This window comes from Mesorhizobium sp. WSM4887 (assembly GCF_029625865.1).
Classification (GTDB): Bacteria; Pseudomonadota; Alphaproteobacteria; order Rhizobiales; family Rhizobiaceae; genus Mesorhizobium.
Window position 1 is genome coordinate 860231 of the sequence record NZ_JARTVP010000001.1, and the last position, 458980, is coordinate 1319210.

Annotated in this window: 418 protein-coding genes, 1 tRNA gene, 1 other RNA gene, 11 pseudogenes and 1 riboswitch (2 of these 432 cut by a window edge); of the genes and pseudogenes, 211 read left to right on the forward strand and 220 right to left on the reverse strand. The window is 62.3% G+C overall.

The genetic code is table 11. The annotated features are described in order from the left end of the window. The 6 genes in view from P9230_RS04155 to mraZ are tightly spaced (at most 54 nt apart) and all read right to left on the reverse strand, a layout consistent with a single transcriptional unit that may run on beyond the window. Positions 1 to 967, reverse strand: the 5' portion of a protein-coding gene (locus P9230_RS04155; protein ID WP_278117546.1) for a UDP-N-acetylmuramoylalanyl-D-glutamyl-2,6-diaminopimelate--D-alanyl-D-alanine ligase. 467 nt of this gene lie to the left of the window's left edge; 967 of the gene's 1434 nt are visible here — the first part of the coding sequence; its start codon is at positions 965 to 967; the stop codon falls past the left edge of the window. Continuing rightward, positions 964 to 2418: a UDP-N-acetylmuramoyl-L-alanyl-D-glutamate--2,6-diaminopimelate ligase gene (locus P9230_RS04160; protein ID WP_095802414.1), complete on the reverse strand. Its 1455-nt coding sequence runs from the start codon at positions 2416 to 2418 to the stop codon at positions 964 to 966. Before P9230_RS04160 ends, P9230_RS04155 begins: the two co-directional genes overlap by 4 nt. 54 nt (positions 2419 to 2472) lie before the next feature. After that, positions 2473 to 4197 carry a penicillin-binding protein 2 gene (locus tag P9230_RS04165; RefSeq protein ID WP_066990727.1) on the reverse strand — a complete coding sequence of 575 codons (1725 nt, stop codon included), beginning with the start codon at positions 4195 to 4197 and terminating at the stop codon, positions 2473 to 2475. Further along, complete coding sequence (locus P9230_RS04170) at positions 4194 to 4589, reverse strand: hypothetical protein (protein WP_066990723.1); 396 nt, start codon at positions 4587 to 4589, stop codon at positions 4194 to 4196. Before P9230_RS04170 ends, P9230_RS04165 begins: the two co-directional genes overlap by 4 nt. Before the next feature lie 4 nt (positions 4590 to 4593). Then, entirely contained in the window at positions 4594 to 5610 is a 1017-nt protein-coding gene (gene rsmH, locus P9230_RS04175) for a 16S rRNA (cytosine(1402)-N(4))-methyltransferase RsmH (RefSeq protein WP_095779050.1), read from the reverse strand. Next, positions 5607 to 6065: a division/cell wall cluster transcriptional repressor MraZ gene (gene mraZ / locus P9230_RS04180; protein ID WP_095783823.1), complete on the reverse strand. Its 459-nt coding sequence runs from the start codon at positions 6063 to 6065 to the stop codon at positions 5607 to 5609. Before mraZ ends, rsmH begins: the two co-directional genes overlap by 4 nt. Before the next feature lie 394 nt (positions 6066 to 6459). On the opposite strand from mraZ, the gene P9230_RS04185 reads away from it, so the two are divergent. Then, positions 6460 to 7575 (forward strand): cystathionine gamma-lyase, encoded by a 1116-nt coding sequence (locus P9230_RS04185; RefSeq protein ID WP_278117548.1) that lies wholly within the window; start codon positions 6460 to 6462, stop codon positions 7573 to 7575. 24 nt (positions 7576 to 7599) lie between these two features. Here P9230_RS04185 and rnpB read toward each other — a convergent pair. From rnpB to P9230_RS04210, 5 genes are all read right to left on the reverse strand, one after another. Further along, positions 7600 to 8000, reverse strand: an RNA gene (gene rnpB, locus P9230_RS04190) — RNase P RNA component class A. Positions 8001 to 8058: 58 nt separating this feature from the next. Further along, positions 8059 to 8769 carry a transglycosylase SLT domain-containing protein gene (locus tag P9230_RS04195; RefSeq protein ID WP_095802411.1) on the reverse strand — a complete coding sequence of 237 codons (711 nt, stop codon included), beginning with the start codon at positions 8767 to 8769 and terminating at the stop codon, positions 8059 to 8061. Positions 8770 to 8954: 185 nt separating this feature from the next. Then, complete coding sequence (locus P9230_RS04200) at positions 8955 to 9722, reverse strand: N-acetylmuramoyl-L-alanine amidase (protein ID WP_278117551.1); 768 nt, start codon at positions 9720 to 9722, stop codon at positions 8955 to 8957. Beyond that, positions 9719 to 10438, reverse strand: coding sequence for a DnaJ family molecular chaperone (locus tag P9230_RS04205; RefSeq protein ID WP_278117553.1), 720 nt, complete (start codon positions 10436 to 10438; stop codon positions 9719 to 9721). Before P9230_RS04205 ends, P9230_RS04200 begins: the two co-directional genes overlap by 4 nt. Positions 10439 to 10571: 133 nt before the next feature. After that, positions 10572 to 10772, reverse strand: coding sequence for a hypothetical protein (locus P9230_RS04210; RefSeq protein WP_082954075.1), 201 nt, complete (start codon positions 10770 to 10772; stop codon positions 10572 to 10574). A 174-nt stretch (positions 10773 to 10946) separates the two neighbouring features. Between P9230_RS04210 and P9230_RS04215 the strand changes: the two genes are divergently transcribed. The 3 genes from P9230_RS04215 (at position 10947) to P9230_RS04225 (ending at position 16564) form a co-directional block, all read left to right on the forward strand. Then, positions 10947 to 14570: a hydantoinase B/oxoprolinase family protein gene (locus P9230_RS04215; protein WP_278117554.1), complete on the forward strand. Its 3624-nt coding sequence runs from the start codon at positions 10947 to 10949 to the stop codon at positions 14568 to 14570. A gap of 84 nt (positions 14571 to 14654) precedes the next feature. Continuing rightward, complete coding sequence (locus P9230_RS04220) at positions 14655 to 15902, forward strand: DUF3419 family protein (protein ID WP_067329013.1); 1248 nt, start codon at positions 14655 to 14657, stop codon at positions 15900 to 15902. Further along, positions 15899 to 16564 (forward strand): class I SAM-dependent methyltransferase, encoded by a 666-nt coding sequence (locus P9230_RS04225; protein WP_127245808.1) that lies wholly within the window; start codon positions 15899 to 15901, stop codon positions 16562 to 16564. Before P9230_RS04220 ends, P9230_RS04225 begins: the two co-directional genes overlap by 4 nt. A 6-nt stretch (positions 16565 to 16570) precedes the next feature. Here P9230_RS04225 and P9230_RS04230 read toward each other — a convergent pair whose 3' ends face one another. Continuing rightward, positions 16571 to 17956 (reverse strand): serine hydrolase, encoded by a 1386-nt coding sequence (locus P9230_RS04230; protein ID WP_278117555.1) that lies wholly within the window; start codon positions 17954 to 17956, stop codon positions 16571 to 16573. A 230-nt stretch (positions 17957 to 18186) separates the two neighbouring features. Here P9230_RS04230 and P9230_RS04235 point away from each other — a divergent pair, with 230 nt between their 5' ends. Continuing rightward, on the forward strand, positions 18187 to 18978 hold the full coding sequence (locus P9230_RS04235) for a GH25 family lysozyme (RefSeq protein WP_095779058.1): 792 nt from the start codon (positions 18187 to 18189) through the stop codon (positions 18976 to 18978). Positions 18979 to 19149: 171 nt separating this feature from the next. Beyond that, positions 19150 to 20328, forward strand: a complete 1179-nt coding sequence (locus P9230_RS04240) for a lytic murein transglycosylase (RefSeq protein ID WP_128370524.1) — start codon at positions 19150 to 19152, stop codon at positions 20326 to 20328. A gap of 34 nt (positions 20329 to 20362) precedes the next feature. Here P9230_RS04240 and P9230_RS04245 read toward each other — a convergent pair whose 3' ends face one another. After that, complete coding sequence (locus P9230_RS04245) at positions 20363 to 21583, reverse strand: alanine racemase (protein WP_095802435.1); 1221 nt, start codon at positions 21581 to 21583, stop codon at positions 20363 to 20365. 213 nt (positions 21584 to 21796) lie between these two features. Between P9230_RS04245 and P9230_RS04250 the strand changes: the two genes are divergently transcribed. Continuing rightward, positions 21797 to 22717 (forward strand): DMT family transporter, encoded by a 921-nt coding sequence (locus P9230_RS04250; RefSeq protein WP_095802406.1) that lies wholly within the window; start codon positions 21797 to 21799, stop codon positions 22715 to 22717. Between the two features lie 425 nt (positions 22718 to 23142). On the opposite strand, the gene metF is transcribed toward P9230_RS04250, so the two are convergent. Then, a complete protein-coding gene (gene metF, locus P9230_RS04255; RefSeq protein WP_127245810.1) occupies positions 23143 to 24060 on the reverse strand; it encodes a methylenetetrahydrofolate reductase [NAD(P)H] in 918 nt (305 codons plus the stop codon). Next, complete coding sequence (locus tag P9230_RS04260) at positions 24060 to 25067, reverse strand: metalloregulator ArsR/SmtB family transcription factor (protein ID WP_067328997.1); 1008 nt, start codon at positions 25065 to 25067, stop codon at positions 24060 to 24062. The genes metF and P9230_RS04260 overlap by 1 nt, the downstream gene beginning before the upstream one ends. A gap of 141 nt (positions 25068 to 25208) precedes the next feature. Between P9230_RS04260 and tsaA the strand changes: the two genes are divergently transcribed. From tsaA to P9230_RS04275, 3 genes are all read left to right on the forward strand, one after another. After that, complete coding sequence (tsaA, locus tag P9230_RS04265) at positions 25209 to 25715, forward strand: tRNA (N6-threonylcarbamoyladenosine(37)-N6)-methyltransferase TrmO (RefSeq protein ID WP_067328995.1); 507 nt, start codon at positions 25209 to 25211, stop codon at positions 25713 to 25715. Next, a complete protein-coding gene (locus tag P9230_RS04270; protein WP_066990672.1) occupies positions 25712 to 26026 on the forward strand; it encodes a DUF2293 domain-containing protein in 315 nt (104 codons plus the stop codon). The genes tsaA and P9230_RS04270 overlap by 4 nt, the downstream gene beginning before the upstream one ends. A gap of 97 nt (positions 26027 to 26123) precedes the next feature. After that, complete coding sequence (locus P9230_RS04275) at positions 26124 to 27083, forward strand: D-amino acid aminotransferase (protein ID WP_095824936.1); 960 nt, start codon at positions 26124 to 26126, stop codon at positions 27081 to 27083. Between the two features lie 69 nt (positions 27084 to 27152). Here the strand turns inward: P9230_RS04275 and P9230_RS04280 are convergent, their stop codons facing one another. Continuing rightward, the gene (locus tag P9230_RS04280; protein WP_095802403.1) at positions 27153 to 27782 is read right to left on the reverse strand and encodes an MOSC domain-containing protein; all 630 of its coding nucleotides are present in this window, start codon (positions 27780 to 27782) and stop codon (positions 27153 to 27155) included. Positions 27783 to 27961: 179 nt separating this feature from the next. Between P9230_RS04280 and P9230_RS04285 the strand changes: the two genes are divergently transcribed. Next, positions 27962 to 28528 carry an isoprenylcysteine carboxylmethyltransferase family protein gene (locus tag P9230_RS04285; protein ID WP_067328990.1) on the forward strand — a complete coding sequence of 189 codons (567 nt, stop codon included), beginning with the start codon at positions 27962 to 27964 and terminating at the stop codon, positions 28526 to 28528. A gap of 6 nt (positions 28529 to 28534) precedes the next feature. Here the strand turns inward: P9230_RS04285 and P9230_RS04290 are convergent, their stop codons facing one another. The 4 genes from P9230_RS04290 to P9230_RS04305 all read right to left on the reverse strand — a co-directional run bounded on the left by P9230_RS04290 (position 28535) and on the right by P9230_RS04305 (position 33397). Continuing rightward, on the reverse strand, positions 28535 to 29656 hold the full coding sequence (locus P9230_RS04290) for a beta-ketoacyl-ACP synthase III (RefSeq protein ID WP_095824938.1): 1122 nt from the start codon (positions 29654 to 29656) through the stop codon (positions 28535 to 28537). Between the two features lie 118 nt (positions 29657 to 29774). Then, entirely contained in the window at positions 29775 to 30542 is a 768-nt protein-coding gene (gene tam / locus P9230_RS04295; protein ID WP_095824939.1) for a trans-aconitate 2-methyltransferase, read from the reverse strand. A gap of 38 nt (positions 30543 to 30580) precedes the next feature. Further along, positions 30581 to 32230, reverse strand: a complete 1650-nt coding sequence (gene ettA, locus P9230_RS04300) for an energy-dependent translational throttle protein EttA (RefSeq protein WP_067328984.1) — start codon at positions 32228 to 32230, stop codon at positions 30581 to 30583. Positions 32231 to 32386: 156 nt separating this feature from the next. Then, positions 32387 to 33397, reverse strand: a complete 1011-nt coding sequence (locus P9230_RS04305) for a ribonuclease (RefSeq protein ID WP_278115597.1) — start codon at positions 33395 to 33397, stop codon at positions 32387 to 32389. Between the two features lie 196 nt (positions 33398 to 33593). Between P9230_RS04305 and P9230_RS04310 the strand changes: the two genes are divergently transcribed. The 3 genes from P9230_RS04310 to P9230_RS04320 are packed head-to-tail and all read left to right on the forward strand — an operon-like array spanning position 33594 to position 37428. Next, the gene (locus tag P9230_RS04310) at positions 33594 to 34553 is read left to right on the forward strand and encodes an alpha/beta hydrolase (RefSeq protein ID WP_278087388.1); all 960 of its coding nucleotides are present in this window, start codon (positions 33594 to 33596) and stop codon (positions 34551 to 34553) included. A 53-nt stretch (positions 34554 to 34606) separates the two neighbouring features. Continuing rightward, a complete protein-coding gene (locus tag P9230_RS04315; RefSeq protein ID WP_278117559.1) occupies positions 34607 to 35782 on the forward strand; it encodes a CaiB/BaiF CoA-transferase family protein in 1176 nt (391 codons plus the stop codon). Beyond that, positions 35779 to 37428: a thiamine pyrophosphate-binding protein gene (locus P9230_RS04320; protein ID WP_278087386.1), complete on the forward strand. Its 1650-nt coding sequence runs from the start codon at positions 35779 to 35781 to the stop codon at positions 37426 to 37428. The genes P9230_RS04315 and P9230_RS04320 overlap by 4 nt, the downstream gene beginning before the upstream one ends. Before the next feature lie 49 nt (positions 37429 to 37477). On the opposite strand, the gene P9230_RS04325 is transcribed toward P9230_RS04320, so the two are convergent. The 5 genes from P9230_RS04325 to P9230_RS04345 all read right to left on the reverse strand — a co-directional run bounded on the left by P9230_RS04325 (position 37478) and on the right by P9230_RS04345 (position 42290). Next, entirely contained in the window at positions 37478 to 37924 is a 447-nt protein-coding gene (locus P9230_RS04325) for a CHRD domain-containing protein (RefSeq protein ID WP_127243160.1), read from the reverse strand. A gap of 174 nt (positions 37925 to 38098) precedes the next feature. After that, positions 38099 to 39070, reverse strand: coding sequence for an ABC transporter substrate-binding protein (locus P9230_RS04330; RefSeq protein WP_128370511.1), 972 nt, complete (start codon positions 39068 to 39070; stop codon positions 38099 to 38101). Positions 39071 to 39107: 37 nt separating this feature from the next. Continuing rightward, a complete protein-coding gene (locus P9230_RS04335; RefSeq protein WP_278117562.1) occupies positions 39108 to 40262 on the reverse strand; it encodes an ABC transporter permease in 1155 nt (384 codons plus the stop codon). Then, positions 40259 to 41137: an ABC transporter permease gene (locus P9230_RS04340; protein WP_278117564.1), complete on the reverse strand. Its 879-nt coding sequence runs from the start codon at positions 41135 to 41137 to the stop codon at positions 40259 to 40261. Before P9230_RS04340 ends, P9230_RS04335 begins: the two co-directional genes overlap by 4 nt. Positions 41138 to 41498: 361 nt before the next feature. After that, a complete protein-coding gene (locus P9230_RS04345; RefSeq protein WP_066990627.1) occupies positions 41499 to 42290 on the reverse strand; it encodes an ABC transporter ATP-binding protein in 792 nt (263 codons plus the stop codon). Positions 42291 to 42400: 110 nt separating this feature from the next. On the opposite strand from P9230_RS04345, the gene P9230_RS04350 reads away from it, so the two are divergent. Continuing rightward, the gene (locus P9230_RS04350) at positions 42401 to 42811 is read left to right on the forward strand and encodes a cupin domain-containing protein (RefSeq protein ID WP_170950346.1); all 411 of its coding nucleotides are present in this window, start codon (positions 42401 to 42403) and stop codon (positions 42809 to 42811) included. 17 nt (positions 42812 to 42828) lie between these two features. On the opposite strand, the gene P9230_RS04355 is transcribed toward P9230_RS04350, so the two are convergent. From P9230_RS04355 to P9230_RS04370, 4 genes are all read right to left on the reverse strand, one after another. Further along, positions 42829 to 43206 (reverse strand): hypothetical protein, encoded by a 378-nt coding sequence (locus P9230_RS04355; RefSeq protein WP_278117566.1) that lies wholly within the window; start codon positions 43204 to 43206, stop codon positions 42829 to 42831. 2 nt (positions 43207 to 43208) lie between these two features. After that, positions 43209 to 44660: a dihydropyrimidinase gene (gene hydA / locus P9230_RS04360; RefSeq protein WP_278053203.1), complete on the reverse strand. Its 1452-nt coding sequence runs from the start codon at positions 44658 to 44660 to the stop codon at positions 43209 to 43211. A gap of 64 nt (positions 44661 to 44724) precedes the next feature. After that, positions 44725 to 45975, reverse strand: a complete 1251-nt coding sequence (locus tag P9230_RS04365; RefSeq protein WP_278117568.1) for a Zn-dependent hydrolase — start codon at positions 45973 to 45975, stop codon at positions 44725 to 44727. Positions 45976 to 46046: 71 nt separating this feature from the next. Further along, on the reverse strand, positions 46047 to 47375 hold the full coding sequence (locus P9230_RS04370; protein WP_067328959.1) for an aspartate aminotransferase family protein: 1329 nt from the start codon (positions 47373 to 47375) through the stop codon (positions 46047 to 46049). Between the two features lie 254 nt (positions 47376 to 47629). Between P9230_RS04370 and P9230_RS04375 the strand changes: the two genes are divergently transcribed. Next, a complete protein-coding gene (locus P9230_RS04375) occupies positions 47630 to 48259 on the forward strand; it encodes a TetR family transcriptional regulator C-terminal domain-containing protein (RefSeq protein ID WP_095812645.1) in 630 nt (209 codons plus the stop codon). Positions 48260 to 48271: 12 nt separating this feature from the next. Here P9230_RS04375 and P9230_RS04380 read toward each other — a convergent pair whose 3' ends face one another. Further along, entirely contained in the window at positions 48272 to 49144 is an 873-nt protein-coding gene (locus tag P9230_RS04380) for a helix-turn-helix transcriptional regulator (protein ID WP_127324035.1), read from the reverse strand. 102 nt (positions 49145 to 49246) lie between these two features. Between P9230_RS04380 and P9230_RS04385 the strand changes: the two are divergent. Then, positions 49247 to 50088 (forward strand): annotated as a pseudogene (locus P9230_RS04385) (SDR family NAD(P)-dependent oxidoreductase). After that, entirely contained in the window at positions 50085 to 50801 is a 717-nt protein-coding gene (locus P9230_RS04390; RefSeq protein ID WP_278117570.1) for an SDR family oxidoreductase, read from the forward strand. Before P9230_RS04385 ends, P9230_RS04390 begins: the two are co-directional and overlap by 4 nt. Before the next feature lie 5 nt (positions 50802 to 50806). Here the strand turns inward: P9230_RS04390 and P9230_RS04395 are convergent, their stop codons facing one another. From P9230_RS04395 to P9230_RS04420, 6 genes and pseudogenes are all read right to left on the reverse strand, one after another. After that, positions 50807 to 51625 carry a DUF3592 domain-containing protein gene (locus P9230_RS04395; RefSeq protein WP_197507519.1) on the reverse strand — a complete coding sequence of 273 codons (819 nt, stop codon included), beginning with the start codon at positions 51623 to 51625 and terminating at the stop codon, positions 50807 to 50809. A 210-nt stretch (positions 51626 to 51835) separates the two neighbouring features. Next, on the reverse strand, positions 51836 to 52294 hold the full coding sequence (locus tag P9230_RS04400) for a carboxymuconolactone decarboxylase family protein (RefSeq protein WP_278117573.1): 459 nt from the start codon (positions 52292 to 52294) through the stop codon (positions 51836 to 51838). Between the two features lie 11 nt (positions 52295 to 52305). Beyond that, positions 52306 to 52824 (reverse strand): Rrf2 family transcriptional regulator, encoded by a 519-nt coding sequence (locus P9230_RS04405; RefSeq protein WP_278118333.1) that lies wholly within the window; start codon positions 52822 to 52824, stop codon positions 52306 to 52308. 110 nt (positions 52825 to 52934) lie between these two features. Continuing rightward, positions 52935 to 54248 carry an NAD-dependent dihydropyrimidine dehydrogenase subunit PreA gene (gene preA / locus P9230_RS04410; protein ID WP_067329150.1) on the reverse strand — a complete coding sequence of 438 codons (1314 nt, stop codon included), beginning with the start codon at positions 54246 to 54248 and terminating at the stop codon, positions 52935 to 52937. A gap of 2 nt (positions 54249 to 54250) precedes the next feature. Beyond that, positions 54251 to 55615, reverse strand: coding sequence for an NAD(P)-dependent oxidoreductase (locus tag P9230_RS04415; protein ID WP_067328948.1), 1365 nt, complete (start codon positions 55613 to 55615; stop codon positions 54251 to 54253). Between the two features lie 111 nt (positions 55616 to 55726). Then, positions 55727 to 56452, reverse strand: a pseudogene (locus P9230_RS04420) (gamma-glutamylcyclotransferase). A 279-nt stretch (positions 56453 to 56731) separates the two neighbouring features. Between P9230_RS04420 and P9230_RS04425 the strand changes: the two are divergent. Further along, a complete protein-coding gene (locus P9230_RS04425; protein ID WP_127215517.1) occupies positions 56732 to 57508 on the forward strand; it encodes a VOC family protein in 777 nt (258 codons plus the stop codon). Positions 57509 to 57628: 120 nt separating this feature from the next. Here the strand turns inward: P9230_RS04425 and P9230_RS04430 are convergent, their stop codons facing one another. Beyond that, complete coding sequence (locus P9230_RS04430) at positions 57629 to 58117, reverse strand: hypothetical protein (RefSeq protein ID WP_067328944.1); 489 nt, start codon at positions 58115 to 58117, stop codon at positions 57629 to 57631. A gap of 199 nt (positions 58118 to 58316) precedes the next feature. Here P9230_RS04430 and P9230_RS04435 point away from each other — a divergent pair, with 199 nt between their 5' ends. Continuing rightward, complete coding sequence (locus P9230_RS04435; protein ID WP_067328942.1) at positions 58317 to 58709, forward strand: DoxX family protein; 393 nt, start codon at positions 58317 to 58319, stop codon at positions 58707 to 58709. Positions 58710 to 58736: 27 nt separating this feature from the next. Here the strand turns inward: P9230_RS04435 and P9230_RS04440 are convergent, their stop codons facing one another. Beyond that, positions 58737 to 61163, reverse strand: coding sequence for an FAD-dependent oxidoreductase (locus tag P9230_RS04440; protein ID WP_278117576.1), 2427 nt, complete (start codon positions 61161 to 61163; stop codon positions 58737 to 58739). Positions 61164 to 61378: 215 nt separating this feature from the next. Continuing rightward, positions 61379 to 62917, reverse strand: a complete 1539-nt coding sequence (locus P9230_RS04445) for a trimethylamine methyltransferase family protein (RefSeq protein WP_278087374.1) — start codon at positions 62915 to 62917, stop codon at positions 61379 to 61381. A 211-nt stretch (positions 62918 to 63128) separates the two neighbouring features. Between P9230_RS04445 and P9230_RS04450 the strand changes: the two genes are divergently transcribed. Further along, positions 63129 to 63719, forward strand: coding sequence for a transglycosylase SLT domain-containing protein (locus P9230_RS04450; RefSeq protein ID WP_278117578.1), 591 nt, complete (start codon positions 63129 to 63131; stop codon positions 63717 to 63719). Between the two features lie 20 nt (positions 63720 to 63739). Here P9230_RS04450 and P9230_RS04455 read toward each other — a convergent pair whose 3' ends face one another. From P9230_RS04455 to P9230_RS04480, 6 genes are all read right to left on the reverse strand, one after another. Further along, positions 63740 to 65950: an ABC transporter ATP-binding protein gene (locus tag P9230_RS04455; RefSeq protein ID WP_066990565.1), complete on the reverse strand. Its 2211-nt coding sequence runs from the start codon at positions 65948 to 65950 to the stop codon at positions 63740 to 63742. 51 nt (positions 65951 to 66001) lie between these two features. Next, a complete protein-coding gene (locus P9230_RS04460; protein ID WP_278117580.1) occupies positions 66002 to 67159 on the reverse strand; it encodes an ABC transporter permease in 1158 nt (385 codons plus the stop codon). 12 nt (positions 67160 to 67171) lie between these two features. After that, positions 67172 to 68206, reverse strand: a complete 1035-nt coding sequence (locus P9230_RS04465; protein ID WP_095824958.1) for an ABC transporter permease — start codon at positions 68204 to 68206, stop codon at positions 67172 to 67174. 148 nt (positions 68207 to 68354) lie between these two features. Beyond that, entirely contained in the window at positions 68355 to 70013 is a 1659-nt protein-coding gene (locus P9230_RS04470; RefSeq protein ID WP_095779087.1) for an ABC transporter substrate-binding protein, read from the reverse strand. A 270-nt stretch (positions 70014 to 70283) separates the two neighbouring features. After that, complete coding sequence (locus tag P9230_RS04475) at positions 70284 to 76337, reverse strand: translocation/assembly module TamB domain-containing protein (RefSeq protein WP_278118335.1); 6054 nt, start codon at positions 76335 to 76337, stop codon at positions 70284 to 70286. A gap of 2 nt (positions 76338 to 76339) precedes the next feature. Then, positions 76340 to 78268, reverse strand: a complete 1929-nt coding sequence (locus P9230_RS04480; protein WP_278117583.1) for an autotransporter assembly complex family protein — start codon at positions 78266 to 78268, stop codon at positions 76340 to 76342. A gap of 278 nt (positions 78269 to 78546) precedes the next feature. Here P9230_RS04480 and P9230_RS04485 point away from each other — a divergent pair, with 278 nt between their 5' ends. The 10 genes from P9230_RS04485 to P9230_RS04530 all read left to right on the forward strand — a co-directional run bounded on the left by P9230_RS04485 (position 78547) and on the right by P9230_RS04530 (position 94383). Continuing rightward, positions 78547 to 84027 (forward strand): alpha-2-macroglobulin family protein, encoded by a 5481-nt coding sequence (locus P9230_RS04485; RefSeq protein ID WP_278117585.1) that lies wholly within the window; start codon positions 78547 to 78549, stop codon positions 84025 to 84027. Positions 84028 to 84190: 163 nt separating this feature from the next. Next, entirely contained in the window at positions 84191 to 86281 is a 2091-nt protein-coding gene (gene pbpC, locus P9230_RS04490; protein WP_278117587.1) for a penicillin-binding protein 1C, read from the forward strand. A 100-nt stretch (positions 86282 to 86381) separates the two neighbouring features. Continuing rightward, positions 86382 to 87080: a M15 family metallopeptidase gene (locus P9230_RS04495; RefSeq protein ID WP_278118337.1), complete on the forward strand. Its 699-nt coding sequence runs from the start codon at positions 86382 to 86384 to the stop codon at positions 87078 to 87080. A gap of 200 nt (positions 87081 to 87280) precedes the next feature. After that, positions 87281 to 88309, forward strand: a complete 1029-nt coding sequence (locus P9230_RS04500; protein WP_127214004.1) for a sulfate ABC transporter substrate-binding protein — start codon at positions 87281 to 87283, stop codon at positions 88307 to 88309. 109 nt (positions 88310 to 88418) lie between these two features. Further along, positions 88419 to 89270: a sulfate ABC transporter permease subunit CysT gene (gene cysT, locus P9230_RS04505; protein ID WP_278117589.1), complete on the forward strand. Its 852-nt coding sequence runs from the start codon at positions 88419 to 88421 to the stop codon at positions 89268 to 89270. Further along, a complete protein-coding gene (gene cysW, locus P9230_RS04510; protein ID WP_067328919.1) occupies positions 89263 to 90147 on the forward strand; it encodes a sulfate ABC transporter permease subunit CysW in 885 nt (294 codons plus the stop codon). The genes cysT and cysW overlap by 8 nt, the downstream gene beginning before the upstream one ends. Before the next feature lie 52 nt (positions 90148 to 90199). Then, positions 90200 to 91240: a sulfate/molybdate ABC transporter ATP-binding protein gene (locus tag P9230_RS04515; RefSeq protein WP_095831663.1), complete on the forward strand. Its 1041-nt coding sequence runs from the start codon at positions 90200 to 90202 to the stop codon at positions 91238 to 91240. Between the two features lie 201 nt (positions 91241 to 91441). Next, positions 91442 to 92431, forward strand: coding sequence for a sulfate ABC transporter substrate-binding protein (locus P9230_RS04520; RefSeq protein WP_278087367.1), 990 nt, complete (start codon positions 91442 to 91444; stop codon positions 92429 to 92431). Between the two features lie 255 nt (positions 92432 to 92686). Then, positions 92687 to 93136: an Rrf2 family transcriptional regulator gene (locus P9230_RS04525; protein ID WP_013530871.1), complete on the forward strand. Its 450-nt coding sequence runs from the start codon at positions 92687 to 92689 to the stop codon at positions 93134 to 93136. Between the two features lie 95 nt (positions 93137 to 93231). Continuing rightward, positions 93232 to 94383: a hypothetical protein gene (locus P9230_RS04530; RefSeq protein ID WP_278117591.1), complete on the forward strand. Its 1152-nt coding sequence runs from the start codon at positions 93232 to 93234 to the stop codon at positions 94381 to 94383. An 83-nt stretch (positions 94384 to 94466) separates the two neighbouring features. On the opposite strand, the gene P9230_RS04535 is transcribed toward P9230_RS04530, so the two are convergent. The 10 genes from P9230_RS04535 to P9230_RS04580 all read right to left on the reverse strand — a co-directional run bounded on the left by P9230_RS04535 (position 94467) and on the right by P9230_RS04580 (position 106909). After that, positions 94467 to 94949, reverse strand: coding sequence for a gluconokinase (locus tag P9230_RS04535; RefSeq protein ID WP_082954084.1), 483 nt, complete (start codon positions 94947 to 94949; stop codon positions 94467 to 94469). 80 nt (positions 94950 to 95029) lie between these two features. Beyond that, complete coding sequence (locus tag P9230_RS04540) at positions 95030 to 96016, reverse strand: ABC transporter permease (RefSeq protein WP_095802329.1); 987 nt, start codon at positions 96014 to 96016, stop codon at positions 95030 to 95032. Next, positions 96013 to 96993: an ABC transporter permease gene (locus P9230_RS04545; protein ID WP_066990536.1), complete on the reverse strand. Its 981-nt coding sequence runs from the start codon at positions 96991 to 96993 to the stop codon at positions 96013 to 96015. The genes P9230_RS04540 and P9230_RS04545 overlap by 4 nt, the downstream gene beginning before the upstream one ends. Continuing rightward, the gene (locus P9230_RS04550; RefSeq protein ID WP_095802328.1) at positions 96990 to 98537 is read right to left on the reverse strand and encodes a sugar ABC transporter ATP-binding protein; all 1548 of its coding nucleotides are present in this window, start codon (positions 98535 to 98537) and stop codon (positions 96990 to 96992) included. Before P9230_RS04550 ends, P9230_RS04545 begins: the two co-directional genes overlap by 4 nt. A gap of 75 nt (positions 98538 to 98612) precedes the next feature. After that, positions 98613 to 99737, reverse strand: coding sequence for a sugar ABC transporter substrate-binding protein (locus tag P9230_RS04555; RefSeq protein WP_066990529.1), 1125 nt, complete (start codon positions 99735 to 99737; stop codon positions 98613 to 98615). A gap of 295 nt (positions 99738 to 100032) precedes the next feature. Next, on the reverse strand, positions 100033 to 101061 hold the full coding sequence (locus P9230_RS04560; RefSeq protein ID WP_067328901.1) for a LacI family DNA-binding transcriptional regulator: 1029 nt from the start codon (positions 101059 to 101061) through the stop codon (positions 100033 to 100035). Between the two features lie 192 nt (positions 101062 to 101253). Continuing rightward, on the reverse strand, positions 101254 to 102036 hold the full coding sequence (locus P9230_RS04565; RefSeq protein WP_066990523.1) for an ATP-binding cassette domain-containing protein: 783 nt from the start codon (positions 102034 to 102036) through the stop codon (positions 101254 to 101256). Beyond that, a complete protein-coding gene (locus P9230_RS04570) occupies positions 102029 to 104278 on the reverse strand; it encodes an ABC transporter permease (protein WP_278117594.1) in 2250 nt (749 codons plus the stop codon). The genes P9230_RS04565 and P9230_RS04570 overlap by 8 nt, the downstream gene beginning before the upstream one ends. 80 nt (positions 104279 to 104358) lie before the next feature. Continuing rightward, positions 104359 to 105441 (reverse strand): substrate-binding domain-containing protein, encoded by a 1083-nt coding sequence (locus tag P9230_RS04575; RefSeq protein WP_095802325.1) that lies wholly within the window; start codon positions 105439 to 105441, stop codon positions 104359 to 104361. Between the two features lie 235 nt (positions 105442 to 105676). Then, positions 105677 to 106909: an MFS transporter gene (locus P9230_RS04580; RefSeq protein WP_245475185.1), complete on the reverse strand. Its 1233-nt coding sequence runs from the start codon at positions 106907 to 106909 to the stop codon at positions 105677 to 105679. Positions 106910 to 107102: 193 nt separating this feature from the next. On the opposite strand from P9230_RS04580, the gene P9230_RS04585 reads away from it, so the two are divergent. After that, the gene (locus P9230_RS04585; RefSeq protein ID WP_066992279.1) at positions 107103 to 107390 is read left to right on the forward strand and encodes a DUF3175 domain-containing protein; all 288 of its coding nucleotides are present in this window, start codon (positions 107103 to 107105) and stop codon (positions 107388 to 107390) included. A gap of 46 nt (positions 107391 to 107436) precedes the next feature. Here the strand turns inward: P9230_RS04585 and P9230_RS04590 are convergent, their stop codons facing one another. Together P9230_RS04590 and P9230_RS04595 are read right to left on the reverse strand one after the other, a co-directional pair. After that, positions 107437 to 108213 (reverse strand): FadR/GntR family transcriptional regulator, encoded by a 777-nt coding sequence (locus P9230_RS04590; protein WP_278054260.1) that lies wholly within the window; start codon positions 108211 to 108213, stop codon positions 107437 to 107439. Positions 108214 to 108314: 101 nt separating this feature from the next. After that, on the reverse strand, positions 108315 to 109211 hold the full coding sequence (locus tag P9230_RS04595) for an NAD(P)-dependent oxidoreductase (RefSeq protein WP_095783976.1): 897 nt from the start codon (positions 109209 to 109211) through the stop codon (positions 108315 to 108317). A gap of 156 nt (positions 109212 to 109367) precedes the next feature. Between P9230_RS04595 and P9230_RS04600 the strand changes: the two genes are divergently transcribed. Next, complete coding sequence (locus tag P9230_RS04600; RefSeq protein WP_067329143.1) at positions 109368 to 110306, forward strand: NAD(P)-dependent oxidoreductase; 939 nt, start codon at positions 109368 to 109370, stop codon at positions 110304 to 110306. 18 nt (positions 110307 to 110324) lie between these two features. Here P9230_RS04600 and P9230_RS04605 read toward each other — a convergent pair whose 3' ends face one another. Both P9230_RS04605 and P9230_RS04610 read right to left on the reverse strand, forming a co-directional pair. After that, entirely contained in the window at positions 110325 to 111092 is a 768-nt protein-coding gene (locus tag P9230_RS04605; protein WP_067328889.1) for a FadR/GntR family transcriptional regulator, read from the reverse strand. Between the two features lie 170 nt (positions 111093 to 111262). Beyond that, on the reverse strand, positions 111263 to 112252 hold the full coding sequence (locus P9230_RS04610; protein ID WP_066992270.1) for a sugar-binding protein: 990 nt from the start codon (positions 112250 to 112252) through the stop codon (positions 111263 to 111265). Positions 112253 to 112701: 449 nt separating this feature from the next. On the opposite strand from P9230_RS04610, the gene P9230_RS04615 reads away from it, so the two are divergent. Both P9230_RS04615 and P9230_RS04620 read left to right on the forward strand, forming a co-directional pair. Continuing rightward, positions 112702 to 113445 (forward strand): ATP-binding cassette domain-containing protein, encoded by a 744-nt coding sequence (locus P9230_RS04615; protein ID WP_066992363.1) that lies wholly within the window; start codon positions 112702 to 112704, stop codon positions 113443 to 113445. Positions 113446 to 113486: 41 nt separating this feature from the next. Next, positions 113487 to 114485 (forward strand): ABC transporter permease, encoded by a 999-nt coding sequence (locus tag P9230_RS04620; RefSeq protein ID WP_066992267.1) that lies wholly within the window; start codon positions 113487 to 113489, stop codon positions 114483 to 114485. A gap of 120 nt (positions 114486 to 114605) precedes the next feature. Here the strand turns inward: P9230_RS04620 and P9230_RS04625 are convergent. Then, positions 114606 to 114710, reverse strand: a pseudogene (locus tag P9230_RS04625) (amidohydrolase); the annotation flags it as partial. A 4-nt stretch (positions 114711 to 114714) separates the two neighbouring features. After that, positions 114715 to 116160, reverse strand: coding sequence for an MFS transporter (locus P9230_RS04630; protein WP_127246130.1), 1446 nt, complete (start codon positions 116158 to 116160; stop codon positions 114715 to 114717). A 111-nt stretch (positions 116161 to 116271) separates the two neighbouring features. Here P9230_RS04630 and P9230_RS04635 point away from each other — a divergent pair, with 111 nt between their 5' ends. From P9230_RS04635 to P9230_RS04645, 3 genes are all read left to right on the forward strand, one after another. Continuing rightward, the gene (locus P9230_RS04635) at positions 116272 to 117273 is read left to right on the forward strand and encodes an ornithine cyclodeaminase family protein (RefSeq protein WP_127216175.1); all 1002 of its coding nucleotides are present in this window, start codon (positions 116272 to 116274) and stop codon (positions 117271 to 117273) included. Continuing rightward, entirely contained in the window at positions 117270 to 118775 is a 1506-nt protein-coding gene (gene hutH / locus P9230_RS04640) for a histidine ammonia-lyase (protein ID WP_278117597.1), read from the forward strand. Before P9230_RS04635 ends, hutH begins: the two co-directional genes overlap by 4 nt. Before the next feature lie 234 nt (positions 118776 to 119009). Next, positions 119010 to 119969 (forward strand): glycosyltransferase, encoded by a 960-nt coding sequence (locus tag P9230_RS04645; protein ID WP_278117599.1) that lies wholly within the window; start codon positions 119010 to 119012, stop codon positions 119967 to 119969. A 101-nt stretch (positions 119970 to 120070) separates the two neighbouring features. Here the strand turns inward: P9230_RS04645 and P9230_RS32410 are convergent. From P9230_RS32410 to P9230_RS04700, 12 genes and pseudogenes are all read right to left on the reverse strand, one after another. Further along, positions 120071 to 120208, reverse strand: a pseudogene (locus P9230_RS32410) (3-methyl-2-oxobutanoate hydroxymethyltransferase); the annotation flags it as partial. Positions 120209 to 120211: 3 nt separating this feature from the next. Continuing rightward, on the reverse strand, positions 120212 to 120526 hold the full coding sequence (locus P9230_RS04650; RefSeq protein WP_095824968.1) for a MocE family 2Fe-2S type ferredoxin: 315 nt from the start codon (positions 120524 to 120526) through the stop codon (positions 120212 to 120214). 46 nt (positions 120527 to 120572) lie between these two features. Continuing rightward, positions 120573 to 121666 (reverse strand): annotated as a pseudogene (locus tag P9230_RS04655) (fatty acid desaturase family protein). Between the two features lie 5 nt (positions 121667 to 121671). Beyond that, the gene (locus tag P9230_RS04660; protein ID WP_278087359.1) at positions 121672 to 122586 is read right to left on the reverse strand and encodes a sugar phosphate isomerase/epimerase; all 915 of its coding nucleotides are present in this window, start codon (positions 122584 to 122586) and stop codon (positions 121672 to 121674) included. A 26-nt stretch (positions 122587 to 122612) separates the two neighbouring features. Next, positions 122613 to 123725 carry a Gfo/Idh/MocA family oxidoreductase gene (locus P9230_RS04665; RefSeq protein WP_278054268.1) on the reverse strand — a complete coding sequence of 371 codons (1113 nt, stop codon included), beginning with the start codon at positions 123723 to 123725 and terminating at the stop codon, positions 122613 to 122615. A 95-nt stretch (positions 123726 to 123820) separates the two neighbouring features. Further along, positions 123821 to 124885 carry an ABC transporter ATP-binding protein gene (locus P9230_RS04670; RefSeq protein ID WP_278117602.1) on the reverse strand — a complete coding sequence of 355 codons (1065 nt, stop codon included), beginning with the start codon at positions 124883 to 124885 and terminating at the stop codon, positions 123821 to 123823. Continuing rightward, positions 124885 to 125673, reverse strand: coding sequence for an ABC transporter permease (locus tag P9230_RS04675; RefSeq protein WP_278117604.1), 789 nt, complete (start codon positions 125671 to 125673; stop codon positions 124885 to 124887). Before P9230_RS04675 ends, P9230_RS04670 begins: the two co-directional genes overlap by 1 nt. Further along, complete coding sequence (locus P9230_RS04680) at positions 125673 to 126542, reverse strand: ABC transporter permease (protein ID WP_127217374.1); 870 nt, start codon at positions 126540 to 126542, stop codon at positions 125673 to 125675. The genes P9230_RS04675 and P9230_RS04680 overlap by 1 nt, the downstream gene beginning before the upstream one ends. 28 nt (positions 126543 to 126570) lie before the next feature. Next, positions 126571 to 127635: an ABC transporter substrate-binding protein gene (locus tag P9230_RS04685; RefSeq protein WP_066992230.1), complete on the reverse strand. Its 1065-nt coding sequence runs from the start codon at positions 127633 to 127635 to the stop codon at positions 126571 to 126573. Positions 127636 to 127673: 38 nt separating this feature from the next. Continuing rightward, positions 127674 to 128648 carry a PfkB family carbohydrate kinase gene (locus P9230_RS04690; protein ID WP_278117607.1) on the reverse strand — a complete coding sequence of 325 codons (975 nt, stop codon included), beginning with the start codon at positions 128646 to 128648 and terminating at the stop codon, positions 127674 to 127676. Next, positions 128645 to 129676: an ADP-ribosylglycohydrolase family protein gene (locus P9230_RS04695; RefSeq protein ID WP_278117609.1), complete on the reverse strand. Its 1032-nt coding sequence runs from the start codon at positions 129674 to 129676 to the stop codon at positions 128645 to 128647. The genes P9230_RS04690 and P9230_RS04695 overlap by 4 nt, the downstream gene beginning before the upstream one ends. A 2-nt stretch (positions 129677 to 129678) precedes the next feature. Further along, positions 129679 to 130404 carry a GntR family transcriptional regulator gene (locus P9230_RS04700; RefSeq protein WP_127216186.1) on the reverse strand — a complete coding sequence of 242 codons (726 nt, stop codon included), beginning with the start codon at positions 130402 to 130404 and terminating at the stop codon, positions 129679 to 129681. A gap of 194 nt (positions 130405 to 130598) precedes the next feature. Here P9230_RS04700 and P9230_RS04705 point away from each other — a divergent pair, with 194 nt between their 5' ends. From P9230_RS04705 to pcaF (P9230_RS04715), 3 genes are read left to right on the forward strand one after another with little or no spacing between them, the layout of a single operon-like run. Then, positions 130599 to 131456 (forward strand): CoA transferase subunit A, encoded by an 858-nt coding sequence (locus P9230_RS04705; RefSeq protein ID WP_127216185.1) that lies wholly within the window; start codon positions 130599 to 130601, stop codon positions 131454 to 131456. Next, positions 131453 to 132253 (forward strand): CoA-transferase subunit beta, encoded by an 801-nt coding sequence (locus tag P9230_RS04710; protein WP_278117613.1) that lies wholly within the window; start codon positions 131453 to 131455, stop codon positions 132251 to 132253. Before P9230_RS04705 ends, P9230_RS04710 begins: the two co-directional genes overlap by 4 nt. Beyond that, entirely contained in the window at positions 132253 to 133458 is a 1206-nt protein-coding gene (gene pcaF, locus P9230_RS04715; RefSeq protein WP_278117615.1) for a 3-oxoadipyl-CoA thiolase, read from the forward strand. The genes P9230_RS04710 and pcaF (P9230_RS04715) overlap by 1 nt, the downstream gene beginning before the upstream one ends. Before the next feature lie 13 nt (positions 133459 to 133471). Here pcaF (P9230_RS04715) and P9230_RS04720 read toward each other — a convergent pair. The 5 genes and pseudogenes from P9230_RS04720 to P9230_RS04740 all read right to left on the reverse strand — a co-directional run. Then, a pseudogene (locus tag P9230_RS04720) lies at positions 133472 to 133630 on the reverse strand (4-hydroxybenzoate 3-monooxygenase); the annotation flags it as partial. Between the two features lie 63 nt (positions 133631 to 133693). Then, on the reverse strand, positions 133694 to 134509 hold the full coding sequence (pcaD, locus tag P9230_RS04725; RefSeq protein WP_278117617.1) for a 3-oxoadipate enol-lactonase: 816 nt from the start codon (positions 134507 to 134509) through the stop codon (positions 133694 to 133696). A 55-nt stretch (positions 134510 to 134564) separates the two neighbouring features. Continuing rightward, positions 134565 to 135491 (reverse strand): PfkB family carbohydrate kinase, encoded by a 927-nt coding sequence (locus P9230_RS04730; protein WP_278117619.1) that lies wholly within the window; start codon positions 135489 to 135491, stop codon positions 134565 to 134567. A 13-nt stretch (positions 135492 to 135504) separates the two neighbouring features. Further along, positions 135505 to 136374: a MurR/RpiR family transcriptional regulator gene (locus tag P9230_RS04735; RefSeq protein WP_278117621.1), complete on the reverse strand. Its 870-nt coding sequence runs from the start codon at positions 136372 to 136374 to the stop codon at positions 135505 to 135507. Beyond that, complete coding sequence (locus P9230_RS04740) at positions 136371 to 137363, reverse strand: sugar phosphate isomerase/epimerase family protein (RefSeq protein ID WP_278117623.1); 993 nt, start codon at positions 137361 to 137363, stop codon at positions 136371 to 136373. The genes P9230_RS04735 and P9230_RS04740 overlap by 4 nt, the downstream gene beginning before the upstream one ends. Positions 137364 to 137508: 145 nt before the next feature. On the opposite strand from P9230_RS04740, the gene P9230_RS04745 reads away from it, so the two are divergent. Beyond that, a complete protein-coding gene (locus P9230_RS04745) occupies positions 137509 to 139167 on the forward strand; it encodes a sulfatase-like hydrolase/transferase (protein ID WP_278117625.1) in 1659 nt (552 codons plus the stop codon). A 5-nt stretch (positions 139168 to 139172) separates the two neighbouring features. Here the strand turns inward: P9230_RS04745 and P9230_RS04750 are convergent, their stop codons facing one another. From P9230_RS04750 to P9230_RS04770, 5 genes are all read right to left on the reverse strand, one after another. Then, positions 139173 to 140027: a sugar phosphate isomerase/epimerase family protein gene (locus P9230_RS04750; protein ID WP_127323800.1), complete on the reverse strand. Its 855-nt coding sequence runs from the start codon at positions 140025 to 140027 to the stop codon at positions 139173 to 139175. A gap of 1 nt (position 140028) precedes the next feature. Then, the gene (locus P9230_RS04755) at positions 140029 to 140805 is read right to left on the reverse strand and encodes an ATP-binding cassette domain-containing protein (RefSeq protein WP_066992195.1); all 777 of its coding nucleotides are present in this window, start codon (positions 140803 to 140805) and stop codon (positions 140029 to 140031) included. After that, entirely contained in the window at positions 140802 to 141794 is a 993-nt protein-coding gene (locus tag P9230_RS04760) for an ABC transporter permease (RefSeq protein WP_067328839.1), read from the reverse strand. Before P9230_RS04760 ends, P9230_RS04755 begins: the two co-directional genes overlap by 4 nt. A 144-nt stretch (positions 141795 to 141938) precedes the next feature. Beyond that, positions 141939 to 142928: a substrate-binding domain-containing protein gene (locus tag P9230_RS04765; protein ID WP_127323801.1), complete on the reverse strand. Its 990-nt coding sequence runs from the start codon at positions 142926 to 142928 to the stop codon at positions 141939 to 141941. Between the two features lie 72 nt (positions 142929 to 143000). Next, positions 143001 to 144074 (reverse strand): LacI family DNA-binding transcriptional regulator, encoded by a 1074-nt coding sequence (locus tag P9230_RS04770; RefSeq protein WP_127239830.1) that lies wholly within the window; start codon positions 144072 to 144074, stop codon positions 143001 to 143003. 138 nt (positions 144075 to 144212) lie between these two features. Between P9230_RS04770 and P9230_RS04775 the strand changes: the two genes are divergently transcribed. Together P9230_RS04775 and P9230_RS04780 are read left to right on the forward strand one after the other, a co-directional pair. Beyond that, complete coding sequence (locus tag P9230_RS04775) at positions 144213 to 145244, forward strand: hydroxyacid dehydrogenase (protein WP_127323802.1); 1032 nt, start codon at positions 144213 to 144215, stop codon at positions 145242 to 145244. Positions 145245 to 145471: 227 nt separating this feature from the next. Beyond that, complete coding sequence (locus P9230_RS04780; protein ID WP_095779425.1) at positions 145472 to 145777, forward strand: hypothetical protein; 306 nt, start codon at positions 145472 to 145474, stop codon at positions 145775 to 145777. A 93-nt stretch (positions 145778 to 145870) separates the two neighbouring features. Here the strand turns inward: P9230_RS04780 and otsB are convergent, their stop codons facing one another. The 11 genes from otsB to P9230_RS04835 form a co-directional block, all read right to left on the reverse strand. Continuing rightward, the gene (gene otsB, locus P9230_RS04785; RefSeq protein WP_127323520.1) at positions 145871 to 146653 is read right to left on the reverse strand and encodes a trehalose-phosphatase; all 783 of its coding nucleotides are present in this window, start codon (positions 146651 to 146653) and stop codon (positions 145871 to 145873) included. Continuing rightward, a complete protein-coding gene (locus tag P9230_RS04790; protein ID WP_067328827.1) occupies positions 146650 to 148443 on the reverse strand; it encodes a trehalose-6-phosphate synthase in 1794 nt (597 codons plus the stop codon). Before P9230_RS04790 ends, otsB begins: the two co-directional genes overlap by 4 nt. A gap of 188 nt (positions 148444 to 148631) precedes the next feature. Then, a complete protein-coding gene (locus P9230_RS04795) occupies positions 148632 to 150794 on the reverse strand; it encodes an amylo-alpha-1,6-glucosidase (RefSeq protein WP_278117631.1) in 2163 nt (720 codons plus the stop codon). Positions 150795 to 150834: 40 nt separating this feature from the next. Then, complete coding sequence (locus tag P9230_RS04800) at positions 150835 to 151893, reverse strand: glycosyltransferase family 4 protein (RefSeq protein WP_067328822.1); 1059 nt, start codon at positions 151891 to 151893, stop codon at positions 150835 to 150837. Positions 151894 to 151986: 93 nt separating this feature from the next. Then, positions 151987 to 152757 (reverse strand): L-iditol 2-dehydrogenase, encoded by a 771-nt coding sequence (locus P9230_RS04805; protein WP_095824984.1) that lies wholly within the window; start codon positions 152755 to 152757, stop codon positions 151987 to 151989. 39 nt (positions 152758 to 152796) lie between these two features. Beyond that, complete coding sequence (locus tag P9230_RS04810; RefSeq protein WP_095802296.1) at positions 152797 to 153555, reverse strand: glucose 1-dehydrogenase; 759 nt, start codon at positions 153553 to 153555, stop codon at positions 152797 to 152799. A gap of 40 nt (positions 153556 to 153595) precedes the next feature. Next, positions 153596 to 154324 carry an SDR family oxidoreductase gene (locus tag P9230_RS04815; protein WP_095802295.1) on the reverse strand — a complete coding sequence of 243 codons (729 nt, stop codon included), beginning with the start codon at positions 154322 to 154324 and terminating at the stop codon, positions 153596 to 153598. A gap of 21 nt (positions 154325 to 154345) precedes the next feature. Further along, the gene (locus P9230_RS04820) at positions 154346 to 155599 is read right to left on the reverse strand and encodes an ABC transporter permease (RefSeq protein ID WP_066992162.1); all 1254 of its coding nucleotides are present in this window, start codon (positions 155597 to 155599) and stop codon (positions 154346 to 154348) included. Continuing rightward, the gene (locus P9230_RS04825; protein WP_066992159.1) at positions 155596 to 156408 is read right to left on the reverse strand and encodes an ATP-binding cassette domain-containing protein; all 813 of its coding nucleotides are present in this window, start codon (positions 156406 to 156408) and stop codon (positions 155596 to 155598) included. The genes P9230_RS04820 and P9230_RS04825 overlap by 4 nt, the downstream gene beginning before the upstream one ends. 231 nt (positions 156409 to 156639) lie before the next feature. Further along, on the reverse strand, positions 156640 to 157707 hold the full coding sequence (locus P9230_RS04830) for a sugar ABC transporter substrate-binding protein (RefSeq protein WP_066992156.1): 1068 nt from the start codon (positions 157705 to 157707) through the stop codon (positions 156640 to 156642). 227 nt (positions 157708 to 157934) lie between these two features. Beyond that, complete coding sequence (locus tag P9230_RS04835) at positions 157935 to 158819, reverse strand: AraC family transcriptional regulator (protein ID WP_095829463.1); 885 nt, start codon at positions 158817 to 158819, stop codon at positions 157935 to 157937. A gap of 273 nt (positions 158820 to 159092) precedes the next feature. Here P9230_RS04835 and P9230_RS04840 point away from each other — a divergent pair, with 273 nt between their 5' ends. The 7 genes from P9230_RS04840 (at position 159093) to P9230_RS04870 (ending at position 168355) form a co-directional block, all read left to right on the forward strand. Next, the gene (locus P9230_RS04840) at positions 159093 to 159695 is read left to right on the forward strand and encodes an ANTAR domain-containing response regulator (RefSeq protein ID WP_066992153.1); all 603 of its coding nucleotides are present in this window, start codon (positions 159093 to 159095) and stop codon (positions 159693 to 159695) included. Beyond that, a complete protein-coding gene (locus P9230_RS04845) occupies positions 159692 to 160924 on the forward strand; it encodes a CmpA/NrtA family ABC transporter substrate-binding protein (RefSeq protein ID WP_278117634.1) in 1233 nt (410 codons plus the stop codon). Before P9230_RS04840 ends, P9230_RS04845 begins: the two co-directional genes overlap by 4 nt. 358 nt (positions 160925 to 161282) lie before the next feature. Next, on the forward strand, positions 161283 to 161462 hold the full coding sequence (locus P9230_RS04850) for a hypothetical protein (protein ID WP_067329136.1): 180 nt from the start codon (positions 161283 to 161285) through the stop codon (positions 161460 to 161462). A 62-nt stretch (positions 161463 to 161524) separates the two neighbouring features. Next, entirely contained in the window at positions 161525 to 162826 is a 1302-nt protein-coding gene (locus tag P9230_RS04855; RefSeq protein WP_278117637.1) for a nitrate/nitrite transporter, read from the forward strand. A gap of 17 nt (positions 162827 to 162843) precedes the next feature. After that, positions 162844 to 165294: a nitrite reductase large subunit NirB gene (gene nirB / locus P9230_RS04860; RefSeq protein WP_278117639.1), complete on the forward strand. Its 2451-nt coding sequence runs from the start codon at positions 162844 to 162846 to the stop codon at positions 165292 to 165294. 58 nt (positions 165295 to 165352) lie between these two features. Continuing rightward, positions 165353 to 165682: a nitrite reductase small subunit NirD gene (gene nirD / locus P9230_RS04865; protein ID WP_095824989.1), complete on the forward strand. Its 330-nt coding sequence runs from the start codon at positions 165353 to 165355 to the stop codon at positions 165680 to 165682. Between the two features lie 3 nt (positions 165683 to 165685). Beyond that, positions 165686 to 168355 carry a nitrate reductase gene (locus P9230_RS04870; protein WP_278117641.1) on the forward strand — a complete coding sequence of 890 codons (2670 nt, stop codon included), beginning with the start codon at positions 165686 to 165688 and terminating at the stop codon, positions 168353 to 168355. A gap of 16 nt (positions 168356 to 168371) precedes the next feature. On the opposite strand, the gene P9230_RS04875 is transcribed toward P9230_RS04870, so the two are convergent. Together P9230_RS04875 and P9230_RS04880 are read right to left on the reverse strand one after the other, a co-directional pair. Beyond that, positions 168372 to 169589 (reverse strand): FAD-dependent oxidoreductase, encoded by a 1218-nt coding sequence (locus P9230_RS04875; protein WP_278117643.1) that lies wholly within the window; start codon positions 169587 to 169589, stop codon positions 168372 to 168374. A gap of 15 nt (positions 169590 to 169604) precedes the next feature. Further along, on the reverse strand, positions 169605 to 170369 hold the full coding sequence (locus tag P9230_RS04880) for an HpcH/HpaI aldolase/citrate lyase family protein (protein ID WP_278117645.1): 765 nt from the start codon (positions 170367 to 170369) through the stop codon (positions 169605 to 169607). Between the two features lie 104 nt (positions 170370 to 170473). On the opposite strand from P9230_RS04880, the gene P9230_RS04885 reads away from it, so the two are divergent. From P9230_RS04885 to P9230_RS04970, 18 genes are all read left to right on the forward strand, one after another. Beyond that, complete coding sequence (locus P9230_RS04885; RefSeq protein ID WP_278117647.1) at positions 170474 to 171364, forward strand: 2-hydroxy-3-oxopropionate reductase; 891 nt, start codon at positions 170474 to 170476, stop codon at positions 171362 to 171364. 3 nt (positions 171365 to 171367) lie between these two features. Continuing rightward, positions 171368 to 172180: a shikimate dehydrogenase gene (locus P9230_RS04890; RefSeq protein WP_278117649.1), complete on the forward strand. Its 813-nt coding sequence runs from the start codon at positions 171368 to 171370 to the stop codon at positions 172178 to 172180. Next, positions 172173 to 172979 carry an SDR family oxidoreductase gene (locus tag P9230_RS04895; protein WP_278117651.1) on the forward strand — a complete coding sequence of 269 codons (807 nt, stop codon included), beginning with the start codon at positions 172173 to 172175 and terminating at the stop codon, positions 172977 to 172979. Before P9230_RS04890 ends, P9230_RS04895 begins: the two co-directional genes overlap by 8 nt. A gap of 13 nt (positions 172980 to 172992) precedes the next feature. Continuing rightward, a complete protein-coding gene (locus tag P9230_RS04900) occupies positions 172993 to 173340 on the forward strand; it encodes a RidA family protein (protein ID WP_067328794.1) in 348 nt (115 codons plus the stop codon). A 76-nt stretch (positions 173341 to 173416) separates the two neighbouring features. After that, positions 173417 to 174205 (forward strand): FadR/GntR family transcriptional regulator, encoded by a 789-nt coding sequence (locus P9230_RS04905; protein ID WP_278117653.1) that lies wholly within the window; start codon positions 173417 to 173419, stop codon positions 174203 to 174205. 279 nt (positions 174206 to 174484) lie between these two features. Then, positions 174485 to 175195, forward strand: a complete 711-nt coding sequence (locus tag P9230_RS04910) for an SDR family oxidoreductase (RefSeq protein WP_278117655.1) — start codon at positions 174485 to 174487, stop codon at positions 175193 to 175195. An 11-nt stretch (positions 175196 to 175206) separates the two neighbouring features. Continuing rightward, entirely contained in the window at positions 175207 to 175956 is a 750-nt protein-coding gene (locus P9230_RS04915) for an SDR family oxidoreductase (protein WP_278117657.1), read from the forward strand. Between the two features lie 83 nt (positions 175957 to 176039). Then, complete coding sequence (locus tag P9230_RS04920; protein ID WP_067328785.1) at positions 176040 to 176987, forward strand: LysR substrate-binding domain-containing protein; 948 nt, start codon at positions 176040 to 176042, stop codon at positions 176985 to 176987. A gap of 87 nt (positions 176988 to 177074) precedes the next feature. Beyond that, positions 177075 to 178109 (forward strand): amino acid ABC transporter substrate-binding protein, encoded by a 1035-nt coding sequence (locus P9230_RS04925; protein ID WP_278115489.1) that lies wholly within the window; start codon positions 177075 to 177077, stop codon positions 178107 to 178109. Positions 178110 to 178186: 77 nt separating this feature from the next. Then, positions 178187 to 179353: an ABC transporter permease subunit gene (locus tag P9230_RS04930; RefSeq protein WP_245322400.1), complete on the forward strand. Its 1167-nt coding sequence runs from the start codon at positions 178187 to 178189 to the stop codon at positions 179351 to 179353. 3 nt (positions 179354 to 179356) lie between these two features. Beyond that, complete coding sequence (locus tag P9230_RS04935; protein WP_278054315.1) at positions 179357 to 180436, forward strand: amino acid ABC transporter permease; 1080 nt, start codon at positions 179357 to 179359, stop codon at positions 180434 to 180436. A 13-nt stretch (positions 180437 to 180449) separates the two neighbouring features. Further along, positions 180450 to 181205 carry an amino acid ABC transporter ATP-binding protein gene (locus tag P9230_RS04940; protein WP_067328781.1) on the forward strand — a complete coding sequence of 252 codons (756 nt, stop codon included), beginning with the start codon at positions 180450 to 180452 and terminating at the stop codon, positions 181203 to 181205. A 53-nt stretch (positions 181206 to 181258) separates the two neighbouring features. Next, entirely contained in the window at positions 181259 to 182665 is a 1407-nt protein-coding gene (locus P9230_RS04945; protein ID WP_278117661.1) for an FAD-binding oxidoreductase, read from the forward strand. A 117-nt stretch (positions 182666 to 182782) separates the two neighbouring features. Further along, the gene (locus tag P9230_RS04950) at positions 182783 to 184453 is read left to right on the forward strand and encodes a thiamine pyrophosphate-binding protein (RefSeq protein ID WP_278117662.1); all 1671 of its coding nucleotides are present in this window, start codon (positions 182783 to 182785) and stop codon (positions 184451 to 184453) included. Beyond that, positions 184450 to 186546, forward strand: a complete 2097-nt coding sequence (locus tag P9230_RS04955; protein ID WP_127239879.1) for a hydantoinase/oxoprolinase family protein — start codon at positions 184450 to 184452, stop codon at positions 186544 to 186546. The genes P9230_RS04950 and P9230_RS04955 overlap by 4 nt, the downstream gene beginning before the upstream one ends. Continuing rightward, on the forward strand, positions 186543 to 188162 hold the full coding sequence (locus P9230_RS04960) for a hydantoinase B/oxoprolinase family protein (RefSeq protein WP_278117665.1): 1620 nt from the start codon (positions 186543 to 186545) through the stop codon (positions 188160 to 188162). Before P9230_RS04955 ends, P9230_RS04960 begins: the two co-directional genes overlap by 4 nt. Next, complete coding sequence (locus P9230_RS04965) at positions 188159 to 189361, forward strand: pyridoxal phosphate-dependent aminotransferase (RefSeq protein WP_278117667.1); 1203 nt, start codon at positions 188159 to 188161, stop codon at positions 189359 to 189361. The genes P9230_RS04960 and P9230_RS04965 overlap by 4 nt, the downstream gene beginning before the upstream one ends. 3 nt (positions 189362 to 189364) lie before the next feature. Beyond that, positions 189365 to 190177 carry an NAD(P)-dependent oxidoreductase gene (locus P9230_RS04970; RefSeq protein WP_278117669.1) on the forward strand — a complete coding sequence of 271 codons (813 nt, stop codon included), beginning with the start codon at positions 189365 to 189367 and terminating at the stop codon, positions 190175 to 190177. Between the two features lie 78 nt (positions 190178 to 190255). On the opposite strand, the gene P9230_RS04975 is transcribed toward P9230_RS04970, so the two are convergent. Then, entirely contained in the window at positions 190256 to 191632 is a 1377-nt protein-coding gene (locus P9230_RS04975; protein WP_095802338.1) for an aspartate aminotransferase family protein, read from the reverse strand. Positions 191633 to 191895: 263 nt separating this feature from the next. Between P9230_RS04975 and P9230_RS04980 the strand changes: the two genes are divergently transcribed. The 3 genes from P9230_RS04980 to P9230_RS04990 all read left to right on the forward strand — a co-directional run bounded on the left by P9230_RS04980 (position 191896) and on the right by P9230_RS04990 (position 195513). After that, positions 191896 to 193014 (forward strand): NAD(P)/FAD-dependent oxidoreductase, encoded by a 1119-nt coding sequence (locus tag P9230_RS04980; protein WP_278117671.1) that lies wholly within the window; start codon positions 191896 to 191898, stop codon positions 193012 to 193014. A gap of 173 nt (positions 193015 to 193187) precedes the next feature. Beyond that, positions 193188 to 193976, forward strand: a complete 789-nt coding sequence (locus tag P9230_RS04985; protein ID WP_127213735.1) for an enoyl-CoA hydratase-related protein — start codon at positions 193188 to 193190, stop codon at positions 193974 to 193976. A 1-nt stretch (position 193977) separates the two neighbouring features. Next, positions 193978 to 195513, forward strand: a complete 1536-nt coding sequence (locus tag P9230_RS04990) for a 3-hydroxyacyl-CoA dehydrogenase (RefSeq protein ID WP_278053314.1) — start codon at positions 193978 to 193980, stop codon at positions 195511 to 195513. 92 nt (positions 195514 to 195605) lie between these two features. Here the strand turns inward: P9230_RS04990 and P9230_RS04995 are convergent, their stop codons facing one another. Both P9230_RS04995 and P9230_RS05000 read right to left on the reverse strand, forming a co-directional pair. Then, complete coding sequence (locus tag P9230_RS04995) at positions 195606 to 196220, reverse strand: Crp/Fnr family transcriptional regulator (RefSeq protein WP_067328760.1); 615 nt, start codon at positions 196218 to 196220, stop codon at positions 195606 to 195608. 556 nt (positions 196221 to 196776) lie between these two features. Further along, positions 196777 to 197334, reverse strand: coding sequence for a hypothetical protein (locus P9230_RS05000; protein WP_278117674.1), 558 nt, complete (start codon positions 197332 to 197334; stop codon positions 196777 to 196779). 411 nt (positions 197335 to 197745) lie between these two features. Here P9230_RS05000 and P9230_RS05005 point away from each other — a divergent pair, with 411 nt between their 5' ends. The 10 genes from P9230_RS05005 (at position 197746) to P9230_RS05050 (ending at position 216062) form a co-directional block, all read left to right on the forward strand. Then, on the forward strand, positions 197746 to 199836 hold the full coding sequence (locus tag P9230_RS05005) for a polysaccharide biosynthesis tyrosine autokinase (RefSeq protein WP_278117676.1): 2091 nt from the start codon (positions 197746 to 197748) through the stop codon (positions 199834 to 199836). A gap of 21 nt (positions 199837 to 199857) precedes the next feature. Beyond that, complete coding sequence (locus P9230_RS05010) at positions 199858 to 200421, forward strand: transcription termination/antitermination NusG family protein (protein ID WP_095802267.1); 564 nt, start codon at positions 199858 to 199860, stop codon at positions 200419 to 200421. Positions 200422 to 200693: 272 nt separating this feature from the next. Next, on the forward strand, positions 200694 to 202442 hold the full coding sequence (locus P9230_RS05015; protein ID WP_278117678.1) for a hypothetical protein: 1749 nt from the start codon (positions 200694 to 200696) through the stop codon (positions 202440 to 202442). Positions 202443 to 202627: 185 nt separating this feature from the next. Beyond that, positions 202628 to 203848, forward strand: coding sequence for a glycosyltransferase (locus P9230_RS05020; RefSeq protein WP_278117680.1), 1221 nt, complete (start codon positions 202628 to 202630; stop codon positions 203846 to 203848). A 136-nt stretch (positions 203849 to 203984) separates the two neighbouring features. After that, on the forward strand, positions 203985 to 205349 hold the full coding sequence (locus tag P9230_RS05025) for a polysaccharide biosynthesis/export family protein (RefSeq protein ID WP_245475189.1): 1365 nt from the start codon (positions 203985 to 203987) through the stop codon (positions 205347 to 205349). Positions 205350 to 205376: 27 nt separating this feature from the next. Next, complete coding sequence (locus P9230_RS05030) at positions 205377 to 207560, forward strand: type I secretion system permease/ATPase (RefSeq protein ID WP_278117682.1); 2184 nt, start codon at positions 205377 to 205379, stop codon at positions 207558 to 207560. 26 nt (positions 207561 to 207586) lie between these two features. Further along, positions 207587 to 208906, forward strand: coding sequence for an HlyD family type I secretion periplasmic adaptor subunit (locus tag P9230_RS05035; protein WP_127241306.1), 1320 nt, complete (start codon positions 207587 to 207589; stop codon positions 208904 to 208906). Between the two features lie 60 nt (positions 208907 to 208966). Continuing rightward, positions 208967 to 209920, forward strand: coding sequence for a sulfotransferase (locus P9230_RS05040; RefSeq protein ID WP_278117684.1), 954 nt, complete (start codon positions 208967 to 208969; stop codon positions 209918 to 209920). Positions 209921 to 209992: 72 nt separating this feature from the next. After that, positions 209993 to 211498 (forward strand): lipopolysaccharide biosynthesis protein, encoded by a 1506-nt coding sequence (locus P9230_RS05045; protein WP_278087315.1) that lies wholly within the window; start codon positions 209993 to 209995, stop codon positions 211496 to 211498. A 151-nt stretch (positions 211499 to 211649) separates the two neighbouring features. Beyond that, entirely contained in the window at positions 211650 to 216062 is a 4413-nt protein-coding gene (locus tag P9230_RS05050) for a hypothetical protein (RefSeq protein ID WP_278117687.1), read from the forward strand. A gap of 193 nt (positions 216063 to 216255) precedes the next feature. Here the strand turns inward: P9230_RS05050 and P9230_RS05055 are convergent, their stop codons facing one another. The 6 genes from P9230_RS05055 to P9230_RS05080 form a co-directional block, all read right to left on the reverse strand. Further along, on the reverse strand, positions 216256 to 216498 hold the full coding sequence (locus P9230_RS05055) for a hypothetical protein (RefSeq protein WP_082953725.1): 243 nt from the start codon (positions 216496 to 216498) through the stop codon (positions 216256 to 216258). Between the two features lie 79 nt (positions 216499 to 216577). Beyond that, entirely contained in the window at positions 216578 to 217579 is a 1002-nt protein-coding gene (locus P9230_RS05060) for a nucleotidyltransferase family protein (RefSeq protein ID WP_245475192.1), read from the reverse strand. After that, positions 217570 to 218718 (reverse strand): PqqD family protein, encoded by a 1149-nt coding sequence (locus tag P9230_RS05065; RefSeq protein WP_067320667.1) that lies wholly within the window; start codon positions 218716 to 218718, stop codon positions 217570 to 217572. The genes P9230_RS05060 and P9230_RS05065 overlap by 10 nt, the downstream gene beginning before the upstream one ends. A 157-nt stretch (positions 218719 to 218875) precedes the next feature. Continuing rightward, positions 218876 to 219880: a hypothetical protein gene (locus tag P9230_RS05070; protein WP_067320796.1), complete on the reverse strand. Its 1005-nt coding sequence runs from the start codon at positions 219878 to 219880 to the stop codon at positions 218876 to 218878. 8 nt (positions 219881 to 219888) lie between these two features. Then, on the reverse strand, positions 219889 to 220722 hold the full coding sequence (locus P9230_RS05075) for a hypothetical protein (RefSeq protein WP_278117690.1): 834 nt from the start codon (positions 220720 to 220722) through the stop codon (positions 219889 to 219891). 43 nt (positions 220723 to 220765) lie between these two features. Then, on the reverse strand, positions 220766 to 222070 hold the full coding sequence (locus tag P9230_RS05080) for an O-antigen ligase family protein (protein WP_095826287.1): 1305 nt from the start codon (positions 222068 to 222070) through the stop codon (positions 220766 to 220768). 411 nt (positions 222071 to 222481) lie between these two features. Between P9230_RS05080 and P9230_RS05085 the strand changes: the two genes are divergently transcribed. Further along, on the forward strand, positions 222482 to 222730 hold the full coding sequence (locus P9230_RS05085; RefSeq protein ID WP_127240818.1) for a hypothetical protein: 249 nt from the start codon (positions 222482 to 222484) through the stop codon (positions 222728 to 222730). An 84-nt stretch (positions 222731 to 222814) separates the two neighbouring features. On the opposite strand, the gene P9230_RS05090 is transcribed toward P9230_RS05085, so the two are convergent. Beyond that, entirely contained in the window at positions 222815 to 223402 is a 588-nt protein-coding gene (locus P9230_RS05090; protein WP_208720894.1) for a sugar transferase, read from the reverse strand. A gap of 549 nt (positions 223403 to 223951) precedes the next feature. Here P9230_RS05090 and P9230_RS05095 point away from each other — a divergent pair. Next, the gene (locus P9230_RS05095; protein ID WP_278117694.1) at positions 223952 to 225034 is read left to right on the forward strand and encodes a hypothetical protein; all 1083 of its coding nucleotides are present in this window, start codon (positions 223952 to 223954) and stop codon (positions 225032 to 225034) included. A gap of 147 nt (positions 225035 to 225181) precedes the next feature. Here P9230_RS05095 and P9230_RS05100 read toward each other — a convergent pair whose 3' ends face one another. Continuing rightward, positions 225182 to 225868: a response regulator transcription factor gene (locus tag P9230_RS05100; RefSeq protein WP_245299539.1), complete on the reverse strand. Its 687-nt coding sequence runs from the start codon at positions 225866 to 225868 to the stop codon at positions 225182 to 225184. Positions 225869 to 226812: 944 nt separating this feature from the next. Next, positions 226813 to 227421, reverse strand: a complete 609-nt coding sequence (locus tag P9230_RS05105; RefSeq protein ID WP_067320655.1) for a cysteine hydrolase family protein — start codon at positions 227419 to 227421, stop codon at positions 226813 to 226815. 159 nt (positions 227422 to 227580) lie between these two features. Here P9230_RS05105 and P9230_RS05110 point away from each other — a divergent pair, with 159 nt between their 5' ends. Then, the gene (locus P9230_RS05110) at positions 227581 to 228612 is read left to right on the forward strand and encodes an ATP-dependent DNA ligase (protein ID WP_278118339.1); all 1032 of its coding nucleotides are present in this window, start codon (positions 227581 to 227583) and stop codon (positions 228610 to 228612) included. Positions 228613 to 228743: 131 nt separating this feature from the next. Beyond that, on the forward strand, positions 228744 to 229025 hold the full coding sequence (locus P9230_RS05115; protein ID WP_066992031.1) for a hypothetical protein: 282 nt from the start codon (positions 228744 to 228746) through the stop codon (positions 229023 to 229025). A 16-nt stretch (positions 229026 to 229041) separates the two neighbouring features. Here P9230_RS05115 and P9230_RS05120 read toward each other — a convergent pair whose 3' ends face one another. From P9230_RS05120 to P9230_RS05140, 5 genes are all read right to left on the reverse strand, one after another. Next, positions 229042 to 229866 (reverse strand): Ku protein, encoded by an 825-nt coding sequence (locus P9230_RS05120; RefSeq protein ID WP_127240816.1) that lies wholly within the window; start codon positions 229864 to 229866, stop codon positions 229042 to 229044. A 5-nt stretch (positions 229867 to 229871) separates the two neighbouring features. Beyond that, on the reverse strand, positions 229872 to 230048 hold the full coding sequence (locus P9230_RS05125; protein WP_082953724.1) for a hypothetical protein: 177 nt from the start codon (positions 230046 to 230048) through the stop codon (positions 229872 to 229874). Between the two features lie 76 nt (positions 230049 to 230124). Next, the gene (locus P9230_RS05130; RefSeq protein ID WP_067320643.1) at positions 230125 to 230871 is read right to left on the reverse strand and encodes a metallophosphoesterase; all 747 of its coding nucleotides are present in this window, start codon (positions 230869 to 230871) and stop codon (positions 230125 to 230127) included. Then, positions 230864 to 231670 (reverse strand): nucleotidyltransferase, encoded by an 807-nt coding sequence (locus P9230_RS05135; protein WP_127245873.1) that lies wholly within the window; start codon positions 231668 to 231670, stop codon positions 230864 to 230866. Before P9230_RS05135 ends, P9230_RS05130 begins: the two co-directional genes overlap by 8 nt. 179 nt (positions 231671 to 231849) lie before the next feature. Then, the gene (locus tag P9230_RS05140; protein ID WP_082953723.1) at positions 231850 to 232011 is read right to left on the reverse strand and encodes a hypothetical protein; all 162 of its coding nucleotides are present in this window, start codon (positions 232009 to 232011) and stop codon (positions 231850 to 231852) included. A 557-nt stretch (positions 232012 to 232568) separates the two neighbouring features. Here P9230_RS05140 and P9230_RS05145 point away from each other — a divergent pair. Both P9230_RS05145 and P9230_RS05150 read left to right on the forward strand, forming a co-directional pair. Next, positions 232569 to 233129, forward strand: a complete 561-nt coding sequence (locus P9230_RS05145) for a hypothetical protein (RefSeq protein WP_278117697.1) — start codon at positions 232569 to 232571, stop codon at positions 233127 to 233129. Between the two features lie 8 nt (positions 233130 to 233137). Then, positions 233138 to 233263, forward strand: coding sequence for a hypothetical protein (locus P9230_RS05150; protein ID WP_278117699.1), 126 nt, complete (start codon positions 233138 to 233140; stop codon positions 233261 to 233263). Positions 233264 to 233415: 152 nt separating this feature from the next. Here the strand turns inward: P9230_RS05150 and P9230_RS05155 are convergent, their stop codons facing one another. Next, a complete protein-coding gene (locus P9230_RS05155; protein ID WP_095802790.1) occupies positions 233416 to 233679 on the reverse strand; it encodes a hypothetical protein in 264 nt (87 codons plus the stop codon). 182 nt (positions 233680 to 233861) lie between these two features. Between P9230_RS05155 and P9230_RS05160 the strand changes: the two are divergent. The 3 genes and pseudogenes from P9230_RS05160 to P9230_RS05170 form a co-directional block, all read left to right on the forward strand. Next, a pseudogene (locus tag P9230_RS05160) lies at positions 233862 to 234037 on the forward strand (thiamine pyrophosphate-binding protein); the annotation flags it as partial. Further along, entirely contained in the window at positions 234026 to 234214 is a 189-nt protein-coding gene (locus P9230_RS05165) for a hypothetical protein (RefSeq protein WP_278118365.1), read from the forward strand. The pseudogene P9230_RS05160 and the gene P9230_RS05165, both read left to right, overlap by 12 nt. Before the next feature lie 46 nt (positions 234215 to 234260). Continuing rightward, entirely contained in the window at positions 234261 to 236252 is a 1992-nt protein-coding gene (locus tag P9230_RS05170) for a protein-L-isoaspartate(D-aspartate) O-methyltransferase (RefSeq protein ID WP_278117701.1), read from the forward strand. A 69-nt stretch (positions 236253 to 236321) separates the two neighbouring features. Here P9230_RS05170 and P9230_RS05175 read toward each other — a convergent pair whose 3' ends face one another. Further along, the gene (locus P9230_RS05175; protein WP_278117703.1) at positions 236322 to 236636 is read right to left on the reverse strand and encodes a hypothetical protein; all 315 of its coding nucleotides are present in this window, start codon (positions 236634 to 236636) and stop codon (positions 236322 to 236324) included. Between the two features lie 244 nt (positions 236637 to 236880). Here P9230_RS05175 and P9230_RS05180 point away from each other — a divergent pair, with 244 nt between their 5' ends. Further along, a complete protein-coding gene (locus P9230_RS05180) occupies positions 236881 to 237018 on the forward strand; it encodes a hypothetical protein (RefSeq protein WP_156752600.1) in 138 nt (45 codons plus the stop codon). Positions 237019 to 237270: 252 nt separating this feature from the next. Here P9230_RS05180 and P9230_RS05185 read toward each other — a convergent pair whose 3' ends face one another. Both P9230_RS05185 and P9230_RS05190 read right to left on the reverse strand, forming a co-directional pair. Next, the gene (locus tag P9230_RS05185; RefSeq protein ID WP_066992011.1) at positions 237271 to 237696 is read right to left on the reverse strand and encodes a hypothetical protein; all 426 of its coding nucleotides are present in this window, start codon (positions 237694 to 237696) and stop codon (positions 237271 to 237273) included. A gap of 327 nt (positions 237697 to 238023) precedes the next feature. Next, a complete protein-coding gene (locus tag P9230_RS05190; RefSeq protein WP_278117705.1) occupies positions 238024 to 238227 on the reverse strand; it encodes a hypothetical protein in 204 nt (67 codons plus the stop codon). Positions 238228 to 238751: 524 nt separating this feature from the next. Here P9230_RS05190 and P9230_RS05195 point away from each other — a divergent pair. Further along, positions 238752 to 239027, forward strand: a complete 276-nt coding sequence (locus P9230_RS05195; RefSeq protein ID WP_245489826.1) for a hypothetical protein — start codon at positions 238752 to 238754, stop codon at positions 239025 to 239027. A gap of 388 nt (positions 239028 to 239415) precedes the next feature. On the opposite strand, the gene P9230_RS05200 is transcribed toward P9230_RS05195, so the two are convergent. Together P9230_RS05200 and P9230_RS05205 are read right to left on the reverse strand one after the other, a co-directional pair. Then, positions 239416 to 240282: a Ku protein gene (locus tag P9230_RS05200; RefSeq protein WP_095826295.1), complete on the reverse strand. Its 867-nt coding sequence runs from the start codon at positions 240280 to 240282 to the stop codon at positions 239416 to 239418. A gap of 564 nt (positions 240283 to 240846) precedes the next feature. Next, positions 240847 to 241086: a hypothetical protein gene (locus P9230_RS05205; protein ID WP_095779478.1), complete on the reverse strand. Its 240-nt coding sequence runs from the start codon at positions 241084 to 241086 to the stop codon at positions 240847 to 240849. A 160-nt stretch (positions 241087 to 241246) separates the two neighbouring features. On the opposite strand from P9230_RS05205, the gene P9230_RS05210 reads away from it, so the two are divergent. The 3 genes and pseudogenes from P9230_RS05210 to P9230_RS05220 all read left to right on the forward strand — a co-directional run bounded on the left by P9230_RS05210 (position 241247) and on the right by P9230_RS05220 (position 243595). After that, positions 241247 to 242032, forward strand: coding sequence for an SDR family NAD(P)-dependent oxidoreductase (locus P9230_RS05210; protein ID WP_095826294.1), 786 nt, complete (start codon positions 241247 to 241249; stop codon positions 242030 to 242032). An 80-nt stretch (positions 242033 to 242112) separates the two neighbouring features. After that, positions 242113 to 243289, forward strand: a pseudogene (locus P9230_RS05215) (zinc-dependent alcohol dehydrogenase). 63 nt (positions 243290 to 243352) lie between these two features. Beyond that, a complete protein-coding gene (locus P9230_RS05220) occupies positions 243353 to 243595 on the forward strand; it encodes a hypothetical protein (RefSeq protein WP_127242060.1) in 243 nt (80 codons plus the stop codon). A gap of 80 nt (positions 243596 to 243675) precedes the next feature. Here P9230_RS05220 and P9230_RS05225 read toward each other — a convergent pair whose 3' ends face one another. After that, positions 243676 to 243948 (reverse strand): hypothetical protein, encoded by a 273-nt coding sequence (locus P9230_RS05225; RefSeq protein WP_095779479.1) that lies wholly within the window; start codon positions 243946 to 243948, stop codon positions 243676 to 243678. A gap of 213 nt (positions 243949 to 244161) precedes the next feature. On the opposite strand from P9230_RS05225, the gene P9230_RS05230 reads away from it, so the two are divergent. From P9230_RS05230 to P9230_RS05325, 20 genes and pseudogenes are all read left to right on the forward strand, one after another. Continuing rightward, positions 244162 to 245268, forward strand: coding sequence for an SDR family NAD(P)-dependent oxidoreductase (locus P9230_RS05230; protein ID WP_278117707.1), 1107 nt, complete (start codon positions 244162 to 244164; stop codon positions 245266 to 245268). Then, positions 245265 to 246338, forward strand: coding sequence for an NAD-dependent epimerase/dehydratase family protein (locus P9230_RS05235; RefSeq protein ID WP_127323621.1), 1074 nt, complete (start codon positions 245265 to 245267; stop codon positions 246336 to 246338). Before P9230_RS05230 ends, P9230_RS05235 begins: the two co-directional genes overlap by 4 nt. Beyond that, positions 246335 to 247627 carry a TIGR04295 family B12-binding domain-containing radical SAM protein gene (locus P9230_RS05240; protein ID WP_095802770.1) on the forward strand — a complete coding sequence of 431 codons (1293 nt, stop codon included), beginning with the start codon at positions 246335 to 246337 and terminating at the stop codon, positions 247625 to 247627. Before P9230_RS05235 ends, P9230_RS05240 begins: the two co-directional genes overlap by 4 nt. After that, a complete protein-coding gene (locus P9230_RS05245) occupies positions 247612 to 248712 on the forward strand; it encodes a glycosyltransferase family 4 protein (RefSeq protein ID WP_127323619.1) in 1101 nt (366 codons plus the stop codon). Before P9230_RS05240 ends, P9230_RS05245 begins: the two co-directional genes overlap by 16 nt. Positions 248713 to 248714: 2 nt before the next feature. Next, the gene (locus P9230_RS05250) at positions 248715 to 249845 is read left to right on the forward strand and encodes a glycosyltransferase (protein ID WP_127323618.1); all 1131 of its coding nucleotides are present in this window, start codon (positions 248715 to 248717) and stop codon (positions 249843 to 249845) included. Beyond that, positions 249842 to 250936 (forward strand): glycosyltransferase, encoded by a 1095-nt coding sequence (locus P9230_RS05255; protein WP_095826277.1) that lies wholly within the window; start codon positions 249842 to 249844, stop codon positions 250934 to 250936. The genes P9230_RS05250 and P9230_RS05255 overlap by 4 nt, the downstream gene beginning before the upstream one ends. Continuing rightward, positions 250933 to 252042: a glycosyltransferase gene (locus tag P9230_RS05260; protein WP_095826276.1), complete on the forward strand. Its 1110-nt coding sequence runs from the start codon at positions 250933 to 250935 to the stop codon at positions 252040 to 252042. Before P9230_RS05255 ends, P9230_RS05260 begins: the two co-directional genes overlap by 4 nt. Before the next feature lie 23 nt (positions 252043 to 252065). Beyond that, positions 252066 to 253022 (forward strand): annotated as a pseudogene (locus tag P9230_RS05265) (UDP-glucuronic acid decarboxylase family protein); the annotation flags it as partial. A 452-nt stretch (positions 253023 to 253474) separates the two neighbouring features. Continuing rightward, positions 253475 to 253633 carry a DUF3309 domain-containing protein gene (locus P9230_RS05270; RefSeq protein WP_066991972.1) on the forward strand — a complete coding sequence of 53 codons (159 nt, stop codon included), beginning with the start codon at positions 253475 to 253477 and terminating at the stop codon, positions 253631 to 253633. A gap of 189 nt (positions 253634 to 253822) precedes the next feature. Next, the gene (locus tag P9230_RS05275; protein ID WP_067320599.1) at positions 253823 to 254926 is read left to right on the forward strand and encodes an inositol-3-phosphate synthase; all 1104 of its coding nucleotides are present in this window, start codon (positions 253823 to 253825) and stop codon (positions 254924 to 254926) included. Beyond that, positions 254923 to 255516 carry a histidine phosphatase family protein gene (locus tag P9230_RS05280; RefSeq protein WP_278117710.1) on the forward strand — a complete coding sequence of 198 codons (594 nt, stop codon included), beginning with the start codon at positions 254923 to 254925 and terminating at the stop codon, positions 255514 to 255516. The genes P9230_RS05275 and P9230_RS05280 overlap by 4 nt, the downstream gene beginning before the upstream one ends. A gap of 13 nt (positions 255517 to 255529) precedes the next feature. Then, entirely contained in the window at positions 255530 to 256630 is a 1101-nt protein-coding gene (locus P9230_RS05285) for a glycosyltransferase (RefSeq protein WP_278117712.1), read from the forward strand. Then, the gene (locus P9230_RS05290; RefSeq protein ID WP_067320592.1) at positions 256630 to 257433 is read left to right on the forward strand and encodes a sugar phosphate nucleotidyltransferase; all 804 of its coding nucleotides are present in this window, start codon (positions 256630 to 256632) and stop codon (positions 257431 to 257433) included. The genes P9230_RS05285 and P9230_RS05290 overlap by 1 nt, the downstream gene beginning before the upstream one ends. A 2-nt stretch (positions 257434 to 257435) precedes the next feature. Next, positions 257436 to 258197, forward strand: a complete 762-nt coding sequence (locus tag P9230_RS05295; RefSeq protein WP_278117714.1) for a TIGR04290 family methyltransferase — start codon at positions 257436 to 257438, stop codon at positions 258195 to 258197. Beyond that, positions 258190 to 259122, forward strand: coding sequence for a beta-xylosidase (locus P9230_RS05300; protein ID WP_278117716.1), 933 nt, complete (start codon positions 258190 to 258192; stop codon positions 259120 to 259122). Before P9230_RS05295 ends, P9230_RS05300 begins: the two co-directional genes overlap by 8 nt. A 22-nt stretch (positions 259123 to 259144) precedes the next feature. Continuing rightward, entirely contained in the window at positions 259145 to 260209 is a 1065-nt protein-coding gene (locus P9230_RS05305; RefSeq protein WP_127213761.1) for a glycosyltransferase, read from the forward strand. Beyond that, entirely contained in the window at positions 260206 to 261198 is a 993-nt protein-coding gene (locus P9230_RS05310; protein WP_278117718.1) for a GNAT family N-acetyltransferase, read from the forward strand. The genes P9230_RS05305 and P9230_RS05310 overlap by 4 nt, the downstream gene beginning before the upstream one ends. Continuing rightward, on the forward strand, positions 261195 to 262103 hold the full coding sequence (locus P9230_RS05315; protein WP_278117720.1) for a methyltransferase domain-containing protein: 909 nt from the start codon (positions 261195 to 261197) through the stop codon (positions 262101 to 262103). The genes P9230_RS05310 and P9230_RS05315 overlap by 4 nt, the downstream gene beginning before the upstream one ends. A gap of 64 nt (positions 262104 to 262167) precedes the next feature. Beyond that, the gene (locus P9230_RS05320) at positions 262168 to 262386 is read left to right on the forward strand and encodes a hypothetical protein (protein ID WP_066992288.1); all 219 of its coding nucleotides are present in this window, start codon (positions 262168 to 262170) and stop codon (positions 262384 to 262386) included. A 183-nt stretch (positions 262387 to 262569) separates the two neighbouring features. Next, positions 262570 to 262746 (forward strand): hypothetical protein, encoded by a 177-nt coding sequence (locus P9230_RS05325; protein ID WP_082953720.1) that lies wholly within the window; start codon positions 262570 to 262572, stop codon positions 262744 to 262746. A gap of 9 nt (positions 262747 to 262755) precedes the next feature. Here the strand turns inward: P9230_RS05325 and P9230_RS05330 are convergent, their stop codons facing one another. The 4 genes from P9230_RS05330 to P9230_RS05345 all read right to left on the reverse strand — a co-directional run bounded on the left by P9230_RS05330 (position 262756) and on the right by P9230_RS05345 (position 268729). Beyond that, positions 262756 to 263319, reverse strand: coding sequence for a sigma-70 family RNA polymerase sigma factor (locus P9230_RS05330; RefSeq protein ID WP_067320579.1), 564 nt, complete (start codon positions 263317 to 263319; stop codon positions 262756 to 262758). Between the two features lie 362 nt (positions 263320 to 263681). Beyond that, a complete protein-coding gene (locus P9230_RS05335; RefSeq protein WP_278117723.1) occupies positions 263682 to 263912 on the reverse strand; it encodes a hypothetical protein in 231 nt (76 codons plus the stop codon). Positions 263913 to 264081: 169 nt separating this feature from the next. Then, the gene (locus P9230_RS05340; protein ID WP_278117724.1) at positions 264082 to 267675 is read right to left on the reverse strand and encodes a CheR family methyltransferase; all 3594 of its coding nucleotides are present in this window, start codon (positions 267673 to 267675) and stop codon (positions 264082 to 264084) included. After that, complete coding sequence (locus P9230_RS05345) at positions 267629 to 268729, reverse strand: chemotaxis protein CheB (protein ID WP_278117726.1); 1101 nt, start codon at positions 268727 to 268729, stop codon at positions 267629 to 267631. The genes P9230_RS05340 and P9230_RS05345 overlap by 47 nt, the downstream gene beginning before the upstream one ends. A 315-nt stretch (positions 268730 to 269044) precedes the next feature. On the opposite strand from P9230_RS05345, the gene P9230_RS05350 reads away from it, so the two are divergent. Then, a complete protein-coding gene (locus P9230_RS05350; RefSeq protein ID WP_095779493.1) occupies positions 269045 to 269482 on the forward strand; it encodes a CBS domain-containing protein in 438 nt (145 codons plus the stop codon). A gap of 231 nt (positions 269483 to 269713) precedes the next feature. Here the strand turns inward: P9230_RS05350 and P9230_RS05355 are convergent, their stop codons facing one another. After that, positions 269714 to 270628 carry a YihY/virulence factor BrkB family protein gene (locus tag P9230_RS05355; protein WP_095826182.1) on the reverse strand — a complete coding sequence of 305 codons (915 nt, stop codon included), beginning with the start codon at positions 270626 to 270628 and terminating at the stop codon, positions 269714 to 269716. A 364-nt stretch (positions 270629 to 270992) separates the two neighbouring features. Between P9230_RS05355 and P9230_RS05360 the strand changes: the two genes are divergently transcribed. Continuing rightward, entirely contained in the window at positions 270993 to 271433 is a 441-nt protein-coding gene (locus P9230_RS05360; RefSeq protein WP_245322512.1) for a hypothetical protein, read from the forward strand. 402 nt (positions 271434 to 271835) lie between these two features. Beyond that, the gene (locus P9230_RS05365) at positions 271836 to 272048 is read left to right on the forward strand and encodes a hypothetical protein (protein WP_278115397.1); all 213 of its coding nucleotides are present in this window, start codon (positions 271836 to 271838) and stop codon (positions 272046 to 272048) included. A gap of 697 nt (positions 272049 to 272745) precedes the next feature. On the opposite strand, the gene P9230_RS05370 is transcribed toward P9230_RS05365, so the two are convergent. Beyond that, complete coding sequence (locus tag P9230_RS05370; RefSeq protein WP_278053378.1) at positions 272746 to 272850, reverse strand: putative RiPP precursor; 105 nt, start codon at positions 272848 to 272850, stop codon at positions 272746 to 272748. Positions 272851 to 273211: 361 nt separating this feature from the next. Next, the gene (locus P9230_RS05375) at positions 273212 to 273421 is read right to left on the reverse strand and encodes a hypothetical protein (protein WP_278053380.1); all 210 of its coding nucleotides are present in this window, start codon (positions 273419 to 273421) and stop codon (positions 273212 to 273214) included. A gap of 1408 nt (positions 273422 to 274829) precedes the next feature. Between P9230_RS05375 and P9230_RS05380 the strand changes: the two genes are divergently transcribed. Beyond that, a complete protein-coding gene (locus P9230_RS05380) occupies positions 274830 to 275153 on the forward strand; it encodes a hypothetical protein (protein WP_082953717.1) in 324 nt (107 codons plus the stop codon). A gap of 332 nt (positions 275154 to 275485) precedes the next feature. Here the strand turns inward: P9230_RS05380 and P9230_RS05385 are convergent, their stop codons facing one another. Further along, the gene (locus P9230_RS05385) at positions 275486 to 275713 is read right to left on the reverse strand and encodes a hypothetical protein (protein WP_067320564.1); all 228 of its coding nucleotides are present in this window, start codon (positions 275711 to 275713) and stop codon (positions 275486 to 275488) included. 974 nt (positions 275714 to 276687) lie between these two features. Between P9230_RS05385 and P9230_RS05390 the strand changes: the two genes are divergently transcribed. Continuing rightward, on the forward strand, positions 276688 to 276873 hold the full coding sequence (locus P9230_RS05390) for a DUF3606 domain-containing protein (RefSeq protein ID WP_066994850.1): 186 nt from the start codon (positions 276688 to 276690) through the stop codon (positions 276871 to 276873). A gap of 93 nt (positions 276874 to 276966) precedes the next feature. Here P9230_RS05390 and P9230_RS05395 read toward each other — a convergent pair whose 3' ends face one another. Continuing rightward, complete coding sequence (locus P9230_RS05395) at positions 276967 to 277557, reverse strand: KTSC domain-containing protein (RefSeq protein WP_278117729.1); 591 nt, start codon at positions 277555 to 277557, stop codon at positions 276967 to 276969. 198 nt (positions 277558 to 277755) lie between these two features. Here P9230_RS05395 and P9230_RS05400 point away from each other — a divergent pair, with 198 nt between their 5' ends. Then, positions 277756 to 278064: a hypothetical protein gene (locus P9230_RS05400; RefSeq protein WP_127239691.1), complete on the forward strand. Its 309-nt coding sequence runs from the start codon at positions 277756 to 277758 to the stop codon at positions 278062 to 278064. Positions 278065 to 278104: 40 nt separating this feature from the next. Here the strand turns inward: P9230_RS05400 and P9230_RS05405 are convergent, their stop codons facing one another. From P9230_RS05405 to P9230_RS05415, 3 genes are all read right to left on the reverse strand, one after another. Beyond that, entirely contained in the window at positions 278105 to 278332 is a 228-nt protein-coding gene (locus P9230_RS05405; RefSeq protein ID WP_095779498.1) for a DUF768 domain-containing protein, read from the reverse strand. Further along, the gene (locus tag P9230_RS05410) at positions 278329 to 278511 is read right to left on the reverse strand and encodes a hypothetical protein (protein WP_067320556.1); all 183 of its coding nucleotides are present in this window, start codon (positions 278509 to 278511) and stop codon (positions 278329 to 278331) included. The genes P9230_RS05405 and P9230_RS05410 overlap by 4 nt, the downstream gene beginning before the upstream one ends. Positions 278512 to 278728: 217 nt before the next feature. Then, a complete protein-coding gene (locus tag P9230_RS05415; protein WP_278118342.1) occupies positions 278729 to 279718 on the reverse strand; it encodes an SDR family oxidoreductase in 990 nt (329 codons plus the stop codon). A 402-nt stretch (positions 279719 to 280120) separates the two neighbouring features. On the opposite strand from P9230_RS05415, the gene P9230_RS05420 reads away from it, so the two are divergent. The 3 genes from P9230_RS05420 to P9230_RS05430 all read left to right on the forward strand — a co-directional run bounded on the left by P9230_RS05420 (position 280121) and on the right by P9230_RS05430 (position 281724). Further along, entirely contained in the window at positions 280121 to 280423 is a 303-nt protein-coding gene (locus tag P9230_RS05420) for a DUF982 domain-containing protein (RefSeq protein ID WP_066994825.1), read from the forward strand. Positions 280424 to 280532: 109 nt separating this feature from the next. Further along, positions 280533 to 281054, forward strand: coding sequence for a ferritin-like domain-containing protein (locus P9230_RS05425; RefSeq protein WP_278117731.1), 522 nt, complete (start codon positions 280533 to 280535; stop codon positions 281052 to 281054). 277 nt (positions 281055 to 281331) lie between these two features. After that, positions 281332 to 281724: a low affinity iron permease family protein gene (locus P9230_RS05430; RefSeq protein ID WP_278117733.1), complete on the forward strand. Its 393-nt coding sequence runs from the start codon at positions 281332 to 281334 to the stop codon at positions 281722 to 281724. A gap of 55 nt (positions 281725 to 281779) precedes the next feature. Here the strand turns inward: P9230_RS05430 and P9230_RS05435 are convergent, their stop codons facing one another. Next, on the reverse strand, positions 281780 to 282022 hold the full coding sequence (locus tag P9230_RS05435; RefSeq protein ID WP_278117735.1) for a hypothetical protein: 243 nt from the start codon (positions 282020 to 282022) through the stop codon (positions 281780 to 281782). Between the two features lie 366 nt (positions 282023 to 282388). Here P9230_RS05435 and P9230_RS05440 point away from each other — a divergent pair, with 366 nt between their 5' ends. The 9 genes from P9230_RS05440 to P9230_RS05480 all read left to right on the forward strand — a co-directional run bounded on the left by P9230_RS05440 (position 282389) and on the right by P9230_RS05480 (position 288655). Beyond that, a complete protein-coding gene (locus tag P9230_RS05440; protein WP_278117737.1) occupies positions 282389 to 282706 on the forward strand; it encodes a hypothetical protein in 318 nt (105 codons plus the stop codon). 457 nt (positions 282707 to 283163) lie between these two features. Further along, entirely contained in the window at positions 283164 to 284138 is a 975-nt protein-coding gene (locus tag P9230_RS05445) for an alpha/beta hydrolase (RefSeq protein WP_278117739.1), read from the forward strand. 93 nt (positions 284139 to 284231) lie between these two features. Beyond that, positions 284232 to 284663: a hypothetical protein gene (locus tag P9230_RS05450; protein ID WP_127239686.1), complete on the forward strand. Its 432-nt coding sequence runs from the start codon at positions 284232 to 284234 to the stop codon at positions 284661 to 284663. After that, positions 284660 to 285880: an Nramp family divalent metal transporter gene (locus P9230_RS05455; protein WP_278117740.1), complete on the forward strand. Its 1221-nt coding sequence runs from the start codon at positions 284660 to 284662 to the stop codon at positions 285878 to 285880. The genes P9230_RS05450 and P9230_RS05455 overlap by 4 nt, the downstream gene beginning before the upstream one ends. Further along, a complete protein-coding gene (locus P9230_RS05460) occupies positions 285880 to 286239 on the forward strand; it encodes a hypothetical protein (RefSeq protein ID WP_067320534.1) in 360 nt (119 codons plus the stop codon). Before P9230_RS05455 ends, P9230_RS05460 begins: the two co-directional genes overlap by 1 nt. A 2-nt stretch (positions 286240 to 286241) precedes the next feature. Continuing rightward, positions 286242 to 286568, forward strand: coding sequence for a hypothetical protein (locus tag P9230_RS05465; RefSeq protein WP_278117742.1), 327 nt, complete (start codon positions 286242 to 286244; stop codon positions 286566 to 286568). Beyond that, the gene (locus P9230_RS05470) at positions 286534 to 287370 is read left to right on the forward strand and encodes a hypothetical protein (protein WP_278117744.1); all 837 of its coding nucleotides are present in this window, start codon (positions 286534 to 286536) and stop codon (positions 287368 to 287370) included. Before P9230_RS05465 ends, P9230_RS05470 begins: the two co-directional genes overlap by 35 nt. Beyond that, entirely contained in the window at positions 287367 to 287759 is a 393-nt protein-coding gene (locus P9230_RS05475; protein ID WP_127323778.1) for a phage holin family protein, read from the forward strand. Before P9230_RS05470 ends, P9230_RS05475 begins: the two co-directional genes overlap by 4 nt. Then, the gene (locus P9230_RS05480) at positions 287756 to 288655 is read left to right on the forward strand and encodes a hypothetical protein (RefSeq protein ID WP_278117746.1); all 900 of its coding nucleotides are present in this window, start codon (positions 287756 to 287758) and stop codon (positions 288653 to 288655) included. The genes P9230_RS05475 and P9230_RS05480 overlap by 4 nt, the downstream gene beginning before the upstream one ends. A 163-nt stretch (positions 288656 to 288818) precedes the next feature. Here P9230_RS05480 and P9230_RS05485 read toward each other — a convergent pair whose 3' ends face one another. Beyond that, on the reverse strand, positions 288819 to 289790 hold the full coding sequence (locus P9230_RS05485; protein ID WP_095802621.1) for a nucleoside hydrolase: 972 nt from the start codon (positions 289788 to 289790) through the stop codon (positions 288819 to 288821). A 252-nt stretch (positions 289791 to 290042) separates the two neighbouring features. Further along, positions 290043 to 290658: pseudogene (locus P9230_RS05490) on the reverse strand (hypothetical protein). Positions 290659 to 290839: 181 nt separating this feature from the next. Here P9230_RS05490 and P9230_RS05495 point away from each other — a divergent pair. From P9230_RS05495 to P9230_RS05515, 5 genes are all read left to right on the forward strand, one after another. Then, complete coding sequence (locus P9230_RS05495; protein WP_095827618.1) at positions 290840 to 291412, forward strand: DUF1003 domain-containing protein; 573 nt, start codon at positions 290840 to 290842, stop codon at positions 291410 to 291412. Between the two features lie 160 nt (positions 291413 to 291572). Continuing rightward, entirely contained in the window at positions 291573 to 292001 is a 429-nt protein-coding gene (locus P9230_RS05500) for a hypothetical protein (RefSeq protein WP_278117749.1), read from the forward strand. A gap of 51 nt (positions 292002 to 292052) precedes the next feature. Beyond that, entirely contained in the window at positions 292053 to 293171 is a 1119-nt protein-coding gene (gene dctP, locus P9230_RS05505) for a TRAP transporter substrate-binding protein DctP (RefSeq protein ID WP_067320507.1), read from the forward strand. Positions 293172 to 293231: 60 nt separating this feature from the next. Continuing rightward, positions 293232 to 294332 (forward strand): TRAP transporter small permease subunit, encoded by a 1101-nt coding sequence (locus P9230_RS05510; RefSeq protein WP_278117751.1) that lies wholly within the window; start codon positions 293232 to 293234, stop codon positions 294330 to 294332. A gap of 3 nt (positions 294333 to 294335) precedes the next feature. After that, entirely contained in the window at positions 294336 to 295706 is a 1371-nt protein-coding gene (locus P9230_RS05515; RefSeq protein ID WP_095779517.1) for a TRAP transporter large permease subunit, read from the forward strand. A gap of 373 nt (positions 295707 to 296079) precedes the next feature. On the opposite strand, the gene P9230_RS05520 is transcribed toward P9230_RS05515, so the two are convergent. Next, the gene (locus P9230_RS05520; RefSeq protein WP_128294359.1) at positions 296080 to 296898 is read right to left on the reverse strand and encodes a hypothetical protein; all 819 of its coding nucleotides are present in this window, start codon (positions 296896 to 296898) and stop codon (positions 296080 to 296082) included. A gap of 230 nt (positions 296899 to 297128) precedes the next feature. Further along, positions 297129 to 297803: a hypothetical protein gene (locus P9230_RS05525; protein WP_127216267.1), complete on the reverse strand. Its 675-nt coding sequence runs from the start codon at positions 297801 to 297803 to the stop codon at positions 297129 to 297131. Here P9230_RS05525 and P9230_RS05530 point away from each other — a divergent pair. Beyond that, positions 297776 to 298294 (forward strand): MarR family transcriptional regulator, encoded by a 519-nt coding sequence (locus P9230_RS05530; protein WP_278117756.1) that lies wholly within the window; start codon positions 297776 to 297778, stop codon positions 298292 to 298294. The two genes, P9230_RS05525 and P9230_RS05530, sit on opposite strands and share 28 nt — an antisense overlap. A gap of 181 nt (positions 298295 to 298475) precedes the next feature. Here P9230_RS05530 and P9230_RS05535 read toward each other — a convergent pair whose 3' ends face one another. After that, a complete protein-coding gene (locus tag P9230_RS05535; protein WP_278054411.1) occupies positions 298476 to 299141 on the reverse strand; it encodes an aldolase in 666 nt (221 codons plus the stop codon). Continuing rightward, entirely contained in the window at positions 299138 to 300151 is a 1014-nt protein-coding gene (locus P9230_RS05540) for a LacI family DNA-binding transcriptional regulator (protein ID WP_245322509.1), read from the reverse strand. Before P9230_RS05540 ends, P9230_RS05535 begins: the two co-directional genes overlap by 4 nt. Before the next feature lie 220 nt (positions 300152 to 300371). Here P9230_RS05540 and P9230_RS05545 point away from each other — a divergent pair, with 220 nt between their 5' ends. The 5 genes and pseudogenes from P9230_RS05545 (at position 300372) to P9230_RS05565 (ending at position 305629) form a co-directional block, all read left to right on the forward strand. Then, positions 300372 to 301685: an MFS transporter gene (locus P9230_RS05545; RefSeq protein ID WP_067320488.1), complete on the forward strand. Its 1314-nt coding sequence runs from the start codon at positions 300372 to 300374 to the stop codon at positions 301683 to 301685. Positions 301686 to 301717: 32 nt separating this feature from the next. Further along, positions 301718 to 302689, forward strand: coding sequence for an L-threonate dehydrogenase (gene ltnD, locus P9230_RS05550; RefSeq protein ID WP_278117758.1), 972 nt, complete (start codon positions 301718 to 301720; stop codon positions 302687 to 302689). A 28-nt stretch (positions 302690 to 302717) separates the two neighbouring features. After that, complete coding sequence (gene otnI, locus P9230_RS05555) at positions 302718 to 303527, forward strand: 2-oxo-tetronate isomerase (protein ID WP_127245913.1); 810 nt, start codon at positions 302718 to 302720, stop codon at positions 303525 to 303527. Next, entirely contained in the window at positions 303524 to 304801 is a 1278-nt protein-coding gene (gene otnK, locus P9230_RS05560; RefSeq protein WP_278115345.1) for a 3-oxo-tetronate kinase, read from the forward strand. The genes otnI and otnK overlap by 4 nt, the downstream gene beginning before the upstream one ends. 367 nt (positions 304802 to 305168) lie before the next feature. Further along, positions 305169 to 305629 (forward strand): annotated as a pseudogene (locus P9230_RS05565) (phasin). A gap of 217 nt (positions 305630 to 305846) precedes the next feature. On the opposite strand, the gene P9230_RS05570 reads toward P9230_RS05565, so the two are convergent. Further along, positions 305847 to 307046, reverse strand: a complete 1200-nt coding sequence (locus P9230_RS05570; RefSeq protein ID WP_067320474.1) for an ROK family protein — start codon at positions 307044 to 307046, stop codon at positions 305847 to 305849. A 114-nt stretch (positions 307047 to 307160) separates the two neighbouring features. Between P9230_RS05570 and P9230_RS05575 the strand changes: the two genes are divergently transcribed. The 11 genes from P9230_RS05575 (at position 307161) to P9230_RS05625 (ending at position 319193) form a co-directional block, all read left to right on the forward strand. Then, a complete protein-coding gene (locus P9230_RS05575; protein ID WP_278117760.1) occupies positions 307161 to 308429 on the forward strand; it encodes an ABC transporter substrate-binding protein in 1269 nt (422 codons plus the stop codon). A gap of 65 nt (positions 308430 to 308494) precedes the next feature. Then, positions 308495 to 309379, forward strand: coding sequence for a sugar ABC transporter permease (locus tag P9230_RS05580; protein ID WP_067320472.1), 885 nt, complete (start codon positions 308495 to 308497; stop codon positions 309377 to 309379). Next, positions 309379 to 310230 (forward strand): carbohydrate ABC transporter permease, encoded by an 852-nt coding sequence (locus tag P9230_RS05585; protein WP_278117763.1) that lies wholly within the window; start codon positions 309379 to 309381, stop codon positions 310228 to 310230. The genes P9230_RS05580 and P9230_RS05585 overlap by 1 nt, the downstream gene beginning before the upstream one ends. 49 nt (positions 310231 to 310279) lie before the next feature. Then, positions 310280 to 311425, forward strand: a complete 1146-nt coding sequence (locus P9230_RS05590; RefSeq protein WP_127240115.1) for an ABC transporter ATP-binding protein — start codon at positions 310280 to 310282, stop codon at positions 311423 to 311425. 28 nt (positions 311426 to 311453) lie between these two features. After that, positions 311454 to 313589, forward strand: a complete 2136-nt coding sequence (locus P9230_RS05595) for a beta-galactosidase (RefSeq protein WP_278117765.1) — start codon at positions 311454 to 311456, stop codon at positions 313587 to 313589. A 281-nt stretch (positions 313590 to 313870) separates the two neighbouring features. Next, positions 313871 to 313982: riboswitch (TPP riboswitch) on the forward strand. A gap of 112 nt (positions 313983 to 314094) precedes the next feature. Next, on the forward strand, positions 314095 to 315915 hold the full coding sequence (thiC, locus tag P9230_RS05600; RefSeq protein WP_278117767.1) for a phosphomethylpyrimidine synthase ThiC: 1821 nt from the start codon (positions 314095 to 314097) through the stop codon (positions 315913 to 315915). Beyond that, positions 315912 to 316880 carry a glycine oxidase ThiO gene (gene thiO / locus P9230_RS05605; protein WP_278117769.1) on the forward strand — a complete coding sequence of 323 codons (969 nt, stop codon included), beginning with the start codon at positions 315912 to 315914 and terminating at the stop codon, positions 316878 to 316880. Before thiC ends, thiO begins: the two co-directional genes overlap by 4 nt. Next, positions 316877 to 317074, forward strand: coding sequence for a sulfur carrier protein ThiS (gene thiS, locus P9230_RS05610; RefSeq protein WP_067320453.1), 198 nt, complete (start codon positions 316877 to 316879; stop codon positions 317072 to 317074). Before thiO ends, thiS begins: the two co-directional genes overlap by 4 nt. A gap of 3 nt (positions 317075 to 317077) precedes the next feature. Beyond that, positions 317078 to 317851: a thiazole synthase gene (locus P9230_RS05615; RefSeq protein ID WP_127245919.1), complete on the forward strand. Its 774-nt coding sequence runs from the start codon at positions 317078 to 317080 to the stop codon at positions 317849 to 317851. After that, a complete protein-coding gene (locus P9230_RS05620; protein ID WP_127245920.1) occupies positions 317848 to 318453 on the forward strand; it encodes a thiamine phosphate synthase in 606 nt (201 codons plus the stop codon). The genes P9230_RS05615 and P9230_RS05620 overlap by 4 nt, the downstream gene beginning before the upstream one ends. Next, on the forward strand, positions 318444 to 319193 hold the full coding sequence (locus tag P9230_RS05625) for a hydroxymethylpyrimidine/phosphomethylpyrimidine kinase (RefSeq protein ID WP_127246141.1): 750 nt from the start codon (positions 318444 to 318446) through the stop codon (positions 319191 to 319193). Before P9230_RS05620 ends, P9230_RS05625 begins: the two co-directional genes overlap by 10 nt. Positions 319194 to 319462: 269 nt before the next feature. On the opposite strand, the gene P9230_RS05630 is transcribed toward P9230_RS05625, so the two are convergent. Further along, positions 319463 to 319672 (reverse strand): hypothetical protein, encoded by a 210-nt coding sequence (locus tag P9230_RS05630; RefSeq protein ID WP_278117772.1) that lies wholly within the window; start codon positions 319670 to 319672, stop codon positions 319463 to 319465. Between the two features lie 114 nt (positions 319673 to 319786). Between P9230_RS05630 and P9230_RS05635 the strand changes: the two genes are divergently transcribed. Both P9230_RS05635 and P9230_RS05640 read left to right on the forward strand, forming a co-directional pair. Beyond that, positions 319787 to 321190: a hypothetical protein gene (locus P9230_RS05635; RefSeq protein WP_278117774.1), complete on the forward strand. Its 1404-nt coding sequence runs from the start codon at positions 319787 to 319789 to the stop codon at positions 321188 to 321190. 233 nt (positions 321191 to 321423) lie between these two features. Next, positions 321424 to 321672, forward strand: coding sequence for a hypothetical protein (locus P9230_RS05640; protein WP_278117775.1), 249 nt, complete (start codon positions 321424 to 321426; stop codon positions 321670 to 321672). Here P9230_RS05640 and P9230_RS05645 read toward each other — a convergent pair. Beyond that, positions 321669 to 321839, reverse strand: a complete 171-nt coding sequence (locus tag P9230_RS05645) for a hypothetical protein (protein ID WP_278117777.1) — start codon at positions 321837 to 321839, stop codon at positions 321669 to 321671. The two genes, P9230_RS05640 and P9230_RS05645, sit on opposite strands and share 4 nt — an antisense overlap. A 437-nt stretch (positions 321840 to 322276) precedes the next feature. Here P9230_RS05645 and P9230_RS05650 point away from each other — a divergent pair, with 437 nt between their 5' ends. From P9230_RS05650 to terL, 3 genes are read left to right on the forward strand one after another with little or no spacing between them, the layout of a single operon-like run. After that, positions 322277 to 323653: a DNA methyltransferase gene (locus P9230_RS05650; protein WP_278117779.1), complete on the forward strand. Its 1377-nt coding sequence runs from the start codon at positions 322277 to 322279 to the stop codon at positions 323651 to 323653. After that, positions 323650 to 324090, forward strand: coding sequence for a DUF5681 domain-containing protein (locus P9230_RS05655; protein ID WP_278117781.1), 441 nt, complete (start codon positions 323650 to 323652; stop codon positions 324088 to 324090). Before P9230_RS05650 ends, P9230_RS05655 begins: the two co-directional genes overlap by 4 nt. A 2-nt stretch (positions 324091 to 324092) precedes the next feature. Then, positions 324093 to 325547, forward strand: coding sequence for a phage terminase large subunit (gene terL / locus P9230_RS05660; protein WP_278117783.1), 1455 nt, complete (start codon positions 324093 to 324095; stop codon positions 325545 to 325547). Between the two features lie 12 nt (positions 325548 to 325559). Here the strand turns inward: terL and P9230_RS05665 are convergent, their stop codons facing one another. The 3 genes from P9230_RS05665 to P9230_RS05675 form a co-directional block, all read right to left on the reverse strand. Continuing rightward, positions 325560 to 326288: a hypothetical protein gene (locus P9230_RS05665; RefSeq protein ID WP_278117785.1), complete on the reverse strand. Its 729-nt coding sequence runs from the start codon at positions 326286 to 326288 to the stop codon at positions 325560 to 325562. A 64-nt stretch (positions 326289 to 326352) separates the two neighbouring features. After that, positions 326353 to 328320 carry an FAD-dependent oxidoreductase gene (locus P9230_RS05670; protein ID WP_278117787.1) on the reverse strand — a complete coding sequence of 656 codons (1968 nt, stop codon included), beginning with the start codon at positions 328318 to 328320 and terminating at the stop codon, positions 326353 to 326355. Positions 328321 to 328609: 289 nt separating this feature from the next. Beyond that, positions 328610 to 329368 carry an IclR family transcriptional regulator gene (locus P9230_RS05675; protein WP_347403979.1) on the reverse strand — a complete coding sequence of 253 codons (759 nt, stop codon included), beginning with the start codon at positions 329366 to 329368 and terminating at the stop codon, positions 328610 to 328612. A gap of 303 nt (positions 329369 to 329671) precedes the next feature. Here P9230_RS05675 and P9230_RS05680 point away from each other — a divergent pair, with 303 nt between their 5' ends. From P9230_RS05680 to pcaF (P9230_RS05705), 6 genes are all read left to right on the forward strand, one after another. Beyond that, positions 329672 to 330979: an LLM class flavin-dependent oxidoreductase gene (locus P9230_RS05680; RefSeq protein ID WP_278117791.1), complete on the forward strand. Its 1308-nt coding sequence runs from the start codon at positions 329672 to 329674 to the stop codon at positions 330977 to 330979. A 196-nt stretch (positions 330980 to 331175) separates the two neighbouring features. Further along, a complete protein-coding gene (locus P9230_RS05685) occupies positions 331176 to 332543 on the forward strand; it encodes an L-serine ammonia-lyase (RefSeq protein ID WP_278117793.1) in 1368 nt (455 codons plus the stop codon). A 168-nt stretch (positions 332544 to 332711) separates the two neighbouring features. Then, positions 332712 to 333254 carry a VOC family protein gene (locus tag P9230_RS05690; RefSeq protein ID WP_278117795.1) on the forward strand — a complete coding sequence of 181 codons (543 nt, stop codon included), beginning with the start codon at positions 332712 to 332714 and terminating at the stop codon, positions 333252 to 333254. Positions 333255 to 333298: 44 nt separating this feature from the next. After that, complete coding sequence (locus P9230_RS05695) at positions 333299 to 333871, forward strand: cupin domain-containing protein (RefSeq protein WP_278117797.1); 573 nt, start codon at positions 333299 to 333301, stop codon at positions 333869 to 333871. Positions 333872 to 333900: 29 nt separating this feature from the next. Continuing rightward, complete coding sequence (locus P9230_RS05700) at positions 333901 to 334176, forward strand: hypothetical protein (RefSeq protein ID WP_278117799.1); 276 nt, start codon at positions 333901 to 333903, stop codon at positions 334174 to 334176. Between the two features lie 175 nt (positions 334177 to 334351). Further along, the gene (gene pcaF / locus P9230_RS05705; protein ID WP_278117801.1) at positions 334352 to 335557 is read left to right on the forward strand and encodes a 3-oxoadipyl-CoA thiolase; all 1206 of its coding nucleotides are present in this window, start codon (positions 334352 to 334354) and stop codon (positions 335555 to 335557) included. A gap of 182 nt (positions 335558 to 335739) precedes the next feature. On the opposite strand, the gene panD is transcribed toward pcaF (P9230_RS05705), so the two are convergent. From panD to P9230_RS05775, 14 genes are all read right to left on the reverse strand, one after another. Then, positions 335740 to 336192, reverse strand: a complete 453-nt coding sequence (panD, locus tag P9230_RS05710) for an aspartate 1-decarboxylase (RefSeq protein WP_278118345.1) — start codon at positions 336190 to 336192, stop codon at positions 335740 to 335742. Positions 336193 to 336410: 218 nt separating this feature from the next. Next, positions 336411 to 337565, reverse strand: a complete 1155-nt coding sequence (locus P9230_RS05715; protein ID WP_278117802.1) for an acyl-CoA dehydrogenase family protein — start codon at positions 337563 to 337565, stop codon at positions 336411 to 336413. A 1-nt stretch (position 337566) separates the two neighbouring features. Continuing rightward, complete coding sequence (locus P9230_RS05720) at positions 337567 to 338763, reverse strand: acyl-CoA dehydrogenase family protein (RefSeq protein ID WP_278117804.1); 1197 nt, start codon at positions 338761 to 338763, stop codon at positions 337567 to 337569. An 8-nt stretch (positions 338764 to 338771) separates the two neighbouring features. Further along, the gene (locus P9230_RS05725) at positions 338772 to 340895 is read right to left on the reverse strand and encodes a 3-hydroxyacyl-CoA dehydrogenase NAD-binding domain-containing protein (RefSeq protein ID WP_278117806.1); all 2124 of its coding nucleotides are present in this window, start codon (positions 340893 to 340895) and stop codon (positions 338772 to 338774) included. 72 nt (positions 340896 to 340967) lie between these two features. Then, positions 340968 to 341963, reverse strand: coding sequence for a 2-hydroxyacid dehydrogenase (locus tag P9230_RS05730; RefSeq protein WP_278117807.1), 996 nt, complete (start codon positions 341961 to 341963; stop codon positions 340968 to 340970). A 26-nt stretch (positions 341964 to 341989) separates the two neighbouring features. Then, positions 341990 to 342742, reverse strand: a complete 753-nt coding sequence (locus P9230_RS05735) for an SDR family oxidoreductase (protein ID WP_278117808.1) — start codon at positions 342740 to 342742, stop codon at positions 341990 to 341992. Continuing rightward, positions 342742 to 343737 carry a D-erythronate dehydrogenase gene (denD, locus tag P9230_RS05740; RefSeq protein WP_278117810.1) on the reverse strand — a complete coding sequence of 332 codons (996 nt, stop codon included), beginning with the start codon at positions 343735 to 343737 and terminating at the stop codon, positions 342742 to 342744. Before denD ends, P9230_RS05735 begins: the two co-directional genes overlap by 1 nt. 14 nt (positions 343738 to 343751) lie before the next feature. Further along, positions 343752 to 344630 (reverse strand): alpha/beta hydrolase, encoded by an 879-nt coding sequence (locus P9230_RS05745; protein WP_278117812.1) that lies wholly within the window; start codon positions 344628 to 344630, stop codon positions 343752 to 343754. A gap of 150 nt (positions 344631 to 344780) precedes the next feature. Then, positions 344781 to 345635: an ABC transporter permease gene (locus tag P9230_RS05750; RefSeq protein ID WP_278117814.1), complete on the reverse strand. Its 855-nt coding sequence runs from the start codon at positions 345633 to 345635 to the stop codon at positions 344781 to 344783. Positions 345636 to 345645: 10 nt separating this feature from the next. Next, positions 345646 to 346557 carry an ABC transporter permease gene (locus P9230_RS05755; protein ID WP_278117816.1) on the reverse strand — a complete coding sequence of 304 codons (912 nt, stop codon included), beginning with the start codon at positions 346555 to 346557 and terminating at the stop codon, positions 345646 to 345648. Positions 346558 to 346560: 3 nt separating this feature from the next. After that, entirely contained in the window at positions 346561 to 347655 is a 1095-nt protein-coding gene (locus P9230_RS05760; protein ID WP_278117818.1) for an ABC transporter ATP-binding protein, read from the reverse strand. Positions 347656 to 347749: 94 nt separating this feature from the next. Further along, complete coding sequence (locus P9230_RS05765) at positions 347750 to 348874, reverse strand: extracellular solute-binding protein (protein ID WP_278117819.1); 1125 nt, start codon at positions 348872 to 348874, stop codon at positions 347750 to 347752. A gap of 331 nt (positions 348875 to 349205) precedes the next feature. Further along, positions 349206 to 350798: a GMC family oxidoreductase N-terminal domain-containing protein gene (locus P9230_RS05770; protein WP_278117821.1), complete on the reverse strand. Its 1593-nt coding sequence runs from the start codon at positions 350796 to 350798 to the stop codon at positions 349206 to 349208. Positions 350799 to 350819: 21 nt separating this feature from the next. Beyond that, positions 350820 to 352124, reverse strand: a complete 1305-nt coding sequence (locus tag P9230_RS05775; RefSeq protein WP_278117823.1) for an NAD(P)/FAD-dependent oxidoreductase — start codon at positions 352122 to 352124, stop codon at positions 350820 to 350822. A gap of 303 nt (positions 352125 to 352427) precedes the next feature. Here P9230_RS05775 and alr point away from each other — a divergent pair, with 303 nt between their 5' ends. Further along, the gene (gene alr, locus P9230_RS05780) at positions 352428 to 353534 is read left to right on the forward strand and encodes an alanine racemase (protein ID WP_278117825.1); all 1107 of its coding nucleotides are present in this window, start codon (positions 352428 to 352430) and stop codon (positions 353532 to 353534) included. Here the strand turns inward: alr and P9230_RS05785 are convergent. After that, positions 353498 to 354325, reverse strand: coding sequence for an IclR family transcriptional regulator (locus tag P9230_RS05785; protein ID WP_278117827.1), 828 nt, complete (start codon positions 354323 to 354325; stop codon positions 353498 to 353500). The two genes, alr and P9230_RS05785, sit on opposite strands and share 37 nt — an antisense overlap. A gap of 298 nt (positions 354326 to 354623) precedes the next feature. Here P9230_RS05785 and P9230_RS05790 point away from each other — a divergent pair, with 298 nt between their 5' ends. From P9230_RS05790 to P9230_RS05810, 5 genes are all read left to right on the forward strand, one after another. Next, a complete protein-coding gene (locus tag P9230_RS05790; protein ID WP_278117829.1) occupies positions 354624 to 355877 on the forward strand; it encodes a CaiB/BaiF CoA-transferase family protein in 1254 nt (417 codons plus the stop codon). 108 nt (positions 355878 to 355985) lie between these two features. Beyond that, positions 355986 to 357422, forward strand: a complete 1437-nt coding sequence (locus P9230_RS05795; protein ID WP_278117831.1) for an NAD-dependent succinate-semialdehyde dehydrogenase — start codon at positions 355986 to 355988, stop codon at positions 357420 to 357422. Between the two features lie 117 nt (positions 357423 to 357539). Beyond that, positions 357540 to 359108, forward strand: a complete 1569-nt coding sequence (locus P9230_RS05800) for an acetolactate synthase large subunit (RefSeq protein ID WP_278117833.1) — start codon at positions 357540 to 357542, stop codon at positions 359106 to 359108. A gap of 30 nt (positions 359109 to 359138) precedes the next feature. Beyond that, entirely contained in the window at positions 359139 to 360863 is a 1725-nt protein-coding gene (araD, locus tag P9230_RS05805; protein WP_278117835.1) for an L-arabinonate dehydratase, read from the forward strand. Between the two features lie 10 nt (positions 360864 to 360873). Continuing rightward, positions 360874 to 362265, forward strand: coding sequence for an FAD-dependent oxidoreductase (locus P9230_RS05810; RefSeq protein WP_278117837.1), 1392 nt, complete (start codon positions 360874 to 360876; stop codon positions 362263 to 362265). A gap of 28 nt (positions 362266 to 362293) precedes the next feature. Here the strand turns inward: P9230_RS05810 and P9230_RS05815 are convergent, their stop codons facing one another. The 7 genes from P9230_RS05815 to P9230_RS05845 form a co-directional block, all read right to left on the reverse strand. Next, positions 362294 to 363379, reverse strand: a complete 1086-nt coding sequence (locus P9230_RS05815; protein WP_278117839.1) for an ABC transporter ATP-binding protein — start codon at positions 363377 to 363379, stop codon at positions 362294 to 362296. Between the two features lie 57 nt (positions 363380 to 363436). Then, positions 363437 to 364180, reverse strand: coding sequence for an ABC transporter permease (locus P9230_RS05820; RefSeq protein WP_278117841.1), 744 nt, complete (start codon positions 364178 to 364180; stop codon positions 363437 to 363439). A 68-nt stretch (positions 364181 to 364248) separates the two neighbouring features. Further along, a complete protein-coding gene (locus tag P9230_RS05825; RefSeq protein ID WP_278117843.1) occupies positions 364249 to 365100 on the reverse strand; it encodes an ABC transporter permease in 852 nt (283 codons plus the stop codon). Positions 365101 to 365217: 117 nt separating this feature from the next. Then, positions 365218 to 366291: an extracellular solute-binding protein gene (locus P9230_RS05830; RefSeq protein WP_278117845.1), complete on the reverse strand. Its 1074-nt coding sequence runs from the start codon at positions 366289 to 366291 to the stop codon at positions 365218 to 365220. A gap of 148 nt (positions 366292 to 366439) precedes the next feature. Then, positions 366440 to 367048, reverse strand: coding sequence for a malonic semialdehyde reductase (locus P9230_RS05835; protein WP_278117847.1), 609 nt, complete (start codon positions 367046 to 367048; stop codon positions 366440 to 366442). Positions 367049 to 367089: 41 nt separating this feature from the next. Further along, a complete protein-coding gene (locus tag P9230_RS05840) occupies positions 367090 to 367629 on the reverse strand; it encodes a flavin reductase family protein (RefSeq protein WP_278117849.1) in 540 nt (179 codons plus the stop codon). Positions 367630 to 367639: 10 nt separating this feature from the next. Further along, positions 367640 to 368953, reverse strand: coding sequence for an LLM class flavin-dependent oxidoreductase (locus tag P9230_RS05845; protein WP_278117851.1), 1314 nt, complete (start codon positions 368951 to 368953; stop codon positions 367640 to 367642). Positions 368954 to 369375: 422 nt separating this feature from the next. Between P9230_RS05845 and P9230_RS05850 the strand changes: the two genes are divergently transcribed. Next, positions 369376 to 370050 (forward strand): TetR/AcrR family transcriptional regulator, encoded by a 675-nt coding sequence (locus P9230_RS05850; protein WP_278117853.1) that lies wholly within the window; start codon positions 369376 to 369378, stop codon positions 370048 to 370050. 79 nt (positions 370051 to 370129) lie between these two features. Here the strand turns inward: P9230_RS05850 and P9230_RS05855 are convergent, their stop codons facing one another. The 4 genes from P9230_RS05855 to P9230_RS05870 form a co-directional block, all read right to left on the reverse strand. Further along, positions 370130 to 370966, reverse strand: coding sequence for a thermonuclease family protein (locus tag P9230_RS05855; protein WP_278117855.1), 837 nt, complete (start codon positions 370964 to 370966; stop codon positions 370130 to 370132). Positions 370967 to 370969: 3 nt separating this feature from the next. Beyond that, positions 370970 to 371383 (reverse strand): excalibur calcium-binding domain-containing protein, encoded by a 414-nt coding sequence (locus P9230_RS05860; protein WP_278117857.1) that lies wholly within the window; start codon positions 371381 to 371383, stop codon positions 370970 to 370972. Positions 371384 to 371407: 24 nt separating this feature from the next. Then, entirely contained in the window at positions 371408 to 372253 is an 846-nt protein-coding gene (locus P9230_RS05865; RefSeq protein ID WP_278117859.1) for a PAN domain-containing protein, read from the reverse strand. A 349-nt stretch (positions 372254 to 372602) separates the two neighbouring features. Next, positions 372603 to 374195: a hypothetical protein gene (locus tag P9230_RS05870; protein ID WP_278117861.1), complete on the reverse strand. Its 1593-nt coding sequence runs from the start codon at positions 374193 to 374195 to the stop codon at positions 372603 to 372605. A gap of 295 nt (positions 374196 to 374490) precedes the next feature. Here P9230_RS05870 and P9230_RS05875 point away from each other — a divergent pair, with 295 nt between their 5' ends. Then, positions 374491 to 374808 carry a hypothetical protein gene (locus P9230_RS05875; protein ID WP_278117863.1) on the forward strand — a complete coding sequence of 106 codons (318 nt, stop codon included), beginning with the start codon at positions 374491 to 374493 and terminating at the stop codon, positions 374806 to 374808. Between the two features lie 954 nt (positions 374809 to 375762). Here P9230_RS05875 and P9230_RS05880 read toward each other — a convergent pair. From P9230_RS05880 to P9230_RS05895, 4 genes are all read right to left on the reverse strand, one after another. Then, a complete protein-coding gene (locus P9230_RS05880) occupies positions 375763 to 377598 on the reverse strand; it encodes an AAA family ATPase (protein ID WP_278117864.1) in 1836 nt (611 codons plus the stop codon). Continuing rightward, entirely contained in the window at positions 377595 to 378086 is a 492-nt protein-coding gene (locus P9230_RS05885) for an ABC-three component system middle component 2 (protein ID WP_347403966.1), read from the reverse strand. The genes P9230_RS05880 and P9230_RS05885 overlap by 4 nt, the downstream gene beginning before the upstream one ends. After that, positions 378079 to 379179, reverse strand: coding sequence for an ABC-three component system protein (locus P9230_RS05890; protein ID WP_278117868.1), 1101 nt, complete (start codon positions 379177 to 379179; stop codon positions 378079 to 378081). The genes P9230_RS05885 and P9230_RS05890 overlap by 8 nt, the downstream gene beginning before the upstream one ends. A gap of 238 nt (positions 379180 to 379417) precedes the next feature. Further along, positions 379418 to 379870, reverse strand: a complete 453-nt coding sequence (locus tag P9230_RS05895; protein WP_278117870.1) for a MucR family transcriptional regulator — start codon at positions 379868 to 379870, stop codon at positions 379418 to 379420. Between the two features lie 243 nt (positions 379871 to 380113). Here P9230_RS05895 and P9230_RS05900 point away from each other — a divergent pair, with 243 nt between their 5' ends. The 3 genes from P9230_RS05900 to P9230_RS05910 are packed head-to-tail and all read left to right on the forward strand — an operon-like array spanning position 380114 to position 382712. Then, positions 380114 to 380542: a DUF3489 domain-containing protein gene (locus P9230_RS05900; protein WP_278117872.1), complete on the forward strand. Its 429-nt coding sequence runs from the start codon at positions 380114 to 380116 to the stop codon at positions 380540 to 380542. A 5-nt stretch (positions 380543 to 380547) separates the two neighbouring features. Next, positions 380548 to 381021, forward strand: a complete 474-nt coding sequence (locus P9230_RS05905) for a DUF2924 domain-containing protein (RefSeq protein WP_278117874.1) — start codon at positions 380548 to 380550, stop codon at positions 381019 to 381021. Continuing rightward, complete coding sequence (locus P9230_RS05910) at positions 381018 to 382712, forward strand: recombinase family protein (protein WP_278117875.1); 1695 nt, start codon at positions 381018 to 381020, stop codon at positions 382710 to 382712. The genes P9230_RS05905 and P9230_RS05910 overlap by 4 nt, the downstream gene beginning before the upstream one ends. 666 nt (positions 382713 to 383378) lie before the next feature. On the opposite strand, the gene P9230_RS05915 is transcribed toward P9230_RS05910, so the two are convergent. Then, complete coding sequence (locus P9230_RS05915; protein ID WP_156751101.1) at positions 383379 to 384071, reverse strand: hypothetical protein; 693 nt, start codon at positions 384069 to 384071, stop codon at positions 383379 to 383381. A 390-nt stretch (positions 384072 to 384461) separates the two neighbouring features. Here P9230_RS05915 and P9230_RS05920 point away from each other — a divergent pair, with 390 nt between their 5' ends. Together P9230_RS05920 and P9230_RS05925 are read left to right on the forward strand one after the other, a co-directional pair. After that, positions 384462 to 384833: a hypothetical protein gene (locus P9230_RS05920; protein WP_067326854.1), complete on the forward strand. Its 372-nt coding sequence runs from the start codon at positions 384462 to 384464 to the stop codon at positions 384831 to 384833. Positions 384834 to 384908: 75 nt separating this feature from the next. Next, entirely contained in the window at positions 384909 to 385355 is a 447-nt protein-coding gene (locus tag P9230_RS05925; RefSeq protein WP_067326851.1) for a hypothetical protein, read from the forward strand. A gap of 267 nt (positions 385356 to 385622) precedes the next feature. Here P9230_RS05925 and P9230_RS05930 read toward each other — a convergent pair whose 3' ends face one another. Continuing rightward, positions 385623 to 386789: a (p)ppGpp synthetase gene (locus P9230_RS05930; RefSeq protein WP_067326848.1), complete on the reverse strand. Its 1167-nt coding sequence runs from the start codon at positions 386787 to 386789 to the stop codon at positions 385623 to 385625. A 384-nt stretch (positions 386790 to 387173) separates the two neighbouring features. Here P9230_RS05930 and P9230_RS05935 point away from each other — a divergent pair, with 384 nt between their 5' ends. The 3 genes from P9230_RS05935 to P9230_RS05945 all read left to right on the forward strand — a co-directional run bounded on the left by P9230_RS05935 (position 387174) and on the right by P9230_RS05945 (position 389745). Then, positions 387174 to 387461 (forward strand): hypothetical protein, encoded by a 288-nt coding sequence (locus P9230_RS05935; RefSeq protein WP_278117880.1) that lies wholly within the window; start codon positions 387174 to 387176, stop codon positions 387459 to 387461. A gap of 92 nt (positions 387462 to 387553) precedes the next feature. After that, the gene (locus P9230_RS05940) at positions 387554 to 388060 is read left to right on the forward strand and encodes a DUF2924 domain-containing protein (RefSeq protein WP_067326842.1); all 507 of its coding nucleotides are present in this window, start codon (positions 387554 to 387556) and stop codon (positions 388058 to 388060) included. Further along, the gene (locus tag P9230_RS05945) at positions 388057 to 389745 is read left to right on the forward strand and encodes a recombinase family protein (RefSeq protein WP_278117883.1); all 1689 of its coding nucleotides are present in this window, start codon (positions 388057 to 388059) and stop codon (positions 389743 to 389745) included. Before P9230_RS05940 ends, P9230_RS05945 begins: the two co-directional genes overlap by 4 nt. Positions 389746 to 390191: 446 nt before the next feature. On the opposite strand, the gene P9230_RS05950 is transcribed toward P9230_RS05945, so the two are convergent. Further along, positions 390192 to 390267, reverse strand: a tRNA-Ile gene (locus P9230_RS05950). Between the two features lie 214 nt (positions 390268 to 390481). Here P9230_RS05950 and P9230_RS05955 point away from each other — a divergent pair. Next, complete coding sequence (locus tag P9230_RS05955) at positions 390482 to 391192, forward strand: SIMPL domain-containing protein (protein WP_095801601.1); 711 nt, start codon at positions 390482 to 390484, stop codon at positions 391190 to 391192. Positions 391193 to 391403: 211 nt separating this feature from the next. Here the strand turns inward: P9230_RS05955 and P9230_RS05960 are convergent, their stop codons facing one another. Next, the gene (locus tag P9230_RS05960; RefSeq protein WP_095779689.1) at positions 391404 to 391754 is read right to left on the reverse strand and encodes a hypothetical protein; all 351 of its coding nucleotides are present in this window, start codon (positions 391752 to 391754) and stop codon (positions 391404 to 391406) included. Positions 391755 to 391975: 221 nt separating this feature from the next. Then, positions 391976 to 392422 carry a YcgN family cysteine cluster protein gene (locus tag P9230_RS05965; protein WP_127245921.1) on the reverse strand — a complete coding sequence of 149 codons (447 nt, stop codon included), beginning with the start codon at positions 392420 to 392422 and terminating at the stop codon, positions 391976 to 391978. Between the two features lie 195 nt (positions 392423 to 392617). On the opposite strand from P9230_RS05965, the gene P9230_RS05970 reads away from it, so the two are divergent. Beyond that, entirely contained in the window at positions 392618 to 394846 is a 2229-nt protein-coding gene (locus P9230_RS05970) for an OmpA family protein (RefSeq protein WP_278117886.1), read from the forward strand. A gap of 422 nt (positions 394847 to 395268) precedes the next feature. On the opposite strand, the gene P9230_RS05975 is transcribed toward P9230_RS05970, so the two are convergent. The 3 genes from P9230_RS05975 to P9230_RS05985 all read right to left on the reverse strand — a co-directional run bounded on the left by P9230_RS05975 (position 395269) and on the right by P9230_RS05985 (position 397767). Further along, positions 395269 to 396135 carry an NAD(P)-dependent oxidoreductase gene (locus P9230_RS05975; RefSeq protein WP_095801603.1) on the reverse strand — a complete coding sequence of 289 codons (867 nt, stop codon included), beginning with the start codon at positions 396133 to 396135 and terminating at the stop codon, positions 395269 to 395271. A 104-nt stretch (positions 396136 to 396239) separates the two neighbouring features. Next, positions 396240 to 396887 (reverse strand): helix-turn-helix transcriptional regulator, encoded by a 648-nt coding sequence (locus P9230_RS05980; protein WP_067326819.1) that lies wholly within the window; start codon positions 396885 to 396887, stop codon positions 396240 to 396242. Between the two features lie 7 nt (positions 396888 to 396894). Then, the gene (locus P9230_RS05985; RefSeq protein WP_067326816.1) at positions 396895 to 397767 is read right to left on the reverse strand and encodes a S1C family serine protease; all 873 of its coding nucleotides are present in this window, start codon (positions 397765 to 397767) and stop codon (positions 396895 to 396897) included. Positions 397768 to 397938: 171 nt separating this feature from the next. Here P9230_RS05985 and P9230_RS05990 point away from each other — a divergent pair, with 171 nt between their 5' ends. Beyond that, on the forward strand, positions 397939 to 398886 hold the full coding sequence (locus P9230_RS05990; protein WP_127245923.1) for a trypsin-like peptidase domain-containing protein: 948 nt from the start codon (positions 397939 to 397941) through the stop codon (positions 398884 to 398886). Positions 398887 to 398901: 15 nt separating this feature from the next. Here P9230_RS05990 and P9230_RS05995 read toward each other — a convergent pair whose 3' ends face one another. Next, positions 398902 to 399327 carry a VOC family protein gene (locus P9230_RS05995; protein ID WP_067327168.1) on the reverse strand — a complete coding sequence of 142 codons (426 nt, stop codon included), beginning with the start codon at positions 399325 to 399327 and terminating at the stop codon, positions 398902 to 398904. A gap of 66 nt (positions 399328 to 399393) precedes the next feature. Between P9230_RS05995 and P9230_RS06000 the strand changes: the two genes are divergently transcribed. After that, positions 399394 to 400020 (forward strand): TetR/AcrR family transcriptional regulator, encoded by a 627-nt coding sequence (locus P9230_RS06000; RefSeq protein WP_127241547.1) that lies wholly within the window; start codon positions 399394 to 399396, stop codon positions 400018 to 400020. Here P9230_RS06000 and P9230_RS06005 read toward each other — a convergent pair. Further along, a complete protein-coding gene (locus tag P9230_RS06005) occupies positions 399962 to 400909 on the reverse strand; it encodes a LysR family transcriptional regulator (RefSeq protein ID WP_067326806.1) in 948 nt (315 codons plus the stop codon). The genes P9230_RS06000 and P9230_RS06005 overlap by 59 nt on opposite strands. A 110-nt stretch (positions 400910 to 401019) precedes the next feature. On the opposite strand from P9230_RS06005, the gene P9230_RS06010 reads away from it, so the two are divergent. From P9230_RS06010 to P9230_RS06020, 3 genes are all read left to right on the forward strand, one after another. Beyond that, positions 401020 to 401664, forward strand: a complete 645-nt coding sequence (locus P9230_RS06010; protein ID WP_067326803.1) for an FMN-dependent NADH-azoreductase — start codon at positions 401020 to 401022, stop codon at positions 401662 to 401664. Positions 401665 to 401748: 84 nt separating this feature from the next. Beyond that, positions 401749 to 401988, forward strand: coding sequence for a hypothetical protein (locus P9230_RS06015; RefSeq protein ID WP_067326800.1), 240 nt, complete (start codon positions 401749 to 401751; stop codon positions 401986 to 401988). A gap of 29 nt (positions 401989 to 402017) precedes the next feature. Then, on the forward strand, positions 402018 to 402950 hold the full coding sequence (locus tag P9230_RS06020; protein WP_067326797.1) for a 3-keto-5-aminohexanoate cleavage protein: 933 nt from the start codon (positions 402018 to 402020) through the stop codon (positions 402948 to 402950). A 31-nt stretch (positions 402951 to 402981) separates the two neighbouring features. On the opposite strand, the gene P9230_RS06025 is transcribed toward P9230_RS06020, so the two are convergent. From P9230_RS06025 to P9230_RS06055, 7 genes are all read right to left on the reverse strand, one after another. Then, the gene (locus P9230_RS06025; protein WP_067326794.1) at positions 402982 to 403275 is read right to left on the reverse strand and encodes an HlyU family transcriptional regulator; all 294 of its coding nucleotides are present in this window, start codon (positions 403273 to 403275) and stop codon (positions 402982 to 402984) included. Positions 403276 to 403477: 202 nt separating this feature from the next. Beyond that, a complete protein-coding gene (locus P9230_RS06030) occupies positions 403478 to 404149 on the reverse strand; it encodes a PadR family transcriptional regulator (protein ID WP_278117892.1) in 672 nt (223 codons plus the stop codon). 140 nt (positions 404150 to 404289) lie between these two features. Next, complete coding sequence (locus P9230_RS06035; protein ID WP_189413658.1) at positions 404290 to 404670, reverse strand: DCC1-like thiol-disulfide oxidoreductase family protein; 381 nt, start codon at positions 404668 to 404670, stop codon at positions 404290 to 404292. A gap of 67 nt (positions 404671 to 404737) precedes the next feature. After that, complete coding sequence (locus P9230_RS06040) at positions 404738 to 405031, reverse strand: GYD domain-containing protein (RefSeq protein WP_066994615.1); 294 nt, start codon at positions 405029 to 405031, stop codon at positions 404738 to 404740. 203 nt (positions 405032 to 405234) lie between these two features. Further along, positions 405235 to 407265 carry an RNA polymerase sigma factor RpoD gene (gene rpoD / locus P9230_RS06045; RefSeq protein WP_066994612.1) on the reverse strand — a complete coding sequence of 677 codons (2031 nt, stop codon included), beginning with the start codon at positions 407263 to 407265 and terminating at the stop codon, positions 405235 to 405237. A 422-nt stretch (positions 407266 to 407687) separates the two neighbouring features. After that, complete coding sequence (gene dnaG / locus P9230_RS06050) at positions 407688 to 409640, reverse strand: DNA primase (RefSeq protein ID WP_278117894.1); 1953 nt, start codon at positions 409638 to 409640, stop codon at positions 407688 to 407690. A gap of 138 nt (positions 409641 to 409778) precedes the next feature. Further along, entirely contained in the window at positions 409779 to 410141 is a 363-nt protein-coding gene (locus P9230_RS06055) for an RcnB family protein (protein WP_278117896.1), read from the reverse strand. Between the two features lie 362 nt (positions 410142 to 410503). Between P9230_RS06055 and P9230_RS06060 the strand changes: the two genes are divergently transcribed. Both P9230_RS06060 and P9230_RS06065 read left to right on the forward strand, forming a co-directional pair. Next, positions 410504 to 412168: a Na/Pi cotransporter family protein gene (locus P9230_RS06060; RefSeq protein ID WP_067326785.1), complete on the forward strand. Its 1665-nt coding sequence runs from the start codon at positions 410504 to 410506 to the stop codon at positions 412166 to 412168. Between the two features lie 245 nt (positions 412169 to 412413). Next, complete coding sequence (locus P9230_RS06065; RefSeq protein ID WP_278117898.1) at positions 412414 to 413595, forward strand: MFS transporter; 1182 nt, start codon at positions 412414 to 412416, stop codon at positions 413593 to 413595. 25 nt (positions 413596 to 413620) lie between these two features. Here the strand turns inward: P9230_RS06065 and P9230_RS06070 are convergent, their stop codons facing one another. After that, positions 413621 to 414997 (reverse strand): PLP-dependent aminotransferase family protein, encoded by a 1377-nt coding sequence (locus P9230_RS06070; protein WP_278117900.1) that lies wholly within the window; start codon positions 414995 to 414997, stop codon positions 413621 to 413623. A gap of 105 nt (positions 414998 to 415102) precedes the next feature. On the opposite strand from P9230_RS06070, the gene P9230_RS06075 reads away from it, so the two are divergent. After that, a complete protein-coding gene (locus P9230_RS06075; RefSeq protein WP_245322256.1) occupies positions 415103 to 415492 on the forward strand; it encodes a DUF983 domain-containing protein in 390 nt (129 codons plus the stop codon). 27 nt (positions 415493 to 415519) lie between these two features. On the opposite strand, the gene P9230_RS06080 is transcribed toward P9230_RS06075, so the two are convergent. Both P9230_RS06080 and P9230_RS06085 read right to left on the reverse strand, forming a co-directional pair. Then, complete coding sequence (locus tag P9230_RS06080) at positions 415520 to 416077, reverse strand: GNAT family N-acetyltransferase (protein WP_278117902.1); 558 nt, start codon at positions 416075 to 416077, stop codon at positions 415520 to 415522. Between the two features lie 51 nt (positions 416078 to 416128). Then, positions 416129 to 416839, reverse strand: coding sequence for a DNA helicase (locus P9230_RS06085; protein WP_278117904.1), 711 nt, complete (start codon positions 416837 to 416839; stop codon positions 416129 to 416131). Positions 416840 to 417131: 292 nt separating this feature from the next. On the opposite strand from P9230_RS06085, the gene P9230_RS06090 reads away from it, so the two are divergent. Then, positions 417132 to 418121, forward strand: coding sequence for a hypothetical protein (locus P9230_RS06090; RefSeq protein ID WP_127245932.1), 990 nt, complete (start codon positions 417132 to 417134; stop codon positions 418119 to 418121). 9 nt (positions 418122 to 418130) lie between these two features. Here P9230_RS06090 and P9230_RS06095 read toward each other — a convergent pair whose 3' ends face one another. Continuing rightward, positions 418131 to 418580: a GatB/YqeY domain-containing protein gene (locus P9230_RS06095; RefSeq protein WP_067326768.1), complete on the reverse strand. Its 450-nt coding sequence runs from the start codon at positions 418578 to 418580 to the stop codon at positions 418131 to 418133. A 269-nt stretch (positions 418581 to 418849) separates the two neighbouring features. Here P9230_RS06095 and carA point away from each other — a divergent pair, with 269 nt between their 5' ends. After that, entirely contained in the window at positions 418850 to 420052 is a 1203-nt protein-coding gene (gene carA / locus P9230_RS06100; RefSeq protein WP_278117908.1) for a glutamine-hydrolyzing carbamoyl-phosphate synthase small subunit, read from the forward strand. Positions 420053 to 420232: 180 nt separating this feature from the next. On the opposite strand, the gene P9230_RS06105 is transcribed toward carA, so the two are convergent. The 3 genes from P9230_RS06105 to mntR all read right to left on the reverse strand — a co-directional run bounded on the left by P9230_RS06105 (position 420233) and on the right by mntR (position 423383). Beyond that, the gene (locus P9230_RS06105) at positions 420233 to 421501 is read right to left on the reverse strand and encodes a TCR/Tet family MFS transporter (RefSeq protein ID WP_095801616.1); all 1269 of its coding nucleotides are present in this window, start codon (positions 421499 to 421501) and stop codon (positions 420233 to 420235) included. A 144-nt stretch (positions 421502 to 421645) separates the two neighbouring features. Further along, positions 421646 to 422563 carry a neutral zinc metallopeptidase gene (locus tag P9230_RS06110; protein ID WP_067326758.1) on the reverse strand — a complete coding sequence of 306 codons (918 nt, stop codon included), beginning with the start codon at positions 422561 to 422563 and terminating at the stop codon, positions 421646 to 421648. 367 nt (positions 422564 to 422930) lie between these two features. After that, a complete protein-coding gene (mntR, locus tag P9230_RS06115; RefSeq protein ID WP_066994948.1) occupies positions 422931 to 423383 on the reverse strand; it encodes a manganese-binding transcriptional regulator MntR in 453 nt (150 codons plus the stop codon). A 227-nt stretch (positions 423384 to 423610) separates the two neighbouring features. Here mntR and P9230_RS06120 point away from each other — a divergent pair, with 227 nt between their 5' ends. The 3 genes from P9230_RS06120 to P9230_RS06130 all read left to right on the forward strand — a co-directional run bounded on the left by P9230_RS06120 (position 423611) and on the right by P9230_RS06130 (position 426596). Next, on the forward strand, positions 423611 to 424960 hold the full coding sequence (locus P9230_RS06120; RefSeq protein ID WP_278117910.1) for an Nramp family divalent metal transporter: 1350 nt from the start codon (positions 423611 to 423613) through the stop codon (positions 424958 to 424960). A 45-nt stretch (positions 424961 to 425005) separates the two neighbouring features. Continuing rightward, positions 425006 to 425848: a protein-L-isoaspartate O-methyltransferase gene (locus tag P9230_RS06125; protein WP_127215859.1), complete on the forward strand. Its 843-nt coding sequence runs from the start codon at positions 425006 to 425008 to the stop codon at positions 425846 to 425848. Between the two features lie 97 nt (positions 425849 to 425945). After that, positions 425946 to 426596 (forward strand): dihydrofolate reductase family protein, encoded by a 651-nt coding sequence (locus P9230_RS06130; protein ID WP_127215860.1) that lies wholly within the window; start codon positions 425946 to 425948, stop codon positions 426594 to 426596. 50 nt (positions 426597 to 426646) lie between these two features. On the opposite strand, the gene P9230_RS06135 is transcribed toward P9230_RS06130, so the two are convergent. After that, the gene (locus P9230_RS06135) at positions 426647 to 427513 is read right to left on the reverse strand and encodes a LysR substrate-binding domain-containing protein (RefSeq protein WP_278118347.1); all 867 of its coding nucleotides are present in this window, start codon (positions 427511 to 427513) and stop codon (positions 426647 to 426649) included. 99 nt (positions 427514 to 427612) lie between these two features. Between P9230_RS06135 and P9230_RS06140 the strand changes: the two genes are divergently transcribed. Beyond that, positions 427613 to 428212, forward strand: coding sequence for a LysE family translocator (locus P9230_RS06140; protein WP_127215861.1), 600 nt, complete (start codon positions 427613 to 427615; stop codon positions 428210 to 428212). Between the two features lie 6 nt (positions 428213 to 428218). On the opposite strand, the gene P9230_RS06145 is transcribed toward P9230_RS06140, so the two are convergent. Further along, positions 428219 to 429013 carry an SDR family oxidoreductase gene (locus P9230_RS06145; RefSeq protein WP_127215862.1) on the reverse strand — a complete coding sequence of 265 codons (795 nt, stop codon included), beginning with the start codon at positions 429011 to 429013 and terminating at the stop codon, positions 428219 to 428221. Positions 429014 to 429202: 189 nt separating this feature from the next. Here P9230_RS06145 and P9230_RS06150 point away from each other — a divergent pair, with 189 nt between their 5' ends. Next, positions 429203 to 429667: a MarR family winged helix-turn-helix transcriptional regulator gene (locus P9230_RS06150; RefSeq protein ID WP_278117913.1), complete on the forward strand. Its 465-nt coding sequence runs from the start codon at positions 429203 to 429205 to the stop codon at positions 429665 to 429667. A 31-nt stretch (positions 429668 to 429698) separates the two neighbouring features. Here the strand turns inward: P9230_RS06150 and P9230_RS06155 are convergent, their stop codons facing one another. Next, entirely contained in the window at positions 429699 to 430877 is a 1179-nt protein-coding gene (locus tag P9230_RS06155) for an MFS transporter (protein ID WP_278117915.1), read from the reverse strand. A gap of 193 nt (positions 430878 to 431070) precedes the next feature. On the opposite strand from P9230_RS06155, the gene P9230_RS06160 reads away from it, so the two are divergent. From P9230_RS06160 to P9230_RS06180, 5 genes are all read left to right on the forward strand, one after another. Next, entirely contained in the window at positions 431071 to 431427 is a 357-nt protein-coding gene (locus P9230_RS06160; RefSeq protein WP_127217380.1) for a helix-turn-helix transcriptional regulator, read from the forward strand. Between the two features lie 5 nt (positions 431428 to 431432). Next, positions 431433 to 432191: a metallophosphoesterase family protein gene (locus tag P9230_RS06165; RefSeq protein WP_278117917.1), complete on the forward strand. Its 759-nt coding sequence runs from the start codon at positions 431433 to 431435 to the stop codon at positions 432189 to 432191. A 112-nt stretch (positions 432192 to 432303) separates the two neighbouring features. Next, complete coding sequence (locus P9230_RS06170; protein WP_245457323.1) at positions 432304 to 433068, forward strand: SH3 domain-containing protein; 765 nt, start codon at positions 432304 to 432306, stop codon at positions 433066 to 433068. Between the two features lie 259 nt (positions 433069 to 433327). Next, the gene (gene carB / locus P9230_RS06175) at positions 433328 to 436819 is read left to right on the forward strand and encodes a carbamoyl-phosphate synthase large subunit (protein ID WP_278117920.1); all 3492 of its coding nucleotides are present in this window, start codon (positions 433328 to 433330) and stop codon (positions 436817 to 436819) included. 315 nt (positions 436820 to 437134) lie between these two features. Continuing rightward, positions 437135 to 437470, forward strand: coding sequence for a hypothetical protein (locus P9230_RS06180; RefSeq protein WP_278117922.1), 336 nt, complete (start codon positions 437135 to 437137; stop codon positions 437468 to 437470). 28 nt (positions 437471 to 437498) lie between these two features. On the opposite strand, the gene P9230_RS06185 is transcribed toward P9230_RS06180, so the two are convergent. Together P9230_RS06185 and P9230_RS06190 are read right to left on the reverse strand one after the other, a co-directional pair. Further along, positions 437499 to 437966, reverse strand: coding sequence for a hypothetical protein (locus P9230_RS06185; protein WP_067326725.1), 468 nt, complete (start codon positions 437964 to 437966; stop codon positions 437499 to 437501). Continuing rightward, positions 437967 to 438356, reverse strand: coding sequence for a DUF6152 family protein (locus P9230_RS06190; RefSeq protein WP_067326721.1), 390 nt, complete (start codon positions 438354 to 438356; stop codon positions 437967 to 437969). Between the two features lie 224 nt (positions 438357 to 438580). Between P9230_RS06190 and P9230_RS06195 the strand changes: the two genes are divergently transcribed. Next, on the forward strand, positions 438581 to 438901 hold the full coding sequence (locus P9230_RS06195; RefSeq protein WP_066994550.1) for a DUF1476 domain-containing protein: 321 nt from the start codon (positions 438581 to 438583) through the stop codon (positions 438899 to 438901). A gap of 31 nt (positions 438902 to 438932) precedes the next feature. On the opposite strand, the gene P9230_RS06200 is transcribed toward P9230_RS06195, so the two are convergent. The 6 genes from P9230_RS06200 to P9230_RS06225 form a co-directional block, all read right to left on the reverse strand. After that, positions 438933 to 439490, reverse strand: coding sequence for a DUF4142 domain-containing protein (locus P9230_RS06200; RefSeq protein WP_278117926.1), 558 nt, complete (start codon positions 439488 to 439490; stop codon positions 438933 to 438935). Between the two features lie 208 nt (positions 439491 to 439698). Further along, entirely contained in the window at positions 439699 to 440523 is an 825-nt protein-coding gene (locus P9230_RS06205) for a carbohydrate ABC transporter permease (protein ID WP_067326710.1), read from the reverse strand. Position 440524: 1 nt separating this feature from the next. After that, positions 440525 to 441463: a sugar ABC transporter permease gene (locus P9230_RS06210; RefSeq protein ID WP_095826842.1), complete on the reverse strand. Its 939-nt coding sequence runs from the start codon at positions 441461 to 441463 to the stop codon at positions 440525 to 440527. 5 nt (positions 441464 to 441468) lie between these two features. Next, positions 441469 to 442737, reverse strand: coding sequence for an ABC transporter substrate-binding protein (locus tag P9230_RS06215; protein ID WP_278117929.1), 1269 nt, complete (start codon positions 442735 to 442737; stop codon positions 441469 to 441471). Positions 442738 to 443136: 399 nt separating this feature from the next. Continuing rightward, entirely contained in the window at positions 443137 to 443634 is a 498-nt protein-coding gene (locus P9230_RS06220; RefSeq protein WP_278117931.1) for a GNAT family N-acetyltransferase, read from the reverse strand. Between the two features lie 44 nt (positions 443635 to 443678). After that, positions 443679 to 444656 (reverse strand): lytic transglycosylase domain-containing protein, encoded by a 978-nt coding sequence (locus P9230_RS06225; RefSeq protein WP_278117933.1) that lies wholly within the window; start codon positions 444654 to 444656, stop codon positions 443679 to 443681. 176 nt (positions 444657 to 444832) lie between these two features. Between P9230_RS06225 and P9230_RS06230 the strand changes: the two genes are divergently transcribed. Continuing rightward, positions 444833 to 445402: a methylated-DNA--[protein]-cysteine S-methyltransferase gene (locus P9230_RS06230; RefSeq protein ID WP_066994936.1), complete on the forward strand. Its 570-nt coding sequence runs from the start codon at positions 444833 to 444835 to the stop codon at positions 445400 to 445402. 23 nt (positions 445403 to 445425) lie between these two features. On the opposite strand, the gene P9230_RS06235 is transcribed toward P9230_RS06230, so the two are convergent. After that, positions 445426 to 445755, reverse strand: coding sequence for a hypothetical protein (locus P9230_RS06235; protein ID WP_278117935.1), 330 nt, complete (start codon positions 445753 to 445755; stop codon positions 445426 to 445428). 273 nt (positions 445756 to 446028) lie between these two features. On the opposite strand from P9230_RS06235, the gene P9230_RS06240 reads away from it, so the two are divergent. Further along, positions 446029 to 446241, forward strand: coding sequence for a cold-shock protein (locus P9230_RS06240; protein ID WP_066994534.1), 213 nt, complete (start codon positions 446029 to 446031; stop codon positions 446239 to 446241). Positions 446242 to 446800: 559 nt separating this feature from the next. On the opposite strand, the gene P9230_RS06245 is transcribed toward P9230_RS06240, so the two are convergent. The 3 genes from P9230_RS06245 to P9230_RS06255 form a co-directional block, all read right to left on the reverse strand. Beyond that, entirely contained in the window at positions 446801 to 447409 is a 609-nt protein-coding gene (locus tag P9230_RS06245) for a glutathione S-transferase family protein (protein WP_278117937.1), read from the reverse strand. 86 nt (positions 447410 to 447495) lie between these two features. Further along, positions 447496 to 448371 carry an EAL domain-containing protein gene (locus tag P9230_RS06250; RefSeq protein ID WP_278117939.1) on the reverse strand — a complete coding sequence of 292 codons (876 nt, stop codon included), beginning with the start codon at positions 448369 to 448371 and terminating at the stop codon, positions 447496 to 447498. Further along, positions 448368 to 449267, reverse strand: a complete 900-nt coding sequence (locus tag P9230_RS06255) for an EAL domain-containing protein (RefSeq protein WP_095823235.1) — start codon at positions 449265 to 449267, stop codon at positions 448368 to 448370. The genes P9230_RS06250 and P9230_RS06255 overlap by 4 nt, the downstream gene beginning before the upstream one ends. A 205-nt stretch (positions 449268 to 449472) precedes the next feature. Here P9230_RS06255 and P9230_RS06260 point away from each other — a divergent pair, with 205 nt between their 5' ends. Next, positions 449473 to 450675, forward strand: coding sequence for a pyridoxal phosphate-dependent aminotransferase (locus P9230_RS06260; RefSeq protein WP_127245943.1), 1203 nt, complete (start codon positions 449473 to 449475; stop codon positions 450673 to 450675). 64 nt (positions 450676 to 450739) lie between these two features. On the opposite strand, the gene P9230_RS06265 is transcribed toward P9230_RS06260, so the two are convergent. Then, on the reverse strand, positions 450740 to 451135 hold the full coding sequence (locus P9230_RS06265; protein WP_066994518.1) for a cupin domain-containing protein: 396 nt from the start codon (positions 451133 to 451135) through the stop codon (positions 450740 to 450742). A gap of 274 nt (positions 451136 to 451409) precedes the next feature. Here P9230_RS06265 and P9230_RS06270 point away from each other — a divergent pair, with 274 nt between their 5' ends. Then, entirely contained in the window at positions 451410 to 453461 is a 2052-nt protein-coding gene (locus tag P9230_RS06270; RefSeq protein ID WP_067326663.1) for an elongation factor G, read from the forward strand. A gap of 821 nt (positions 453462 to 454282) precedes the next feature. Here the strand turns inward: P9230_RS06270 and P9230_RS06275 are convergent. Both P9230_RS06275 and trxB read right to left on the reverse strand, forming a co-directional pair. Then, positions 454283 to 455179: a LysR family transcriptional regulator gene (locus P9230_RS06275; protein ID WP_095777339.1), complete on the reverse strand. Its 897-nt coding sequence runs from the start codon at positions 455177 to 455179 to the stop codon at positions 454283 to 454285. 72 nt (positions 455180 to 455251) lie between these two features. Further along, entirely contained in the window at positions 455252 to 456226 is a 975-nt protein-coding gene (gene trxB, locus P9230_RS06280) for a thioredoxin-disulfide reductase (protein WP_278117941.1), read from the reverse strand. A 220-nt stretch (positions 456227 to 456446) separates the two neighbouring features. Here trxB and P9230_RS06285 point away from each other — a divergent pair, with 220 nt between their 5' ends. After that, on the forward strand, positions 456447 to 456923 hold the full coding sequence (locus P9230_RS06285) for an Lrp/AsnC family transcriptional regulator (RefSeq protein WP_066994506.1): 477 nt from the start codon (positions 456447 to 456449) through the stop codon (positions 456921 to 456923). A 68-nt stretch (positions 456924 to 456991) separates the two neighbouring features. Here the strand turns inward: P9230_RS06285 and P9230_RS06290 are convergent, their stop codons facing one another. The 3 genes in view from P9230_RS06290 to rfaE1 are tightly spaced (at most 7 nt apart) and all read right to left on the reverse strand, a layout consistent with a single transcriptional unit that may run on beyond the window. Further along, positions 456992 to 457624 carry an HAD family hydrolase gene (locus tag P9230_RS06290; RefSeq protein ID WP_067326672.1) on the reverse strand — a complete coding sequence of 211 codons (633 nt, stop codon included), beginning with the start codon at positions 457622 to 457624 and terminating at the stop codon, positions 456992 to 456994. Continuing rightward, on the reverse strand, positions 457617 to 458189 hold the full coding sequence (locus P9230_RS06295) for an SIS domain-containing protein (RefSeq protein WP_067326675.1): 573 nt from the start codon (positions 458187 to 458189) through the stop codon (positions 457617 to 457619). Before P9230_RS06295 ends, P9230_RS06290 begins: the two co-directional genes overlap by 8 nt. A gap of 7 nt (positions 458190 to 458196) precedes the next feature. Continuing rightward, positions 458197 to 458980, reverse strand: the 3' portion of a protein-coding gene (gene rfaE1 / locus P9230_RS06300) for a D-glycero-beta-D-manno-heptose-7-phosphate kinase (protein ID WP_082953958.1). It continues 707 nt past the right edge of the window; 784 of the gene's 1491 nt are visible here — the last part of the coding sequence; the start codon falls outside the window, past its right edge; its stop codon occupies positions 458197 to 458199.

Sequence of the window (458980 nt, forward strand, 5' to 3'; positions counted from 1 at the left end):
GCTCGGCCGAAAGATCGGCGAGCGCCGCCGCGACCTTGTCGAGATCGGCGTCGACCAGTTGCGCGGCGCCAAGCACCGCCAGCACATTCTGCACGATGTGGCGGCCGGGCGCCCCCACACGGGCCGTCACGTCCCTCTTGCCGATCTTGACCGCGATATCGGAGTGATCGGCATAAAGGTCGCAGCCAACAAGACGAAAGGCCGAGCGGGCGTTCTCGCCGAAGCCGAAGACATGCTCGACACCTGCATCCTTGGCCACTTTCCCGAGCAGCTTCCAACGCGGATCGTCGCGATTGAGCAGCGCGGCGCCGCCGGCCTCTATGCCCTCGAAAATCTCGGCCTTGGCCATGGCGATCTCGTCGAGATTCTTGAAGAAGCCGAGATGGGCGGCCGCGATCAGCGTGACGATCGCGACATGCGGCCTCACCATCTTGACCAGCGGCCTTATCTCGCCCGGATGATTCATGCCGATCTCGAAGATCGCGTAGTCGCAGTCTGCGGGCATGCGCGCCAAGGTAAGTGGCACGCCCCAGTGATTGTTAAACGACTGCGCCGAGGCGTGCACCTTGCCGACCGCCGACAGCACATGGCGCAGCGCTTCCTTTGTGGTCGTCTTGCCCGCAGAGCCGGTCACCGCGATGATCTTGGCCCGTGAGCGAGCGCGCGCCGCAATGCCGAGCTTTTCCAGCGCCGCAAGCACATCCTGCACGACGATCATCGGCGCCGTCAGCCGGCCAAGGGACGGCAGCTTGCCCTCGGCCACCACCAGCACGGCAGCGCCCGCCTTCACTGCAGCGGTTGCGAAATCGTGGCCGTCCATCGTCTCGCCCTTGATGGCGAAGAAGGCGTTGCCCGGCTCGAGGCTGCGGCTGTCGATCGAAATGCCGGTGATGCCTTCCGGCAGCGAGCCGATCGGCCTGCCGCCCATGGCCTCGACAAGCGCTTGCGACGTCCACAGCAAGCTCATGCGGCGCGCTCCTGGAGCGCCTCGCGCACTTCCTCATGATCGGAAAAGTGGAAGGTTTCGGTGCCGATCGTCTGGCCTTCCTCATGCCCCTTGCCGGCGACGATCAGCGTATCGCCTGCATGGAGCATGGCGACGGCCTCGTGGATCGCTTTGCGGCGGTCGCCGATCTCGATGGCGCCGGGCGCCGCGGCAAGGATTGCCGCGCGGATGGTTTCGGGGATTTCCGTGCGCGGATTATCGTCGGTGACGATGACGACATCGGCGAGCCGGGTCGCGATCTCGCCCATGATCGGCCGCTTGCCGCGATCGCGGTCGCCGCCACAGCCGAAGACGACAACGACCCGGCCCGTGGTGAACGGACGAACCGAGGTCAGGACATTTTCCAACGCGTCGGGCTTGTGCGCGTAGTCGACATAGACCGGAGCGCCGGCGGCCGTCGTGCCCACAAGGTCGAGGCGGCCCGGCGCACCTTTAAGTTTCTCCAATGCGGCCAATGCCTTATCAACGGATGTTCCAGTCGAGATGGCGAGGCCGGCCGAAACCAGCGCGTTGGCGATCTGGAAATCACCTGCCAACGGCAGGTCGATCTCGTGAAGCACACCATCGGCCTCCACCTCGGCACGCTGGCGCCGCCGCTCATGCTCGACGCGCTTCAGCGTCAGGAATTCGCCGTGGCGGCCGACGGTCAGAACATTGAGGCCCGCTGCCCGCGCGGCATGAACCGTCGGCTGCGACCAGGGATCGTCGGCGAAGATCACGGCCGGCGCCCCCTTCGGCAGCAGCGTGTCGAACAGACGCAGCTTGGCACGATGATAATCCTCGACCGTCGGATGGTAATCCATGTGGTCGCGGCCGAGATTGGTAAAGCCGCCGGCGGCCAGTTTGACGCCGTCGAGCCGACGCTGGTCGAGACCATGGCTGGAAGCCTCCATCGAGGCGTGCGTTACCCCTGCCTCCGTCAGTTCCTTGAGCAACTCGTGCAGCGCGACCGGATCGGGCGTAGTCAATGAGCCATATTCGTTGCGGCCCGGCGCCACCACGCCGGTCGTGCCGATCGAAGCGGCGGCAAAACCTGCCTGCTCCCAGATCTGGCGGGTGAACGCGGCAACCGATGTCTTGCCGCTGGTCCCGGTTACGGCGACCATCGTCCGAGGCTGCTTGCCGAAGAAGCGCGCTGCGCTCAGCGCCAATGCCAGACGGGGATCATCGACGGCAAGAACCGGGATCGACAGACCGGAGATTGTATTGCCTTTGGCCGCCACGATTGCGGCAGCGCCGCGGCCGGCGGCATCGGCGGCATAGGTCGAGCCATCAGCCTTGCTGCCGGCGAGCGCGAAAAAAACGACGCCCGGTCTTACCTGGCGGGAATCGGAGGAGAGACCGGTAACCTCCAGATCGGGGGAAGCTGTTCCCTCGACAGGCAGGATACCGGCTAGATTTTTCAGATACATTGAGTCCCGTTCACCGCAACAAAATAGCGCGCAGTTGCCGGCGCGCCCCAAGAATCACTGATAGGAAACCAGCGTTGCACCATTTTCATGGCTGAAATCTGGCTTCACGCCAAGCATCGAAGCCGCACGCCTGATGATGTTGCCTGCCATGATACCGGCATTCGAGGCGGCGGTGGCGCCCATGCCGGGCTTTTCCGGCTTCGGCTCATCGGCGATGGTCAGCACGATATATTGCGGATCGTCCATCGGAAAGGCGGCGACGAAGGCGTTGAAATTCTTCTCTTTCGAGTAACGACCGTTGACGACCTTTTCCGCCGTGCCCGTCTTGCCGCCGACGCGGTAACCCGGAACCCTGGCGCTCTTGCCCGAGCCTTTCTCGGCGTTGAGTGCGTAGAGATAGCGCATCCCTTCCACCGTTGTGTCCTTGACCACCCTTTTGGCCACCTCCATCGCCTGCTCGGCCGTGCGCGGCAGAAAAGTCGGCTCGATCAAATAGCCACTCATCAATGCGGCGCAGCCGACGGCAGTCTGCAGGGGCGTCGTCGAGACGCCATGGCCGAAGGCGATGGTGATCGAATTGACCTGCTTCCATACTTTCGGTTCGGTCGGGCGCGCCACTTCCGGCAACTCCGTCTGCATCTTTTCGAGCACGCCTAGCCGATGCAGGAACTCGCGATGCCCTTCGATGCCGACAGCCTCGGCTTCTTTGGCCGAGCCGATGTTGGACGAATAGATGAACACTTCGGGCACCGAAAGCACACGGCCTTTGCTGTGGAAGTCATGGATGGTCTGGCGGCCGATCCTGATCGGGCGCGACGCATCGAAGCGACTCTCCAGCGTCACCTTGCCGGAATCGAGCGCCATGCCGGTGGTGAAGCTCTTGAAGGTCGAGCCCATCTCGTAGAGCCCTGCCGACATACGGTTCAGCCGGTCCTTTTCCTGAGCATTGTAGGGATTGTTGGGGTCAAAATCCGGCACCGAGGCCATGGCCAGGACTTCGCCGGTCTTGATATTGAGGACCACCGCGCCGGCCGCGATCGCGTGGAACCGCTCCATGCCGGTCGCCACCTCGTCGCGCACCACATGCTGGACGCGCAGGTCTATCGACAGCTTCACCGGCTTCAGATCCCTGGCCACCGCCAGTCCTGACGCCTGCAGATCGGTCAGGCCCTGGTCATCGATGTACTTCTCCATACCGGAGATGCCCTGATTGTCGATGTTGGTGAGCCCGACAATGTAGGATGACGTTTCGCCGCTCGGATAGAAGCGGCGCTTTTCGGTGCGGAAACCGAGACCCGGGATGCCAAGCGCCATGATGTCGGCCTGCTGCTTCGGCGTCAGCTGCCGCTGCAGCCAGACGAAGCCGGCGCCGCTCTTCAGCTTGTGATAAGTCTGCTCGTAGTCAATCTCGGGAAGCACGGTCGAGAGCTTCTCGATCGCCTCGTCGGCGTCGACGATACGGCGCGGCTCGGCGAACAGCGACGCCGTCTTGATGTCGGTCGCCAGCACCTCGCCGTTGCGGTCGACGATGTCCGGCCGCGATGCAGTGACGCGGCTCTGCGGACCACCCGAATTGTCCGGATTCTGCAGGCCGAGATAGACCAGACGGCCGGCAATCGTCGAATAGATGGTGAAGAACACCGCCATCGTCATGACGATGCGGGTCTTGGCCTTGCCGCCGGTTGCCTTGCGGGCGGCGTCGACGACGATCGAGCCGTCCTCAGCTGCCTTGCTTCGGCGCTTCAGCAGGTTGCCGATCCCTGGAAGCCTGCTGATCATTGCACGGTGCTCCCGGTCACCACCGGATCCTTGCCGTCCGACGGCCCTTTGCCCGAATTGTCGGCCATGCCGCCAAGCGGCTGCGACGACAGGTCCTCGATATTGAGCGGCTTCATCGGCACGTCGTCGAGCCCGCCGATTTGGTGGGCGTTGAGCGGCTCGAGCCCGAGCTGCGACTTGTAGATTTCGGCAAGCTTCTGCAGCCGCGCCGGCTGGGTGAGCAGGCTCCAGTCCGCCTTGAGAAGATCGATTGTGTCTTCCTCGTAGCGGATCTGCGCCTGCAGCTTCTGCACCGCCGCCAGCTGGTCCTCGGCCTCGCGCTTGGTCTTGTAGGTCAATGCCGCCGCCGAGACCATGACGGCGATCAGGACTATATCGCTGGTGCGAAACACGTGCTTACCTCTCCCCCGGCCGCTCGACGGCGGGAAGCTTTGGAAGGCCGAAAATCGAAAAGTCGCCGGCGCGCGCAGGCGCGCCGGTGCGGATTGCCGCGCGCAGCCTCGCCGAGCGCGCCCGCGGATTGCCGGCGATCTCGGCCTCTCCCGGCGTCACCCCGCCGCCGGATTTGCGGAAGGTCGCCAGCCGCGCCGGCGCGTCCGGCATATGACGCGATCCGCTGGCCGCATCGGCGCGATCGGCGATGAAGCGCTTGACGATGCGATCCTCCAGCGAATGAAAGGTCACGACGGCGAGCCTGCCGCCCGGCTTCAGCACCCGCTCGGCGGCGAACAGCGCGCTCGCCAACTCGCCGAGCTCGTCATTGACGAAGATGCGCAGCGCCTGAAAGACGCGGGTGGCGGGATGGATCTTGTCCTTCGGCGCGCGGCCGACATGGGTGGCGATGGCGTCGGCAAGATCGAGCGTGCGCTCGAAGGGCCGCTTCTCGCGCCGGGCCTCGATCATGCGGGCGATGCGGCCGGCATGCCGCTCTTCGCCGAGAAAGCCGAAGATGCGGGCAAGGTCGCCCGCCTTGAAGGTGTTCACGACGTCGGCGGCGCTCAGGCCAGCCTGCGCCATGCGCATGTCGAGCGGTCCGTCGGCGCGAAAGGAAAAGCCGCGCCCGGCCTGGTCGAGCTGCATCGACGAGACGCCGATGTCGAGCACGACGCCGTCGGCGCTTTCGACATGCTTGTCCAGGGTCGAGAACGGCTCCTGAACGAGCTTCAGCCTGCCGCCGGCCTGCTGTTCCAGAGCCTTGCCCGCGGCGATCGCATCCGGATCACGGTCGATGGCCACGACCGAGGCGCCGCGCTCGAGGATGGCGGTGGTGTATCCGCCGGCGCCGAACGTGCCGTCGACGATCGTCTCGCCCGCCTTGGGTTCAAGCGCCTCCAGCACTTCGGCAAGGAGGACCGGAATGTGACGGACCAGTCCGCCAACGGCGTGAGGATCATCGCCGTGGCCAGTCATCATTCCGGTCGCTCCCCGGGCTTCGTCCCCTGCCGAAGCTGCAAAAGCCTGGCTCGAGCCTGCGCCCCATAGGCGGCAAGCCGGCCCGGCTCCCAGATCTGGAAGAAATTGCCGCGGCCGACAAAGGCCACCTCGTTCGAGATGCCCGTGTGCTCGCGGATGAAATCGGTCATCGTGATGCGGCCGTCCTGGTCGAGTTTCAGGAACGTCCCGTCGCCATGGCAGAAGAAGGACATATCGTCCGCCGTCTGCAGGAAGGGATCTTCCAGCGCGATCCGCTGCTCGTAGCGGTCGAGCAGATCGAGCCCGCCGACGTCCATCGCCGGAAGGTCGAGGCAGCGTAGCGCATAGAGTTCCGCATAGCCACGTTTCTGCACGACCGAACGGAAATGCGCCGGAACGGATACCCGCCCCTTCGCATCGATCCTGTTTACTGCGTTTGACAGAAATCGGTCCACTACGCCTTACAGCCGCTGTCGCCGCCGCACCCCTGCCCATGTTTTTCTCCGCGCCGCCGCGCATCGCCTCGCGACAAATCGCTTCATTCACCAAGGTGAAAACCGGCAAACGCGCAGCCGCCGCGACTGCCCGATTGGCGTACGCTTCACCCTGACGCGGAACGAAAGCTTGATGGGAATGGGATATCATGGGGTAATGTGGGCGTCAACGGGAAGAGGCATCACAAACACGCATGCCACAACCTGAAAGCGCAGGCTCGCGGCACGTCTCGTCTTTATCGTCCATTAAGCCTAACGAAGCGTTTAGAAGGCTCTGGCCCAAAAGGACGCGGCTTGCCGCGAGGGGCCGCCACGCCTAGCGTTCGGACGTCAGTTCAGCGAAGGAATGCGCCCAATGTCCGAAACCGCGAAGTCACGCGCCGCGACACTTGCCCATCTGCGCAGCGGCGATCTAGCCAAGGGCGATCCCATCCCTTTGCCGCTGACAATGGCCTCGATCTTTCATTCGCCGGGCGACGCGACGGGCTTCGATCAATACGGCCGCTTCAGCAATCCGACATGGCACGCGGTCGAGCATGCGCTTGGTCATCTCGAAGATGCGCAGTGCGTCGCCTTTCCGTCGGGCATGGCGGCGATTTCGGCAACGTTCTTTGCGCTGGTCAAATCTGGCGACCGCATCCTCTTGCCCTCGGACGGCTACCACACGACGCGGGCTCTGGCGGAGCGTTTTCTGAAACCGCTCGGCATCGCCTATGACGTGAGGCCGACATCGAGCATGCTCGACGGCGGCTTCGCCGGCTACCGGCTGGTCTTCGTCGAAACCCCCTCGAACCCAAGGCTGGATACCTGCGACATCGCCGCCGTCGCCAAGACCGCCCACGAACAAGGTGCGCTCCTCATCGTCGACAACACGACGATGACGCCCTTCGGCCAGCGCCCGCTCGACCTTGGCGCCGACATCGTGGTCTCGGCCGACACCAAGGCGATCAACGGTCACTCGGATGTGCTGTTCGGCCATGTCGCCAGCCGCGATCCGGATATTATCGCCAAGGTCAGGGACTGGCGAGAAACCGCCGGCGGCATTCCCGGGCCGTTCGAGGCCTGGCTCGTGCATCGCGGCCTTGAAACACTTGAGGTGCGGTACGATCGCATGTGCTCCTCGGCGGAAACGATCGCCCGCCGGCTCAAGGGGCATCGCGCCGTGAGCGGCTTGCGCTTTCCAGGCCTTGAGGGCGACCCCTCGCACAATCTGGCGCGTGCCCAGATGGAGCGCTTCGGCTTTCTCATCTCGTTCGAACTGGCTTCGGAAGAGAAGGCCGAGGATTTCATCAACAACTGCGCGCTGATTGAATCGGCGACCTCGTTTGGTGGCGTCCATACATCGGCCGAGCGGCGATCGAAGCGCGGCGATGCCGTGCCGCCCGGCTTCGTGCGGCTGGCCGTCGGCTGCGAGCCGGTGGAAGAGCTCTGGCAGGCAATCGAGGCGTCTTTGGACCGGCTTGGCGGCTGAGCGGCTCGGAGCGCTGTGGAGGAAAATGCCAGCTGGCCTGTAAGCCGGGTTCTGTATGGCCCCCACGCCTTGCGGCGCGGGAACGTGGCGGCCATTCATCTTGGGCGCATGTCGCCATGCGCCTCACGCAACCTACCCGGGCGGTGGGCCGGAAACAGCCCTCGAAGGTTTCCCTTCGCACCGCCCCTATTCGGTCTTGCTCCCGGTGGGGTTTGCCGTGCCGCTTCTGTTGCCAGTCGCGCGGTGGGCTCTTACCCCACCCTTTCACCCTTGCCGCGGCAAATGCCGCGGCGGTTTGCTTTCTGTGGCACTTTCCCTGGGGTCTCCCCCGCCGGCCGTTAGCCGGCACCGTGTCTCCATGGAGCCCGGACTTTCCTCACCCGCAGCCTTTCGGCTCTTGCGGGCGCGGCCGCCCGGCCAGCTGACAAGGGCGTATAAAGGGATTCGCGCCTGAAAACGCAACAAAAAAGGCAACTGTCCCGCTTAGACAGGCGAACCGAGCGCTGCCATCTGCACCTTCACCTTGCTGCAATAGGCGGCCGAAATCGGATTCATCCGCGTCGCCCCATGGCCGGCATTGTATTTGAGGATGGTACCGCAGGTGGTGCCGCCACCTAGCCCCTGCGCCATGGCGAGGTACTTCATGCCGTATTTGATGTTGGTGTCGGGATCGAACAGTCCCTTGACCGAACCGGTATAGCCCATCATCCGGGCCGTCGCCGGCTTGATCTGCATCAGGCCGATCTCGCCGGCGCCGCCGACCATGTTGGGCCGGAAGTTGCTCTCGATCGTGATGACGGCCTTGGCCAGCGACACCGGCACGCCGTAGCTTGCCGCATAGCGGGCGATGATCGCCGAATATTGGCCGTCGCCAGTTGCCGAAGAAGACAAGGCGGGCTTTTCAGGACGGATGGAAGCTGTCGCGGTCAGGTCGATGGTTTGCCTGCTGCGCTTTGCGTAGCGTTTGACTCTTGATTTCGCGGACCGCGCTGCGGCGGCTTTCTGCACCTTCGCCGGGGCAGCTCTCTTGGTCGTCGAAGTCTTGGCGCTTGGCGCAGCCTTGGGCTTTGAGGCGGTCGCAGCAAACCCATTGTCCGCCGCCCGGAGGCTCAGGGGGGCGCTGTTCGCTGGGCTGAAGGCAAAAGTCATCACTCCGGCAGCAACGGCTGCCGCTACAACGGTCAATCTTTGCATGTATTCCTGTTCTGTTAGAACCGCGCGAAGAATTTCACGCGGCGGGGCCAATCCAACACCGGAGCATCTTGGAGGGATAGATGCCCGACAACTTGCGGGAGATGCGTTTGGAGACCGAATTGGCGCCAATAAAGGCGAGGCAATTCACTTTGTATGACAAATTGTAATTTAGCCAGCTTGGCAGGCTATTTGGAAGAGGCTGCCTTTATCGCAGCCAAAAGCCTTTGGAGCGTGCTGATCGTCGAACCGTCCGCCACGCCGTCGACGAGCCGCCGTCGGAAATGCCGCTGAAACGCCGCCACCACGATTTCCGTCTGGCGGTCGAAGACACCCGATATCTCGGCGCTGTAGCCGTACAGCGCCAGCATCGACTGCAGGGCTTCCACGTCAGCACCTGCGTCGCCCGCCCTCAGCGCCGCGCCCATCTTGATCGGGGCCGCGGGAACGAGATGACCGACGCCGGCCGCAAAGAGCGCCTTCCAGGGAAACTTCTCGCCCGGGTCGACCTTGCGTCCCGGCGCCACATCGGAATGCGCAAGCACCCTTTGCGGTGGAATGGAATGCCGGTCAGCGATCCCCACGCACAAATCGATCACGGCCTTGATCTGCCGCTTCGGGAAGGTTTTGTAGCCCAGCGAATGCCCGGGGTTGACGATCTCGATGCCGACAGAGCAGGAGTTGATGTCGGTGCACCCGAACCATGAACTCTTGCCGGCATGCCAGGCGCGGTCGCTTTCGCGCACCATTTGCACGATGCGGCCGTCCTCATGCACAAGATAGTGCGAGGATACCTCGCTTGCCGGATCGCACAGCCAGGCCTCGGCCCCAGGCCCCGTCGGCATGCCGGTATAGTGCAGCACGATCATGTCGGGCCTGAGCGTCTCGCGTCGCGGACCGAAATTCGGCGATAGCCTGACCTCGGCACCCGGCTGGTCGGGCAAGAAACCGCTCATACGTGCCTGAGGCCCCGTTCGATCATCTCATAGGCGGCATTGATCGCAGCGACCCTTGTCGTGGCGATCTTGATGAATTCCTGCGGCAGGCCGCGCGCGATCAGCCGGTCGGGATGGTTGTCGGAGATCAGCTTGCGATAACGCTTCCTGACCTCCTCGAATGGCTTCCCGCGTTCGACGCCGAGAACCACATAGGGATCGGCGGTGCCCAGATTGACGTGGCGCGCCAGGATCGCCTGGTAATGCGCCTCATCGATCTGAAAAATCTCGGCGATGCGATGCAGGAATTGCCCTTCCCTCTCGTGAACCAGGCCATCCGCCTTGGCGATGTGGAACAGCCCGTCGAGTATGTCTTCCAGCATCTTGCAATTCGCATGACCGGAACCGCAAAGCTGCGACATGCGCTGGGCGTAGATTTCAAATCCGGCAACATCGCGCTTGGCGAGGTCATAGAGGCGCGCCACATTGCGCGTTTCGCTCGGCGGCACCTCAAAGATTTCCTGGAAGGCGCGCACCTCGTCCTGGGTGACGATGCCGTCGGCCTTCGCCATCTTGGCCGAAAGCGCGATCATCGCCACCGAGAAGGCCACGCGCCGGCGTAGATCCGGGTCGCCCGAGTACACGGTCCGCACGGCCTCGACGACATCGCCGACGCCCGAGGACGCCGACGACGAAACACGAGCGATGAAGTCGCCGAGGCGGTCCCAAATCGACATGCGGCTTCTTAGTGCGAACCGGGCACCGCTATCAAGCCGGGACGATGCCGCAGGTCGATCGACTTTGAGGACAGTCCCGCCAAAAAGGAAGGCCGGCACAGGGGCCGGCCTTCCTGATTCAGTGGATGAACTTCTACTGCGCGGGCGCAGCAGGAGGTGTTGCCGGAGCCGGTTCAGCAGGCTTCGAAGGGTCAGGGGTGGCCGGCTTCATTGGCTGTTCGTTGGCCGGCGGGTTGGTGCTCTGCGTGGTGGTGTTGTCGGTGCTGCTGTCGCTGCAAGCCGCGACCCCCAGCAGGGCGAGCGCCGAAACAGACGCCAGAATAAGCTTCTTCATGGTATCTCTCCTTCAGCAAACGCTCACGTTTCGGTGAACGTCGCAGAAGAAATGCAGAAATCAGACCTGGGTTTCGTAACGTTGCGTTTCCATGTGTAACACCAGGGCGCATGGTTGCCGGGGCCAAAACGGCGAACTAACAGAACGGGTTGTCGCAGATAACGGATAAGCAGCATGCAGGACGCCGCAGCCAACAAATGGGATTTCTGGATCGACCGGGGCGGGACCTTCACCGACATCATCGGCCGCGATCCGCAAGGCCGACTGCATCCCCGGAAGCTTTTGTCGGAGAACCCTGAGGCCTATGCCGATGCCGCTATCCAGGGCATCCGCGAACTGCTTGGACTGAAAACCGGCGCCGCCATCCCCGCGGAGCGCATCGGCGACATAAAAATGGGCACCACTGTCGCTACCAACGCGCTGCTGGAGCGCAAGGGCGACCGCGTGCTGCTGCTCATCACCAGGGGTTTTCGCGACGCGCTGCGCATCGCCTATCAGGCGCGGCCGGATATTTTCGCCAAGGAGATCATCCTGCCCGAACAGCTGTACGAGCGGGTGGTAGAGATCGACGAGCGCGTGCGCGTGGACGGGTCCGTCGAGCGCCTGCTCGACATCGCCGCCTGCCGCCCGGCCATTGAGCAGGCCAAGGCCGACGGCATCGACGCGGTAGCCATCGTCTTGATGCACGCCTGGAAATATCCCGACCATGAAAAGGCAGTCGCGAAAGTCTGTCGCAAGATCGGCTTCAGCCAGATATCGGTCAGCCACGAGGTCTCGCCGCTCATCAAGCTGGTCGGTCGTGGCGACACCACGGTGGTTGACGCCTATCTGTCGCCGATCCTGTCACGCTACGTGCAAAGGGTGGCGGGAGAATTGGGCGCCGGCCCGCGGCTGATGTTCATGATGTCATCGGGCGGGTTGACCGCCGCCGACATGTTCCAGGGCAAGGATGCGCTGCTTTCCGGCCCGGCCGGCGGCGTCGTCGGCATGGTCGAGACGGCGAAGCTCGCCGGCTTCGACAAGGTCGTCGGCTTCGACATGGGCGGCACCTCGACCGACGTCGCCCATTATGACGGCGAATACGAGCGCGCCTTCGACACTGAAGTCGCCGGCGTTCGCATCCGCGCGCCGATGATGCGTATTCATACGGTCGCGGCCGGCGGTGGCTCGATCCTGCATTACGAGGCCGGTCGCTTCCGCGTCGGCCCGGACTCCGCCGGCGCCAATCCCGGCCCGGCCGCTTATCGACGCGGCGGCCCGCTCGCCGTCACCGACGCCAATGTCATGCTCGGTAAGCTGCAGCCCGACGTCTTCCCGGCGATCTTCGGCCCCGGTCAAGACCAGCCGCTCGACATCGCCGCCGTGCGCGAAAAATTCGCGGCTTTAGCCGCCGAGATCGGCGATGGACGCTCGCCCGAAGCGGTGGCCGAGGGTTTCGTCACCATCGCCGTCGAGAACATGGCCAACGCCATCAAGAAGATTTCGGTGCAGCGCGGCTACGATGTCACTGAATATCTCTTGAACTGTTTCGGTGGCGCCGGCGGCCAGCATGCCTGCCTCGTCGCCGATGCGCTCGGCATGGAAGCGGTGCTTATCCACCCCTTCTCCGGCTTGCTTTCGGCTTACGGCATCGGGCTGTCGACGGTTTTCGCCTCGCGCCAGCAGGCGTTGCTGAAGCCGCTCGCCGAAGAGTCCCGCTCCTCGATCGAGGACCTGATTGCGACCTTGCACCAGGGCGTCATCGCCGAGCTTGCAGTGCAAGGCATTGCGCAAGACGCCATCGCCTCAAAGCCGGTCCTGCAGATCCGTTATGACGGCACCGACACAACTTTGCCGGTCAACTTCGAGCACGGCTCGATTTTTCGCGCCAGGAGCGATTTCGAGGCCGCGCACAAGGCGCAATTCGGCTTCGTCTACGAAGACAAGCCGATGATCGTCGAGGCAGTCGGCGTCGAAGGCAGCGATGTCGGGACCGCCGGCCGCGACGAAAGTGAATCAGGGCTCGAAGACCAGGTGGCAAGCCCCTGGCAGTCCCGGCAATTCTTCGCCGACGGAGCCTGGCGCGATGCCGGCATCTTCCGGCGCGAGGATTTGAAGCCCGGTCACAAGGTGGCAGGCCCCGCGCTCGTCATCGAGCCGAACCAGACCATCGTCGTCGAGCCGGGCTGGCAGGCCGAGATCACGGCCAGGAACCACGTGCTGCTGCGGCGTATAGAGAAAAAGGCGCGGCAGGCGGCGCTCGGCACCGAAGCCGATCCGGTGATGCTCGAGGTCTTCAACAACCTTTTCATGTCGATCGCCGAGCAGATGGGCGTCACGCTGCAGAACACCGCCTATTCCGTCAACATCAAGGAGCGGCTCGATTTTTCCTGCGCCGTGTTCGACCGCCATGGCGCGCTGGTCGCCAACGCGCCGCACATGCCGGTGCATCTGGGGTCCATGGACCGCTCGGTCGAAACCGTCATCCGCCTGAATTCGGGTGATATCCATCCCGGCGACGTTTTTGCTCTCAACGCGCCCTACAATGGCGGCACGCATCTGCCCGACATCACCGTGGTGACGCCGGTGTTCGACGACGCACGCAAGGAAATCCTCTTCTGGACGGCCTCGCGCGGCCACCATGCCGATGTCGGCGGCACCGCGCCGGGCTCGATGACGCCTTTGGCCACAACCGTCGACGAGGAAGGCGTGCTGTTCGACAATTTCCGCATCGTCGATCGCGGCCGCTTCCGCGAGGAGGAGCTCGAGGCGCTCCTCACCGACCATCCCTATCCTGCCCGCAATCCCGCCCAGAACATCGCCGACCTCAAGGCGCAGATCGCCGCCAACGAAAAGGGCGTGGCGGAGTTGCGCAAGATGGTCGCGCATTTTGGCCTCGCTGTCGTCGAGGCCTATATGGGCCATGTTCAGGACAATGCCGCCGAGAGCGTGCGCCGCGTGCTGGAAAGGCTGCCCGACAGTTCCGACTACGAGTATGCCACCGACACCGGCCAGGTGATCAAAGTGAAGATCACCGTCGATCGGCAAAGGCGCGACGCGACGGTCGATTTCACCGGCACCTCGAAGGTCATGAAGAACAATTTCAATGCGCCGGAGCCGGTGGCGCGAGCCGCTGTGCTCTATGTCTTCCGCGTCATGGTCGAGGACATGATCCCGATGAACGCCGGATGTCTCAGGCCGATCAACATCGTCATCCCCGACGGTTGCATGCTCAAACCCTCCTACCCTGCCGCCGTCGTCGCCGGCAATGTCGAGACCTCGCAGCATGTCACCAACGCGCTGTTCGGCGCCATGGGCGCGATGGCCAACGCGCAAGGCACAATGAACAATCTCACCTTCGGCAACCGGCAATACCAATATTATGAGACGATCTGCTCCGGCTCGCCGGCCGGCCAAATGAATTCGGGCCGCGGCTTTGCCGGCACCTCCGGCGTCCACACGCATATGACCAATTCGCGACTTACCGATCCCGAAGTGCTGGAACTGCGCTTCCCGGTCGTGCTGGAAGACTTCCACATCCGCGACGGTTCCGGCGGCAAGGGCAAATGGAACGCCGGCAACGGCACCAAACGCACGATCCGCTTCCTCGAAAAAATGGAATGCGCCATCCTCTCCTCACACCGCAACCGCCCGCCGCAGGGTCTGAACGGCGGCGGCGACGGCGAGGCCGGCTCGACCAAGGTCAGACGCAACGACGGCTCGATCGAGGTGCTGAAGGCCTGCGACCAGACCACGCTCGACGCCGGCGAGGCCGTCATCGTCGTCACGCCGACGCCCGGCGGATTCGGCAAGGCCTAAGACTCAGCGTCAGCAGCCTGTCACCCGCCTGTCACAACGCTGCGCTACCCGCTTGCGCCAATGCAAACGGGGAATCAGCTTGCCATGTCGGATGTATCGGGAGAACTCGTTTTTCGACGCGGCAAGGAAGTTGGAAAGGCCGTCTACCAGAACCGCGCCCTGTCGAAGGACGGCATTTCCGAGCGGCTTTTCGCCTTCCTGTTTTCCGGCCTCGTCTATCCCCAGATCTGGGAAGACCCGGATGTCGACATGGACGCCATGCAGCTTGGCGCCGGCCATCGCGTCGTCACAATCGCGTCGGGCGGCTGCAACATTCTGGCTTACCTCACCCGCTCGCCGGCCCGGATCGACGCCGTCGACCTCAACGCCGCGCACATCGCGCTGAACCGCATGAAGCTGGAGGCGGTGCGCCATCTGCCCTCGCAGGGCGATCTGTTCCGCTTCTTCGGCGCAGCCGATACCAGCCACAACTCGGAAGCTTACGACCGCTTCATCGCGCCGCATCTCGACCCGGTCAGCCGTCACTACTGGGAGCGCAGGAACTGGCGCGGCCGCCGCCGCATCGCGGTTTTCGACCGCAACTTCTACCAGACCGGCCTGCTTGGCCTCTTCATCGCCATGGGCCATCGTGTGGCAAAACTGTTCGGTGTCGATCCGGCCGGCATCATGAAGGCCGAGAACATCGGCGAGCAGCGCCGTTTCTTTAACGAGGAGCTGGCGCCGGTCTTCGACAAAAAGCTGCTACGCTGGGCGACATCGCGCAAGGCCTCGCTTTTCGGTCTGGGTATCCCGCCGGCACAGTACGACTCGCTGATCACGTCCGGCGACGGTTCGATGGCGAGCGTCTTGAAGGCGCGGCTGGAGAAGCTCGCCTGCGATTTCCCGCTGAAGAACAACTATTTCGCCTGGCAGGCCTTTGCCCGCCGCTATCCGCAGCCCGGCGAGGCAGCCCTGCCCGCCTATTTGGAACAGCGCAACTACAGGACGATCCGCGCCAACACCGAACGCGTCGCCATCCATCATGCCAACTTGATCAAATTCCTCGCCGGCAAGGATGCGGGCTCGGTCGATCGCTTCGTCCTGCTCGATGCCCAGGACTGGATGACCGACGACCTGCTCAACGATCTGTGGACCGAGATCACCCGCACGGCCTCGGTTGGCGCGCGCGTGATCTTCCGCACCGCGGCCGAGCCCAGCCTGCTGCCGGGCCGCGTCTCCAGTTCCCTGCTCGACCAGTGGCGCTACGAAGCCGAGGCCTCGCGCGAATTCTCGGCCAGGGATCGCTCGGCGATCTATGGCGGCTTCCATCTCTATGTGAAGCGCGCCGCATGAGCACGACGGAGCTGCCGGTCCGCCATGCCGATCTGATGGATGGCGTCTATCGCTGGCAGCGCCATATCTACGACATTACCCGCAAATACTACCTGCTCGGCCGCGACCGGCTGATAGCGGGGCTCGACGTGCCGCAAGGCGGCACCGTGCTCGAGCTCGGCTGCGGTACCGGCCGCAACATCGTTCTTGCCGCCCGGCGCTATCCAGACGCCCGCTTCTTCGGTTTGGATATCTCGGCCGAGATGCTGGAGACGGCAAACGCGGCTATCGCTCGCGAAGGTCTCTCCGACAGGGTCGAACTGGCGCGCGGCGACGCCACGGATTTCGATCCGGCGGCGCTCTTCGGCATCGAGCGCTTCGACCGTGTCTTCATATCCTATTCGTTGTCGATGATCCCCGGCTGGGAGAAGACCGTGTCGGCCGCGCTTGCCGCGCTCGCACCCGGCGGCTCGCTGCATGTCGTCGATTTCGGCCAGCAGGAAGGTCTGCCAAACTGGTTCCGGGCCTTGCTGCGCGGCTGGCTGCGGAAATTCCATGTCACGCCGCGCGCCTCGCTGCGCGACGTCCTTGACTCGGAGTCGAAACGGACCGGCGCAACCTTCCGTTTCAGAACGCTTTATCGCGGCTATGCCTGGCTCGGCGTCATCGGAGCTCGGATGTAGAGAGCCTTACTGGTGTAAAGCTTTCACCAGCGCGGCCACCATCGCCTGCGGCCGATAGCCGAGCTTGGCAGGTGTCAGCCCGAGCCGCACCACCACCAATTGCTCCGACGGAATGATGGCCACCGTCTGGCCGTCATGGCCTTCCATCCAGTAGGTGTCCTTGGGCAGGCCGGCGGCAGCGCCCGCGCCCGGATTCTCCTCATCGCCCGGACCCTCGATCCACACCTGGCCGTTGCCGTAGACCTTCGAGGCCGGCGCCGGCTGCCGCATCCAGTCGACGAATCCGGCGGGCAGGATCTGCGCGCCGTTCCAGACACCGCCCTGCAGCAGGAACTGGCCGAAGCGGGCCCAGTCGTGCGCCGTGGCGTAGAGATAGGACGAGCCGACGAAAGTGCCTCGCTCGTCGGTTTCGAGCACCGCGCTGTGCATACCGAGCGGCTCGAACAGCGCCGTGCGCGGCCAGGTCAGCGCCTTCACCTTGTCGCCGATTGCCTCCTGCCACAGCCGCGACAGCATGACGGCCGTACCGCTCGAATAGGAAAATGCCTTGCCCACCTCACCGCCGAGCGGCTTGGTCTCGGCAAAGCCCGCCATGTCCGGCTCGAGATAGAGCATGCGCGTAACGTCGGCGACGTCGCCATAGTCCTCGTTGAACTCCAGCCCGCTCGACATCGCCATCATGTCGGCAAGGCTGATCGCCGCCCGACCGTCGGCCTTCCACGGCGAGAACAGGCCCTTGTTGTCGAGCGCCATCTTGCCGTCCTTGACCAGCGTGCCGACGATCGCGGCATTCACCGTCTTGGTCATCGACCAGCCGAGCAGCGGCGTCTTGGCCGAAAAACCCTCGCCATAGCGTTCCGCGACGATGCGGCCGTTCTTCACCACCACGACCGCGCGCATGCCTGTCCCGACCATCGCGGCATCGTCGACGATCTTCGTGACGGCGGGGTTTTGCAGGGCGTCCACCCTTTCGCCCTCCGGCCAGAGCGCATCCTGCGAGGCCACCGCCAAAGGCTCTATATGGACGGAGGTCTGCCGCGCCCTGCCGGTGTCGCCATCCGGAACCGACGCGCAGCCGAGCCCGTCGCGCTCTACGGCGACGCTCTTGCCCAGCGTCCAAAGCAGGCCCGCCGAAACAAGGCCCCTTTCCTTGTCGACGGATACCTTCATCAGCTTGAGCAGCGGATGGCCCGGCGCCTGCACGTCGACGGCCAGCACTTCATTCGGGTCGCGGCCGGCGATGAACACGTTGGAGCAGACGATCTTGGCCGCATAGCCCGAGCCGACACGGATCAGTTCGGGCGGCGCAAAGTAGAGCCAGGCGAAGAGCGCGATCACCGCCAGCACAATGAGGCCGAACAGCCATTTGATGAACTTCACGACATCCCGCATCTTTCCGCCCTTGGGTTTTCCGGTTCGCTTTATGTCATTGATTTGCCGCCATTGCTTCTCCAAAATCATGGTCGATGTCGAGCGCCGTCAATGGATTATCAACCATGTTCGGCGATGAACGGAGAGACTGGGCGGTCCTGTGGGGCGACCGTCCGGAGGGGGCCCGCGGAAGCGACCACCATCAGTGAAGGACCCATCAGCGGCCGGCTGATCCCGGCTCGGGGGATATCATGCGCCGTCTTGCGGCCATCCTGATGCTGACGCTGTTGAGCGCCTGCTCGACCGTGGACGATCTATCGCCGCTGGCGCCGTCATCGCAGACGGTCGCCCTGCGCGCGCCCCGTTTCGAAGATTCCAAGCCGCATGAGTGGGACAGCGGCGCGCCGTGGAATTATGCTGTCCACGGCACCGACGTCTCAAAATACCAGACCTCTGTCGACTGGCCGACGGCCAAGGCCAGCGGCATCTCCTTCGCCTTCATCAAGGCGACCGAGGGCGGCGATCGCTTCGACGATTATTTCAACGAGCACTGGGCACGCACCAAGGCCGTCGGAATCCCGCGCGCGGCCTATCATTTCTTCTATTTCTGCACCCCGGCCGCCACCCAGGCGCGCTGGTTCATCGCCAATGTTCCGAAAGATCCCTCGGCGATGCCGCCGGTGCTCGACATGGAATGGAACCCGAAGTCGCCGACCTGCCGACTGCGCCCTGATCCCGCGACGGTGCGCAGCGAGATGACCACCTTTCTCGAGATCGTCGAGCGCCATTATGGCAAGAAGCCGATCATCTATACGTCGCTCGACTTCTTCGATGACAATAACCTGGCGACGTTCCGCGGCTATCCTTACTGGCTGCGCTCGGTCGCCGGCCATCCGCGCCAGAAGTATGGCAGCCATCCTTTCACCTTTTGGCAGTACACCGGAACCGGCATCGTGCCCGGCATGACCGGCAAGTCCGACATCAATGTTTTCAACGGCTCGGAAGCCGCCTGGAACAAGTGGCTGCGGCAGAACACCCGTTGACATCGGCCCCCTTGCCTGCTTTCGACATGGCGGGCGGTGATAGTTGCAACCGCTGGCGATGCGGAGCGGCGCACCCCACCGGGGTGCCGCACGGCGCTCCTGAATTTTGAAATCTACGCATGATGCGTCCGCACCCGGCCGTGATCATGCCCCGGTCTCGTAAGGGAAGCGATGCGATTGCGCGTTGAAATCCTGGCGGCGCTGCTGGTCGGCGCTTTCGCTTGGCCTGCGGCGGCGCAGGAATGCGGCGGCGATTTCGAAGCGTGGAAACAGGGCGTGGCAGCGGAAGCCAAGGCAGCCGGCGTCGGCGCCGTTGGCCTGGAGGCGCTGGAAAATGCCGCGATCGATGAGAAGGTGCTGGCGCGCGACCGAGCTCAAGGGGTGTTCGCCCAGACCTTCACCCAATTCTCGAACCGCATGATCTCGGCCTATCGCCTGAAGCAGGGCGCGGCCAACCTCAAGAAATATGCCGACGTCTTCGCGCGCGCCGACAAGGAATTCGGCGTGCAGCCGGCCGTCATCACAGCGTTCTGGGGACTGGAGACGGATTTCGGTGCCGTGCAGGGCGATTTCCACACGCTGGACGCGCTGGTCACCCTTGCGCACGACTGCCGCCGCCCTCAGTTGTTCCGGCCGCAATTGGTGCCGTTGCTGACCTTGATCGACCGCGGCGTGCTGCCGGCGGATGTCAAGGGCGCCTGGGCCGGCGAGATCGGCCAGACGCAGATTCTGCCGACCGACTATCTCGCCCGCGGCGTCGACGGCGACGGCGACGGCAAGGTCGATCTCCGGAACAGCGTGGCGGACGTCATCATGACCACGGCCGACAAAATCCTGTCGCGCGGCTGGAAGCGCGACCAGCCCTGGGTCGAGGAGGTGCGCGTTCCCGACGACATGCCTTGGGACCAGACCGGCCGCACCAACAAGCTGCCGCTGTCGCAATGGGCCCAATGGGGCGTGACCAATCCGGACGGCACGCCGCTCGTCGACAACGGCCTGAAGGCCGGGCTCGCCTTGCCCATGGGTCGCAAGGGTCCAGCCTTCCTGACCTACGACAATTTCGACGTTTATCTGGAATGGAACCAGTCCTTCACTTACGCGCTCACCGCTGCGGTGCTGGCGACCCGTCTGGCCGGGGCGCCGCAATTCGACCCGCGCACGCCCGAGCCCGGCCTCAACGGTGACCAGATGAAGGCCCTGCAGACCAAGCTTGAGGCCAAGGGCTACGATGTCGGCACGGTCGACGGTATCCTCGGCACGAATACCCGCGAAGCGATCCGCAAGGAGCAGATGCGCCTGGGCATGGCCGTGGACGGTTGGCCGACGCCGGAATTGCTGGCGAAATTGTAGCGCCCTGTCCTTCCCCCAAGGGGAGAAGGGGAGCTCAATCCGCCATCGTCTCCAAGCTCGCGAAACCTTGCGGCGCGTCGCCCTCGTCGAACGGCGTCGTCACCTCCACGAACGTGTCGGGATAGAACCCGTTGAATCGCGTCCTCAGTGACAGCGAGTAGGCGCCGATATGGCCGATCTCGATCCAGTCGCCGGTGTCGACCGTTTCCGGCAGCCAGAATGGGCGCGACAGGATGTCGACGGAATCGCACGTTGCGCCGCAAACCTTGAACGGCACGACCGTCTTGTCGCTGCCATTGCGCGTGCGGATCGCCGGATCGGGAATGAAGCGCGCCGGCAGCGTGATCTTGCCGGTCCATGAATCCGAGAGCGACGCCCAGATGCCGTCATTGATGTAGAGCCTTTTGCCCTTGCGCAAGAGCACGCGCACGATCAGCGACAGGCAGCGCGCCACGATCACGCGGCCGGGTTCGGCGACCAGCGGCATCTCGTCGAACCGGTATTCCTTGAGGTCGCCGGCCAGCCGCGACATGAGCTGGCCGAGCGACGGCATCTCGATGTGTTTGCGGTTGGGATCGTGGCCGTACTCGGCCGGAAAGCCGCCGCCCACGTCGAGCCCGGCAATGTCGAAGGTCAGCCGGTTGCGCACCCAGTCGGCAGAGGCCAGCGCGCGCTCGTAGGTGTCGGGGTCCTCGATCTGGCTGCCGACATGGAAACACAGCCCGACCTTGTAGCCGGTACGGTTGAGCCGCTCGGCAAGCTCCACCGCATTGGCGGGACCGGCGCCGAATTTCTTGGACAGCTCATAGGCCGCGTGGCCCTTGGTCTGGATGCGCACGAAGACGGTGAGAGCGCCGGGATCGATGTCGAGCGCACGCACCACGCGCGTCAGCTTGGTGACCTCGTCCTCATGATCGAGCGAAATCACGCGGATGCCGTATTTCTCCAACGCCAGCTTGATGTCCGACTGCGCCTTGATCGGATGCATGTAGAGCATTTCGGCCTCGGGCGAGACCCCCCGCACAGCGGCGAACTCGCCGGGCGAGGCGACGTCGAAGGCGCTCACGCCGGCCTCGACCAGCGTCTTCAGCACGATCTGCTCGCCATTGGTCTTGACCGCATAGGCGGTCTTGCCCGGGAACATGCCCATGAACTGCAAAGCATCGGCCTTAAGCACCTGCGGGCGGAAGCAATAGACCGGATCGTCCGGACGAAGCGCCAGTGCCGCCTCGCGGGCATTTTCGAATCGCTGCATGGACGAATCCTTGATCTCGGCGCGCACAATTAATCCTAGCTAGCCGCCAAAGAAAACAGTTCTGTGTCTCGCCTTCGCCTGCGAGCGGCCGCACCCTTTTGCGCCACGCTAAACCATTGGGCAGGTTTCGGGTGGCCCTTGCCACCGAACCGTATATCGGTTGGAGCTGGTTCGGCGGATTGAGGGAGCGATCGGCATGGGAGGGGTGACGACATGACGATGGCGGCTGGCGCCGCGCCGACACGCGGACCGATGACGCTCAGAGATTGGGCGCAGCTCCTGCTGCTCGGCGCGATCTGGGGCGGCTCCTTCTTCTTTGCCCGCATTGCCGTGGCGGAGATCCATCCTTTGGCGCTGGTGCTGTTTCGCGTCGCCATCGCGGCGGCCGCGCTTCAGCTCTATCTGGCGATCCGCGGCCCGTCCTTCCGTCTCGCCTTTCCCCACGCCGGCCTGTTCTTCCTGCTGGCGTTGGCCAACAATGTCATTCCGTTTTCGCTGATCTTCGCCGGCCAGACCGAGCTCGGCGCCGGTATTGCCTCTGTGCTCAATGCCACGACGCCATTTTGGACGCTGCTCCTCGCCAATGCGCTCACCGCTGACGAAAAACTGTCCTGGAACAAGCTGGCCGGCATCTCGCTCGGCGTTGCAGGAACAGCTGTCATGATCGGTCCTGGTTTGGCTGCTGGCCTCGGCGAGCCGGCCTGGGCCAAGTTCGCGCTGATCGGCGCCTCGGTGTCCTACGCGATTGCCCTGATGATCGCGCGCCGGTTCAAGGGGGTGCCAGCGCCGGTCATCGCCACCGGGCAACTGACCGCATCGACCATCATCATGATCCCCGTCGTGCTGATTGCCTACGGCCCGACCGGACTGTTTTCGGTCTCGCCGCCAGTCTGGGCCGCGGTGCTCGGGCTGGCCCTGCTCTCCACAGCCTTTGCCTACATCCTCTATTTCAACCTCGTGGCCTCGGCCGGCGCCACCAACGCCTCGCTGGTCACTTTGATCGTACCGGTGAGTGCCGTGCTGCTCGGATTCCTGTTTCTGGGCGAGCGGCTGCAGCTCTTCGAAATGGGCGGCATGGCGCTGATCGGAGTCGGTCTGATCACCATTGACGGGCGCCTGTTCGGCCGATGGTAGCGGTGCCATGCCACGGCTTCGCCATAATATATTCACAAACTCTTGGATCGATTTTTGCCGAAGAGTTTCAATGGCTAACGGCAAATTCGAGGTCGCAAATTCCACAATCACGTCGCAATGCAGCACATTTTCCGCTTGCCTGTGACCCAAATGACTCTAGATTCCGGCCGTAGCTCTTAAGAGGAGGCTATGGCATGGGACTGACGAGGCCAATCAACGCATTGATGATTTGTGCTGCGTTTGCATTCATCGGCGCCCTTATCATGGGCGTTCTTCCCTGACCCGCCGAAGCCGGGAAGACCAGCACCGAGGATGAGTCCAACCGATTCGAAAAGGCCGGGTTCCGCCCGGCCTTTTCCGTTTCAATCATTGTTTTGAATGCATGTCGTTTCGCAAAACCGCTGCACACTTTTCGGCGAGTTTGATCAGGCCGCGGCCGAGCCGGCCGCCTCCGCCTCATGCGAGCGGATGCCGATCATGTGGCAGACGGCGAAGACCAGATCGGCACGGTTCATCGTGTAGAAATGGAAATCGCCGACGCCGCGCTCGACCAGATCATGGACCTGCTCTGCCGCGACCGCTGAGGCCACCAGTGCATGCGTTTGCGGATCGTTCTCCAGCCCTTCGAAGCGCTCGGCCAGCCAGGCCGGCACCAGCGCGCCGCAGCGGGAGGAAAAATTGGCGACCTGGGTGAAGTTGTGCACCGGCAGGATACCCGGCACGATCGGGATGTAGATGCCGGCGCGGCGCGCGCGCTCGACATAGCGCTCGTAGAGGTCGTTATCGAAGAAGAACTGGGTGATCGCCCGCGTCGCGCCATTGTCGACCTTGCGCTTCAGCATATCGATGTCGGTGGCGAAGTCCGGGCTTTCCGGATGCTTTTCCGGATAGGCCGAGACCGAAATGTCGAAATCGCCGACGCTCTTCAGCGCCCCGACCAGTTCGGCGCCGTTCGCATAACCATCGGGATGCGGACGATAGGCGGTCCCCACGCCTGCTGCCGGATCGCCACGCAAGGCGACGAAACGGGTGACGCCAAAGTCGGCGAATTCCTGGATGACGGCGTCGACCTGATGCCGGGCCGCGTCGACGCAGGTCATATGCGCCGCCGGCGTCAGCGTCGTCTCGTGCAGAATGCGCTTCACGGTGCGCGCCGTGCGCTCCCGGGTCGAGCCGCCGGCACCGTAGGTCACCGAGACGAAGCGCGGCTTGAGCGGCTCGAGCCTTGTGACGGTGTCCCAGAGCCTTGCTTCCATCTCATCCGTTTTCGGCGGGAAGAACTCGAACGAAACCCGGACCTTGTCGCCAATGTCGGGGCGGCGGGAAAAGCGGAACTGGTTCATCAGGCTGTTTCCCTTGCTGGAAGTGTGTCGTTGGACGGATCGGCGATCAGCAGGCGGCGATCGCGACCCAACCAGAGCTTGACGGTGAGTCTCGCCTCGGCCTGGCCGCGCGGCTCGAACTCCTGGCTCTCTTCGAGGTCAAGCCCTGCCTCCTCGAACCAGTCGGCGATCTGCCGGTCGGAAAAGCCTAGCCGCATATGCGCGTGCTGGTCGCGCAGGAACTCCAGATTGTGAGGCGCGAAATCGACGATCACCAGCCTGCCGGACGGACGCAGCAGCCTCGCGGCCTCGCCGATGGCGCGGGCCGGATCGTCGAGATAGTGCAGCACCTGGTGGATGGTGACGAGATCGAAGGCGTTGCGCTCGACCGGCGGCGAAAAGATGTCACCCTGGCGCACCTGCGCATTGGCGACGCCGGCTTTGTCGAGATTGGCGCGCGCCACGGTCAGCATCTCGCGCGACATGTCGATGCCGACGCCGCGCCGGTAGAGCGGCGCGAAGATCTCCAGCAGCCTGCCCGTGCCGGTGCCGAGGTCGAGCATCGACTGGAACGGCCGTTTGCCGACAAGCTTGAGCAGTGCCGCTTCCACCGCGCGATCCGGCACATGCAGCGAGCGGATGCGATCCCAGCTGGCAGCGTTCTCCGAAAAATACTCCGCGGCCCGGTCCTGCCGCTTGCGCTTGACAGCGGCCAGCCGCTCCAGGTCGCGCACCACCTGCGGATCGGCCTCGCGCACGCCCGAGACCAGCCGCTGAACGAAATCGCGCGAGCTGTCTGTGTCCGATAGCCTGAAAAAGGCCCAGGACCCTTCCTGGTAGCGGCCGATCAGCCCGGCATCGAGCAGTAACTTCAGATGCCGTGAGACGCGCGGCTGCGACTGGCCAAGGATTTCGGTAAGGTCGGAGACGGTGAGATCGCCGCGCGACAGCAGCACCAGAATGCGCAGGCGGCTGGATTCGGCAGCCGCCTTCAATGTATCTACCATCGTGTCGAGCGTGACATGCATGAGCGGTTCTCGCTGAAAGATATAAAGATATGTTTATGTCGAATTTAAAACCCTGGCAAGCGTTATGTCGCTCTCGGACAAGAAAATGGCGCAGCCATGGTCCGCGCATTGCAGGCCATGCGTCCGCGGATTGATTGAACGATGTTCGAGAGACGCGAGGACGAGACGCTCCTGGAAAACGACCCGGCCAATCTGCCGCCGGACGGCCATGTCGTCTTCATCGGCCGGATCGCCTCGCCTTGGACGAGCCGCGAGGATTGTCCCAAGAACATGCGCGCCGCCCGCGAGACCGGTCGGACTGGGGCCATCCTGATCGACAAGCCCTACCGCCGGGGGCTGCAGAACCTCGATCGCGCCAGCCACATCGTCATCCTGTCCTGGCTCGATCATGCCCCACGGAATCTGATTGTGCAGAAGCCGCGCCATGCGGCTGAACCGAAAGGCGTTTTCTCGCTGCGCTCCCCTGCCCGGCCGAACCCTGTCGGCCTGCACATCGCCAAGCTCGTCGCGCTCGATATCGAGGAAGGCCGGATCGAGATCGACGCCATCGACGTGCTCGACGGCACGCCGGTCGTCGACATCAAGCCCTACTATGCGTCGACCGATGCCTTCCCTGAGGCGGCCATTGCCGGACGCGAGGAGAAATGAGCGCGCCGACCGGCCGCCGCCGCGCGATTGCCAAGGCGCTCACCGCGCTCTTGCCGCTCGCCCCCTATTCCGACATGGAAAAAATCCGCGCCGATGCCGGAGCCGTGCATATGAAGAGCTTGCCGCCGACGATCGCGGTGTGGCTGGCAACCATCGCGCATGTCCGCCACACCCATACCGACTATGACAAACTGCTGGCCGAAGGCTATGACCGCGACTCGGCACGCTTCTTTGTCATCGACGAGACCAATGAGGTGCTGACCCGCTGGCGCGCGACGCGGCTGCTGGAAGAGGATGACGAGGACGAGTAAAGCACAGGCTAGGCTAGACAGCGCCGTTGGCCTGGCTCTTACTTCATTCGAAGCTGGACGCTAACCTGCCTTTCCACAACGACGAAGATGGAGCGAAATGAGCCAAGCCGCCCCCGCGCCTGCCGCGCCACTACCCATTCTGTCAGAGCGTCATCTCGATCCGCATGCCTATCCCAACGGCGTCGCTTACCTCGATGGACAATATCTGCCGATGTCGCAGGCAAAGGTGTCGGTGCTGGACTGGGGCTTTCTGCATTCCGACGCCACTTACGACACGGTCCATGTCTGGGACGGCCGCTTTTTCCGTCTCGATCTGCATCTCGACCGTTTCTTCGGCGGGCTGGAAAAGCTTCGCATGACCATCCCGTTCGGCCGCGACGGCGTTGCCGAAATCCTGCACAATTGCGTCGCGCTGTCCGGCCATCGCGGTGCCTATGTCGAGATGCTGTGCACGCGCGGCGCCTCGCCGACCTTCAGCCGCGATCCGCGTCAGGCGATCAACCGGTTCATGGCTTTCGCCGTCCCCTTCGGCTCGGTCGCCAATGCCGAACAATTGCGAAGCGGCCTCCACGTCGCGATCAGCGACAAAGTCCGTATCCCACCTGCCTCGATCGATCCCTCGATCAAGAACTACCATTGGCTGGACCTGGTGCGCGGGCTCTACGACGCTTATGACCGCGGCGCCGACACCGCGCTGGTCCTCGACTTCAACGGCAACCTCGCCGAAGGTCCAGGCTTCAACGTGTTCTGTGTCAGGGCAGGCAAATTGACCACGCCCGCCGTCGGCGTGCTGCCCGGCATAACGCGCCGCACCGTGTTTGACCTGTGCGCCGAGGCGGGACTGCCCACGGTTGCCGCGGATGTCAGCGTGGCCGCGCTCAAGTCAGCCGACGAAGTCTTCATCACCTCGACGGCCGGCGGCATCATGCCCGTCACGATGATCGACGGTGCTCCGGTTGCCGATGGCAAGGTCGGGGCGATCACTGAGCGTCTGATGCGCCTCTACTGGCAAAAGCACGAGGATCCGGCCTGGTCGAGCGCAGTGCGCTACGGATGACAACCAAAGCCACTCCAACAGTTCACTCGAGCGAGACTTGAACCGGCGATATCCAAAGCCGAAGCCCGATCACGCGCGATAGATCCACTGCTCCGGCACCCGCACCGAAATCTCTTCGCCGGTCCTGATGATGCCGGGTTTTTCGACCCAGGCGACCAGACCGCGCAGCCTCTTCGCCGTCTTCGGAAACAGCAAGGCCGTCGCGTCGCGATCCGCCGCGTTGACATGTTCGGCGATCGATTGCCCGGCGACCCGGCAGGGCTTGTTCTGGCCGTCGATCTTGATCGTCACGCCGCCCTTGAAGAACAACAGCGACCCCGCCGGCAGCATCGAAAGATGCGGCAGGCCTTCGATCATCAGGTTGGCGCCGATCCATTCCGCCTTGATCTCCTCGAGGCCCATGCGGTGGGCGACGATGGCGAGCTCATCCGCGGCGACGAGCGACAATTGCCGCTCGTTGCGCATTTCGGTGCCGCGCGGGTACCAGGGCTCGCGCCCGCCGGAGCGCCGCGTCGCGCCGGCATGGAAGTCACCCTCGATCCCGTCGAAGCCAAGGCGCAATTCGTCCACGGGCCTTGTCTCGAAATGATCGGACTGCGCGGCATAGAGTGCCGCTGCCAATGCTGTCAGCTTGCGGCCGGCGACGATGTCGGCCGTCGGCTCCGCCGACGGAAAAAGCTCTAGGTTCGTTTCCTGCATAGCGTTGGTCTAGAGACGCTCGGCTACTCGGTCCAGTCGAAAGCGCTGATGATCCGATCACAGCGCTTCATGGCGATCACGACTTTCTTACCTGAAGATGCCGCACGCTTTCACATTCCGCCGCATTGCCGCCGCGCCGGCGGCGTAAATGGCGGCGCGAACTTGGGAGGGTTCAGATCATGCAGGTTCAACATGCGATCGCCGCGCTCTGGTTGGCCTGGGTGGTGTCTTGGGTGCTGGCCGCCGCGTGGGCCGATCCAGCGCAAAAGCGCGCGGACTTCAAGGCTGAGGCCCGTTACCGGGTTCTCTGGCTGGCCGGCACCTTTCTGCTGTTCGCGCCGGCGCACGGCTATGTCGGCCGATTGCGGCTGTGGACGCCGACGCTTGCCGAGGGCTGGATCTGCGTCGCCCTGATCGCGATCGGCATCGCTTTCGCCTGGTGGGCGCGCTTGCATCTCGGTCGGCTGTGGTCGGGCACCGTCACCGCCAAAGCCGATCACCGCGTGGTCGACAGCGGTCCCTATCGGCTGGTCCGCCACCCGATCTACACCGGCCTGCTGGTGTCGATCCTCGCCACCATGGCAGCCAAGGGCACTGTCTGGGGTGTTGCCGGCGCTGCCCTGCTGCTCGTCGGCATCGTCGTCAAGGCCAGGCTGGAAGAGAGCTTCCTGCGCGGCGAGCTCGGCCCCGCCTATGACGACTATGCCAGGCGCGTGCCGATGCTGGTGCCGTTCGTTCCCGCCTGAGCCGGTTTACAACATCCTCAGCAGCGCGCCGCCGATCGAATAGCCTGCGCCGAAGGCGCAGAGCAGGCCGAAATCGCCGGCCTTCATGTCCGCATGATTTTCGGACAGTGCCACGATGGCGCCGGCGCCCGCCGTGTTGCCGAGCCGCTCCAGCACCATCGGCGCGCGGTCATGGTCGACATCATGGCCGAAGGCGAGTTTCAGGATCATCGCATTCATGCGCGCATTGGCCTGATGCAGCCAGAAGCGGCGGATGCCTTGCGGCGCCAGACCATGCTCGGCCAGGAACTCGACGATGAATTTGTGGCCCGCGACCGTGACTTCCTTGAACACCTTGTTGCCGACCTGCTTGATCAGATTGCCCTCGAGGTTGATCTGGTAGGGATCGTCCTGGGCAGTGCGGGTGTGGTAGCCGAGATTGGTGCGGATGTTGTTCGACATTTGCGTCCAAGTGCGCGTGTCGAGCACCTCGAAGCGTCCCGGCCGCTTCTCGCCCTGGTCGAGCCCTTCGACGATCATGGCGACCGAGGCGTCGCCGAAGATGAAATGCGTCTGCCGGTCGCGGAAGTTGAGATGGCCGGTGATGATTTCGGGCGTCGACACCAGGATGCGCTTGTGCGCCCCTGCCCTGACCAGGTTGACCGCGATGTGCAGCGCCGCCGCGGCGGAAGAGCAGCCGAGCCCCATGTCGAAGCCGGCGCCATTGGTGCCCAGGGCCTGCTGCATCTCGATGGCGATCGCCGGATAAGGTCGCTGATGATGCGAGGCCGAGCAGATCACCAGATCGATATCCGAGCCTTCCACGCCGGCATGGGCGATGGCCTTTTTGGCCGAAGCGATGCCGAACTCCGCCTGCAGCGACAGCGCGTCGTCCGGCCGGGCCGGAATGCGCGGCGCCATGCGGGTTGGATCGAGGATGCCTTCGCGTTCGATCACATGGCGGGTCTGCACGCCCGACGCATGGACGATGAAGTCGCTGTCCGACTTCTGCAGCAGCGTCTCGCCTGTGACGGCGCGGCGCGCATTCTCGGTGTCGACCCAGCTGTTGAAGCTTTCGACCAGCTCTTCATTGGTGATGACAGGCTCGGGGATTTCGGCGCCGATGCCGCTGATGATGACGCGATGCATGTCCAATCCGTCCGAGGCACGGCCTTTGTGCCGGAGCGCGCTACCCTTGTCGCATTTGGCCGGTTTATGCCAGCCTAAATCGCAGTTCCGGCTATCGCGATGAGTTGACCGGAAACGGTCAGGCCCGCTTGGCAATGATGAAGATGCGCGGGAAGCGCAGCAGCACCTTGCCGGTCGCCGTCTTCGGATAGGCCTTTGCGATCTTTGCGGTGTAGCTTTCGAGGAATGTCTTTCTCTCGTCCGCGTCGAGCGGATCGAGGAACGGCTTCAGCCCCGTCGCCTTGACCCATTCGACGATCGCTTCGGCATTGGCCAACGGATGATTGTAGATCGTGTGCCAGATATCCACGCGATCGGCGAGCGGCGACAGAAGATCGTAGTAGAAGGAAACCGGGGGCAGCGGCGCGCGGGCGGCGCTCCTGAGCTTGGCCGAGAACGGCATCTCGGCCGCGGTGTCGCGCATCAACCGATGCGAGGGTTCGCCAAGATTATCGGGCATCTGGATGGCCAAGGCGCCGCCCGGCGCGAGCAGCCCGATCAGCTGCTGGAACACCGCCGGATGCTCCGGCAGCCATTGAAAGACCGCGTTTGCGAAGATCACGTCGACGGGCTGTGCCGGCTGCCATGCGGAAGCATCGGCTAGAGCGAAATTCACGTTGGGCAGCCGCGCCTTCGCCTTCTCGATCATGTCGGGTGAGGTGTCGAAGCCGCTGACCTCCGCATCCGGCCAGCGCTCGACCAGCAGCTCCGTCGAGTTGCCCGGACCGCAGCCGATATCGACGACGCGGCGCGGGAAATCGACCGGGACTTGTGCTGCCAGGTCCCGCGCGGGCCGCGTGCGCTCGTCCTCGAACTTCAGATATTGGGCGGCGGACCAGTCAGCCATTTCAGAGCCTCATATGTGTTCGCCGCCCACGGACTTTGTTACCGCGTCAGCCGCTTGTGCGTCATGCGGTGCGGGGTTGCCGCCTCCGCGCCCAGGCGGCGCAGCTTGTCCTTCTCATATTCCTCGAAGTTGCCTTCGAACCATTCGACATGCGCATCGCCCTCGAAGGCGAGCATGTGGGTCGCCATGCGGTCGAGGAACATGCGGTCGTGGCTGATGATCACCGCGCAACCGGCATAGGCTTCGAGCGCATCTTCCAGCGCGCCCAGCGTTTCGGTGTCGAGATCGTTGGTCGGTTCGTCGAGCAGCAGCACATTGCCGCCGCCCTTCAGCATCTTGGCCAGATGCACGCGGTTGCGCTGGCCGCCGGAAAGGTTGCCGACCTTCTGCTGCTGGTCGCCGCCGCGGAAGTTGAAGGACGAGCAGTAAGCGCGGCTGTTGACCTCGTGCTTGCCAAGCTTGATGACCTCGGCGCCGCCCGAGATCTCTTCCCAAACAGTCTTGTTCGGGTCGAGCGCGTCGCGGCTCTGGTCGACATAGCCGAGCTTCACGGTCTCGCCCTTGCGGATCGAGCCGGCATCCGGTGTTTCCTGGCCGGTGATCATCCTGAACAACGTCGTCTTGCCGGCACCGTTCGGGCCGATGACGCCGACGATACCGCCCGGCGGCAGTTTGAACGACAGATCCTCGATCAAAAGCTCGTCGGCAAAGCCCTTGTTGAGGCCCTCGACCTCGATGACGACATTGCCGAGGCGCTCGCTCGACGGGATGACGATCTGCGTGTCGGTCGGCTTGCGGTTCTGCGACTGCTCGACCAATTCCTCGTAGGCCTTGATGCGCGCCTTGGACTTGGTCTGGCGCGCCTTCGGCGAGGATTGGATCCATTCGCGCTCGCGCCAGATCGCCTTCTGGCGGGCGTCGTCCTCGCGCCCTTCCTGGATCAGGCGCTTGGCCTTGGCATCCAGATATTTGGTGTAGTTGCCCTCGTAGGGAATGCCGCGGCCGCGGTCGAGCTCGAGAATCCAGCCGGTGACGTTGTCGAGGAAGTAGCGGTCGTGTGTGATGATCAGCACCGAGCCCGGATAGTCGCGCAGGTGCTTTTCCAGCCATTGCGTGGTCTCGGCGTCGAGATGGTTGGTCGGCTCGTCGAGCAGCAAAAGGTCGGGCTGCTCGAGAAGCAGCCGGCAGAGCGCCACGCGGCGCCGCTCGCCGCCCGAGAGGTTGGTCACTTCGGAATCGGCCGGCGGGCACTGCAGGGCGTCCATCGCCATCTCGACCTGCTGCTCGAGATCCCACAGGTTCAGCCGGTCCATCTCGTCCTGCAGCTTGGCCGACTCGTCCGCCGTCTCGTCGGAATAGTTCATCATCAGCTCGTTATAGCGCTCGATGATGGCGGTCTTCCTGGCGACGCCGTCCATGACGTTTTCACGCACGGTCTTGCTGTTGTCGAGCTGCGGCTCCTGAGCGAGATAGCCCACGGTGGCGCCTTCGGCCAGCCACGCCTCGCCCTGAAACTCCTTGTCGAGCCCGGCCATGATGCGCAGGATGGTCGACTTGCCCGAACCGTTGGGGCCGAGGATGCCGATCTTGGCGTCCGGATAGAAGGACAGGTGGATGTTGTCGAGCACCTTCTTGGTGCCGTAGGCCTTCGACAGGCCTGACATGTGATAGATGAACTGGCGAGCCACGCGCGCTTTCCCTGAAACTGAACTGTCGAATTGGGTGGGGTTGCGCGCTATGTAGGCGATGAAGCGCCGAACGGCAATCGCTTTCGGCACGCCGCGATCTTCACCAGCCGGCGATCATGCTCGGTTCGGCGGCCAGATCCGGGCCTGGCACGCGCCCTATTGGAACCCTATCGCGTCGACCGTGCCCTTCGGGCAGCCCGCCTTGCTCGTCGGCGCCGAGGCGATCAGCAGGCTGGCGAGCTTGCTGTCGGGGCCGATCGGACCGGAGAGACCGAGCGTCAGCTCGCCGATCAACCGCCTTCCGCTCGACGGATCGACAAGGCAGGAGACGCGCACGCGGTCCCCGGCGCCCTTGCCGAAGGCCTGGTCGAAGGCATTGCGGATCTGCTCCGATGTCAGCTGCTTGCCGATGTTTTTGACAAAGAGATCGCGCACCGGCGAGGCGTTCACCGCGCGCATCAGATTGAGCGCGTCGGAGAAATACTCTTGCTGGCTCTTGCCGTAGCAGGTGCCGTGCTTGATCCATTCATGGCGCTCCAGCTTGGACGCCGTGCCCGGCATCATCTGGTCGAGCTCGGCGCGCGTGTTGGCGTCGAGTTCGACGGGTGGCAAATCTCCCCAATGCGCGGGATTGTCGTTGGCCTTGTCGCCCGCCGACACCTGGCAATAGAAATTGCCGTTCGGCTGCGGCCACAGCCCATGCAGCGTGAAGTGCGAAGCGTCGAATTCGTTGGGATTCTGCGCCTTGCATTCGGGTTTGTTGGCCTTGGTCTCACAGAATGCGGGCTGCCAGCTCAGCGCAAACACATATTCAGGCTTGCCGGAACCAGGTTGCGACGGCTTCATCGGATCGGCCGGCGAGGGCGTGGCGGACGCGCTGCCGCCGATGACATGACCGCAGTTGATCTTCACCCAGCGTCGCTCCGGATCGGCGCCAGGAACCTGGATGAGATAATGGGTAGGCTCGTCCTTGTTGCCTGCCAGAAGCTGATAGGTCTGTCCCGCTTGGGTAGACACGTTGCCGGAGTTCTTGCCGCTCTTGATGGCTTGCGTTGCCGGACAGGCGCTGTCGGCCACGAAGGTGCCGCTCATCTTCACATCGGCCTGAGCCGCGCCGGCGCCAACCAGGGTCAGAACAACCGAACCCCATACTGCCCAAACCCGCATTCCCGCTCTCCCGGCGATCATCGAACCGTATTGGATTCGGCACATTAGAACAGGCGACGTGTCAGAATTGCGATCTTTGTCGTCGCGCGAAAATAATCCCCAGGAGAGCGATAAGCGCACTCCACATGGCTCGAAAGGATCGCGCTCTCTTGACGCCGCCGAAGCCCTCGCCCATCAGTCGCCAAGGGAGCGAGACATGCCATTCGACAAGCAGACCAGGCTGGCCTCACCGACCGGGGCCGACCTCAACCTCTATGTGAGACATGCGCAAACATCCCCGCGCGCCGTCATCCAGATCAATCACGGCTTGGCCGAGCATGCGGCGCGTTACGCCCGCTTTGCCGACTTCCTCGGCGCGCGCGGCTTCCATGTCTACGCCCATGACCATCGCGGCCATGGCGCGACAAAGGCGCCCGATGCGCCGCTCGGCCGGTTCGCCGATACCGACGGCATCGCCAAGGTGATTGCCGATGTCGGCGCGGTGCATGATCTGATCGCCGTTGATCATCCGGGATTGCCGGTCATCGCTTTTGGACATTCGCTCGGCGCCTCGATCGCGCTGAATTTCGTCCTCCGCCACTCCGGTCGTGTCCATGCCGCCGTGATCTGGAACGGCAATTTCTCGCAAGGCCTGCTCGGCCAGCTGGCCCTGGCCATCCTGGGCTGGGAAAGGATGCGGCTGGGCTCCGACATGCCATCTCGGCTGCTGCCCAAGCTGACCTTCCAGGCCTGGGGCAAGGCCGTGCCCAATCACCGGACCTTGTTCGACTGGCTGTCGCGCGATCCGGTCGAGGTCGACAAATACATCGCCGACCCGCTCTGCGGCTGGGATCCCTCGGTCTCCATGTGGCGCGATGTGGTCAACTTGGCGCTCTACGCCGGCAGGGAATCGAGCTTCGCCGGCGTGCGCCGCGACCTCTTCGTCAATCTGATCGGCGGCGAGAAGGATCCGGCATCGGACTACGGCAAAGCGGTTCACCACCTTGCCCGGCGTATGGACAAAATGGGCTTTTCGAATCTGGTTTCAAAGGTTTACGCCGACACCCGCCACGAGAGCCTGAACGAGGTCAACCGTGACATCATCATGAATGATTTCGCCGCCTGGGCGGATCATACGCTGAAACCTAGCGGCATTGGCCCATTGCATGGGTCGTGACAGGGGCGACCTCTGTTGGTAGACGCTGCGCTTTCAACCCTTCACGGTGATCCATGGCTGAACCCCCGCTGAAAGGCATCCGCGTCATCGAACTCGCTCGCATCCTGGCAGGCCCCTGGGCCGGGCAGTTGCTCGCCGATCTCGGCGCCGATGTCATCAAGGTGGAGAGCCCGCACGGCGGCGACGACACCCGCAAATGGGGCCCGCCCTTCGTCATGAGCCATGACGGCGAGAACCTTTCGGCGGCGTACTATCATTCCTGCAATCGCGGCAAGCGCTCGGTCGCCATCGATTTCTCCAGGCCCGAGGGCGCCGACACGCTCCGCCGTCTCGTCGCCACGGCCGACGTGCTGATCGAGAACTTCAAGCTCGGCGGTCTCAAGAAATACGGGCTCGACTATGAAAGCCTGAAGAGGATCAACCCGCGCCTCGTCTATTGCTCGATCACCGGCTTTGGCCAGGACGGGCCCTACGCGCCCCGCGCGGGTTACGATTTCATCATCCAGGCGATGGCCGGCATGATGTCGATCACCGGCGAGGTCGGCCGCGAGCCGCAGAAGGCGGGCGTCGCCATCTCCGACCTGTTCACTGGGCTTTATTCGGTGATCGCCATCCAGGCGGCGCTCCGCCACGCAGAAAGGACCGGTGAAGGCCAGCATATCGACATGGCGCTCTTCGACAGCCAGATCTCGGCGCTCGGCAACCAGAACCTCAACTATCTGGTCTCGGGCAAGTCGCCCGTGCAGATGGGCAACGCGCATATGAACATCGCGCCTTACGAGGTGCTGCCGGTCAAGGACGGCCATATCATCCTGGCGGTCGGCAATGACGGACAATTCACCAAGTTCTGCGCAGCGGTCGGCCTCACCGATCTGTCAGCCAATCCGGATTTCGCCACCAATCCGGCGCGCGTCGCCAATCGCGCAAAGCTGCGCGAACAGATCATCGAGACGCTGAGCACGTGGGATCGCGATCCGCTGCTGGCGAAGCTAGAGGCGGCCGGCGTGCCGGCAAGCCCGATCAACACGATCGGCCAGATGTTCGCCGACCCGCAGACGATCGCGCGCGGCATGCGGCTCGACCTGGACGACGGTCATGGCAATTTGCTGCCTACGGTACGTGCGCCGATGGTGATGTCCGGCACGCCGCTCGTCTATGAGCGCCCCTCGCCGCGTCTCGGCGAGCACACTGAGGAAATCCTTGCCGAACTGGAGAGATCAGCAAAATGAAGACCGGCGGACAATTGATCGTCGAGGCGCTCGAAGCGAACGGCACCGACCGCATCTTCTGCGTTCCAGGCGAATCCTATCTGGCGGTGCTCGACGCGCTGCATGACTCGCCGATCCGTACCATCGTCTGCCGTCAGGAAGGCGGAGCGGCGATGATGGCCGACTGCCAGGGGCGCCTGACCGGCAAGCCCGGCATATGCTTTGTCACCCGCGGCCCCGGCGCCACCAACGCTTCGGCCGGCATTCATATCGCCATGCAGGATTCGGTGCCGCTGATCCTGTTCATCGGCCAGGTCGCCAGTCACGCCAAGGAGCGCGAGGCTTTTCAGGAGGTCGACTACAAGCGCTTCTTCGGCGACATCGCCAAATGGGTGGTCGAGATCGAGGATGCCTCACGCATCCCGGAATTCGTCACCCGCGCCTTCGCGGTGGCGACGTCAGGCCGCCCTGGCCCAGTTGTCATCTCGCTGCCCGAGGACATGCTGACCAGCGAGGTCGAGGCCCCAACGGCGCTGGCTCATACGCTGGTCGAAACAAGCCCTGGTGAAGCCGAACTCGACCGGCTTGAGGCCCTGCTCAATGCCGCCAAACGGCCGATTGCCATCCTGGGCGGCACGCGCTGGGATATTCAAGCGGTTCAGGACATCACCCGTATCGCAGAGGCCTGGTCACTGCCGGTCGGCTGCTCCTTCCGCCGCCAGATGCTGTTCGACCACTTGCATCCGAACTATGCCGGCGATGTCGGCATCGGCATCAATCCGAAGCTGGCGGCAACGGTCAAGCAGGCAGACCTGGTGCTGCTCATCGGCGGCCGCATGGGCGAGATGCCGTCCTCGGACTATACGCTGTTGAAAAGCCCTTACCCGGACCAGATGCTGGTGCATGTCCACGCCGACGCCGGCGAGCTTGGCCGCGTCTATCGGCCGACCCTGGCGATCAACGCCTCCCCCGCCGCCTTCGTGCGAGCCTTCGCCAGACGCAAAGGTCCGGCCGCGCCCGGTTGGGCGGCGGAGACGGCAAAGCTGCATGCCGCCTATCTCGAATGGTCGACGCCGCCTCAGACCGGCCCCGGCGCTGTGCAGATGGGGCCGATCATGACCTATCTGGAAAAGGCGCTGCCGGAAGACGCCATCCTCACCAACGGCGCCGGCAACTACGCCACCTGGGTACATCGCTTCCACCGCTTCCGCCGCTTCGCCACGCAGGCGGCGCCGACTTCCGGCTCGATGGGCTACGGCACGCCGGCCGCGGTCGCGGCCAAGGCCCTATACCCGGATCGCGAGGTCATCGCTTTTGCCGGCGACGGCTGTTTTCTGATGAACGGGCAGGAGTTCGCGACCGCCGTGCAATACGACCTGCCGATCATCGTGGTGGTCGTCAACAACGGCATTTACGGCACGATCCGCATGCATCAGGAGCGGGAATATCCGAGCCGCGTCGTGGCGACCGACCTCAAGAACCCGGATTTCGCCGCCCTCGCCCGCGCCTATGGCGGCCATGGCGAGACCGTCGAAAGGACCGAAGACTTCGCTCCGGCCTTCGAGCGCGCACGCGCCAGCGGCAAGCCGGCGATCGTCGAGATCAGGCTCGATCCTGAAGCCATCACGCCGACCCGCACGCTGACACAGATACGCGACAAGTCCTGATCCGGCAGAACGAGGCGGTCGCCCCCCTCGTTGCTGCCAGGAAACTCCGCTACATCGATCCGCCTGCCTTCTCGATCTGGCCGCGGATCTCGCCGTCCGGATTCGCCTTGGTGTGGACGTTGACGTAGTACTTGCCGGCCTCGAGGTCGGCTGCCTGCGCGTCGGTCAGCGTCGCCGATCCCTTGATCGGGCTCTTGAGCTTCTTGAATGGGATCACCGGAGGTGCGTTTTCACCCGACGCGGCCGGGCCGTGAATGTGAGCAGCCGTCGCAGGTCCGCTGAGGCCGGAATATTTGACGTTCCAACTGAGCTTCTTCTTGGCGGTGTCGAAGGTGAATGTGGCGGTTCCCTTGCCTTTGGTGGTGACGGGCGGGCTCTGCTGGCTACCGTCGAGCGTCGCATTGTACTTCACAGTTTCGGCCAAGGCCGAAGATGCGAGCAGCAAAGCAGTCGAGACAGCAAAGGCCGAAAGCATCGGCCATGATTGGATGCGCATTGGAGAACCTCCTTGGCTGGCGCGCATCCGCCCCGCCGCGGCTCCCCCGGCGCGCGGATGCCCCACTGCAACGGTTGGCAGGCCGCTTGTATCCCTGCACACGGATATTTTACCACAGCAAAGAAAAAGGGGCGGTCACCCGCCCCCGTTAAGTCTCGACTGGCGAGGTCGACCTTACTTGATCGCCTTGTCGGTTATCGCGGTCGTATAGGCGCCCGACGGCTCCTTCGCGATGATCTTCTGGTCGAGCAGCGCCTTGGCGGTGCGCTCATAGGTGGCCGGATCGAGCTTGCCGTCGGCATTGTCGATCAGCTTGGCGACTTCGCCCATCATGCGCTTCTGATGGTTCTCGTCCTGGCCGCCATTATCCATGACGATCTCGGCCGCCTCATCCGAATTGTCGACGGCGTATTTCCAGCCCTTCATCGAGGCGCGCACGAAGCGCACCATCTTGTCCTCGAAGGCCGGATCCTTCAGCTTGTTCTCCAGCGCGTAGAGGCCGTCCTCGAGCAGGTCGTTGCCCATGGCTGAATAGTTGAAGACGGTGAGCTGCTCCGGCTTGTAGCCGGCGTCGATCAGCTGCCAGTACTCGTTATAGGTCATGACCGAGATGCAGTCCGCCTGCTTCTGGATCAGCGGCTGCACGTCAAAGCTTTGCTTCAGCACGGTGACGCCGTCCTTGCCGCCGTCGGTCTTGAGGCCGAGCTTGTTCATCCATGCATAGAACGGGTACTCGTTGCCGAAGAACCAGACGCCGAGGGTGTGGCCCTTGAAGTCGGCTTCGGTCTTGATCGGGCCGTCCTTCGGGCAGACCAGCTCCATGCCGGCTTTCTTGAACGGCTGGGCAATGTTGACCAGCGGCACGCCTTTTTCACGGGCGGCCAACGCGCCGCCCATCCAGTCGACGATCACATCGGCGCCGCCGCCGGCGATCACCTGCTCGGGCGCGATATCCGGCCCGCCCGGTTTGATGTCGACGTCGAGCCCTTCGGCCTCGTAGAAGCCCTTGGCCTTGGCGACGTAGTAGCCGGCGAACTGGGCCTGCGTGACCCATTTCAGCTGCAGCGTCACCTTGTCGGCCGCCATCGCTTGGAAAGCGGCCAGCGACATCGCCCCGGCCAGAGCAGAAATTATCAGTCTTTTCATGTTTTTACCCTCTGAAGTTAGCCCAAACCCACCGCCCCTATCCACCACGGACAGAGGGATGCCAAAACGTGACGGCTCTCTCGACAAGAGCGACCACGCCATAAAAGACCGAACCCGCCAGTGCTGCAACTGCGATTTCGGCCCAGACCATGTCGATGTTCATCCGCCCGACTTCCGTCGAAATGCGGAATCCCATGCCGACCACGGGCGTGCCGAAGAACTCCGCGACGATGGCGCCGATCAGCGCCAGCGTCGAGTTGATCTTCAGCGCATTGAAGATGAACGGCATTGCCGCCGGCAGCCGCAGCTTCAGCAAGGTCGGCCAGTAGCCCGACGCATAGGTGCGCATCAAATCGCGCTCGATGTGGCCGGAGGCGGCAAGCCCCGCGACGGTGTTCACCAGCATCGGGAAGAAGGTCATGATGATCACGACCGCCGCCTTGGACGGCCAGTCGAAGCCGAACCACATCACCATGATCGGCGCGACGCCGATGATCGGCAGCGCCGACACCATGTTCCCGATCGGCAGCAGCCCGCGCCTGAGGAACGGCACACGGTCGGCAAGGATGGCGACGACGAAGCCGGCGAGATTGCCGACGATGTAGCCGATCAGCACCGCCTTGAAGATCGTCTGCCGCACGTCCGATCCCAGGATCGGCAGCGAGTTGGCAATGCGCGCGCCGATGGCGCTCGGCGGCGGCAAAAGGATGAAGGGAATGCCGGCGCCGCGCGTCACCGCTTCCCAGATGATCAGGATCCAGGCGCCGAAGATCGCCGGAATCATCAGCCGCAGCGCCGTTTTGGCCCCACTGGCTGCAGGCCGTAGCGAGGACAACAGCGCGACGCAACGCCAGGCAAGCAACCAGGCGGCTGCGAGAACCAGAAAGTACGGCGCCAGTGCCGTGCCCTCGAAGCCTCCAATGCCCTTGACCAGAAGCCACGCTGCGACATGGGCGCCGACGAACAAGTCAACGGCTTCGACAAGTGGCGCGAGTCTCACCGTCGAAACCAGCGCCGCGATCAGCAGCAATCCGAGGATGAGACCTTTGGTGCCCATATATGGGTAGGCAACCGTCGCGGCAGGCTCGGCCAGCGCAGCCGCTTCCGGTGTCGACATCGCGCCGAGCGCGAAGGCGACGACGCAAAGAAGGATCGCCAGCACCGCTTGCCAGGATGGTTTGAGCCAGGTCATGCCGGCCTGCCGCCCATGGCGCGGTCGACGAGCCGGCCGGCGATGCCGACCACCATGACCAGAAGCGCGGCAACCACCGAGCCCGCGACCAGCGCCGACCAGATGTCGATCGTCTGGCTGTAATAGGCGCCGGAAAGCAGCTTCGCGCCGATGCCGGCGACAGCACCCGTCGGCAATTCGCCGACGATGGCGCCGACCAGGCTCGCCGCCACCGCCACCTTCATAGACGTGAACAGGAACGGCACCGAGGCCGGCACGCGCAGTTTCCAGAAGGTCTGCGAGGCGCTGGCATTATAGGTGTGCATCAGGTCGAGATGCATGAGCTCGGGCGAGCGCAATCCCTTCACCATGCCGACCGCAACCGGGAAGAACGACAGATAGGTCGAGATCAGCGCCTTCGGGATCAGCCCGGTGATGCCGATGGCCGCCAGCACCACGATGATCATTGGCGCCACCGCCAGGATCGGAATGGTCTGCGAGGCGATGATCCACGGCATAAGGCTGCGGTCGAGCGTCGTCACATGCACGATGCCGACGGCGATCACGATGCCGAGCGCCGTGCCGAAAGCAAAGCCGAGCAGCGTCGAGGACAGCGTCACCCAGGCATTGTAGACAAGGCTGCGGTTCGAGGTGATGCCGCGCAGAAAGGTGTTCTCGAAGAAGTTCACCGCCACCTGGTGCGGCGCCGGCAGCGTCGGCTTCGGCTGCGACCATGTCTTGCCGATGAATTCGACCGTGCCGGGGGTTTCGTTGGCTCTGGCGTCGAGATCGCGCTGGAACGGCGCATTGAGGATGACGGCGAAGACATACCAGAGCACCACCACGCCGGCGAGGATTGACGTGACCGGGATGATCTTGGAACGGAAGGAGTCCATTTAGCAGGCCTTCCCCCGGCGCAACGGCAGCACGCGGCGCTGCGCGTTTTTCGTCATGCTAGAGCAGAGCAAGGAGCGAAGCGACGCGGCGCAGACCCTAGGATCCATGCCGTTATCTCGACGCTCCGCTGTGGCGCAGAATGCGGCTCCCTGCGCCGCGCTCAGCTCGTCGGGTATTCTGAGCCGCTTACGGCCTTCGGTCGACGTCACGGCATGGATCCTAGGGTCTGCGCTCCGCTTCGCGTCGCTCCACCCTAGGATAACGAAATCACGGCGGTCGGCTCCCGCCACGCGCGCGGCTTCGCGCTTGCTCCGCCCCAGGATGTCGAAGCAGCGGGTGTCCGTCCGCTGGCAAGCACCCTCAATCATCATAGCTGTGCCCCGCCCTCAACCCGTCGCGCACGCGCGCGGCGATCGCCAGGAATTCCGGCGTCTCGCGGATGTCGAGCGGCCGCTTCCTGGGCAAGGTGGATTCGATCACGTCGGTGACGCGGCCCGGCCGCGGCGACATCACCACGATGCGGGTCGACAGATAGACCGCCTCGGGGATCGAGTGAGTGACAAAGCAGATCGTCTTGTTGGTCGAATCCCAGAGTTCGAGAAGCTGTTCGTTCAGATGATCGCGCACGATCTCGTCGAGCGCGCCGAACGGCTCGTCCATCAAAAGCAAATCGGCGTCGAAGGCGAGCGCGCGCGCGATCGAGGCGCGCTGCTGCATGCCGCCGGACAGCTGCCAGGGATACTTCTTCTCGAAGCCGGAGAGGTTGACGAGTTCGAGGGTTCGCTTGATGCGTTCCGCCTGCTCGGCCTGGCTGAGGCCAATGATTTCCAGCGGCAGCGCCACATTCCGCTCGATTGTGCGCCAAGGAAACAGCGCCGCCGCCTGGAAGACATAGCCGTAAGCCCGCTTCTCGCGCGCCTGCTCCGGCGAAATCCCATTGACGGAGATCGTTCCCGAGGTCGGCTTCTCCAGATCGGCGATGACGCGCAGCAAGGTTGTCTTGCCGCAGCCGGAGGGGCCGATGAAGGAGACGAACTCACCCTTGCCGATGGTGAGATCGACATTGGACAGCGCCTGCACCGGACCGTCATTGGTCTGGAAGGTGAGGCCGAGCTTGCTTGCCGAAACGACGGCTGGCGACTGTCCGCTCATCGGCAGAAACCTGTCTTTCGCAGCCGCTGCCGCGCCGGCCGGAATCCGGTTGATTTTACGATCGCCTTGCTTTCCACTCGTCCAGTCCCACTTGATCGACGCCCGGAGCCTTGCCGATGTCGCCTAAACCCACATGCCACCTTATTCGCCCTGAAAGCACTTATGAAGGCAAGCAAGGCTTGAGCTATTTCGCCGGTATAGCCGCCGAAACCGTCGGCTCCTCCGGCATTTGTATGCATCTTCTCACCATGCCGCCCGGCGCCCGCGCCAAGGCGCATATGCATGAGAACCACGAGACCGCGATCTATGTGCTCTCCGGCGAGGTCCACACCTGGTATGGCGACCGGCTCGAGCATCACGAAGTCGTCAAGGCCGGCGACCTGTTCTACATTCCGGCGGGCGTGCCGCATCTGCCCGCCAATCTGAGCGGAGCGCCCTCTTCGGCGGTCATCGCCCGCACCGATCCCAACGAGCAGGAAAGCGTGGTCCTGATGCCGGAACTGGATGCGTTGGTTGCCTGAGGTCGACGGGACCGCCGTCATTTGCACCGGGAGACTTCTCCCATCGCGTTGCCGTCCTTGTCGGCGATCACCAGTCTCTTGGCGTTCTTGGCGCTGCGCTTGATGATGAACTGGGCCGGCGTCTGCCCCTCCTCGCCTTCCGCCTCGCACTGCGCCGTCACCATGAGGGAGCCATCCGACTGGGGTCTCTTGTCGGTGAAGGTGCAGGCGCTGGCGACCGTGACGAACGCCTCGCTGGTCAACAGCAGCATGTCCTCGGCATAGACCTCCTGGCCGTTCTTGTTGATGCAGCCGGATTTATTGCCCCAGGGCTTGGAGAGATCGATGCTGGCGGCGAAAGCTTGGCCGGCGGCCAGCAGCACGGCTGCCACGACGAGAAGGTGAGTTGCGCGCACGCTCAAACTCCGGTCGCCGGAATGCCCGTGCGCTCCACCTTGCGCGGTGCGCTGATCTCCTTCCAGGTCGAAAGCGCGCGGTTGACAGCGGCGTTCGGTTCGCGCGCCACGAACTCCCCGTGCCCGACCTTGGCCTTGACGTCCGCTTCTTCGATCGACAGTTCGCCGCGGGAAAAGACGAAGCGCGGCAGCCCCGTCACCTCGAAGCCCTCAAAGACGTTGTAGTCGATCACCGACTGCTGGTTCCTGGCCGTGATCGTCTTGTTGCGCTTCGGGTCCCAGACGACGATGTCGGCATCGGCGCCTTCGACGATCGCGCCCTTCTTCGGATACATGTTGAGGATCTTGGCGATGTTGGTCGAGGTCACCGCGACGAACTCGTTCATCGTCAGCCGGCCGGTGTTGACGCCGCTGGTCCAAAGCACGGGCAAACGATCCTCGAGGCCGCCGGTGCCGTTCGGGATCTTGGTGAAGTCGCCGACGCCGTTGCGCTTCTGCTTGGTGGTGAAGGAGCAGTGGTCTGTCGCCACCACCTGCAGCGATCCGGCCTGCAGGCCCGCCCACAGCGAATCCTGGTGCCACTTGCTGCGGAAAGGCGGGCTCATCACGCGCCGCGCCGCATGGTCCCAGTCCTTGTTGAAATATTCGCTCTCGTCGAGCGTCAGGTGCTGGATCAGCGGCTCGCCATAGACGCGCATGCCCTTCTGGCGTGCCCGGCGGATGGCTTCATGGCTCTGCTCGCAGGAGACGTGCACGACATAGAGCGGCACGCCCGCCATGTCGGCTATCATGATGGCGCGGTTTGTCGCCTCGCCTTCCACTTCGGGCGGACGCGAATAGGCATGCCCCTCGGGGCCGTTATTGCCGGCGGCAAGCAGCTTCTGCGAGAGTGCCGCGACCACGTCGCCATTTTCGGCATGGACCAGCGGCAGCGCGCCGAGATCGGCGCAGCGCTGGAACGAGGAATACATCTCGTCGTCGTCGACCATCAGCGCGCCCTTGTAGGCCATGAAGTGCTTGAACGAGGTGATGCCCCTGTCGACGACGGTCGCCATCTCGTCGAAGACCTGCTTGCCCCACCAGGTGATCGCCATGTGGAAGGAATAGTCGCAGGCAGCTTTCGAGGTCTTGTTGTCCCACATCTGCAGCGCCTCCAGCAGCGACTGCTGCGGCGCCGGCAGGCAGAAATCGACGACCATGGTCGTGCCGCCCGAAAGCGCCGCGCGCGTGCCGGATTCGAAATCGTCGGCCGAATAGGTGCCCATGAAGGGCATTTCGAGATGGGTGTGCGGATCGATGCCGCCCGGCATGACATAGCAGCCGGTGGCGTCGAACTCGTGATCGCCATGCAGGTTCGAGCCGATGGCGATGATCTTGCCGTGCTGCATCAGCACGTCGGCTTTCCACGTGCGGTCGGCGGTGACGATGGTGCCGTTCTTGATGACTTTGGTCATAGCTGTTCCCCTGATCTTTTCACGCTTCTTTGCGAGCGGCTTTTTCGAGGTGATTTCTATTCGGTCATTCGACGATTCCCGCCGTCTCGACCACCGCGTGGAACAGCACATCGGCGCCTGCCGCCGCCCATTCCTTGGAGATGTCCTCGGCCTCGTTGTGGCTGAGCCCGCCGACACAGGGACACATGACCATGGTCGCCGGCGCGACCTTGGCCGCCCAGCAGGCGTCGTGGCCGGCGCCGGAGATGATGTTCATATGGCTGTAGCCCAGCTTCTCGGCGGCGGTGCGGACACGGCCGACCAGCGTCGGATCGAAGGTCACCGGATCGAAATGGCCGACCGCCTCGACGGCGCATTTCACGCCGAGCGGCTCGCAGATCTTCGGCGCCTCCTTCTCGATGCGCGCGCGCATGCCGTCGAGCTTCGCCTTATCGGGCGAGCGGATATCGACAGTGAAGATCACCGTGCCCGGCAAAACGTTGCGGGAGTTGGGCGAGAACTTCACCTGGCCTACACCGCCGACAGCGCCAGGCTGGTTCTCCATCGCGACCGTCTGCACCATCTCCATGATGCGCGCCATGGCCAACCCCGCATTGACGCGCATGTTCATCGGGGTCGAGCCGGTATGCGCCTCCCTGCCGGTCAGCGTGAATTCCAGCCACCACAGGCCCTGGCAGTGGGTCACCACGCCGATCTGCCTGTTCTCGGCCTCGAGGATGGGCCCCTGCTCGATATGGTACTCGAAATAGGCGTGCATCTTACGCGCGCCGACCGTCTCGTCGCCGACCCAACCGATCCGCTTCAGCTCGTCGCCGAAGCTCAGGCCGTCGAGATCCTTGCGGGCATAGGCATAGTCCTGCGTGTGAACGCCTGCGAACACGCCGGAGGCGAGCATGGCCGGCGCGAAACGGGCTCCCTCCTCGTTCGTCCAGTTGGTGACGACGATCGGATGTTTGGTTTTGATGCCGAGATCGTTGAGCGAGCGCACGACCTCGAGGCCAGAGAGCACGCCGAGCACGCCGTCATATTTGCCGCCGGTGGGCTGTGTATCGAGATGGGAACCGACATAGATCGGCAGCGCGTCCGGATCGGTGCCGGACCGCGTCATGAACATGGTGCCCATCTGGTCCACGCCCATCGTGAGCCCGGCCTCGTCGCACCAAGACTTGAACAGTTCGCGGCCTTGCTTGTCGGAATCGGTCAGCGTCTGGCGATTGTTGCCCCCGGCGATGCCGGGGCCGATCTTCGCCATCTCCATGATGGAATCCCACAAACGGTCTGAATTGATTCGCAGATTCTCGCCGGGGGCGGCCATTCAAAGTGTCCTCTCATTTCAGGTCTCCGGTCGGGCGGCGGTTCCCGTCGCCGCCCGAGCGGTTTGAGCAGTTAGTCTATCGAGCGCAGAACATCGCGAACATGGTCGATCAGTTCGTTGATCTGACCCTTGGTGATGATCAGCGGCGGCGACAGCGCGATGATGTCGCCGGTTGTGCGGATCAGCGCGCCGCGTTCGAACGCTTTGACAAAGGCCGAGAAGGCCCGCTTGGTCGGGCTACCGGCGATCGGCGCCAGCTCGATCGCGCCGATCAGGCCGATATTGCGGATGTCGATGACATGCGGCTCGCCCTTCAACGAATGCAGCGCGTCTTCCCAGTAAGGCGCCAGCTCCTCGCCGCGGGTTAGCAGGCCTTCTTCCTTGTAAGTGTCCAAAGTGCCGAGAGCCGCGGCGCAGGCGATCGGATTGCCCGAATAGGTGTAGCCGTGGAAGAACTCGATCATGTGCTCCGGGCCGTTCATGAAGGCGTCGTGGATTTCCTTCTTCACGAAAACCGCGCCCATCGGGATGACGCCGTTGGAGACGCCCTTGGCCGTCGTCATGATATCCGGCGTGACGCCGAAATAATCGGCGGCGAATGGCGCGCCAAGACGGCCGAAGCCGGTGATCACTTCATCGAAGATCAACAATATGCCGTGCTTGGTGCAGATTTCTCGAAGCTTCTGCAGGTAGCCTTTCGGCGGCAGGATGACGCCGGTCGAGCCTGCGACCGGCTCGACGATGACCGCCGCGATGGTCGAGGCGTCATGCAGGGTGACGAGACGCTCCAGCTCGTTCGCCAATTCGGCGCCGTGCTCAGGCACGCCCTTCGAGAAGGCATTCTTCTCCGGCAGATGGGTGTGCGGCAGATGGTCGACGCCGCCGAGCAGCGTGCCGAACATCTTGCGGTTGGCGACGATCCCGCCGACCGAAATGCCGCCGAAATTGACGCCGTGATAGCCGCGCTCGCGGCCGATCAGCCGGGTGCGCGAGCCCTCGCCTCGGACACGGTGATAGGCGATCGCCATCTTCAACGCGGTCTCGACCGACTCCGAACCGGAATTGGTGAAGAACACATGGTCCATGCCCTTCGGCGCGATATCGACCAGGCGGTTCGCCAGTTCGAAGACGATCGGGTGGCCCATCTGGAAGGCCGGCGCATAGTCGAGTTCGGCGGCCTGCTGCTGAATGGCCTCGGTGATCTTCGGCCGGCAGTGGCCGGCGTTGACGCACCAGAGGCCTGCAGTGCCGTCGAGCACCTTGCGGCCATCGCTCGTCGTGTAGTGCATGTCCTTGGCGGACACGAACATGCGCGGCGCCTGCTTGAACTGCCGGTTTGCCGTGAACGGCATCCAGAATGCGCTGAGATCGTTCGGCGTGACTTTCAGCCGGTTGGACATGACCAAGATTTCCCCTTGTAACCTGTTTCTGTGCGCTAACGCTTGGTCTTCCCAAGGCTTGGTCTTCGTTGCGTTTTCGTGCTACGCAAAATTTTGACCGGTTGGACAAACGTTAGCACCGCCCTGTCGGCGGTCAAGGGACTACTAACGGAAATGCGGCATCGAAAGCGCGCTCCACGGCTCGGAGAAAAACTGGTCCAGAGAATTGGTCCAGAGTGCCCACACGGCAGCAGCCGGCAAGGATGACGGACAGGATGGAAGGCTCAGCTCCACGCCGCACCCGCATCCAGCAGGAAAAGCGCGAGCTCATCCTGGAAGCCGCGCTGGAAGTCTTCTCCGCCAACGGTTTTCGCGGCTCGACCATCGACCAGATTGCCGAAGCCGCCGGCATGTCGAAGCCGAACCTTCTCTATTACTTCCGCCGCAAGGAGGACATTCACGAGACATTGATGCAGCGGCTGCTGGACACCTGGCTGGCGCCGCTCCGCGAGCTTGACGATATCGGCGATCCGATGACCGAGCTCAGAAGCTACATCCGCCGCAAGCTCGAAATGGCGCGCGATTTTCCACGCGAAAGCCGGCTCTTCGCCAACGAGATCCTGCAGGGCGCGCCGCGCATCATGCCGATGCTGGAGGGCGAGCTGAAAACGCTGGTCGAGGAGAAGGCCGCCGTCATCAAGGGCTGGATGCGCGCCGGCAAGATCGCCCGCACTGACCCCTGGCATCTGATCTTCTCGATCTGGGCGACGACGCAGCATTACGCCGATTTCGACGTCCAGGTGCGCGCCGTGCTCGGCCCCGACCGCGGCGGCGACGGCCGCTTCGAGGATGCTGCCCGGTTCCTGGAGCAACTGTTCCTCGATGGGCTGAAGCCGAAAGCTTAGGTCGGGCGAAGATCAGGCGCTGCGCCGCTCGGGGGGCTTCTCTTCCAGCAGCTTCTTGAGCTTGGCGATCGTATTCTGCTCGGGCAACGGCGTGTAGACGATCAGCCGCATGTCTGAGCCGTCGTCGATCGACAGGCTCATATGCTCGAAAGCCATCGGGCCGGCTGTGGGATGGCGGACATGTTTCACGCCCGTCAGCCTTCTCGCCACGTCCCGCCGCGGCCACCAATCACGGAACTCCGGGCTTGAGCGCATCATCAGCGCGATCAGCCGCTCGAAATCCGGATCGCCGACATATTTGGCGCTCTCCGCGCGAAACGAAGCGAGCACCATGCGGGCAAGCGCGTCCCAGTCGACCAGCAGCCGGCGGTGCTGCGGGCTTGTGAACACCAGATGGACGATGTTGCGGGCATCGCCCTCCAGCAGGCCATAGTCGCCGAACAAGGCGACCGCCGCCGGATTCCAGGCGAGCACATCCCAACGCCGGCCAACCACATAAGCCGGCTGCAGGACGAGGCTCCCCAGCATGTGCAGCAGTGTGGCGTCGACCTTTTCAGACGTCGCCGTGCGCTGCTCCGGCTGCTGGCGGCCGGCAAGGATGAACAGATGCCGCTTCTCGACGGCGTCCAGGCGCAGCGCCTCGCAGAGCGCGGTCAGCACCTCGACCGAGGGCCGCACGTCCCGCCCCTGCTCCAGCCAGGTGTACCAGGTGGTACCGACGCCGGCGATCATCGCCACTTCCTCGCGCCTCAGCCCGGGCGTACGCCGCCTGGCGCCGCTCGCAATCCCAATGTCGGCAGGCGAGAGCCGCTCCCGGCGCGAGCGCAGGAAAGCGCCGAGCTCGCGGCGGCGGCTGTCGTCAGGGGAATGGGGCACGGCATCCATGCAGCTATTATAGCAGTATCGATACCAGGATAAAATTTGAACTGTTTGGCCTGCGCGCCGCGCCCCATCTTGCGTTCAGAGCAGCATAAGGAGGCTCTGAACATGGAACTTAAGAATAAGACCGTTCTCGTCACCGGCTCGACCGACGGGGTTGGCCGCGTGGTCGCTGAAAGGCTCGGCGCTGCCGGCGCTCGCGTGCTGGTACATGGCCGCGACCAAACTCCAAGGCGACAGTCGCTACCATCGAAGCCGAGGGCGGCAACGCCGAATTTCTGCTTGCGGATCTTTCGTCGCTCGCCGAAGTGCGCCGCCTTGCCGGCGCCGTGCGGGCAGGAACCGACCGGCTCGACATATTGATCAGCAATGCCGGCGTCGGCACGGGCGGCGAAGGCGCAAAAAGGCAAGTGAGCGCCGACGGCTACGAAATGCGCTTCGCCGTAAACTATCTCGCAGGCTTCCTGCTGTCGTCGGAGCTTTTGCCCTTGCTGAAGGCAAGCGCGCCGGCGCGCATCGTCAATGTCGCCTCCGCCGGCCAGCAGGCGATCGATTTCGACGATATCAATCTGGCCCGCGGCTATAGCGGCGTGCGCGCCTATTGCCAGAGCAAGCTGGCGCAGATCTTGTTCACCATCGATCTGGCCGAGCAGCTCGAAGGCAGCGGCGTCACCGTCAATGCACTCCATCCGGCAAGCTACATGGATACCACCATGGTCCGGCAGGCCGGCATCACACCGTGGAGCTCGGTCGAGACCGGCGCCGACGCGATCCTCAACTTGGCAATATCTCCGGCGCTCGAAGGGCGCAGCGGCCTCTATTTCGATGGCCAGCGGGAAGCGCGCGCCGATGCCCAGGCCTATGACGAAAAAGCCCGCAGCCGGTTGCGGGCGCTCAGCCTCGAACTGACCGGACAATCTTCCGCGACATCCAAGGAACAGCATTCATGAGCATCGAACATTGCGTCATCATCGGCGGCTCGTCTGGCATTGGCCTTGCCACAGCCAAACGGCTGCTCAGCCCCGCGATGAAGGTGACGATCACCGGCCGCAGCGAGGACAAGCTGAACAACGCCTGGAAGAGCCTCGGCGGCACCGTCGGCAAGGCCGCTTTCGACGCGACCAAGCCGGACGCGGTCCGGCACTTCTTCGATGGTCTCGGCCCATTCGATCATCTCGTTCTCGCCGCAAGCGGCGGCAAGGGCCTTGGGCCGTTCGCGACCCTCGACCTTGCCGACATCGGCGGCGGCGTCGACGAGAAGATCAAGCCGCAGCTAGGCTGCTTGCAAGCGGCCCTGCCGACCTTGAACAAAGCCGGATCGGTCACTTTCATTTCGGCCGTCTCGGCGCAGATCGCAGCACTCGGCATTGCCGGCATCGGCGCCATCAACGGCATGCTTTTGACCGTAGTCCCGATCCTGGCCGTTGAACTGAAGCCGCTGCGCGTCAACGTCGTGGCCCCCGGCGTCATCGATACGCCCTGGTGGGATTTTCTATCGGGCGAAGAGCGGCAGGCGGTCTTTGCCGAGTACGCCGGAAAGACGGCGGTCGGCCGTATCGGCCGCGCCGAGGACGTCGCCGACGCGATCGCCTTCCTGGTGTCCAACGGTTTCATGACCGGCCAGGTGCTGACCTGCGACGGCGGCCTGCGCTTCGCCGCCTGAATAGATCAATTGGAAATGAGGCCGGGCAGGAAGGCCAGCACCATCAGCCCGGCGACGACCGCATACCAGACAACCAGGTGGACTGCCTTCATCAGCGGGCGGCCCACTTCCCGCGCCCGCTTCGGGTGGAGAGGGTCATAAATCACTTCGACCGCTGCGCCGACGTTCCCGGTCGTTCTGTTGACCGGCAGGTGCGAGTAGAAACGCCAGGTCTTGCCCAGTCGGTCGGCGAATTCGATGATCGGCGTGTCCGGCCCGTCGCTCGACTTGTCGATGCCGATCACCTTGCCGGTGGCAAAGGCGCCGCGTCGCCTGAGCATGATGTCGCCATAGGTCTGTATGGCGACGACCGCCAGGAAGAAGACGCCGCACAGAAAGCACCATATCTGAATGTCGCTCGGATGCTGGCCGAAGGCTCCCGCGACTGCACGGAACGGAGCCAGCGCCTGGTGAAAGGCATCCGAAACGCGTGCCCAGAATGCAGTCCAGCTCTGCTCCATGAACGCTCCGACGGGCGAACCTGTTTTTTGCCAATACAGGACAATCGCGACAAACCGATTAACGCGGCGCCATCGATTGCGCGGAATCCGAGTGCGGTTGTCAGGCATAGTGCGCGACCCGCGCCAGGAACCCGCGGCCAGGGCGACATTGCCGACGAAGCCGTTGATGCGTGAGGCGCGATCCGGACCCTGATGTCCAGAAATGGTGAAACATCGGCCGTCGCGACGATCAGGAACAGGATCAGGCTTGCCGCCGCCAGCGCGGTGAACAAGACGCCGATCACCTGCCGTCCGGCGCGACCTGCAGGACATGCCCAGCCACAATGCCGGCCCTGCCTGGCACGCCGCGTGCCGCCATCATCGGGATGAATAGGTCTTGTGCTGGACGTTGCGCAGGCCGGCAATGACGAAGGCGTCGCCGAGCAGCAGGCGTGCGGCAAACAGAATCTCGTTCTGAAAATTCTCAAACATGTCATTGATCTCACAAATGAAAGCCGCGCGGCACCGTCTTCGGATCCGCGCGGCTTTGGATGGTCAGGCAGCCTTGGCGGCTGGCGTCGGATGGATGGCTTGGAACGAAACGCAGAGCCGGTTCCACGTGTTGATCATGCCGATCACTACTGTCAGCTTGACCAGCTCTTCCTCGGAGAACTGCTCCAGCGTCCTGGCGTAGAGATCGTCCGGAACGCCGTTGTCGGAGATGTTCGTCACCTTCTCGGTCCAGGCGAGCGCGGCGCGCTCGCGCTCGGAAAACAGCGGCGACTCCTTCCAGGCGGCGACCAAATAAAGCCGCTGCTCCGTTTCGCCATCTCGCCTTGCCTCGCGGCTGTGCATCTCGACACAATAGGAACAGCCATTGATCTGCGAAGCCCTGAGCTTGACCAGGTGCATCAGGCTTTCTTCCAGCCCGCACTCCTCGACGGCCTTGTTGAGCGCCATCACCGCCTTCATGATTTCAGGCGCCTTGGCGAAGAACTGCAGCCTCTGTTTCATTCTCTTACCTTTCACGCTTTGCTTGGTTGTTTAACTTTCTGCGCCCGCTGATGGCGTTCGACGAAGGCGCAGCTTGCGGCGACGGTGCGGGGATCGGCGTCGTTCATGAAATCGGCGACGATGTCGGAGAGCTTTGCATCGGCAAGCGCGGCGCGATAAGCGCGCTCGGCCCTCAGCATCGCGGCATTGATGCCGCACGGTTTGACATAGGCCGACGCGTCGAGCTTGACCGGGCCGCGCTGGCGGATCTCGCCGCAGCGGAAGGCAGGCTCCCTGCCCTCGACCGCAAGCACGATGTCGAGCAGCGTGATCCGCTCGGCCGGCCGCGCCAGCCTGTAGCCGCCTGCCGGCCCCGGCACGGATTCCAGGATGCGCGCCGTTGTCAGCTGATTGAGATGCTTCAAGAGATAGCTCGGCGACAGGCCGAACGCCTCGGCCATGGCCGCGCCCGACATGGTGCTGTTGCCGTCGACGCCGGCAAGCACAGCGGCGCAGTGGATCGCCGCTTCGACGCCCTCTCCCAGCTTCACGATCTTTGGCTCCAATTCATGGATAGTACCTATCATGGATAATTCTTATCTGCAATATAGGTAACGAAAAACGGCACCCGAAGGCGCCGCATTTCTTTCAAAAGTGTTCCCTACTCCGCGGCCACCTTGGCCATCGGATTGTTCGGATGCGTCGTCCAGTTGGCGTAGACCGGCGACACCGGTATGCCCGTGCGCTGATCCAGCACGCCGGCGGCCAGCGGTTCCATGGTGATGCAGCCCTCGACCGGGCAGACATTGACGCAAAGATTGCACCCGACGCATTCGGCCTCGATCACCTCGAAATGCCTGACGCCGTCGACCATGCTGGTGATCGCCTGATGCGAGGTGTCCTCGCAGGCGATGTGGCAGCGCCCGCATTTGATGCACGCGTCCTGGTCGATATGCGCCTTAGCGACATAGTTGAGGTTGAGATACTGCCAGTCCGTGACATTGGGTGTGGCGCGGCCGATGATGTCGGACAGCGAGGCGTGGCCCTTCTCGTCCATCCAGTTCTCCAGCCCCGCGATCATCTCCTGCACGATTTTGAAGCCGTATGTCATTGCCGCGGTGCAGACCTGCACGTTGCCGGCGCCGAGTGCCATGAATTCGGCAGCATCCCGCCAGGTTGTGATGCCGCCGATGCCCGAAATTGGCAGGCCGTGCGTTTCCGGATCGCGCGCGATCTCGGCCACCATGTTCATCGCGATCGGCTTCACCGCCGGGCCGCAATAGCCGCCATGCGAGCCCTTGCCATCGATGGTCGGCTGCGGCGCGAAACTGTCGAGGTCAACCCCGGTGATCGAGTTGATGGTGTTGATCAGCGACACCGCGTCGGTGCCGCCGGCTTTGGCGGCGCGCGCCGGCTTGCGGATGTCGGTGATGTTCGGCGTCAGCTTGGTGATGACCGGCATGCGCGTGTACTGCTTGCACCAGCGCACCACCATCTCGATATATTCCGGCACCTGGCCCACCGCCGAGCCCATGCCGCGTTCGCTCATGCCGTGCGGGCAGCCGAAATTGAGCTCGATGCCGTCGGCGCCGGTCTCCTCGACCAGCGGCAGGATCGCCTTCCAGCTTTCCTCCTCGCAAGGCACCATGATCGAGGCGACCAGCGCCCGATCCGGCCAGTTCATCTTCACCTGCTTCATCTCGCGCAGATTGGTCTGCAGGTCGCGGTCGGTGATCAGCTCGATATTGTTCAGGCCGAGCAGCCGGCGGTCGGCGCCCCAGATCGCGCCGTAGCGCGGGCCGTTGACGTTGACGACCGGCGGGCCCTCTTCGCCAAGCGTCTTCCAGACCACGCCGCCCCAGCCGGCTTTGAAGGCGCGTTCGACATTATAGGCCTTGTCGGTCGGCGGCGCCGAAGCCAGCCAGAACGGATTTGGCGACTTGATGCCGACGAAGGTGTTGCGGATGTCTGCCATGCTCATGCCCTCCCGTTAGAGGTCAGTGCCCGGTGGATGGATTCGGCGGCGTCGCGGCCTTGCGCCACGGCCGAGACCGTCAGGTCGTCGCCGCCGAAGATGCAGTCGCCGCCCGCCCAGACTTTCGCCAGCGAGGTGCGGCCCTCGGCATCGACCCTGATGCGGCCGCCATCGAGCTCGATGGAGGCAACGCTGCCGTTGAGATGAGCCGGCACAAAGCTCTGGCCAATCGCCTTGAACACCTGGTCGGCGTTGAGCCTCAGCATTTCGCCGGTACCGGCGAGCTTGTCGCCATTCATGGCTGTGTATTCGAGCTCGATCGCCGACACTTTGCCGTTCTCGGCGATGACGCGCTTCGGCTGCAGCCAGTGGCGGATCGTGACGCCGTTCGCGGCGGCCAGATCCTGCTCGAAGCCGGAGGCATTCATATGCTCCTGGCCGCGCCGGTAGCAGATCGTCACCTCCTCGGCGCCGAGCAGCTTCGACTGCACCGCGGCGTCGATCGCCGTCATGCCGCCGCCGATGACGACGACGCGGCGGCCGACCGGCAGGCTGGAAAGGTCGCTTGCCTGCCTGAGTTCGGCGATGAACTCGACCGCGTTGGCGACGCCATCCGTATCCTCGCCTTCGGCGCGCAGCGCATTGACGCCGCCGAGCCCGAGGCCAAGGAACACCGCATCGTAGTTGCGGATCAGGTCGGAAAGCTGGAAGTCCCGTCCGAGCGCTTTGCCGTTCTGGATGTCGATGCCGCCGATCGCGGTGACGTAGTCGACCTCGGCCTGAGCGAAATCGTCGACGCTCTTGTAAGCCGCGATGCCGTATTCATTGAGGCCGCCAGCCTTCGGCCGCGCTTCGAGGATCGTCACATCGTGGCCGTGGCGGGCCAAGCGATGGGCCGCCGCCAAGCCCGCTGGCCCGGCGCCGACCACGGCGACCGTTTTTCCGGTCGGTTCGGCGCGCTTGTAGAACTGCTTGCCCTCATCCATCGCGACGTCGGTCGCATAGCGCTGCAGGCGGCCGATCTGCACCGGCTTGCCCTCCGCCACCTCGCGCACGCAGACCTCTTCGCACAGCGTCTCCGTTGGGCAGACGCGGGCGCACATGCCGCCAAGAATGTTCTGGTCGAAGATGGTCTTGGCCGAGCCCAGCGGATTGCCGGTCGCGATCTGCCGGATGAACATCGGGATATCGATCGAGGTCGGGCATGCATTCATGCACGGCGCATCGTAGCAGAAATAGCAGCGATCGGACTCGACCAGCGCCTCGTGATGATCGAGCGGCGGGTGCAGGTCGGAAAAATTATCGGCATACTGCTCGGCAGACAGCCGGCCGCCGGCTATGCCTTCGATGAAATGACCAGTCGCCATTCCAGTTCCCCTTGTTTGTTTTGAGGAAGGCTAGCACGTTTTATTTTTTTATCAATTGGTCAATTTTCGGCCAAGCTGCTGTATTGCTTGGACAAAACATGATAGTTGTAGTCATATTATCGCCACGCCAATGTCTGTCGGTTCAGCGCTTTCAATCCTGGAGGGATGGATCGACCTGATCTCGTCTGCCACGAGTTCCTGCAGGCGCCACAGATTGCGGTCATGGATGCCGAATGTTTCGAGGTGGCTGACGGTGTAGTAAAGATATTCGGCGCCGGAACCTACATGGCCGCATGCGTGTGCCAGTGTCTTCGCCACCCTTTCGAGCGGCTGCCTGAGCGACGTGCCCCTACCCGTCACCCCGATCCAGAAGCCCAGCGCTTCGCAGCGATCCTTGCGCCGTGCGTACCGGAACCCACCGGACCGAGCTGACGCTTTCATGATCGTCGATTTCTCGCCGCAGCAATCTCTCGATCTGGGCGGGCTTCTCGCCGTCCGGCAGACGATAGATGACGCCGTCACAAAGCCGCCGCGCTCGAGCATCATCAACCCCGGCTGCGCGGCGCTGCCTCGCCAGCGCACCATGTCGAGGCAGAAGGAGCGATGCCAGCCATAGGCGGAGGCGCGGCGTTGCTCGATGGATTCCAACGCCGGCTTCCAGATCAGCGAGCCATAAGCGAACACCCGGAGCGGCCCCTCGTCGGCCTCGTCTGACAGGCGCGAGGCGAGCGCGCGGAAATCGTCGTCGTTAAGCTGGGTCCGGTCCCCGCTCGGACCAGGGTCGAGCTCCTCGCGATGGCACAAAGCCACTCTCGGGCGTAAGCGACATTCACGCATGGAAGACAGCCCCTCGTTGCCCGCAGCAAAGGCTAAAACCCCGGGCCATGCAAGATCACGGTTCCTATGGCGCTTCGCGCAGAACGGATAGGCCGACGCGCTTCAAGCTCCGATTTTGATGCGTGTCGGCCGCCCAAAACCGCTGCGCATTTTTGAGTGACATGCATGAGCGCCTTGCCGTTCTCGATTTCTGGTCCAGATGTCGGATTTCTGTCGCCGAGATCGTCCTACGATGGATCGGAACCGCGATCGCTGCCTGAACCGGTGAGGAGACCGACCATGCCGAATGCCGCAAAACCCTTCTTCTGGTACGAACTGATGACCACCGACCTCGACGCCGCCGAGGCTTTCTATACTGCTGTCGTCGGCTGGCGGGCCGAGCCCTTCGACAAGGCGTCGGGCATGCCGCGCTATATCGTGGTGAATTCCAGCCTGCGCGGCGTCGGCGGATTGATGACGATGCCGGAGGATGCCGCCAAGATGGGCATGCCGCCGGCCTGGCTCGGTTACATCTACACCAAGGACGTCGATGCCTCGACGAAGGCGCTCAAGGACGCTGGCGGTGCCGTTCATCGCGCGCCGGATGATATTCCCGGCGTCGGTCGCTTCGCCGTCGTCGCCGACCCGCAGGGCGCGACCTTCATGTTCCTGCAGCCCAACCAGCCCGAGCAGCCGCCGGTACCCGCTACCACGCCCGGCCATGTTGGCTGGCACGAGCTCTACACCTCGGACTGGAAAGCCGCTTTCGACTTCTATTCCAGCCAGTTCGGCTGGGAGAGCGCCGGTCAGTTCGACATGGGCGAGATGGGCCTCTACCAGACCTTCGGCGCCGGGCCCGAATCCGGCGGCGGCATGATGAACAAGCCGCCGCAGATCCCGGTCCCGGTCTGGCAGTTCTATTTCAACGTCGACGCGATCGACGCCGCCGCCAAGCGTGTCACCGACAATGGCGGCAAGGTATTGATGGGGCCGATGGAGGTGCCGAGCGCGCAGTGGATCATCCAATGCCAGGACCCGCAGGGCGCGCATTTCGCGCTGCTGGCGCCTGGGCGGTAGAAACTGCCGCCCCCTTGTGGGGCAGATATCCGGTCCATCCTCCGCAGCCGCGGCGCAGCTGCTGCGGAGGTCGGGCAAGAGGGGAGCGCTGGCCCGGCGCCGGCGTCGCCCTCTTGGGCGTCACTCCGGCGTCAGCACCGCCACTTTGAGATCGGCCTTCTTGGCGCCGCTGAGCTGCACGGTGGCCGGACCGGCCGACAGCTTGAAGCGCACGCTCTTGCGAATGCCTGGGCAGGTCTTCGCGCGGCTGAAGCCCGCCGACTTCACGGCGCGGCCGTCTTGGACGACATCGATCCAGACCTCATCGGACAGGCTGAACTGGAGCTCACCTTCAGCCGGTACGGTCACGCTTGCCATCGCGCCGAACGTGCCGGCTGCCGGTGCACGTCCAGGCGGAACTTCAAACCCGATCGTGTCGACCGCTGCAAGTGAGAAATCCGCCGCTTGCCCGACTGTCAGGGCCGCGCCGGACTGGGCGGCGGACGCTGACGGAAACAGGGCCTGCTCGCGTGTCACCGGCCATTTGAAGGCATCACAACCAGCATCGGCAGCTATGGCGAAGCTCGTGCCTGCAAGGAATGCGAAGAGGCTGATGGCGAATTTTTTCATGGCGATGGATTCCCGGATGATTTGGTGTATCCGCGCATCAATACAACTTATGAGAGACAGTTGCAACCACGGCGAGAATAAGCCGGAAGAGGTGAACTCATGCCCACTCACCGATTGTTGATGGCAGGGCATGGGAAGTGAATGGTCCGCTTCCGGGCGATAATTTATGGCGGGTCCGGAAGGGCAAGATGGAGTTTAGATGAAGCTTTTTGAAGGTCTCTCCCGCTATCAGCCGCAGGCGCTGGGCGTGCTTCGCATCATGACGGCGCTGCAGTTCACCGAGCACGGCACCCAGAAGCTGTTCAATTTCCCCGCCGGCGCCCATGCCGGGGCGCTGACGGGGCTCGCGCTGACGTCCGCAATCCTTGAATTCGCCGGCGGCATCCTGCTGGCGCTGGGGCTGTTGACCCGACCCGTGGCGTTCCTGCTCTGCGGCGAAATGGCCATCGCCTATTTCATGGCGCATTTCCCGCGCGACTTCTTCCCCGTTAACAATGGCGGCGACGCTGCGATCTCGTTCTGCTTCATTTTCCTCTATCTGGTCTTTGCCGGTCCCGGCGCTTTCGCGCTCGACAACCGCCGCAGCGCCTGATGCCCTGTGCGGACGCGCGCCTGTTTTTCAGGCGCGCATCCGCTCGAAATTGGCATCGAACAGCGGCGTTGCCTGAATGCGCGCGGCGTGGCGCTTGCCGAGGATCTCGATCTCGAAGCCGTCGGGCCTGTCGGCGATCTCCTTCGGCACGTAGCCCATGGCGATGGACTTTTTTGCATTGTGCGCATAGCCGCCGGACGTCACCCAGCCGCGCACGACGCCGTCGTGCCAGATCGCCTCGTCGCCGATGACATCGGCATCAGTGGCCTCAACGATGAAGGCGCGCAGCCGGAGCTTGCCGCCTTGCTTGCGCTCGGCAATGGCGGCTTCCTTGCCAATGAAGTCGGCCTCCTTGCCGTAGGCGACGAAACGGTCGAGCCCGGCCTCGACCGGTCCGTAGATCGGCCGGTATTCGCGCGCCCATGAGCCGTAGTTCTTTTCGAGCCTGAGCGCATTGAGCGCGCGCGACCCGAACATGCCGATGCCGAATTCCTCGCCGGCCGTGATCAGCGCCTGGTAGGCGGCGCGCTGATACTCCGGCGGCATCCAGATCTCGTAGCCGAGATCGCCGGTGTAGCTGACGCGGCCGACAAGACACCGCGCCATGCCGATATCGATCGTGGCGACGGCCATGAATGGGAACGCCGGGTTTGAGACGTCGGCGCGGGTGACTTTGGCCAGCACCGCCCTCGCCTTCGGCCCGGCGATGGCTAAGCCGGTGAGCTTCTGCCCCAGCGATTTTATCTGCACCGAGTCGTCCTTCGGCAGATGCGCCTCGAACCAGCGCATATGGTACTGCTCGGCGACGCCGGAGCCGGCGACGAACCAGTCGCCCTCGCCGACATTGGCGAGCGTGAAATCGCCGATCAGCTTGCCGTCTTCCTTCAGCATCGGCGCCAGCGTCATGCGGCCGGGCTTGGGCATCCTGCAGGCAAGCAGACGGTCGAGCCAGGCTGCCGCCCCCTCGCCCGTCACCTTGTACTTGGCAAAGCTCGAGATCTCCGAGAGGCCGACGCCGTTGCGGACGGCGGCCACTTCGCTGCCGACATGGTCGAAATCGGTCGACCGCCGCCACGAGAACTCGTCCTTGACGCCTTCGGGCGCATACCAGAGCGGCACTTCCAGCCCAAAGGCGACGCCCCATTGCGCGCCCTTGGCCGACAATGTGTCGTAAAGGGGCGTTGTCTTCAGCGGCCGTCCGGCCGGCAGTTCCTCGTTCGGGAAGCGGATCGAGAAGCGGCGCGAGTAATTCTCGCGCACCTTGGCGTTGGTGTAGGTCATCGTCGCCCAGTCGCCGTAGCGCGCCACGTCCATCGCCCAGATATCGGCGCCGGGATCACCCTCGATCATCCAGTTTGAGAGCGCCAGGCCAACACCGCCGCCTTGAGAAAAACCCGCCATGACGCCGCAGGCGACCCAGAAGCCCGGCAGACCGCGCACCGGACCGACCAGCGGATTGCCATCCGGCGCAAAGGTGAAGGGGCCATTGATGATCTGCTTGATCCCGGTTTTCTGAAAGGCCGGGAAGTGACGGAAGCCGACTTCGAGCGAGGGCGCGATACGGTCGATATCTGGCTCCAACAGCTCGTGGCCGAAATTCCAGGGTGTGGAGAATTCGGACCAGACCTTGTTGGCTTTCTCGTAGGTGCCCATGAGCATGCCGCCGCGCTCCTGGCGCAGATAGATCTCGCCGTCGAAGTCGACCGCATGGATGATTTCCGTGCCGGTCTTCTTGTTCCAGTCGGCGACCTCCGGCATGTCCTCGGTGATCAGATACATGTGCTCCATGGCGAGCACCGGCAGTTCGAGCCCGACCATGCGGCCGACCTCGCGCGCCCAAAGCCCGCCGGCGTTGACGACCTGCTCGGTGATCACATCGCCCCTGTTGGTGATGACGCGCCACAGCCCGTCGGGCCGGCGCACGATGTCCTCGACCTTGGTGAAGCGCTCCACTTCCGCGCCCAGCTTCCGCGCCGCCTTGGCGTAAGCGTGGGTGACGCCGGAGGGATCGAGATGGCCGTCCTCCTTGTTGCGCACGGCGCCGACGAATTGCTTCGGATCGATGAGCGGCATCAACTCGGCCGCTTCCTTCGCCGAGATCACCTCGAGGTCGATGCCGAGATAGCGGCCCTTGGAGACGACGCCGCGCAGCCAGTCGAGCCGCGCCTCGGTTGCTGCCAAAAGCACGCCGCCGGTCAGATGCACCCCCGTCGCCTGGCCGGAAAGCTCCTCGATCTCCTTGTAGAGGGAGATCGTGTATTTCTGCAGCTTGGCGACGTTGGGATCGCCGTTGATGGTGTGCATGCCGCCGGCCGCATGCCAGGTCGAGCCCGAGGTCAGCTCGTCGCGCTCCAGAAGCACCACGTCCGTCCAGCCGTGGCGGGCAAGATGGAACAGCACGGAACATCCTACGACACCTCCGCCGATGACCACGCCCTTTGCATGCGACTTCATGGGTTCTTCTCGTTACTTCGGGGAATTGGATGATTGAGTGGATTCAGGATGAGAGGCATGTCTCTCCTCAAACGTCGGCGCTGTCCCTCACCCTTAACCTCTCCCCGTGAAAAACGGGGAGAGGGCCAGCGCTGTAGCGCTTCCCTTCTCCCCGTCCTTCACGGGGAGAAGGTGCCGGAAGGCGGATGAGGGGCGGCGCCAGCGTTCCAAAACCGTCACGGCTCGCCCTGCCCGATCGCTTCCTTGCGGCGCGCCATATAGGCTTCAAGCGCCTCGCGCACGGCTGGGTCCATTGTCGGCTGAACGTACTCTCCCAGCGCCTTCTTCCAGAGCCGGGTCGCGCGCGCCGTCGTGTCAAGCGCGCCGGCCTCCTGCCAGGCCTCGTAGTTCTGCCAGTTGGAAAGCATCGGCTGATAGAAGGCGGTGGCATAGCGTTCAAGCGTATGCGGCTCGCCGAAGAAGTGGCCGCCGGTGGGCACGGCGCCCAATGCGTCGACCGCCAATTCGCCTTCGTCCACCACGATCGGTCGCAGGAATTCCATCATGTGCTGCATCATCTCGACATCGATGATGAGTTTTTCGAATGAGGCCGTCAGTCCGCCCTCCTGCCAGCCGGCGGCATGATAGACGAGATTGCCGTGGCCAAGCACGGCACCCCACAGCGCCATCAGCGTCTCATAGGCGCCTTGCGCATCGGCGGCATTGGACGCCGAGCCCGGCGTCGTGCGGTACGGCAGATTGTAGCGCCGCGCCAATTGCCCGGAGGCGATGTTGGCCTTGGTGTTCTCCGGCGTGCCGAAGGCCGGCGCGCCGGACTTCATGTCGACATTGGAAGTGAAGGCGCCATACATCACCGGCGCGCCGGGCCGCACCAACTGGGTCAGCACGATGCCGAACAGTGCCTCGGCATTTTGCTGCGCCAGCGCGCCGGCAAGCGTCACCGGGCTCATCGCGCCCATCAGCGTGAACGGCGTCACCGCCACCGACTGGCCGAACTCGGCCATGGTCATCAGCCCTTCGGCCATCATCTCGTCGAAGCGGCGCGGCGAGTTGACGGAAATGATGGTGGTGACGCCGGGATCCCGGCCGATCTGGTCGAGAGTCAAGCCACGCGCGATCGCCATCATCTCGATGCCGTCCAGCGCCCTGCCCCGGCCGATCGCCGAGACATGGAAGCATTTGTCGGTCAGCGTCAGATTGGCGAAGTAGGTGTCGAGGTGCCGCGAATTCGCCGGCAGCTCGATCGGCGCGCAGACCTGGTTCCCCAGCATATGGATGCAGTTGAAATGCTGCGCCAGCCGGACGAGATCGCAATAGTCGGCGAGATTGCCGGCGCGGCGGCCGCGCTCCATGTCGTGCACATTGGGCGGCCCGGCCACCAGCGTGAAGTTGATCGTGTTGCCGCCGAGATAAACGGCGTGAGCCGGGTTGCGTGGCGTAAGTGTGTAGCTGGCCTGTGTCGTCTTTAGCGCTTCGTCGACCATGCCCCGATCGAGGCGCACATTCATCGAGCTGTGATCGACCTTGGCGCCGGCGCGTTCAAACAGCGCGAGCGCTCGCGGGCTCATCACCTCGATGCCGAAACTTTCGAGAATATGCATCGAGGCCTGGTGAATGGACTCGATCTGGTCGGCCGAAAGCACCGCCATCGGCGGGTAAGGGTTGACCACACGCCGTGGCGGCAGCTGCGGAATGGGGGCGGGCCCGCGGTTGCTGGTCCGTTCGGCGCCGCGTTTTCGTCTTGGTTCGGTCATGCGTCTATCAGAGCGCCGACGTCAGGCGCGAGCTGTCAGGAATTCGCCATTTGCCGGCGTGATTTTAGCCAATGCGGCATTTTTTCACTCTGATGAAGACAAATGCGACGAGTGAAGTCGAAATATCGATAGAGCCCAGATCGAGGAGCCTCGGTCGGCGTTAAGGAAGCTCGAAAGATTCCTTTTATGATTTCGCCCTATTCGTCTTCCGATGCCTAGCTCGAGTTTTCGTAAAATTGTCGTTGTCTCTGTGCTGCTGGCGCTTTCGGCCTGCGCGACGGCGCCCAGCCACATCAACAATGTCTGCGCCGTCTTCGACCAGAATGACGGTTGGTTCGACAACTGGCAGTCCGCCGCCGAGCGCACCGAACAAAAATACGGCATTCCCGTTCCGGTGCTGATGGCGACGGTGCGCAAGGAATCCGGCTTCAAGAGCAACGCCCGGCCGCCGCGCACCAAGCTGCTCGGCTTCATTCCCTGGAAACATGTCTCCACCGCCGCGGGCTATTCGCAGGCGCTGGACGGCACCTGGTCGCAATATCAGATGGAGACCGGCAACTGGGCAGCGCGCCGCAGCCGTTTCGCCGATGCCATCGACTTCGTCGGCTGGTATCATTCCAAGACCGTCGACACTTTCGGCGTCGCCCGCAACGATACCTACAGTCTCTATCTCGCCTACTATCTCGGCTGGTCGGCCTACGGCCGCGGCAATCGCGGCGATGCCGGCGTGCAGAACTACGCGCACGCCACCGATCAGATGGCCCGCGACTACGCCGCCCAGTTGCGGCAATGTGGGAGCTGACCCCGGGACCGGGCGAAGTCTTAGTTCGGCTTCGGCCTCTTGCCCCTCGGGCGCTTGGGCGGGGTGCCGGCAAAGCCCGGCCCCGTGCCGTGCGGCGCGTCGTCCGGCACGCCTTCATGTGCCGCATGCTCCTTGTCGAACTTGATGACCGGCTCCATCTTCGCCAAGACATCGTCCGACAGCCAGCACAGGCTCATATGGCCGTTGCCGAGATTCTTCACCGGCGGCACCGTCGTCTCGCACAGATTGTCCGGCACCAGCTTCTTGTAGCCGCAGCGCGTCTGGAAGGGGCAGCCGGTCGGCGGGTTCATCGCCGATGGGATATCGCCTTCGAGCACGATGTGCTTCTTGACAACGCTGGTGTCGGCGATCGGGATCGCCGAGAGCAGCGCCTCGGTGTAGGGATGGTAGGGCGGCGAGAATATCTGGTCCGTCGTCCCCTGCTCGACGATATAGCCGAGATACATGACGACGACACGGTCGGCGATGTAGCGCACCACGGACAGGTCGTGGCTGATGAACAGCATCGTCGTCTTGTTCTTGCGCTGGATGTCCATCAAGAGCTCGGTCACCGCCGCCTGCACCGAGACGTCGAGCGCCGAGACCGGCTCGTCGGCCACCACCACCTTGGCGTCGCCAGCGAAGGCGCGGGCCACGCCGATGCGCTGCTTCTGGCCGCCTGAGAGCTGGCGCGGCTTGCGAGTCTCGAAGGCCCGCGGCAGCTTCACCAGGTCGAGCAGCTCCAGCATGCGCTTGCGCCGCTCGGCGACCGTCTTGCCGACATTGAACTTCTCCAGCGTGCGGATGATCTGCGAGCCGACCGTGTGGCTCGGGTTCAGCGTATCGAACGGGTTCTGGAACACCATCTGGATCGACGACACCGTCTCGACATTGCGGCTCTCGATGCCGGTCGACTGGATCTCCTTGTTGCCCAGCGTCACGGTGCCCGAGCTTGCGGTCTCAAGCCCCAAAAGCACCTTGGCGAGCGTCGATTTCCCGCAGCCGGACTCGCCGACGATCGCGACCGTTTCGGACTCGCGCGCGGTGAACGAAATCGTCTCGTTGGCCTTGACGACGCGGCCTTCGCTCGAGCCGAACACCTCGCTGCCGCCGACCTTGTAGTACTTCTTGAGATTGTCGATCTTGAGCACCGGCGCGCCGGGCTCGACCTTTTCGTTGACCTTCTTGGCGCCGGGCGGCAGCGCTTCCCAGTCGATCTCGTTGAAACGCACGCAGCGCGAGAAATGGCCCTCATGCCCCTCGACGGCAACCATCGGAATTTCGGCGGCGTTGCAGACGCCCTCGACGAAATGGTGACAGCGGGGTCCGAAATTGCATCCCTTCGGCCGCTCATGCGGCAGCGGCAATTGGCCGGGAATGGAGATCAGCGGCCGCGAATTCTTGTCGGCGCCGGGCAGCGGAATCGAGCGGAACAGCCCTTGCGTATAGGGGTGGCGCATCCGGTCGAACACGTCCTCGATCTTGCCGGTCTCGACGGCCTCGCCGGAATACATCACCGTGATCTTGTCGCAGGTCTCGAGAATGAGGCCGAGATTGTGCGACACGAAGATCATCGAGGTGCCGAACTTCTGGCCCAGTCCCTTGACCAGTTCGACGATGCCGGCCTCGACGGTGACGTCGAGCGCCGTCGTCGGCTCGTCGAGGAGCAGCAGCGCCGGTTTCGACAGCAGCGCCATGGCGATGACGATGCGCTGCTGCTGGCCGCCCGAAAGCTGGTGGGGATAGGAGCGCATCATGCGCTCCGGATCGGGCAGCTTGACCGCGCGCACCATCTCCAGTGCACGGTTATGGGCCTCTTCCTTCGAGACCTTGTCGTGGATCAGCGGCACTTCCATCAATTGCTGGCCGACCTTCATCGCCGGATTGAGGCTCGCCATCGGCTCCTGGTAGATCATGGCGATCTTGTTGCCACGGATGGCCCGAAGCTCCTCGTCGGACATCTCGCCCATGTCCCTGCCCTGGAACTTGATGCGGCCGCCGACGATCTTTCCGATGTTTGAGAGGTCGCGCATGATGCCGAGCGACACGGTCGACTTGCCGCAGCCGGATTCGCCGACGATGCCCATCGCCTCGCCGGGCATGACCGTGCAGGAAAAGTCCATCACCGCCGGGATCTCGCCCTTGCGGGTAAAGAAGGAGATCGAGAGGTTCTCGATCTCGATGATCGGCCCATTGGTCGTCTTGGCTGGATCTCGAACTGCCTCGTTCATGGGTCGCTCCAATCCTTGCTTCCTGGGAAGATGGGGCCCGAAGCCCCGCCATCAATCCTTCATCGACTGTTCGCGCAGCGAATCCGCCAAAAGGTTCAGGCCCAGCACGAACGACATCAGCGCGATCGTCGGCGGCAGCGCCGGGTGGATGAACGAGCGCAAGAGCCGGCTGGCATCCTTGATCGCGGTGCCCCAGTCGGGACTCTCCGGCGCCAGCCCCAGGCCGAAATAACCGAGCGTGCCGAGCAGGATCGTCGTATAGCCGATGCGCAGGCAGGCATCGACGATCAGCGGTCCGCGTGCATTGGGCAGGATTTCCCACAGCATGATGTACCAGGGCGATTCACCGCGCGTCTGCGCCGCCGCCACGTAGTCGCGCGTCTTGATATCCATGGTCAGCCCGCGCACGATGCGGAACACGCCGGGGCTGGAAGCGAACACCACCGCCACGAAAATGTTGAGCTGGTTGGGATCGATGTGGACGATCCTCAGCGGATCCTTGTCGAAGACGAGGCCCGCATAGATCCAGCCCCCGATGACGAGCGTCAGGCCGAGCAAGATATAGAGCCGGTCCGGCCGGTTCTTGTAGCGGGTCCAGAACAGCACGCAAAAGAAGATGATCGGGAACAGGAAGAACAGCCCCGCCAGGGCGTACGGGATAGGCGTATCCATGATGCCTGGCGTCACCAGCAGGTAGAACAAAAGGATCACCGGGAAGGCCAGCACCAGATTGGCGAGGAAGGACAGCACCGTGTCGATCTTGCCGCCGTAGTAACCGGCCGGCAGGCCGAGCGTGATGCCGACCATCAGCGCAAAACCGGTCGCCGCAGGCGCGATGATCAGCACGATCTGGCTGCCATAGACCATGCGCGAGAACACGTCGCGGGCGAGCTTATCGCCGCCGAAATAGTAGACGAGCTTCGATGTCGGCTCGATCGCGCCGGGCAGCGTATCCTTCATGATCGACACCTGCGCCAGCGGATCGAAAGGCGAGATGGTCGAGGCGAAGATCGCCGTGAACAGCCAGAACAGGCAGATGCCGACGCCGGCAATGCCGACGCCGCTGTCAAAGAGCTGGCCGTAGAGCCCGAGCTTCTTCTTGTAGGTAAAGCTAACGCCCATCACCAGGACAAGCGCGACCCATACCGGCCAGAAGCGCCAAAGCACGCCGAGCACGACATCGAAGGCACCGATATATTCGATCTGCATCCGCCCTGCCCCCTATTGAACTCTGATGCGCGGATTGAGAAACGCGTAGCCGACATCCGAGATGAGTTGGGTGATCAGCACGATGAATACCGAGACCAGCGAGCAGCCGAGCAGAAGGTCGATGTCGTTGTTGCCGGCGGCCTCGACCAGCGTGTAGCCGAAACCCTGGTAGCGGAACATCACCTCGACGATGACGACGCCGGTGAGCAGCCACGGGAACTGCAGCATGATGACGGTGAAAGGCGCGATCAGCGCGTTGCGTAGCGCGTGCTTGATCACCACACTGCCGAAGGAGAGGCCCTTGAGGCGGGCCGTGCGGATATACTGCTGCGTCATCACCTCGACCATCGAGGCCCGTGTCATGCGCGCGATATAGCCGGTGCCGTAGATCGCCAGAGTGATCACCGGCAGGGTGAAATTGTAGAAGGTGATGCCCTGGCTGGCGGATGCCGCCGAGCCGTTCAGCCAGCCCAACCACGAGGCGAAGATGACGGTGAAGATGACGCCCGACACATATTCGGGCGTCGCCGTCGAGGCGATGGAGGCCACCGACAGGGTCCGGTCCGTTCGCGAGCCTTCGCGCATGCCGGCAAGGATGCCGATGAGCAGCGAGATCGGCACCATCACCGCCAGCACCCAGAACATCAATATGCCGGTGGCGCCGAGTGCCGGAAACAGCTTGGCGGCGACCGTCGTCTTGAACTTGGTCGAACAGCCGAAATCGCCCTGCAGCACGCCGGAGAATTTCGGCTCGACCGGATCGTTGCAGAAGGAGAAGCGCTGCGTCACCTTGCCGGTGGCCGGATCGGTGATCGGCTGCTTGGGCAGGACGCCCAGCCATTGGCCGTAGCGCGCAAAGAAGTTCTGCCGGTAGCCGTGATTGACCAGCCAGCTTTCGAGCTGTTCGGCCGACGTGTGCATCTCGGTCTGGCTGATCGCCAGCTTCTTCAAGTTGGGCTCGAGATTGACGAGAAAGAAGACGACCAGCGTCAGGCATAGCATCGTGAGCACAATCGTGCCGATGCGTCTGGCAATGAATGAGAACATGCGCGCTCCCCGCCGGCCGGGTTGGGGTCAGATAGGTTCAACCCTGTGTCGGATACCTTGTGAGGCTCCGCCACCGTTGCACAATACGCAACGGCGACGAAGCTGCAAATACGAGGGGCTGACGCCCCTCATATTTATCGCAAAAGGATCACGCCTGTTCGAGCCAGACCTTGCCGAAGTCGTGCTCATAGGTCGGGTGCATCGAGTGGTTCTTCACCTCGGGCTTGATGTTGATGTAGAGCTTGCGCCAGTAGGGCTGGATGATGATTCCGGAATCCTGCAGGGTCTGCTCGATGTCCTTCATCACAACCTTGCGCTTCTCCGCATCGGCGATGCCGAGCGCCTCGTTGACCTTCTTGTCGAAGTCGGGATTGGCGTAGGCCGTCTCGTTCCACGCTTCGCCGGAGCGATAGGCGATGGAGATGACCTGGATGCCCAGCGGGCGCATGTTCCAGTTGGTTTGCGAGAACGGATACTTCGTCCAGTCGTTCCAGAAGGTCGAGCTCGGCAGCACGGTGCGCTTCACCTTGATGCCCGCTTCGCGCAGCTGGGCCGCGATCGCGTCCGTGGTGTTCTTGTGATAGTCTTCGTCGTTGCTGATCAGTTCGTGCTCGAAATCGATCACGCCGGCTTCCGTCAGCATCTGCTTGGCCTTGGCGATGTCGCGCTTGACCTCGGGCAGCTTGACATATTCCGGATGGATCGGCGCGACATGGTGGTTTTCAGCCGGGGTGCCGGCATTGCCGTAGCCGAGCTGCAGCACCGTGGCGTTGTCGACCGCAAGCAACATCGCCTGACGAACCTTCTGGTTGTCATACGGCTTGTGGGTGATGTTGAAGCGCGACACCACGGTGGCGGCCGTGACGACCTCCGAAACCGGCGCGCCGACATCAGCGATGATCTTGATGTAGTCGGCGGTCGTTTCGTGGTTGGTCTGGACTTCGCCGGATTCGAAAGCCGAAACCGTCGCCGCCGGATCGGTGCCGTAATCGATGAACTCGACACCATCGAGGAAAGCTTCGCCCTGCCACCACTTGCCGGTCTCGCGGCGCTTGTAGACCACCTTCTGGCCGACATCGTAGGAGACAAGCTCGAACGGGCCGGTGCCGATCGGGCAATTCTTGAAGTTGGCGCCCTTCTCATCGAAGGTCTTGTGCACGACCAGTGCCGGGTAATCGCACATGTTCGGGATGATCGCGATGTCGGGCTTGCTCAGCTTGAGCTTGACCGTCATGTCGTCGACCTTGACGACGGAGCCTTCGCGCAGCTTCTTGGTGCCGTCGTCGACCAGGCTGCCGAGGCGGCCAGGCATCGAGTTGCCTTCCGCTGCCTTGTCGGCCCAGCGGGTGAAATTGTAGATCACGTCGTCGGCGGTGAACTTGTCACCGTTATTCCATTCGACGCCTGGCCGCACATGCAGCGTGTATTCGGTGGCGTCGTCGTTGATGTCCCAGCTTGCCAGCAGGTAAGGCGCGAAGGTGTACTCCTTCGTGTACTTCACCAGCGGCTCGAGCGCCTGGCGCTCGGCGTTGGCAATCTCCGACCAGTCGGCGGTGCGTGGATCCTTGGGATCCTTGATCGACATGGCGACCTTCAGCACGCCGCCCTTCTTGCCCTGCACGTCCTCGGCCTTGGCCGGCGTCGGCGCGGCGAGACCGAGCATGCCGTAAGCCATTGCCGTCGATGCACCGAAAACGCTGGCCAACGCCAGGAATTCACGGCGGTCCACCGTGCCCGACTTGGCCGCTTCGGCCATCGCCAGGATGTGGTCCGGAACGCGATCACCGTTACTTTTGTAGATTGCCATGACTGACTCCCATTGTTTGGCTTTTTGCCTTTTAACATTCCGCATCCAGACCGTGATGTCAAAAGCCGGTTTGGAATTGGAACATGGTGGGGAATGTGCAACTTTGGAATGGGGCCGGTTGGCGTGATAGCGACAGCCTTGACGCAAATTTGTTAGTCCACAGCACATTTCCAAAAATTAACAGGGCAATCAAATCAAGACATTGCCGGCGGACAGGGCCTCGTGCGCGCGCCAAAAGTCCTCTTCAGCCCGCCGGGGCGGGCAACACCGTCAATATTCGCGTTCGTAAAAGACGCCGCCCTTGGCTTCGCCCGCATCGTTGGCCTCGCCGCGCAGCTTCACGCCCCTCCCGACATTGAGATCGATCGTCGCCTTGCCGGAGCCCGGTTTGTCGCCCTTCTGGATTGTCACATAGGTACGGTCGTTGAGATACTTGCCGGCCGAAACCGCGGTGCCCCCCTTCTCGTCGGTCGTCACGTCGAGATCGTCGATGCCGATCGCGCTGCGTAGATTGTCGAGCAGCGAGGTCGTGCCGCCGGCGCCGGCCAATTGCGCGGCCGCGTCGGCGAGCTGGGCGATCTGCAGCGGCGAGAGATTGGACATCGAGCGGCCGAAGATCAGTTGCGCCAGCACCTCGTCCTCAGGCAGCGCCGGTGCGGAGGAGAAGTTGAACTTCGGGTTGGTCGCTTCGCCCGAAACGACGATGGTGACGGTGGCGCTGCTGGTCGTCGTGGTCGCGGTCAGGTTGAGGTAAGGCACAAGCGAACCCTGGAACCCGACTGTGCCCTCGGTGAAGGTCAGCCGCTTGGCAAGGATCGTCAGCCGGCCGCGTTGCAAGGTGAAGGTTCCGACGGCCTGCGGCGAGGATGCCGGGCCGGTCAGCTTCAGCGAGCCGCCTAGCTCGGCGTCGACGCCCCTGCCCTGGATGAAGATCTGATTCGGTGCGTTGACCGTCACGTCGAGGACAAGGCCGCTGCCGCTGCTGCCGCCGCTGGTGGATGTCGGCGGGTTCAGAGCCCTGTCCTGCGCGCGCACCGCGCGCGGCGGGTTCTTATGCTTCACATCCAACTCCGAGAGCGAACCGGGCAGTTTGTCCGGCACGGTGATGACCGTCCTCGCCAGATTGATGGTGCCGGCGATCACCGGCGCCGACACGAGCGGGCCTTTAATGGTCAGGTCGCCGCCGAGATTGGCGGTCACCACCCTGCCGTCGGTGTAGCGGGCGTCGGTGAGTTTTATCGACAGGTCGGCCGGAAAACCTTGCGCCGGCGTGATGCCGACGGTGCCGCTCGCCGAAAGGCTGCCGCGCGTCGACAACGTGCCCGTAAGGCGATTGATCCTGGCGACGCCGCCGCCGATCGAGACGTCAGCCCCGATGTCGTTGACCGCCAGCCCGGAGCGCGCGTCGATCAGACGGGCGCCCGACGTCGAGACTTTGCCGCTGATCACCGGCGCGGATACAGGACCGCGCACCTGCACGTCGACATTGGCGGTTCCGTTGAGCGCCAGGCCTTGCACGGCGAGTTTCGAGGCAAGGAAGGAAAACGGCACCTTGCCTTTGAAATCGAGCGCCAGGGTCGGCCCGCCTGCCGTCGTCACCGTGCCGCCGCCCTTGAGACCAAGGCCGGCGCCGTCGCTGATGTTGGCGTCGAAGGCAAGCTTGCTGCCGGCAAAGGTTCCCGACGAGGATACGTTCATGCCGCCGAGGCCTGCGCCCCGCGTCTGCGAAGTCTGCACGCCCGAAGCATCGACATTGAAGGCGACCGTCGGAGTGGCCGGCGCGCCGGAGACCTTGACCGTGCCCGAGATCGAGCCTGCCGCATCGAGGCCAGGCGAGAAACTGTTTGCGAGCGAGACCGGCACCCGGGCCAGATTGGCGTTGATGTCGAGCGTCTGCGTGACCTTGCCCGTCACCGTCGCCGTGCCGCCGCCGAGATTGAGCACCAGCCGGTCGAGCGTCGTCGCGCCGTTGGCGATGGTCACGGTCGAGGCCTGCGCGATCGCCGCCTTGATGCCTTGCACCGTCGCTTGGCCCGACGCGAGCTCGACGGTCGTCGTGCCGTTCGCCACTTTCACCCGGCCGGCCGCTTTCGCCGGAATGTTCTTCACGGTGGCGCCGCCGGAAAAGGCGGTCCAGTCGCCATCGCGCTTCAGGTCGACATCGATGCCGGTAACGGCAGTGCCGCCGGAGGTCACGCTGTCGGCGCGGATCTTGCCGGAGATGACAGGTGCTGCGAGGTAATTGGCGATCTGGGCGTCGACGGCGACTTTTTTGGCCGAGAGGTCGCCGCGCCTGATCGCCGCCGTCGTTGCCTTGACGGCGACGTTCGGTGCGTTGCCGGCCTTCGAGAAGGCGATCGCGCCGCGGACGTCGCCTTCCGCCTTTTCTAGCGCAAGCGCCGCCAGCGGCCCGATGTCAGGAAGATCGAGCGACACGGTGCCCACCGGCACGAACGCTTCGTCGAGCGCGAGGTCGCCCGAAACCTTGTTGTCGCCGAGTGCAAGGCTGAGGCCCTTGATCGCGCTCTTGCCATTGGCGGTGGCAAGCACGGCATTGCCCTGCAGCGGCTGTCCGGCGACATTGCCGGTCAGTTGCACATCGGCCGCCGGATTGGCGGCATCCGCCTTGCCTGTCGCGGTGAGTTTCAGTCCGGTGATCTCGCGCGCCGCCACGGACAGCCTGTCGCTGTTCACCGTCAGCGAGAGGTCGGGCGCCATAATCGGACCTTGCGCATTCAGGCCAAAAGCGATGGCGCCCTTGGCGTCTTTCGACAGCAGCGAAACGTCGCTCAACGCCCCCCTGATGTCGGCGGCAAGCTTGTTGTCGGCAAGGCTCGCCTGCCCGTCGGCGCTCAGCGCGCCCGAGTTGAGCTTCAAGCCGGAGACATTGACGTTGCCGTTGGCGTCGCGTTTCAGCGCGGCGCTCAATTGCGCGCTCTCGCCCAACATGCCGCGCACCGCCGCCGGCAAAGCGGAAGAAGCGACATTGGCGTTCACATTGAGGTCGACGGCGCCGTCGCGCAGCGACATGCGGCCGGCGACCTGGCTGTTGAGCGCATCGCTCTTGAGCGAGCCGCTGTTGACGGCAACGGCGTCGCTCGTCAAACGGCCATTGACCTCGGCCGTAACCTTGCCGGCAACCAACGGCGCGATCATCGGATTGTCCAGGCCGATCCTGTCGATCGACACCGTCCCGGAGACCGGGCCTGCCCGCCCCTTGAGATCGAACGCATCCGAATGCAGCGCAACGGCAAGGCCGTCCACATTCACCTGGCTGGCGGCAACCGAAGGCAGGATGGCGGAAGCCTCGAGGCGGGCCTGCGTGCTTTGGCCGGCTATCTTTGCCGACAATGACTGGACCTCGATCTTGACCGGGCTTTCGGCGCTGCCGATCGTCAACGGCAGGCTGGGTCCGGATGACGTCAGACCGAGCGAAAAATCGCTGACGCCGTTCGGATTCAAGCTGCCGGCGGCGTTGCCGGAAATCTTGTCGCCCGCAAGCGTTGCATGGTCCAGGGCCAGGCCGCTCGCCAGACCATAGCTGCCGGCGGCATCCAGATTGAGCGGCCCAAGTCCGGCCTGGCGGGTCTGGCTGGTCTCGGCGCCGGCAAGCTTGGCGTCGAACTCGATATCGGGATTGGCCGACGGCCCCGTGAGGTGTGCCGTGCCTTCCAGCGTTCCGGCAGCATCGAGGCCCGGCACGAAATCATTGGCGAGCGCCGCAGGCAGGCTGGCGAAATTGGCCGTCAGGTCGAGGATCTGGCCGGCGCTGCCGGAAATGGTCGCCGAGCCGCCGCCGAGATTGAGCGCAAGCTTCTCGACGCTGGCGACGCCGTTGGCGATTGCGAGGCGCGACGGCTCGGCGATCGCCGCCTTGATGCCGCGCAGGGTCGCTTCGCCGGACGCGATCTCGACGCTGGTCTTGCCGTCGGCGATCTTCACGCGCCCGGTCGCGGTGGCCGGAATGCCGGATGCCGTCGCGCCGCCGGAAAAATTGGTCCAGTCGCCGTCGCGCCTCAGGTCGATGCCGATACCGCTGACCACTGTCTTGCCGGAAGTGACGCTGTCGGCCTTGATCGTGCCCGATATTGCCGGTCCCTTGAGATAATTGGCGATCAGCGCATTGACGGTGATCGCTTTCGCCGCCACTTCGCCGCGCGCGATCGATGTGCTGGCCGCATTGATGGTGAGGTTCGGAGCCGCGCCATCCTTGGCGAAGGCGATCGTGCCGTTGATATCGCCGGTTGCCGTCTGGCCGCCTAGCGCCGCCAGCGGGCCGACATCGGGAACGGCCAGCGTCAGCGTGCCAACCGGCAGGAACTGGTCGTCGAGCGCGAGGTCGCCCGAAACCTTGTTGTCGCCCAGTGCAAGGCTGAGGCCCTTGATCGCGCGCTTGCCGGCGGCGGTCACCAACGACGCCTCGATGTCGAGCGGCTGTTCCTCGACGCTGCCCGTCAGCGAGATATCGGCCGAGGGGTTGGCGATGTCGGCTTTGCCCTTCGCCGAGAGCTTGATGTCCTTCACCGTGCGGCCGGCCGCCGTCAGGCTGGCGCTGTCGGCCGACACCGAGAAATCCGGCGCCCAGCGCGGACCGCTGGCGGTCAGCGCGAAATTGACCCCGCCGGCAAGCGGCGTGCCCGCCAGCGACGACAGCGCCGATACATCGCCCAGCGTTCCCTTGACGTTTGCCTTGATATCCGAGCCTTGCGCGCTGGCGGTGCCGCTGGCGCTGAGCGAGCCGGAGGTGAGTTCCAGCTCGTTGGCCGCGAAAGCGCCTTCCGGATCGCGGGTCGCGGTAGCCGAGAATTTCACCCGTTCGCCAAGCAGCGAGCTGATCTGCGGCGGCAGCGCCTTCGATACGGCGTCGGCGTTCATCTTCAGCGTCATCGACAGGTCGGCGAGCGAGACGCCGGCGGTCAGCGCGGCATTGAGCGCATCGCTGCGCAACGTGCCCTGGTCGACGGTGACGGTGTCGCGGCTGATCGAACCGGCGAGATCAGCGGCTAGCTTGCCCGTCACCAGCGGCGCCAGGGTCGCCACGTCGGTCTTCAGGCCGGCGGCCGCGAGCTTGACATTGACCGGCCCGGTGCGGGTCGCGACGTCGAAGCCGTCGGAATGGACCCGTCCCGTCACATTGTTGAGCTGCGTGCCGCCGACGGCGATCGAGGCCAACGAGGTGCCGATGTCGACTATCGGCGCCTTGCCGTCGCCAAAGGCGCGTGCGGTCGCCTTCTCGACCGCGACCAGGATCGGCACCGCGCTGGTGCCGACGTCGATGGTGACGGGCTTGTCTTTGGCTGAGAGCTCGACGGCAAGATCGCTGGCGCCCTTCGGGTCGACATTGCCGGTGGCCGTTCCGTGCACGGCGCCGCTCTCTACAATTGCGCGCTCGATATCGATCCCGCCTGTCGTGGTCGCCGTCCCGGCCACGTCGAAATTCGTTTTGCCGGCAAACAGCGACTTGAACTTCTCCGGCAGGAAGCGCTCGAATTCGCCGTCGCCTTTGGCCTCGATATAGTGGCCCTTGTCGCTCAACTGATGGCGGCCGGTGAGCTGGGCGACGATCTGACGATCGACAACGAACGTGCCGATGCCGTTCCAATTGGCGAGCGGCCCCGTTCCGGAGACGACGATATCAACGGGGGGCGCATCGGGGAGCTTGAGCAAATTGGCGATGATGCCGCCGGCCGGCTCCGACGCCTTGAGATCGAGGTCGAGCTTGTTGTCGGCCGGCGCGAAACGGACCTTGGCGTCGACATTGCCCTGCTTGCCGTCGCGGCGGGCGACTTTGAGCACCGTGTCGATCGCCAGCGGCGATGGATCGGCCTTGAGCGAACCCTTGGCGGCAAGTTCGGCAATCCCGCTGCCGGCGAGCTCTTGCCCGAGCGCGATCTCCGGCAGCTCGATCTCTTTGACGTCGATCGAGACCGGCAGACTGTTCGATGCGCCTTGCGACGGCTGTTGGCCGGCTCGTGGCAGCCGCGCCAACTCGATGCGCTCGGCTTCGATGCGATCGGCGCTGAAGTTGCGCGACAAAAGCGCCGTCGGCGACCAGTCGAGCGCCACCTTGCGCGCCACCAGCCAGGGCCCCGTGCGATCCTCCAGCACGACATGATCGAGCCTGAGCTGACCGGACCAGATGCCTTCGATACCGCTGACGGTGATCTTGCGGTCCTCGGTCGAGGCCAGCTTCGAGATCAGACCGGCGAGATTCTGACGGCCGCCTTCGGTGCCGGTCAGCACGGCGAGCGCGCCGATCGCCACCACCAGCAACAGGAGCAGCGTGTAGAGGCAGATACGAAGGATGCGCCAGAATATCCTCATCATCAGAACGCCTGACCGATGCCGGCATAGAGGCCGAAATGCGGATCGCCCGGATCGCGGTTGAGCGGCACGGCGGCGTCGATGCGCAGCGGCCCGAATGGCGTAAGATAGCGCAGACCGACGCCGGCGCCGACCTTGACGTCGGAGAAATCGGGGAAGGATTTGGTCGAGACCGTGCCGGCATCGACGAACGGAACGATGCCGATCGTGTCGGTGACGGCCATGCGCATCTCGACCGAGGTGTCGAACAGGGACAGGCCGCCGATCGGCTGGCCGTCGATGTCCTTCGGGCCGATACCTTGATAGGCATAGCCGCGCACCGAGCCGCCGCCGCCGGAATAGAAGCGCCTGTCGGCCGGAACATTCTGCAGCCCGGTGCCAACGATCGAGCCGAGCGTGGCGCGTTCGGCGAGGACGAATCTGCTCGCCGTATCGAGCGACTGGTAAGCCGAGCCTTCGCCCTTCAACTTGAGGAAGGTCGCGCCGTTCAGAATGTCGTAGCTCGGCTCGGCATAGGCGAGCGCCCGGAAACCCCTGGTCGGGTTGAGCTTGTTGTCGCGGCTGTCATAGACATATTGCAGCGGAATGCTGGCGATCAGATAGGTGTGCTTGCCGAAGGCGTCGGTGATCCTCGAGTAGTCGAGGTCGAATTCGGCCGAGACCCGCTGCCTCTTGTCGAGGTCGTAGGAGACTCCAACGTCGCCCTTGACCGAGAAATGGTCATAGGCGTCGGGGTGCTCCAACACGGTCTTGACGCCGGTGAAGAACTTCGATGTCGGCCCGAGCACCCCCGGCTTCTCGAACATGATGCCGGCATTGTAGTTGAGCGCGGAAATGCTGTTGCTGCCGATGCCGCTGATGGAGCCGTCGATGCGCAGCTTCTCCGCCTGGCCGAACAGGTTGCGGTGGCCCCAATAGCCTTCGAGCCCCAGTCCTTCCGTGTTCGAAAACGTGCCGCCGACGCCGAAAAAGCGCGGCTTGCGCTCGCTCACCTGGACGTCGATCGGAATGTTGCCTTGAGCGTCGAGGCTCTCGCCCTCCTTGATGGTCACGCTGTTGAAGACTTCGAGCCCGAGCAGCCGATCGCGGGCATCGTCAATCTCTTGCGGCGAATATTGCTGGCCCCGCTTTAGGTCGGTCATGTATTCGGTGAAGTCGCGATCGACCTTTTCGGTACCCTCGACGGTGGTGTCGCCATAGCCGGCGACCGGGCCGGCCGCGACCGTCAGTGTCACGTCGAGCGTCGAGGTGTCATGGTCTGCGACGATCTCGCGATCCGTCACCTGGGCTAGCGGTCTGCCCTCTTCCTTGAGCGCTCGCACGATCGCCGCTTCGGCCTTGAGCACGGCACCCGAACTGGCGTCGCCGCCCGCGATCAGGCCGAAATCGGCGCTCGCCAGGCCGGCCGCGTCGCCTTTCAGTCTGATGTCGCCGAGGGTGAATTTCGGCCCGGCGGCGATGCTGACGACCACCGGAATGGGCTGCGGCCCCTTGAATTCGGCGTCCGGCGGCAGTTCGTCGATGGACTTGCCCTCTATGGTGATGGTGACCACGCCCTCGTAGCGGGCGTCGGCATAAAGGGCGGCAACCAGTTGCTCGCGGTCGCTGCGCGCCTTGGCCATCAAGCCGAGCGACCCTGATACCGGATGCTCCTCGTCATTTTTGAGCGCCGAGGCATCTTCCAGCTTCTTGACCAGATCCTTGTCGGCATCGGGAGCGTCCATGGTCACCGAATAGCGCAGCGGATCGACGATGTCGGCATCCTCGTCCTTGGACGAGCCCCAAAGCTTGATGCCGAAAATCTCGAAAGCAGCCGCCGGCCGCGCTTCGCCGGCGAGCATGGCAGCGCAGACGAGCGCCAAAAGCAGGGCGCGCGGAAGCCCGCGCCCTGGCGCGATCCCTCCTGACATCTGCGTTTCATACGCCGGCATTACGCTAACCTAGACGACAAAACTAAAATTGGAATGAAGTTCTGAAACGCTCGTAAAGGGGCCACAATCCAATTGTCTGAAATAGACCGGGCTTGGAATTCACACCTTTTGCGCCTTCGCAAGAAAGCGTGAACCCTTGTCCCATGGAGGTTCTGTCGAAATACCGGCCTGTGGCCGGCATGGAAACCGTTGGCGGGTTGAAAACCTGCCGCGTTCGGCGTTGACAAGCCTGTTTGATGCTTGATCATGCCCGGACGCTGCAATGTCGGGAGGGTGATATGGCAATGCGCGCGGCTCGTGGTTTCTCGTTCCTCATTCTTCTGTTCTTTGCCTTGAGCGGGGCCGCGCAAGCGGCCGAAGCCCGGCGAATCGTGACGACTGACAATTCCGACTATTTCGGTTTCGACCTCAGGTCCGACCAGAATGTCAGCCTCGACCAATGCAAGACCACATGCCTCGGCGATCCCGCCTGCCGCGCCTTCACCTACAACACCAAGGCCAAATGGTGCTTTCTCAAATCCGACTACAATCAGCTGAAACCCTTCAGCGGCGCCGTCGCCGGCAAAGTCGCAAACGTCGATGGCGACCCCGATATCGGCGCGCCGCCTCCACTTGCCTTCTTCCCCAACTGGATGGCCGATCAGGCCCAGCAGTTCCGCAACAAGCTGACCGATCCGGCCTATGACAAGCCGACCGAAGGGCTGGCCGCACTTCAAGCCGCGGCCGAGCAGGCAGCGCTGACCGGCGACCATCGCCTGGCCATGCAGAAATACCAGGCGGCGCTGTCTGTCCTGCCCGACGACGGCGCGCTCTGGCTGGCGCTGGCGCGCGAGACGCTCGGCGTGCAGCCGGCTTCCAACACCTCCGAACCCTCTACCCTGCCGGCAAACGTCACCTCGGCGGCCTTCAACGCCTATAAGCTGGTGCGCACGGCAAAGACCCGCGCCGAGGCGCTGGCGCTGCTTGCCGCCGGCCTCGACAAGCGCGACCTTTTCCGGCCGGCCATTCAGGCCTATGAGGCGAGCCTTGCGCTGGTGAACTCGCCAGCCGTGCAGGCCGACTACGCCGACCTCAAGGCACGCAAGGGTTTCCGCGTCATCGACCATTCCGTCGATGCCGATTCCTCTTCGCCGCGCATCTGCGCCCAGTTCTCCGAGGACTTGGTGAAGACCGGCGTCGACTATTCGCAGTTCGTCACCGTCGAAAATGCCGCTCCCAAGGCTGTCGAAGCCAAGGACAAGCAGATCTGCGTCGAAGGGCTTGAACATGGCCAGCACTATGACGTGACCTTTCGCGCCGGTCTGCCGGCCGCGATCGGCGAGACGATTGCCGCTCCGGTCGTGCTGTCGATCTATGTCCAGGACCGCGCCCCGTCCGCCCGCTTCACCGGCGACAGCTTCGTGTTGCCGGCCGGCGCCCGCCGCGGCATTCCGGTCGTCACCGTCAACATGAGCGCCGCCAAGATGAAGCTCTACCGCATCGGCGACCGATCGCTGGCGCAGCTTCTGTCCGGCTACCAGTTCCTGCATCAGCTCGACGGCAATGACATTTCCACCATTTCCGACCAGATGGGCGAGCCGGTCTGGGAAGGCACGCTCGACATCGCCAACGACCTCAACAAGGAGGTCACCACCTCCTTCCCGGTCGACGAAGCGATCCCGCAGCGCAAGCCCGGCGTCTATGTGCTGACCGCCCAGCCGGTCGACGACAAGAGCGACGATTATGGTTCGCGCGCCACCCAGTGGTTCGTCGTTTCCGACATCGGTCTGTCCACTTATACCGGCCAGGACGGTCTCAACGTCTTTGCCCGCTCGCTGGGCTCTGCCAAGCCGATTGCCGGCGCCGAACTGACGCTGCTTGCCAAGAACAATGAAATCCTCGGCACGGCGACGTCCGACGCCGAGGGCCATGCCGTTTTCAACCCCGGCCTGACGCGCGGCGAAGGCGGCATGGTGCCGGCGGTGCTGATGGCCAAGCAGGGCGACAACGACTTCGTCTTCCTCGACATGGGCCGCGCCGGTTTCGATCTGTCGGACCGCGGCGTTGCCGGGCGTGCCGCGCCCGGCGCGCTCGACGTCTATGCCTGGACCGAGCGCGGCATCTACCGCGCCGGCGAAGACGTCCATGTCGCCGCCCTTGCGCGCGACGGCGCCGCCAAGGCGGTCGAGAACCTGCCGCTGACCTTCATCTTCACCCGACCCGATGGCGTCGAGAACCGCCGTATCGTCAGCGACGGCGCTTCCGCCGGGGCCCATGCCGTCGATCTGTCGCTCGAGCCTAACGTCATGCGCGGCACCTGGTCGGTGTCGATCTACACCGATCCCAAGCAGGCACCGGTCGCCAGCCATATGTTCCTGGTCGAAGACTTCGTGCCGGATCGCATCGAGTTCGACTTGACGGCCGACAAGAAGGAAATCGCGCAGGGCGAGACCGCCAATGTCAGCGTCGACGGCCGCTTCCTCTATGGCGCGCCGGCCGCCGGCCTCGCGCTTGAAGGCGAGATGACGCTGTCGACCACGGACAGCTGGGATCGGTTTAAGGACTTCACCTTCGGTCTCGCCGACGAGCAGTCGGCCGAACCTTCGGTGAGGCCTTTGGCCAACCTTCCCCTCGTCGGCGACGACGGCAAGGCGACCTTCCCGGTCTCGATCGACCAACTGCCCTCCACCACCAAGCTGATCAACGCCAAGGTCACAGTCCGCATGCGCGAAGCCGGCGGCCGTGCCGTCGAGCGCTCGCTCGACATCGCCGTCCATCCGGAAAAGGAGACGATCGGCATCCGCCCGGATTTCGAAGGCGGCGAGGTGCCGCAAGGCGGAACGGCGAAATTCAGCATCATCGCCGTCGATTCGAACGGCAAACGCGAGGAGCTGAAGGGCGCGCAGTGGTCGCTGGTCAAGGTCGAGCGCAATTACCAGTGGTACCGTTCGAACAATTCCTGGAACTATGAAGCGGTGAACCTCACCAAGGCCGTCGCCAACGGCCAGATCGACCTGAAAGCCGACGGCGAGGCGACCGTGTCGCTTCCTGTCGACTGGGGCCGCTACCGGCTCGAGGTCGAGACGGCCGACCCCGATGGCCCGGCGACCAGCTATGAGTTCGACGCCGGCTGGTACGTCGCCTCTCCCGCCACCGAAACACCAGACGGCCTGGAGATCGCTCTCGACAAGGACACTTACGCCGCCGGCGAGGTGGCCAAGCTCAAGGTGTCGCCGCATTTTGCCGGCGAACTCCTGGTCACCATCGGCGCCGAGAAGCTGTTGAAGACCGTCACCGCTTCGGTGCCGACCGGCGGCAGCACCGTCGACATCCCGGTCGGCAACGACTGGGGCGCCGGCGCCTATGTCACGGCGACTTTGTTCCGGCCCGGCGATGCGCAGGAATCGCGCATGCCGGCCCGCGCAATCGGCGTCAAATGGCTGACCGTCGATCCGGGTTCGAAAAAGCTCACTGTTGCGCTTACGCCGCCTGAAAAGACGGCCCCGCGCCAGCAGCTGTCGATCCCGGTCGCCGTCAGCGGCGCGCAAGCCGGCAGCAAGGCCTATGTGATGGTCGCGGCCGTCGATGTCGGCATCCTCAATCTCACCAACTACAAGGCGCCCGATCCGGAGGACTGGTTCTTCGGCCAGCGCATGCTGGGTCTGGAAATCCGCGACTTTTATGGCCGCCTGATCGACGGTTCGCTCGGCACCACCGGCAAATTGCGGACCGGCGGCGACGGCGCCAACATGCAGTCGCAGGGCAGCCCGCCGACCGAGAAGCTGGTCGCCTTCTTGTCCGGCCCGGTCGAGCTCGATGCCAACGGCAAGTCGCGGATCGATTTCGACATCCCGCAGTTCAACGGCACCGTGCGCGTCATGGCCGTCGCCTGGACCAAAGAGGCCGTCGGCCATGCTCAAACCGACGTCATCGTGCGCGATCCGGTGGTGATCACCGCCGGCCTGCCGCGCTTCCTGGCGCCTGGCGATGCCGCGACCATGCGTCTCGACATCGCCGACACCGACGGCCCTGCCGGCGACTACAAGCTGTCGGTCACCACGACCGGCGATCTCTCGACCGGCGACAAGCCCCTGCCCGAGAAGCTGACGCTTAGCCAGGGCAAGCGGCAAGCGCTCTCATTTCCGCTGATCGCGCAGACGGCGGGCGACGCTTCGATCACCGTCAAGCTCGCGCATAACGGCGGAACCGAGGTCGAGCAGACGCTCTACCTGCCGGTGCGCCCGGCGCAGCTCCCGGTCACCAACCGCATGGTAGTCGACCTGAAGCCCAATGGCGGCGCCTTGCGCGTCGACAAGGAGCTGCTCGCCGCAAGCGTGCTTGACGGTGCTTCGGTCAGCGTCGGCGTCTCACAGGCAGCCGCCTTCGACGTGCCTTCGCTCTTGATGACGCTCGATCGCTACCCCTATGGCTGCGCCGAGCAGACAACCAGCCGTGCCTTGCCGCTGCTCTATGTCAACGACATGGCCAAAAGCATCGGCATGGAGAGCGATCCGGACCTGCATGGGCGCATCCAAGATGCCGTCTACAAGGTGCTGAGCTACCAGGCATCAAGCGGCAGCTTCGGCCTCTGGGGCCCGGGGTCCGGCGATCTCTGGCTCGATGCTTATGTCACGGAGTTCCTGACCCGGGCACGCGAGCAGAAATACGACGTGCCGGCTCAGGCGATGAACCAGGCGCTGAACAACCTGCAGAACTCGCTTGGTTATGACCAGGACGTCCAGGATCGCGGCAGCGAGATCGCCTACGCGCTCTATGTGCTCGCCCGCAACAAGAAGGCCTCGATCGGCGATCTGCGCTACTATTCGGACACGCAGCTCGAGTCCTTCTCGAGCCCGATGGCTGTCGCCCAACTGGCCGCGAGCCTGGCGCTCTATGGCGACACCCAGCGCTCGGAGGCGACTTTCCAGACGGCCTTGCGGCTGGCACAGGCAAGCACCGAATACGACTATTATCGCTCCGATTATGGCTCGCCCCTGCGTGACGGCGCGGCGATGCTTGCGCTGGCCGCGGAATCGAAGCCGGTCCCGAGCATCGTGCCGCAGCTGATCAGGCTGGTGGCGCGTGAACGCGCCGACGCCCGCTGGACGAGCACGCAGGACGAATCCTGGATGCTCCTTGCGGCAAGGGCGCTGAAGGAAGGCAACAATTCGATCACGCTTTCCGTCAACGGCGCGCCGCATACCGGCGGCTATTCCGATCGGGTTGCCGGCAACGATCTTGTCGACAGCCCGCTCACCATCGCCAACACCGGCACCACGGCGCTACAGGCCGTCGTCACCGCGGTGGCGGCACCCGTCGAGCCGCTGCCGGCCGGCGGCGACGGCTTCACCATCGATCGTACCTACTATAGGCTCGACGGCACCGAGGCCAACATCACCGAGGCCAGGCAGAACGAACGCTATGTGGTCGTGCTCAAGGTCTATGAGCAGAACAAATGGCCCTCGCGCCTGCTGATCACCGATCTGTTGCCGGCCGGCTTCGAGATCGACAATCCGAGCCTGGTGTCCAGCGCTCAGTTGTCGAACTTTTCCTGGCTGGCGCAGACCGACGCCGCGCATCTGGAGTTCCGCGACGACCGCTTCGTCGCCGCCTTCAATCCCAACGAAGGCGACGGCGACCGCAACATCACGCTGGCCTATGTCGTGCGCGCCGTGAGGCCCGGCACCTATGCCCATCCGGCGGCGACGGTGGAGGACATGTACCGGCCGCAATATTCGGCCCGCACCGCCTCCGGCATGGTGGAGGTCAAGGCGGAGTAAGTATTCCGACGCTGGCGATCACAAACATGGCGATAGCGCTGCCCCTCATCCGCCTTCCGGCACCTTCTTCCCGTGAAAGACGGGGAGAAGGGACAAGCTCCAGCGCTGACGCCCCCCTCTCCCCGTCTTTCACGGGAAGAGGGTCAGGGTGAGGGGCAGCACCATGCTTTCCAAAAGATTTTTGCGCCGCGCTGCCATAACGGCAGCTTCCTCCGCCGCCTGTCTTGCCCTTTCCGTCGCCGCTCTCTGGCAGCTCGACCGCGCCTTCCCGCCGCCGCTCCCGGCGCCGCTGACGGTCTCCACCGAAGTGCAGGACCGCGACGGCGAACTCTTGCGCGCCTTCGCGACGCCGGACGGCTACTGGCGGCTTGGGACCCGGCTCGACCAGGTCGACAAGCAGTTCGTCGACATGCTGGTCGCTTATGAAGACAAGCGCTTCTGGGACCACCGCGGCGTCGACGTGCTGGCGCTTTGTCGCGCCGCCGGGCAGTTCGCCACCAGCGGCCACATCGTTTCCGGCGGCTCGACGCTCTCGATGCAGCTTGCCCGTCTGATCGAGCCGCGCGACAGCCGCAGCCTCGCCTCCAAGGCCAGGCAAATCCTGCGCGCCATCCAGATCGAGCGGCGTTTGTCCAAGCGCGAAATCCTCGAGCGCTACCTGACGCTGGCGCCCTATGGCGGCAACCTGGAAGGTGTGCGCGCCGCCTCGCTCGCCTATTTCGGCAAGGAGCCGAAGCGGCTGACCGTATCGGAAGCAGCACTTTTGGTCGCGCTGCCGCAGTTGCCGGAAAAGCGCCGGCCAGACCGCAATCTCGACATCGCGCATGCCGCGCGCGACCGCGTGCTCACCCGCATGGTCTCGGCCGGTCTGCTCAACGAACGAGAGGCAGCGCGCGCCGCGCTCGACGACGTCTCCGGCCTGCGCCGCAAGCTGCCGGCATTGGCCGCGCATGCGTCCTACGCCATGCTGCCCAAGGCTCAACCCGGCAAGCCGCTGCAACTCACCATCCGCCGCAGTGTTCAGCAAGGGCTGGAGCAGGTGGCGAAAGAGGCCGCCAGGAAGCTCGGCCCAAAGCTTTCCGTCGCCATGGTGCTGGCCGATGCGCGCACCGGCGACATTCTTGGCGAAGTCGGTTCAGCCGATTTCTTCGACGCCAGCCGATCCGGCTGGATCGACATGACCAAAGTAGTGCGCTCGCCCGGCTCGACGCTGAAGCCGTTCATCTATGGGCTTGCCTTCGAGCAAGGCCTAGTGGCGCAGGAGACGATCATCGAGGACAGCCCCGCCGACTTTGGCGGCTACCGGCCGAAGAATTTCGACATGGGCTACCAGGGCGACGTCAGCATCAGGCAGGCGCTGCAGCTGTCGCTCAACGTGCCGGCGATCCGGGTGCTGGACGCAGTTGGTCCCGCGCGGCTCACGGCGCGCTTCCGCCAGGCCGGCGTCAACCTGGTCCTGCCGCTCAACGAGGCGCCCGGGCTGGCGATCGGCCTCGGCGGCGCCGGGGTGACTTTGCGCGACCTGGTGCAGCTGTATACCGGCCTCGCCAATGGCGGCAAGATGCACGCGCTGCATGACGGCACCGAGCCCGCCGATGCCGAGCGCATCACCGCCACTATCCTCGACGACCAGGCCGCTTGGCAGATCGACGACATCCTGTCCGGCGTGAAGCCGCCCGAAGGTGCGGCCCAGCGCGGCATCGCCTACAAGACCGGCACATCTTACGGCTATCGCGATGCCTGGTCGGTTGGCTTCGACGGCCGCTATGTGCTTGGCGTCTGGGTCGGCCGTGCCGACGCCGGCCCGGTACCTGGCCTCTCCGGCTATGTTTCGGCCGCGCCCATTCTCTTCGAAGGCTTTGTCCGCTCGGGTTTGGCCAGCGTGCCGCTGCCCGGCCGGCCGCCGGGTCTCTTCAATCCCAAACGCGAAGAATTGCCGGTGACGCTCGCCCGCTTCGGCGCCGGCTCCGACGGGCTGGTGCAGGCAACGCCGACTGAACCGGCGCCCACCATCGTCTTCCCGCCGGACGGGGCTCGCGTCGACCTCGGCACCAATTCGGCGGACGCTTCGCCGCTTGTGCTGAAGCTGCAGGGCGGCCGCGCGCCCTTCCGCTGGCTTGCCAACGGCAAGCCGCTCGCCGGCATCGACCGCCGCCGCACCGCGACCTGGCAGCCCGACGGCACCGGCTATTCGACGCTCACCGTTATCGACGCCGCCGGGCGCGCGGCCAGCGTGAAGGTTTTCGTTGAATAGAAGCGGGCAAGCGATTCGGCGCGTTGCGCCTTTCAAGGATCGAAAGGCACTTCTCTCGAGGCTTATTGCGAAGCACACCCGTCCTTCAGCGGGAGCAGCTATAATCCTCCCGGCACTGGCTCTCCTGGCTGCCTTCTCCGCCCACGCCGACCCCCTGCCCGCCGGATTCGTCCGGCTCGCCGATGTCGATCCGACCATTCGCCAGGACATCCGCTATGCCGGGCTGGGAAACTTCCTGCAGCGCGAGGTCGACGGCTACGAAGCGCCGGTCTGCATCCTGACCGCGCCGGCGGCGAAGGCGCTGTCCGGCGTCCAGAAAGCAATGACGGCCGAGGGCCTCACGCTGATCGTCTTCGACTGTTACCGCCCGGCACGCGCCGTCGCCGACATGGTCAGATGGACAATTCAAGGCGGCCCGCCCGATCCGCAATGGTATCCGAAGGTCGAGCGCGGCGACCTCATCGCCGAGGGCTATGTCGGCGAACTGTCCAGCCACTCGCGGGGCTCGACCGTTGACCTCGCCGTCGCTGAGCTTGACAAGACAAGCCCGGCTCATTCCGCTTGCGGCGCGACTGACGCCCGCACGCTCGACTTCGGCACCGGATTCGACTGTTTCGATTCGGCGAGCGAGACGGCCCACCGCCCGCTGCCCCTCCAAGCGACGGCAAACCGCACGATGCTGCTTTCGGCCATGCGCGCCGCCGGCTTCCGCAACTATGCGCGGGAATGGTGGCATTTCACCCTCGCCGACGAGCCGTTCCCAAAGCAGCGCTTCGATTTTCCGGTGACCGCCGACTAGGGCACAGGACTTGCCCGGATCGCGGCCGGTTCTAATTAGGCCCGCTGACGAGGAACCACGCTGCTGGCAAGTGAGGAAGATATTTCCTGGACTGGCCGCCCCTCGGCGAAAAATTGCTGCAAGGAGATGAAAAAGGCAACATTGAGTGCATCTAATTTCTATAAATTCGCTAGAGTTCGGGCCGTTCAACGGAGGCGGAAATGACCAACCCTCATTTCGGGAAACTGCTCGGCGCGCTGGTCGCCACATCTGTCCAGTTCGGCTCGCTCGGTTTCGCATTTGCCGATACGACCATTCTGAATGTGTCCTACGACCCGACACGTGAGCTCTACAAAGCCTATGACGAGGCCTTCACCGCGCACTGGAAGGCGGAGACCGGAGAAACCGTTACCATCCAACAGTCGCATGGCGGATCCGGCGCCCAAGCGCGAGCCGTCATCGACGGTCTCGACGCCGATGTCGTGACGCTCGCGCTCGAGGGCGACATCAACGCCATTGCCGCGAAGACGAAAAAGATCAATCCGGACTGGCGCACGAAGTTCGAGAACAACTCGGCTCCCTACACCTCGACCATCATCTTCCTGGTGCGCAAGGGCAATCCCAAGGGCATCCATGACTGGAGCGATCTGGTGAAGGACGGCGTCCAGGTAATCACGCCGAACCCCAAGACCTCGGGCGGCGCGCGCTGGAACTACCTCGCCGCCTGGGCTTATGCCAATGCCAATGACGGCAATGACGAAGCCAAGACCAAGGAGTTCGTCGGCAAGCTCTATGCGAATGTCCCCGTCCTCGATACCGGTGCCCGCGGCTCGACGGTGACCTTTGCGCAGAAGGGGCTGGGCGACGTGCTGATCGCCTGGGAGAACGAAGCCTATCTCGCGCTCGATGAATTCGGCGCCGACAATTTCGACATCGTCTACCCGCCGACCTCGATCCTGGCCGAGCCGCCGGTCGCCGTCGTCGACGGCAATGTCGACGCCAAGGGCACCCGCAAGGTCGCCGAGGCTTATCTGAGCTGGCTCTATTCGAAGGAAGCCCAGACCATCATCGCCAAGAACCACTATCGTCCGGCCAAGCCCGACCTGGTGCCTGCCGAGGATCTCGCCAAGCTACCGGCAATCAAGCTCGTCACCATCGACGATCCGCAATTCGGCGGTTGGAAGAAGGCGCAGCCTTATCATTTCGGCGACGGTGGTATATTCGACCAGATTTACAAGCCCGCCCAATGAAGCATGGCGGCCATAGGCCGGATGAAACCTGATTGGGTCTATTGTACGAGTGCCCGAGCCGAGGCGAAGGGCACTCTGGTCTGAGTAAGAAGGGACGATCCAGAACAGCATGAACACAGCACCCGCCAAGGCGGGGTGGCGGTTCAGACAGCCGAGTGTCATTCCGGGCTTCGGATTGACGCTCGGCTTCTCGCTTGCCTACCTCACGCTCATCATCCTCATTCCGCTTTCGGGGCTGGTCTGGCGTTCGGCCGCGCTCGGCTGGACCGACTTCTGGGCGATCGCCGTCGACCGGCGCACTCTCAATGCGCTGAAGATCAGCTTCGGCACCGCCTTCCTGGCCGCCGCGGTCAACGTCGTCTTCGGCACCATCGTCGCCTGGGTGCTGGTCCGCTACCGCTTCCCCGGCCGACGCATCGCCGATGCGATCGTCGACCTGCCCTTCGCCTTGCCCACCGCAGTCGCCGGTATCGCGCTCACCACACTCTATGCGCCGAATGGCTGGATCGGCCAGCTTCTGATGCCGCTCGGCATAAAGGTAGCCTACACCCCGCTCGGCATCGTCATCGCCTTGGTGTTCATCGGCCTACCCTTCGTGGTGCGCACCGTCCAGCCAATCATGGAGGAGCTCGACAGGGAGGTCGAGGAAGCTGCCGCCACGCTTGGCGCCAACCGCTTCCAGACCATCACTCGTGTGCTCTTCCCGGGACTGGCGCCGGCCATCGTCACCGGCTTCTCGCTCGCCTTCGCGCGCGGTGTCGGCGAATACGGCTCGGTCATCTTCATCGCCGGCAACCTGCCCTTCAAGTCGGAGATCGCGCCGCTCCTCATCGTCATCCGGCTCGAGGAATACAATTACGAGGCGGCGACCGCGATCGCCGCGATCATGCTGGCGCTGTCCTTCGTGATGCTTTTGGTCGTCAACCTCGTCCAGACATGGAGCCGCAAGCGCTATGGCTGATCCCGAGATCAAATCCTACGAACCGCATCACGAAAGCCAGTCGGCCGCGGTGACCGAAAGCAGGCCGGTGCGCTGGGTGGCGATGGGAATAGCCTTCGCCTTCCTCGCCGTCTTCCTGCTTCTGCCGCTGATCGTTGTCTTCCACGAGGCGCTTAGCAAAGGCATCGGCGCCTACACGGAGGCGCTTGCCAGCCCCGACACGCGCTCGGCGATCCGCCTGACGCTGCTGGTGGCGGCGATCTCGGTGCCGCTCAACCTCATTTTCGGCATCTCGGCTGCCTGGGCGATCGCCAAGTTCGAGTTCAAGGGCAAGGCCTTTCTGACCACCCTCATCGACCTGCCGTTCTCGGTGTCGCCCGTCATTTCCGGCCTGGTTTATGTGCTCCTCTTCGGGGCGCAAGGCCTGCTCGGCGCGTGGCTGAAGGCGCATGGCATCGTCATCCTGTTCGCCGTGCCGGGCATTGTGCTCGCAACCATCTTCGTCACTTTCCCCTTTGTCGCCCGCGAGCTGATCCCGCTGATGCAGGAACAGGGCAATGGCGACGAGGAGGCGGCCCTGTCACTCGGCGCCAATGGCTGGCAGGCCTTCTGGTATGTGACGCTGCCCAACGTCAAATGGGGCCTGCTCTACGGCGTGCTACTCTGCAACGCGCGCGCCATGGGCGAGTTCGGCGCCGTGTCGGTGGTCTCAGGTCACATTCGCGGCCTCACCAACACCATGCCGCTGCATGTGGAAATTCTCTACAATGAGTATAACGCCGTCGGGGCCTTCGCGGTCGCCTCGCTGCTTGCCGGCCTGGCTTTGGTGACGCTGGTTTTGAAAACACTTCTGGAGATGCGCTACGGCGCCGAGATTGCCGCGACACGCGGACATTAGATGCATGCCGCCCGAAACCGCGTAGCATGCATCAACTGATTGAGGGATCTGTATGGAAGTTCGCGTTGTCAACGTGCGCAAGGAGTTCGAGCGGTTTCCGGCGCTCCACGACGTTTCGCTCGACATCAGGTCGGGCGAGCTTATCGCGCTGCTCGGGCCATCCGGTTCCGGCAAGACGACGCTGCTCCGCCTGATCGCCGGCCTGGAGCGGCCCACCAAGGGCGCCATCTTCTTCGGCGAAGAGGATGCTTCGCAGAAGTCGATCCAGGAGCGCAATGTCGGCTTCGTGTTCCAGCATTACGCTCTGTTCCGACACATGACGGTTGCCGACAATATCGGCTTCGGCCTCAAGGTCCGGCACGGCGCCGCGCGTCCCTCGGCGCAGGAGATCCGCCGCCGCGCTTCGGAACTCCTCGACCTCGTCCAGCTGTCGGGGCTGGAAAAGCGCTATCCGGCGCAGCTTTCCGGCGGCCAGCGCCAGCGCGTCGCGCTCGCCCGCGCCATGGCCATCGAGCCCAAGGTGCTTTTGCTCGACGAGCCATTCGGCGCCCTTGACGCGCAGGTGCGCCGCGAGTTGCGCCGCTGGCTGCGCGAAATCCACGACGCCACCGGCCACACCACGGTCTTCGTTACCCACGACCAGGAGGAGGCGCTCGAACTCGCCGACCGCGTTGTCGTCATGAGCCAAGGTCGCATCGAGCAGGTCGGCTCGGCCGACGAGATCTACGACACGCCGAACTCGCCTTTCGTCTACAGCTTCATCGGCGAATCGAGCTCGCTGCCGGTCAAGGTTGACAATGGCGAGATCTGGCTGGCCGACCGGCCGGTCGGTCTGCAGGCGCCGCATGCGCAGTCGGGAGAGGCCCTGCTCTACTTTCGTCCGCACGATGTCGAGCTGCTCGACGGCTGCAGCGGCTGCATTGCCGGGACGGTCGCCGCCAGCCGCCGCGTCGCCGGCACAAGGCGGGTCGAGCTCGAGATCGGCGGCGAGCGTCAGCGCGTCGAGATCGAGCTGCCGGTCGACCATCCGGCGGCACAGAAGAGCCGGGTGGCTTTCAGGCCGAGGCGCTGGAAGCTTTTCCCGGCCTCCTGACCTATTTGCCGCCTGCCACGTCCAGGCGCCCGGTAGAGGAGCCGCGATGAATCAGGTTGGAAGAAAATCCTACCAAGCGGCTGTTCGGGCGGGAGATTTTCCCGCTGCTCGTGCGTCCCCCGGACCGCGTGCCTCGCGCAGCCAGGCTTTCCTTTTTATGGTCACACCATAGTTCTGATTGTCTGGAGGAGGACCGTTTTCATGAAGCGCTTATTGCTGGGTATTGCCACGCTTGCCGGCTTCGTCGTCCTCGCGTCCTCCCAAGCCTGGTCGGCCGACAAGCTGCTCAATGCCTCCTACGACGTCGGCCGCGAATTGTTTGCCGACATCAACAAGGCTTTCATCGCTGAGCATCCCGGCGTGACCGTCGATCAGTCCCACGCCGGGACCTCGGCGCAGGCTCGTGCCATCGCGGAAGGTTTGGCAGCCGACGTCGTCACCTTCAACCAGGTCACCGACGTCGATTTCCTGGTCAAGAGGGGTCTGATCTCCGCGGACTGGCAGAAGGATTTCCCAGACAACGCATCGCCTTTCTATTCGCTGCCGTCCTTCCTTGTTCGTGCCGGCAATCCCAAGCACATCAAGGACTGGAACGATCTGGTGCGTGACGACGTGCAGGTGATCTTCCCCAACCCGAAGACATCAGGCAATGCCCGCTATACCTATCTCGCTGCCACCGCTTACGCGAAGGAAGCCTTCAAGGGCGACGACGCCAAGGTGAAGGAGTTCATCGCCAAGCTGTTTGCCAACGTGCCGATCTTCGACACCGGCGGCCGCGCCGCCACCACCACCTTCGTGCAGCGCGAGATCGGCGACGTGCTGATCACCTTCGAATCCGAAACGCGCGGCATCCGCAGGGAATATGGCGACGACAAGTTCGAGCAGGTCACGCCTTCAGTCAGCCTGCTGGCCGAATTCCCGGTGGCGATCGTCGATAAGATCGCTGACGAGCACGGTAGCCGCGATCTCGCCAAGACCTATCTCGAATCCCTCTATTCGCCCGAGGGCCAGGACATTGCCGCCCGCAACGGCCTGCGGGCCCGCGACGCAGCAGTGGCCGCCAAATACAAAGCCGAGTTTCCCGACGTGCGCCTGTTGACGGTAGACGAGGTCTTCGGCGGCTGGGACAGGGTGCAGAAAGAGCATTTCGCGGCAGGCGGCTTGCTCGATCAGGCCTATGGCAGCCGGTAGCGCTTACAATCAAAAGAAGTGAAAAGCCGTCATCGCCGTCGGCATCGCCGGCTTTTTCAATCTGGAGCCGGCATCACTTTGCCGGCGAAATCGACGCGGCCAATGTGAAAAACATTACGAAGAATCAACGCGTTTGTGCCTAACCTGTGTCGATGAATTGTTGTGCCAAGCCGCGTAGCGCGGCCAAACTGTCATGATTTGCACACAAACAACCGCCAGATGCAGGCGCTTGGGGTTTGATAAACTGAATCGGGCATGCTGACCAAAAAAGGCAAATATGGCCTCAAGGCCCTCGTGCATCTTTCCGGCCTGCCGGCTGGCCAGCTTGCATTCGTCAACGACATAGCGGTCGCAAACAACATCCCGAAGAAGTTCCTGGACGCCATTCTGGGCGAATTGCGCAATGCCGGCTTCGTCCAGAGCCGCAAGGGCAAGGAAGGCGGCTATCGCCTCGCCAGGCCCGCTTCCGAGATCAAGATCGGCCATGTCGTGCGCGTGCTCGACGGGCCGCTGGCGCCGATCCCTTGCGCCAGCCGCACGCAATATCAGCGCTGCGAGGACTGCGACGAGGCGACGTGCCAGGTCCGCCACATGATGCTGGAAGTGCGCCAGGCGATCGCCGAGGTGCTCGACAACCGCAGCCTCGCCGCCATGCGCGACGCCGACAACGACGATTTCCCGGTCGAACTCACGTCGCAGATCTGACCGCTCAGCCGCGCCGTCTCGCCGTTGGTTGTCTGTCCGCGACAGACGCTGTAAATCGGCTGACGGATGGATCAAGGTTTGGGGGTATCTAACGCATGAGGCTGCCTCGGCTTGGCAAGTCCCGCAGGGCCAATCGGCAACCGTCATCCGCCAGCATCTATCATACCGAGATCATCGCCGACGTTGCAGTGCCGGAGCGCGGCGAGACCGTCCGCTTCTTCAGCCGCAAGCTCCTCCGCCCCGGCAAGTTGCGCAGCGTCTCCAACAAGGATCTGCGCGAAAGCCTGCTATCCATGTTCTATCTCGGGGTGGCGGCGGTGCTGCCGGTGGCCTGGTGGGCGCCGATCTGCGATTGGGTTTCGACGCTTCGACGCAAGCGTCATTTTCGCAAGGATTTCGCGCGGTATGACGTGGCGATCAAAGCGGTGCTTGGCGATGATGCCGACACGCGAAGCCTTTTCAGGGGACATCTCGCCGCCGCGCATCGCCGCCGTCTGATGCTTGCCGCTCATCTGGCGCCTGGCAGGCGCTGGTCGCCGGCGATCCGGCTGGAAGGCATCGACGGCTTGCGCGAGGCCTTGCAGCGCGGCCGCGGCGCCATCGTCTGGTGCGATCAGTTCGCCGCCCAGACGATCATGGGCAAGCGCGCCCTCTTCGAAGCCGGCATCGAAGCGCACCAGGTGAGCGTCAACTTCCACGGCTTTTCGGAAAGCAAATTCGGCCTGCATGTGATCAACAAGCCGCTGGTCGAGGTCGAAAACCGGTTTCTGAAGAGCCGCATCGTCTTTGAGCGCGCCGAAGCCTACCAGGTTACGGCGCGCATCCAGAAGACGCTGAAGGAGAACGGAGTCGTGCTGATGACCAACACCATCCACGCGGGATCTACCTTCACCGAGAGCGCCATGGGCGAGCGTGGCTGGACCCACCACGCCTCGGCGCCGGCGAATTTTGCGGCGCGCGCCGGCGCTGCGCTGTTTGGCATGTCGACCCTGGAGACAGTGCCCTTTCGCGAATACCGGGCGATCGTCAGTCCCGAACTGAAGCCCAACGCTGTCCAGCCTGCATCCCGGCCGGCAAAGGACGTGGCGGCAAAGAACCTCGTTCTGCAAGCGGCCTATATCCTGCTCAAGCGCGACCGACTGCTGGAAGCGGTCAAACTGCATCCCGAGCAGATGATGGCCTGGTCCAGCGCCAACCGGCTCACCGGACAGCAGGATCAAGCCGCGATCGGCGCCGACGCCGCATAATGCATTTCCCCCAGACGCGCAGCGGTTTTGGGTCAACGACATGCATCAGAACGAAGACTGAAAAGTGCGTCGCCTAAATCTGGTCAGCTCGAGGGGCTTGAGCTCAGTGCTTGCTTAAGGATGGCCGCGACGCTCCGCGCGCCATCCGCCGTCACCGCCGGTTCGTCCGGCTCCGGTTCTTCCAGGGTCGCGAACTGGCTGTCGACCAGACTCGCCGGCATGAAATGGCCTTTGCGCCCCGACACCCGTCGCCGGGCAGTCTCGCGATCGATCTTCAGATAGAGGAAGACGATGCCCGGGCAAAAGCTGAGCAGCCGGTTCCGGTAGCTGCGCTTCAGCGCCGAACAGGCCGCCACCGGCTTGTGTCCCTCGCCGACCGAGGCTGCGATGCGCTCGCCGATGGCATCGAGCCAACCCTCGCGCAACGCATCCGTCAGCGGCTCGCCGCGCGCCATGCGCGCCACGTTTTTCGGCGGATGCAACCGGTCGCCCTCGATGAAGACCGCGCCCAGCGCCTCGGCCAGCGCTTCGCCCATCACCGTCTTGCCGCAGCCGGCGACCCCCATCACGACTATGGCCGGCGCTGACCGGATGTCGTTCAATGGAAACCTCCGACGGCTGTGACCTTACGATCCTTCATCCACAGTCAGCGGCTTGCCGGCGCACGGCCATAGAGCAAAAGCATGGCCACGATCACGACGCCGTAAATGATCTGCCGCCCCGCCTCCGGCATCTGCATGACCGACAGGATCGATTGCAGCAGCGTGATCAGGATCACGCCGGCGACGGTGCCAAGATATGAGCCGCGGCCGCCGAGGATCGAAGTGCCGCCCAGCACCACGGCGGCGATCGACGGCAACAGATAGGCGTCGCCCATCGACTGCGCCGCCTTCGATGCGTAGCCCGCGAGCAGGACGCCCCCGAAGGCCGAGAGCCCGCCGGAGACGGCAAAGGCAATCAGCACCACGCGGCGCGTGTCGATTCCGGAAAGATAGGCGGCGCGCTCACGGTTACCGATGCCGTAAACGACGCGGCCGAAGGAGGTGCGGGTCAGCACGAAAACCATTGCCGCCCCTATCAGCGCCCAGATGATCACCGCGTTCGGCACCCCCGGAATGGTGAAGCCGGTCGCAAGGTAGCGCATCGCCGCTGTCGCCGAATCCTGCGGCGAGAACCCGCCCGTATAGACCACCATCAGCCCTTGCGCGACGGCGTTGGTGGCTAGAGTGATGATCATCGAGGGAATGCGCAAATAAGCCACGCCGACGCCGTTGACGATGCCGATCGCGACCCCGCACAGGACGCCGAACGGGATGGCGAGCGCGACGCCGACCGGACCGTAGGCTGCAGCGGCACAGGCCATCATCGCGCCGGTCGCCACCGACCACGGCACGGAAAGGTCGATCTGGCCGAGCAGGATTACCAGCATCATGCCGGTGGCGATCACGCCGAGGAATGACGCGACCTTCAGCTGCTGCAGGAGATATTCCGGCGAGAGAAAACTGCGCGAATAGAGGCTGCCTAGCAGAAGCAGGATAACGATGCAGGCAAAGGCGGTCGCCACCGCCGGATCGGCGCGGCGGATGAATTTCGGCATGCGGCTGGCGATGCCGCCAAGCGTCGTTTCGCTCACAGGAACCACTCCAGCCGGTTGCGCACCCGAAACAGCGCGAAGGCGCCGAGGCTGACCGCGATCAACAGGATGATGCCCTGGAACAGCGGCTGCCAGAGCGGGTCGAAATCGAAGACGAACAGCAGGTCGCCGATGGTGCGGAAGGCGAGCGCTCCGAAGATCGCGCCAATAGCGCTGCCTTTGCCCCCGAACAGCGAGACGCCGCCGAGCACAACTGCCGCGATCGAGAACAACGTGTAGGCATTGCCGCTCGCATAGGCAGCCTCGCCCGTATAGGTAAAGAAGGTGAGGAACAGGCCGCCAATCGCGGCAAGCAGTCCGGCCAGCGTATAGGCAAGGAACTTGCCCCTGCGGATCGGCACACCCGACATATAGGCTGCCGTTTCGGACGAGCCCGCAGCGTAAGCGGCGCGGCCGAGCTCGGAGCGGCGGAACGGCACCCACACGACAAGCACGACGACGAACAGCGCCATCAGGCTTGCCGGCACGACGCCGAAGAAGCGCCCTGTCAGGAAATCGGCGACGTCCTCGTTGACCGATCCGCCGGGAACCGGTCGCAAAAGCAGCGCGAGACCGAAATAGACGGCGCCCGTGGCTATCGTAGCGACGATCGGCTGCAGGCGCCCGTAGATCACGATGGCGCCGTTGATTGCCCCGCAGACGAGCCCGGTGCCAAGCACAGCCACCAATCCGAACGCCGTCTCGAGACCCGTGCCGATGACGAGCCAGGAAGCCATGCAATTGGTCAGCGTGAAGATCATGCCGACCGAGAGATCGATGCCGGCGGTGATCACAACCAGCGTTTGCGCCATCGCCACGAAGGCAAGCAGAACGCCCTTGTTCGCCGCCGTCTGCACGACATTGGCCGTGAAGCCGGCTGGATGATTGCCGCTGTAGATCGCGAACATGACGATGAAGATGGCGAACGCCAGCAGCGTTCCGCGCTGTTCGGCCAGCCAATAGCGCCAATCCTTCACGCGCCCTCTCCTTGTTCTGCCCGCCCGCTGCCGCCGTGGATATTCAGCGCGCTGGCGATCAGCGCGTGCTCGGTGATATCGGCGCCAACCAGCTCGCGCTTGATGGCGCCGTCATAAAGCACGAGCACGCGGTCGCAGCAGCCGATCAGCTCGTCATAGTCGGTCGAATAAAACAATATCGCGGCGCCGGCGTCGGCGAGCTTACGCATCAGCTGATAGAGCTCCTGCTTGGTGCCGACATCGATGCCGCGCGTCGGATCGTTGAGCAGAATGATGCGCGGCTGCCGCATCAGCCATTTGGCGATCACCACCTTCTGCTGGTTGCCGCCGGACAGCGCCCCGACAGGGATATCGAGCCCCGCCGTCTTGATGGCCAGTAATTCAACCATGTCATCGATCAGCCGCTGCTCGGCGGCACGGTCGATGACGCTGGCCTTGGACAGCCTGTCTAGTGCTGCGAAGGAAAGGTTCTCGCGCACCGTCATCGGCAGCATCAGCCCTTCCGTCTTGCGGTCTTCCGGGATCAGCGCCATGCCGATACGGTCATCGCTGGCGGCTGCCGGGCTGGCAATCGAAACCTTCTTGCCGTCGACCAGGATCTGCCCGGAAAGACCTCGCAGAACGCCGAAGAACGCCAGCAGCAGCTCACGCTGACCCTGCCCGTCGAGCCCGCCCAATCCTACGACCTCGCCGGCCGCAACCGAGAGCGAGATATTGTCCAGCCTATCGCTCCAGGACAGGTTGCGCGCCTCCAGCACAGGAGCCGCAACCGTCTGGGGCCTGGTCGGCTTCGGCGGAAAGATGTGGCTGTATTCTCGGCCGATCATCAGCTCGACGACTTCGTTGTCGCTCTTCGATCCAGCCCGATAGCTGGCAACATTGCGGCCGTTGCGAAACACCGTGCACTGGTCGGCAAGCTCGGAGATCTCGTTCATTCGGTGGGAGATATAGAGCAGCGCCAGCCCTTCCTGGCGCAACCGCTTCAGCACCTCGAAGACCTTCGCGACATCGGCGGCGGTCAGCGCCGACGTCGCTTCGTCGAGGATCAGGATGCGCGGCTTCCTGGCCAACGCCTTGGCGATCTCGACCATCTGTCGTCGCGAGAGCGGCAGGTCCTTGATCAGCGCCAGGGGGTGAATATCGGCGGCACCCGCGCGGGCAAGCGCCTGTTCCGCGAGGCGCCGTTGCGCCTTGCGGTCGATCATGCCGAAGCGTTTCGGCGGATCGGATATGACGATGTTGTCGGCGACGCTCAGCTCCGGAATGAGCGACAGCTCCTGAAAGATGCAGACGATGCCGGCCTGGTTTGCCGCGGCGGGCGAAGCAAATGTCACCTCGCGGCCGTCCAGGGTCATGGTACCTTCATCCGGCGCAACGACACCGGCCATGACCTTGATCAAAGTCGATTTGCCGGCGCCGTTCTCACCGAGAATGGCGTGGATACTGCCGGCCGTGACGGTGAGATCGGCCTTTTCCAGGGCGCGCACGCCGCCATAGCGCTTGGATATGCCTTCCATGCGGAAGAGCGGAGCCGCGCCGTTCATCAGCCCTCCCCAGGCCAGTTCGTGATTGGCATCAAGCGGCCGGCGTCGCGGCTTCCGCGACGCCGGTCCGTCAGACTATTTGTTTTCCTTGGTCTGGCCCATGATTTCCTGCGCGGTGAAATTGATGCCGCAGGTCGGGAAGGAATTGCCGACGAAGAAATTGTCGGACTGATCGGGGAAGTAGTCCTGCCCTGCCTTGAAGTTCGGATCCTCGACGATGGCCAAAGGCAGCTTGACCGACTGCGGCACGACATTGCCTTCGAGCGCGGCAATCGCCGTCTTGATGGCAACGGCAACCTGCGCCGGGCCGGTACCGGCCGACGAACATTTCAGCCCGTCCGCCGCATGCGCCGCGCAGAATTTGCGGAAGCCGTTTTCCGTCTCGCCGCCGAACGGCACGAACGGATGCTTGGCGTCGATCATCGCCTGCACGATGCCGGTATCGCCGCCTTGCCCTGTGATGCCGTCGAACGGTCCGCTGGTGGCGATCGCGTCGGCCGTGGCTTTCTGCGCCACGCCGTCGTCCCACTTGCCGACGACCTCGGTGACGTCCCATTTCTTGCCCGACGCGTTGAGAACCTCGTGAATGCCATTGTGCCGGTCGGTATCGACGGAGGTACCCGCGACGCCGCGCACCTCAAGCACTTTGCCGCCGTTCGGAACGTGCGAGACCAGCCATTTGCCCCACAATTCGCCGAGCCCCTTCTGGTCGACATTGACGTTGATGGCGTCCTTGGTGTCGAGGATGTTGTCGAAGGCAACCAGGATGACACCGGCTTCCTTGGCGCGCTTGATCACAGGCCCGAACGCGGTCGGGTTCTGGGCGTTGACGACGATCGCGTCGAAGCCGGAATCGATGAAGTTATTGATCGCCGAGATCTGCGCCGGCACATCCTCGCCGGTCGATACCACCTTGAATTCCTTCAGCTTCTTGGCGACGTCCGGCTGCGCGGCATAGGCTTTGGCCGTCTGGATCATCTGGATGCGCCAGGTATTGGCGATGTAGCCGTTCGCGAGCGCGATACGATAGGGCCCTTCCTTCTTCGGATATTTGAAGAATTGTGTGTCGGCCGCCCAGGGCGCGAAGCAGTCGGGCTCGGCCGAGGGCCCTTTGACGATTTCCGGATCGGCGATCGCCGACGAGCTCAGCATGACAAATGCAGTGGCGGCAACCACACCGCCAACAAGTGACTTGATCATCAGTATTCCTCCCAGTTGCAGTTCTGCTTGTTGATTAAGTCCTGGCGTTTTGGCCGGCACCTCCTGCCGCATCCAATCGCCTGCCGGCCGACCTTTGCCGCCCGCTGCCTCCTCTTGCCTCGCCTGAGGGCAATTCAGCAAACTATCATATTATACATAATAAACAAGTACGGACTGTTTGCTTATGTATAATAAACAGCGCCTCGCGTCTGCCATCTTATTGCTCGACGCAGAAGATGGTAGCGCTACCATGCAAGGTAGTAAACCGGCATTTGCACAGTCGTCTTTGCGTGTTTCAACGTGCGGTGCTCTCGCGGCGAATGAGCTCGAAACCGAGATCGACAACCCTCTGCTGGGGCCTCCGGCCCGCAATCGCCGCCAGCGCCATCGCCACTGCCTGCCGTCCGATTTCATAACGATGCGTGCGAACGCTGGTGACCGAGGGGAACGCCGCCTGCATCATGTCGAGGTCGTTGAAGCCGACGATGCCGATGGCCTTCGGTACCGCGATGGCGGCGCGGCGACATTCGAACAAGACCCCCAGCGCGATATCGTCATTGTTGCAGAAGACGCCGTCGAGCGACGGCATCTTGGCCAGAGCATCGCGCAAAAGCTCGCGGCCGAGCGTCACGCTGGACAGTAGCGGCGTGGTGGTGACCAGGCGGGGATCGAACAGGCCGGCCGACTCCATGGCCGCGCGATAGCCGGCAAGGCGCCGCTGCGAGCGCGGGTCCATGCGCGCGCCGATGAAACCGATGCGCCGATAACCTGCCTCGATCAGGTGCTCGGTGGCAGCGCGGCCACCGTCGAAATGCGAGAAGCCGACCAGCATATCGACCGGATCGTGTCCGGTTTCCATCACTTGCACCACCGGGCAGCCGGCCGTCTCCAGCAGCTTTCGCGACTGCGGCGTCTGGTCGATGCCGGCGACGATAAGCGCCGCCGGGCGCTGCGAGGCGAACAGCTGCAGCAGCCGCTCCTCTTCCAGGCCCGAATAGTGGGTATTGCCCATCTGGATGCGGAAAGGGCTGTCCGAAAGACTGTCATAGATGCCGCGCACCACTTCGGCAAAGACATTGTTGGTGAGCGACGGCACCAGCACGCCGAAGACCTCCGCGCGCGCCGAAGCCAATGCGCGCGCATTGGGGTCCGGGATGTAACCGAGCTCGTCGACGGCGACCTGTATCTGCCGGCGCAGATCTTCCGAGACCCGCCCAGGCTCGCGCAGCGCACGCGACACGGTGATCGCGCCGACGCCCGCCTTGCGCGCCACGTCGGCGATGGTCGGGCGGCCGCCGCCGCGCCGCGAGCGCGGCCTTGTCACCGCCTTGTCCTTTTTGCACGAAAGGAGCGCAGCGGCGAGTTGACGATCAACAGTTTAGCCACAGCAACCATGTTTCGCAGCCCGTCCCATTCTGGTTGGGTCGCGCAGGCCATGGCCGTTGTCAAGCCGACGAATTTTGGTTCAGCCGACCCCCGGCAGAGGCGATAAACCCCGGGGTCAATGCCTCGGTGGTCAGACCGCCCTCGCTTGATCGGCCGTAAGCGCCTGCTCCCGCGTGCCGGAGACGATGATCTCAAGGACCTCGTGCTCGTCGGTGTTCCTGACATGACGGTCGCCGACATTCTCGCCGCGCTTGAGCACCATGACACGGTCGCCTACGGCGAAAATGTCGACCAGCCGATGCGAGATGATGATCTGGGCAACACCCTGCCTTTTCAGTTCCAGCATGGTCTCGAGGAGCCGCGCGGTCGCCATCACCGAGAGATTGGCGGTCGGTTCGTCGAGGATCACGACGCGTGGCTCGAACGAAATCGCGCGGGCAATCGCCACGGATTGCTGGCGACCGCCCGACAGGCTCTCGACCTTCTGGAAAACGGAGTTCACGTCCACCTTGAGCCGCTTCAGCACGCTATCGGCTTCCGCGTACATCTTGCGGCGATTGACGAAAGGGCCTTTGCGCGGCCAGCGGCCGAGAAAGATGTTCTGGCCGACATCCATGTTTCCGCAAAGAGCGAAATCCTGGTAGATCATCTCGATGCCCGCATCGCGGCTCTCATGCGGACTCTTGAAGTGCACCGGTTGACCGGCGACGAGGATTTCGCCGGCGTCGCGCTGATAGGCGCCGGTCAGGATCTTCATGAGCGTCGACTTGCCGGCCGAGTTGTCGCCGACCAGTCCAAGGATCTCTCCGGGATAGAGCACTAGATCGACTTTCCGAAGCGCCTGAACGGCACCGAAGGCTTTTTCGATGCTTCGCATTTCCACGATCGGTTGAGGCAACGCAGCATCAGGCATGAATGGTTTCCCGGGTTCGTGCGCCTCGCGCGAGGCGGGCTCGCAGGCGACCGAAGATATTGGCCTGGCGCACCCAGATGTCGATCAGCACCGCGACAATGAGGATGACGCCGATGAAGACATTGATCCAATGCTGCGGCATGCTGAAGCCCTGGACATTGAGCTGCAGGAGGGCCCTAACGAGTGTGATCACGGCTGCACCGGCCAGAGAACCCAGCATGGTGCCGTAGCCGCCGAAGATCGACCCGCCGCCGATTATCACCGACGCGATGGCGTCGAGTTCGCGGAACTGGCCTGCAACGGGGTTGAAGCTTCGGAAATAGGCGACGTTGATGATCCCGGCCATCGTCGCGCAGAACGCCGCCAGCATGAGCGAGATGAAGCGCGCCCGGTTGGTGTTGATGCCGGCATAGGCGGCGGCGCGGATGTTGCCGCCGGTTGCATAGACCTTTTGCCCGAACGGCGTGTAGGCGAGCACGACACCGGCAATCCCGGCGACGAAGATCATCCAGACCGTCTGCACGCTGACCACCTCGGCCAGTGTTCTGAGGATGCCATCCGGAAGCACGATGCTGAAGTAAAGGAGGATGTCATTCACCTTGCGGCCGAGCAAATTGTAGCCCTCCGGCCAGCCGGTAAGCTGCTGCCCGGCGACGAACCAGGCCGCGAGGCCGCGGGCGATGTAGAACATGCCAAGCGTTGCGATGAAGGCCGGCAGTTTCAAGCCAACGGCGACGACAGCGTTGACGAGGCCGGCAAGCATTCCCGCAAGGAGGCCCATCGCGACAGCGGTGACGGGGTCGGCGCCCAGGACCTTCAGGAAATAGGCCGCCGCGCTGCCGGCGAGCGCCAGGACGGCTCCGACGGAGAGGTCGATATCGCCGGCCGCGATGACGTAGGTAAGCCCGACCGTGATCAGCGCCAGTTCCGTATAGTTGAGCAGGATCGCGAAAGTGTTGGACAGGTTCCACCAGTAATCCGGCCTGAGGAAAAGGCCCGTGAGCCACAGCACCACTGTCAGGATGACGGCGAGGGCATCGCGCCGGGCGAGGAACTTGCCGAACCCCGTTGCCGACAGTGCGATGTCGGTCGCCATCGCGCCCTTGGTCACCACGCCCTCGAGCGCGACCCCGCCGATCTCGAAGGCCGGGGGCGGCGGCCTGCCGCGCAGCCATGCCCAGAGGCGCGCCGCGACCTGGCGGCGGATGAGATAGGGTTCGATCAGCACGGCGATGACAAGCAGCAGTCCGAGGAAGACCGGAACCGCGCCCACTGGCAGGGAGTAGACGGCGTTGACCGTCACCTCCTCCTCGCCGATCTTGATGGTGCGCGTGATCGGCAAACCCTCGCGCAGCACCTTGTCGAGCAGAACGACCAGCATGGCGCCGAGGCAGGACCCGGCGACGCGGCCGCGACCGCCTAGAATGGAAGCGCCGCCGATGATCACCGCGGCGATGACGGTCAGTTCGCCGCTGACGCCGTAAAGCGGGGTCACGCCCTTGTCCTGAGCGGCCGACAGGAGGCCGGCAACGGCGGCACAGAGCGACGAGAGCAGATAGGCACGGATGCGCACCCAGTTCGTCGGTATGCCAGCATAGACTGCTGCCTGCTCGTTGCCGCCCGTCGCAAAGGTTTCGTAGCCCCAGCGAGTGTTGGCGAGCACGTAGGCGCCGATCACGGCAACGACCGCGAAGATTGCGATCTGGTTGTTGAAGCCGAAGACGTTCGTCTCGCCGAGATGGAAGAAGAGCGGGGCCTCCTTCGCTTTTCCTGGATAGTAGATCGCCTGACCGTGCGTCAGGGCGAGGACGAAGCCGCGGCCGATCAGAAGCGTGGTCAAGGTGGCGATGAACGCCGGCACTTTTAGGATGGTAACGAGCACGCCGTTGACGAGGCCGATCAACATCCCAAGAAGGACGCAGACGGTCACCGACATGACGATGCCGAGATCGGCGAAGCTTGGCGCGAACAGCCTCGCAAAAACGACGGCCACAAGGCCGTAGATGGAACCGACCGAAAGGTCGAGGTCCTTGTTGATGATGACGAAGGTCATTCCGACGGCGATGATGGCGACCCGCGAGGTATCGCGAAGCAGTGCATGGAACGCCTCCGGCGAGCCGAAAAACGCCGGATTGACGGCAGCCCCGCCGAGATAGATCAGCGCCAGCAGGGCAAGCAATCCCATTTCCCAGCCGCCGATGAGCTGGGGTGGAAGGCGACGAGCGAGAGCTTCAGCGGGCATTCTTTGATAAAAGGTTCCGAAGGCCAAAATGCGCGGGAGGACACCAGCCCTCCCGCGCCGGTTCAGTGTCGCTTTGACATTCAGTTCTCGAAACGCTTGCCGACCTTTCCAACGGTCTCCTGCGTCACGAGTTGGGCGCGCGTGTCGAGATTGGCGGCCGCGATGCCGCGATCGATCTGCAGATAGAGTTGCATGACCGGATAGAAGCCCTGCAGGAAGGGCTGCTGCCCGAGCGCGCCGGTCAGGTCGCCGCTCTTCAACGCATCCTGCTGCGCCGGACCGAGGTCGAACCCATAGGCGCAGATCTTGCCGGTCTTTCCGGTTTGGGCGACGGCCTTGGCCAGCGCTGGCGTGAACACGTTGTTGCCGGCGAAGGCGCCGACAACGTCACCGCGCGACTCGAACAGCGTCACGATGCCGTTCACCGGATCGTTCGGATTGGTGTCGATGCCGGTGTTCTCGGGACCTGCGTCGACCTTGAAGGCCTCGAGCTTGCCGGCATCCTTCAGGCCTTTGACGATCGCGTTGAAGGCCGCGGTGACGCGATTGTTCACCTCGATGTTGCCCATCGCGGTCGATGACGGCAGAACGATCGAGCCCTTCTCGATGCCCTTGTCCGCCAGGCACTTGACGAGTGCCTCGCCGGCGATCGCCGCGGCGGAGGCGTCCTGACCGGTGTGGCTGATGCCGCTGCGGTCGAGGATCGTGCCGTCGAAGGAATTGGTCGTTGCTACCGGTATGCCCTTGGCCGCGGCAGCCTTGACGATGTCGTTGTAGGCGCCGACCTGGGGCGTTGTCATGATCAGCCCGTCGATCGTCGGATCCTGCACGATCTGATTCAGGATTTCGATCTCGCGGGCCGGGTCGTCGGTCGGAGATTCCGAGCCGAGCAGCAGTATCTTGGCGCCGATCAGATTGCCGGCGGCGGTTGCGCCGACATAGACCGGATCGAAGAAGCCGTTGCCGGCCGTATGTGTGACGATGGCGAAGGTGAGATGGCCATCGGCCGAATGGAAATCCTTGGTGGTGGGGGCTTCCTTTGCGGCTTCCTCGAAGCTGTAGCCGCCGACTGCTTTCTCGACGCCGCCGGACTGCGCGAAGGCGGAGGGCACGCCGAGCAACAACGCCGCGGCGGATGCCGCGAGCGGGAAAGTACGTCTCATGATTATCCTCCCTTGCATTCAACGGGCGGAAGCCGTTCGAGCGCATTTATTCAGGAGATTTTCCGACTGCTTCCTCCCACTTTCGCAATATTCCGCCCAAAGCCTTTCCAAGTAAATAGCCTGCTGCACCCAGTATTCGGGCGCGACGCCATACGAAAGTGCACGGACGAGTATCACCTGGCCCCACCTTTGCGCCGGTAGACAAGCTTGCAATGGCCAGGGTTGCCGGCGGAAATCAGGCCGGCGCTTCCGCGCCTCGCCTCGCCTTCCACATAAGCAGCAAAATCGCCGCGAGATTGACCAGGTTCCAGGCGATGCCGTTGAGGAAGGCGGCGGCATAGGAGCCGGTTAGATCGTAGATCCAGCCCGACATCCAGCCGCCGGCGGCCATGCCGAAGATCGTCGCCATCAGGACGATGCCGACGCGCTGGCCGGCTTCCTTGGCCGGCATGTAGTCGCGCACGATGATCGCATAGCAGGGAACGATGCCGCCTTGCGAGAGGCCGAACACCAGCGACACCACATACAGCGAGGCCAGCCCGTCGAAGGGAATATAGAACAGCAGCGACAGGCATTGCAGCGCCGAGCCGATGATCAAGGTTTTCACCGCGCCGATGCGATCGGCGAGGAAACCTGAGCCAATGCGGCTGACAACGCCCGCCGCCAGCATGATCGACAGCATGTCGGCGCCGCGCGCGACGCCGTAGCCGAGATCCATGCAATAGGCGACGATATGCACTTGCGGCATCGACATCGCCATGCAGCAGCCGAAGCCGGCAATCACCAGCAGCATCTGCAACGCCGCCGGCGACAGCGAGATTGGCTGCGTCGGCCGGCTTCCCGGCGAGCCATGGGTGGCTTCGCGCGGCGCGCCGCGGCGCAGCATCAGCACCAGCGGCACCATGGTAGCGAGGCAGAAGATGCCGATCGCGGCATAGGTGAACCGCCAGCCTTCGCCTTGCATGACATAGGGCATCACCGTCGGCCAGACTGCTCCGGCAAGATAGCTGCCGGATGCGGCCGCGGTCACCGCGACCCCGCGGCGCCGGTTGAACCAGTGCGAGATGTCGGCGATCAACGGGCCGAAGATCGCCGATGTGCCGAGTCCGATCAGAAGCCCCTGGACAAGGCTGAACGCAAGGATCGAGCTGGTCAGCGAGGCGAGCAGGAAGCCCGCGCCGAGCGCAATCGCAGAGACGAGCGCCGGGATCCAGTAACCCATGCGGTCGATGGCGCGTCCGACCAGCATATTGCCGGCGGCGAAGCCGACCATGGTCGCGGTATAAGGCATTGAAGCCGCGGCCCTGTCGACGCCGAATTCGGCCTGCACGGCGGGCAGAACGACGACCACCGCCCACATGCCGGCGCCGCCGATCGTCGACAAAAGCATCGAGACGCCGAGCCGTACCCATGCATAGGCGCTGTCGATGCTGGGGCCATCTGCCCGGCTGGAGACGGTTGTCGTCACACCTTTCCTGTCCGCGCTTGTTGGTGATCGGGCGGTTTCCACCCCAAGTATCGGCGCATTCCCGGTGCCGAGCAGCGCCACAAGGGACAAATCCGTGGCTCCAGAAATCGGGAACCGGCCATGCCGCCCAGAGTTTTTGCCCCAAGAGAGCGTTGTGCCCAAGGGGAGTTGTGCCCCAGGAAGGAGGTTCGCCATGACCGCCAGGAAAAAATGGTCGGCCGAAGTGACCGCGCACAGCGATGCGCTGGATCTCGAGGAGCACATTTTCGAATCCGACGATGCCAAGAGGATCGCCACCTCGCTGAAGCGCTCGGCTGAGCACAGCCATCGCCGCAAGGCTGAGCCGTTCCGATCCGCGATGTCGATGCTGAATTTCTACATCAACCGCGCCGGCAGGAACCTGCCGGAGAAGCGCAAGCGAGTTCTGGAAAAGGCCAAGGACGAGTTGCGCGTCGCTTTCGGGCGCGAGAAGGAAGACTAAGGACTTGTCGAGGTCGGACCGGGCCTCACCCGGGTATCGGTAGGCCTTAGCGCGAGCGGATGACGTCGTCGGTATTCGCGAGCAGCTTGCGCACGGCGTTGCGCGCAGCATCCGGCCGCTGCAGCCGGATGTTCCTCTCGATCGCTTCGTGCAGTTTCTGGGCGTGCTGCAGGTCGTCCAGCTCGCGTGTCGTATAGGCGAAGAGATGATTGAAGGCGGATTCGATCAGGACGCCCAGGGGCACCAGGAGATCGTTGCCGGAGGCCCTGAGAATGGCCAGGTGGAAGCGGGTGTCGGCGCGCGTCCGCTCCTGCAGATTGGTCGCCTCGCCCATCTCGCGGCAGGCCTGGCTGATCTCGGCCATCTGCTCATCGGTGCGCCGCATTGCGGCAAAAGCCGTCGCCTCGGGCTCGATGATGTGGCGGAATTCCTGCACCGTCTTCAGGAAGACTTCACGGTCCGGCGACGTCGCGTACCAGGAGAGCACGTCGCGGTCGAGCAGGTTCCAGCGCTCCTTCGGCTCAACCCAGCTGCCGATTTTCGGACGTGATGCCAGAAGGCTCTTGGCCATCAGCATCTTGATCGCCTCGCGCACCGCCGAGCGGCTGACGTCGAAAGTCTCCGACCATTTGGCCTCGTTGGGCAGGATGGTGCCCGGCGGGTAGTCGCCGCGCACGATCCGAAGGCCGATTTCGCTGGCCAGCGAGGTGTGCACGCTGGCACCAGGGATGCGCGGCGCGTCCGGCCGGCGAACGCCAGCCATACGCTCGGCGGATGCCGCTTTCGTCGGCCTCTTATCGTTGTTCGGCTTTGCGTCCCGCATACGCCCAGAAAGTCCGGTTTTCAGAAGCTGTCAAGCGCGGCAAGGCCGCCTTTGCCGCTAGACGCCGCGCTGTGCACAGCTCAACCTATGTTTGTCGGCCCTCACGCTGTTTTGACGTATTTGCGCCAGCTGTGTTCGGGGCGGAAGCCGAGCACGTCCCGCGCCTTGCGGTTGGACAGTAGCGTCTCGAATTCACCGAGCTCGGCTTTCACCGGCACGCCTGGATAGAAACGCTTCAGCAACTCGGCCGTCGGCAGATCGGACGAGGTCTCGTCATTGGCGGCGTTGAACACCTGATAGCCCAGCCCATCCTTCTCGATGGCGCGCAAGGCGATCTGGCCGAGATCGCGGGCGTCGATATAGCTCCAGGCAATGCGCTTGCGGAAACCGGGATCGGCAAACCATTTCGGGAACAGCGCATATTCATGCGGCTCGATGACGTTGCCGATGCGCAGCGCATAGATGTCGAAACCGCTGCGCAGCGCGAAGGCGCGCGCCGTCTTTTCGTTGACGATCTTGGACAGGGCGTAGCTGTCCATCGGATCGACGTCATAGTCCTCGTCGAGCGGGAAATGGGTCGGGTTGCGCGGCTCGTTGGCGAAGACCAGGCCGTAGGTCGTCTCGCTGGAGGCGATGATCACCTTGCGGATGCCGAGTTTCACCGCCGCTTCGATGACGTTGTAGGTGCCCATCGCGTTGATGCGGAACACCTCGTTGTCCGGGGTGATCATGATCCGCGGGATGGCGGCAAAATGCACCACGGCGTCGACCGGCTGTGCGCGCAGCGATGGATCGAATTCATGCAGCCCGGCATAGCTCGACAGCGCGTTGAACACCTGGCCGCTGTCGGTAATGTCGGTGATCAGCGTGCGCACCTTCGGGTTGTCGAGCGGCTTGGTGTCGATGTTGAGCACCTGGCAGCCATGCTCGACCAGATACTGCACGACATGGCGGCCGGCCTTGCCGCTGCCGCCGGTGAACATGATCCGCTTCGTCATTTTGCTCTCCACATTTCTCAAGGATTGTGTGTATTGTCAGACAATATGGCATTCAGCAACGGCCTGCCAACCGCGATCCGCGAAACCCTTCTCCAGCAAAGCTCGCCGGCCGGTCGCGCCGGCGCCGACCATCAGGAAAGACAGGGACGAAACGACATGACCACCACCGCTGCCCGCGAAAACATCGGTTTCATCGGCCTCGGCCTGATGGGGCATGGCATCGCCAAGAACATCGTCGACAAGGGCTATCCGCTCACCTTCCTCGGCCGCAAGAACCGCAAGCCGGCGGATGACCTGCTCGGCCGCGGCGCAAAGGAAGTGGCCACGTCCAAAGAAGTGGCAGCGGCCTCCGACATCGTCTTCATCTGCGTCACCGGCTCGCGTGAGGTCGAGGCGATCATCCGCGGCCCCGGCGGGCTGAAGGAAGGTCTGAAGCAAGGCTGCGTGGTCGTCGATTGCTCGACATCCGATCCCGTCTCTACCGTCGCGCTGGCAGCCGAACTCAGGGCGCTCGGCGTCGACTATGTCGACGCGCCGCTCAGTCGCACGCCGAAGGAGGCCTGGGAAGGCACGCTCGACGCCATGGTCGGCGCGCCCGACGCGGTGTTCGCACGGTTGAAGCCGGTGATCGAAACCTGGGCCGGCCGCATCGTCCATATCGGTGACACCGGCGACGGCCACCGCATGAAGCTGCTCAACAACTTCATCTCGCTCGGCTACGCGGCGATCTATTCGGAAGCCTTGGCGCTGGCGCAGAAGGTCGGCATCTCGCCGCCCCGCTTCGACAGCGTGATCCGCAACGGCCGCATGGATTGCGGCTTCTACCAGACCTTCATGCGCTGGACGCTGGAAGGCGACCGCGACGCCCACAAATTCTCCATCGCCAATGCCTTCAAGGATTTGACCTATCTGGAATCGATGGCCGGCGCTGCCGGCATCGCCAATCCGCTTGGCAACGCCACCAAGAATTCGTTCGCGACCGCCTTCGCGGCGGGGCCGGCCGAGCAGTATGTGCCGATGCTGGCCACCCATATCGGCAAGCTCAACGGCGTCGACCTGATGCCGTCGAAGGGCGGCAAAAAGCAGACGATCTGAAAGCCGCGGCCAAGCCTGTCAGCGTCTCGAGAGCTCGATCACCTCGTCGGTATTGGCGAGAAGCCTGTGCACCGCGCTTCTCGCCGCGGCCGGGCGCTGCAGGCGGATGTTTCGCTCGATCGCCTCGTGCAGGGACTGGGCCCGCCGCTGGTCGCTGTGCTCGCGCGTGACGAAGATGAAGAGATGATCGAGCGCCGATTCGATCAGTACGCCTAGCGGCACCAGCAGCTCATTGCCCGAGGCGCGCAGGATGGCGAGATGGAACCGCGTATCGGCGCGCGTGCGCTCCTGGATATGCGCCGCCTCCCCCATTTCGCGGCACGCTTGGCTGATTTCGACCATCTGCTCGTCGGAGCGCCGCAGCGCCGCGAAGGCGGCCGCCTCAGGCTCGATGATATGGCGGAACTCCTGCACCGTTCTGAGAAACACCTCGCGGTCAGGCGAGGTCGCGTACCAGGCGAGCACGTCGCGGTCGAGCAGGTTCCAGCGCTCCCTCGGCTCGACCCAACTGCCGATCTTGGGGCGGGACGCGAGCAGGCTCTTGGCCATCAGCATCTTGATGGCCTCCCGCACCGCCGAGCGGCTGACATTGAAGGTTTCCGACCATTTGGCTTCGTTGGGCAGGACAGTTCCGGGCGGATAGTCGCCGCGCACGATCCTGAGGCCGATCTCGCCGGCGAGCGATGCGTGCACGCTGAGGCCGGCGATCCGCGTCGCCTCGGGTCGTCGTATCGTGGCCGGCTGTGCAGGCTCGGCTAAGCGCTTTCCAGACTTTTCCCGTGGCATCCGCCTTCCGGTGCCTCCTGTCGCGGGCTCCAAGACGCCCGCAAAAACTCTGCCGGATAAGAAAATTCTGGCGCAAAAACTCTTGGCTCCGCCGCCCCGGCAAGGCCGCGCCCATAGTCCTGGCGAAAGGTGGAGGGGCGCCCTTCGAAGGGCGCCCCGGGGATCGAAGCCTACTTCTGGATGCAGGTGTCGACCGTATCCTTTGTGCATTCGTCGAGGCCGGTGAAGACCGGATCGTCGACCTTCTTGCCCTGGATGAGGTCGAGCATCACCGACGGCGCCTTGTAGCCCATTTCGAACGGCCGCTGGCCGACCAGTGCGGTCACAAGGCCCTCCCTGGCGATAGCCACCTCGTCGCCGATCGTGTCGGCGGCGCCGATGACGAACTCGTTCTTGGCGATCTTGTCGGCCATCGGCTTGAACAGGTCGCGATAGGGCTGCGGAGCGCCGAACAGCGGCCAGCCGCCCATGATGCCGAAAGCGTCGAGCTTCGGATTGGCGGCCAGGATGTCTGTCATCGCCTGCACGCCCTTGGCGCCGTCGTCATTGGTGAACACCGGGCAACCCGCCACTTCCGTCCAGCCGCCTTCGCCGGCGAGCGCCGGCAGGCCTTCCTTGCCCGACAGCGCATCGCGCATGCCCTGCGCGCGGCGCAGGATGTTGTCGGCGGCCGGATTGCCCTCGATCGTGCAGATCGTGCCGCCATTCGGCTTGGCCTTCTTGATGTATTCGCCAATCCGCTTGCCCATCAGATAATTGTCGGTGCCGAGATAGGTCTTGCGAAGCGCGGCGTCTTCCTTGGCGAGATCGGCATCGACCGTCATGATCGGGATCGACGGATTGGCGCTCTTGATCGTCTGCGCGATCAGCGGCGCGTTGGACGGCGAGATCGCCATCGCGGCCGTGTCCGGCTTGCTCAGCATGTCCTGCACGATCTGGGCTTCGCCGGCCTCGTCCGAGGTCGATGCCGGGCCGGTGTAGAAGCATTCATATTCGGAGCTGGCGTTCTCCTTGTTCCACTTCTCGCAGCCCTGATGGATGGCTTCGAAGAACGGGTTGTCGAGGCCCTTTACGACAATCACGAGCTGTTTCTTGGCCAAAGCCGGCCCGGCGCCCAGCGCCATGGCGGCGACGGCGGCGAGCAAAAGTGATTTCCTCATATCAGTCCTCCCTTGAAAACAGACGGACACGACGTGCCCGCCACACCGACCGGCCCGGATGCAAGCAACACGCGAATAACCTGGAAGGTTCGTGTCTCAAGCCGGGCCGATAAGCATTTGGCGATCCGTCCAGCTCGAATGGGCGCCGGCCGGATCCTGAATCTTGCCCATCGCGTCACGCCGAGCAACGATTCCGCGACGGAAAAATTCTTCCTCCAATGCTAGCTAATAACGGCTCGCTGCCAACGTCAATTGCTATTTGTCCTACAAAACCGATTTTTCAACGGGACTCGAAATTAATCGCCCGACAATTGATTGACGCCCATGGCCGCATTTGCCTAAATGAGTCTATCGCACCTGCTCGGGAGGAGTTGGAGGCGCGAGGCCCCTGCGGCGCCGGCAATTATGGCAAGGCAGTCGAGGGACGAAAACGGGGAGGCTTAAGGCTGGTGTCGGTTCTCGAACTCGCCAACATCTCGAAGCACTTCGGCGCCATCCAGGCGGTGAACGACGTCTCGTTCACGCTCGAGGCCGGCGAGGTCGTCGGCCTGATGGGCGACAACGGCGCCGGCAAGTCGACGCTGGTCAAGATGATCGCCGGCAATTTCCGCCCCAGTCACGGCACGATGCACATGGACGGCAAGGAGCTGATCCTGCACAAGCCGGCCGAGGCCCGCCAGCACGGCATCGAGATCGTCCATCAGGACCTGGCGCTTTGCAACAATCTGACGGCTGCCGCCAATGTCTATCTCGGCCGGGAACTGCGCCGCGGCATCGGCCCCTTCCGCATTCTCGACTACGCCGCGATGTACAAGCGCGCCGGCCAGCTCTTTGCCGAACTGAAATCCGAGACGCGGCCGCGCGACCTCGTCAAGCAGATGTCTGGCGGCCAGCGCCAGGCGGTGGCGATCGCCCGCACCATGCTGTCGCAAGCCAAGATCGTGCTGATGGACGAGCCGACGGCGGCGATCTCGGTGAGACAGGTCGCGGAGGTGCTGAACCTGATCCGCCATCTGCGTGACCAGGGCATCGCCGTGGTGCTGATCAGCCACCGCATGCCCGACGTCTTCGATGTCGCCGACCGCGTCATCGTCATGCGGCGCGGCAGGAAAGTCGCCGACAAGAAGATCGCCTCGAGCTCGCCCGAGGAAGTCACCGGGCTGATCACCGGCGCCATCGAACAGGTTGCGTAATCGCGTGGATCAGGCGTCCAACGCCTCAGGAAAGGTCGATAATGGCAGTCACCCTTGACCAGACGATCGCGCAGAAGCAGCACACATTCTTCTCACGGCTCTTTGCCAACCAGACCTTCTGGGTGGTGATCGCGGTTATCCTCGCCTGCCTGTTCCTGTCCTTCGCGACCGACGCTTTCGCCACGCAGAAGAACCTCTTCAACATCACCCGCAACATCACCTTCGTCGCCATCGTGGCGCTCGGCATGACCTTCGTCATCATCACCGGCGGCATCGACCTGTCGGTCGGCTCGGTGCTGTGCCTGTGCTCGATGGTGCTGGCCGTCACCATGCATGCCGGTTATTCGATCGAAATCGGCATCCTGGCCTCGATCGTCACCGCTTTAGCCATCGGCGCCTTCAACGGGGTGCTCATCGCCTATCTCGGTTTCCCACCCTTCGTGGTGACGCTCGGCATGCTGTCGGTGGCGCGCAGCCTCGCCATGGTCGCCTCCAACAACACCGTCGTCTTCCAGTTCGGGCCGGACCACGACAAGCTGCTGGCGCTGGGCGGCGGCGCCTGGGTGTTCGGCATCGCCAATCCGGTGCTTTACATGATCCTTTTGGCGTTGATCACCGGCTTCATCCTGCGCTGGACCAAGTTCGGCCGGCATATCTTCGCCATCGGCGGCAATGAGCATGCGGCCACACTGACCGGTGTTCCGGTGCGCCAGATCAAGGTCGCAGTCTACATGATCTCGGCGCTCTCGGCCGGTCTCGCCGGCATCATCCAGACCGGCTGGCTCGGCGCCGTCACCACCAATCTCGGCAACGGCATGGAGCTGCAGGTGATTGCCGCGACCGTCATCGGCGGCGCCGACCTCGCCGGCGGCGTCGGCACCGCGTTCGGCGCCATCGTCGGCGCCGCCCTGATCGAGGTCATCCGCAACAGCCTCGGCCTGCTCGGCATCAACGCCTTTTGGCAAGGCACTTTCATCGGGGGCGCGATCATCCTGGCGGTGCTGTTCGACCGCATCCGTAATTTTAGGCGCAGCGATTAGAGAGCAAACCTTCCCTTCTCCCTTCTTGTGGAGAAGGGGAGACCCCTGCTCAGTCTGAAAATCCGCCCAGCTGGTCGGTGCGGAGCGGTCGTCATTCCTCCACGCCTTGACGGGGCCAGAGGCGATGAGCTCCGGGTCATTGCGATGCACAAAAGTGCCGAGCCCCGACAGTTTGCCGTAGAAGTTCGGTGCCGCCGCGGGCGTGCGCAGGCCGGCCTTCCAAGCCCATTCAGTCCCGCCCGGTATGGCCTGAGACCTCTGCACCCGCATGGGCCGGAAGGACCAGAAAGCGCAGCGCTGCCACCAGCCCGATCAGGCCGATCACGAAAAAGGCGATCCTGAAGTCTATTAGGTTGGGCGCCGCGCCACTGCGCACGATCTGCGACAGGTTGAGGATCGCCGCGGCCACGGCCACGCCAAACAGCATCGCCACCTGCTGCAGCATGCTGGACAAAGTCGCGGCCGAGCTGCGCTGCGGCGCGCCGATATCCGCGAAGGCAAGCGTGTTGAGCGCCGTGAACTGCATCGAGCGCGTCAGACCGGCGACCAGCATCAACGCCACGACAAGTGCCAGCGGTGTCTGCGGCGAAATCACGCCGCACGCCGCGATTCCAAGCGAGGCAATCACCCCGTTGACCACCAGCACCCGGCGGAAGCCAAAGAGTCTGAGCGTCGGCGTGGTCACCGCTTTCATCCCGAGGTTGCCGAGGAAGTAGGCCAGGATCAGCAGGCCGGCGTCCACCGGCCGCATGCCGAAGCCCACCTGGAAGAGCAGCGGCAGCAGGAACGGCGTGGCGTTGATGGCGACGCGAAAGATCGTGCCCGCCGAGAGCGTCGAGATGGCGAAGGTCGGCACTTTGAAGGGGGACAGGTCGAGCAGCGGATGCGTCACCCGCCGCAAGTGCCGCACGGCCACCCAGCCGACGGCGACGCCGGCGGCAACCAGGCCCACTGTCGGCAGCATGCCATCCTCGGGATGCGCAAGCCGTTCCAGCCCATAGAGCATCGCGGCGAGGCCGAGCGCGGTGAGGAAGAATCCCGGCCAGTCGAGCGGCCTGGTCTCGGATTCGCGATCGCCCGGAACGAAGCGCGCGACAAGCAGCAGCCCGGCGAGGCCGAGCGGAACGTTGATGAAGAAGTTCCAGTGCCAGGACAGATAGGTGGTGATGAAGCCGCCGAGCATCGGCCCGATCACCGGCGCGAACAAGGCCGGCCAGGTGATCAGCGCCGTGGCGGCAAGCAATTCGGACTTGGCGGCGTTGCGCAGCACCAGGATGCGGCCGACCGGCGTCATCAAGGCGCTGCCGAGGCCCTGAACGATGCGGGCGGCAACGAATTGCGTCAGGCTCTGTGAGTAGCCGCAGGCGATCGACGCCAGCGTGAACAGCCCGATCGCGACGAGGAAAATGTTGCGCGCGCCAAACCGGTCGGCAAGCCAGGCCGACAACGGCACGAACACCGCCATGGTCAACATGTAAGCGGTGATCCCGATGCTCATCGCCACTGCCGGCACGCCGAAAGACTGCCCCATCTGCGGCAGCGACGTCGAGATGATCGTCGAATCCAGCAACTGCATGAAGAAGGCGACGGCAACGATCAGCGCGACGCGCCGCGCCTGGCGCGCCGCCGTCGGCACGAGCTGGGATACGGCCTCATTGTCGGGGATGCTGGTCATGACGCGCCGGTTGAACAGCATAAGGCTGAACCAGTCCAGAGCTTATCCAACAAACTTTCGTGTCGCCCCGCCGCCTGTTATGGATGAGCGCGGGCCGGACGAGGGAAATGCATGAAGCCGATCTATATCGACTACCTCAATGCTCTCGACATTGAAGCCCTTGGCCTGAGCGATGCCGAGATCATCGGCGCCGTCGAAGCCGGGCTCGTCGCCCAGGGCAAGGGCCAGACGGTGATCGAGCCGCGCGTCCATCTTGAGCCGGATCCGTCCTTCCGCGGTCATTTCAACGTGCTGCGCGGCTATGTGGCGCCGCTCGATGCGGCCGGCGTCAAGATCGTCGGCGATTATGTCGACAACTACCTGCACGCCCTGCCGTCCGAATTCGGCATACTCAACCTGTTCGACCCGCGCACCGGCGCGCCACGCGCCATCCTCGACGCCACCGTCATCACCGATATGCGCACCGGCGCGGTCACCGCCATCGGCGCCAAGCATCTGGCGAAGAAATCATCCAGGGTGCTCGGTCACATCGGCGCGCGCGGCACCGCCTACTGGAACGTGCGACTGCTCGATCACCTGTTCGACTTCGACGAGATCCGCGTCCATTCGCGCCGCCCCGAAAGCCGCGACGCTTTCGCCGCGAAGCTTGCCGCCGACCTCGGCAAGCCGGTTGTCGCCGTTGCCGACTGGAAGAGCTGCGTGGAAGGCGCCGACATCGTTGTCGAAGCCTCGCGGCTACCGGAACCGCAACCCCTGCTCAAGACCGCCTGGATCAAGCGCGGCGCGCTGGTCGTGCCCTATGGCACGATGAGCGCGGTGGAGCTTTCGCTTACCGACATCATGCAAAAGATCGTCGTCGACGACTGGGGTCAGTGCAAGGGCGGCAAGTTCGGCTCGCTGCGCGCCCATGTCGAGACGGGACGGCTGAGCGAGGCGACGCTGCATGCCGAGCTCGGCCAGATCGCTGCCGGGCACAAAGCGGGCCGGCAAAGCGACGGCGAGACGATCCTGTTCTGGCATCGGGGTCTGTCGCTCTCCGACATCGCGCTCGGCAAGGCGATGCTGGCCAAAGCCGCGGAACAAGGCATCGGCCAGAGGCTGCGTTTCGCATGACCCCGCTCGTTCTCACCGGCGCCGGCGTCAGCATCGAGGACGTGGCCGCCGTGGCGCGCAGTGCAGGCAAGGTCGAGATCACGCCGGCGGTCATCGAGAAACTCGGCAAGGTCCGCCAGGTCCTCGATGACGCCGCTGCCGGCGGCCAGCAGATCTATGGGCTGAACACCGGGCTGGGCGCCAATCTCGGCACGACTGTCGAAGGCGATGCCGGTGCCTTCCAGCGCCAGCTTCTCGACGGACGCGGAGCTGCGGTGGGAAACCCATTGCCCGCCCAGCTCGTGCGCGCCGCAATGTTTGCCCGCATCGCCATGCTTTCCGCCGGCGGCTCCGGCCTGTCGCCGCATGTCCTCACCGCGCTTGTCGATCTGCTCAACGCCGGCATCCATCCGGTGATGCCGTCGCTGGGCTCGATCGGCGCCGGCGACCTGGTGCTGATGACCGCGATAGCCCACACGCTGATCGGCGAAGGCGATGCCGACTATCAGGGCAGGCGCATGCCTTCGGCAAAGGCGCTGATGATGGCGCGGCTTGCGCCAGTCAGCCTGGCACCGAAGGATGGTTTGTCGCTGATCAACGCTTCCGCCGTTTCTACCGGCGCCGGCGCGCTGGCGCTCGTCGACGCGCTGTCGGCACTCGAACAGCAGGAGCAGGCCGGCGCGCTCACCATGGAAGCGTTCGGGGCCAACCGCACCATCCTTGACCCGCGCCTGCATCTGGCGCGGCCGGCCGCCTGTCAGCAGGTAGCGGCAAAGGCGCTGCGCGACCTGCTCACCCGCGACGGGACGCCCGCGCCGACCACCCTTCAGGATCCGCTGTCGATCCGCTGCATGCCCTCGATCCACGGCGCGCTCATCCAGGCGATCGACCATGCCCGGCTCACGGTCGAGATCGAGCTCAACGCGTCCGCCGACAACCCGCTGGTGCTCGCCAACGACTCACTCGTGCTGTCGACCGGGAATTTCCATACCGCCTCGCTGTCGCTCGCCTTCGAGACGCTAGGTCTGGCCATTGCGCAATGCGCGGCGGCGTCGGCCGCGCGCTTCATCCAGCTCACCGGCTCAACCCGCCACGGCTTGCCGAAATATCTGTCGCCAATCGGCGGCGCGTCCGCCGGCTTCGTGCCGCTGCAGAAGACGGTGACGGCGATCCTGGCCGCCATCCGCCACAAGGCCAATCCGGTGATGCTCGACTTCCTACCCGTGTCCGAGGGTGTTGAGGATCATGCGACGCAGACTCCCCTCGCCGTCGCCAAATGCGTCGAGATGATCGTGCTGTGGCGGCGGCTGATCGCCCTGGAGCTTATGGCCGCCGCACAGGCCGTCGATCTTCGCGAAGGGCTCATTCTTGCACCGGCCACCAGCGCGATCCACGCGGCCGTCCGCGCCCATGTGCCGACGCTTAAGGAAGACCGGCCGCTCGGATCCCATGCCGATGCGCTCCATGCGGTCCTCGCCGACGGGTATTGGCTCCCTGCGGTGCACCAGATACTGCTCGATTAGACGAGATCAGGGCACCGCATCGTTGCGGACCACCAACGACAGATCGAGATCACCACCCATCAAGCCAACCCTCAAGCCAACTGGCTGCGCGCCCGGATCGGATGGCCGGCCCCCGCCGCTTATGGGCCCGCCGGACGGCGCCCCTCGGCACCCTCTTGGGTTGCACGATGAGTTCGGATATGAAGAGCCAAGGGCATATAAGGGGTGGCTCAATTGCATCGTTCCTGCTTCGTCTTGGCGGCAGACGCAAAAAATTTCCCATACGCTGTTCTGGGCGCGCGGCGCATACTGGACGTATCTGCGCCTATCGACGGTTTCATCCTTCATATCGGCGCCGGAACTGAGGATTTGCCGGTCGCGGACCGATTGCTCGGCGCTGCCGTCAAGATCGTCGACGTGTCCGATCTCCTGAAGGAATTCGATTTCGATCCCGGTCACCTCAGCGTAGCAACCTACATTCGCCTGCTTGCCGACAAGCTGGCGGTATTCGAGCCCTACGACAGGCTCGTCTATGTGGACACCGATGTTATCTTCAACCGGTCGATCACCGACTTGGCCGATGTTGAACTGAATGCCCCACTCTTGGCGGCCCATGACGAACAGACCTATTTCGATCCGAGCTGCCGTGAGTCTCTTGAGATGGAGCCCGGCTCATCGCATTTCAACGCCGGCATACTGGTGCTGAACATGCCAATGATCCGCGCCGAGGGGCTCTTGGAGCGGGCGCGCGAACTGGCGCTGCGGCGGGTACCGAAGCTCGATCAGGGAGCGCTCAACATAGCGTTTGCCGGACGCTGGCAAACGATGCATCCGCTCTGGAATCTGCAGACCAACTATTCCAGCCAGATACCCTTCAGTAGAGCCTTCGCGCGTCATTTCACCTTCGGAAAGCCGTGGTGGCCAAGCCCTGAAGGAGTGGAACTCGCCGCGATGGCGATCTATCGCAACCTGGCGAAAGATACGCCCTGGCTCGATCGGTTCAAGCGTCCGCTCTGGACGAGAGGTCTGCGCAAGCGATTGCTCCGCAAATTCGACGGCCTCTCCGGGATCATTCTCAACAAGGAAAAATACAGACGCCGTTTCCGATTCAACGCCGAACGGTGCACCGCCATTTTTGCCGCGCAGGCCGATCAGGGGATGATGGCCGCAACCTATCCGGAGGTCCTGATGGGCGTGGTCAAGCTACGGAAATAGGCGCCGATCTCTCGACGAAAGCTTACCGGCTCGGGCCGCAAGGCCGGCCCAATACCTGCTGCACTTGGCGGCAAACCAGGCAGACCCATCGCAGTGCCCGTTCAGGCTCTTGCGTCCACTTTCTTCATGAAACGCCTGAGCTCGTCTGGATCCATATGCACGATGTGCCGGTCTTCCGGATAGGCGCCGCTGTTGACGTCGCCGACATTTTCCGAGAACGCCGCGATGCGCTCCGCTTGCCTTCAGCCGATATCGATCATCACCTTCCCGGCCTCGACCTTGACCGGATAGGTTTTGAGGTTGACGCAGACCGGCGCGCCCTTGGCCTGGCCGGTCTTATAGTTGAAGCGGCCATTATGCTTCGGGCATTCGATGATGTCGTCCATCACCAGCCCGTCGGCCAAATGCGCCTTTTCATGCGTGCAGAAACCGTCGGTGGCGAAGAACTCGTCGTCAGGCGAGCGGTAGATCGCGAAGGTGCGGCCGCCATGGTCGAAGCGGATCACGTCCTCCTCATCCACCTCGTCGACCGCGCAAGCTTCGACCCACTCCGCCATCGTCCTTCTCCTGATTGGGTTCGCACAACTGCCGCGCGCACCGACCTTATTCGGCAGCCGCAGCCGTTATGTCGAGATCGTGGAATCGCCGCGGTAAGGCTTGGCCGTCGGCGGCAATTCGCGCTTGAGGTAATAGTCCTCGTATTTCAGCTGCCTGACCAGCACCGGCCAGACCTCGCGATAGGCATGCCACATCGACGGGCTCGGCTCCGGCAAATCGTGCTTGATCAACTCATGCAGCCTGGGCAGCGCATGATAGGGCACCATCGGGAACATGTGATGCTCCACATGGTAGTTCATGTTCCAGTAGATGAACCGGCTGATCGGGTTCATATAAACCGTGCGCGTGTTGAGCCGATGGTCGGTGACGTTGTCGGCCAGCCCGATATGCTGCAGCAGGCCGGTCGTCACCATGTGCCAGGTGCCGTAGAGCCGCGGCAAGCCGATCAGCACCAGCGGTATCCATGACCTAAGCGCGATCGCGACAGCGATCGTCGCGACGTATACCGCGATGTGCCAGCGCGCCGCGATCACCGCCTTGTGCTGCTCCATCTCCGGAATGTAGCTCTTCTCGTCGTCCGACAGCTTGCCGAAGGCCTGGCGCACCAGCGTGGGCAGCGAATAGCGGAAGTCGAGAATGCCCGTGAAGGCGAGCGCAGCTTTGATGAGGTCCGGGGGCCGCATAACGGCGATCTCGGCATCGCGGCCGACAATGATCGTGTCGGTGTGGTGACGGGCATGGCTCCAGCGCCACTGCACCGGGTTGCGCATCAGCATGAACGAGGCGATGTGATAAACGACATCGTTCATCCAGCGCGTGCGAAACGCGGTGCCGTGCCCGCATTCGTGCCAGCGCGAGTCGCTCGACGAGCCATAGAGCACGCCATAGACGAACATGAATGACACGACCCACCACGTGCCCCAGAACCAGACAATGCCGGCGGCTGAGCCCAGGATCGCCGAGATCCAGATGACGCTATCGCGGATCGCCGGCCCGTCGCAACGCTGCATCAGCTCCTTCATCACCTTCCGCGGCACGTCGGTGTGGTACCACTCGGCCGATGCAAGTCCGGTCTCTATCGCAAGCCGCGTGCTCTCGCCGACAAGGCTGTAGTCGCGCTTCGTACCGGTGGTCGTCATCGTCATTAAAGCCCGTTGGCGCGGAATTTCCCGTCGAGGAATTTCTTGGCGCGCGGCACGTCCTCCTCGTCGAGATGCTCGATGATTACCGGGATGTTCGGGTGCTTTTCGCTGAGACGCTTGAGATAGAGATCGTAATTCAGCACGCCGAGCCCCGGCGCCGGCAGTTCGATCTCGCCGACGCCGCGGAAGGTCAGCCCCTCATGCGCCTCCGCGTCGCCGATATCGGCATGCTTCTCCGTCTTGTCGCCGCCCGAACGCTTCACGTCCTTGGCATGCGCGATTTTGATCTTGTCCGTCAGCGTGTCGAACACCTGGTTCAGCACTTGATCCATGCGGTCGATGTTGTGCGCCTCGAAATAGTTCGTCGGGTCGATCAACAGGCCGAGGCCGGGATGATCGACCTGAGCGAACATCCTGACCGTCTCCTCGACCGAGCCGACAACGTTGTTGACGTAGGTTTCGAGCAGGAACACCGCGCCGTGCTCGTAGGCGGTCTGGGCAAGATCCGAGATCACCTTGCGGCACTCCTCAAAACCTTCCTCGGTCTTGTTCTTCGGATGATGCACCCAGTCGGATTCGGTGTTGTAGGTGCCGGTTTCCGAGATCACGTAAGGCGAGCCGAAATCGCGCGCGTTCCGGATGATCTCCTTCAGATAGGCAAGCCGCCGCTCGCGCTCGGCCCTGTCCGGGTGGATGATGTTCGTGTAGCCGGACACGCAGCAAACCGGCAGGTTGTGGTCGCGGAACGTATCGCGCACCCGCCTCGCCTTGTCCCTGGTGATCTGTCCGGCCGAGAGGTCGATATCCTTGAAATGCAGGTCGAGCTGCACGGTGTTGAAATCGAGCGCCCGGATGCGCCTGGCGACCTCCTCGAGCTCATACGGAAAATAGCCTGTGAAGATACCTGCCTGCATCATGAGGTGAAGTCCTCCCGATAAGCGATTCAATTGCCCCGTTTCTTAGTCGCCCGGTCGACAGGGATTTCGGACAGCCTGACGGTGCGGCCCTCTGCTATCGACCGGTAACCGGCCTCCACCAGCGCCATGGTGTTGACGTTGTCGGCAACGGAAAGCGCCGGCGGCGTGCCGGTCTTGAGCGCATATTGCAGCTGCTCCATGACGCCGATGAAGGCATGCGGAAACCACATCGTCTCCCAGCTCGGGCTGACCCATTTGCCGCCGGTCGTCTCTGTCGAGGCGTAGGTCAGCGTCGAGGCGACGCCCTTCGGCCAACCGATCGTGCCCTTGGCGACACCCTTGGTGCCATCGACGCGCCAGTCGATATGCTGGTCGTCGGAATAGCCTTCCTGACGCGGGCCGGACCAGACGTCCTCCAGCGACACCGCGAGCACGCCGGAGGGAAAGCGCAGCGTCGAAACGGTGATGCCGTCGGAATGTTCGAACTTGGTGCGCGGATCCCTGCGCGTCAGCGTCGTGATTTCGTCAGGGTCGCCGAACAGGAAGCGCAGCACGTCGAGGTGGTGCACACTCATATTGGCGAGCGTCAGCCGGTCATATCCGGCGAGGAAGGTTTGCCAGTGCGGGATGGCATGCATGTCGATCTCGGCGAAGACGATCTCGCCCAGCGCGCCGCTATCGATGATCTGCTTCAAGACGCGCATCGACTGGTCGTAGCGCATGTTCTGGTTGACCGAGAGGATCTTGCCGGAGGCCGCCGCCTCGTCGCGCAGCTTCACCGCTTCCTCGACCGAGAGCGCCAGCGGCTTCTGCGCCAGAATCGCCTTGATGTGCGGCTGGTTCAGTGCATGGCGGATCAGCGCGGGCTGCTGGTCCGGCGGGAAGGCAAGGTCGACGATCTCGACGCGGCTGTCTTCGATCAGCCGCTCCGGCGTATCGCAGACGGTCGGAATGCCCCAGCGGCCGGCGACCTTTTCGGCATTCGTCCTGGTTCGTGAGGCGATCGCCACCACCGGAAAGCCGGCTTGCGCGTAGGCGGCGAGATGGCACTCGGCCATGATCATGCCGGCGCCGATGCAGCCGATCCGGTACTCCTTGACTCGGACTTTCACGTCCGGCTCGAAATCCATGCTCGCCATCCATTCCTCCCGTCGAGGACTGGATTTAACGCCAGGATCAGGCGGTCAGCCAAGGGCCGCGCCATCATTTCCCATCAGGGACCGGTGGATCCGGCTTACGCGGCGATCAGCACCGTGCTCTCCGGCGACCAGCTGAGCATCACTTCTTGGCCTTCGGCCAGCCGCTCGGCGCCGGTGTTCTGGACAATGACCTTCACCGTCTGTCCATCGCGGTCGACGAAATAGGTGCTGTTGTTGCCGGCGAAGATGCGTTTTGAAACCTGGCCCCTGACCGTGTTGGCATATCCCGCCTCGGACGTTGCAGAGCCGGTTGAAATCTGGATGCGCTCGGGCCGCACGGCGCAGCTCGCCTTGGCGCCGGCCGAGAGAGACGCACCCGACGCAGCGGCGATTGCTGTACCGTCGGGCAGCCTGATGCCGTTGCCGGTCGCATCGCCGCGAAAGATGTTGGCGTCGCCGAGGAAGGTCGCGGCGAACTCGCTTTGCGGCCTGTCGTAGATCTCCTCGGGCGGCCCCTCCTGCACCAGTCGGCCGTCGCGCAATATGCCGATGCGGTCGCTCATCGTCAGCGCCTCTTCCTGGTCGTGGGTGACGAAGATGGTGGTGATGCCGATCTCGCGCTGGATGCGCTTCAGCTCGATCTGCATGTCAACGCGCAGCGCCTTGTCGAGCGCGCCGAGCGGCTCGTCGAGCAAAAGCACGCGCGGCTTGGTGACGATGGCGCGCGCCAGCGCCACACGCTGCCGCTGGCCGCCCGAGAGCTGGTGCGGCCGCCGGCCGCCGAGCTTGCCGAGTTGGACGAGATCCAGCGCCCGCTGCACTTCCGTAGCGACCGTCGCCTTCGGCTCGCCGCGCACCGAAAGGCCGAAAGCGACATTGTCGGCGACGCTCATATTGGGAAAGAGCGCGTAGTTCTGGAACACCATGCCGATGCGGCGCCTTTCCACCGGCACGCGCTCGACGCTTTCGCCGCCGATGGCGATGCGTCCGCTATCGGGAAAGTCGAAGCCGGCGATCTGCCTGAGCAGCGTGGTCTTGCCGCTGCCCGAAGGCCCGAGCAGCGCATAGAAGCCACCGTCCGGAAAGTCGATCGAGACATGGTCCAGCGCCTTGTGCGCGCCGAAACTGCGGGAGACGTTCGATACCTGGACGCCGGCCATTATTTCTCTCCGCCGAATTTGAAGAAGCGCGCCGTCAGCAGCATGAGCGCCATCGACACCACGATGATGATGGTCGACACCGCGTTGATCTCGGGCGTGAATCCCTTGCGGATCGCGGCGTAGATTTCGACCGGCAGCGTCGTCTGGCCTGGCGTCGACAGGAAATACGAGACCACGAACTGGTCGAAGGAGACAGCGAATGCGAACAGTCCGCCGGCGATCACGCCAGGCATGATCCAGGGCAAAGTTACGCGCACGGTAACCTGCCACTGATTGGCGCCGAGCGAACGCGCCGCTTCTTCCAGCTCCGGCGCGAAGGTCTGCAGGCGGGCGGACACGACGACGATGACGTAGGGCAGCGCCAGCGCGACATGGCCGAGCAGGATCGCGATGAGCCCGCGGCCGATGCCGATGCCGAAGAAGAAGATCAGCATCGCGGTGCCGGTAATAAGCCACGGAATGGCGATCGGCGGAAACAGCAGCGCCTGCAGGAATTTCTTGCCGCGGAATACGTAGCGATAGAGCGCTAGCGACGCCATCGAACCAAGCAGCGTTGAAAGGATCGTCGTGATGATCGCGATCTCGATGCTGTTCCAGGTCGCCGCGATCAGCTGGTCGTTTTGCGCGAGCGAAGCATACCAGTCCGTCGTCCACTCGAACGGCAGCTGGTAAAAAGGCGAGGCGTTGAACGACATCAGCGCCATGATGATGATCGGCAGATAGAGGAAGCCGAGCAACATGAAGATGTAGAAGCGCCCGACCCACTCCAGAATGCGCGTCGTCGCCATCAGCCGGCCCTCCGCAAGACCGGTGCCGCGAGCGCCAAGATGACCAGCACGACGGCAAGCAGGATGAAGGAGAGCGCCGCGCCCAGCGGCCAGTTGAAGACGGCAACAAACTGGTCCTCGATGACGGTGCCGTAGAAGGTGCCGGTGCGGCCGCCGAGGATGCGCGGCTCCATGAAAGAGCCCACGACCGGGACGAAGATCAGCGCCGCACCCGCGATGAGGCCGGGCATCGACAGCGGGATGATCACTCGCTTGAGCACCTGCAGCCGCGAAGCCCCGAGCGAGCGACCCGCCTCGATCAGCGAGTCGTCGATTGCCTGCAGCGTGAGGTAACAGGTCAGCACCATATAGGGCACGTAGGAGTGCACCAGGCCGATGATGACCGCCGGGTAGGAATACATGAGATCGATATTGATCTTGAACGGCAAGACGGCATTGAGCGTGGTGTCGAGAATGCCGCCCTCACGCAGCACCATGGCCCAGGAGAAGATGCGCACGAGCCCGTTCGACCAGAAAGGCAGGATGACCAGCAGGAAGATCGCCTCGCGGCTGCGGCCTTTAAGAACCTTCGCCAGCACGTAAGCCGCCGGATAGCCGATAACGACGCACCAAAGCGTGACCTCGAGCCCGAGCCGCAGCGAGGCCAGAAGAAGCGTCAGATAAAGGCTTTGCGAGAAGAAGGCGGCGTAGTTGCCGAGCGTGAACGACCACTCCTTCCCGGCCATTGGCAGGTCGGTCATGAAGGAGAAGAACACCATGGCTGACAGCGGCAGAAAGATCGCCACCGTCAGCCATAGATAAGCGGGAAGCAGAAGCGGCAGGGCTGGCCGCAGTCCGCGGCGCGAACCGGTCGCGAGCTGCTCAGCCATGATGCCTCTCCTCCCCGTAAGACGCCAACTATTTCACGTTGACCTTCAGCTCCTGCCAAAGTGCCAGGTATTTCTCGCGCTGCTCATCCGTGACCGGCGCCTGGAACTGGATACGTTTGGCGACCTCTGGGCTGCCCATGACCTTTCGGTTGAAGGCGTCCTCGGGCAGCGCCTCGACCGCCTTGGTGTTGGCCGAAACCGGCGCGCCGACCTTGGTGACCCATTCGACATAGAATTTCGGGTCGATCATGTAGTTGATGAAGGCCTCGGCGCCGGCGACATTCTTGGAACCGGCCGGGATGGAGAAGGCGTCCAGCCAGGCGACGGCCCCTTCCTGCGGGATGACCAGCGAGACCGGCAGCTTGAAATGCGTCTTGGCGCGGTCGGCGGAGCCGCTCCAGTAGGTGCCGATATCGATCTGGTTGGAGGCAACCATCTGGTTCCAGTCGTTCTCCGAACTCCAGAAGGTCTTGATCTGCGGCATCAGCGAGGTGAGCTTCGCCTTGACCGCGCCCATATCCTTGATGTCGTTGATGTTCTGCCCCGATGCGATGGCGCCGAACTGCACCGCCTCGACGGCGTCGTCGCGGATGATGACGCGCCCCTTATGTGCCGGATCCCACATCTCGGCGATGCTCGTCGGCGGCTTGTCGAACGACTTCTCGTTGATGGCTAGAGCGGTCAGGCCCCACACCCACGGCACGCCATAGACCTTGCCGTCATGGTTCAGCATCGGCGAGCCGGCCTTGTCCTTGGCGATATCGGCATAGTTCGAGAGCTTCGACGTATCGATCGGCTGGATCAGCTTGCCGGCCATCGCCTGGTCGTTGAAGGCGGCGTTGATCATGACGACGTCGTAGAGGCCGGGATTGGTCCTCAGCTTGGTCAGCATCTCCTGTTCGGAGTTGAAGAAGTCATTGACGACCTTGTAGCCGGTCGCCTTCTCGAAGTTGGCGACCGCCCATGGCTCGTCGGCGCCGTAGCCCTTCCAGTTGAGCACATGCACTTCCTCGGCGGCCTGGGCGGCAAACGTGAATGCTGAGACGAAAACGGCGGTCGCCGTCAGAAAAGCGGTGAGTCTGGGCATGCGCATGTTTTTTCCTCTCATTGTTGGCCCGGTTGATGGGCTTGTTAAGTTACAGTCGCGTCCTCCCGGCCATGCGCTATCGTTCCTTGATCGTGATGGCTTAGGAATTCCTGGATCTCACTGTCGGTCGGCGCGGACGAGCCGCCATGACGGGTGACGGAAACGGCCGCCGCGGCGTTCGCGTAGCGCGCCGCTTCGCAGGGCGACAGGCCGCGCGACAATGCGCTGACGAAGGCGCCGATATGCGTATCGCCGGCACCATTGGTGTCGACGGCGCTGACCGCGAAGCCGGGGATCGCGTGCGTGCCGCCTTCTGCCAGCCGCACAAGGCAGCCATGCGCGCCGGCGCGGATCACGACGCCCGCGGCTTTCGGGCAGTGTTCGGCCAGAAGCCGGATCGCGACGGTCTGCGCGTCGCCACGGCCGGCTATTGCGGCGGCCTCGTCGGCGTTGCAGCTCAGCCAAGCGGTGCGGGCAAGCACCCTTTCCAAGATCGGGCGCGGAATCTCCGCGATCACAGGCGTCGGATCGAAGACCACGGGAACTTCCTCCGGCAGCGCGTCGATCCAGGCGGCGAGCGCTTCGCGGCTGCCAGGGTAGCTCAACGTATAGCCGGAGGTGAAAACCCAATCGCCCGGAATGACTTGGACGGGCGCCATCATGTCCGGTGTCAGCACGCTCTCTGCGCCCGGCCATGAGACGAAGGTACGTTCCGCATCGCTGCTGATCATGGCGACGCAATTGCCGCTGTCCATCAAGGGTGACGGCGGCGTCAGCGTCTCGATGCCTTCAGCGGCGAAAGCCGCGCGCAGGAAGTCGCCGTCTGCCCCCATGCCAAGCTTTCCGCCGAACACCACCTTCATGCCGGTGCGGCTCGCCGCGACCATCATGTTGAAGCCGCCGCCGGCGACGCGCGAATAGCTCGTCGCGGTCTTTTCGCTGCCCGCCGCCGGAAGAGCGTCGATGCGATAGACATAGTCGACCACCGCGCTGCCGACATGAACGAGGCGCCCGCTCATGCGGCGTCCTCCTTGCCGCCACGGGCCTTCGCCATGCGCGCCGCGACAAGATCATTGGCCAAAGGCTCGACCTCCGCGAGATCGATGCCCTTCAGTCCCGCGATTTGATCTTGCGGCAGGCCCGACAGGCCCGAACAGGCGCCCGCCATGCCGGCGGCGATGGCGCCTATGGTGTCGGTGTCGCCACCGAGATTGGCGCTGATCACTGCCGCTCGCCACGCATCCCCGTTGGCAACCTCCAGCACGGCGAATGCTGCAGGAATCGACTCCTGGCTGGCGACCCCCGTGCCGATCAGGTCAACGATCAACCGGATCGCCTCTTTGTCGCCCTTCCCGCGCACAAGTTCCTGCGCCCAGAGGATGCGTTCGGCGATGTCGCCGCCGGTGACCCAGTGACCGAGCGCGGCACCAAGCTTTGCCGCCGCGACGGCATGGCCGGAAGCAGCGCGCCAGTCGGCGCCCGAAACACCGAGACTGACCGCGGCAGCAACTGCGGCTGCGGAGGCAATCGCAATCGACGTATTGTGCGTAGCCCGGCAGGTTTCCGCGACTTTCGCAACCAGGGCATCGAGCGGCTCCGGGCGGATCATAATGCCGACCGGCGCAATCCGCATCGCGGCGCCGTTGGTGTCGCCAGTTCGCCCCGCTTCTTCCGCCGGCACGCCGTTATTGATGGCGTCGATGGCCCGCTTGGTCGACGGTCCAAGCAGGTCGTAACTGCCACGCGCCTTGACGTCGCGCTCCCAGTCGAGCAGCGCGTTGACCCATCGCGCATGGTCGAAGCGATTCCCGGAGCTGACCAGGATGCGGCCGAGCAGCAGGGCCTGCTCGGTGTCGTCGGTGATGGCACCTGTCGGCAGCCCCTTCGACACCGGATGGTCGACGGCGGGCGCAACGAAACCCTCGACATGGCCATAGAGCTCGGCGATGCGGGCGGGCGACAGAAGCTGTGTCGGCATGCCCAGCGCATCGCCAAGCGCGCCGCCGATCAGCGCGCCCATCGCCCGGTCGATCGCGTCGGCCGCCATGCTCAGAACTCCAGATGCAGCGCGAAATGCGCCGGGTTGAGCAGGCTGGTGACGAATTCGATGGCGCGGCCGTCGGCGGCGCGCGTCAGCCGCCGCGTCCTGAGGAACGGCGTGCCCGGCGCGCAATCGAGGATGGCGGCATCAGCAGCGCTGAGCATCTCGATGTCGACCCACTCCTCGCCATGGTCGGACACCAGCCCTGCCCCGCGCAGCGTCTGGTGCAGCGAGCCTTCGCGAAGCCCGCGCAGCGGCACGTCTTCCAGCTCGGGCGACAGTGGCAGGCGGCTGCGTTCGATCGAGATCGCATGGCCGTCATCGGCATTGGTACGGACGCGATCGACGGCGATGAAAGACGAGCTCTCGACACCGAGCTTTGCCGCGAGCTCGGCATCTTCGATGATCTCGAGCCTAAGCGTCCGGGTTTCGGCATTGGCGCCCGCATTGGCGAGCGCGCGCGACCAGCCGATCGCGTCATCGACCGGCATGCCGTCGAAAGTGACGAAGGACCCGATGCCGACCTTGGTGGTGATGAGGCCGCGGCTTGAAAGCTCTTCCAGCCCTTTGCGAACCGTGTTGCGGCTGACCGAGAAGCGCTGGACGAGCTCGTTCTCGCTCTGCAGGCGTTCGCCAAAGCCGAGCACGCCTGAGCGGATCTCGTGCTCCAGAACCGTCGCGATCTGCTCGGGCTTGCCCGTGCCGGGAGTGAGTTGCGTCGCGCGGCGGGCCATATGGATACCTGTTCAATGAACCTGTATAATCCTGTTCATTAGCGTATGTGAGACAAAGCGTCAACGGCCAAGTCCCGCATGTCCCGATTGTTTTGCGCTGCACCTCGTTTGCCTGCAGGCATCCTCATAGTGACGCGAGAGGGGCGCTCTCATATGCTCCGATACGAACCTTCTAATCTCCGGAGCAATGGACGATGGTCAAGTTCCTGCCGCTGAAAAAGGCCGTTGCGGAGACTCTGCACGATGGCGATACGGTCGCCTTCGAGGGCTTCACCCATTTGATCCCGACCGCCGCGGCCCATGAGGCAATCCGCCAGTGCTTTCGCGACCTGACGCTGATCCGCATGACACCCGACCTGATCTACGATCAGATGATCGGCATGGGCATGGCCAAGAAGATCGTCTTCTCCTATCTCGGCAATCCCGGCGTCGGCCTGCTCAGGCGCGTTCGCGACGCCATCGAGAACGGCTTTCCACGGCCGATCGAGGTCGAGGAGCACAGCCACGCCGGCATGGCCAACGCCTATGAGGCGGGTGCCGCCGGCCTGCCCTGCGCGGTGTTCCGCGGCTATCGCGGCGCAGGCCTTGCCGCCATCAATGCAAACATCAAGTCCATAACCTGCCCGTTTACCGGCGAGGTGCTAGCCGCCGTTCCGGCGATCCGGCCCGACGTCGCCTTCATCCACGCGCAGAAGGCCGACCGCAAAGGCAATGTGCTGGTCGAGGGCATCATCGGCATCCAGAAGGAGGCCGTGCTCGCGGCCAAACGCGCCGTGGTGACGGTCGAAGAAGTGGTCGACAGTTTCGACGATCTGCATCCCAATCTCACCGTGCTGCCGAATTGGACGATCGCGGCAATCTCGATCGTGCCGGGCGGCTCCCATCCCTCCTACACGCATGGCTATTACGAGCGCGACAACTCCGCCTATCTCGAATGGGACGAGATCGCCGCCGACCGCGACCGCTTCCAGGCATGGATGCAGAAGAACGTCATCGAGAGCAGCGCAGACGACTTCGCGGCTCGCGTCGAGCATCTGAGGAAAGCCGCATGAGCGAGAATGATCTGGGCTTCACCCCCAGCGAGATGATGACGATCGCCGCCAGCCGTGCGCTGAAGAACGACGATGTCTGCTTTGTCGGCATCGGGGCGCCGTCGGCCGCCTGCAATGTCGCGCGGCTGACGCATGCGCCCGACATCACACTGATCTACGAGAGCGGCACCATCGGCACCGCGCCCCACGTTTTGCCGCTGTCGATCGGCGACGGCGAATTGTGCGAGACGGCGGTCACCACCGTCGCGGTGCCGGAGATGTTCCGCTATTGGCTGCAAGGCGGCCGCATCTCGATAGGCTTCCTTGGCGCCGCCCAGCTCGACAAATTCGGCAACATCAACACTACGGTCATCGGCGACTATGCGCATCCCAAGACGCGGCTGCCCGGCGGCGGCGGCGCGCCGGAAATCGCCACCTCCTCGCGAGAGGTCTACATCACCATGGCGCAGTCGAAGCGCGGCATGGTCGAAAAGATCGACTTCTTCACCTCCTTCGGCCATGGCGAAGGCGGTGACCACCGCAAGCGGCTCGGCATCGACACCGCCGGTCCGACCTTGCTGATCACCGACCTCGCCGTCTGGAAGCCGGACCGTGTCACCAAGGAATTCACCGTCGTGTCGCTGCATCCCGGCGTCACCCGCGAAGAGGTGCAGGCGACCTGTGGCTGGGAAGCAAAGTTTGCCGAGGCGCTTGACGAGACGCCGGCGCCGACGGAACTCGAGCTGAAGACATTGCGCGATTTGCAGGCGCGCAGCAAGGCCGCGCATGCGGGTACCGCCAAAGGGAAAGCTGCATAATGACTGATGCCTTCATCTGCGACTACATCCGCACGCCGATCGGCCGTTTCGGCGGCGCGCTATCCTCGGTGCGAGCCGACGATCTCGCCGCCATTCCGCTGAAGGCGTTGGTCGAGCGCAACCTGGGCGTCGACTGGGCCGCGGTCGACGACGTCGTCTTTGGCTGCGCCAACCAGGCCGGCGAGGACAACCGCAACGTGGCGCGGATGGCGTTGCTGCTGGCCGGCCTTCCCCAGGACATTCCGGGCTCCACGATCAATCGGCTCTGTGGCTCGGGCATGGATGCCGTCACCATCGCCGCCCGGGCCATCAGGGCCGGCGAGGCCGAGCTGATGATTGCCGGCGGGGTGGAATCGATGAGCCGCGCGCCCTTCGTCATGCCGAAGGCCGACACCGCCTTCTCGCGCAATGCCGAGATCTACGACACCACCATCGGCTGGCGCTTCGTCAACCCGCTGATGAAGAAGCAGTACGGCGTCGATTCCATGCCGGAGACCGGCGAGAACGTCGCCGAGGAGTTTTCGGTCAGCAGAGCCGACCAGGACGCCTTTGCCGTGCGCAGCCAGGACAGGGCTGTTGCGGCGCAGGCCAATGGCCGGCTGGCGAAGGAGATCACGCCGGTGGCGATCCCGCAGAAAAAGGGCGAGCCAATCGTCGTCTCGAAGGACGAGCATCCCCGCGCCGGCACGACCATCGAGGCCCTGGCCAAGCTGCCGACGCCGTTCCGCGAGGGCGGCACCGTGACTGCCGGCAATGCTTCCGGCGTCAATGATGGTGCTGCTGCGCTGATCATCGCCTCGGAAGCGGCGGCCAGGAAACATGGCCTGACGCCGATCGCCCGCATTCTCGGCGGTGCTGTTGCCGGCGTCGCGCCGCGCATCATGGGTATCGGTCCCGCGCCGGCAACCAAAAAGCTCTGCGCCCGTCTCGGCTTGAGGCCTGACCAATTCGACGTCGTCGAGTTGAACGAAGCCTTCGCCTCGCAAGGCATTGCCGTGCTGCGTGAACTCGGAATTTCCGAGCAGGCGAAGCATGTGAACCCCAACGGCGGCGCCATTGCGCTCGGTCATCCGCTTGGCATGTCGGGCGCGCGCATCACCGGCACGGCGGCGCTGGAGCTGCGCGAGCGCGGCGGACGCTGCGCTTTGGCCACCATGTGCATCGGCGTTGGCCAGGGCATTGCGATTGCACTGGAACGGGTCTGACGGCTCGGCCCGCTCAGTAAGGCAGGCCGACATAGTTCTCCGCCAGCGCGGTCGAGGCGGCAATGGAGTGTACGAGATAATTGAGCTCGGCTTCCTGGATGCGCTGACCGAACTCACCCGCCTCGGGGAAGCGGTGGAGGATCGTCGTCATCCACCAGGAGAAGCGCACCGCCTCTCAATCGATGCGATGGCGTCGCCCTCGAGCCCGGTCCGGTATCGGTTGGCATTGTTTGCGTCATCGTCCATGGAGAGGCTTCCCCTCAGGCAACGACGCGACGAAGGCGCGGATCAGGGCGACGAGCGCGTCGGGCTGCTCGATGCAGGGAATGTGCCCGGCGCCGCGGATCAGCTCGAAGCGCGCGCCGGGGATCAGGTCGGTAAGCGAGCGCACGAGATCGGGCGGCGTCGAGCCGTCCTGGTCGCCGACGATGCAGAGCGTCGGCACCGCGATGCGGCGCGCGCTGTCGGTGAAATCCGCATCGCGAACCGCCATGCACGTGCCGATGTAACCCGGCAGCGCCTGCCTGGTCAGCATGTTGCGGCAACCAGCAAGCTCTGCGGCGCGGTTGGCATGAAAATCCGGCGTGAACCACACCTTCATGATGCCATCGGCAATCACCTCGATGCCGTCACGCTCGACCGTCGCGATGCGGCTGTTCCAGCTCTCGGCGGTACCTATTTTGTGCGCGGTGTCGCTGAGGATCAGCGCTTCGACGAGTTCGGGCCGCCGTGCATAGAACCCCTGCGCGACCATGCCGCCGGCCGACAGGCCAAAAAGCACGACCTTCTGGAAGCCGAAGCAGTCGATGAGCGCGCTCAGATCGTCGACATGGTCGTCGATCGAGCGCACGCCGCTGCCGATGTCGGAAAGTCCGTGGCCGCGCTTGTCATAGACAAGCATCGGCATCTCACCGGCAAGCCGTGCGACGACATCGTCCCAGATCCGCAAGTCGGTGCCGAGCGAATTGATGAAGATGATCGGGCGCGCAGCAGCCGTCCCGGCGATAAGGCGATGGTGCAACGTAATGCCGCCGATACTGACGAATGGCACGATCTCGATCCTCCAAACCAACATTGCACCAGTTGTCTAGATCGGTAACCGAGGGCTACTCTGGACGGTGCACGCCCTTTTGAGGGGGCGTCTGGCGATCCGCCTCCGGCGTCGAGACCAGCAGGGCGGCGGCGGCATTCGCGGCGGCGATGGCGGCCTCGGTGGGCTCACCGCGAGCAAGCGCAGCCGCAAAGGCACCGACGAATTCATCACCGGCGCCATGGGTGCTGACCACCTTCACTGGAATGGCAGCGAGCGCAAAGGCGCGGCCATCGCGGTCGTGATAGGCGACGCCATCGCCGCCGGCGGTGACGATTGCCGCCGGATAGACGATTGCCAGCTGCCGCGCTGCCTCAGCTGCGCCTTCTAGCGTGTCGACGACCGGAATGCCGGCCAGGAACTCCGCCTCTAGAGCGTTGGTGATCACGATATCGACGAGCCCGGTGAGTTCGGCGGGCAGCGGCCGGGCCGGCGCCGCGTTGAGCACGACGCAGCAGCCGGCAGCCTTCGCCGCGCGCGCGGCAGCGATGTTGGCGATTTCCGGCACTTCGTTCTGCAGCAACAGCACCTCAGCCTGCGCGAGCAGACCGGCCGCCCCCGCGACATCCTTTTCGCCGAGTGTCAGATTGCTGCCGGAAACGATCACCGCGCCGTAGTCGCCATCGGCGTCGAAGATGGCCACGCTCATGCCTGATCGGGTTCCCGGTTCTGTTCGCACGAAGCGGTGCTCGACATTGCTGCGGCTGAGATTGGCGAGCAGCGCGCGGCCGAAATCGTCGTCGCCGACGGCGCCGATCATCGCCGACCTCGCCCCCGCGCGCGCCGCCGACAGGGCCTGATTGCCGCCCTTGCCGCCGCATTTCGGCTGCCAGCCGAAACCGGTCACCGTCTCGCCCTTGCGCGGACGATCCGGTGCGTCGACCAGGATGTCGTAATGCAGGCTGCCGAACACGGCCACCAGCCCCGCTGAAGCAACGCTCATCCGCGACGATCTTTCATCTGTACTTGTCTCGCCGTTTCGACGTCACTGCCGACATGGTGCGGCCGAGATTGTGCTCCGCCGCCTGGTAGTCGCGCTGCGCCACCGCGACGAACAGCGCATCCAGGATGTTGAGCTGGGCGATACGGGCGGCCGCATTCTCGCCCATCAGCGGCGACCCCCGCGCGGTCGAGCAGAGCACGACATCCGCCTCGGCTGCCAGCGGCGAGTTGGCGTAGTTGGTTACGGCAAGCGTGCGGGCGCCGTTCTTCTTGGCGAGCTGAACGGCATCAATCACCGCGCTGCTGTTGCCGGAATGGGAAAAGCCGACGGCAATGTCTTCGGCGCCGAGGAGCGAGGCCGACATGAGCATCATGTGGGAATCGTCGTAAACCGCCGCGCGGATGCCGATCCGCAGGAACTTGTGCGAGACATCCCGGGCAATCTGAGCCGAACCGCCGACGCCATAGAAGTCGCGATTTCTGGATCGATAGATGAGGTCGGCGGCCCGGTCGAAATGGCCGATGTCAAGGATCGCCAGCGTTTCCTCCAGCGCCTGTATCGAAGTGCGGAAGACCTTTTGCGCGATCTCGGCCGAACTGTCGTCGACGGAGAGTTCCCGGTGCATCTCGGCGGTCGGCGAGCGGCTGTATTCGCAGACTGCCGTCCGGAAGTCGCGATAGCCGGAGAAGCCCAGCTTCTTGGCGATCTTCACCACCATCGCCTCGGAGACGCCGGCCTCTTCAGCGATCTCCTTCAAAGAGATCGTCTCGTCGAAACCGCGGCGGCCGAACACGGTTTCCACCACCTTTGCCTCCAGCGGTGTCAGATGCGGCATCATCATGCGGATGCGCGGCCCCACGGCCCGGAGATCCGCGGACGTCATCCTGCATTTGCTCCGAGCAGGATTTCCTGGACGACAGCCTGCGAGGCAACCGCGTCCTGCCCATCGAGGGCAGCCGCCAACCGATTGTCCCGCTCCAGCCGCTCGACGACCCGCAACATGCGCTTGACGGTCATGATGTTGACCTCGCATTCGCGCACCGGGTCGAGACCGGTCATGTCGGGAAAGGTGTCGAAATAGATGGCACCGGCGTAGCCGTCCCTGCGTATCTGGCGCAGCAGTTCGATGGTCTGCAGCGTGTGCACGGCGCCGACCATCAGGCCGTCGTCGCGCTTGGCGTAGCCATCGTTGAGATGAACGCCGAGCAACCTGCTGTGACGGGCGACAAGAGCGGCGGCAAAGGCCGGTTGCTCGTCGGCATAAAGAACATGCGCGAAGTCGAGGGTGACGCCGAGATTGGGCAGGCCGGCCTCGCGGATCGCCAGCAACGTGGTCGCGGCATCCGGCATCAGCGAATAAGAACGCGGCTCGTTCGGCTTATATTCGAGGCTGATGGCGCAATCGGGGTCATGCGACGCAACTTCACGAATACCGTCGATTTCGTGTTGCCAAAGTGTCGCGTAGTCGGCTTGGAAAGCGTAGTCGAAACCATCCTGCCCCAGCCACAACGTCATGAGACCGGCGCCCGCCTCTCGCGTCGCATTGATGCCAGCCTTGGTGAGGTCGATGGCTTCACGCCGCACTGCCGGATCGGGATTGGTGAACGCGCCGAGCTTGAAGGCGGGATTGGAATAGTAGCGCATCGCGAAGGCATTGATGGAAAGCCCGAGATCACCAAGCCTCCGTGCGATTTCCCTGGGGTTTTCACCGATATGGTCGGGAAAGTTGAGGTCGAGATCGGTGAGCCCCTCGACCTTAGCCGCCCGCGCCGCCATCTGCAGCACCGAGGGCTTCCCGGTAAGCCCGGCCCACTCCGCCTCAGGCCGCGAGGCGAAGGAATTGAGACGGGTGGCAAAACGGTGGGATGTCATTTGGAATCCTTGGGATGCCTGAGACTTCACATGAAAAAATGATTTTGTAAAGTTCTCTGGTGAGCTGTGCAGGCTGGTTGCCCTGGTTGGCATGCGCTGATTGTTCTGGCATTACCGGGTTCGAGAACCATTCCGACGGGCAGCAATGACCTCGAAACGCAACGTCCTTTTCATCATGTGCGACCAGCTGCGGTTCGATTATCTGAGCTGCGCCGGGCACAAGAGGCTGACGACGCCGAACATCGACCGGCTCGCCAGCCGCGGCGTGCGTTTCACCAAAGCCTATGTGCAATCGACGGTCTGCGGCCCCTCGCGCATGAGCGCCTATACCGGCCGCTACGTCCGCTCGCACGGCTCGACGCATAATGGCGTGCCGCTCAGGGTCGACGAGCCGACGCTGGGCGACCATCTGCGCGAGGTCGGCGTGCGTTGTGCGCTCATCGGCAAGACACATATGAAGGCCGACGAGGAAGGCATGGAGCGCCTCGGCATCGCCAAGGATTCCGTCATCGGCGTGCGTGTCGCGGAATGCGGCTTCGAGCCGTTCGAGCGCGATGACGGCCTGCACCCCTCGACCAGCTACGACCCCGATCCGGTCTACGACACCTATCTGCGCCAGCACGGCTTCGAGGCCGAAAATCCTTGGGAGCATTGGGCGAATTCCGGCGAAGGCGAGAATGGCGAGAATTTCAACGGCTGGCTGCTCGTCCATGCCGACAAGGCGGCGCGCATTCCGGAGGAGCATTCCGAGACGCCTTACATGACGCGCCGTGCCATGCGCTTCATTGAGGACGCCGAGGCCAAGGGCGAAGCCTGGTGCGCGCATCTTTCCTACATCAAGCCGCACTGGCCCTATATCGTGCCCGCGCCCTACCACGCCATGTACGGCAAGGCGGACATCCAGCCGCCCGTTCGCAGCGAAGCCGAGCGCGTCTCGCCAAACCCGATCTTCGAGGCCTTCCAGCAGGAGCGGTACTCGAAGAACTTCGCGCGCGATGAGGTCCGCGAAACGGTCGTTCCCTGCTACATGGGCCTGATCAAGCAGATCGACGATCAGCTCGGCCATTTGTTCGACTTCATGGAGAAGCGCGGCCTATTCAAGAACACGCTTGTCGTCTTCACTTCTGACCACGGCGACTATCTCGGCGACCATTGGCTCGGCGAGAAATACCTGTTCCACGACGTCGCGGTGAAGGTGCCGATGATCGTCTACGATCCTCGTCCGGAAGCCGACGTCACAAGAGGAACCACGTCGGACGCGCTGGTCGAGATGATCGATCTCGCGCCCACCTTTCTCGATTATTTCGGCGGCAGGCCCAAGCCGCATGTCCTCGAAGGCCGCTCGCTGCTGTCGCTGACTTCGGGTGAGCGGAAGAGCCTGCGCAACTATGCCGTCAGCGAATATGACTACAGCGGCGATGCGGCGCGGCTGAAGCTCGTCATGCCGGTTTCGGGCTGCAAGCTCTACATGATCACCGACGGCCGCTTCAAACTCGTCCATGGTGAAGGTGTCGAGCCGATGTTCTTCGATCTCCAGAACGACCCCGGCGAATTGCGCGACCTCGGCCGCGAGCCGTCGGCCGCCGGCGATATCGAGCGGCTGCGCAAAATGCTGATGCGCTGGCTGGCGCTGCCCAACAACCGCATTACCGTCCCCAACGAGTGGCTGACGGAGATCGACGACAAGGTCGGGCATTTCGACCCGATCATCGGCTCCGGCGTGCTCATCGGCTACTGGGACGAGGCCGAACTCGCCGAACAGCAGGAGGCGCGTCGCCGCTGGCTGACGCGCCGGGGCAAGTAGCTTCGTTACCCGAGTGTCAGCCCCGCCTTCTTCGCTTCGTCGCGCAGGAAGGGCAGCCCCACCTCGATGACGTCGCGCGGGTCTTCCGCCACCGGACGCCATACCGCGAGCCCGCCGGCGATGTCGACGTCGACATGGTTCATGCTTTCGAGCGTGATCGGGCCCGCATAGCCGATGTCGGCGATCGCCTTCATGCAGGCTGCCCAGTTCAGCATGCCGCGCCCCGGCACGCCGCGATTGGCCTCCGACACATGGACATAGCCGAGGAAGGGCGCCGCCGCCTCGAAGCCGGCCGCGAAGCTCTCTTCCTCGATATGCATGTGGTAGGTGTCGAGATGTATGAAGATGTTGTCGGCGCCGATGCGCTCGATGATGCGCGCCGCGTCGACGCCGCGGTTGATCAGATGCGTCTCGTAGCGGTTGCAGGGTTCGATGCCGAGCTTCAGGCTGCGGGCCTTCGCCGACTTTGCCGCCCTTTCGAGGAAGCGGCACATGCCGTCGATCTCCCGCTGCGTCGGCGCCCGGCCGGTGGTCTTGCCGATCGTTCCATAGGTGACGCCGCCGAGCGCCTCGGCGCCCACCTCGTTGCAAACGTTGAAGGCCGGCTGCAGGAAGTCGAGCGCCTCTTCCGGCCGCTCCACCACGTCGAGCGCGCGCGGCAAGCCGAGCGAGGGAATGAGCTGCACGCCATAATGGTTTGCAAAACCGCGCGTGCGCTTGGTGTCGATCTCCTCGGGTCTGAGCAGCGGGATTTCCATGAGGCCGATGCCGAGCTCCTTCAGCCGGTCCATCTGCGGCTCGATGCGGGCCAGATCCCAGACCGGGGCGATGGCGAAAGTGTGCAGTCCGAAAACATTCATATCAGCCTCGTTGCTCGTGCGCCGCCGCGGCGGCCGTATCGCCGCCGCCGACGATGCGGCTGACGACTTCGTTCATGTTGGTTTTGGCGGTGACGAGATCGGCATCCGCCCTGCCGTGGCGCAGCACGACGATGCGATCGGTGACCGACAGCACGTCGTTCAGCCGGTGCGAGATCAAAATGACGGCGATGCCTTCAGACTTCAGCCGCCGGATGAGATCGAGCACGCTCTGCACCTCGCGCACGGCGAGCGCCGCCGTCGGCTCGTCCATGATGACGAGCTTCGGGTTGAAGGTGAGCGCCCGCGCGATCGCCACCGTCTGCTGCTGGCCGCCGGAGAAGGAGCCGACGGAACGACTGATCGACGGCAGGTGCGCCCCGAGCCGCTCGATCATCCGCGCCGCCTGCCGATCCATCTCGGTCTTGTCGACAAAGCCGGGGAAGAGGCCGAGCAGCCTTTTCGTCGGCTCTCGGCCAAGGAAGATGTTGGAGGCCACGTCCTGCTGCTTGGCCAAGGACAGATCCTGGTAGATCATCTCGATGCCGAGCCGGCGCCGCTGGCCGGGATCGAGAGCGAGGATGTCCTTGCCGTCGAACTCGATCGAGCCGGTGTCGGCGCGGTAGATGCCGGTGATGGTCTTCATCAGCGTCGACTTGCCGGCGCCGTTGTCGCCGACCAGCCCGACCACCTCGCCGGCCGCGACCGACAGGTCGACGCCATGCAGCACGTCGACCGCCCCGAAGCTTTTGCGGATCTTGTGGAGCGAAAGCAGGGTCATACGCGCGACTCCTTCCGCACCTGATACTGGTCGATGAAGACCGCGAGGATGAGAACCGCGCCGATCGCCATCTGCTGGTAATAGGATTGCACGGCAAGCAGCGTCAGCCCGTTCTGCAGCACGCCCATGATCAGAGCGCCGATCATGGTGCCGAGGATCGAGGCACGGCCGCCGAACAGGTTGGTGCCGCCGATGATCGCCGCGGTGATCGCGGTGAGTTCGTAGTTGATGCCGGCGGTCGGGTCGCCCGCATTGACGCGGGCGGTGAACAAGAGACCGGCAAGCCCGGCAAGCGCGCCGGAGAGCGTGTAGATGATGCGGCGATGCTGCTCGACGCGGATGCCGGCTGCGCGCGCCGCGCCCTCGCTGTCGCCGAGCGCCAAAGTGTGGCGGCCGAAGCGCGTATAGGCAAGCACCGTATGCGCGACGATCGCCGTCAGCACGAAGATGATGACAGGCATCGGAATGCCGAGCGGCCTCCCTTGCCCGATATAGACGATCTCCGGCGGCAGGCCGTAGATCGCCCTGCCCTGCGAGATGACGAGCGCCAGCCCGCGCGCAAGGCCCAGCATGCCGAGCGTTACGATGAAGGCCGGCACGAAGGCGCGGGTGACCAGTTGGCCGTTGATGTAGCCGGCGATACTTCCGGCCAGAATGCAGGCGATCACCGCGAACACCGACGGCCAGCCGAGGTTGACGGCGACGAAGGCCCCCGCCACGCCGGCAAGGCCCATGACCGATCCCAGCGACAGATCGAGCCCACCTGAACCGATGACGAAGGTCGCGGCGATCGCCAGCACGCCGATCGTCGACGTCGCGAGCAGGATGTTGAGGAAATTGCTGAGCGACAGGAAGAAAGGCGACAGAATCGCCATCGCCGCGCTCAGCAGCACAAGCACCAGCAGCGACTCCAGCCTGATGTGGAGCCTCTCGACGGATGCGCGCTGCACCCGAGCCCAAAACCCGGGCTGCGCCGTTTCGGAAGCCATGTTTTGACCCTTCTGGGTAGGGGACTAGGGGAATAGGGAAGTCAGCGGGAGAGAGCCGGGTCTGGGAAGTGCAAACCTTCCTCCTCCTACCCCCTACTACTGACCTACTCCCCTACTGACCTGCTCCCCTAGTCCCTTCTCTTGCTACTTCACATATTGCAGCATCGGCTCCTTGCCGGCGTCGAGCACGTCCTTGGTCAGCACCAGGGTGGGCACCGCGATGCTTTCCTCGACCTTCTCGCCGGCCAGCGCCTTCTTGACGTTCTCGACCGCCTGCTTGCCGACGAGATAGGGAAGCTGCGCGACGGAAGCGTTCAGGCGGCCTTCCTTGATCGACTTCACCGCGTCGATGTTGCCGTCCACGCCGATGATCGTCACCTGCTCGCCTTTGCCGGCGGCGTAGACCGATTCAACGGCGCCCAACGCCATGCCGTCGTTGGCGCAGAAGATGGCAACCAGATCGGGATGCGCCGTCAGTGTGTCGGTGGCGATCGAGGCGGCCTTGCCGCGATCCCAATCGCCCGGCAGCGAGGCGACCACCTCGAGCCCCGGCGCCAGTTCCTTGAGCTTGTCGGCAAAGCCCTTGGCGCGCTTCTCGCCGGTGATGTTGCCTGAGAGACCCTCGATCACCAGCACCGGACCCTTGGCGTCCTTGCCAAGCTTGGAGACGAGATATTCGGCCCCTTGCGCACCCGCGGCGACGTTGTCGGAACCGATATGGAAGGTAACCTTGACGCCTTCCTTGTCGAGAACCGCCTGGTCAAGATTGTTGTCGAGATCGACGATCTTGATGCCGGCATCCTGCGCCGATTTCAGGCAGGGCAAGAGGTTGGTCGAGTTGATGGCGGCGGTGATCATCGCCACCGGCTTGCGCTCGAGCATCGTGTTGCAGAGGTTGAGCTGCGGCTCGGCCGCCTGGTCGCTTTCGGCCGCCTGCTGGAAGTATTTCACGCCGGCCTCCTTGGCGCCGTCGGCGACGCCCTGCGCCATCGCGCCCCAGAACGGATTGGCCAAGGTCTTCATCAGCACGCCATATTCGCCGTCCTCGGCCTTAGCAGCGCCGACCGCGGCAAACGTAAGCGCTACGCCCAACGCGAGAGTAAATCGATTTATCTTTGTGGAAAGCGATGTCATTCCGTCCTCCGTTTGTTTGCGCCGGATGCCTCGGCCAGGGCCGGCACTCTTCTTCCGTTGTCGACATGGGGGTTATTGTCGGTCTCCTCCCCCGGAATGCGGGACGCTGCCTGGCGAGCCAACGGATTCCCGCATGAACACCTTGCAAGGTTCGAGCCGCGCCCTCGGCGGGCCGCGCTCGCCTTCGATCCTGCGAAACAAAACCTCCATTGCGTTGGCGGCGATCTCGCGCACCGGCTGCACCACCGCGGCGATCGCCGGCCACGTCACCTGCATCCATTCGGCGTCGTCGAAGCCGACCAGCGAGATGTCGTTTGGGCAGTGCCAGCCGCGCCGCCGAAACTCCGAAAGCGCCACCAGCGTGCCCTTCAGGAAGAGCGAATAGACCGCCGTAGGCCTGTCGCCGCCGTCTTCCCGCTGGCTGAAATAATCGCGAAGCAGCGTCCGCAAAGGCCCGACATCGCTTTCGCAGAGTACGACGTCGATCCGGATGTCGGGCGCAAGCTCAAGCGCCATCTTGCGAAACCCTTCGAGCCGGGCGCGCACGGTCGCCGCCTGCTGGCCGAGACCGACCACAAGAACATGACGATGGCCCTGGCTGACCAGCGCGCGCGCCACTTCGGCGCTTGCCGCAGCGCTGTCGGCCGAAACCGTGTCGAAGGCGTCATCGGCAAGCACGCGGTCAATCAGCACCCCTGTCATGCCGTTCGCTTTCATGAAACCAGCCGCCGGTCCGTGCTCGTTTCGCACCGGCGCCAGTACGACGCCGGCAACGCGCCAGTCATGCATGCGGGCGAGGATCTCCTTCTCACGTTGCTCCGATTCCCGGCTGGAGGCGGCGACCAGCGTATAGCCGCGTTGCTCGGCGAGGCCTTCGAGCTCGCTCACCATCTGGCCGAAGAACTCGCTTTCGAACTCCGGCATGATGGCGCCGATGATGCGACGCTTGGCCCTGCGCATATCCGAGGCGAGCGGATCGACGCGGTAGCCCAGAAGCTCGACGGCATCGAGGACGCGCTGCGCGTTTTCCGGTTTTACCGTGGTGACGCCGGAAAGAACCTTGGAAACAGTGGCCGCCGACACGCCCGCCTGGCTTGCCACATCGTGGATCGACGCGCGCCGCTGCTGGGCCTGCTGTTGCGCCATTAATCTTCTCCCGGAGGCGAGTGGTCGCCCTCTCGTTAACATAATCGATAAATCGATTTTTCGCTGTTGTAAATCGTTTCATCGGGAGTAAAAACGCTGATATGATTGATGCGATCCAATCGCGCCGGGAGGAAAATCATGTCCAACAAAGCCTCGCCGCTGGTGATCAGCGCACCCGAACCGCGCACGCTCGACCTGATCTTCACGCCGCCGCAGCTGGCGCGCTTCCGCAAAAGATATCGCATCGTCGAGACAACGCCGGAAGGCGTCTCGGAGTTGCCGACAGATGTGCTGGCCGAAGCCCGCTACATCGTCGGCCAGCCGCCGATCACCCCTCAGACGCTGGAGAGGTTGAAAGCGCTGCGCTGCATCTTCAACGTCGAGACCAATCTCATCAACAACATGCCCTATGAGACGCTGTTTGCCCGCGGCATTCACGTCGTCACCACCGGCCTGGTGTTCGCGGAGCCGGTGGCGGAACTCGGCCTTGCCATGGCGCTAAACTTGGCGCGCGGCATCGTCGATGCCGACCTCGCCTTCCGGCAAGGCGAGGAACTATGGGGCGGCGACGGCAACCAGACGGCGCGACTCCTCTCAGGTTCGGATGTCGGCATCATCGGCTTCGGCGATCTTGGCCGCGCTCTCAATCGGCTGCTGACCGGCTTCCGCACGCGCACCAAGGTCTTCGATCCCTGGCTGCCGCCTTCCGTGCTGGTGGAGCATGGCGTCGAGCCGGCCTCGCTCGACAAGGTGCTGTCGGAAAGCGATTTCGTTTTCGTCGTCGCCTCGGTGACCAGCGAGAACCAGGGTTTTCTCGGCGCCGACGCTTTCGCCAAGATGCGCCAGGGCGCCGCCTTCATCCTGCTCAGCCGCGCCGGCGTCGTCGATTTCCCGGCGCTGATGGAAGCGGTCAAAAGCGGCCATGTCGTTGCGGCCAGCGACGTGTTTCCCGAGGAGCCGCTGGCCAAGAACCACCCGGTGCGCTCGCTTTCCGGCTTTCTGCGCTCGGCACACCGCGCCGGCGCGCTCGACGTTGCCTTCAAGCGCATGGGCGACATGGTGCTGGAGGACATGGACCTCGTCGATCGCGGTCTGCCGCCGATGCGCTCCAAGCGCGCCGAGCGAGAGACCGTTTCGCGGATGCGCTCCAAGCCGGTCGACAGGAACTGATCGCGCCTCGTCGCCTGGAACATTAGCGTTCCTGCTACTGATTGCCGCCCTGAGTGTAATGCAACCAAAATTAACGGCCGGACCACGGAGAGTTTCGGCCCTCTCAGGACCATTTTTTTTCAGAATTTTTTTCTGCATTTCACGGGAATAGAGGAACTTTGATCCGGACCTTCCGTTGATGACACGATCGTTTCTCGAACGATCCAGAGAAACAGGAGGTTTATGTCATGAACATCAAGATGATCTGCCTTGGCGCAATGACCCTTTCGATGGTCGCCGGCTCGGCTCTCGCCGCTGGCGAAACCGGCACGTCGGCGCTGGATGACCCAGCCAAGATGCAGCCCTTCTACACCGACTCCAGCATGAAAACGATGGTCAGCAAGGACGCCTTCGTGAAGGCGTGGAAGGCAATGTCGCCGGAGGACCAGACCGCGATGATGACGGCTTGTGAGGACGAGGCCAAGAACGCCAATGCAGCCAACAGCCATCCGGAGTTCTGCAGCAGCGTCAAGGAGAACGGCGGCAGCAAGTAACCAATCAGTGCAGCTACCGACAAAACGGCCCCGTTGTGGGGCCGTTTTTGCGATCCCAGACGAAGGACCGTGACGCACTTTTCCCGAGATTGATCAGGCAACCAGATCGCTGCGGTCCGCCGGTTCGAAGCCGTCATTGAAATTCGCCGCGAGCCAGGCGATCGCGCTGGCGACATCGGCGATGGCGAAACGCGCCGCGGTCTCGCCCTGCGGTCTCACGCGGATCGAGATCCCGCCCGCGGCATTGACGGTCTCAAAACCGTTTTCGTCGGACGTGTCGTCGCCGAGGAATACCGGACGCCGTCCGGTGAAAGGTTCAAGCTGCATGAAGCGCCGGATTGCGGCGCCCTTGGCCGCCTCCAGCGGCATCAGTTCGACACCGGCATTGCCGGCAATTACGCGGTAGCCTTTCGGCAGCCGGGCAAGTGCTGTCTCGACCAGTTCCGTCGCGCGGGCCAGCAATTGCGGCGCCGCCCGCGTGTGGATGGCGAGCACCGGCCCCTTGCGCTCGACATAGACGGCCTTGCTTGCCAGCTCCAGCTCGATTTCGTCGGCAAGTGCAGCCATATCCGCCGGCTCGTCGGCGGCCTCGATTTGCCCGTCCGGTGTCAGCCTGTGCTCCAACCCGTAGAGGCCGGCGATCCGCAGCTTCAAAGGCTCGAACAGCCGGTCGACGGCCGCGATAGAGCGGCCGGTGATGAAGGCGAGCGCTCCATCCAGCCGGCGCTCGACCGTTTGCAGCAGCGAACGCAACTCCGCGCTGACCGCGACGCTATCTGGATGGGCGGCGTGCTCGAGCAAGGTGCCATCGATATCGAGGAAGAGCGCCCACCGGCCTTCGGGAAGCGGTGGTGTCAAATCTGCCTGGATGTTCATCGGAATCCGACTGCCTGTTTGCGTTCGAAGATAGAGACGACATTGTCGCCGTTGGTGTTTGCCGAGCGGTCGGACAAGGCCGTGACGCGGTCGAGCTCGCCGCGCTTCCTCAATCGCGCCGCGTCGAGCAGCATGCTGCCGGCCCAGCGATAGACATTGTTGTCGCGTACGATCTCGCGCATGCGGCGCATGCGCTCGCGCTGCTCGTCGGGCCCCATGACCAGCGCCTGCCGCATGGCTTCGCTCATCATCGCCGCGTCGTAAGGATTGACGATCAGCGCCTCGAGCAGTTCGCGCGAGGCGCCGGCAAACGTGCTGAGCAGGAGCACGCCCTCTTCGTCGTCGCGCGCGGCAACGAACTCCTTGGCCACGAGGTTCATGCCGTCATGCAGGCTGGTGACGAGGCAGATGTCGGCCGCGCGGTAGATCTTGTAGACGTCCTTCTGCGAGTGATGCTCGGCCACGAGCACGACCGGACGATAGCTGCCGTTGCCGTAGCGCTCGTTGAGTCCCTCGGCGAGCCGCTGGCATTCCTCATGCAGGTGCTTGTAGGCCGGCAATGTGCCCCGGCTCGGTGCGGCGACCTGCAGGAACACCGCCTTGCCGATCATTTCAGGGTAGCGGATGAACAGTTCCTCCAGCGCATGGAAGCGGTCGAGAATGCCCTTGGTGTAGTCGAGGCGCTCGACACCGACGCACAGCTTGGCGTCGGCTGGAATCCCGAACCGCTCGCGGATTTGCGCGCGGCATTCCTCGACCGGCGGCAGGCTCTTCAGGAGCTGCACAGGCCATTCGATAGAGATCGGGTAGGCGTGGACCAAAGTCGTCTGGCCGCCATAGGACACCGCGGCATCCGCCCGTTCGATCCGGCTCTCCATGAAGCGGTCGACGCTCTCGGTGAAGTTGTTGGCATGGAACTGGGTGTGGAAGCCGATGATCGAGCTGCCCAGCAGCCCATCCAGGATGCGCTCGCGCCACGGACAGATGCTGAACACTTCCGAGTTCGGCCACGGGATGTGCCAGAAGGTGATGACGATGGCCTCGGGCAGCCGCTCGCGGATCATGCGCGGCAGCAGCGCGAAATGATAATCCTGGACCAGCACGATCGGCCTCTCGTTGCGCGCCTCGGCAACCACCGTTTCGGCGAATTTGCGATTGACGGCCTCGTAGGCCGCCCAGTCCGACTCGCGGAAGATCGGTCGGGTAAAGGCTATATGGCAGAGCGGCCAAAGCCCTTCATTGGCGAAGCCGAGATAATAGCCCTGATATTCCTCATCGGTCAGCCAGACCCGGCGCAGGGCATAAGATGGATTTTCGGGCGGCACCTGTACCCGGTCGTGGCGGTCGACGACCTGACGATCCGCGCTGCCGCCGCCATAGGCGATCCAGGTGCCGGCGCAGGCGCGCGTGATCGGCTCCAGTGCCGAGACCAGTCCGCTCGCCGGCACGACGAGCTCGACATCGCCGTTCTCGTCCTCATTGTGGATGTAGGGCTCGCGGTTGGAGACGACGATGACCTGTGCGTCCGGCAGATCCTCGGCAAGGATCTTGCGCAGCGTCTCCGGTGACCAGGTGACGAGGGCGGCGTCGACCGACTGCCCGTTCTTCTCGAATTCGCGCAACACCTTGCGTGCGGCTTCCGATGCGACGTCCTCGCCCGCACCGGGCGTGTTCACAGCCGTTGCATGCTGGTGACGGTGCCTGGTTATTGAGACGAAGATCGCGAGAGCGCTGAGTCCGAGACTAGCTAGGATAAGGACCCACAAGAGGTCGACGCCATACTGTGCCATTGATGCCAGGTTGCCTCCGGCTGTCCGCTATTTTGTTTTCGTTCTTGCCGGCTGCGGAGAGGTGTGCCGGTTCCGGTTTGCAAACGCATAGGGCGCTCGTCGGTTCCGACATTTTTCGACTGCCGGATGCATTTGCGGAACTCCGCTCTCGTAACGGTTTTCCGTCCGGAATTGCGCAATCGACCCGTCTAAGTCCGCACAATCAGCGGCACCAGGCCCTCATGCCGATCGGCGAGGAAGGCAACGACGCGGTCCCCGACACGCTGGAAGGTGAGGTCGATAGTCTTATTGCCGACGGACAGATGCCGGAGCGTGAGCGTGTCGATACCGATAGGCATCCGTGGGCGGGTGACGCGCAACTCGCCTTTCCAACCGTCGATTTCCAGACCGAGGCAGGCCTGCATCAGCATGAAGGTGGAACCTGCCGACCAGGCCTGCGGCAGACAGGCGACAGGATAGGCGATCGGCGCCTCGCCTGGCGCCCGGGTGAAGCCGCAGAACAATTCCGGCAGCCGCATGTTGAAGTGCACGGCCGACTCGAACGTGCCGCTCATCAGCCGCACGACACTTTCGCGCTCGCCATAGCGCGAGAGGCCGACACCGCAGAGCGCCGTGTCGTGCGGCCAGATCGAGCCGTTATGGTAGGACATTGGGTTGAAGAAGATCGCGTCGTCCGCAAGCGTCCTCAGTCCCCAGCCGGAATGGAAGGAAGCCGACAGCAATTGATCGGCGACAATCTTGGCACGCTCCGGCTGCGGCAGCCCGGCATAGAGCAGATGCCCCGCATTTGACGTTCGCACCTTGCAGGGCTGGCCTTCGCCGTCGATCGCGATGGCGTAGAAGTTTAGATCCTCGATCCAGAAGTCACGCTCGACGGCGATCCGCATTTCCTCGGCGCGGTTCTCCCAATGTTCGGCATCGGCAAACTCGCCGCGGCGGCGTGCGAGCGCGGCAAGGCCGCGATAAGCGGCAAAGACATAGCCTTGCACCTCGACCAGCGCGATCGGTCCTTTGGGCATGCGGCCATCGGCATGGAAGACCGAGTCGACGCTGTCTTTCCAGCCCTGGTTGGCGAGGCCGGACTCCGCCGCGCGTTGGTAGGTGACGAAACCCGTTGCCCGGCTTGCCTCTTCCGTCCACTCGGCGGCCGCCTTGAGCGATGGCCAGAGCGTGTCGATGAAGGCCATGTCGCCGGTGCGGTCGGCATAGGCGCAGGCGAGATGAATGTAGAGCGGGGTCGTGTCGACGCCGCCATAATAGCGGCCGAAGGGAAGCTCGCGCAGTGCCGCCATTTCGCCCTTGCGCGTCTCATGCATGATTTTGCCTGGCTGGGAATCGATGAAGGGCGACGTCTCCGTCGCCTGATGTTCGGCAAGGAACGCCAGCACGCCGCGCGCGAGACCCGGATTGAGCCACAGCATCTGCAAGCCGGAGATCACGCCGTCGCGGCCGAAGGCCGTGGAGAACCACGGGATGCCGGCATAAGGATAAGGCCCGGTAGGAAGCTCGGTGGTAAGCAACGCGACATCCGCGCGGGCGCGTTCGACCCAATCGTTGAAGACGCGACCGGAGCTGTGGACCGTGGCGCCATGCCGACGCTTGGCGCGCATGGCAAAACGCGCGCGTGCGGCAGCGGCCCGGAACCGGTCGCGATTCGGCGTTTCGGCAACTTCCGGGCCCACCTCGACATAAAGCACCTTGCTGCTGCGCTTGGTCACCGCGATCAGGAAGTCGGCTCGATTGTCGCTCAGTTGGTCGGGAGCCTGCGAGAAGGAGATTGCCGACAGGCGCGGCAGGCCGTCGAGACCGTCATAGCCGAGCATAACGGATGCCTTGTCGGTCTTCGCCAGATGGACCGTTCCGCGTTTCGGCCGTGTCGAGCCGCGCACCTCGAACATGTCGCGGAAGTCGGCGGCGAAATGCAAGGAGATGGCGATGGTCGAATGCTCGCGGCTGTAGTTGGAAAGCGTGATGCGATCGAATAGCCTGTCCTGCCAGATCAGCCTGACGCGCTCGATATGGATCGCGCCTTGCGGAATGTCGCGGCCGGCGGCGCTCTGTATCGGCAAGTTGGTGAGGTTGCTGGTGAAGAGAACATTGTCCTGGCTGAGCGAGGCGCCGAGCAGCGACATCGGCCTGCCGCCGATCGTCAGGCGGAACTCGGAAAGAACGCGCGTGTCGTCGCGAAAGAAACCGTCGCCGGCGCCCCTGATGTCACCATAGGCGTCGGTGACCGCGAAACAATCGCCCTGTTTGAGCGCGAACAGCCGGTGCGGCTCCCGCGGCGCCGTTTCGTCGAGCGAGGCAAGGGCTACGGCGGGATCGAGCTTGCGCTCGTCGAGCTGCGTCATTCGTCACCTCTTCGCTTGCCCCGCCCCAAGAGAATGCCGATCAGGAGGCTCTCGCCTCCTGGATGCCGATCAGGCGCATATAGGCGGCAAGATAGTCGCGCGCCATCCTGGTGGCTGAAAACCGCTTTTCGAAGACCACTCTCACCTGCCGTCGGTCCAGTCCGAGCAGGACCGGCATCGCAGCGACCGCATCATCGACAGAGTCCACGACAAAGCCGGTCACGCCCTGGTCGATGAGCTCCGGCAGGGCGCCGCAGTTCCAGGCGATTACCGGCGTGCCGCAAGCCATCGCCTCGATCGGCGCCAGGCCGAACGGCTCCGGCCAGTCTATGGGAAACAGCAGGCCCGCGGCATTGCCAAGAAACTCGGCCTTCTCGTGTTCCGCGATCTCGCCGACATAGTCGACCCGGTCGCCGTCGACGAGCGCCTCGATCTCGTCGTGAAAATAGGCGCGATCGTCATCGCCGATCTTGGCCGCCAGCTTAAGCTTCAAACCGGAACTTCGCGCGATCTCGATCGCTCGATCCGGGCGCTTGTCGCGAGACAGCCGGCCCAGGAAAGCCAAATAGGGTTCCTCGGCCGAGGGATTGTAGGTGGGCTGATACGCATCGACCGGAATGCCGTGATGGATCGTCGCCAGCCAGTTGGCGTCGGGCAATCCGCGCTTCTGGCTGTGCGAGATGGAGATCATCGGAAAGCGCGGGAAGCGCTTGTAGGCCGGCGCCAGGTCGACATAGTCGAGCCGGCCATGCGGGGTCGTCACCGTTCGCCCCGCCATGTGTTCGAAGAATGGAAAATGCACGAAATGGCTGAGATGGAAGTGGATGACGTCGAACTCGTCCGCCCGCTCGCGCACCTGGCAAAGCATCGCCATATGCGCCGCAATCTCGGACTTTTTCGGCCGCGGATCAAGACGGATCGCCTGGTCGCGACCGGGCACCAGCCGCGCCGAGGTCTCACTGTCGCCGCTGGCGAACAGGGTCACTTCGTGCCCGACTTCCACCAGCGCTTCGGTGAGATAGGACACGATCCGCTCGGTGCCGCCATATAGTTTCGGCGGCACGGATTCGTAGAGCGGCGCGACATGAGCGATGCGCATGGTTCCCTCAAACGGTTGATGGGAACCAAAATGCGTCAGCCGCCAGATCGTTCCTGCCCGATTGTCGCAGGCGGGGCCTCGAGCTTCGGCCAATCAACTCATCCAGTTGCCGCCGTCCACATTGAGCGTCTGCGCCACGACGTAGTCGGCCTCGCTCGATGCCAGGAAGACGGCCGCACCCCGGTAATCGTCGGGATCGCCCATGCGTCCGGCCGGCACCGCCAGCCCGACCTGCCGCTTCTTCTCGCCGATCGGCAGGTTCTCGTAGCGCGCGAACAGCGCGTCGACCTGGTCCCACATCGGCGTGTCGACCACACCCGGCGCGATGCCGTTGACGTTGATGCCGTGCTTGATCAGCGCAAGGCCGGCCGACTGCGTGATGCTGATTACGGCGGCCTTGGTGGCGCAGTAGACGGCGACCAGCGCCTCGCCGCGCCGACCCGCCTGCGAGGCCATGTTGATGATCTTCCCCTTGCGCCCCTGGGCGACCATACGCTTGGCCACCGCCTGCAGCGTGAACAACAGCCCTTTCACATTGACCGAGAATTGCAGGTCGAAGCTTTTCTCCGAAATCTCGAGAAGCGGCCCCATGTCGAAGACGGCGGCATTGTTGACCAGGATGTCGATCCCGCCATGCGTCCTCGTCACCGAAGCGACCATCGCCTCGATCGAGGCGTGGTCGCGCACGTCGAGTTGCAGAGCGGTAGCTTTGCCTTCGAGCTCGCGCGCAAGTGCTTCCGCCTTGTCTAGTGCCATATCGGCGATGACGACATGGGCGCCTTCGGCGGCGAAACCGCGCACGATGGCTGCGCCGATCCCTTGCGCGCCGCCGGTGACGACGGCGACCTTGTCCTTGAGTTTCATGGCAATTCTCCTGTCTCAGCGCCCTGGCTCAGCGCCATCTCAGCGTGTGGTATAGCCGCCGTCGATGACCAGCACCTCGCCGGTCACATAGCTTGAGGCGGGAGAGCACAGGAAAAGTGCGGCCGCCGCAACTTCTTCCGGCTGGCCGACGCGGCCCATCGGCGTCATGCCGCGCCAGATCGGGAACCATTCCGGATTCTCGATGCCGCCGCGCGAAAGGTCCGTTTCGATATAGCCGGGCGCGACGGCGTTGACGCGGATGTTATCGGCCGCCACCTCGCTGGCGAGGCTCTTGGTCATCATGTGCACCGCCGCCTTGGAACTGTTATAGGCAACCTGGTTCTGGGGAATGTTGGAGACGATGCCAGAAATCGAGCCGACATTGAGGATCGCGCCGCCTCCCTGGCGCCGCATCGGCGCCAGCGCCGCCCTGCAGCAGCGGAAGACGGCATCGACATTGATCGCCATCGTCTGCCGCCAGATGTCCTCCGGATAGTCGCCGCTGTCGCCATGGATGGCGATGCCGGCGCTATTGACCAGGATGTCGAGGCGGCCGGCCTTGGCGAGCGTGTCGGCGACCAGCCTGTCCGGCGCTTTCTCGTCCAGCATCTCGGCGGCGTGAAAGTCGAAGGCGAGGCCCGCGAGTTCCTGCCGCGCATCATCCTTCATCGTCCGGCCCGCAACGACGACGCGTGCGCCGGCTTCGCCGAGCGCCTTCGCGATGGCGAGGCCGATGCCGCGCGTGCCGCCGGTCACCAGCGCGACCCTGTCGTCCAGTCGGAAGCGGTCGAGGATCATGGCGGCGGTTCCGTTCTGTGAGGGCCGGTCGGCGAGCCGCTCAGATGTCCACGCTCTGCGGCAGGATGACGAGGTCGCGAATGGTGATGTTGCGCGGTCGCGTCAGCATGAACAGCACGGCGTCCGCCACTTCCTTCGCCTCCATCAGGCTGCCGGCGGCGAGCGCTTCTTCCATCTTGGCCTTTGGCCAGTCGCTGAGCAGCGCCGTCACCACCGGACCGGGAGCGACTGCACCGACGCGAATGCCGTGCTTCAGCACCTGGCGCCGGACCGTATGGACGAATGCCTGCACGGCGAATTTCGAGGCGGTGTAGATCGGCTCCCAGACCACGGGAACGAAGCCGGCCACCGAACTGGTGACGATGATATCGCCCTTCTTCCGCTCGATCATATGCGGCAGCACGGCGTGCACCGTGCGGAACACGGCGTTGACGTTGAGGTTGAGCATCCTATCCCACTGATCGGGGTCGCCCGATGCCACCTCCCCGCCGACATAGGCGCCGGCATTGGCATGGAAGATGTCGAGTTGGCCCGCTCTTTCGAGGATCTCGGGCATCATGCGGTTGACGCTCGCCGGATCGAGCAGGTCGGTGACAACCGCATAAGCATTGTCGCCGAGCTCCGCGGCAAGTTCCTGAAGCCGGTCCTCGGCCCGGTCGACTAGGAAGACCTTTGCGCCGGCGGCGAGCATGGTGCGGGCGCATTCCAGCCCGATGCCCGAGGCAGCGCCAGTGATTGCGGCAACCTTGCCGGAAAGACTTTCAGACATTGCGATCCTCTTCGATAGGCCTCAGGCGCGGCCGTGTGAAACACGCGAGCGGCGGGCGAGAGAATCGACGATGACCGCGATCGCCAGCACGCAGCCGGTGATCATGTACCGGAGCGAGGATGACAGATCGAGCAGCGTCAGGCCGCTTGCGATGGATTGGATGACGATGATGCCGAGCAGCGCCGAATAGGCGCTGCCGCGGCCGCCGAACAGGCTGGTGCCGCCGATGACGGCCGCCGCGATGGCGTTGAGATTGACGTCGCCGGTGCCGGCCTGCTGGCTGGCGGTTGCCAGGCGTGCTGCCGAGAGCAGGCCGCCCGTCGCCGCCAGCGTGGCGCAGAGCGCGAAGGCGCTGGCGTAGATCAGCCGGACATTGATGCCGGCGCGACGCGCCGCTTCGCGGTTGCCGCCGACAGCGGTCATTGAGCGGCCCCATTGGGTGCGCTTCAGCGCATAGTTCATCGCCACGACCAGGCCGACGAACAACGCGAACATCCAGGGCACGCCGCGCGACAGGTTGAGGTAGTAAGCCACCAGTTCGAGCGCGACCGTGATCGCGACCGCCTGGAGCAGCAGCCCGCCCAGCGAACGCGATGACAGGCCGGCGGCCTGGCGGCGTTGCGCCTTGCGATAGCCGAGAGCCAGGGCAAGCACGCCGGGCACGACGGCCAAAGTGTGCGACACCCAGTGCGGCATCACCAGGAGCTGGCCGAAATTCACCAGCGGCGAATCGTAAGGCAGGTTGATCGAGCCCGTCGGGCCGAGGATGTAGAGCTGCAATCCTAGGAAGGCGAGCAGGCCCGAAAGCGTCGAGACGAAGCTTGGCATGCCGAGCCTGTTGAGCAGCAGCGCGTAGACGCAGCCGGTCACGAACCCGACCGCCATCGCCGCCAGCATGGCAAGCGCGACCGGCCAGCCCCACTGCACCCACAGCACGCCGAGCAGCGCGGAGGCCAGGCCGCTGACAGACCCGACGGACAGGTCGATCTCGCCCACCATCAGCACGCAGACGATGCCGAGCGAGATGATGCCGACCGTCGAGCAGTCGAACAAAAGATTGACCAGATTGTTCGGCGACAGGAATACCGGGTTGAGCGTCTGGAAGATGGTGCAGATCAAAACCAGCCCGACAACCACGGGCAGCGAGCCGAGATCGCCGGAGCGGACGCGGTCGAGGAAGCCCCTGATGGCGCCCTTGGCGCCGCTGCGATCCTTCAGCCGTTCGTCGCTGCGATCGAGCAGCGCGCCGGGATTGCGGTCGGACGCCGTGGTCATGGCTGTTCTCCTTGCGCTTTCTCGGCCGTGCGCCTGCCGCGCCGCGAGACCGCATTGTCGTCGGCGCCGGTGATCGCCGTGACCAGCTCCTGATTGGAGGCGCCGGGCAGGAAGATGCCGTTGTTGCGGCCGAGCCTCAGCACCACGATGCGGTCGGCCACGGCGCGCACGTCCTCCATGTTGTGGCTGATCATGACGACGCCCAGCCCGCGATCCCGCACGCGCTCAATGAGATTCAGCACTTCAGCGGTCTGCGCGACGCCGAGTGCGGCGGTGGGCTCGTCGAGGAGGATCACGCGCGGCTCCATCAGCAGCGAGCGGGCGATCGCCACCGTCTGCCGCTGCCCGCCCGACAGCGACGCCACCGGCTCGCGCACGCTGGGAATCCGTGCCGAGAGCTCGTTGAGCAGTGTCCAGGCGCGGACCTCCATCGAGACCTCGTCGAGGCGAAGCGGATGAAGCTCGCGGCCGAGAAAGATGTTGGCCACGACGTCGAGGTTTTCGCAGAGCGCGAGATCCTGGAAGACGGTGGCGATGCCGAGCTTCAGCGCCGCGGCGGGATTGGCAAGCGTCACCGGCTGGCCGTCGAAAGTGATCGAGCCCGAGCTCGGCATATGCGCGCCGGCCAGGATTTTCACCAGCGTCGACTTGCCGGCGCCGTTGTCGCCAACCAGGGCTACGATTTCCCCGGCATTGATGTCGAGATCGACGTCGGTGAGAGCCGACACCGCGCCGAAATTCTTCGAGATGCCGCGCAGGCTAAGCACCGGCGGACGGCTCGTCGTGGGCGGTGCGTCGGGTATTGCCATTGCGTGTCTCTCTTCCCGCGTTTTGGTCGATCTGTCCGGCCGCCAGGAGGGAGCGGCCGGACACACCCGGCTCTCAGCCCTGACGGGCCAGCCGAGCATATCGCAGGCGACGCGGCTGCGCCGCATCGCTTTGGGAGACGATGCGGCTTCAGCCGCCTCGCTCCTCGAAGACGATGCACCCTTGGGCCGCATCGCTTCTGGCAGACGATGCGGCTTCAGCCGCATCGCTCCTTATTGAATGCCGAGCTTCTTGCAGCCTTCGGCGTAGCGGTCGGTGCAGAGCTGGGCTGCGGTCTGGATCTTCTTGTCGATGATTTCGGCCTTCAAATTCTCCTGCGTCACCACCGCCGGCACGAAGAGTTGCGAGGGCGTATCGTACAGCGTTGTCTCGGCTTTCGGAGTCTCGCCCTTGAGAAGCTGCACAGCAACGTTTGCCGCCGCCGCGGCGACGATTTCGCTCGGCTTGGAGATAGTGTTGTACTGGTCGCCGGCAATGATGAGCTGCAAGGCGGCGATCGTCGCGTCGTTGCCCGTCACCGGCGGCACCGGATCGACGCCGGCTGCCTTGAAGGCGGCAATGGCGCCGCCGCCCGTGCCGTCGTTGGCGGCGACCACGCCGACGATCTTGTTGCCGAAGCGCGAGATCTGTCCCGCCGCCCATTGCTGGGCATTCGAAGGCGCCCAGTTCGGCGTGTCAAACTCGGCGAGCGTCTTGTAGCTGCCGGTCTTGAGACCCTCATGGATGCCGTCCTTGATCAGGCCCGCCGCGGCGTCGGTCGGCGAGCCGTTGATCTGCAGCACGCCGACATCGCCGTCGCTCGACACGCCCTTGGCCTTGAGATGCTCGACCAGCGAGGCGGCGATCGCCTTGCCGATGGCCTTGTTGTCGAACGATACATAGAAATCGGCCTTGGCCGTGGGGATCGGACGGTCATAGGCGATCACCTTGACGCCCTGAGCCTGCGCATTGTGCACCAGCGAGGCCGCCGCCGCCGAATCGACCGGGTCGAGCACGACAACCTTCGCGCCCTGGGTGATGACGGAGTTGAACTGCTGCTGCTGCTTGGTGACGTCGGCGTCGGCATTGAGATAGAGCACCTTGCAGCTGTCGCAAAGCTTCTTCATTTCAGCGACGAAGCCCGGATGATCATGCTCTTCGTAACGCGTCGAGCCCTGGTCGGGCATCAGGAACGCGACCGTGGAGCCGGCGATATCCTGCGCATTGGCAAAAGTCGCCCCAAGAGCGAGGCTCGAGACGGCCATCGCGGCTGCTGTCAATCTGGACACGTATCTGGACATAAGGTCTTCTCCAATTCCCATTGTGTGATCTAAACGGACTTCGACATCGAGCCGCGGATGCTGCTCGCGCACCCCATCGGAAGTCCAGTGAACTCGTGCAGCAGCCTCACGGCTTCCTCCCGCTGGCATGACACGAGGAAATACTCGTCCATCGCTGGTTCGCTTGCGCGACCCACCGCTTCGTCCTGGTTCTTGTCTAAGGCTTGTTTCTCCTCCCGAACTCCTTTCTATGCGGCGCGCGCGGCCGCGAAATTATCCGCAACCAATCTCCTGAACTGCGAGGGCGGCATGCCCTTCTCGGCCAGGAACTGGCGATTGAAGTTCGACAGATTGTTGAAGCCGACCTCGAAGCAGATGTCCGAGATCTGCGCCTCTTCGTCGCTCATCAGGATCTGGCAGGCGAGATTGATGCGCAGCCGCTTGATGTACTGCAGCAGCGACATGCCGGTATGCTTGCGAAACGAGCGCGAGAAGGCGCTCGGCGTCTGTCCCGCGATTGCCGCCAGATCGCCTTCGTTGAATTGCTGGGTCAGGTTCTCGCGGATATAGGCGAGCGCCTGGTTCATGCCCGCAGACATGTATCCGGACGGGTCCGGCAGATAGTTCTCGCTGGCGAGCACGCGCGGCGTAGTTTCGCGGCTCAGTGCCTCCATGATCGACATGAACAGGCTGATCCTGTGAACGCCGTAAGCATGAGTGATCTCCGCCAGCAACGGCATGACCGCCCTGCTCACACTGGCGCTGAACAGGACGCCGCGCCGCGCGAGCTCGAGCAGTGGCGAGACCGCGCCAAGCTCGGGAAAAGTGACGATCGCGCCGCCGATGAATTCCTCGCTGAACTGGACCAGCCTGCAGCGCAGCGGAACTGACTGACCTTCCGGAACCTCGCTGATCCAGTTGTGCGGCAGGTTCGGACCGGTGAGAACGAGGTTGCCGACCTCGAACTCGCCGATGAAGTCGCCGACGAAATAGCGGCCCTTGGTCGCGACGATCTGGTGCAGTTCGTATTCCGGATGAAAATGCCAGCGCACCGTATGGTAGGGATAGCCATGCCACCTCACCGCGAACGACTCGCCAGGCCTTATCTGTATGACTTCCAGATCGGGTCCCATCGATTCCTCCCGCAGGCTGTGCCAGCCTTCGAACCGCGGCCGTTTGTTCCGGCTCATCTAGGGTCAGGATAGCGGCGGCCAAGGATGTGCGCCACCTCGCCACGCCGCGCCGACTGATACGTTTTTGACCTTTTTGGCCCAGCGAAAAACCTGCCTTCGAAAATTAGAAGCTTCGAATATCGGCGACTGGCCGGCGGCGTCTGGGCGAGGGAAAGTCGCCGCGGACCACGCTACCGCATTGCACAATTCCGGCCGGGCTGCACAATAGGGCGCATGTCCGCTGGTTCGTTGACCATCCTTGTTATCGACGAGAACCGCATCCGCGCCTCGATCATTGAGGCCGGATTGCGGGACGCCGGCCATCGCCATGTCACCGTTGTTCATGACGTGGCCGGCATTGCCAAGCGCATCGCCGAGATCGAGCCGGATGTCATCGTCATCGATCTCGAAAACCCCAACCGCGACATGCTGGAGAACATGTTCCAGCTTTCGCGAGCAGTGAAACGGCCGATCGCTATGTTCGTCGACCGCTCCGACCGGGCCTCGATCGAGGCGGCGGTCGAAGCCGGCGTGTCCGCCTATGTGGTCGACGGGCTGAAGAAGGAGCGCATCAAGCCGATTCTTGACATGACGATCAGCCGCTTCAACGCCTTCTCGCGCATGGCGCGCGAACTGGAGGAGGCGCGCAGCGAGCTCGAGAACCGCAAGGTCGTCGATCGCGCCAAAGGCATATTGATGAAGTCGCGCGGCTTGAGCGAGGAGGCCGCTTACGCGCTTCTTCGCAAGACCGCCATGAACCAGAACCGCAAGATCGCCGACATCGCCCAGAGCCTGGTGACGGCGGCGGGATTGCTGGGCCCGCTGGAGGGCGAATGAGCAAGACTGCCGCGCACCAGATCACCGCCGGCTTCATGCCGCTCTTCGACAGCGCCGTCCTCGTAGCAGCCGGCGAGATGGGCTTTGCCACCCGCGAAGGCATCGAGCTCAAGCTGCATCGCGAGACCTCGTGGGCCAACATCCGAGACCGCATCGCCATCGACCATTTCGACGTGGCACATATGCTGGGGCCGATGCCGCTCGCCTGCAGCCTCGGCCTCACGCCGCTTGCCTCGGAGACCATAGTGCCCTTCTCGCTCGGGCTTGGCGGCAACTGCGTCACCGTCTCCAATGCGGTGTGGCAAGGCATGTCGGCGCACGGGGCCGCGCCCGATCTCGATCCGGCGCGCGCCGGGACGGCGCTTGGCGCTCTCATCCGCGAGCGGGCGGCCGCCGGCCGCGAGCCTTTGCGTTTCGCCGTCGTCCATCCGCATTCCGGGCATAATTACGAGCTGCGCTACTGGCTCGCCGCCTGCAGCATCGATCCCGACCGCGATGTCGAGATCGTCATCGTGCCGCCGCCCTTCATGGCCGATGCGCTCTCCGCCGGCCGCATCGACGGCTATTGCGTCGGAGAGCCCTGGAACAGTGCCGCCGTCGCCGCCGGCACCGGCCGCATCGTCACCGTCAAGGCGCTGCTGTGGCGCAACAGCCCGGAAAAGGTGATCGGCGCGCGCAGAAGCTGGGCCGAGGAAAACCCCGACGCGCTGGCGGCGCTGCTGAGAGCGCTGCATCACTCCGCGCGCTGGTGCCAGGATCCGGTGAACCGCGACGCGCTGGCCGCGCTGATGGCCAAGCCTGCGTTCCTCGGGCAGCCGGAGGCGATCCAGATGCCGGCACTCACCGGGCGACTTCAGCTCGGCGGCGGCCCGGATCGCAGCGTTGAGGCTTTCTTCCTGCCCTTCGACAAGGCGGCGAACTTTCCCTGGAAGAGCCATGCGCTCTGGTTCTACACGCAGATGGTGCGCTGGGGACAATTGCCGCATACACCGCAAAACCTAGCGATCGCCCGCGACTGCTACCGGCCCGATCTCTACCGCTCGGCGCTGAAGCCGCTCGGCGTGGCCCTGCCCGGCGCCAACGCCAAAGTGGAAGGCGCGCTGAAGACCGCGACGCCGGTCGGCTCGGCCGGGGCGAGCCTTGTGCTCGGCCCGGACGGGTTCTTCGACGGCCAGATCTTCGATCCCGATCGGATCGATGCCTACATCGCGGCCCAGAATCGCGACTGATCATTTGCGCGCCATTCTTGTGCATTGCACAAAATTTGTGCGCCCTGCCCGCTCCGTTGATCAACGTTTGACCGTGTCTCGGCTCGGCCGGGCCGGCGCCTGAAGCGCCTACCGCTTTGATTCTCCTGGAAATCCGTCTTCCACGCAAAACTGGCACGCTTCGTGCTTTAAGATAATCGCGCCCCTCGCGGGCAATAGAACAGGCGTCCAATGGCGGGCGCCACAGGCGAAGCTGCCGCTCAGGTCGACGCGCGATCCCGGATGTACGGACGCGACAGGCCTGGTCGGCAGCTTTTTTGTTTTGGACCGAAACGCAATCGACGGCGCCGATCCCAGGCGGCGCCGAACGGAGACGACGATGACGAAACGGATCGGAACTGGCGCTTCCCTGAAGGACTTCACCCGCCGCGATTTCCTGGCGAGCAGCATCCTGACGGCGGTGCTGTTCGCCGCCGCGCTCCTGTTGTTCCCAACCAATCACAACAGAGAGGCCAAGGGTCCGCAAGTGACCGCGCAGATCCCAGCCTCGGCGCGCTGACCGATGCCGAGCCTCTGATCAACACAACACGCGGTGCCTCCACGCCGCAAACGGAGCCGACCATGACCGCAAACCTCCAAGCCGCGCCCAGCCAGGACAGTAGCTCCCGGCAGGCGCTCCTCATCTCCACTATCGCCTTCACCGTCTGCTTCGCGGTGTGGACGATCTTCTCCATCATCGGCGTGCGTATAAAGCAGGAGCTCGGCTTGAACGAGACCGAGTTCGGACTGCTGGTCGGCACGCCGATCCTCACCGGCTCGCTCGTGCGAATGGTGCTCGGCGTCTGGACCGACCGCTACGGCGGCAGGCTAGTTTACACCATGACCATGCTCGCGGCGGCGGTCGCGACCTTCCTGCTCGCCTTTGCACACACCTATGAGCAGATGCTGGTCGCGGCGCTCGGCGTCGGGCTTGCCGGCGGCTCCTTCGCGGTCGGCGTCGCCTATGTCTCGCGCTTCTTCCCCGCGCGCAAACAAGGCACAGCTCTCGGCATCTTCGGCGTTGGCAATGTCGGCGCCGCGGTCACCAAGTTCTTGGCGCCGCTCGTGCTGATTGCCTGGGGCTGGCAGTCGGTCGCGCTGATCTGGGCCGCGGCGCTGGTTGTCATGGCCGGCGTGTTCTGGTTCATGACCAGCGACGATCCGGTCATCCGCGAGCGCCGTGCCGGTAAGGCAGTAACGGCGAGAAGCTTCTGGCAGGAATTCGCGCCGCTGAAGAACCTTCAGGTCTGGCGCTTCGCCTTCTACTACTTTTTTTCCTTCGGTGCGTTCGTGGCGCTGTCGCTCTGGCTGCCGCGCTATCTGATTGGCGTCTATGGCTTTGGCATCGCCACCGCCGGCATGATCGGAGCCGCCTATTCGATCCCCGCAAGCATTTTCCGCGCTTATGGCGGCGTGCTTTCCGACCGCATCGGCGCCCGTACCGTGCTCTATTGGACCTTCGCCGTATCTGCCGTCGCGACCCTCGTTCTGTCTCTCCCCTCGACAGATTACGTCGTGCGCGGCATCAGCGGGCCGATCCCGTTCCATGTCGAGATCGGCCCGCTCGCCTTCATCGCCGTCGCCTGCGTGCTCGGCTTCTTCATGAGCCTCGGCAAGGCCGCCGTCTACAAGCACATCCCCGTTTACTACCCGCAGAGCGTCGGCGCGGTCGGCGGGGTGGTGGGCATGATCGGCGGCCTCGGCGGCTTCATCCTGCCGATCGCCTTCGGCGCGCTGAACGACCTCACCGGCGTCTGGTCGAGCTGCTTCATGCTGCTCTTCGTCATCGTGGTCTCGTGCCTTCTCTGGATGCACGCCACCATCCGCCGGATGGAGCGCGCGGCCGCCGTGAAGCCCGCGCCCCTCACCTACGCCGCCGAATAGATCGAGGCTGACCGGACATGAGCGAGAAACTCGTCATCATCGGCAACGGCATGGCCCCCGGCAGGATGCTCGAGCACCTGCTGGAAGCCGCACCCGACCGCTACGCCGTCACCATCTTCAACGCCGAGCCGCGCGTGAATTACGACCGCATCATGCTGTCGCCGGTGCTTTCGGGCGAGAAGGAGTTCGAGGAAATCGTCATCCATGGGGACGGCTGGTACATCAAGCACGGCATCACCCTCTACAAGGGCCACAGGATCGTCGCCATCGACCGCGAAGCGAGGACCGTCACCTCGGACCACGGCGTGACCGAAGGCTACGACAGGCTGATCATCGCCACCGGCTCGGTGCCGTTCATCATCCCGGTGCCGGGCAAGGACTTGCCGGGCGTGCTCAGCTACCGCGATCTCGACGACGTCAACGCCATGCTGCTTGCCGCGCAGTCGCGCGCCAAGGCGATCGTCATCGGCGGCGGCTTGCTCGGCCTTGAAGCGGCGGCCGGGCTTAAAGAGCGCGGCATGGACGTGACCGTCCTGCACGTCATGCCGACACTGATGGAGCGCCAGCTCGATCCGGCTGCCGGCTACCTGCTGCAGAAGGCCGTCGAGGCGCGCGGCATCAAGGTCATGATCAAGGCCAACACCAAGGCCATTGTCGGCAATGGCAAGGTCGAGGGCGTCGAACTCATGGACGGCACGATCATTCCGGCGACGCTGGTCGTGATGGCGGTCGGCATCCGCCCGAATATCGCGCTGGCCAAGGACGCAGGGCTGGAAGTCAATCGCGGCATCGTCGTCGACGACCGCATGCAGACATCCGATCCGGCGATCATGGCGCTCGGCGAATGCGCCGAGGTCGGCGGCCATGTCTACGGGTTGGTCGCGCCCCTCTACGAGATGGCCCGCGTCGCGGCAGCCGGGCTGGCGAACGGCGAGGACAGGCGCTTCGTCCATTCCGACACGCCGACCAAGCTCAAGGTCACCGGCATCGACCTTTATTCGCTCGGCGACTTTGCCGACGGCGACGACCGCGAGGAGATCATCCTGCGCGACGCATCCGCCGGCATCTACAAGCGGGTCGTGCTGCAGGACAACCGCATCATCGGCACGGTGCTGTTCGGCGAGACCGCCGACGGCGCCTGGTTCAATGATTTGAAGAAGAAGGCGACCGACATCTCGGAGATGCGTGACACGCTGATCTTCGGCCAGGCATTCCAGGGAGGCGCTTCCTCGGACCCTTTGGCGGCCGTTGCGGCACTGGCGGATGATGCGGAAATCTGCGGCTGCAACGGCGTCTGCAAGGGAAAGATCACCGGCGCGATCACCGGCAAAGGGCTGACCGGGCTCGACGACGTGCGCGCCCACACCAAGGCCTCGGCTTCGTGCGGCTCGTGCACGGGTCTCGTCGAACAACTCCTGAAACTCACGCTGGGCGAGGCCTACAATCCGGCGGGGGTGCAGCCCATGTGCGGCTGCACGAGCCTCGGTCATGACGACGTGCGGCGCCTGATCAAGGCGAAGGGGTTGAAAACGATACCGGCCATCATGCAGGAGCTCGAATGGAAGACCTCCTGCGGCTGCGCGAAGTGCCGGCCCGCGCTCAACTACTATCTGGTCTGCGATTGGCCGGACCAATATGCCGACGACTATCAGTCGCGCTTCATCAACGAGCGTGTGCACGCCAACATCCAGAAGGACGGCACCTATTCGGTCGTGCCGCGCATGTGGGGCGGCGTCACCAGCGCGAGTGAATTGCGCGCCATCGCCGACGTGGTCGATAAGTTCGGCATCCCGACGGTGAAGGTGACCGGCGGCCAGCGCATCGACATGCTTGGCATCCGCAAGGAGGACTTGCCGGCGGTATGGGCCGATCTCGGCAAGGCTGGCTTCGTCTCGGGTCATGCCTATGCCAAGGGCCTGCGCACGGTGAAGACCTGCGTCGGCTCCGACTGGTGCCGTTTCGGCACCCAGGATTCGACGGGGCTGGGCATCCGCATCGAGAAGTTCATGTGGGGTTCCTGGACCCCGGCCAAGGTGAAGATGGCGGTCTCGGGATGCCCGCGCAATTGCGCCGAAGCGACCTGCAAGGATGTCGGCGTGGTCTGCGTCGATTCTGGCTACGAGATCCACTTCGCTGGCGCCGCCGGCCTCGACATCAAGGGCACCGAAGTGCTCGGTCTGGTGAAGACCGAGGACGAAGCGCTGGAGGTGATCGTGGCGCTTGTCCAGATGTATCGCGAGCAGGCCCGCTACCTCGAGCGCATCTACAAATGGGCCAAGCGCGTCGGTGCCGCCGAGATCAAAAAGCAGGTCCTGGAGGACGTGGAGAAGCGCCGCGCCTACTTCGAGCGCTTCGTCTTTTCGCAAAAATTCGCGCAGGTCGACCCGTGGTCCGAACGCGTCTCCGGCAAAGACAAGCACGAGTTCCGGCCGCTGGCCTCGGTCGGGTTCGCCGAGGCGGCCGAGTGATGGAGAAGTTCGCGCCATCCTGGACGCTCGCCTATCAAGCAAATACGGGAGTGCCCCAATGAACTGGATCGCAATCGGCTCCGTTTCCGACGTCCCTCGCCGCGGCGCGCGTTGCGTGGCCACCCCGCAAGGCAAGATCGCGGTTTTCCGCACCGCGGATGACCAGGTCTTTGCGATCGAAGACCATTGCCCGCACAAGGGCGGGCCGCTCAGCCAGGGCATCGTCCATGGCGCGGCGGTGACCTGCCCGCTGCACAATTGGGTGATCTCGCTGGAGACCGGCAAGGCGCTCGGCGCCGACGAAGGCTCGGTTAGGACGATCCCGGTCAGGATCGAAGGCGAACGGCTGTTCATTGCGCTCGAAGCATTGGCCTCGAAAGCGGCCTGAGCCATGGAAGAAGCACGCGAGGTGAGGACCACCTGCCCCTATTGCGGGGTGGGATGCGGCGTGGTGGCCGAGATCGCCGCGGATGGCAAGGCAACCGTCCGCGGCGATCCCGAGCACCCGGCCAATTTCGGCCGCCTTTGCTCTAAGGGTGCCGCGCTTGGCGAAACGCTCGGCCTCGAGGGCCGCTTGCTTCAGCCGGAAATCCAAGGCAGGCAGACGAGTTGGGACGAAGCGCTCGACCTCGCCGCCGCGAAATTCTCGCGTGCGATTGCCGAGCATGGGCCGGACTCGGTTGCATTCTATGTCTCCGGCCAGTTGCTTACCGAAGATTACTACGTAGCCAACAAGCTGATGAAGGGCTTTATCGGCTCGGGCAATATCGATACCAATTCGCGGCTGTGCATGGCCTCGTCGGTCGCCGGCCACCGCCGCGCTTTCGGCGAGGACATCGTTCCCGGTGTCTATGAGGATTTCGAGCACGCCGATCTGATCGTGCTCACCGGCTCCAACACCGCATGGTGCCACCCCGTGCTCTACCAGCGCATGCTCGCAGCGCAGCGCGAACGCGGAACCAGGATCGTCGTCATCGATCCGCGCCGCACCGCCACGGCCGACGAATGCGACCTGCACCTGGCGCTTGATCCGGGCACGGACGTGCTCTTGTTCAACGGCCTTCTGGCGCATCTCGTCCAGAGCGGAAAGATCGACGCGGATTTCATCCGCACCAGCACATCGGGCTTCGAAGCCGCTGCCGCGCTGGCCGGTGCCGATGCGCCGTCGGTCGCGCGCGTCGCAAAAGGCTGCGGGCTGGTGGCCACGGATGTCCAGGCCTTTTATGAGATCTTCGCCGGCACCGAACGGACGGTCACCGTCTACAGCCAGGGCGTCAACCAGTCGGCACATGGAACCGACAAGGTCAGCGCCATCCTCAACTGCCACCTCGCCACCGGCCGCATTGGCAAGCCAGGCATGGGGCCGTTCTCGGTCACGGGCCAGCCGAACGCCATGGGCGGCCGCGAGGTGGGGGGCCTCGCCAACCAACTTGCCGCGCACATGGACTTCGCGGATCAGGCCGCTGTCGAGCGGGTCTCCCGCTTCTGGAAGGCGCCCGGAATCGCGCGACGCGGCGGGCTGAAGGCCGTGGACATGTTCCAGGCGGTTGCCGACGGCCGCATCAAGGCGCTGTGGATCATGGGCACTAATCCCGCGGTGAGCATGCCGGACGCGTCGCGCGTGCGCGCCGCCCTGTCCAAATGCGATTTCGTCGCGGTTTCGGATGTGACCCGCACCGACACCACGCGCTATGCCGACGTGCTGCTGCCCGCCGCTGCCTGGGGCGAGAAGGACGGCACGGTCACAAATTCGGAACGGCGCCTCTCGCGTCAGCGGCCGTTCGTGCCGTCGCCGGGCGAAGTGAAAGCCGATTGGCGCATCATCTGCGAGGTCGCCGCGCGCATGGGCTTCGGCGATGCTTTTGCCTACCAGACGCCGGCCGAAATCTTCCGCGAGCATGCCGCGCTCTCGGCTTTCGAGAACAATGGGGGGCGCTTGTTCGATCTGGGCGGCCTGATGGACCTCAGCGATGCGGGCTATGCCGGCTTCGCGCCGCGCCACTGGCCGGCACCAGAATCGCGCGAGTACCAGACGAGATTGTTTGCGGACGGTCGTTTCCCGACACCGGACGGCCGTGCGCGTTTCGTGCCGGTGCGGCAGGAGGCGACGGCGTTTACAGTCGATGCGGACTATCCGCTTGCGCTGAACACGGGCCGGTTGCGCGACCAATGGCACACCATGACGCGTACCGGCACCGTGCCGCGCCTGATGGCCAACACGCCGGAACCGGCGGTCGACCTCAATCCGGCGGATGCGGCCGCGCACCAGCTCAAGGATGGTGACCTTGCCCATCTGTCGACGCGCTTCGGTTTCGTGCGCGCGAGAGTACGTGTGACCAACGCGCAGCGGCGCGGCCATGCCTTCATGCCCATGCATTGGAGCGGCCAGTTCGCGGCCAGGGCCGCCACCGGCCTGCTGTCCTCGCCTGTCACCGACCCGCATTCCGGCCAGCCGGAACTGAAGCATGTCCCAGTCAGAATCGTGCGCGAAAACACTGGATGGGCCGGCGTGCTCATCACGCGGCGCGACCTCAGGCCGACCGGTTTCGTCCACTGGAGCCGCTACGCGGTCGAAGGCGGCTGGGTCTACGAACTGACGGGGACCGAGCCGCCGGACCAGGGCATTCTTCTGGCGCGCAAGCTGCTCGGCGTTCAACGGCAGGATCAACTGCTCGAATACACCGATCGCCGCGGGCTCGCTTATCGCGCCGCTGCGATCGACGAAGGCGGCGCCATGGCTGAGGCCGTGCTGGTCGCCGCTCCAGACCAGTTGCCGACGCGGGACTGGCTGGTCTCGCTGCTGGCCACCCGCCAGCCGCTGTCGCCAGCCGATCGCCATGCGCTTCTTTCCGGGCGTTCACCAGCGCCGATGCCCGCCATCGGGCGGGTCGTGTGCTCATGCTTCCACGTCGGCGTCAACCAGCTCGCTTCGGCGGTCGCTGCGGGCTGCGACAGTCTGGAGGCGATCGGCTCGACGCTGCGCGCCGGAACCAACTGCGGGTCGTGCCGCTCGGAGATAAGGGCGATCATCGACGCCCGGCACGTTCAGGCCGCCGAGTGAAATTCTCCGGAACAGCTCAGATCACCGCTTCTTCCAGGAACGGTTCGTTGCGCGGGATGCGCTCGTAACAGAACGGTGACAGGTCCAGCGTCTGGTAGGCGCCGTGAACGATCAGCTCCGACACCGCCCGCCCGACCGCCGGCGACTGCTGCAGGCCGTGCCCTGAGAAGCCGTTGGCGAACATGAAGTTCTTCACCTCCGGGTGAAAGCCGACGATGCCGTTGTGGTCGAGCATGTTGTATTCGTAGTGGCCGGTCCAACTGGTCTGGACCTTGAGCGCGTCGAAGGCCGGAATGCGGTGCCACAGCGCCGGCCAGATATAGTCGTCGAACTCCTCGAAATGCATTTCGAAATCGTCGTAATCGGCCGGCCCGTCGCCCTGCGGCGTGTTGCCGGTGAGGAAGAGCTCGCCTTCCGGGCGCACGAAAGTGCCGGAAAGGTCGATGACGTTGGGCATTCGCCCAGGGATCGGGTTGGCGCTGGCGAAGACGAAGCTGTAGCGCTTGTACGGGGCTACCGGGATGGAAAGGCCGGCCATGGCAGCGACCTGCTGCGCTCGCGGGCCGGCGGCGTTGACCAGGGTTCCGCAAGCGACTGTCTCGCCGGTCGCCAGCCGAGCGGAGACAACCCGCCCATCGACGACATCCAGTCCGGTCACGGCATTGTCGATGTACTCGACCCCGCTGGCGCGGGCGGCGCGGCGGAAGCCGTTCAACATGCCCATGGAATCGAACCAGCCCTCTTCGCGCGCACCCCACGAACCGCCGCCGAGGTCGTCGACATTCAGCCAGGGGAAGCGTTCCTTCAGCGGACCCGGCTCGAGGAAGACGGTGTGGGCGCCGAGGCTGCGCTGCAGCTCGACCCGCTCCTTGGCCGCCTCCACGCCTTCCGGCGAGCAGCAATAGAGATATCCGTGCTCCTTGAAGCCGAGATCGGGCGCCGGCTCGTTCGTGTAGAAGGGCGCCATCCGCTCCTGGAAACCGCGGATGATCTCGATGCCGAACTGGCTGATCTTCACATTGATCGGATTGGAATATTGCTGGCGGATGGCGCTGGTGGAGAGCGCCGTCGAGGAGAATTCGTAGCTGGAGTCGCGCTCGACCACGAGGATCGAGGCGCCACTGCCCAGCGCCTGGCTCAGCCAGTAAGCCGTCGAAGAGCCGATGACGGCACCGCCGACGATGACGATGTCGTAGGCGTAGCGCGAGGGTGCTTTGTAAGGGGGGATCGCCACGGCCGTCTCCCGAGTCTAGCGGTTGAAGGACGCAATCAGGGCGTCCGAGCCCCGCGCCAGCAGGCCGAGGTCGGAACCGACGGCAACCATGGTGAAGCCTTCGGCGAGATAGCGGTCGGCGTCGGCCTTCACGGGAGCCAAAATCCCGCTCGCCTTGCCTGCCGCGGCCGTGGCCTTGCGCACGGAAGCGATCGCTTCCTGCACATGCGCAGCTCCGGGATTGCCCATCGCGCCCATATTCATGGAAAGATCGCCGGGCCCGACAAACAGAACGTCCACGCCATCCACCGCTGCGATCTCAGCCGCATTGGCGACGCCGGCCGCGTCCTCGATCTGCACCGCCAACAACTGCTGCTCGCGCGCTTTCGCATGATACCCGGCGATACGGCCGAAGGCGTTGGCGCGATGGCCGACCGAGAAGCCGCGGAAGCCGCCCGGAGCATAGGTCATCGCCGCGACGATTGCGCGCGCCTGCTCCGGCGTGCGCACATTCGGAATCATCAGGCTGCGGGCACCGACATCCAGAGCCTGCTTCATCAGGTTGGGATCGTCGGACGGCAGGCGCACCATTGCCTCGCACGGAAATGCCGCCGCGACCTGAAGCTGCGACATGATGCTGCGCAAATCGTTGGGGCTGTGCTCGCCGTCGATCAGCAGCCAGCCCGCTCCGGAACCAGCCACCACTTCTGTGGTCAGCGCTGAAGCCAGCGAGCACCAGATGCCGATATGAGGCCGGCCGGCCTTAACGGCCGCCTTCAGCGAATTGACGCGCTCTTGCATTTGCGATCGGTCTCCAGTGGAAGGTGCATTGAAATTTGTATGATGTCCTATATCATACGCCTCCATCGAGCTGCAAGACGCTCTGGCGAGCACGGGAGTTGCGCATGAAAATCGGCTTCATCGGACTTGGCGTCATGGGCGCGCCCATGGCGCGGCATCTTGCCGATGCCGGGCACGAGATCGTCACAGTGCTCAATCGCTCTCCTCTGCCTGCCGATCTGAAAGCGTCGGTGCTGGCTTCCCCGGCGGAAGTGGCGCGGGTTTGCGAAATCATCATCACCATGCTGCCCGATACGCCCGACGTGGAGCGCGTCCTGCTCGGGCCGGGTGGCGTGCTCGAAGGGATTTCAGCCGGCAAGCTGGTCATCGACATGAGCTCGATCAGCCCGATCGCCACCGCGCAATTCGCGGCGAAGTTCAGGGAAGCGGGAGGCGGCTTCCTCGACGCACCCGTCTCCGGCGGCGAGGTCGGCGCAAAAGCGGCGAGTCTCACCATCATGGTCGGCGGGCCGGCTGCCGAATTCGAGCGCGCGCTGCCCATCTTCGAAAAGCTCGGCAAGAATATCACCCTGATCGGCGAGAAGAACGGCGCCGGCCAGACCTGCAAGATAGCCAACCAGATCATCGTCGCGCTCAACATAGAAGCCGTTGCCGAAGCGCTTGTTTTTGCCAGTAAAGCGGGCTGCGATCCGGCGAAGGTCCGAAGCGCGCTGATGGGCGGCTTCGCCTCGTCCCGCGTGCTCGAAGTGCATGGCGAGCGCATGATCGCCCGCACCTTCGCGCCGGGCTTCCGCATCCGCTTGCACCAGAAAGATCTCAACCTCGCGCTCGAAAGCGCCCGCGCGCTTGGAGCCGCCCTGCCGAGCACGGCGCTGGCGCAGCAACTGATGAATGCCTGTGCGGCCCGCCCGGGCGGCGCGGAAGCAGACCACTCGTCGCTCGTCCGGGCTCTCGAGGTCCTGAGCGATCGTGAACTGTCAAACGGAAAGGAATAACCGATGCGCGGAACCGGCAAGGCCGATGTCTTCGTCATGCTGGCCCATCCCGTGGGCCACGCGAAAAGCCCTGGCATCTTCAACGAGATCTTCGAGCAGAAGGGGCTCGACAGCCTGATGGTGCCGCTGAGCTGCCGTCCGGAAGACTTCGATACTTTCTGGGCCGGCATCACGGCGGCGGAGAACATCCGCGGCGTCATCATCTCGGTGCCCTATAAGGTCCCAGTCTACCACAAATGCGCCGCCGCCCACGATCGCGCCGCGCGCGTGCAGAGCGCGAATTCCGTGCGCCGGCAGGCGGACGGCACCTGGTATGCCGACAATTTCGACGGCGTCGGCTTCATCGACGGCTTGAAGGCCGGCGGACACCGGATTGCCGGCCGGCGCATCCTCCAGGTCGGCGCAGGCGGTGCGGGCGCAACGCTGACCTACTGCCTCGCCGAGGAAGGCGCGACGGAGATCCGCCTCGCCGACATCGACAGGGAACGCGCGCAAAAGCTCGCTTCGCTGGTCAGCAGGTCGTTCCCCGATTGCCGCATCGAGGTCGGCGAACCCGATCCGTCCGGAATGGACATGGCGATCAACGCGACGCCCTCCGGGCTGAAGGCCGGCGATCCGCTGCCGATGGATGTGAACAAGCTGACGCCGGAGATGACCGTGGTCGACATCATCATGGAGCCGGCCGAAACGGCCCTGCTCAAGGCGGCGAAAGAGATCGGCTGCCGCATCCAGCCCGGACGCCCGATGATGGACTTCCAGGTCGAGGCCATGGCCGCATTCTTCGACATCGAGCGAAAGGAGCGCCACAATGGCTGAGGCTTCGACCGCGGTCGTCATCGGCGGCACGTCCGGGATCGGCCGCGCTATTGCGGAGCGCTTCGCCGAGGAAGGCTACCAGGTGGTCGTCGCAGGCCGGGACGCGAGCCGCGGCAAGGAAGCAGCCGAGGCCTGCGAGAGCGCCGGCGCCCCACGCGCCGTGTTTGTCCAGACCGATGTCGGCGATCCCGCTTCCGTCGAGGCGCTGGCGCAAGACGTCAGCAATGCGTTCGGCACCCCTCATGTCGTGGTCAACTGCGCCGGCATCCTGCAGAGCGGCAAGCATGTGCTCGACCAGGACCTCACCGAAGACGAGCAGATTTGGCGGATCAACTATCGCGGCACGCTGCTTGGCTGCCAGTTGTTCGGCCGGCTGATGTCGGCCGCCGGACGCGGCGCGATCCTCAATGTCGGCTCGCTCGCCTCCTTCGCGCCGCTGTCGCTTCCGGCCTACACGCCCGGAAAGCATGCGGTGCTGGCGCTCACCCAGATCCTGGCTGCCGAACTCGGCCCGCATGGAGTCCGTGTGAACGCCGTAGCGCCGGGCTATACCCTCTCCGACGGGCTGAAGGCCAGGATCGCCAAGGGCGAACGCAACCCGGAAGCGATCCAGGCCACCACCGCGCTGCGCCGCTTCGTCGAGCCGCGCGATGTCGCCGAGGCGGCGCTGTTCCTCTGCTCCGACCGTGCCGCCTCGATCACCGGCGTCACGCTGCCCGTCGATGCGGGCTGGCTCGTCCAGGCGCCGTACGCGCAGTACCTGCAGGGCAACCCCATCCGGCAGACGCCGGCAATCTGACGAGGAAGATCCAGTGGGCGATATCCAACGCTTCGACTTCGACACCCGCATCCATCATGGCGTCATCCACAACGGCACGCTCTACCTGACCGGCCAGGTTGCCAAGCCGGGCCAACCGGCGGCCGACCAGATGCGCGAGGTGCTCGCCAAGATCGATGTCCTGCTCGCCAAGGCCGGCACCGACAAGACCCGCATCCTCCACGTCCAGATGTGGCTGGACGACGTGCGGGATTTCGACGAGGTCAATGCGGTCTGGGACGCCTGGATGCCGAAAGAGCATGCGCCGGCACGCTCTTCCGGCGAGGGGCGGATGGCCAAGCCCGGCATGCTGGTCGAACTGATCGTCACCGCGGCGGTTTGAATGGTCTCGCCGGTTCGGGCATCATCCCGAATCTGAACTTGAACGGCCCTAGTCTGGACTTGAACGGAAGGCCTGAATGACGAAGCGCAAGCCGCTTTCCACCGTCGTGGCGGAGAGCCTGGCCGAAAAAATCCGCTCCGGTGAGTTGCAGCCGGGCGCGCAACTGCCGACCGAGGCGGAGCTTTGCGCCGAATACGATGTCAGCCGCACCGTCGTGCGCGAAGCCGTGGCGCGGCTGCGCTCCGAGGGCATGGTGGTGCCGCAGCAGGGACGCGGCATGTTCGTCAGCGAAACGCCCGTGCCGCGCAATTTCTCGATCCCGGACGAGGCGCTGAGAACCTTGCCGGAAACCATCGCCTTGCTCGAACTCAGGTTGAGCGTCGAAGTCGAATCCGCCGGGCTCTGCGCCGAACGCCGCACCGACAAGGAGGCGAGCGACATCCGTGCCATGATGGATGACATCGACGCGCAGCAGGCCGACCCGGCAGCGGTCCAGATCCACTACGACTACGATTTCCACCTCGCGATCGCCAAGGCCGCGCGCAACGAATTCATCCATGGCTTCCTGGCCTATCTCGGGCCGATGATCGTGCCGCGCTTCCAACTCGGCTACGTCGTCGAGCCGGCCCTGAAGGACAGCTATTACGCGCGCATCCACAGCGAGCACAAAGCCATCGTCGATGCCATCGAAAGACAGGATGGCGGCAAGGCCCGCCAGGCCATGCGCAAGCATCTGCACAACAGCCTCGGGCGCGTTCGCGCCCTCGCGCGGGCTTCCGGAGTCGAGGCGACCGACGCGGAGCAAAAGGCCGCCGCAGCCTCGCTCTTCACCAAAATGAAAAGGCCTGCGCCAACGGCCGGTTAAGGCCGGGACGGGTTCGATCCTTCGCGTGAGCACCGAATGCGACTTGCCGCGCGTTGCGAAAGCCGTGTTTTTGTTCCACCGGCGACCGGAAACCCTCTCCCGCGTGCCGACGGGATTGTTTTCCTTTGGTTCGCAGCGTTGGAGGCCGCGCAGGCAGCGTGGAACGTTTGAGCTGCCGGAAAGGCTCTCGAAAGTTTATCTTTCCTTTTTGCTGCTTTTCTTGGTTTCGCGGCACCGGTCGAGGCCGCAGACTAAGATCAGGCAATAGGGGAAGCCCACGTGACGACAGCCTTCATCACAGGTGCGACGAGCGGCATTGGGCGAGCCATCGCCATCGCGTTGAGCGACGCCGGCTACGACGTCTATGCGGTCGGTCGCAGCCAGGCGGCGCTGAAAGAACTGCAGGCCGAGCGTCCTGGCATCCTGCCGATCGCCGTTGACGTTACCGACCGCGAGGCTTTGGAATCGGTCCTGGCCGATCTCACCATCGATGTGCTGATCAACAACGCCGGCATCATGCCGCCGCTCGGCAATTTCGCCGACATGACGATCGCAGACATCGACACCACGTTGGAGGTGAACCTCAGCGCGGCGATCCTGCTCACCCGCCTCGTCGCGCCGCAGATGCGGGAGCGCCAGTCAGGCCACATCTTGTTCACCGGCTCCACCGCCGGCCACGCGGCCTATTCCAACATCGCCGTCTATTCGGCCACCAAGGCGGCGATCTCCGGCTTTGCCACTGCCTTGCGCGCCGACCTCTCGCCGTCCGGCATACGCGTCACCGAGATCGTCGCCGGTCGGGTCGAGACGCAGCTCTACAACGACATCCTCGACGCCGACGCCCGGGCGGCGATGTACGCCGGAAAAGTAGTGCAGCCGGACGACGTGGGCAGGATGGTCGTCGCTGTGCTGGCGCTCCCCGCATGGGCCGACGTTACTCGTTTCGACATCATACCGACCTGGCCGACCTCGCCCAGCGGCACCAAGTAAGGAAAACTGCAATGAAGGATCTTTCCGTTCTGATCGTCGGCGGCGGCGCCGGCCTTGGCGCCCTTCTCGCCCGCATGGTTGTGGAGGCCGGGGCGGCAAAGATCGGCATCATCGACATCAACCAGGAAGCCGCTGAGAGCGCTCTCGACGCGGCGAAAGCCAAGGGCCTGCCCACGGCTGCCGCAGCTTGCGACATCCAGGTCGGACCGCAGTGTCACGCCGCCTTCGACGCCATTGTCGCGAAGTTCGGGCGCGTCGACACGCTGATCAATTGCGCCGCGATCTATCCTCGGCGTCCGCTCCTCGAGATCACCGACGCCGAGTGGGACGCCTCCAACGGCATCAACATCAAGGGCACGTACCACATGATGGTGGCGGCCGTTCGCCACATGCAGTCGCAAGAGCCGAAAGCCCATGTGCGCGGAAGGATGGTAAACCTCACTTCCGTCGACGCCTTCAAGGCGCACCCGCAGAACGCCCATTATGCGGCGACCAAGGCCGCCGTCGTCAGCCTCACGCGCTCCTTTGCCCATCACGTCGCCAAGGACGGGATTTTGGTGAATTCCGTCGCGCCCGCCGGCATGGCCACCGAGAAGGCCAAGGCGCTCGGTTTTCTCGAGGAATTGGCCAAGGCAAGCCCGCTCGGCCGCGGCGCCGAGCCGACCGAGGTCGCCGAGTGGGTGCTCATGACCGGCGGCCCGAAGAACACCTATATGACCGGTGAAAACGTAATCGTCTCAGGCGGTTACATCTACGCCTGAATCGGTTTTCATAAGCCGGCGGCGTCTGAAATCCAGCAGTGCATGATCAACGGAGTCTCGAACGAAAGGAGGCGGACTTCACGATGACCGGCAAGCTTCGCCTTCCTTCGCTCAATGCGCTTCGCGTCTTCCACGCCGTCGCACAGCACAAGAGCTTCCGGCAGGCCGCCGACGAGCTCCTGGTGACGCCGCAAGCCGTCGGTCAGCAGATCAAGCTTTTGGAAGACACGCTGCAGGTGACGCTGTTCGAGCGCAAGGGGCGCTCGATTGAGCTGACTGAGTCGGCGATCTTGCTCTCGCACTATGTCAAAGCCGGCTTCGACGAATTTTCCGAAGGCGTTCGCCGCGTCACCAAATCGAACTACCGGGACCGCATCAATCTTAATGCGAGCCCCTACTTCGCAACGCACTATCTGCTGCCCAGGCTTTCATTGTTCCGCGAGATCCTGCCGGGCGCTGATCTGCGCCTGACGACGATGGTCGACCTGCCCGATTTCGGGCGTGACGACATCGATATGACGGTGCAGTGGGGCTATGGCAACTGGCCGGACTACGAGACCACGCTGCTGGTGCCGGACCCGAAGATCATATGCTGTACCCCGGCGATCGGCGAGAAGATCAAGTCGGCGCAGGACCTGACGCGGTTCACGCTGCTGGACACCGTCAAGTCGAAGCGGCTGTGGCCCGACATATTGCGGCACCTCGGAGTGGAACTGGCTGAGGGCGACCGCAGCATCGGGTTCGATGACGCCGCCACCATGCGCCGTGCGACGCTCCAAGGCATCGGTGTCGGCCTGGTTTCCATCATCGATGCCGAGGAGGACTTCAGGTCGGGCGCGCTGGTCGCGCCACTTGGCCGTGACGCCCTCTCGGACATGAAGCCGGAAGAAGTCCCCGGCTTCTACCTCGTCATGCCGCGCGGGCATCTGCGCGTGAAGGCGGTGGCCGCCCTGCATCGCTGGCTCGTCCAGCAGGATTGGGGCAGCGACCTCAAGCTTTCTCTGCCGAAACCGACACCGCTCTCCGATTAGGAGCGGCTTCGCGACCGAGGGCCGAAGCGCGTGTTTCGGGCCTCCAACAACAAGAACAAGTGAACCTCAACAGTGGAGCCAACAAACATGAAAATGATGAAATGGGGGGCCGCAGCCATGGCCCTTGGCCTGGTTCATTTTGCGGCGCCTGCCGAGGCGGCGGGCGGCAAGACGCTGGAAACGGTGAAGGCGCGCGGCTTGCTCAACTGCACGGGCCATGACGGCTCCTATCTCGGCTTCGCCGAGGTAGACGACAAGGGCAACTGGAAGGGCATGGACATCGACCTCTGCAAGGCGGTGGCGACCGCCGTGTTCGGCGACCCGGCCAAGCTGAAGATCGTCCCGATCAGCTGGGCGCAGCGCTGGCCGTCGCTGCAGTCGGGGGACGTCGACATCATCATCAAGGCGTCGGGCGGCACGCTCAGCCGAGATACCGAGCTCGGCCTGCAATTCTCGATGTCCTATTACCTCGGAACGACCAAGGTGATGGCGCATAAGGAGCTCAATCTGAAGTCGCTCAAGGACGCCGATGGCGGCTCGATCTGCATCCCCGCGGGGACGACCATCGAGCAGCAGGTCGCGGCCTATGCGCAGAAGGTCGGGATCAAGCTGGAGCCTGTCGTCATCGAAAAGACGGAAGAGCTCGAGCAAGCATACTTCTCGGGGCGCTGCGACATGTATGCCCAGTGGGGGCCAGTTCTCGCAATCGCGCGTGTCGCCAAGGGCAAGGTCGACGACCACGTGATCCTGCCCGACGTGCTCGCCGTCGAACCCGAGGTCATGATCGTGCGGCAAGGCGACGACAACTGGGTCGACGTCGCCAACTGGACGCTCTCCGCCCTGCTCTTCGCCGAGCAGGAAGGCATCACGTCCAAAAATGTCGATGAGATCAAAGCCAAGCCCACGTCGCCGGCAGTTGCCAAGTTCCTGGGTGCCGCGCCAGGCATGGGCAAGGGTCTCGGACTTCCTGACGACTGGGCCTACAACGTGATCAAGAAGGTCGGCAATTACGGCGAGATCTTCGATCGCGATCTCGGCAAGGAGTCGCCCTACAAGATGGATCGCGAGCTGACCAACCTGTGGAACAATGGCGGCGTCCTGTTCCCGCTGGTGATCGACTGACTCCACCTCTCAACGCAGCTCGCTCTGAGCTCCGCCTGGCACCGCCAGGCGGAGCCGGCGACAATTCGGGGACGACCATGATGGTCAGCCTGCTAAGAAATCAGAGGGTCCGCAATACGCTTTTACAGGTTCTTTATGTCGGCTCGCTTGCTGCGATGATCCTTGCCTGCGTGATGATCGCCCGGCGGAACCTGGCGCAGCAAGGCATCACCTCCGGCTTCGACTTCCTGTTCAAGTCGACGGGCTGGGATGTCAACTTCTCGCTGCTGCCCGCCACCGCCAACGACCCCTACTGGTGGTTCTTCCTCATCGGCGTCATCAACACGCTATTCCTGGGATGCACCGGGCTGATCCTGGCGACGATCGTCGGCACCATTGTCGGCCTGGCGCGGACCTCCTCGAACGAGCTGGCGCGGCTGCTTGGCCGCACCTATGTCGACATTTTCCGCAACATCCCGCTGATCCTCCAGGTCTTCTTCTGGTACGCCGTCATTACGCATCTGCCGACGCCACGCGCCGCGCACGAGGCCTTCGGCATGCTGCTGACCAGCCGCGGCCTCTATGTCCCGGTCCCCAATGTCGGCGGCGTCGCGTTTGCGGCAGCTTTCCTTGCTGTAATCGCCGCGATCGCGCTGCCGGTTTGGCTGGGCCGGACCACGCGCCTCAGCCAACCGCCCGGCGAGCGGCTCGGCATTCAACTGACCGCGGCCGCGACGGCACTGGCCAGCGCAGTCATTGTCCTTGCGCTGGGTCGCCTGCCGGACCTGCCGCTGCTCGACTTCCCTGCCCTGCAAGGCCTCAACCTCAAGGGCGGCCTGCGCATTCCTCCCGAATTTTCCGCTTTAGCCATCGCCATCGCCATCTATGGCGGCTCCTACATCGCCGAGATCGTGCGCGGCGGCTTCAAGGCAGTCGGCAAGGGCCAGATGGAGGCCGCACTTTCGCTGGGGCTGAGCCCCTGGCGCGTGTTCACGCTGGTGCGGCTGCCGCTGGCGCTGCGTGCCATGCTGCCGATCCTCGCGAACCAGTATGTCTGGCTGATGAAGGCGACGACCATGGGCATTGCGGTGGGCTTCACCGACTTCTTCATGATCGTGGCGCTGACCATCAACCACTCCGGCCAGACGCTGGAGGCGATCGGTATCCTGATGGCGGGCTTCCTGGCTATCAATCTCAGCCTGGCCGCCGTGTTCAACCGCATCAACAAAACCATTGCCCTCAAGGGCAATCAGTTGAGGGGGTGAGTGATGGAGATGGTAATTGTCGCTCCCCCTGCCCCTGGCAAGCTCGAAGACGTGAGGCGCCGTTTCTTCGCCACGCCGCTGCAGGCGCTGCTGTCGCTGATATCGCTGGCGATCATGACTTTCGTTCTCTGGAAGCTGCTGAACTGGGCGGTGTTCTCAGCGGTGTTCACCACCAGCGGCGGGCCCGAGGCCTGCCAGGCGGCGGCAGGAGCCTGCTGGTCGGTCATTGCCGCCAGGTGGCGCATCATCCTCTTCGGCCTCTATCCCTTCGAGGAGCAATGGCGCTCGGCCTTGGCCTGTGTGGCCGTCGTGGTCATGACCGTGCTGAGCTGCATCCCGGCCTTTTGGACCGGTAGCCGCATCGCGCTCGTCTGGGGCGCCGGAACGGCGCTCTACTATGTACTGATGAAAGGCGGCGTGCTCGGCCTTCCCTATGTCGGCGAGGAAGCCTGGGGCGGGCTGGCGCTCACCCTTTTCATCTTCGTCACCACCTGCCTGATCGGCTTCCCGCTGGCGATCTGCCTGGCTCTCTTGCGCCGCTCGGAGCTGCCCTGGATATCCAGGACCACGGGCCTGATCATCGACGGAGTGCGCTCGCTGCCGCTGATCTCTATCCTCTTCACCTTCGCCGTCGTGCTGCCTTTCGCGCTGCCGCAATGGATGGCAGGCGACAAGCTGTACAGAGTCATTCTCGGCTCGGCCCTGTTCTTCTCGGCCTATCAGGCCGAGATCGTGCGCGGCGGCATGCAGGGCGTTCCGAAGGGCCAGGAAGAAGCCGCCATGGCGCTCGGCATGAGCTACTGGCAGCGAATCGGCCGCATCCTCCTGCCGCAGGCCATGCGCAACGCGCTGCCGGCGACGATCAACCAGTTCGTGATCTCGTTCAAGGAAACCTCGCTGGTGGTTATCGTCGGTTTCTTCGAGATCCTCGCTTCCGGCAATGCCGCCTACGGCACCGGCGAATGGCGCTTCGCCTATGTCGAGGTCTATGCCTTCATTGCGTTGATCTATTTCGTCTTCGTCTTCAGCCTGTCCCGCTACGGTGCTTACCTCGAGCGCCGCATGTCGGTCGGCGAACGGTAGGGAGGCGCGCAAAGTGAATTCGACGCAGTCATCTGGCGCCGCGGTTCATATCGAGAACCTGGACAAATACTACGGCTCTTTCCACGCGCTGCGGAACATAAACCTTTCCGTGAAGCGCGGAGAAAAGATCGTCGTCTGCGGCCCCTCGGGCTCCGGCAAGTCGACCATGATCCGCTGCATCAATCGGCTCGAGCAGCACAATGGCGGGCGCATCACCGTGCTCGGCACCGAGCTCAACGACGATGTCGGCAACATTGACGGGATCAGGCGCGAAGTCGGCATGGTGTTCCAGCACTTCAACCTGTTCCCGCACATGACCGTGCTGGAGAACTGCATGATCGCACCGATGATCGTGCGCAAGCGACCGCGCGCCGAGGCCGAGGCGACCGCCCGGCGCTATCTGGAGAAGGTCCGCATTCCCGAGCAGGCGACGAAATTTCCCGGACAGCTCTCCGGCGGCCAGCAGCAGCGGGTGGCGATTGCGCGCGCGCTTTGCATGCAGCCGCAGCTCATGCTGTTCGACGAGCCGACGTCGGCGCTCGACCCGGAAATGATCGCCGAAGTGCTGGACGTCATGGTGACCCTTGCTTCGGACGGCATGACGATGATCTGTGTCACGCACGAGATGGGCTTCGCGCGCCGCGTCGCCGACCGCGTCATTTTCATGGACAGCGGCGAAATCGTCGAGGAGGCGCCGCCGGAGCAGTTCTTCACCTCTTGCCGGAACGAGCGCACCCGGCAATTCCTGTCGCAGGTGCTGGGTCATTGAGCCAGGCGCCGCTGCTGTCTATACGCGGCGTGCCACACATCGCAGGTATCGCAATGACCGACCCCGTGACCGCTTTGCGCGAGATTCTCGGACCGAAAGGCTGGCTTTCGGGCACCGACGCCGAGCCTTATCAGCGCGACTGGCTGAACCGCTATGGCGTCGCGCCTTTGGGCGTTGCCAGGCCCGCAAACACGGCCGAAGTTGCGGCAGTCGTCAAGGCATGCCGGATGGCGGGCTTGGCCGTGATTCCGCAAGGCGGAAACACCGGCCTATGCGGCGGCGCCGTCGCCGATCGGGCGAGCGCGGTGATCGTCTCGCTTTCGCGCATGACGGCAATAGGCGAACCGGATCCGGAGAGCGGGTCGATTGCGGTTGACGCGGGCGTTGTGCTCGCCGCGTTGCACGACGTGCTGGAGCCGCATGGCCTGATGTTCCCGATGCATCTCGGCGCCGAAGGCAGCGCCAGGATCGGCGGCCTGATCGGCACCAATGCCGGCGGCAGCCAGGCGTTTCGCTATGGCATGATGCAGGACCTTGTGCTCGGCCTCGAAATCGTGACCCCGGACGGCGCGATGTGGGACGGCCTTCGCGCGGTGCAGAAGGACAATGCCGGCTATCAGCTGCGCAAGCTGTTCTGCGGTGCCGAAGGCACGCTCGGCATCGTCACGCGCGCTGTCCTCAGGCTCTATCCCACCCCAAAACAACAGGCGAGCGCGCTTCTGGTAATGTCCGACTTCGCCGCGGCCGTTTCCTTCGGCACCTATCTGCGCGGCGAGGCCGGCGAGTTCCTTGCTGGGCTCGAATTCTTCTCCGATGTCGGCCTGACGCTGGCGCTCAAAAATCTGCCTGATCTCGCCTACCAGCTGGAAACACGAGGCGACGTCTACCTGCTCGTCGAACTGGCGTCAGGTTCGGCGCGCGTTCCGCTGGACGAAATCCTCGGTTCGGCACTGGAATGGGGTATGGAGGAAGGTCTGGTCGTGGATGGCGCGCTGGCCAATTCGGGCGCGCAGCGGGCGCAATTCTGGCGGCTGCGCGAGGAACAACCCGAGGGGCAGCGGCTGGAAGGCGAACAGTTGAAGCACGACATCTCGGTGCCGCCGGGCGCCATCGCCCGCTTCATCGAGACCGGCGCCGGGATTTGCGACGACATCCTGCCCGGCGTGCGGATCAACCCGTTCGGGCATCTCGGCGACGGCAACATCCACTACAATCTGTCGCCGCCGGAAGGCCGCGCCGATTTCGACGGCAAGGTGGGACAATTTGCCGAGGCGCTGGCTGCGCTCGCTACCGAGATGGGGGGCAGCTTCGCGGCGGAACATGGGCTTGGGCGCGCCAAGATCGCCATGGCCGAGCGGAATCGCAGTTCTGTGGAGCGGGAACTCATGGCGCGGCTGAAGGGCGCGTTCGACCCGCAGGGCACGATGAATCCCGGCGTCCTGGTTCGAATTGCAGAATAAAGAAAAACTTTCGAATGGATCGCATTTCTTGATTTCGCGTCGGCCCGCCAGAGTGCAGGTATAAGTTCGAAAGGCAGGCTCCGTCTGCTTGCCACCAGCGTAAGAGGATACCGAAGCATGGTCCGCAATGGCGGTCGCCTTCTTGTCGAGTGCCTGATCTCGCTTGGCGCGACCAAGAGCTTCGGCGTTCCCGGCGAAAGCTATCTCGCCGTTCTCGACGCGCTGCACGACACGCGTGGAAAGCTGGACTACGTGCTCTGCCGCAATGAGGGCGGTGCGGCTTTCATGGCTTCCGCCTACGGCAAGCTGACGGGCACGCCGGGCATCTGCTTTGTGACGCGCGGCCCGGGCGTGACGAATGCCAGCATCGGCGTGCACACCGCCATGCAGGACAGTTCGCCGATGATCCTCTTCGTCGGCCAGGTCGGCACCGACATGAAAGGCCGCGAAGCCTTCCAGGAGATAGACTACCGGGCGGTGTACGGAACCGTCGCAAAATGGGCGGTCGAGATCGATGACGTCGATCGCCTTCCCGAAATCGTGGCGCGGGCCTGGACCACCGCTTTGACCGGACGCCCCGGCCCCGTGGTGGTCGCGCTGCCGGAAGACATGCTGACGGCCATGACCGAAGCCGCGCCGCTCGGCGGACCGGCGTCTGTCTTCGAAGCGGCGCCGGCACAGGAGGCAATTGCGTCGGTATTGAAGATGCTTGCCGCCGCCGAAAATCCGGTGCTGCTGATGGGCGGCACCAACTGGACGGCTGACGGACGCGCGGCGCTTCAGGCTTTCGCTGAGGCCTCCGATATCCCGGTCGTGACAGCCTTCCGGTATCAGGACCAGTTCGACAACCATTCGCCGGTGTTCGTCGGCGAGGCCGGCGTCGGGATGGTGCCGCATGTGAAAAACCTGATCCGCGATGCGGACGTGATCCTCGCCGTCAATGTCCGCTTCGGCGAGATGACGACCGACGGCTACACCCTGCTGGAAGTTCCCGTACCGCGCCAGAAGCTGATCCACGTGCACGGCTCCGATCGCGAGATTGGCAAGATCTATGTGCCCACGGTCGGTATCCATGCCGGTCCGAACGCCTTCGCCAAGGCGCTCACCCCGATCAAGGGTTCTTGGGCCGACTGGCGCACGACGGCACGCAAGGCCTATGAAGGCACGTTCGCTGCGCCCGTGCAGCCCGGCCCGGTCGACATGGTCGCGGTCAGCACCTGGCTGCGCGAGACGCTGCCGCCCGACGTCATCCTCACCAACGGCGCCGGCAATTTCACCGTGTGGCCGAACAAGTTCTTCAAGTTTGGACCGCAAGCGCGCCTGCTTGCGCCGCAATCCGGCGCCATGGGCTATGGCCTGCCGGCCGCGATCGCGGCCAAGGTCGCATACCCGCAACGCACCGTGGTCTGCTTTGCCGGTGACGGCGATTTCCAGATGAACTGCCAGGAACTCGGAACCGCCATGCAGGCCGGCGCGCAGCCGATCGTGCTGATCGTCAACAATGGCATCTACGGCACCATCCGTGCCCATCAGGAGCGCAACTATCCGGCTCGCGTCTCTGGAACCTCGCTCGAGAATCCCGACTTCGTGGCGCTGGCGAAGGCCTATGGCTTTCACGCCGAGCGGGTCGAAACCACGGGGGATTTCGCGGCGGCGTTCGAGCGGGCGCTTAGCTCGACGACCGGCGCCGTCCTCGACATCACCATCTCGCCCGAAGCGATAACGCCCCGGCAGACCCTCTCTCAGATGCGCGACACCGCGCTCGCTTCCCAGAAGGCCAAGTCATGACCTCCAGAACTGACGACATCCGTCTCGGCGCGGACATCGGCGGCACCTTCACCGACATCGCCCTTGATGTCCGAGGGACGATGTTTTCGACCAAGGTACTGACCAACTATGCGGCTCCCGAGCAGGCGATCCTCGACGGCATCGCCATCGTCATTCGCGACGCCGGAATTTCGCCGTCCGAGATCGGCATCATCATCCACGGCACGACACTCGCCACCAACGCGCTGATTGAGCGCCGTGGCGCGAAGACCGCGCTGGTCACGACGGAAGGGTTCCGCGACGTGATCGAGATGCGAACGGAAAACCGCTTCGAGCAGTATGATCTGAACCTGCAACTGCCGACGCCGCTGATTCCGCGCGAGGATCGCTTCACCGTCAAGGGCCGCATCGGCGCGGAAGGCCAAGAGCTGCAGCCGCTCGACGAAGCCGCTCTGGAGGACATCGCCGACCGCATTGCGGCGGGTGGTTTCGGCTCGGTGGCGATCGGCTTCATCCATGCCTATGCCAACCCCGACCACGAGCGCCGGGCGCGCGAGATCCTCGCCAGAAAACTCGGCATCCCGATCTCGATCAGCGCCGAAGTCTCGCCGCAGATGCGTGAGTTCGAACGCTTCAACACGGTCTGCGCCAACGCCTATGTGCGGCCGCAGATGGCCGACTATCTCGCCCGCCTGCAGACGCGCCTGAAGGACATGGGCGCCGATTGCCCCGTTTTCATGATCCATTCCGGCGGCGGCCTGATCTCGGTGGAGACCGCTTCGGAATTTCCGGTCCGGCTGGTCGAATCCGGCCCGGCGGGCGGCGCGATCTTCGCCGCAGACATCGCCAGGCGCTTTGGTCTTGAGAAGGTCGTCTCCTACGACATGGGCGGAACCACCGCCAAAATCTGCCTGATCGAGGACTATGCGCCGCGCACGGCGAGAACCTTCGAAGTGGCGCGCACCTACCGCTTCTCGAAGGGCTCGGGCATGCCGATCTCCATCCCGGTTATCGAGATGATCGAGATCGGCGCCGGCGGCGGTTCCATCGCCTGGGTCGACGCCATGGGCCGTATCCAGACCGGGCCGGAGAGTGCCGGCTCGGAGCCGGGGCCGGCCTGCTACGGGCGCGGCGGCAAGCGTCCGGCGATCACGGATGCCGATCTCGTGCTCGGCAAGCTCGACCCCGACAATTTCGCCGGCGGGGCGATCAAGCTGGACAGCACTGCGTCCGAGCAGGCGATTCTGCGCGATGTCGGCGAGCGGCTGTCGCTCGATGCCATGTCGACGGCCTTCGGAATCTGCGAGGTAGTGGACGAGAACATGGCCAATGCTGCCCGCGTCCATGCGGTCGAGAACGGCAAGAACATATCCGACAATCTGATGATCGCCTTCGGCGGCGCCGCCCCGCTTCACGCGGCGAGACTGTGCGAAAAGCTCGGCATCGACCAGTGCATCGTTCCGCGCGGCGCCGGCGTCGGCTCGGCGATCGGCTTCCTCAAGGCGCCGTTCGGCTACGAGGCCCTGGCCTCGAAGCTGACGCGCCTGTCGCGGTTCCAGCCTGCCGAAGTGAATGCCCTGCTCGCCGATCTCAAGGCCTCCGCCGAGGGTTTTGTGCGCGGCGGCGCCAGCGGCAGGATCGTCTGCGAAATCACCGCCTTCATGCGCTATGCCGGCCAGGGCTGGGAAATCCCCGTGCCGGTGGCAGACGAGCCGTTCGGAGACGATGCCGTTGCAGAACTCAAGGCGTTGTTCGAGGAGAATTACCAGCGCTTCTTCGGCCGCGCCATCGAGGGGCTCGACGGACTGGAAATCGAGATCGTCACCTGGTCGGTCAAGGCGACGGATGTTCGTCCCGCCGTCGCCAGGCACGAGCTCACAACTGGCAAGACAACGAGCGAACTCAAAACGACCCGCGAGGTGTTCGATCCGGTCAGCGGCGCACCGCGCAGCTACGGCATCGTCGAGCGCGACTCGCTCCGCCCCGGCGATCGGATCGCGGGCCCCGCGGTCATCGTCGAGCGCGAAACTTCCACCGTCGTCACCACCAGCTTCGACGCCGTCATCCAGAGCGACGGCGCGATCCTACTGATCCGCAAAGGCAGCCAGGCATGAGCGATATTGGCGAAATCCGCATGCAGGTCATGTGGAACCGATTGATCTCGGTGGTCGAGGAGCAGGCGCTCACCCTGCTGCGCACCGCCTTCTCGACTTCGGTGCGCGAATCCGGCGACCTGTCGGCTGGCGTGTTCGACCCGCGCGGCCAGATGCTTGCGCAGGCAGTCACCGGCACGCCGGGCCACGTCAACACCATGGCCGAGGCGGTGCTGCATTTCATGCACGAAATCCCGCGCGACCAGATGTTCGAAGGCGACACCTACGTCACCAACGATCCCTGGCAGGGCACCGGCCACCTGCACGACATCACCATGGTGTCCCCGTCCTTCCTCAACGGCGAGCTCGTCGCCTTCTTCGCCTGCACGGCACATGTCGTCGATGTCGGCGGGCGCGGCTTCGGCGCCGACGGCAAGTCGGTCTACGAGGAAGGCATCCAGATCCCGATTATGAAGTTCGCGGAAAAGGGCAAGGTCAATCTCGATCTGGTCAGGATCCTGCGCGCCAATGTCCGCGAGCCCAACCAGGTGGTCGGCGATTTCTATTCGCTCGCTGCCTGCAACGAGGTCGGGCACCGGCGCCTCGTCGACATGATGAAGGAGATCGGCCTGACCTCGCTGGATGGGTTAGGCGATTTCATCTTCTCGCGCACCCGCGACGCCATGCTGGAACGCATCGAGGCGCTGCCCAAGGGAAGCTGGTCGAACGAGCTGGTGACCGACGGCTACGACGAGCCGGTGAAACTCGCGGCCACGGTGTCGGTCCGCGAGGACCATGTCGAGGTCGACTTCACCGGCACCGACCCGATGAGCCGCTGGGGCATCAACTGCCCGATCATCTACAGCAAGGCCTATGCCTGCTATGCGCTGAAATGCATGGTGGCGCCCGACATCCCGAACAATGCCGCCTCGCTCGCCTTCTTCACCGTGTCGTCGCCGGTCAACATCCTGAATGCCGTGCGGCCGGCCCCGGTGGCGTTGAGGCACATCTTCGGCCACATGGTGCCCGATCTGGTACTTGGCGCGTTCTCCAAGGCGTTGCCCGGAAAGATCCTCGCCGAAGGCGCCGGCGCGCTGTGGAACATCCACATTTCGGTGCGGCCCGTCGCCGGCGCGTCCGGCCGCCGCGCCGAAGTGCTGATGTTCAACTCCGGCGGCATGGGCGCGCGGCCTGAGCTCGATGGGCTGTCGGCGACGGCCTTCCCGTCCGGTGTCCATACGATGCCGATCGAGGCGACGGAGCATACCGGTCCGATCGTGATCTGGCGCAAAGAGCTGCGGCCGAATTCCGGCGGCGACGGCGAGTTCCGCGGCGGCCTGGGTCAGATCATCGAGATCGCCGCGACCGACGGCCACGAGTTCGACTTCTCCGCCATGTTCGACCGAGTGAACCATCCCCCGCGCGGGCGCAATGGCGGCGAGCCCGGCGTCGCCGGCGTGGTCAAGCTCGACGACGGCACAAAGATGCGCCCCAAGGGCTGGCAGCACGTCCCCGCCGGGCGGCGGCTGATCCTCGAACTGCCGGGCGGCGGCGGCTATGGCGATCCGGCCAAGCGCAGTGCCGCCGCGCGGGTCAACGACCGATCCAAGGGTTACATCTCGGAGAACGACCAATGAGTTACGTTGCCTCGCGCCTCTCGGCGGTGAAGCCTTCGGCTTCCATGGCGGCTTCGCAGGCCGCCAAGGCGCTGCGCGCCAAGGGTGTGGACGTGATCGACCTCGGGTTGGGCGAACCCGATTTCCCGACCCCGCTTCACATCATCGATGCCGCCCATTTCGCGGCGAAAGCAGGACAGACGCTCTACACCGCTGCCGCTGGCACCATCGAAGTGCGCGAAGCCGTGGCCGGCAAGTTCCGCCGTGAGAACGGGCTGGACTACACGGCCGACGACATCGTCGTCGCCAACGGCGCCAAGCAGATCATCTTCAACGCCCTGATCGCGACGCTGGAGCCAGGCGACGAGGCGATCCTGCCGGCGCCCTATTTCGTCTCCTATCCCGAAATGGTGAAGCTGCTCGGCGGCACGCCCGTCGTCGTCGAATGCCCGGAGACCACAGGTTTCCGGCTGACGCCGGCGCTGCTGGAAAAGGCAATCACGTCAAGGACAAAGTGGCTTTTCCTCAACATGCCCGGCAACCCGTCTGGCGCGGTCTATTCCGCGTCCGATCTCAAGGCGCTGGGCGCGGTCCTGGCAAAACACCCGCAGGTGCTGGTCCTTTCCGACGAGATCTACGAGCACATCCTCTTCGACGGACGCGAATTCGTCTCCTTCGGCAAGGCCTGCCCCGAGCTCAAGGAGCGCACCCTGATCGTCAACGGCGTCTCGAAGTCCTACGCCATGACCGGCTGGCGCGTCGGCTACGCAGCCGGCCCCGCGCCACTCATCAAGGCGATGTCGACGATCCAGAGCCAGTCCTGCACCTCGGTGTGCTCGATCGCACAAGCCGCGACCGTCGCCGCCCTCAACGGGCCGCAGGATGAAGTCGCGCGCTTCCGGCAGGCCTTCGAGGCGCGCCGCAACCTGGTAGTGGACGGCATCAGGAAGATAAACGGACTGACGTTGTCGCCGCCGGAGGGCGCCTTCTACGCCTATATCGGCTGCGCCAGCCTGATCGGCCGCAAGACGCCCAAGGGCCTCGTCCTGGAGGATGACGCGGCCGTGGCCAACTATCTTCTCAACGAAGGACGCGTGGCGTCGGTGCCGGGTGTCGCCTATGGACTGTCACCCTATTTCCGCATCTCGACGGCGACCGGCGAAGGGGTGCTGGCCGAGGCGATCTCGCGGATCAATGCCGCCGTCGCGCAAGTGGAGTAAACGATGCCGCACTACGAACGTATATTGATCACCGGCGCCGCTGGCCGGCTCGGCTCGCAATTGCGCAAGGGACTGGTGCCGCTGGCAAGCAAGATCCGCCTGGCGGGCCGCGGGCCGTTCAGCGATCTTGCGCCTCATGAAGAAGAAGCCGTCTTCGATCTTGCCGACATGGAGGCGACCATCGCGGCCACCAAGGACTGCGATGCGATCGTGCATTTCGCCGGCGCGCCGCTCGAATGCGAGTGGCAGACCATCCTCGATTCCAGCATTCGCGGCTCCTACCACATCTATGAAGGCGCGCGGAAACACGGCGTGAAGCGCGTCGTCTACGCCTCCTCGGTACATGCCATCGGCTATCACGAAATCGAGGCGCACATCGGCGTCGACGCGCCGGTGCGCCCGGACAGTCTTTATGGCGTGTCGAAAAATTTCGTCGAAAGCCTCAGCCGGCTTTATTGGGACAAGTTCGGCATCGAGACGGTGTGCCTGCGCATCTTCTCGTCGTTCCCCGAGCCGGCCGACCGGCGCATGCTGTGGTCGTATCTTTCCTTCGCCGACTGCGTGCGCCTGGTCGAGGCATCGCTGACAGCGCCGCGCGTCGGCCACACCATCTCGTTCGGCCTATCCAACAACAAGCTGAAGATGGTCGACAACAGCGGCGCCGATCATCTCGGATTTATCCCGCAGGACAGCGCCGAGCCGTTCCGGGCCGCCGTCGAGGCGAAGACGCCAATTCCCGACCCAAGGAGGCCGTCGGTGAAATATCTCGGTGGCTGGTTCTGCGAACTCGGTCATCCGGACGACAAGCCCGAGTAACCATGCCTCGCAAGCAGGTCAGTTCGGAAATGCCGATCTGACCGAGCCGACACGGGCGCTGCCATAGTGATCGATGGGTCAGTCCCGTGGCCGCACCTGCGGCAGCGCGGCCTCGAGCGACCGTTCGAACGCGTCGACCAAAGCGTCGACCTGAGCCTCGGTAATGATCAGCGGCGGACAGAAAGCGATCGCATCGCCCATGTTGCGCGAGATCACGCCGTTGTGCTGCATGAACCCATTGACCAGCGCACCGAGAGCCGCAGGCTTGCCCCATGGCGCCTTGCTCGCCTTGTCGGCGACCAGCTCGACGGCGGCGATCAGGCCGACGCCACGCACCTCGCCCACCAGTGGATGGGAACCGAGCTTGCGCAGCCTGGCCTGCAAATGCGCGCCGACCGTGCGCGCATTGCCGACAAGGTCGCGCTCCTCGATCAGCTTGAGGTTTTCCAGCGCGACGGCCGCGGCGACAGGATGACCGCCGCCGGTGAAGCCGTGGCCGAAGGTGCCGATGCGATCGCTCTCGTCGGCAATCGGTTCGAAAACCTTGTCGTTGATCAGCAGCGCCGAGATCGGCAGGTAGGACGACGAGATCTGCTTGGACAACACCATGATGTCGGGCTTGATGCCGAAGGTCTGCGAACCGAACATCTCGCCGGTGCGGCCGAAGCCGCAGATGACCTCGTCGGCCACTAAAAGAATGTCGTATTTCGACAGCACCGCCTGGATTTTTCCCCAATAGCCGGCGGGCGGAACGACCACGCCGCCGGCGCCCATGATCGGCTCGCCGATAAAGGCGGCGATGGTTTCCGGCCCCTCTGCGAGGATCAGCTTTTCCAGGTCGTCGGCCAGACGGCTGGAAAACTGCTCCTCGCTTTCGCCGGGCTCGGCATCGCGCCAGTGGTGCGGCGTCGAGGTGTGCAGGATATTGGCGATCGGCAGGTCGAAGGACAGATGATTGTTCGGCAGCCCGGTCAGGCTTGCGGACGCGATGGTGACGCCATGATAGCCGCGCTTGCGGCTGATGATCTTCTTGCGCGTCGGCTGGCCGAGCGCGTTCGACCGGTACCAGATCATCTTGATCGCCGTGTCGTTGGCCTCGGAGCCCGAATTGGTGAAGTAGGCCTTGCTCATCGGCACCGGTGCCATCTGCACCAGCTTCTCGGCCAGATCGATCAGCGGCGAATGCGCCTTCGAGCCGAAATCGTGGTAGAAGGGCAGCTTCGACATCTGCCGCGTGGCCGCCTCGACCAGTCGCTTTTCCGAGAAGCCGACGGCAACGCTCCACAGGCCGGCCATCGCCTCGATATAGCGGTTGCCGGCAATGTCCTCGACATAGACGCCGTCGCCCTTTTCGATGACCAGCGGTCCCGTTTCCTGATGCTTGCGGGCATTGGTGTAGGCGTGCATGTGATAACGGATGTCGCGGGCTTCAGGGGAATTCGGTCTGGCGTCCATGATGGCTCCTGTCTGCGAGTGTAGGACCATCTCGCTGGTCGAGAAGTCCGAAATTTGCCCTCGTGTCTGAGCTGTGATGCATCATCGCGGGTTCAAGCCGCAAGAGCCGCCCTGTCACGATCGATAGCGCCATGGGAACCTGGCGCATGGTCGGTCTCGGAAGCGGCGGCGGGCACATCATTGCCCGACAGCAATGGACAACAGCCAAATGATCCTTGAGAAAGGTCTGTGAGGCGCCGCTCGCGCAACCGAATGGACTGGGCATGGAACGGGTTGACTGCGTGATTGCCGGTGCCGGCGTGGTCGGCCTCGCAATCGCGCGCGGCCTTGCCGCGCAAGGTTTCGACACGCTGATCGTCGAAGCGGCGGATGCCATCGGCACCGAGACGAGCTCGCGCAATTCGGAAGTCATCCATGCCGGCATCTATTATTCGCAAGGCTCGCTCAAGGCGCGGCTCTGCGTGGCCGGACGCGAGATGCTCTATCGCTACTGCGCCGAGCGCTCGATCCCGCACCGGCGTTGCGGCAAGCTGATCGTCGCGACCGATGATGCGCAGGAGCCGGTGCTTGCCAAAATTCGAGCCAATGCCGCGGCCTGCGGTGTCGATGACCTGCGTTTCCTCTCCGCCGCCGAGGCTCACAAGCTTGAGCCGGCGCTGCATTGCACCGCTGCGCTGCTTTCGCCCTCGACTGGCATCATCGACAGCCACGCGCTGATGCTCGCCCTGCTCGGCGAAGCCGAGGGAGGCGGTGCGCTGCTGTCGCTCAACACCCGCATCGTGTCGGGCCGGATCGAAGCCGACCGCATCGTTCTCCAGACAACCAGCACGGGAAGCGGCGAAGATTTCGAGATCGCCACATCGCGGCTCGTGAACGCGGCGGGGCTCGGCGCTGTCGCGCTTGCCGGCTCGATCACAGGATTCGATCGCCGGTTCCTGCCCGGGCTTCGCTACGCCAAAGGCAACTATTTTTCAGTGGCGACGCGAGCGCCCTTTTCGCACCTCATCTATCCCGTGCCGGAGCCCGGCGGGCTCGGCGTCCATCTGACGCTCGACCTCGGCGGCACGGCGCGCTTTGGGCCTGACGTCGAATGGACCGATGCGCTCGATTACCGCGTCGACCCCGCACGCGGCACCCGCTTCTATGCTGAAATCCGCAAATACTGGCCGGAACTGGCCGACGGCAGCCTGCAGCCGGCGTATAGCGGTATCAGACCAAAGCTTTCCGGTCCCGGCGAAGCCAACAGCGATTTCGTCATCCAGGATACCGGGACGCATGGCATCGCGGGCCTGGTCAATCTATTTGGCATCGAAAGCCCTGGGCTGACCTCGAGCCTGGCCATCGCCGAGCATGTGACGCGCATCTTGCTGGAGCATCGCTAATGGATAGAACTCATCGGAGCTCGAGCGAAAGCATGACGCTGAGAAGCCGCCTCAGGCCTGCGGACCGCCCTGATCGCACCGGTCGCAGCAAACAATATCCTTGCGGGCCTCGCGGGCGCTGACCATAGTTCGGGTATGAAATTAGGTTTCCCTGTTAGATTCCGCAGCACGAAATGAGTTCCGCGAAAGAATCCCTTGTTGTCGTCGAGAGCCGCCCTGTCGAGAATGTGGGGCTGGTCGAAATCAATCGTCCCGAAGTGCGCAACGCGCTCAACCTCGAAGTGCGGCAGAAGCTGGCCGCCGCCGTGGCAAGCTTTTCCGAGGACACGGAAATCCGTTCGATCGTCATTGCTGGGCGCGGCGGCAACTTCGCTGCAGGAGCCGACATAAAAGCGTTTGAAAAGCTCGGCTCGGCCGACATGCTTCTGCAGCGCACCCACCGCTACTGGGACGCGATCGCCAGGTGCCCGAAGCCGGTCATTGCTGCGGTCGAAGGCTTCGCGCTGGGCGGCGGGTGCGAGCTTGCCATGCACGCCGACATCATCGTCGCCGCACGGACAGCCACTTTTGGTCAGCCTGAAGTCAAGCTCGGCTTGATGCCGGGCGCCGGCGGCACCCAGCGCCTGCTCAGGGCAATCGGCAAATACAAGACGCTGATGCTCCTTCTCACCGGCGACATGTTTTCGGCCGAGGATGCCGAGCGTGCCGGCTTGGTCAGCACCCTGACGGATGAGGGCCAGGCCTTGCAGCATGCGCTGCAAATCGCTGAGAGGATCGGCCGTCTTCCGCCGCTGGCCGTCGAGCAGATCAAGGAGGCGGTCGTCAACGGCGAAGACGCTCCGTTGGAAACCGCCTTGAGGCTGGAACGCAAAGCCTTCCAGCTGCTTTTCGATACCGCGGACAAACAGGAGGGCATTGCCGCCTTCCTGGAGAAGCGCGGACCCTCGTTCAAGGGGCGCTGACTTGGCAGGCGCGGGAGGGGAGCCCACCAGTCGGATCGGGAAAGCCGGTGTCGTAGGCGCCGGGGTGATGGGTTCCGGCATAGCGGAGGTCCTGGCGGCGGCAGGCATCGATGTGATGATGGTCGATGATGCCCCCGGAAAGGCGGCGGCGGCCATCGAGCAAATCGCGTCGCGTCAGCGCGCCAGGGCAGCCGCCGGCAAAGTCAGCTCGGAGGTAGTCGAGAAGCTGCTCGCCCATATCGAACCTGCCGAAACACTTGGGCGACTGGCAGGCGCCGATCTGGTGGTGGAAGCTATTGTCGAACGTCTCGAGCCCAAACGTCAGCTCATCGAGGCGCTGGAGACAATCGTCAGGCCGGACGCCATCATCGCGACCAACACCTCTTCGCTGTCCGTCACGGCGATCGCTTCCGCGGCCAAGCGACCTGAGCGGATTGCCGGCTACCATTTCTTCAATCCCGTGCCCGTGATGAAACTGGTCGAGGTCGTCTCAGGAGCTCACACGGCGCCTGAGGTGGAGCACACGCTGGTCGAGCTTGCGGCCCGCTTCGGCCACCGGCCCGTCGTCGCCAGCGACACGCCCGGCTTTATCGTCAATCACGCCGGCCGCGCCTTCGGCACCGAGGCCCTGGCCATGCTGCGGGAGGGCGTGGCCTCGATCGCCGAGATCGATGCGATCCTGCGCGACGCCGCCGGCTTCAGGATGGGCCCCTTCGAATTGATGGACCTCACCGGGCTCGATGTCTCCCACCCAGTGATGGAGGGTGTCTACAACCAGTTCTATCAGGATCCGCGTTACCGCCCTTCCGTCATCGCGGCGCAGCGTGTGGCTGCGGGCCTGCTCGGGCGCAAGACCGGACGCGGCTTCTATGCCTACGACGGCAGCCGGCAAGCCGTTCCGCCCGCATCGACACAGCCGGCGGAGACCGCCGGGATTCCGGATCGCGTCACCGTTCTGGCCGACAATGACACCGGCGAAATGCAAAAACTGGTCGCGTCGGCCGGCGCCACTGTTTGCGGTCTCCAGGATCAGGCGCTAGGGCGGGACGGCCTCATCCTCGTAGGGTTGGAGGGGCACGATGTCGCCGGCGCCGCGATGCGTCTTGGCCTCTCATCTTCACTATGCGTCGGGTTCGATCCCTATTTCGGCCTGGACCGTCACGTCACGCTCGTCGCGTCGGCGGCGACATCCGATACGGCCAGGAGCGCCGCCCTCGCGCTTGCCAAAAGCGCCGGCCGCAAGGCGACCCTGGTGAGCGATAGTTGCGGCGCGGTCTGCCAGCGCGTGGTCGCGATGATCGTCAATATCGGCAGCGAGATCGTCGAGCAAAAGATTGCATCGGCGGCGGATGTGGACGCCGCCGTACGGCTGGGGCTCGGCTATCCCCACGGACCTCTGGAGTGGGGCAACAAGCTCGGCCCTGCCCGCATTCTGCGCATCCTGGATACGATCCATGACCGCACCCGGGATCCTCGCTACCGCGCAAGTCTTTGGCTGCGACGGCGCGCCGAATTGGGGCTTGCGCTGGAAGAATAGGCTGCCGGAAGGAGACGATTTGGCCCTAACGGTTTGGGCAGTTCAGCACTTCCGCGCTCTGAACTGCCCGTGCCAGGCCTGAGCGCCTTGCATCAGCTTGAAATGTAGGACCGATCAAATCCGGCTGTTTTGATCAGTCCCGGAAGATCGTGCAACTCGACGACCCCGTAACGGAATGAGGCCAGGGCGGTCTGTCGCAACGTTTTCAACACGCGACTCACATGCACAGCCGAAAGTCCCAATGCATCGGCCAGTTCGCCCTGGGTCAGCGGGCATTCAAAGCGGGCCGGATAGCTCGTTGCCGATCGATGTGAGCGGCAGGCCAGTTCGAGAAGGAAATGGGCCGTACGCTCAACGGCACCCCTTCTGCTGACGCTTGCCAGGTGTTCCGCAACCCTTGAATATCGATCCGCCTCAGCCCGCAGGATTGCTTCGCAGATGGACTGCGGATAACGCGCAGAACATGTACGGACGGGGCCGGCCAGCTCGATCGCGATAACGTCCGAGAGGGCCGTCACCGTATCGCCCGCTTTTCCGGCGAACTCGATCACCGCAATTTCGCGAGGAAGCGCAAAATCGACGATGAGACGTGAGCCATTTGGCAATGTCTTCGCAAATGCCGCCCAGCCGGCGATCATAATCAGAATAGAGGATTTGGTGTGGTATTCGCCTGCAATAGTCGCGTTGGCCGCATAGGTGCGGCGCACGGCTCCTGGCAGTACAGAGATTCCCCTTTCCCAGCTTGCGTCAGCAAGCGTGGGTCCTTTCACCAATCCAACCTGCTTCGATAAGTTCATTTCCCCGAATCGCCCAAGCCCATGATCCACCCCCCCGGGTCAACCTGAAGCTGCAACTATCGACTAGGCAAAAAGTTCCATCTGTCACCTCATCCGAATTGCAGCGCAGTCTACCACCTTTTGGTACAACCCTACACCCTTGGTATATTAAAGTCGCTCAGGCAGCACAGCTTTGGCTTGCAGCGCACGATGACTTCGGAACAACAGCTCGTGCCGCACCGATGCCAAGCAGCATGCCGCGGCGTGCCCGCATGCCGTCGAAATGCAGGCCCCACCGCACCGATCCCGCATACTGCGCCCGACAGTATCGTCTGGACCATCGCAAAGCCCCGGCGGGAGGCCGGCAGAGTCTCGTCATTACGCGCGACGCTGCGGATGCAGCGAAAAGTTGAACCGCGCTGTCGGTCCGGACAGGCTGCCCGAGAACCTGCCGCCGGAACACCGATCCTTGTCTTCGAACCTTTTGTCAGGGGCTCCCACCCGTCGATGAGGCAAAATCGCGCCCTGCCGATTGCGTTGACGCCGGAGCCGCGGATTCGGGTCGCGGACCGGGCGCTTGCAGCTCTTGCCAAGGCGGCCCTGGGATATATCGCGTCTCGTTCTCTGGATTGTCCGTCGCGCCGACCGCGACGGTTTGCACCATTGCTCCGGCTTCCGGCTTTCGGCGCGAACGCCTGACGCTGTAGGTCTGTCGCCGCTCCTCGGCGACTTCCAGGCCGTCTATTGCCGACGCGACCAATGCGAGGCGGTCCTCGATTTGCTTCATACGCCTCCAGGTGGAAAGCAAGGCCAATGAAACGAGGACGCAATAGGCGAGAAGAGCGGCGACCGCTCCCGCCCAATTCTCGATACCCGACAAAAGCAACATGACAGTGCCGATAATGACGGCAAGGGTCCCGTAGCCCAGCTGCCGGCCCTTAAGAAGAAGCATCAGCGGCAGGGTTGCCGCCAGCAGAAGAATGACCCCGGGACCGTCGAGCACCCAACCTGCAAAACTCGGAACGACTTCGCTATAAGTGTCCATGTCAACCTCAGAACTGCCGAGGCCGGCCGCTTCTCTCATCGTCAGGAGCATCCTTGACGATCGTAGCGTTGTAGTGGACCTCCCTGAAGGGCGAGAGGAAGGTGTCTCGGCGACTTCTTAAAGCTCGGAGAGGCATACGGGGTAGACCAGATCGACCTTTAGCCGAGTTACTACTCAATAATGGTAATGGCGGCGATGTCCGCGAAGCTGATATGTTTCTGCCTTACCGGTGACGCGATCGGTGAGTGGGCGCAGAAGAGCGATTTGGACATGTCGGCGGGACACCAACCCTTACGATTCATGCGTTTGAGAGCGCATAACGGCTAGCTGCCCGACCCATTTTGAAATGAACGCCATTCAGCCGACGCTGAAGGGCTGGGAGTTGTGCTGTCGATCGTGAGGATTCGGGAAATGGCCAGTCCAACTGATAATCCGAGGATGATTCGGGAATTCCTGCCCCTCGACGTCAGGGAAGTCTTCGATTTCTTTCTTCGTCGGTGGAAGCTGGTGTGCGGAATTGCCGTCATCACTTTCACACTGTTTATGGCTGCCGCATATACTCTTCCGACAACATACACCGGCGTCTCTCAGATATTGCTCGACGCTCCGATCGACTATATGACTCCACAGGATTACTCCAATTCCGATTTTTCTGACAATCCAACATTCATTGAAAGTCAGATCGCTGTCTTGAGGTCTGCGTCACTTCTTCAGCAGGTCGTCGACAGCCAAAAGCTGGCGGAAGACCCCAAGATAGGACCGGGAGCATTGATATGGCTCCAGAACGCGCTGGGAGTTTCGCGCGTCGGGCTTGGCAACGTCATTGAGCTTGATGTAGGCGCTTACGATCCGGAAAAAGCGGCATCGCTCGCGAACGCGATTGCCCAGGCCTATGTGGCAGATCGAATAAGGTCCCGTTACGAAGGGGTCCAGAAGGCCTCCTCGTGGCTCAGCGATCGGGCCGCCTATCTGCGAGCGGAGCTCAGCCGCTCGGAGCAAGCTGTCCAGAAGTTTCGGATCGATCACAATCTAGTAGCGACGCAGGCGGGCAGCTTGACTGACCAGCAACTGTCCGAGTTGAACGTCGCCCTAATCAATGCTCGCGCCGAGTTGTCCGAGAAACGTTCGCAATATCAGCAAGTTAGCAAGGTACAGGCTGCCGGAGGCGACATCCAGTCGATTCCGGACGTGCTGCAGTCGGTGGTGATTAACGCGCTCAGGGCTCAGCTCTCCGGAGTGACCCGGCGGGAAGCCGACCTCAAATTGAAGTATGGCGAGCGGCATCCCGAGGTCTTGTCCGCTCAGGCCGAGCGCCGCGACATCGAGGGACAGATCGCCGCCGAAGTCCAGCGCCTGATCGGCAATCTGAAGAACGAGGTCGACGCGGCCGAAGCTCGGGAGGCTTCTCTGGCTCGCGCCCTGGACTCGGTATCCAACCGCTCCGAAATCGAAGGTCAGGTTGGCGTCCAGTTACGCGATCTGGAGAGGATCGCGGCCGCGAACAAGGAACTCTTTGAGACGTTCCTGTCGCGCGCCAAGCTCACCGAGGAGAAATCCACCCTCCTCAACAGCGGCGTGCGTGTAATCACCGATGCCAGCGTTCCTGGCGCTCCGAGCTTCCCAAACAGGCCTCTTTTTGCGGCTTTGGGTGTGGTTTTCGGCATCTTCTTCGGGGGCGCCGGCGCCGTGCTGCGTGAACTCTTCGCTTCTGGCTTCATGGCAAAGAAGCAGATCGAGGAAGAATTGGCCGTTCCGGTTCTTGCGTCGATGCCAAGGATGTCAGGCTGGTCGAAAGACGTCCATGCTCAGCCTGTGGCCTATCTCGAGCGCAAACCGCTCTCCAGGTACAGCGAAGCGGTGCGGCGGCTTCGCCTCGGTATCCAGGCCACGCCGGAACTGGACCGTTCGCCGCGCCTGGTGCTCGTGACATCGGCGATGCCCGGCGAAGGCAAGACAACGCTGGCATTGAGCCTGGCTTGCTCGGCGGCTGCCGACGGCGAACGGGTTCTGGTCATCGACGCGGACTTGCGTCTTTCGGCCGCCACGGCCTTCTTCGGCATGGCTGACAAGGTCGGATTGGTCGATCTCCTGACCTTGCCGGTGAAGGCCGGAAACGCGATCCATCTGGACGAACGCTCGGGCATATCCATGCTGCCCGCAGGAGCAAGAACCCGCAACCCGCCTGCCCTTCTTGCTTCGGCGCGAATGCGCTCGCTGCTTGAAGAAGTTCGGGGAAAATTCGACACGGTGATCATTGACGCACCACCCGTCGGACCCGCGGCCGATGCCTCGATCCTGGCCAGGCATGTCGACAAGGTCGTCTTCGTCGTGAGGTGGCGGGAAACCTCGCGCGAAGCCGTTGCCGAAGGAATTCGACATCTTGGCGATCGGTCCAAGCTTGCCGGCATTGCCCTGACGATGGTGGACGAACCAAAGCTGCCCAGATACGGCCGTTACACGTCGCTCGAAAGCAGTGTCTCGGACAGTTACTACCTCAATTAGGGAAAGACACAGTATTGCGTCATGCTGCACACTAACTTCTGCAACAACGGTTTTCCTGACTCGGCGGACAAAAGTCACGGCGGCGAAGCTGCGCGCTGGTGCGTGGTCCAGACGCACCAGCATTCCGAGAGCCTTGCCGAGCGGCACCTGCTATCGCAGAACTTCCGGACCTATCTGCCCAAGCGCAGGCGAACCGTCCGGCACGCCCGCAGGGTCAGGACCGTCTCCAGCGCGTATTTCGACTGCTATCTGTTCGTCTCCCTGGCTGTCCATCAGCAGAGCTGGTACCCGATCAACTCGACCGTGGGCGTCCGAAAGCTCGTCATGAGCAAGGGCATGCCGGTACCGGCGCCTTATGGGGTGGTTGAATCCTTGATATCGGCAACCGATGAGGACGGGATTTTGCACCCGGACATCCTGTTGAGGCCGGGCCAGAAAATCAGGATCATAGACGGGCCATTTTCGGACCAGCTCGGGGTACTTGATCATGTCGGAAGCGCCGGAGCGGTCAGAATCCTTCTCGACATCATGAACCGGTCTACTCCTATCACTATTGATCGGGACAAGTTGTCGATAGTGTCTTGAAACTACCCGGTGAGTTTTTACTCACCGCTTTCGTTACACAGATGCCGAAATACTCGGCAGGGAGTGATGAGTTGGCACCCAATTCACCCTCGGTGCGGTAGCCTGCGAAGGTGATGTCAGAACCTGCGGGCCGGCACTGAGACGATTGGTCGTTCGACATCCCAGGAACACCAGCCCACCGAGGGGCTTGGACTTACCGCACGCCAGTTCCACGACGTTTCCGGCGACGACGAGCGGGTGACGCTCGCCCGCGACCAATCACGAGAAATCTCTTGCAAACACCACGCAAGTCCAAATCGGCAGCCTTCCCTCCGGCCGCGGCCGGAGACCTTCGGGATCGTCTGCAGCCGCAGCAGTATCGACGCTGGGCTACGGAGGCCAAGGCGGAGATCGTGGCGGAAACGTTGGCGCCGGGAGCGAATGTTTCAGCGTCGGCGAAGACTGTTGGCGCGGGCGCATTGGGCAGCCACTCAGGTGCAGCGCCGTATCAAACTGACGGAGACGCTCCTTTCAGGCCGATCGAAACGGCGCCGGCACTGCCGATTGCCAGCGAACTGTTTCGAGCACTCAATGAAGCTGGCGTGAGGTACGGAATTATTCAGGATCTCGCGTCCGTGCACGACGGATTTGCCGGCCGGGATGATCTGGATGTCCTTTTGGACAAGCATGACTACCCGCTCTTCTGCTCTATCGTCTGTCAATTGCACGGCCGGCGCGGCGTGAGCCTCTCCTGCTACGATAATGTCTGTGCCGGCAGAGAAGACTGGTTCCTGCCTGACTTCACGCATGGCCGCTATCTCCATCTCGACATGCATATCGGTGCCCGCGTCGGCCGGGAATTTCGCAAGCGCTATCCGGCTTTCGATTATGCGGCGATCACGCGATGGGAGGCGATTTGCGTCGACGGAGTATCGGTTCCGGTGGTCTCTCCCGAAGACGAGCTTCGAATAGCGATTGCCCGCTTCGCCTTCCGCGCCTCGGCGCTTCCATGGAGGCAATGGATCACCCTCGACGAGGGTTGGAAGCAGCACTTTGCGCGCCTCCCGTCCACGTCGGACGAGCACGGCTTGCAGGTCGTCGACTGCACGTTTGACGGCGCAAGAACGGTGCGCTGCAGGTTCCTGCAAAGCGCCGACGGCTTGACCGCCCACCGCGGAGATCTGGCTAGGCTGCGGCGTTCGATCCGCGAAATGTGTGGCTATACGGGACGCCCCGCTATCGCCGATGCGGCGGTGCACCTGGTGCGCAAGACCTGCTATCTCGCCCTGAGATCCCTCCACCGCTTGCTGCCGGGGCGCTTTCCACCGAAGAGACGGCCCGCAGCTGGTGGATTCGTGGTGGCCTTGATAGGTCCCGATGGCATGGGCAAGAGCACTCAGGCTACCTGGCTGAGGCAGATATTCGGGTGGAAATTCGGATGTGCCCAAGTCTATGTCGGAACTGGCGATGGCAATGGATGGCGGCTTCGCAAGGCACTGCAGGCCGTCGTCTCTCCCCATAGACGGCGCCTGAAGTCCCTGGCCCAGAACGATGGCAACGATTCCTCCGGCCGGGCTTGGTCGAAGGGAGGATTTGTCGCTGCCGCGTTGGCGTTTTGGGCGGTTTTGATCGCGTTTGAGCGATACGCTGTAGTGAAACGCGCACATCGATGGTCGACGCGCGGCATGATCGTCATTTGCGACCGGTGGCCGCAGGCGCTCGGCAGGGGATATCTGGACGGGCCGACCATTCCCGCTCGCCTGTTCTCCGTCCCAGGCCTGTCAGTTCTCGCCCGGCTTGAGCAGCGACTCTACGAGAAGATGGCGGAACGCCGCCCACACCTCGTTTTGCACCTCGTTTCAGACTTTGCGGTCTCCGAACAGCGAAAGCCCGGGGACATCAGGAAAGAAGCGTTCGACGCGCGGCTATCGCTGATGGCGGAACTGCGGGCGAAGGACAAGGATATCCGGACCGTTGACGCCAGCGCCGGCATAGAGGCCGTCGGCCAAGAGTTGTTCAGGCATATCTGGCTGTCTCTCTGAGAGGCAAATCGGGCGGTCCAACCGCCCCGCATCATCCCCGACGTGCAGCTTTTACGCGATCGCGCCGAACGACGGGCGAGCCCGGCCCGTGCCCCGAAACCCGCGGAAGGCGCCCCGCGACACTCCCGCTCGATCCCCTCGATCTCTCGCCGCTCCCGGATTTCATGTCCCTGAGGTACAAGCAAATGAAGATCGTTCATGTGATCACCAGACTGCTTCGAGCCGGCTCCGAGGAGAACACGTTGGCTTGCTGTCTCGCTCAGGCGCGGCACGGCCATGAAGTGCTGTTGGTTCACGGCGCGGAATACGACCCAAGGTTACGGGCATCCCTTGCCGGAGCCCTGCGAGTGGTGACGCTGGAAAAACTTATCAATCCGATCGCGCCATCCCGCGACGTTTCCGCCTTAAGGCAGCTCACCCGCCTTATGCGTGATTGGCGGCCCGACATCGTGCACACCCATCAAAGCAAAGCCGGCATTGTCGGCCGCCTCGCCGCCAAGGAAGCCAATATCCCTGGCATCATACACGGTGTCCACATCTTGCCTTTCGTGCATGTCGGCCGCGGGCAGAGGCTGGTGTTCCTGGCCGCCGAACGCCTGGCCGCGAGGTTCACGCGCGCTTTCATCGATGTCAGTCAGGCTATGCGCGACATCTGCATCGCCAATCATCTGGGCAGCCCCGATCAGCACCATGTCGTCCATTCCGGCTTCGATCTGGCACGCTTCGCGAACGCGCGGTGGCCGCAAGATCCGCATCTGCTCCTGGGGACGGCTGCCGGGGAGCCAAAGCCGCCGGTGGTCCTGATGTTGGCCGCGCTGGAACCGAGAAAACGCCACGTCGAGTTCATTGAGGCATTCGGCAAAGTCGTTGACCGAGTTCCAAACGTGCGACTGCTCCTCGCCGGTGACGGACCGGCGCGTTCGGACGTTGAATCGGCGATTGAACGATCCCGGTTCGCAAACAACATTCGCATGATCGGCTACCATAGCGAGCCCGAACGACTGATCAGCCTGGCGGACGTGTGCGTGCTGACCTCGATGCGAGAGGGATTGCCTCGCGTCATGATGCAGTATCTGGCCGGCGGTCGAGCCAGCGTGGTCTCGCATTTGCCCGGCGTGGAAGAGGTTGTCCGCCATGGCGTGAACGGAATTGTGACCCCGGCCGAGGATGTGGGCGCCGCGGCGGCGGCTGTCGCCGGTCTTCTCGAGAACCAGCAGCACCGCAGTCAACTGGCCGACGGCGCGAAACGCACCGACCTGTCGTCCTGGGGGCTGGACGCCATGTGCGAAAGCGTCGAGCAGATTTATCAATCCGTGCTGGAGCCCGCCCCTTCGGCCGCGAGGCCAAACGAGGCGAGAGTTCGCGACCGCCTCGCCGGGCAAACCTTCGGGCTGCACGGATTTTGATCGGCTTTTGCTGCTCCGATGGAGTTCGCAATGCAGGCTTACTTCTCGAACCATAGGAAGAACCTCCTGTCACGCGCCCGCCGGCGAATGTCGGCGGGTCTCGATGGCAGCAGGCTAGACAACCGGAGTACCGACGATGCGTATGCGTGTTGACCAGCAATTTCCTTCCAAGCCTCTGCGCATGAAGGACTGGTGCCGACGGCTAATTTCCAACTTCGAACCCGCGGTCGGCAGCATGCTCGCAATGATCGGCGGGCTTGCCGTTGCCATTGTACTGCTCACCGCAAGTGCATCGCGCGCAGATGGATACACCTTCGACACCGGTGACATCCTGCGTGTGTCCGTGATCGGCGAACAATCCTATCCGCTGGAGGTCGTGGTCGATGATCGGGGCTCGATCTCGCTGCCAATGTTGGGTGATATCAAAGCGCGCGGCCTGACCACCGTTGCCCTTTCGCAGGCCATCCAGCAAGCATTTCAGCAGCAGAAGCTGATCCTCCAGCCGTTCGTGAAAGTGGAGATCGGACAATACCGGCCATTTTTTATCTCCGGAACGGTGGCCCACCCTGGATCCTATCCGTTTCAACCCGGAATAACGGTTCGCCATGCACTCGCTATAGCAGGCGGGTTTCGCGCCAGCGCTGTGGGCAACACGGAGCCCGCCCTGGAAATAGCTGATCTGCGAAGCGCGCGCTCAAACCTGGCGCTTGAAGAATATCGCCTGAAGGTCCGTCTTGCCCGGCTCCAGGCGGAAAGTCGACTGGAAAAGTCCTTCGTCGCTCCTCCCGATTCGCCCGTCGAGTTTGGCGGGCAATTGATTGACGGCATCATCGCGTCCGAACAGCAGCAGCTGGACGCCCGCCTTGCCGCGTATCGGGATGACGTTTCCTACCTGGAGGCCTCGCTGGATCGGGCGAAGAAGGAAGCGGCCATGCTAGCCGCGGCCAGGCAAGAACGTGAAAAGACCGCGAACATCCAACTGCAAGAACTGCAGTCTGCCCGGTCTCTGCGGGAAAAGGGTTTGATAACGAACTCGAATGTGTTGACGGCGGAACGAGCACATACCAGCTATCGGGCTGAACTGGCGCAGACGGAATTGCAGCAGGAACAGGCGCAGCAGGCGATGCTGAACGCTGAAAGCGAGCTGCGAAAGAAGCACCAAAGTCACGAAATGGAATTGATCGGCCAGACCCAGGACGCGCAAGTTGAGCTCGGAAAAATCCAAAGTCAAATCAGATACGTGGCCGACAAGCTTCTCTTTATCTTCACTTACGGCGAACAGAGAACCTTCGACGACCTGCAGGGCTCGGTGAGGATTTCCATCTTCAGGCGCGACCAGAAGATCGCCCACGACATCGTCGCCGATCAAAACACGGAAGTGAGAGCCGGCGACGTCATCGAGGTTTCCGTCGTGGCCAACAAGGGGTTCTACGCTCCGGACTCTGGTATCTCTCCCAAAGTGCAAAATCCGGCCGTCCAGCGCAGCATGGTCGGCCAATAGAGCAGCAGAAATCTTCGGAATTTTGACGTGATCTTTGGCACAGCATTGACGGCCTTTGGAGCGCGTCCCCGCCGGGCGAATTTCCATGCCAAGACGAAGCAGCGGCCGCCAAAGCGCCCCCGCACAACTGCGCGCCGCAAGAAGTCGAGCAAGGCCCCGCGCCGCCGCCTCATCGTCCGACTTCCCGCTGCAATCCTGCTCCTCCTCGCCGCCGCGCTTGCGGGTGCGGAGTTTCTGCCACGCTTTGTTGATCTCGCCAGGGTTTCGCAGACGCGACCCTGGACGGACCTCGTGGCTGGCTGGCGCTATTTTTACGACCTGCAGGCCCTGCTGGCCGGTCCGGGCGCCCTCCAGGTTTTCGTGGCGGTCGCGGCCCTTGGTCTCCTCATGGCAGCCGTCCGCAGCGCAAGGCGGAGACGAAGAAGCGACTTGCCCGGCGCATTCGCGAACGCCGGCGCCCCGTCCCCGACCAAGGAACCGGCGCCCGGCTCCGAACTGGCCAGTGCGTTGCGTTCCTGCAAGGCAGCCTTCGCGGGCGTTGCAGTTTTCAGCGGCGTGAGCAACGTCCTCATGCTGACCGGCGCAATGTTCATGTTGGAGGTCTACGACAGGGTGCTGCCGAGCCGCAGCGTCCCCACTCTGATCGCCATGGCAATACTGGCCGGCGTTCTGTTTGCCGGGCAGGCGGTCATCGACCTCGTGCGCGGCCGCATCATGAACCGGATCGGTGCTGAGTTGGACGAAGCGGTTGGGGGACGCGTATTCACCGCCGTTTCGAGGTTGCCCCTGTACATCGGCCAGCAGGGAGATGGATTGCAGCCGCAACGCGATCTCGACAACATCCGTACTTTTCTGTCGAGTGCCGGGCCTGGCACCCTGTTCGATCTTCCCTGGCTGCCCTTCTATCTGGCGATCATCTGGAGCCTTCATCCGACCCTCGGGACAACCGCCGCTTGCGGCGCGTTGGTGCTGGTGACGCTGACGGTCGCGACGGAGATCCTCACGCGCAGACCGATGGGCGCCGCGGTTCAAAGCAGCGTGAGGCGCAACAGCTTGGCCGAGGCCAGCCGCCGCAACGCGGAGGTGCTTCAGGCGATGGGCATGGGCAGGCGCCTGCACGACCACTGGCGCGAAGCGAGCCGCGAACATCTTGCGCTGCAACAGCGTGTCAGCGACATCGTTGGCGGTTTCGGCAGTTTCGCTCGCGCGTTGCGACTGATGCTTCAGTCGGCGATGCTGGGTGTGGGCGCCTGGCTTGTGATCGAGGGCGAGGCGACCTCCGGGATCATCATCGCCGGCTCCATCCTTGTAGGCCGTGCGCTGGCGCCCGTCGATCTTGCCATCGCCCATTGGCGCAACTTCGTCGGGGCGCGACAGAGCTGGAGCAGGCTGAGCAAATTGCTCGCCCGGTTGCCGCAGGACGCTAAACCGATGGCGCTTCCGGTGCCCGGGTCGAAGTTGACTGTGGAGCGCATCGCGATCGGTGCGCCGGGCGCGCAACGCATCATCGTGCAAGGTGTGGAATTCAGCCTGGATGCCGGCTCGGTGCTAGGCATCATAGGACCAAGCGGTTCCGGCAAATCGAGTCTGGTTCGCGGGCTGGTCGGCGCATGGCGACCGTTGGCGGGCCGTATCAAGCTGGACGGTGCCGCTCTCGACCAGTGGTCGTCGGAGCGGCTGGGCCGCTACATAGGCTACCTTCCGCAAGACGTCGAACTGTTCGCGGGAACGGTTGCCGACAATATCGCGCGCTTCGATCCCGGGCCGGACCCGCAGGCCATTGTCGCAGCCGCCCGCGCCGCGGGCGTCCACGAGCTCATCATCGGTCTCCCCAATGGCTACGAGACGCAGATCGGAGAGGGCGGAGCCGCGCTTTCAGCCGGCCAGCGTCAGCGCATTGCGCTGGCGCGCGCGCTCTATGGCGATCCGTTCCTGGTGGTCCTCGACGAACCCAACTCCAATCTCGATGCCGAAGGTGAAATGGCGCTTGCCGCGGCCATCCTCGCAATCAAGGCCCGCGGCGGCATCTTAGCGATCGTGGCGCATCGGCCGAACATTCTCAGCACAGTGGATTTCCTGCTCGTGATGAAAGAAGGCCAGACGCAGATGTTCGGCACCAGGGAAAGCGTTCTGTCGACACTCTTGCCCGCGCCACAGACCGTGACCGCAGGCCTGCAGCCGGTTTTCAAGCTCACTCCGACACCGCGTTGATGGCTGACCCGGATTGGAATGGGGAAATGACAGCTGCCCTTTCGAACGTGTCGCTTTTGAACCGACGGTCGATCCGTCGCAATCTGCTGGGCGGCACGACCATCGTCGCATTGCTCGTCGGCGGAATGGGAGTCTGGGCCGGGACGGTGGATATTTCGGGAGCGGTGATTTCGCACGGCACGGTGGTCGTCGACAGCAGCGAAAAGAAGGTTCAACACCCGACCGGCGGTGTGGTCGGCAAGATTTTTGTGCGCGACGGCGACCGCGTCAGGGCCGGAGACGTTCTGGTCCAGCTCAGCGACACCGTTCCGCGTGCCAGCCTGGCCTACGTGACGAAGAACCTGGATGAGCTCTATGCGCGAAAATCCCGGCTCGAGGCCGAGCGTGACGGCAGCGAGCGCATCACGCTTGCTCCGATGCTTGTCGCGAGAATGAACGACCCTGAGATAGCTGCCACGGTGGCGAGCGAACAGCGGCTGTTCGAGCTTCGTCGAACCGAGGTGTCTGGCAACAAGGCGCGCCTGCGCGAACGCATCGAGCAGTTCGGGAAGCAGATCGAAGGCTATTCGGCGCAGGAATCGGCAAAGACGAAGGAGATCAAGCTGATCAACGACGAGCTCGTCGACATACGCAGTCTTGTCGAAATGAAACTCACCCTCAAATCGAAGCTGACCGAATATGAACGTGAGGCGACGCGCATCGAGGGTGAACGGGCGCAACTTGTGTCGAGCATTGCGCAGGCAAAGGGAGCGATCGCCGAAATCGAGCTGCAGATCCTGCAGTTGGACAAGGAGTTTTCCAGCGAGACCGGGAGCGATCTGCGCGATGTCGAGGCCAAAATCGCCGAGTTCGAGGAGCGCAAGGTCGCCGCCGAGGACCAGCTGTCGCGCATCGATATTCGCGCCCCCGCCAGCGGCACGGTCCATCAATCGGCAGTCCATACCGTTGGCGGCGTGATCGGCGCGGGGGATCCGATCATGCTGATCGTGCCCGACACCGATGCTCTCGCGGTCGAGGTAAAGGCCGCACCCCAGGACATCGATCAGCTCTCGATCGGTCAGCGCGCGCTTCTTCGCTTCACGGCTTTCAACGTCCACACCACGCCCGAAACGGAAGGTATGGTCTCCATGATCGCGGCAGACGTGACGCGCGATCAGCATACCAACGAAATCTACTACACGGTACGCATCACCCCCGACCCCCACGAGCTGAAGAAGCTTGGAGCGCTCTCGCTGGCGCCCGGCATGCCGGTGGAAGCGTTCGTACGGACTGGCGACCGCAAGGTGCTCTCATACCTGATGAAGCCTTTGACGGACCAGATGATGCGTGCGTTCAGAGACCAGTAGCATCGCAGCTATCGTGCGCATCCGTGCATCCTGGTTGACCTTTAGCGATAGGGGCTTGTCATGACGACAGCAGAGTTGAAACCTCCGATTTTTCTGATTGGCAACTACCGGTCGGGCACCACCATCACGCAGAAATTGATCGGGCTGCACCCGGATGTCGTCACCTGGTACGAGCCAAAAACATTATGGCTCTATGCCGATCCGGCGCGGCGGCATGACGAATTTGTCAAAGCCGACGCCAGCGAGAAGGTCGTGCGCTACATTCGCAACCGGTTCCTCGACTATCAGCTGCGAAACGGCAACCGGCAAATCATGGAAAATACGCCCGCCAATGTCTTGCGCGTGCCATTTATCCACCAGATATTCCCAGAAGCTATATTTCTATATATTACAAGGAATCCGTTCTCCTATATAAGCTCCATGGAACTTAAGTGGCAGCGCGCAAAAAGTTTCAAAGGTCTTCTGCGACTATTGAAAGAAACGCCGGCCACGCAAGTCCATTACTACGTGGGAGACGTTGTAAAGCAGATAGTCGCCAAGAGGATACTACACAGAAAATACACGTCGATCTACGGACCGCGCTACAAGGGAATAGATCGGGATTTGCAGGAGCATCAAAAATTGACAGTGATCGCGCGCCAGTGGGCGCGCGGCAATCGAATGGCCCGAGAGGATCTCGCCAGGCTGGGCGAAGGCCGCGTGCTGTCGTTTCGCTATGAGGATCTGATACAGGATCCCGAGTTGGTCTTGCGCCCTATCTATGAACATTGCGGGCTGCATTGCTCTGACGACATCCTTCGCGTGGCGAAGGAGATGATCGATCCCGGCCGCCAGCAGAAGTGGCTGCGCCTGGATGCGAACGAACTGGCGGCGATCATCCCCGAGGTGCGGGATGAGATGGGATTCTACCGCTACGAGATCCCCCCGTCCCTTCTCGTCGGGCATGGCTCGCGGCCCACGCGGGCGCCGTTGGCGTTTCAGCATGGCCATCCGAATATCCCCTCCCCCCGCTGAGCGGTTCCGGGGAGATGCATGGCCGCCCTTCTTTGGTCGGTCGAGTAAGCAAGGCGGCATGTGGAGATTGGCGTGAGCGACATCCGGCGCGGGCTGGCAAAACGCAGTGTCGTAGGCATGTTCTGGACGGGCCTGTCCATGGGCGCCTTGGCGGTTGCCGAGCTTGTCGCCCTCGTCCTCCTGGCCCGGTTGCTCTCGCCCAACGAGTTCGGTCTCTACTCCGCGGCACTGATCGTCATCAAGTTTTCGGCCATCTTCCAGGGCCTTGGCATCACGCCTGCGATCGTGCAGCGACCTGTACTGGAGGAGCGGCATCTCCGGGTCGGATATACCCTGTCGCTCTTCCTTGGGCTTACCGTAACCGCTCTGGTATGGGCGTTGGCACCCGCTATTGCCGGTCTTCTTCGCCTGCCCGAGCTCACTCCGATCGTGCGTGCGGTCTGCTTCATCTTTCTTTTCCAAGGAGCCTCCATGGTGGCGCTGGCCTCGGCCCAGCGTGCCTTGCGGTTCCGTTGGCTCGCGCTTGTCGACGCGGTCGCTTTCGCCATCGGCTACGTGGTCGTCGGTCCAGTGCTGGCTTGGCTCGGCTTCGGTATCTGGGCACTTGTCGCAGCGATCCTGGTCCAGCAGTTGTTCCGCACGATCGTGCTGCTCGTCGGCCAGCGGCACCCGATGCGGCCGTTGCTCGAGCGGAGCGCGATTTTCGAACTGCTCTATTTTGGCGGCGGCTTCACCATTGCGCGGGTGTGCAACTACCTTGCCACTCAGGTGGACAGGCTTGTCGTGGGCCGCTATCTCGGCGCCGATGCGCTCGGTGTCTACGGTTTGTCGTCCCAACTCATGACCACTCCGGCGGTGATCGTCGGCCAGGTTCTCGATCGCGTGCTGTTCCCCACCATGGCGCTGGTCCAGGAAGAGCCCGTCAGGCTTGCGCGCGCCTATCGCAGCGCGGTCGCCGGTTGCAGCCTGCTTGTCCTGCCGGCCAGCGTGGTGGTGGCGATCGTCGCGCCCGAATTGGTTCGGGTCATTCTCGGACGGGGCTGGGAAGGCGTGGTCGGCCCGCTCCAGATCCTGGCGTTCAGCATGCTGTTCCGCACGAGCTACAAGCTTAGCGACTCCGTCTCGCGGGCAACCGGAACGGTTTACGCCCGGGCCTGGCGCCAGGCTGTTTTCACCGTCGGTGTCTGCATCGGAGCCTTCACAGGGCAATTCTGGGGCGTGGAAGGGGTGGCGTTTGGTGTCGGCCTGGCATTCGGGGCAAATTTCTTTCTCATGGCGCAGCTGAGTCTCCGCGTGACCGGGATGACGTGGGCGAATTTCTTCCTTGCGCACCTGCCTGGCGTCGCGCTCGCCGGCGTTGTCGGAACCGGTATCTGGGCATTCGTGGACTGGCTTCGCGCCCTCCATCTATCGCCTCTTCCGCTGCTCATCGATACGGCATTGCTGGCCTCTGTGGGGGGCTTGCTGTTGTGCTGGCTCCTGCCGTCGCTGTTCCTTGGGCGGGAAGGCCTGTCACTGTTGCGCCTGCTCGCGGCAGTCGTGCCCGCATGGCCAAGACTGAGGCAGGCAACAGACTGATCAGCGGCGGAACTCGAGGTCAGTTCCCAGGATCACGTTCTTCACGCGCAACGACGCCATCGCCTTGCTCGATCATGGGCTCAGCCTGACGCCCGATCGGGCACCGGGAGATTCCGTCGTTGCGGAGGAAATTTACGAGAGGAGACCGACTATGGCTGAACTATTCGAAGCGCGGCTGGCGGCCGCGGGCGATGATGTCGAGGAGAAAGGTTCCGGCTCGATTTCGACCAATGTCGACGATCTGGAACTGGGCTTTGCCAGCACGACCCGCCAGACGGTCGGCCTACGCTTCACCGGCGTCGATATCCCGCAAGGCGCGATCATCACCAGCGCCTACATCCAGTTCCAGGCCAATGAGGTGAAGACCGGCGCAACCTCGCTGCTGATCAAGGGCCAGGACACCGACGACGCAAGCGCCTTCACCAGCACCAGCTTCAATGTATCGTCACGGGCAACGACCGACGCGTCGGCGACTTGGACGCCGGCCCCGTGGACCACGGTGGGCGAGCAGGCCCTGGCCGAGCGCACGCCCGACCTGACGGCTATCGTCCAGGAGATCGTCAGCCGCTCGGGCTGGGCGGCGGTCAACGATATGGCGTTCCTGATCACCGGCACCGGCACGCGCACAGCCGATTCCTACGAGTACAATCCGACCAGCGCGCCGCTGCTGCACATCGAATATGTCTTGCCCGGATCCGGAAGTCCGGTGGCCTTCAACACGCCTGCCGATGCCGATCCCACTGCCAACCAGATCGCCGAGCTCGCCGCGGCGGGAGCGCCGACCGGGATCACCGCTTCGGCCACGGATCCCGACGCCGGCGCGACCGTCACCTACAGCCTCAACGACTCGCGTTTCGACATCAATGCCAATACCGGCGTCATCACGCGCTCGGGCACAGGCACGCTCGACTTCGAAACCCAGTCGTCCATCAATCCGACGGTGACGGCAATCTCTTCCGACGGCAGCACCGCCACCACGAGCTTCACCCTCGATGTCCTCGACAGCCCGGAGCCGATCGCGTTCAACACGCCGCCGGATGCCAACACCGCGGCCAACCAGATCGGCCAGAACGCTGCCGCCGGCACCGCCGTCGGCATCACCGCTTCGGCCACGGATCCCGATGCCGGCTCGACGGTCGCCTACACGATCGACGACACGCGGTTTGCTATCAGTTCCAGCACCGGCGTCATCACGCGATCAGGTACCGGCACGCTCAACGCCCAGTCCGAGCCGTCTGTGAACCTCACCGTCACCGCCACCTCGTCGGACGGGAGCGTCGTCACGCACCCCTTCACCGTCGCCGTCACAGCCGGCCAACAGCCTGTGGCCTTCAACACTCCGCCCGACTCCAACCCCGGTGCCAACCAGATCGCCGAGCTCGCCGCGGCGGGAGCACCCACGGGCATCACCGCTTCGGCCACCGATCCCGATGCCGGCTCGACGGTCACCTATAGCCTCAACGACACGCGCTTCGCCATTGATGCCAATACCGGCGTCATCACGCGCTCGGGCACAGGCACGCTCGACTTCGAAACCCAGTCGTCGATCGACCTGACGGTGGCGGCAACCTCTTCCGACGGCAGCACGGCCAACAAGGTCTTCACCCTCGCCGTCCTCGACAGCCCGGAACCGGTTGCGTTCAACACGCCGCCCGATGCCAACACCGCGGCCAACCAGATCGGCCAGAACGCTGCCGCCGGTACTGCCGTCGGCATCACCGCTTCGGCCACGGATCCCGATGCCGGCTCGACGGTCACCTACAGTCTCAACGACCCGCGCTTTGCCATCAATCCCAGCACCGGTGTCATAACACGCTCGAGCACCGGCACGCTCAACGCCCAGTCCGAGCCGACGGTTGCGCTCACGGTCACCGCGACCTCGTCGGACGGCAGCACCAACACCCACGCCTTCAATGTTGACGTCACCGGCGGCAGCACGCCTGGGACTTTCGAGGCCAGGGTGGCGGCCGCAGGCGACGATGTCGAGGAGAAAGGTTCCGGCTCGATTTCGAGCAACGTCAGTGATCTGGAACTGGGCTTTGACGGCTCTACCCGCCAGACGGTCGGTCTCCGCTTCACCGGTATCGATATCCCGCAAGGCGCGATCATCACCAGCGCCTACATCCAGTTCCAGGCCAACGAGGTGAAGACCGGCGCGGCCTCGCTGCTGATCAAGGGCCAGGACACCGACGACGCAAGCGCCTTCACCAGCACCAGCTTCAATGTATCGTCACGGGCAACGACCGACGCGTCGGCGACTTGGACGCCGGCCCCGTGGACCACGGTGGGCGAGCACGTCCAGGCCGAGCGCACGCCAGACCTCACGGCTATCGTCCAGGAGATCGTCAGCCGCTCGGGCTGGGCGGCGCTCAACGACATGGCCTTCCTGATCACCGGCACCGGCACGCGCACCGCCGATTCCTACGAATACAATCCCGCCAGCGCGCCGCTGCTGCACATCGAATATGTCTTGCCGGGATCCGGAAGTCCGGTGGCCTTCAACACTCCGCCCGACTCCAACCCCGGCGCCAACCAGATCGCCGAGCTCGCCGCGGCGGGAGCACCCACCGGGATCACAGCTTCGGCCACCGATCCCGATGCCGGCGCGACCGTCACCTACAGCATCAACGATGCACGCTTCGCCATCAATTCCAATACCGGCGTCATCACGCGCTCGGGCACAGGCACGCTCGACTTCGAAACCCAGTCGTCCATCAATCTGACGGTGACGGCAACCTCTTCCGACGGCAGCACCGCCACCAAGAGCTTCACCCTCGGTGTCCTCGACAGCCCGGAGCCGATCGCGTTCAACACGCCGCCGGATGCCAACTCCGGGGCCAACCAGATCGGCCAGAACGCTGCCGCCGGCACTGCCGTCGGCATCACCGCTTCGGCCACGGATCCCGATGCCGGCTCGACAGTCACCTACACGATCGACGACTCGCGCTTTGCCATCAATTCCAGCACCGGGGTCGTCACGCGCTCGGGCACCGGCACGCTCAACGCCCAGTCCGAACCGACGATCAATCTCCAGGTGACAGCGACGTCGTCCGATGGCAGCAGCGCCACGAGCACCTTCACTGTCAGCGTCACGGCCGGCCAACAGCCCGTGGCCTTCAACACTCCGCCCGACTCCAACTCCGGCGCCAACCAGATCGCCGAGCTCGCCGCGGCGGGGGCACCGACAGGGATCACCGCTTCGGCCTCGGATCCCGATGCTGGGTCGACGGTCACCTACAGCATCAACGACACGCGCTTTGCCATCAATTCCAGCACCGGTGTCATCACGCGTTCGGGCACAGGCACGCTCGACTTCGAGACCCAGTCGTCCATCAACCTGACGGTGACGGCGACCTCCTCCGACGGCAGCACCGCCAACAAGAGCTTCACCCTCGCCGTCCTCGACAGCCCCGAACCGATCGCGTTCAACACGCCGCCCGATGCCAACTCCGGGGCCAACCAGATCGGCCAGAATGCCGCCGCCGGCACTGCCGTCGGCATCACCGCCTCGGCCAAGGATCCCGATGCCGGCTCGACGGTCACCTACACGATCGACGACTCGCGCTTTGCCATCAATTCCAGCACCGGCGTCATCACGCGATCGAGCAGCGGCACGCTCAACGCTCAGTCCGAACCGACGATCGATCTCCACGTGACAGCCACCTCGTCCGACGGCAGCATCGCCACGCACACCTTCACCGTCGGCGTCACCGCCACCCAGTTGCCGACATCCGTGACCTTGGCGCACACCATTCTGACTTCGCAGTGGTCACCGCCGAGCCCCGACCCGACCGATATCGTCTATATCTCCCATCTCGGCAAGCTGCTGGTGACCGATAGTGAGGTGGAGGAGATGTCGATTTTCACCGGCAAGAATCTCTTCCAGATGAATCTGAACGGCACCCTGACGGGCACGCTCACCACCATCAATTTCTCCGATGAGCCGGCCGGGGTCACCTATAATCCGGCGAACCACCATCTCTTCTTCTCGGACGATACCGGCACGAAGAGCGTCTACGAGTTGAACCCGGGCAACGATGGGCTTTACAACACCTCCGACGATATCGTGACCTCGTTCAGGACCGCCGCGTTCGGCAGTACGGATGCGGAGAGTATTGCCTACGACACAAACCGCGGCGTGCTCTATCTCGAGGATGGCACAACCCATAGGATTTACACCATCGCTCCGGGCCAGAACGGCAGATTCGACGGCGTCCCAAGCACGGGGGGCGATGATGTCGTGACGAGTTTTTCTGAAGAGGCGCTCGGAACCCCTTCTGACGGGGGCATCGCGTATGATCCGGTCCACGACCTGCTTTATGTCATCGTGTCACGCACCTCCGTGGCAATGGTGACGCCAACCGGGGATCTGCTGGGCACACTCGACATCTCCGCCGCCAACGCGAAAAAGCCGGCGGGACTTGCCCTGGCGCCGAGCAGCGACGATCCGAGCCACCAAATGAGCCTCTATGTCGTCGATCGCGGCGTGGACAACGACTCGAATCCGACCGAGAACGACGGCAAGATCTATGAATTCCATTTGAACGATTGGCTGCTCGCCTGATCTGACAGGAACGATTTACGCTTGCGCCAACCCGGTCGCCGCCAACAAACAAAATACCCCGACCGCGGCGTGCCGCCAGCGATCGGGGTATCAAAATTGAAGCAAAGACGCGAAAGCGCGCCGCCGGGATCCATTTCCCCGCGACGCGCTTTTGGTTCTCAAAACGCTGCTTCAGCGACCCTGACGGTCAACCTTACGACTGGCCGGGAGGACCAATGTGAATATGATTGTTGTCGCCCCAGCCGTTGCCCGGGCGTGTTCCTCCCGATTTGGCGATCGCTCTGGAGTTCAGGCTGGTGCCGAGCAGAACCGTTATGGCCGGTGGAGTCACCGCCGCAAAACGCCCTGCCTTCTTGAGAAAGTCCCGGCGCGCCTGAGCCTCTGAAACGAGGACTTCCTGCGTCCTTTCCGAGCGTTTCGTGCTTTCGGTTGGCATGACGATTCTCCCATGCGGGTTCCAAAGTATCACAACAGCTTATGTCTCCCGATGCCAGGATACTAGTTCACCAAAAGGCTTAGATTTTCGCGCTTGGAAGCAAAAGCGTACGAGCGATGCGCCGCGCGAAATCGGACGAGCCCCCCCTCGCCGAACCCCTGGCGCTTAGAAACCGCCGCGTTCCCCAAATCAAATTCCCGGCCAGGCGCAACGGAGCGCCGATGATCGGGTGGGTTGCCGTGAAGACGCGCCTCCAGTGCTGGAAACGGACGATCGGGCGCCGCGCGCATCTTGCCGGGATCCTGGTTCCGAAGAAGTGATGCAAGGCCAGGAGCTGGGTATCCAGGGCATTGCGGGCGCTTCGGTCCGACATGGATGCCTGCAGCGCGCTCCAGTCCACGTTCTCGCTCTCCGCCAATTGCGCCAGGTCGTGAAGGTGCCTGAGATCAATCCTTCCGCGCCAATAGTCGCCCTCCTTAAACAGGTCGTGCACGATCCAGTGCAGAGCCCGGGACTGGGCAGTAGGAATATTCACCCACAAATCGTCGTGCTGGACGAGCTTGGGAGGTTCAAAGTCGATCGCCCGGCGCGCCCGGAGTTCCAGCATTCCGGCATCCTGCTCACGCGCCATGCCTCGCTCACCTGCCACCTCGACATAGCCGAGCTCTTCAAGGCAGATTTGGGCGGCCGCCTCGTTGGCCGGCTCCACGGCCAGATCGAGGTCGCTTGTCATCCTGCTGGGAGCCTGGCCTGCCGGCGCAAGGAACAAGGGAACAGCGCCCTTGAGCAGGAGCGGAACGATGCCGCGGCGATTGAGCGCCGCAACGGCTTCGCGCAGTTGCGCACGCAAGCGCAAGTTCCGCTCCCGATTGCAGTCATGAACGAACCGGAGATACTCGTACACGTCCTGCGGTAGCCGGTGGATCTGGCCGGCGCGCGCGAGGGAGGAGAACAAATCCGGCGTGAGCAAAGTGCGATTGGCCAGAGCGATTACGGCGTGCCAATCGGCCCGGTCGGCCGGACTGCCGCGAAGTCCGGCGATCAGAGCCTCGAGCGCGTTGCCTCTGTGTCTCACCGGCATGCCTTCGTGATCAGCTCTACTGCATCATCGAGCTTCGAATAATTCAGGCAATAGGTGCCCGCCGATCCGATGACTTCGGTCAGAGTGTCGAAGGCGCTGCCACTCAACTCTCGGCCGGGTGCGAACGCCCCGTTGAGCAGCACACGCAATGCGCTGGCCGGGTCGATCGGCTCGAGGCAAGCTTTCGCGTCGCGACCTCGACGAAGCTGGATTGCATAGCCGATTGGTATGGGAGAGGACGGCACGACCTCGCTGGGCACCGCAAACCGAACTCGCCTGCGGTCTGGCCGGCGACAAACCGGAACAGCGTCGAGATCGGGGAAGCGTTCGGCCAAAAGCGGCCATGCTCCTGCCTTGACGGCAGGCGCAAACGGCAGACCAATGCCATGTCCCCGGGAGTCCAACAGGGTCACATCGTCAGATACGAAACCGAACCCTGCATTGACCAGCGCCAGGGTCAACGTAGTCTTGCCTGCGCCCGGGTTGCCGCAAAGAAGCACGATGCGCTCATTTTTGAGAAGCGCAGCCGCGTGCAGAGCAAGTTCGTAGGCGCTGCGATCGAGGACCTCGATCAGCATTTGCCCTTTCACCATGACGGGCAGCTCGTCGGGCGCGCAGGAAAGAACCCAGTCGCCATCCCGGAACAGGTGGACCCGTCCTTCATGCTCGACCAGTTGGAACAGAATGTCGGCAGTCTCTCGTCGGACCTCGAGATGCCGGAACACGGCGACCGCGGGAAAGGCGCAGGCTGCAGGATACTCGATGCGTACGGAAAGGCCCGCGATCGCGACGACCTGGCTCACAGCCTCTCGAGCCGACACAGACGGCGGTGCGTCGGGCCGTATCAAGCTCAGCCGCTGCCAATCCCTCAGCGCGGCCTCGACATGCCTGTTTGCCTCGATCCCATCGACGCCGGCGCGCGCCATCTCGGCCGAAATGGCGCGCGGCGATGTTCCCTCTTCCAGGGAGCGCCAGATCTCGGCGGCAGTATCGTTGACGGCGAAGATGGCCCGCTGGGAAGGACTGAACAGGATATTCTGCCCCCTGACGCGTGCCAGCCGTCCCTGGGTCACAAACGTGGCCGGGATATGAGCGGTGGAGCCTGGCGGCGCCGTTCCGTTACCCGCCTCGTGATTCATCGAGTAGTCCTCTCCCCCTCTGCCGGAACGCGACGGCGGTCCAACCTGTCGTTGCGAAACAAGTACGTTCAATGGGCGAAGCGACAAGCGTTTCGGCAGGAGTTCACTTCGCCCAACACAGCTAAGCAACCGAATGTTTGCCCCCGAGTGCGACTTCTCACAGCGCTTCGTCGGAGAACCGGGCCACGTTCTGATGCGCCGCGACCCATTGCAGATGCGCCTTGTTCCAGTATTCGCGCGCGTCAGCGCCCGTCAGCACCTTGAAACCGGATGGCGGCAGCGGCAATTCCGAAGGAATTGGTTCGTCGGGCAGCCACAGCAACACGTTGTCCCGGCTTTCGATAGCCAGCCCCCAGGTTCTTTCCAGGCGACGGAGTCCACGCATGTTCACCGAAGCCAATGCGAAAACCGATCCCGTTATCCTCAGCCTGGGTGACTGATCGACGGCCTTGATAGGCGCCTGATGTGTGATTTCGCCCTTGGAGAGAAACGGGTGCATGCGAATGAGGGTTCGATCGATCTGCACTGTCTCCCCTGTCCCATCCCGCTCGTTTGAGGCAGGATCCACGCTGATCCCCGAAAAACAGCCGTCGAACAGGCAATCCTCGACAATGCCGCTGAGCAGGTAGTCGTTCTCCACCGCATCATCCCTGATTTCGCTGAGCCAGCAGCCTTTCAGGTGAAAGCCGTCGGCCCGCGCCGCGAAACGCACGCCATCCCAGCAGCGCCGCGCGCGCACACCTTCTATTGTCGCATTGGCGGTTCCGTCCCTGACCAGCAGAGCCGCGCTGTTGCAGTAGGTGTCGCGCCAATCGGAGGTCAGCGGCACCTGGCCGTCGAAGCGCCCCCCGATGAAATGAACGTCCGGACAGTTGCGGATGACCACCGGGTAGCGATTGACCGGCAGGTCTCCTTCGTCGCAGCCCATCATCGCGCTGGGCTCAGGATTTCTGCTGTTGGCGACTGTGAAGGAAGCATTCCGGGCATCGATTGTCGCCCCGGCTTCGAGATCCCGAAACATTTGTTGTTCGTAGCCGTGCTCACCCGTCAGAACGAGCTGCTTGCCCTCCGGCATCTGCCCGCCCTCCGCCTGGTACGCGCCCGGCAACAGGGCGAACACGGGAGACAGCCCAGCAAGACCCATGAATGAACGGCGGTTCATCCTCATCCTCATTGACCTGAAGAAAGGGATTGCCGATGCCGGTCGAGACAGGCCGAACGGACCGCCTCGAGAGCTCTCGAGGCCACGGCTTCGGGCGAAGCAAGCCTTTCGATGTCGATAGCCGCCAGCACGCCCATGCGATCTTCCGTTCCCATTCCCCGCTCAAGGGCGGCCGCCATTTCGCGGCAGGCCCGATCCGCCGCCGACCAAAGGTCGGGATCGCTGTCCGGAGATGTCCGTTGCAGCCGCGAGGAGCGATCGCCCCTGGTCAGGAGCCGGTCTCTGGCGATGCCGGTCTCGCTGCGCAGGTGGACAAAAACCATGTCATGCAATCCGACGGCAGAAAGCATATCCAGCCAATTCTCGGATGTTTTTCTGCATCTGCTCTTCAGCAATATGGACCAGAATCCCTGCAGCAACCCCTGATCCATTATGATTATTGAATTTCTTCTTGCCCTCTCATGCTGGATAAATGCGACCAGGCTGATAAGATTCCAGACAAGCCTGAAGGCATCAAGGCGCGACACTTGCCTGCTTTCGATGACGAAGCGGGCAATTCGAGCAAGCAACGAGCGAAACTCACGATCTAGCAGCCGAGGGGCGACAACGCCCATTCTGTGTATCTGCCTCTCGATGAATGTTCTTCCTTCCCACGCCACTCGCACGTCGCCTACCGGCGGGCCGCACCGTCGCAGGCTGTTCGCCAGCAGGCCGGAGGTGGTTGTCTTTCCGACCCCGGGCAGACCAAAGAACTCGACAAATCGAATGTCTGTCTGCAGCGCGCGTGCTTCGACGCTTGGCGGGAGGCTTGCCGCCAGGTCACCAACAGTGTGCGAGGTCATTGGATTTCGGGTGGTACGATGAACTCTTGGAACGCCAATGAAGTCAAGGCGATGTGCGAGGGGCATACTCAACTTCAAGCAGCTGAGACCCGGTCCCGACATACAACCTCGGGGTCTTGGCAAGGCCGGTCTGCAGCGATCGCTGCATGCCGCGGTAGACTATGAGCAAAGCGAGCGGCAGCCAGAAGAAGGCGGCGGTTGACGGCCCGAAGGAATCGCTCATCTGGTTGGCGACCAAGTAGTTCCATACGGCGACCGATGTTCCGAGCACCATGACATTCACTTCGGTCGCTTGTTCGCTCCTGCCCCTGTCGACCAATGTGTGCAGAACGGCGCTGATCAGATAACCCACCACCAGCAGAACCATGATCACCACCAAGGCGAGGCCGGGCACTCCCAGCGTTCTAAAATAGTCGATGAACAGGTTGTGGCTGTGCGGAGCGATGTCGCCCACCCATTGCCCTGCGCCCACGCCCATGAACGGATGCGACAGGCCCAGATCGATTGATATCGACCACAGTCGCTGCCGCGAAACGATCGAATGTGCCTCCCCGCCGGAGAGCTGAAGCGACAGCAGCTTGTAGGCCCGTGGGTTCAGGAACTGCAACATCATGAAGCTAGCCTGGAACAATATCGGAGCCGTAACGGTCGCCGCGATCACTGTTACCGGACGCTGCTTCCTTATCACCAGATAGATGCAGTATAGCCCGTAGAACGTGCCGAGACCGACGACCCCAAGAACGAAATTCGTCTTCGATCCCGATTTGACCAAACCCAGCAACCCCGCGAGGAGGCAAACCGAAAGGAGGATTCGGTGCCTGCGAGAAGCGACCAGCTTCGCGGCGACAAGCGGCAGACCGGCCGACAAGGCAATTCCGAGCTGGTTTGCATGCTTGAAATAGCCCTCCGCCCGATCGGCGAATCGAGCATCGCCGAGGCCAATAACGACAAGGCAGGATGTAACAGCAACCATGATGGCCATGGTCATCCCAATCCTGTCGATTGCCTCAAAACTCCTAGGCCTCGCGGCGATCAATGCAATGGTCGGGATAGTGGCGAAACCAAACACCTGGGCGAAGACAGCGCGCATGGTCCTGACCGGATTGTCCGCGTGTAGCGCCGACAGCAGCGATAGAACCATGATGAGGGCAGATGTTGTCAGCACGGCAGTTGCCAGGGCCGTGTCGGTGCGATGCAGACGTTTTGTCGCTTCGGCGTAGGGAACGAGGCTTACCAGGCCGCAGAACAAAGCGAGCAAAAAGGAAATCGAGCCATCGGTTCCGGCAATCCGCGTGGCGCCAGGGAACCATATCGACACGATCAGCAAAAGGATGGAAGCCTGCAGCATCGATGGACGTCACGCTGAAAATGCTATGCAACAACCGCGGGCCGACGCGCTCTTGCCTCGCCAGGCTGCGTCCGGTGCCCCTGTGTCCTGAACGGGAACGCCAAGAAATAGAGACACAACGTTCACTCCAGGACGGTGATTCAAGGCGCGCTGCCGCACCGCGGGTGAATACTCCGCGTACCTATTTCATAAGCAGCGTAGGCGCAGCGGGATGACAAGGAAATGAGCGAAAACGCGTCATTGGGACAAGGTGTCCTACGCCTTTTGTGCAAGGGCTGGTGGTGCTGCGATTCCAGTCTGCCTGGTCGAGATCCGGTCCAGCCGCGGCGGGGATTCGGTGTTGGTGCGGATTCGCATATGTGGGAGACTTGGGCGCGGCACACCGAGTCTTTCACACCGTAGGAGATCGCCGTGGTTTGGGGTCTTGTCGCTGTCGGCGTGATCGGCATTTTGCTCGGATTTCGTGTTCGCGCGCCGGCGCTCATCGTCATGACCGCGGTGATTGTGGTGTTCAGCGCCATTGCAGGCGGCATCGGCAGCCTGTTTGCCTGGGACCGTCTGCTTTCGATCCTGCTTTTCGTTGTCACGCTGCAGGGCGCCTACCTGCTCGGCGTCTTCTTCGGCATCGTGTGGCGTCGCGCCGTGACCGATGAGCATTGACGGATTGCGGCTGCCATTTCGTCGCCGGCGCCGGAATTTTTTTAAAGCGGCGATGCCGCCAATGCTCGCTGCCTTCCTCGGCAGTCAGGACGCATGATCGAATCTCATCACAGCGAAGACCGTCCGAACGAGAATGACGACGTCGGCCCATATGGACCAGTTTCGCACGTAGCGGCTGTCGAGGGAGACACGGCTGGGATAGTCTATTGCGTCTCTGCCCGTCACTTGCCACGCGCCGGTCAGCCCGGGCCGGGTTCGAAGATAATCGATAGCGCAGGCGCCGTAACGTTGCAGCTCGTCGGGGACGACCGGCCGAGGGCCGACGCAACTCATGTCGCCGCGCAGCACGTTGATGAGCTGAGGCAACTCATCAAGGCTCGACTTTCTGAGAATGTGCCCCAGGAAGGTGACGCGCGGATCGTTCTTGAATTTCAAATTCTGCTCCCACTCCTTGGCGGCTTCGGGATTGCTCGCAAGATAGTCGGCCAGAACCTGCTGGGAGTTGGCAACCATGGTCCTGAATTTGTAGCAGGCGAAACGCCTGCCGTTGAAGCCGACCCGAGTGTGAGAGAATATCGCCGGTCCGCCGTCGGTCGCCAATATCAAGAGAGCAACCACAAGCATGATCGGAGCGGCCAGCACAAGCGCGATCGATGCGATGGTGACGTCCATGATCCTCTTGCGCCGCCCCCCAAGCGGACGATGGTTTTGGCCGACGCTTATTCCGGGTCTGCGGGGGTTCGTGTCGAATGCGCTGATTGTCATGAGCTTCGCCAAGGAAAACGGCTGATTTTAGCGCTCAACTTCACGCGGCGGATCATTCCCGGCAAGAACCGAAAAGGAGGTAGCGCCCTATCTGGCGCCGGTTAGCCTCTTAGCCTGAACGCGTATTGCCTGCGCGGTGTCGATAAGCCTTCTGATCAAACGGCGTAACACTGGCACCCATTTTCTGCAGTAGCAGTGTGGGCACCTTCGACTGTATTCGTGATCGACGAAATCAACTGGTCCGGCTAGGGGCGATCCAGACCGCCGACTGAATTCAGGCCCTAGCTCTGATGGCAAGGATGCCGAGAGAATGTCTGGAGCTACTGGTGCCGGATGGGCGAGCCGGCAGCCGTCTGGCAATGCCTGAAAAGCATGCGCGCGCATGCGACGAGATTCGACGAGACAGATCTTCCGCGTCGAAAGAATGCCTGCCAGCCTGTCAGTGGAGCACGCAACGTGACGCCCATTCCGAAGCCTTCGTCCGGTAACTTCCCCGCAAGGCCGGGCGCTCGTCAGTTTCTGGAGGTCGACCATGCGGAAGCACTTGCCGTCGTCCGCAAGCAGATAGCTTTGCTCGATCTTGATCTCTCCGGCCTCACTGTCGTGGCTGGCGCGGCGACGGGCTATCAGGCGGTGACTGCGACAGCCGCGGCGCTCGCCAATGCCGACCGTGTCGTTGCACTCACCCGCGTATCCTCCAGACATCCGAGCCTGGCGGCGGCCGCGGACGCGACGTTGGCATTTGCCGAGTACGCCAAGGTCGCCGAACGCGTGGAAGTGACGAACCGCATCGAAAGCCGCAAATGGCAGGAGGTCGACCTCATCACCAATTGTCCCCAGGTCGGACCGATTTCGAGATCGCTCATCGAGCTCTTGCCCTCTCACGCGGTCGTTGCGCTCATGGCGGAGCCTTGGGAGCTTCGGCAAGGCGTGTTGGACTTCGATGCCTGTGACGAGGCCGGCATCAAGGTTGCTGCTCCAAATCTCGGTCACCCGGCCATAGACCTGATGCCGGAATTCGCGCGCTTATGCCGGGTCCTACTCGAGGATGCCGGTGTCGATCAGCGTGCCTCGAGATTCGCCGTCGTCTGCGACACGCCCTGCGCACCATTCCTCGAACGTATGCTCGCCGAACGTGGAGCAAGAGTTGGTGTTTTTTCGCATCCGGTTCTGCTGACCGATGATGCATGGGAGGTGATCATCGTCGCTATGCGGCCCTCCGCCAAACCCCCAATGGACATCAACAGTCTGGGCCGCATCGCCAGGAGAACGCGCCAGGCGCTGCTGGTGCAGTTCAGCGGCGGGATCGACCGCTCGGCCGCCAGCTATTTCGGCCTCAGGGTATGGCCGCCGAAGCGCCCCAACCGCGGCGAGCTGGGCCTGCCGCTCGAGATACTCGGAGCGGCTCCGGTGATCCGCAGACTGACGGGAGGCCTGAAGGCTGCCGAAGCAGCATATCGCGGTGCGGAGTTGGGCCGCGACAGTGTTGGATTTCTCGTGAAGGCAGGATTCGAGATGCTCGACCGGGAACATGCCTGAGCATCGGCCTGAGCGCATCCGTTTCAAGACCTGCAGGCACCGTCCTATTTCTGAATCTCGAAGGGAGGCGGACCTGAAATAGGTCCGCCTCCACGTCGAGGATCGGCGTGCGTCGTTCTATTGCCAGGCACCAGGCCTGGGCAGCCTTCAAAGCATCATCTGTCTAAGCTTGTAGGCCACCTCAGTGCGGTTCGTGGCTTTCAGTTTTTTCATGATGTTGCGGATATGGACCTTGACCGTGCTCTCGCAGAGGTTGAGCTCGTAGGCAATGATCTTGTTGGCCTTGCCTTTCCTGAGCGCTTCCACGACCGCGGCCTCGCGCGAGGTGAACATTCCGGCGAGCGGACGGGCGCCGTTTGCCGTCGAATGGATGATCTCGCGAAGCGCCAGCACGCAGCTGGCGGGCACGAAGATTCCTCCGGCGCGGGCGAGACCGATGGCCTCGGCAGCGACCTTCACCTTGACGCTCGTGGGAATGTAGCCGCGGGCGCCGCATTCGAGAGCCGCAAGGATCTCCCCCGGCTCGTCGGAATCCACCACGACGATTACCGGTACGGCGCCGACCTCGGAGATGAGGTGCACAAGTTCCGCCCGAACGCTCTGGTCGGTCACCTTTCGGGCGCCGAGAATAACGAGGATCGCGGAAGCCTCCGCCCCGCCGGCGACGTGCTGAATCTCATCAAGAGATCCTACGGCGCTGACGCGCAAAGCCGGATTATGTTCGATAAGGCCTCGAGCAAGACATTCGCGCTCGAGTGCCCGCTTGTCCACAATTACCACCAGACCTTCGGTCGGGTGTCCTTCTTCGAGATCAGACGTGCCGAGCCCGTTCACGTCCGTCAGATGCCCGTTCTGCAACGACCCCGTCGCGTCTTTCCAAGACTCGGAAATTTGAAGATGTCCCATCGCCTTATTTACTCCTCTCCGCCGCCGACTTCGCTCGCTCCCCTTTTTATCTTGACTCCCACGCAGGGCTTGTTCAGCGGCATGAACTGATACGCTGTTTACCGTGTGTCGGGCGACTTGCTGCGAAGTGAGGAATAGATTCAAGGAGTAGTGCATACGCCGGCCCAACCCACGGACGTATGGGATCCCCGCTCCATTGAGGTAATCCAGCCTCAAATGCATACTACGATGCTGTGGAAAAGGCGCATTAATCCTGGTTAACAATTTGGTAATTATATCTTAGGTGGCTAATATGACCGAAAGGATGACAACCTTAAGTTGCCATCCCAGGAATTCTGCTCCTCAAAGCTGCGCGCGAGCATATCTCGACCTTAGAGCGAGATTTGCGGTTTGAAGCAAACGGCGCCACAGTTCTGAGAAAAACATTGACCTCGGCTGCCGTGCCCCCACCCAACCACTGCAGCCGGGGTTCCTTTTTTGGCCGGCAATCGCAGTCTTGTCGGGCCGACAAGTCAATCTTCGCGCGGCCTATCTCCACAACATCAAAGCGTCGCGCCTCGGAAATACGTACGCCTACCGGTACTAGCGTTTCAGGTTAGGCCTGACTGTCTCGACTCCTTCACGCGTGGTGGTGTCCGGCAATTCGCCGGGACCGTCCGGATTCCGTGTCGGGTTTTCGCGCGTGTCCCTCGGCGGCTTTTGCTTTGGGTTGGGGTCAGACGGATTTGGCTTGCGAGCTTTTTCCCGTTTCGCTGGTTTAGGCATCTACACACTCCCTGCCTGCGCAATTTCGGAGAAACATTGCGGTTCCCGTCAAACAGCAGTTGATCGGTCGCTTTCGGCTGTAGCCGGTGCGGATCGTCCCATAACGTTCAGGTCCAGGCCGAAAGGACCGTCTCCATCTCGACGGTCTCGACCTGTTGCGCGAAGCGCTGATGGTAGACGGTCATCAGGGCATCGTGCGTCGCGTCCGATGAACTGCAAAGCGCATCCGTGACCAGCACCACGCGATATCCGATGTCGATCGCCCCCAGGACGGTTGCAAGCACGCAAACATCGGTTTCGCCTCCCGTGACCACCAGGGTGTCGATGCTGCGCGCGGCAAGTGCCCTCTGCAGTCTGCCCTCCGGCCAGGGCGAATAAACATGCTTGTCGATCACCTGCGCCGGCGGACAGAAGGATGACAGCGGCGGCAGCAACCCGACCATTTCTCGCCCGACATTTTCGATCGTCATCGACGCCCAGCGCTCATAGTAGCGCCTCCAGGTGCCGGCACCCAGGCCAGGCTTTTCAGCCGGCACGAAGCGCGTGAAAAGGGTCTGCTCGGCTTTCCATTCGACGAGGCTGACGATCCTCGGAAGGACGCGGGTGATCCACGGCGTGGCCCATTCCGAAGGTTCCGCGAACAATTTCTGCATGTCGACGCATAGATGCGCGCAGCGCTCGCCCAGAGGACCATAGCTCAAGCCGGAAGCCGACATCGGATTTCCTGTCGGAAGTTCATGTTCGCTCTGGTGAAGAAGTGCCCGACGCGGTCAAAGCTCGACATTTCGTTTCTGAACTTTGGTGAGGCAACGCCTCGCCGTGCAACTCGTTCCCGTCGACCGGAAACTACAGGTGTGGTCGAACGTTCTACCGAGATGGAGACCTCCAGGATTACGCCCCAACCAGCGACATCGAGCCCCGAGTTTCCGCTGTCTTTGGATACGCCGCCGATGGAGGCGCGGACCGCGGACGCGTTGCCTGAAGGTCCCTGGCAGTACGAACCCAAATGGGACGGGTTTCGCTGCCTGGCCTTCAAAGGCCGCGACGCCGTCGAGCTTCGCGCCAAATCCGGCAAGCCGCTCGGCCGCTACTTTCCCGAACTGACCACGATGCTGCGCGACCTCGCCGCAAGGCAATTCGTCGTGGACGGCGAGATCGTGATCGAGATCGACGGGCGCGTCTCCTTCGACGCGCTGCAGATGCGCCTTCATCCGGCCGAGAGCCGTATCCGCAAGCTGAGCGCGGAATCACCGGCGCGGTTGATCCTGTTCGATGCACTGGCTGCCCCGGGAGGCGAGATGTTGCTCGATTTGCCCTTGCCCGATCGGCGCCGGGCGATCGAGGACTTCGTTGCCAGGGCAGAGAACGCCGGGCTGAAGCTCTCGCCGGCCACAACGAGCCTCGCGACCGCCAGACGATGGTTGCGCGGCGCCGGCCGAGGTGCCACCGATGGCGTGGTCGCCAAGGCACTGGCCGAACCCTATCGCCCGGGCGAGCGAACCATGATCAAGGTCAAGCGGCTGCGCACAGCAGACTGCGTGGTCGGTGGCTTTCGCTACCTGAGCGGCAAGCGCCAGATCGGCTCGCTGCTGCTTGGCCTCTACAACGACCGTGGCCAGCTCGACCATGTCGGCTTCACCTCGACCATCGCCAGTGACGAGCGAGCGGCGCTGACCAAGAGGCTTGAAGCGTTGCGCGGCGGGCTCGGCTTCACCGGCAAGGCACCCGGCGGCCCGAGCCGCTGGAGCACCGAGCGCAGCGGAGAATGGGAGCCGGTGCGGCCCGAATTGGTCGTGGAGGTCCGCTTCGACCATGTCACCGGCGACCGATTCCGGCATGGAACAAGGCTGGTGCGCTGGCGGCCCGACAAGGCGCCGCGCCAATGCACGTTCGAACAGATCGCGTAGGGCACCTACCAGGGAGAGGCGACGCCACAACGGCCGCCACTTGCTGCAACGGGCGGAACCACCAATCGCCTGAGCGGTTTTCCAACTGAGCGAACCGCGAGCCGGATAGGCTTGCAGCATTGGAGAACGAGATGGACCCGCGTAAAAAGCAACGCACCGCAAATCAGGACGAAACCGAGGCTCCGGCAGTCGAGCAGCAGGACTGGGACGCGCTTGAGGGCGGCCGGATCCTGCCCGACAGCGTCGCCGTCAACGGCGACCCGCAGGACGATGAAGAAGCGGAGGGAACGCTCCCCGAAGAAGACGACGACAATCCCTATCAGGAAAGTGACGAGGCACTCCCGGACGACGAGGAGGAGCGGGTCCTCGCGCGCGATCCCTCCAAGGAAGGAAGCCGGTTCGACGAGGTCTGAGCGGCCTTTCTTGGCGTCAAGCTGACTTGCGTTTGCCTTGCTTCGCGCCTTTCGCGGCGATGCCCTCCTTGGCAAGGCTTTTGCGCAGAACGTCGGCCAGATTGATGACGTTCTCACGCGGTTTCGGCGCCGCCTTGGGCAGCTTCTTGCCTTTGCGCTTGGCCTCGATCATGGCGATCAGCGCGTTCTCGTATGTATCCTCGAATTTCGAAGGATCGAACTTCGTCGCCTTCTTGTCGATCAGCAGGCCGGCGATCTCGAGCAGGTCCGCCTCGTAGTCCTGCTTCTTCAGCCCTTCGAACACCGTCGCCTCCGAAACCATCTCATTGCGGTCCCGCAGCTCGGTGAGAAGCATTCCCTTGCCGAAGGGCTGGATGAGAACCTCGCGTCCGCGCTGGTAGAGGACGACACAGGATCGCGCCGCCACCCGTTTGTTCTTCATGGCCTCCCGAAGGACGTTGAACGCCTCTGCGGAAGCATCCTCCGCCGGAATGAGGTAATAGGGCTTTTCGAGATAGCGCGTGTCGATGTCTGCGACCGGCACGAACTCGCCGATTTCCAGCGTGTGCTCGGAGGTTAGTTTCAGCGCCTTGATCTCCTCGGGCTCTATCTGGATGAAATCCTCCTTGTCGGTCTCGAAGCCCTTGACTTGGTCCTCGGCGTTCACCGGTTCGCCGGTCTCCTCATCCACATAGGCGCTTTTCACCGGCAGGCCGTCCCTCCGGTTCAATATCCTGAAATGGATTTTCGACGCTTCGCTGGTGGCGCCGACGATCTTGACGCCGCATGAAACCGATCCGACCTTCATGAAGCCTTTCCAGATCGCGCGAGGCGCAGCCATCGAGCTTACTCCGTCCGGATGCGCCCGGCAGGCGCCGGCGGATCGTCGGTTTCATCGGGATTTGGGCGCGGCACCTCGTCCGGCAGCCCGTGCCGCTCCGGCTTCCTGACCGGCTCCGGTTTCCAGCTGGGCGCCGGCATCGGCGTGTCGCGATCGGGATCCGGTTGTCTGGGGTCAGGCATCGAAGTTGGTTCCGTTGGTCTCCTGCACAACTCATCGCTGCCGGCATGGTTCCGAAGCGGCAGGCAGCGCTGCGCCTCAGATTTCGAGCAGCGCGTAAGGACGGCCGGTCGGCTTCGCGATATGCATGGCGACGTTGTAGACGCTGGCCCCACCAGGGGTCCGGCCTTCATACGAGCCGCGATGGGCATGGCCATGCACCACGGCGCTTACCTTGAAGCGATCGATGGTTTCGGCCAGCCGCGAGGAGCCGAGGAACGGAAAGATTTCCGGAGGCTCTCCCGCCACGGTCTCCGGGACCGGCGCATAGTGGAGCACCACGAGCGTGCGCTTGGCGCGCACCTGCCGCATAGCATTCTCGAGCCGCATTGCCTCGTTGACGCTTTCGGCCACCATCGCCTTGATGGCCGGCTCACCGAAGGAGCCCAGCATCCTTCGACCGAAGCCGCCGACAAAACCCTTCACGCCGACGAAGCCGACATCGTTCAGTTCGATCGCCTGGCCATCGAGGAGATGGACCCCCGCCTGGCGGAGCGTTGCAGCGATCTGCTCGACGCAACCGGATTCGTAGTCATGGTTGCCGAGAACCGCGACCACGGGAATCGAGCATGCGCGCAGATCCTCGGCCAGAAGTTCCGCCTCACGCGGTTTTCCGAGATTGGTGAGATCGCCTGTAAGGACCAGGACGTCGGCCTCGCGCGATATCTCGCCGAACAGGTCGCGGTACGAGGTCTGGGCATCTTCCTGAACATGCAGGTCGCCCATGGCGGCGACCTTGATGACACCGTTGCCGTTTGATTTCGCTGATGTGGCTGGTTCAGGCATCGCGCATCTCTCCAACGCCGCCGACGCCGGCAAACCCCCATTCCTTGACGTCGATCTCATAGTCGACCTGCGACAGCAGGCGGCCGCGGCAGATCTTCATTTTGGGCGACGGCAGCTGCCGTTGCCGCGCAAGCCGGCCCAGCAGTTCGTCGAGCAGCCAGTCTGGGATGCGGTCCCGCTCGCTGGGATAGATCCACCGGAAGTTGAGGACCTGCATCAGCAGCACTTCCCAATGGACATCGAGGTAGGCGAGCAGCCTTGGCCAGTCGATCTGGTCGTGCGCCTTGAGGATGGTGTGGGCGATGTCGGCGCCGTCGTGGCGTCCTCTGTCCTGGATGAAGCATTTCGACCAGATGAGCTCCGTTGGGCCGATGATGCGAACCCGGCTGCCCAGCAGCTCGACTTGGCGGGCATGCTCCAGCCACTGATCCTTGACCTGCATCGTGCCGTTGGCCGAGGCGAAGATAACATCGAAGAAATGCTTGCCCTCGAAGACCTTCCCGAGCCAGCGGTCGTCCCGGATCTCGACCGCATAGCCGATGTCCTTGAAATGCTCGAGTATGCGCGAGCAGTCTCCGGCCTTGCAGAAGATATCCAGATCCTTGGTTTGCCGAACAACGCCGGTATAGGCGCTCACCGCGTAGGTCCCGGCGACGAGGAAAGGAATGTCGGTAGCGGCGAGCTCGCGGATCGCATGGGTGTAGAACGCTTCCGCCGCGGCGCTTTTCAGCGTTGGCTCGGCTTTCGCGTCGATCACGGGGAGCGATGCTGGCAGACCCGGCAACTCGTCGTTGGTCATCAACTGCTGCTCCGATTTCGGACCTTTCGATAACAGCCGCAGGCCCCGCTGGTTCCGCTGTCGGAGTTTGCGAAATGGGCCCGGCAACACCGTGCGGAGATCAGGCAAGCCGCGCCGCGCGCGGAGCATTGCCGAAATCGCGTGAACAACGACTTGGGCGCGACAGCTTGGCTGGTGCGCTAGTCCTTTTGCTCGCGGTACAAGCGCTCGGTCGCGCGGTCGCTCTCGCGCCGTTCGACTGGGCCTCTGTGACGGCGGGTGAAAAGCACGTAGATGATCGCAATGAGAAGGATCAGCGGACCGCCGGCAACAACGAACAGCCATAAATCGGAGCCGAACATGGCGTTTCCCTTCCTGTCGAAGGTGGTTTCTCCAGCAACCTATCGCTGGTCTTGAGCTAACCGATAAGGGCTGCAAATGTTCCTGTCCAAGGGAGTAGGCGGCCTGCGTGGTCAGCCGCCTACGCGCCCGGCGGGATCGCCTTGGCGACCATGTCCGGCCGTTGCGGCACCCTGAGCCAAACGGCCGAAGGAAATCGCAGACGGTACCGGCCAGTTCGTTTGCCGAGAGCGCCCTCTTTACCAAACCGCAGCAGGAAAGGCCGTTCCGTCCAAGCGACTGCGGCGAGCAAGAACCTCTGAGGTGGGCTTGTCGTGGAACGCGGCCTTCGGATCACAGTTCCGGCAGACGCCATCTGAAAATCGACAGGCTCGGACTGGAACAAAGCCCTGAGTCGCTTGTTCGGCTCCGGCCCATCGAGCACAGGAGCTGGAAGCCATGAACATGCGGACACTTCTCGCGCCATTGGCCGTCGCTGCGACCTCCTCGTTTTTTCCGGCGGTCGCAGCCGATAACGCGCAAACCTTTGCCGGCCGATAGTAATCGATAGGAGATCAAAATGCAGACGATCACCGCACTGTTCGACGATTATGACGATGCCGCCGATGCCGTGGGCGAGCTGGAGTCCATGGGCGCACCGCCGAGCGATCTCAGCATCATCGCTAACAATGCCGACGGCCGGCATTCTTCCGCGGCCGCCGAAGATGCAGCCAGTGGAGCCGGGATCGGGGCGGTCGTGGGCGGCGCCGGCGGCTTGGCGACGGGCCTCGGCGCCATAGCAATACCTGGCGTCGGTCCGGTCGTGGCGGCTGGCTGGCTGGCGGCGACAGCCGCGGGCGCGGCCGCGGGCGCAGTTGTCGGTGGAGCGGCCGGCGGCATCATCGGCAGTCTGACCGACGGCGGCGTGTCGGAGGGCGACGCCCATGTCTATGCCGAAGGCATTCGCCGGGGCGGCACTCTGCTTACCGCTCGCGTCGAAGATGACCTCGCTCCGCAAGCACAAGCGATCCTCCACGATTCCAGGTCGGTGGACATCGGCGAACGGCGGAACGACTACGAAGCTGGCGGTTGGACCGGATTCGATCCGCGGGCCGGCGATTACCGTCAGCAGAGCAAATAGGAGTCAGCGTGAGACGAGTGCTGTTGCCGCTGATCCTGACGGTGGTTGTGCTGTTGGCATGTTACTGGGCCTTCGCCTATGTCCAGAGTAGCTGGCCGACGGCACCGTTGAAGCGGACACCTGAGCAGAACTAGGGCGGAAACGCACCCCAGGACACGTCTCCCGCCGCCGGCATAAAAAAGGATCCGCAAGGCAGCAACAAAATGCCGGGCAATCAATAGCGGCAGCGTAAGCAGCGAGCATCAGGCGAGCGAATTGCTTTCCGCCTGATCGCATGGCGCTTCTCTCATCCGCGCTCGACGAATTTGTTGAAACGGCTGGGCAAACCTTCCGCCGTTAGGTCTTGGTGCACGAAGGCAAGTTCGTTCTCATCCAATATGGCGAAGAACTCTTCCCATTCGACGGGCTGCAGATCCTCTTCGTGCTCGCCGAAGTCGACGCGCAGCACCGCCCCCTTGCCTGCAGTCCGCGCGACTGCAGGTCTGCCTTGGCGGGCTTCAATCCAAGCCCGGATCACCTCGTGATTTGTGGTTTTCAGTGGCTCGCTCATGATCAACCCTTCCGGCTAATCGCCAATCCTGGCGCTTTGCTCGTCAGCGAATGAGGATTCAATCCGCGTCCGGCTCGCTCGTTCCCGCGAATTCGCTCCTTGCGAGGCGGTGGCCTGGCTGCGTGGCCAAGGGAACCAACTGCCGCCCTACTGGTTCGGAATGCATTCATTGGAGCCTTGCCATGCCAAATGCAGCCGAAATTTTCGTCGACACTCGGGTTGCTTGGGATGTCGAGGTCATGTTGGGCCTGGCCGGCGATGGCATCAACGGCATCATGGAGGCTTTGCGGAAAACCGGGACAAAATCTCCTTTGTCCAGGTGCGCCATGAAGAATCTGCCGCATTGATGGCTTGCGCCAGCATCGAACGGGCCGACGAGGTCGAGCGCGTTCTTGACGAAGCCTTGATGCCGAAGATGCCGCCCGATTATGCCAAGAATTTCCGCAAGGCGCTGCCGGAGACTCCGGGGCGCGAGCGGATCGAGGAGAACGTCGCGCGGGAGCCGGCCAGGACGATGATGGAAGCCGAGGGATGACGTTGCCGCAGCCGCTTGCGATTCCAACTTCCTGTTGAGGATGCACATGCTCGACCTGTCCCGCGAACGTCGCCGAATGGTCGATGTTCATCTCCGCCGCCGCGGCATTCATGATCGTGAGATCCTGGCAGCGATGCGCGAGGTCCCACGCGAGACTTTCGTGGACCCTGGCTTCGAAGAATTTGCCTACGAGGATGGACCGCTGCCGATTGCCGAGGGTCAAACGATATCGCAGCCCTATATCGTCGCGTTCATGCTGGAAATGGCTGAGATCGGGCCCGGCGATCACGTCCTCGAGGTCGGCACGGGATCTGGCTACGCCGCCGCCGTGATGAGCCGCATCGTCGATCATGTCTACACGATGGAACGGCACGCCGGCCTGGCGGAAACCGCGAGACGGCGCTTCGAGACGCTTGGCTATCGCAATATCGATGTCCGCACCGGCGACGGCACCAAGGGCTGGCCCGAAGCGGCACCGTTCGATGCCATTGTCGTCGCGGCGAGCGGGCCCGGCGCGCCGCTCGCGCTGCAGCAGCAGTTGGATGTCGGCGGCAAGTTGGTCATTCCGGTCGGAGATGACCCTGACGAGCAGCGTCTCCTCAAAGTCACCCGCACGGGCGCTTCCACCTACAGCGAGGAAGATTTCGGTGCGGTGCGCTTTGTCCCTTTGATCGGCGAAGAAGGCTGGCAGGAGGACAACCGCATCCGAACCAGCCGTGTCTCCCCGCTCTTGCCAGCGCGCAGTCTTCCGCAGATGATTGCCGCAGCGGCCGAACCGCTTCCGGAGTTCGATGATCCCGCCTTTGTGGAGGCCTTCGATCGCTTTGCCGACCGGCGGATCGTGCTGCTCGGCGAAGCGAGCCACGGCACATCCGAGTTCTATCGGGCGCGGGCTTGGATCACCAGAAGACTGATCGAGAAACATGGCTTCACGATCGTCGCCGCTGAAGCCGACTGGCCCGACGCCGCGGCGATCGACCGCTATGTGCGCCACCGCCCACCTTCGCCGCGCGCCGACATGCCTTTCCAGCGGTTTCCCACCTGGATGTGGCGCAACGCCGAATTCGCGGCATTCGTGGAGTGGCTGCGTGCGCACAACGAGCAGATCGAAACACCGGCAAGCCAGGCAGGGTTCTACGGCCTCGATATCTACAATATGAGAGGCTCGATCGCGGCGGTTTTGGAATATCTCGACCGCATCGATCCGGAGGCGGCAAGCATTGCCCGCGAACGCTACGGCTGCCTGACGCCGTGGCAGCACGAACCCGCCACCTATGGCCGGGCGGCGCTAACCCGAGGCTACCGGGAATGCGAGGAGGCGGTGCTGCGGCAGTGCCGGGACATGCTGTCGCGTCAGCTCGATCACGCCGGCCAGGACGGCGACGAATTGTTCGACGCCGCGCAGAACGCCCGGCTCATTGCCTCCGCCGAGCACTACTATCGCGTGATGTACTATGGCGGCGCGCAATCCTGGAACCTGCGCGACACGCACATGTTCGACACGCTGCAACATGTTATCGAAGCGCGTTCTCCCGATGCCAAGGCCGTGGTCTGGGCGCACAACTCCCATATCGGCGACGCCCGCTTCACGGAGATGGGAATCGCCAGGGACGAAGTGAACATCGGTCAGCTCTGTCGCCAGCGGTTCGGCGACGACGTAGCCGTCATCGGCTTCGGCACGCATGCCGGCACGGTCGCTGCCGCCAAGCATTGGGACGGCGAAATGGAAATCATGTCCGTGCGGCCTTCGCGCGAGGACAGCTATGAGCGGCTTTGCCACGACGCCGGCACCGCTCGTTTCCTGCTCGACCTTGGAGCTGATCCAGCCCTTCATGATCGGCTGACCGAACGTCGGCTGGAACGGTTCATCGGCGTGATCTATCGGCCGGAAACGGAACTGCACAGCCACTATGCCGACGCCTCGCTTGCGCGGCAATTTGACGCCTGGGTCTGGTTCGATGAAACCACCGCCGTGACGCCGCTCGGGCCGGAGCATGCGACGCGCGGGGTCCCGGACACCTACCCCTTCGGCGTGTAGGCATGACGAATGCATTCGACATCGCGCTGATGCGGACCCTTCGGCGCGTGGTGCGGCGAGCGAACGCTACTATTCTTTCACGTAGGCACCAGACCGGCGGCCGCCTCTGGGTGCTTTCGCATCCTTGGAATGCTCGGCGACCGATGGGCCGGCTCCGGAAGTTTTTTGCGTCGCAGGACCAGGCGTCGCCCCTCCCGGAGGGTTTTGCCCTTCCGACTGATGTGTCTTGTCTTCCACCTCGCCCTGTCTGCGGGTGAGCCCAAAGCGATCGTGAGGCTTTTCGTTGCCGGCCGCAGCCTGCGAAAACCGGTCTGAGGGATCCGGATCGGTATTGGCCGGGTACTTCCTGGCGCCGGTCTCGCGGCGGTTCTCTTCCTTGCCCATGACTCTCTCCGGGTTGATCTGGAGGATAACAAGATCGTCAGAAGAGCGTTCCCCGACCTGGCCGATGAGGGACGCGGGCAATCGGCTCCCATCAGTCCGATGGAACAAACACGCCATCGCCCAATTAGGCAAACAGAGTTCGGAGGCCAAGCGCGGTCCGGTTGCGCCCGATCCGACAGTCGGCGCGGCTTCGGCTCCAAACACGAACAAGCCGGGCGGCTAGCAGCGGACGAAAGGATTTCTGATGCCCCGGATCGTTGCAGTGATCGCGATCGTGGTGATTTTGTTGATAACCGTGTGGGCCTGGATCGGCCGAGAGCCCGAGCGCCCGAGCGGCGGAAGCCAGCAGCCAGCGCCCCACGCGATCGACCAGAACGGCTGAGGCAGGGCCTTTCGATCGGCGACTTGCCGTTCTCACCGCATCGCCGTCTTCGCTGCATTGCGGTCTCGCGCGCCCTTGGTTCGCCGGGCCTTGGAGGGACAAGCCGGCGGGAGCTCGCGCGAGCAAGGCTCCGGCGCCGAACTATTTGCGCTCATGCCTTCTTCATGGATCTATCGCTCCGCGGATGGATCAACGTCCGAGCGCCGCCGGCGGCTGTCGCAACAGCCGCGATAGCGAGCAGTTGAGACGCAGTCAGTGTATGAAGCGGCTTCTCAGCCAGGCAAAAATGCGATTGCCTGTGACAATTCTCCGGACGCGTCCAGCAGCCCAACTGGCCTGCATGGTTGCGCCGGCATGGCAGCTGCAGACGACTTCATGCAACTGCCAATCGGAGAGTTCAAAGAAGCGTTTGGCTTCCCCATAGGTATCGGACTGCAGGCCCGAGGCCCTGAGCAACGGGTCTTCGAACGCAACCGTCAGCGGGGATCCAGCCGCCCGCGCCTCTTCCCGCATGCCTGGATAGAGATACTCGGTGCCGGTGAGCGCGGCGAGACAGCGCAACGGATTCCGCTCGAGCAGTTCTGCCCACCTCTCTATCTTTTCAGTCCTTGTCGTGAGCGGCACCAGCGGATTGATATCAGCGACTGCGTGCAGTTGGTCGAGCGTTTGGTGTTTCATGATAGGCTCCCGTCCATACTTGGCTGACCGGCTTGTCCTGGCGGGGTCGGCAGGCCCGCGTCTGAGGTGCGGGCCGATCAGTGTTTCCCACCGATCTCCGGCAGGCGCCAAAAAAAGCGGCGCCTGCAAATCATCGAACTGACAGTCGTCCCCAAAGTTCCGGTTGAACACGGAATTCATTTGGAATGAGGTTCCGCAGTGCAGGACTGCACGGCGTCTCAGTTGCGAGCCCAGGCTGGACTAAGATGCAGGCGCTTGTCGAATATCTCATATCCAGTGATAGGAACGGGAGCATGGTCCTTTCTCAGGCCACGCAGCCCGCGGTCCTCATTCCGCTGCCGCCTTTTTCCGTTTCGCCTCGTCGAAGTCGATCGCCAGCACGATCTTTCCGTTGGCGTCCCGAACCCGGACGGCCCAGCCCTGCTGCCCACCTTCGGCGGCCGTGTCGTCAAGCAAATCAATCGCCGAACGCAGCGCCTCGTCGTGCACGGCCTCCAGGTTCGGGAATTCCACGCCCTTGAGCTGCCGCACGCCATCATTGTCGCGATATTCGAATGTGAAGGGCTCTCCGGCTTGGCGGGCTCGCTGAAGTCGCGGTTGCTCTGCTGCTCGGACCGGTCTTCCACGGTCTCGAAAACCGCGCACTGCACCATCATCTCTTTGGCGCGATCGATAAGAGCGGTGTCGCCGTTCGTCGGCCGTGGATCGGATCCAGCCATTGTGACGGCAATCTTTTCGCCGCCCTCACCGAGAAATTCGACTGTCACCACGCCTTCCGACCTGGAAAGTATGTGGGTCTCGAGAACCTGCATCGGTGCCTCGTCATCTTAGATAACGAAGGTAAAAGCTGCCCAACAGGAAAGGTTCCGGCCGCGCTCAGCGATTGGCGGCAGCGATAGTTCCCCCTTCCCGGAAACGAGTGCCTGGACAGCAGCGTTTCTACTTCGCGTTCAAATGATCCCGTGGGAACACCGACGCCGGACAGATGTTTGGTAGAAAGGAGCTGTCCGATGACCTCACCGAGCAAGCGAACACCCGCCGAGGATCGAGGCGAAATGCAGATGGGCATTACCCGGGACAAGACGCCCGGATTCGACCCTTCTGCCGCCCCGCAGGAAACGGATGCAGAGGCGGGAGGGTCGGCGAGTTCCACCCATCACGTCGCACAAGATGAACCGAAATTCACCAATCAGGCGAGCTTCGCCAACGCCATGCAGCGCCCCCAGAACGCGCCCGGCCTTCAGCCGAGCAGGAACGGGCCGGTGCTGGTGATTGCGGCGCTCGTGGTTCTGGCGGGCGCCGCTTTCCTGCTTGCCGCCCGGCTGGGTTGATGGATGCCGGCTCGCCGAGGAAGTGGCGCTCCAACCCGGAACGCCCGATGCAAGGTCTGATAGCTAGGGAGTATGTGCATGCCCATGTTGAAAAAGCTTCTTCGCCATCTTTGGCGACGGAAAATCCAGCCGGCGGCCAATCCATCCCCAGTCGATGCGATCGTGCGGCTGTTGCGTGAAAGCGAGGAACGCAACGGATAGATTTTTGGATCGTGCCCGGTGCGCCCCGGCGCGCGAAATCCTCGAGCTCATGCTCTTCTGCCACGGCCGGTGTTTTAGCCCGCGCTGGGCGTTACCCGAATTCCTCCTCGGCGAAGGCGCCGAGACTCCAGCCTTGTTTGCCTCGGTCTGCAAGCCAGCTTGATGTCGCTCACCGCACAGACAACTGCTATGCCGATTTGCGCCCCCGTGCAGAATTCTTCGTCTTTTTTCGTTTCGGCGCTCCCCTGGACTTCGGGGATTTGGGTTTTGCCCCGGCCTCCGCGCCGAGGCTCTTTTTCAGCGCATCGAACAAATTGACCACATTGGACGGCTTGGGTTCCGCCTTGGCTTTCGGCGCCTTCCTGCCGGCCTTTCTGGCGCGAACCAGTTCCAGCAGTGCCTCCTGATATCGGTCCCGGAACTCGGTGGGATCGAACTTGCCCTTCTGCTTATCGATGATGTGCTCGGCCAACCCGATCATCTCGCTGTCGGGCTTTCCCGACTTGATCTCGGCGAAGACGCCGGCGGGCTCGCGCACGGTGTCGCCATAACGCAGGGTGGTCAGCATCATGCCCTTGCCGCGCGACTCGACCACCACCGGGCGTTCCCTCTGATAGAGCACGATGCGAGCGAGCCCGGCCATCTTCTTTTCTGCCAGCGCGTCGCGGATCACCGCAAAGGCCTCTTCCGAGACCTTGTCGGCGGGCGTCACGTAGTAGGGTGCGTCGAGATAGATCTGCTCGATCGACGATTTGTCGACGAAGCCGTCGAGATTGAGCGTGTGCGAGGACTCGATCTGCACCGCCTCGATGTCTTCCTCTTCGATGAAGATGAATTCGTCCTTGCCGACTTCGTAGCCCCTGACCTCGTCGTCTTTATCCAGCGGCTTGCCGCTCTCGGCATCGACATAGATGCGCCGGACCCTGTTGCCGGTCTTGCGATTGAGCACGTGGAAGGAAACCTTCTCGGCATGGGTCACGACGTTCGTCAATTCGACGGCACAGGTGACCAGCGACAGTTTGAGATAACCGCTCCAGGCGGGACGCGGCGCCATGGCGATCTCCTTGGCGACAGGAATGCAGCCGGAACGGCGAACGCACCGCTTCGGTTCCGACGTCGCAGGCCGGCGCATCGCGTCGGCTTCAGCCGGCTGAACCGGGAAGCAGCGCTGAAGTTCCCGGCGGGAGAAGCAACGGGAGCTTTCGACAAGGGCTTGGCCCGACATATTCGAGTTGCAGACATTTCGTTCGAAACGTCCGTCCGTCGCGGGATCATTCGGAACAATGGGCCTTCGGGCAAGTTGGATACGGCTCCAACGGCGAATTGATCTGGAACGACCGTGGCGACGCGGAAGATCGACAAGGACAGGCGTGAGCGCACCTCGAATGCGGCGCGCGAACTGCTTGAGACGGAACGACTGGCGCGCCAGGCAAAGACGGCGCGACTACGCGAGCAGCGTTTGGCCGCGGCACCGGCAGCAAAGTCGCCTCCTCCCGCGGCCAGGCCGGGCCGGACGCCCAAGAAGCGAAAAATCATAGATATCAGCTAGCGCCTGGCTCCGTTCGGCGCTGCCGCTTTAGGGCGGCCGGAAATCGATGACGCGTCCAGCCAGCTTCTCTCATTCCTTGGCCGCTGGCTCTCCAGGCCCAATCTCGGTCTCATCTAATATGTGCTCGTGAATGATGCCGAGGATTTGCAGCCTCACCGCCTCACGCGCCTCCGGCTGGATGAACGGCATGAGGAGATCGACCCTCTCCTTGACCCGACGGGGCAGATCAGCGCTGGGATCGGTCAGCTGGCTGCCATGCTCATAGAGGTTGTCGGTAAGTTTCTTATCCAGATCGGAAAAGATGCCCATGGCTGTCGCTCCACATTGACGGCGGAACAGCCGTGCCCCGAATTGGTTCCGTCTCGCCGAGCCTCGTTTGCCGCGCGTTGCCGAATCCCAAGAATTCGAACGGAACAATCGCACTCTGCGCATGTTCGGCCGGACCACACTCACACGGTCGGAGAACGAAATGGAAAACGGAAAGCTCGCCGTGGTGACCGGCGCTTCCAGCGGCATCGGCAAGGAACTGGCGAAATTATGCGCGAGAGATGGCTACGAACTGGTGATCGTGGCCGACGAGCCGGCGATAGAGCAGGCTGCCGAGGCGCTGCAATCTCACCACGTTGCAGTCGAGGCGGTAGAAGCCGACCTCGCGACCGAGGAAGGGGCCAATCAACTGATCGCGAGGATTGGTGACCGCGCTATTGACCTTCTGTTCCTCAACGCGGGACGAGGCCTGGGCCGGGGCTTCATCGATCAGGACTGGCCCAAGGCGCGCCGCGTCATCGACACGAACATCACCGGCACGGTCTATCTGGCACATCGGCTCGGCCGGCAGATGGTCCGGCGTGGCCGCGGCCGGATCCTGTTCACGGGCTCCATCGCCGGCTTCATGCCCGGCACCTTCCAAGCGGTCTACAACGGCACCAAAGCCTTCATCGATTCTTTCGCCATCGCGCTGCGCCATGAGTTGAAGGACAGCGGTGTGACCGTGACAGTGCTGATGCCCGGCGCGACGCAGACCCGCTTCTTCGAGCGGGCCGACATGATGGACACCGAAATCGGGACTCAGGAGAAAGACAATCCGGCCGATGTGGCCAAGGACGGCTATGATGCCATGATGGCCGGAAAAGAGCAGGTCGTTAGCGGTTTGAAGAACAAGATGCAGGCTGCCGCGGCCCATGTCACGCCGGCCGGCACGCTGGCCGAGCAGCATCGCAAGGCCGCCGAACCGGGTTCCGCGAACAACGGATGAATGCGAGGCGCCGCCCGGGGAACATTCCAGCCGGGCGCAAGTTCGATGCACTCAATCCTCCGATCGACAGGAATGGCACGATGAAAGCGCTGACATGGCACGGCAAGGGCGATATCCGGTGCGACGCGGTCGCCGATCCCGCGATCGAGGACGACCGCGACATCATCATCAGGGTTACCTGCTGCGCCATTTGCGGTTCGGACCTGCATCTGATGGACGGCTATATGCCGACGATGAAATCGGGCGACGTGCTGGGCCATGAGACCATGGGCGAAGTGGTGGAGGTCGGCCGTGGACACAGCAAGTTCAAGAAGGGCGATCGCGTCGTCGTTCCCTTCAATATCTCATGCGCAATGCTGGTTTTGCCAGAACGGCCTGTTTTCACTCTGCGACCGGTCGAACCCCAACGCCGACCAGGCCGCCAAGGTCATGGGCCAGTCGCCCGCGGGCCTGTTCGGCTATTCGCATCTGGTCGGTGGCTATTGGGGCGGGCAAGCCGAGTATTTGCGCGTGCCTTTTGCCGATGTCGGCCCGATCAAGGTGCCGGACGGCATGGACGACGACCAGGTCCTGTTCCTCTCCGACATCTTCCCGACCGGCTATATGGCGGCGGAGAACGCCGGCATCCGGGAGGGCGACACCGTCGCCATCTGGGGCTGCGGGCCGGTCGGCCAGTTCGCGATCCAGAGCGCCTGGATGCTTGGCGCCGGACGCGTGATCGCCATCGACAAGGTACCGGAGCGGCTTGCTATGGCGCGCGACCACGGCAAGGCCGAGACCCTCGATTTCAGCAACTTGAATATCTACGATGCCCTGATGGCCATGACCAACGGTCGCGGCCCGGACAGTTGCATCGACTGTGTCGGCACCGAAGCCGATGCCAGCGCCACCCCGGATTCCATGCTCGATAAGGTCAAGGCGAGTGTCTATCTTGGCACCGACCGGCCGCATGTGCTGCGCGAGGCGATCTATTGCTGTCGCAAGGGAGGCACCATTTCGGTGCCCGGCGTCTATATCGGCCTTGTCGACCACATCCCGTTCGGCGCGGCGATGAACAAGGGGCTGACGTTCCGCATGGGACAAACCCACACGCAACGCTATCTCGAGCCTCTCCTGCACAAGGTCCAAAGCGGCGACATCGACCCGTCCTTCGTGATCACCCACCGCGCCGGGCTCGAGGCCGGACCCGACCTCTACAGGAAGTTCCGCGACAAGCAGGACGGCTGCATCAAGGTCGTGATGCGCCCTCACGGGTGACCACGTCTTTGCCCGGAACTCGCCCGGGCGCCCTGTCGTTGCGATCAGCTAAGGAGGTATCAAATGGCTCAACTGAAAAACACATCTCGGCCGGCCACCAGGTCACCGAACGCCGAAGGCCTTCCGCGTCCTGACCGCGATGCCATGGATAGCGACGCCGGCGCGAGACCGGCAGTTCCCAAAACAGCCGGCGCCGCCGAGGAACAGTCGACATCACCGCTCGACAGTAAGGTTGCCAATCGCAATGCCGGTCGCAAGCGCGAGGCCGGAACCACCCCGCGCCCAACCGACAAGCCATTGGATTGAGGCAACCGGGGCGGCGCGGCAGCCTCCGCCGGTCGGGCCGCTTGCGTGCGTTCGTTGCTGGTTACCTGCCGCCGCCCGCGTCAACCATTCCCGCTCCGCTCGACAAATTTGTTGAAGCGGCTCTTTCCTCCGCTCCCGGCCTTGTCCTGATGGAGGAAGGCAAGGTCGTTCTCGTCGAAGATCCGGAAGAACTCATCCCACTCGATCGGTTCGAGCGCTTCCTCCGGCTCGCCGAAGTCGATGCGCAGGATGCCGCCCTCGCCCTTGGTGCGAACCACGGCGGGATGGCCGTCCCTCTCCTCAACCCATTTGCGAATTTCGTCGTGATTGGTGGTCGTCTTCGCTTCAGACATGGCATTCCCTTTCTCGCCGCACGTCGGTGAGCGGCCCTAACAGCGCGCAAAGGGCAATGTTCCCAGGCATGCGGGCGACCCGCCGACAGCTTCGCCACGGAGGGAACTTTGATGAAGCAGGGAACAAACCTTTTGTCCCGAAGTTCGGGAGCCCAACGCTAAATCGGCCCCAACGCTAAATCGGCCCCAACGCTAACTCGGCAAGGAGTTCTCGTGAAACGTGTCCTGGTTACGGGAGGCTGCGGTTTCATTGGCCGGCATGTCGCCCAGGAACTCATCGAGCATGGCTACGAGGTCCGTGTCCTGGACGCACTCTTGGACCAAGTGCACGGCAATGAAGCCGTCAGCATTCCAGCTGGCGCCGAGCTGATACGGGGAGATGTACGTGATCGAGACGCGGTCGCCGACGCGGTAGCGGATGTCGACACCGTCATCCACCTCGCTGCCGAGGTCGGCGTCGGCCAATCCATGTACGAGATCGCCCGATATGTCGGCACCAACGATCTCGGCACCGCGACCCTGCTCGAGGCGTTGATCAAGAAACCAGTCGAACGCATTGTCGTCGCATCGTCGATGAGCATCTACGGCGAAGGCCTCTACAAGACACCAGACGGGCGGCGTATCGACGATGCCCATCGCAAGCCAAGCGACATCAGGATCGGCCAATGGGACCCGCTGTCGGCTGCCGGCGAAGCGCTGTCGCCGATTCCGACCGACGAGGAGAAACGTCCTGACCTCGCTTCGATCTACGCGCTGACCAAATATGCGCAGGAACGCGCGGTGCTAATCTTCGGTCAGGCTTATGACGTGGATGCGGTGGCATTGCGCCTGTTCAACGTCTTCGGCGCCGGTCAAGCGCTCGCAAATCCCTACACCGGCGTGCTTGCCAACTTCGCTTCGCGGCTCGCCAACGGCAAGCGGCCGATGATCTTCGAGGACGGCGAGCAAAAGCGCGACTTCGTCCATGTGCGCGATGTCGCCCGCGCTTTCCGCCTGGCGCTGGAGCAACGCCAGGCAGCCGGCCACGCGATCAATATCGGCAGCGGACGGTCCTACACCATCAGCGAGGTCGCTCGATTGCTTGCAGAAGCGATGGGCGTTCCGAAGCGGCCGCCCGAAATCCTCGGCAAGGCGCGCTCCGGCGACATCCGCAACTGCTTTGCCGACATTGCCAAGGCGCGCGAGCTGCTTGGCTTCGAGCCGAGCCATCGGCTTGAGAACTCCCTCGGTGGATTCGCGGCCTGGGTTCGCAACACCGTCGTCATCGACCGAGGCGCCGACATGAAGCGCGAGCTTGAAGAGCGGGGGCTGGTGTCATGAGCGAGCGGCATCGCGGCCTCGGCAAAGCGCCGGTGGCCGTCATCGGCGGCAGCGGCTTCATAGGCTCAAACCTCGCCGACAGCCTGTTGTCGGATGGCGAGCCAGTTCTGGTCATCGACAATCTCAGCCGAGCCGGCGTCGAGCAGAACCTCGAATGGCTGGCGCAAAAGCACGGCAACCATCTCAGGGTTGAAGCCGTGGACGTGCGCGACCAAGCCAAACTGGCCTCGGTGCTGACGCCAGCAAGAGCGATCTTCCATCTGGCCGCCCAGACCGCTGTGACCACGAGCCTGATCGATCCCGCGGAGGACCTCGACATCAATCTCAAAGGCACCTTCAACGTGCTTGAGGCGGCGCGCCGGGTGAACGCCCCGGTAATCTTCGCCAGCACCAACAAAGTGTACGGCAGCTTGCCCCAGCTCGCGGTGCGGGAAACGGACGATCGTTACGAGCCTTGCGACGAAGCCATCCGCGCCAATGGCGTGGACGAGACGATCGCCCTCCGTTTCTGCACGCCCTATGGCTGTTCCAAGGGCGCTGCGGACCAGTATGTCCTTGATTATGCCAAGTCCTATGGTCTGCCGACGGCGGTGCTGCGCATGAGCTGCATCTATGGACCGCGCCAGTTCGGCACCGAGGACCAGGGCTGGGTCGCGCATTTCCTCCTCAGCGCGCTCAGCGGCCGGCCCATCACCATCTATGGCGACGGCAAGCAGGTGCGCGACATCCTGCATGTGTCCGACGCGGTTGCCGCCTATCGCGGAGTGCTGGCCAGGATCGAAAACCTCAAGGGACAGGCGTTCAATCTTGGCGGCGGACCGCGGAATGCCGTCAGCCTGCGCTCGCTCCTGTCGGAGATCGCCATCATGACCGGCCGCGACATCGTGGTGCGGCAGGATCTCGAACGCACCGGCGACCAGCCCTTCTTCATCGCCGATACCCGCAAGATAGAGGCCGCGCTTGGCTGGCGGGCGCATGTCCCGTGGCGCGAAGGCATCAGCGACCTTGCCGGCTGGCTGTTGCGGCACCGTCTTCAGCCGCACGCTGAAGTGGCGAGGTACGTCGCATGAAAGTCGCACTGGTCAATCCACGTTGGACGTATGAACACAGCATCTATTTCGGCTGCCGCCAGCCGCATCTGCCCCTGGAGCTTGGCTACTGCAAAGCGCTCTTGGAGACCGACGGCCACAGCGTGCTGATGCTGGACGGGCAGTTGCAGCATCTCGACAACGCGGAACTTGCCGAGCGCGTGGCGGCGTTCGCGCCGGACATGACCGTCGTGACCACCGCGCCGACCTATCTGTTCTGGCGCTGCGCGCCGCCGGAGCTGCGGGTGCCGGCAGAATTCCTGAAGCATCTCGCCGGGCGCGGCGGGCGCACCGCCGCCGTCGGGCCGCATGGCTCGGCGACGCCGGCCCCTACCCTGCGCAAGCTTGGCGTCGATGTCGTCGTGCGCGGCGAATGCGAGGAGGTGGTGGCGGAGCTTGCCGGGCGCGGCGAATGGAGCGCCGTCCCTCACACGGCGCGGCTCGAGAGCGGCGTGCTGGCCTGCAACGGTGGCGTGAGCGTCAGCCGCTTCGTCGACCACCCGGCACTTCATTGGCCGTCCGATTGGATTGCGGCCCATTCGCACCACCATCATCGGTTCGACGCGGACCAGAAGGGCGCCGGTGCAGAGGTGGAAGCTTCGCGGGGTTGCCCCTATAATTGCAGCTTCTGCGCCAAGATCGATTTTCGCGACGCCTACCGCCGCAGGAACCACGACGCGGTCGTCGCCGAGATCGACGGTCTGATGGCCCAGGGCGTCGGCTACATCTACTTCATCGACGAGATTTTCCTGCCCCAGAAGGCGCTGCTCGAGGCCCTTGTCGACCGCGATATCCAATTCGGCGTTCAGACGCGCATCGACCTCTGGAAACCGGAGTTGCTGGAATTGTTGGGCGAGGCCGGCTGCGTCTCGATCGAAGCTGGCCTGGAAAGCCTGACCGTCGAAGGCCGCGAGATGCTGGCCAAGCGCTGTCGGCTGGGCACCGAGGAATTGGCCGCGCTGCTGGTCGATGCCCGCCGCCATGTTCCTTTCGTCCAAGCCAATCTGATCGGCGTGGTCGAGGACGATCCGGCCCTGGTGGAGTATTGGCGCAAGCACCTCATCGACAACGGCGTCTGGGCCAACGAGCCGGTGCCGCTCTATCCCTATCCGAGCTCGCCAAGTTACCGCGAGCTGTGGGGCGAACCCGACGATTTCGCCTGGGAGCGCGCGCATGAGCACTATCTGGCTTCGTTCCGGACGTTCAGCGACATCCAGGACCAGCGCCCGCGCGCGCTGGCCGAATTGGAGTCCTCATGCTGCAATCATTGATCCATCGCCCGCGGCGCATCCTGATGACCACCGACTCCGTCGGTGGCGTCTGGCGATATTCGCTCGACCTGGCGCGCGAGCTCACCAACCGAGGGGACAGCGTCGTGCTGGCCGGGCTAGGGCCTCGGCCTTCTCGGGAGCAGGCACAAGAGGCGCAATCCTTCGCGACGCTCGCATGGCTCGAGACCCCTCCGGACTGGATGACGCGCAACGAGAGCGATCTCGACGGCCTGCCCGGCGAGCTTCGGGAGCTTGCGACGGCCTATGCCGCGGACCTCGTTCATCTTAACGCTCCGGCCCAGGCGGCCGAGGTCGATCTGCCCTGCCCCATCCTCGTGGTCTCGCATTCCTGCGTCGTGACGTGGCTGCATGCCGTGCGCGGTCAGGTGCCGACCGATGCCTGGGCCTGGCAGAAAGACCGCAACCGGGCCGGTTTCAATCGCGCCGATATTGTGGTGGCACCCAGCCGAAGCCACGCCGACATGCTTGAGGCCTGCTACGGGCCGGTCGCGCGGCTAAGTGTCGTCCACAACAGTGCTCTTCCCGGCCCGGTCGCCTCGCGCCGCGAGCCTTTCGTCCTGGCCGCCGCCCGCTGGTGGGATCAAGGAAAGAACGCGGCGGTGCTGGATGCCGCGGCTGCCATAACCGAATGGCCAGTCCATGCCGCCGGCCCGCTCGGGGGGCCGGACGGGCAGATGGCGCGTCTCGATCATTGCGTCGCGCTCGGCTCGATCGGCTATGCCCAAGTGCGTCAGCGGATGGCGCGCGCTGGCATTTTCGTTTCGCCATCGATCTACGAGCCCTTCGGGCTTGCCGCTCTGGAAGCCGCGCTCTCGGGCGCGCCGCTGGTCCTCGCCGACATCGCGACCTATCGCGAACTCTGGGACGGCGCGGCTATGTTCTTCGACACGCGCGATCCGCATGCGCTTGCCGGATGCATCGCCCACCTCTCCCGCGACGAAAATTTGCGGCGCCAGCTTGGCCGGCGCGCCGTCCGTCGCGCGCGCAAATTTTCGCCGCAGGCGCAGGCGGTCGCGATGAGTGAAATCTACGATCGTGCGGCGATGGCCGTCGCAGGGCGCTGACCATGCATTTCGTATTCTACACCCATTCCGTCGTTTCCGATTGGAACCATGGCAATGCGCATTTCCAGCGCGGCATCATGCGCGAGCTTGTTGCGAACGGACACCACGCCCTCGCGCTCGAACCCGCGGACGGTTGGAGTCGTTCGAACCTTCTGGCCGAGCAAGGCTCCTTCGCCGTCGAGCGCTTCCGGAAGGATTTTCCCGAGCTGATGCCGGTGACCTACGATGCGTCCTTCGATCACGAGGCCTGGATTGCGAAGGCGGATGTGGTGATCGTCCATGAATGGACCGATCCAGATCTTGTGGCGCGGATCGGGCGGGCCAAGCTCAACGGCGGCAAGTTCACGCTGCTGTTTCACGACACGCATCACCGCGCCGTGTCGGCGACGCAGTCGATCTCGGCACTGAACCTGGAGCACTATGACGGCGTCTTGGTCTTCGGCGAGGCGTTGCGGGAGAGCTACCTTCGCGCCGGCTGGGGCCGACGGGCTTTCACCTGGCATGAAGCAGCGGACGAACGGTTGTTCAAACCCTCTCCCGAAGTCGACGCCGTATCGGATCTGGTCTGGGTCGGCAACTGGGGCGACGACGAACGCAGCGCCGAAATCCACGAGTTCCTCGTCGCGCCGGCACGCGAGCTTGGCCTGTCGGGAACCGTTCACGGGGTGCGCTACCCAGCGCAGGCGCGGGCCGCGCTCGCCGACGCCGGCTTGCGCCACGAGGGTTGGATCGCAAATGCCGACGTCCCGAAAGCGTTCGCGCAGCATCGCGTGACGGTGCACATCCCGCGCCGACCCTATCGGGACCATCTGCCGGGCATTCCCACGATCCGCATGTTCGAGGCATTGGCCTGCGGCATTCCCCTCGTCTCTGCGCCATGGTCGGACGTGGAAGAGCTGTTCCGTCCCGGCAAGGACTTTCTGTTTGCCCGCGACGGCTCCGAGATGCGCCAGCACCTGCGCGACGTGCTGCACGACGCCGCGCTTGCGAAGGCTCTGGCGGCAGCCGGGCTGGAAACCATCCTGGCACGGCACACATGCCGGCGCCGCGCCGACGAATTGTTCGACATACTCGCCGCATGCGGCAATCGCCATGCGGTTGACGGGGTGCCAACAAGGGAGGCCGCCGCATGAAGATCGCCTTTTACGGATCCAGCCTGCTGTCGTCCTATTGGAACGGCGCCGCCACCTATTATCGCGGCCTGCTGAAGGCACTTTCCCGGCGCGGTTACGACATCGTCTTCTACGAGCCGGACGCCTTTGACCGGCAGAAGCACCGCGACATCGAGGTTCCCGACTGGTGCGACGTCGTCGTCTACGAGGCGACGCCGGATGCGCTGATGCAAGTCGCTTGCTGCGCCGCGCAGGCCGACATCGTGGTCAAGGCAAGCGGTGTGGGCTTCGAAGACGAAGCGCTGTTGCGCGCCGTGCTCGACCACGCCCGCAATGACGCGCTGACGGTGTTCTGGGACGTCGACGCCCCGGCGACGCTCAGCGAATTGCGGAACGATGCCGGCCATCCTCTCCACGAGGAGCTCAAAAGGATCGCCCTCGTGCTGACCTATGGCGGCGGAGATCCCGTCGTGTGGGACTATAGGGCGCTTGGCGCCGCCGAATGTGTGCCGATCTACAACGCGCTCGATCCCGAGACGCATTTCCCCGTCGCCCGAGATTCCCGCTTCGCCTGCGATCTCGCCTTTCTCGGCAATCGCCTGCCGGATCGCGAGGCCCGCGTGGAAGGCTTCTTCCTCGAGCCGGCCGGTGCGCTGGAGGACCAGAAGTTCCTGCTCGGCGGATCAGGCTGGGGCGACAAGCCGATGCCGGCGAATGTCTCCTGGCTCGGCCATGTCGGCACTCGAGACCATAACGCCTTCAATGTCACGCCGAAGGCGGTGCTGAACATCAGCCGCGACAGCATGGCCAGCAACGGCTTTTCGCCGGCAACGCGGGTGTTCGAGGCGGCCGGCGCCGGTGCATGCCTCATCACCGACGCCTGGGCCGGTGTCGAGCTGTTCCTTACGCCTGGCGAGGAAATCCTGGTGGCGCGAGACGGCGCCGACGTTGTCGAGATCATGTGCACGCTCACACCAGGGCGCGCAAAGGCGATCGGGGCGGCAGCGCTTCGGCGTGTTCTGGCCGAGCACACCTACACACTGAGGGCTGAACGGGTTGACGCAATCTTAAAGGCGCATTTCGAGCGCGAGACCGTGGAGGCCGCAGAATGACGAAGGCACTCGATATCGTGTTCCTGGGTCTTTCTCTGTCCTCTTCCTGGGGCAATGGCCATGCGACGACGTTTCGGGGGCTGCTGCGGGGCCTCGACGAGCTCGGCCATCGCGTCACCTTCTTCGAACGCGACGTGCCCTGGTACGCGCACCACCGCGACCTGCGCGACCCCGATTATTGCGACTTGCGCTATTACGACACCGTCCAGGAGCTTCGTCGCAGCCATGAACGAGACCTTCAGCAGGCCGATGTTGTGGTCATCGGCTCGTTCGTGCCTGAAGGCAGGGCGGTCATCGACGACCTCGCGTCGCTGTGCACCGGGCTATTCTGCTTCTACGACATCGACACGCCGGTGACGCTGGCCAGGATTGCCGAGGATGACTGCGACTATCTCGCGCGTCGGCAGATTCCCTATTTCAACCTTTATTTCTCCTTCACGGGCGGACCGACCCTCCATCGCCTGGAGCTCGAATTCGGCGCGCGTCGGGCCGAACCGCTCTATTGCTCCGTCGACCCCGAGCGGCACCATCGAAACCGAAATGTGATCAAATGGGATCTAGGCTATCTCGGCACCTACAGTCCGGATCGGCAACAGACCCTGGAAACGCTTCTGCTCGAGCCTGCGCGTCGACTGCCGGATCGACGCTTCGTGGTTGCGGGCTCGCAATACCCGCACGATATCGACTGGCCCGATAATGTCGAGCGGATCGAGCACCTGCCGCCGGCCGAGCATGCCGGATTTTATAGCCGGCAGCGCTACACGTTGAATGTGACACGCACTTCGATGGTCGAAGCCGGATGGTCGCCCAGCGTCCGGCTTTTCGAAGCAGCGGCGTGCGGGACGCCGATCATCAGCGATCGCTGGCCCGGCCTCGACAGTTTCTTTCCGGCTACGGCGATACAGACGGCCGGCAGCGCAGATGATGTGACGGGAATTCTTCTGGGACAGCCCGACCGCGCCAGGCTCAGCATGGCCAGGCAGGCCCATTCGCTGGTCCTGGAAAGACACACCGGAGTTGCTCGGGCACGAGAGTTCACGTCGATGCTGGCGCGGGCAAGACAGACACGTCCGGTGCTCGATCTGGATGTCGAAAGTGCAGCATGACAGGCAGACAGGAGAACACACAGATGCGGCGTTCAAGAAAGGCCCAACAGACACGGACGGCGCTTGTCGCCGGCGGTGCCGGTTTCCTCGGTTCGCACCTATGCGAGGCCCTGTTTGGCATCGGCTATCGCGTGATCTGCATCGACAACTTTCTCACCGGCCGAATGGAGAACATTACGCCGCTTATCGGCCAATCGCGCTTCCGGTTGATCGAGCAGGATATCTGCAGCCCGCTGGAACTGGGTGAACCGGTCGACCGTGTCTTCAACCTGGCATGCGCGGCGTCACCGCCCCGCTACCAGGCCGATCCCGTTCACACCACGCGCACCTGCGTGGTCGGGTCGCTCAATCTCCTCGAGCTTGCCGTTCGCGACGGTGCACGCTTCCTGCAGGCATCGACCAGCGAAGTGTATGGTGATCCCGAGCAGCATCCGCAGCGTGAGGACTATCTCGGCCATGTGAACTGCACCGGCCCGCGCGCCTGCTACGACGAAGGCAAGCGCACTGCGGAGACGCTTTGCTTCGACTACCTTCGGGCCGATCGGGCCGACGTGCGTGTCGCCCGTATCTTCAACACTTATGGCCCAAGGATGGACCCCGCCGACGGTCGCATCGTCTCGAATCTGGTCATGCAGGCACTTGAAAAGCGGCCGATGACGATATTCGGCGATGGCCGGCAGACGCGATCCTTCTGCTACGTCACCGACCTGGTCGAAGGCCTGTTGCGGCTGATGGACATCGAGCCCAATCCGCGCCAGCCGATCAATCTTGGCAACCCCGGGGAATTCACCGTCCTCGAATTGGCCGGCCTGGTGAGGGAACTGACCGGCACCAGGTCGCCCGTCAAATTCCTGCCTTTGCCGGAAGACGATCCCCGCCGGCGACGCCCCGATATAGCCCGAGCGAAGGAGCTTCTCGGCTGGGCCCCCAAGGTGCCTCTCCGGCAGGGCCTGCTGCAAACGGTCGTCTACTTCGCCGAACTCGACGGCAGCGCGACCGTGTCGCCCGCCACCGCGACCAACAGGTCCGGGGCAGACGGAGTTGAAACCGGCGGCCCGCAGGATCCCGATGCGTCCCGCGTTCTTTTCACCGAAGCGGAACATCCGACCGAGATTCTGGTTGGGCCCGATAACCGGCACGGAGAACGCAGTCGTGCAGTCGAAGCGATCAGCCAAGGACATCGAGCAGATGGCGGCCGCGGAAACCGCCGCCTTCCTGCGACGAGCCTCCATCACCTACCTCGAATGTTGCGTCAGCCTGATGATGACGCATCTTCAACGCGAAGAAGTCGCAACCATCCTCGAGCGGGAAGCTGACATGCTGCGCAGGCTGGACTGAGCCCCCAGCGCCTCAGACGAATGACGAACAAATAGCATATGAGCCCCGCAGTCTGAGGTCCGAACGTCCACCTCGCCAATGAAGGGGACCCGATATGAGTCTCGGCACAATCCTCATTATTATCCTGATCTTGTTGCTGATCGGCGCGATCCCGGCCTGGCCGTATTCGTCGGGCTGGGGCTATGGGCCTTCGGGCGTGCTCGGCGTCATACTTGTCATCCTGGTGATCATGGCGCTCATGGGCCGGATTTGAGGCCGAGCGGGCGAGATTCCATTAGCCGCACTCCGAACGTCGCGTCCTGCGCTGGCCTCGGAGACAACGCGGCAACGGGAGTATTGAACGTCGACCGCATCGGCGAATTTTCCACCTCTCAAGGAACATTCCTGACCGGTCACAGTTCGGCGCGAGGAACTTACCTCCAACAATAGAGGCGGCGGTTTCGTGACATCGAAAAAGGTTCGCATCGGCATCGTCGGTGTCGGCAATTGCGCATCCTCCCTAGTGCAAGGCCTCACCTATTATCGTCAGGCAAAAAGCAACGAGCCGATCCCCGGGCTAATGCATGCCGATCTCGGCGGCTACCATGTCGAAGACATCGAGGTCGTCTGCGCCTTCGACGTCGCCAAGAGCAAGGTCGGGCGCGATGTGGCCGAAGCAATCTACAACGCCCCGAACAACACCTTCCGTTTTGCCGATGTGGCGCCGATCGGCGTGCGCGTGCAACGCGGACCTACACTCGACGGCATCGGCAAATATCTGCGCGATGAAATCGAGGAAGCGAATGAGCCGGTCGCCGACGTGACCGCAGGCCTTCGGGAAAGCGGGGCCGAGGTGCTGGTGTCCTATCTGCCGGTCGGCTCGGATGCGGCAACCCGCTATTATGCCGAATGCGCGTTGGCGGCCGGGTGCGCTTTCGTCAACTGCATACCAGTCTTCATCGCTTCGCGGCCGGAATGGCGCCGCCGCTTCGAAGAGCGCGGCCTGCCCCTGATCGGAGACGACATCAAGAGCCAGGTCGGCGCTACCATCGTTCACCGGCTGCTCGCCAATCTGTTTCGGGAGCGCGGGGTGCGCATCGACCGCACCTACCAGCTCAACTTCGGCGGCAACACGGACTTCCTCAACATGCTGGAGCGTGAGCGGCTGGAATCGAAAAAGATCTCCAAGACGCAGTCGGTCACCAGCCAGATCGATGTTCCGCTCGAGCCAGGCAACATCCATGTCGGACCCAGCGATCATGTGCCTTGGCTCACCGACCGCAAATGGGCCTATATCCGGGTCGAAGGCACGACCTTCGGCGGCGTCCCGCTGAATGCCGAACTCAAGCTGGAAGTCTGGGATTCGCCCAACTCCGCCGGAGTGGTCATCGACGCGGTGCGCTGCGCCAAGCTGGCGCTCGATCGCGGTATCGCTGGGGCGCTCACCGGGCCTTGCAGTTATTTCATGAAGTCTCCGCCGGAGCAGTTCACCGATGCCGAAGCCCGCCTGCGCACCCTCGCCTTCATAGCCGGTAGGGGCGAGCCGATGCTCGACGCCGCGGAATGACAACGACTATTTTCCTCGTGCGGCATGCTGCGTATGACAATGTCGGCCGCTATCTGGCAGGCCGCCAGGATATCGATCTTGGCCCAACCGGCCAGGCACAGACGCTGCGTCTGGCCCGCCGTCTGGCGAGGGAACCGCTCGCGGCCATTTTCAGCAGCCCGCGCAAGCGCACCTTGGAAACCGCGAAACCGATCGCTGTCGCCTGCAATATCGAGCAGATCGGAATCTGCCAGGAATTGGACGAGATCGATTTCGGCGCATGGTCCGGCAAGACATTCGAAGAGCTGGCCGATGACGCCGCCTGGCGGATGTGGAACGACCAGCGACAGAGCGCCCGAACACCGAGCGGCGAGACCATGCAGGACACCCAGCAGCGGATCGTCGACCTCATGGACGTGCTGCGCGAACAGGCCCCAAACCGATGCGTTGCACTGATCAGTCACGCGGACGTCATCAAGGCTGCGGTGTGCAAGGTGCTTGGCCTTCAGCTCGGCGACTGTTTTCGCTTCGACATCGAACCTGCCTCGATCACCACCGTCGTCCATGGCGACTGGGGCTCTAAGCTCATTCGCCTGAACGAAATCGCCTGACTGGAGCTGCCCGATGCGCATGGTGATCTTCGGCCTCACGGTCACCTCTTCCTGGGGAAACGGACATGCCACGCTTTGGCGCGGGCTGATACGCGCGCTGGCGCCACTCGGCTGGTCGATCAGCTTCTTTGAGCGCGACACGCCCTACTATGCCGGCGCAAGGGATCTCACCGATCTCGATGGCGGCCACGTGGTGCTCTATCCGGGATGGGATGATATTGCCCAGGCTGCGGCAATTGCGGTCCGGCAGGCTGACGCGGTCATCGTCACCTCCTACTGCCCGGATGCTGTTGAAGCCTCACGCCTCGCGCAGGAGAGTTGCCGTGGGCTCAAGGTGTTCTACGATCTTGACACCGCGGTGACGCTCGCGCGCATCGAGCAGGGGGAGCAGCCTCCCTATTTCGGTCCGGAAGGCCTTCGCGATTTCGATTTGGTGCTGAGCTACACCGGCGGCGAGGCACTCGGTGCGCTCAAGTCCATGCTGGGGGCGCGCCGCGTCGTGCCGCTCTACGGTCATGTCGATCCGGAGCGTCATCGGCCGGCAAAGCCCAGGGCCGAGTTTGCCGGCGATCTGTCCTACCTCGGCACTTATGCCGCGGATCGCCAGGCCGGCGTCGAGAAGCTGCTCGTCGCGCCCGCTGTCCGGCTGCCGGATCGCCGTTTCGTCATTGGCGGCGCTCAATATCCGCAGGAGTTTCCGTGGAGCGACAACATCTTCTTCGTCAGGCATTTGCCGCCTGCCGATCATCCGGCCTTCTTCTGCTCGTCACGTCTCACCCTGAATGTCACCCGCGAGGCCATGGCGCGCAAGGGCTGGTGCCCCTCCGGCCGGCTGTTCGAAGCGGCTGCCTGCGGCGCCGCCATCGTTTCCGACGACTGGCCGGGTCTGGACGACTTCTTCGAGCCCGGCAGCGAAATCCTGCTTGCACATGCCACCGACGATGTGGTCGCCGCGCTCGGTTTGTCGGACGGCGAGCTCGAGGCGTTGCGCCGCCGAGCCCGCGAACGCGTCCTCGACGAACACACATCCGCACGCCGCGCCGCGGAACTGGACCGGCTTCTGGTCGAAGCCGCCACCGCGCCAGCAAGCGAACCGATGAAGGAAACCGTGTGATGTTGGGTATCGTGCCTGCGGCGGGGCGCGGCAGCCGCATTCAACCGCTGGGTTTTTCCAAGGAGCTGCTCCCGGTTGGCAGCCGGATGGACGGGCAAACCGAGCGTCCGTGCGCGGTCAGTGAGTATCTGGTGCGCCGAATGGTGCGCAACGGCGTCGACAGGATCTGCTTCATCATCGGTTCGGGTAAGTCCGATATCCTCGAATACTATGCGGCCGGCTATGACAGCGCGGCCGCGATTTTCGTGGCCCAGCCCTCTCCCGTCGGTCTTTGCGACGCGATCTTCCGCGCCGCCCCTCTCGTCGCGCCGCAAGAGACTGTCCTGATCGGTCTGCCGGACACGATCTGGTTCCCCGAGGACGGCTTCTGCCATCTGCCGGACGACCGGCTGTCATTCCTGCTGTTTCCTGTAGACCGTCCCGAGCTTTTCGACGCCGTGGTTGTCGATCAGGACGGCCGCGTCGAGCAGATCCAGGTCAAGCAGCAGGACGCAGCCACCGACTGGGTCTGGGGCGCGTTCAAGATGCCGGGCTGCATCTTTCAGCGGCTCGCGGCGCTTTGGCGCGAGCGGGACGGCTGCGACGAGTATTTCGGAACGCTGGTCAATGCTTACCTTGCTGCCGGTGGTGAAGCCTGGGGCATCAAGGCGGGCTCGGCTTATGTCGATGTCGGCACCTTCAACGGCTACCGCACGGCGCTCCGGCTGCTTGAAAACAACGACGCCTCGGAAGACGATGGCACAGCGATATTCGTGCCGCCGAGCCGCTCGCACGTGCCATCCTTGCCAGGCGAGGGAGGCTGACCATGCTGCATTCCGACGCGGAAATTCGCCGCCGCATCGATGCGCTTGGACCGTGGTTCCACAACATGCAACTGGCGGGCGTGGAGACCGCTCCCGACCATTTCCTCGGCAACTATCCTCTGGTGAAATGGCAGAAATTCGCGGATGCGATCCCGGCCGATCTCTCGGGCAAGTCGGTGCTCGATATCGGCTGCAACGCCGGGTTCTATTCCATTGAAATGAAGAAGCGAGGCGCCGATCGCGTGCTCGGCATCGATTTCGACGTGGACTATCTGACGCAAGCGCGTTTCGCCGCCGAAATCGCCGAGTGCGACATCGAATTCCAGCAATTATCGGTCTACGACGTCGGCGCGCTCGGCGAGACCTTCGACATCGTGCTCTTCATGGGCGTGCTTTACCATCTACGCCACCCGTTGCTAGCGCTCGACCTCATCCGCGAGCATGTTGCGCGCGACTTGATGATCTTCCAGTCGATGCAACGCGGGAGCAGCGAAATCCTCGCGCTCGAACAGAACTACGATTTTTGGACGCTCGACCTGTTCGATCGAACCGAATTCCCGAAGCTGCACTTCATCGAGCACCGCTACGCCGACGATCCGACCAACTGGTGGATCCCGAACCGCGGCTGCATCGAGGCGATGCTGCGCACCGCCGGCTTCCAGATCCTGCTTCACCCGGAAGACGAGGTCTACTTCTGCCGCGCGTCCGATGAGCCGGCGGGTGAAGGTGCGGTCTACCCGTCGAAAGGACGAAATGATGATTGAAGCCGCCATGATCTGGAACGAGCCCAACAACAAGTCGCATTGGGACCCAGAGCTCGATCCGGACTGGAGCCGCTTCGCCGGCATGACTATCCTGGCGGCGCACGCGATCGGGCTTGAAAACCCGGCGATCACCAGGGTGCTTGGCGGCATTTCGCCGATCGATGCCGGCTTCATGTCGCTGATCAAGGGATATGGTGTCCTCGACCATGTCGATGCCGTCGCCGTGCACGGCTTCCCGCTCGACTGGAACCTTTGGCAGATCCACGAATGGCCGCAAAAGCTCGGCGAGATCGCCGAAGTCACCGATCTGCCGATTTGGATCAGCGAAGTCGGCGTGTCGAGCTTCGGCGCCGAGGAGGTCCAGGTCTGGGGCCTGCGGCGGACGGCGGAGCTTCTGCTTGGCAACGCGCCCCGCGTCCAATGGTATAGCCTTTATGATTTGCCGCATGCTTGGGGAGCGACCACACGGCACCGCGAGGTGGAAGGCTCCTCCTATTACCGTCATTTCTACATGGGTCTTCTGCGCGAGGATGGCTCGCCCAAGCCCGCGCTCGAAGAGTTCGTGCGGCACACTCCGGAAATGGGCCTCGTCCAGTGGTTCCATTTCGAGGACCACCGGCTGGACGACGCCGTCGCCTGGATGAAGCGGCTGGGCGTCACCAATCTGCGCACCGGCCTCTCTTGGGCCGACAGTTTCAGACCGAATGCCCTCGATTGGTTCGATCGCCAGATGGAAGCCCTGGCAGACTTCAACGTCACCATCACTTTCTGCTTCACGCCCGAGCACCGAGGCCTGCAGCCCCATCACACCAGCCCGCCACAGGCGCCCGAAGAGTTCGCCGAATTCTGCGCCAAGATGGTGCGCCGCTACGCACCTGGCGTGCGCGACGCCGCGATTCCCATGCGGCGGGTCTCGGCCGCATGAGGTCACTTCGGCTCGATCAGCCATGACGCTTACAGTGCTCAACGTCGCCTATCCGCTTGCGCCTGTCGGCCTCGATGCGGTCGGCGGCGCCGAGCAGGTGCTGTCGATGCTGGATCACGCACTGGTCAGGCAAGGCCATCAATCCATCGTCGTCGCCTGCCGGGGCTCCAGCGCGGCCGGGACCTTGGTCGAGACGCCTGCCGAAACAGGCGCGCTCGACGAGACGGCAAAGAGCCGCGCCCAGGACGCGCACCGCGCGGCGATCGCAGCCGCGCGTGCGCGCTGGCCGATCGATGTCGTCCATCTGCATGGCATCGATTTCGATGCCTATCTTCCCGATGACGGCCCCACGCTCGTGACACTGCACCTGCCGCTTGCCTGGTATCCCGCCGGAGTGCTGAGCCCGGCCCGTGAAGACCTGTGGCTGCACGCGGTCTCGGAGGCGCAGCAAGCAACCGCGCCGGCCGGATCGAGACTGATCGCGCCCATCCCAAACGGGGTTGACGTCAATGCGCTTGCCGCCCCCCGGTCGCATCGCAATTTCGCGCTCGTGTTAAGCCGAATATGCCCGGAAAAAGGCATCCACCTGGCGATCGACGCCGCGAAGCGCGCTGGAGTGCCGCTTGCAATAGGAGGGCAGATATATCCCTACCGGACACATGTTCAGTATTTCGCCGACGAGGTGGAGCCTCGCCTCGACAGGCGGCGGCGTTTCCTGGGACCGCTCGGGTTTTTCGCCAAGCGGCGGCTTCTCAACGCCGCCCGCTGCCTGGTCATTCCGAGCCTCGCCGCGGAGACGAGCTCGCTCGTTGCCATGGAAGCCCTCGCCTGCGGCACGCCGGTTGTGGCCTTCCCGAATGGCGCCCTGCCCAATGTCGTTGAGCACGGCAAGACCGGGTTCCTGGTCAATGATATCGACGAGATGGCGATAGCCATCGACGCTTCGGCCGACCTCGACAACGAAATATGCCGGGCCGAGGCGCGAGATCGGTTTTCGCTCGATCGCATGGTTTCGGCCTATATGGATGCCTATCGGGCATTGGCAAAGCTCGGCGATTCCCGAGCACGGTTGGGAGCCGCCGGGTGAGCGGCCTGCGTGCCGATGTCATCCGCGACCAAGAAGCGCTCGACGGTCTAGAGCAGCATTGGTGGCCGCTCTGGTCGCAATGCAGCTCTGCTACGCCTTTCCAGTCACCCGCCTGGCTCCTGCCATGGTGGCGGACATTCGCGCCGGGCGATCTCTCGGCGATCGCCGTGTGGAACGGAAACGATCTCGTCGGCCTGGCACCACTCTACCTCGAACGGCACGCTTCCGGTTTGCGCCTGCTTCCGATCGGAATATCGCTGAGCGACTATCTCGATATTCTTTGCGCACCCAAGTTCGAAGAAGCCGTCGGTACCTTGATTGCCGAGACTGTGCTTTCGCTCGAATGGTCGCAATGGATCCTGCCGGACCTTTCGAGTGAAGCCGCATCCCTGGAGCTTTTGCTGCCCTATATCGAAGAGAGCCGATCTACCGGCCATGCCGCCTGCCCCGTGCTTGCCTTGGCTGGCGACGAGACGCTTGCAGGGTGCGTTCCCGCGCGGCGAAGACGCCAGCTGCGTCGCGCGCTGCGAGCCGCGCATTGGAGAGGCCGGGTGACGATCAACCGGGCGGAGGCCGCGCCGGAGATATTTCTCGGTCAGCTGATCCGCCTGCACGACGCCCGCTGGGCCGGACAGGGCGGCGGCGTGCTGACGCAAAGCGCGATCGAGTTTCATCGCAATGCCTTGCCCCGTCTCGCCGCGAGCCATTTGGCGCGGTGCTGGCTGATGGAAATCGACGGCGCCGTCGTCGGCGCCTATTACGGTTTTCATCACCACGACCGCGCCTATGCCTATCTCGGCGGCTTCGACCCCGCTTACGCATCGGAGAGCCCCGGCGCCATTCTGATCGGCAAGGCTATCGCCGAAGCCGTTCAGGACGGCGCGCGAGAGTTCGATTTTCTACGCGGCCGGGAGAGCTACAAATACAGCTGGGGAGCAAAGGACCGATGGACCATACAACGGGTCTGGACCCGGAGCGCCTCGCCATGACCACAGCAGAGCGAGTGAGGTCGACCGCGAGGCATATCCTCGAGGATTGCATGGCGACCGACCTGTCCGCCGAAGTCGCGGTCGCCAGATTGGCAGTCGAGACGGATATGCGCGCGCCAGAATTGGCGGACGTCGCATTGGACATGCGTACAAGCGCTGTCGAGCAAAGGGGCTGGCTCGAGGACATCGCTGTGCTTCTTTCAGGCAAAGCAGATGCCTTCGATAGTCTGAGGTCAACGGCAGCTTCGGTTTGTCATGACCGTCTGCGCGGCGAAACCGGTGAGATGACAATCCGCCGGCTGGCCGGGGGCTTTGACGAGGCGGTCGCCATCTCTCCGGCGGCCAGCGTCCAACTTTCGTCGCTTGGCGACGAGGAAAAGCTTTCGGCTGCAACGGCCGAAATCGTCTCCTGGCTGGAGCGACAGGATTTTACCGGCGCGGACAAGACAATACTCGATATCGGCTCCGGCATCGGCCGCTTCGAATGCGCGCTCCACGCCAGAGCGGAGCATATCGTCGGCATCGATATCTCCCCCAGGATGATTGCCGTCGCGCGCCGCCGCTGCGCCGGTCTTGGCAATGTTGAATTCCGCCGGACCTCGGGCCTCGATCTTGGCGAATTCGTCGACGCGGGTTTTGATGGCGTGCTGGCGGTCGACAGCTTCCCTTACCTGGTACTTGCCGGCGTCGCCGAGCGGCACTTTATCGAAGTGGCGCGCGTGTTGCGGCCGGGAGGGATGGCGGCAATCCTGAATTATTCATACCGGATGTCGCCCGCCGCCGATTCCTCCGACATCCGCCATCTCGCCCGAATATGCGCCATGGACGTCCTCATCGATGGCGAGATGCCTTTCCGTCGATGGGACGGCACCGCCTTTCTTATTCGTCGTACCGGCGGAACATAACCGACGGACCGAAGTTCGGCTCCCAGACCACTTGCGCAGAATCTGGAAGACCCAGGAGAAGAAGATGGCGTCCGGCGGTAAGAAACACATGGGACGCGGCAGTCAGGGCAAAGGTGCCGGGACCGGAGCGAAGACGACGGTTCCGAAAGACATGATTGGCGAAAATGACGTCCTGTCGAACCGGGATAAGAAACAGCATACAAAAGAACGCGGCCTCGACAGCAATCGGATCAAGTCCGATCAGTATCAGGACCACGCGGCAAACCGGATCCCGGAAGACTGATCTTGCGGCGAATATCGCAAGACTTTGCAAGCTCGGAACGGATCAGTTCAGGCAAAGGGTTTTCGCTCCGCCACGATCTGCTGCGGGGCTGAAGCTGATCGGCGGCTGGAAGCGCCTTGCAAACTCCGGCCGTGTATGGTCTCAAGTGAATCTCGAAGGGGCCACATTTGCTAAGAGAATGCCATGTCTCGTCCGAGCCAGCGCGATCCCGTCAGCCAGGCAAGCCTGGGCATAGACCAAGAGATCGCGTCGTTGTTGACCGCCATTGAGCAGGAAAAAGTTCCTGATCGCCTGGCTAAGCTCGCGATCGAGTTGCAGAATGCGCTGATCGAGAAGCGCCGGTGCAAAAAGGAGAACTGACGACAAGCCTCATCGATGCCTGTCAGCGCTTCTGTCCCAGTGATCTTCCGCGAGATGGTCGTGTCTTTCGACCAGCGCTTGCGATGAGCTTTCATCAAGAAATTCCAGGACGCTTGCACGCGCGCGGTTGAGACGGCTTTTAACGGTCCCGACCGCGCAATCGCATATCTCCGCGGTTTCTTCGTAGCTGACGCCCAGCACACCGATCAGCGTCAGTACCTCGCGCTGATGTATCGGAAGCTTCTGGATGGCGCGGTAGACTTCCTTGGTCCGAACGGACCAGTCCTGCGAGGCTTCCGAAATCGGCCGGCTGGAGGCGCAGTCAAGCAAACCGGGCGCTTCCCTAGCTGCCGCCTTGACCCGCGTGTAATGCGTATTGCGCATGATGGTGAAAAGCCAGGACTTCAATCGCGTCCCCGGCTCGAACTTGTCCAGGTTCGCAAGCCCCTTGGTCAGGGTCTCCTGCACCAAATCGTCGGCGTCATCGGGCAAGCGGCAAAAAGTGCGCGCAAAAGCACGCAAGGCAGGAATGAGGTCGACGACAGCGACCTCGCCCGGTACGCAGTCAGGCACGGCATGGCCTTTGGGTAACACGGTTCTCACCCCAGCAGAGAGAGTTGATGGGCATTGATTAGGGAGAATGCGTGACGATGATGATCGTTCCTGTTGTAAACGAACTTGCTTGAACGCCTCCGGCCAACCAACGGGGTCGCCGTTCGAGCTAGAGAAACCAACTCGCGACCAATCCGCCGAGGCCGCAAAGATCACCACGCTCGTTATGCTCCGAGGTTGTTCGTGGTCCGACTATTGACCCGGCCGCCCGTGATCCTGCGATCATTCGTCAGCAAAAGGATCAACACTAGCGGAGGAGTAGAAAAGACCTACAGACCAATACCTACATTGGATGTTGCGAAACCCTTGCAGGAGCCCGATTGCTACAGGCGAGAGCGCCGCGCGGCCTCGGTGCCTGCGCTCGCCAATCGGGCGACCGCCTCGATCAGCACTTTGGAGTCTACTGGCTTCGACAGTCTCGGCGAATCCCGGAACTGATCGGGAAAGACCGTTGCGCTGTCATAGCCGGTGAGGAAGAGGAAAGGAACGTGGCGCGCTGCGAGGTGCTCGGCAAGCGGGAAACTGCGTTCGCCATGCAGGTTCACGTCGAGCACCGCCCCATCGAGTTCGACGCCATCGATCTGCTCGAGGCCTGTTGGACCGAGGGCGCGGGCCCCACCACATGGCAGCCCGCATCGGTCAGTTCGTCGGAGAGGTCGAGCGCAACCAGGAAAGCGTCCTCGACGACGAGGATTCGCAGGCCCGATAATGGAGCGCTCTTGTTCATGCGTAGCCGGGCAGCGGCTCGAAGGCTTCGGTTCGGGCAAGGGGGATTTCAAGCAGGCACTCCAGGCCGGTGGGCCGGAAGTTCAATTCGACACTCCCCCTCAACTCGTACTCCAAACTCTGCTGGATGAAAGTGGTTCCAAAATTTCTGCGGGATGGCTCTTCCACGGCCGGACCGCCGAGTTCCTTCCAGCTGATCGAAAGCATGCGCGGCTTCACCACGTTCCAGGAGACCTCGACGCGTCCGGTCTCGACGGAAAGCGCCCCATATTTGGCGGCGTTGCTGGCAAGCTCGAAGAACACCATGCCGAGTGCCGCCGCCGTTGCCGCATCGAGGTGGAACGGCCGGCCGTGAACGACTAGATTCTGGCGTCCCGTGGTGCTGTAGGGGGAAAACGTCGCCCTCAGCAGTTCCTCGAGGTCGGCGTCGCCCCAATTGTGGGAAGACAGGACCTCATGCGTGCGCGCCATCGCGTGCAGTCGCTCATGGAATGATGTCGCGAATTCCCCCATTGAGCTTGACGAGCGGATCATGCGCGAGGTCAGTGCGGTGATCGTGGCTAGGATGTTCTTCACACGATGCTGCAGCTCGTGCAGCAGCCTCTCCTGAGCGCGCTCGGCCTCCTTATGGTTCGAGACATCGACCAGGGCCGCAATAGCGCCCCGAACCCTGCCGGACTCGTCAAACAGCGGATTGGCCGACATCATCACGTCGATGCTTGAGCCGTCCGCCTGCGCGATTCGGGCTTCGTAGCCGCGGACGGGCTTGCCCGTTCGCATCGCCTTCTGCAGCGGCTGCTCGTGCGTCTCCACCTTGGAGCCGTTCACCATTAGCGGCAGGACCGCCGGCACAGTGCTGAGCTTGCCGTCCGCCGCGCGCCGGCCGGCGAGCTCGGCCGCGCGGCGATTGGCGCGGATGGCATCGCCGTCGTCGTCTTCGGCGATCAAGATGCCGACAGGCACAAGATCCAGAACAGTCTCCAGGCTTTCGAGGCGGTTGCGCAGGTCGTGCGACAGCGCGCCGATCTTTTCCTCCGCCTGCGCGATCTGGGTAATGTCGACGAAGGTGACGACGACGCCGGCGATGACATTGTCGACGGTGCGGTAGGGCATCACGCGCATGATGTAGCGCTTGCCGCTTTCGGTGCCTTCCACCTGCCTTTCTATCGTGCCCAGCCGCTGCAGCACCTGCTCCATGTCTGCCTGCAGCCGGTCCGCGGCAAAGCGCGGCCGCACATGCGCGAGCGGCCGGCCGACATCGCTTTCGACCAGCCTGAACAGGTCGCGTGCCGTCGGCGTGAAGCTCTTGATACAAAGGTCGCGATCGAGGAACACGGTCGCGATCTGCGTGCTTTCGAGCAGGTTGGACATGTCGTTGTTGGCGCGGCTGAGCTCGTCGACGCGGATGTTGAGCTCGGCATTGACGGTCTGCAGTTCCTCGTTGATCGATTGCAGCTCCTCCTTGGAGGTCTCCAACTCCTCGTTGGACGATTGCAGCTCCTCGTTGATAGAGGACAGTTCTTCGTTGGAGGATTTCAACTCCTCGTTGGAGGATTCTAGCTCCTCCGTCGTGATCTGCAGCCGTTCCCTGGTTTCCCGCAGCTCCTTTTCGAGCTGACTGACATTGGCGCTTTCGACATCGTCGGTCGTGTGGACAGGCTCGTCCTCTGCCTCCGCCTTTATCCCGCCGATATCGCGGAAGACCAGCATGTAGAGCGGATCCGAATTGCCGTCGACCGGCAGCGGCTGCACGGCGAGGCTGATCGTCTGGCGTCCGCCATTGGTGCCGATGCTGATCTTGTTCTGCACCGCCATCTGTCCGGTGCTGACTGCCTTGTGAAGGGCAGCGCGCAGATCCATGCGCAGCCCGCGACGGGCCATGGAGAAGACGTTGTGGTCGGGCGCGCCGGCGGCAAGTTCCAGATATTTGCCTGTCCCGCCCGAGCTGTGCATCAATTCGCCGGCGGCGTTGACGACCACGTGGGCCGGAGCATAGCGCTCGACCAGGAAGCGTTCGGCAACTTCTTGCAGGGTTCCTGTCGTTGCCCGCGGGCGCGTGCTGGGAACAGCCTGCCTGGCGGCGGCGGCAAGTGGGAATTCCGGCAGGCGTTGCGCGGCGACCTCACTGCGCTTCTGGAAGATGCGGGTCGCCTTGTCGATGGTCGAGAACAGGCGCGCATGGCGCGTAACGTTCTCGGACGAGCCGAGGAAGAGATAGCCGTTATTGCGCAACGCATAATGGAAGATCGGGATGATCTTCTCCTGCAGCTCCGGCCCCATATAGATCAAGAGGTTGCGGCAGGCGATGAGGTCCAGCTTGGAAAACGGCGGGTCGCGCAACAGATTGTGCGCCGAGAACAGGCAGGCTTCCCGCAACTCGGCGGAAACACGATATGTGCCGTCCTCGCGCGAGAAGAATTCCTTCAGGCGCTTCGGCGTGATGTCGCTTGCGACGGTCGCCGGATAGCGGCCGGCGCGCGCCACTTCCAGCGCACGCTCGTCGATGTCGGTGGCGAAGATCTGCAGGTTGGGAGAAGCGGCGCCCCGCGGCGCGTTCTCCTTCAAAAGCATGGCGATCGAATAGGCTTCCTCTCCGGTGGCGCAGCCGGGCACCCAGGCCCTGATCGTCTCGTCCGGCTTGCGGCCCCCGAAAAGCTTCGGAATAACCAAGCTCTCTAGCGCATCGAAGGCCTGCGGGTCCCGGAAGAAGCTGGTCACGCCGATGAGCAGGTCCTGGAACAGAAGGTCGACCTGCTGCGGCTCGTCGCGCAGCCGCTCGTAGAAAGCCGTGGGATCGTCGATCTGCAGCACCTGCATGCGGCGTTGGATGCGCCGCAGGATGGTGTTGTCCTTGTAGCCGCTGAAATCATGGCCCGTGCGCGTACGCAACAGCCCCGTGATCCGCGAAAGCTGTTCGCCCACTTCGCGCTTGCGGCGGTCGCGTTCGCTTTCATCGCGGTTGGCGTGGCTGAAATAGCCGACGAGCTTCGCAGCCATCTCCTCGGCCGGCAGCACCATGTCAACCAGGCCGCTCTGCACGGCGCTGCGCATCATGCCATCATATTCGGCGCTCTGCTGCGCCAGCGTTAGGCCACCATGTTCCTTTATTGCCCTGAGCCCGATCGTGCCGTCGCTGCCGGTTCCGGAAAGGATCAGCCCGGCCGCATCCTCCCCTTGATCCTGTGCCAGGGACGTGAAGAAATCGTCGATCGGCGTCCGCTTCGCGCGCGTGGCGGCCATCTTGGCCATGTTGAAACGCTGTCTCCGGATGGTCACCGAGACGCCCGGCGGGATGACGTAGATGTTGTTCGGCTCGACTTCCGCGCCTTCGACCGCGGTCTGCGTTTCGATCGCGGTGGAGCGCTGGATGATGCTCGCGAGCACACTCTCATGCTCGGCATCGAGGTGTTGGATCACGACATAGGCAAAGCCGCTGTCGGCCGGCACTTCCGGAAAGAACTTCTGCAACGCCGCGATGCCGCCGGCCGATGCGCCGATGCCGATGACAGGGAACAGCGCGGGCTCTCTCTCATCCTGGCGCGGGCTAGTCCGTGCCTTCCTTGTGCTTGCCTTCCTCGCCGCCTGCGCCATTGCCTGTTACCTGTGTCCGCCTGCTTTCCAGGATGCGCTCGATGACGGAGGCATCCGCTTCGTATTCCCTCGCCCGCTTGCCGAACTCGCTGGCGAGTTGGGAGCGATGTCGCGTCTTCTCCCGCTCCGCCATGCGCCGGGCAAACTCCGCCCGCTGCTGATGCGACCGCAGCAGGCTCCACAGGATCTCGTCCGCCTCGATCGCCTGCGCCTCCATGATCGCATCGGCGGTGAGAGCGTGCCCGGTATGGCACCGATAGCGCAGCATGTCACCGTCCTCGATCTCCCACAGCGGCCCGTGGCATTCCGGGCATGTAAACACCGACAGTTGCCCAAGTCGATCTGGTTCTTTCATGGTCGAATGCTCCTGTGCCGCGATTGCGGCCTCCAGCCTGACCGTCGGTGGGGCCGGCAACGTTTCTCCGGCCGGCTCGGCCGCCAGCTTGCCCAGCAAGCCGCCGAGTTTGGCGGCGGGTTCGCAATGATCGATGTCGACATAACGCAGCGCGCTTTCCACCATGGAAGGCACCAGCGCGTCCTTGGGATGCTGGACCACCGCGAGGCCGCCGACCGCCTTGATTGCCCGCAGGCCGGCGGTGCCGTCGGAAAGCGCGCCCGACAGCAGCACGCCGACGACGCTTGCGCCGAAGCTCAGCGCCGCCGAGCGGAACAGCGGGTCTACCGCCGGCCGCGCGAGGTTCTCGCGCGGGCCGCGGCGCAGCATCATGTGATCGTCATGCAGAAGAAGATGGAAGCCGGGCGGCGCGACATAAATGTTTCCCATCTTGAAGGACTCGCCGTTCTTGGCGCCGGAGGCTTTCAGCGCTCCCGCACGGTCGAGGATTTCCGGCAGATAGCTGACCTGGCCGACATGGACCACGACGAACACGGCCGCCGGTAGAGCGGCAGGCAGGTCGCTCACGATCGCTTTCAGGGGCTCAACCCCGCCAGCGGACGCGCCGATGACGATGATGCAGCGGTTGCGCGCCTTAGCTTGCCGCGAGCTTGTCTCGGCCTCGCGGGCAGGTGAGATCCGGTTTCGAAAGTCGGCCATGGCTCCCCTATCAGGTCGCCCCCGGCCCATAACACAATGGCCGAAGGCAGGACTCTGTTCCATGAGCCGCGCACGCAACGATCGCCGGATCGGCAACAGCACGAACGGGTCTCGGCCGAACATGCGCAATGGGGTGCCGGCCTGCTTCCCTCGGGCCTCCGTAAGGACCGGTCGCCTGTCCGGCTGTCATTCGAGCCCCACGGCGGAACTTTCCATGCCCTCTCCCGCGCGAGATTTGAAGGAACCAATAGCGCCGAGCATTTGTTTTCTCAGTTCAGGTTCGGCGGGCGGGCTCCGCAACAAAGGGAGATAGCCATGAAGGTCGGCAGTTGCATGACAAAGGACGTTGCCGTCGCGAATCCCGAACAGTCGATTCGCGAGGTGGCGCTGATGATGGGCAAGCTCGACGCCGGCGTCGTGCCTGTCGGTGAAAATGACCGGCTGGTGGGGATGATCACCGACCGGGACATGGTCATCCGCGGGATAGCGCTGGGCAAAGGTCCCGATACCAAGGTGCGCGATGTCATGAGCCAAGAGGTAAGATATTGCTTCGATGACGAAGACGTCGATCATGTTCTTGCTAACATGGGAGACTTGCAGGTGCGCCGGCTCCCGGTTCTGAACCGAGACAAACGGCTCGTTGGCATCATCTCCCTCGGAGACCTCGCAAGAAAGGGTGAGACACGGGAGGCTGGAGAGGCTTTGAGCGGCATTTCGGCGCCGGGCGGTGTTCATTCGCAGACCGCCCATTGATGACAACGACGACATCGGAGTCTGTTTGATCGTCGGTTGACGCCCGCCGGGCGTGACTGGGTTGCGGCGGCCTCATCGCGGCTTCGCAACCTAATCACGTCCTGATGGACCGACAGGTGGCGACGATCCCTCTCAGGTTGTCAGCCTAAGCCAACGCTGTCTGGCCCAACGCCTGATCTCTTTAGCCAGAGGCTCGCGCGCAGTGTTGCGTTCTCCGGCGTTGCTTGACCGTCACCTCTCCGTCTTTCCGACCTCCGGCTTCATAACCCGCCTGAGGTCGGCCCGGCTTCCTCTGCTCACCGAATAGGCGCGCGTGATTTCGGCGCCGAACAGAAAGATTTGAGCCGAGTAATAGACCCATAGCAGCACCACCATCAGCGCGCCGGCGGCGCCATAGGAAGTGGCGATCGAACTGCTGCCGATGTACCAGCCGATCAGCGACTTGCCGATGGTGAAGAGAAGCGCGGTGACCAGCGCACCGACAGCGACATCGCGCCATTTGAGACTGCGGTCCGGCAGGACCTTGTAAATCGCCGCAAAGAGCAGCGCGATCAACGCGAACGATACGATCGTGTTGATCGAACTCACAATCAGTTCGCCGAACGGCAGGTGTTGGTTGATGACATCGGCCAACACCGAGATGGCCGTGCTCGCCGCGAGCGACACGAGGAGCATGAAACCGAGCGCGGCTACGAGACCAAGGCTCGCCGCCCTCGCCCGCACCAAACGCGAGAGCGACATGGCCCTTGGCTCGACCTTCCAGATCTCATTCAGCGACTGCTGCATCTCGCCAAACACGCCGGAGGCTGTGATCAGGAGCGTCACCAGCCCGATAATGGTGGCAAGCGCGCCGGACCAGGGACGCGAAGCGGTCTCGATCGTCGCCTTCAAGAGGTCGGCGCTCTGCGGACCCATCACGCCCGATATCTGGGCCGAGAGCGCGAGCTGGGCGGCGTCGTTGCCGACGACGAGACCTGCGACCGCCACAACGATCAGAAGGATCGGCGCAAGAGAGGTAGTGGCATAGAAGGCAATCGCCGCCCCATGGCTCAGCGCGTTGTCATCCATATAACCGCTGACGCTTTCTTTCAGCAGAAGCCAGGCCTCCTGAAGCCAGCCGGTCCTTGATTTCCCGTCCTTTGCCATGCGCTCGACACCGAACTGAAGCGGGCCGGGTGGGACAAGAGCTCGACTGCCTTTTCGTTGGCCAGGATGTGAAGCCGGAAAACCACCCTGTTCTCTTTGCCACCAGGTCCGGCTGACGCGGCCCGCAGAGGTCAATGACGCCGCGGGCGGGAGGTTCCGATCTATTCGCTTGCGGGGTCTTTTGGACATCGCGCTGGGCCTTCACGCCGCCGATGCCGTCGTGAACGCGACTGCGCGATCAGGTCGAAGCTGGCGCTCGTTGAAGGCTAAAAGAATGCCCGGCCGAAACCGGGCAGGAGACTTTGTAGGAGCCGATGATGGGACATCCGGCCTCGCTAATGTATTCGCACCTTATGACGGACTCATGAAGGCCGCCATCCTCCAGGAACAAACCCCGGATTGGTGCGTATTGGCTGAACAGCCGGGTCCAGATGGGGGCACAATGTCAACTCGCAAGAAGCGCCACACCCAAAATGCATTCTCGCTTTGTGGAGACCTGATGTTGGCACCCGCTGTCGTCGCCATGCGCCTTCCGCTGATTGCTTTGGATGCAAGCAGCCGTGCCCCGAAAGGGATTGAGGCGATGCTTGCGGTCAACGAGAAGGCGCTCGCCTTCGCCGAAGGCATGGCGGCTGCACAATTGGTGATCTTACGATCGGCTTTAAGGTTTTGGCCTGAAGTTCTATCCGGCCGGAGCCCGTCTTTTCTAAGCGGCGGTGCTCTGAAGGAGTCCATGGTCGCAGCACTCAAACCTGCCGGCCGCCGGGTCCGAACAAATTTCAACCGGCTCTCCAAACTGGGCTGATTGGGGCCAGATTGATGTTCTGGGCCGAAGCGGTCGCGGACCGCCGGTAATCGAGCATGACGACGGCAGTCGAGGCAGCCGGCCGTGGCAGACATGCCCGCATCGATCAGCTCTTGGAGCGTCCAGCCGTCATGTTTGCGTTTCAAGGGCCAGCTCGGCCTTTTGGCTGAATTTTGATTTATTAGTAGATGCGCATATACTCGTTCGCCGGCATCGTGTTCCCTAAGCCCCTGCCGGCCAAGGCCCGGTGGCCACCCCCATAGCCACCCAAGGCTACCGGGCCACCTGCCCCGCCTAGAGGCGCCCAAGGCTGCCCTGCAATCGCTCGCTATGGGCGAGCGAAAATGGAAGACCCGGAACAACCCTCCTCGCTCCAAGTTCGGGTCGCTGCTTGGAGCGATCATGAAGACATACCGAGTTGAAGAGATGGCTGGCGACCAGGTGGTGGCTTATCACGTTGTCAATGCCCGTGCCCCTTGGGAGGCTGCTCAGAAAGTCACCGGCAAAGACGTCCTGGCGAGACGGGATGAACATTTCTGGGTGCGGGTGACCGATGAAGGAAACCGCGCAATTTACAAATATGCCTTCAGGCTTGACGCACCGGACTGCCTTTGAGGCTCCGTCCGGTCGGGCTTGGGAAAGGGAGGCGGCGCATTCGGGTCAGGGCAATCGACGCTTGGCACCTTTCCGCAGGGTGATGCGGGATCATTGCCCGCACCACCATACCGCTCTACGAGTTTTGCGAACCCGTAGGCGAAGGCGGCGAGAAGCGCCAGGACAACCGCTATCCGAACGGCCATTGGAGATTATACCCCGGTCGGCCTGCGGATAGTAATCACTACTGCTATCCCGGCGAGCCGCCGGCCAGGCTGAATTAGCCGGATCAGCAGAAGAGCCCGCCGCACCTCCTCCGCGGGCGGGCTCTTTGCGTCGGGGTCAACCCGACCAAGGCGCGCTCGACCGTCTCTGTTTGCCGGGAGCTGCGCCCAGAAAGCGAACTGCAGCGGCACAGAATTGTTCCAAGACAGACAAGAGAGCCCGCTCGCCTGAGGTCGAACGGGCTACGCCTTCGCGCGGCGCGGTGAACCTCGGCCGGAGACACACGCCGCGCGACCCAACCGGGACGATTGGCAGAATGATCGCTTCCGCCGATGCGACAGAAGTCCGAGAGGCTGACGCTTTGGTCCCCATGCTGAAACCTAAGCCTCGCTGCATCATTTGATAGAGCCGGTGAGGAAGTGCGTCACCTTCCTAGTCGGTAGCAGCTAGATAGATGCCCGCCATTTCCTGCCTGGAGTGACGGGCATCGTCCTTATTGGGACGCCGCGCCGTTCACGAGCGAGACGACGATCACGGCCGTAACGGCGGACAGGCGGTCACGCTTGACCAGGACGGGCTTTTCATAGGTGCGCTTCATGGCGAATCCCCCTTGCTGAAGTTGGCTCGCCGATCTGGCTGAGGCAGCACCCGACCGTCATTTAAAAAAGGTGTAGGTCCGGAAGTAGCGACGCAAGGGCCGAAGCACGCGGAAAGCGGCGCTGATCGACGACAAGGCCCTACAGACAAGGCCATACAAAAGAAAAGCCCGCCGACCAAAGCCGACGGGCCATCTTCCCTCAAAACTGCTGTGCGCCCCGTTCCCAGATGGTCCGCCGGATTCCGAGAACCCCGCACAAGCGTTTCCTAATACAGTCGCGCCCAAAGGGCTGTAGCCCAGCGGCAACAATGACGAATATTCACAAGAGGCGAGCGGCAGGCAGTCCAGTCCGTTCAGACCGTTACCTACCTAACGGTAGCCTGGATAGCGAAACGAGTTCATTCTCGTCCACAATTCCCACCATGAAGTTGGCGATGATGCGAGAGGCCAGCGCCTCACGTTGCTCGGTCGTTTGACTATCATTTTTCAAGCGGTCGAAGACGCGGGCCAGAAATTCCAGCTCTTCCGGATCGAAAATTTCCGCTTCCAGTGCTCTTTGGCGGATCGCCATGGCGGTGAACTCCTATTCGGGCCTGGCTCTGCCGGCAGGCTTGCGCATGCGAACCCCAATGGGGAAACTCGAATTTGATTTCAATATGGAACTCCCGGGAGCGTTCCCTTAGCGCGAGATCTAAAAGAAAGGCCCGCCCCTGATGGGAGCCAGGGAGCGGGCCTGCGGAGAATGGGAGGCTCCGCCCGGCGGCTGTGCACAGATCGGGAGGGAATTGCGCCGCCGCGCCCCAAACCTCTTCGAATGCGAGGTGTTCCGCGATGGCGGAACATTTTTGGTGATCCGTTTGTCTCGGGCAGGAGGAGTGTTTCCGTACCGGTTGTCATCGGCATAGGCTTTGCCATCGTTCAAGCCTGCGCACGCTGACACACCCTCTGTTTCATTTCAGGACGGAATATGCTGGCATCAGCCTTGCAAATAGGATGATGCCGGTACCCTCCCGGGTCGGCACTCGTCGGGCTTGGGGCTGGGCTATGGGGCGGCGAGCCCGGCGAGTTCTCAATACGTTAGCAACTGCTTGTAGACATAGATGAACAGGCGGATAATCAGGCCACGCGCGTACGAGGAGCTTTGAGGGAATTCCAGCCATGCGACCGATCCTGCTGATCGTCGCCGCCCTTGCCGCGTTCTTCATCTGGGATGGCGTGGCGAACAAAGGCGCCTATCGAATTGCGCTGATGAAAACATAGACCAGTCCGAGCACTTCCCAGGTCTAGTGCGGGTTGGTTGAACCAATGATTTGAAAGCATTGTCGCTCCGGACGGAAGTCGGACATCCAAACGCATTGGTCCCAGTACTGAAACATTAAGCCCGTTCCGACATTTGGTAGAGCCGGCGGAATCCTTCAGTCGTCGGCGGAGAGAGGTCAGGTACCCGCCATACACTCCCCCGGGTGGCGGGTACCTGTTTGAGTTTTCAGCCGTCAAGCCGCCTTCGCGGTGCTGCTTCGCACATGAAGGGTATCGACCTACAAGTTCAGTGGACCAGAAAGCCCGTCGCGCAATGGCGCAAGCGCGACGGGCTTCTGTTGCTTACGGAGTAGTGCGGCCGCACCCTGAATGGGAGAAAACGAGTGTGGTCGCATGTTACCAACCCGACCGCACCGTTCGGGTTCCATCAGCCTGCTCGAATATTAGCGCCAGCTTGAAGCCGTAATATTGGCTGCACTGATCCGGCTCGGCTTTATCCTTATGAATGCGTTCCGGCTATACAATCAGGGGTATATGCTCATTGGTCAGCCGGCGCCGTGTTGCGATTCCGAGCCCCCGCCGGTCAGGCCCGGCTCAATTCTGGCCTTTTTCGGCCAGAGAGCCGGGCCGCTCCGGACACCGGCGCGGTGTACGCCTTTTGGAGAACTACTTTCTTTGCAGACAGCAATTAAAGTATCTTGCAGGAAAGGAGTGCTAAAATGCCGAATGAGAGCAAAAGGCTTATTGAAAAGAATTCCGAAAAGCTTGTTTCAGAGGCCAACGCGCGCCGCGATTTTCTCAAGCAGGCTGGACGCTTTGCTGCGGTGACGCCTCCGGCCATTACATTGCTGCTCGGCACAAGCTTGAACTCCAAGGCGATTGCCAAATCGGGAGGAACACGTCCGGGCAATGGATGGGGTGACAAGAACCACGGTCACGTCGGTCCCAAGCCAAAGTTTCTTAGATCCGGCAACGGAAGGTCGCGGGGGGACAGCTATGGCGGCGGAGCCCATGGGGGCTCGAGGTCCGGCGATCCCAACTAGTGCCGTCGAGGAACGACCTCTTCCCGCTCTACTGAGGTTAGACAGGCCGGCGCATTGGTCGTTATGCTAGAAACAACTTGCCCGATGCATCATTTGGTAGGACCGGCGAGGAAATGCGTCACCTTCTTCGTCGGCAGCAGTGAAATAGATGCCCGCCATTCCTGGAATGACGGGCATCTGTTGCGTCTCTCGGCTAGAGCGCTCTCCCAGTGCTGCATCGCCTGAGGATCATTTCACACAAGCTCTTCCGAACGCGCTCATTTTGCTCAGAACCCGTCTACGCGAACTTCGGCTTTAGTGGACTTGTTCCAGCCGAGGGCACCAGGCTCGCTTTAGCGAACCTTCTCGAGTTCTTCCAACAGCTGGTCAGCGTCAGTTACACCGCGTCCAAAAAGGCTCATGACTTTGACCGCGACGTTTTCCCGCTCGTCCTTGCGTTCGATTTTGTGACTGGAGCAGTAGTCACTCACCGCCTTGGCCAGAATGTTGACCTCTGCAGGTTCAACTATACCGCATCCCGCACTTTTGGGCGGGACAGCATTGCGATTGCTTCCACGCATCGTTTACCTCACCCCGATACGCCACAACGGGGAAAGGATACACCCAAAAAAAGTCAGCTACGAGTCAATTGGATCGGACTGAGGTCCCGGGCAAATAGCCGATTGCCTCCATGCTGCGCTACCGAGCAACGGCCGCCCACCGAACTTTTGTCCGGCGTCACTGCGCGGTCTGTGAATTTCGTCTCGGCAGGAGCCCTATCGGCTTGGTTCGCGCATGACATTATAGAGCAGCAGGCCGGCCAGTAACGACACGACTGCGCTTAGCATATCATCGCCGGTCAGCCCTGATGAATATGCGAAAGTTGATGCCAGCTCGGCCATCGTTCGACCCAAGGAGTGCGGGATTGCCCGAGGAGAACTTTTAGATGCCGCTAAAGTTCCTTGTGAGCGCTGGCGGGCTGTCTGCTCATGCCGCGAAGGTGTTTCGGGCTCGTATCGGGGCCAGTGTGAACGCCGTCAGAGACGGCACATTCATCTTCGGCCGGAAATCCCATTCCCAAGCGGAGGAACGCTAGACCCGTTGCCGTGACCCGCCAAGGTTAGACAACGGGCCTAGCTATCGGTTCGCTTCTCAAGTCGGTGACACTGTCGCCGCAAACCGAACCCAACTCCAAAGCCCAGGGCAACGCCCGCCCAGGTCATCTACGCAGTTCATTAGCAGGTCCGCAGTAACAAATGTTAATGGTACACTACTGGCTTGGCGAGAAAGGCGCCGCTGGAGGAAAGACTGACGCAAGCGACCTTGGCCCGTCGCAGCGCCCAAGGGATCCGCGCAACGGGCCAAGTAACCCGGCCTTCGGCTTTGTTGAGGCCGGTCCTCCCATCCTCCGCCGTGGCGGGCGGAGTGACGTTAATCCTGCACGAGCGAGCAGTCCGTTTTCGATAACTTTTGTTAGTCCCGCCTAAAATTGCCGCTTGCCGCGCCTGGAACATTCCTGCGCGGCCGCTGTTATTCCCTGCCGGAGGAACAAGCGATGGCAGACGACAAGAGCAAGCGTGGTGGCAGTGACCGCAACCGGGTATCAGCGGACGATGACTACGAAGTCCGGCATTTCGCCAACAAGGTCGGGCTGACGGCGCAACAGGTTCGCGATCTCATTAAACAGCACGGCAACGACCGGAAGACCTTGGAACGCGAGGCCGAAAAGCTTCGCGGATGACCAAGAGCTCCAACGCAGCGGCGATCGCCGGGATCCACGCCAAATCATGAGCAGCGCAGCACGAGCCGCTTGAACTGGACGCTGAATAGCCGGTCAATCATCGTCATCGCTTGTGACGCGACGATATCGGAAGCGATTGCGGATGTGCGCGTTGAAAAAGCGGCCCTTGGCAAAGGCTGATCGGAATGCCGCGAACGTCTCCGGCGGCACCCCCTCGAACTCGTAGCGTTTCCCGCTGGTCACAAACCATACGGAAAGAATGCCTTTGGCCGGATCGTATTTTGTTTTCTTGATCGAGGTGGATGGCATGGCGCGGCACCCGGTGGTCTGGCATAGAGCGAACGATCCGGCCGGCCTTTTGTTTCCGAAGCTAATGAGTGAGAGCCAAGTCTCGCAGCCGACGCCGCCGTCCCAGATGCGGACGGGCAGCGGCAGCGCGAGCGCCGCATCCCATGGCATCGAAAAAGCCCGCAGACCGGAGCCTGCGGGCTGAGTATTCTGGAGGTTGGTACCTGAGTGCGCAAACCTGGCAACGTGCGCAGCAGGCATCCAATCAACAAAATCCGACAGCGACCGTTCCCTAAAATTCTGGACCTCGGCCACCGGTCCCAGCGAATGCGGGACAAATGTCGTACGGGCCAACTCAAAGGTCGGGGGCAGGAAACATCTTGCGAGAAATTTCATTGGGTCGCGACTGGCGAGGATCAGCCCCTGCCACCCTCGAGGTCATCTCAACAGACGGAGAGTTCGCAAAGGTTGCCAGGCAGGCCGAGCGGCTGGGCGATAGCAGGTAATGGCAAATCAGTCTGTTCATCGGCCCCCGCACTGTTCGAGGCTCTTATCCTCGGTCTGGCACTTAAGATTGGAACCACGGAGGCAATTATGATCGAAATTTCCAACGCCTTGGCCACCAAGTTGACGGGTCTCCAAGAAAGGCTGCGGGCGGCCAACGTGAGCATGGATGACATGCAGGCATTTCAAAGGGTCGCCGACCATATGGACAACGGTCGCGGCGGCATCGACGCCGACGATCTGATCGCGCTCTCCTTTGTCATGTCGGATGACGCTGAGCGATCGCAGATGGAAACAGCGCCGGCGATCGAGCCTGCAGCCCATAGGCAGCATCGGTCCGTCGGCCGATCCCGCGGCGCGAAAGGGACGGGCTACATCGTTCCGCGCAAGGCGGGCTGAACGCGCCCCTATCCGGGTTAATTGCAGGCTGCCTTGGCTTTCAATCGGACTTGCCCGAGTCCTCAAGTCCGACGATTGCAGCCAATATGGCATCGTAAGCGCTCCCGATCTCCTCTTCAATCTCATGCTCGGAAACACCTGCGGCCTTCGCATCTGCAAAGAGCTTGGTCGTCAATTCCGCGACGGAAATGATGTCAGCGCCGACGCTGCCGCGCATCACGTTGTTGGTAATCCATTCGCCAAAGAATTCGGCCCCGCGTTCGCTCATAGGCGATGCCGCGCCTTCAGAAAATGAGCCTCTCGAAGCAGGGAATTCCAATCGGTCCCGATCAACTCGATCAGTTCGCGGGCTTGCTCTTCGGAAATGTCTGCCTCCCTGGCCAATCGGCCGGCCAGGATCTCAACGGCACCGTCATGCGAGTCGCCTTTGTCGGTGTGCTCGTTCATCGAAACCTCCTAGCCTTGAAAACTGCCGAATGGCCGACAGGTTCAGGCTTGTGCCGAAAAATCTGAATTCCTTCGGACTCTTCCCAGCGTCTGCGACTGCCTTGCCGGCCGTTTGGCCAACCAGATTATCTGGGCGGCCCGTCAGGCCGGATTACCAAGACGGCCGGCGGATCGAGAACCGCCTTTTTCATCAAGACCTTCATATAGGCGGCCGCGGTCAATAGCCCCCAATGATCGGCAGTATCTCGCCGGTGATATAGCTGGAGCATTGCGGCGAAGCGAGAAATACATAGGCAGGCGCGATCTCTTCCGGCTGGGCTGGCCGTTTCATCGGGGTCTTTGCGCCAAACTGCGAGACCTTCTCCGCTTCCTTCTCCGACGGGTTCAGCGGCGTCCAAACCGGCCCCGGCGCCACGGCATTGACGCGAATGCCCTTGCTGATCAGGTTACCAGAGAGCGCCCGGGTGAAGGCGTGAATGCCGCCCTTGGTCATCGAATAATCGATGAGTTCCTTCGAGCCTTCGATGCCGGTGACCGACCCGGTGTTGATGATGGCCGAACCCGGCTTCATATGCGGAACGGCTTCCTGGGCCATGTGGAAGTAGCCGTAGAGATTTGTCTTCAGCGTGGTGTCGAAGTGCTGCTCGGTGAGGTCGGCGAAATCGGTCGAATGCACCTGGAAGGCAGCGTTGTTGACGAGCACGTCGAGCCTGCCGAAGGCCTTCAGCGTCCGCTCCACCGCCTTGTGGCAGAAGGTCCGCCTGGCCACGTCGCCGCGCATGATGATGCAGCGCCTGCGTTCGGCCTCGACTGCCTGCTTTGTCGTCTTCGCGTCGCGATCCTCGCTGAGATAGGCGATGGCGATATCCGCCCCTTCCCGGGCGAACAACACGGCAACTGCGCGGCCGATGCCGGAATCGCCTCCGGTGATCAGCGCCACCTTGCCTTCCAATTTGTTCGATCCCTGCCAGAACGGCGCGTCGTAGAGCGGCGCGGGCTCGATCGCCCATTCCTCGCCGGGTTTCGGATGATGCTGCTTCGGGAAAGGCGGCACTGGGTATTCCCGCGCGCCGGCCTGCATGGCGCCTTCTGATTTGGATTTGCCGTTCGACTTGGCGCGATCGGTCGCGTCGACCTTGCGTTGCACGCTCCGCTGCTTGCTGGCCGCCTGCTCGGAGGTGGATTTGGTACGCGGGGCCGATTTCATCGGTGTGGCGGAGTCGGTCATCCTGTCGGATTTCGTCGGCATCGGTGTCTCCTTCGCTTTCGAGGGACAACGCACGCGAACAGAAAAGGTTGGCCTCGCTCCGAAGCTGCCGGCTCTCAATCCGGACATCGGTCGCGACATCCGCCGGGACCTCAACCACGGCCGCCACCACCGCCGGCGCCGCTCGCCGGGACAGCGATCAGTAAGGAGCACGTTTTTTGACCGCCACGGGCCGGCTGAATGCAACTACCCGGCGGCAGCTTCGTTTTATGCGATCTCAAACAGGCGGTAGCACCATGAAATCCTTTCGGACCGATAATCCCTTGGCGGCGGCGCCGACCGCGGACCTCTTCGTCGGGCCCGCCCGGGCTGCGTGCGAATGGCTAGGACGGTGAAAGAGCCTTGAGCAGATTTCTGCCCCTCACCATCCACTTCGTCAACGGCGGCACGATGATGGTGTCGTCGATCGCTGACGCCAAGAAGGCGCTTGGCCGGAAATGGAAGAGCAAGGACTCACCAGCCTATCGCAAGGCGGTTCGGCTGGTGGAAGACGCGACCAACGGGATTTGCCGGCCGGCAATCGCCTTTGCCGCCTTCAAGAAGGCGGCCGCCGAGCAGGGTCTGCTGGAGCATGCGGGTCCCAGTGCAGCGCTCAGCATGCTCGACCAACTTTCGTCCCGCAACGGCAAGGGCACGCCGAAGTAACGCTCGCGCACCTCGGCTCGTCGTCCCGGCTTCAAAAAATATTTCGCGGGAACATCGGTCGATCCCACCGGTTTTGTTTGGTCAAGAAAGTCGAACGAAGGAGACGTCGATGGCAAAGAAAATTTCGTCCGGCGCGGCGAACGGCTTGGAAAGCCTGTTCGTGGATGGCCTAAAAGACCTTTATTATGCAGAGAAAAAGATCCTGAAGACGCTGCCGAAGATGGCCAAGGCGGCGCAGTCACAGGAAGTGGGCGCGGCCTTCGAAAAGCATCGCACCGAGACTGAAGCTCAGGTCGACCGGCTCGAGCAGGTTTTCGAAATGCTGGGCAAGCCGGCGCGCGGCAAGACGTGTCCCGCGATCGATGGCATCATTGAAGAGGGTTCGGAGATCCTCGAGGAATACAAGGACGAGCCGGCGCTCGACGCGGGCCTTGTGGCTGCCGCCCAGGCGGTCGAGCATTATGAAATAGCGCGCTACGGCACGCTGATTGCCTGGGCGGAGCAATTGGGCCTGAAAGACGCCCTCCCCTTGCTGCGCGACACCCTCAAGGAAGAATCCGCTACCGACGAGACACTTAGCAAGCTCGGCGAAAGCGGTGCGAACAAGCGGGCCATGCAGGCGGCCGCGTAAGGCGCCCGATAAACGCTTATTCGCATGCCAAAAGTCGACTTGGCGACGCGGCCCCGGTCTCTTTGACCGGGGCCGCGATTAATGACGGGGCCCGCCTCCTCGCGAAACGCTGAGCGGTCGCCTTCTTGGCGTCGCGCCGCCTTCAGTTGACTTCTTGCCGGTACCCAGCGCCGACCGACAGGATAGACCGCTCCACCTCGGTGCAGTTCATCCGGTACGATATCGTCAGGCTGGCTTGGCGGGAAATTTCGTCAGGGTGAAAGTCCGGAGTTCAACATTGGAAAAAGCATTCAATCGGCTCGCGGAGAATGTCGCCCATGCCGGGGGCCGTGCATGGGCCTTCGTCTTGTGCGTGGTTTCGGTGGTCCTCTGGGCCATTGCCGGCCCGGCCTTTCATCATTCCGAGACTTGGCAGCTGATCATCAACACCGCGACGACGATCGTTACTTTCCTGATGGTTTTCCTGATTCAAAACACCCAGAACCGCGACGGCGTGGCCATTCAGGCGAAGCTCGATGAGCTCATTCGCTCAGGCCGCGCAAAAAACGACTTCATCGGCATCGAGCATCTCACGGAAGCGGAGGCCCAAGAATTCAAAGCTAGGTGTGCCGAGGCCAAGCCCGCCAGCCACGGGACGATCGCATCTCACGCCGAAAGCCGCTCTGCCTAAAGCATATCCACCGAAAGTCGAAACCGGCTTCGGACCAAGACGTGCCTGACAGGCTTTAGTCGCCACGATGCTTGTTGTGGCCGCTTTCCTGATTCTTGCCGCGAAGGATGTTGCGATCATTGGGGTCGACGAGGTCGGGCGTGTCGCTCCTGAGGTCCGAACCTTTCCGCCGCGCTTCGCGCTCCGCGGCCGGCTGCTTCAGCTCCGCCTTGGCGTCGAATTCCTTGGGCGCGTTCTTCGTGTTCTCACGTTCTTCCAGGATGCGCACTTGCTGGTCATGGGTTCTGCGTCCGCTCATCGGTTCCTCCTGTTCTTTTGTCGGTAACGGCAGTTGGACTCGAACGTTCCGAACATGCGCAAGGCGTTTCGGGTGCCTAAATGTCAGGGCGCCAGATGACCTAATCACGCGGGAAATCGAAACCGACTGCGAGGTGTCGAGGAGGTGATCCGGTCGATCGAGGGACGCTGCTGAGGAGCCGCCATTCCTGCGCTAAGCTTTCCAGATCGACCGGAGGCCGCAACTTCCCGGCGGGCCGTGCATGAGCGATCCCGTCTGCCGCGAAGATCCTCGTTGTAACCGCTCAGACGAAAGACGCGGCAACGCAAGCTCCGCCAGAGGAACATTGGCAGACGGCGGCCGTTCTCAGCTCGAAGGAGGCGGCTCATGAGTGCAACCAGGGAGTTCTTTCGAAGCTGGCTCGAGGAGAACGTCGGGAACTTGCCTGCCGACACGCAAGTCAGCGTTCCGGTGCTTGTGCGACAGTTCGAGCAGGACGCCGACGCCGCGGGCTACGGGCACGAGGTTCGCGAGGAGGAAATCGGCAATATCGAAGATGCAATCGAGCGGGCGCTCGACATGACCGCCGAGCAGGAGGACCCGACAGAATCAAATCCGCGGAAAGAGACCTCGCTTGCCCCGGTCATTGAAGCTCTCGAGGAGTCGGAACCGGCACAGGCGGAAGACCATGAGGATCGGGACTGACCGACTGCCGCACGGGATAGCCGGAACAAAGAGACAGCTCGCCTGTTGGGCTGCTTCTGAACAGATCGGCACGTGATCCGCCGACGTGGCAGGCCAGATAGGTAAGTAAGCCAATGACGAAGCATTCTGCAAAGGACGATCCGTCCAAACTGGGATCGGACAGTGACCGGGCGAGCGAGCAAGGCACAAAGCGAACAGATAAGCGTCTGCCGCAGGAAGATCCTGTCGAGGGCGCGCGTGACACGGTGGAACGCGAGCTTGAACGGCAAGATCGACCGGTCGACGCTGAGGGAAGAGAGCGCGAACGCAGGGCTCTCCAGGAACAGGTCGATGAGGAGACGAAGCTGCCTCAGAAGGGCTCGGCCTGAAAGCTCCTTCTTTGGAAGCCAGCGCCTGGGTACATCCGCCGCTTCTCTCAACAGCGGCTTGTGCCATGGCTCCGTAGCAGCACGGGATCATGCCTGACATCGCCACGTTCAACGACGTGGTCCTCCTCCTTGCCGCGGCAGCGGCCGGGCTTGCCCTCTACAATGGCCTGCGAGCGCGGCGGGCGTTACGCGGCCGACGTTTTGGACGCTTCGTCGAAGTCGACGGAGCGCGGCTGCACCTGATCGAGGACGGCCAGGGCATGCCGCTGTTGTTGCTGCATGGCAACGGCTCTTCGGCCGAGGATTTCACGACAAGCGGCATCGTCGACAAAGCGGCCGCAGACTATCGTGTCCTGGCTTTCGACAGACCAGGCTTCGGCAGGAGCTCGCGCCCGATCGGCAGGATCTGGTCGGCCGCCGCGCAGGCCGATCTGATCGATGCCGCGGCCGCGAAACTCGGAATTGGACGCTATATTGTTGTTGGCCACTCTTGGGGTGCCGCGGTTGCGCTCGAGATGGCGCGACGGCGCCCTGGGCGCGTTGCCGGGGTCGTGCTTGTCTCCGGCTACCACTATCCATCGCCAAGGTTCGAACTCGCCTTGTCGGGGTTGCCGATCTTGCCTTTGATCGGAACGGCCTTCCGCCACACCTTGCTGCCGCCGCTGGTCAGGCTTGGCTGGGCTTGGTCAATGCGAAAGATATTTGGCCCGGCGGCGATCTCGGCGGCATTCACCGCAACGACGAGGGAGTTGGCGAGCCGCCCCTCGCAACTGCGGTCGATCGCGGCGGAGTCCTTCCTGATGTGGATCGCAGCGGCGTTTGTGACGCCTCGGCACAACGACATTTCCGTTCCTGTTGGGATAATCGCCGGCGCCGGCGATCAGCTTTTCGACGCGCCGGCCGAGGCGTTTCGGCTGCACGCGGATCTCGCAAACTCGGTAGTCGATATCGTCCCCGATGCCGGGCATATGGTGCACCTGACAGCCCCGCAGGCGGTGCTCGCCATGATCGACAAGATCGCTGCCCTTTCGACCACCGAGGACGCGCAGCGGAGCGACCGATAAGCAGCAGTGCCGTGCAACCGGCCTACGGCGGGGAACCTTCCGATCCACGCCGCTTTATCTCCATGTTCGAAGCAGCAGCAGTGAGAGGAAGCATTGCGCAGCATTGCTCGGCGAAAACTGCCTTTACTGCAGGTGCTTGCACTGACACTTGCTTCCTGCTCCTCGTCTGAAACCGTCGAACAGCAATCGAAGCGTGCCGCCTCGACCGCGCAGGCGGCGGTGCTGGTCACCGATGCCTGGCTCTCCGGCGCCGCGCCGTCCCACTACGCGTCCTCTGCCCTACAATCCTTCGCCGAGACACTCGCCGATGCCGGCCGGCAAGTGGAATCGGCCTCGCCGTCCGATCCTGCGACGCGAGACACGCTGAAGGCGGCGATCAGCCGGCTGTCCACCGCGGCAAGCGGGGCCGACAGCGCGGTCGAGGCCGGACAGCAGGCGCAGGCCAGCCGGGCACGCAACGAGCTTCGCGCCGCGCAGGCGGATCTCGCCACGGCCTATCGCGGCTATTTCGCGCCGCAACGATGAAGAAGCTGCTGGAAATTTCGCTTGGCGTCGTGACCAGCGTTGGTGGCTTCCTGGAGGTCGGTTCGATGGCGACAGCGGCGCAGGCAGGCGCCCTGTTCGGCTTCCAACTCATCTGGGCGATCGTGCTTGGCACCATCTGCATCATCTTCCTGGTCGAGATGGCCGGTCGCTTCGCCGCCGTGAGCCATCACACCATCGCCGACGGTATCCGCGAACGCTTCGGCTTCAATGCTTTCCTTTGGCCGCTGCTTGCAGTCGTGCTGGTCAATTTCCTGGTCCTCTCGGCAGAAATAGGCGGGGTTGCCATCGCTGCCGAGCTTGCCACCGGCATCAGCTTTCAATGGTGGGCATTGCCAGCGGCTTTCCTCGCGTGGCTGCTGCTGTGGAAAGGCACGTTCGGCCTCATCGAGAAAGGCATGTCGATGCTTGGCCTGATCACGCTCTGCTTCGTCGTCGCCGCGGTGATGCTGAAGCCCGAATGGAAACAGGCGGCTGCCGGTGCCGTGCCCAGCCTGCCGCAACACGATACGGCGAACTACTGGTTCATGGCCGTCAGCATCCTCGGTGCTTCCATCTCGCCCTACCTTTTCATGTTCTATTCCTCGGGCGCGGTCGAGGATCAATGGGACAAGAGCTATCTCGGCACCAATCGGGCGATTGCCGGTCTCGGCATGAGCTTCGGAGGAACGATCTCCGTGGCCGTGCTGATCGTGGCCGCGCTTGTGCTCGGCGCCCATGGCGTGAACCATGTGGACGACTACAACCAGCTCCCGCTGATGCTGATCTCGGTGTTCGGCTTCTGGGGCTTCGTCCTTTTCGTCGCATCGCTCGGCATCGCCTGTTTCGGAGCCGCTCTGGAAGTGGCGCTGCAGCAGGCTTATCTCGTCGCGCAAGGGTTCGGCTGGACCTGGGGCGAGGATCTCAAGCCGCGCGACGATCCCGGCTTCAGTCTCGTCTACACGCTCACGCTTTTTCTTGCAGCCGTTCCGATAGCGATTGGTCTCGACCCGCTGAGGCTCACCATCTTCTCAATGGCGTTGACCGCCGCCAGTCTGCCGCTGACGGTTGTTCCGTTCCTCTTCCTGCTGAATGACGAGCGCTATGTCGGCCAGCACCGCAACGGCGTCATCTCTAATGCCGCCGTGATCTTCGTCATCGCGCTCGGCTTCGTGCTGGCGGTGGTGACTATTCCCCTGCAGATATTCGGAGGCACCTGATGCAGCTGCTGCGCGATATCCTGGACAAGCAGGTCGTCGACCGCGAGCAGGTCAAGATCGGCAAGGTGGATGGACTGGTCGCCGAGCTGAGGCAGGGCAAGCCGCCGAGGGTCGTTGCGGTCGAGCTTGGCGCGATCGCGCTGGCCCGACGGCTTGGCGCTCGGCCTGGGCGATTAACGGCGCGGCTGGCCGCAAGGCTGAGCGGGAAGCAGCAGGCACGGCCGCATCGCATCGCCTGGACCAAGGTGCGCGACATCGGCGTCGACATCGAATTCGATATCGACGTGCGCAGGACCAAGATCTTGGCCTGGCAGAGCTGGCTGCGAGATCGCATCGTCGGCCGAATCCCGGGAGCCTAAGGATGGCAAATGTGAATCTCGAGCATCTGGCTGGCCGGCGCGTTCTCACGCAGGGCAGGAGCATCGGCCATATCGAGGAGGTCATCGCTGAGCAGGACGGCGACGACCTCGTCGTCACCGAATTCCATGTCGGCATCTTCGCAGCTTTTGAACGCCTGTCGGCCTCGGCCATCGGCACCGCATTGCTCGACTTTTTCGCGCTGCGCCGCCGCGAGGGCCTCTACCGCATACCTTGGGACAAGCTCGATATCTCCGATCCGGCGCAGCCGCGGCTGCTCTGTTCGGATGACGAGCTTGCCGGCTTCGGAGGCGCCGATCGGGGTAAGTAGCTACTTACAAAAAATCCTGGTCACGGAAGGGAACATCGCGGCGGGCGCGAAGTTGGAACAGGCAAGGAGGAGCCTGCGCCATGAACAGTGTCATCTATCTTATCGGTCTCATCGTGGTCGTGCTCGCGATACTCTCCTTTCTCGGCTTTCACTAGGAGGCGTCATGCAGCGCGAAAATAATCAGGGCCGCGAGCCGGCCGGCTTCGCCAAGGCGAAGAACGAAGTTTCCGATCGAGTTAAGAAAGAAACCCAAAGCGCCGGCGAAGCACTCCACGATGCCCGCGACGAGGTTGCTCGCAGGGCGGTCGACTATGCGTCGGAAGCACAGGAGGCCCTGTCGGAAAGGGCCGAGGACACGCAGCGCGACATCGGATCGAGCCTGGCGGCATTAGGCGGCGCTCTGCGTGCCGCAAGCGACCATCTGGCCAACAGCGACCAGAGCTCGGCGTCGAATTTCATGCGGGATGCGGCAGGCGGACTGGAAAGGCTGTCCTCCTCGTTGAAGGAGAAGCCCTTCGGCGAGGTGCTTGAGGACATTCAAAACTTCGGCCGCCAAAATCCCGGCACTCTGATCGCCGGTTCGGTGCTGGCAGGACTGGCGCTCGGACGGTTCATAAAGGCTTCTCCCCCCGAAACGCGCCGCGCGGGGCAGAGCGCAGCTACACCACGGAAGACCGGGAAGACTGGTAGGGAAACGAGCAGGCAGACTGGTGCGCAGGCGAGCGAGCCATGGGATGACGCGACGACCAATTGGGGCGTCGACGGCGGCGCTCCCAGGAAGGCAGCGGAGCTAAAGAAATGAACACTCAAGACAACCAAAGCCTCGGCACTCTGGTCGCCGATCTGGCACAGCAGGTGAGCACGCTGGTGCAAACGGAGGCCAGACTCCTGCGGGCGGAGCTATCCGAGAGCGTGACTAAAGCGGAGGCCGGCGCCGTCGGGGTTCTGGGCGGCGCGGTATGTCTCCTCGCCGCGCTGATGGTGCTGCTGCAAGCGCTCGTCATTGCCCTGACCCGCCTCGGCCTTGGCGCCGGCTGGTCCGCCTTGCTCGTAGGAGTGGTCGTTGCCGTGCTGGGTGTCATCCTCTTGCGCACCGGCATGGCAAGCATGTCGCCCTCCGAGCTGGCGCCGGATCGTACGCAGGAGCAACTGAAGCGTGACGCGAACGTAATCAAGGAACAAGCGAGATGAGCGACAAATCCGCAGCCGAACTCGAACGCGAAGCCGAGGCCACGCGAGCAAGGGTGGTGGCGACCGCCGAATCCATTCGAGGCAAGATGACGCCCGGCCAGCTCTTCGATGAGTTCACCGGTATTTTCAGCGGCGGTGCAGGCTCCGACATGCTCCACAACCTGAAGGCTCAGGTGCGAGACAATCCTCTGCCATTGACCGTAATCGGCGCCGGTCTGGCCTGGCTGATGCTGGGCAGCGGCGCTTCCGCCGCAACCGCCGCGCCTAGCTACGCGACCCGTCGCGGTTCCGACCGCCATGACGGCACATCTACGGCTGGAACCGGAGCCATGACTTCGGACACCTATGCCTCTGTCGGCGACATGGCCAGCGGTGCGGCCGGCAGTGTCTCGGGAATGGCCAGCAGTGCGGCCGGCACCATGTCTGACATGGCGAGCAGCGCAGCCGGTAGCGTATCTGACATGGCAAGCGGCGCGGCGGAGACGCTGACGAACTCGGCGACAGCCACGGCCGACATGGCGACGAGGGCCACTCGTTCCGCGCAGCAGTTGATGGAGGATCAGCCTCTTGCAGTTGCTGCTGTCGGTCTCGCGATCGGAGCAGCGATCGGCGCGATGCTGCCCCACACGCAACTCGAAGACGAGCGGCTCGGCGGCTATCGCGAACAGCTTCGCGAAAGGGCCGAGGACGCGATCGAGAAGGGCGTCGACCAGGTGAAGCAGGTTGCAGCCGAAGCCTACCAGGCGGCCAGCGACGAAGCAGGACGGCAGGCGTCGAGTGAAGGCACGCTCGCTGACAAGGTCAGCGATGTCGTCAAGTCCGCCGCCGACAAAGCCGATCAGGCGGTGCACCGGAGGCTGTCCGATACCGAACCGTCGACAACGAACAAGTCCTGATCTGAACAGACCGGATCGGTTTGCAAGAATCGCGTTCGAGGAACAATTCGCGTCGGGCAAGTCTGGTGAACCATTCGAGCCCGACCCGTTGGATGGCTGCGGGTAGAAGCCGCGCCACAGGCTCGGCCGCGCTATCGCGGCTCTCTCGCCGGAGCGAGCCTTTTTAGCTTTGTGGGGATGGCTCCAAACTTCCCCTGCAGACAGCGTAAATCCTCGCCAAGATTCCTGCAGCATCGCCACCAACGCACACCGACTGGACTGGACGCTGATCCCATTCGTTCGGTGAGTAACTGGCGGCGCCCAGTCTCTGCACGGTCATACCTGCCGCCGGGCCGTCCTCCAGCACGATGATCGAACCGGATCGGGTGGCGAATAAGTGCGGGTCGGTCAGGTAGACCGCGGCGCTGCAGTCGTGCACAAGCATACCCGCTTCGCCCCATTGCAGGTAGAAGTCGATGTAGCCTTGCGACAGTGCGGCTACCATTTGCATGGCGGCATCGGCACCTTCCGAGGCCGCGGCGAGATCCTGTCGCGTCATCACCGTTCGATTTGTGAGATTGAGCGGAACCGCGGTCACTTTCCACGAGGCTGCAAACACTCGATCGGCTGCCTTCGGATCTGCGTAGATATTGGCCTCGGCAACGGGCGACACATTGCCAGGGACTTCGAACGCGCCACCCATGACGACGACGTCCTGAACCAGATCTGCTATCGCCGGATCGGCCTCCAGTGCCCGCGCCAAGTTGGTCAAGCCTCCGACAGCAAGCAACCGCACCTGACGCGGATTCTGCCGGACGGTATCGACGATGAATCGCGCGGCAGTGTCCTTCTCCTCCCGCGCGTCCTGGGCAATAGGATAATCCCCCAGCCCGTTCGCGCCATGAACATGGACAGGATAGGGGTGCGGCGCGCCGGACCAGTTTAGCGGAACGGGAGCACCGGCGTGAACGGGCGCTTTGATTCCCCAAGCCTCGGCGAGGAACCTGGCATTGCGCGTTGTAACCGATATCGATGCGTTGCCGAAGACGGTCGTGATGCCGAGCAGTTCGATGTTCGGATGACGGTGCAGGTAAAGCAGCGCAAGGGCATCGTCTACGCCAGGATCGGTATCGAAAAGAATTCTCTGCTTTGTCATGTCTCTATGGTCACGCTCTTTCCCACACTGCCGCCAATTATCTTTGCCAGCCTTCGAGACGCGCGGCTGACAGAATCGTGGCTCCAAGTGTCACCACCGAAGAGTATCGTGAATATGTCGCCGGGTGACGCGCTTGGCGCGTTTCTCGTCGGCGCGCCGGTCTCTCGCCGCCCGGTGGGGACCGCGAGGCCGACATCGCTGTCCTCAAAGGGCGCTGCGGTCCGCCCAAACGATGACACGGCGCTCCCTACCTCAGCGGAGGAGCCCGTTGCGCTCGAAGTCTTCCCAGCCGCGCAGGTTGGAGTGGACTGCCTCGCTTTGGCTGTCGTCGGTTGCGGCCGCGCCGCGGCTCTTTTGCGAGCGCTTGAGCGCCGCCTTTGCAGCGGCTCGGCGTCGGTTCTCGGCGGCTCTCGCAGCGTCTTCCTCGCGCCAGACCGCTACAAGGTCACGGTCGGCGCGGATCAAAAACGTGGAAGGTGATTTTCCTCGCGCGTCCACGCAGTTTCACCGTCCGCGTCCCGGCGCTCTGCAAGCGGCCGGCCTTGAGCCAGCGGTGACGCTCGCCCGCCGAGATCGTCAGAATGTCCTCGACCTCGCGAGGCATGACGGGCAGGTCTTCGATGTCCTGCATGGCTTTGGACACGATCGCCGATGCGGCCTCAACATTGGCATGGGAGCCCTCCGGCAGACGCAAGGTAAGAACCCGGGACTCGCTATGGAGCAGGCTTCTCAAGTCCGTCGGAAGGCGAGCGCGCATTTCAAGAAAAATGCCCCTCGCCCGCACCGACGATCCAAGCGTCGCCGCCGGGGATAGCGGCCACTCTGCAACCAGCCGTGCAGTCGAATCGATTTTTCTGCTCGCGGGCATCCCCTTAAGTAGGAGTCCTGCCCTGCGAACTCAACGCGAAGCGAGCCTGCACCGGTCTGCAGCAACCGCTGTTGCATCGGGCAGGATCGCCGGACAGACGCTCGTTCGGCACTCTGGACAGCGGTGAAATGGAGCGAATTGCCAAATAGCGAGTTAGGCTGCCTAGACGGGAGAGACAACAATGAATCCCAAAGCCGCTCCAGAGGATCAGGGCTACGCCACTCCGACCACGCCGGCAGCGGAAGGGCTCGCCCCTGCCCTGGCGCGGAACATCGAGGCACTGGTCGAGAGGCGGAAGCGCGATGCCAAGGCAGCATCGCTGGAGCAGCGCGCGGCGGCGGCAATCAGCAGGTTTGCCGGCAGCATGATGTTCGTCTACATCCACCTCGTCTTCTTTGGCGCCTGGATCGGCCTAAATTTCGGGATCGTGAACTTTATCAAACCCTGGGATCCTTCTCTGGTTATTCTGGCCATGTTCGCCTCGGTCGAGGCGATCTTTCTCTCAACGTTCGTACTGATCAACCAGAACCGCATGGCCGCCCAGGATGATGCGCGGGCAGACCTCGATCTGCAGGTGAGCCTGCTCAACGAGCATGAGACGACCAAGCTCATCAAACTGGTCGAGGAGATCGCGAAGCGCCTGGATGTTCCGACGGAAGCAGACAATGAGTTGAAGGAGCTGAAGCGCGACGTGGCGCCTGAAGCGGTCTTGGACAAGATTAAGGAGGCAACGGGTCAAGCGACGGTCGACTGACCGATCCGTATCCACCGGACGCCAGCAGAAGCTGCTGATCTTGAGGCCTGTCGCGCACTCCATGCTCCCGCCGGGCGCCGCCATCATCCCGCCTGCGCAAATAGCTGGGAGACGCCCGAACGCCATTTGCCAGAGCTGGTTTATACCGCATGGGGAAGTCATGGCGGACGCGCTCGGACTGAGTGTGCCCCCATCTCAATCGCGCAATTCAGCATTGCGTGTCGAACAGCTCATCACCAGCAACTCGCGCGTCCTACATCTGACTGACCTCGCGGGCCTGCAAGGACTCGCTCAGTACGAGCCGATGGCTCTTACCCGAATCCCAATTCTGAAGCATCAGATCGACGCCCCGAGCGCGTCATTGGGCGTGACTCACCAATGGATTTATTACAGCCGCACAGGCATACTATGGATCGGGCGCGCAGTGGTTGAAAATGATTGCGCCGCGTTATGTTATTTACAGGCTGCGCCGGTCCCTGTCGCTATCGTTTGTGGCGTTGGCATCCGGCTGGAAACGACTGCGAAAAAGGAGGCAGCTCTGGTCCCACAAGAACGGGACATCCTTTGCGTCATTGATTTTGCGATTTGAGACCGGCGACGGGCCCATCATCTGCCCGCTTGCCGAACAGGGAGGAAAGCAATGGACGGAGAATCGCGTTCCCAATCAAGGCGAAAGTTTCTGAAGACGAGTGGACTTGTCGCTGGGCTAACGGCGACGGCGGTCACCGCGCCCTGGGTTCGAAGGGCCGGAGCCGCAGACGCAATCACCTGGAAAATCCAAACCTCGTGGCCGGCGGGTGTCGGACTTGAAACCTTCCAAAACTGGTGTGGCACCATCAAGGAAAAAACCGGAGGCCAACTCGAATTTCAGCCGTTCAAGGCAAAGGATATCGTTGGTGACTTCGAACTCCTCGACGGGGTGAAGAACGGCGTTCTGGAAGCGATGAACTCGTTTTCACTTTATTGGGCCGGCAAGCTTCCCGCTACGGCGTTCCTGTCCTCTTACACGTTGGGGCTACGCTATCCGCACGAATGGGATATCTTTTTCTATTCAAAAGGTGGTCTGCAGGCCGCGCGCGACCTTTATGCGAAACAAGGCCTTTACTACGTCAACCGCATTCATCACGGCCCGAACATCATCCACTCAAAGACACCGATCCGCTCAATCGAGGATTTTAGGGATCTGAAACTGCGCGTACCGGGCGGCATGATCGCCGAAACCTTTGCGAAAGCCGGTGCCAAGACGACGTTGCTGCCGGGCGGCGAGGTGTTCTCCGCGCTGGAAAAGGGCACGATCGATGCCGCCGACTACACCGGTCCGGCCGTAAACTGGGCCCTCGGTTTCCAGCAGGTGACCAAGTACATTTCCATGGGTCCAGCCGGTCTGATGTCCGTATACCAGCCCGTCGACCTGATGGACTTTGCCGTCAACATGAATGTCTGGAACCAACTCCCGGACAACCTCAAGAAGTTCGTGGAAGACGAGATCCAAGTCTATTCCAATGCCCATTTCGGCTCGATCCAGAAGGCCGACATGGAGGCTTGGCAAAAATTCCTTGATGCCGGCATTGAAATCAATCGGCTTGGACCGGAGGACCTCCAGAAGTTCCAGGAAATCGCGGTGCCCATCTGGTTCGAGTGGGCCAACAAGGACAAGGACGCAGCGCGCATCTTCAAGTTGCAGCTCGAGGTCATGGAGAACCCGACAGTCGGTTATGTCACTCCGGACATGTACCAGGGGCTGACCATCAACCTGTGAACCCTCTTTTCGCCCGTCCTGAGCCGGACGGGCGCTCGCTCCTGCAGCAGGCGTTCGCCGATGCCTTCCCTAACATTTGTGCTGCCGCACTGGCTCTACTGGTTAACCCTCGCGGTCTTTCCGCTGGCCGCCGTTCATTTTGTCCATCGAGAACGGGCACAGCGTGATCCCGGCCGTCCAAACCTGTTTCTTGCCTATCTGTTCCTGGTCACAGCCGGCTTCCTCGGCATGCACCGCTTCTATCTGAAGAGCAGGTGGGGATTCATTTTTATCCCGTTCTTCATCGCGGTACTTTGGACAAGCACCCAGGTGCGCGATGGACGCGAGGCAGTTTCACTCGCGCGATCCCAGAGCGAGCACGCCGAGAGACTGTTGCCGCGTGCCAAGGCAGATACGGCAGCCAACAAGCAGGGGGCTGCCGATCGACTTGCAAAAGCTGAGGCTGAGGCCGCGGCGGCGCGCAACAATCTGACGGCGGCCGTTCACGGGCTCGAGTGGGACAGCAGCATCAGCCGGATTGCGGGACTTCTGCTCGGTCTCATTATTGTCGGCGACGCCCTTCTCATACCCGGTCTTGTGCGGCGCGCCCGCGCCCGTGAGACTGGGCGCGCCGCAACCCACCATAAGATCGTCGTCGATGTGCCCGCGACGCCCGTCAAACAGCCTCTTGCGCCATTTAGGCCGGTCGACTGGCTTATAAGAGTGACAGGCGAGTTCGTCGCCTATTGGTCGGTCCTCGCGGTCATGGCGTACTATTACGAGGTGGTCGCCCGCTTCGTTTTCAACTCCCCGACCAACTGGGTGCACGAGAGCATGTTTCTGATGTTCGGTATGCAATACATGCTGGCTGGGGCCTATGCCTATCGCGATGAGACCCATGTCAGGGTCGACATCGTGTACAGCCACCTCTCCGAACGTGGCCGGGCGATCTGCGATATCATCACCTCGGCATTCTTTTTCCTGTTCGTGGGTACAATGCTCGTTGCCGGCTGGCGTTTTGCCAGCGACGCGATGGCGGTGGGCGAGAGTTCTTTCACCGAGTGGGGTATTCAATATTGGCCGGTGAAGCTGGCGATTCCTGTTGGCGCCGCGCTGCTGCTGCTTCAAGGCGTGTCTCGCCTGATGCGTGACATCGCGACCGCAACAAGAAGGCTCCGCTAAGCCATGGGTCTCGAGCTTCCAATCCTGTGGCTGAGCATCCTCATGTTCGGCGGACTGGGCGTTCTTTTATTGCTCGGGCTGCCAATGGCCTTCTGCACGGGCAGCCTCGCCGTTCTCTTCCTCTTCTTATTCGGTAATGCGGCCATGCTGAACATGCTGCCGTCGCGGATTTTTCCCTTCATGACGGATTATCAGCTCTCGGCGGTGCCGCTTTTTATCTTCATGGCCGCGATCCTTCAGAAAGCGGGGATCATCGAGGAGCTGTTTGACGTCGTCTATAAATGGCTGGGTGGGCTGAAAGGCGGACTTGCCTCGGCCACCATAATCTCGTGCACCCTGCTCGCAGCAATGGTTGGGGTCGTCGGTGCGACGGAAGTGACAATGGGCATGATCGCTCTGCCAGCGATGCTCCGCCGCAACTACGACGCAAAGCTCGCCTGCGGTTCGCTGCTCGCCGGAGGAACGCTTGGCATCCTCATACCGCCTTCGGTGATGGCGATCGTCTACGCCGTCGTCGCGCAACAGTCGTTAGGCGAGCTTTTGATCGGGTCGGTATTCCCAGGGCTGCTGCTGTCTGGGATGTATGTCGTCTATGTCACGGCGCGCTGCTACATCAACCCCAAGCTCGGCCCGGCTTTGCCGCCGAGCGAGCGCATCGGCTTTGGGGAGAAGCTGAGGCTTCTGCGCCGCACGTTCATGCCCATTCTGCTCATCCTGCTTGTGCTCGGAGTCATCTTCCTTGGCATAGCAACGCCTGTTGAAGCCGCCGGCATCGGCACATTCGGTGCTTTCATCGTCTGCGCCGCCCATCGCCGCCTGACTTGGGACACGATCCGGGAAGCCGGCGTGGCGACCCTCAAGGCGACTGCGATGGTGATGTGGATATTCTTCGGAGCCACCATGTTCGTCGGCTTCTTCATCCTGAAGGGCGGGCAGAGCTTCGTCGCCGAATCCATTCTCGGAACTGGATTCGCGCCTTACGGCATTCTTGTTCTGATGATGATCATCCTGTTCGTCCTGGGCATGTTTCTGGACTGGGTGGGCATTCTCCTTCTCACCGTACCGATATTTCTGCCCATCCTTAAGTCCCTCGAATTCGGCGGTACGTTCGGCTTAGCCGGTGTGGCTCCTGAAGACGTGCCGCTGTGGTATGGCGTCATTTTCATGGTCAACATGCAGATGGCGTTCCTGAGCCCACCGTTCGGCTATTCACTGTTTTACTTGAAGAGTGTCGCGCCACCGGAGATATCGATGGCGACGATCTTCCGATCCGCTGTTCCCTTCTTATGCCTGCAGGCGATCGGAGTAGGGTTGTGCATCGTGTTCCCCTCGATCGTCATTTGGCTGCCGAAGCTCATGTACGGAGGCGGTTGACCGCACACGTCTTTGGCGGTTCGACGCCGACTCAACAATCGAAGGTTCAGCGCTTCAGAGGCGCCGCTCGCCTGCAGAAGCTGCTGATCTTGAGGCCTGTCCGCGCACTCCATGCTCCTGCCGGGCGCCATCATCCCGCCCACGCAAATAGCTGGGAGACGAGACATCCCGCTTTGGATTGCGTATCTTGACGTTCAGCTTTTCCTGGGCCTGCCGTCTGGTCGACTTGGTGTTTGGACAAACTGAAGAGCGACAGAGTTGTACGGCCCCAATGTATGGGTGGTCAGCGGGGACTTCGCCGGCTTCGTGTCCTCACCTGCAACGCAAAGCAGTTTAGCATCCGAGGATAGCGCTATGTCGATCGGCACGGGGGTCAGGTTGGCCGCCAGCACGCGGATCGTGTTGCCGCGACGAAAGGCAATTGCTGCCACGCCTGGCCAATCACTCGAAATCCCATAGCGTTCGACGCCGGCGGCCTCAGCGATTTGGGCATGGACGGCTTGCAAGGTCGTCGGGAGCCGTCCTCGTTCAAGAGACCGAAGGGGCCAGTCGGTGCTGCCAATATCAACCGCGCAGCGGCTGTCTCAGCGGCCCGGGCCGCGACGCCGACGGCAAAGGCGGCACCGAACAATGCCCGCTGACGCGGGTCGGTGCCGGCGGCGGGAACCCGGTTATTTCCGGGATTGGCTGCGACCGCCTCCCCATAGGGATTGTGCCGCAAGCCGATCGTGCAAGGCCCAAGCCAGATCGGCTTTCCGGGACACAATTGCCGTGCCGTCTCCATGACTGCAGGATAAACGGTCAGGGTTTCCATGACCGACTGCTCATCGGCGGCATGCACGATGGCGCTGTTGCCGAAGAAGACGAAATCCGCATTGCCGGTCGGCGGGTTGCGGTTGAATTCGGTGAATAGGGAGGGCGTACCAGCCCCAATCGGGCAAGCGCGACCGACAGCCCGCAATGCCTGCACGATCTCGTCAATCGGTCGCTCACCGTTAGGCAAATGGTTCGAGGGGCGTGTCTTGAATTCGCGCCGTGGTGAAACCAGAATGGCGCTCGGTTCAACGCCCGCCAAGCGAACCATAGCTGCAAGGGCCTGGGCCTCGGCCCCAGATTGGATCGCATCAAAGATCGCCTCGACCGCCAGCCGGGCGCCAAGCGCGCTCGCAAGCTCGGCTGCCTTTTCCAGCACGCGCCGATCATGCCCGCGCGCGCTGTCGAAGCGCAGTATGATCTCCGGCACCGGGCCAAGCGAAGCCGCGCCGGCGACGGCTGCCGGCAGTTGGTCGGGATCGACGAACAGCGCTATCGACGGCATCCGCCCGGCAGGCCCGCCAAGGGTCAGGGTTGCTGGACTGCGGATAGCCGGTCCAGGCGCCGATGTCTCGGCGCGCACGGAAACCGTGACGCGCTGTATGTCCTTTACACCTTTGCGAGCGGCCGCACATACGTCTTGAACGACGCGTCCGTCCAGTTGCGCTGGTCCTCCATCTCGAAGGCATCGCCTTCCATGGCGACGGCGCAGACCAGGCCGGGTGCTGGCTCGTGCGTCAGCGCTGAAATGTCGAAGGCAGGCTGGTCCGGGCTGATCAATTTGGGAAATGTCGTCTCCTCGATGCTTCCGTCGCTATGCCGGATGGTCAGCCTTTTGCCCGCCGCCTCTGAAGGATGAAGCACCACGAAACCGATGCGGTTGGTGGGGAAATCGGTGAGCGCCACGCCATCCGCTTGCAAGGTCAGCTCGCCCGACGCGTCGCCACGAATCTTCATGCGATAGGCGAAACGTCCCTGCGGGCCGGCGCAGAGTCCGTCATAGCGAAGCTCGAACGACGTGCCGTCCTCGGAAATTCGCATGTTGGAAAGCTCGGCCTTGTAAGTCCCCCAGGACGCATCGCGCGCGAGATAGTTGATCGCCCGAACCACCTCCACGCCGGCAAAACAGATCGTCCGCAGATTGCCGTCCTCGAGAACGGCGGTCAGCGGTCCGGCGGCAAGAAGCCTCCGTTGCGGAAGCGGCTCGTCGGTGCCGTAAAGCGCAAGGAGATCTTGAAGTCTGTAAACTGCGCCCCATGGAAACCGATCCGGACTCGTCCGCACGCAAAGCTCCCCCGGCTGTTCGCTGGGCGGACCTGGCCGACCTCATCCTCATCATTGCCCGTGAGATTCAGTTTCGCGGTTACAGGGACGAGAAAGCGCTGTCGCTGTCGCAATCGGAGGGCATGGTGATGCGCCACCTGGTTGCGCACGCTTCCGCAACGCCCAGCCAGATCGCGACGGCGACCGGGCTGCAGCGCACCAATGTTTCCACCGTGCTGCGCGACCTGGAAGGCAAGGGGCTGATCGAGCGCCATGTCGACCCGCAAGATCGCCGGGGCGTCAGCGTCCGTCGCACCCGGCGGGGAGCCCACAATTACGCCCTGGTGCGCAAGGAGTGGGCAACTGCCGTATCCGAGGCCGCCGGCGGCGACACACGCAAGCTCAATGCCGCGCTTGAGCTTCTCAGATCCATCGAAGCCGGCCTGACCGCAACGCGACCGATAGACAGCGACGGTCCGGGGCGACTGTCCGCCCGCCGCCGGAACGGCTAGTGCCGAACAGCGCGAGAGAGAAGCAATCTCGACCGCAACTCGGTAGCAGCCAGCCCTGTATCTCGTAAGGCTGCCGGCCGTCAGGACATCTTCAACAAGCGCACGCCCATAGCAACATGCTCAGGTAATACCCCCCAACCTATGCAATCCAGGAGCGCCTCACGAAGGTCGAAATCGGGTCTCAGTGGTCGTGCGCACCATGCTCCTGCAGCGAGAGCCCAAAAGTCCGCACCAGGTCGCTGACCTGCTCCGGTGAGAGGTAGCGGGGGTTGAGGCCGCGCAGAAGCAGATAGAGCTTTGCCGTTTCCTCCAGCTCTTCGGTAGCGAATACCGCTGCCTCGAGCGTCTCGCCCGCGACGACGGGACCATGGTTGGCGAGCAGCACCGAAGAGTAGCGTCCGGCGAGCCCTTTGATTGCATCAGCTACCGCAGGGTCTCCGGGACGGAAATATGGCACCAAAGCCGTCTGTCCGGCGCGCATGAGATAGTACGGCGTCATTGGCGGCAGGACCGACTTGGGATCGATCTCGGGAAGCATGGTGACGGCCACCGCATGGGTTGAGTGCAGGTGCACAATCGCACGCGCTGCTGCCCGCGTCTCGTAGAGGGCGGTATGCAGGGGGATTTCCTTGGTCGGCGCATCGCCCGCGACGAGCCGCCCTTGCGCATCGAGCTTGGCAAGGCGAGCCGGATCGAGAAAGCCCAGCGATGCGTTGGTCGGCGTCACAAGCCAGCCGCCGTCATCGAGCCGCAGACTGATATTGCCCGATGATCCCGGTGTCAGCCCGCGCTCGAATAGGGAACGGCCGAAGCGGCATATCTCTTCGCGAAGTTTGGCCTCGCTCATGTTGTGGCTCCCTCGATCAGTTCGAACCCGAGATCGATCTTCGTCGGCGGCCCGTCGGAGCAGACCAGCCGGGCGCCGGTCTCTCCGACCGCGACGCGTGGCGTCCGGATGGTGGAAAGCGGTTGCGGCGCCGCGCGGGCGACGTCCAGGCCGTTATAGCCGAAAATCGCCAACCGGCCGGGGATGGCGATGCCGCGGGCAAGGCAATGGAAATAACCGCCAATCGCCATGTCGTCGTTAGAGAAATAGACGGCATCGAGATTGGGGGCGCGCCCGAGCAGCCGGCCGAGACCCTCGCGCCCGGCCTCGATCGACGAAGATGAGGGAATGATTTCTTCCGCGGCGACTTCAAGGCCTGCCTCTGCGAGCGCCGAGCGAAATCCGGCGAAGCGTTTGGCGGCGCGCAGATCGCGGCTGAGATCGTGGCCCACATAGCCGATGCGCCGATAGCCGCGCGAGACCAGATGACGCGCGCTCGCGCCTCCCGCCTCGCGGTTGGAATAACCGACGACGATGTCGATGCCATCGCCATCGGAATCGAGCAGTTCGGCGACCCTGATGCGGGCGTGCCTGAGCATGGCCACGGTACGCTCGGTGTGTTCGAGCCCGGCCACCATCATGCCCGCCGGACGCCAGCTAAGCAGCGACTCGACGAGGGTTTCCTCGCGGCCCTGTTCGTAGTCCGTCACCGCGACGACAGGTTGGAACCCGGCGCCCACCAGCACCGTGTTGGCGCCGCGCAGCATGTCCGGAAAGACGATGTTGCTGAGCGACGGTATCACGATCCCGACCAGCTTGGAGCCGGTCGAGGCCAGCGTGCCGGCGATGCGGTTCGGCACATAGCCGAGGCTTCTCGCGGCATTGAGGACGCTCTCGCGTGTCTTGGCCGAAAATGAACCGTGCCCGCGCAACACGCGCGAGGCGGTGCTCTCGCCGACGCCGGCCGCGCGTGCGACATCGGTAAGGGTCGTCGTCCCCGTCGGCGTGCCGTCGGCCAGCTCGTCGGCCACTTTCGATCTCCCCGCTGGAGCGCGACGTCGCACTCGACCGTCCTCGCTTCCGTCCATCTCTTTTGCCATGTCGCGGCAACCTTTTCAAACAATTGTTGGCAGCGCTGCCACTTTTTCGTTGGCAGCGCTGCCAATCCATGTTATCCGGTTACGCAAGCGCTGCCAAAACCGCCACCGGCGGGGCGCGCTGACACCCCATTCACAGTCAAGGGAGGAACCAATGACCGTGCTTACACCTGCGCTACCGGCGCAAGCCGTAGCTGAAATCGAAACGAGGAGGACCGCCTACAGCAAGGTCTTCTGGCGCATCGTGCCGTTCCTGATGCTGTGCTACGTCGTTGCCTATCTCGACCGCGTCAATATCGGCTTCGCCAAGCTGCAGATGTCGGCCGACCTCGGCTTCAGCGAGACCGTCTACGGCCTCGGCGCCGGCATCTTCTTCATCGGCTATTTTCTCTTCGAGGTGCCAAGCAACGTCATTCTTCACAAGGTCGGCGCGCGCATGTGGATCGCCCGCATCATGATCACCTGGGGTTTGATCTCAGCTGGCTTCATGTTCGTCACGTCCGCGCCGACATTCTACCTGTTGCGCTTTCTGCTGGGCGTCGCCGAAGCCGGGTTCTACCCGGGGATCATCCTTTTCCTCACCTACTGGTATCCCTCGCATCGCCGGGCCAAGATCATCGCGGTGTTCATGTCCGCGATCCCGGTCTCGGGCATATTGGGCAATCCTCTTTCCGGCTGGATCATGGATTCGTTCGATGGCGCCCACGGCCTCGCCGGATGGCAATGGATGTTTCTTATCGAGGCGGTTCCAGCCGTCCTGCTCGGCATCGCTGTCTTGTTCTTCCTCGACAACGGCATTCGTCAAGCCAAGTGGCTGAGCGAAACGGAAAAGCAGGCCCTGGAAGAGGAGATCGCACGCGAGGAGCGTCACAAGGAGAGTGGGCATTCGGTAGCCGGTATCTTCCGCGATCGCCGAGTTTGGCTGATGTGCCTTATCTACTTCACCTTCGTGATGGGCCAGTACGGGCTGACTTTCTGGATGCCGACCCTGGTCAAGGCGACCGGCATCACCGGAAACTTCAATATCGGACTGATCAGCGCGATCCCCTTCATCTGTGCCGTCGTGGTCATGAATCTGTTCGGACGCAGCGCTGACAGGCATCGCGAGCGCCGTTGGCACCTGGTCGTTCCGGCACTGCTCGGGGCCGTCGGTTTCGTCGTCGCGGCCGCCAGCTCGAATCTGACGATCGCCATCGCCTTCCTGTCCGTTGCAGCGGCCGGAGCGATCACCTGTGCGCCGCTGTTCTGGTCGCTGCCGACGTCATTTCTCGCCGGGACAGGTGCCGCGGCAGGCATTGCGCTCATCAATTCGGTCGGCAATCTGGCCGGCTTTGTTAGCCCGTATCTCGTCGGCTATCTGAAGGATTTGACCGGCGCAACGCAGGTCGGCATGTATGCGCTCGCCGCAATCCTGGTGCTCGGCGCGGTCCTGGTGCTGACGACGCCACCCAAGCTGGTCAATCGCTAAACCGGATTGCGTTTCGAATAAGGATCTCCGTGATGACCGTTTATGATCGAAGCAAGGAAAACCCCGCCGGAGCAAGGACGAACCGGGCCGCCCTGATCGGCATCGGTTCCATGGGACTTGGCATGGCCATGTCGCTCAGGCGGGCCGGGTTTGAAGTGGCTGGCTTCGACGTGGACGCCGCGGCCATCGCCCGGCTCGTCGACGCGGGCGGCCGAGGCGCGGCAAGCCCCGCCGAGGCCGCTGAAGGTGCCGACGTCGTCGTGTCGGTGGTCGTCAACGCCGCGCAAACGGAGGCCATCCTGTTCGGTACGAACGGCGTCGCCGAAACCATGGCCGAGGGCGCGGTTTTCGTCTCCTCGGCCACGATCGATCCCGATGCGGTGCGCCGCCTTGCCACGCCGCTCGAAGCGACGGGACGGCTCTATCTCGACGCGCCGATCAGCGGCGGGTCGGTGCGCGCCGCCGAGGGTGCGCTCACCATTCTGGCCTCCGGCAGCCCTGCCGCCTTCGCCAGAGCGCGGCCGGCACTGGATGCAATAGCCGCCAACGTCTATGAACTCGGTGACGAGCCGGGCGTTGGTGCAGCCTTCAAGATGATCAACCAGTTGCTTGCTGGCGTGCATATCGCGGCGGCCAGCGAAGCCATCGCATTTGCCGCCCGGCAAGGGCTGGACATCCGCAAGGTCTACGAGGTGATAACTGCCTCCGCAGGCAATTCGTGGATGTTCGAGAACCGGGTGCCGCACGTGCTGGACGGCGACTACACACCGCGCAGCGCGGTCGACATCTTCGTCAAGGACCTCGGCATCATTCAGGATATGGCCCGCAACGCCAAATTCCCGGTGCCGGTGGCCGCGGCCGCGCTACAGATGTTCCTGGCGACCTCGGCGGCTGGAATGGGCCGGGACGACGACGCATCCGTCGCCCGGCTCTACGCAAAGATCACCGGCACCGAACTGCCCGCCACCCGCGAACCTGGCCAAACCGGCCTGACATCGGCCTGACATCGGCCTGAGGAAGACTGGATCGCCCATGCCCCGCTTTGCCGCCAACCTGACAATGATGTTCAGCGAGTGGCCGTTCCTGGATCGGTTCCAGGCGGCCGCCGATGCCGGCTTCCGTGCGGTCGAATTCCTGTTTCCTTACGAGCACACGCCCGAGGCGATCGGCGAGCGCCTTCGCAGATACGGTTTGACCCAGGCTCTGTTCAATTTGCCGCCTGGCGATTGGGCCGCCGGCGAGCGAGGATTGGCCGCCTTGCCCGATCGATTTGCCGAGCTCCAGGCCGCCGTGGCATTTGCCCTTCCCTACGCAGAGGCCACGGGCGTGAAGCGTCTGCATTTGATGTCGGGGCTCGCCGCTCGCGAGGACAGGGCGGCCGTGGATACCTATCGCAAAGCGATCATCTGGACCGCCGGCAAGCTTGCCGATCGCGGCATCGACCTGGTGATCGAACCAATCAATGGCCGCGACATGCCGGGCTATTTCCTCAATGACTTCGACTTTGCCGAGCAGCTCATCGGCGAACTGGCCCTGCCCAATCTCAAGCTGCAGTTCGATGTTTACCACCGCCAGATCCTGCACGGCGATGTCGTCATGGCGTTGCGCCGGCTGCTGCCGATCATTGGCCATGTCCAGATCGCAAGCGTGCCCTCCCGCCATGAGCCGACTTCGGAAGAGCTCAACGACCGGTTCATCTTCGCGGAACTGGACGGGCTGGGCTATGATGGTTTCGTCGGTTGCGAATATCGGCCCGGCGGCAAGACACTTGAGGGGCTCGGCTGGTTCGCCCCCTTTGCCAGCGGGCCCCTCCCCCAGGCCGGCATCGGAGTTTCGCCATGAGCCTCGCCCTCGGCGCAATTGCGGACGACTACACAGGCGCGTCCGACCTGGCCAACACGCTCGCCAAGGAAGGTCTTCGCACGGTTCAAACCATCGGCATTCCGGCCGCTGGTCTCGATCTCCCCGAGGTCGACGCGGTTGTCGTCTCGCTCAAGATCCGTTCGGTTGCCGCCGCGCAGGCGGTGGAGCGCGCCCGCGCGGCCGACCAATGGCTGCGCGCCCGCGGGGCAGCGCATGTGATGTACAAGATCTGCTCGACCTTCGATTCCACCGATGCTGGCAATATCGGCCCGGTGCTGGACGCCTTGCGTCACGACGTGGATGAGAAATCGGTTTTGGTGACGCCGGCCTTTCCGGAAACCGGCCGAACCGTCTACCAGGGGAATCTTTTCGTCGGCGCGGTGCCGCTCAACGAGAGTCCGCTCAAGGATCACCCGCTCAATCCCATGCGCGATGCCAATCTGGTGCGCGTACTCGCCCGGCAGAGCATGGCAGCGGTCGGGTCGGTCGACCTCGCGACGGTCGCGCGCGGCGCGGACGCGATCCGCGCGCGCAACGCGGCGCTTTCCCAAGATGGAGCCGGAGCGGCAATCGCCGACGCCGTCTTCGAGAGCGATCTTGAAGCGATCGGCGCGGCAGCCTTGGCACAACGCCTGTCGGTCGGAGCGTCCGGCCTGGGACTGGGTCTCGCCCGCGGCCTGGTCGCCGCCGGCACCGCGCGGCGCCATCAACGGACGGTGCTGCGGGACCGGCCGGTCGAGGGGCCTGCGGCGTGCCTCGCCGGCAGCTGTTCGCGGGCGACACTGACGCAGATTGCCCGCGCCGAAGAGACGATGCCCGTGCTGAGGCTCGATCCGGAAAGGCTGATGAGCGGAGTGGCGGAGACGCACCGTGCGCTCGCCTGGGCCGCCGCCCGCTTGGCCGATGGCCCCGTCCTCATCGCCAGCAGCGGATCGCCCGAGGTGGTTTCGGCGCTGCAGGCGCGGCATGGACGTGACGCTGCCGGTCAAGCGATCGAGCAGTCGTTGGCGACCATCGCCGAAGGTCTGGTCGAACTCGGCGTGCGCAGGTTGGTCGTGGCGGGAGGCGAGACGTCCGGCGCCGTCGTGGACCAGCTTGCCATTCCCGCCTTCGAGTTGGGCCCCGAAATCGCCGCGGGTGTCCCAGCGCTGCGTGCACTCGGCAGCCCGCACGGCGAGCTGCTGCTTGCCCTAAAGTCAGGCAATTTCGGCGGCGACCGTTTCTTCGCCGACGCCTTGGCCGTTTTGGCATGAGACGGAGTCTTGGCTGTACAAGGACAACTGAGAAGGTCGCGCCAAGGTCGAATGGCAGCGATGGATTCCGAAGAGGCCGCTCCTAAGAAGGTGATGCTCAATTTCGGCCGGCGGACCTGCCGAATGACGACAGCCAAGATCGCGCTCGGCCTGATGGCCGCGTTTGGCACCCCAGGCTGCCTCCGGCCCGCACGGGCAGTTCAGGCTTTTGCCCTTCCACGTTGGCACCGATCGCTGCCGGCAGCGCGCCGGCCGCCGCAGTGGTGCCCTCGAGCGACAATTCTCCCCTTCATAAATCCGTTGTGTCGATTTCGTAGATGAAACAGGGGGGCTTTGTGTAATGCCACTCTCTGGAAAAGGATGGAAAATGTCCAAGATCCCCGGCAAGACCGAAACGATCGAAAACGCGGAATCCGCTACTTACGAGCGGTACAAGGTTACCGAGCAGGTCCGCGCTGTCGCCGAACAGGGCGTTGAGCAGGCGAAGGAAGCATTTCCAAATTGGAATCGAACGCCGAGACGACTCAAAAGGCTCTTGAGTCGACCCTTGAGGTGGCCAAGACCACCCGCAACGAGGTGTCGCTGAAGACGATCGCAGCTCTGCGAGCCAATGCCGAAGCCGGCTTCGCTCACCTCGAAGCACTGGCCGCCATGAAGTCGCCATCCGAGTTCTTCGAGCTGCAGGCCGCTTTCGTGAACAAACAGATCGACACTTCCGTCGAGCAGGCCAAGACCCTGCAGGCGGTGATGTTGAGAGCCACCGAAGACGTATCCAAGCCGATCAAGGATGCCTTCGAAAAGGCTTTGAAGAACCTCAAGGCTGCTTGACTGCTCAGGCAATCCGGGACCGGAGGTCGCCGACCTCCTCTGCTCGTTACGACATCAAGACCGGCACACTCGCGCCGGTCTTCTTCCATTCGGCCGGCGTCCTTTGCACAAATCGCAACTATCGGCCAAGCATCGCTTTTCCAAACAGTTGGCTACGGAAAGGCGCGCAGAGACGAAGGCCCGAAATCGGGACGAGGACGCCGCTTTGGTCCTGCAGCTACTTGACCATTGATCGTTGCAGCCCAGTGCCGGCGATTTCTCCGGGGCTGCTTTCGAAGTCGAAGAGCCTTTGGGTCGCAAGCGCCGCGGCGCCACGCGCCCAGGAATCGTCTGCCCAATCGGGTGTAATCGGTGGCGGGTTCCACATGGCATAACGCTTCAATGCATCGCGCATTGGCCCGAACAGATAGTCGCCAAAGGTGACGGCTTCGCCCCCGCCGACAATCACTTCCGGATCGATGATATTGCAGAAACCGCCCAGGTATCGTCCAATCCCCTCGCCTGCCTCCTGCAGCAGGTCTATGGCTGCCCGGTCTCCAGTCTTGGCCGCGTTCAGCATGTCGTGGCGCGTCACTTCACCAGCGAGTCGCCTGGCCTCCTTCCATCGCCGCACCAGGGCCGGTTCCGAGAAGAAGGTCTGCAGGCAACCGCGCCTGCCACACTCGCATGGCGGCCCGTTCGGATCGTATGTCGAGTGACCCATCTTGCCCGCGGCGCCATTCGCGCCGTGATGGACAGAGCCATCGATGACCACCGCGCAGCTGATGCCGGCCCCGATGGCCAGGGCCCCGACGGTGCGATGATGCCGGCCAAGTCCGAACAATTGTTGCGCGAGCGCAAATGCGTTGGTGTCGTCGTCCGCCCAGACGGGTACGCGCACGCGTTCGGCAAGCATCGCAGCGATCGGCACATCGGCCCAATTGAACCGGTGGCTCAACCGGCAAACACCGTTATCGATGACGCCTGGTACAGCGATGCCGATCCCGCTGAGCTGGGCGCCTGTCGGTGCCCTGCGGTCGGAAACCAGCTCCTCGACTGCCGAGGCGCAGGCCTCCACCGTACTTTGTGGCGAAAGATCGGGGACAACGACCTGCTTCGTAACAAGTGGAGTCGTGGCAAGATCGGTCAGCACACAATCGATGCCGCCTACCTTCAGCTTGAGCCCGGCCACAAGCCTGCCGGCGTAGTTTATGTTGATCGGGATAGGTCGACGTCCCGGCGCGCCAAGACTCGCCTCCCCTTCCACCAGAATATTTTCCTCGAGCAATTCAGACACGACGAACGTCACGGCCGCGGGGCTGAGGCCCGTAACAGAGGCGATTTCGGCGCGGCTTATAGCACCTTGCCTTCGCAGCAGGTTCAGGATCAGCCGCCGGTTGATCGCGCGGGCCGTTTGCTGATCGCCTTTGAGCTTCATTCCTGCCTCATAATTAATTTTGTAAATTAAGTATTGACCATGCTGACATCCATACGCTACGAATTCGCATGGTTCAATTGGAATCCGGCTGTTCTCAGGGAGGAGATAGAAGCCATGACCACCGACTTTTCCGCGTTAACCACAACAAGGCGCCGTTTCCTCAAGGGCACTGGCGCGGCACTCGCCGCTTCGGCGACTGGTCTTTGCCTCCCGGCCTTGGCCCAGGCGCAGGAAATCACCATCATTTCCAACCTCAGCAATGTCGAGCAACGCCAGATCCTGCAGCGGCTGGCGAGCGAGTATGAGGCAAAATCAGGCGCCAAGATCGTCATCAACAACATGGACCACGAGGCCCATAAGACGGCAATCCGCAGCTATCTTGTCGTCGGCGCTCCGGACATCTGCTTCTGGTTTTCCGGCAACCGCATGAAGGCCTTCGTCAACAAGGGCCTTTTTGACGACATCTCCGATCTGTTCGCCAAGGAGAACTACAAAAGCGTACTCGGCGCCACCACAAGCGCGGTCACCGTCGACGGCAAGCAGTATGGCCTGCCGATGGGAGGTCTTCTCTGGGGCCTCTTCTATCGCAAGGACGTCTTCGCCGAAAAAAATTGGTCGCCGCCCAAGACCTGGAACGACTTCCTCGCCTTCGGCGAGGCGGCAAAGTCCGCGAGAATGATCCCGATCAGCATGGGCACGAAGGAGCTTTGGCCGGCGGGTGGCTGGTTCGACCACATGAACCTGCGCATCAACGGGCTCGACAAGCACATCGCGCTGATGGACGGCAAAGTTCCTTACACCGATCCGATGCTGACGCCAGTCTTCGACAAATGGAACGATCTGATCAAGGCGGGCTTCTTCTCGCCGAGCCACAGTTCGTTCGGATGGGAGCAGGCGGGTGCTGCCCTAGCGCAAAAGAAGGCGGCAATGATGGACCTGGGCGGCTTCGTTCGATCCGCCTTTCCGGAAGCGGATTTGCCTCAGCTTGCCTACGCGCCATTTCCCGAGATCGTTCCCGGCGTCGCCCGCTACGAGGATTTTTCGGTCAACTCCATCCACGTTCCGGCGAATGCGAAGAACAAGCAGGGTGCGCGCGACTTCCTCGCCTATTTCTACAAGCCGGAAAATCTGGGCGCATTCCTCGCCGCCGAAGGCGCCATCCCGCCTCGCAACGACTGCCCGCCAAGCAAGGACCCGCTGGTCAATGCTGCGGTCGAGGAACTGAAGAAAGTGGTTGGAACATCGCAATATTACGATCGCGACACCGATCCGGACATGGCCCAGGAAGGGATGGCGGGGCTGCAGGAATTCATGGTCAAGCCTGAGCGACGTGAGCAGATCCTCAAGCGCCTCGAAAAAACCCGCAAGAGAATCTTCGGTTGATCCTCCCTGGCTGACGGGCGCCGCCTTTCGGCGGCTCACGTCTCTCTTTTTTCGGATGGAACGCCATGCCTCCTGTCTGGCGCAGAAATCGTCATTGGTTGACGCCGGTACTTTTCCTGCTGCCGGGCCTCATCCTGTTCGGCTCGGTGATCCTTGCCGCCTCCATCGAGACGGTCTGGATTTCGCTGCACGACTGGGATGGGATTGGCGCCAAGACCTGGGTCGGGCTCGCCAACTATGTCGAACTGGCCGACGATCCGCAGTTCTACGTCTCGCTCAAGAACAACGTAATCTGGCTGCTGATCTTCATGCTGGCGCCGCCGATCGGCCTGGCGCTTGCGCTGATCGTGAATCAGCAGATCCGAGGCATGCGCATCCTCAAGTCGCTGTTCTTCGTGCCGCTTGTGCTGGCGACCGTCACCGTCGGTGTCGTGTTCGGATGGGTCTATGATCCAAACTTCGGGCTGCTGCAGCTTCTCTTCGGCGCCTTTGGCGGTACCGCCCCGGCGTTGCTTTCAGACGAGACCTTCGTCACCTTCGCGGTAGCCGCCGCCGGTCTATGGCCACAGATCGCGTTCTGCATGATCCTGTTCCTGGCGGGACTGAACAGCCTCAACGACGATCTGATCGCCGCCGGACGCGTCGACGGTGCGCGCGGCTGGCGCATGTTGCGCCATGTCGTCCTGCCGCAACTGTCGCAGGTCGGCTTCATCGCCATCGCGGTGACGGTGATCGGTGCGCTGCGCTCCTTCGACATGATCGCGGTCATGACCAGTGGCGGTCCCTATGGCTCGTCCACCGTGCTCGCCTACCAGATGTATCAGGAGTCGATCTTTTCCTACCGCTTTGGCTACGGCGCCGCGATCGCCACCGTGCTGTTCGTGATCATGATCGTCTTCATCGCCTGGTATCTCAGTGGCCTCATCAAGGCCGAGCGGAGCAACGCCTGATGTACCCGCGCCCCATTCCCGAAAACGCCAGGATCCAGCGAGCCCTCTATCTAGGTGGTGTAACCCTGGTCGTGATCCTGTGGCTGCTGCCTCTGCTCGCCGTGATGCTGACCTCGATCCGTTCCAACGAGGAGCTGATGGCCGGCAACTATTGGGGCTGGCCGCAGAAATTCAGCCTGATCGACAACTACAAGGCGGTTTTCGACCAGACCGCCATGCTGCGCTTTTTCCTGAACAGCCTGCTGATCACCATTCCGTCCGTCATCGGCGTTCTCATCCTGTCGACACTGACCGGCTTCGTCTTGTCGCGCTACCCGTTCCGTGGCTCCAACCGCATCTTCGCCCTCTTCGTCGGCGGCAATTTCCTGCCGGCGCAGATCATGATGATCCCGGTCCGCGACCTGATGGTGAGGCTGGGTCTCTACGACACCGTCTATGCGCTGATCGTTTTCCACATTGCCTTCCAGACCGGCTTCGCCACGCTTTTCATGCGCAACTTCATCGCCGCTCTCCCGGGCGAACTGTTCCAGGCGGCGCGCGCCGAAGGCGCCTCGCCGTTCCAGACATTGCGCCACGTGGTTGTTCCGCTGGTCCGGCCTGCACTGGCGGCACTCGCGATCCTCACCTTCACCTTCGTCTGGAACGACTATTTCTGGGCGATCGTCCTTACCCAGAGTGATGCGGTCAAACCCGTTACCGCAGGCCTGAACAATCTGCGCGGCGAATGGACATCGGCCTGGAACATCGTCTCGGCGGCCACGATCTTCGTCGCCCTGCCCCCGGTCGTGATGTTCTTCATGATGCAGAAGCACTTTGTCGCCGGCCTCACCATGGGAGCCGTCAAGGGATGATCCGCCGCGAACCCTGCCGCACCCGACACGCACGGAAAGGCGCCTCGATATGAGCAGCGTGGAATTGCGAAAAGTCGACAAGCACTATGCCGGCTACCATGCCCTGAAGACGGTCGACCTGACGATCGAAAAGGGCGAGTTCGTCGTCATGGTCGGCCCCTCCGGCTGCGGAAAGTCGACATTGCTGAAGACGATCGCCGGGTTGGAAACCATCAACTCCGGCCACATCGTGATCAACGGGCGAGACGTCACCAGGGAAGAACCCGGCGACCGCGGCATCGCAATGGTCTTCCAGTCCTATGCACTCTACCCACACATGACCGTGGCCGAGAACATGGGCTTCGGCCTGCGGATGGCCCACCGGCCCAGGACCGAGATCGACGCCGCCGTCAAACGCGCAGCACGGATCCTGCGTCTGGAGGAGCAGCTCGACAAGCGACCGAAGCAATTGTCGGGCGGACAGCGCCAGCGCGTCGCGATCGGCCGCGCGATTACCCGCTCGCCCGAGGTGTTCCTGTTCGATGAGCCGCTGTCGAACCTCGATGCCGCGCTGCGCACTCAGATGCGAGTGGAACTTTCGAGCCTGCACGCGCAGCTTGGATCGACGATGATCTACGTCACCCACGACCAGGTCGAGGCGATGACCATGGCCAACCGGATCGTAGTCCTCAACAAAGGCCGGATCGAGCAGGTCGGCTCGCCGCTGGAACTCTACGCCAACCCTGCCAACATTTTCGTCGCGGGCTTCCTCGGCGCGCCGCGCATGAATTTCATCGAAGCGAAAGCAGTGAGCGTCGGCGCATCCAGCGTCTCGGTAGCCGCCGCCGGCCTCCCTGCCATTACCTTGGATGGCATCGACGCCGGCGGCCTTTCGGCTGGTGATGCCGTGACCATCGGCATCCGGCCGGAGGCCCTGCGTGTCGCCGAGCCAAGCGACGGCGCAATGCCGGCCTTCTCCAGCCAGGTGCGTCTGGTCGAGCAGCTGGGGCGCGAAACCGTCCTCTACGTCGACGCCTCTCCGCTTCAGACGACCAATTCCGACAGCGGAACCGGCAATTTCACGCTTCAGCTCAACAAGGTTTCTACCGTCGCGGTCGGCGCCGCGTTGCGAGCAGGGTTCGAAACCGGCGACGCCTACCTCTTCGGCCCGGATGGCCGCACGCTCACGCCAAGAAAACCCGTCGCCTCAATCTGAACCTCGAAATTTCGAAAGTCCCATACGCATGAACCGCAAAGAGCCCGCTCCGCTATCCGTATGGCGGCCCCTCAATCTTGACCGCTTTCTGCTCGGAGCACCTCATTACCCCGAACATGTCGACGAAGGCTGCTGGCAGCGTGACGCCGAGCGCATGGCTGCCGCCGGCGTCAACACAGTGCGTATGGGAGAGTTCGCCTGGCACATTTTCGAGCCCCGCGAAGGCAAGTTCGAGTTCGGCCTGTTCGATCGCGCGATCGAACTTCTCGGCCGCGCGGGGATCGACACGATCATGTGCACGCCGACAGCCACCCCTCCCTGCTGGCTCACCGTCAACTATCCCGAAGTGCTGCGCGTTGACATGAACGGGCGGGCCTCAAGCCACGGATCGCGCCAGCATGCCGACACCACAAGCCCGGTATTCCGCGCCCACAGCCGCCGCATCACCCGCGCCATGGCCGAGCATTATCGGCACAACCCGCGTGTGATCGGCTGGCAGACGGACAACGAGCTCAACACCACGGTGTCGGAATCGTTCGCGCCTTCGACAAGGCTGGAGTTCCAGAAATACCTGCAGAAGGCCTACGGCACCATTGAGGCGTTGAACTTCGCCTGGGGCGGCCACTTCTGGGCGACGGCCTACGACGATTTCTCGCAGATCGACCTGCCGAGACCGCTCATGCCGTCCTACCCCAGCCCCGGCCACGTGCAGGACTACCATCGCTTTCTGGCCGCCGCGACCGCGGCCTTCCAACACGACCAGGTCGAGATCCTGCGCGCCGCCAATCCGGACTGGTTCATCTTCCACAATCTTGGCCAGCTTGCCGACATCGACTTCCGCGGTCAGTTCGGACAGGACCTCGATTTCATCGGCTTCGACATCTATCCGATGCTCTATGACGAGATGCGCCGAACCGGCGGGCATGCCGCGACCCAGGCCCTCCATCTCGACATATGCCGCGCCTATTCCGGCAACTTCATCGTTCCGGAGCAGGCCTCAGGCTTCGGCAGCCAGCCCGGCTTCTCGACGATGACGCCGGAGCCCGGCGAGATGCGTCGCATGGCCATGACCTCGGTGGCGCGCGGCGCCGACGGTGTCATGTTCTTTCGTTGGCGTCCCGCGCATTTCGGCGCCGAGATCTACTGGATGGGCGTCATCGATCACGACGACGTGCCGCGCCGCCGCTATGACGAGGCAGGCCGCTTCTTCCATGAGATCGCCGCCGCGAAGGAGCAGATTCTTGGCACCGCAGTGCGCATGGACCTCGGCATCGCCGGCGCGGACTTCGACAACCAGGAGGCTCACAAGACCTATCCGATCGGCCTCCCCAGTCCGCTCGAAGACGCGACGCTGCTTCATCGCCACTGCTATCAGAACGGCATTGCATGCGGGTTCATTCATCCCGAAGACGATCTTTCGCGGCTCAAGGCGCTCTACGTCCCGCATTGGGTGATGTGGAAGGATGAATGGAACGAGGCTGTTGAAACATTCGTCCGCAACGGCGGTACGCTGATCCTATCGGCATTGAGCGGGACGAGGGACGAGAACAACCACATCATTCGCGAGCAGGCGCCCGGCAAGGCCCTTGCAGCCCTGAGCGGCGTCAGGGTGGCGGAGTTCGGCCGCGTCGTTCCCGAAGGCGGCAGCGGCCTGTTTCCGCTGTTTCGTCCGGCTCCGATGGGCACCTATGCACCGCCGCCCCTCCCGGCCTCGTCCGCGGAACGCAAATACCTGTTCACCCTTGGCAATGAAGAATTCCAGGCTGCGCATTTGTACGAGGTGCTTGACGTAGCGCCTGACACCGAGGTGCTCGGCGTCTGGTCGAACCGCTTCGCCGCCGGCTCTCCGGCAATCACCGCCCGCAAGGTCGGGCAAGGTCGGGTTGTCTATGTCGGCACGTATCTCACGCCGCAACTGACGGAGAAGCTTGTCGATGTCGTGCTGGCCAAAGCCGGTATAGCGCCTTTGCTGCCCGACCTGCCTGCCGGGGTGGAGGTCTCTGTCAGGGAAGCCGACGACCGCCGGCTGATGTTCGTGCTGAACACCACGGAAGTCGCCGTGATCGTAACCGACGTCCCAAAGGGCCTCGACCTGCTGACGGGCAAGGCCGTTGAAGGAACGCTGCAACTCGACCCTTACGGCTGCGCAATAATTCGGTCCTGAACAAATCGAACCAGCGTCCATAGACGCCGAACAGATGCTCTTCGAGGCGAAAAATGCGTTCTTCAATCCGCCGCCACAAGGGATCGCAAAAGCGTTTCCTTGGCGGATGACAAGTGGGCCCCGACTGCCAGCTCGACGCGCGCAAGGTCGTGGCTCAATGGGCGTCGATGTAAGAGATGCTCGACCAAAGCTGCGTGGCTGCGCCACTTCTCGTCGCTTGTTCGAGGCTGGAGAAGTCATGAAGTCGAGTTGACAGGATAGCGTCGCATCGTCCAACCTAGGCGCCTCACCAGGGGAGTCCCGGCAAGGGGCTGAGATACTGCTATCGCGCGCAGTGACCCGTTGAACCTGATCCAGTTCATACTGGCGTAGGGACGGTGCGAGGCTTCGCGGGTCGGCAATCCGGCTTCGGCATTCGGGCAGTGCCCGCATTCTAAGCGAAGCGTCACTTCCTCCTCATCGCGTGGACTGGGTCTCCGTTGCACTCGAGCAAGGAGGCTCACTCATGAATGCCCACACCCCGACCGTCACCGTCGGCGAACTCCCAGCTTCGAAGAAGGTCCACAAACCCGGTCAGCTTCACCCGGAGCTGCGGGTGCCGATGCGCGAGATCTCGGTCCACCCGAGCGCCGGCGAGCCGCCGGTCACTGTCTACGACTCGTCCGGCCCCTACACGGACGCCACGGTGAAAACCGACATCGAGCGTGGCTTGCCACGGCTGCGCGAGGCATGGATCGAGGCGCGCGGAGACGTGGGGCGCTACGAGGGCCGCACGATCAAGCCGGAAGACAACGGCTTCGTCTCAGCCGATCGCCTGACGCCGGAATTCCCGGTTCGCAACAGACCGTTGCGCGCGGCCGGCGGCCGCGCCGTCACCCAGCTCGCCTATGCGCGCGCCGGCATCATCACGCCTGAGATGGAGTTCGTCGCCATCCGCGAGAACCTCGGCCGGGAGCAGTTGCGTTCGAAACTCCAGCGCGATGGCGAGAGCTTCGGCGCCGCGATCCCCGATTTCGTCACCCCGGAATTCGTGCGCGACGAGGTGGCGCGCGGCCGCGCCATCATCCCGTCCAACATCAACCACTCGGAAAGCGAGCCGATGATCATCGGCCGCAATTTTCTGGTCAAGATCAACGCCAATATCGGCAACTCCGCCGTCACCTCGTCGATGGCCGAAGAGGTCGAGAAGATGGTGTGGGCGATCCGCTGGGGCGCCGATACGGTAATGGACCTCTCGACCGGGCGCAACATCCACAACATCCGCGAATGGATCGTGCGCAATTCGCCGGTGCCGATCGGCACGGTGCCGATCTACCAGGCGCTGGAGAAAGTCGGCGGCGTCGCCGAGGAACTGACCTGGGAGGTGTTCCGCGACACCCTCATCGAGCAGGCCGAGCAGGGCGTGGACTATTTCACGATCCATGCCGGCGTGCGCCTGCCCTATATCCCGCTGACCGTCGACCGCGTCACCGGCATCGTGTCGCGCGGCGGCTCGATCATGGCCAAGTGGTGCCTGCATCACCACCAGGAGAGTTTTCTCTACGAGCATTTCGAGGAGATCTGCGACATCGCCCGGGCCTATGACGTGGCGTTCTCGCTCGGCGACGGCCTTCGCCCCGGCTCGATCGCCGATGCCAATGACGCGGCCCAGTTCGCCGAGCTGGAAACGCTCGGAGAGCTCACCAAGATCGCCTGGTCCAAGGACTGCCAGGTGATGATCGAGGGCCCCGGCCACGTGCCGATGCACAAGATCAAGCAAAACATGGACAAGCAGCTCGCGGTCTGTGGCGAAGCGCCGTTCTACACGCTCGGGCCGCTCACCACCGACATAGCGCCCGGCTACGACCACATCACATCGGGCATCGGCGCGGCGATGATCGGCTGGTTCGGAACGGCGATGCTCTGCTACGTCACGCCGAAGGAGCATCTCGGCCTGCCCGACCGCGACGACGTCAAGACCGGCGTCATCACCTACAAGATCGCGGCCCACGCCGCCGACCTCGCCAAGGGCCATCCAGCCGCCAAAATCAGGGACGACGCGCTGTCGCGGGCGCGCTTCGAGTTCCGGTGGGAAGACCAGTTCAACCTGTCGCTCGATCCGGAGACGGCGCGCGCCTTCCACGACGAAACCCTGCCGAAGGAGGCGCACAAGGTGGCGCATTTCTGCTCCATGTGCGGCCCCAAATTCTGCTCGATGCGGATCTCGCACGACATCCGCGCCGAAGCGCAGAAGGAAGGGCTCGCGGCCATGGCGGCGAAGTACCGCGACGGCGGCGATCTCTACATGCCTGTCGACAGCACCCCCGAGCGCACGGACACGCCATGAAGGTGCTCATTCGCGGCGCTGGCGTCGCCGGATTGACACTCGCGCACGAGCTGGCAACGCGCGGCGCCGATGTGACCGTGGTCGAGAAACGCCTCGAGATCGCCGGCAATGCCTCTTGGCACGCTGGCGGCATGCTCGCGCCCTGGTGCGAGCGCGAGAGCGCCGAGGAGACCGTGCTGACGCTCGGACGCGACGCAGCCGATTGGTGGGACGCCGCCTTGCCCGGCCATGTCTCGCGCCAGGGCACGCTGGTGCTGGCGTCTGCCCGCGATGCCGGCGAACTCGACCGGTTCGGCCGCCGCACATCCGGTTTCAGGCAGTTGGACGCCAGCCAAATCGCGGCACTCGAGCCGGCGCTCGACGGCCGGTTTGGACGCGGTCTGTTCTTCGCTGAGGAAGCGCATCTCGACCCGCGCAAGGCGCTGCTTTCCCTGCGCGACAAGCTGCGCGGGATGGGCGCGCGCGTCGAGTTCGGCCGCAGCTCGGCGCCCGCATCTCAGGATATTGAGGTGGATTGCACCGGCAGCGGTGACAGGCGACCGGAAATGCGCGGCGTGCGCGGCGAGATGCTTATGCTGCGAACGGGCGAGATCTCGCTGGCCCGGCCAGTGCGGCTGCTTCATCCGCGCATCTCGGTCTATGTAGTGCCCCGCGCGGAAAACCTGTTCATGGTCGGCGCGACGATGATCGAATGCGATGCCAAAGGCCCGATCACCGCGCGCTCGACCATGGAGCTGCTCGGCGCCGCCTATGCGCTGCATCCGGCCTTCGGCGAAGCCGAGCTGGTCGAAACCGGTGTTGGCGTGCGTCCCGCATTCACCGACAACTTGCCTCGCGTCGAGCGCGACGGGGGGAATATTCGCATCAACGGCCTCTACCGCCACGGCTTCCTGCTCGCGCCGGCCATGGCGCGGCGGGCAGCCGACCTCATCCTGGAATCCTGGAGCAAAGGAGTTTGCCCTTGAAGCTCACCGTTAACGGCCAAGCCCATGAAGTCGCGGCAGAAACGCTTGCCGCGCTGCTCAGCGAACTCGATTTCCAAGGCGGCTGGCTGGCAACCGCGCTGAACGGTGACGTCGTACCGGCCAGGGAGCGCGACCGCTGCCGGCTCAAAGATGGCGACCGCATCGAAATCCTTTCACCGATGAAGGGAGGCTGATCCATGCTCGAGTTCTATGGACAGAAACTCGCGTCCCGCCTTCTGCTGGGCACCGCGCTTTACCCCTCGCCTGCCATCATGGCGGAGGCGGTGAAAGCGTCCGGCACGGAGATCGTCACCGTGTCGCTCCGCCGCGAAACATCGGGCGGCAAAGCCGGCGGCCAGTTCTGGTCGCTTGTCCAGTCGCTCGGCGTTCGCGTGCTGCCCAACACCGCCGGCTGCCACTCGGTGGTGGAAGCGGTCACCACGGCGCGGATGGCGCGCGAGGTGTTCGGCACGGACTGGATCAAGCTCGAAGTGATCGGCAACCACGACACGCTGCAGCCCGACGTCTTCGGATTGGTCGAAGCCGCAAGGATCCTTGCCTCCGAAGGCTTCGAGGTGTTTCCCTATACGACCGACGACCTCATCGTCGCCGAGCGCCTGCTCGACGCCGGCTGCAGGCTCCTGATGCCCTGGTGCGCGCCGATCGGCTCCGCACGCGGGCCGCAGAACCCCAATGCGCTGCGAAGCCTGCGAGGCCACTTCCCCGGCATTCCGCTGATCGTCGATGCCGGCATCGGCCGGCCCTCGCATGCCGCGGCCGTGATGGAGCTCGGCTACGACGCGGTGTTGCTCAACACGGCCGTCGCCAGGGCAGGCGATCCCGCCGCCATGGCCGCGGCCTTCGGCAAGGCGGTCGAGGCCGGCCGCGAGGCCTATTGCGCCGGCCTGCTCGAGCCGCGCGACATGGCCGTTCCCTCCACCCCCGTCATCGGCATGGCAGCATTCTCATGAAGCTCGATCCGTTTTACCTGATCGTCGATTCCGCCGCTTGGATCGAACGTCTGGTGCCGCTCGGCGTGAAGCTGGTGCAGCTGCGCACTAAGGACCAGGACGAAGCTTCGCTGCGCCGAGAAATTCGCGCCTCGAAGGCAGTCTGTGACAGCCACGGCTGCCAGCTCATCGTCAACGACTACTGGCGCCTTGCGATCGAGGAAGATTGCGATTTCGTTCACCTCGGCCAGGAAGATCTGGCGGAGGCTGATGTGAAGGCGATCCGCAGGGCGGGCGTGAGGCTGGGCCTCAGCACTCACGACGGCTCCGAACTCGAAACCGCGCTCCAAGCCGAGCCGGACTATGTCGCGCTCGGACCGATCTACCCGACCATTCTCAAGGCGATGAAATGGGATCCGCAGGGGCTGGACCGCATCGCCGCCTGGAAGCAGCGCGTAGGCGAACTTCCGCTTGTGGCCATCGGCGGGCTCACCGTCGAGCGCGTAGCCGGTGTCTTCGCGCACGGCGCCCAAAGTGCGGCGGTCGTCACCGACATCACCCGCAACACGCACCCCGAGGCGCGGACGGCTGAATGGCTGGCGGCGACAGCCCAATGGCGTTGACGCCGCATGTGCTGATCGTCGCCGGCTGCGATTCAAGTGGCGGCGCGGGAACAGCCCGAGACGTCGAGACCGTATCCGCCTTTGGACTGCGCAGTTGCCTCGCCGTCACGGCCGTGACCGTCCAGACGCACTCGGCCGTCGAACACATCGAGCAGATGCCGCCGCAGCTTATCGCCGCCCAGATGCGCGCTGCCTTTGCTGCCAATCCGGTCGCAGCGGTCAAGATCGGCATGCTGGGGACCGCGGCAGCCATTGAGGCGGTCGGCTCCGTCCTGGCGGCCCATCCGAAGGTGCCGGTGGTCCTCGACCCTGTGCTTGCCTCGACCTCGGGACGCGGGTTGCTGGAGGACGATGCCGTCGACCTGTTGCGCCGTGATCTGATGCCGCTCTGCCGGCTCGTGACCCCCAACCTGATCGAGCTCGCAAGGTTGGTGGGAGCAGGCCCTGCGAAGGACGAAGAAGGCGCGTGCGTTCAAGGCGAGAACCTGTTGGCGAGGGTGGGGACCGCCGTGCTTGTCAAGGGCGGGCACGCGCACGGAGATCAAGCGAATGACTTTCTCATGCAGCCGGACCGTCGCGCAGTTCGGGTCGAAGCGCCTCGCGTCCATCGGGGGATGCGTGGCACCGGCTGCGTGCTGTCCAGCGCCATCGCAGCATCGTTAGCTCAAGGTCTGCCGTTGGAGGCGGCGGTACGGGGCGCCAAGACCTATGTTCTTGAACTCCTTCGTGGGGCGCGATGACGTTGAACGGGCGAGCGCAATGCGCATCTTGACCGATTCCCAGGAGGTCAGAGGCGCATGCCCTCCAGGTCCGAGCCGGCGATCTAACAAACCTTGGAGATCAAGGGCATCAACTCGTTACCGTCTGCTATTCACCTCGCTTCATAAGATGCTACCCCAACAATCTGGAAGCGGCCGGAAGCGAACGGTAACAAGTGGCGGCCCCGAGTTTGGCCTCCAGCATGGGCATGCAGCGCCAGTGTAGGCTTGTGTCGTCCGGGCAATGGTGGTTAGTCACTCGATGGTGCTGCGCCTCCAACTTGACGGGAGCAAACGCGGGGATCGCCTTTTGCCCAGCCCGTCAACGGGCCCGGAAGTTTCTGGCTTCGCTCAATTTCGGCAACGAAATCAAAGGTTATGGTGGTGCTGGCAGTCTCATGCGAACCAGTCTCTGTCTGATTTCCCTGTTTGGCGCCGAAAAACAGCGAATTTTCGGTCATTTTCGCCTCCCGAGGGAATTCGAACCTGAAATCCTGCCGCAGTTTCAATGCTTTGGTGGAGAATTCCCTACTCGGCATAACAGGGAAATGAAATCAGCCTAACAGGGGAACGTGTTGGCATCCGGCGCCCGAACTGCACACCCGTTGCTTGACTTTGAGCAGCGTTGCGACTGGGGTGTCGCACCCCCCGCCAAATCCCCCGCCAATCCCAAAATGCAGCGCACCTTCACCAGACAAGAACTGTACGACCTCGTTTGGTCGACACCAATCGTAACCCTTGCCGAACGCTTCGAGATGTCGGATCGAGGACTAGCGAAGATTTGTGCTCGCTATCAGATACCCGTTCCTGGCCGCGGCTATTGGGCGAAGATCGAGGCAGGGCAATCTGCGCCGAAAACGCCGCTTTGGAAAATCGATAACCCAACTTTGGAGACGGTCCACGTCGGTGCCTACAAACCACCGGTGAACCCATACGTCGCTTTTGCGATCGAGGCGGCGGCCGGCACCGTAAAGAAGTCGAAGGAGGAAAGGCAAAAAACTAGGGCCATTACCGAGCAGGCAACGAAGGCTTCGGAAAGGGAAGCCGCACCTCGTGCACCAAAGGAGCAGATTGTCTTCGAGCCGGTGAGAAGGCCCCACAACTCGGTCTCTGGTCTTGTCGCAGCACTGAGATCTGCCGACCCGAACCAACATGGCGAGATCTCAGTGCCTGGTGTGAAAGTTCACAAGAACTCCCGATCTCGGCTGATATCGATCCTGCATCACCTGGCTCTTGCTCTCGATCAACGAGAAATCATGCTCAGCCATAGTGACAAGGGGATAAAGACTGAAATCAGCCCAGACGATGTTCGGCTTGAGATTGTGGAAGAGCGGAGGCGGGAGAAGCACATCCCAACCCCTACAGAGCAAAAAAAGCGTGAAGAGCATGATAGGCGCCGTGAGATCGCAAGCCGCCGTGGTCAATGGCTGCCTTACGAGAGCTTCTGGCCGGAATACGATTACATATACTCCGGGAAGCTCAGTCTCGAAATTCAGAATTGGGCAGATGGTGCCCGCAAGCGCTGGAAAGATGGCAAACATCAAAACTTGGAAGCCCTGCTTGATCCGATTGCGGACGGCATCCTTTTTCACCTGGCCTTCGAAAAAGCTCGTCGCGAGGAGCGCGAAGCGGAGGAACGCCGACGCAAGCACATGGCCCACAGGCGGGAGTTGCACAAAAAGCGGCAAGATCGCGAAGCGAGCAGATTGAATTTTCTGCATCAGCTCGGCGAGTATCAAAAGGAAGCGGCCGATCTTCGGACCACAATTGCCAAAGCAGCTGCATTTCTCCCGCAAGCCAGTTCCGAATATCTTCGTATGATCGAATGGGCGGAACGACGGCTGGCTCATATCGAAGCACAGAACCAATTGGACGTGCTGACGTCGAGCCTGCGCGAGCAGAATCTCTTTCCCGAGCCGGATGACTTGTACGATTCAGAGGGCGATCCGCCGCCGCCAAGGAATTCTTGGAGCTATTAGATCGCCTTGCGCGGGCGCCGTTATTGTGGAGATGGCGCAGTCGTTTATTCCGAGTTGACTACTACTGCGGTTCGAGCGTTGGTCGGCCTATGAAACGCAGACCAGCGACACGGGTGCTTGAGTGGGAACGGCTCGCCCTGAAGGGAGACTTTTCGGCTATTCCGACGCCCTTCGCTTGGGATCAGTCGAGCCGCTTCGCCCATTTCCTGAATGGCTATGAGATCGCTGGTGGGATGGACCGCCTGGCCGAGATTTCGAATGCCATGTCTGCCGAATTCCTGCGAACCGGCGAGTGGCAAGGCACCGCGCTCGAGCTCTGGCTCTGCCTCTTTTTCCAGCATAGAGCACATCGTCATATGGGATTGGAAGAAATCGACCCGAGCCTCGACGATCTTTGCGACGCCCTTCGGAAGGCGCTCAGCCGCTTGAGTTTCGTCGAAGCCGAATTGCTAGCGTCGCGCTTAGCGCAGCATGCCATCTAGTCAGTTTCCGGCTGCCCCTTCAGCCGCTCAATCTCGGCATTGGCCTGATCAATGTATTCCTGAATGTCGGCCGTCCGGGGCCGGATCTTTTCCATACTAGAGCGAAACTCGATCCACTCCTCAAGGGGTGCGAAAGGGCTTGGAGGATCGATAAATCCCAGAAACATCGCCGCCCTCCTTTGCAATCTAAGATAGATTAATACACCATATAGTTGAATTTTCATAGAGCGAGGGGGAAGATCGGATTCGTGAAATAGAGCCCATCGCGCTAGGCCCCGCCGCCCCGCTTGCCGAGATTACAGCCGTGCTTGGGGTAGTTAAGAACGACGCCGCCAAAAAATCTTGGCAAGAGGCGACCTCGCGCGAGCGGCATGCCAAAATATTTTGTCATGGCTATGAAGCATCAGTCGAGGAGAGCCAAAATATTTTGGTGGCCTAATTCTAGGCCAGCGAGCGAAAAATTCAGCACATCGAATTCCATTTGATGGTGAAAATCTTGAAGCCTGTGGAAAGCGGGTACGATGAATTTTTGGCGGTCCTTCGAATCAACCAACATGACAGCATCTGATCACGCACGCCGCCAACGCCTAGTCAGAGGATTTTCATGCCCGCCAACATTCATACCGTTTCGATCGACGCCCTCGTCCCCTACTCCAGAAATGCCCGCACCCATTCCAAAAAGCAGATCAAGCAAATAGCCGACAGCATCGTCGAGTTCGGCTTCACCAATCCCATCCTGGTCGATGAGAGCAACAACGTGCTCGCCGGCCACGGCCGCCTTGCCGCGGCTCGTCATCTCGGGTGGAAGGAAGTACCCACCCTTTCCATCACGCATCTCAGCGAGAAGCAGAAGCGCGCTTACATCGTCGCCGACAATCGCATCGCCGAGCAGGCCGGCTGGGATAAGGAAATCCTTGCCATCGAACTCCAGGCGCTGGTCGATCTCGATTTCGATGTGAGCCTCACAGGCTTCGATATTCCCGAGGTCGACATGATCATCGGCGAGTTCTCGCCGGACAATCAGGACGACGCCGACGAGGAGGATGAGATCACTTTGCCGGACAAGGCCGCCGGTCCTGCCGTTACTCACGCCGGCGATCTCTTCCTGCTTGGCGATCATCGCCTGATCTGCGGCAACGCGCTTTCGGCCGAAGTCTTTGCAGCACTCATGCAAGGGGAAAAGGCGTCAGTGTGTTTTACCGATCCGCCCTACAACGTTCCCATCGGTGGACATGTCACGGGCTTAGGCAAGACGCAGCATCGCGAGTTCGCGATGGCTTCTGGCGAAATGTCCGATGACGAGTTCGCTCGCTTCCTCGAACAGTCATTCGCTGAGATCGCCGCCTTTTCCAAGCAGGGCGCGATTGCCTTCGTGTGCATGGACTGGCGCCATATCGCGGAGACCATTGTTGCAGGAAGAGATGCGTTCGGCGACCTGCTCAATCTGTGCGTCTGGAACAAGACCAATGCTGGCATGGGCAGCCTCTACCGCTCGCAGCATGAGCTGGTCCTGGTGTTCAAGAACGGCAAGGAGCCGCATCGCAACAACGTCGAACTTGGCAAGCACGGTCGCCACCGCTCCAATGTCTGGACCTATCGCGGCATCAACAGTTTTGGCGCCGACCGGATGGCCGATCTGGCGTCGCATCCGACCGTCAAGCCGATCAACCTGGTTGCCGACGCTCTGCTCGACGTCAGCAAGCGCGGCGATGTGGTTCTCGATCCATTTGGAGGGTCGGGGACCACGTTGCTTGCCGCGCAAAAGACCAGGCGCCGGGCCCGGCTGATCGAGATCGATCCTCATTACTGCGATCTCATCGTTCGACGCTTCGAGAGGCACACCGGAAAGCAGGCAACGCTCGCTGCGACCGGCGAGACTTTTGAGGAGCTGAGCGAACGGCGCGCCAGGGAAGTTGTCCCGGCGCCCGAGAACGCGACTGCGTCTGCGATGCAATCTGAAAACGCGGAAGGTGTGCTGTGAGCGGCCGAAACGGAAACAGAAAAAGGCCTACTCACTACGAGGTCGGCTATGGAAAACCGCCATCGGAGCATCGGTTCGCCAAAGGCCAGTCAGGCAATCCGAAGGGGCGTCCGAAGGGCAAGAAGAACATCGACACCATGCTTCGCGAGACACTGTTGGCGACGATCCCTATTCAGATCAACGGCAAGACAACGAACGTGACCGCCCTTGAGGCCATCGTCCTCAAGTTGCGCAACAACGCGATCGCCGGAGACTTCCGCTCGGCGGTCCAAGCCATCCAACTTGGGATGCGCGCGCTTCAGCCGGAGGAGACGGAATCCAGTGCTGTCGCCAGCCCTCTCGATCAGAACGCAATGATGGACCTCATGCGCGACTATCTCGAGCATCAAGACCCGGCCGCGAACGACGACGGCTCCAAGACCGATGAAGAAGAATGACAATGAACGCGCCCCTTCCCAACCACCAGAAATTTGGGGCTCGCTCACCCGCAGCCCCGACCGCTTTCCAGATGCTGATGGAGTTAGCACGCAACGACCTGGCGACCTTTGTCGGGTTGGCCTTCTCGGCTGTCGATCGTTCGACCTATTTGCCCAATTGGCACATTCGCGCGATCGCGTACCAACTCGAGCGGGTCGCGCTCGGGCAGTGCAAACGGCTGATCATCACGATGCCGCCTCGATCGCTGAAATCCGTCACCACCTCGGTCGCCTTCCCAGCGTGGTTGCTGGGACGCAACCCGTCCAAGAAATTGATTTGCGTGTCCTATTCGCAGCCATTGGCCGTCAAGCACGCGAACGATTTCCGAAACGTCGTCGATACTGGTTGGTATCGATCGATGTTCCCGACCTTCAAGATCAGTTCGCGCAAGAACACCGAGAACGAATTGCAGACGACGCTGGGTGGCGGTCGATTGACCACCTCCACCGGCGGTCAGCTGACCGGTCGCGGCGGCGACATCATCATCATCGACGATCCCCTGAAGGCGGAGGATGCACATTCCGAAACGGCGCGCAGCAAGTGCGCCGAATGGGTACGGACGACTTTGATGTCGCGCTTCGACAACCCGGCTACCGGCGCCGTCATCCTTGTCATGCAGCGTCTCCATGTCGATGATCTGGCGGGTGTTCTTTTGGAGGCGGGCGGCTGGGACCACCTCAATCTGTCCGCCATTGCCGACGAGGACGCGCGAATTCCAATGAGCGCAAGTCGCTGGCACGCGCGTAAGATCGGTGACCTGCTACATCCTACTCGGCTCGGAATGCCTGAACTCGATAGGCTCAAACGCGATCTCGGGTCGCTCACCTTTTCCGCCCAGTACCAACAGTCCCCTGCCCCGGCGGATGGCAATATCGTCAAACGCGCGTGGTTTCGTTACTACGACCCCGCACAGCTCGATCGGCGTTCGATGACGATCGTGCAGAGTTGGGACACCGCCCTGAAAGGCGATCCGAGTTCCGATTATTCCGTTGGCACGACCTGGGCAAAAGACGACACCAACTACTACCTGCTCGACCTCGTTCGCGTCCGGGCTGCGTATCCGGACCTCATCAACACGGTCAAAGGATCGATCGAAAAACACGAGCCGGACATCGTCCTCGTCGAAGACGCCGGCTCGGGATCAAGCTTGATCGCCGACTTGGACTATCAAGGCATTCCGACAAGGCCTGTGAAAGCTCGGACCGACAAGGAGAGTCGGCTGTCGCGTGTCTCGGCAATGATCGAGAACGGCAACGTGCATCTCCCGAAAGACGCGCACTGGAAAGACGATTTCATGCTCGAGGTGCTCGCCTTTCCGAATGGCAGGCACGACGACCAGGTCGACTCCATGTCTCAAGCGTTGATTTGGATGAAGGACGATAAGCCGACGGGTGGGTTCTATCTAGGAACGTTCTGAACACTCATCTTATCAATCCGTTTCTATACGTGCTTCTGGCAGAAGCGACAGGCATTCCGGTAGAATGCTCCTCAGATAAAGAATCTGAATATGCACGGCCTCTTGCAGGATATGGTCGTCGATGTGTCCATTGGCCATATAAGCCCGCGACCAGAGCGCGTCCGCTACCTCAATCGCGATCATGATCTTCTTCGGCAGATCGGGAATTTCAGGAAGGATGAATACTCTCTTCAAGCCTTCGAGAACGATTCTCGCGATGCGTTCATTCTCTCCGATTGTCGCAAAGCTTGCGGCCCGATGGCTAGTAGGGCCGAGAATGACCTCGGAGATATGGCGATTCTGGTTATAGTAATCTACCGCAGCTTGTCCCATCTTCAGCAGCCAATACTGCCACTTGTCATTCCGCAGCGCCACCATTTCTCGAATGACCTCGAATAGTTTTTCAGACGCGCTTCTCATATAGCGCTCAGTCAAAACTATCCGTAGCGCCGCGGTCGTCGGAAAGTGGTAGTTTACGGAGGCAGGCGAAATATCCGCCTGCCGGGCGACATCATAGAAGCTGATGTCTTCTATATTTGAGATTTTCAGTAATTCTTCGATCGCTTGTATTATCTTTTCGTAACGCTCCAGGCTTCGTGTTTGCGTGGGCTGCCGAGCGACATGTTCCACGCCATCAGACCTCACCTTTCGAATTGAGGATTTTCGCCTCACGGCTGATTTAGGCTCGAGCGTGGTCTTCAATGGGTGGCACTCACATCCAGTGAACCCATTGCGCGGGTCCATCTCTGTCCTTATGGCACTTTCTTCACAATTCGATAGCCACCTTCAAGCCCTCCAACACCGCCTCTTCCGCGGTGCGGGGTGACCAGCTGTCGCCGATGATTTCGGTTTGAATGTTGAGCCCGGCAAGCTCGGCCTCAAGGGTACGGTCAGCAGACGCTCCGTGGCAGATGACCAGCGTATCCACGTTTTCGAACTCGATAGGCTTCAGAGCAAAGACGTGCTCGAAATAGACTGTGCCACCGTCCGCACCAAAGAGCCGCGCATAGTTGACCACCTCGACGCCCGCATTGAATAGGCCGGCGGCCGACTCGTCTCGAACATACGGAGGCAGTGTCTCTGCAGGCATTAGCCCATTGACCGCCAGCGTGACATGGTGGCCAGCGGCAGCGAGCTTGCGCGCGACACCCACGCCAACCCAGTCTGCTGTGCAGTCGGCTATTATCACCCTTCCACCCACTTTCACCTTGTCGGCAACGACATCGTGAGCCGTAACCACCTGCATGCCCGAGATGTTTTCGCTGTCAGGTGTTGAAGCTGTCCCGCCGGTGGCGATTATCAGTGCATCTGGTTGCTCTGCCTCGACCAGTTCACGGGTGACGCGGGTATGTAACCGAATTTGGACCTGCGCCAGTTGCACTTCGTGCTGCAAGTTCGTGACGAGGCCACCGAACTCTGCCCGACCTGGTAGCCTTGCAGCAAGGTTTGCCTGTCCTCCCAGGGAACCGGATGCCTCACAGAGGATGACCTGATGGCCCCGTGCAGCTGCAACCGCGGCAGCCTTCATGCCGGCGGGGCCACCACCTGCGATCATAATCCGCTTGGGCAGCTTGGCGGTACCATAAGCGCCTAATGTCAGCTCACGCCCGGTTTCGGGATACTGAATGCAGGAGACCGGGTAGCCCTTCTGAAAGTGGCCTATGCAGGCCTGTACGCAACCTATGCAGGCTCGGATGTCATCAAGCCGATCGCCCATCACCTTCACGCCAAGGTCAGGATCCGAAATCATGGCGCGGTTCATGCCAACCGCGTCAGCGGCACCGGATCGTATCGCCTCCTCGGCAGCCTGTGGCGTGTTGTAGCGGCCCGTAGCAATCACAGGTGCTCTCACGACCTTTTTTATGCGTGCGGAAAAGGGGGTAATGTAGCCTGTGGGCTGATACATCGGCGCTACGATGTGGGAGGAGCCGGCGCGGGTTGCCGGGGTTCCCAAGACGACGTGCCAGAAGTCGACCAAATTCTCGGAGTCGATGCGTTTGCATGCAGCTACCGTATCTTCGGCTTCAAGGCCGACGTTGTCCATATCGGAGACTGAAATGCGGATACCAACGGGTATGTCGAGGCCAACGGCGGCCCGGACTCCGCGTGCAACTTCCAAGAGGAAACGCTGACGGTTTTCCTCGCTGCCGCCGTATTCGTCGGTGCGCTTGTTTACGGATGGTGTCAGGAACTGAGCCGGCAAGTTGCCTTGGTTGGCAATGATCTCGATGCCGTGAAGACCAGCGCGGACCGCCCTTTTTGCTGCCTCAGCGTAGGATTGGATGATCCCTCTTATCTGGGTCACCGTCAGCGCCCGGGGAACCACATAGAACCGTTCGCTACGCACCTCTGAAGCCGAGTACGCGCGAGGCTTCGTGCCATCGTCAGATTCGTAAATCTCGCGACCAGGGTGCAAGAGCTGGGCAAAGACTGTGCCCCCCTCGCGCTCGACCGCCGCCACCATCCGTTGCAAGCCCGGTATCGCCTCGTCGCTGGACAGCCGCAATTGATCCTGCGAGGTCAGGCTCATGTCGTCCACAGTGGCGCCGCATAATATCTGCAGGCCCGCGCCGCCTCTGGTACGTCGAACCTGATAGGCGATGTAGCGGTCCCCAACGAGACCGTTCGATTCCTGTAGCTTCGAGTTATGGCCGGTGAAGACCATACGATTTCGCAGGGTTACATTCCCGATCTTGAGCGGCGACGTAAGAAGGGGATGAGCGACGCTGGCCATGCTTGGGCTTCCTAGATGGTATGAAATTATCCAATTTAAATTAGTTATGATGCGAACAATCGGCTCTGCTCCTGAACGGCAAACGCTTGCTTAATCCACCGCCAGGGAGCGACGCAGGGGAATTACGGCAGAAAAGCTCGTTTAGCGCACGCCCTTCTCCGGAGATGCGTTCAACTCATTATCTGATGTTAATCAGATTTTTCCGCGATGCAAGCGGGAAAAGCCTCATATTGCGCCGCGGCTGTCCGCCTGTTCGCTCGTTCAATTGAAGAGCCGCAACAGAAATGGACTACGCCGACCCGGGCAGAGCTTTGATCGATGCGCCTAGGTCGGCTTGGATTTTTGAAACCATACTGACAAGCGCCGGACCGATCTTGTTCCGAGCAGATTCCTCGTCGATGATTTCGGCAATGCCACCGCACGTGATCGATAGAATGGGCGATCCGTCCAGAGGCCTCAACGGAATGCCCACCGCTCTTACATAGCTGTGCCAGGTTCCGAATGCAGTAATGTATCCGTACTCGGCATATTCCGTCATGGCCTCGTCGAGGATCCGATCTATTTTACGACGATCACCCGACTCGGCCCACCCGAAACGCTCCTTTAAATCGGCTCGTTCATCAGGCGTAAGACCTACAAGGTAAGCGAGCCCCATCCCACTTTTCCAAAGCGGTATTCGTGATCCAATGTTCAACCTAAGTGTCACAAGGCTCTCGGATCGGCAGTTCGAGAGATAGACCATCTCCGCTTGATCCCTGGTGCCGAGTGCAACCGCGGCTCCAGTCTCATCAGCAATCCGCTGCATGAGGGGCCGAGCGAGATGGATAATTGGATTGGAGCTAAGCGCCGAGTACCCCAACGCTATAACGCCACTCCCTAAGCTGTAGCGCCCAAGCACTTCATTGTAGACAAGGTAGCCGAGGCTGGCGAGCGTATACGTCAGACGAGAGACTGTGGCTTTCGGTAGGCCGGTCCGCTCCATTAGCTCAAAATTGCCAAGCGAGCTGTCATTTGGCGTAAACGCCCTGAGCACCTGGAACCCACGCATCAGCGCGCCGGACACGCCCTGAGAATCATCCCCCTCGCTTGCAGCTGGATTCTTTTCTCGTTTTCGCAAAACAGCCTCTTAAAGCCGGTCCTGAATGTGAGCGCATTGTTAGCTGGTCAGGCGTGCGCCCTCAACCCATCAAGACCTTCGGACTCGGAACTCAACCGCCTTGAAGGCCTGCTTCGCGATCAATGAAGCATCGATAACGGAATTAAGTTTCGTTTTTTTGATTTTCGGGCTTGCCTTATTTTGATGTCTCGATAGCCTTAGCGAGGAGTCCTCATGCGGCCTTGGAGAGTTGCTATGGCAAAAGAGATGCATTTGGTCGGCTACAGCTGTGCCACGCCGACTTGGCACCACAACGGGTCATGGCGCCATTTCGAAAGTGACGCCCTGGAAGCTCTGGACCCTAAACGCTACGAGAACATGGCCCGCATTCTCGAGCGCGGAAAGTTCGACGGAATGTTTTTCGTCGACGTCCAGATGATCGAAGAGGTTTATGCTGGAAGCTTCAATGCGAATTTGAAGCAGCCGGGGCAGACGTGGTTGCTGGATCCAATGCAGCTTCTGGCCGCGATCGCGCGAGTGACCACTCACCTGGGACTTGCAGCGACGATGTCAACGTCTCTGTATCCACCGTTTCACATCGCAAAAGCATTTGCGACTCTTGATCATATTAGTGGCGGCCGAGCAGGCTGGAATGTGGTGACGTCTGCCAATGACAACGAAGCGAAGAATTTCGGCTTCGAAAAGTTGCTCGAGAAATCGCTTCGATACGATCAGGGCGACGAGGTTCTGGAGGCAGCGCATGCGCTCTGGAACAGCTGGGAGCCAGATGCCTTCGTTCTGGATCGGAAGAACGCGATTTACGCTGATCCTTCAAAAGTTCATCACGTGAATTATCAAGGTAAGTATGTGAGTACACGAGGCCCCTTGACGACGCCTCGATCTCCTCAAGGGTCTCCAGTCATCATGCAAGCTGGCGCTTCAGAGCGGGGACGCGAGTTTGCAGGACGCTGGGCGGAAGTGATTTTCGCCATTCACGCTAACAAGAAGCATATGAAGGCATTTTACGATGACGTTAAGCGCCGGGTAGTAGCGCATGGCAGGAATCCAGGCCATTGCGCGATCCTGCCGTCGATCGACGTGATCATTGGCGAGACTGAGTCCATCGCCCGGGAAAAGGCCGACTACCTAAACTCGCTTGTCAGCCCGGAACTGGGCGTTGCCGGCATTTCCAATTCCATTGGTATTGATCTCTCCGGCTATCCTCTCGACAAACCCCTGGAGAACATGGAGATCACGCAGGGTCCAAGGGGCATGTTTGACGTGATCCTCCAGGGATCTGAAGGAAAAACTCTTCGAGACGCCGGTCAGGCGTGGGGCGTCAGCCAGATGAATCCGCAACTGGTGGGAACGCCGAAAATGATTGCCGATCACATGCAGGATCTGTTCGAAAGCGAAGCATGCGACGGCTTCATCGTATGCCCTTCCCTCACACCGTCGTCTTATGTCCAATTTGTGGACGGCGTAGTTCCGGAACTACAGCGGCGAGGAATATTCCGCAAGGAGTATTCTGGAAGCACATTCCGCGATCACCTCCGAAGCTGAACTACGCTAGCGGGGCCGAAGACTCGGGTGAGTCGTCGAAACGGCGAGCGCTCCGCAATAGGCGTCCTCAAACGAGACTTTACCCAGGGGTCGTCGTCGTCGAATCGGCAGGCGCGCTGCGATAGGCGCCCTCAAACGATGGCTTCAGTCATGTCGACGCTCTCCAAATCTGTGCATGTTCCCAACAGGCAGCTGAATGTTCATTTCTGTCTTCGACATTTTCAAAGTTGGTATCGGCCCTTCTTCCTCCCACACTATGGGACCAATGATAGCGGCGGGACGGTTTCTTGAATTATTGCGCAGTTCGCAGTGTCGCCCCCGGGGTTTGAGGGTAACGCTCTACGGCTCTCTGGCATTCACCGGAAAGGGGCACGGTACTGATCGAGCAATCATCCTTGGACTGGCCGGGCTTGATCCGCGTAACTACAAACATGATGACGCGGAACAGGCACTTACTCGGATTGGCACAGAGCGGTTCGTAGAGCCCCCGGGCTTGCCACGCCTGCATTTCAACCCGAACAGTGACCTAAACTTTGACTTCGGCCCGCCCCTTTCAGGGCACGCAAACGGCCTTCGCATACTAGCAGTTGATCACAAGGACGAGGTCGCGCTCGAACAAACGTTTTATTCCATCGGGGGTGGATTTGTCTTGACACCAGACGAACTGGCAGCAGCTCCGACACACGGGCCGAATGTGGACTATCCATTTCGGACAGCCACAGAGATGCTCGATATGACCAGCAGGTCGGGGCTGTCAATCGCACAGATGAAATACGCAAATGAGCTCAGTTGCAGGACAGCCGATGAGATTGACGATGGGCTACGACGCATCTGGCAAGCAATGAACCAGTGTATTGACCGCGGTTTAGCTTGTAACGGTGTTCTGCCAGGAGGACTAGCAGTTGTTCGTAGGGCTCGTCGGATTCATGAGACCCTGGTAGCCAGTAGGAAGCGCAATACTTCACCGCCGCACGAAATCAATGACTGGATTTGTGCATACGCCATGGCAGTTAACGAAGAAAATGCAGCTGGAGGCCAAGTCGTCACTGCGCCCACAAACGGTGCAGCGGGAACCCTTCCCGCCGTAGTAAGATACTGGATTGATCATGTCCCAGGAGCCGACGCCTCTCGCCTACCCGATTTTCTGCTCACTGCCGCCTCGATTGGCGGGATCATAAAACATAATGCCTCCATCTCGGGGGCGGAGTGCGGCTGCCAGGCCGAAGTCGGCAGCGCGTCGGCGATGGCTGCGGGAGGTCTGGCCGCGGTGCTTGGGGGTACGCCTGAGCAAATCGAGAACGCTGCTGAGATTGCCCTCGAGCACCATCTAGGGATGACTTGCGACCCCATCCGAGGACTCGTCCAAATTCCCTGCATAGAGCGAAACGGCTTGGGCGCAATCAAGGCTGTGGCCGCGGCTTCTCTCGCACTCAGAGGGAATGGTCGGCACTTCGTACCTCTTGACGCTTGCATCGAGGCCATGCGCCAAACGGGCAAGGATATGAACGAGAAATATAAGGAGACCGCGCTGGGAGGGTTGGCAGTGAACGTTCCAAACTGCTGACTTTCCGAACCAGCCGCATGGATGCCTGGCTTCGGCTTAGAAGCCAGAACTCGCACTCGCCTCACAAAAAACGGAATTTGATTTCAAAAATGAATGGAAATGTGCTGAGCAATGTGCTGAGGTATTTCGGCGCCGCAAGCGAGAGCGAAGGCATAGGATGCTTAAAATATGAACTCACCCCCGGAATCGCCGGCCCGCGCCCCCGCAGACCTGCTGCCGCCAATCACGCAGATCGCCTACCTCGTCGAAGATCTAGACCAGGCGGTTGCGTTCTGGGCGAGGCATCTTTCTGTTGGACCATTTAAGGTTATTAGAAATATTCAATTTTCCACCTCGGAATACATGGGTACCCCCGTCGACGTCGATCTAAGTATCGCACTTGCCTGGCGAGATGGAATTCAGATTGAACTGATGCAACACAACTCAGAGGCAAAGTCAGTATTCAACGATGGTCTGGCCCCAGTTGGAGGCTTTCATCACGTCGGCATCAGGTCTACCGACATAGTCGCGGACGAGCAAAAGTTGATCGCTGCGGGAATGCACCGCCTGCAGCGCAATATTTCATTCACCGGCACAGAGACGATCTTTTTCGGCGGCGGTCCAGGCGTAGGCATTGTCGAACTTATCCAAACAACTGACGGTGGCTCCTTCTCGGAGAAATTAAAACAGGCTGCGCTCGAATGGGATGGCGTCAAGCCGGTGCTGCCGTAAGAGCGTAGCCGTCAAATCCGGACTCGATCAACAGGACAATTGCCATGACAGTCACGATCGAAAAGCTTTTCTTCGATGGAAACGGGCGCGTGCCAAATTCACGCTTGCCGCTGCTCATTTATCGCAACGTCGTCCGCTGGGATGTTCCAGCCATGGAAGCGATTATGCGGCAGAATAAGTGGATACCATCTTGGCACGCGCATCATGGAATGTGGCCAAGGCATCACTTCCACTGCGAAGCGCATGAAATCATTTGCGTCACAAAAGGAACGCACATCGGCAAATTCGGAGGCCATAACGGCAAACAGGCTCAACTGAATGCTGGCGATGTGATCGTGATCCCTGCCGGGGTAGGACATTGCGGCCTTCAGATTAGCGAAGATCTGAATTTGACGGGGGGCTTTCACGACGGGTTCGGAGTTGTCGATTTTCGAATGGGCTTTCCTGAAGAATATGCGGAGCTGTGCCAGCGAGCTCGCCAAGTTCCCATCTTGGACTACGATCCCTTTTTCGGAGTTGATGGTCCGTTGGCTCGGATATGGCGGGACGCGGATCGCGGCATCCGCCGAGAAGAGGCTGAAACCTTTAACGCTTCGCAGCTTTCAACCCTGGCGTGATTACTAAGAAACAAGATAGGAGAACCCCGATGGCTATGAGAACGGTCGAACCCGAAGAACTCGACATTTTGGCTCACCAAGCGGAATACGCGAAAGCTAGTGGCGCGGCAGAAAACCCCGACCACGTCGGAAACATGGAAACGATGCTGAGCAATCTCGTACAAAAACGGCGCAACCTCGCTCAAGATGCAGTCTCTTATCCCATCGCGTTCATGGGGAGAGCGCTCGATATTGCTCGGCTCCAACCGGTAATCGAAGCAGTCGAGCGGGCCATCGAAGATGAAAAGCGCCGCTCCCGAAACTGAGCTACCTTCATGCGGATCTCAAGCTCGTCTTAGCTTTCATATCAACCCAATCAACAGACTCACCGGCTGCCGAGCCGCTCGCAGAAGTGCCACCAGGAGCCTCGGCCGAAGAACGCGCGATGTGCCGGCCGTTCTAAAAGCTGCGCATGAAACAGCCAAAGGGAAAGCTGCCTAGATGGCCGAGGCCTATATCTGCGATTACATCCGCACGCCGATCGGCCGCTTTGGCGGCTCCCTCTCCTCGGTACGTGCCGACGATCTCGGCGCCATCCCGCTAAAAGCGCTGATCGAGCGCAATGCCGGTGTCGACTGGGCAGCTGTGGACGACCTCGTTTATGGCTGCGCCAACCAGGCCGGCGAGGACAATCGCAACGTCGCGCGCATGGCGCTGCTGCTCGCCGGCTTGCCTCAGGACATTCCGGGGTCCACCATCAACCGCCTCTGCGGCTCCGGCATGGATGCGATCACCATTGCCGCGCGCGCCATCAAGGCCGGCGAAGCCGAGCTGATGATCGCCGGCGGCGTCGAATCGATGAGCCGCGCGCCGTTTGTCATGCCGAAGGCCGACACCGCCTTCTCGCGCAACGCCGAGATCCACGACACCACCATCGGCTGGCGCTTCATCAACCCGCTGATGAAGAAGCAGTATGGCGTCGATTCCATGCCCGAGACCGGCGAGAACGTCGCCGAGGATTTTTCCGTCAGCAGAGCCGACCAGGACGCTTTCGCCGTGCGCAGCCAGAACAAGGCGGTCGCGGCGCAAGCCAGCGGCCGGCTGGCGAAGGAGATCACCCCGGTCACAATCCCGCAGAAGAAGGGCGATCCGGTCGTCGTGGCGAAGGATGAACATCCTCGCGCGGGCACCACCATCGAGGCGCTCGCCAAGTTGCCGACGCCGTTCCGCCAAGGCGGTACGGTCACCGCCGGCAATGCCTCCGGTGTGAACGACGGCGCGGCAGCCCTCATCATCGCCTCGGAAGCCGCTGCCAAGAAGCATGGCCTGACGCCGATCGCCCGCATCCTTGGCGGTGCCGTCGCTGGTGTTGCGCCGCGCATCATGGGCATCGGCCCGGCGCCGGCTACGAAGAAACTCTGCGCCCGCCTCGGCCTGACACCTCGGCAGTTTGACGTCGTCGAGCTCAACGAAGCCTTCGCCGCGCAAGGCATAGCCGTGCTGCGCCAGCTCGGCATCGCCGAGGACGCCGCTCACGTTAACCCAAACGGCGGCGCCATCGCGCTGGGCCATCCGCTAGGCATGTCCGGCATCCGGATAACCGCCACTGCGGCGCTGGAACTTTGTCAACGTGGAGGCCGTTACGCGCTCGCCACCATGTGCATCGGTGTCGGCCAAGGTATTGCCATAGCGTTGGAGCGGGTTTGAATGACGATTAGATCAGTCACGATACCACTCTTCGCGGCACATCGCTGGGACGTCGGGCAATTTCGAGCGGACTCTCAGCCGCTCACTTGATGAATCCTAAGTTGGGCAGTGAGACCCGCATTGCGACCAATGGCAAGCATCGGTCTTCAAGTTGGCACAAGTTCGCCGCACTCTGCGCCGAATCACTCCCCAGATAGCAGGGCGGGAATGGCTAAAGGCACATTCTTATCGTCAAGGATTGAAAACCTGTATCGGCCATGTACGTCAAAATCGACCGAGTAGCTAAGACGATCGAGTATGCAGTTGTCCCGGTCGAACGTGACGATCCGTGGCTTCAGCGACGTAATTTGCGCTTCATCCAGATAGAGGGAATTGCACACGATGATCTGATCGCCTGTCTGACAGGTGCGTGCGGCTGCACCGTTGAGGATGCAGCATCGTGAGCCTCGCTCGCCAATAATCACATAGGTCGAAATTCGCGCGCCGGAATTCTTATTCCATATGTCGACGAATTCCATTGGCAGGATTCCGGCTGCCTCGCAGTGGTCGGGGTCCAACGTTATCGAACCGTGGTAGTTCAGGTTCGCCTCCGTTACGTGAATGCCGTGCAGTTTGCCAGCAACCACCTTCCGCATTGGTTCCATTATCTACTGCTCCAGAAGCTGGCCGCTCGGCGCCGCTCCGATCAAGAGACGATCGCCGGTGAAACCTCCGCAGGTGCTGCGGTTGAAAGAATCTTGCTCATCCGGCCGAAACGATTTCGCACGATAGGACTGGGCGTGGGAGGGGCATCATCTCGGCAAACAAGCCGCCGTATTCGACGATCGTCTTGACATCAGCAATGTCCAGTTGATCACATCGACAGTGCGGCCGTGGTAGCGGCTGTCAGCATCATAAACCGCTCTAGATGGAAGTCAGAATCGCCAAATCGGTGATCAACCATGGTGAGTCGTTTCGCAAGATGCCCAAGCGCATACTCTTTGGTCATGCCAATTCCGCCGTGCATTTGTATTGCCTCTTCCACTACGAGGCGGGCAACGCGCCCAATGAGATTTTTGGCAGCGCTAACTTGGCGCTCGCGCTCGGCTCGGGGCGCGTCTAGATGACCGCAGGCATTGATCGCCGCAGAGCGGGCCTGCTCGATCTCAATCAACAGGTCGGCCATGCGATGCTGGAGAGCCTGAAACTTGCCTATCGGTTGACCGAACTGTTTGCGAGTACGCAAGTATTCGACCGTGAGATCCTTGATGGCTTCCATGAGGCCAACCGCCTCCGCACACTGCGCGGCCGCGGCACGGGCATGAGCATCCTCGATTGCGCTGGATGCGCCACCAATCTCACCCAGGCGCTGGTCGTCAGGAACAACCACTCGTTCCAGCCTCAACTCAGCAGCCCGGCCTCCGCAATTCAGCGGGTAGGAACGCTGTGAAAGACCTTCCGAGTTGAGCGGGATCAAGAACAGAGTTATTCCCTCCGGATCTCCGACCGACCCAGAAACTCGCGCGCTCACGAGTGCGAGATCAGCTGCCGGCGCCCCCACTATCAGGGACTTGGATCCGGTCAGGACCCAGTCACCCTCGGTCCCCTTAATAGCCTGCGTAGCCACATGGGTCAGATTATAGCGGCCTCCTTGTTCGGTGTGAGCAAGTGTAACGATGCGGCCCGAAATTATCTCTCCAACTATCTCCTGCTGCTTAGGTGTTCCTAGCGACGCAATTAGCCCTCCGGCAAGAATTCCGCTTTCCATTAGAGGTTCGAAAACGCCCGCGCGGCCTATCTCCTCAAATACCACGGACAGGTCGAAGCCGTTTCCACCAAACCCTCCAACTCCTGCATCAAATAGCGCTGCGGGCACACCTAATTCGACCAGCCCTTTCCACAATTGGGAAGAATGGCCATCCGACCTTTCCGTCGCTTCAACGAGCATGTCCTGCGTAACTGACGAACGCAGAAATCGACGCAGATTGTCCTGCAGCATTTGACGTTCTTCGCTGAGATCGAAGTTCATATCAGAGATCCAAAATGGCCTTCGCTATAATTTGACGTTGAATCTCGCTCGAGCCGCCATAGATCGAGAGCTTCCGGTTGTTGAAATAGCTTTGAGTGACTGCCATGGCGTAGCTGGGCCCAACAGGAGCAGTGTCAGACCCGTCTTCGAGCAGTTCAGAGATGAAAGGCATCGCGTTGGGACCCACAGCCTGACGCGTCAGTCTGTTTAGTTCCTGGCGAAGGAGTGTGCCCTTGACCTTCAGCATGGAACTCTCAGCACCTGGCGCCTGGCCAGCGGCCGCTTTGGCTACCACCCGGAGATTTGTGGTTGCCATTGCCATCAGATCGATTTCCACCTGCGCCAGGCGAGTCATAAAAAACGGATTGTCTATTAGCTTACGATCACCATCCTGTTCGGCTGCCGCAATGCGCTTCAAGACTGCCAGAGCCTCATAAGCGATGCCCACTCCGGCCTGGTTTGTCCGTTCGTGCGTCAATAGATATTTCGCATAGGTCCATCCTCTGTTCTCCTCGCCAACAAGGTTCTCGGCCGGGACCCGAACATCGTCGAACCAGACTTCATTCACCTCGGGCTCGCCGTCGATCAGCACTATTGGTCGAACGCTCACACCTGGCGACGCCATATCCACGAGCAGAAATGAGATACCTTCTTGGGGCCTTCCGCCCCGCAATGTCCTGACGAGGCAAAAGATCATGCTTGCGTGTTGCGCAAAGGTCGTCCAGGTCTTTTGGCCGTTGACTATGTAGTAGTCGCCCTCACGGACAGCTGAAGTCTTTAGGCTAGCAAGATCGGAGCCCGCGCCAGGTTCGGAGTAACCCTGGCACCACCAGTCTTGCCCATTGAGGATTCGCGGGAGCCAATGATTTTTCTGTTTTGGGGTACCAAACTCCTGCAGGACAGGTCCCAGCATGCTGAGGCCGAAGGGCACAATTCGCGGGGCGTGGGCGCGAGCTGCCTCCTCCTCGAAAATATGACGCTGCACTGCATCCCAACCCGGGCCGCCATACTCCTTTGGCCAGCTCGCTGCCAGCCATCCGCGTCGGTTCAATACCGCGTGCCAGCTCTCGTGATCTTCCTTGGTGAGACGCTGTCCAGCTGCCACTTTCGCTGCGATCGGCTTTGGGAGAAAGTCCTTGAGGAACAGCCGTACCTCTTCCCGAAAAGCGAGTTGCTCAGTGCTATACGCGAGATCCATTTTGTTTTTCAGCCGTTCAAGCTGGAGAAAGTAGAGTTCTCTGCAACAAGGCGCTCAAGGAGTGGGGCTGGAGACCAAAAGAACTCGTCTTCCTTCGCCCAAGTTTGAATATCGGCAAGAAGACCCGAAAGGCCCTGAGAATCCGCCCAGTGCATGGGCCCCCCTCTGTGCCGCGGAAAGCCGTAGCCAAAGAGAAGAACAGCATCGACGTCTAAAGGGCGCGCCGCGATCTTTTCATCGACGACACGTGCCGCCTCGTTGACCATCGCAGCCATATATTGCCGCTGAATCTCATCATCACCGAAATTTCGCGCTACGACTCCCTTTGCGGCCCGACAACGTGCAATAATCTCGTTTACCTCATCGTCGGGCTCGCCGGATCGCCCACGCTCCTGATAAATGTAGTAGCCGCGGCCTGCTTTCTGCCCGAGGCGGCCCATATGATAGAGTTCGTCCGCCCATACAGGAATGATGTCGCGGGGATCTCGATCGGCAGCTTTGCGTTTCCGGGTCAAGAAACCGATGTCGAGGCCAGCCAAGTCGGCAACAGCATAAGGACCCATGGGGAAACCGAAATTGACAATAGCTCGATCAACTTGGTAGGGGCTCGCGCCTGCTAGGACCATTCGGTCCGCAGCTCCGCGAAACCGGGTCAATATGCGGTTACCTATAAAGCCGTCGCATACACCCGAGCGGACGGATACCTTGCCGAGTTTCTTACCGAAGGCAAACGCCGTGGCAGTGACGTCGGGTAGGGTCGAGTCGGTCACGACCACCTCCAGAAGCCTCATCACATGTGCCGGAGAGAAAAAGTGGAGCCCAACGACATCGCCTGGTCGGCTGGTAACCGAGGCCATTTCGTTCACGTCCAGATATGAGGTATTGGTGGCTAGCACGGCGCCTGGCTTCATCACTTCATCAAGCCGCGCAAACACTTCCTTTTTTACATCCATCGATTCATAGACGGCTTCGATGACGAGATTTGCTTCTGATAAAGCGCCATAGTTAGTGGCACACAACAACTTTCGGGACAGAAGATTCTCGCGGTCCACCTCTGACAGCTTACCGCGCTTCACAGCTGCTGCCAGGTTGCCATCTATGGTGCGCTGCGCTGCCGTCGCGACGGATTCATCTCGCTCGATTAGGCACACATCATACCCAGCGAGCAAAGCAGCCGTTGCGATGCCTGCTCCCATCGTGCCACCTCCGACCACTCCAATCGTCGAGAGGTTGCGGGGAGCGATCCCAGAAAGTTCCCGTAGTTGGGAGACCTTGCGCTCCAAGAAGAAAGCGTGGACCAAACCAGCCCTCTGCGGCGTTTGCATCAACTCCAAGAACAGCCGGCGCTCTTCGGCAATGGCGTCTTTGAAAGGCAGACGAGTGGCCGCCTCAATTGCGTCTACGACAAAGAAAGGTGCAATTTGCCCGTGAGCCGTCTTGCCAAGCCTCGTTCGGGCTGCTGCAACCGCATCGCGGTCAGGTGCCGGTTTCGGCAATTCGCTCACTCGGCGGGCCCCTTTGTCAGCAGAAAGAACTTCATTTGCAAAGGTGATCCCGGCTGAGCGCACGCTCCCTTCGCCAATCCTGTCGATCAGTCCCAGAGTCAGCGCAGTTGCCTCTGTGACCGGAGTTCCTGGAAGGATAAAGTCTAGCGCCTTTTCCACTCCTGCTAACCGTGTGACGCGTTGTGTGCCTCCGGCTCCAGGTAACAGACCGAGGGTGACTTCCGGGAGTCCGAGTTTCGTGGAGGGCATTGCCAACCGATAATGGCAACCAAGAGCCAGCTCTAGCCCACCTCCCAAACTAACTCCATGCATCGCGGCAACGATCGGTTTGGTAGAGACCTCGATACGGTTAATAAGCTCCGGGAGAGTGGGCTCGAGAGGAGGTTTCCCAAACTCCTTGATATCGGCTCCGCCGACGAACATCCGCCCAGCACCCATAATCACGGCTGCCCTAGCGACGTCATCCTGATCAAAGCGCTCAACCGCCTGCCACAACGCTGATCGCACCTCTTGGCTCAAGGCGTTGACCGCGCCATTTTCGATAGCGATAACCACTATCGAGCCATTTCGCTCATAACTCACGAGGTCAGTCATAATTTTTTGCTCGTAATTGGAATTAAATTCCATTTATCGCATTTGCCGCAGCTTGGCTAGCTGCTGAGGCGATTTTCTGTTGCTGCCGCTATCTTTTTCCGCTGCTCAATGGTCAATCCCATTGAGCGGTTGCAATGCGTGTTTTTGTACCTCGGGCACTGGAGTAATAGCACGCCCCTCATCGAACCAGCTTGTAAGGTTTTTCACCATGAGGTCAGACATTAGGTTGCGCGTCGGAATGGAAGCTGAACCCACATGCGGCAGAAGAACTGTGTTGGGCAATGCAAGCAAATCGGGTGGCACTTTTGGTTCGTGCTCGTAGACGTCAAGACCCGCAGCCATGATCGTCCCAATGCGAAGTGCCTGTACCAACGCAGCTTCGTCGACAGTCGATCCCCGGCCGATGTTGATGAGCACGCCGTCCCTACCCAAAGCCGCGAGGACTTCGGCGTTTGTAGCATGAGTTGTTTCCCGCCCCCCAGGCGCGACACAGATCAACGTGTCTACTGAACGAGCCAGGTCCAGCAGTGTAGGATGCCAAGTCCATGGCACATCAACGATTTGACGGCGGTTATGATAGGAAATTTCGACATTGAAGGTTTGTAGTCTGAGCGCGATTGCTCGTCCAATTCGACCCAATCCAAAAATTCCCACTTTGCGGCCGCTCAGCGTGCCACACGTTAGGGGGAAACGCTCGCCGGCGGCCCATCGGCCCTGACGTAGGAAGGCATCTGCGCGGGGTAAGTCACGCAACGTGGCAATGAGGAGACCCACCGCGGTGTCAGCCACCTCGTCGTTCAACACATCAGGTGTGTGAGTGACAATCACGCCTTGCCGCACGGCCTGGGTCACATCCACAGCGTCATACCCCACACCGAAACTCGCGATGATCTCCAATTTTGGCAGGGCTGATATGAAGGCATCCGTACAGCCGCCCATCACTGCCACACCGCGAACCTTTGCTGCTAGGTCCGATGTCACAAGAGTTGCATCGCCTTTCGCCAAATGCGTAACGTCAAAGCGGAGGGCTAGGGCATCTAGTGCTCGAGGCGAAAGCGGTCCGGCCGCAATAACGGCGATTTTTTCACCGAAGGATTGCATGTGAAACTCCGAATTCGCGGTGAGCTCTAGCCTCGCCCAACCATCGGCATATTGGTTGCCATTACCACCATCGAAAGGACGTTAGCGCCTAGGGGCAAGCCGGCCATGTAAACGACAGCGTCGGCGACATTTCGAGCTTCAATGACAGGCTCTGGTCTGATCTGACCATCTGGCTGCCGTATCCCCTCCGACATTCGTTTGGTCATGTCGGTCGAGGCATTTCCGATGTCGATCTGACCGCTGGCGATGGAAAAGGGACGACCATCCAAAGCCAGCGATTTCGTCAACCCGGTTATGCCATGCTTCGTAATGGTATACGGCGCCGAGCCAGGTCGTGGCGCATAGGCAGAAACCGATCCGTTATTAATAATTCTCCCCCCCTGGGGACTCTGGTTACGCATGATATGAAACGCCTCTCGCGCACACAGGAAGGCGCCCGTCAAATTCACAGCCAATACCTGCTCCCATGCATCAATCGGAACTTCATCGATCATCGCATAGGGATAGCTGGATCCCGCATTGTTGAAGAGCAAGTCGACGCGACCAAACACGTCGATAGTGGCTTCAAAAAGCCTTTTAACGTCTGCAGCTTTGGAGACGTCACACTCCTGAGCGAATGTCCGAACATGATCTACGCCTGACCCGGAAATTGATTGATTCAACCGGTCAATGTGGCGACCACAGAAGACAACTCTCCAACCATTCGCGAGAAGGCCATGAGCGACGGCCTTACCCACCCCGCTTCCGGCACCGGTTACAATTGCGACTCCCCCAGACATTACAAACCCTCAGCCGAAATTGACGCCGGTCCTCCAGGCATCTCCTCTTCGATATAGATGCGAATGATCTCGTCGAAATCTGCATCGCCCTTGAACCCCAGTTCTTGGGCCCTAGTAGCCAGATACCCGCGGGGCCAAGTGCTAACGATACCCTCAATCGTGGGGTCTATCTCGTCGCGCACGAAACGGAGGTACTGGGGGCCAGCCACTCGGGCCATTGCATCGATTTGCTCTCCGACGGTGCAGTAGACGCCAGGCATGTTCAGGCTTCGACGCGAGCCGATTCGTTCACTTTGGAGCTCTGCAGCATGGATTAGGAAGCCGACAGCCGACCGCGGACTCGCGCTACTGTGAATAATATCCCGCGATACGGGAACGACAGCTTCGACCCCGTTTAACGGCTCACGTATAATACCTGAATAAAAGCCCGAAGCTGCCTTATTGGGCTTGCCCGGACGGATGCAGATCGCCGGAAGCCGGATGGACACACCATCGATAAAGCCTTTGCGCGAGTAATCCTGGACTAACGCTTCCACAATGATTTTCTGGGTCCCGTAGGAAGTTTGCGGAACGGGGGCAAAATCGTCGTCTATAAGGTCCGGAAATGGACCTCCGAACACAGCACCTGAAGAGGCAAAGACCACGCGCGGCTTGTTTCCATTGTGGCGCAGTCCTTCGAGGAGCGCCCGACCGCCATCGACATTCACTCGGTACCCAAGATCGAAGTTGGTTTCTGCCTCCCCCGAGACCACGCTGGCCAAATGAAAGATGATATCCGGTCTGGTGGCAGCCAAGCGCTCAGCGGTTTCCGGCTCCGCGATATCACCGACATGGATATCTGTCTTGATGTCAGAACCGTTTGGAATAGCAGCTGGAACCACATCAAAGAGGTCGAGTGTCGATATCGGATGGCCGCTCAGCTCACGCCTGTTGACTAGGTTGCGGACCAGCTTGGACCCGATCATTCCGGCGGCGCCGGTCACTAGAATTCTCATTGAACCACCACCGCTTAGAGTTTGATATCAGCTTGGGCAAGGACCTCGCGGATCGCAGTCAACGACGCAGGCTCATCAAGCAGCAACGGATGCCCTCGCCCTTGCACGCTTACCGTTTTTGCCCGTGGCAAAGCCCCGGCCATTTTGTCAGCCTGCTCTAGTGTGAGGAATTCAGAGTTCTCACCCCGCAAGATAAGCACCGGAACCTCCTTGATCGTGGAGTATTCGTCCCAGAGGCTAGGCCAGCGCTCTTTTGTTCCTGCCCAGGCCTCCAAGATGGCCGGGTGGAAATCTCGTTTCCATTTCCCTGGCGTTGTCTCCGCATAGACTTGCAGCGTGTAGGCTCGCCAGTCTTCGAGGCCAAAATCGGGAAAATTCTTCCGATTCGGCTCACGCAACTTATCCAATGCCTCATCAAAGCTATATTCGCCTTGGTCTGCCAAAGCGACCATCTTCTTACCGACTCTGTTCACTGTCTCAGTACCAGTGTCGTTCACCACAACACCAATAACGCGATCCGGTCTGCGGCTCGCCATTCGCCACGACATGAAGGCACCGAGCGCGAGCCCTACCAAGACCATCCGCTCCACCCCAAGATGATCGGTCAGCGCCCAGACATCACCGATCATCTGATCAAAATCGTAATTGGCTGGATCGTCGGAACGACCTCCCCTCCCCCTTCCCCTAGTGTCTACGGTAACGACTCTTCGCTCGTCTGCGAAGTGAGAGGCCACGCGGTCAAAATCGCGAGCCGTTCGCATGAGGCCCGGCAGATAAACAATGGGAACTTTATCGGTATTATCTGTCAGCGGTCGGAAATCTCGGTAGAAGACCGACATACTCGAACCGACGGAGAAGACACCCTCTTCAACTGTATAAGATCTTTGAAGCATTCCTGTCCTCTTGCTCTGTCGTTATGGGTAGTGGTAACCACTGCGTGGATCTCGTCTGAGCCACGGCCTGCATCGTTTTGCCGTTAAGTCGGAGGGGGTGCGACGTTTGGACGTACCTCGCGAGCATCCGCTGACTGATGAAGTCCTGTCCTAGTAGGCCAAACCGGCCACTTCCTGGGCCTGCGCATTTCGCGCCATCCGATCGATCTTAGCCCGGCTACGAATTTCACGCCGCCGAAGGACCTCGTACGACACTCCCGCCAAAACCGTAACCGCAACCAAGATTAACGCGAGGGCGTTGATCATAGGCGTAGCGCCAGTTCTCACCTGGGACGCGATGTAGATCATAACGGTTTCCTTGCCGCCTCGAGTAAATAGGGGCACATTGTAACCCTCGGTTGATTGCAGAAAGGAGATAACCCCACCAAGTATCAGCGCGGGTCGAAGGTGAGGCAGCAACACCGTCCAAATCACCTGCGCGTGACTCGCACCAAGATCAAGGGCTGCTTCTTCAAGCCCTGGATCGAAGCTCTGCAACCTCGCAAGCACCAGCAACATGACATAGGCGGCAATCACTGAAACCTGCCCAAAAGTCGTGATAAGGAGGCCGGCCGGCACATCAAGTGCTCTCCAAAACATAAGCGTTGATATGCCGATAACTGCCCCGGGTGTAAGGATGGGCGCGGTCATAAGACCGTAAAGAAAGCTGCGCGCGCCGGCATATGTATTGTTGAGAGCAATTGCGGCTGCGGTACCGATCGGGACTGCTATTACCATAACGCCTGTCGCCACAAGCACGGTGTTCCCAACTGCCAGCCAGAACCGGGTATTATCCCATAAATCAACAAACCAATGCAGCGTGAAGCCGCGCCAAGGCCAAACTGTTGGGAACCGCGATTCGTTCAGTGCGGCTCCGCATGTCACGATGAGCGGCAGCAGCAGAAACCCCACCATCACTACCAAATAGAGCTGAAGAATGGTGCGGCTTGGAGTTCCAGTTCGCATTTCGCCGCTCCTAATGCGCAATGTCGGAGAGGTTCACTCGGAACAATCGCATCACGAGCGAGACAAACAGCAAGCATACCAAAAGCAGCATAAATGCGTAGGCGGAGGCAGTGTTCCAGTCCTGGCTCTCGAACATCGTACGCAAAATAATTTCAGTGAACCATCTGGAGCTTGGGGAACCGAGTAGGACAGGGACAAGAATTGAGCCGACGGCAAACATAAACACCATTGTGCATCCAGAACTTATTCCTGTTTTTGCATGGGGGAGCACTACCAGTTGATGGACGGTCCACCATTTTGCTCCAAGGTCCTGAGCGGCCTCGACTTGGTTATTGTCTAGGGACGTCAAGCTATTGTATATTGGGAAGAACATGAACAGAAAATACGTATACACCATACCAACGATCACACCATTATAACCGGATAGCCAGCGAACTTTAGACAGGCCGAATAACTCCACCAACGCGTTGAGAGGGCCTTGGTAAGCGAGAATGACGAACCAAGCGTAAGTCCTCAGAAACTCACTCACGAACATCGGCACCACGAGCATCAGCAATAGAGTTGGAACAATTTCGATTGAAGCTCTCTTCGCCAAGTACCATGCCAGTGGATAGGCCAAAGATACGCAGATTGCCGTAACAAATATGCTATATAAAACCGTGGTAATAAATATGTATACCGGCAGCGGTATATCAACGCCGAGGAATGTTTTTAACGCAGATGTGCTAAACAGAGAAAGATAATTAGCTATCGTATAAACGTCTTTAGCACTTCCAACTTCAGTAACCGGTAAATAAAGCCGAAAGGATTGCTCTAGCATAATAGCGTAAGGAATCCAAACCAGCGCCAACATCCAAAATGCCGTCAGCGCCAGCAATATCGCTGTTAAGCCCAATCCATACCGTCTAATCAAGCTGGCCATCGTCTAGAATCCCTCGGTGCGGACGCCCGTCGGTCGATCGTCAACCAGAATCTGCGCGCGTTCTGGGTCGAACGAAAACCTGGCGGTTGAACCGATCTGCGGCAGCTCGCCGGCGGCCCCGTTGGTGAACTGCGCTACGATGGGGACCCCATTACGAGTGGTCCCAATGACGCTGATTAGGTTGCCCTCAAACACAACCTTGGTGACCGTGGCCTCAAGGCTATTCTCCGCACTGCCCAGACGCACATTTTCTGGGCGCACAAAAAGTCGGGTTGTGCCTGAGTTTCGGACTCCAGGACCTGGACGGGCTTTGAAACGCCCATCGGGGGTGCGAAACGACGCAAAGCCACCTTCCTCACCGTCCACTGCGCCATTTAGGATGGTATTTTCTCCAACGAAAGACGCAACGAAGCCGTTTGCAGGCGTATTGTATATAACTTGCGGCGTGTCCACTTGCTGAAGCTTGCCACGTGACATTACAGCGACGCGGTCAGACATCGCCAATGCTTCGCTTTGATCATGAGTGATATAGATAAATGTCACGCCAGTTCGCTCCTGAATGGCGCGTAGCTCCGCTCTCATATGCTGCCGAAGCTTGAGGTCAAGCGCAGAGAGCGGCTCGTCGAGTAGCATCACCTTGGGTTCAACTGCGAGGGCCCGGGCTATAGCGATCCGCTGTTTCTGACCGCCGGAGAGCTGCCCAATCGCTTTGTCGCCAGCGTCGGGAAGATCGACCACGCGCAAAAGCTCCTCAGCTCGTTTGCGTCGCTCAGATCGCCCAATCCCCCGAACTCGCAATCCGAAAGTGATATTCTCCCAGACAGGCATTAAGGGAAAAAGTGCGAGATTCTGAAAGATCAAAGCGGTTGGCCGCCTGTTAGGACCGATACCTTTCATGGACTTTCCGCCAATCCGGATATCGCCGGAGCTCGGGCTTAGAAAGCCCGATACCATCCGCAGAATTGTAGTTTTTCCGCACCCCGATGGTCCCAGGAACGAAAAGAACTCACCCGGTCGAACATCGACGGAGACGTTGTCGACAGCCTTGAAACTGCCGAACTCAATGCTCACCGCAGAGAGATCTACACCCTCGCTCATATGAGTTATCGCGCCCTAGAAACCTGAATATTCAACCAACGGACTGTCCCAAGCGCAGGGCGTTGTTCGCCCCGCGCCTGGAAATGGTAACCCCTCAGGCCGCGCGCCACTTATCTGCATACTCCCCACGCAGCTTAATGAACCACGGATCCTGCGGCGGCCACCACCAAACCTTTGAGATGGCGTCACCTGGATATGCCGCCGCAGTGAAGGCTTTCGATTTGTCGTCCATAAGATCGACAGCGCCTTTGACGCTAGGAAGCCCTTGGTTTGCGGCCGCCCATTTCGCACTGTTTTCGGGCTGGGAAATATACTTCACAAATGCGTGGGCTGCCTCGACGTTGGGAGCTCCCTTCAGAAGAACAAAGCCTTGATTCCACCCAAATACGCCCTCCTTAGGTGCAATGTAGCGAACACCCTGATCTGCCAGTACTCTTCCCATCGATTCCCAGATGAGACCCACGCGACAGCCGTTGGCTGTAAAGGCCGCGTTGCCCTCGTTATCGTTCGTCCAGAATTGAGCGATGTTCGGCTTATGCTTAATTGCCTCAGCGATAATCACGTCATAATTGGCCCGCATAACCGCTTCGTCCTTGTAGGAATCGAGAAACGGCTTTGGAAGCTTCCCCTGAGCCTCAAGGATTCGCCCGATCGCTGCAAGCGCGGAGTGCGCGCGGACCGTCACTTGCCCAACGAACGCGGGGTCTAAAATGTCTGCCAGGCTGGCCTCCCCGAAGGTGTGGCCCTGCACATCCGAGGCATATCCCATGCCTTCGCCGCCCCATAAGGTGGAGGAGTAAACGAGCTTCCCCTCTTGATAACCGGCATCTCCCTCCTTCGTACCCGGCATGCCAGAGGTGATGTTTCCTACTGCTAGCTTGCTAGGATCGAATGCCTGAAGGAAGCCGTTCCCATACCAAAGGGGAATGTTGGTACTTGCCGGCTCGCAAAGGTCCGCCGCTTCAGCCGTGCCCGCGCCAAGTTTTACCTGCGAGAACATTTCATCGTCGTTAGTTATGGCCGACAGCTTTACTTTAATACCGGTCTCCTTCTCGAAGGCATCGAGAATAGGCTGCTGGTTCATTGCATAGCTGATTAGCTTCACCTCTCCAGAAGAAGCGAGCGCTTTCGACGAGATTATCGCGGGCGCAGCGAGAAAGGCAGCTGAGGCCAGCCCAGTTTTGAGGACCGCCCTACGATCTAGGCGAAATTCCGACATGTCACATATCCCTGGTTCGAGTGTTCCCTAAAAGCCTCGGATTGCTGCATGGAGAGTGACGCATCGAAAAACGCCGTTGCTCCCTCATTCGCGGGGCCAGGCGACCACGCGAAGAGCCTTTTATTGTTTCTTTCAATGTCCACAACTTGCAGCGCCGAGGATCTCCTCGGCGTCTACAAATGTTGCACAGGCCGGAGTGGTTGGCAACGCATTTTTGGAATTTAATTCTGGAATTTTGAAACTCGACGCTGAGATACGCCCGCGCAGGGGTTTCGATCGCTCGAATAAAACAGGAAGGCTGAAGGCTACAGGGACGCGGCAGGCGACCTATCTAGCGCCACATGGCGGCCGCCTTAGCGGCCATCATCATGATAACAACGTTTGGATTGCCGGCTACAAGGTGCGGCATTGCTGACCCGTCAACGATGTTCAGGCTCTCAAGTCCCTTGACGCTAAGGTCAGGCTCCAGGACCGCGAGGTTATCATCCCCCATTCGGCATGTGGCAGCAGGATGATATTGCTGTGTGGAATGCGCCCTGACGAAACCGTCAATCTCGCTGTCGTTTGACAGGTAACGATCCGGCATCATCAATCGGTCGCGAAATTGGGACATCGCTGGAGCCTCGCCTACTTCCATAGTCTGGCGGAAGGAGCGGCGCATCGTGGCAATATCTTCCGGATCCGACAGCGAGTTGTAGAACACACGAGGACGATCTACAGGATTGGTCGAGCGGAGACGAATTTTGCCCCGGCTCCTTTGGCTTAACAGGTTAACCTTCACACAGAACGAGCCTTTCCCTGGAGGGTTGACGAGCGGGTACCATATATTCGCCTCAGGCGCGATCAGTGGGATCACCAATTGAATGTCAGGCTGTGGCAGTGAATCGTCGGTCTTGAGAAAAGCAAAAATTGCGCCCGGAAGATTCGCTGCTGGCCCAGTGCCAAAAAGCTGAGCTCTCAACATGTTCATCGCAATCCGGTCGCAGCGCAGAGTCTGGTGGAAGGGATCTTTTTGCTTTCTGCGCCACTGGAGCATGTAAGCCAAGTGATCCTCCAATGTCTCACCGACAGGTAAGTCGGCTTTCACATCGATTCCCATCGCTCGCAAGTGGTGTGCCGGGCCTATTCCAGAAAGCATCAAAAGGTGAGGCGTATTGATCGCCCCTAAGCAAAGAACTACGCGCGACCCCGCATGTGCTACCTCATGGCGACCGTGCCTTAGATACTCCACTCCTACAGCGCGACGACCGTCCAACCGCACCTTCGTTGCCATTGCACGTGTACGAACTGTCAGGTTTTTACGCCGCAAAGCAGGTCGCAGAAATGCTTGGGCTGAAGATGTTCGCTTGCCGTCACGAATTGTGTATTGGATTGGCGCAAAGCCTTCGTTCTGAGCTCCGTTGTAGTCCAGAGTTGTCGGATGACCCAAGCTTTTTGCTGCTTCAAACCAGCCAAAGGCGAGTTGGTCGTGAAACTTTGGCGTGCACGCGCCGAGGGGACCCTCGCTGCCACGCCAGCGGTCCTGCCCCCCCTCCCAGGTCTCGCACTCTTTGAAGAAAGGCAGGACCTCTTCGTAGCTCCAGCCCCTGGCCCCCTGTTCAACCCATCGGGCATAGTCTAGCGGGTTTCCACGGGCGTGGGCCATGTAGTTTAGAGACGAAGTGCCCCCGATGACCTTGCCATGCGGGATGATCATGCGCTGGTCGTCCGCAGCTGGATTGGGTTCGGAAACGTCATCCCACTGATACATCTGATGCTCGAACATTTTTCGAGCACCATAGGGGATACGGATCAGTGGGTTCCAATCCCACCCGCCGGCTTCTAAAAGCAGCACCTTGCAGTTGGGGTCAAGCGACAGTCTGTTGGCGAGAACACAACCCGCCGACCCCGCGCCAACTATCACGACATCAAAGGCTTCAGGCATTTTCGAGTCTCATCCACATACTCAAGCGCCGCGCAAAGCTCGAGCGGCGGCGCGCTGTCCGCTACGAACACCACTCTCCATGTGAATGCTGTCGTAGTCTGTCCCTGCAAATGAGAGGCCTTTGAACCGTTCAGCCAGGATTTTGAAATCCAAAAGCTTCCGATGCATCCCGGGCTCATATCGGGCAAGACCCCAGTCATGCCGAAAAACGTGCGCCTCATCTATCCAATCGGAGAAGCCTGGAAAGAATGGCTCCAGATCGAGCCGTGCGCGGTCAACAATCTCGGAGTCGGGCTTCGCCATCAGTTCAACGGCGCGCGGAAAAGCGGGCCACGCAGAGATTATGGCTTTGCCAGAAGGCGCCATGTAGGGCGTCTTCATCGTGTGGTTGAGCGCCATATTGAAATCAGCATGACGGAAGGGGTGACCCATGAAAGAGTATGCCTCCTTAGCCAGTGGCCGATCCAGGAAGAAGAAAACGAGAGGCATTGGGGTATGAGTGAACGCGCCCAGGAATCGCTTCGCTTCTGAAAACTCGTCAGTTAAAAGCGAACCTGCAACGCCAGCGGTGCACGCTAAAATCACGTGGCGTGCTTTAATCTTAGTACCGTCGTCTAGCTCTACGCCATCGACCACACCGTTAGTGGTCAAAACTCTGTTGACTTGAGCGCCATACCGAATCTCGAGGGTGCCCGCAATCTTTTCCAAGATAGAGGCATTTCCCTGACGCAGTCCCATGATCTTTGTCGTCATGCGGAGTCGAAGGCCGTTGACGATGTAGTACATACTGATCCGGTCGGGGGTCGAGTTGGCCATTGCCCAGGACATCGGACGTAGTACAAAGTCACGAAAATTTCGACCAGCCCAGCGCAATTCATCTGCCGCACTGACGTTGTCATATCGGGGAATGTCCGTGTTCAGCTCAAACTGCGGGAACGGCTTGGCAAATGTGAAGTATTTTGCCCAAAAATAGCTGAGGTCTAGCTTACCCCTGAGACCCACTATTTTTGCCAGGTCTTTGTTCCCTCCTGAGATGCGTGGGGCGCCAGTCCGATCGAGATATTGGACCTTACCAAAAGCTGGCATCAAATCGGCTGTCATCCCGTACCGATCAATGAGCTTGAGCATCTCATCGTAATTAGAATGGATGCCTTGGGCCCCGGCTTCGGCTGTATCGCCATTCTTACGAGAAATTCTCACGACGCGGCCCCCAGGGCGATCCGATGCCTCGAGAACCAAAACTTTCTGGCCAGATCGCTGTAAGGCCTCGGCTGCAGATAGCCCCCCAATGCCAGCCCCGACGATGATTGTATCTGGGTCAGCCATTGCACGCTCCCCTTGGGCACAAGAGAATGGTGCGCTCGTATGGCCGCAAAACAATCGTAGCAGATATCATGTTCGAACTTCCGACGGAGTTGACAGGTTCGCTAACCCTAGCCGAAAGCCATCATATGGCTCAAGACCATTTATGGAATTAATTTCCGTATTCATTGACCAAGCCGGCGCGCTATGCAACAAGATGCCCGTCCCGCTCTGGTAGCGTGGTTTGTCTTTTCGCCGTCGTGTTGATCCATGGACCTGACATGCCTTCCCGAAGCCGCAGGTAAAATCTTAAGGTCGGAGCCTGTGATGTTGGTCGACACGGGCGCAATACAGAGAAACTTTCTGAAGCTTAAAACACTCACGAAGGGCCGGTGTGCAGCCGTTGTGAAGGGTGATGGCTACGGACATGGCATGCGGCCCTCCGCGGCAGCCTTGCACCAAGCAGGAGCCGATCTCTTTTTCTGCGCTAGGTTCGAGGATGCCGCGACTTTGCGGGAAGATCTAGGCGTCGGCCCGAACATCGCCGTGCTGGATGGGATTCCACAGTCTCTTCTTCATGACGCGGCAAAACTTGGCATCTCCCCCGTGATAAACTCCCTGCCTCAGTTGGAGGCGGCTCATGACTTTGCTAATTCTTCGGGAGAGCGACTTCGAGGATTTGTACATATCGATACGGCAATGAACCGTCTGGGGTTGAGCGCGCAAGATCTTGGTCGAGCTCGACGCCTCATACCTGGAATAGCTATTCAAGCCTACATGACCCACTTTGCCTCGGCTGATGACATCGATCTCGAGCTCTGCCGGATGCAAGTTCAGCGTCTCAAAGATGCCTGTCGACATTTGCCACCCGCGCCGTTGTCGATTGCCAATTCGTGCGCGACCTACCTTGGTAATGAATTCCATGGCGACATCATTAGACCAGGGAAATCGACGTTTGGCATTAACCCTCTGCCAGAGGGCGATAGCCCGGTCGAGCAACCGGCAACGGTTCTGGCGACCGTTGTTCAAGTCCGTACGGTGAATAAAGGAGACCCCGTCGGATACTCTTCAAGCTGGCGAGCACCCACCGCACGAAGGGTTGCGCTAGTAGCCATAGGTTACGCCAATGGCTACTTGAGAGCCAACAGTAGCCGCGGCCAGGTTGCAATCGATGGCCAAATAGCGGACGTCATAGGGCGCGTCTCAATGGACTTGATAGCGATCGACGTTAACGAGCTCCGTCCCGACCTCGTCCACGAAGGCACAAAGGTGGAGATCGTGGGCCCCACGATCTCCTACCGTCGATTGGCCCAGCAGGCAGGAACGAACGAGCATGAAGCAGTGATCGCGCTTGGTCGCGGATGCCGTCGCGTTTATGTTAGCCAGGCGTCTGGGGGCTACGGACGTAGTTCTGCATGTGGAAACGGCTGGTGACTGCTGGACGCCGGCCTTTCTAACAATTCTCGCAACCTCTCTTTGGTTTCTAAGAGAGCATCGCCAGCCGCACCCAAGCAATCGCTGGGAGAAAGTATATCCGATATCCCACCGCAAGTAAGCGCTACGAGCTGCGATCCGTCCGTCGGTCGAAATGCTACCCCTATCGCATTGATGTAACTATACCACGCTCCGAAAGAGCAAACGAAGCCTCTGCTTCTATAGCCGTCAACGGCCTCCGCAACACTATTCTTGATAGACGGCGCGTTTTCAGGCTCGCGCTCTACTAGTCTGGCGATCAAATCACGGCGAGCGTCCGAATTCATTTCTGCAACGTACGCAAGCCCCATTGCTGTACGCCAGATTGGTAGCTGGGAACCCACGTTGAGTTGCAATGTAACCGGTCCGAACGCCCGACAATTTGCCAGATAGATCATCTCTAGCCCAGTACGGGCTCCGAGTGCCGCGGCAACGCCAGTTCTCTCTGCCAATCTCTGCAGGAGCGGCTGAACAACTCTGACAACCGGGATTGAACTCAGGCCGGAATAGCCAAGCGAGATGGTCGAAGGCCCAATACTGTAGCGCCCCATAGGTTCGTCGTATGAAAGATAGCCTGCGCTAGCGAGGGCGTAGGTCAATCGTGAGACGGTAGCCTTCGGCAGTCCCGTGCGCTCTATCAAGTCCTGGTTGCCCAGTGCCGAATCTGTTGCCCTAAAAGCTCGCAATATCTCAAGGCCACGAAGAAGCGAACTCGCCCCTACGGCTTCTTCGGCGAGTTTTGGATCGTCCATCGGTTTTGATCGCTTTCTCACAGATCGCCTCCTATTCCGTTTATAGCCCCTACTATGTTGGGAAAAAATATGGAATATAATTCCACATCATTGACGACGATGCGCGGGTTTGGCAATAGTAGCGTCGAAAACCAGGCACCCACCGGGGTGTGCCGGCGCCACGGGATGAAGTTGTGGCTGTCAGAGCGACCGGAAGAATGGTGGGCAGGCTTGGGTAACAGCCTCCCCGGGACGCACAGGCTACCTGGCGAAATCAATTGGCGAACCGCTGCTGCGGTTCCGCAGGAGAGGAAATCTAATGGATGATGTTACGCTTCCACTGAAAGGCATCAAGGTTCTGGACCTGACTCGCGTTCTGGCGGGACCCTGGCTCACAATGTCGCTCGGCGACCTGGGGGCGGACGTCTGGAAGATTGAGAATGTCGATACCGGCGACGACACCCGGGCTTGGTCAATCCCCAACTACAAAGGCGTTAGCACCTACTTCCTATGCGCTAACCGCGGCAAGCACAGCATTGCAGTCGACCTGAAGGCAAAAGAAGGCCGGGAGATCATCCTAGCTTTGGCAGCACAAGCTGATGTTGTCGTGGAGAATTTCCGCCCGGGTACCATGAAGCGGTTGGGCCTCAGCTATGAGACCATGCGTGATATAAATCCAGCAGTTATTTTCTGTTCCATTTCCGGCTACGGCCAGACCGGGCCGGAAAGCGACCGTCCAGGTTATGACTTCATCATGCAGGCCGAAAGCGGCCTCATGTCGATCACAGGAGCTATCGACGGCCCGCCGAATCGACTCGGTGTTGCATTTACAGATGTTGTTGCCGGTATGGTCGCAACACAATCCGTGCTCGCAGCACTCTACCAACGAAAAGAGACAGGAAAAGGCCAGTTCATTGACGTTGCTCTAATCGAGACGACGCTCAACCTGCTGATCAACGTTGGCACCGGCTATCTGAATGCTGGCGTTGAAGCGACCCGCTATGGCAATGCTCATCCTAGCGTGGTCCCGTACCAGCTATTCGAATGCTCAGACGGGTATTTAGCCCTGGCTGTTGGCACAGACAGGATGTTTAAGGATTTCTGTGTGCAAGTGATCGACCGGCCTGCGCTTGCGACTGATCGTAGGTTCGCCACAGCGCACTACCGTGCCCTCAACCGCGACCAGCTTCTAATTGCGATAGGTGAAGTTCTTGCTACCGAGCCGGTCGAACATTGGCTGACGTCTTGCCGGCAAGCTTCGGTTCCCGCGGGCCCTGTTTACTCTGTCTCTCAAGCGCTATGCACGCCAACAGTGGTAGAAAGGGGCATTGTTCAGTCCTTGCAACATCAGGATCTTGGTACTGTGCAACTGATCGCTCCAGCGCACGGCTTGGCTGGACAAAGGATGCGGCAGCAGAAGGCACCTCCTCTGTTGGGGGAGGACACTAAGGCCGTCCTCGAATCTGTTCTGGGATACGATCACGAACGTATCAAACGCCTGGCAGCTTCAGGCGTCGTCCGGTGCTACGGAGATGAGAAACCCTTAGGCCAAACCAAAGAAATCGCATCGTGAACGATCCGCGATTTCCCTGAGGTACCCTTACTAGCAAAAGTTGTCTCGCCAGACGGGCTTCCGCGCCCACGCAGGTCGGGGCACGTATTCAATGGAGTCGCGAGCCGAATGAACAACTATCCTGACGTTCAGCTTTACATTGATGGGAAGTGGCGCCCCGCAGAAGGCGATCGCTGGATTTCTGTAACTGATCCTTCGAACGCCCAAGAAATTGGCCGAGTGGCGCATGCGACCCAACGTGATTTGGATGCGGCACTGGTCGCGGCAGACACGGGGTTCGGGATCTGGAGCCGCACCTCGGCCTTCGAACGGGCCAAGATAATGCGTCGCGCGGCTGAAAATCTGAGATCACAAGTCGAGGAGATTGCGCGCTGGATGACCCTTGAGCAGGGGAAGCCATTGGCCCAGTCACGACTGGAAGCGCTCGCAGGTGCCGACATTATCGATTGGTTTGCTGGTGAAGCACAGCGAACCTATGGCCAAGTCATTCCTGCTCGTGCTTCGGACATATTACAAGTCACAATCAAGCGGCCGGTGGGACCGGTGGCAGCTTTCACACCCTGGAATTTTCCAATCAATCAGATCGTCCGAAAGCTATCAGCAGCGGTCGCCGCGGGCTGCTCCATCATAATTAAAGCGCCGGTAGAAACGCCCGCCAGTCCAGCAGGGCTCATAAAGGCTTTCGATGACGCAGGAATCCCCCCGGGCGTTGTGAACCTTATCAACGGACGTTCGACCGAAATTTCCCGCTACCTCATACCACATCCGATTATCCGCAAGATCAGCTTCACAGGATCAACTGCCGTCGGCAAGGAACTGGCGGCTCTGGCTGGACTTCACATGAAGCGCTCAACGATGGAGCTCGGGGGCCACGCTCCGGTTATTGTCGCGGATGACGCTGATCTTGATCTGGCCCTCGCCACTATGGTGCCTTTCAAATTTCGCAATGCAGGGCAAGTGTGCATCTCTCCCACCCGTTTTCTTGTCGCAGAAAGTGTCTTCGATGAATTTTCAGACCGCTTTGGCAGAGCGGCCAAGGAGATCAAAGTTGGCAATGGGCTACACCCCACGACAGAGATGGGTCCGCTCATCAATGAAAAAAGGGTCGAGACCGTAGATGGATTGGTGACCGACGCCCTCAAACGCGGTGCAAGATTGGTCGCCGGTGGCCGACGGATCGGCAATCAGGGATCGTACTACGAGCCGACTGTTCTCGCGAATGTACCGTCCTCAGCTCTCATCATGAACGAGGAGCCATTTGGTCCTGTTGCCGTGATCAATTCGTTCTCGGCAGTCGACGAAGCCATCGCAGAAGCGAACCGACTTCCTTTTGGGCTGGCCGCCTATGCTTATACCCGCGATGGAGCGCTGGCGACGCGCCTCGGCAATGAGATTCGTTCCGGTATGACCTCAATCAATCATGTAGGTCTAGCCCTTCCAGAAGTCCCATTCGGTGGCGTCGGCGATTCGGGTTTCGGAACTGAGGGCGGCTCGGAAGCCATCGAGTCATATCTCGACACAAGCTTCGTGACTCGCAAAGGCTGATCAAAAATAATGGAAATTAATTCCGTTTTTTGTTGATCTGGACGCTCGATAGTGGCACTTCTGACAACAGCGGGCCTCCCGCAGCTTCGGCAAAATGATCTTGCCCGGGAGAAAAGGATGAAAAGCGCTCAAATCCAGTCATCAAACGGGGCACAGAGTCTCGTCCACACTCTCATAGCCGGCGGCATTGATACGTGCTTTGCCAATCCTGGCACCAGCGAAATGCATTTTGTGGCAGCGCTGGATCAGATCGCCGGGATCCGCTGCGTTCTTGGACTGCAAGAGAACGTCGTTACTGGTATGGCAGACGGCTACTATCGGCTTGCCGACAGACCTGCGGCCAGCCTTCTACACTGCGGCCCAGGTTTGGCGAATGGCCTCGCCAACTTACACAATGCGCGGCGTGCTCGCAGCGGCATTGTAAATATCGTCGGCGATCAGGCGACATGGCACCGGCCTTATGACGCGCCACTTACCACAGATACCGAGGCACTGGCACGATCAAGCTCGGACTGGGTCAGAACTACAATGTCCTCAGCAGATGTCGGTCATGACGCAGCATGCGCTATCCAGGTCGCTCGCCGCACAGGCGGCGGCATTGCCACATTGATCCTGCCGTCAGATGCCTCGTGGGATGCAGGTGGCGCCGCAGCAGCTCCTTTGCCTGATCTTAGTCCGACACTGCCTGATCCGCATGCCATGGAGGTTTCCGCTAGAATCCTTAGAGACCACGGTCAGACGACGCTCATACTCCTCGGCGGTAAAGCCATGCTTGCCGCCTCGCAAGAGGCTGCTTGGCGGCTCGCGCAGGCGAGCGGATGCGGCCTCATGTCAGAGTATGTCTGCGCTCGCATCTCTCGCGGGCGCGGCCGAATCCCTCTTACCCGCGTGCCATACACTTTGGCTGAGGCGCAGAAGGCTCTCTGGAAGTACAGCCACGTCATCCTAGTAGGTTCGCGACCGCCGATTGGGTTCTTTGGCTACCCTGGCCAGCCTTCAATACACTACAATCCAGAAACCATCTTCCACGTTCTGTCGAGGCCCGATCAGAACCCAGCATCAGCCCTTACCGACTTGGCCGACGTGATGAACGCGCCGAAAGTGACCATGCCGGACCCGGGACCGCTACCGGAGGAAACTACTGGCGCGCCAACGCCTGAAGGGTTTGCTCGCAATCTGGCCGCCGTGATGCCCGAGGGTTCGATCATCTCGGACGAAAGCGTTTCGTTCGGTCGAGGCTTTTATGAGCACACCTTCACCGCGCCCCCGCACGACTGGCTGCACCTCACCGGCGGAGCGATTGGGGATGGTCTTCCGGTCGCAACGGGAGCCGCTATCGGCGCTGGGGGCCAGCGCCGTGTCATAGGGCTGCAAGCAGATGGCTCGGCAATGTATTCTCTGCAATCACTTTGGACCCAAGCGCGTGAGCGTCTGCCTGTCACGACGGTCCTTCTCTCGAATCGAAAATATAAGATCTTGATAAACGAGTATGCCGGAGTAGGCGCCAGCCCAGGTCCGACTGCAATGAACATGTTGGACTTGGCAGATCCCGACCTCAACTGGGTGAAGATCGCCGAAGGCATGGGTGTCGAAGCAGCGCGGACGGATACGTTGGAAGGCTGCGCCGACCTTATGAAACAAAGCTTCGCGACACAGGCTCCCTTCCTGATCGAGCTTGCGATCTGAACGACAAGTTACGCAATTTAGGAGACAGCCATGGGCAGCCGTGACCCAAAGTCATTTCGTAGTGCGCGCTGGTTCGTTCCCGACGACATGAGGACACTCAGTCACCGAGCACGTATCCAACAATTGGGTTTTGGGCCAAAGGATTTCGACGGCAAGCCGGTTATTGCCATTCTAAACACATGGAGCGATCTCAATCCTTGCCACGGCCACTTCAAGGCGCGTGTGGACGACGTGAAACGAGGAATTCTTCAGGCCGGCGGCTTCCCCGTAGAATTGCCTGCTATGGCACTCGGCGAGGTATTCATGAAACCCTCGACGATGCTCTATCGCAACCTGCTTGCAATGCAGGCGGAAGAGCAACTGCGTGCGAACCCGGTTGATGGCGTAGTGCTAATGGGCGGCTGCGACAAGACGGTCCCAGGTTTGCTGATGGCAGCGTTCAGCATGAACATCCCAGCAATCTTCGTGCCCGCCGGCCCTATGTTGTCCGGCAACTGGCGTGGGGAGCGCCTTGGGAGCGGAAGCGACATCTGGAAGTTCTGGGCCGAGTTGCGGGCAGGCAAAGCCGATAAGGCAATGCAGGAAGGAATCGAGAGCGGCATCGCGCGTTCGCCCGGGACCTGCATGACGATGGGTACGGCCTCGACGATGGCCGCGATTGCGGAAACCCTCGGTATGACGTTGCCCGGTGCGGCGTCTATTCCTGCGGTAGACGCTGCACATGTGCGCATGGCCGCTGCAGCAGGCAGGCGAGCCGTCGATCTAGTTTGGGAAGACTTGAAGCCGTCGGACATTCTCAACACAGCAAGTTTCGACAACGCAATCAAGGTCGCACTAGCCATGGGAGGCTCGACCAACGCGGTGATTCACCTGGTCGCGCTTGCAGGCCGGGTGGGGATCAGACTGGCTCCCGAGCGATTTGATACCTTCTCGGCTGAAATCCCTTTCATCGTCAACGTACGCCCCTCGGGCAAGTATCTGATGGAGGACTTCCACTTCGCCGGCGGAGTCGGTGCCGTGTTGAAAACACTCTCAGATCGTTTGGATCTCACCACCAAGACCGTCAGCGGCGTTCCCCTCGGCGACGCCATCGCACCTTTCCAAGTCTATTTGCCCGATGTGATCCGGCCCCTCGAAAATCCTGTCGAGCCAGCTGGTGCACTCGTGGTTCTGAAGGGCAATCTGGCGCCAGACGGCGCGGTCATCAAAAGGAGCGCGGCTGAGCCGCGTCTTTTGAAACATCGTGGCCCCGCGGTGGTCTTCAGAGACTACAACGACATGACAGCGCGGATCGACGATCCCGCACTTGAGGTCGATGAGAACTCCGTCCTCGTGCTTCAGAATGCGGGCCCCAATGGGGGACCAGGGATGCCGGAATGGGGCCAGCTTCCCATTCCCATGAAGCTGCTGGAAAAAGGCGTGCGCGATATGGTGCGCATTTCCGACGCCAGGATGAGTGGCACGAGCTATGGCACTTGCATACTGCACGTGGCGCCTGAGTCGTTCGTCGGCGGTCCGATCGGACTCCTGCGCGACGGCGACATCATTGAGCTTGACGTCGCCGCTCGTCGACTAGACGTCGTGCTAAGCGCCGAAGAGATGGCTGCACGTCGTGGTACATGGAAGAAGCCGCAGCAGAAGTATGACCGTGGCTACGGCTGGATGTACAGCCAGCATGTCAGTCAAGCAAACCTTGGTTGTGACTTCGACTTTCTGACAGGCAACGCCCCAATCCCTGAGCCGGAGATTCATTGAGAGGCTTTCGATGTACCCCGGCATCGACGAATCTTTTCAAGGAAATCGCCTCCTTTCACCTTCGTTCTGGTTTGACTTGAACGGCCCAGCTTCGTCCGAGCCTGATCTCCAAGGCGACGTACGCGCCGATGTTTGCGTCATTGGTGGTGGTGTCAGTGGTTTGTCCGCTGCATATCACCTAACTCGTAAGTCCCCAGGCCTGTCGGTGATCACGTTAGAGGCATTAACGGTCGGCTCAGGAGCTAGTGGGAGAAATGCCGGGCAGTTGATCGTCTCCTTCGGCGGAGGAGATCTAGGCGCCCAAGTTCGGCGCTACGGCGCCGAGAACATAGGCCTAGCCCTCGACTACATCAACTGCGGCATCCTAGGGATGGAGAAGGCGGCCGAGGTCGAGAATTTTGACTATGATTATGCTCCCAGCGGCTACTTGAAGACAGCGCTCCGCGTAGAGGGCGATTCAGAACTGGAGCGCTATAAGTCGCTGTACGATCAGCTGGGGCACGGTGCTCACTTCACTTACCTCAACCAAAGCCAGGTAGACTCGGAACTTCATAGCCCGTTGCTTGGTGGCGCACTATTCGACCCAAGAGGGGGTCAATTCAACCCGCTTAAGTTTGTTCGTGGTTTGAAAGACTCCGTTTTGCGAGGAGGCGGCCAAATATATGAGATGAGTCCGGCGCTGACGATCGACGCGACGGGGCCGCGGATTGTCCTCAAGACTGCTCGCGGCACCGTCACCTGCGAAAAGCTGATCGTGGCTACTAATGGCTTTAGTCATCTACTTGGTGGAATTGATTCACTTGGACTGAAACGCGGTCAGTTGCCCCTAATTGTAAGGGCTGCTGTCACGGAGCCTCTCCTTAAAGAAGACTGGTTGATTGCAGGCTGGCCACGCCGTTCGGGAGTCAATGTCCTTTCCCAACTTTTCTATTCTTTTGCGCCTACGCCTGACGGTCGACTTTTGTGGGTCGGTGGCTACAACACCTACGCACCACATCCACGTGCCCCTTTGCCCGAACATTATCCGGAGCTTCGCCAGGACCACATCCTAAGAGCCTTTTTCCCGCGTCTCTCGCATGTTCTCACTGCCCGAGTATGGGGCGGCCCGATTTCGATTACGGCTGATTGGGCTCCTCACGTCGGGTTCGCCCGGGACAAACGGATCACGTACGCCTGGGGATGCTGGGGCCATGGCATGGCCATCGGATTCCGTAACGGCCGCACCTTGGCTGAATTGACACTGAGCCCAGATGCAGAGGCCGGACAACTATGGTTTGTGAGGCGAGCCAAACGACGCTGGCCACCAATTCTGGGCGCTGTCGTCGCGCAAAAAGTCATCCAGGATAGGAGGCGGGGCAATCGCAAGATCGCTGCACGGATCGGTTTGGATCTCGACGGATAGCACGACTATTCTCTGTTGGATCGACCTCTCACTCAGCGTTGATAATTAAGCAGTCACTGGCATTCCATTCGATGAAAACCCGTTGTCCCGCGGACGCAGCGTATCGGTCGCGGTTGATGTGTTGTTGTTGCTCTACAACGGCGCCTGTGCCTAGTCGAACCCAGTGCCGCTGGATTCCATTTGAGAACGTTGTATCTATAACCTCGCCTTCGAGCGCATTGTCTCTATCAATCCTAACGGGCGTGATCGTCATGGCTTCAGGTCTGATGCAGACACAGGCCTTTGCGCCAACGTCGCCGGATAGAATCCCGTTTATGGTGAGCCCTCCGGCGCAATGAGCGACTGCGCCAGATCCGCGCCGCTCCATCTTCTCGATGGCGAACAGATTGGCGCTCCCCAAAAAAGAGGCGACAAAACGATTGCGGGGTTTGCTGTAAAGTTCCCTTGCAGAGCCGATCTGGACAATTTCACCGGCATTCATGATCGCAATCCGATTGGCCATAGCAGCCGCTTCGCCTTGATCATGGGTGACGTAAAGCACCGTTGAGCCGAACTTCGCGTGAAGCTGCTTGATCTCGAACTGAAGGCCCTCACGTAAATTCTTGTCGAGCGCGCTAAGTGGCTCGTCCATGATTAGTAATGAGGGATTGTAGACAGCGGCCCTAGCAAAAGCGACCCGCTGCTGCTGACCACCCGAAAGGGCACTCGGCAACCGCCCAGCAAACTCACTCAGGCGAACTTGAGCAAGCGCGTCGGCAACCCGAGTTTCGATCTCCTGAGGGGACGTTCCGCGCATCTTCAGCGGAAATGCAATGTTTTCCGCTACCGTCTTGTGCAAAAATAGGGAGTAGTTCTGAAACACCATCCCGATGTTGCGCTTAAACGGCGGAATTCCTCCAATGGAGTGTCCGCCGATTACAATATCGCCACCAGAGGGAGCGACGAAACCAGCTGTCAGCCCCAGCAAAGTTGTCTTGCCGGAACCGCTTGGACCGATGATTGCGAAAAACTCTCCGGCCTCGATGGTGAGGTCGGTCGGCTTCAGGGCAACGTGCTTCCCATAAGCCTTGGTAATGCCACGATAATCGATCCGCTTCCCGATAGCTGGATTCATCGCATTTCGGTCTCCGGACCACGTGGGTGAAAAACTCATTCCCATTCAGCGCTGACCTTACTTTTGCGTATTAAGCTTCTTGTTGCTCGTCCTCTGCAGCAAGGCCACCGCGGACAGGAGACTCAATGATACGACAATGGCTGCAGTGGACGCCGCAGCTATCGTCGGTTCCATCTGGAAACGCAGTTCGTTCCACATATAGACCGGCAGAGTCACGGAGGAAGCGTCCGTCAGAAACAACGCAATGATGATTTCATCAAAGGACGCTGCAAAGGCAAAAATGGCGCCGATGGTCATACCAAGCCGGATCATTGGCCAGGTAACATGGATGAATGTACGCCAGTCATTGGCGCCTAGCGTCATTGCCGCCAGTTCCATGTTCGGAGAATAGCTGCGCAGGGCGCTCGAGACCGTGATGAACACAAGCGGCAGCGCGATCGCTGAATGAATTAGAATAACACCAAGTTTGGTGCCGATTAGCCCAGCCGCAGCGACAATGGGATATGCGCCAATAGCAACAATAATCTGGGGCATAATGAGCGGCGCTACGGCCAACCCGGTAAGAGCGGTTCCGAAGCGAATTTTGCCCCGAACAATCGCGAGCGCCGCAAGAGTTCCCAATATGCCCGCAACGGCCGCGACGGCAACGCCCGTCACCAGCGTGTTCCAGATCGCCAAGCGATAGCCTTCGCTCTCAAACATTTTCAGGTACCATTGGCTCGAATAACCCGGAACCGGAAAACTGATGTAGCGGTCGGAGCTGAAGGAAACAGGAACAATCACTAGGATCGGCGTGAGCATGTAGACGACCGCTACCACCGTCACGATGATTGAGAAGAATCTTGTAGCTCGAGTGAATAGCGTCCACATCACGAAACGCCGACCTTGATACCACGCCATTTGGCCAAGAGAGAGATGGCCCAAAGTGTGCCGACGACCATGAGCAAGAGCACCGTTGCGAGCGCCGAAGCGAGCGGCCAGTTCAGCGTCTTTGTCACCTGCTGCTCGATCAGGACGGCGATCATCGTATTTTGATCGCCTCCAAGCAGGGCTGGTGTGACGTAAAATCCTAATGCGGTGATAAAAACCAATACGCAACCGGAAACGATCCCCGGCAAGCACATCGGAATATAAACATGGAAAAAGACACGGAGCGGATTCGCACCTAATATTTCGGCGGCCATTAGCTTTGTATGATCGACTTGCCGCATTACACTCACCAACGGCAATATCATCATTGGCATCATGACCTGAACCATTCCAATTTGGACCGAAATCTGGTTGTGTATCAGCGTCAATGGTTGCTCGATCAAACCCACGTCTCGAAGCGCCGAATTAAGCACGCCTCCTCGCCCGAGTATCGCCAACCATGCGTAGGTGCGCGTCACCACGCTCGTCCATAGTGGCACCATCACGCATGCAAATAACAAATTAGCTACTGCGGGTGATGATGTGGAAATAATCTGCGCGATCGGAAAACCTATAATCAGAGCAACAAAGGTCGAAATCAACGCGGTCTTGAAAGTGATAAAGAGAACTCGGAGGTAGATTTCGTTGGTGAGGATTTCGCTGAACTGGCTAAGGTCAAAGGCTAAACCGTGAACGCTGCGAGTCAGGACCACTGCCAATGGCAGAATGAATGTAGGGACAAGCAGCAAGGCTGGGGGAATTATCATTAACTGCAGCGCCCTCTCAGGCGTCCAGGCCTTGCTACGGCTCATGCTCGTTCCTTGGCGGCTTTCAACACCCGGTTCCAAATTAAGCTCGCATTTTGATCATAAAAGAGGCGCCGTCGACCAGATTTCGGTCGACGGCACCGGGTCAGCCATGGGAGGCGATTAACCCAACAGCCACTTGTTCCATTCAGCATTCAATTTGTCGGCATTCGCGGCCAACCACTTGAAATCCTGGAACCGATTGGTCGATGCGTACTTCGGGTCCATGGCCGTTCTCGCCAAGCGCGCCGGATCACAAAGCGGGATTGCTTTGGTGTTTGATGGCCCCAATGCTACAAGATTGGTCAACCTCGCCTGCGGCTCCGGACTAGCCATATATGCCGCAAACTTCATTGCTGCGTCTTTGTTCGGATGTCCCTTGGGGATGATGATAGCGTCGCCATCCAGAACCGTGTTTGTCGGGGTATAATTGACCGGGCGCTTGTCCTGCACAAGCGTGTCGGCGCGGTTGATCCAGAGCATTGCCAAGTCGACTTCACGACTCGTGATCATCTGCTGCGACTGAGCTCCTCCTTCATACCATGCGATCGAGTCGCGCACTTTCTGCAGGACGTCCAATGCCTTTGTAATATCGAATGGGTAGAGATCCTTGATTGCGATACCGCGGCTAAGCGTAGCGATCTCAAGCGTCTGGTTCGAACCTTTGAAAAGACCCCGAGGCGATTTCAGGTCGGGGCTGAAGAACTCCGTCCAGCTTTTGGGCTCTTTTCCAGCGGGAAAGGCGTCGGTGTTCCAGGCGAGTACTGACGCTGCAACGTCGACAATGATATAATTATCGTCGTAGGTGCCCGCGAGAAGCGAGGACTTATCCACTATGCTATAGTCGATTGGCTCTGAGAGCCCCATGGCCTGAGCCATTGCGGCATCGCCCGCTGAACCCAGGACGATGTCCGCCTGCCCCCAAGCCTTGGCCTCAACCATCGCCTTCAGCTCTGCTAGGCCCTTATATGGCTGAGGGTTGATTGGTATGCCGACCTTTGCATAGTCGTTGTACCATGCCTTTTTCAACAGCTCCAGCCAGTCACCTCCTCCGCATGTCACCATAAGTTCGGTCGGCTGGCTCCTCGCAATTGTCGGGGCGGCGAGGCCCGCGAGCGCAAGGGTAGCCGATCCAGCGGCCGCCGTTTTCAGTAGCTGGCGACGCGAAAGCGAATAGTCTCGATTCTCCGGTTTCATTTTTGGATCTCCCATTGGTTAGTCGGCTGAAGTCGGCCATTTCGACTAGCGGTGGCTTTTCGCCTAATTTTATCGATCCGGCTCCCACTCATCATATGCGCCAATAAAGCCGAGTCAATCAAAATGGAATTTAATTTTGTTTTTTTCATCATGCGAATTTGCACGCGTCTTGAAGTGTCAAACGGGGCAGCCTGGGAAATAGCTTTTCTGGATCACCGCGGCCAAGGTTTACGAGGAAATTTGCCCGCCAACTCGTATCCTTGAAGAAGGCTTGATCCACCACCTCGCGCTTGAAGCCCGACATGGGCCCCGCATCGAGCCCCAGAGCCCGCGCTGCGAGGATCAGATATGCTCCCTGTAGAGTGCCGTTTCGAAATGCGGTCTCTTCGGCCATCGCTGGGCTGGAGGTGAACCATGGCCTGGCATCCCGATGAGGGAAGAGCTCTGGGAGTTTGTCGTAAAAGGCCGTGTCATAGGCCACGATTACAGTGACTGGAGCGGACATGGTCTTATCCATATTTCCCGAAGACAGCGCGGGACGGAGCCGTTCTTTGCCTTCGACGGTGCGGATAAAGACAAATCGACCAGGGCAACAATTGCCCGAAGTCGGTCCCATCTTGACCAGATCGTAAAGCCTCCTCAGCGTCGCGTCCGACACCTGCCCATCCAGCCACCCATTGTGAGTCCTTGCCTTGCGGAAAAGGCGATCCAAGGCCAGTGCCGACAGTTCAATCTGTTGCAACTCGGATTCAGGCACCTGAGACTCCGCCAAGTTTCTCATTGTTGCGCCGCTCCGCGTTACAGAGCCAATTGGCGGAAGCGCCGATCGTGGAAGACTAAGGGTTGAGCCTGCTGAGGTACCGAGTGCGCCGCCAGCTCCAGCAGGGCTAGGACGTGATCCCCAGCGTCGACTGTTTTGTAGAATCGACACTCCAGGCAGGCGATCGCACCGGTGATGAAAACAGCTCCTCGGGGAGAGCTACTCCACTCGACGTTCGCAAATCGATCACCTGTTTTCTGGGACAGCTGACGACAAATTTCAGCCTGGGAATCTCCTAAAATTGAGAGACCTGTCCAATCGCAGCGTTCCAACTTTTGCCAAGTTGAAGAACCTTTCTGGATGCAGATCGAGACAAGCGCCGGCTCGAGCGACACCGAGGTGAAGGAGCTTATCGCCATACCAGTGGGCACCCCGTCTATGAGGGCGCACAGCGCCACAACACCTGATGGGAAGCAGGAAAAGACCGACCGAAGACTACTACCATCCAACTGAGAAACTGATATCCATTCCATCGAAAGGCTTTCACGGAAATTGACGGCATGTGGTTGCATTTGCATGGCGAATTCCTCAGTTGCCCTGTCGCAGATGTTCTCGGAAAGTCCGGCCCTCGTAGTCCCGTCGGTAGACCCCCCGACGCTGAAGTTCGGGCACTACCATGTCGACGAACTGGCTGTAGGATGTCGGCGTCAACGAAGGACAGATAATGAAACCGTCGCAGGCTTCGGCCTCGAACATCTCGTGCAACGCATCAGCCACGGTGGTGGGCGATCCGATCAACTGTGGGGCCATTTGTCTAACACCCCAGATGTAGCCCACATCGCGAAGAGTGCGGCTATCAGAGCCTTGCAGGATGATATCCATCATCCCACGGGCTCCCTGCGTAATTTCCATGTCCTCAAGAGGCTTGTCTAACGGGTAGCCCGATAGGTCGATACCGATGGCGTTGGAGACTTCAGCCACACCAAGTTCTGCGCTGACTAACGAGTTGATGTAGTCCGCTTTCTCTTGTGCAATTGAATCTGTTTCACCGATGACCACATCGACCGAAGGGAGGATTGCGCAATGGCTAGGATCGCGACCTGCTGAAGCCACCCTTCCCTTCACGTCGTCATAAAACTTTTTCATGTGCGCAGTGTCGGAATGCAAAGTGAATATGACCTCGGCCCAACGTGCTGCAAACTCACGACCGCGGTCGGAGGAACCTGCTTGCATGATCACCGGAGAACCCTGAGGGGATCGAGGGGTGGTGAGCGGTCCACGAGTTTTGACGTATTTCCCCTGGTAATTGGCGTAGTGAACTTTCGAAGGATCGGCGAAGACACCGGCCTTTTGGTCGATGACGAGCGCGCCTTCTTCCCACGTGTTCCAAAGAGCATGACAAGCCTCGACTACCTCGTCAGCGTAGTCATAACGCAGGCCCTTCTCCATCAGCCGATCGCCGCCAAAATTTTGAACTTCTCGATCATTAGTCGACGTGACGCAATTCCATCCCGCGCGCCCGTTGCTCAAATGGTCCAGCGTGGCAAACGCCCTCGCTATGTGAAAGGGCGGGTATAGAGACGTAGACATTGTAGCTGCTAAACCCAACCGGGACGTGACCCGCGCCACCCCCGCCAGGACTTGCAATGGCTCCAGTAACCAGGTTTGGCCGGGCTGACGTAGGTTTGGCTCGAAGGTGCCTCCGAAGGTATCGTGCAGCATCATCAGGTCGACGACGAACATGCCGTCGAATTTGCCGCGCTCTAAAATGCGAGCCATGTTCTCATAGCGCTCGGGATCAAGTGGACGCACCGCGTCGCTTTCAGGGTGTCGCCAAGCGCCATTGTGGTGCCAAGTTGGCGTGATGCAGCAGTATCCGACGAGATGCATCTGACGCGTCATTCAACTCTCCAGCCTTGCGAGCACGTTCAAACCGCCCCTCATTGCGACGCTAGGTCCTTTCCTGAACTTTAATTCCATTTGCGAGATCTGCTCTGAAATTGCCCGCCTTTGAAAGGGCGGGATTCGGCCACGCTGTTCGAGAGGATTGCTGCCTCAGAACCTAAAACCCCGGTCCCCCAGCAACACCGCTATCTAACCAAATTCGACCGACTTCGTAAAGATAGAAAATCGAATTTATTCGACTTTCTCTGAGGGGTGACCTTCATCACATCCGGCGAGATGCCGGAAGACGTGGAAAAATCGGCGTCACGCCGGTCGGTTTCCGGGTGGCCGGTTGACTTTTGTCGAACTAATTCGATTATAGTGGGAAATTCAAGAATGACCTTGGTGCCAATAAGTCACTGACTGAAGCGGCCGTTTCGATGAAGAATGAATTGAGCCGGAAGTCGGACCCGGGACAGGAGACCTCCGGGAAGCCAAAGGCCCGGCGCGAGCGTGGGAAAGCACGACTGCAGCTTTTGATAGCGGCAACCGATGAACTTGTATCCGAAAGAGAGTTGGGTGAGATCAGCCTGCAGCACATTGCGGAACGCGCGCATGTACCAATCAGTTCAGTCTACCACTTCTTTCCGAATCGGGAGGCAGCCTTTTTTCAGCTCGCGCGTGAGTATATGGCAGATTTCGAGCGACTTTCCGAAGCCTCTCTAAATCGCCGTCCCCCAAGCTGGCAGGCATACATCTCCGAAAGAGTTTTGGCCTCTGCGGAGTACTGCAACGCAAAGCCAGGCGTTATGCGGCTTTTGCTCGGGCCCTATTTCGCCGATCTCCGGCGCGACAATGTTGCCGGTATATTCAACGTGGCCAACGCTCGGGTTCTTGCACTTCACCACTTCTTTCGCATGCCAGAGGTCGCCGACCTTGCCGATAAAATCGCGACGGCGATTGCGCTAGTCGATGGCATTCAATCTCTGTCATACGCCATACACAATAAGGTCACGCCACACTACGCGGAAGAGTCAGCCCGAGCGGCGGTATCCTACTTGCGCTCATTCCTACCTGATGTAATCCCGCCGCACGAAACTGACGAGGCGAGTTAGAGAGCGTCGTGCCTCGAGGAACCATTGGTTCATCAGGCCAGCCATGACTGAATGTCTGAAAAGCCGCGTTCGCAAGCAATCAGCAGAGGGTTTCGCAGGCAACTCCATCACCGTCGCGATCGAGTTTTCGGCCCCATGAGCAGTTATGGAGATACCATTGCGCTTCAGCGCAAGAGCTTATCTGGGAGCAGTACCGCCGCGGTACACATGAGTAGGTAGCGCCCTGAGCAACCAACTTCCTATTGATCAAAGGGAGGGGCTGGCTTGCGGGTGCAGTGCCGTCGGCATGCGACGCACGCCAATCCCAAGGCGTTTGGAAGTTGCCAACCCACAAGCCGATCTTTGCCGCTTCCGCTTTCGCCTGCTCCGAGGCATATGCCCCGTGGCTATAGCGTGGCCAATCGAGCGCCTGCCCATGTTCGACCATCCACGCCGCCACCGGTGTGCCGTCGGCGCGCCGGCAATCGCCAACGTACCGATGATAACGATCCCAAGTCACGAACGTGCAATCAACCGGGCGCGAGCTGGCTAAGAAACTGTCTAACGCTTCCGCCGATCGTCGACCGCATGGGTACTCGAAGCCCTTGGCGTCGTCGCAATATTGTTTGCTCTCGGGCGCGTCGATGCCGTTGAAGCGGATACGCTGACCGTGAACTTCGATCGTGTCACCATCGATCACCGATGCCACGCCGGTGATTGGCTGAGGTTTCGGGCCTAGCAAATTCGAGATGTTGATGTCGGGGATGCGGTCGCTGTGCTGCATGAACGTCTGAGCAGCCAGCGCGCCGGCCGCTGCGACCGTCACGAATATGAGACGCCGCGGAACGCTCGCCCGAAGCAATACACGTGAGCGGTTTGCGGCAACGCGCTTGCGCCACTTGCCTGATCCATTGTCATAACGTGATTGCTTCTTCACAGTTCAACGCTCGCAGCCGATGCCGTCATGGTCGCGGTCAAGCCGATTTGGATCTGATCCACTTATGGCTACAGGGCCCTGCACCACCGGATTGTTTCCCGTGCCGCCAGCGCAGTCCAAGTCGCGACCGCCAGATGGTCCGGAGCGATAGCGCTGCACCACGGCGACCGCCCGCGCACCATCACCTTCGATATGCGTGTTGTCGCTGTTGGGGTTAAACGGATCGACGGTTTGCAACAGGCGATTCGTGTTGCCAGCATCTCCCGAAGCGAGCGTCATCGTATCATAGTTGTTGAGGTAATCGGCGCCGCAACCGGAAAGGGCCAGCAGCAACACTAGACCGAAGTGCGTAGGGCGCGTGACGGCAGCCTTGCGATTGTTGGCTTTTTGCTTGAGGTAAATAAGTGTGCCCACCACTTCGCCCCTCCCGCTACAACTTTGTTAGTCCCCGACGCTCTTAATGCCGGAGGCGACCGCCGAGTTATCTGACGACTGAGAGACGCTGCTGAGAAGCGTGCAAGACATCTCCTTGCTGCGGAAATTGAACCCCTGGCACGAACTTTCGTTCGCGCACTGCAAAATGCAGTCTGGATACCTAAGCTGCCCTGACCAGTACGGATTGCCCGAAACCTCCGTGTTCTTTGCAAACACGAGATTCGAGTAGTGGAGGTTGCTCTCCACCACCTTCTTAGCAGCCATAACCGAGTCTTCGCTCTTCACGAGAATGGACGCATCGCCTTTCATGAAACAGGCCTGATACTTGGTATTGTAAGTTACCGCCAGACACTTGAAGTCCCGGTCGCAGGCACTCTGACACTCCTCAGCGCTGATGCCTCTTATGGGCATATTCGGAAGGTCGTTCCCAATAGCGTCCCATCCGGACACGATGACAAATCCACTGTCAGCATCCGGGCCAGCAGGCGTTGCCAGTGGCGGCGATGATACCCCAGCCGTTTGTCGACGAGGATCCGTATCAAAATCCGCTGCTGCAAAAGTTCGGCCGTCGAGCCAAGCACAATTCGTCGCCAGCTGCTTTGCTGTGGCATCCGTCAGACCGGCTTGCGCCAAGGTCTCCGGTGTCGAGATAGGCGAGACTGGTTGAGTATCTAGACCTAGTCTGTTTACGAGCTCAACGTTCAGCTCCACCCCGCCAACCCATCGGCGCGAATAACACCAAGCGGTGTCCCAAGAGCTGTCTTTTTCGTCCTTGAAATGATGCCCTGAAACCAGCTCCCATTTCTCTCCTTGGAAATCGACCGTCTTGTTGGCGAACTTCGTAAAGTCCACGGTGACGACGTCAGGGTCTTTTGGTGCAGCAGGTGGGATCGGCGCTTGCGTGGGCCGTGGGGTGGGAACCGGTACGGTTGGCCGATCCGCCTTCTTTTCCGCGGTCGGCTCAGTAGTCTCTGTCCGAGGTACAGTTATTGGAGGGGGGGGCAATTGTGGCTTTTGCCACAGTCCCAATTTTAGGCCCAAGCCGATCCCAACTGCCGCTACGGCAATCGCGCCTCCGGTTGCCATCCGCCTGAACGCCGCGGCTTTGGCCACCTTTTCCTGGGCAGCGGCCTCTGCCTGAAGCGTTGGAATTGCAGACCGTTTAACGACAAGGCCGACGGCTTGCTCGAGGAGGGCCGTGTTATGCCGGACGAGCATTGCCCTGCCCCTTCATCGACAGCTTCACCAGTTCTGCAACATCGGGCGGCAGTTCCTGATTCAACGCCGTCCGCAGGACCTCTGGATCATCGGTGAACAGCGGAACGTAAAGGATCTCCTTGACGACCTTTTCAATCTCGACGGGGACGTCGACACGCTTCTCGACTTCTTTCTCAACGATCTTTTCGACTGGCACTTCGACCGTACGAACGCGACGCCACCGCCATCGCAACAGCATGCGGCGAATTAGAGACGACAGACGGCTTTGGGACTGGACTTCTCCGCGAGCGGCTATCCGCTGCAAAGCAAGTGCCACCATCGCTGTGATTGGCCCCGCAAGAGCGGCGATCACCGCCAACGAACTAAACCAAATGACTGAGATCACACCTGCCTGTTCAGGAGTCACCTTCTCTGGCTTTACACCGTACCATCTGGCCGCAATTCTCCGAACTTGGTCGGTGCGCGCCATTGGAATCCGCTCCTTTTCTAGGGCCGCGAGTTCCTTGGCAATTTGGTCCTGCCTAACCTGATTTTGCGCAGAAACGGTCGCTTTGTTGGCCTCGGCGCCCTGGGCGGCGGCCAATCTCTTACCAGCCTCATCGAGCCTTCTTTGCCAGCTCGCGGCGTCTGCATCGCGTGTCTGCTCAAGATTCGATCGCCGATCGATGAGCTTCTGACGCTGATCGGCCGTCATCGGCGGACTGTTGGCGCGCAGCCGATCGAAATCGGATCGCAGCGACGCGATCTCCTGATCCAGCGGATCTATTTGGGCATCGAATTTGGCACCGATCTTGGATCGTGGATTTGCAAGCTTAGCGACCTCAGCCTCCAACTTCCGAGCTGAATCGCTGTCGCCGGAGTCTCGCGCCATCTTGATGCGTTCAACAAAGCTGTCGCGCTGGCGTTCAAACTGGTCGACGGCGCCCTTAATCTCAGCATCGCGCTGCTCAATCAGCGACGATCGAACTGCATTCTTCTCTTCGATCTGATCGCGAACACGAGACGCCTCCGGAGTAAGAGCTGTCGCCCCTTGCAATTCCGCATCGACTTCCGCAATCTGTGTCTGGAAACTGGCGCGGGACTTCTCCGCAAGCGCGGTCATTTCTTCGAACTCGGCGCGAGCCTGGTCAACCTGGTCAGATTTGCGTCCGAGTTCGTCCGAAGAAGCGAGCTTCGAGGCCTCCTGTTCAAGTGCGTCGATCTTGTTGACCAAATCCTCATAGCGGAGCTGACGAAGCGCGCCTGCGCGTTCCATGCCCATGAAGACGGTCTCGAAGGTGATACCGGCCAGAATCAAGAGGAAGGCAAGCACAATGGGCTTCCAGATCCAGGACGCGCTGAAAAGGAGCGTCGCAATCGGAATTTTCGTCAGCTCAGCAATCGCAACCATCAGAAATGGCGCACTTGCCAATGTCAGATCCATTGCAGTGACGGATTCGCTCGCTGCGAAGGCCTGATACCCAAGCGCAACGCCCGTCGTGAGGCCGATAGTTGCTGCCGCTATCTCCAGCGCCCACGCACCCCTATAGGTCCATTGCCCATAGGTCGCGAGCTTTTGGCTCATCGTCGCTTGCATTTTACAACCCCCAACCCGTACCCACTCGCGGATTTCCGGCATTACACCGAAAAGTAACTATGTTCGCAACTCTCCTTGATGCGTAAGCGGCAAATATCGGGACTCGTAGTTAAGACCCCAGCTATTCGCCTTTTACCGGACTAATCTGCATACCTGCGTTCAAACCGTAGAACGGCTGCAATTTTACGACCGTCCCTGCTTTGGATCATTACTAATGCAGCAGGTCGGCACGCATCACGAGTTCAAACCCGCCATATCTGTCACGCGCGATAAGCACAGGCGCAAATCGTCGTAATTGGGCAATGCGCTGGGCTTTGGTTCCCAACTCCTCAAAGTCGGACTTGCAGACGAAGCCGCCAGGAAAACATGTCATCTAATCAAAGCACTGGGAGCTACGATCGATAACAATGTCACTGTAGGAAAGACATGCGGCCCGCTGGCCAAGGTTGCACGTGAATGCCTGCGCATTCGCCGCGAGCGGGGCCAGCGCAAAAAGAAAAACAAGCAAGCTACACATGCTTCCCTCGCAAACGGTGTCGAAGCGATAGACAGCGATTTTCCAAGAATTTCAACGCGACATCGACTGAGTAAACAAAATCAATTTCTTCGTTGACGACCTCCGCAAACTGCGCAATTGTTTAATGGGGGGCATACCTGGCAGCAAGATATTAGATTTAGACACGAGGCGGTTCGTCGCGTGATCATTGTTGACGTATGGCATTTTGCGGAGTGGGCGTTCTATGGGGAGAAGATTCGCAACACTGGCGATCGTATTTTTACTTGGCTACATGCCGTCCGCATACGCAGACTGCATCGGCGAAGGCGACTACAGAGTTTGCACCGATTCTTACTCCGACTCCGACGGCGATCAGCACATCCGATCGTACGACACCGAGGGCAATAACTACTCGATCGATACTGACACCCAGAAGCTGCCGAACGGCGGCCAAGAGATCACCAGCAGTGACAGTGAGGGAAACTCGTATTCCATTCGCTCTTGGTCCGACAGCAGCGGAATCCATTCAATGGACAGCGACGGAAACGAATGCACGATCACGCCGTCAGGTACCATAATCGGGTGCGGACAATAGGAGCCCCGCGTGAAGAAGACCGCTGTCTTTGCGATCGCTAGTTGCCTAGCCGCTATCGTGGTCGCATGGCTCGCCGGGGTGCGCGTTCTCGTAATCCAGCCGATAGGAGCCATCCCAGATGGTGTGACTGCGATAGTCTATGGCGTACCGAACCTACGCCTGGTCGATAGCCCTGATGCGATCTGCCAACGAACCCAAGGCGGCGTCAGCCTGCTCTGTCGGGGAATGACGGCGGCAGCGATTGCCAACCATAGCACTATCTTGGCCCGGCTCCCGTACAGCGAGATACTTTTTCGGCTGAGTGGAGCTCCGAACCTCGATCGCTGAGATAGGAGGCTGCGGACCATCGCGGAGATTGAAAGCCTAAAATGCGGCAGAGACGGCTTTCCATTAGCGATATTATGGCGAGGGTCGAAGACGTTATACACCCTCGGGATGCTTTCAAGGGCGATTTGCTCAGTGGTATTGCTAACTAACTACAATAAACCGAACCGCCCGTCAGCCGGGTTCCGGGTAAACACCGTCATCGCCAAGTTTGATTGAACACTCTCTGGTGGATGCTGATTTTCGATAATGATGATCTGGCTCCCCTTCCCATGATGCTGGATCAGGTAGTGGTAGAAGCGCTCCTTCAAATCAGTTCCCTGCAAGGCGGTATCTTCGTCGCCTTCGGGTTTGAAGTACGCAAGCAGCGGGGAATCCATAACCACGAAGCCAGGGTGCGGCAGATCATGCTCCTGGCAGTACTCAAGTAGGGCGAGCGTCACGGCGGCGTGCGTGATCGCGCGAAGCCCCTTTCCCCGGCTCCCTCTTGGCTTGCCGTCAATCACGAAATCACTAGCTTCTTTGTCGAAATGCACCCTGCATTCCCCCGGAAAATTCCAGGCCCGCAGGATGCTTTCCACCTTTTGTGAGAGCGCATGCGCAGTGGACTCGGGAATCCCTGTAGCCACCTTGGCTGGGGTGTCCCTCGGCGTTTCCGGAACGTCGTTTATCAGGCTTTCTCGCCTGGCTTGCAACTTTTGGACCTGCCCATGGAGGCTAAGAATTTTCTGCTGTTTCGCCTTGGTCTCCAGGAGCTCTTGGAAGTTGGCGCGCGTTTCGGCGACTTGCGGTGCAATCGTTTGCGCGATTTCGTTCTGCAGCAAATCATACTGCTTGTTGAATTCGTTGTTATTGGTACGAAGCGCCGACGCTTCCTGCCTCAGATCGCTCACCGTCTGGCGCAGCTCGAACGACAGGCGTTCGATTTTCAAAATTTCCGCATTGGCGGCTTCGACGACTGCCTCAATATTTCCATCGCAGTCGGTATCGGTGTGTTGTTGATTGGGAGCCGCGCCACATAGTGGGCATGAAACTTGCTCGACATGGACGAACAGAGAGCCCTCTTCGCGAATTGCCTCCAATCGCTTCTTGTCAACGTGATAATGCTGATCCAGAAGTGCGAAGCGCGCCAGTAACTCTTCGATCTCGACAAGGCGTTGCTCAACCGCCTCGCGGGCCACATACACTTCGCGGCGCATGGCGACTGTTTGGTCAAGCTCCTTCTGAACGGTTGCCAGCTCCTCCCGCCGACCTTCAATGGTTTGATCAAGCTTATCCAATTGGTCATTAATTTCTTCGGCCGTTGCGCCGTGCTCAGCGATTTGATCGGTTAGCTCACTTATCAACTCATCGATAAGGGCGAGCTGCCTTGTATTATCACCATCCGCGTTGTCTGACGCCGATATAACTGATGAGTCATCCACGCCGGTCAGCAAGAGTTTAAGGGTGGCAAGCTCTGCAGTCTTGAGCGTAAACTGACCACCCCAGAAGGGCGAGCCTGATTGCTGAATCTCGCCTTCCTGGATGATTATCAGGCGCGCGAGATTTCTAAAGCTAAGGCTTACCGTGGTTCCGTTTCGCGCACTCTTGAGGATGCGCTTGCCGAGCAGACCTATCTTGTCCAGCAAGAATCCAGAAACATTGTCCACTTTCTCGTGGCCGTGGCTTTGTTTCAGTTTCCTGGGCTCTCCATGACCTTCGCCAAGCGGCGTGATGATAAAGTCTCCGCCGGAGATACCTCGGTCGAATTTCCAGGCGGTTTCGTCACTAGCACCCATCGCGAGCGCTATCGATGCGTACGGGACACGCTCAGGAATCTCCTTTAGTGAGGAGCCCCCCAACATGAAGTCGATGGCTTCGGCAAGGAAGGATTTTCCAGTGTCGGATGCACCGCAAATGACGTTAACACCTTGCGTGAACGCGAGTTTAGCTTCCTTGCCGCCGGGTGCGCTGAAGCGCATCTCGTCGAGATGAAGATAGGCGCTCATGAAAGCAGCCCTGGCGTCTGCGGAGGTTGGAACTGACTAGCCCAGCCTTCGAAGAATGCCCGCGTCACGCCGCGTATCTCCTCGGCGGCCAGTGTGCCAAACCGCTCGACGGTCCATTTTGCGCGATCCAACAATGCTAGCGCGTATTCCGCTTCCAAGAGCGCGACGAAGGGAGATGCTTTGTCCGTGGCTGAAAAGGTAATGCCCTCGGAGGAAACCGTGCGTTCGACTAGCGCGCGGCTGACCATCAGCATCAAACCTCGCTCAACCAATTCCCTGCGAACAAGAAGTTCGCCTGCTCGCAACGGCAAAGGCGCGTGCAAGCTGTCAGGGCCACCCGCGTCCTTGGTGTGAACTGTCAAATAGTCGAGTTCGACCAGCTTTTGGAGATCGTAGCTCTCTGGGAAAGCGGCGAGCAATATCGCCAACGATCGCATTCCAGTCTCCAACGGGCTGTTGAAGGCCGTGCGACGTGATACCTCAGACATTCGGCACCACCCACGTGAGTCTGTCCTCGTTGGCGAGTTGGTGACATATTCCCTTCTTGTCTTGCGTTTTCAAAGCTGGGGTCAGCGCGTTAGACGAAGGCGTCAAAGCCATGGATTTATCCACAGTCGCGCGCATGCGCTCGAAGCCATTCTCATGATCCGGGTCATCGCAGGTATCGATCACGGCATGATAGACTTCGTCCTGTAGATCCTCGAACGTACCATTGGGAACTGTATCCCTGGCGAAATTACGGAGCGATTCAGCGTGATAAAAGCGCTCACGCTGGCGTAGAAAATCGCGCGCGGAGTGGCTCCCCGCCGCAATGGATGACGGATCGGCGTAGGTTTCGCCGTCCCGCTCTCCATAGGCATCTAGCAACTGGCGGATGTAGCGGCTTTCGTGCGCGCTGACAGTAGCCGGCGGAGCCGCAGTTGGGGCGCGGCCGGGCAATCCCCCACCAAACCGCACGGTATGATAGGGCGTCGTGACGTGCGCAGATAGAAGCTCCAGAACTGACTTCGAGGAAAAGATCGAGAAATCAAAACTGTCGAAATGTGCCAGCAGCGTCCCGGTCAGTTCCACATCCACCATGGTTGTGATGGCGTTCCGGCAATGTTTGTCCCAGTTGGCGCGCGCCTCGATTTTGAGCTTCGCCGGGGTATTCAAAAGCCTCTCCAGCGTGGTGCCAATATCATTGGTGCAGATGAAAAAATGCTTTTGCGGCGGAATGAACTCCCCTTTGTAGGAGTAGTAGATGATCTTGCCGATCTCGACCCATATGTCGGAGGGCCGGAGCGGATGATCATATCGCTTGCATTGAAAATTCTCCCACGGACCTGCGAACCCATTAGCGGACAAGAAGCCCGCGATATCAACACCGTAGTCACCAGCTCCACCGAATCTTCTCACCTTCAGGAATGGCGGTATCAATGTGGTCGCCCATTCCTCGGTGAACTCTTCCCACTCGTCAGGTGAGAAGGAGCGAACGCGAACACCTTTTGGAATGGGCAGGCCGCTCATGACATGCGCGGCTGTCGGCGTAGCGGTGTGCGGCTTCGGATTGATGGGCTTCAAGGCATTGGGATCGAGCATCTATTCACCGCCAGGTTAACCGGCACCTTCGGAAAAGCCTGACGGCTCCATCCAGCAGCGACTTTGCCGAAATCTCCATCCGGCAGCAACTTTGCCGAATCAAGGGCCAGATGCAGAATACACCTAAGCTGAGATCGAGTGGCGCCCCGCGAAGGACCTGAAGAGGAGAGGAACTTGCCTAGACTAGACCAGACCGTCCGAAGGGCCCCCAAAACCGGCCTTCCTTTCAAGTCTGCCTTCACTTTGCTTTTGGCTTAGTGGAGCGCTTTTTCAGAGTGTTCGCCGGCGCCTTCCGGCCCAACCCGCTAGCCTTGGCTAGTTGCGAGCGGGCCGCAGCGTAATTCGGAGCCACCATCGGATAGTCAGGCGACAAACCCCATTTGGTGCGGTATTCGTCGGGTGTTAGACCGTAGTGCGTGCTCAGGTGGCGCTTGAGCGATTTGAACTTCTTACCGTCTTCAAGGCAGACGATGTAGTCCGGCGTCACGGACCTCTTCGGATTCACGGCGGGCATCAGTGCAGGCTTTGGCTCTTCGAACGGCTGCCCAATCTTTGACAGCGACGCGTTCACGCTATCGATCAACTCTGGCAATCCCGCCACCGGAACGGCGTTTTTGCTGACGTAGGCAGACACAATCTCTGCGGTCAGTTCGATCAGAGCAACGTGAGCGTGATCGTGTTCATCCGACATCGTGTAAAATTCCTCAGTTTTGAAACAAATCGAAGCCCAACTGCTTCTTACCTGCCATTTCGCAAATAGCTAGCCGTCAAGGCACATTCGGCTGGACTTCATTGCCCACGCAAGCATTGGTGTGGGGAACGAAGAGGCGGTATCCATCGCCACCAAAACCAAGGTCTCCCTCCAGCCCGCCAGCCGGGCTCAAGTCAGTACAGGCGCCGGATTGGCCGGCACTGGCACTGAAGGAGAACGATCATGACAACACTCGGCAACGATCAAAGCACGGAATCGGACAACGACACGCTTCAGATCCCGCCGGAGCCGCATGAGCACATCTGGGACGCGCTCGAGACCCCGCCCAAGCGGGCGAAGAAGGCAAAATCTACGAAGAAGAAAGCTCGGGAAGCTGAGGGCGCTGCCGAGCCGACACCGGCCAAGCCACCGAAGACTGCGGCCCGCAACGAGAGCAAGCAGAGCAAGTCGGAGCTGGTGCTGAAGAAACTCCGCCTGGCCAAGGGCGCCACCATCGAGATGCTGATGGAGGCCACCGGTTGGCAGGCGCACTCGGTGCGAGGCTTTTTGTCGGCGGTCGTCAAGAAGAAGCTTGGCCTCAACCTGGTCAGCGATGTCGGCAAGGACGGAGTTCGGCGATACCGGATCGATGACAGCGCCAAGGGCGCTTGAGGGTCATGCGCGCCAAGCTCGACATCGAAGCAGAGGTCGCCGCTCTGGGCGACCTCTCCCGCGAGGAACTCGCAACTCAATGGGAGAAGATCTACAGGTGCTCGCCACCAAAGGGTGTCAGGCGTGAACTTCTGATCAGGGCAGCGGCCTGGCACCTTCAGGCAAAGCGTCTCGGTGGATTTTCCACCGAGACGCGTCGCATGCTCAGGTCCGCCATAGACCGGGTCGAGAAGAAGTTCGCCGACCGCGACAGGCAACCTAGCGTTGTCGCCGACGACATCAAGGTGGCGACCGCGCCGAAGCGCAAACAAGTTTCGCCAGGCGCACGATTGGTTCGTGACTGGAACGGCAAAACCCACATCGTCGATGTGATCGACGATGGCTTCGTCTTCGAGGCCAAGGTTTATCCCTCGCTATCGTCGATCGCACGCAAGATCACCGGCGCGCATTGGTCCGGTCCAAGGTTCTTCGGCTTATGAGCAGCAACTCAACCGCTCGCCTGCGTTGTGCGGTCTACACTCGCAAATCGAGCGAGGAAGGCCTCGACCAGGAATTCAACTCGCTCGATGCCCAGCGCGAAGCCTGCGTTTCGTATGTCGCCTCGCAGGTTGGACTTGGCTGGAAGCTTGTCCCGGATCGTTATGACGATGGTGGCATCTCAGGTGGGACGATGGAGCGCCCTGCCCTGCAGCGGCTGCTCCAGGACATTCGCGATAAGAAGGTGGATGTCGTGGTCGTCTACAAGATCGACCGTCTTACCCGCTCGCTGATGGACTTCTCGAAGATCGTCGAGATTTTCGACGCTAGCGCGGTGTCGTTCGTTTCCGTCACCCAGCAGTTCAACACCACCACATCGATGGGCAGGCTGACGCTCAATGTGCTTCTGTCCTTTGCGCAGTTCGAGCGCGAGGTCACAGCCGAACGCATCCGCGACAAGATCGCGGCGTCCAAGATGAAGGGCATGTGGATGGGTGGTGTCGTGCCACTCGGCTATCGCGTGGAGCACCGCAAACTTGTCATCGACGACGCCGAGGCGAAGATCGTACGACATCTCTTCGACCGCTATCTTGTACTGAAGTCAGTGCGCGATCTTGCTGACGAGGCCGCGCAGGATGGCCTCGTCACTCGGACTCGCGAACGCCAGGATGGGACCCTTGCTGTCACGATGCCATTCGGCCGCGGCAATCTTTATCACCTGCTCTCGAACCCCATCTACATCGGCAAGATCAAGCACAAGGATCAGGTCCATGACGGCGAGCACCAGCCGATCATAACAAGCCCGGTGTTCGAAGCGGCGCAGGCACGCTTGGCGTCTCAGGCGCCGCGACGCAGGAGCACATCCAACGTTACCCAGCAGCATCTTCTCACCGGACTTTTCTTTGACGAACACGGCGAGAAGCTTCGATCGGTGCATGCCAATAAGCACGGCATCCACTACCGGTACTATGTCTCAAAACAGTTTGTTGATCAGCGGCGCGGCAGCTCGGGCGGATGGCGCCTACCCGCTGATGCAGTTGAATCAGTGGTTGAGCATCAGCTGAATCGCATTCTCAGCGATCACTGCCAAATCGCTGATTTGATTCAGCGATGGGGAGGCCCTAGCGAAATCCAAAACGCGATGCGTCGCGCGGCTGAGATCAAGGCCTCTTGGAACCCCATGACCGCTGACGCCAGGCGAGCGCTGCTGCAAAAGCTCATCCGCCGCATCACGCTTGGTCAGAAGGTGCTGACCATCGACATTGGTTGCCGGGCACTCGCCGAACATCTGCTCGGTAGAGCCTTGCCACCCGACGGTGGTGCCGAGAGCCTGTCGATAATATGCCCGTTCGACATCAAGCGACGTGGTGTCGAGATGCGCATCGTACTAGGCGATGCCTCGTCCAATAGCGCTGGACCGGACGCCGCATTGATCGACGTAGTGCAACGCTCCCAGCGGTATCTCCATCAACTTACAGATGGCTCTGGCCGAAGCCTGACAGAGATCGCTGGCTTGAATGCGACAACGGTCTCTGAGGTGAGCAGGCTGCTACCCCTGGCGTTTCTCTCACCGAAGATCATCTCCAAGATCATAGCCGGCACTCAGCCAATAGAACTGACTGCCCACAGGCTGTCGCGCCTCTCTGGCCTTCCCCTCGCCTGGTCCGATCAGGCTGCCCTGCTCGGCCTCTGATTCCGACCATCAGCCGAGCATCGCTTTTCCAAACAGTTGGCTACGGAGATAAGCCCGGAGAGACGAAGCGCCGAATTCGAGGCATTCTGGGCCTGGACGGCGGCGTCTCCGCCAAGCGTTGCCGCGAAGGCTTCGCTAACCTACGGAAATGTCGGCACTATTCTAAGACGGTCGAAAGAACGCCAAAACTGGCGGACTGAATGGTGGGGGGACAGTCACACAAACCCTCAACCAACTCAGCTTTGCAAGCCCCGGAAATGTCTATTCAATTCCGTCTCTGTTCGCCACGGCCCGCCAGAACTCCTGAATCCGTGTAGTTTCATGGCAGCGCTTGGCAGAGACGCATAGAGTCGATGCACGGTTTGGTTGGAAGTTCGCAGGTGCATCAATGCATCATATCTCTGGAAAACGTAGTAAAAACAGAGACTTAATGGTGGTCCCCAAGGGACTCGAACTGTCAACCAAATGGCAAAACTAAGCCTCGGAAATGTCGACGCTATTTCGGCTCACTTTCGGGAAAGTCGCAGACAGAGACGTTTCGGGTAAAATTTGGAAGGCGCCTGGGTGAGACACCACCGATCGTGAGGTGATGGGGGCAGCGTAAAGACCTCGCGTTGATATAGCTCACCGGTCCATGCGAGAGTACTGCGGCTCGGAAAACAGAAATCAGCTGACTAACGCGAGCGGCTTTCGCCTCTCTACAAAATCGGCCCCGGTGACCAGGACCGCGTACCCATCTCCGATAACGCCGTCCAGTAGGTCTTTGTATTCCGTGTACTGTGGCATCTCGCTAGAAACAAACCCTGCTGCAGCCACGCCGTCGTTCAACTCATCTATGGAAATGCGCTTCAGTACAATCGGGCAGGTCGCCGGCTGAAAGGACGCCGCCATGGGATTGTGCAGCGTCGAGATCACTCCTCGGCAGATACCGTCCTCTTCCGGCAGGTAGAGGTTGATCAATCGGACGCTCCCCTTGGCGATTGTGACCAGGGAGAAAAACGGCTTGCCAAACGGGACGTAAACGCGGCCACGTTGCGTATACTTTACATCGCTGCGTTGTTTTTCCTCAAAGAGGAGGCACGCTTCATTCTCATCCCATTTGATGGAAATCCCATAGACGTTCAGACGTCCGACATTGCTGAAACAGGGCCGCAAAACCAGGTAGTCGCCCTGTAGGTGCTCGACAGCTTTAAAGGTATAACTGCCCAAGTCCTCGGATGCCTGTTCGGCAAAGACATTACTTTTGGGCGCAAACTTCGTGCCGAGGATGGCCTCGATCCTATCGAGCGTCGCCTCAGAAAAATCGCCCGCAAGGGCTTTATCTATGGTCGAGACACTTAGCCCCTGGTCGTAGAGCACTTCCTTCCGGGACTTACCGATTGTGGAGGTGTTTCTTGATTACAGCCGCGACTTGGAGCCTTGCGTCCTCGTCGAACGCGTCTGTGCGTCCCCCGATTGCCATAGCAAATCCCCGAAAATTTCATTTTCCGTCAGATTTTATGATCCGATTTGCGGAAATGTCAAAACTCTTCATCGAGGCCGGCGCTTCCTTCAAACAGCCTAGGCTGCCGTGAAATTCACTGCAGAACGATCCCGATCGTTAATGTGGCGATCAGGGCGGTGGTTAATTATCTATTACACAACGAGCAGCGCCAACAACTCATGCTCGGAAGTAGAGTAACCACTGAGACGATCCTTGCTACCACAGGGATTGCTTCAGTTTAACCCTAGCAAACGTGGAGAATTGTTATGAAAACCGTCCGTATCATGATTGCCATCGCCGCAGTGACCACTAGCGTCGCAGCCACCAATGCTCATGCCGAAGGCTTTCTGGCTGGTTTGGGCCGTGACCTCGGGCTCTATGACGAGAACACTCGGCAGGCCCTTGATGGCATCCACACCGCTCTGAACAAACCGCTTGACCAGCTCAATCCCTTCGGGAACGGCGGCAATGTCCCTGTGCCTAGCCCTAGCCCGACCTGGCAGCCGCAGATGCAGCAGATGGGCAACTTCTGCATGACGCAGGCAGGGCGCTTTGGCCCGGGGCCGATGAACCCCCTGGGAAGCCCTTGCCAGGCCTTCACCCAGTGGGGTGTCCAGACGGGCTGGGTCAGCCGCTAACTATGGACCCGCAGGCGTCTACCGGATGCCTGCGGGATCACCCCGAAGATCAAGTTTCAACCGTGGAGAACTACCATGAACAAGCTCCGTTCCACCATTGCATTTGCTGCACTGATCGCCGTTGCCGGCATGTCTGACGCCCACGCTGGGGGGTTCCTTGCCGACACTTTCATCAAACCCTTCAACCCCGACTTGGCCCGCGCTGCTGATCACCTCAATGCCCAACTCGGCAATCCGGTTGACCATGCCGCGGCGGCCACGCTCGACGGCTTTGTGCCTGGCGCCGGTCAGGCGCTTGAAGGCGCATGGGCTATTCAGCGTTCCGGTGTGTTGGATGGCTTCAATGGCGGCGGCGGGCCGGCCCCCCAACAGAATTGGCAGTCGCAGCGGAATTGGCAGCCGCAGATGCAGGTCGGCAACTTCTGTATGACTGGTATCGGCCGGGCGGGCCCCGGCCCTCTTCAGCCAGTCGGCGCGTTTTGCCAAGACGTGTTTGGCAACCCCGGATACATCGTTCGGTAACCCGGCCAGATACGGTCTTTCCTTCGCCCTCCAGGCTCTCTAGCCTGGGGGGCTCCTTACTTGTCCGGAGTCTCTCGTCGCATGTCCAGGCGCTCGCTAAAGGACGAGAGGCAGGGCCTCCACGCCGCTGTTGGTAGACTCCGGACTTCAGTACCAAAGGTTGAATTCGACACCCAGCTAGGCGTCCTAACCCGCTGGTGCCACGGCTCGATGCGTCAAGGGCAGAGCATGGCAATCGAGGTCTGCCGCTGGGCGCCAGAGCGATCATCAGGCCCGGTTACGTCGACGCAATGGCTTCCTTGGAGGCGCCATCGGGTCATTCTCTTCCGCTGCAATTTGGGCTGCATTCTTTGTGCGCCAAAGATCGAAGCTCTCGCGAGCGACATTGGTGAGCATACTTGTGAACGCGGCTGGGTTGGCAGCGTAAAGGGCATGACGCATCTCAGTGAATGCGTTGAACTTTCCACCTTTGGCCTCATCTACGAACTCCGCCGCCTTATAGCGCCGCACCAGCCCAATAGTAGTGCGAAGATAGTAGTTGAATTTCCCGCGGCTGATTTCTGGCTCTCGTCTCGTTACTTCGGCCGTGAAGCCATCAATCTTGTTGGGCTCAAACTCAACGTCAGGAAAGAAGTGATGCGCGATGCGCAGGAGCCTAAAAGCATTTAGCGGCGCGAACTGGCCGCGCTCAATTTCGGCTTCATCCACGGGGCGTTTTCGCGCCTGTTCGTCGGCCTGGTCGGTATCTGAGGAGTCGGAATCGGTTTCCGCTTCCGCCTTCGCGATCTCGACAAGGGTTGAGTCGCGGACTTGCCGAAACTCTCGGTCAGCGAGTTCGAAAAGTGCCGCCAATGTGTTGATACGCCGCTTGAGCGCCGGCGGGATCGACTTCTTGTACTTTATCTTGTGGTCGAGAGTGCTCCAAGAATCCTGTATAATTGTCCGGATTTGCAACTCAAAACGATAAGGAGCGAACAAAGTATACTCAGGCATGTCGGCGCGAGCACCATCGAGCTTTAGGTCTAGATGAAGGCCCTTGTAGCCGAAGGCGTTCTCCGTGCCTTCAATCTCTGCGGTCTTGTCGGTGATGTCGATGACCTCGAAATGCTTGCGGATCAGCGAACCGATGGGGTCGATCTCGTCCTCATACAGACAAACGAGTCGAAGCCCGATCAAGTCTGTGATGTGATCTTGAATCGTATAGGGCGTCTTGCTCTCCTCCAGCCCACTTTGATATTTTCGCGTGAACTTCTTGATCGACTCTTCACGATCCTTGATGCGGCCAACAGCGGCGGCAGCGCCGAATCCTGCATGGGCTAGTAGCGATCGCAAAAGCGTGAGAAACGCATCCTTCGCTTGATCGAAGCGGACCGAGTTGTCGTTATAGTATGTTCGAAATGCTTCTTTCTCTGTTTCAAAGTCCAACGACGGCATACAATTCCCCTTCGCAATGCTTGTCCTGTGACAGTCGCTTTTCTAACGCGGCCTAAAGCGCAATTGACAGCGGTGGTCATATAATTAGAAGACCGGCAGGCAATCAATTGACAACGCGCCGTAGACTGAGGGTTGCGCACTTCTACGCAGCGCAACAATTCCGAGACCTTATGTTCCTAGCCGTCTGCCCCCACGCGCTACAGAACCGTTCGCAAACAGCGACTTTCCGCTGGACTTCACCGCCAAAGGAAGCATTGGTTGGGTAAGCACCGCCGAGGAACTCGGTGCTGCAAGAGCCTAGGTGAGTCTCGAGCCCGCAAGCGGCGGGCTTCAGTCAGTGCAAGCGCCGGGATGATCCGGGCGCCGAACTGACGAAGATTCAAGATGGCAATCCTCAATTACATCAAAGCCAAAGCTGACAACGTCGAACTGCGAGCCACGGCACCCAACTTCTATCAGGACCTCTCGACCCCCTCGCTGCGCGAGAAGTCCGATGCAACCGTCTCGGTGACCGTTGAGAAAGGCAAGGGCACTTCGCCCTTAGCGCAGGCCGGGATTAACAGCTTCCGAAGGACCCAGAGGTCCACCAACAGCGTCACTGCCAAGTCGTTGATCGATGCTACTGGATGGCGGGGCGCAATCGGTGTCGGCCTTCCTCTCGAGGGCCGTTAGGAAAGTCTTGGCCGCGAACTGCTCGGTGAAACTGGCAAGGATGGCCAACGGCGCTACCGCATTGTCGAAGTAGATATGGCTGAGCAGTCTCGATGCGCAAGCGACTGGATATCAACACCGAGATCGCTGCAATCCGCGATTTGGCGCGAGACCAACTGGTGGCAGCTTGGATAAAGACCTACGGCTGCCCGCCGCCCAAAGGTGTCAAGCGCGAGTTGCTGGAGCGGTCTGCCGCCTGGCATCTCCAGGCGAGACGGCTGGGCGGCCTGCCGGCGAGCACTAGAAAAGCCCTCGGGTCGATCGATGTGCGTCCGACTGGCATAAATTCGCTCCCTGCAGCGAATGCCGCGTCCCCGAGAAGCAATGGCGCAGCATCCACCGAGGCTGCGCCATCTAACCCAGTCGTGGCGAAGAAGCCGGGACCGATTCCGCCCAAGGTCGGGTCTCGTCTGATGCGAGAGTGGAACGGTCGAATGCATATTGTTGAAGTTGTCCACGGTGGCTTCGTGCTCGATGGCAAGACGTTCCGATCGCTGACGGCCGTTGCTCGCCGCATCACCGGCACGCATTGGTCTGGCCCGAGGTTTTTTGGCCTATGACAACATCCCCTCGCCTCAACTGTGCAATCTACACTCGCAAATCCACCGAGGAGGGCCTGGAACAGGAATTCAATTCGCTTGATGCCCAACGCGACGCCTGTGCCGCATTCATTGTCTCACAGGCAGGGTTAGGCTGGAGGCTAATGCCGGACCATTACGACGATGGAGGCATTTCCGGTGGCACGATGGAGCGCCCTGCCCTCCGGCGCCTCCTGCAGGAAATCCAGAACCGGAAGATTGATGTGGTGGTCGTCTATAAGATCGATCGCCTCACCCGATCGCTGATGGATTTCTCAAAGATCGTGGAGATCTTTGATGCCAATTCCGTCTCCTTCGTCTCGGTCACCCAACAGTTCAACACCACCACGTCGATGGGCAGGCTTACACTCAATGTGCTCCTATCCTTCGCCCAGTTCGAGCGAGAGGTCACCGCTGAACGCATCCGCGACAAGATCGCCGCCTCGAAAAAGAAGGGCATGTGGATGGGCGGCATCGTGCCACTCGGCTATCGCGCTGAGAACCGCAAGCTCGTGGTTGACGCAGCCGAAGCAAAGATCGTCCAGCATCTGTTCGCTCGCTATCTTGTCTTGAAGTCAGTTCGTGAACTTGTCAGCGAGGCCAGGCGTGACGGCCTTTCAGCACGGTCTCGCCAACAAAAGGACGGTTCTGTTGTCGTCACGTCACCGTTCGGCCGCGGCAACCTTTACCACCTTCTTTCGAACCCGATCTACATCGGCAAAATTAGGCACAAGAAGCACATCTACGACGGCGAGCACGAAGCGATCCTCACGGTTGCCTTGTTCGACGAGACCCAGCAGCTTCTCAACTCCCAGGCACCCAGGCGGCGAAGTCAGTCGAACGTCACCCAAGCTCATTTGCTAACCGGCCTGCTCTTCGATGAAGCCGACAAGAAGCTGCGATCCGTTCATGCCAAGAGACGAGACGTTCGCTATCGGTACTACGTCTCAAAGCAGTTCGTTGATCAGCGGCGAAATGGATCAGACGGTTGGCGCCTTCCCGCCCAGACAGCCGAATCGATTGTTGAGCATCGTCTGAATCGGATTCTCAGTGATCATGCCCAACTGTCTGATTGGATTCGGCGATGGGCGGATTCCGGCGAAATCCAATCCGCGCTTGCTCGAGCTGGTGAGGTGCGATCATCTTGGGCGTCGGGAGACGTTTACGCGAAGCGAGCGCTGCTCCAAAAAATCGTTCGCCGGATCACGCTCAGGCCGGGATCATTGACCATCGAGCTCGATGTCCGGTCAGTCTCGGAACTGTTGCTGGCCAGGGTCCTCCCCACTGATGGTGGCGCCGAAACGACGTTACTCGAATGTCCGTTTGGGATGAGGCGTCGCGGTGTCGAAACGCGGCTTGTGCTTACCGATGGATCTAGCCCCATCCGAGAACCGGATGCGGCTCTTGTCAGCCTTCTTCGCCGCGCTCATTTGTATCTTGACCAGCTCACGGATGGCGCCAAGCGCAGCCTCACCGACGTTGCCTTACTGAATGGCACCGATGCATCCGAGGTGAGCCGCCTCCTACCCCTCGCCTTCCTTGCTCCCAAAATCGCGTCCGGCATCGTCGCTGGCGACCAGCCTGTCGAACTGACCGCGCATCGGCTTCCTCGCCTACCGGAACTCCCGATTGCCTGGACCGACCAAGCGACACTCCTCGGTTTCTGAACCAACGGCCGGGCATCTCTCTGATGAGCCGACCATCACTTCCCAAAACGCTTGGCTACGGAATTCCCCCGTCAGAGACGACGGCCAAAAATTCCGGCATTTTGGGCGCTCACTGGCGCGTCTCAGCCAACCGTTACAAATGCGCGGCGCTGACAAAATGGAAATGTCGGAACTATCGTGAAACAGCTGAAAAACCCTCGAAATAGGGTGCAGGGGATGGTGCTCCGAATGACCCGATGCGGCCGACTGCAAGCAAAAACTAAGGCGCGGAAATGTCGACGCTATTCAGGCTGATTTCCAGGGAAGTGTCGGACATGGCAGTTTCGGGCAAAAATGGCGGCCATTTGGACAGCGGCGATTCACGCCGCATCGAGGTGCATCCTAGCGATCGTTTGGTGATGCGCGGAGCCAAAATATATGCTAAGTACTTGATATTAAAGGGTTTTTGGTGGGCCCGGAGGGACTCGAACCCCCAACCAAGCGGTTATGAGCCGCCGGCTCTAACCATTGAGCTACAGGCCCCACGCGGGCTGGCTTAGTGTTTTTCGCCGCCCGGCACAAGGCTTTCGAAAGCGCTGGCGGCAAATGCCAAAATCAGCTCATATTCGCTCCGTACAGCGGTGTGCGCGCCCATCAGGCGCGTGAACTGGTCCGGACTGCCCGCAACGCCGGGAATCGATGCCTTTTTCGAGTCTGGGCAGAGGTGATACCGGATCGCAGATTTCGAGGAGTTTTCATGACCAAATATCTTTTGCCTGTCGCGCTCGCTGCCGCGATCGCGTTTCCGGCGCTGGCAAGCGCCGCCGACACCCAGCCGCCTCCGCGAATTGTCGTCTCGGGCGAAGGCGAAGCGACTGTCGCGCCGGACATGGCGATCCTGACGCTCAGCGTCATGCGTGAGGCAAAGACCGCGCGCGCCGCGCTTGATGCCAACAATGATGCCATGGCGGCCGTGATCGCGGCGATGAAATCGGCCGGAATTGCCGATCGCGACCTGCAGACAGCCGGCATCCAGATCAATCCGCGCTACAATTACACCAACAAGGCGGACGGCAGCCAGGAAGCCGAACTCGTTGCCTACCAGGTGACGAACACACTGTCGGTGCGCGTGCGCGACGTCGACAAGACCGGCGACATCCTCGACAAGGCGGTGTCGCTCGGGGTCAACCAGGGCGGCGGCATCGCCTTCACCAATGATGATCCGAAGGCCACCATCACCGAGGCGCGCAAGAAGGCGGTTGCCGACGCGCTCGCCAAGGCCAAGACGCTCGCCGCGGCCGCCGGCGTCAACCTTGGCAAGGTGATCGAGATCACCGACCAGAACGTCGCGCCGGCGCCGATGCCGTTGAACGCCAAGGCTTTCGATGCCGCCCGCGCCGCCGTGCCGGTGCAGGCCGGCGAGAATTCCTACACCGTCCAGGTGACCGTCACGTTCGAGCTGAAATAGCTTGCCCGCCGCTTTGGTAATCCGACAAAAACAAAACCCCGGAGGACCGATCCTCCGGGGTTTATCTGAGCCACGCTTCAGCACTGGCCGAAGGGGCTCCACTACTCACAGGTGACGTCGGCGAGAGTCATCCTGCTCCCGACCTCGCAGAAGGTCAGCTGGTCCTGCAGAGGATCATGCCCAACCTGTCCTCGCAGGCTCCAGAAAAGCCTCAGCGATAGATGATCGGGCAGCCACGCTCGTTGGCGAAGACCACCACCACGCGGTCGCCATACTGACGGCCGGCCACCTTCACCGTTCGCCGGCTGATGTCGACGATGCGGACGCGGTGCAGGCCCATACGCTCGGCCTTGTCGAGCGCGCGGTCCGGCGAACAGCCGCGGCGGCGCCAGTCGCGATCGCGGCGGTAATAGCCATCATCGCCGGTGTAGACGCCGAAGCGCGGATCGTGATTGTTGCCGAAGCCGAGATAGAGGCTGTCCGCATGCGCCGCCGGGATGGCGCCGAGCGTGCCAAGCCCGACAAGGGCCGAAAGGGCTGCCGTCTTGATCTGGTTGAACATTGTCTCTCTCCTTGTTGTGGGCCTCTCGCCCTTGAACGGATGATTGGCGAACCAATGATTACAAAATGCCTTTTTGTGTCTGAACTTTGTGCGAACCGGCCGTTCATGTCCGGTTCATGTGGAAGAAAGGCAAAACCCCTCACCCGAATGCACTTCCAAATCTGACGCGGGGAACGCGTCACCGCGGCCCCAGTTCCCTCAAGTTTCAAGATGCGAACCCGTCAGGGTTCGTCATCAAGCACATAATCAAAATAGTCGTCCGGCTCGGCGAGATCCGTTTCCTTGGCCTTCACCCGGCCGCGGATCGAAATCCCGGCCTCATGCACGGTCTCGGCGCTTCCCGAAACCAGCTTGTGCCACCAATAGAGGTCGTTTCCCTCGGCGATGAGCCGGTAGGCGCATGTCTTGGGCAGCCAGGTGATGGTGCGCACATTCTGCGGTGTGAGGCCGACGCAATCGGGCACGCGCGCCAACCGGTTGGCATAATCCGAGCACAGGCATTTTTCGGCGTCGAACAGCCGGCAGCCGACGCTCGTCCAATAGATTTCGCCGGTATCCTCGTCCTCGAGCTTGGACAGGCAGCATTTGCCGCAGCCGTCACAGAGTGATTCCCATTCGGCCGGCGTCATGGCCTCGAGAGTCTTGGTTTTCCAAAATGGCGCATTCATGCGGCTGGATTTGGCCCTCCGGGACCTGTCGGTCAAGCACTGCTGTCACAGTGACCCAGTATCAACATTAGAAAAACACGAAATTGCCTTCAAAAGGCCGGCCGGGCATCCTTGGCTGACAACAATGCCCGGCGGAACCAATTGATGCTGTTGAAAGTTTGGGCAGCGATGGGACCCCAGTAGGAGAAAATCGATATGAAACGCCAACCACGGATTCTGGCAGGTACGGCAATCGGCCTGCTAATGGCATCCGCGCCGTTGGGCGCGTATCCGCTGCAGGCCGATCTCGGCCCTTCGCGGGGGACGCCGTTTATCCTAGCGCAGTCGAACTGCGCCGAAGGCCAATCGGCTGAGGAATGTGCGCAAGGCCAGCAGGGGCAAGCCGAGCAGCCGAGGAAAAAGAAGCGCGAGCAGCAGACGGAGTCGGCGCCGGCCGAACAGTCCGCCGAGCCAGAGCAGAAGCCGCGCCGGAAGCGGCAGGACCAGCAGCAGTCCGGCCAGGCGGAAGAGGCGGCCCCGGCGGAGCAGCAGCTCAAACCGCGCAAGAAACGCGATCAACAGCAGCAGATCGAGGCAGCCCCTGCCGATCAGGGCGGACAGGCTGCGACCGACGAGCAGCAACCGCGCAAGAACAAGCGCCAGCAGCAGACCGAAACCGCTCCGGCCGAGCAGCCGGCCGAACAGGCCGCGCCGGCGAGCGACGAACAGCAGCCGCGCAGGAAGAAGCGCCAGCAGCAGCAAACCGAAACGGCCCCGGCAGAGCAGCCCGCCGAACAGGCGGCGCCGGCGAGCGACGAACAGCAGCCGCGCAGGAAGAAGCGCCAGCAGCAGCAAACCGAGACTGCACCGGCCGAGCAGCCTGCCGAACAGGCGGCGCCCGCCAACGACAACACGCCGCAAGACAAGCTGCGCAGGAAGAAGCGGGATCAGCAGCAAACCGAGACCGCCCCGGCCGAGCAGGCGCCGAAGACCGAAGCCCCTGCCGGCGAGGCACAGCAGGCCGAGCCACAGCAAAACAATCAGCAAGCAGCACCGGCCGAAGGCGAACAGCCTCTGGACAAGACCAAGAAGCGCAGACAGACGGTCGGCGAGCAGCCCGGCACCGGTCAGGCGGTGACGGGAGATCAACCTTCGACCAAGCAGCCCTCCAGCGAAGGCCAGGCAACCACCCAGCCCGCTACCGGTGAGCAGCCGGCTGAAGGCGGCGCGAACGCCGGCGCTGCCGCACAGGGCGAGACCCCTGCCAACGCGAACGAGGCTCCCATCCTCGACAGCCAGAAGGATGTCGTTCGCAAGCGCAAGGGCCGCCAGCCGGCCGGCCAGAACGAGAATGGCCAGGCCGGTGTCGAGCAAGGCGGCAACCAGGCTGGACAGCAGGGCGGCAATCAGGCCGAACAGCAGCAGCGGCCTGCCGCGGTCGATCAGGGGCCGCCGCCCACCGACGACAAGGCGGCCCAGCAGGCGATCAAGCCTGAGAAGCTTGTTCCGGTCACCGAGGAAAAGGGCAAGCGGATCGAGCTTACGCCCGAGCAGGTGGTCCGCGAGCGCCGCCGGCCCCAGGGCGCGGATGTGGTGAAGCAGTTCGGCGACCGCGTGATCCTCCAGTTCAACAACCAGACTTTCGTGGAAAGCAACGAGGCTCCTCGCATTACCCGTGGCGCCAGGGATGTCTATTACGAGGATCTGCCGCGCGGCCGCACCCGCGAGACCGTCGAGCGCGAGAATGGCGTCAAGATCGTCACCATCCGCAACCGCAATGGCGACATTGTCCAGCGTTCGCGCATCACGCCTGACGGGCGCGAATATGTCCTGAGCTATGTCGACGAGCGCTATTACCAGGATGTCGACGACTGGCGCGATCCAGGCGACGACCTGCCGCCGATGCGTCTCGACATATCGCGTCGGGACTACATCCTGGATTCGGAAGAAGTCGAGGATCCGGACGAGTATTACACCTTCCTCGAGCAGCCGCCGGTAGAGAGGGTCCAGCGTCTCTACTCGATCGACGAGGTCAAGCGCTCGGCCCGCGTGCGCGACATCGCCCGTCGTATCGACCTCGACACGCTCAACTTCGATTTCGGCTCGGCGACTCTTTCCGACACCGAAGTGCAGAAGCTCGAAGGCGTGGCCACCGCCATGGACAAACTTCTCAAGAAGAACCCGGCCGAGACCTTCCTGATCGAGGGCCACACCGACGCCGTCGGTACGCCTGACGCGAACCTCGCACTGTCGGATCGGCGTGCCGAGGCGGTCGCCGAAGCGTTGACCAACGCTTTTGGCGTCCCGGCCGAGAACCTCACGACACAGGGCTATGGCGAGGAATATCTCAAGGTGAATACGTCTAGCCCGAACCGCGAGAACCGTCGTGTCGCCATCCGCCGCATCACCTCGCTGGTGGCGCCTGTGGCGAGCAACGAGCAATGACTTGAAGATCCTGAGCCGATTTTCGGAATCGGCGCGACAAGATTGGGCCCGTCCGGATCCGGACGGGCCCTTTCTCTTGGAATTCAAGAAGAATTGTCCCGCTCATCCCGCCGTGCTCATTGAATCGCCGCATTGCGGCACCCAGATTCCAGTCAGGGCGTTCCCTGCCCTGTCCCGACTCCAGCGGGACACATGAGCCCCGCCGGCGCCCCTCTCCGGCGGGGCTTTATCTTGAAAATAAGTCCACCTGCCCGAGATACGGCCGAACCCCACAGAGCAATTCCAGGAGAGTGCGCAGCGGTTTTCGGAATTGCGTAGATCAGGGCGAAACCGCCCCGGAACATCTCAGGACGCGTCTCGAACTCGCGTCGAATCCATCGAAAGGCAGGAAGGGCGCCGCGGAATGAGGCGGCCGCGGGCTGTCAGTAGATCCTTCTGACCTTCGTCGGCGAGTTGGCGAACACTTCGTCCGGCACGAAAAAATCGCCGGCAAGCTGATCCGCCGCGCCTGGCGCATAGACCGAAAAGTCCGTGACGCCCTCGGCCCGCAGCACCTCTTCGTCGATGTAGAAATTGCCGGTCGCCTCGCGCGCCGGCCGCAGGAAGATCGCGCACGCGGCATCGGCCATGATGTCGGGCGAGCGGCTCATCGCAGCCACCGTGGCGCCACCCAGGAGATTGCGCACGGCGGCCGTGTCGATGGTCGAGATCGGCCATAGCGAATTGACGGCGATGCCGTCTTTGGCGAACTCGGCGCTCATGCCGAGCGTGCACATCGACATGCCGAACTTGGCCATCGTGTAGGCGACGTGGTTCTTGAACCACTTGGCCTTCATGTCGAGCGGCGGCGCCAGATTCAGGATGTGAGGATTGTTTGCCAACTTCAGGTGTGGAATGCACATTTTGGACACCAGGAACGTGCCGCGCGTGTTGATCTGGTGCATCAGATCGTAGCGCCTCATGTCGGTCTCCAGCGTGCCGGTAAGCTGGATGGCGCTGGCATTGTTGACGCAGATGTCGATGCCGCCGAACCGCTCGACGGTTTTTGCCACCGCCTCGCCGACCTGAGCCTCGTCGCGGATGTCGCAAAGCACCGGCAGCGCCTTGCCGCCGGCCTGCTCGATTTCTTCGGCCGCGCTGTAGATCGTGCCCGGCAGCTTCGGATGCGGCTCGGCGGTTTTGGCTGCAATCGTTACATTGGCGCCGTCGCGCGCCGCGCGCAGCGCGATCGCCAACCCAATCCCGCGCGATCCGCCCGAGATGAATAGCGTCTTTCCCTTGAGCGACATGTCTCGGCTCCCTCTGCAACAGTGAGGCAACTTGCGCTGCGGGCAGCCGTGGCGCAAGGCCCAACGCACCGGTCGGAGGTTACGCAGCGTCGTGCTGAAAGGGTCTAGACCAGCACCAGCCCTTGCCGCATCGCGATGGCGATCGCATCGGTGCGGTTGGCGGCGCCGAGCTTGATCAGGATCGCGGCGACGTGGAATTTCGCCGTGTGGACGGAGATGTTGAGCCGCCGGGCGATTACCTTGTTGGGCGCGCCTTCCGCCAGCAGCGCGAGCACTTCAGCTTCGCGCGGCGACAACGCCGCGCGGGGCTGGTTGTCGTCGGGCGTCTCGTCCTCGGACACCCCCGCGTGGAACTCGCCATGTGCACCAAGATCGGACGGTCCTGCCCGGCCGATGCGATAGCCGGACGCCGCCAAGCGCAAGGCGGCGGCAATCAGCAGGCCGTCGGCGGAGGCCGGCAGCGTCGCAAACACATTGCCGCCCGGCCTTTCATGGCCGGCGCGACGCGACAGCAGCACACATGGCGTTGCCGGGCTCACGGCCCGGCTTTCCGAAGCAGCCTCATCGACCAAGGCGACATCCGCCGTTTGACCCATGCCGCTCCCGGCGAGGATCGGCAGCAGGTCCTCGCTCGCCGCAAGCGCATCGACCAGTTGCTCGGCGCGGGCCGCGTCGCCGAGCGCGATCAGCACCGTCAGCCGGGTGCTTGCCGGCTCCGGTCGAGCAATCGTTTGTATCGCGCTGCTTGCCATCGGCCTCTCAGCTCAACGGCTTTTCGCCGATGGTGATCGAAACATCGCGCTCAGCGCCGCCGCTCAAGATACCGAGCGTCACGGTGGTGCCGGCGCTGTCCGGCCCGAGCTTGCGGATCAGCTCGCGCGGCCCATGCACGGCCTCGCCATTCCAGGTGACGATGATGTCGCCGACATGCAGGCCGGCGGCTTTCGCCGGGCCGCTGTCGTCGAGGCTCATCACCATGGCGCCGTGGGTGTCGCTGTTGCGGATCGGGTGCAGCCCGGCACCGAGATAGCCGCGCGCGACATGTCCCTTCTCGCGCAGCGTCGCAACCGCCCGCTCGATCGTCTCGTAAGGCATGACCAGCGCCCGCCGGCGCGGCCCGAACAAGAGCATGCCGATCAGGCCGCCCTTGGCATCGAGCACCGGACCGCCCTCGAAGCGGCCGCCGGCGTTGATGGCCAGATTGATGCGCCGTTCGATCGCGCCGCCGCGCATCGAGCGCCAGGCGGGCCCGACCTCGCCGACCGTGCCAAAGACCGCAAGTGCTGCCCCTTCGCTATTGCCGACGGCGATCGCCACGTTGCCGGGGCGCACGGCAGCGGCCTCAGCCAGTTGCGGCAGACCGGCGGCGGAAGCCGGCTTCAGCAGGGCAACGCCCGTCGAAGGATCTCGGCCGGCAAGCTCGGCCTTCACAGTTTCGCCCGAGGCCAGCGTCAGTTCGATCTCCTCTCCGGCTTCGACCGCTTCCTCCGCGGTAACAAAGAAGCCGTCGCGCCAGTGGAAGGCGCTCGCGGTGCGGTGGTGATGCGTAGCGAAGCTTGCCAGCGCCGGCGCGGCGGCCGCCGCGACATCGGCAACGGCATCGGAAAAGGCACTAAGGTTGAAGTTGCTCATATCGATGATCTCCTGGGTTCTGTGACCCAGATATCGCTCCATGGCCCCGCCGCGAATACTCGCCTGACGGCTAGTCGAGTGCCTGACTGGCCATGTGGTCAGGTCGCGGCAATTGCTGCCGCTCCGCACATATAGGCATCGTTTGCGCCAGATCACACGGGAGCCCCACCCATGGCCTTCGCCGTCGAAAAACTCCAATCCGATGACGCCTTGCTCGACGCCTACTCGGCGACGGTCGCTGACGCCGTCGATCGAATCGGACCGGCCGTGTGCCGCATCGAGCGCATTGGTGCCGGCGGCCATGGCTCGGGCTTCGTGATCGCTCAGGACGGGCTGGTCGTCACCAATTTCCACGTCGTCAACGACGCCCGCGACGTTCGCGTCACGATGCCGGATGGCGCTTCGCGCGAGGGGCGCGTGCTTGGCCGCGATCCCGACACCGACATTGCGCTGGTTCGCGCCGACGGCAGCTTCGCCGACATCGCCCCGCTCGGCGATTCCAAGCGCCTCAGGCGCGGCCAGATCGCGATCGCCATCGGCAATCCGCTCGGCTTCGAATGGACCGTCACCGCCGGCGTCGTCTCGGCGCTCGGCCGCTCAATGCGCGCCTCGACCGGCAGGCTGATCGACGACGTCATTCAGACGGACGCCGCGCTCAACCCCGGCAATTCCGGCGGACCGCTGGTGTCGTCGGCTGGCGAAGTCGTCGGTGTCAACACCGCCATGATCCACGGCGCGCAAGGCATTGCCTTCGCGGTCGCCTCCAACACCGCCAATTTCGTCATTTCCGAGATCATCCGCTTCGGCCGCGTGCGCCGCGCCTTCATCGGCGTCTCTGCCGATACGACCAACCTGCCGCGCCGTGCCGCACTTCTCTCGCAGGTCACGACCAACACGGCCGTGCGCCTGCGCAGTGTCGAGAAGAACGGCCCCGCCGCGAGGGCTGGCCTGAAGGAAGGCGACATCATCGCCGCTCTCGACGGCCGACCGGTCACCGGCGTCGATGATCTCGTGCGCATGCTCGACGCCGACCGCATCGGTCGCGAGACGCTCTGCACCGTCGTGCGCCGCACCGGCGTCAGCCAGGTCGCCGTGACGCCGGTGGCGCGGACGAACTGAGACCCGCTGTCCGGCCTAGCTCCCGGCCGCACCTTTGGCGTATTGCGCCAGGAATTCTTCGCTCGGCGCAATAGGCTTGATCACGTCGATCAGCACGCCGTTGGGGTCCTTGGTGATGAAATGGCGCTGGCCGAAGGGCTCGTCGCGCAAGGTGCGCAGGATCGGCAGGCCTGCGGCCACGATGCGCTCATAGACGGCGTCGGGATCGCGGACCTCGAAATTGATCAGCAGGCCGGACGTGCGTCCCCGGCCCTCCTCAGGGATCGTCTCATGGTCCCCGTCGACGATGCCGAGATTGACGCGGCGATCCTCGGCCGACTGCAGATGGACGTACCAGTCGGTGTCGAACAGCGCCTTGAAGCGGAAATGCTCGACATAAAAGGCCGCCGTGGCGGCGACGTCGCCGGTCATCAGCACCGGATAATAGCTGGTCGTCTTCATCTTTCTTTCTCCTGCCATCCAACATACAGTCTGTATGTAAGTGCAATTAACATACAGGCTGTATGTATGCAACCAGAGTCTGGACGCCGCTCCAACCGCGACCGCACCGAGGCAACGCGCGCCGATCTGATCCGCGCGGCGCGAAAATTGTTCACGGAAAAATCCTATGCGGAGACGGGCACGCCGGAGATCGTGGCCGCCGCCGGCGTGACGCGTGGGGCGCTCTATCATCATTTTGCCGACAAGCAGGCGTTGCTCGCCGCGGTCGTCGAACAGGAGGCAGCGACCGTCGCAGCGGAGATCGACCGCGCCTCGCCCGCCTCGCTCTCGGCCCGCGATGCCTTGATCTCCGGCTCCGACGCCTATCTCGCCGCGATGCGCGCGCCCGGCCGCACGCGGCTTTTGCTGCTCGATGGGCCGGCCGTGCTTGGCCGCGCGGCGATGGACGAGATCGACAACCGCCACGGCAACCGCTCGCTGCGCGAAGGCCTGATCGCAGCCATGCGCGCGCGCTCGATGGTCAAGCTGCCGGCCGAGGCGCTGACCGCGGTGCTGGCCGCCGCCTTCGATCGCGCGGCTTTGGCCATCGAGGCCGGCGCATCGGCCGAGGAGTATCGCGCCGTGCTGATGGCGCTCATGGACGGCTTGTCTCCGGCTCCTCCTCCGTCCAAACGCCCGGCTCCAGCTCGTTGAAGCAGCCGAGCTGCCGCTTGAACTCGTCGATGAGCCACGACGCCGCCGGCTTGGGGCTCCGGTCGTTGCGGTGCATCGCGTACATCGGCGCACGCACCTCGCGATAAGGCTCGAGATCGAGCTCGACCAGCCGCCCGCTGGCGATGTCGTCGGCAATCAGCCAGCGCGGCAAGCCTCCCCAGCCGAGACCCTCACGCATCAGGGCATGCTTGGTGCGCACGTCCGTCAGCCGCCAGGTGCGATAGGCAAACACTCCATAGTCGCGGCCCCGCGTCCGCTCCGACTGGTCGGAGACGACAAGCTGGATGTGGTCGCGCAGATCTTCGATCGCAATTGGCTTCGGCAGTTTCGCCAGCGGATGGTCGGGTGCGGCAGCCGGCACCAGCGAGATGAAGCCGATGCGCAGCAGATTGACGTCCGCATCGCCTTGCAGGCCGCCAAAGCCGAGGTCCGACTGGCCGTTGACGACCTGATCGACGATCAGGCCGAGCGAACCGATATAGAGGCGCAGCATCACCGCCGGGAACTGAGCCTCGAAGGCCTTGAGCACCCGCACGAGCGCCGGCGAAGGCAGCGCCACGTCGACGGACAGGTTTACTTCCGCCTCCAGCCCTTGCCTGTAGCCGTCGGCGCGCGAGCGGATGCGCTGCAGCACGCCGATCATGCGCCGCGCGTCCTCCAGCATGGCCTTGCCGACATCGGTCAGTTGCGGCTCGCGCAGGCCTTCGCGCTCGAACAGCTTCAGGCCCAGTTGCGCTTCGAGATTGGCGATGCCGTAGCTCACCACCGATTGCGCCCTGTTTAGCTTGCGCCCCGCGGCTGAGAAGCTGCCGGTGTCGGCCACCGCCACCAGGATCTGCAATTGGTCGAGCGTCGGATTTGGCTGCATGAGCAATCCATATTCTCGATGGGTACCATGCAAATTATACCAGTTTTCCGGATAGAGCCGCAACCCCATATGGCTCGGGCAAGTTCAATCCAACCAAAGGGGACACCGCCATGTCCATACTGCTTGTTACCTCCAGCCCGCGCGGCGCCGCCTCGCACTCGACCCGCGTCGCCACTGATCTTGCTCAGAAGCTGGCCGCCGCCGATCCGTCCAACACACTTGTCGTGCGCGACTTGGTCGCCGATCCGCTGCCGCATATCGATCCCGACTACGCCACCGGCATCTATACCCCCGCCGAGGCGCGCAGCCCGCGTCAGGCCGAGGTGGTCGGCGTGTCCGACGCGGTGCTCGACGAGCTGTTCGCGGCCGACACGATTATCCTCGCCACCGGTTTCATCAACTTCAACATTTCCTCGACGTTGAAGTCGTGGATCGACCACGTCGCACGCTCGGGCAGGACTTTTGCTTATGGTGAGAATGGCCCGAAGGGCCTGGTCGCCGGCAAGAAGGTCTATATCGTTCTTGCTTCGGGCGGCATCTATTCCGAGGGTGCCGCGGTGCAGATGGATCACGCCATCCCCTACCTGCGCGGCGTGCTTGCCTTCCTGGGCATGACGGACGTCGAAGTGATCCGCGTCGAAGGCGTCGGCATGGGCGCCGACGCGGTCACCGCCGCGCTTGCCAAGGCCACCGCCAAGGTGGATGCGATCGCGGCCGCGGCTGCTAACGCGGACGGGATCGCCGTGGCCGCGTAATCATTGCCCTGAGAACGGAAAAACCCTGAGAATGAAAAGGCGGGCGCCGATCGGCGCCTGCCTTTTTTGCATGTTCGTCGAGCCGTGCCGATCTGGAACGACTGTTTCTTCCCGCTGGTGCTGATCACCTCCGGCAATTTGAGGAAACTGCCGCCGGGGCTGACGGTGTTCGTCGGCGAAATTCACCGCCGACTAGCTGTTCACCGGGCTGACACTGGCGGCGCTGCCGATTACCCTGTTCTATATCGTGCCGTCGAGCGGTTCATTGCCGGCATCGCCCAAGCGGTCGAACAGGACGCGGTCGAACAGGGCGCGTTCGGATAGCGAAGAGATCAGGATCAGGGCATCAAAAAGTGGCAAGCCAGAACAAGATCATCATCACCTGCGCGGTCACAGGCTCGATCCACACGCCGTCAATGTCGCCGCACTTGCCGGTGACGGCCGAGGAGATCGCGACCGCCGCTATCGAGGCGGCCGAGGCGGGTGCCGCGATCGTCCACCTTCATGCCCGCAATCCGGTCGACGGACGCCCCGACCAGTCGACCGAGGCGTTCGCCCCTTTCCTGCAGGTCATCAAGCAGCGCTCCAACTGCGTCGTCAACATCACCACCGGTGGTGCGGCGACGATGAGCGTGGAGGAACGCGTCAGGCCCGCGAAAGTCTTCGCGCCCGAGGTCGCCTCGCTCAACATGGGCTCGATGAACTTCGCGCTGTTTCCGATGCTGGAGCGCTTCAAGACGTTCGAGCATGAGTGGGAGCGGCCCTATCTCGAATCGTCGCGCGACCGGATCTTCCGCAACACTTTCGGCGATATCGAGCACATATTGCGCACCTGCGCCGACAACGGCACGCGCTTCGAGATCGAGTGCTACGACATCGGCCATCTCTATACCCTGGCGCATTTCGTCGAGCGCGGGCTGGTGAAGGCACCGTTCTTCGTCCAGAGCGTGTTCGGCATCCTCGGCGGAATCGGCACGCATCCGGAGGACGTCGCCCATATGAAGCGCACGGCCGATCGGCTGTTCGGCAACGAATATCACTGGTCGGTGCTGGGCGCCGGCCGCCACCAACTGCCGATCGCCACGCAGGCGATCGCGCTGGGCGGCAATGTGCGGGTTGGCCTGGAGGACTCGTTATGGATCGGCAAGGGCAAGCTTGCCCGCTCGAGCGCCGAACAAGTAACGAAGGTCCGCCAGATCATCGAGGGCCTCGGCGCCTCGATCGCCACGCCCGACGAGGCGCGGCAGATCCTGCAGCTGAAGGGCGGCGACAAAGTCGCGTTCTGATCCCGGCAAAAAAAGAACCCTGCGGCAACGGCTATCCAAACATCCGCTCGCCCTGCTCGTCGACGAGCTGGATGCCCTTCTTGATCGAGATGTCGACCGCATCGTCCAGCCCGGCGAAACGGTCGGCGCGGATGAAGCGGTGCTCCTTCATCACGCCGTCCACTTCCTTGGAGACGACGCCGCAGGTCTGGTACTGGCCGTCCGCCTTGTAGGGCGTGGCGCTGATCAGGAAGCCCTTGTGCTCGACCTGCTTTGCCGGCTTCGCGGCTCCGGTGTCCGTCGCCTCACCACCGCCGCCGCCGAAAAGACGTTTCAGAAAAGACATAGCGCATCCTCCAACGGCAAATCGTCCTGCATCACATAGCGTGCCGCAGGACGATTTTCACTACAGCATGAACCCGAAAACTGTGCAGCGGTTTTCGGGAAGATCATGCTCACACAAAGATAAACGGGGATGACTTTTGGAAGTCATCCCGCTTTGACGGTCATCGGTCGAGCCAGCAATAGCCCGTTCAGTGCCGGGCGACTCAGCGACGTGAGAGGGCCTCGAGCGCTGCGGCGGCGTCTTCCAGAATGCTGATCGCCTCGGCCTGCTTGTCCTCCGGCGCATCGACGATATCGCTGAGCGCGGCGCGTAGGCGGTGGCGCAGTGCGCGGAACCGGTCGCGCTTTTCGTGACGGCCGCGCCGGCCGACGTCCTCGCCCTCGTCGTTCCAGCCAAACCAGTCGCGCGCCTTGGCCATCTTGCGGCCGAACCGCTCGAGATGGTCGAGCACGTGATCGATCATCTCGCGATTTTGCTCGAGATGCGCCCTGCCCGCCTCGGTGATCGAGAACACCTTCTTGTTGCCTTCGCTTAACGAGACGGCATAGCCGGCCTCTTCGAGAAAGGTCAGCGTCGGATAGACCACGCCCGGGCTCGGGCTGTAGATGCCGCTGGTGCGTTCCTCCAGCGCCTTGATGATGTCGTAGCCGTGCCGCGGCGCCTCGGCCAGAAGCGACAGCGTGATCAGCTTGAGATCGCCGTCGGCCAACATGCGGCCGGCGCGGAACATGTCGCCCGGACCGCCGCGGCCGCCGCCGCGCATGGCCTGGCCGAAGGGACCAAAGCCGCCGCCGCGACCACCGAAACGACCGGCCATGTGCATGAATATGCGCTGACCGAAATGGTTGTGCCCGAAGGGATTATGCTTGTGCATGGATCGCTCCTTGAGTTCTATCTTACGATATATCTTAGCTAGGTGGCGGGTGGAGTCAAGATATATCTTACGATGCATCTTGGTTGACGCAAGGCGAACTGCGAGGCGGTCGAATGCGCAGCGATCGCCGCGAAAACAGCCTACCAGCGGCCTTTGCGGCGGTTCCAGGCGTAGAGAAGATCGGCAAACCGATCATAGACAAAGCGCGTCAGCCGCAGCACGACCGAATTGCCGAACAGGGTGGCGAGCCATCCCTCGCCAGGCGTGAGCCGCCAGACGGCGATCGCCACATCGGCACCGACCAGCAGCTTGCCCTCGGCATCGGTCGCATGCAGCCGCCGGCGGACATCCTCGAGCGAGGCGCCGAAGGCTGAAAGCGCTTGCGGTTCGAAATTAATGTCGCGGAATTCGACGCGGCCGGACTTGACCGCTTCAATCAGCCGCCGTTTCTGGCGGTTGATGCCGGCATCGCAGACCGGGCAGCGTGTGTTGTACCAGACAGTCAGCAACGGCTCAGGCATCGCGCGACTATCGGCGACCGAGCGCGGCACCGCAACATCAGCATCGAGCCGGGCTGTTTCCGGCGCTCTACCCCAGCGAACTGATGATCTCGCGGTAGGCGAATTCCGGAAACGCCTTCATCGTCCGCGTCCTGACATTGCCGCCCGACGACAACATAAGCGCGAAACGGGCAAGCACGGCATCGTCCGGCGCTTCGACAATGGCGACCATGTCGCATTCGCCCATCGTCAGATAGAATGCCTTGAACGATCCGCCCATTTCACCGAGCAGCTTCTTGGCGGCATCGAGCCGCTTCGGCGACTCCCGCACGTTCTTGGCGCCCAATTCGGTCCAGTTGATAAGCACGATGTAGGTTGTCATGGCACACCTCCCACCGGGAGCCACGGAGCGCGACGCCTGGCAGTTGCGACCGGCGTCCGGGGCGGGCATCCGGCTTGTCGCCCACAAATGCATCCGACCCTGAAATTATCCTCCTGTTGAGCAAGCCCGGCAAGGCGGCATAACAAATAGGTGGAAATGAAAAAGGGCGCCGAGGCGCCCTTTTTCGTATGTTGCGTTTCCGCTCAGCTGTCCAGGAAGCTTCTCAGCTTCCGCGAGCGGCTCGGGTGCTTGAGCTTGCGCAGCGCCTTGGCCTCGATCTGACGGATACGCTCGCGCGTCACCGAGAACTGCTGGCCGACCTCTTCCAGCGTGTGGTCGGTGTTCATGCCGATGCCGAAGCGCATGCGCAGAACACGCTCCTCGCGCGGAGTGAGCGAAGCCAGCACGCGCGTGGTCGTCTCGCGCAGATTGGCTTGGATCGCCGCGTCGATCGGCAGGATCGCCATCTTGTCCTCGATGAAGTCGCCGAGATGCGAATCCTCCTCGTCGCCGACCGGCGTTTCGAGCGAGATCGGCTCCTTGGCGATCTTCAGCACCTTGCGCACTTTTTCGAGCGGCATTGCGAGCTTCTCGGCCAGTTCCTCCGGCGTCGGCTCGCGGCCGATCTCATGCAGCATCTGGCGCGAGGTACGCACGATCTTGTTGATCGTCTCGATCATGTGCACCGGAATGCGAATGGTGCGCGCCTGATCGGCGATCGAGCGGGTGATCGCCTGCCGGATCCACCATGTCGCGTAGGTCGAGAACTTGTAGCCGCGGCGATACTCGAATTTGTCGACTGCCTTCATCAGGCCGATATTGCCTTCCTGGATCAGGTCCAGGAACTGTAGGCCGCGATTGGTGTATTTCTTGGCGATGGAGATGACGAGCCGAAGGTTCGCTTCCACCATTTCCTTCTTGGCGATCGCGGCCTCGCGCTCGCCCTTCTGCACCTGGTTGACGATCCTGCGGAATTCCAGAATCGAGATCGCCGTCTCGGTGGCGAGGTTCTGGATCTCGGCGCGCAGTTCCTTGATCGCGTCCTTCTCGTTCTTTGTGAATTCCTTCCAGCCGCGCGAGGTGAGATTCGCGATCGAGCGGGTCCAGTTCGGATCGAGCTCCGAGCCCTGATACTCCTTGAGGAACTCCTCGCGGCGCACGCCGTAGCTTTCGGCGAGCCGAAGCAGCTTGCCCTCGTTCTGCACCAGGCGCTTGTTGATGTCGTAGAGCTGCTCGACCAGCGCTTCGATGCGCGCGGTGTTGAGCGACAGCGACTTCACCGCCTTGATGAGTTGCTCCTTGAGCTCCTTCAGCCGGCGATCCTGGCTGGGCGAAAGCGTGCCGGCAGCCGCCAGCCGGTTCTCGACCTGCTGGTCCTGCAGCTTGCGAAGCTTCTTGTAAGTGTCGGCGATGACGTCGAGCGTCTCCATCACCTGCGGGCGCAGTTCCGCTTCCATCGCGGCCAGCGACAGGCTTGCCTCGTCCTCGTCGTCTTCCTCTTCTTCCAGCCCGCGCGTGTCGCCGCCAACATTGGTGATGTCGTCTTCTTCCTCGCGCGCCGCCGAGCGGCCGCGCGGCTTCTCTTCGGCCTTGGGCGCTTCCTCTACGCGTTCGACAACCGGCGCCTGCTTGGCCTCGGGGCCGGCATAAGTCGCCTCGAGGTCGATGATCTCGCGCAGCAGGATCTTCGATTCGTTGAGCTCGTCGCGCCAGATGATGATCGCCTGGAAGGTGAGCGGGCTCTCGCACAGGCCCGCAATCATCGTCTCGCGGCCGGCCTCGATGCGCTTGGCGATCGCGATTTCGCCCTCGCGCGACAGAAGCTCGACCGAGCCCATCTCGCGCAGATACATGCGCACCGGATCGTCGGTGCGGTCGGTCGGCTCTTTCTTGGTGGTCGTGGTGGCAACGGCGGTGCCGGTCTGCTCGGCAAGCTCGTTGGCGTCTTCCTCGGAGTCGGCGCCCGCGTCGCCGCCTTCCGCCTCCTCGCCCTGCTCGTCGTCCTCGACGACGTTGATGCCCATGTCGGACAGCATGGCCATCGTGTCCTCGATCTGCTCGGATGTCACTTCCTCCGAGGGCAGCACCGAGTTCAGTTCGTCCATGGTCACATAGCCGCGCTTCTTGGCGGCCTTGATCATCTTCTTGACAGCATCATCGGAAAGGTCGAGCAGCGGGCCATCGGTGGCGCCTTCACGTTCGGTCTCGACCTCTTCCTTTTCCTTTGTCGCCATTCTTTGTCGTCTCCAAGCGGCCGAATATCGAAGCCGCGTAAACTGCCGGACCGGTCAAACCGGATGCGCCCGCCCCAGAACGCTTCTTACCGGGCCAGTGACCGCATCATCTCTTTTGTTTGCTGCCTGTCGTTGCCCCAAAACCGGTTCCACTTTTGGGCGACATGCATTAAGTCCAGATTAACCCTGGTATCTGTGGCAGGCCTTTTGCCTGTCCAGTCGCCAGAACCTTACATCGCTCAAAATTTCCCACCGACGCCGGGCACGGTTAACGTTTCGAATCGTCCTGATTCCGCCAATCTGCCAGAAGGTCAAGCGCCTCTGGCATGATTCGCATGAAAAAAGCGAATCAATTGCCCGACTTAGAGGCGTCGAATCGACGCGCCTTGAGCATTTCCACTTCATTTCGGGCCGACCTGGGCCTAAGCACGCCCAGCCCTGCCCGACGAAACGCCGAACCCTTCGATCAGCGCTTCCGTTGCCTGTACATCGTTGAATTGCGCTTGAATCTCGACGAGATGCCGGAAGTTTTCGTCCGACGGGTCTGCATCGAGCGCCGCCTGCGCCTGTTTCAGCTCCCTATGTAAGGTGCGCGCGCTGCGCTGCAAGTGCAGCGCTTGGTTGAAGGCGTCCCGGGCATCGTCAAGTCCCGCGGTTTCGAGCGCCGGCCACTGCCGCGCCCGCTTGATCAGCGCCACCGCGCGTTCCCAGATGTCGCCGCATCCGGCGCGCTCGATGGTGGCGATGACTGCGTCGCGGTCGTCGGCCGCGTCATGCGCCATCGCGTCGAGGATGGCTGCATGCAGCCGCCTGAGATCCGAATTGGCAAGATCGAGGAATTCGACATGCGCGAAATTCTCGTCGATCAGCGGCGGATGGTTTACCAGCGCCACGATGATCGTCGCCTCGCGTACCGACATGGCCTCGCCCGTGCGCTTGACCAGCGCCGAGCGGCCGAGGCTTTCGGTGATGGCGGTGCGCGCGCCCGCAGCGCTCCGGCCAAACGCCCCGCCTGGCGCCGAACCTCTGCCGCGCTCGCCTGGCCGGCCGTCCTGGCGTCCCCCGTGTAGGCCTTGCCGCGCGCCGCGCTGCGAGCCGAAGAAGCTTAGGACGCGCTCGCGCATCTCCTGCTGATAGTGGTAGCGCAGGCTTTCGTCGCGGATGCGGCCGGTAAGCTCGCGCAGCGTCTTCTCGAGCTCCGCCCGCCGCTCCGGCGTGTCGAAGACGCCGCCCGCCGTCTCGCGCATCCACAAAAGGTCGACCAGCGGCCGCGCATCGGCAAGCACGGCGCGGAACGCGTCCGGCCCCTCGGCCTTGACCAGATCGTCCGGATCCTTGCCTTCCGGCAGCAGCGCGAAGCGTGCCGAGCGCCCGGCCTGCACGGACGGCAGCGCGAGATCGGCGGCGCGCCAGGCGGCCTTCAACCCGGCCTGGTCGCCGTCGAAGCACAGCACCGGCTCCGGCGCCATGCGCCACAAAAGCTCGAGCTGGTTTTCGGTGAGCGCCGTGCCGAGAGGCGCCACGGCATTCTCGAAGCCGGCCTGTGCCAGCGCGATCACATCCATATAGCCTTCGACGGCGATCACCGTGCCGCCCTTGGCCACCGCTTTGCGGGCGCGGGCGAAATTGTAGAGCACGTTGCCCTTGTGGAAGAGCTCGGTCTCCGGCGAGTTCATGTATTTCGCCAAAGCGTCCGGCGCCAGCGCCCGACCGCCGAAGGCGATGATCCTGCCGCGCGAATCCGGGATCGGGAACATGATGCGGTCGCGGAACCAGTCATAGGAGACCGGGATGTCGTCGCCATGCCGGACCAGTCCGCAGGCTTCGATATCGGCCTTCGGCACCCCCTTGGCGGCGAGGTATTCCTTGAGCGCGTTGCGGCTGTCCGGCGCATAGCCGAGCCGGAAGGACTGCTGCGTCGCCGGCGTCAGACCGCGGTCGCGCAGATAGGCGCGGGCCTTGGCGCCTTCCGGTCCCTGCAGGCGCTCCTGGAAGAAGACCGTCGCCATCTCCATGACGTCGGTCAGGCTGGCGCGTTCCTTCTCGCGCTTTTCTTCTTGGGCGTCGCGCACCGGCATCGGCACGCCGGCCATCTCTGCGATCCTTTCGACCGCTTCGGGAAAGCTCATGCCGTCGAGCTCGGTCAGGAACTTGAAATGATCACCCGAGACCGAACAGCCGAAACAGTGATAGCGCCCCTTCTTGTCCTCGCAGTGGAACGACGGGCTCTTTTCGCCGTGAAACGGGCAGCACGCCCAATAATCGCCGCGCGATGCGTTGGACTTCTTCCTATCCCAGGAAACGCGTTGACCGATCACCGAAGAAATCGGCACGCGGTCGCGTATCTCGTCGAGGAAGGCGGGTGGAAAGCGCATCGGGAAAGGCTCGTTTACCCTCCATATAATCAAGCCGCTTGGGCGCGACGACTCGATAAGCCCGATCGTACCCGCTTTTCACAGACAAAAAGAAGGCGGCCGCGCAGCCGCCTTCCCGTCTTTCGGACCATTCCCCGCTCAGTGCGCGGCGATCGCGCCGAAGACGATACCGGAGACGATGCTGACCAAAAGGTAGTCGTTGCCGACGCGAATCCACTCCTGGCCGGGGCCGGGACGGCGCAGCCCATAACGGTGCCAGTCGCGAACCGCCTGATGGCGCTTCCAGCTGGAATACTTCTGCCCATTGCGCCAATGGCTGCGCTTCACCACGACCTTCTTCTTCAAGACGCGCTTCTCGACATGCCGGCCCGGCTTCTGCCAGTCGACCTGTGTGTAGGTCGATTGCGTCTCGCTCGGCTGAACGAGCGGCGCCGCCTGGCCCGAAAAGGCCGAAGCGGTCAGCATCGCGGCGGTCACGGTGGAAAGTATGAGACGCTTCATGGTCAGTGCTCCTTGGTTGTCGATAGGCAAGGAGATATTCCGGCTGGCATGAACCGAAACTGAACACCTTGGTTACAATTCCGTAATGATTTCCGTTGGTTACGCAAGCAGCTTCACCAATTTACAGAAACCGGTTCAAGCCCAGGCTTCGCGTCGACGCGACATTTGCCGCCTGTCCGACCGCGATCTGCAACCAAAGCACCTTCTATCCATTTCCGACACACGCCGTCGTGTGCCGAATGTCGGCCGAATCGGGTAAAATTTATTATCCGGCTAATGTAAATTGCTTTAGTCTCGACCTTCGAAATGCTTGCGATTCGCACCTTTTTCCGCTTCCTGGCCGCCTCGTTGCGAGGCTCGGCATGAGCGGATCCGTTGTCCTTCTGCACCTTGCCGGCGCAGTGGCGCTGATGCTGTTCGCCACCCGCATGGTAAAAACCGGTGTCGAGCGCGCCTATGGCGATGTGCTGCGTCACAGGCTGCGCGCCACCATGCGCAAGCCGCTGATGGCGGTGCTGGCCGGCTGTGGCCTCGCGATCGCGCTGCAGAGTTCAACCGCCGTCACGCTGCTGGTCGGCTCCTTCGCCGGCGCCGGCATCGTGTCGGGCGCCGCCGGGCAGCTTGCCGTGCGCGGCGCCGAGATCGGCTCGGCCTTGGTCGCGAAGCTTCTTACCTTTGATCTGTCGCTCGTGGTGCCGTTGTGCCTGGTCGCAGGAACCATCATGTTCATGGCCACCGAGCGCCGCGATTGGCGTCAGACCGGCCGCATCCTTGTCGGCATCGGCCTTCTGATCCTGTCGCTGGAGATGATCGGCCAAGCTTCCGAGCCGTTGCGCGACAGCCAGCTCATGCCGGTCATCATCGACTACTTCTCCGGCGATGCGATCAGCTCCTACCTGCTGGCGGCACTGATCACCTGGCTGTTCCAGTCGAGCATCGCGGCGGTCCTGCTCATGGCCACGCTCGCCGGCCGGGGTTTGATCACTCCGGAGCTCGGCGTCGTCCTGATCCTGGGCGTCAATCTCGGTTCCTCGATCATCGCGCCGATGCTCACCCGCTCGGCAGCGGCGGAAGTCCGCATCGTGCCGATCGGCAATCTTCTGATGCGCGGGCTTGGCTCGCTCGTGATGCTGATCCTGTTCATGATTTTCAGGCCGCACTTCTCCTTCCTCGGCACGACGGCCTCCGGCCAGATCGTCAACGCCCACATCCTGTTCAACGTGATCATCCTGCTTGCCGGGCTGCCACTCGCCGGCCTCGTCTATCGCGCTTCGGAGAAGATCGTGGCGCTCGGCACTAAGCCCGAACCGACGGCAGCGCTCGACGTGGTCGAACTGTCGGCGCTGAACGAGAGCGCGCTCGACACGCCAAGCCAGGCCCTGGCCAACGCCACGCGCGAGGTGGTACGGGTCTGCGAGACGGTCGAGATCATGCTGAAGCGGATCATCGAGCTCTATGAAAGCGCCGACGCCGGCAAGATCAAGGCGCTGGCCGCGCTCGACGACCGGGTCGACCAGAAGCACGCCGCGATCAAGCTCTATCTGGCCAAGGTCACCAAGAACCCCCTGAGCGAGGACGAGGCGCTGCGCTGCCAGGAACTGATCGGCGCCTGCGTCAAGCTGGAGCAGGTCGGCGACATCATCGTGCGCAACATGCTTGTGCATGTCAGGAAGAAGCTGGAGCGCGGGCTGGAATTCACGCCCGAGGGCTGGCGCGAGCTTTGCGCTTTCCATGCCTCGGTTCTGGCCAATGCGCGGCTTGCCTTCAACGTGCTGGTCTCGCGCGACCCGGAAACCGCCCGCCAGTTGGTGCTCGAGAAGGACCTGCTGCGCGAGCGCGAGAAAGAGACCAGCGCCAGCCACTTCGTGCGGCTGCGCGACGGGACCGCCAAAAGCGTCGAGACTAGTTCGATCCATCTCGACACCATCCGCGACCTCAAGCAGATCAATTCGCTGCTCGCCTCCATGGCCTACCCGGTGCTGGAGGAGCGCGGGCTGCTCGGCGGCTCGCGGCTGAAGGCGAGCTAGCATCGACCGACCGGCCCGCACAAAATTAGCCTTTGCTGATCCTCGCCGTCGGCTAGGTGACGATGAGATTGACAGACGGCTCGGACTGGGCGTCCTCACGGCACGAAGAGGGCCTTGTGCTCGTTTAGGCGGGACCACTGCCCAACCCGGTCGAGAAAACCTAAAGCGGTATCGACAATTTCTGCATTGCCCGCAGCGTCCATCCATGGTTTGAGGCCAGCTCATTCAGGATCGCTGTCCGCGCCATGCTGCCCCTCATTGCCCTGTTCATTGCCGCCTTCGCTTTCGGCACGACTGAGTTCGTCATCGCCGGCGTGCTGCCGGAGGTAGCGCAGGGTCTGGGTGTTTCCGTGCCCACCGCCGGCTATCTCGTCTCCGGCTATGCCTGCGGCATCGCCATTGGTGGTCCGCTCCTGGCGCTCGCAACCAGCAGGGTCTCGCGAAAGTCGCTGCTCATCGCCCTGACCATTGCCTTCACTCTTGGCCAGGCCACATGCGCGCTGGCGCCCGATTTCACCTCGATGCTTCTCCTGCGCATTGCCACTGCAGTGGCGCATGGCTGCTATTTCGGCGTCGCCATGGTGGTCGCGGTCGGCCTGGTGTGCGAGGACCAGCGCGGCCGGGCGGTCGCGGTCATCCTCTCTGGATTGACCGTCTCCAATGTTATCGGCGTTCCGGCCGGCACCGCGATCGGCGGTCTCTGGGGCTGGCGGGCGACCTTCTGGGTGATGTGCGCGCTGGGCGTCATCGCGATCGTTGCCATGCTTGCGCTGCTGCCCCGCACGGCAGGCGCCGCCAACCGGCCCGCCGGCCTCGCGCGCGAGGTGCGCGTGTTGGGGCGCCAGCAGGTCTGGACCTCGCTCATCCTGATGCTGATGTTGATGATCGGCCAGTTCGGCCTCTTCACCTACATCACGCCGACGCTGCTCGAAGTCACCGGCCTCCACGAAAGCCTGATCCCGTTTGTGCTGCTGCTCAACGGCGTCGGCGCGACGATCGGCGTTCTCTTGGGCGGCAAGCTTGCCGACTGGAAGCTGATGCCGTCGCTGATCGCCATGCTTTTCCTGCAGGCGGTAATGCTTGGCGTCATCTATGCGGTCAGTCCCTACCCGGTGCCGATGATCGTCGCGATCGTCATATGGGGCGGCCTCAACTTCGCCATCGGCGCGCCGATCCAGACCCGGATCCTGGCCTGGACGGCAGACGCCTCGAACCTTGCCTCGTCGCTGATTCCCTCGGGCTTCAATGTCGGCATCGCGCTCGCCGCCTCGCTGGGCGCTGCGATGCTCAATGCCGGTCTTGGCTATCGCAGCCTGCCGGTCGCCGGCGCGTTTGCCATGCTGGTGGCCCTGGCGGTCGCGCTTGCCTCGCAGGCTTGGGAATGGCGCAGCCGGGCGACGCCGCCGTTGCCGGCTGCGGCGGAATAGAGCCTTGGCGTGCCGCTCTGCCGCCTCAGACCTGAGGACGCAAGGAGCCAGAGCCGCCCGACAGGATCGACATCAAACCGTGAAGCCCCTCCTCCAGCCTTTCGTGGCTGGATGCGGCACCCAACGCCAGCCGCAAGCCATCAGCGGCACTGGGCACGACGGAGAACTCTTCCGCCGGGCTGAGGGCCAATCCGCGACGGCGTGCGATCTCGGCGATATCCGATGAACGCAATCGCGCATCCAGCGGATACCAAAGATGCAGGCTTGATTCCGTCGAGGCGAAACCGGCCGGCAGGATCTTGCGCGCGATCGTCTGCCTGGCCTCTGCTTCGGCACGCACCGCGGCGGTGATCTCGCCGGCCAGGCCGCTTCGCACCCACTCGCAGGCGAGCCCCGTCATCAGCGGCGGCGCCATCATGGTGGTGCCCCGGATTGTCGCCGCGATCCGCTCGACGGATTTCGCGTCGGGCGCCGCCAGGAACGCCGTGCGCAGAAATGGCGAGATGCATTTCGCCAATGTAGCCAGGTGGAATGTCCGGTCCGGCGCCAGGCTGAGGAAGGCTGGCGGTGAAGCGGTCTGCAGGGGACTGTAGGGATCGTCCTCGACGATCACCAGGCCAAGCCTGCCCGCCATCCGAGCCAGATCCCGGCGCCGGCCCTCCGGCATGGTGAGCGTGGTCGGATTGTGAAGTGTCGGGTTGAGATAGAGGACGCGGGCGCCATATCGTCGCGCCGCTTCCTCCAGATGGTCGGGGCGCATGCCGTCATCGTCGCGTCCCGCCCCAGCCAGCTTTCGCCCCGTGGCCTGCGCCAGCGCGATCAGGCCGGGATAGGTCAGCGTATCGGTGAGGATCGTATCGCCCTCACGGGTTTGCGACAGAAGGACGGCGGCGAGCAGCGCCTGCGCCCCCGAACCAAGAGCCACGCGCTCGACAGGCAACCTGCCGCCGGCTGCGGCAAGCCAATACGAGCCGGCGGCGCGTTCCGCGGGAGAACCCGGGCCGGGATGGTAGGAAAGCAGTGCTTCGGCGCTGAAACGTTTGAGCAGTCCCTCGATGCCGCTCCGGATCAATGCCGGCAGGCTCAGGCCCGAAGGCGCCGGCGGAATGTTCATGCTCAGATCGAGGATCGGCTCTTCCGGCTCGCCGGGCGTGATGAAGGTGCCGCGACCGGCCGTTGCATCGATCAGGTTCCTGCGGCGGGCTTCGGTGAACGCCCGGGTGACCGTGGTCAGATCCACGCCAAGGAAGCGGGCAAGCTCTCGCTGCGGCGGCAGCCTGTCCCCCGGTTGCAGCCGCCCGATCGAGCGGGCAGTCGCAAGCGCCTCGACGATCTTGAGATAGAGCGGCTGTGAGTCTTCCGCCAAGGGAGAAAGCCAGCTGAGGTCCCCTTCACTGTTCATGCCACCGGTATCCATACATTTTGTCGCATTGTATGCATACAATAATCATATTAGTATATATGCGTGACCTCAAGGCCGATCGAATGCATGCGAGGTCCTGGAGTGATGACCATGCACGACGCGCACTATCCCCACCTCGAACCCTGGCGGGTCGGCATCCGCGGGCGATGCCCGCGTTGCGGAGAGGGCCGGCTGTTCGACGGATTTCTGAAGCTGGCGCCGAAATGCGAAGTCTGCGGGCTCGACTATTCTTTTGCCGATCCGGCCGACGGACCCGCCTTCTTCGTCATCTGCTTTGCCTGCGTGCCCTCCGTCCTGTTCGCCGTCTGGGCGCAGGTGACGTTCGAGCCATCCATGTGGTTCCACGCCTTCGTTTCGGTGCCGATCATCCTTGCGACCTGCATTCCGCCGCTCAGGCCGCTGAAAGGCTGGCTTGTCGCGAGCCAGTTCTACTACAAGGCCGCAGAAGGAAGACTGGCCAGGCCCGGCGAATAAGGTTCTCAAGTTCGCTTGCCTTGAGACCTAAAGGTCGATCCGGTACTTGAGGCTCTCCGCGCCACCATAGGCGGCGACTTTGGCGAACCGCCCGACGAGAATGCCGCCATTGGCGAGCACCACCTTCTGGGATGCAAGATTGTCGAGATCGGTGGTGATCTCGACATAGTCGAGACCGACCGTCCTTGCCTCGTGAAGCATCAGCCGCAGCGCTTCGGTGGCATAGCCGCGCCCCTTCTTCCATGGCATCACGGCATAGCCGATGTGGCCGAGCACGTGCGGCGGCAGCGCCGACGTGCCCTTCTGCCAGCGAAGCCCGATCGAGCCGGCGGCCTCGCCGTCCCAGATCCAGCGCCGGAAGCCCGGCAGGCGTGGCACCATTGTGCCGTCCGGCAGCGCGATCGGCGGCCCTTTCGCCTCGGGGTCGTCCAGGTCGGCGAGAAATGCCACCGGATCTTCTTCAATGGCCTCAAGCTGCTCGCGCGTAGCCTCCAGCAGCCGCACATTGTCCGGCGACCAGCCGCGCTCCAGCGCCGCCTTGTAGGATGGCAGATGCTCGAGCGCCGGTTTGACGATTTCGACCATGAAGCCGTGTCCTTTGCGAGATCGGAGGCATAGCCCCGGTCAGGATCGCCCTCAAGCTGACTGAAAGCGGATTTCGCCCTTGTTGAGGAAGCACATCTTGTCGAAGAGCGATAAATCGAGTGGGTTCGGCAGCCGGACATCGTCAAGGTCGGGAAACGGCTTCCTGGACGCATCGTATGACCGGTCGACCTGAGAGATGAAGACCAGCACCAGCCAGCGTTCCCGGGCAAACGATCTCAAGGCGCGTATCTGGACCATGAGCTCGGGATCCTCGCGCTTCTGGTCGAGCAGTTGCAGATAGTCGATCACCGCCAGCGTGCCGCGCGGCGCCGACCCCAACGCCTCGACGATGTAGGTGGCGCTGATGGCGTCGGAATTGTCGAACTCGAACAGATGGTCGAAAACGGCAGGGTCCACGCCGATGTCGCGGAACCGGTCGAGGATGTCGGCATGCATGTATTCCAGGGTGAAGAATACGGCGCGACTGCCCTGCTTCATGGCCGCCACGGCGAGTTCGAGGCTCATCAGCGACTTGCCCTGACCCGGCCGGGCCGCCACGAGGACCATGTCGCCGGGTATCAGTTGCGCCAGCAGCCTCCCGGCGGGTGCGGCCTCGGCGGCTTTCGCCGCAAGCAGGCTCCAGCTGCCAAAGCCTTCCTTGAAGGCCATGCGGTCAAGCGCCTCATGAAGGGGAACATTTTCCTTGCGCGACAGCAACCTCGCCTGGCGCTTCAGATGATAGACGGGTGCGGAAAGCCGCATCGAAAAACCTCCTATTGCGAGCAGTCTTCGCAATCCCTCCTTATGCCGATGCTCGAACAGTCGGTTTAGCGATCGAATGCCCTGCATGAACAATGCTTTCCCAACGGAGGGAGGAGGCGTGGGCGCGCCGGAATCAGATAGTAGCCAACTTCTTGCCTGTCGAAAATCGCAGATGCGCCAGCTTCGGCAGAGCGCACTAGACAAGAAGTGTTTCGCCCATCGGCGCTATGCTCTTATGATTGGCGCAGGTGATTCACCACAAGCGATACCAGTTCGAGGGGGGATTAATCCGGTGCGGTTGATATCTGTTCCGCTTGGTGCCGCCGTCCTCTTCGTCCTCGCCGCTCTGACGGCATCGGTCGGCTCGTTCGCGGCGTTGCGCCCATCGAACATTCCGGACTGGCTGCAGCGCCATGTCGGCGACAACGAAGGTCAGATCTCGCAGGTCGTGCTGGAGCGGGCGCGCGCCCTCTACCAGAAGAAGGTCAGTGAAGGTTCGGTCAGCAACCCCTGCTACTTCGCCATGGATGCAACGCGGCCCGGCGACCTGGGCAACAGTGTGCTTGGTCAACGCTACTATATCATCTGCGAGGCCAAGCAGCTCTTTCGAGCGGTTTCTTCGGGCCATGGCGGCGGCCGCAATCTCAAAGGCGTTGCCGATTTCTCCAATGGCAGGCGTTGCGCGAAAAACTTCGGCAACGCGATGGATTCGGAGCTGACGGCAGGCGGAGCCTACATGACCGCCGAGACCAAGACGTCCTTCAAGGGCTATTATCGCGTCGGTGCGCAGAACGCGGTGTTCATGCGTACCTTCATCCAGTTCGATGGCGAAGGCGAAGCGGCCAACGCCAGGCAGCGCGTGATCGGCGGCCATCCGGCAGCCTTGCTCAGGGGCATGTGCCTGCGCAAAGATCCGAACAGCTCCTACGCCGACCATGACGGCTTCGTCCCGTTCGGCAGGCTGGTGAATTATGCCGGCGGCCGCAGCAATGGCTGCACCAGCTGGTCGCCGGCCGATGCCGAGCAGATCATCCCGTTGGTGAAGAACAACCCGACCACGCTCTACATCTATCCTGAATCGCGCGACATCGCCGCTGTGGCGCGCGCCAAGGCCGCCGGCCAAGCGCTGTCGGCTGCGGGCGTCTATTGGAACGCATCCTGCCTGAAGGAAATCGGCTCTCCGAAGTTCTGGCCGAAGAAGACCCTCGAGCCGATCATCGCGCAGTACAAGAAGGACCATCCGGCGCCGCCGCCGCAGCCGGTGCCGATCTGCAAGAACTGAGCCGGTCTTCTACTGGAGCAGCCCCTTGATGATGGCGCTCGCCTTGGCGAAATCCATCTGGCCGGCATATTTCTGCTTCAGGGCGCCGATCACCTTGCCCATGTCCTTCTGGCTGGCGGCACCCGTCGCCGCGATCGCCTCGCGCGCCGCCGCCGTGATCGCCACATCGTCGAGCTGTGCCGGCAGGAACTCGCGGATGATCTCCATCTCGCCGCGCTCCTGCGCCGCCAGTTCCGGCCGCCTGCCGTCCTCGAAGGCTTTGGCCGATTCCTCGCGCTGCTTCACCATCTTGGAGAGGATCTGCAGGATCTCTTCCTCGCTCGCCGCCGGCTTGCCCGCGCCGCGATTGGCGATGTCGCGGTCGTGGATGGCGGCCTGGATCAGCCTGAGCGTCGGCAGCCGATGCTTGTCCTGCGCCTTCATCGCGCTCTTCATGGATTCGGCGATTTTCTCGCGCATGATGCTTCTCCTTCGATCGCGGCGGACAATAGCTTCGCCGGACGCTCAAGGCAAATCCAGGCAAACCGTTGATTTTGCTCGGCGAAATAAATCCATTCCGCTCGGAGGAAGCGTCATTGACCGCTTTGCCGCCATCCCCTATGTACTGAGCCTCGCATGAACTGAAACTTTGGTTGCGCGCAGGCTCGCGAATTCGCCGCCGCGCCTCGTTTGCTGCGCGGGTCGTCCCTCCAACGGGATGATCCGGAACAGCCTCTAGGAGTGCCGCCATGGCCACGACCGCCCCCTGGGCCACCGAAAAGCCGACCGCCCTTCTCGTGCTCGCCGACGGCACGGTGATCGAAGGCCGCGGCCTCGGCGCCACCGGATCGGCGGTCGCCGAAGTCTGCTTCAACACCGCCCTGACCGGCTACGAAGAGATCCTTACCGACCCCTCCTATGCCGGCCAGATCGTCACCTTCACCTTCCCGCATATCGGCAATGTCGGCACCAACAGCGAGGATATCGAGGATTTGCATCCAGCTGCCCGCGCGGGTGCCGTCGGCGCGATCTTCAAGGCCAATGTCACCGACCCCTCCAACTACCGGGCGGCCGGGCATCTCGACCAATGGTTGAAGAGGCGCGGCATCATCGCGCTCTCGGGGATCGACACTCGCGCTCTCACCGTGCTGATCCGCGAGAAAGGCATGCCCAACGCCGTGATCGCCCATGCACCGGATGGCGTTTTCGACCTCGACGACCTGAAGCGGCGCGCCGCCGCCTGGTCGGGCCTTATCGGGCTGGACCTCGCCAAGGAGGTCACCTCGGGCCAATCCTCGGTCTGGCGCGAGACGCCCTGGGCCTGGAACAAAGGCTTCGGCGAGCAGGACGAGTCGTCGCTGCATGTCGTGGCCATCGATTATGGCGTCAAGCGAAACATACTGCGCCTGCTTGCGGGCCTCGGCGCCAAGGTCACCGTCGTGCCGGCAAAAACCGGCGCGGAAGAGATCCTGGCCATGCAGCCGGACGGCATCTTCCTGTCCAACGGTCCCGGCGACCCGGAAGCGACGGGCAAATATGCCGTGCCGGTCATCCAGGACCTGCTGAAAAGCGATCTCCCGGTGTTCGGCATCTGCCTCGGCCACCAGATGCTGGCGCTGGCGCTCGGCGGCAAGACCGAGAAGATGCATCAGGGCCATCACGGCGCCAACCATCCGGTGAAGGACCACACAACCGGCAAGGTCGAGATCGTCTCGATGAACCATGGCTTCGCCGTCGACGCCGACTCGCTGCCCGAAGGCGTCGAGGAAACCCACGTCTCGCTGTTCGACGGCTCGAATTGCGGCATCGCGCTGACCGGCCGGCCGGTGTTCTCGGTCCAGCACCATCCCGAGGCCTCGCCCGGGCCGCAGGATTCGCACTATCTCTTCCGCCGCTTCGTCAATCTCATTCGCGAGCGGCGCGGCGAGCCGGCGCTGGCCGAGCGCGCCTAGCTCAAAGCGCCCAGTCCAAGGCGATTCGGGGTCAGGCGGAGCCGCGGTCGAAGACGGGCGCGAGGCGACCACACTGGGCGGGGTCCGAGAACCGGAGCGGACCGTACTTTTGGGTCGTGCGCACTGGAAGCGCAGGAAACAGTCATTTACAGGCCAGCACCACCTGAATATCAACACGCCTTAAGCCGCGTCGGTCACCGCTTCCTGCGCGTGCATGCGCTCGACCTCCTTCGGTGTCGGCTTGGCGACCTTCGTCACGAAGACGATCACCGCCAATGTCAGGAAAACCGCGCCGAGTACATAGGGCGCGCCGCCGAACTCAACCGGCGCGCTTGGGCCGGTGAACCAGGAAAAGATCGCCGTATAAAGCAGCGGCGTGATGATCGAGGTGATCGAGAAGATCGAGGTCATCGCGCCCTGCAATTCGCCTTGCGCCGAAGGCGGCACCTTGGCGGCCGCAAGGCTCCTCAATGGCGGGTCGGCGAGCGCTTCCAGGCAGCCGGCGACGATCACCGCGTAGATCATCCAGCCCTGCGTCGCAAACGCGTAGCCAAAGGCGCTGAGCGCGGTGAAGGTCAGGCCGATCGCCGCGGTCCTCCACTCGCCGAGCTTCGGGATGACACGCGGCAGCACCGTCGCCATGACGATCGCGCCGCATAGACCGAAGGCGCCGAGCGAGAAGCCGATCTGCTGCTCATTCCAGCCATAACGGTAGCTTGAAACGAAGGACCAGACCGCCGGATACATCATGTGGCCGAGCGTCATCAGGAAGAAGACCAGCCCGATCCAGCCTATGCCGGGATAGTTGCGCATCTGGATCAGCGTGCCAACCGGATTGGCACGTTTCCATTCGAAGCGGCGACGATGCTGCTCGTCCAGCGTCTCCGGCAGCAAGAACATCGCGATGAGGAAGTTCACGAAGGCGAGCCCGGCTGCGAAATAGAACGGCACGCGCGGCCCGAATGTGCCGAGCAGTCCGCCGAGCACCGGACCGATGACGAAGCCGACGCCGAAGGCAATGCCGAGCAGGCCGAAATTCTTGGCCCTGTTCTCGTCGTTCGAGATGTCGGCGATGAAGGCCGACGTCGTCGAATAGCTGGCGCCCGAAATGCCGGCGAGCACGCGTCCGATGAACAGCATCGGATAGGACCAGGCGATGGCGCAGATCAGATTATCGATGGAGAAGGTGAGCACCGAGGCAAGCAGGATCGGCCGCCGCCCGAAACGGTCGCTTAAGCCGCCGATGACAGGCGCGAAGAAGAACTGCATCGCCGCATAGACGAAGAACAGCCAGCCGCCCTCGATAGCCGCCTCGCTTACGCCGGCGCCGGTCAGCTCCTGAAGATAGGCCGGCAGCACCGGCATGATGATGCCGAAGCCGATGACGTCGAGCAGCAGCGTCGTGAAAACGAGCGCAAGGCCCCGCTTGGCGGTCTTGGGGTCGATCATGGTGACAAGCTCCTCGGCCGCCTTGCACGGGAGGCTCTTATAGGCGAGCCAGCCGGCCGGAACAATAAGCGAACGACCGCAACTGCCTCATCCTGACATCAGTTCCCGGCAGCCCGCCGCGGTGCCGCAGCCCTGCGTCGCTGTTCAGACCGGATTGTTGAATGTATCGCAGTCCGAAAGCTTGCCGCTCTTGTAGCCGCGCGCCAGCCAGGTCTGCCGCTGCGCCGACGTGCCGTGGTTGAAGCTTTCCGGAACCACATAGCCCTGCATTTTTTTCTGCAGCGTGTCGTCGCCGATCTGCTTGGCGGCATTCAGCGCGCTTTCCATGTCGCCCTGCTCCAGAATGCCCTTCTGCGCGGTATAGTGCGCCCAGACACCGGCGAAGCAGTCTGCCTGAAGCTCGACCCGGACCGACATCTGATTGGCCTCGGCCTCGCCCATGCCCTGCCGCATCTGGTTGAATTTCGACATGATGCCGGTGAGGTTCTGCACGTGATGGCCGACCTCATGCGCGATCACGTAGGCGCGGGCGAATTCACCCGAGGCGCCGAACTGCTGGTCGAGCTGCTGGAAGAAGGTCATGTCGAGATAGACCTTGTGATCGCCCGGGCAATAGAACGGTCCCGCCGCCGAAGAGGCAAAGCCGCAAGCCGACCGGATCTGGCTGCTGAACAGCACCAGTTTCGGGTCCTCGTAGGTGAGGCCATTGGCCTTGAAGATACCGCTCCATGTGTCCTCGGTCTCGGCGAGCACGGTCGCCACGAACTGTTTCATCTCGTCCGAGGCGGGCGCGCCGCTGTCCGGCGAACTGCTGTCTTCGGTAATCTGGCCGCCGCCGCCCGGCACAAGGCCACCACCTTCACCCAGGATCTGCGATGGATCGAAGCCGAAATACCATCCGGCGAGAACCACCAGAATGACGAAGATGATGCTGCCGCCGCCGCCCGCTCGCCCCCCGATCGGAACGCGGAACTGCCGCGGACCGCCACCGCCGAACCCGCCGCCGCTGTCGCTGCGCTCGTCCTCGATATTGTCGCTCTGACGGCGGCCTCTCCAAAGCATGGCAACTTCCTCGCAATGCAGATGTTCTGGAAGGTCCGGCCTAAGACCGCCCCCTTCAGACAATTATCGCAACGGTCACGCCGAGTCACAGCATTTTTGCTGACCAAAAGACCGCGCGTCCGGCTCCAGATGGGAGGAGAATTCAGAGCTTTTGTTTCGACCGGTTTCGGCCTCGGTCTTTGCGCTCGTCACGAGCCGCCGCCTGTCTCAACCCGTTGGCCGCTTGCTAGCCCTTCGTGGTCCGTGCCTGTTCAACGCCCGTCGCTTCCTCCCTTCCACGCGATCAGCGCGCAACGTCAGGAGCAACGTGCGTACCGTTCGGCGGTTCCAGCGACTCGTCGGTCGGGAAGTTTAACGCTGGCGGGGCTCAGCGTGTCGTCATCGCCCTGCGAAATGCATCCAGCGTCTCGGCGCTGACATGGTGCTCGATGCCCTCGGCATCGATCCGTGCCGTCTCGGCGCTGACACCGAGCGAGCGCAGGAAGGCTTCGACAGTCTCGTGACGGATGCGGCTCTCCTGCGCCACCTTGCGACCGGCGTCCGTGAGAAACACCCCGCGATAGGGTTTCCTGGACACCAGCCCATCGGCGCAGAGCCGTGTCAGCATTTTTGCCACGGTGGGTTGCGCGACGCCAAGCCTGGCCGCGATATCGACCTGACGGGCCTCGTTTCCGTCCTCGATCAGATCGGCGATCAGCTCGACATAGTCCTCGACAAGCGCGCTGCGGCGCGCTTCGCGGGTCTGCCTGAACCCTTCCGAATGGATTTCGGCATCAGGAAGCGGCTTTTCGCGTCGAACTGGTCTGTTCCTCAGCGCCAATACGCGCTCCTTCATGGCTGAATCGGCTCCGCACTCATAGCACGGACCGTAGTGCTCTGGCCGTTTATTTGCATTCCCGGGTCGGCGCAACCCGGCGTTTGCTGCTGCACGCGGCGCCTGTCGGCTTGCATCACAAGAGCTTGAACAATGAAGTATAGCCTGTTGCATAATGTTCAGCCTTAGCATACATAGTGGCGATCCTCGATACCCTTCCAGCGGACCCCCCGATGTCAGAAGCAGTGTCCCGTCCCTCGTGGCAATTTGCCCGCTCCGATGAGACTGAGCAGCCCAGTCTGCGCGAGGTCAATGCCTCGATCAGGGTGCCCGACACCGGTCTCTGGTTCCGCCGCCTGTTCGCCTTCATGGGTCCCGGCTATATGGTCTCGGTCGGCTATATGGACCCGGGCAACTGGGCGACAGACCTCGCCGGCGGCGCCCAGTTCGGCTACACGCTGCTTTTCATCATCATGCTGTCGAACCTGATGGCGATCCTGTTGCAGGCGCTGGCCGCCCGCCTCGGCATCGCCACCGGCCGCGACCTCGCGCAGGCCTGCCGCGCCTATTATCCGCGTCCGGTAAATTTCCTGCTCTGGATCGCCTGCGAACTGGCGATCATCGCCTGCGACCTCGCCGAGGTGATCGGCACGGCGATTGCGCTGCAGCTCCTGTTCGGCATCCCGCTGATCGGCGGCGCCGTCCTCACCGCGCTGGACGCCTTCCTTGTGCTGCTGCTCATGAACAGGGGCTTCCGTTATCTCGAGGCGTTCGTCGTCGCGCTCCTGATCATCATCTTTGGCTGCTTCGCCATCCAGATCTTCGTCGCCGCCCCGCCCGCCGGCACAATCCTGCATTCGATGTTCGTGCCGTCGTCCCAGATCGTCACCAACCCGACGATGCTCTACATCGCCATCGGCATCATCGGCGCCACCGTGATGCCGCACAATCTCTACCTGCACTCCTCGATCGTGCAGACCCGCGCCTATGACCGCACCGATGCCGGCAAGCGCGACGCCATCAAATGGGCGACCACGGACTCGACCATCGCGCTGATCCTGGCGCTGTTCGTCAACGCGTCCATCCTGATCGTCGCGGCCGTGGCCTTCCACGGCACCGGGCACCAGGATGTCGCCGAGATCGGTCAGGCTTTCGCATTGCTGTCGCCGCTGTTGGGCTTGAGCATCGCCTCGATCCTGTTCGCGGTCGCGCTGCTCGCCTCCGGGCTCAACTCGACGGTCACTGCCACGCTCGCCGGCCAGATCGTGATGGAAGGCTTCCTGCGTCTGCGCATTCCGCAATGGGCGCGCCGCCTGCTGACGCGCGGCCTTGCCATCGTCCCCGTCGTGATCGTCACCGCGCTCTACGGCGAAAAGGGCACGGCCCAGCTCCTGGTCTTCAGCCAGGTCATCCTGTCGATGCAGTTGCCCTTCGCCGTTGTGCCGCTGGTGCAGTTCGTCTCGGATAAGAAGAAGATGGGCAGTTTCGCCATCTCGCGCGGCGTCGCCGCACTCGCCTGGGTAGTCGCGGCGATCATCCTGGTGCTCAACTTCAAGCTGCTCTTCGACACTTTTGCCGGCTGAGTTCGAGCCGCGACATCCCGGCCGGCCGCGCTATCTTCTGAAAGCATGACCGTTTCGGACGACGCCCGAAAATTCTACGCCAAACTGATGGCCGCGCATGCGCGCTCCGCCGATCCCCGCATCGAGGAGGCGTTCGCCTCCGTGCCGCGCGAGGCCTTTCTCGGCCCTGGACCTTGGACAGTCTTTGCCGGCGACGGAGCGTTCAAAACCCCGACTGCCGATCCAAGCTACATCTACCAGAACGTGCTGGTGGTGCTCGATGCCGACAAGGGCATCAACAACGGCGAACCGGTTCTGCACGCCATGTGGATCGGCAAGGTCGAACCGAAACCCGGCGAAGCCGTCACCCATATCGGCGCCGGTACCGGCTACTATACCGCGCTGCTGGCAAGGCTGGTCGAGCCCAGTGGCAGCGTCACCGCCTTCGAGATCGAAGCGGATCTCGCCGCGCAAGCCAAGGTGAACCTCGCGGCCTATGGCAATGTCGAGGTCGTTGCCGGCGACGCTGTCGCCGGCCCGCTACCGCCCTCCGACATCATCTATGTCAATGCTGCCGTCATTGCCCCGCCCCCTGCGTGGCTGAGGGCGCTCAGGCCCGGCGGCCGGCTGATCTTCCCCTGGCGGCCGGCGCAGCGTATCGGCCTCGCCGTGCTGGTCACCCGCATGCAGGCGGGGTTCGCCTGCCGGCCCTTCATGGGTTCCTGGTTCATCCCTTGCGTCGGCGCCTCCCTCGCCGGCCCGGAGGCAAGAGTGCCAACCCGCGAACGCGCCAGCCGTACGCGCTCGATCTGGCTGACCGAAGACAAGGCGCCCGATCGAACCGCCACCGCCGTGTTCGGCGATGTCTGGTTCTCGTCCCGCGCCATGCGCGCCGACAGCGAACGATAGAAATCTGCGGAAGCCTGTGTCGGAACGCAGGCTTGTCGCCCGTCCTTAGGACGAAATCCGGCCGCGACGGCGCGGATCACGAAAAGGGAGAAGACAGATGCGCAAGATCATCGCCGCCACATTCGTCAGCCTCGACGGCGTCATGCAGGCGCCAGGCGGCCCGGAAGAGGACCCGGTCGGCGGCTTTCAATTCGGCGGCTGGACCTTCCATTACTTTGACGAGGTGGCGGGCGAGGCAATGGACGAATTGTTCTCCAAGCCCTTCGCCCTGCTGCTCGGCCGCAGAACCTATGACATCTTCGCCGCGTATTGGCCGTATCAGAAAGATCCGATCGCAGATGCCTTCAACCCGGCGACCAAATATGTCGCGACGCATCGGCCGGATAGCCTGACCTGGCAGAACACGCAGCCGCTTGGACCAGACGTCGTTGCCAGGCTCAGGCAGCTCAAGCAGGAAGACGGACCCGATCTGCTCATCCAGGGTTCGGGCAATCTGATCCAGACCCTGCTCGCCAATGGGCTGATCGACGAGATCCGGTTGATGATCTTTCCGCTGTTGCTGGGCAAGGGAAAGCGCCTGTTCGGCGATGACGCGATGCCCGCCGCCTTCAAGCTCATCAAGTCGCAAACCACCAGCACGGGTGTCATCATGGCGACCTATGAACGTGGCGGCGGCGTCAAGACCGGATCTTTTGCGACAGAGCAGCCTTCCGAAGCCGAGCTCGAACGGCGCAAGAACTGGAAGTAGCGCCAAGGTTCCTCGCCCCCAAAGCGGGGGCGAGGAACGAAAAGTGTCGCTCACGCTGCCCGGCGATGCCGCGCCAGACCCTCGCGGATATGAGTGGCGAATGCCTCTGCCGTCCGCGTCACTGCATGCTTCGGCAGGTGCAGGTTGACGGAAAAATTCGGCAGCGCCGGTAAGTCGGCGTCGGACAGGATGTCGAGGTCGGCCGGAACCGTCGAGGCGAGCCAGGTGGTCACCGCAAGGTCCGACCGTACCGTTGCCATCGTTGCGTCGATGTTGCCGTTCTCGAACACGGTGCGCCAATCGAGCCCGTGCGTGCCGAGCGCCGCCAGCACCGCGGGACGGAAGGCGCAGCTATCCGCGACCATGGAGACCGGCAAAGGCCGCTTCAGGCGCGCCGAGCCGCCTCTGGCACCGACCCAGACCAGCCGGTCGACCACCAGGCACTCGCCGGCCGTCGGACCGGCCCGCTCCTCGATGACGGCAAGGTCGATCGTCCCTGCCGCCAGCGCCGCCGCGAGCTCGGGCGAGGAAGCGCAGACCAGCGAAATCTCCACCTGCGGATAGGCTTCGGCATAGGCTTTCAGCACCGGCGCGAGCAGCGTGCCGACGAGATCATAAGGCATGCCGATCCGCACCCCGCCGGCGACCGCCTTGCCGCTTATCTCCGCCAGGATCTCGTCATTGAGCTGCAGCAGGCGCCTGGCCTTGTCGAGCAGCCGCTCGCCGGAGCGTGTCAGCTTCAGGCCGCGGCGGTCGCGCTCGAACAACGTCCGGCCAAGGATCTCCTCCAGCCGCTTGATCTGCTGGCTGACGGCACCCTGCGTCAGATGAAGCGCATTGGCGGCCGCCGTCATGCTGGCCTTGTCGGCCGTCATGACGAAGGTGCGGATGAGGGTCGTGTCGAGGTCGCGGATCATGGCAGGCATTATATTCTCTAATGTAAACTATATCAAACATTGCATTTACTGATGCCGCGAAGCGCATAAGCATGCCGGTTTCTCGACTGGGAAGCCCGCATGTCCGAAACCATCATCCCCCTTGTCCTGTTCGCGTTGATCTCGACCTCGACGCCCGGCATCGCCACGACGCTGTCGACGGCATCCGGGGCGCAGTTCGGCTTTCGCCGATCGGTGCCGCTGATGGCCGGCAGCGCCGCGGGACTGGCGTCGGTAGCGGCGGCGGGTGCTGCCGGCCTGGCCGGGCTGATCGCCGCCGTCCCCTCGCTCCAGCTTGCGATGAAGATCGCCGGCTCGCTCTATCTGATCTGGCTGGCGATCAGGATCGGCCGCAGCGGCCCGCCCAAGCTCGACGTGAGCATGGCTAGGCCGAACAGCTTCTTCGGCGGCGCCGGCATCCAGTGGATGAACCCGAAAGGCTGGGCGATGGGGCTGGGCGCCGCGGCGTCCTTCGCGGCCCTGGCGGATGGTCCGCTGCAACTCGCGCTGCTTCTCGGCGCCGTGTTCGGCCTTGCCGCGGCTTTGTCGCTGTCGTTGTGGTGCGTGGCAGGAACCCTGCTTGCGCGCCTGCTCAAGACTGAGCGCCAGTGGCGCGCTCTCAACATCGTGCTCGCCCTGCTGCTGGCCGCCTCGATCCTGCAGATGTGGCGGCCAGCTTGAGAGAGGTCAGACGGCGTAGCGCGCCGCCGGCTTGCCGGAGAACAGGCTGCCGAAGAACTGGTCTCTGGCGCCGAGATAGGCCGTCAGCCCGGCCGCGTCGGCAAGGCCGGGCGCGGTGACGGTTTCGCCCTGGGCGAAGCCGGCAAGTGCCGCGTCGACCAGATCCTCGGCGCTCATGATCCAGTCCGGATTGAGCCTGTCGAGGCTGATTCCGGAGACGTCCCACAACTCGGTGCGGACCGGTCCAGGCACGACGGACTGGACTTTCACTTCGGTGCCGGCGACTTCCTTTTGCAGCGCTTCGGTGAAGTTGGCGACATAGGCCTTTGTGCCGCTGTAGATGCCGCCAACGGCAATGCCATAGGCGACGACGGAGGCGATGTTGATGATCCCGCCGCGATTGCGCTTGATGAGGCCCGGCAGCACGGCGCGGGTCAGCCTGGTCAGCGCCACGACATTGACCTTGATCATGCGTTCGGCCGCATCGGCATCGGCGTCGGCAATCGTCTCCAGGCCGCCCACGCCGGCATTGTTGATCAGCAGCGTCACGCTGTCGTCCGTCGAAACCGCCTGCTCGACACGGCGCAGATCGGCATCGGCCGCAAGGTCGGCGACGATCGTCTCGACCTTGCGGCCATAGGCATAGGAGAGCCTGTCGGCCAGCTCCCGCAGCCGGTCGGCGCGGCGCGCCACCAGCACCAGGTCGTAGCCCTGCCCCGCAAGCCGGTCCGCGTAGACCGCGCCGATGCCCGACGATGCGCCGGTGATGACGGCCGTGCCCTTGTTGTCCTTCGTGCTCATTGTCCTGTTCCTTTGTTCGCTTCGCGCGGCTCGGCGCCGATGATCGCATCATCAGCCGAACCTCTGATTTCATTTAGTGGCATATGCCACTTTTGCCGAAGTAGGTATATGCCACTATCTTGTCAACGGCAGCGGCGAAAACTATTTCTGCGACAGGCCGGCGCGTCTTTGCGCCGGCAAGGAGCGATCATGGACGAAGCTCGGAAGCCGGGATTCAGCGACTGCAACAATGCCACGCTGCGGCGCGCTGCGCGCAGCCTCGGCCGCTTCTACGACGACGCGCTGTCGCCGTCGGGCCTGAAGAGCACGCAGTTCGGGCTGCTCTTTCAGATCCACATCAGCGATGAGCCGGCGATGGGCACCATCGCCGAGGCGCTGATCATGGATCTGTCCGCGCTCGGCCACACGCTGAAGCCGCTGATCCGCGACGGCTATGTCGAGACTTTTCCCGATAAGGACGACCGCCGCGTCAAGCGCGTCCGGCTGACGTCGCAAGGCAAGGCCAAGCTCGACGAGGCGCTCAAGCTTTGGAGCGTCGCGCAGCGGCAATTCGAGGACAAGGTCGGCGCGGAGCAGGCGGCGAAGCTTCGCGCGGCATTGGACGCCGTGGCCGACCTCGACCTGGAGATGCCGGCGGCCGCCTTTTCGAACTGAAAAAGCGGCCGCCGATCAGGTTTGAATGCAATTATTCGGCCGGCATTGCCACCGGGCGTGCAAGCAGCCTTCCCGCCAAGACGATGCCCAGACCCAGGATCGGGAACACCGCGGCGACCAGGCCGAGATCGGCCGGTGCGCCGAAGCGCAGCACGGCGGCGCCGACCACAGCGCCCAAAGCGACGCCGAAGTAAAGCGCCGAGGCGTTGAGCGAGAGCACGATCGGGGCGGCATCGGGCGCTATTTTGATGATCCGGCTCGCCTGGGCCGGCGGGAAGGCCCAGCCGACGATGCCCCACGGCACCATCATGCCCATCAGCGCCGGCCCGGCGATCGAATGCGGCAGGAAGGTCGAGATCAGCGAGAGGGTAACGAGCATCGCTGCGCTCAGCCCCAGCGACCAGCAAACCGTGCGCGCCGCGCCGAAACGGTCGGCCGCCTGGCCGCCGGCGATGTTGCCGATGACGGCGCCAACGCCGAATGCGAGCAGCATGCCGGGAAGCGCCAGCGGGCTGAGCCCGCCGCACTCGATCGCCAGAGGCGCGATGAAGGCAAAGACGGTGAAGGCGCCGACCAGCGCCAGCACGGTCGTGACCAGGATCGGCAACACGCCGGGACGGACCGCCGCCGCCAGCCGCGCCTTGAGCGGCAGCCTGGTGCCGACAATACCGCGCGGCAGCCGCCACCACAGGATCGCGCCGGCAAGCGCGCCGAGGCCGGCAATGGCGAAGAACGTGCCGCGCCAGCCGGCAATCGCCGCCACCAGCGCGCCGAGCGGCGCGCCGACCGCGACCGCCACCGTGGTGCCGCCGACCACGACCGCGATGGCGCGGGCCCTGTGATGGTCGTCGACCAGCGCCACGGCCGTGCCTTGCGCGGTTGCCGCGAACAGGCCGGACGACAGCGCCATGACGATGCGTGCGATGAGCAGCAATTCGAAGGACGAGCTTAGCGCCGCGACGATATTGCCGATGACGAAGAACACCAGCGTCCACAGGATGACGCGCCGCCGGTCCCACTCGCCGGTCAGCGTCGCCAGGATCGGCGCGCCGATCGCATAGGCGAGCGCGAAGGCGGTGATCAGCGAGCCGGCGAGCGGAACGGAGATGCCGGCATCCGCGGCGATATCGGGAAGAAGGCTGGAGATGACGAAGCCTTCGGTCGAGATCGCAAACGATCCGAGCGCAAGCCAGAAGATCCGCTTGTCCATGGGATATGTCCTTTGTTCAAAAGTTATTGAACAATTGGACATGAAGGAGCATGATGTCAACGGAACTTGGGCAAATTAGCGGAACCCTGCTGACAGCCCTGTGTCAGGACGGCGTAGAAACCGGGAAGCTGCGTAACCAAGCAAGAAGCGGAGATGCGTTGAAGTTGGTGCCGTTTGCGCTTAATTCTCAGCCATGACCTTGCCTCATCCGACCGCCGATCAGATCAGCCTGCCGATCGTGCTTGCCGTGCTCGGCGACCCGACCCGGCTGGCCATCGTGCGCTTTCTCGCCAGCAAGGAAGGCGTGCCGATGAACTGCGGCAAGTTCCTCGACCTCGCCTCCAAGACCAATCTCAGCTACCACCTCGCCAAGCTGCGCGAGGCTGGCGTGACGCGCACCGAAGCGGTCGGCACCAGCCGGCTGATCACCCTGCGCCGCGACGACCTCGACAGGCGCTTCCCCGGCCTGCTCGACAGCGTGATCGCCGCGGCTGACGGCGACAAGGATCTGCCGGCGGTCGGCACCGCCGAAGTCGAGGTTTCGGCCTGAACCGCATGCGCATCGCTGTTATCGCCGACATCCATGGCAACCTCCTGGCATTAGATGCCGTGCTTGACGATCTCCGGTCGCGCGGCGGCGCCGACATCACCCTCAATCTGGGCGACTGCGTCTCCGGACCGCTCTGGCCGCATGAGACGATGGAACGGCTACAGGCGCTGAACCTGCCGACGGTGCGCGGCAATCACGACCGCCGCGTGGCGCAGGATACGGCCGACGAGACCATGTGGCCGTCCGATCGCTTCGCCCAGGAACGGCTGACCGCGTCGCAGCGCGAGGCGTTGCTCGCCCTGCCGCTGACATTGGAGATCGCGCCCGGCGTCGTCGCCTTCCACGCCCGGCCGTATCATGACGAGAAATATCTCGCCGACGCCATTGTCGATGGCCAGCTGGTGCGCGCCCCGCTTGCCGCGATCAGGCGCCGGCTCAAACCGGTCGATCCGGCCTGCCGCCTGGTGCTGTGCGGCCACAGCCATCGCAACGAGCTCATCCGCATCCCCGGCGGTCCGGTGATCTTCAATCCCGGCAGCGTCGGCTGCCCCGCCTATGACGATGACACGCCGCCGGTGCATGTGTCCCAGCAGGGCACGCCGCATGCGCGCTACGGCATTGTCGAATCTGGCACTGACGGCCGTCCCAGCCGCTTTGAGAGCATTGCCGTCGACTACGACCATGAAGCCGCCGCAAAGCAGGCCGAACAAGCGGGAAGACCGGAATGGGCGCAAGCGCTGCGGACTGGTTTTATAAGGGATTGAGCGAAGCTCATATCCAGGGTTGAGCGAAGCTCATAGCCAGGATTGAGCGCCACGTTTGAAGTGCATTGTTTATGGCCGAGGGATGAAGCGCAAAGCCACGCTCCGATCGACGATGCTGATCGCCGCCCCTTTGTGCCTGGCCGCCCTGCCGGCCTTGGCTCAGGATGCGCCCGGGACAATCATCTCGATCATCGGTGGCCTCGCGCCGGATGATTTGCTCAATATTCGCGCTACCGCTTCACCGGGCGGAAAGATCGAGGCGCGCCTGCCCAACGGCGCGGCCGTCAAGAATTACGGCTGCAAGGCCGTCAACAACTATCCATGGTGCAAGGTCGAGGACACGCAGGACGCCCACATAACCGGCTGGGCGCCGGCCCGCTATCTCAGCCCCAACAACCCGGCGTCGCCCCCTGAAGACACCGCCACGTCGGCGACCGCGGCTGCCGCACCCCGGCCACCTCCCGAAGAACCGCAGCTTGACATCGCGGCGCGCCTGGGCGGCGGCGACCCGGCCGATCCGCCCTCCGCGGCCGAGATCGGACAGACCGCCATGCAGGACGCTTATGCTCTCGCCTTCGCGGCCGCGGCAAATGCCCAGTCCGACACCGCCCTGGATGCCGGCATCCCGTGCGCGCGTCATGTCGGCCAACCGATGACCCGGTGCGAAATCAGTGTCGCGCAAAAAGGCGGCGACAGCTCCGTGACGGTGACCTGGCCGGACGGCGGCGCGCGCATCATCAACTTCCATGACGGCAAGCCCGCCGGCTCCGACTCCTCGGACGAATTCCGCTTCACCCGCGAAGGCAGCCTCAACATGATCCGCATCGGCGTGTCGGAGCGGTTCGAGATCACGGATGCGCTGGCGCTGGGGGAGTAAGGCAGTGCGGCAATAAGGCAGTAGGGGAAAGAAAGCACCTACTGCCCTACTGCCCTACTGCCCTACTGCCCTACTGCCCTACTGCCCTACTGCCCTACTGCCCTACTGCCCTACTGCCTTCATTTTCGGGGTTACATCCCGCAAAACTCTTCCCTATAAGGCCCTCCTAGCCTGATACCTGAATCGCAAGCACAACCGGCCGGGACCTCCCCCGTCCCGGTTTTTCGTGCAAGCCGCTCGCCGAACGGATTTTTCGAATATGCCAAGACGCACCGACATCAAGTCGATCCTGATCATCGGGGCCGGCCCCATCGTCATTGGCCAGGCTTGCGAGTTCGACTATTCCGGCACCCAGGCCTGCAAGGCGCTGAAGGAAGAGGGTTTCCGCGTCATCCTGGTCAACTCCAACCCGGCCACCATCATGACCGATCCGGAGCTGGCCGACGCTACCTATATCGAACCGATCACGCCCGAGGTGGTGGCCAAGATCATCGCCAAGGAGCGGCCGGACGCGCTGCTGCCGACCATGGGCGGCCAGACGGCTCTCAACACGGCGCTCTCGCTGCGCCGCATGGGCGTGCTCGACCGCTATCAAGTACAGATGATCGGCGCCGACGCGGCGGCCATCGACAAGGCCGAGGACCGCGCGCTGTTCCGCCAGGCGATGAGCAAGATCGGGCTGGAGACGCCGCGCTCGATGCTGGCCAACGCCACAGAAGTCAAGGACGCCGACCGCAAGATCCACGAGGCCGAGCGCGCCGCGCTCAAAGCCGAGAACCCCGAAAACCTCGATGCCGCGCTCGATGCTTTGGAGACGCGCTGGAATCTCGGCGAAGGCGACCGCAAGCAGCGCTATATCAGCCACGCCATGGCGATCGCGGCGCAAGCGCTCGACCATGTCGGCCTGCCGGCGATTATCCGCCCCTCCTTCACCATGGGCGGCACCGGCGGCGGCATCGCCTACAACCGCGCCGAATTCTACGACATCGTTCAGTCCGGCCTCGACGCCTCGCCCACCACGGAGGTGCTGATCGAGGAGAGCGTGCTCGGCTGGAAGGAGTATGAGATGGAAGTGGTCCGCGACAAGGCGGACAACTGCATCATCATCTGCTCGATCGAGAACCTCGACCCGATGGGCGTGCACACCGGCGACAGCATCACCGTCGCGCCGGCCCTGACCTTGACCGACAAAGAGTATCAGATGATGCGCAACGCCTCGATCGCGGTGCTGCGCGAGATCGGCGTCGAGACGGGCGGCTCCAACGTCCAGTTCGCCGTCAATCCGGCCGACGGCCGCCTCGTGGTCATCGAGATGAACCCGCGCGTCTCGCGCTCGTCCGCGCTCGCCTCGAAGGCGACCGGCTTCCCGATCGCCAAGGTCGCGGCAAAGCTCGCCGTCGGCTACACGCTGGACGAGCTGGAGAACGACATCACCGGCGGTGCGACGCCGGCCTCGTTCGAGCCGTCGATCGACTATGTGGTGACCAAGATCCCGCGCTTTGCCTTCGAGAAATTCCCGGGCGCCGAGCCGGTGCTGACCACCGCCATGAAGTCGGTGGGTGAGGTGATGGCCATCGGTCGCAGCTTCCAGGAATCGCTGCAGAAGGCCCTGCGCGGACTGGAAACCGGCCTCACCGGCCTCGACGAGATCGAGATCCCCGGCCTTGGCTCGGCAGACCACGTCGACGACCGCAATGCCATCCGCGCCGCGCTCGGCACGCCGACCCCCGACCGGCTGCGCATGGTGGCGCAGGCGATCCGCATGGGCACCTCGCTCGAAGACGTGCACGCCATGTGCAAGATCGACCCTTGGTTCCTCGAGCAGATCGCCGGCATCATCGCCATGGAAGAGCGCATCCGCGAGCACGGCCTGCCGCAGGATGCGCCGAACCTGCGCATGCTGAAGGCGATGGGCTTCTCCGACGCACGCCTGGCGTCGCTGACCAGAACCGACGCGGAAGTCATTCAGAAGACCAGGCAAAAGCTCGGCGTTCATCCGGTCTATAAGCGCATCGACACCTGCGCCGCCGAGTTCGCCTCGCCGACCGCCTACATGTACTCGACCTATGAGACGCCCTTCGCCGGCGAGCTCGCCAACGAGGCGCGCGTCTCGTCGCGCAAGAAGGTCGTCATCCTCGGCGGCGGCCCGAACCGCATCGGCCAGGGCATCGAGTTCGACTATTGCTGCTGCCATGCCGCCTTTGCGCTGCGCGACGCCGGCTTCGAGGCGATCATGGTCAACTGCAACCCGGAGACAGTGTCGACCGACTACGACACGTCCGACCGGCTCTATTTCGATCCGCTGACGCCGGAGGACGTGCTGGAGATCCTGCGCGCCGAGCAGGCCTCCGGGGAACTGGTCGGCGTCATCGTCCAATTCGGCGGCCAGACACCGCTGAAGCTGGCCGACGCGCTGGAGAAGGCCGGCATCCCGATCCTCGGCACTTCACCCGACATGATCGACCTTGCGGAAGACCGCGACCGTTTCCAGAAGCTGTTGCACAAGCTCGGGCTCACCCAGCCGAAGAACGGCATCGCCTATTCGGTCGAGCAGGCGCGCCTCGTCGCTGCCGAGCTCGGCTTTCCGCTGGTGGTGCGCCCGTCCTATGTGCTCGGCGGCCGCGCCATGCAGATCATCTACAACGAAGGCATGCTGCAGACCTATCTGCTCGACACCGTGCCCGGCCTGGTGCCGGAGGACATTAAGCAGAAATACCCGGCCGACAAGACCGGCCAGATCAACACGCTGCTCGGCAAGAACCCGCTTTTGTTCGACACTTATCTGACCGGCGCCACCGAGGTCGATGTCGACTGCCTCTGCGACGGCAAGGAAACCTTCGTCTCCGGCATCCTGGAGCACATCGAGGAGGCCGGCATCCATTCGGGCGACAGCGCCTGCTCGCTGCCGGTGTATTCGCTGCAGCCGGAACTCGTCGACGAGCTGGAACGCCAGACCGCCGCACTTGCCCGGGCGCTCAATGTCGGCGGCCTGATGAACGTGCAATACGCCATCAAGGACGGCACGGTCTATGTGCTTGAGGTGAATCCCCGCGCCTCGCGCACCGTGCCCTTCGTCGCCAAGACCATCGGCCGTCCCATTGCGAAAATCGCCGCCCGCATCATGGCCGGCGAGACGCTGGAAAACGCCTTCGCGCATTACGGCGCCATGCCTGACGCGCGCAATCCCGGCCATATCGCGGTCAAGGAAGCCGTCTTCCCCTTCGCCCGCTTCCCCGGCGTCGACATATTGCTCGGGCCGGAAATGCGCTCGACCGGCGAGGTGATGGGCCTCGACCGCGACTTTGCGCTGGCCTTCGCCAAGAGCCAGCTAGGGGCGGGTGTTGATCTCCCCCGCGCGGGCACGCTGTTCGTCTCGGTGCGCGACGAAGACAAGAAGGGAATTCTGCCCGCCGTAAAACGCCTCGCCGAGCAGGGCTTCAAGGTGCTTGCCACCTCCGGCACCGCCCGCTTCCTCGCCGAGAACGGCGTGACGGCGGAAAAGATCAACAAGGTACTCGAAGGCCGCCCCCACATCGAGGACGCCATCCGCAATCGCCAGGTCCAGATCGTCTTCAACACCACCGACGGCCAGAAAGCCGTGTCGGACTCGAAGTCGCTCCGCCGCGCGACGCTGATGCAGAAGGTGCCGTATTACACCACGCTGTCGGGTGCTGCGGCCGTGGCCGAGGCGATCGCGGCGCTAAGGGCGGGGAACCTCGAGGTCCGGCCGCTGCAGGAATATTTTGGGTAAGGCTATTGGCGCTACGAAGCGCACCAGCCACGGTGCAATCTCTGTCTAATGAATCGTCTTGCCAATCTTCGGCGGCAGGCGACAAGGCAACGCTCATTCGGGCGGCCCATTCCAGCGATTGGCTGACTATTAATGAACCGTTGCCGCAACCGCTGGCCTATCGACTGAGCGCCCGTTTCGCCTGCTTAGGATTGCGCCGTAGAGCGCGACTTCGTGCCCTTTCATCTCAGGGCATTGGTACCGGCACCGATTAGCAACTTCGGAACTCTGCTTCCCCGCATTCTGCTCGTAGACTAAAAATCTGCGATGAATGACATGTCCGAAGGCGAAATCGACCTGCGGTGCTCGCAGACAGTCGCCGACAACGCCGCCAAGGGGCTGCGCCTGCGCAAGGAGTTCGGCCGCGGCGGCACCGAGATTGGCGTCGCGCGGGCGACGGAGTTGAAGAACCGCAAGAACCTTTCACCCTCGACCATCCGCCGCATGGTCAGCTATTTCGCCCGCCATGAGGTCGACAAGCGCGGCAAGAACTACGGCAACGAGGAAAATCCCTCTGCCGGCTACATCGCCTGGCTGCTGTGGGGCGGCGACGAAGGCCGCGCCTGGGCGCTGGAGATGAAGAAGAAAGTCGGCAACGCGCCGGACATCTGAGCAGCAGCCGGCTCTTCGTGGAACTGCTTCACAAAAACCCTATGAACCGCCCGGCGAAAAGCACGCAGGTCCACAGGCCGAGCGAAATCACGGCCAGGACGGCCGCGATGCCCCCGGCCGACTCGGCCACCCCGCTCGTGCGGGTCAAGCGCGTGAAGGCGAGGAAATTGGCCCCCGCCAGCAGGATCAGTGTTATCTTGGCAACGAAGATCGGCATCGCCGCATAGGTGCCCGCCTTTACCGAAAACAGCAGCGCCCCGGTGATGATCGCGCCGCCAAACGCCCCAAGGGCTACGCGGCGCAGCAGCGCGACGAACGGCGCGTGGGGCAGCGAGCGGAAGGCGCCAAGGACGCTGAAATCCATGAGGCCGACGCTGGTGAGCAGCGCGCCGACCGCCATGATGTGCAGCGCATTGACGATCGGATAGGCGACGAAGGAGGCTTTCAGCCCGCGCACCAAGGCAAGCTGCTCGATGCCGGCCAGAAACTCCGCCATCTAGGCCGGCGGCAGTCGGTCGGGATAGACGTCGTAGCGCTTGCCGCCGACGATGATGCGCACCGCCTTCATGCGCTTTTCCGCCTCCTCGCGCGAGCGATGGCCAATCGCGGTCACCGCGTCGCCGACCTTGGCGACCTCCTCGGTGAAGCCGGCGGCGATGGTGCGGGCCGGCGGCGCCATCTCCACCCGCCACACCTCCCCCTTCGCATCGACGTCCAGCGTCGCATGCGGATTGCCGATATAGATCGCCGCGATCTTGCCCTTGAGCTCGAAGAAGTCGTCCTGCGTCCACGACCAGCCGTGATGGGCATAGGCGGCAGTGCCGGCAGCAAACATCAACGCCGCCGTCAGCACGACGCCCTGCATATGGTTCAACGGTGACTTCATCGCCCGTCTCCTCCACTCCTCCTGCCAGGTCGAAAGTAGGCTACGGCCCGGCCAGGTCAAATCACATCGGAGCTTCGGCCCGGCATGGCACGAATTTCGGGTCCGCGGCGTCCACACCACGATCAGGCCTTGCTACAGGCCTTCATGCTCCCCATTTTCGCTTCTCCTGGCCGCTCTTCGCATGCATCGGAGGCGGTCGAACTCACGTCTGAGCGAGGCAAACCATGAGCAGCATGAGGGACCGTCAGGAAGGCTTCGAAAAGAAATTCGCAATGGACGAGGAGACGAAGTTCAAGGCCGTGGCGCGCCGGAACAAGCTGCTCGGCCTGTGGGCCGCCGAAAAGCTCGGCAAATCCGGCGTGGATGCCGACGCCTATGCGAAAGAGGTGGTGCGCGCGGATTTCGAGGAAGCGGGCGACAACGACGTGTTCCGCAAGGTCCGTGCCGACTTCGACGCGGCGGGCGTCGTCCAGTCGGATGCCCAGATTCGCCAGGCCATGGACGAGTTGCTGGCAACGGCGGTCGAGCAGATCAAGGCGAGCTGAGGACCCGCTGCGGGGGGCAGAAACCACGCCCTCACCCGTGATGCGCCACCGCCAGTTCCTTCACATGCTTCTCGTGCATTTTCAGCACCGGCAGAGTCTTCTTGGCGAATTCCTTCAGCGCCGGGTCGTCGCCGGAATTGGCATAGGTGCTGAACAGCGCGACCGCGTCCCTGTGCGCATCCATCTGCATCTTGATATACTTCCGGTCGAACTCCGTGCCGCTCGCCTGCTTCAGCTCGCCTAGCATCTGCTGTTCCTTAGGCCCCAGAGCGGGGCCGGCAGGCTTGATAGAAGCCGTCGTCTGGCCCTGGCTCATCGCCGCCTTGAAATCCTCCCCGGCCTTGATGTGGTCCCTGACCATCTCGTCGGCAAAAGCCTTGACTTCGTCCGACTGCGACTTCTCCTCGGCCAGCCTGCTCGCCTGGATTTCGAACTCGTTGGCATTGGGTACGGTGGTGACGAAAGTCTGCGTGTCGACCTTGTTGTCTGCCGCCATTGGCGCGACATCGTTGCTGTCGCTCGACTGAGCAAGGGTGGCCGGCGCGCCGGCAAGGAGCGCCATGGCGGCCGCGGTCAGAAGCGTTTTCATCTGGAATCTCCGATCAGCCCCTTGCACTTCCAACGCGAAATGGCGCTGCCGGTTGCGTTGAGGGCGTGAAGGAGGCCGTGTTGAGTCAGGGTCAGGCCGAGCCGAGGATGGTCGTACCGAGAATACCGGAGCGTGCTTGAAGTACGTGAACACCGAAGCGCAGGACACCGCCATTCGCAGCCCGGCATCACCTGAACATCAGCACGGCCTATCCCTTCACGCCGCCGGCGGTTAGGCCGGAAACGATCTTGCGTTGGAAGATCAGCACCAGCACCACCAGCGGCACCGTGACGATCACCGAAGCGGCCATGATGTTGCCCCAGGGGATCTCGAACTGCGAGTTGCCGGAAAGCAGCGCGATCGCCACCGGCACCGTGCGCTGCGCGTTGTTGGAGGTGAAGGTCAGCGCAAACAGGAACTCGTTCCATGCGCCGATGAAGGCGAGCAGCCCTGTCGTCGCCAATGCGGGCCACATCAGCGGCAGAAAGACGCGAGTGACGATGATCCATGGCGTCGCGCCGTCGAGGATCGCCGCTTCCTCGATTTCGACCGGCAGGTCGCGCACGAAGGCGGTGAGCACCCAGACGGTGAACGGCAGCGTGAAGATCATGTAGGAGAAGATCAGTCCGATGAGCGAATTGTAGAGGCCGAAGGCCCGGATGATCTCGAACAGGCCGGCCAGCACCGCGACCTGCGGAAACATCGACACCGACAATATGGCAAGCATCAGCGCCGAACGGCCGCGGAACCGGACGCGTGCCAGCGCGTAGGCGGATGTCACGCCGAGCAGCAGCGAGATGAGCACGACGGCGCCCGAGACGACCAAGGAATTCAAGAGATTGCGCAGGAAAGGACCTTCGACCAGCACGTTCCTGTAGTTGGCGAGGCTTAACGCCTGCGGCCAAAGGCTCGCCTCGAACAACTCGGTGCCGGATTTCAGGCTGGTGACGACGGCGTAATAGAGCGGAAACACCGCGACGAAGACGATTGCCCCCACCAGGAGGAAGAAGCCTAAACGCTTCAACATCGCCATCTCAGCGGCCTCCTTCCAGCTCTATCCGGCCGATGCGGATGTAGGAAATGGTGAGCAGCGCGACGATCAGGAAAAGCAGCGTCGAGGCGGCCGAGCCATAGGCGAACTTGTCGAACTCGAACAGGTTCTCGCGCACGAACACCGACATCGATTTGGTGTGCACATTGTTGGGCGTCAGCACGTAGATCAGGTCGAAGATGCGCAGCGCGTCGAGCGCGCGGAAGATCACCGCAACCATGACCGCCGGGCGGATGAGCGGCAAGGTCACCTTCCAGAAGATCTGCCACGGATTGGCGCCGTCGAGCCTGGCGACCTCGATAACATCGCGCGGCAGCATCTGCAGCGCGGCGAGGAAAAGCAGCGCCATGAACGGCGTCGTCTTCCAAATGTCGACGATCAGTACCGCGATCATCGCCGTGTCGGTGCTCGCGGTCCAGGCGATTTTGGCGTCGATCAGGCCAAGGTTGAGCAGCACCGCATTGATGATGCCGAACTGGTCGTTGAGCATCCACTGCCACATCTTGGCCGAGACGATGGTCGGGATCGCCCAGGGAATGAGGATCGCCGCCCTGACGAAGCCGCGGCCTCTGAAATCGGCGTTGAGAACGAGCGCCACGATCATGCCGAGGACCGTTTCGCAGCTCACCGACACCACGGCGAAGAGCAGCGTGTTCCACACGGCGCGCCACCAGACCGGATCGGCGAGCAGCCCGTCATAGAGCACGCGGCCGCTCGGCATGCTGAGCATCGAGAAATAATTGTCGAAGCCGACCCATTGACGGGCGTCGAGATCGGCCAATGAGGCGTCGGTGAAGCTGTAGTAGAAAGTGCGCAGGAGCGGCCAGCCGGCGACGGCGGCAAGGACCAGAAGCATCGGCGCCAGAAACAGCCAGGCCGAGCGCACGCGTTGCCGCATCAGGCGCGAGCGGCTCACAGGCATCGCCCTCACCAGCCCTTGCCCTTCAGCTTGGTCAGCCTAGCTTCGAGATCGGCCAGATTGTCGGCGGCGCTGCCGTCGCCCGACATGGTGTTGTGGACGGCCGTCCAGAACTGGCTCGAGGCTTCGTTGTACTTGATTTTGGCGACCGCCGAAGGGCGCGGCGCCGCGTTGAGGAATATCTGCTTCCAGCGCGGGACGATCGGCTGTTCCCTGGCGATATCGGGATCGTCATAGAGCGCTTTGATGGTGGGCAGGTTGGACGTCCTCAGCGTCCGATATTTCTGCATCTCGGGCGAGGCGATGAACTTCACCAGATCGATCGCCGCGTCCTGGTGCTTGGAATATTTGGAAACCGCGAGATTCCAGCCGCCGAGCGTTGCCGTCGGCCGGGCGTCTTCGCCGGTTCCTGCCGGCAGCGGCGCCACATCGAACTTGCCCTTGATCGGTGAGGTCTCGCTGTTGCCGAGCGCATAGGCATAGGGCCAGTTGCGCATGAAGACGGCATTGCCGGTCTGCCAGACGCCGCGCGATTCCTCTTCCTGGTAGGCGAGCACGCCCGGCGGCGCAATGGTGCCGATCCAGCCCTTGACCATGTCGAGCGCGGCCGCGGCTTGTCGGTTCTTGATGGAGACCGTGCCGTTGGGCTCGATGATCTGGCCGCCGCCATTCGACATCACCCATTCGAGCGCATCGCAGGTCAGCCCCTCATAGGCGTTGCCCTGGAAGACGAAACCCCACAGGTCCTTGTTGCCGGCGGTGCGCTCCTTGTCCATGACGAGCTTGGCGGTGTCGGCCAGTTCCTGCCAGGTGGTCGGCACCTTGGCGCCGTATTTGTCGAGCAGATCCTTGCGGTAATAGAGTGCCGGCGCGTCGGTGAAGATCGGCAGCGCCACCAGCTTTCCGTTCACGGTCTGCGACTGGATGATCGACGGGAAGTGCTCGGCCACGATATCCCTGGTCGCCGCGGTGAGATCGACGAGTTGGCTGGCAAGCTGCGGCGCCCAGATCACGTCGGTCTGGTAGACGTCAATGTCGCTGTTTCCCGCCGCGAGCCACAATCTGAACTGACCGAACTGGTCGGTGCCCGACGGCGGTATCACCACGATGTCGACCTTGTTGCCGCTCTGCTTCTGGTAGCGGTCGAGTATCTCGCGCAAGACCTTGATGCCGTTGCCCGTGTCGCCCGACACGATCGACAGCTCGACCGCGCGAGCCGGCGCCACCGCGAGCATCGCGCCGACGGCAAGTGCGAGGAATGCGCGGTAAAATTTCATGCTGGTGGGCCTCGCCTCGGAACCGTCCACGCGGACCTTGCCGCGTCGGCTGATGATGACCCTCCGCCCGCATTGAATGCGGAGCGACGCTTCGGGGTTCCAGACATGGCCATCGGGGACGGGCCGCGAGGGGACTGACCCGAGTCACTCGGTTAAGGGAGATCTCGCGATTGGCCGCACGCCCAAAGCGGGCGGGCTCCGAAACCCGCCGCCCCGGAGCCCGCCTTGGAGTGGCTGACGCATGCCGGCACAGCCTCTCCGACGCCTTGCCAGCGTCGATCCGCCGATCGGCCGCCCTGCACCACGACGCATTAGCATGCCCTAACGTCAGCTTGTGTGAAGCGGTTCACAATGCGCCCCGCATTCGGTTGTGCCGCCGCAGGCAAATGCCGCGAAGCGTTACCCTTCCCACGCCACTGGGAGCATGTCGAGCCGCTCGTAAAGCCTGAAGGCGGCGGGGTTCTTCACCGTGTTGGTCTTGAGGTCGACATGGGCTGCACCCCTGTCGCGGAAAGTCAGGAACACGTGCCGCATCAGCGCCTCGCCGATGCCGTGCCTTCGCGAGTCCGGATGAACCGCCAGATCCTTGACGAAGCCCGACGCCCAGCAAAGCGCGGCGCCCGCCAGCAGCCCCTTGCCGTCGATGACGAGGAAACAGAGGTCCGGATCGAACTCGGCATCGTCTGAGATGCGCGGCCACCATTCTTCGAACGGACCTTCGGCGCCGTCGTCGAATGCCTCTTCCAGCAGCGCGTGCAGGGCCTGCGCATCCCTGTGCTCGAACGGGCGCATGACGAAGCCTTCCGGCCAATGCGGCGCGGTCAGCGCATCATCGAGAAGCTTGCGAAGGCGGACATCGTTTGGGGTCGGCGGCCGGCGGCTGTCAGTGTCACGCATGCAACTGCCCCAAAGACCGATGGGACGCGCCTCGTTGCCGGCGCTCAGGCGCCTGGCTGCAGGCGGCGGCGGTCGACGCCGAGACCCGTTTGATCGAGCAGGCCCTTGCGCTTGGCGTCGTAATAATAGCCCGTCTGATAGAGCTGGTCGGCCCGCTTGGCATTACCGCCCGAGACCAGCCAGGCGCCGCGCAGGTATTTGACAGCGTATTTGAGATTGGTTTCGGCGTCGAACAGGCCGGCTGCCGGCCCGTCATAGCCCATGCCGCGTGCGGTCGCGTGCTTGATCTGCATCAGTCCCCAATGACCGTGATTATAGGCCTTCGGATTGAAGGTGCTCTCGCGGTTGACGACATGGCGCACCAGATCGACCGGCACTTCGTAGATCGCCGAATATTTCTCGATCAGCCGCTCGATCTCGGCGCGCGGACCTGTGGCATGCTGTTCGGGCTGGCCCGGTTGGGCAAGCAGCGCCGGGTTCTGCGGCATCACATAGGCGACCTGCTGCACGCCCGGCATGGGAGCCACCTTCGCTGATTGGCCGGTGACCGGCATGGCAACAGCGGCGCTCTTGTAGGCGGCGGCCTGCTTGAGCGCACCGGGGCCGGTCGGCGATGCGCCGGCCAGCAGCACCGGCGGCGGCGGAAACTGCCCGGCGACGGGTGTCGAGCCGGCGAACGCGGCAGGTTGCGCCGGCGGCGGAAGGGCGGCGCCGGGTTGCGCCGGCGGCGGCAACGGCGCACCAGCCGTCGTCGCGCCAGGCGCCGTCGCCCCAGGTGCCGTCGCCAGGGCCACGGCATCGCCGGTCAGCGCCGCCGTTTGCACCTGAGCGAGGCCGGAAGGCTCCGGCAGCACAGCAACGGTTTCGGGCAGCGCGATGGTCGGTGTGTCGTCCTCGGCGGCCGGCGTCGATGCCGCCGCAAGCGCCGGCGAGGGTTTCATCTGTGAGGTCGAGGTACAGCCGCTGAGGCTGGCAGCGGCAACGAGCACGCCGATCGCGGTGAGGATGATTTTCGCTGCCAAGCCCTGCAGGTCCGATTGTCGGTTGTTGAAAAGTCCTTACACCAGCGATTCCAACCGGGCAATCAGGGCCAGTGTGCAGCTTTCAGGTGGCGAGACTCGAAGCAAACTGCGATATTGTTCCCCATCTGTACTGTAGATGTACCCGTTTTTCGCAGTTTGCGGAAAGGAGCGCACCCATGGAAAACGCATTGCCGATCACGGCCGGCCACGCAGTGTTAGAAACAGTGATCGGCTTCATGGGCATCGCCTGGAGCGAAAAGGGCCTGATCCGGCTCTGCCTGCCCGAGCGTAGCCGCGAAGCGGTCGAGCGCCGCCTGTTTCGCCATGCCGGCGTCTCTACCTCCACCGAACAGCCGCAATGGGTGGTCGAACTGATCGCCTCGATCAAGGCCTATGCGGCCGGGGAGGATGTCGATTTCTCCGGCGTGCCGGTCGATCTCGACGGCGTCGACGATTTCCGCCTCGCCATCTATGACGCTGCGCGCAAGCTCGGCTTCGGCGAGACCACCACCTATGGCGAACTGGCCAAGCGGGCCGGCCATGCCGGGCTTGCCCGCGAAACCGGTGCAGCCCTCGGCGCCAATCCGGTGCCGCTGGTCATTCCCTGCCACCGCATCCTTGCCGCGGGGGGCAAGATCGGCGGCTTCTCGGCTACCGGCGGCTCGGCCACCAAGGAGAAGATGCTGGCCATGGAAGGCGTGCGGGTCGGTCCGCCGCCGGCCGCTCAGGCATCATTCGCGTTCTGACACAGCTTGCCGAACGCCGGACTCTAATGACGCGGAAAGATCCGCCGTCGGAAATGCCGGTCGAAGTCCGGCCGTTTGCAGATATAGACGGGGCAGGATTTGACATCGGCGCTCGGCACATAGGCCCGCGCCCTCACCTCGCCCATGTTGCAGAAGCGCTCGTCCCGCACATAGCGGTCATAAAGCGGCAGTCCCCGCACGCGCGTCGACTGATAGCGCAGGATGACCGCGCCCTGCCTGGCGATCGTCGCCCGCACGCGGTCGCAGCTCATGCGCGTCGGGTCGTAGCGCGAGACGGCCTGCGCCTCGGCGGCCACCAACATCAGGCAGGCGGCAAGCAGAATTGTCCTCATGATCTTCTCCCGCAACAGCAAGCGTATCTTCCCTCCACAACGCATCCCTGGCCGCAAACCTTCCAAGCGCAGTGGGCTCCGTTGGACGCTATCGCGGCACATGCCGGTAACGCCATCTTGTTTTCGTTCGCGAACCATACTATATCCGGCGCATTGAATTTGGCCGATCGATCGGGCCGCGATCTTCGCGTTTGCTGACGTCTATCTCCAAAATTTCGATACCACCGGCCGGGCTTTGGTCCGGTCAAACGAAGCAAATGTGAAGGACTCTACATGGCAACTGGTACGGTTAAGTGGTTCAACGCCACCAAGGGCTACGGCTTCATCCAGCCCGACAATGGCGGCGCGGACGTTTTCGTCCACATCTCCGCCGTCGAGCGCGCTGGCATGACCACCCTCGTTGAAGGCCAGAAGATCAGCTTCGAGATCGAGCAGGACCGCCGCACCGGCAAGTCCGCTGCTGGGTCTCTGAGCAAGGCAGCCTGATTTGGCGCTGGCATTTTGCAGCCGGGCGTGATCGCCTGGCATTGCACAATGCGCCTAGTTAGCGACGCGCACCGGGCGAGAGCCTGGAGCGGGCGGCAAGTCACGGATGTACTGACGGTCGTGCGATAAGCGCGCCGGAGCGAAAGGACCCGACAAGCTGGAACAGCAGATAGCTGCCGGCCCGGCCCCAACGCTCCCGATCAGGCTACCGGCATAGGAAGGCGGGCATGGTCCCGCCTTTTTTGTTACCTGAATTGGCAAGCCGCCGCCCGCGCTTGTGGTCCCACTTTGCTGCCGGCAAACTGCGTGACCAAAGGCAGTTCGCCGTACCGGCCGACAAGAACTTCACTTCGATGAGACCAATCCGCGACATCCATCCCTCCATTTCAAAAAGGTGGGAGAGCTTTGGTCGGCCAGGATAGACGACAATTATCGGCCTTGGCCCTCGAAAGCGCTGATGGCTTCGACTGGATCTGGATCGGCACCCCATGCCGAATACGATCGTCTCATCAAATAGCCAGCATTCGGCGGCTGCAAGATGCTGCGGCATAGAAACAGACTACCCCACCCAATCGATCGGCACGTGCCCCTTGTCCGTCTCGACCCGCTTCAGCCACTCCACCACGGCCGGATAGGCGTCGAGCTGGAAACCGCCCATCTCGGCGGTGTGAGTGTAGGCATAGAGCGCAATGTCGGCGACGCTGTAGCTGGCGCCGGCAAAAAAGGCGTTCTGCTCCAGATGCTTGTTCATCACGCCGAGCGCCTTGTTGCCGCGCTCCAAGGTAAGCGCCAACCGTTCCGGCGTCGCATCCTTCGCCCTCTCGGGAAATGTGAGCAGCGCCTTGCGCACCGCGATATAGGGCTCGTGGCTGTACTGCTCGAAGAACAGCCACTGATAGGCCAGCGCCCGCTCATATCTGTCGGCCGGCAGGAAGCGCGTGCCTTCGGCGAGATAGAGCAGAATGGCGTTGGATTCAGCGATGCGTCGGCCGTCGTCGAGCTCGATCAGCGGCACCATCGCGTTGGGGTTCTTGGCGACATAGTCGGCCTTGCGCGTCTCCCCGGTGTGCGAGCTCACTTCGATGCGGGTGAAGGGAACGCCGAGTTTTGCCATCAACAGACGCGGCTTGTAGCAATTGCCGCTGTCGATCATGTCATAAAGGATCATGGCCCTCTCCGCGCGCGACGAACGATCAGCTGCCTCTAACTCGCCTGTGCGGGGTTCATCCAGTGATTTGTTTTTGAGTGAAAGCATCAGCGGCGCTGATGCAAAGGCACTACCTTGTTGTCCATACCGAGCAGCGCATCGATCGCCAGCGGCTCTTCGTTGAAGATGGTGCCGGCGAGCGCCGGGCGGGCGAGGTGATATCCTTGTAGGAGGTCGACGCCGCCATCGAGCGCGACGCGCAGATGCGTGGCATGCTCGATGCCCTCGACCAGCACCTTGGCGCCGCGGTCGTGCAGCGTCGAAACCAGCGGCCGGAAGAACCGCTCGGCGGCGGCATGGCGGCAGAACTCGGCGAACCAGCCGCCGTCGATCTTGACGATGTCGGGCGACAGCAGGCCGATGCGCGCTTCGGTCGAATGTCCGGTGCCGAAGTCATCGATGGCGATGCGGACACCGCCACGCCTCATCTCGCGCACGAGGCGGGCGAGCACATGCTCGTCGGCTGCCTGCTCGGTGATCTCGCAGACCAGCATGGCCGGCTCGAGGCCGAAATCGCCGAGATGCCTGGCCATCAGCCGGATCTCGGCGAGCGCCCGTCCGGGATGATCGTTGATCATCGGATTGTAGTTGAAGAACAGGGTAAGGCCATCGACGCCGATGTTGCGGTAGTTGCCGAGATGCAGCATCCGGCACATCGTCTCGACGAACAGACGGTCCTTTGCCGCAACGCTGTCGAAGAAAACTTGCGGCGCAACCGGCGTCGCGACGCGCCGCGGCTCGATCAGCGCCTCGACGGCGACGGGTTGCAGCGATCTGCCACGCGGCGCGAAGATCGGCTGGTAGGCGCTCCACAGCCGGAACTCGCCATAGACGCCGAATTGAAGGCCGATCTCGTCTTCGAAGATCGCTTCGGCGACACTTCGCCGCCTTTCGGGGCGCTGCCTGTCGGGCCGCCCGATCATGGCGTCACCTTGCGCCCAAACGCCTTGGTCGGGCGAGCTGACGCCACCGGAGCGGGACTGGCGGCCGCGATCGTTTTGCCCTCCCCGGCCGCGGGCGCCTGCACGCTCTTGCCGAAGACGCGAAGACTGGTCGAGGCCAGCTCCGGCCGGGCAAGCACATAGCCTTGCACCATCGACGCCCCGGATTTCTCGGCGAGCTCGAGCTGCCAGCCTTCCTCGATGCCTTCGAAAACCGTGCGGATGCCCTGACTTTCGAAGCTCGTCACCATCGTTGTCAGCAGCGCGAATCCGGCTCCGGACTCCATCAGCTGCGTGATCCAGTTGGCGTCGAACTTGACGATGTCCGGCCGCAATTCCTTGATGCGGTTGATGTCGGATTCGTCGGCGCCGTAATCGTCGACGGCGATGCGGAACCCGTTGGCGCGCAGCGCCTCGACGAAGCTGTAGAGCGTTTCCTGCGAAGCCGATTTCTGCTCGGTGACCTCGCACACGATACGGCGCGGGTCGATGCCGGCCTCGTGCAGCACCAGCCGCATGTCGCGCAGCGCCTTGTCGACGATGGCGCGGTCGGTGAACACCGACGGATCGAAATTGACGAAAATCGACGCCTCTTGCGGCAGACAGCCGCCGGCGTTGAGCAGATGCAGCGTCCTGGTCAGCGCCTCGATATGCAGCCGGTCGCCTGCGGGGCAAGTGCCGAAGAAGCTCATCGGCGATTGCGGCTCACCGTCGCGGAACGGGCGGATAAGCCCCTCGAAGGCGACGAGCGAAAGCTTGCCTCCATCGAAGGCGAAGATTGGCTGGAAGGCGCTCTGCAGCGTGTAGATTCCCCAGACACCGCTTGAGGTGCCGTCATCATGACGGATGATATGGGCAAGCCCGATGCTGCGCGACAAAGGTCCCTCGCTCCGCAGAATAAGCGGAATTCGATCTGCCATCCTGCCAGCCAAGGGTTTACCGCTCGTTGATGAATTTATAGTTGCCGCTCACGCCACCTTGACCTCTGGATCACCCGACAATGCTTGCGCTTGGCCCGATGATGCGACATGAGAGGCGCCGCGGCCGCTCCTGGCCGCGCCCTTCTCTTGGAGACGCTCTGTCATGGCCTTTCTTGCCGACGCCCTTTCCCGCGTGAAGCCTTCCGCGACCATCGCGGTGACGCAGAAAGCGCGTGAGCTGAAAAATGCCGGCCGTGACGTCATCGGCCTCGGCGCCGGCGAGCCGGACTTCGACACGCCCGATAACATCAAGAACGCGGCGATCGAGGCGATCCGGCGTGGCGAGACCAAGTACCCGCCGGTCTCCGGCATCGCGCCGCTGCGCGAGGCGATCGCGAAAAAATTCAAGCGCGAGAACAATCTCGACTACCGACCGGAGCAGACCATCGTCGGCACCGGCGGCAAGCAGATCCTGTTCAACGCCTTCATGGCGACGCTGAACCCCGGCGACGAGGTCATCATCCCGCGCCCCTATTGGGTGAGCTACCCGGAAATGGTGGCGATCTGCGGCGGCACGTCCGTCTTTGCCGACACCTCGATCGACAACGGCTTCAAGCTGACGGCTGAGGTGCTGGAAAGGGCGATCACGCCGAAGACGAAATGGCTGCTGATGAACTCGCCGTCCAACCCATCGGGCGCCGCTTACACCGAGCGTGAACTCAGGGCCCTGGCCGACGTGCTGCTCAAGCACCCGCATGTCTGGACGCTGACCGACGACATGTATGAGCACCTGACCTATGGCGACTTCGTCTTCAAGACCATCGCCGAGGTCGAACCGAGCCTCTACGAGCGCACGCTAACCATGAACGGCGTGTCGAAGGCCTATGCCATGACCGGCTGGCGTATCGGCTACGCCGCCGGCCCGGTGCCGCTGATCAAGGCAATGGACATGATCCAGGGCCAGCAGACTTCCGGCGCCTGCACCATCGCGCAATGGGCGTCCGTCGAGGCGCTCAACGGCCCGCAGGACTTCATCGCCAAGAACAGGGCGATCTTCCAGGGGCGGCGCGACCTCGTCGTGTCGATGCTCAACCAGGCGCGCGGCATCTCTTGCCCATTGCCGGAAGGCGCCTTCTACGTCTATCCGTCCTGCGCTGAGCTGATCGGCAAGAAGACGAAGGCCGGCAAGGTCATCGACAATGACGAAGTCTTCTGCTCGGAGCTGCTCGACGCCGAAGGCGTTGCCGTTGTGTTCGGATCGGCCTTCGGCCTCGGCCCGAACTTCCGCATCTCCTACGCAACATCGGAGGCGCTGCTGGAGGAAGCCTGCACCCGCATCCAGCGCTTCACTGCGTCGCTGACCTGATCGGCAACGCCGCCATCCACAAAACCCGGCTTCGCGCCGGGTGCCGGGTATTGTTGGACGGCAATCAGCCGCCATACTGTTCGTCGGAGACCGCCTCGAGCCACTCGGCATGGACGCCGTCCAGCGCTTCCTGCATGGCGACATGCGTCATCGTGGTCTTCGGCCCGGCGCCGTGCCAGTGCTTTTCGCCCGGCGCGAAGGAGATGACGTCGCCGGCCCTGATCACCTCGATCGGCCCGCCCCACGTTTGCGCAAGCCCGGCGCCGGCCGTGACGTAGAGCGTCTGGCCGAGCGGGTGCGTGTGCCAATGCGTGCGGGCGCCCGGTTCGAAACTGACCAGGGTTGCCCTCAGCCGCGCCGGCGCCTCCTTCTCGATGATCGGCGTCTGCAGCACCTTGCCGGTGAAATACTTTTCAGGCGCGATGATCGTCGGCACGCTGCCGCACGCAATGATCTTCATCGTAGAAACTCTCAAATCGTTAGGGACCGGTCCGCCGCAGCGGGAGGTCAGTTTCTTGCTATATGGCGACCGACGCAATCGCCTTTGAGCGCTTGAGCCACCGGGCTGTTCGAAACCGAGCACAAAACCAAAGCCGGCGCATTTCCTATTTTCCTTGCCCTCTCCGCGAACCCGTGTGACGATGGCCTTGGCAGGTGGTGAGCAACAACCCCGCCCGCGACGGCTGAACAGGCCGGCCGCCGCTCCCAGGGAAACGCCTGAGTGGAGGTCAGCCATGGGTAATCGCGCCGGAGGACGACGCACGGGACCGAAATGCATCGCCATAGTCGGTCCCTTCGCAAGCGGTAAGACGACACTTCTCGAAGCTATCCTCGCCCGCACGGGCGCCATTCCCCGCCAGAATCCCGTCTCATCGGGCAACACGGTTTCCGATCATTCGCCAGAAGCCCGCGCCCACGCCATGAGCGTCGAGGCGACCTTTGCCACGACGGAATTCATGGGCGAGCAGTTCACCTTCGTCGATTGCCCCGGTTCCATCGAGTTCGCCTTCGAGGCGGAGCCGGTGCTTGCCGCCTGCGATGTCGCCGTGGTCGTGGCCGAAGCGGACGAAAAGAAGATACCCGCGCTTCAGCTCATCATGCGCAAGCTCGACGATCTCGGCGTGCCGCGCATCCTGTTCCTCAACAAGGTGGACAAGGCGGTCGCCGGCGTGCGCGAGACGCTAAAGATGCTGCAGCCGGCCAGTTCGGCGCCGCTGCTGCTGCGCCAGATTCCATTGCGCAAGGATGGTGTCGTCATCGGCTCGATCGATCTGGCTTTGGAGCGCGCCTATGTCTACCGCGAATATGCCGAAAGCCAGGTCGCCGAGATTCCGGACGACGACAAGGCGCGCGAGCTCGAGGCACGGTTCTCGATGCTGGAGACGCTGGCCGACCATGACGACCAGCTGATGGAGCAGTTGCTGGAGGAGATCGAGCCGCCGAAGGACGCGATCTTCGATGACCTTGCCGCTGACCTGCGCGCCGGCTCGGTGACGCCGGTGCTGATCGGTACCGCCGAGAAGGGCAACGGTGTGCTGCGCCTGTTGAAAGCTATCCGCCACGACGCGCCTGACGTCGAGGCGACGCGCAAGCGCCTTGGCGCGCCTGATGGCAGCCAGACGGTCGTGCAGGTGATGAAGACCATCCACACCGCGCATGGCGGCAAACTGTCTATTTCGCGTGTGCTTTCCGGCCAGGTGGCCGACGCGGCCGAACTCTTCCTCTCCAGCGGCGACACGACGAAGGTCTCCGGCATCTACAAGATGCTTGGCAAAGACCAGTTGAAGCTGCCGTCGGCCAAGGCTGGCGATACCGTCGCGCTCGGCAAGCTCGACAATGTCAGGACCGGCCAAACGCTGAGTTCGGCCAAGGGCGGCATCAAGCCGCTGATCGCCCTGGAGCCCCCGCAACCGGTGTTCGCATTCGCTCTGCGCCCCAAGGAGCGCAAGGACGAGGTCAAGATGTCGGCAGCGATCCAGAGGTTAGCCGAGGAAGACCCCTCGCTCAGCCTGCACCACAACCAGGATTCCGCGGAGACCGTATTGTCGGGCCATGGCGAAATGCACCTGCGCGTCGTGCGCGAGCGGCTGGAGGGCAAGAACCAGATCCCGATCGATGGCCATTCGCCGGCGGTGCCCTATCGCGAGACGATCCGCAAATCCGCGCAGCAGCGCGGCCGCCACAAGAAACAGTCGGGCGGCCACGGCCAGTTCGGCGACGTGGTGATCGAGATCAAGCCGCTGCCGCGCGGCACGGGTTTCCAGTTCACCGACACCATCACCGGCGGCGTCGTGCCAAAAACCTACATCCAGTCGGTGGAGACCGGCATCCGCGACTATCTGAAATCCGGTCCGCTCGGCTTCCCGGTGGTCGATGTCGCCGTCAACCTTTCGGACGGCTCCTATCATGCCGTCGACTCGTCCGACATGGCCTTCCAGATGGCGGCCAAGCTGGCGATGAAGGAAGGCATGGCGGCCTGTTCGCCGGTTCTGCTGGAACCGATCATGAAGGTCGAGATCGTCACGCCTTCAGATGCGACCTCGAGGATTATCGCTTTGATCCCGCAGCGGCGCGGCCAGATCCTTGGCTATGACGCGCGGCCCGGCTGGCCTGGCTGGGACGTGGTCGAAGCGACCATGCCCCAGGCCGAGATCGGCGACCTGATCATCGAGCTGCGCTCGGCGACGGCAGGCGTCGCCAGCTACAAGGCCGTCTTCGACCATATGGCCGAGCTGACCGGGCGCCTCGCCGACGAGGCGATGAACGCCAACGGCAAGGCCGCCTGATCGGATCTTGTTGAAGACGCGAAAACGGCGCCCGGATCGTCCGGGCGCCGTTCTTATTGCGGACTGTCTTCCTTGGGAGGCAACGGCAGGTCCGCCGCATCAGGAAATGGATCGGACGCGGTAGCTGCCTGAGCCCGGCCTGTCCGAGTGATGCCCCCATCTCCCGGACCGACCAACCGCGTCCTATGATCTACCTAATCGATAGAGTGCGTCTGCGACATGTTACCCGATGTTACATGTCACTGTTACGCGGGCCGCGCGCACGCATTTCTGGTGTCGGCGTGACTTCGGCGCAACAAAAAAGCCGGATCAATAAAGATCCGGCTGAGTTTGATTGGAAGTGCCGATTAGGGCTAACCTCCAGAGGGGAACACTCGAGGGCGCTAATGGGAGGAGAACGCGCCCTGGAGATGAACTATATATGTGCTCATCATGCTCAAGAAACAAGCATCTATTTTGCAACACACGCATGCAAAAAGAGGTAGGCTGTGGTCTAATCCGTCGCGAGAACCGATAGGACCAGAAAAAACCGCCGAATCCAGAGCCGTTCCGGACTGAAAGCGATCGCTGATATGCAAACCGGGTCAGATTCCGGTGCCGAAATACGCTAAATTCACAATGATGCGAACTTGGGCTGGTCGCGTTTATTTCTGCGGCAGGAGAGCCCGATGCGAACTTTTTCGGCAATTGCCGGCAGCGCCTTGTTCTTTGTCTCCGCCCCGGGCGCGCTGTCTCCGGCTGGCTGCCCCACGCCATGGTGCGCTTAAGTCCCTGTCGTGGGCCAGGTCAGGCCGGCACCACCCGAATATCGGCAGGTCCTGCTAGTAGGACCAACTGCGCGCCTTGGCGATGATGAAATCGCGGAACACGTGCAGCTTCGCCTGGTTCTTCATCGCGTCGGGATAGGCGAAATAGGTGTCGAAGGACGGCACCTCGGTTTCGGGCAGCAACTGGACGAGGTTCGAGTCCTTGTTGATGACGTAGTCGGGCAGCATGGCGATGCCGGCGCCGCCCTGGACCGCGCGCTTGATAGACAGGATGTCGTTGATCTGCAGCGTCGGCACCCTTTGCCCGCCCTCGAAATCGCCGACCGTCTCCAGCCAGTTCAGCTCCGACAGATGCGAGGGCACCGGCACGCCGAAGGTGACGATCCGGTGGTTCCTGAGCTCGGCGATCGAGGCGGGCTTGCCGAACTTCGCCACATAGGAAGGCGACGCATAAAGGTGGAAATGCACCGTGAACAGCCGGCGCTGGATAAGATCCGGCTGCTGCGGCTGGCGTAGGCGGATGGCGCAATCGGCCTGACGCATGGTGAGGTCGAGTTCCTCGTTGGCGAGGATGAGCTGCAGGCTGATCTCGGGGTAGAGCTCGATGAATTCCTGCACGCGCTCGGTCAGCCAGCCGGCCCCGAGCCCCACCGTTGTTGTGACCCTCAGCACGCCGGACGGGCGATCCTTGGTCTCGGTCAGCCGCGACTTGATCGTCTCCAGCTTCATCAGCACGTCATGTGCCGTGCGGAACAGCATCTCGCCCTGCTCGGTCAACACGAGGCCACGCGCGTGGCGATGGAACAGCGCCACGCCGACGTCATGCTCCAGTGCGCTGACCTGCCGCGAGATCGCCGACTGCGACAGATGCAGCGTTTCGGCGGCATGGGTAAACGACCCAGCCTCCGCCGCAGCGTGAAACACGCGTAGCTTGTCCCAGTCCAGCGCCATGATTCCCCTCGTGTTGCCCTTGGCGTCTGAATGAAAAATCAGGCTTTTAAACGGCTTTTTTCAGCCGATCGATTATTCCGCCGCTTCGCGGTGAACCTCGATCCCCGCCAGATATTTCTCCGCCTCGAGCGCGGCCATGCAACCGAGCCCGGCAGCTGTAACCGCTTGCCGGTAGACATCGTCGGTGACGTCGCCGGCGGCGAAAACGCCGGGAACGTCGGTACGGGTCGAATCGGGCGCCGTCCACAGATAGCCGTTCGGCTTCTGCTTCAGCTTGCCGATGAAAAGCTCGACCGCCGGCGCATGGCCGATCGCGACAAAGACGCCATCGACCTGCAGCCGCGACACTTCGCCCGTCACCACATTGCGCAGCTTCAAGCCGTCGACCGAAGGCGGCAGCGGTGCCTTGCCCGGCTGCCCGGTGATCTCGTCGACGACGGTATCCCAGATGATGCGGACATTGTCATTCTTGAACAGCCGCTCGCGCAGGATACGCTCGGCGCGGAAATCGTTGCGGCGGTGAATGACGGTGACGCTCCTGGCGAGGTTGGCGAGGTAGAGCGCCTCCTCCACCGCCGAATTGCCGCCGCCGACCACGGCGACATCCTTGCCGCGATAGAAGAAGCCGTCGCAGGTGGCGCAGGCCGAGACGCCGAAGCCCATGAACGTCTGCTCGGACGGGATACCCAGCCACTTGGCTTGCGCGCCGGTGGCGATGATCAAAGCGTCGGCGGTGTAGACGGTGCCGGAATCGCCGGTGGCGCGAAACGGCCGCACATTGAGGTCGACCTCGGTGATGATGTCGTTGACGATCTCGGTGCCGACATGCTCGGCCTGCTTGAGCATCTGCTCCATCAGCCAGGGGCCCTGGATCGGATCGGCGAAGCCCGGATAGTTTTCGACGTCGGTGGTGATCATCAACTGACCGCCCTGCTGCAGGCCGGCGACAAGCATCGGCTTCAGCATGGCGCGGGCGGCATAGATCGCCGCGGTGTAGCCGGCCGGCCCGGAGCCGATGATGAGAACGGGCGCGTGTTTGGTGTTCATGAAAAAGTCCCCTGCGGCGCGAGGGCCGTGGTTTTGTTGCCGGTAATGTAAGTGCTGCCCGCCAAGCCAGCAAGGCAGCTTGGCCTTCGTCCCCGGAAAGCTTCATAGCGGTATACAGGGCCATATCGCAGCCAGTTGCAGAAAAATCATCGCAAAGGGGTGGCCTCGTGCGCGAAACCAAATTACAAAATCGCGAAAGATTCTTGCGCGAAAGCCGATCATGCCGCTCAAAGCCGATCTCGACGCCATCGACTGGAAGATCCTGCGAGAGCTGCAGAGTGACGGTCGTATGACCAATGTGGAGTTGTCCGGCCGCGTCGGCATCTCGGCGCCGCCTTGCCTACGCCGCGTCAGGCGACTGGAAGAGGCCGGCATCATCCGCGGTTACCGTGCGCTCCTCAATGCGCCGGCGCTCGGCATGGATGTCGTCGCCTTCTGCCTGATCGGCCTGCACCATCAGGCCGACGCCGAGCTCAAGGCTTTTGCCGAGCGGACGAGGGGCTGGCCGATCGTTCGCGATGCCTGGATGGTGTCGGGCGAGTCCGATTTCCTGCTGCATTGCGTGGCAAGCGACCTTGGCACCTTCCAGACCTTCGTCATCGAGGAGCTCGCCTCGGCGCCCAATGTCGACACGGTGCGCACCGCGCTGACCATCCGCCGGGTCAAGGATGAGGGGCTGGTCGCCTTTCCGGCTTAATGCGCCGGCTTCCGATGAAGCCGCTGGAAAAACAGCGGCTTGGCGTTCAATTTTGAATCAATCCGCGATCAGCGCGATTGTATCGCGGTCAGCAGGCTCTCCAGGTCCTGCGCCCCGCGCAGGGGCAAAACCGAAAGCCCGCCCATCGCCATGGCTTCACCATCGACAAGCCAGCCGCGTGTGAGGCCGGCGCGCTGGCCTGCTTCCATGTCGGCCGGCTTGTCGCCGACGATCAGCGATCGCTTGAGATCGAGGCCGAGTTGACGCGCGGCCTCGACCAGCATGCCCGGATTGGGCTTGCGCATCGGATGATCGGCGATCGCCAGCGGCCCCGAACCGGCTTCGTGGTAGGCGCAGGCCAACACCATGTCGACGGCTGCGTTCTTCTCGGCAAGCAGGTCGAGAACCCGCTGATTGACCCGGGCGAAAGCATCCCAGCCAAAATAGCCGCGCGCGATACCGGACTGGTTGGTGATGACGACGACCGGGATGCCGCGCCGATTCGCGGCTTCTATGGCAGGCGCGATACCGTCGCGCAGCACCATGGCGTCCGGATCGTCAGGATAGCCGGTATCGATATTGATGGTGCCGTCACGGTCTAGAAACAGTGCCGGCAGGCCAGCCGGAAACGCCTTGGCGCCAATCCGCTCGATCCACAGGCCGGGCTCGACGAGCGGAAAATCCCCTTCGCGGTCAGCCATTGCTGAGACGCGCTTCGACCGCCTCGCACAGATGGTGATAGAGGCAGAGATGCCCCTGCTGGATGATCGGCGTCGAGGTCGACGGCACGCTGAGCAAGATGTCTGTGAGCGGCTTGAGCTTGCCGCCGGTGTCGCCGGTGAGGCTGATCACCGTCATGCCCATGGCCCGCGCCTGCTCGGCGGCGGCAAGGATGCTCGGCGAATTGCCGCTGGTGGAGATGGCGAGCAATACCGCGCCTTCCGACCCATGCGCCTCGACCTGGCGTGAGAAGACGGTGTCGAAGCCGTAGTCGTTGCCCCAGGCGGTCAGCACCGCCGCATTGGCCGGCAGCGCGATGACATTGTAGGCCTTGCGCTCTTTAAGGAACCGGCCGACCAGTTCGCCGGCGATGTGGATGGCGTCGCTCGCCGAGCCGCCATTGCCGCAGATCAGCAGCGCCTTGCCGTGTGACAGCGCCTTCACGACCGCGCTCACCGCGCGCTCCATCTCGCCGGTGAGATCGCGCTCGACCATTGCCGAGATCGCCGCCGCGGAGCGGACCAGATAGTCGTTCAGCTCGGACATGAAACCCTCAATTCGCGCCGCCGGCGCGCAGCTTGCCGATGGTTTTGGTGGTGCTCTTGCCGGCGACGAGGTCGACCAGCACCACACGCCCGCCCGCGTTCTGCACCACGTCGGCGCCGACCACGGTCTCGATCGTGTAATCCGCGCCCTTGACCAGGATGTCGGGCAGAAGCGCCTCGATCAGCTTGAGCGGCGTGTCTTCCTCGAAGACGACAACGGCATCGACCGAGGCGAGCGCCGCGAGCACGCAGGCGCGGTCGTGCTGGTCGTTGACCGGACGTCCGGGCCCTTTCAGCCGGCGCACCGAGGCGTCGCTGTTCAAGCCGAGCACCAGCCGGTCGCATCGGCTGCGCGCGGCGTGCAGCAGGCTGACATGGCCGGCATGCAGAATGTCGAAGCAGCCATTGGTGAAGCCAACCGACAGCCCCTCCTCTTTCCAGGCCGCCACCATCCTGGCCGCCGCATTGGCGTCGAGAATGGCGTCCTTGTGGGCGACCGGTCCATGCGAGCGGAACAGCGCGCCGGAAAGCTCCTCCACTGTCAGCCGCGCCGTGCCGCGCTTGCCAACGACCACGCCGCCGGCGGCATTGGCGATTGTAGCAGCCTGCACCCGGTCGGCGCCCGCGGCGAGCGACAGCGCGAAGGTGGCGATGACCGTGTCGCCGGCGCCGGAGACGTCGAACACTTCGCGCGCCTGCGTGGAGATATGGCGGGCATCCTCCGCGGTGACCACGCTCATGCCCTTTTCGCTGCGCGTCGCGACGATGAACTCGAAGTCATGCGCGGCAATC

Excerpts from the sequence above, each read along its gene's own strand:
- P9230_RS05970 (WP_278117886.1), top strand. The coding sequence starts at position 392,618 with ATGAAACGCCAACCACGGATTCTGGCAGGTACGGCAATCGGCCTGCTA.
- P9230_RS05755 (WP_278117816.1), bottom strand. The coding sequence starts at position 346,557 with ATGGCCAGCTTGATTAGACGGTATGGATTGGGCTTAACAGCGATATTG.
- P9230_RS05250 (WP_127323618.1), top strand. The coding sequence starts at position 248,715 with ATGCATTTCGTATTCTACACCCATTCCGTCGTTTCCGATTGGAACCAT.
- P9230_RS04230 (WP_278117555.1), bottom strand. The coding sequence starts at position 17,956 with ATGCGGGATGTCGTGAAGTTCATCAAATGGCTGTTCGGCCTCATTGTG.
- P9230_RS04365 (WP_278117568.1), bottom strand. The coding sequence starts at position 45,975 with ATGGCCGCCCCCGGCGAGAATCTGCGAATCAATTCAGACCGTTTGTGG.
- P9230_RS05435 (WP_278117735.1), bottom strand. The coding sequence starts at position 282,022 with ATGAGCGGACGCAGAACCCATGACCAGCAAGTGCGCATCCTGGAAGAA.
- P9230_RS04215 (WP_278117554.1), top strand. The coding sequence starts at position 10,947 with ATGCAGGACGCCGCAGCCAACAAATGGGATTTCTGGATCGACCGGGGC.
- P9230_RS04920 (WP_067328785.1), top strand. The coding sequence starts at position 176,040 with ATGACCGGCAAGCTTCGCCTTCCTTCGCTCAATGCGCTTCGCGTCTTC.
- P9230_RS05765 (WP_278117819.1), bottom strand. The coding sequence starts at position 348,874 with ATGTCGGAATTTCGCCTAGATCGTAGGGCGGTCCTCAAAACTGGGCTG.
- P9230_RS05720 (WP_278117804.1), bottom strand. The coding sequence starts at position 338,763 with ATGGATCTCGCGTATAGCACTGAGCAACTCGCTTTTCGGGAAGAGGTA.
- P9230_RS04650 (WP_095824968.1), bottom strand. The coding sequence starts at position 120,526 with ATGGCGGAGTGGGTCGAAGCTTGCGCGGTCGACGAGGTGGATGAGGAG.
- P9230_RS04450 (WP_278117578.1), top strand. The coding sequence starts at position 63,129 with ATGCCTAGCTCGAGTTTTCGTAAAATTGTCGTTGTCTCTGTGCTGCTG.
- P9230_RS05725 (WP_278117806.1), bottom strand. The coding sequence starts at position 340,895 with ATGGAATTTAATTCCAATTACGAGCAAAAAATTATGACTGACCTCGTG.
- P9230_RS05575 (WP_278117760.1), top strand. The coding sequence starts at position 307,161 with ATGACCACCGACTTTTCCGCGTTAACCACAACAAGGCGCCGTTTCCTC.
- P9230_RS05995 (WP_067327168.1), bottom strand. The coding sequence starts at position 399,327 with ATGAAGACGACCAGCTATTATCCGGTGCTGATGACCGGCGACGTCGCC.
- P9230_RS04565 (WP_066990523.1), bottom strand. The coding sequence starts at position 102,036 with ATGCCTGATGCTGCGTTGCCTCAACCGATCGTGGAAATGCGAAGCATC.
- P9230_RS04525 (WP_013530871.1), top strand. The coding sequence starts at position 92,687 with ATGCTGACCAAAAAAGGCAAATATGGCCTCAAGGCCCTCGTGCATCTT.
- P9230_RS04965 (WP_278117667.1), top strand. The coding sequence starts at position 188,159 with ATGAGTTACGTTGCCTCGCGCCTCTCGGCGGTGAAGCCTTCGGCTTCC.
- P9230_RS05845 (WP_278117851.1), bottom strand. The coding sequence starts at position 368,953 with ATGACGCGTCAGATGCATCTCGTCGGATACTGCTGCATCACGCCAACT.
- P9230_RS05480 (WP_278117746.1), top strand. The coding sequence starts at position 287,756 with ATGAGCGACAAATCCGCAGCCGAACTCGAACGCGAAGCCGAGGCCACG.
- P9230_RS06185 (WP_067326725.1), bottom strand. The coding sequence starts at position 437,966 with ATGGCGGAGTTTCTGGCCGGCATCGAGCAGCTTGCCTTGGTGCGCGGG.
- denD (WP_278117810.1), bottom strand. The coding sequence starts at position 343,737 with ATGAGAATTCTAGTGACCGGCGCCGCCGGAATGATCGGGTCCAAGCTG.
- P9230_RS05670 (WP_278117787.1), bottom strand. The coding sequence starts at position 328,320 with ATGGCCAGCGTCGCTCATCCCCTTCTTACGTCGCCGCTCAAGATCGGG.
- P9230_RS04335 (WP_278117562.1), bottom strand. The coding sequence starts at position 40,262 with ATGACCTGGCTCAAACCATCCTGGCAAGCGGTGCTGGCGATCCTTCTT.
- P9230_RS05345 (WP_278117726.1), bottom strand. The coding sequence starts at position 268,729 with ATGGCCGACTTTCGAAACCGGATCTCACCTGCCCGCGAGGCCGAGACA.
- P9230_RS04455 (WP_066990565.1), bottom strand. The coding sequence starts at position 65,950 with ATGAACGAGGCAGTTCGAGATCCAGCCAAGACGACCAATGGGCCGATC.
- P9230_RS04740 (WP_278117623.1), bottom strand. The coding sequence starts at position 137,363 with ATGACATCCCACCGTTTTGCCACCCGTCTCAATTCCTTCGCCTCGCGG.
- P9230_RS04850 (WP_067329136.1), top strand. The coding sequence starts at position 161,283 with ATGACGAAACGGATCGGAACTGGCGCTTCCCTGAAGGACTTCACCCGC.
- P9230_RS05695 (WP_278117797.1), top strand. The coding sequence starts at position 333,299 with ATGACAGTCACGATCGAAAAGCTTTTCTTCGATGGAAACGGGCGCGTG.
- P9230_RS04160 (WP_095802414.1), bottom strand. The coding sequence starts at position 2,418 with ATGTATCTGAAAAATCTAGCCGGTATCCTGCCTGTCGAGGGAACAGCT.
- P9230_RS05415 (WP_278118342.1), bottom strand. The coding sequence starts at position 279,718 with ATGAAATCGGCCCCGCGTACCAAATCCACCTCCGAGCAGGCGGCCAGC.
- trxB (WP_278117941.1), bottom strand. The coding sequence starts at position 456,226 with ATGAACACCAAACACGCGCCCGTTCTCATCATCGGCTCCGGGCCGGCC.
- P9230_RS05675 (WP_347403979.1), bottom strand. The coding sequence starts at position 329,368 with ATGCGTGGGTTCCAGGTGCTCAGGGCGTTTACGCCAAATGACAGCTCG.
- P9230_RS05830 (WP_278117845.1), bottom strand. The coding sequence starts at position 366,291 with ATGAAACCGGAGAATCGAGACTATTCGCTTTCGCGTCGCCAGCTACTG.
- P9230_RS04775 (WP_127323802.1), top strand. The coding sequence starts at position 144,213 with ATGTCCAACAAAGCCTCGCCGCTGGTGATCAGCGCACCCGAACCGCGC.
- P9230_RS06230 (WP_066994936.1), top strand. The coding sequence starts at position 444,833 with ATGGAAAACGCATTGCCGATCACGGCCGGCCACGCAGTGTTAGAAACA.
- P9230_RS04675 (WP_278117604.1), bottom strand. The coding sequence starts at position 125,673 with ATGGCGACGACGCGCATTCTGGAGTGGGTCGGGCGCTTCTACATCTTC.
- P9230_RS05730 (WP_278117807.1), bottom strand. The coding sequence starts at position 341,963 with ATGCAATCCTTCGGTGAAAAAATCGCCGTTATTGCGGCCGGACCGCTT.
- P9230_RS04575 (WP_095802325.1), bottom strand. The coding sequence starts at position 105,441 with ATGAGACGTACTTTCCCGCTCGCGGCATCCGCCGCGGCGTTGTTGCTC.
- P9230_RS05255 (WP_095826277.1), top strand. The coding sequence starts at position 249,842 with ATGAAGATCGCCTTTTACGGATCCAGCCTGCTGTCGTCCTATTGGAAC.
- P9230_RS05775 (WP_278117823.1), bottom strand. The coding sequence starts at position 352,124 with ATGGCTGACCCAGATACAATCATCGTCGGGGCTGGCATTGGGGGGCTA.
- P9230_RS05130 (WP_067320643.1), bottom strand. The coding sequence starts at position 230,871 with ATGCCTGAACCAGCCACATCAGCGAAATCAAACGGCAACGGTGTCATC.
- P9230_RS04695 (WP_278117609.1), bottom strand. The coding sequence starts at position 129,676 with ATGGCGGCCGACGCGATCGACCGGGCGATGGGCGCGCTGATCGGCGGC.
- P9230_RS04485 (WP_278117585.1), top strand. The coding sequence starts at position 78,547 with ATGGCAATGCGCGCGGCTCGTGGTTTCTCGTTCCTCATTCTTCTGTTC.
- P9230_RS04550 (WP_095802328.1), bottom strand. The coding sequence starts at position 98,537 with ATGAACGGCGCGGCTCCGCTCTTCCGCATGGAAGGCATATCCAAGCGC.
- pbpC (WP_278117587.1), top strand. The coding sequence starts at position 84,191 with ATGCTTTCCAAAAGATTTTTGCGCCGCGCTGCCATAACGGCAGCTTCC.
- P9230_RS04605 (WP_067328889.1), bottom strand. The coding sequence starts at position 111,092 with ATGCCACGGGAAAAGTCTGGAAAGCGCTTAGCCGAGCCTGCACAGCCG.
- P9230_RS06275 (WP_095777339.1), bottom strand. The coding sequence starts at position 455,179 with ATGGCGCTGGACTGGGACAAGCTACGCGTGTTTCACGCTGCGGCGGAG.
- P9230_RS05290 (WP_067320592.1), top strand. The coding sequence starts at position 256,630 with ATGTTGGGTATCGTGCCTGCGGCGGGGCGCGGCAGCCGCATTCAACCG.
- P9230_RS04905 (WP_278117653.1), top strand. The coding sequence starts at position 173,417 with ATGACGAAGCGCAAGCCGCTTTCCACCGTCGTGGCGGAGAGCCTGGCC.
- P9230_RS04680 (WP_127217374.1), bottom strand. The coding sequence starts at position 126,542 with ATGGCTGAGCAGCTCGCGACCGGTTCGCGCCGCGGACTGCGGCCAGCC.
- P9230_RS06085 (WP_278117904.1), bottom strand. The coding sequence starts at position 416,839 with ATGCGGCTTTCCGCACCCGTCTATCATCTGAAGCGCCAGGCGAGGTTG.
- P9230_RS04885 (WP_278117647.1), top strand. The coding sequence starts at position 170,474 with ATGAAAATCGGCTTCATCGGACTTGGCGTCATGGGCGCGCCCATGGCG.
- P9230_RS06200 (WP_278117926.1), bottom strand. The coding sequence starts at position 439,490 with ATGAAAACGCTTCTGACCGCGGCCGCCATGGCGCTCCTTGCCGGCGCG.
- P9230_RS05920 (WP_067326854.1), top strand. The coding sequence starts at position 384,462 with ATGAAAACCGTCCGTATCATGATTGCCATCGCCGCAGTGACCACTAGC.
- P9230_RS05295 (WP_278117714.1), top strand. The coding sequence starts at position 257,436 with ATGCTGCATTCCGACGCGGAAATTCGCCGCCGCATCGATGCGCTTGGA.
- P9230_RS06140 (WP_127215861.1), top strand. The coding sequence starts at position 427,613 with ATGTCCGAAACCATCATCCCCCTTGTCCTGTTCGCGTTGATCTCGACC.
- P9230_RS04310 (WP_278087388.1), top strand. The coding sequence starts at position 33,594 with ATGCCATTCGACAAGCAGACCAGGCTGGCCTCACCGACCGGGGCCGAC.
- P9230_RS05200 (WP_095826295.1), bottom strand. The coding sequence starts at position 240,282 with ATGGCGCCGCGTCCCGCCTGGAGCGGTTATCTCAAACTGTCGCTGGTC.
- P9230_RS04730 (WP_278117619.1), bottom strand. The coding sequence starts at position 135,491 with ATGAGCGTTGCTTCAGCGGGGCTGGTGGCCGTGTTCGGCAGCCTGCAT.
- P9230_RS04435 (WP_067328942.1), top strand. The coding sequence starts at position 58,317 with ATGAAGCTTTTTGAAGGTCTCTCCCGCTATCAGCCGCAGGCGCTGGGC.
- P9230_RS04985 (WP_127213735.1), top strand. The coding sequence starts at position 193,188 with ATGAGTTCCGCGAAAGAATCCCTTGTTGTCGTCGAGAGCCGCCCTGTC.
- P9230_RS06215 (WP_278117929.1), bottom strand. The coding sequence starts at position 442,737 with ATGAAATTTTACCGCGCATTCCTCGCACTTGCCGTCGGCGCGATGCTC.
- P9230_RS05315 (WP_278117720.1), top strand. The coding sequence starts at position 261,195 with ATGACCACAGCAGAGCGAGTGAGGTCGACCGCGAGGCATATCCTCGAG.
- P9230_RS04290 (WP_095824938.1), bottom strand. The coding sequence starts at position 29,656 with ATGCATCGCGTCATCATCAGCGGCATCGGCGCCGAAATCCCCGAGCCT.
- tam (WP_095824939.1), bottom strand. The coding sequence starts at position 30,542 with ATGGCTGACTGGTCCGCCGCCCAATATCTGAAGTTCGAGGACGAGCGC.
- P9230_RS04535 (WP_082954084.1), bottom strand. The coding sequence starts at position 94,949 with ATGGGGGTCGCCGGCTGCGGCAAGACGGTGATGGGCGAAGCGCTGGCC.
- P9230_RS04805 (WP_095824984.1), bottom strand. The coding sequence starts at position 152,757 with ATGAAACTCAAGGACAAGGTCGCCGTCGTCACCGGCGGCGCGCAAGGG.
- P9230_RS04700 (WP_127216186.1), bottom strand. The coding sequence starts at position 130,404 with ATGGCCCGCCGCGCGACGCAACTCACTCCCGGCACGGGCAAGCCCGAG.
- P9230_RS06135 (WP_278118347.1), bottom strand. The coding sequence starts at position 427,513 with ATGATCCGCGACCTCGACACGACCCTCATCCGCACCTTCGTCATGACG.
- P9230_RS04685 (WP_066992230.1), bottom strand. The coding sequence starts at position 127,635 with ATGCGCATGCCCAGACTCACCGCTTTTCTGACGGCGACCGCCGTTTTC.
- P9230_RS05930 (WP_067326848.1), bottom strand. The coding sequence starts at position 386,789 with ATGCCGTCGTTGGACTTTGAAACAGAGAAAGAAGCATTTCGAACATAC.
- P9230_RS06190 (WP_067326721.1), bottom strand. The coding sequence starts at position 438,356 with ATGAAGTCACCGTTGAACCATATGCAGGGCGTCGTGCTGACGGCGGCG.
- P9230_RS05940 (WP_067326842.1), top strand. The coding sequence starts at position 387,554 with ATGCGCAAGCGACTGGATATCAACACCGAGATCGCTGCAATCCGCGAT.
- P9230_RS06095 (WP_067326768.1), bottom strand. The coding sequence starts at position 418,580 with ATGCGCGAGAAAATCGCCGAATCCATGAAGAGCGCGATGAAGGCGCAG.
- P9230_RS05690 (WP_278117795.1), top strand. The coding sequence starts at position 332,712 with ATGAACTCACCCCCGGAATCGCCGGCCCGCGCCCCCGCAGACCTGCTG.
- P9230_RS04830 (WP_066992156.1), bottom strand. The coding sequence starts at position 157,707 with ATGTCCAGATACGTGTCCAGATTGACAGCAGCCGCGATGGCCGTCTCG.
- P9230_RS06010 (WP_067326803.1), top strand. The coding sequence starts at position 401,020 with ATGTCCATACTGCTTGTTACCTCCAGCCCGCGCGGCGCCGCCTCGCAC.
- P9230_RS06005 (WP_067326806.1), bottom strand. The coding sequence starts at position 400,909 with ATGCAGCCAAATCCGACGCTCGACCAATTGCAGATCCTGGTGGCGGTG.
- P9230_RS05370 (WP_278053378.1), bottom strand. The coding sequence starts at position 272,850 with ATGAAGCGCACCTATGAAAAGCCCGTCCTGGTCAAGCGTGACCGCCTG.
- P9230_RS06260 (WP_127245943.1), top strand. The coding sequence starts at position 449,473 with ATGGCCTTTCTTGCCGACGCCCTTTCCCGCGTGAAGCCTTCCGCGACC.
- P9230_RS05360 (WP_245322512.1), top strand. The coding sequence starts at position 270,993 with ATGAAGGCCGCCATCCTCCAGGAACAAACCCCGGATTGGTGCGTATTG.
- P9230_RS05205 (WP_095779478.1), bottom strand. The coding sequence starts at position 241,086 with ATGGGCATCTTTTCCGATCTGGATAAGAAACTTACCGACAACCTCTAT.
- P9230_RS04670 (WP_278117602.1), bottom strand. The coding sequence starts at position 124,885 with ATGGCCGGCGTCCAGGTATCGAACGTCTCCCGCAGTTTCGGCGCGCAC.
- P9230_RS06205 (WP_067326710.1), bottom strand. The coding sequence starts at position 440,523 with ATGGCGATGTTGAAGCGTTTAGGCTTCTTCCTCCTGGTGGGGGCAATC.
- P9230_RS06235 (WP_278117935.1), bottom strand. The coding sequence starts at position 445,755 with ATGAGGACAATTCTGCTTGCCGCCTGCCTGATGTTGGTGGCCGCCGAG.
- P9230_RS05220 (WP_127242060.1), top strand. The coding sequence starts at position 243,353 with ATGGCTCAACTGAAAAACACATCTCGGCCGGCCACCAGGTCACCGAAC.
- P9230_RS04400 (WP_278117573.1), bottom strand. The coding sequence starts at position 52,294 with ATGAAACAGAGGCTGCAGTTCTTCGCCAAGGCGCCTGAAATCATGAAG.
- P9230_RS04205 (WP_278117553.1), bottom strand. The coding sequence starts at position 10,438 with ATGTCGATTTGGGACCGCCTCGGCGACTTCATCGCTCGTGTTTCGTCG.
- P9230_RS05375 (WP_278053380.1), bottom strand. The coding sequence starts at position 273,421 with ATGGCGATCCGCCAAAGAGCACTGGAAGCGGAAATTTTCGATCCGGAA.
- P9230_RS04245 (WP_095802435.1), bottom strand. The coding sequence starts at position 21,583 with ATGCAGCGATTCGAAAATGCCCGCGAGGCGGCACTGGCGCTTCGTCCG.
- P9230_RS04755 (WP_066992195.1), bottom strand. The coding sequence starts at position 140,805 with ATGACCCTGCTTTCGCTCCACAAGATCCGCAAAAGCTTCGGGGCGGTC.
- P9230_RS05975 (WP_095801603.1), bottom strand. The coding sequence starts at position 396,135 with ATGTCGCTCAAGGGAAAGACGCTATTCATCTCGGGCGGATCGCGCGGG.
- P9230_RS05685 (WP_278117793.1), top strand. The coding sequence starts at position 331,176 with ATGTTCATTTCTGTCTTCGACATTTTCAAAGTTGGTATCGGCCCTTCT.
- P9230_RS05980 (WP_067326819.1), bottom strand. The coding sequence starts at position 396,887 with ATGGCAAGCAGCGCGATACAAACGATTGCTCGACCGGAGCCGGCAAGC.
- P9230_RS05270 (WP_066991972.1), top strand. The coding sequence starts at position 253,475 with ATGAGTCTCGGCACAATCCTCATTATTATCCTGATCTTGTTGCTGATC.
- P9230_RS05945 (WP_278117883.1), top strand. The coding sequence starts at position 388,057 with ATGACAACATCCCCTCGCCTCAACTGTGCAATCTACACTCGCAAATCC.
- P9230_RS04840 (WP_066992153.1), top strand. The coding sequence starts at position 159,093 with ATGTCCGCTGGTTCGTTGACCATCCTTGTTATCGACGAGAACCGCATC.
- P9230_RS04250 (WP_095802406.1), top strand. The coding sequence starts at position 21,797 with ATGACGATGGCGGCTGGCGCCGCGCCGACACGCGGACCGATGACGCTC.
- P9230_RS04280 (WP_095802403.1), bottom strand. The coding sequence starts at position 27,782 with ATGCAGGAAACGAACCTAGAGCTTTTTCCGTCGGCGGAGCCGACGGCC.
- P9230_RS05840 (WP_278117849.1), bottom strand. The coding sequence starts at position 367,629 with ATGCAAATGCAACCACATGCCGTCAATTTCCGTGAAAGCCTTTCGATG.
- P9230_RS05815 (WP_278117839.1), bottom strand. The coding sequence starts at position 363,379 with ATGAATCCAGCTATCGGGAAGCGGATCGATTATCGTGGCATTACCAAG.
- P9230_RS04465 (WP_095824958.1), bottom strand. The coding sequence starts at position 68,206 with ATGTTCTCATTCATTGCCAGACGCATCGGCACGATTGTGCTCACGATG.
- P9230_RS04765 (WP_127323801.1), bottom strand. The coding sequence starts at position 142,928 with ATGACATCGCTTTCCACAAAGATAAATCGATTTACTCTCGCGTTGGGC.
- P9230_RS04285 (WP_067328990.1), top strand. The coding sequence starts at position 27,962 with ATGCAGGTTCAACATGCGATCGCCGCGCTCTGGTTGGCCTGGGTGGTG.
- P9230_RS04790 (WP_067328827.1), bottom strand. The coding sequence starts at position 148,443 with ATGGCACAGTATGGCGTCGACCTCTTGTGGGTCCTTATCCTAGCTAGT.
- P9230_RS05790 (WP_278117829.1), top strand. The coding sequence starts at position 354,624 with ATGGATGATGTTACGCTTCCACTGAAAGGCATCAAGGTTCTGGACCTG.
- P9230_RS05960 (WP_095779689.1), bottom strand. The coding sequence starts at position 391,754 with ATGTTCAACCAGATCAAGACGGCAGCCCTTTCGGCCCTTGTCGGGCTT.
- panD (WP_278118345.1), bottom strand. The coding sequence starts at position 336,192 with ATGCGGAAGGTGGTTGCTGGCAAACTGCACGGCATTCACGTAACGGAG.
- hutH (WP_278117597.1), top strand. The coding sequence starts at position 117,270 with ATGACCCCGCTCGTTCTCACCGGCGCCGGCGTCAGCATCGAGGACGTG.
- P9230_RS06155 (WP_278117915.1), bottom strand. The coding sequence starts at position 430,877 with ATGGACAAGCGGATCTTCTGGCTTGCGCTCGGATCGTTTGCGATCTCG.
- P9230_RS05185 (WP_066992011.1), bottom strand. The coding sequence starts at position 237,696 with ATGAAACACCAAACGCTCGACCAACTGCACGCAGTCGCTGATATCAAT.
- P9230_RS05900 (WP_278117872.1), top strand. The coding sequence starts at position 380,114 with ATGACAACACTCGGCAACGATCAAAGCACGGAATCGGACAACGACACG.
- P9230_RS04370 (WP_067328959.1), bottom strand. The coding sequence starts at position 47,375 with ATGTCCAACCGGCTGAAAGTCACGCCGAACGATCTCAGCGCATTCTGG.
- nirD (WP_095824989.1), top strand. The coding sequence starts at position 165,353 with ATGAACTGGATCGCAATCGGCTCCGTTTCCGACGTCCCTCGCCGCGGC.
- P9230_RS05320 (WP_066992288.1), top strand. The coding sequence starts at position 262,168 with ATGGCGTCCGGCGGTAAGAAACACATGGGACGCGGCAGTCAGGGCAAA.
- P9230_RS04970 (WP_278117669.1), top strand. The coding sequence starts at position 189,365 with ATGCCGCACTACGAACGTATATTGATCACCGGCGCCGCTGGCCGGCTC.
- P9230_RS05590 (WP_127240115.1), top strand. The coding sequence starts at position 310,280 with ATGAGCAGCGTGGAATTGCGAAAAGTCGACAAGCACTATGCCGGCTAC.
- P9230_RS05880 (WP_278117864.1), bottom strand. The coding sequence starts at position 377,598 with ATGAGCGCCTATCTTCATCTCGACGAGATGCGCTTCAGCGCACCCGGC.
- P9230_RS06220 (WP_278117931.1), bottom strand. The coding sequence starts at position 443,634 with ATGCGTGACACTGACAGCCGCCGGCCGCCGACCCCAAACGATGTCCGC.
- P9230_RS05170 (WP_278117701.1), top strand. The coding sequence starts at position 234,261 with ATGCTCGACCTGTCCCGCGAACGTCGCCGAATGGTCGATGTTCATCTC.
- P9230_RS06025 (WP_067326794.1), bottom strand. The coding sequence starts at position 403,275 with ATGTCTTTTCTGAAACGTCTTTTCGGCGGCGGCGGTGGTGAGGCGACG.
- tsaA (WP_067328995.1), top strand. The coding sequence starts at position 25,209 with ATGTTCGAGAGACGCGAGGACGAGACGCTCCTGGAAAACGACCCGGCC.
- P9230_RS06070 (WP_278117900.1), bottom strand. The coding sequence starts at position 414,997 with ATGAACAGTGAAGGGGACCTCAGCTGGCTTTCTCCCTTGGCGGAAGAC.
- P9230_RS04915 (WP_278117657.1), top strand. The coding sequence starts at position 175,207 with ATGAAGGATCTTTCCGTTCTGATCGTCGGCGGCGGCGCCGGCCTTGGC.
- P9230_RS04320 (WP_278087386.1), top strand. The coding sequence starts at position 35,779 with ATGAAGACCGGCGGACAATTGATCGTCGAGGCGCTCGAAGCGAACGGC.
- P9230_RS05325 (WP_082953720.1), top strand. The coding sequence starts at position 262,570 with ATGTCTCGTCCGAGCCAGCGCGATCCCGTCAGCCAGGCAAGCCTGGGC.
- P9230_RS06170 (WP_245457323.1), top strand. The coding sequence starts at position 432,304 with ATGCTGATCGCCGCCCCTTTGTGCCTGGCCGCCCTGCCGGCCTTGGCT.
- P9230_RS05355 (WP_095826182.1), bottom strand. The coding sequence starts at position 270,628 with ATGGCAAAGGACGGGAAATCAAGGACCGGCTGGCTTCAGGAGGCCTGG.
- P9230_RS04745 (WP_278117625.1), top strand. The coding sequence starts at position 137,509 with ATGACCTCGAAACGCAACGTCCTTTTCATCATGTGCGACCAGCTGCGG.
- P9230_RS05405 (WP_095779498.1), bottom strand. The coding sequence starts at position 278,332 with ATGAGCGAACGCGGGGCCGAATTCTTTGGCGAATGGATTACCAACAAC.
- P9230_RS05570 (WP_067320474.1), bottom strand. The coding sequence starts at position 307,046 with ATGAAGCTCAAAGGCGATCAGCAAACGGCCCGCGCGATCAACCGGCGG.
- P9230_RS05440 (WP_278117737.1), top strand. The coding sequence starts at position 282,389 with ATGAGTGCAACCAGGGAGTTCTTTCGAAGCTGGCTCGAGGAGAACGTC.
- P9230_RS05005 (WP_278117676.1), top strand. The coding sequence starts at position 197,746 with ATGGCCAGTCCAACTGATAATCCGAGGATGATTCGGGAATTCCTGCCC.
- P9230_RS04390 (WP_278117570.1), top strand. The coding sequence starts at position 50,085 with ATGAGCATCGAACATTGCGTCATCATCGGCGGCTCGTCTGGCATTGGC.
- P9230_RS05890 (WP_278117868.1), bottom strand. The coding sequence starts at position 379,179 with ATGCTCGATCCCAATGCCTTGAAGCCCATCAATCCGAAGCCGCACACC.
- araD (WP_278117835.1), top strand. The coding sequence starts at position 359,139 with ATGGGCAGCCGTGACCCAAAGTCATTTCGTAGTGCGCGCTGGTTCGTT.
- P9230_RS05050 (WP_278117687.1), top strand. The coding sequence starts at position 211,650 with ATGGCTGAACTATTCGAAGCGCGGCTGGCGGCCGCGGGCGATGATGTC.
- P9230_RS04610 (WP_066992270.1), bottom strand. The coding sequence starts at position 112,252 with ATGAGGAAATCACTTTTGCTCGCCGCCGTCGCCGCCATGGCGCTGGGC.
- P9230_RS04260 (WP_067328997.1), bottom strand. The coding sequence starts at position 25,067 with ATGCATGTCACGCTCGACACGATGGTAGATACATTGAAGGCGGCTGCC.
- carA (WP_278117908.1), top strand. The coding sequence starts at position 418,850 with ATGGCCACGACCGCCCCCTGGGCCACCGAAAAGCCGACCGCCCTTCTC.
- P9230_RS06145 (WP_127215862.1), bottom strand. The coding sequence starts at position 429,013 with ATGAGCACGAAGGACAACAAGGGCACGGCCGTCATCACCGGCGCATCG.
- P9230_RS04810 (WP_095802296.1), bottom strand. The coding sequence starts at position 153,555 with ATGATCCTCGACCGCTTCCGACTGGACGACAGGGTCGCGCTGGTGACC.
- P9230_RS06075 (WP_245322256.1), top strand. The coding sequence starts at position 415,103 with ATGACCATGCACGACGCGCACTATCCCCACCTCGAACCCTGGCGGGTC.
- P9230_RS04445 (WP_278087374.1), bottom strand. The coding sequence starts at position 62,917 with ATGACCGAACCAAGACGAAAACGCGGCGCCGAACGGACCAGCAACCGC.
- P9230_RS05905 (WP_278117874.1), top strand. The coding sequence starts at position 380,548 with ATGCGCGCCAAGCTCGACATCGAAGCAGAGGTCGCCGCTCTGGGCGAC.
- P9230_RS05870 (WP_278117861.1), bottom strand. The coding sequence starts at position 374,195 with ATGCAAGCGACGATGAGCCAAAAGCTCGCGACCTATGGGCAATGGACC.
- P9230_RS04895 (WP_278117651.1), top strand. The coding sequence starts at position 172,173 with ATGGCTGAGGCTTCGACCGCGGTCGTCATCGGCGGCACGTCCGGGATC.
- P9230_RS05680 (WP_278117791.1), top strand. The coding sequence starts at position 329,672 with ATGGCAAAAGAGATGCATTTGGTCGGCTACAGCTGTGCCACGCCGACT.
- P9230_RS05850 (WP_278117853.1), top strand. The coding sequence starts at position 369,376 with ATGAAGAATGAATTGAGCCGGAAGTCGGACCCGGGACAGGAGACCTCC.
- hydA (WP_278053203.1), bottom strand. The coding sequence starts at position 44,660 with ATGACCAAAGTCATCAAGAACGGCACCATCGTCACCGCCGACCGCACG.
- P9230_RS06180 (WP_278117922.1), top strand. The coding sequence starts at position 437,135 with ATGTCCGAAGGCGAAATCGACCTGCGGTGCTCGCAGACAGTCGCCGAC.
- P9230_RS05615 (WP_127245919.1), top strand. The coding sequence starts at position 317,078 with ATGCTCGAGTTCTATGGACAGAAACTCGCGTCCCGCCTTCTGCTGGGC.
- P9230_RS06035 (WP_189413658.1), bottom strand. The coding sequence starts at position 404,670 with ATGCCTGAGCCGTTGCTGACTGTCTGGTACAACACACGCTGCCCGGTC.
- P9230_RS04590 (WP_278054260.1), bottom strand. The coding sequence starts at position 108,213 with ATGCGGGACGCAAAGCCGAACAACGATAAGAGGCCGACGAAAGCGGCA.
- P9230_RS05195 (WP_245489826.1), top strand. The coding sequence starts at position 238,752 with ATGCAGATGGGCATTACCCGGGACAAGACGCCCGGATTCGACCCTTCT.
- P9230_RS05895 (WP_278117870.1), bottom strand. The coding sequence starts at position 379,870 with ATGTCGGATGAACACGATCACGCTCACGTTGCTCTGATCGAACTGACC.
- P9230_RS04555 (WP_066990529.1), bottom strand. The coding sequence starts at position 99,737 with ATGATCAAGTCACTTGTTGGCGGTGTGGTTGCCGCCACTGCATTTGTC.
- P9230_RS05155 (WP_095802790.1), bottom strand. The coding sequence starts at position 233,679 with ATGAGCGAGCCACTGAAAACCACAAATCACGAGGTGATCCGGGCTTGG.
- P9230_RS06125 (WP_127215859.1), top strand. The coding sequence starts at position 425,006 with ATGACCGTTTCGGACGACGCCCGAAAATTCTACGCCAAACTGATGGCC.
- P9230_RS05365 (WP_278115397.1), top strand. The coding sequence starts at position 271,836 with ATGAAGACATACCGAGTTGAAGAGATGGCTGGCGACCAGGTGGTGGCT.
- P9230_RS06285 (WP_066994506.1), top strand. The coding sequence starts at position 456,447 with ATGCCGCTCAAAGCCGATCTCGACGCCATCGACTGGAAGATCCTGCGA.
- P9230_RS04945 (WP_278117661.1), top strand. The coding sequence starts at position 181,259 with ATGACCGACCCCGTGACCGCTTTGCGCGAGATTCTCGGACCGAAAGGC.
- P9230_RS05240 (WP_095802770.1), top strand. The coding sequence starts at position 246,335 with ATGAAAGTCGCACTGGTCAATCCACGTTGGACGTATGAACACAGCATC.
- P9230_RS05000 (WP_278117674.1), bottom strand. The coding sequence starts at position 197,334 with ATGGACACTTATAGCGAAGTCGTTCCGAGTTTTGCAGGTTGGGTGCTC.
- P9230_RS05070 (WP_067320796.1), bottom strand. The coding sequence starts at position 219,880 with ATGAACCGCCGTTCATTCATGGGTCTTGCTGGGCTGTCTCCCGTGTTC.
- P9230_RS04710 (WP_278117613.1), top strand. The coding sequence starts at position 131,453 with ATGAGCGAGAATGATCTGGGCTTCACCCCCAGCGAGATGATGACGATC.
- P9230_RS04275 (WP_095824936.1), top strand. The coding sequence starts at position 26,124 with ATGAGCCAAGCCGCCCCCGCGCCTGCCGCGCCACTACCCATTCTGTCA.
- rsmH (WP_095779050.1), bottom strand. The coding sequence starts at position 5,610 with ATGATGACTGGCCACGGCGATGATCCTCACGCCGTTGGCGGACTGGTC.
- P9230_RS05395 (WP_278117729.1), bottom strand. The coding sequence starts at position 277,557 with ATGAAATTTCTCGCAAGATGTTTCCTGCCCCCGACCTTTGAGTTGGCC.
- P9230_RS06245 (WP_278117937.1), bottom strand. The coding sequence starts at position 447,409 with ATGATCCTTTATGACATGATCGACAGCGGCAATTGCTACAAGCCGCGT.
- P9230_RS05445 (WP_278117739.1), top strand. The coding sequence starts at position 283,164 with ATGCCTGACATCGCCACGTTCAACGACGTGGTCCTCCTCCTTGCCGCG.
- cysT (WP_278117589.1), top strand. The coding sequence starts at position 88,419 with ATGAACACAGCACCCGCCAAGGCGGGGTGGCGGTTCAGACAGCCGAGT.
- P9230_RS04530 (WP_278117591.1), top strand. The coding sequence starts at position 93,232 with ATGAGGCTGCCTCGGCTTGGCAAGTCCCGCAGGGCCAATCGGCAACCG.
- P9230_RS05280 (WP_278117710.1), top strand. The coding sequence starts at position 254,923 with ATGACAACGACTATTTTCCTCGTGCGGCATGCTGCGTATGACAATGTC.
- P9230_RS05400 (WP_127239691.1), top strand. The coding sequence starts at position 277,756 with ATGATCGAAATTTCCAACGCCTTGGCCACCAAGTTGACGGGTCTCCAA.
- P9230_RS05385 (WP_067320564.1), bottom strand. The coding sequence starts at position 275,713 with ATGCGTGGAAGCAATCGCAATGCTGTCCCGCCCAAAAGTGCGGGATGC.
- P9230_RS06240 (WP_066994534.1), top strand. The coding sequence starts at position 446,029 with ATGGCAACTGGTACGGTTAAGTGGTTCAACGCCACCAAGGGCTACGGC.
- P9230_RS05745 (WP_278117812.1), bottom strand. The coding sequence starts at position 344,630 with ATGCTTCAAAGATCTTATACAGTTGAAGAGGGTGTCTTCTCCGTCGGT.
- P9230_RS05090 (WP_208720894.1), bottom strand. The coding sequence starts at position 223,402 with ATGGACGTCACCATCGCATCGATCGCGCTTGTGCTGGCCGCTCCGATC.
- P9230_RS06055 (WP_278117896.1), bottom strand. The coding sequence starts at position 410,141 with ATGAAGCGTCTCATACTTTCCACCGTGACCGCCGCGATGCTGACCGCT.
- P9230_RS05055 (WP_082953725.1), bottom strand. The coding sequence starts at position 216,498 with ATGCCAACCGAAAGCACGAAACGCTCGGAAAGGACGCAGGAAGTCCTC.
- P9230_RS05750 (WP_278117814.1), bottom strand. The coding sequence starts at position 345,635 with ATGCGAACTGGAACTCCAAGCCGCACCATTCTTCAGCTCTATTTGGTA.
- P9230_RS05040 (WP_278117684.1), top strand. The coding sequence starts at position 208,967 with ATGACGACAGCAGAGTTGAAACCTCCGATTTTTCTGATTGGCAACTAC.
- P9230_RS04600 (WP_067329143.1), top strand. The coding sequence starts at position 109,368 with ATGACCACCACCGCTGCCCGCGAAAACATCGGTTTCATCGGCCTCGGC.
- P9230_RS04855 (WP_278117637.1), top strand. The coding sequence starts at position 161,525 with ATGACCGCAAACCTCCAAGCCGCGCCCAGCCAGGACAGTAGCTCCCGG.
- P9230_RS06270 (WP_067326663.1), top strand. The coding sequence starts at position 451,410 with ATGGGTAATCGCGCCGGAGGACGACGCACGGGACCGAAATGCATCGCC.
- P9230_RS04665 (WP_278054268.1), bottom strand. The coding sequence starts at position 123,725 with ATGGCGAGCATGGATTTCGAGCCGGACGTGAAAGTCCGAGTCAAGGAG.
- pcaF (WP_278117801.1), top strand. The coding sequence starts at position 334,352 with ATGGCCGAGGCCTATATCTGCGATTACATCCGCACGCCGATCGGCCGC.
- P9230_RS05535 (WP_278054411.1), bottom strand. The coding sequence starts at position 299,141 with ATGAGCGAGGCCAAACTTCGCGAAGAGATATGCCGCTTCGGCCGTTCC.
- P9230_RS05630 (WP_278117772.1), bottom strand. The coding sequence starts at position 319,672 with ATGACCGAAAATTCGCTGTTTTTCGGCGCCAAACAGGGAAATCAGACA.
- P9230_RS05955 (WP_095801601.1), top strand. The coding sequence starts at position 390,482 with ATGACCAAATATCTTTTGCCTGTCGCGCTCGCTGCCGCGATCGCGTTT.
- P9230_RS04630 (WP_127246130.1), bottom strand. The coding sequence starts at position 116,160 with ATGACCAGCATCCCCGACAATGAGGCCGTATCCCAGCTCGTGCCGACG.
- P9230_RS04980 (WP_278117671.1), top strand. The coding sequence starts at position 191,896 with ATGGAACGGGTTGACTGCGTGATTGCCGGTGCCGGCGTGGTCGGCCTC.
- P9230_RS05475 (WP_127323778.1), top strand. The coding sequence starts at position 287,367 with ATGAACACTCAAGACAACCAAAGCCTCGGCACTCTGGTCGCCGATCTG.
- P9230_RS06120 (WP_278117910.1), top strand. The coding sequence starts at position 423,611 with ATGTCAGAAGCAGTGTCCCGTCCCTCGTGGCAATTTGCCCGCTCCGAT.
- P9230_RS04375 (WP_095812645.1), top strand. The coding sequence starts at position 47,630 with ATGGAAGGCTCAGCTCCACGCCGCACCCGCATCCAGCAGGAAAAGCGC.
- P9230_RS06030 (WP_278117892.1), bottom strand. The coding sequence starts at position 404,149 with ATGCACAAGCATAATCCCTTCGGGCACAACCATTTCGGTCAGCGCATA.
- P9230_RS06165 (WP_278117917.1), top strand. The coding sequence starts at position 431,433 with ATGCGCATCGCTGTTATCGCCGACATCCATGGCAACCTCCTGGCATTA.
- P9230_RS06265 (WP_066994518.1), bottom strand. The coding sequence starts at position 451,135 with ATGAAGATCATTGCGTGCGGCAGCGTGCCGACGATCATCGCGCCTGAA.
- P9230_RS04475 (WP_278118335.1), bottom strand. The coding sequence starts at position 76,337 with ATGAGGATATTCTGGCGCATCCTTCGTATCTGCCTCTACACGCTGCTC.
- P9230_RS04165 (WP_066990727.1), bottom strand. The coding sequence starts at position 4,197 with ATGATCAGCAGGCTTCCAGGGATCGGCAACCTGCTGAAGCGCCGAAGC.
- P9230_RS05495 (WP_095827618.1), top strand. The coding sequence starts at position 290,840 with ATGAATCCCAAAGCCGCTCCAGAGGATCAGGGCTACGCCACTCCGACC.
- P9230_RS05300 (WP_278117716.1), top strand. The coding sequence starts at position 258,190 with ATGATTGAAGCCGCCATGATCTGGAACGAGCCCAACAACAAGTCGCAT.
- P9230_RS04470 (WP_095779087.1), bottom strand. The coding sequence starts at position 70,013 with ATGGCAATCTACAAAAGTAACGGTGATCGCGTTCCGGACCACATCCTG.
- P9230_RS04415 (WP_067328948.1), bottom strand. The coding sequence starts at position 55,615 with ATGGCGACTGGTCATTTCATCGAAGGCATAGCCGGCGGCCGGCTGTCT.
- P9230_RS06060 (WP_067326785.1), top strand. The coding sequence starts at position 410,504 with ATGAGCGGATCCGTTGTCCTTCTGCACCTTGCCGGCGCAGTGGCGCTG.
- P9230_RS04240 (WP_128370524.1), top strand. The coding sequence starts at position 19,150 with ATGCGATTGCGCGTTGAAATCCTGGCGGCGCTGCTGGTCGGCGCTTTC.
- P9230_RS05140 (WP_082953723.1), bottom strand. The coding sequence starts at position 232,011 with ATGTTCGGCTCCGATTTATGGCTGTTCGTTGTTGCCGGCGGTCCGCTG.
- P9230_RS04200 (WP_278117551.1), bottom strand. The coding sequence starts at position 9,722 with ATGAGCGGTTTCTTGCCCGACCAGCCGGGTGCCGAGGTCAGGCTATCG.
- P9230_RS05735 (WP_278117808.1), bottom strand. The coding sequence starts at position 342,742 with ATGTCTGGGGGAGTCGCAATTGTAACCGGTGCCGGAAGCGGGGTGGGT.
- ltnD (WP_278117758.1), top strand. The coding sequence starts at position 301,718 with ATGACCGTTTATGATCGAAGCAAGGAAAACCCCGCCGGAGCAAGGACG.
- P9230_RS05010 (WP_095802267.1), top strand. The coding sequence starts at position 199,858 with ATGCTGCACACTAACTTCTGCAACAACGGTTTTCCTGACTCGGCGGAC.
- P9230_RS04500 (WP_127214004.1), top strand. The coding sequence starts at position 87,281 with ATGACCAACCCTCATTTCGGGAAACTGCTCGGCGCGCTGGTCGCCACA.
- P9230_RS05025 (WP_245475189.1), top strand. The coding sequence starts at position 203,985 with ATGCGTATGCGTGTTGACCAGCAATTTCCTTCCAAGCCTCTGCGCATG.
- P9230_RS05885 (WP_347403966.1), bottom strand. The coding sequence starts at position 378,086 with ATGTCTGAGGTATCACGTCGCACGGCCTTCAACAGCCCGTTGGAGACT.
- thiC (WP_278117767.1), top strand. The coding sequence starts at position 314,095 with ATGAATGCCCACACCCCGACCGTCACCGTCGGCGAACTCCCAGCTTCG.
- P9230_RS04330 (WP_128370511.1), bottom strand. The coding sequence starts at position 39,070 with ATGAAAAGACTGATAATTTCTGCTCTGGCCGGGGCGATGTCGCTGGCC.
- P9230_RS04815 (WP_095802295.1), bottom strand. The coding sequence starts at position 154,324 with ATGTCTGAAAGTCTTTCCGGCAAGGTTGCCGCAATCACTGGCGCTGCC.
- P9230_RS04460 (WP_278117580.1), bottom strand. The coding sequence starts at position 67,159 with ATGCAGATCGAATATATCGGTGCCTTCGATGTCGTGCTCGGCGTGCTT.
- rpoD (WP_066994612.1), bottom strand. The coding sequence starts at position 407,265 with ATGGCGACAAAGGAAAAGGAAGAGGTCGAGACCGAACGTGAAGGCGCC.
- P9230_RS04935 (WP_278054315.1), top strand. The coding sequence starts at position 179,357 with ATGGAGATGGTAATTGTCGCTCCCCCTGCCCCTGGCAAGCTCGAAGAC.
- P9230_RS05120 (WP_127240816.1), bottom strand. The coding sequence starts at position 229,866 with ATGGCTGCGCCTCGCGCGATCTGGAAAGGCTTCATGAAGGTCGGATCG.
- P9230_RS05650 (WP_278117779.1), top strand. The coding sequence starts at position 322,277 with ATGCCCGCCAACATTCATACCGTTTCGATCGACGCCCTCGTCCCCTAC.
- P9230_RS05620 (WP_127245920.1), top strand. The coding sequence starts at position 317,848 with ATGAAGCTCGATCCGTTTTACCTGATCGTCGATTCCGCCGCTTGGATC.
- P9230_RS04880 (WP_278117645.1), bottom strand. The coding sequence starts at position 170,369 with ATGCAAGAGCGCGTCAATTCGCTGAAGGCGGCCGTTAAGGCCGGCCGG.
- P9230_RS05060 (WP_245475192.1), bottom strand. The coding sequence starts at position 217,579 with ATGCCGGTGAGACACAGAGGCAACGCGCTCGAGGCTCTGATCGCCGGA.
- P9230_RS04305 (WP_278115597.1), bottom strand. The coding sequence starts at position 33,397 with ATGCGGGTTTGGGCAGTATGGGGTTCGGTTGTTCTGACCCTGGTTGGC.
- P9230_RS05530 (WP_278117756.1), top strand. The coding sequence starts at position 297,776 with ATGGAAACCGATCCGGACTCGTCCGCACGCAAAGCTCCCCCGGCTGTT.
- P9230_RS05965 (WP_127245921.1), bottom strand. The coding sequence starts at position 392,422 with ATGAATGCGCCATTTTGGAAAACCAAGACTCTCGAGGCCATGACGCCG.
- nirB (WP_278117639.1), top strand. The coding sequence starts at position 162,844 with ATGAGCGAGAAACTCGTCATCATCGGCAACGGCATGGCCCCCGGCAGG.
- P9230_RS05245 (WP_127323619.1), top strand. The coding sequence starts at position 247,612 with ATGCTGCAATCATTGATCCATCGCCCGCGGCGCATCCTGATGACCACC.
- cysW (WP_067328919.1), top strand. The coding sequence starts at position 89,263 with ATGGCTGATCCCGAGATCAAATCCTACGAACCGCATCACGAAAGCCAG.
- P9230_RS05180 (WP_156752600.1), top strand. The coding sequence starts at position 236,881 with ATGCCCCGGATCGTTGCAGTGATCGCGATCGTGGTGATTTTGTTGATA.
- P9230_RS04515 (WP_095831663.1), top strand. The coding sequence starts at position 90,200 with ATGGAAGTTCGCGTTGTCAACGTGCGCAAGGAGTTCGAGCGGTTTCCG.
- thiO (WP_278117769.1), top strand. The coding sequence starts at position 315,912 with ATGAAGGTGCTCATTCGCGGCGCTGGCGTCGCCGGATTGACACTCGCG.
- P9230_RS04225 (WP_127245808.1), top strand. The coding sequence starts at position 15,899 with ATGAGCACGACGGAGCTGCCGGTCCGCCATGCCGATCTGATGGATGGC.
- P9230_RS05105 (WP_067320655.1), bottom strand. The coding sequence starts at position 227,421 with ATGTCGGCTTCCGGCTTGAGCTATGGTCCTCTGGGCGAGCGCTGCGCG.
- P9230_RS04195 (WP_095802411.1), bottom strand. The coding sequence starts at position 8,769 with ATGCAAAGATTGACCGTTGTAGCGGCAGCCGTTGCTGCCGGAGTGATG.
- P9230_RS04585 (WP_066992279.1), top strand. The coding sequence starts at position 107,103 with ATGACCGCCAGGAAAAAATGGTCGGCCGAAGTGACCGCGCACAGCGAT.
- P9230_RS05340 (WP_278117724.1), bottom strand. The coding sequence starts at position 267,675 with ATGGCGCAGGCGGCGAGGAAGGCAAGCACAAGGAAGGCACGGACTAGC.
- P9230_RS04890 (WP_278117649.1), top strand. The coding sequence starts at position 171,368 with ATGCGCGGAACCGGCAAGGCCGATGTCTTCGTCATGCTGGCCCATCCC.
- P9230_RS04235 (WP_095779058.1), top strand. The coding sequence starts at position 18,187 with ATGCGCCGTCTTGCGGCCATCCTGATGCTGACGCTGTTGAGCGCCTGC.
- P9230_RS05515 (WP_095779517.1), top strand. The coding sequence starts at position 294,336 with ATGGGTCTCGAGCTTCCAATCCTGTGGCTGAGCATCCTCATGTTCGGC.
- P9230_RS05020 (WP_278117680.1), top strand. The coding sequence starts at position 202,628 with ATGAAGATCGTTCATGTGATCACCAGACTGCTTCGAGCCGGCTCCGAG.
- P9230_RS04345 (WP_066990627.1), bottom strand. The coding sequence starts at position 42,290 with ATGAGCGGACAGTCGCCAGCCGTCGTTTCGGCAAGCAAGCTCGGCCTC.
- P9230_RS06195 (WP_066994550.1), top strand. The coding sequence starts at position 438,581 with ATGAGCAGCATGAGGGACCGTCAGGAAGGCTTCGAAAAGAAATTCGCA.
- P9230_RS04735 (WP_278117621.1), bottom strand. The coding sequence starts at position 136,374 with ATGACGTCCGCGGATCTCCGGGCCGTGGGGCCGCGCATCCGCATGATG.
- P9230_RS06065 (WP_278117898.1), top strand. The coding sequence starts at position 412,414 with ATGCTGCCCCTCATTGCCCTGTTCATTGCCGCCTTCGCTTTCGGCACG.
- P9230_RS05645 (WP_278117777.1), bottom strand. The coding sequence starts at position 321,839 with ATGTTTCTGGGATTTATCGATCCTCCAAGCCCTTTCGCACCCCTTGAG.
- P9230_RS04835 (WP_095829463.1), bottom strand. The coding sequence starts at position 158,819 with ATGGGACCCGATCTGGAAGTCATACAGATAAGGCCTGGCGAGTCGTTC.
- P9230_RS05260 (WP_095826276.1), top strand. The coding sequence starts at position 250,933 with ATGACGAAGGCACTCGATATCGTGTTCCTGGGTCTTTCTCTGTCCTCT.
- P9230_RS04930 (WP_245322400.1), top strand. The coding sequence starts at position 178,187 with ATGATGGTCAGCCTGCTAAGAAATCAGAGGGTCCGCAATACGCTTTTA.
- P9230_RS06130 (WP_127215860.1), top strand. The coding sequence starts at position 425,946 with ATGCGCAAGATCATCGCCGCCACATTCGTCAGCCTCGACGGCGTCATG.
- P9230_RS04620 (WP_066992267.1), top strand. The coding sequence starts at position 113,487 with ATGGCAGTCACCCTTGACCAGACGATCGCGCAGAAGCAGCACACATTC.
- P9230_RS05820 (WP_278117841.1), bottom strand. The coding sequence starts at position 364,180 with ATGCTCACGCCGATCCTAGTGATTGTTCCTGTTTCCTTCAGCTCCGAC.
- P9230_RS05165 (WP_278118365.1), top strand. The coding sequence starts at position 234,026 with ATGGCTTGCGCCAGCATCGAACGGGCCGACGAGGTCGAGCGCGTTCTT.
- P9230_RS05175 (WP_278117703.1), bottom strand. The coding sequence starts at position 236,636 with ATGGGCAAGGAAGAGAACCGCCGCGAGACCGGCGCCAGGAAGTACCCG.
- otnK (WP_278115345.1), top strand. The coding sequence starts at position 303,524 with ATGAGCCTCGCCCTCGGCGCAATTGCGGACGACTACACAGGCGCGTCC.
- P9230_RS05510 (WP_278117751.1), top strand. The coding sequence starts at position 293,232 with ATGCCTTCCCTAACATTTGTGCTGCCGCACTGGCTCTACTGGTTAACC.
- P9230_RS06000 (WP_127241547.1), top strand. The coding sequence starts at position 399,394 with ATGCAACCAGAGTCTGGACGCCGCTCCAACCGCGACCGCACCGAGGCA.
- P9230_RS04380 (WP_127324035.1), bottom strand. The coding sequence starts at position 49,144 with ATGGATGCCGTGCCCCATTCCCCTGACGACAGCCGCCGCCGCGAGCTC.
- P9230_RS05080 (WP_095826287.1), bottom strand. The coding sequence starts at position 222,070 with ATGCTGCAGGCTTCCATCCTTTTGCTGATCGTGTCGATATGGTTCCCT.
- P9230_RS04315 (WP_278117559.1), top strand. The coding sequence starts at position 34,607 with ATGGCTGAACCCCCGCTGAAAGGCATCCGCGTCATCGAACTCGCTCGC.
- P9230_RS04480 (WP_278117583.1), bottom strand. The coding sequence starts at position 78,268 with ATGCCGGCGTATGAAACGCAGATGTCAGGAGGGATCGCGCCAGGGCGC.
- P9230_RS04705 (WP_127216185.1), top strand. The coding sequence starts at position 130,599 with ATGGTCAAGTTCCTGCCGCTGAAAAAGGCCGTTGCGGAGACTCTGCAC.
- P9230_RS05500 (WP_278117749.1), top strand. The coding sequence starts at position 291,573 with ATGGCGGACGCGCTCGGACTGAGTGTGCCCCCATCTCAATCGCGCAAT.
- P9230_RS04950 (WP_278117662.1), top strand. The coding sequence starts at position 182,783 with ATGGTCCGCAATGGCGGTCGCCTTCTTGTCGAGTGCCTGATCTCGCTT.
- P9230_RS05145 (WP_278117697.1), top strand. The coding sequence starts at position 232,569 with ATGCAGACGATCACCGCACTGTTCGACGATTATGACGATGCCGCCGAT.
- P9230_RS06290 (WP_067326672.1), bottom strand. The coding sequence starts at position 457,624 with ATGGCTGACCGCGAAGGGGATTTTCCGCTCGTCGAGCCCGGCCTGTGG.
- P9230_RS05235 (WP_127323621.1), top strand. The coding sequence starts at position 245,265 with ATGAGCGAGCGGCATCGCGGCCTCGGCAAAGCGCCGGTGGCCGTCATC.
- P9230_RS05380 (WP_082953717.1), top strand. The coding sequence starts at position 274,830 with ATGCCGAATGAGAGCAAAAGGCTTATTGAAAAGAATTCCGAAAAGCTT.
- P9230_RS06040 (WP_066994615.1), bottom strand. The coding sequence starts at position 405,031 with ATGACAACCTACATCGTGCTTATCAACTGGACCGAATTGGGCGCCAAG.
- P9230_RS04825 (WP_066992159.1), bottom strand. The coding sequence starts at position 156,408 with ATGGCAATACCCGACGCACCGCCCACGACGAGCCGTCCGCCGGTGCTT.
- P9230_RS05135 (WP_127245873.1), bottom strand. The coding sequence starts at position 231,670 with ATGACCAACGACGAGTTGCCGGGTCTGCCAGCATCGCTCCCCGTGATC.
- pcaF (WP_278117615.1), top strand. The coding sequence starts at position 132,253 with ATGACTGATGCCTTCATCTGCGACTACATCCGCACGCCGATCGGCCGT.
- P9230_RS05800 (WP_278117833.1), top strand. The coding sequence starts at position 357,540 with ATGAAAAGCGCTCAAATCCAGTCATCAAACGGGGCACAGAGTCTCGTC.
- otsB (WP_127323520.1), bottom strand. The coding sequence starts at position 146,653 with ATGAACATCCAGGCAGATTTGACACCACCGCTTCCCGAAGGCCGGTGG.
- P9230_RS04925 (WP_278115489.1), top strand. The coding sequence starts at position 177,075 with ATGAAAATGATGAAATGGGGGGCCGCAGCCATGGCCCTTGGCCTGGTT.
- P9230_RS06250 (WP_278117939.1), bottom strand. The coding sequence starts at position 448,371 with ATGATCGGGCGGCCCGACAGGCAGCGCCCCGAAAGGCGGCGAAGTGTC.
- P9230_RS04690 (WP_278117607.1), bottom strand. The coding sequence starts at position 128,648 with ATGAGCGGGCGCCTCGTTCATGTCGGCAGCGCGGTGGTCGACTATGTC.
- P9230_RS05935 (WP_278117880.1), top strand. The coding sequence starts at position 387,174 with ATGGCAATCCTCAATTACATCAAAGCCAAAGCTGACAACGTCGAACTG.
- P9230_RS05425 (WP_278117731.1), top strand. The coding sequence starts at position 280,533 with ATGGCAAAGAAAATTTCGTCCGGCGCGGCGAACGGCTTGGAAAGCCTG.
- P9230_RS05455 (WP_278117740.1), top strand. The coding sequence starts at position 284,660 with ATGAAGAAGCTGCTGGAAATTTCGCTTGGCGTCGTGACCAGCGTTGGT.
- P9230_RS04960 (WP_278117665.1), top strand. The coding sequence starts at position 186,543 with ATGAGCGATATTGGCGAAATCCGCATGCAGGTCATGTGGAACCGATTG.
- carB (WP_278117920.1), top strand. The coding sequence starts at position 433,328 with ATGCCAAGACGCACCGACATCAAGTCGATCCTGATCATCGGGGCCGGC.
- P9230_RS04210 (WP_082954075.1), bottom strand. The coding sequence starts at position 10,772 with ATGAAGAAGCTTATTCTGGCGTCTGTTTCGGCGCTCGCCCTGCTGGGG.
- P9230_RS04845 (WP_278117634.1), top strand. The coding sequence starts at position 159,692 with ATGAGCAAGACTGCCGCGCACCAGATCACCGCCGGCTTCATGCCGCTC.
- P9230_RS05700 (WP_278117799.1), top strand. The coding sequence starts at position 333,901 with ATGGCTATGAGAACGGTCGAACCCGAAGAACTCGACATTTTGGCTCAC.
- P9230_RS04340 (WP_278117564.1), bottom strand. The coding sequence starts at position 41,137 with ATGGACTCCTTCCGTTCCAAGATCATCCCGGTCACGTCAATCCTCGCC.
- P9230_RS05285 (WP_278117712.1), top strand. The coding sequence starts at position 255,530 with ATGCGCATGGTGATCTTCGGCCTCACGGTCACCTCTTCCTGGGGAAAC.
- P9230_RS04770 (WP_127239830.1), bottom strand. The coding sequence starts at position 144,074 with ATGGCGCAACAGCAGGCCCAGCAGCGGCGCGCGTCGATCCACGATGTG.
- P9230_RS04185 (WP_278117548.1), top strand. The coding sequence starts at position 6,460 with ATGTCCGAAACCGCGAAGTCACGCGCCGCGACACTTGCCCATCTGCGC.
- P9230_RS05065 (WP_067320667.1), bottom strand. The coding sequence starts at position 218,718 with ATGAATCACGAGGCGGGTAACGGAACGGCGCCGCCAGGCTCCACCGCT.
- P9230_RS05075 (WP_278117690.1), bottom strand. The coding sequence starts at position 220,722 with ATGACCTCGCACACTGTTGGTGACCTGGCGGCAAGCCTCCCGCCAAGC.
- P9230_RS06110 (WP_067326758.1), bottom strand. The coding sequence starts at position 422,563 with ATGCTTTGGAGAGGCCGCCGTCAGAGCGACAATATCGAGGACGAGCGC.
- P9230_RS05625 (WP_127246141.1), top strand. The coding sequence starts at position 318,444 with ATGGCGTTGACGCCGCATGTGCTGATCGTCGCCGGCTGCGATTCAAGT.
- P9230_RS04760 (WP_067328839.1), bottom strand. The coding sequence starts at position 141,794 with ATGGCTTCCGAAACGGCGCAGCCCGGGTTTTGGGCTCGGGTGCAGCGC.
- P9230_RS04440 (WP_278117576.1), bottom strand. The coding sequence starts at position 61,163 with ATGAAGTCGCATGCAAAGGGCGTGGTCATCGGCGGAGGTGTCGTAGGA.
- terL (WP_278117783.1), top strand. The coding sequence starts at position 324,093 with ATGAACGCGCCCCTTCCCAACCACCAGAAATTTGGGGCTCGCTCACCC.
- P9230_RS04595 (WP_095783976.1), bottom strand. The coding sequence starts at position 109,211 with ATGACGAAGCGGATCATGTTCACCGGCGGCAGCGGCAAGGCCGGCCGC.
- otnI (WP_127245913.1), top strand. The coding sequence starts at position 302,718 with ATGCCCCGCTTTGCCGCCAACCTGACAATGATGTTCAGCGAGTGGCCG.
- P9230_RS05795 (WP_278117831.1), top strand. The coding sequence starts at position 355,986 with ATGAACAACTATCCTGACGTTCAGCTTTACATTGATGGGAAGTGGCGC.
- P9230_RS04975 (WP_095802338.1), bottom strand. The coding sequence starts at position 191,632 with ATGGACGCCAGACCGAATTCCCCTGAAGCCCGCGACATCCGTTATCAC.
- P9230_RS05410 (WP_067320556.1), bottom strand. The coding sequence starts at position 278,511 with ATGAACGAGCACACCGACAAAGGCGACTCGCATGACGGTGCCGTTGAG.
- P9230_RS05225 (WP_095779479.1), bottom strand. The coding sequence starts at position 243,948 with ATGTCTGAAGCGAAGACGACCACCAATCACGACGAAATTCGCAAATGG.
- P9230_RS04425 (WP_127215517.1), top strand. The coding sequence starts at position 56,732 with ATGCCGAATGCCGCAAAACCCTTCTTCTGGTACGAACTGATGACCACC.
- P9230_RS05125 (WP_082953724.1), bottom strand. The coding sequence starts at position 230,048 with ATGCCTGACCCCAGACAACCGGATCCCGATCGCGACACGCCGATGCCG.
- P9230_RS05990 (WP_127245923.1), top strand. The coding sequence starts at position 397,939 with ATGGCCTTCGCCGTCGAAAAACTCCAATCCGATGACGCCTTGCTCGAC.
- dnaG (WP_278117894.1), bottom strand. The coding sequence starts at position 409,640 with ATGCGCTTTCCACCCGCCTTCCTCGACGAGATACGCGACCGCGTGCCG.
- P9230_RS05465 (WP_278117742.1), top strand. The coding sequence starts at position 286,242 with ATGGCAAATGTGAATCTCGAGCATCTGGCTGGCCGGCGCGTTCTCACG.
- P9230_RS05810 (WP_278117837.1), top strand. The coding sequence starts at position 360,874 with ATGTACCCCGGCATCGACGAATCTTTTCAAGGAAATCGCCTCCTTTCA.
- P9230_RS04780 (WP_095779425.1), top strand. The coding sequence starts at position 145,472 with ATGAACATCAAGATGATCTGCCTTGGCGCAATGACCCTTTCGATGGTC.
- P9230_RS05545 (WP_067320488.1), top strand. The coding sequence starts at position 300,372 with ATGACCGTGCTTACACCTGCGCTACCGGCGCAAGCCGTAGCTGAAATC.
- P9230_RS04660 (WP_278087359.1), bottom strand. The coding sequence starts at position 122,586 with ATGATGCAGGCAGGTATCTTCACAGGCTATTTTCCGTATGAGCTCGAG.
- P9230_RS04955 (WP_127239879.1), top strand. The coding sequence starts at position 184,450 with ATGACCTCCAGAACTGACGACATCCGTCTCGGCGCGGACATCGGCGGC.
- P9230_RS05760 (WP_278117818.1), bottom strand. The coding sequence starts at position 347,655 with ATGAGCGAGGGTGTAGATCTCTCTGCGGTGAGCATTGAGTTCGGCAGT.
- preA (WP_067329150.1), bottom strand. The coding sequence starts at position 54,248 with ATGGCAGACATCCGCAACACCTTCGTCGGCATCAAGTCGCCAAATCCG.
- P9230_RS06295 (WP_067326675.1), bottom strand. The coding sequence starts at position 458,189 with ATGTCCGAGCTGAACGACTATCTGGTCCGCTCCGCGGCGGCGATCTCG.
- P9230_RS04520 (WP_278087367.1), top strand. The coding sequence starts at position 91,442 with ATGAAGCGCTTATTGCTGGGTATTGCCACGCTTGCCGGCTTCGTCGTC.
- P9230_RS04635 (WP_127216175.1), top strand. The coding sequence starts at position 116,272 with ATGAAGCCGATCTATATCGACTACCTCAATGCTCTCGACATTGAAGCC.
- P9230_RS05715 (WP_278117802.1), bottom strand. The coding sequence starts at position 337,565 with ATGAACTTCGATCTCAGCGAAGAACGTCAAATGCTGCAGGACAATCTG.
- alr (WP_278117825.1), top strand. The coding sequence starts at position 352,428 with ATGTTGGTCGACACGGGCGCAATACAGAGAAACTTTCTGAAGCTTAAA.
- P9230_RS04750 (WP_127323800.1), bottom strand. The coding sequence starts at position 140,027 with ATGAATGTTTTCGGACTGCACACTTTCGCCATCGCCCCGGTCTGGGAT.
- P9230_RS06105 (WP_095801616.1), bottom strand. The coding sequence starts at position 421,501 with ATGATCGACCCCAAGACCGCCAAGCGGGGCCTTGCGCTCGTTTTCACG.
- dctP (WP_067320507.1), top strand. The coding sequence starts at position 292,053 with ATGGACGGAGAATCGCGTTCCCAATCAAGGCGAAAGTTTCTGAAGACG.
- P9230_RS04270 (WP_066990672.1), top strand. The coding sequence starts at position 25,712 with ATGAGCGCGCCGACCGGCCGCCGCCGCGCGATTGCCAAGGCGCTCACC.
- P9230_RS05035 (WP_127241306.1), top strand. The coding sequence starts at position 207,587 with ATGACAGCTGCCCTTTCGAACGTGTCGCTTTTGAACCGACGGTCGATC.
- P9230_RS05640 (WP_278117775.1), top strand. The coding sequence starts at position 321,424 with ATGGACCGCCTGGCCGAGATTTCGAATGCCATGTCTGCCGAATTCCTG.
- P9230_RS06160 (WP_127217380.1), top strand. The coding sequence starts at position 431,071 with ATGACCTTGCCTCATCCGACCGCCGATCAGATCAGCCTGCCGATCGTG.
- P9230_RS05910 (WP_278117875.1), top strand. The coding sequence starts at position 381,018 with ATGAGCAGCAACTCAACCGCTCGCCTGCGTTGTGCGGTCTACACTCGC.
- P9230_RS05925 (WP_067326851.1), top strand. The coding sequence starts at position 384,909 with ATGAACAAGCTCCGTTCCACCATTGCATTTGCTGCACTGATCGCCGTT.
- P9230_RS06150 (WP_278117913.1), top strand. The coding sequence starts at position 429,203 with ATGGACGAAGCTCGGAAGCCGGGATTCAGCGACTGCAACAATGCCACG.
- P9230_RS05770 (WP_278117821.1), bottom strand. The coding sequence starts at position 350,798 with ATGCCTGAAGCCTTTGATGTCGTGATAGTTGGCGCGGGGTCGGCGGGT.
- P9230_RS05485 (WP_095802621.1), bottom strand. The coding sequence starts at position 289,790 with ATGACAAAGCAGAGAATTCTTTTCGATACCGATCCTGGCGTAGACGAT.
- P9230_RS05390 (WP_066994850.1), top strand. The coding sequence starts at position 276,688 with ATGGCAGACGACAAGAGCAAGCGTGGTGGCAGTGACCGCAACCGGGTA.
- P9230_RS05350 (WP_095779493.1), top strand. The coding sequence starts at position 269,045 with ATGAAGGTCGGCAGTTGCATGACAAAGGACGTTGCCGTCGCGAATCCC.
- P9230_RS05785 (WP_278117827.1), bottom strand. The coding sequence starts at position 354,325 with ATGGACGATCCAAAACTCGCCGAAGAAGCCGTAGGGGCGAGTTCGCTT.
- P9230_RS05115 (WP_066992031.1), top strand. The coding sequence starts at position 228,744 with ATGGACCCGCGTAAAAAGCAACGCACCGCAAATCAGGACGAAACCGAG.
- metF (WP_127245810.1), bottom strand. The coding sequence starts at position 24,060 with ATGAACCAGTTCCGCTTTTCCCGCCGCCCCGACATTGGCGACAAGGTC.
- P9230_RS05580 (WP_067320472.1), top strand. The coding sequence starts at position 308,495 with ATGCCTCCTGTCTGGCGCAGAAATCGTCATTGGTTGACGCCGGTACTT.
- P9230_RS05985 (WP_067326816.1), bottom strand. The coding sequence starts at position 397,767 with ATGAGCAACTTCAACCTTAGTGCCTTTTCCGATGCCGTTGCCGATGTC.
- P9230_RS04795 (WP_278117631.1), bottom strand. The coding sequence starts at position 150,794 with ATGACGCAGCTCGACGAGCGCAAGCTCGATCCCGCCGTAGCCCTTGCC.
- P9230_RS04870 (WP_278117641.1), top strand. The coding sequence starts at position 165,686 with ATGGAAGAAGCACGCGAGGTGAGGACCACCTGCCCCTATTGCGGGGTG.
- P9230_RS04800 (WP_067328822.1), bottom strand. The coding sequence starts at position 151,893 with ATGCGCATCGCTCATGTCGCGCCGCTCTACGAATCCGTGCCGCCGAAA.
- P9230_RS05825 (WP_278117843.1), bottom strand. The coding sequence starts at position 365,100 with ATGAGCCGTAGCAAGGCCTGGACGCCTGAGAGGGCGCTGCAGTTAATG.
- P9230_RS04570 (WP_278117594.1), bottom strand. The coding sequence starts at position 104,278 with ATGCCCGCTGAAGCTCTCGCTCGTCGCCTTCCACCCCAGCTCATCGGC.
- P9230_RS06080 (WP_278117902.1), bottom strand. The coding sequence starts at position 416,077 with ATGGTCGAAATCGTCAAACCGGCGCTCGAGCATCTGCCATCCTACAAG.
- P9230_RS05305 (WP_127213761.1), top strand. The coding sequence starts at position 259,145 with ATGACGCTTACAGTGCTCAACGTCGCCTATCCGCTTGCGCCTGTCGGC.
- P9230_RS05460 (WP_067320534.1), top strand. The coding sequence starts at position 285,880 with ATGCAGCTGCTGCGCGATATCCTGGACAAGCAGGTCGTCGACCGCGAG.
- P9230_RS04220 (WP_067329013.1), top strand. The coding sequence starts at position 14,655 with ATGTCGGATGTATCGGGAGAACTCGTTTTTCGACGCGGCAAGGAAGTT.
- P9230_RS04430 (WP_067328944.1), bottom strand. The coding sequence starts at position 58,117 with ATGAAAAAATTCGCCATCAGCCTCTTCGCATTCCTTGCAGGCACGAGC.
- P9230_RS05210 (WP_095826294.1), top strand. The coding sequence starts at position 241,247 with ATGGAAAACGGAAAGCTCGCCGTGGTGACCGGCGCTTCCAGCGGCATC.
- P9230_RS06210 (WP_095826842.1), bottom strand. The coding sequence starts at position 441,463 with ATGCCTGTGAGCCGCTCGCGCCTGATGCGGCAACGCGTGCGCTCGGCC.
- P9230_RS05110 (WP_278118339.1), top strand. The coding sequence starts at position 227,581 with ATGGAGACCTCCAGGATTACGCCCCAACCAGCGACATCGAGCCCCGAG.
- P9230_RS05595 (WP_278117765.1), top strand. The coding sequence starts at position 311,454 with ATGAACCGCAAAGAGCCCGCTCCGCTATCCGTATGGCGGCCCCTCAAT.
- P9230_RS05585 (WP_278117763.1), top strand. The coding sequence starts at position 309,379 with ATGTACCCGCGCCCCATTCCCGAAAACGCCAGGATCCAGCGAGCCCTC.
- P9230_RS04325 (WP_127243160.1), bottom strand. The coding sequence starts at position 37,924 with ATGCGCATCCAATCATGGCCGATGCTTTCGGCCTTTGCTGTCTCGACT.
- P9230_RS04820 (WP_066992162.1), bottom strand. The coding sequence starts at position 155,599 with ATGACCACGGCGTCCGACCGCAATCCCGGCGCGCTGCTCGATCGCAGC.